Raw genomic sequence first — 456,391 nt, 5'->3', positions numbered from 1 at the left:
GAGCGGTGCGAGATCGACTTGTCGCCCGGCACGCGGGCCGTGCCGGAAAGGGCTGGTGACTTGCGGGCAGTGGCCGGCTTGGCAGCAGCGGCGTGAGACATGGAATTTCCCTGGACGGATTGCCGGCGTGCCGACGCTTTTCATTTGTTGCGGCGGTCTCGTATCACGGCGGGACGAAATGGTCATCCCCATGCTCGTCACTTGGCGCGAGGCCTTTCAGTGCTTGGTTTTGTGACGCCGGCTTTTCGCTTTGACAGCGCTGCAAACTGTGGTTAAGGGGACCACTCTTTTATCGACGAGGCTTGCCGTGGCAAAAACCGAACTTGGCACAAAACGCATCGACCCGGAAACGGGCCGGAAATTCTACGACCTGAACAAAGACCCGATCGTCTCGCCCTATACGGGCAAGACCTATCCGCGCTCCTATTTCGAGGAAGGCAAGATCGCCGCCATCGAGGAGGAAGAGGAAGTGGCCGAGAAGGAAGTGGACGCCGAGGAGGAAGAGGGCGTCGAGGTCGTCTCGCTCGAAGAGGCGGAAGACGACGCCAAGAGCGACGATCTTCCCGATCTCGGTGACGACGAGGATGACGTCGACCTCGGCGACGACGAGGATGACACCTTCCTTGCCGACGAAGAGGAAGAAGACGACGACGTTTCCGACATGATCGGCGTCGGCGACGACGACGACGAAGTCTGACAAAGGCTTCGAACGTGAGCGTTTGCCGGCTTTCACGCCCTGTGAAGAAAAAGCCGCCGATGAAGGCTTGATATCTGGGAATGGCGGGGTTAGAAGCCGCCTGCACTAACGGCGCGGTCTTCCAACCCGCGCCGATCTCTCGCCGGAAACGGCGCCGGCTGACTGCCGGGAGTGGGGCCATAGCTCAGTTGGGAGAGCGCTTGAATGGCATTCAAGAGGTCGTCGGTTCGATCCCGATTGGCTCCACCAGTTACCTTCCAGGGCAAGGAAACGCTTTGTTTCGGCGGGACATCTCCGCCCTGTTCAACCATTGGCGATCCCTGATTTGCGCGATCACGGAACGTCAGCGCCGAACTCGACGGCAAATCCCGCGTCGATCGCGCTTCGCGCAATGAGATCGCCAAGTTCCCAATCCGTGAGTTCGCAAAGCGGGAACATTCTCCTCACCTCGTGGCTCACCTCGGATATCGAAATGCACGGCCTGTCGACGGTGTCGATCAGGCAGCGGACAATCGCTTGGCGAACGTCCGACAGGGTAGGCGTCTGCGCGAGCGCAGGCATCTCCGCCCCCTACGAATGGAGTTGCGGCGCTACGCCATCGGCCGAGTTTGTGTCGAACGCCACGGGTACGCCGTGAACGAGGGATGCGGTCGCCAGCAACTCCTCCAACTCGCCGTCGGTAGCCCTGCATGCGGGTATGAGTGTTCGGATGGCGCGTATTGCCTGCGCAATGGAGAGAAAGCGTGCCTTGCCCCTGGAAAGAACATAGGCTTCGGCGGCTCTTTCAACCGTGATGGAGTGAAAAGAGTTGGTCATCGAGAATTCCTCCCTGAACCCTGACCAACATGGTTTACGGCAGGACTTCGGTGGTCTTCAAGCCTATGTCCGGTTCCAGACAATCAGCCAGCCCCTGCGCTGAAGTGCTGTTGCTCCTCCTCGCCATAGGCACCATCCGTGAGTTTTATCATTCCGGTACGGTCGACGATCGTGATCTCGCCGCGCTTGGCATGAACCAGCCCCCGATATTCGAGCATTTGGAGGGCGGTGGTAACGCCCGGGCGCCTGGAGCCAAGCATGGTCGCCAGAAATTCATGCGTCAGGTAGATGATATCTCCTTCAGCGCGATCGTTGACCATCAGCAACCAGCGGGCGAGCCGTTCCTCGATTTTGGAATGGCCGTTGACCAACGCCGTCCGCGACGACTGGATCAGGAATGCGTGGGCGTAGCGAAGCAGCGACGGGCGAAGGGTCTGGCTCTCGGCAATCGCAATGCGCAGACGTTCAACCGGCAGACACCAGCCGTTGCTGGCGACTTGAATATAGGTTTCATTGGGAGATCGGTCCTGGCCGAGAACGACCGCTACCCCGGTCATGCCGTCGCGGCCGATGATGCCGACTTCGCTTTGCCGCCCTCCGGTCATGGCGGCGACCACCGACGCGATACCGGTTTCGGGAAAATAGACATGCTCGATCGGCTGATGCGCGATCTCCAGTCGGGCTTTGATGGCCAGTTCGACGTGATGCATCGACGGCCGTAAAAGCCCGAAATCCTCAGGCGTGAGGGTTTTCAGAACATGGTTGCGAAAGGTGGATTGAGGCATGGCTCTTCTCCCTATCGGGCAAGAGCATGTACCCTCTTACTGTCGGCTGCATCCGGACAAACGGCGGCCGATGGCTGATCTTACGCTTCATGCGCGGGCTTGGCAAACGACTGCGCCCGCTTGGAAAGCTAATTAAGCGTTGACGTCAAGCGTCCCGGGGGCCGCAGCGCTGCTAGACGCCGAGAAGGCTTCAGCCGAGAAGGTCCGCGGCGACTTCGAGCGTGTTGCGGAACGAGGTTTCGAGGTGGTGTTCCATCGCTTGTGCGGCGCCCTCGGCATCGTGCCGCTTCAGGGCATCGAGAATGGTTTCGTGCTGCTCGATCGTCTGTTCGCCATAGCCGGGCTTTGGAATGGCGAGATAGCGGCCGCGGTCCATCTGCGCCTTGGAGATGTCGACCGCTCGCCAGATCATCGGCAGGCCGCAGATTTCGGCGATGGTGCGATGAAAGACATCGTCGAGTTGGATCGCGGTGGCATATCGGCCGCGCGCGATGGCGAGCTTGTGCGCCGCCATATTGTCCTCCAGCAATTCGGCGGATGCCGGCGTGAGCTTGATGGCCGCGCGCCTGGCGCTCTCCATTTCCAGCGCCCGCCGGATGACGTAGGCCTCCTCGAGGTCGGCGCGGCTGATCGGCGCGACATAGGTGCCGGTCTGCGCCAGGATATTGACCAGGCCTTCGTCGCTGATGCGCTTCACCGCTTCCCGCACCGGGGTGCGCGAAACGCCGAGCGCTTCGGCGATGGCCACCTCGTTGATCACCTCCCCTGGCTTCATCTGTCCGACGACAATCAGGTTGCGGATCTTCTGATAGATCTGATCGCGCAACGGCAAAGCCCGATTGAGGGTCGAAGGGTCAAGGTCCATGGCAAATCCGTAGCGTTCGTTCACCAGAAATGATCGGAGTATATTGGAACGTAAATTGGAATGCACCCAATGCGGAGGCGTCCCTGTCGACAATGGGGGGGGGCCAATTCACTCGACGCCTGGAAGGAGGCCGCCGACCCTTTCCAAGGCGGCGCAAGGACAACGTCAACGCGGTCGAGCCGGTCCTCTCCGCTTCCAGGCGGCGGGCATGAGGAAGAATTTCCAATTGCGTGCGCGGATTTAGAATAAACTAACTCTACAGAATTTATAGAATAAGCAATCTGCATGGGCGATCTGTTTCCTGCACAGGACCACGCCATGCCAGCATTTCCGCGTTTACTCTCAACCGTGCCGGAGCCGGGCCGCTACCACCGAACCACAGGAGGCAAGGCATGACCCAAGATGTCCCCGACCGCATCAAGGTTCTCTGGTTCCTGCCGACGCATGGCGACAGCCGTTATCTCGGCACGACCGAGGGCGGCAGGGCCGTCGATCTGCCCTATCTGTCGCAAGTGGCGAAAGCGGCCGACACGCTTGGCTATTACGGCGTGCTGTTGCCGACCGGCCGGGCCTGCGAGGATTCCTGGGTGATTGCCTCGGCGCTGGCGCCACTGACAGAGCGGCTGCGTTTCCTCGTCGCCGTGCGGCCCGGCTTGCAGTCGCCGACGCTTGCCGCGCGCATGACAGCCACGCTCGACCGCATCTCCAACGGCCGCCTGTTGATCAATGTCGTCACCGGCGGCGATCCGCTGGAAAACAAGGGCGAAGGGATCTTTCTCTCGCATACCGAGCGCTATGAGGTGACGCAGGAATTCCTCCGGATCTACAAGCGGGTGCTGAGCGGCGAGACGGTCGAGCACCAGGGCAAGCATTTCCGCATCGAGGACGGAAGGTTGCTGTTCCCGCCGGTGCAGGCGCCCTATCCGCCGCTCTATTTCGGTGGCTCATCGGATGCTGGATCGGCAGTCGCGGCGCAGGAAATCGACAAATATCTGACCTGGGGCGAACCCCCGGCCGACGTCGGACGCAAGCTCGATGTCGTGCGCGAACTGGCCGACAAGGCCGGCCGCAAACTCTCCTTCGGCATTCGTCTGCATGTCATCGCCCGTGAAACCATTGAACGGGCCTGGGCCGCCGCCGACAGCCTGATCAGTCGGCTCGACGACGCGACGATCGCTTCGGCGCAGAAAGTGTTCGGCCGCATGGATTCGGTCGGCCAAGCGCGCATGAGCGCGCTGCATGGCGGCAACCGTGACAAGCTCGAGATCGCGCCCAATCTATGGGCCGGCGTCGGCCTGGTGCGCGGCGGTGCGGGAACGGCACTGGTCGGCGACCCGGATACGATTGCCGAGCGCATCGATGAATACCGTCGCCTCGGCATCGACACCTTCATTCTGTCCGGCTACCCGCATCTGGAGGAAGCCTATCGCTTCGGCGAACTGGTGCTGCCGAAACTGCCGACCGATCATCCGGTCAAGTCGGCCGGGTCGTCGGTCAATACCGGGCCGTTCGGCGAGACCATTGCCGGTGACCATCGGCCGAAGTCGCTCGCCAGCGCCTCGTGAACGCGCTGCCTCCGGTCCGCCGATCGCGCGTCGCCATAATCGGCGGTGGTTTTTCCGGCGCGGCGGTCGCTTGGCACCTTGCGCGGGCGCATGGGCCGGAGCGCCTGTCGATCTCGGTGATCGAACCGCGTTCCGCGCTCGGCGGCGGTCTTGCCTATTCCAGCGATGAGCCGTCGCACCGCGTCAACGTCCCGGCCGTCCGGATGAGCATGGTTCCCGAAGACCAGCAGCATTTTGCGCGCTGGCTGGAGGGCAGTGGCGAAATCGAGCGGGACCCGGATGCGCTGTGGAAGAACGGCGACGTATTTCCGCGCCGGCGGGTGTTCGGTCGCTATGTCGCCGAGCAGCTCGCACCTTGGCTCGACTCGGGCGCTATCCGTCATGTCGAAGCTCAGGCCACCCGGGTAATTCGAGCCAACGGCGCGGGCTGGACCGTACAGACCTTAGCCGGACCTGTCGCGGCCGACATCGTCGTGCTCGCCGCGACTCATCCTCTGCCGGCCATCCCGGCAGCACTTGCCCTGTTGGCTGAAGCACCTGGCTTCATCGCCGATCCCTACACGCCGTCGGCACTCGCTGGGATCGGGCCGGAGGCGTCGGTCCTGATCGTCGGCTCCGGACTGACCTCGGCCGACATGGTGGCCGAGCTTGACCGCCGGGGTCATCGCGGCCGCATCCTGGCGCTGTCGCGCCGCGGACTGCGTTCGCGCGCCCACCCGGATATCAGACATGAGCCCTTCGGCGACTTTGCGTCGGTGCCGGCCACATCCGCACTTGGCCTGCTGAAGAACATTCGCGCCACGCTGGCCGCGGCGCGAGCCGCCAACGTCAACTGGCAGTCGGTCTTTGACCAATTGCGCATGCAAGGGCCGGTGCTGTGGTCCGCCCTCGCTCCGCCAGAGCGGGCAAGGCTGGTCCGCCAGCTGCGCGTGTTTTGGGACGTGCATCGCTTCAGGATCGCACCGCAGGTGGCTTCCGTGCTCGACCGCCGTCAGACCGCCGGCACATTCGACACCATTGCAGCCCGGCTTGTCGCGTCGAACGACGAGGGCGACAGCCTCGCGGTCAGCTTCCAACGGCGCGGACAGACGCACATCGAGACGGCAAGCTTCGATGCCGTCATCAACACGACAGGGCCGGCCCATGGGCAGGCGCTCCAGTCAAATCCGGCGCTGCGTTCCCTGACTGAGGCCAGTCTGATCAGGGCGGACGCATACGGGCTCGGTATCGAGACCGGCCTCGATAGTCGCGCCGTCGGTGGCGATGACAAGGCGGTTGCCGGGCTTTTCGTCGCCGGTCCGCTGGCGCGAGGCACCTTTGGCGAACTCATGGGCCTGCCGGAGGTCGCTCGCCATGCCCAAAGGGTCTCGGCCGAGATCGCGGGGCTGCTCGACACATCTTCTTCAGGCGGAGCGGTTGGCCCCAATGCCGGGGGCGTTGCGGTCGCGGGCTGACAACCGCAAGCCGGCATGGCTGGGCAAAATTGGTATTTCCGTCCCGCAAGTGCGCCAAAAACGGAAAATCCTCCTTTGTATATAAATTCCATAAACATAATAAATACCGACATCTGGCTGCGGCTGGACCGATCAACAGCCTGACTGGGAGACAATTCATGGCACATGCAGGAACCGAAGCGGTCAAATTCGCCTACTGGGTGCCCAATGTTTCGGGCGGCCTGGTGATCTCCGACATCGAGCAGCGCACCAGCCATTCAGCCGAGTACAACCGCAAGCTGGCACAGATCGCCGAAAAGGCCGGTTTCGACTACGCGCTGAGCCAGATCCGTTTCACCGCCGGCTACGGCGCCGACGAGCAGCATGAATCGGTGGCATTCAGCCATGACCTGCTGGCCGCCACCACGACGCTGAAGGTGATCGCCGCGATCCTGCCCGGCCCTTGGAATCCCGCGCTGGCGGCCAAGCAGATTGCCACCATCAGCTACCTGACCAACGGCCGTGTCGCCATCAATCTCGTCTCCGGCTGGTTCCGTGGCGAATTCCACGCCATCGGTGAGCATTGGCTCGACCATGATGAGCGCTACCGTCGCTCCGAGGAATTCATCCGTGCGCTGCGCGGTATATGGACTGAAGACAGCTTCACCTTCCGAGGCGACTTCTACCGCTTCAACGAATACTCGCTGAAACCGAAGCCGCCGCGGCCGCTGCCCGAGATATTCCAGGGCGGCTCGTCGCGCGCGGCACGCGACATGGCATCACGCGTCTCCGACTGGTATTTCACCAACGGCAACACGCCGGCCGAAATCGCCAAACAGGTCGATGATCTCAAGACCAAGGCAAAGGCCAGCAATCATTCCGTCAAGGTCGGCGTCAACGCCTTCGCCATTGTGCGCGAGACCGAGCACGAGGCCAAGGCGGTGCTTGCCGAGATCATCGCCAGGGCCAATCCGGAAGCGGTCAACGCCTTCGGCCACGAGGTCAAGAACGCCGGCAAGGCCTCGCCGGAAGGCGAGGGCAATTGGGCGAAGTCCTCCTTCGACGACCTCGTCCAGTACAATGACGGTTTTCGCTCCAACCTGATCGGCACACCGAGACAGGTTGCCGAGCGCATCGTCGATTTGAAGAGCGCCGGCGCCGATCTCATCCTGCTCGGCTTCCTGCATTTCCAGGAAGAGGTCGAGTATTTCGGCAAGCATGTCATCCCGCTCGTTCGCGAGCTGGAGGATGCCGGGCAGGCGGCTTCGCTGGCAGCGGAATAGTCATCTCTCCAAGGCTGGCCGGGTAATCCGGCCAGCACCCGAATGAAGGTTTTCAAGCGCGCTCGATCTTTTCGGGCGGCATCGAGAATTCGTGCGCCTGCGGGCGAAATCGAGGACGATTGGAATGCCGTTGCCCAGCTATGCCATAGGCGTGATGGAAGCCTCGGTCTATGCGCCGGAAGTTTTCGCGCGCGGCCTGCCCTCGGCGCTGCAGCCGTCCGAAGGTCATACCGCACCGGTAACAGGCACTGCGGTGGCCACATCTCCGATGCTTTCACTCCAGGCCATCGGCCTGTCGTTCGGCGGCGTCGTCGCGCTGGCCGACATCGATCTGTCTGTTCGATCAGGTGAAATCCGCGCCATTATCGGCCCGAACGGCGCCGGCAAGAGCTCGCTGATCAATGTCATCAGCGGTGTCTACCGGCCGGATCGCGGCCAGGTCCAGCTTGCCGGAATCGACTATGCGCAGGTGCCGACGCAGCGGCTGGCGCATCTCGGCGTCGCCCGGACTTTCCAGAACCTTGCTTTGTTCAAGGGACTGAGCGTCCTCGACAATGTCGCCACCGGCCTTGCCTACAAGGTCCGTTCCAACTTCGCCGGCCAGGTGCTCGGCATCGGACGATCGCGCGGCGAGCGACGTGAGACACGCAGCCGCGCCGATCAGATTCTCGAATTTCTCGACCTCACCGCCGTGCGCGATCGTCTTGCCGGCACGCTGCCCTACGGGCTGCGGAAGCGGGTCGAACTCGCCCGGGCGCTGGTCGCGGAGCCGCGCCTGCTGCTGCTCGACGAACCGATGGCCGGCATGACATCAGGTGAGAAAAGCGAAATGGCTGCTTTCGTGCGCGCCGCGCGTGACCGCTTTGCCACCACCGTCGTCCTGATCGAACACGATGTCGGCGTCGTCATGGGCCTGTCCGACCGTGTCGCCGTTCTCGACCATGGCCGCAAGATTGCCGACGGCACACCCGACGAGGTCCGCAACGACCAGCGCGTCATCGATGCCTATCTGGGCGTCGCCTCAGACAATGAGGACGGGGCGGGCATATGATCGCCGACTTCGACTATCAGTTCTTCATCGAGGTGCTCGTCGGCGGGCTGCTCTCCGGCGTCATGTATTCGCTGGTCGCGATCGGCTTCGTGCTGATCTACAAGACCTCGGGCGTGCTCAACTTCGCCCAAGGCGCGATGCTGCTGTTCGCCGCCCTTACCTTCGTCAGCCTTGTCGAACGCGGTGTTCCGTTTGCACTGGCGTTGGTGGCAACGTTCGCCATCATGGTGGCGATCGGCATCGCCATCGAGCGCACGGTGCTGAGGCCGCTAACCAACAAGCCGCCGATCACCCTGTTCATGGCGACGCTTGGACTGTCCTACATCATCGAGGGCGCCGCCCAACTGATCTGGGGCACGCAGGTCCATGGTCTTGACCTCGGCATCGAGGATGTGCCGCTGGAAGTCGGCGGCGTGCTGATCAGCCAGTTCGATATTTTTGCGGCGGTGGTCGCGGCCGGCATGGTTCTCCTGCTGTCGCTGTTCTTCCGCTACACCCGCATCGGCCTCGCCTTCCGCGCCGTCGCCGACGACCAGTTCGCCGCACTCGCGGTTGGCCTGCGTCTGCCACTGATCTGGGCCACCGTCTGGGCGGCGGCCGGCCTGGTCGCGCTGGTCGCCGGGCTGCTCTGGGGCGCCCGCCTAGGGGTGCAGTTCTCGCTGTCGCTGGTGGTGCTCAAGGCGCTGCCGGTGCTGGTGCTTGGCGGCTTCGATTCCATTCTTGGCGCCATTGTCGGCGGGCTCCTGATCGGCGCCAGCGAGAAGCTCGCCGAGGTCTATATCGGCGATTATTTCGGCGGCGGCATCGAGAGCTGGTTCGCCTATGTCGTCGCGCTTGTCTTCCTCCTGATCCGTCCTTCCGGCCTGTTCGGCCAAAAGCTCGTCGAAAGGGTCTGAGCCATGGCCGCGATTGCAAGCGACTTTTCCGCCGTGACGGTGCTGCCGAAATGGGTGGCCCCCGTACTCCTGCTCGCCTTCGCCTATGGCGTCGTGCCGCTGATCGGCTCGAGCTACCTGTTCGAGGCCATCCTGCTGCCGTTCCTGGCACTCAGCCTCGCCGGTGTCGGCCTCAACATCCTGACCGGCTATGCCGGCCAGGTTTCGCTGGGCAGCGCCGCTTTCATGGCGGCAGGCGTCTTTGCCGCCTATAATTTCAACCTGCGCGTCGAAGGCCTGCCACTGATCGGCAGCATTTTCCTCGCCGGCATCGTGGCCGCCGCGATCGGCATCGTCTTCGGCTTGCCGAGCCTGCGGCTGAAAGGGTTTTACCTCGCGGTTTCGACGCTTGCCGCGCAGTTCTTCGTGCAATGGGCGCTGACCAAGTTCAGCTGGTTTTCCAACAACTCTGCATCCGGCGTCACCGACGCGCCGAGGCTTTCGATTTCGGGCTTCACACTCGATGGCCCCGTCGGCCGCTATTTCTTTGCGCTGACCATCGTCGTCATCCTGACCTTCTTCGCCTATCGGCTAGTGTCGTCGCAGACGGGACGAAACTTCATCGCCATCCGCGACAACGAGACCGCCGCCCGCATCATCGGCATCCCGGTCTTGAAGACCAAGCTTCTGGCCTTTGCCATCTCGTCCTTCGTCATAGGCGTCGCCGGTGTCATCTGGGCGTTCGCTTATCTCAGGACCGTCGAGCCGGATGGCTTCGATCTCGACCGCTCGTTCCAGATAATGTTCATCATCATCATCGGCGGCCTCGCCTCGATCCGCGGCGCATTCTTCGGCGCCGCCCTGATCGTGGTCTTTCCGCTCGCACTGTCGCGCCTCGGCGGCTTCCTGCTTGGCGATGTCTTCGATTCGGGCGTGCTCGACATGAGCCAGCGCATCGTGCTCGGCGTCCTCATCATCCTGTTTCTGATCCTCGAACCCGACGGGCTGGTGGCCCTGTGGGACAGGATCCGAAGACGGCTCCTGTTCGCTTGGCAACCGACCTGAGCCCTCGCACTCCAGAATCCTATTCGAAGATGAACCAGAGGCCGGACCAAAGACGGCCCATACCGGGAGTACCTAGCCATGACCTTCCTCAGCACCATCAAGGCGGCGGCTTTGTCCGCGGCGATGATTGTGTCGGTGGCCTTGCCATCAGCTCATGCCGACGAACAATATTTCCCGCTGCAGAGCTATCGCGTCGGACCCTACGCGGCCGGCGGCACCGGCTTCTTCGGCGGCTTCATCGATTATCTCAACCTCATCAACATCCGCGACGGCGGCGTCAACGGCGTCAAGCTGACCTGGGACGAGTGTGAGACCCAGTATGAGGTCGAGCGCGGCGTCGAATGCTACGAGCGGCAGAAGAGCCATGCGGGTGCCGCTGCCTGGAACCCGCTCTCAGTGGGCATCGCCTATGCGATGATCGACCGTATCACCGCCGACAAGGTGCCGCTGATTACGGTCAACCATGGCCGCACCGACTCGACCGACGGGCGCGTCTTCCCTTACGTCTTCCCGCTGCTGCTCAACCCCTACAGCGAGACGTCAGGCATCGTGAACTATATCGCCGCCAAGGAAGGCGGCATCGACAAGCTCAAGGGCAAGAAGATCGTCGTGCTCTATCACGGCTCGCCCTACGGCAAGGAGACCATCCCGATATATGATTTGCTGGCGCAGAAATATGGCTTCACCGTGCAGCAGATCGAGGTGCCGCATCCCGGCAACGAACAGCAGTCGCAATGGCTGACCATCCGCCGCGCCAAGCCTGCTTTCGTCGTCCTGCGCGGCTGGGGCGTGATGAACCCGGTGGCGCTGAAGACGGCGGTCAAGGTCGGCTATCCCGTCGACCACATCGTCGGCAATGTCTGGTCGAATTCGGAAGAGGACGTCATCCCCGCCGGCGATGCCGCCAAGGGCTACACCGCCATCACCACCCAGGCCTCGGGCAACACCTATCCGGTGGTGCAGGAGATCGTGAAGACCGTCTACGGCGCCGGCAAGGGCAATCTCGAAGACAAGTCGCGCATCGGCTCTGTCTACCACAATCTCGGCATCGTCAACGGCATCCTGAATGTCGAGGCGATCCGCGTCGCGCAGGAGAAGTTCGGCCATCGCACGCTGACCGGCGACGAAGTCCGCTGGGGCTTCGAACATCTCAAGCTCGACCCGTCCAAGGTCGAGGCGCTCGGGGCCAAGGACCTGTTCCACTCGATCAATGTCAGCTGGGACAACCACGAGGGCGAGGGCTACGTGACCTTCCAGCAGTGGGACGGCAAGAAGTGGAACGTCGTTTCCGACTGGATCGCGCCGGATTGGGCGCTGCTGCGGCCGATCATCGAGAAGTCGGCCGAGGCCTATGCCGCCGAGAAGAGCATCAAGCTGCGCACCGCCGACGATGCCAACGCCGTGACCACCAACTGATCTCCGGGCCGGGTGCCGTGGACACCATCCGCGGCGCCCGGCCCATCCGCAAAGCACGGAAACAGCCATGCCGAACGACGACATCATCCTGGCCGTGGACGCGGTCCACGCCACCTATATCAACGCCATCACGGCGCTGCATGGCGTCAGCTTCGAGATCAGGCGGGGTGGGATTCTGGCGCTGCTCGGTGCCAACGGCGCCGGCAAGACCACGACGTTGAAGGCCGTCTCCAACCTGCTGCCGGCAGAGCGCGGCCAGGTCAACGCCGGCTCCATCCGCTATGATGGCTCGGATGTCTCGCGCCGCAAGCCGGGCGATCTCGTACGCGCCGGGCTGGTCCAGGTGCTGGAAGGCCGTCACTGTTTCAAGAGCCTCACCGTCGAGGAAAACCTGGTCGCCGGCGGCATCGGCCGCAGCGGCCGCCGAGCCGAAATCAACGCGGATCTCGAACGGGTTTATTCCTATTTTCCGCGTCTCAGGGAAAAGCGCCGGACATTGTCCGGCCTCACCTCCGGTGGCGAACAGCAGATGACTGCCATCGGCCGCGCGCTGATGTCGCGGCCGCGCCTGCTGGTTCTCGACGAGCCCTCGATGGGGCTTGCCCCGCTCATCGTGCAAGACATCTTTCAGACGCTGAAGAAACTCAACCGCGAGACCGGTCTGTCGATCCTGGTCGCCGAGCAGAACTCGGCGGTCGCGCTTGGCTATGCCGACCACGCCACTGTGCTCGAAAACGGCGTCTCGGTCCTGTCCGGCGCGGCCGCCGATCTTCGCCAGCGCGAGGATATCAGGGCGCTCTATCTCGGCCAGCAGCCGTCGCCCGCCGCCAAGCCATCCCGTCTCCACGCCGTTGCCTGAACCGAAATTTGAAGGAGCAATGAAATGACCGTCTCGACCGTCAAGACAGACCATGCTTCCGCCGCCGTACCGCCGGTCGCAAGGCCCTCGGCACCAGCACACATCATCAGGGACGATGCGGAGGCGATCGCCATCGCCCATGCGCTCGCCGCCGAATTCGTCAAGGGGGCGTCCACGCGCGACCGCGAGCGTATCTGGCCGGTTGCCGAGCTCGACGCCTTCTCCCAAAGCGGCCTGTGGTCGATCAATGTGCCGAAGGAATTCGGCGGGCCGGAACTGTCCTATGCGACGCTGGTCAAGGTGATCGAGATCATCTCGGCGGCCGATTCCTCAATCGGCCAGGTCGCGCAGAACCATCTCGGCGTCATCGCGGCCATCCGCACCGTGTCGGATGTGGAACAGCAGAAGCTGCTGTTCACCGAGGCGCTGAAGGGCACCCGGTTCGGCAACGCCTTTTCCGAGTTCGGTTCGAAGCGCGCCGCCGATTTCGAGACCCGCTTCACCGACGCCGGCGACCATGTCGTCGTCAACGGCCGCAAATTCTATTCGTCCGGCGCGCTGCTTGCCCATCTGGTGCCGATCGTGGCGCTCGATGACGAAGGTCGCGCCTGGTATGCCATCGCCGACCGTGGTGCGCCCGGCCTGACCGTTATCGACGACTGGTCGAGCTTCGGCCAGCGCACGACGCTCTCCGGCACCGTCATCATCGACAACGTCAAGGTGCCGAAGACGTATCTGGTGCCGGGCTACAAGGGCTACGACAAGCCGACCGCCGACGGCGCCATCTTCCAGATAATCCAGGTGGCGGTGGACACCGGGATCGCCCAGGCGGCGATCGACGAGACGGTTCACTTTGTCAGGACCAGGAGCCGCGCCTGGATCGACAGCGGCTTCGACAATGCCTGGGACGATCCCTACACCATCCAGGCTGTCGGCGACCTCACGCTGCGCCTGCACGCGGCGCAGGCGCTGCTCGAAAAGGCCGGCCATGCCATCGACAAGGCGGTGGCCGAGCCGACAGCCGAAACGGTCGCGCATGCCCAGATCGTCACCGCGGAAGCAAAAATCCTGTCGACCGAAATCGCCATCGCCGCAACGAACAAGCTGTTCGAACTGGCCGGCACGCGCTCGACGCTGGCCGAGCACAATCTCGATCGCCATTGGCGCAACGCCCGCACGCACACGCTGCACGATCCGGTGCGCTGGAAATATTCGATCCTTGGCAAATATTTCCTCAACGGCGAGAATCCGCCGCTGCACGCCTGGAGCTGATCTGCCGGAGGCGGACGGCGCGCGCTGCGGTCGACCTGGTCGTCGCCGAGTGGCTTTGCCCTGACGGTTATCCCCTTCCGGATGCCGGCGGCGGGTGAAAGCTTACGCGCAATTTACGACCATCGGTTACACCGGTTCCTGTCTGATTCGTTCGGGACAGGAACCCCATGAGCAAAGCCCTCACGACCTTCGCACTCGTCGCCGTCTTGACCGCCTTGCTCATGGCGCTGAGCCTTGCGGTGGCCCGTCACGGCTATCCCTATGGGGCGATCGGCGTCAAGCGTCTCGACGGCATCGCCGACGCCGGAACGTTCATTCCGCTTGCGTCGGTCTTTTTCTTCAGCGCGCTGTTGATGATGATCCTGCCGATCCGCGCGGCCAGTATCGTCCTCCTCCATGCCGCCGATGCGATCTTCTGGACTGTCATTGTGCTGTTCGCCACCATCGTCGGCGGCCTGCTCGCCCGATGGGCCTTCGGTCAGGGCAGCGCTCTTCTGGCGTTGTTGAACTGCCGGTTCCTGTTTGCCGTGGCGGTCGTCGGTTGCCACTTCGTCATGAACGAGTTGCGCCGCAACGTGCTGCTGCGCAGCCTGTTCTTCGTGATCTTTGCCGCCGCCTCGCTAGCCTGCCTGTTCTGGTCGTTTACGCTTTAGCCGGAACCTACCATCCTATCGCCGCCAGTTCTTCGTTCCATGGCGAAGCGCTATTGGGATCACGAGTTCGGAGTCTTCGGCTACCGGCCGCCGGAAACCGCTTTCGCGACGTAGCGCGAAAAATCCTCGACATCCGCAGCCGACGGCTCCTGGCCGGTGAAGCTGCGCAGATACGCGGCAACATGCGGCAGGCGACTGCTCATCGGTTCGTTGAGTTCGAGCGAATAGTAGCCGATCTGCATGAAATAGAGCACGCGAGCGCGAACGAACGCGTCTTCCTCCTCATAGCCATGACGCAAGAACATGCCGCGGATGGCTGTGACGCGTTCTTCGTCGGCCTCGTCGAGCGCACGCCGGATGGTGGGGGAGCGTCGAGCCCATGCCCGGATGGCGAAATCCAGCCGGGGGTCGAACAGCTTTTCGTCCACCCAGCATTCGAAAATGCTCATCACCCCACGAATGACAGTCGCGGAAGGGCGTGCGGCACGCTCGACGATGAATCGGGTATTGGTCTGCCGCCAATGGTCCAGCAATTGGTCGAGCAGATCCTGCCGGCTCTTGAAATACCAGTAGAAGCTCGAGCGCGAGACATCGAGTTGCTGGCCAAGCGTCAGCACGCGGACGCGTTCGACGCCGTCCGAGATCAGGGTTTCAAGCGCCAGCTTCAGCCAGTCTTCGCGGGTAGCCTTGACGTTGCCGGTGGCGCCGGCGCGCTGGATCGTCGTTTCGAGTGCTGCCATCTTGACGACGCATGACACGCCACACCAGGCAAATCAAGATTGTGGACATGCCTGTACAGGCGATCCGGCTTGACCCGGAGCGCTGCCCGCCCATGTTAGCCGGATTGCTTGGCGACGCGGCTCCGTCGCCGCTGCCGCGAAGGCGTGGGTGCAGCCCGGGGACTTTTGTCGCGGTCTCCAGGCCCAGTGCGTGCTTTCCCGCAAGGCAATTGTCTGGCAAATACCACTTCAGACAGATGCCGCCGCGCGGCCAACAGCCAGGAAGGCAAGGACATGACAGCGTTTCGAAAAAACCTCATCGATGGTGAATGGGTCGGCGATGCCGGCTCCCGCAACATCAACCCCTCTGATACCGGCGACGTCGTCGGCGAATATGCTTCGGCGGGGGTCGAACAGGCGGTCCAGGCGATAGCGGCGGCCAAGGCGGCATTTCCAGCGTGGTCCCGTTCCGGTCCGCTGGCGCGCCATGCGGTGCTGAAAAAGGCGGCCGACGAGATCATGGCGCGCAAGGACGAACTCGGCCGCAATCTGGCGCGTGAGGAAGGCAAGACGCTGGCCGAGGGCATTGGCGAGACCATCCGCGCCGCCCAGATATTCGATTTCTTTGCCGGCGAAACATTGCGCCTGTCGGGAGAGGTGGTGCCAAGCGTGCGGCCGGGCGTCGGCGTCGAGATCACGCGCGAAGCGGTCGGCGTGGTCGGCATCATCACACCGTGGAATTTCCCTATTGCCATTCCCGCCTGGAAGATCGCTCCGGCGCTGGCCCACGGCAACACCATCGTCTTCAAACCGGCCGAGCTCGTTCCCGAAAGCGCCTGGTCCATCGTCGACATCCTGCATCGCGCCGGCCTGCCCAAGGGCGTGCTCAACCTCGTCATGGGCAAGGGCTCGGTGGTCGGCCAGGCGATGCTCGACAGCCCCGACGTCAACGCCATCTCCTTCACCGGCTCGGTGGGAACCGGCAAGCGCGTCGCGGCGGCAAGCGTCGAGCACATGCGCAAGTTCCAGCTTGAAATGGGCGGCAAGAATCCGCTGGTCGTGCTCGACGATGCCGATCTCGCGGTGGCTGTCGATTGCGCGCTGAACGGCGCCTTCTTCTCGACCGGCCAGCGCTGCACGGCCTCGTCGCGTTTGATCGTCACCAAAGGCATCCACGATCGTTTCGTCGACGCGCTCAAGGAGCGCATGGAGAAGCTGGTGATCGGCGACGCGCTCGACGCGCAGACACAGATCGGCCCGGTCGTCGACGCCACCCAGCTCAAGCAGGACGAGGACTATATCGCCATCGGCGTCCGTGAAGGCGCCACGCTCGCTTTCGGCGGCGAACGGCTCGACCGCAAGACGCCGGGTTTCTATCTCAAGCCGGCGCTGCTGACCGAGGCCACCAACGCCATGCGCAGTTCGCGCGAGGAGATTTTCGGCCCCGTCGCCAGTGTCATCCGCGTCCAGGATTATGACGAGGCGCTTGCCGTTGCCAACGACACGCCGTTCGGCCTGACCTCGGGCATCTGCACCACGAGCCTCAAGCACGCCACCCATTTCAAGCGCAACTCCGAAGCCGGCATGGTGATGGTCAACCTGCCGACGGCGGGCGTTGATTTCCACGTTCCTTTCGGTGGTCGCAAGGGTTCGAGCTTCGGTCCGCGCGAACAGGGCCGCTATGCCATGGAGTTCTACACCACGGTAAAGACCGCCTATACGTTCGCGGGATAACCTGGCGCGCCGGCCGACCGCCGGCGGACCGTCACTTCCTCTGGAAACGGACCGGTGCAAAGGGATGACATTGCAGGACCTGACCTGGCTCAACCCGCCGCCGCACCATGCCATCGAAGGTGATGGCGTGCGCGTGCGCACCGGCAAGGAGACCGATTTCTGGCGTGAGACCTTCTATGGCTTCTGGCGCGACAACGGCCACTTCCTGTATCGGCGGGTCGAGGGCGATTTCACCGCCGAAGTGACCGTCAAGGGCGACTACGAGGTGCTTTACGATCAGGCCGGCCTGATGGTCCGGCTGAGCGAAACGCACTGGATCAAGGCCGGCATCGAATACACCGATGGCCTTGCCTATTTCTCCGTCGTCGTCACCAACGACACCTCGGACTGGTCGCTGGTGGCCATTGCCGCCGGCCCTGATGGCGTCAGGATCCGCCTGACCCGCCACGGCGAGGCGGTCCGCGTCCAGTATTTGGATGCTTCCGACGGTCATTGGAAGCCGGTGCGGCTCGCCTATTTCCCGACCTCGAAGATGGTCGATGTCGGGTTGATGTGCTGTTCGCCGCAGCGTGAAGGTTTCGAAGTCACGTTCTCCGGATTTTCGGTCGGTCCGCCGATTGCGCGGGATCTGCACGACTGACCCTGGCAACCGGGCTCCGCGTGGCGTGTGCGAACGGACCGGTAGGACATTGCGGCCCCAAGGCCCTTCCAGCTCTCGGCATAGGCTGGAAGCGTTCGGGAACGCTGTCCGTCTTCCACGTCTGGTGGATCGGTGGAATAATCGGCGGCTCATGGGGTGATCGGAGATGGCTGGTCGTCATCGCCGTCATTGTCCAGGACAAGCCCGGCACGGACGGCATCGCGGATCGCCTGCGGGCCAAACCTTGCCCATACGGCCTGGTGGGCGCGCACGCGCTGCCTTGCCCGGCGCCCGGCGTCGCGTGAAAGTTGGACGGCCATGGCGGCCAAGCCTTCGTCGCTGGCCGACAGCAGCACCTCGTCGTTCTCGACCAGGCCCAGGCCCTCGGCCGCGAGCGGTGTCGCGATCACCGGCACCCCCCAGGCCATCGCCTCCAGAATCTTGATGCGCGTGCCCCCGCCCGTCCTGAGCGGGATGATGCTGAGATGCGCGCTGGACAGGAGCGGCCCCACGCTTTCGGGATCTTCAACGAGCTCGACATCGGGCAACCCGCGCAGGGCCAGCACGGCCGGTTCCGGGCCGCGTCCGGCGAGAACCAGCTTCGCGTCGGGCAAGGCCTGGCGGATGCGGGGCAATATGGTCCGGGCCAATCGCACGGCGGCGTCGACGTTTGGAGGATAGCCGAGATGACCGATGAAAAGGATCACCGGAAAGCCGCTATTGGCCGACGGTTCCGGGGGCAGCACATTGGGAATCGCCTCGACGTTGGGAATCCCATTGGGAACGACATCGATGGGCATCGCGCGCCCGCCAAAGCGCATCAGCTTCTCGCGATCCTCGTTCGAGCAGACCCAGACCCTGTCGACAAGGGCGAGCGCCTTTCTTTCGAGATGCCTGATGCCAGGCACCGATGCGGCAACGGAAAGGCGCGATGCGGTCGCTTCGGCGCGTTTCATCTGCGCGGACAAGTCGGACTCGACATTGTGCATGTCGAGGATGAGCTGCTTTGCCAGCGATCGCAAAGGCCGCAGCAGCTTGAACAGGCCGATGCTCTCGACCACCACGGTGTCAGGGCGGAATTCGAGGATCAGTGCTTCCAGCCGTGCCAGGGCCGCGCGCGAAATGCGATGCTCCTCCCTTATACGCCACCATCCGATGGAAGCCGTCCGGGGCTCTCCCTCGATCGACAGCGCCTCGGTGCGGATCAGCGGATTGGGCGCGGTCATGGCGATGGCCCTGGGCCGCACCGAGGCCAGGCAGGCCGGTCCGAACGCGGCCGCCGCCACGGCATTGCGATAGTTGCGCAGATCCGCGCCGGAAGTCGGCGGAAACGCCGGCTCATGGCACACGATCAGCACGCGTCGCCCGCTGCCGCGCGCCGGCATGTCGGCATCTGGCCGCGCGCTCAAGGCGGACGCCCGACGCTTCGCGCCAGAAGTTGCGCAAGCTCTTTCTCGGACGACATTAACGAGGCCCCCCGCAGCCACAGAAATCAGCTTCGACTTGTTTAGCCGAACCGTGCTTTCGTCAAGCGCTGGATCACAGTCTGATGCCCGGCGCGCTTGCCTTGCGGATCGGTCGCAATGCGGATCCGGCTGGGACCGAGCGCAAAGGCTTATCGCCTGGACCAGGCCAGCCAGCGGGCCGCCAGGCGCCTGCGCAATGAAGTGAACCGTGTCCGTCGGTAAGCGTCGCCCGCCATCTTGATGCCTTGCGCCTGTGTCGGGAAGGGATGGATGACATCGGCCAACGCATGCAATCCCATCCCCGAACGGATAGCGAGGGTCACGGCATTGATCATCTCGCCGGCATGGCTGGCGACGACCGTCGCCCCCAGGATGCGGTCGGATCCCTCCCTGACGTGGATCTTGACGAACCCTTCCTCTTCGCCGTCCATCACGGCGCGGGCGACATCGTGCATCAGGACCGTATAGGTCTTGACCGGAATGCCGTTGCGCCGCGCCTCCAGGGGATAGAGACCGACATGGGCGATCTCCGGATCGGTATAGGTGCACCAGGGGATAACGAGTTCGCTGAGCCTTTCGCGGCCGCGAAACAGGGCATTGCGCACGACGATGCGCGCTGTTGCCTCGGCGGTGTGGGTGAACTTGTATTCGAGGCAGACGTCGCCCGCTGCGTAGACATTTGGGTTGGTGGATCGCAGATAATCGTCGACCTTGATGCCGCTGGCGTCATAGGCCACGCCGGCTTCATCGAGGCCCAGGCCATCGACGTTGGGCGAACGGCCGACGCCAGTGATGATCTCATCGACCGTAATCGTCGTCGTGTCGCCATCCCGCATCAGGTCGGCGGCCTTCTTCTCGCCCTCCATCCGCACCGCCACCACTTCGGTGTTCAGCCGCACCTCGATCCCCTCGCGCGCCAGCGCATCCGAAAGGATCTGCGCGGCGTCGCGCTCCTCGCCGGGCAGGAACATCGGATCGCTCTGCGCCAGGATGACCTTGGCGCCGAGCAGGCAGAAAGCCTGCGCCGTCTCGCAGCCGAGCGGCCCGCCGCCGATGACGAGGAGCCGCGGCGGGCATTGCGTAAGGTCGTACATGGTCTCGTTGTCGAGATAACCGGCCTCGGCAAGCCCCGGAATCGCGGGCCCGCTCGCATGCGCGCCCGTCGCGACCAATGCCTTCTTGAAATGCAGGGTCCTGTCCGCGACCACGACGGTGTCCGGTCCGGCGAAGCGCGCTTCGCCGAAATAGAGGTCGATGCCCTCGGCTGCGACGGAAACGGCCGAATTGGCACGGCTGATCCGCTGCCGTATCTGCCGCATCCGTGTCATCGCCCGTTGAAAGTCGACACGAAGGTGGTCTGGCGGGTCGCCGCCAAAGCTCTCGGCATCGCGCATATCGGCATAGAGCCTGGCCGTGCGGATGATCGACTTCGACGGGATGCCGCCGACATTGACACAGGCACCACCGATCAGCCCGCGTTCGATCAGCGCGACCTTCGCGCCAAGGCTCGCGGCGTCACGCGCGGCGGTCAGCCCGGCCGGCCCGGCGCCGATGACGACGAGATTGTAGGGGCCGTTCGGGGTCGGGTTCTTCCAGTGCGCGGGATGCGCGCCCCTGATCAGTTCGACGTCATTGCTGTCGACAGGGAAGACGGCGGCTCTCGTCGGTTCACGCGACATCGCGCCCTCCGGGTACCGGCCGCGACAGCCATCCGCCGGTGAAACCCGCCTTGCCCAGGCCGCGACGGATATGGGGATTGGAACGCATCAGCTTCCAGATCAGTCCGGAACGGTGGTTTTCGATCATCATCACCGCGATGCCCTGGTCGAGCCCGTAATGGCCTTCCGAGACCCAGCCGTTGCGGCCGAATTTGCGGCGGTTGGCCAATGTCGGGTTGAAACCGCTCGGCAGGCGGAAATCGTCGAGAACCTCCGGATAACGATCGACGAGGTGACGCAGCGCCGCCAGGCAAATGTCCGGCGCGAAAGGCAGCGACGCCGGATAGGACCATGGTGCGATTGTCCCGTCATCCGGTCCGAAAGGCGCGCCGCGCGCGGCATAGCCGGAAAACCGGTGGGTCCGCCGCTCCACGCTGGCGCGGAAGCCGCCCGGTCCGTCTCCGGCCGAAAGGCCCCACAAATTCTCGCCATAGCCGTCAAATCCGTAAGGGTTGTGCCGGGCGTAGTCGCGGTGAAGGTATGTCGAGCGGCGGCTGTTTTCGAAATAGTCCGAATTCTTCTCCCGCATGAAAGCGTCGCGGATGCCGGCGAAATCGATCCAGGCATGCGAGAACTGGTGCATGAACAGCGGCCCGCCATAGAGCACGTCGTGGCCGTAGATGTTTTCCCATTGATAGGTCGCCGTCCAGGCCTCGTAGCTGTCGTTCGAGGTCGGGCAGTCCGGAGAGGCCATCGACAGCACATAGAGGATCGTCGCCTCGTTATAGCCTTCCCAGCCATAATGCAGAAAGCCGCTCCTCGGCTTCCAGCCCTGGCGGAGCGTTGGGCTGCTGCCTTGCGCCCATCGCCAGTCGACGCGCCTGTAGAGCGCCTCGGCCAGGAGGCGGATTTCGGCTTCGTCGTCATTGTCGCCGGAAAAATAGGCGCTCGCCACCAGCATGCCGGCGATCAGCAGGGCGGTATCCACCATCGACAGTTCGCAGCGCCAAACGCGCAAGCCGCTCCTCATGTCGAGAAAGTGGTAGTAAAAACCCTTGTGGCCGGTGACGTCGTGGCCGCTGCCTTGCGTGCTGGTCTGGAAAAAGCGTAGCGCCGCAAGGGTCAGGCGGGCAGCCGCGTCGCGCGTTATCCAGCCACGTTCGACGCCGATCGGATAGCAGGACAGGGCAAAACCGACAACGGCGATGCTGCACGGCGAATTGGGGCGCGACGTATCGGCGACCAGCCCGTTGTCGGGGTTCACGTTCTCCAGGAAATAGCCGAAGGCGGCGCGCTGACAGCGGTCCAGCAGTTCGTCATCGGCCAGCGCGGCGGGATCTGCTCTAAGCAATCGATAAAAACTCCAGCCTGATGGCAGCAACGCCCTGCGCAGGTACGGTGACATCGAACAGAAGGGCATGACCGTTGAAGGCGATCGCTTGCGCCTGTTCCGGCATCGCCGAGGCCGCATGCAAATGCTCTGCCATTGCTCGGCTCAGGTAATCGGGACTTCCCATCGTCGCCCATAGCGCCTTCGGGTTGGCATTTGCCGCATCGACGCGTCGGATGGTTGCCGTGTCGGGCCGCCGTGCATTCTCAAGTTGAATATGCACGATCTCGTTCGCGACCGGATGCTGCGGCAAGGCGAAGTTGGAAATCAGCACGGTCAACGAATTTCCGTCGCGCACACACCAACTGTCGACGGTGGGATGATTGCCTTGAGTCGACAGGATTTCGGTTCCAAGGCCATGCAGCATTTCGAAGGCACGGTAAGCCGGTTTGGCGACGCCGTGAAGGTTCATCAGGCCGAAACCACCATGAAAGGGTAGGGATGGAAAATAATTCTCTTCGAAAATATCCGAAAAGGTCCAGTAGCTGTAGCCCTGAACCAGCCCTCTCGCCTCCATGACCGTCTTGACGATGAAGGCGGCGGCATAGGGCTCGTCGTGCATGGGATCGCGCGGGTTCGACGATGTGCACCATTCGGTGTAGTAGAGCGGACGGTCGCCTGCCTGCCGTCGCGCGGTGCGCGCCTCCTCGCGCAGGACGCTTCGAGTGCTTTCCGAGAGCTGGGCTTCGGTGTCGTCGCCAGGCTGGCCGAAGGCATCGGTCGGATAATGGTGCGTGCTGACGAAGTCCGCGGGAAGGCCGTTCTGGCCACAGTAAGCGATGAACTCATCGATCCAGGCATTGTCGGCTGTGGCTGGTCCGCCGACCTTCAAATGCGTGTCAACGGATTTGATTGCTCTTGCCGTGTAGGCATACAGCTTGAAATAATCCTCCTGTTTGCCGCTGCCGAACGCCTCGAGATTGGGTTCATTCCAGACCTCGAAGAACCATTGCCGCACCTCGTCGAGGCCGTAGCGATCAACCCAGTGAGCGACGAGCTTCGAAATCAGCGTCGACCACTGGTCGTAGTCCTTCGGCGCGCTGACATTGGCGCGATAACGGAAGACGATCTTTCCGGACGACGACAGCATCGTCGGCGTGAAACTCAGCTCGACGAAGGGGCGCATGCCGATCGACAGCAGGAAATCGAAGATCTGATCGGCATTGAAGAACGAATAGAGCGGCTTGTCGTCCTGGTCGATGAGCGTGCCCATGTCGTCATCGAGCAGCCCGTGAAAACGGACATGGCGAAAGCCGAGTTCGTCATGCGCCCGGCGCATCTGCGCCTGCCAGTCCGCGCGCAGGGCGAGCGTCGCGTGGCCGCTGCCGACCGTATGTTCCCAGAAGTGGGGGAATTCCTCGCCTTGGACGCAGAGGTCGCAGCGGAAGGTCAGCCCCGGGGAACTGTCTGAAATGTCTGCCGTTTCTACACCTTCCATCACCGACTATACGCCGGCGAGGGCATATTCGTTGCCCGCTCACGCGGATTTGTAGTGCATCAGTAGGTGGCGCGGCCGCCCGAGACGTCGAACACAGCGGCCGTGGTGAACGAGCATTCCTCCGAAGCGATCCATGAGATCAGCGCCGCCACTTCCTCGACCTCGCCGAACCGCGCCATCGGTATCTTGGAGAGCATGAAATCGATGTGCTCCTGCTTCATCTGCTTGAAGATCGCGGTGCGCACGGCGGCTGGCGTCACGCAATTGACCGTCACCTTGGTCTTGGCGAGTTCCTTGCCGAGCGACTTGGTCAGGCCGATCACCGCCGCCTTCGAGGTGCTGTAGGCGGAAGCGTTGGGATTGCCTTCCTTGCCGGCGATCGAGGCAATGTTGACGATGCGGCCATAGTTGCGCTCAAGCATGTGTGGCACCAGCGCCTTGTTGCAATAGAAGACGCCGTTGATGTTGATGTCGATGACCCCACGCCAGTCCTCGACCGAATAGGACCAGGTGGTCATGTTGGGGCCGGTGATGGCCGCACTGGTGACCAGTATGTCGACCGCGCCGAAGGCGTCGATCGTCGATCGTGCGGCGACCTCCACACTTGCCGCATCCGCAACGTCCAACGTCACTCCACGCAGGCCGGGAACAATGGCTTTCGCCTGTTCGATCTGTGCGGGATCGCGATCCCAGACGCAGACGCGCCCGCCTTCGTCGACGATCCTCTGCGCGACCGCCAGTCCGATGCCCGAGGCGCCCCCGGTGATGACCGCCGACCGGCCTGAGAAGCGCCCCGCGAAATTCATTGGCATGTGTTCCCCCTGGTCAAGTTGGCTGAAGCCGCCCGCGTGCTGGCCGGTCTTGGGACTGTGAGGTGACCGCCGACCGAGTTCAAGCCGGCATGCGGCCGGATCGTCTGGGCCAATCGGCCGGATTATGGCGCGGCTCCTTCGAGCTGGTCGCGCAGCGCTTCCACCATACCCACCACGGCGGGGCCGATCTAGGCGTGCGCATGGACTAAGGAACCTCAAGGGAAGCGTCTCGTTCTGATGGGCAGCCGGAGCGCATGACCGATTGGCCCGTCCACGGCCGACATCTCTCGGCGATCGCCGCGCTGTAAGACAAGGTGACCGGATTTGCCATTGAGCACGGGGTGCGATAGGTTATATTGCACTGCACAATGGAGACGCCGTTTCTTGTACGACCCTGTTCGCGGATATGCCGGCTGGTTTGCGGCCTGCCGGTCCTGGGTCGCGTCGACGGGACCGTGAGATGAAAATTCCCAAATCCCTGCTCGTCGATCCCGAGAAGAATTCGGTCTATGGCAGCTTTGCCGTTGCCGTTTCGATCTGGGCGTTCTCCTATTCCGTCATTTTCGGCCAGGTGCTGATCCTGGCCTATTATGCCGTCTGGCTTCCGCTTATCCTGGTCGACTACCGGCGTTTCCTGCGGCAACTGTCCAGCGCCTGGCTGCCGCTGCTCTTTGCGGCCTATGTCTGCTTTTCCGTATTCTGGTCGCAGGCGCCCGGCGTCACCGCCAGAACGGCGGTCCAGTACTTGTCCCATATCGCCTGCGCCTATGTCGCCGCACGCACCGTCAGCGTGCGCACCCTGACAATAGGCGCCCTGGTCGGCATATTCTTCGTCCTGCTCTATTCGCTGAAAGTCGGCGCCTATTCCGAGGACGTCCTCGACGGCACCTATAATTTCGTCGGCGCCTTCGCCTCCAAGAACCAGATCGGCTTCGTCGGCTCGCTCGGCATCTATTTCTCGGTCGTGTTCCTTGCTTTCCTTCGGCGTGGCCGGCTGAGTTTCATGCTGACCGTGCCGGTCGTGCTGTTGTCGGCCTATGTGCTGGTCGTCTCGCATTCCGCCACCTCGATGGCCTCGATACCGGCGGTTCTGGCGCTGGTGGCGCTTCTTGCGATGAGCAAGCTTTTGTCGCGACGCTACCGCCGGGTGATCTTCCTGGTCGGCGCCGGCATGATCGTCGTGGTGGCCATCGTCGCCCTCAATCTCGGGCTCATGGACTTCGTGCTTGGCATCTTCGGCAAGGATTCGACGCTCACCGGGCGGACTTATCTGTGGGAGCAGGGCTGGAACGCCGCGATGCGATCGCCGATCCTTGGCGTCGGCTATGCAGCCTATTGGGTGCAGGGCTTTGCCGAGGCGGAGCGGCTGTGGAACGAATTCTACATCAGCACCCGCACCGGCTTCCATTTCCACAACACCTATGTCGAAGCCCTTGTCGAACTCGGCTTCACCGGGGCGGTGCTGATATCGCTGATCATGCTGCGCACGCTCCTCGGCCACATCGCCGCGGTGGTCTTCAAGACATGGCAGGCCGAATCGGTGGTTCTGATCGGCGTGATGGTGCTGCTGCTCATCCGCTCCTTCGTCGAGGTCGAGATACTCAACCCCTACATCATGGGTTCATTCCTGATGTATTTCAGCTTCTTCAAGCTGGCGAGGCTGCCGGTCACCCGCACGCGATGGTCACCGGCTTTCGAGCCGGCGGATGCCAAGGCCGGACAGGCAGCCTGGCCTCACCGTCCCGCGGCAGCCGAGTAATGATGAGAGTCCGCTAGTCTAAAGCCATCGCGGGAAACCGCGTAGCGGTTCCGTTCGGGATTGCGTCAACAGCCATTCTGATTTTCCGGTGCTGAAAATCTATCCGCCAAGCAGGCTTGGCTGAGGCTCAAAGTCTTGCGCTATGGATAGAACGCGGCGAGCCCGCGATCTTCCGCGTTTCTACTGGCTGGCCAGCGGCGCCAGCTTGATCTTGATCACATCGCCAGGCAGTACCGGTGTGTCTTCCTTGGCGGCGATTTCGCTGGTCTTGCCGTCGACATTGCGCACCAGCGAATAGAGCAAGGTAGGTTGCTGGTCGTTGGTGATGGCGGCCGTCGTCGCCGGATCCGTGGCCTGGGCTATCAGGCCTTTTTGCATATTCACCTTCAGCGCGGCCTCGTTCAGGTCGGCTTCGGTCTGCTGGCGATCGGCGGCGAGGCTCGAACTCAAGGTGTTCTGGGCGTCGATGGCGTCCTGCGTCGCCTTGCTGATCGCCTGCTTGGCGGTCAGGATGGCTGTCTCGTAGTCCAGGATCTTGCCCTGCAGGTCGGTGACGGACTGCTGCGAATCCAGAAGCCGGGCATTGGCCACCAAGCCCTTCTGGGCCAGTGGACCGATGCTGGCCAGCTGTTGCTGGGCCAGGTCGACCTGCTTCTGCTGGTTGACGATCTTCTTCTGCAGCGATTCGATCTCGGCCTGCAGCACACCCTTGAGATCGTCGAGCGCCTCGAGCTTGAGCTTCAGCGCCTTCTGGTCGGCGGTAAGGATTGTCATCTCGTCGGCGACGATGGTCGGCAGTCGCGGATCGCCTTCGACCTCCTTGGGTGCCTCAAAACTCGTCTTGCCGGCCATATCGGCGTCGATGCGGGCGCGCTTGACGATCAGCCGAACGCGCTGGTCGTCGGAGATATCGAAATTGCCCTTGGCGGTGACCAGGTCCTTGCCGAGCTGGGGACCGTAGTCGGCGTTGCGCCTGATGCCTCCGGCGACGCTGATCGCTTTCAGCACCGTAAGATCGGGCACAAAGGGAAATTGCCCGGGATTCTGCACCTCGCCCGAAATGTAGAAGGGCCGGAACTGTGCCATTTCGACCGAGGCTTCGGGCTTGTCCGACAAAGCGAGCTTGTGCTGCAGCGCCTCGCCGATCGCCGCGGCGACCTCCGCCGTGGTCTTGCCGGCCGCCGGCAACTCGCCGACGAAAGGCACCGACAGCGTGCCTGCCGGGCCGATCGTATATTGGCCATTGACCGACGACCAGTCGCGGAACGTGCTTTCGACGGTCTGCCATTCGGCGATGCGGATGGTGAGCTTGTCCTGGGAGCCCAGACGGTAATCGTCGGCGGCGGCCATCTGGGGAAAAGCAAGCGACATCGCAAGGCAGGTCGCCAGGAGCCGCGAGCGGCCGGAAAACGGGCCGCTGCCAAAGGCTGCGAAAATGTCTATCTTCAACTGAGCGTTCCGATCCGTTTTAGCCCCATCGCCCGATGAGCTTGCCGCCGGATGCCTTGATCCTGCCGGCCGATCAGTAAGAGCCGCGCGACATCCAGACGGCCGGCACTGTTCTGATGATGATGCGAACGTCCTCGAACAGCGACCAGTTCTCGACATAGTGGCGGTCGAACGCGACGCGGCTGTCATAGGAAACGTCGTTGCGGCCGCTGACCTGCCATAGGCCGGTCAGGCCGGGCCGGGACTTCAGATAATAGACAGCCGCGCTGCCATAGATTTCCAGTTCGTCCCGGACCACCGGGCGAGGCCCGACAAGGCTCATGTCGCCCTGGAGGATGTTGATGATCTGCGGCAATTCATCGAGGCTCAGCTTGCGCAGCACCGTTCCGACGCGGGTGACGCGTGGATCGTTCTTCAGCTTGCGGGTCGCTATCCATTCCGCATTGGCCTCTGGATTGGTCGCGAGATAGGCCGCCAGCACCTTGTCGCCGTCCGGAACCATGGTGCGGAACTTGAGGCAGGAGAAGAGCCGTCCGCCGCGCCCGATTCGGCGGTGACCGTAGAAAACCGATCCGCCATCGGAGAATTTGACGAGCAACGCTATCATGATGAACAGCGGGCTGAGCGCGATCAGTCCAGCCAGCGAACCGACGATGTCGAAACTCCGCTTGATGAGGCCGCCGATCGGCGGCGGAAAGTCGGTGTCGGCCTGCGAAAACCCCGCCGTGGCCGACTTGGCAATATCCCTCATACGGAAACTCCATGCGTTGAACGAATGGTTTACCGCACGATACCAAAAAAATGCTGCAGCGCAACACACAATTTCCCACGCCGCTGAAATAGTCGCGTCATGAATTGACTAAATAATAAGCTCGCGCTGCACAAATTTCGAAATGTTTAGCACATTTGTGACAATAAATGGGCAAGCATAAAAAAATCCAGGCGTTTTTAGGGCGTTTTGTGGGCGGCGCGTTCCCAGTGCCGGGATCCAGAGCATACGAGTCCTTGCTGACGATGCTATATTCTGGACTATTCACCTAAAATACCATCTAATATTATGGGTTGTACTCCAGATCTGCAATGGCTGCAGGTTGAGTGAAATGCGGCCGGGTGCGTTGCAGCATGGCAGAATCGAACGCGTAAGCGCAATCAAAAATATGTGCGGTTGCCCTTGCCGCCTTCTGCTCGCCTTAATAGAATTGCAAATTATACCTGTCACGGTGGCGACAGGTTGAAAGGCCGGAAGCAACCGGTCGAGAGCGGGTGGTTTAACAAGCCCGCATCACAAGGGACGGCGCTCGGGTGGGGCTATCGTTGGATATACCCGAGCCGGTTTATGGGCTGTTGGGTATGTCGCTTCCAAAATTCATCGTTGGGATGCTGTTCGCGCTCGCGATCGTCGTCGCCTGGTCCTGGCTGGGTGGAGCTTCGCTTGGCACGACACTGCTGCGTGTCATCATCTGCGCGGTGGTCATCCAGGCCGGTTATTTCGCGGTCGTCTATGCCATGATCGCCAGGAGCGCGCCAACGCCGGCCGACAGGCTGCGCGAAGCCGAGAGAAAGCAGAACTCCACCGAAGTGCCCGAGGGCGAGAAGCTGGGCAGCGTCCGGCGGGGGCTGCATTAGACCCACGGGGACATCATCGTCCTCAGGCCACATCGGCGGGTTCGGTTTCCGACTGTTCTCCCGACAGCATCCGGGACAACCGGCTCCCCGGCTTCGCCTTCAACCGCTGATATTGCCCGACCTCCACCACACGACCATCCTCCATCGCCACCACCCAGTCGGCGAAGGCGATCATCGACGGCCGGTGCGCGATGGTCAGGATCGTCATTGCGCCGCGCAGGCCGTCGATCGACCGGGCGATAAGCGACTGGTTCTGCCAGTCGAGCGCGCTTGTCGCCTCGTCCAGGATGAGCAGTGACGGCTTGCGCAGCAACGCGCGTGCCAGCGCGATGCGCTGGCGCTCGCCACCCGAGAGGCGCACGCCGCGGTCGCCGACCACGGTATTCAGCCTCAGGTCCAGTCGGTCCACGAAATCGCCGGCGTGAGCGGCGCGCAGTGCCTTCCACAAGTCGTCCTCGCTGGCCTGGGGCGCGGCAAGGCGCAGGTTCGCCGCGATCGTGTCATGCAGCAGGAACACGTCCTGCGGCACATAGGCCACCTGATCGCGCCAGCGGCGGCGATTGCCGGCATCGAGCTCGACGCCGTCGACGAGGATCTTGCCGGTGGTCGGCTCGAGCAGCCCGAGCAGCATGTCGGCGATCGTGCTCTTGCCTGACCCGGACGGGCCGATGAGCGCCGTGACCTTGCCGGCCGGAAGGCCGAAGGTGATGTCGCTCACCACTGCCTTGCCGGCGCCGTCGTCATAGACAAAGGAGACGTCGCGAATGTTCAGCCCCGTATCGAGGGTCAGCTTGCGGGCATCCGTGGATTCGACGTGGCCAGGCTCCCGTTCGGCGTCGAAACGCGCCTGCAGGTTGCGCATTGCCGTATAGGCGGGCAGGTTGATCAGCACCTGCTGGGCCTGCGTCTGCATGTCCATGAAGCGCGGCGCGATGCGCATGAAGACCAGGAGCAGCACGACGATCTCGGCCAGCGACAGGTGGAAGCGGACCAACGCCACATAGATGAAGACGCTCAAGCCCACGACGCTCGCCACCTGGAACACGGCGGTGCCGATCGAAGAGTTGCGGACATAGGCGATATTGTCGGCCTTCATCTTTTCGAGCGTGACCTGCAGCTGCGCGAAATAGCTGGCCTCGACGTTCAGGCTCTTGGCCACCTTGATGCCGCCGAGAAATTCCGAGACCGTGCGGTACTGGTCCTGGCGATTGGTCGTCAGGATCCGGCCGAAGGCGGTGGCTCGCGAGCGAAATGGCTGCAGCGCTATGAACATCACGATGCCGATGACGACGGCAAAGGCCGTCATGACCGGCGAAATGAACATGGAAATCACCAGATAGCCCGCCAGCAGCACGGCGATCTGCACCAGCATCAGCAGGGCAAAGGCCGCCCCCTGGACGCGGTCTATGTCGCCGGTCAGGGCATGGTCGAGATCGGAGCCGCGCATGCGCGTGAACACGCCCCAGCGCGCCTTGCCGATGCTCTCGAACAGGTTCATGCGCAAGCGGTTGATGAAATCGAAGAGCAGCCTTGCCATGTACACCGACTTGAAGCGGTTGAAGGCTGCCTGCACGGCAACAAGCCCGACCAGCGCGCAAAGCACCGTCGTCAGCTGCAGCGTTCCGCCGGGCACCAGCCAGCGCACAAACTCGATATTGGGCAGCCTTACCGCGAAATCCTGGTCGGCACGGCCGACCAGGTGCAGCAGCGGCACCAGCAGCAGGATGGAAACGCCTTCCGTCAGGCTGCCGAGGATCAGGAACAGCAGCGCCGTCCAGGTCCGTCGTCCACCGATCCGGGCAATGACCGCGCCGAATGCCGCGACATCGCGAAACAGCGACAGGCTGAAGACCGATGACCTAGGCATCGCCAGCCAATTCCTTTTCGATCAGCGCCACAGCCTCGCCGATCCTGTCGATGCCCGTCGGAACGTCCAGCCGGCACACGCCGACATGGTTAGCGATCGCTGAACAATGGCGAAGATGCATCGCCGCGAAATCGCCGGAGAGCGCCGCGCGGCCAAACCGCGTCACGTAGGAGAATTTGATGATGGCTGGCAAGGCGGCGATTTGAGGCAGGAGGGTGATCCCCGCCCCTTCGCCGCGCTCGAGGATGTAAATCCTGGCCGCCGGCACCTTGTTGCCGGAGAAGGCGCCGTGCAGGCGATGCTGCATCTTCTCGATTGCCGGATGCACTTGCGGTCGCACTTGCGCTTGCCCAAGCGAGATCGCCGCCGCGGCGTCGGCGGCAAGCTTGATCTGCGGAAATCCCGGAACGATCATCGGTTCGTCCGGGTTGGTGAGATCGAGCGCCACGACGTCGTCGGTGAGCAGGTCGTGTCCGGCCCGGATCAGGGCGCTTGCCGTCGTCGACTTGCCGGCGCCCTTGTCGCCCATGAAGATGGCGCCCCTGCCGGCCACCGCGATGGCGCTGGCATGCAGCACCAGCAGGCCGCGCTGGTGCAGCAGCAGCGCCAGCACCGGCCCCAGCAACGGGAAGGCAAGCAAGGCGTCGTCGACGCCGGGCGCCGGCTGGACATCGATGCGGCGGGCGTCGCTGATCAGGAATGCGCCGACGGCCTCCCAGGCCAGATACTGCCGGCCAGGCTCGAAACGGAAGACGGTCGCTGCCTTCGCCGAAGGCTTGGGCATATCGATCGGGCCGATGACGATCTCGATGTCGGCCGTTGCCGGGTCCGCCGGCTCCAGTTCGGGCAGCCACACGTCGGACGCGATGAGCAGGCCGTAGGCGCGGTAGTAACTTCGTTCTCCCGCTGTCCTGTCGCGGTTGGGAAGACGGTCGAGATCGCCGGCGAACGGCTCATGGCGAGACATCATGCGGGGCTCCCGCCATGCTGGACCTGCCGCAGCCACAGCGACAGCGACGCCGAGCGCCAGACATACTGGACATCGAGCGGTGCCGCCTGGTCCGGCTGGCGCAGCAGCCGCGCATAGGCGGCGTTTACTTCCGGCAGGTTGACATAGGGTGCGATGCGACCCGCATCGCCGACCAGCAACTGCTCCAGCAGGTCGCGATGGTTGCGCACCATGCCGTTGACCAGATTGGCGGTGAAATCGATCTTGTCGCGCCGCCACTGTACCGCCGCCGGCAGGATGCCTTCCATGGCGCGGCGCAGCACGTAGCGGCCAAACCCATGACGGAGCTTCTCCTCGCCCGGCAGCCCCAGGCAGAATTCCACCAGCGGCTTGTCCCAGAAGGGATACCGCGGCTCGACGCCGAAATTGGCGGCGGCCTTGTCCAAAACTTCGAAAGAGTGCGGAACATAGCCGTTGGACAGGATCCAGCGGTGGCTGAGCGCGTCGCTGGCTTGGACGCCGGGCGGCATGTAGCCAGCCCGATGGAACCGGTCGATGAGCTCGGTTCGCCTGGCAAGGTCCGGATTGATCAGGTCGCGCCAGCTGCGGCCACGCTTCGATCGGGCAGGCCTGCGCATCCTGTTCAGGGCTCGGTTCCCCAGCTGTCTCAGCCTGGCGATGCGCCAGGCCGGCCCGTAGATGGTCAGGAACTGGAAATAGAGGCCGAGCGTGCTGTCGCCATAGGTGTTGGAGGCGCTGCGGACCTCGCGCCAAAGGTCCAGCCACCTGCCGCCATTGGCAAGCTCGTGCAGATGGCCATGTCCCTGTGAAACAACCTCGTCGCCGCCATGGCCGTCGAGGAGCACCTTGATGCCCTTGGCGCCAGCCGTCCGATAGATACCGCGGGTCAGCGTCAGGCCCGGCGCCAGGAATGTGCCTTCCTGTTCCTCCAGCACCCGTTCGAACTCAGCGAAGGGTGCATAATTGCCAACTGGGATGAACGTGGGATCGGCCTTCTGCTGATCGAGCACGGCATCGATGAACGGGCGCTCGTCCATCGAGGAACCCTTGTCGAACACGAGCGAAAAGGTCGGGAGCCTCGGCTTGCGCTCGGCCGCATTTTGCAATCCCGCCACGCAGGCAATCGAGGATGAATCGAGACCGCCGCTCAGCATCGCGCCGATCGACGGACTTCCTCGCATGCGGTTGCGGACCGATTGCGCGAACAGATGGGCGAATTCCTCCGCGGCATCAGGCCGCGGTGCTCGCTGCGATGGTTCGATCTGCCAGTACCGGCGCAGCACCAGACGTTGCGCGGTGACGGTGAGGCTGTGACGCGCCGGCAGGGCGAAGATGTCGCTGTAGGGCGTGGACTGCGGGTCATCGGGCAGCCCGGCCAGGAACCCCGAAATCCGGTGCTCGCTGAGGCGCGCACCGACCCCGTCGAGGCCGAGCATTGGCCCGATCTCGGAGGCAAAGGCAAAGCGGCGTTCCGCTGCGTGGTAGTAGAAAGGCTTGACCCCGAAATGGTCTCGCGCGCAAAACAAAAGCTGCCGCTCGGCATCCCAGATGGCAAAGGCGAAGTCGCCTTGCAGATGCACGGGGCACGTTTCACCCCAGCGCAGATAGGCCCGCATCAGCAACGCCGCATCGGCGACTGAGTTGTCCCTGATGCCGAGCCTTGCGAGCAGCTCGTCGCGGTTATCGAGCCGGCAATCGGCGGTGATGGCCAGCTTGCCGCCGGCCATGGTCAGCGGGCCGGGGCCGGCTTCGTCGGTGGTGTTGAGCCAGGCATGGCCAAGCGCGACGCCGCTGTCCTGCCACCACGAGGTTCCGTCGGGACCACGATGGCGCATGCGCGCCAGCATCTGCTGGATGTCGCTCGCCGCTTCAGCCGGCGCGGGGCCTTGTCGCAGCAGGATTCCGGCTACGCCGCTCATCGGCTGCCGTGGTCGATCAGGTGGGCGAAACCATCGACGGATCCGCCAAGCACGATGTGGTCATCGCTGACCAGCCAGGCATGCGCCTTCAATTGCTCGCCCGTGCCGCGCTCGATGCCGATGCGGATGTTCGACGCATTGCCCTGGCGCGCGAGGAGGTATTGGCCCGACAGCGCCTGGGTCAGGCAGGTGGCGCCCGGAACGAACCGTGCGGCGGCCGCAACCCCCCAGGCGACAAGCCGCAACTCGCCCATGCTGGCACACTGGTGCGCGTTGAGCCGCGTCACCATCCCGCGGACGCGGTTGTAGGAGAACAATGTCAGCCCGAGCCGGACGATCGTGACCACCAGCAGGCACCGGCACAGGAAAAGCGCTTCCGAGCCGCTCAAGAACAAGATCCTGGCCAGGCCGCGCCTGTCAGGCCGCTGCTTCATCGGCCGGGGATTTCTCTGCGTCACAGCTCTTTGCCGCGCAACCATGGCCTTCTGCGACACCTGCCTAGACGAGTGCCTCATGCTCAAGCCTCGCAAGCCCGTTTTCCGCCAGGCCTTTCAGCAATGCGTCGACGTCGGCCTTGCAGCGTTCGGCGTCGACATTGTAGCGAGCGAGGACGGCGCTGCGGATGTCCGCGATCGGCTTGGGTTCCTGGATCAATTCCCAGATGAAGGCGCCGACACCGTTGAGGCTGTAATAGATATTGGACTTCAGGTTGAGAAGCGCGAGGCCATCGCCGAATTCGCAAGCAACGGCGTCCTTGGTGGCCTTTACGCAATCGTGCTCGGATGGGTTCCAGTTCATCCTAAAACCTCGTTTGCAACACACGGTCTACGCGTCATCAGGTTCAATGGAAAGTCGGGGATTTTCATCCCCGGCTCCATTTCATTGTCTTCGATCCCGGAGGCCCAACGTCATTCCTCCAGAATCAGGCTGGTCTCAGGAGAACGTCAGGTCGCCAATCGGGGTGTGCGCGGGAAACGACGCGTCGATTGCCGTGCTGCCACCACCGCCTTGGGTAATGGTTTCGATTGAACCATGTACTGTCAGGTTTGGCGTTTCGTACTCATGCTTTTCAACATTCTGTTCCATTTTACTCTCCATAAGGACTGGAAACGGCCTGTCGATTGCCGTCAGCACTTTCATGCTGCATCGCAATAGCTGCACAGCAACATTTATGAGTCAAGCCTGATTTACCGGTCGTTAATCAATTATGGGTTGCGGACGTCACCCCGCGTGTAAGAAATCCACCTCTTTCGAGATGAAGCCGGGTGTGATTGCCCCTCGTCACAGGAGATTCCGTAAACCATTGATTTTGCAGAAACAAGAGGAAGCCATGCTTGGCCATTGCCATTGGACAACGCCGAAAGATACTCAACTTTCAGCTGATCCCATCGATGGCCCGGCCGAAGCGCTGCGCTAGGGTAGGAATTCGTCCATACATCTCATCCCCTTCCGCGAAGCCGGCAAACGCTATGGTTGTAAAATTTCGCACTGCGAAAGGAAGGGCTTTACGGCGCCGCCGTTTTTGACGATGCTTTGCTTAGCAGCTGCAGCATACGCTTCGCGCAAACCGCTTTTTGGAGACTGTGCGCTCAATGGCCTTGCCGGAAAGCTCCTATGAAAGACTGCGCGCCACCGACTGCGCCGACGAGATCGCTTATGTGCGGGCCTGCTTACGGTTATATTTCGCGGGGCCGGCCGCCTCGGCCGGTGAAACGTGGACGCCGGGCCTTTCCGACGCTGTCGTCACTGATATCGCCAGGTTGAACAAGGTCGGTACCTTCGTCTTGAAGGCGCTGTCGCGTACGCCGGCGCATGAGAGGCCGGCCGAACTGTTCCAGTGGCTCGAAACCTATCGCAGGAGGACGGTGTCGATGAACGCCGCCTGCCTGATGGATTCGATCGCCATTCACGAGGCGCTGCTCGACAGGCGGATTGATTTCGTGTTCCTGAAAGGGCCGTTCCAGCAGCATCTGCTTTACGACGATCATTTCATGAAACCCTCGGGCGATATCGATATTCTGGTTTCGCCTGCCGGGTTCTTGAAGGCACGCGAAGCGTTACGCTCGATCGGCTACGAAGTATCGGGCAAGTCGCGTTCGGTCTGGTGGGTCCGCTTCCTCGGCGAACAGCACATGATCCGTGGCAATGGGTCGAAATCATCCACTGTCGACCTTCATTACCGGCTTCAGCAGCCCGGCTCGCCCAGTCCGCGCGATGCCGACGGGTTCCTGCGGCGAAAGCGGCTGGTCGAGATCACCGGCGCCGAAGTCCCGTTCACGTCGGCTGCCGACACGCTGATGCTGGCCTGCATCAGCGTCGCCAAGGCACTGTTCAACCGGGAGCCTTGCGCCGGCTACGTCTGCGATATCAGGGCCAGCGCCAGCCGTCTCGGCCACGCCGATCAGCAGCGTGTGCTCGATGCGGCGGTGAGCCAGGGGCTGGAGGACACGCTGCTGCTCGGCCTGCGTTCCGCCGATGTGCTGCTCGGCGGCACCGGCACGCTTCTGTCGGAGCGGGCCAAGCCGATCCTGTCGCGCATCGGCAATGAAGACCTGCTCAACATGGTCATCGCGCCATGGCTGTCGTCGCTGCGCTGGCCGCAGCGACGCACGGTGTTGTGGGAATTGTGCGGCCGGGCTCCGGTCCGTTACCTTTCCGAGGCCGGTTGGGCGGCGTCGGCGGACATCAGCCGCCGCATCTTCGAACGGCCAGCCGGCCCGTGAAGGCGGCGAATATCGAACGCGTACAGGGCGAGGGCAGATCGGAACCTGTGCAAGAGGCAATTCCATGTCGATGACGAAATCCCAAGTCTGCGTGATCATCGCGGCCAAAAACGCGGCGCGAACGATCGCCGTCGCCATAGCGTCCGCGTTGCGCGAACCGGAAGTCGGGGAGGTCGTCGTCGTCGACGATGGCTCCACGGACAATACGGCCGAGGTCGCACGCTCCGCCGACGATGGCAGCGGCCGGCTTGCGGTGATGCGCCTCGACGTCAATCGCGGCCCTTCTTTTGCCCGCAATGCGGCGATCGCCGGTTCACGAGCCCCGTTCATCAGCATTCTGGACGCCGACGATTTCTTCCTCGAGGGCCGGTTTCGCAACCTGTTTGTCGGCGCCGATTGGGATTTCGCCGCCGACAACATCATGCTCATCAGGGATGACGCGGCTGGCGATGCAACCAAAATCGTCGCCCCGGATTTTGCCGCCGATCCGGAATTCCTCGATTTCGAAGGATTCGTGGAGGGCAACATCTCCAGGCGCCGCGTCCAAAGAGGCGAACTCGGCTTCTTGAAGCCGGTGATCAGCCGTGCCTTTCTCGACCGCCACGGGTTGCGCTACGACGAGAGCCTGCGGCTAGGCGAGGACTACGAGCTTTACGCGCGAGCGGTCGCCCACGGGGCACGGTTCAAGGTCATCCGTTCCTGCGGCTACGGCGCCATTGTCCGCGCCGATTCACTCAGCGGCCGCCACAAGACGCAGGATCTGAAGCGGCTGGCCGATGCCGATCTGGCGCTGCTGGCGATCGACAGCCTGCCGGAAGGGTCGAAAGCAGTGCTACGGCGGCACGAGCGGCATGTGCGCGACAAATACCGGCTGCGCAATTTCCTCGACGTGAAGGCCGAGCGGGGCCTGGCTTCTGCCGCGGCCTACGCCTTCGCAAGCCAATCCAACCTCGTCCCCATCGTCCAGGGCGTGGCGTCCGACAAGATCGAGGCGCTGTTTCGCAGTGTTGGCCTGGTCTCCAGGAACAAGCACGTGCCGCCGCTCCGTTTCCTGATGGCTGGAACCAGTACCGGCAAAGGACGGTAAGGCGCGGTGTTACCTGCCGACCGCGAGGCCGCCACGCAACCATTTCCATCGGATTTATGAGTTTATGAATTGGGTGGTTGCCTCGCGGCTCTGGGGATGGCAGTCTATGTTGCGGTGCAACAAATTAAACGACCAGCCGAACTGGCCCCCGATCGGACTGGTGCGAAGTCTCTCTTCGTCAGAGGAGTTGGGCGACGCGGTTACGAGTTTTCAGCCCCGGTTGCGGGGATCGGCCAGTGGCCTGGCCTGAAAGCCGGTCCAGGAAGCCGGCGATGACGGGAATTTAAGTTCATGGCCTCGATATTCGGCTTCAGATCAAGGAATCCGGCCCGCGACAGGCAGACCGACGTTGCGCGCCTGGACCGGCTGGCGAAGCTGTTCGAGCAGATCGCCGCCGAGATCGAGGCGGAGAAAACCGGCTTGGAGAGCCGCTACCGCAAGGAAGCGACCAACGCGGCCTTTCTGGTCGAAGCCATGGAAAACGGCTCCGCCTCCGATCGCCGCTCGTCCGAAGTCAGCGCGTTGACGCAGTCGATCCTGAACAGCGAGCGCCGCATCGCTGCGCTGTCGCGCCAGGGCGGCAGGATGCGCGAGCTCCGTCATTCGCTGGACGTGGTCTTCGACGAGAATACGACCACCGATCCGGCGGCGACGGTCGAACCGGTCAGGCAGGCGGGAGCCGGCCGAAATTGAAGGCGGCGGCGGGGGACCGTTACGGCGAAGGTGATGCAAGGCTGGACGTCGGGAGGGTGATTGAAAAGGTCAAGGTTGGCCCGTTTGGAGGCGGTTCGAACGTCGACTTTGGGTTGGGGACACAGCGCAAAGGTGAGTTAGTCATGAATTCGGATCCAAAGACCATGTCCACGACAGCAATCGACGCCCCTTCAGCCCTGCTTTCCTGGCGGCGGTCTGGTCTGGCTTTCGCTTTGCTGCTGGTCGCTCTTGGCAGCCTGCCGGCAACCCCGTCTCATGCGCAGGATATCCAGTCCGCGCCCTCTTTCGTCGACGATTTCAAGAATTTCGACCGCGAGCGCTGGTACGTTTCAGACGGCTGGACGAACGGCAGCCATCAGAATTGCACCTGGTCGAAAGGCTTGGTCAAGCTTTCCGATGGCGTTCTTTCGCTCGGATTCGCGAAGCAGAAGACCAAGGATCGCGAGTTTGCCTGCGGCGAGATCCAGACCAAGCAGCGTTTCGGCTATGGTACCTATGAGGCGCGGATGAAGACTGACACAGGCCCTGGCCTCAACGCGGCGTTCTTCTCCTATATCGGCCCATCCGACAAGCAGCCCTGGGACGAGATCGACTTCGAGATCCTGACCAAGGACACCTCCAAGGTGCAGGTCAATGCCTATATCGCCGGCAAGGGCAAGAACGAGAAGCTGGTCGACGTGCCGGGCGGCACCGACAGTGCCTTCAACGACTATGCCTTCGTCTGGGAGAAGGATAGCCTGCGCTGGTATCTCAACGGCCAGCTGGTGAACACCATCGCCGATCCCGCGAAGCTGCCCAGCCATGCGCAGAAGATCTTCTTCAGCCTTTGGGGTAGCGACACCATGAAGGGCTGGATGGGAGCGTTTGCGGACCCGGGCCGCAAGCTTTCGCTGCAGGTCGAACGGGTCGCGTTCACCGCGCTGGGTCAGCCCTGCCAATTTCCGGAATCGCTGGTGTGTAGTGTAAAAGAGCTGGGAAAGACGAATTGAACCGGCAGGGCCGAGAAGCGGTCCGCTGCCCTGGATGGGAATGAAACCGAATGAACTTGACGGTGTTTGGAATTGGCTATGTCGGCTTGGTGCAGGCGGCGGTGCTTGCCGAGGTTGGCCACCAGGTTGTTTGCGTCGATATCGACGCAAACAAGGTGGAGCGGCTCAATCAGGGCCTCGTTCCGATCTTCGAGCCGGGTCTTGAAACCATCGTCAGGGAGAATCACGCCGCCGGCCGCATCAAGTTCACCACCGATGCGGCGGCCGCCGTCAGGCACGGCGAAATCCAGATGATCGCGGTCGGCACGCCGCCCGGCGAAGATGGTTCGGCCGACCTCAAATATGTGCTGGCGGTCGCCGAGACCATCGGCCGCGAGATGGATACCGCCAAGATCGTCGTCGGCAAGTCGACCGTGCCGGTCGGCACCTGCGAAAAGGTGAAGGCCAGGATCGCCGAGACGCTGAAGAAGCGGGGCCGCGAGGATCTGAGCTTCGACGTCGCCTCCAATCCCGAATTCCTCAAGGAAGGCTCCGCGGTCGCCGACTGCATGAAGCCCGACCGCATCATCGTCGGCACGTCGAGCGAGGAAACCGAGGCGGTGATGCGCGAACTCTACGCGCCCTTCAACCGCAACCACGAGAAGATGATCGTGATGGACGTGCGCAGCGCCGAATTCACGAAATACGCCGCCAATTGCATGCTGGCGACCAAGATCAGCTTCATGAACGAGATGGCCAACCTCGCCGAGCAACTCGGCGCCGACATCGAGGAAGTGCGCCAGGGCATCGGCAGCGACCCGCGCATCGGCTATCACTTCATCTATCCGGGTCTCGGCTATGGCGGCTCGTGCTTTCCCAAGGACGTCCGTGCCCTGATCAAGACCGCCGAGGGCGTCAAGTACGACGCCAAGCTGCTGCGCGCCGTCGAGGAGCGCAACAATGATCAGAAATCCGTTCTGTTCGACAAGGTGCACCGCTATTTCAAGGGTAACCTCAAGGGCAAGACCTTCGCGCTGTGGGGCCTGGCCTTCAAGCCCAACACCGACGACATGCGCGAGGCGCCCGCGCGCGTGCTGATGGAGGCGCTCTGGAACGCCGGCGCGGCCGTGCAGGCCTATGACCCCGAGGCCATGCAGGAATGCCAGGCCATCTACGGGCTGCGTGACGACCTGCTGTTGTGTGGAACCAAGGAGGCGGCCCTGCGCGGCGCCGATGCGCTGCTGATCGCCACCGAATGGAAGAGTTTTCGCGCACCGTCCTTCGATGCGCTGAAGGATGCGCTGGCCACGCCGGTCATCTTCGATGGCCGCAACCTTTACGATCCCAAGGTCGTGGCGCGCCACGGCATCGAATATCACTCGATCGGCAGAATGGCGGCATGAGATCGGGCGCGGAGAGCCGAAAGCAGGATCGGGCCAAACGCCCGGCGTAGAAGGAATTGTAGCTGATGGTGCTGGACGTAAAGCCCGAGCAAGTCACCAAAGATCATTTCGATGTTGTCGCGATCGGTTCCGGCTTCGGTTCGGCTTTCTTCCTGCATGAATTCGCCAGACGGCGTAAGGCGCGCATCCTGATTCTGGAGTGGGGTCGCCACAACACGCATGAATGGCAGCTTGACCAGAACGTCAACACCGACATAGACGACGAGACGACCTACAGCACCAATTCCGACAAGCCGTGGAATTACACGATCGGGCTGGGTGGCGGGACCAATTGCTGGTTCGCGCAGACGCCAAGATTCCACCCCAATGATTTCAGGCTGAAAAGCACCTACGGCGTCGGCAACGACTGGCCGATCAGCTACGACGATGTCGAGCCGTTCTATTGCGACGCCGAAGACATCATGTCGATCTCCGGCGATCCCGACATGGCGGCGATGCTGCCGCGCTCGAAGCCCTTTCCGCAGCCACCGCATCGCATGTCGACGCCGGACAGGATGATGAAGGCGGCCCAGCCCGACCAGCATTTCGTCATGCCGACCGCACGGGCGCGCGTGCCGACCGCGCAACGCAGCTCCTGCTGCGCCAATCTGCGCTGCTGGCTGTGCCCGGTCGATGCCAAGTTCACCGCCAATAACGGCCTGATGCATGTCTTCGAGCATCCCGACGTTTCGGTCTGCCTCGGCTCCGAAGTGCGGCGGCTCGACCATGTCGGCGGCACGGTCCGTTCGGTCGCCTTCGTGCATGAGGGCAGGGAATATCAGGTCAGCGGCGACCTCTTCGTTCTCGGCGCCAATGCCATCCAGAGCGCGGCGATCATGCTGCGCTCGGGCCTGGGCGATGAATTCGTCGGGCGCGGCCTGCATGAATCCTATGGCTGGAATTTCGAGGTCTATCTCGACGGCGTCGACAATTTCGACGGCAGCACCATCACCACCGGCCTGAATTTCGGCCTCTATGACGGTCCGCACCGGCCCGAGCACGCGGCGGCCCTCGTTTATTTCGAGAACCGCTGGCAGCACGGGATGCGCGCAGAGAAGGGCCGGCTGCGCCAGGCGCTGCCGCTGGTCGTGGTCACCGAGAACCTGCTCGATCACGAGAATTTCGTCACCCTCGACGAGGATGACAACGCCTTCGTCTCCTTCAAGGCGCCGTCGGACTATGCCGTCAAAGGCATGGCCCGGGCGCTGGACAAATTGCCCGGACTGCTTGCCCCGTTGCCGGTCGAACGGCTCTTCGACCGCGGCATCCGCCCAACGGAATCGCATGTCCAGGGCACGTTGCGGATGGGCACCGGCCCGGCCGATTCGGTGATCGACAGCAACATGATCCATCACCGGCTGAGAAACCTAGTCGTCGTCGGCACCAGCACCTATCCAAGCTGCTCCTGCGCCAACCCGAGCCTGACCGCGGCAGCTTTGTCCCTGCGCGCGGCGAGCCGGATGGCGTGAGGGGGAAGGAGGTAACCGATGATGGAAATCTCACGGCGCTCGGTCTTGGCCATCATGGCTGGTGGAGTTGCATCGACTGGCGTGGCCTTCGCGGCGGTGTCTTCGTTTTCGGACGAGGACCTGGTTCGCGTCACGCTCGAAAAATACCTCGGCGGGTTGAACATGCGCATCGAGCACCTGCAGCAGTTCGTGCTGGAGTTCCGCAACCGCAATCCGTGGCTGTTTCCCAGCGAAAAACTGGGCGACGCCGTCACTTTGCTCGAGACGGCGAAGCTCGGCCAGGCACGCAAGTTGTTGCCCAAGCGGAAGCAGCGCGACCTCCGGCATTTCGACCGCTGGGTCGTGGCCGAATTTCACATGTTGACGGACTACGCCTCGCGCAGTTCGCCTAGTGATCCCATCCGGTTCACCGGATGGCAGCCATGCACAAATCCGTTCGCGACGCTTGATCCGCCAAAGACTGCGTGAGGCTGCACTTGACGCTGCCGTTCATCGGCCGTGGGCATTGAAACGCGATAGACGAGGAGCCAGGACCATGAAAGTTCTCTTTGCAGGCGGCAATGGCTACCCACCGGAGTTCAGCGGCGGCGTCCAGTCGAGCACTCATCATCTGGCCGAGCAGTTGATCGAGCATGGGCATGAGGCCGCGGTGCTCGCCGCGCTGTTTGGCGATGGTGTCTTCGGCTTCAAGGCGCGTGCCAAGATGAAGCTTTTGCGCCAGCCGGCGGTCGTCGACAGTTTTCCCGGCTATCCGGTGATCCGGGCGTGGTTTCCGTGGGAGGCGGCGGCCTTCGCCGTCAACAGGGTCAAGCCGGATGTGGCGGTGGTCCAGTGCCACAAGTCGGTTCCACTCGGCAAGGCGTTGCAGGCCAAGGGCGTGCCGCTGGTCGTCTACCTCCGCAACGTCGAGTTTCACGAGCTTGGGGGCGACCTGCGCGCCCTGCGCTCGGCGCTTTATATCGCCAATTCCGAATTCACCGCGCGTACCTACGCCAGGGAGTTCGGCATCGAGGCGGCGGTGATCCCTCCGACCATCAATCCGGCCCACTACAGCACGCCGACCTCAGGCCAGTTCGTCACCCTGATCAACCCTTATGAGGAAAAGGGCTTCGAGCTTGCGGTGCGGATCGCCGCCGCGTGCCCCGAAATCCCGTTCCTGTTCGTCGAAAGCTGGAAGCTGGCGGACGATCACCGGGCACGCATCGAACAGACGATCACGCCGCTCGGCAATGTCACGCTGGAGAACCGCACCAGTGACATGAAGACGGTCTATGGCCGCACACGGATCCTGCTGGCGCCCAGCAAATGGGAAGAGGCCTGGGGGCGGGTTGCCTCGGAGGCCCATTGCAGCGGCATTCCGGTCGTCGGTTCGCGCCGCGGTGGCCTGCCGGAAGCGGTCGGCCCTGGCGGCACGGTGCTCGACTATGATGCCCCGCTCGCCGACTGGGTCGCGGCCGTCAGGCTCTTGTGGAACGACAACAAGGAATATCAGCGGGTCTCGGCACTCGCGCGCGGCTTCGCTGGCCGGCCGGAACTCGACCCCGACCGTCAGTTCGGCACCTTCTTCTCGATACTGGACAGGGCGGTGCAGCAGCGCGCACGCCAGGCCGCGTAGCCAAGCAGCGACCCGATCGGTTCTGCATCAGGCTGGGCGCTTGACCCTGTTCTTCAGCGTTTCATAGCCGCGTGCACCGAGCAGGGCGCGGGCAATGGTCTTGGCGGCGCTCTTGCGGCCCTCCTGCGAGTTGACCTGGCGCAGCCTCGCCGGCAGGTTTCGCGCGGCCTGGCCAAGTGCTGGCAGCGACAGCGCATCGGGAAAACTGACCATGTGCGTCTCGACGCACAGGACCGGTTTCCCCGACAGTTTGGCAATCCTCAGCGCCTGGGCATGTTCGCTTTCGATGAACAGGATGGCGTCGGATTTGCGATAGAAATCGGCCTTGAAACTGCCATGCGCGCCAAGCCGCTGGCGCTCCGCCTTGCTCGGCAGATCGAGCATGATCAGCTTGTCGTACTTGATCTCGTGCTTGGCCAGCCACGCCTCCGTCAATGCACGGTATTTCTCGAGCCGGCTGGTGACCAGCCAGCCGATCTTGTGGGTTACGGCATGAAGCGGCCGCGCCTCGCTGAGGAATTTTTCATAGGCCGGCCCGTCGTCGTTCTCGGCCTCGGTCGGATCGAGACACAGCACCCCGTCTATATCGACACAGCATTGCGCCAGGAATTTATGATGCATGAAGTTCCACTGGAACATGCGCGGATGCGGCACGACCTCGAACACCAGATCGGTCTCCTGATGCTCCGGCTCCAGGCCGAAGACGGCGGCAAAGGTGTAGTCAGCCTCGATACCGCCGCTCTTGATGCGGGCACGGGCGTCGCGCATCGCATTACCGCCGGCGATGCTGTCGTCGATCACCAGCACCTTGCGCATGTCCGAAACCTTGCGGTCCAGGGCCGCGCGGCGCTTGGTGATGCCTGACGTGTAGACCCTGCCTTCGAGGAAGGAGTCCAGGTCAGTCATCGGAATGTTGGCCGCAAGGCTGACCAGCGTCGCCGCCAGCACGCCGCTTCTGGGAACGCCGACCACCAGGTCGATGTCGCGTGGCAGCCGATGAAGGTTGCTCACGATGGCGTCGTTCATGTCGGAGATCGATCGGTAGTGCATGGATCAGGCCTGATGCTCGGGTGGGATATGGGATAGACGACAAAGGCGCCGAAATTATTGCGCCTCGCGCGGCGTCGCCGCCGGCGCCCTTGCCGGCAGCATTTTCAAGGCCTCCCGCAAGGCTTCGCGGCCGGCGGCGAAGGTCAGCGCGACGACGATGGTGATCGCGTAGGCCAGGATGACGCCGCTTGCCAAGGCGACGACATGCTGCTGCGGCAGCATCGGCTTGACCAGCCAGACCGCCCCAAGCGCCAGATGCGCGCCAAGCACGAACGGCGCTGCCGTGCGCAGCACATGGCTGGCTTGCAGCGGTCCGCTCTTGCCGACATAGAGCCATAGGAAGGGCGTGCGCAGATACTCGCTGACCGCATAGGCGACCGCCACGCCCAGCGCGCCGTAGGGCAGGCCGAGCGCGAAGGCAAGCACCGAGGTCACCGCCGTGATGATGCCCCAGCGCATGAAGTCGCCGGAGCGGCCCTGGCTGACGAAAAGCCAACCAGCCGGATTGTTGAGCGGCTGCAGCAGGCCGGCAAAGCCGAGCGCCAGGAAGATCGAGGCGCTGGCGCGCCACTGCTCGCCGAGCACGAAGGGGATCAGCACATCCGACATCGCGGTGGCGAAAGCGACGCCGGGCAGCGCCACCAGAAGGATCAGCGGCATCACGCGCAGATAGGCGCTGCGATAGCGGTCCGGCTCGTCCTTCAGTCGCGACAGCGCCGGCACCATCACCTTCGACAGCGGATTGGTGATCTGGCTGAGCGGGAACAGGAGCAGCTTGTAGGCGCGGTCGTAGAGTCCGAGCTGGGCCTCGCCCCAGTATTTGCCGATCAACACGTTGTCGAGATTGCGGGCGAAGAAATTGGCGAAATTGAAACCGGTGATCCCGGCACCGAAATTGATCAGCTCGCTGATCCCGACGACCTTGCGCGGCATGCCTGGGCGCCAGCGCGAGCTGGCCCAGTAGCACAGCGTCGGCAGCACCGCGCCGGTCAGCGTGCCGGCAAACAGCGCCCAGTAGGAACGGTCGATGAAAGTCCAGGCGATCGAGACGGCCAGCCCCGCGACGGCCCCGGCGACGTCGATGATCGCCAGGCGACCGAACTGCATGCGACGCGTCAGCAGAGCCAGATGCTGGGCGCCTAGGCCATAAGCAAGGATCTGCAATCCCAGTGCCGCCACCAGACCGGCGACGCGCGGCTCGCCATAGAACGCGGCGACCAGGGGTGCCGCGCCCGCGAGCACGCAGGCGAGGACCGCGCTGACGGCGACATTGATCCAGAAGAGGTAGTTCACCTCCTCATGCCGGATGCCCGATTTCTGGATGGTCGCCTGGGTCAGGCCGAAGTCCTGGAACAGGGCGATGAAGGCGAGCACAGGAGCGCACATGGCCACGACGCCGAAATCCTGCGGCGACAGGAGTCGCGACAGCACGATGACGGAAATGATCTGCGTAGCGACCCGCACCGATTGCGCCATTGCGGTCACGACGGCACCGCGGCCGACCGATTTGCGCAGTGAGCCTTCCGGCGGATCGAATGGATTGGCTTCCAAATTCAGGATTCCTGATCTTTGCGCGGATTTCGGAGCCCCGAAATCCACAACCGCCGCCGACCACAAACTACGGCAATAATTTTGCAGTGCAACAGAAAACGTGGAACGGTGCGCCAAAAATGTTGCGATGCAGCAAGAGCTGTACTAGGCTTCCCCTGGGTGGGTCAAACAGCGGTCGAGTTTTCATGCTGCATGTCTTGTACCTGGTACATGATGTTTCCGACCCGGCGGTTCGCCGGCGGATCACGATGCTCAGGACAGGTGGCGCCCGGGTTACCCTGGCGGGCTTCCGCCGCGCCGCCACTCCGATTGCCGACATCGAAGGCTTGCGGCCAATCGACCTTGGCGCGACGCGCGACGGGCGATTCGCCCAGCGCCTGGCGGCGGTGGCAAAAACAGCGGTTTCGATAGGTTCGAAGCTCAGGGACGTGCCGAAGCCCGACATCATCATCGCGCGTAACCTGGAGATGCTGGCGCTGGCCCGCCGCGCCCGGTCGGCTTTCGGCGCCGCTGTCCCGATCGTCTACGAATGTCTCGACATTCACCGCCTGGTGCTTCGCGACGATGTCCTGGGCAAGGCGCTGCGCGCCACCGAGCGTCATCTGGCGCGGGATGTGCGGCTGCTGGTGACCAGTTCGCCCGCCTTCATCGCCAACTATTTCAAGCCTTTCCGCCAGGTCGCGGCGCCGGTGGAACTGGTCGAGAACAAGTATTTCGAGGCGGCGGCGATTCTGCCCGCCGAGCGCGAGGCGGTGGAAGGACCTCTCGCTCCGCCGTGGCGGATCGGCTGGTTCGGGGCGCTCCGGTGCCGCCGCTCGCTCGAACTGCTGGCCGGTTTCACGCGTCACATGGAAGGCCGGTTCGAAATCGTGCTGCGCGGCCGCCCGGCACTTTCCGAGTTCCCGGATTTCCATGCCTTCGTCGATGCCGAACCTTACATGTCGTTTCGCGGGCCGTACCGCAACCCGGAGGACATGGCGGCGATCTATCACGACGTCCATTTCTCCTGGGCGATCGATTTCTTCGAGGAGGGACAGAACTCCGAATGGCTGCTGCCCAACCGCCTTTATGAAGGCTGCCGCTTCGGCGCGGTGCCGATCTCGATGGACAACACCGAGACCGGACGGTTCCTGCGGCAGCGCGAGATCGGCGTTTTGCTGCCGCAGGCCACGCCCGAAGCGCTCGAAACCGCGCTTGGCGGGATGGAACAGCACCGCTTCGGCAGGCTGAAGGCGCGCGTGCTGGCCCACAATCCGAGGATGTGGAGCTACGATCGCAGCGACTGCGGCGCCCTGGTCGAAAAACTGCGCCGCCTGACCACAGTGCGCGGGCCGCTCGCGACCGAGGCCCTGGCATAGGATGGACATCGCCCGATGACGCAAGCGCTTGCCTCCACCCTGATCGTGATCCCGTGTCTCGACGAGGCGACTCATATCGGAGCGCTGCTCGACCAGCTTTGCCCGGCGGCGGAACGGCTCGGCGCGCGGATAGTCGTTGCCGATGGCGGCAGCACCGACGGCACGCTGGCCATTGTCGGCGAGCGCCAGAGGGACGACCCTCGCATCATCCTGCTTCACAACGAAAAGCGCATCCAGAGCGCCGCGATCAACCTGGCGGTGGCCAAATTCGGCGAGGGTGCGCACTATCTGATCCGCATCGACGCCCATGGCGGCTATCCCGACGACTATTGCGACCGACTGGTCGAGGAGGCGTTGGCCACCGGCGCGGATTCGGTCGTGGTGTCGATGCTGACCAGCGGCAGCGGCACGGTGCAGAAAGCGGCGGCGGCGGCGCAGAACTCCAAGCTCGGCACCGGCGGCTCCAAGCATCGCCATCTCTCCGCCGGGGAGTGGGTCGACCACGGCCATCACGCACTGATGCGGATATCGGCCTTCCAGGCCGTCGGCGGCTATGACGAGACGTTCAGCCACAATGAGGATGCGGAACTCGACTATCGGCTGAGGCGGGCAGGCTACAGGATCTGGATGAGCGGCAGGACGCAGATGGTCTATTATCCGCGGACCTCGCTGCGCGGCCTTTATGTCCAGTATCTCGGCTATGGCCGCGGCCGCGCCAAGAATGTGCTGAAACATCGTGTGATCCCGAAGGTCAGGCAGATGGTGCCGCTGGCGGTCTTCCCGGTGGTTCTGCTGGCGGCCTTCTCCTTCCTGCACTGGATCGCGGCGCTGCCTCTGGTGCTGTGGGTGGCGGTTTGCCTGGGCTACGGCCTGGTGGCGGCCATCAGCCAGCGCAATGCCGATATCGCGCTTGCCGGCGTCTCGGCGATGGTCATGCATTTCGGCTGGTCCGTCGGCTTCTGGCTGCAGCTTCTCGGCCTCGGCACGCGGCGGAGGGCGGCGTGATGGCGGTTGAGGTCAAGCATCGCAGCATCGACATCGGCGTGTGCACATTCCGGCGGCCGGAACTGGCCGACACGCTGCGCTCGCTCGCCGCCCTGGCCATGCCTGACGGCTTCGAGATCGGCGTCATCGTCGCCGACAATGACGACACGCCGAGCGCCAGGGACCTGGTGACGGTGCTGTCGCAGGAATTGAAGTTGCCGGTCCGCTACCGGCATTGCCCGGCCCGCAACATCTCGATCGCTCGCAACGCTTGTCTCGAGGCCAGCGAGGCCGATTTCCTGGCCTTCATCGACGACGATGAGACCGCTACGGCCCACTGGCTCGCCGAACTGGTGGCAACGGCCGACAAAAGCGGCGCCGCCGCGGTTCTCGGCCCGGTGCGCGCGCTCTATCGTCCGGATGCGCCGGAATGGATGCGCCGCGGCGATTTCCATTCCACCTTGCCGGTCCGCGTGCACGGCGAAATCCGCACCGGCTACACCTGCAACGTCCTGCTGCGCATGGCATCCGACAGCTTGCGCGGCCGCCGCTTCAGCCTGGCGCGCGGCCAGACCGGCGGCGAGGACACCGAATTCTTCGACCAGATGCACAAGGCAGGCGGCCGGATCGCCTTTGCGCCGGAGGCATGGGTGGACGAGGCGGTGCCGAGGGCCAGGGCCGCATTCGACTGGCTCAGCCGCCGCCGCTTCCGGGTTGGCCAGACTCACGGCCATCTCCTGGGCCGCGGCGCCAGCGGCATCGCGCGAGTAAAGCAGGCCGGCCTTGCCGCGGCAAAGGCCGCTTTTTGCTTCGCCGCAGCACTTCCGGTTGCAGCCAGTCCGGTACGCAGGAACCGCAGTGTCTTGCGCGGCATCATGCATGTCGGCGTTGTCAGCGGTCTTGTCGGTGTCCGCGAACTGCGCCTCTATGGCCAGCCTTCACCAGGGGAAGGAGGCAAGCGTGCAGCCTGACATTTCCTCCGTGCCCGATGTTTCCTTTGTGATCGCCGCCTACAATGCCGAGGCAACCCTTGATAGGGCGGTCGCCAGCGCCATCGCCCAGAAGGGCGTCAGCCTCGAGATCATCGTCGTCGACGACAAGTCGCGTGATGCCACGCTCGATGTGGCGAGGGCCTATCCCGAGCATGTCGTGCGTGTCGTGGCGCTGGAAAAGAACAGGGGCCCCGGAGGGGCCAGGAATGCCGGGCTCGACGCCGCCCGCGGCAGGTGGATAGCGGTTCTCGATGCCGACGACGCCGTCTTGCCCGGACGCGTCGCCGCCATGATCGGCCGCGCCGAAAAGGCGGGCGCCGAGATCGCCGTCGACAATCTCCAGGTCGTCCGTGAGGACGGCGTGGTCGAGGACGCGATGTTCCCGCGCCGGTATCTGGAAGGCCTGCGCGAGATTTCGCTGGCGACCTACATCGCCGGCAACATCGTCTTCGAATCGAAGTTCAATCTCGGCTATCTCAAGCCGATCTTCCTGCGCCGGTTCCTTGACGAAAACCGGCTTCGCTATGACGAGAAGCTGAGGATCGGCGAGGACTACATCCTGTTTGCCGAAGCCCTGGCCATGGGCGGCAGATGCGTGGTGGAGCCTGAAATCGGCTATGCCTATCATATCCGCAGCGGCTCCATCTCGCGCGTGCTCGAGCCTCATCACGTCGAGGCGATGCGCAAGGCCGACGAGATTTTCGCTCAAACCCATTCGATGGACGTGGCCGCGCAGGCGGCATTCGCCCGGCGCGGCCGCAGCCTGCGCAAGGCGGCCTCGTTCCTGGCGATGGTCCAGCACATCAAGGCGCGGTCCCCGCTCAAGGCGATCCGGACGGCGCTCAGCGACCCGGCGGCGGTCAGGCATATGGGCATGCCGATCGCCGTGCGGTTGCGAAGAGTAGCGGCACAGTTTGCCGTCGGGGCGGGGAGGTGAAGATGCAGGCACATGGAGGGATTTTTCGTGGCCTGTGAATGGACTGTAGTCGATCTCCTCAGAAGGAATTTGCGATGAAGAAAATCAGGAAGGCCGTGATACCGGTGGCGGGGCTTGGAACACGGTTCCTACCGGCGACCAAGTCGATGCCGAAGGAAATGCTTCCCGTCGTCGACAGGCCCGTCGTGCAATATGCGGTGGACGAGGCCTTCGAGGCCGGCATCGAGCACATCGTCTTCGTCACCGGCCGCAACAAGGCGGTCATAGAGGACTATTTCGACCTGCATCCGGAATTGATCGGAACCCTGGAGCAAACTGGCAAGAAGACTCAGCTGGAGACGCTCGAAAGCATGCTGCCGGTGGCCGGCGCCACCTCCTTCATCCGCCAGCAGTCGCCGCAAGGCCTCGGCCATGCCGTCTGGTGCGCCCGCGAGGTCATCGGCAACGAGCCCTTTGCCCTGCTTTTGCCTGACATGGTCTCCTTCGGCGGGCGCGGATGCCTGGCCGAGATCACCGACCTCTATGCGCAGACCGGCGGCAACGTCATCGCCGTCGAGCGTTGCGATCCCACCGAGACCAACAAATATGGCATTGTCGGCCGTGGCGCCGACATTGGCGGCGGTTTCGAGGTGACGGCCATGGTCGAAAAGCCGGCGCCGGCCAATGCGCCGTCGAACTTCTACATCAACGGCCGTTATATCCTGCAGCCCGAAATCTTCCAGCTTCTGGGCAACCAGCAGCGCGGCGCCGGCAACGAGATCCAGCTGACCGACGCCATGGTTCGCCTGTCGCAGGAGCAGCCATTCTTTGCCCAGCCTTTCAAGGGGCGCATGTTCGACTGCGGTTCCAAGGAAGGGTTCATCCAGGCCAATATCGCCTTCGCGCTGGCGCGCGACGACATGAAGGGCCCGGTTTTCGAGATGCTCCGGGAGTTCGTCCGGACGCATGAACGCCAGGAAGAAGCCGCATAATGCCCATCTTTCGGGAGTATTGTCGGGTGGCTGACGGCGCAGGGGCCGGCCGGCTCCGCGCTGTCCGGCACCAAGCGTGTGTCGCGCCTGCCAATGCTCCCGATCTCTCCGGGGCCTGCGAGCGAGACAAGCCAGAATTGGACCGAAGATGAACTATGCCAATTTTCCTCTCGACAAGAGGATGCCATTGCCGAATTCGGAAGCAGGAGACGGCGACGACTTCATCGACATCGAGCGGCTGCTTGGCATGGCCGCACGGCAGGCCAAGGTGGTTGGCGTGTGCGCCGTCATCGGCCTTTTCCTGGGCATGCTCTATCTGCAGACCACGCCGCCAAAATTCGTGTCGGTTTCCAGCGTGCTGATCGATGAAGGTCTGAACAAGATCGTCGACGACATTTCGGCGGCATCGACGACCATGCAGACCGATTCCGCGATTCTGAGCCAGATCGAGATCCTGACCTCGACGCGGCTTGCCGCCGTGGTCGTCGACAAGCTCAAGCTCGACCAGAACGACACGTTCATGAACCCGCCCCAGTCGGCCCTTGCCCAGGGCGTTGGCCTGGTCCGCGGTCTGATCCAGTATGTTCGTCCGAGCAGCCCGGTCATGCCGGGTGTCGGCGACATCACCAAGCTCGACCCCGCCGCGCGCGATGCGCTGATCGCCACGTCGCGCCGCGACTACGCGATCCTCAAACTGCAGAACGAGATCCGGGCGGATCGCGTCGGGCGAAGCTACGTTATCGCGCTTGGCTACCAGGCGACGGATCCGGCATTGGCGAAGGCCATTACCAAGGCCTATGCCGACGCCTATCTCGCCGACCAGCTCGACGCCAGCTTCGACGCCACCGAGCGCGCGGCGGTCTGGCTGCAGGGCCGGCTAACCGAACTGCGCGAGAGCTCGCAGCAGGCATCGCTGGCGGTCGAGAAATTCAGGGCCGAACACGGCCTGTCCGCCAACAGCGACGGCCAGCTGATGAGCGACAAGCAGCTCGCCGATCTGAACGCCCAGCTCATCGTCGCGCAGGCCGACACCGCGCGTGCCAGCGCCCGTTACCAGCAATACAAGTCGATCGTCGACAGCGGCTCGGACAACGCTTTCAAGGATGCCGCCATATCCAGCGACCAGCCAGCCAGCTCGGTCATTGCGGCGTTGAAGACCCGCTACCTCACGGTCGCCAAACGGCAGCAGGATGTCGAGGCGAATTTCGGCCCGCAGCATCCGCAGGCGGTGGCGCTCGCCAAGGAGAAGGCCGATATCTCGACGCAGATCTTCGGCGAACTGAAGCAGCTCACCGAAAGCTACCGCAACGAGTATGAGGTGGCGTTGGCGCGCGAGACCGCGCTCAGGGCCAATGTCGCCGCCGCGCAGGGCAAGAGTTCGATCGACAACCAGTCGCAGGTCCAATTGCGTGATCTCGATCAGAAGGCGACGGCACTCTCCACGCTCTACCAGACGTTCCTCGGACGCTACGAGGAAGCCGCGCAGCAGCAATCCTTCCCGGTCGGCAAGATCCGCATCATCTCGGATGCGTCGACGCCGCTTGCCGCCTCGAGCCCGCGCACAGTCATCGTGCTCGGCCTTTCGCTGGTGCTCGGGGTTCTGATGGGCGCCGGCTTCGGCGGCCTCAACGAGTTCAACGAGCGGTTCTTCAGGACCGGCGAGGAGGTCCGCGACCGCGTCGGCCTCAAATTCCTGGGTTACCTGCCGACCATCGGCAGCAAACCGAGCAAGGAAGACAAGCCAGCCGAACCCGATCTCAAGGTCGCCAGATCGCCGGCCGCCATCGAAAGGCGCGCACGGATGCGGGTGAGCATCGACGCTCCGGCATCGATGTTCTCCGAAACGCTGCGCAGCGCCAAGATCGCCTTCGATGTGGTGATGGAAGGGCAAGGCAGCCGCGTCATCGGCGTGATCTCGGTCCTGCCCGGCGAAGGCAAGTCGACCGTCGCGGCCAATCTCGCCGGGCTGCTCGCCGCCAATGGCTCCAGGACGCTGCTCATCGATGGCGATCTGCGCAATCCGGGCCTTAGCCGCAGCCTCGGCATGGAAGCCGAGCAAGGCTTGATGGAAGCGGTGGTGAGCGGCCAGACCTGGCAGTCCGTCGGCAAGATCGACAGGCAGACCAAGCTGGCGATCATTCCGGCTGTGCTGCGCGGGCATTTCTCGCACACCAGCGAGCTTCTCTCCTCGGCCGGCATGCGTCGTTTCATCGAGAACGCCAAGGAGACCTTCGAATACATCGTCGTCGATCTGCCGCCGCTTGGCCCGGTGGTCGACGCCAAGGCCTTCGCGCCGCTGGTCGACGGCTTCGTGCTCGTCACCGAATGGGGCCGCACGCCGCGCGCCATGGTGCGCTCGATGCTGGAATCCGAGCCCTATGTCGCCAACAAGATCGTCGGCGCGGTGCTGAACAAGGTCGACCTGAAGAAGCTCGCCAAATACGGGTCGTTCGGCGCGTCGGAGAAATTCTTCGACAAGTACTCGAGCTATTATCTCGACAAGTCGGAAGTGCGTTCGAAGGCGGCGGTCTGAGATAAGGCCGTTGCCATCATGTCTTGAACCCGCGCAGCGGTTCTCATTCCGAAATCGCACAAAGTTTCGGCACCGTCCGGCCGCCGTTCATGCGGCCGGACATGAGGCGGAGCGGCGTATAGGTCGAGGCTATGCCGCCTTCAGCCGGTAACGGAAAAGCGTGTGGTCGAGCAGCAGCCGGATGCGCGGTTCGGCCTCGGTTGCCACCAGCCAGCTTGCCGCGATCATGGTCGCGCCGACCATTGCCATCGACAGGAGATAAGGCAGCCCGGAGCGCACCATGGCGCCGAGCATCGCCGCGCCGATCACGTCGTGGATCAGATAGAGCGGATAGGTCATCAGGCCGATCCGGCGCCAGCCGCTCCATCTGAGATCAAGCGTGAGCGACCACGCCATCAGCGCGATGGCCGCGAGGAAGATCAAGATTGGCGGCCCGTACGGCATCACGGCTCCGACTTTGATGCTATGGACGTCGACGGAGCTGGCGATCTGCAGCACCCCACCGCCGAGGAACAGCAGGCAGAAGCCAAGGCGAGACGCCGTCACCGCCTTGAACCGCATCAGCCAGATGAGCACGCCGACCGCGAAGAATGAGCCATGATGCACCAGCACGAGCTGCAGCCACCGCGTCTCGGCGAAGGCGGACCAGCCGAGCGGATAATAAAGGCACCAGAACAGCGTGCTGATCATGCCGATGACGATCGCAACCCTTTCCATCAGATGGAAACGGCCGAGCCGCAGCAGGATCCAGACGATGGCGTAGAAGGCGATTTCGATGCCGAGCGTCCAGTAGACGCTGTCCACCCAGGGACCATAAGGCGCGAACAGGCCGGTGCGCACGAGCCGAACCACCGCATCGGTCGGCCAGCTCAAGCCGATCAGCAGCAACAGCGCCGTGGTGATCGGGGCACAAATCCAGACCGCCGGCGCCAGCCTTTTGACCCTTGCCTCGAAAAACCGCAGCGGCGTCGAATTCTCGGCGCTGAAGGCAATGACGAAACCGCTGATGACGAAGAAGATCTCGACGCCGACCCAGCCGGACCCGACCCAGGCGCCGATCCCAGGCTGCGCCGGAACGCCACCAGTCGCTTGCGCCGAGATGCCGTCGGGATAGGCCCAGACCCAGAAGCCGTAGTGATAGACCATGACCAGCACGGCTGCGAGAAACCGCAGGATGTCGATACCGCCAAAGGTTATTTTTTTCTGAGCCATGCGATCCAATCGAATGGCCCCCCGCGGGAACTGTAGGGCGGAATGTTGCATCGCACAATCTACGATTGCGCCCAGCGGTCATCACAAAGTTCGCCGCGTCGCAACATCGCGCAACGGTAGCTCCAGTCAGGTCCCGGCAGTGCTCCTTAGACGCCGATTCCGCGCTCCGTCAGGGCAGCGGTGATCTCATCGAGGATGGCGGGGTCGTCGATGGTTGCAGGCATCATCCACGCTTCCTTGTCGGCGATCTTCTGCATGGTGCCGCGCAGGATCTTGCCCGAGCGCGTCTTGGGCAGGCGCTTAATCGTCACCACGGTCTTGAAGGCGGCCACCGGGCCGATGCGCTCGCGCACCAGCGCGACGACCTCCTTCTCGATGGCGGCGCCGTCGCGCGCGACACCGGCGTTCAGCACCACGAAGCCGAGCGGAATCTGGCCCTTCATCGCATCGGCGATGCCGACGACGGCGCATTCGGCGACATCGGGATGGGCGGCCAGCACCTCTTCCATGGCGCCCGTCGACAATCGGTGGCCGGCAACGTTGATGATATCGTCGGTGCGGGCCATCACGTAGAGATACCCGTCCTCGTCGATCATGCCGGCATCCGCCGTCTTGTAGAAGCCGGGGAACTCATCGAGATAGGCCTGGCGGAAGCGGGCATCGGCGTTCCACAGGGTCGGCAGGCAGCCCGGGGGCAGCGGCAGCTTTACCACGACATTGCCGAGCGTGCCGCGCGGCACCTCATGGCCGGCATCGTCGAGCACGCGGATATCGTAGCCGGGCATCGGTACCCCGGGCGAGCCGTATTTCACCGGCAACAGGCCGAGCCCGGCGGGGTTGATCGTCATCGGCGATCCGGTCTCGGTCTGCCACCAGTGATCGACCACCGGCACGTTCAGCTTCTGCTCCGCCCATTTGATGGTTTCGGGGTCGGCGCGTTCGCCGGCGAGGAACAGGGTGCGGAACTTCGACAGATCGTATTTCGGCACGAACTCGCCCTTGGGATCCTGCCCCTTGATGGCGCGGAAGGCGGTCGGCGCGGTGAACAACGCGACCACGCCATGTTCCGCGATGACGCGCCAGTAGGTGCCGGCGTCGGGCGTGCCGATCGGCTTGCCTTCGAACAGGATGCTGGTGCAGCCATGCAGCAGCGGGCCGTAGACGATGTAGGAATGGCCGACCACCCAACCGACATCGGACGCCGCCCAGAACACTTCCCCGGGCTTCACGCCGAACTCGTTTTCCATCGTCCATTTCAGCGCGACCATGTGGCCGCCATTGTCCCGCACGATGCCCTTGGGCTGGCCCGTCGTGCCTGACGTGTAGATGATGTAGAGTGGGTCGGTGGCCAGCACCGGCACGCAGTCGACATTGGCGCCGGCTGCGCGCTCACGAGCGACGGCGTCGGCATAGTCGATGTCGAAATGGTCCTTCAAATCGCAGCGCAGCTGATCGCGCTGCAGGATCAGGCAGGCGTCCGGCTTGTGGCGGGACATCTCGATCGCCTTGTCGAGCAGCGGCTTGTAGGCGACGACCCGCCCCGGCTCCAGGCCGCACGAGGCCGAGATGATCAGTTTCGGTTTTGCGTCGTCAATGCGGGTGGCAAGCTCATGCGAGGCAAAGCCGCCGAACACGACCGAATGCACTGCGCCGATGCGGGCGCAGGCGAGCATGGCGATGGCCGCTTCCGCCACCATCGGCATGTAGATGATGACGCGGTCACCCTTGCCGACGCCGCGGTTCTTTAACACCGAGGTCAGCGCCACCACCTCGCGCTTCAGTTCGGCATAGGTGAACTTTTTCACCGTGCCGGTGATGGCGCTGTCGTATATCAGCGCGATCTGGTCGGCCCGCCCGCCGGCGACATGCCGGTCAAGGGCATTGTAGCAGGTGTTGCAGGTCGCACCAGTGAACCAGCGGCCGTAGACGCCGGCGGTGGCATCGAACACCCTGTTCCAGGGCGAATACCAGTCGATGGCGCCGGCCGCGTCGGCCCAGAATTTTTCCGGGTCGCGTTTCCAGCCGTCATAGATCTCGTGATAGCGTGAAGCCATCCGTACCCTCCCGGAAACCATTTGCCGTCTTTGCAAACAGCCTATGCTGTTTTTTCCGGCGCTGTCTTCCCTGATTTTCGTTTGAACCGGTCTTGTCCTGACCGGGATGCCCGCTGTCCGACGATATCGAGCGGGAGGATGTGAGCGCATGCGCCATCAATGGTCGATCGGGACTAGGCTCGAGGAACCGTCCGACCTCCTACAGCCTGTCGGAATCCTGTGAATACACACCGGCAGGCAAGCCGGCGGTAATCGTCGGGCTGTGCAGCGCTTCAGCCTGGGTTTTAAGGGTGCGATCGCCGCTTGATAGCGGTGACCGGACAACCCCGCTGAACAATCTGTCGATTGCCGTCTAACAAGCCGGATTCGTTGGGCGAATGTCGACGGCGCTAGATCGGCAAGGCCACCAGCATGAGGCCGACGCCGCCGAAGATCAAAATGGCTGTCGCCAGAGCTTTTCGATGACGTTCGAAAGTCGTCGGAGCCCGCTCCCAATTGTAACGCATACGCTATCTCCCCAAGACCCGGGGAGTTCTTACCTTACCTCAGGGAAGAAAAGCAACGGTCCCGCCGGTCAGCATGCTTGCCTGGCGCGCCATTCCGGCGACTATTTCTGGCACGATTTTCGACTCTGGATGGATGTCGCGGCCTCACGAGAGTATGTCCGCAAAATAAAGCCACGCGAGCCATCCCGGCCGGCCAATAGACAGCGCCCCACCACCGCGCTATCTCATTTCCGGGTTTTGCATGGCTTTTGGGGTTCGTTATGGAAATTGCCTCTGGAACGGTTCTGCGACTGGCGGACGATGCCTCGGTTCAGCATGTCGGCGACGGCGCGGTGGTGCTTTTGGCGCGCAGCGGCCAGCTTTATACCTGCAACGGGACGACCGAAGCCTTTCTCGACAAGGTGGATGGCGCGCGCAGCCTCGGCCAGATCGTCGGCCTGCTTTGCGAGGAGTTCGAAATCGACAAGGGCACGCTTGACGAGGACATGGCGGCGCTGGCCAGCGATCTGGTCTCGGAAGGCATTCTCGCTGCTCCAGGCTTGATGGCTGAAGGCACCGCTTGATGGTGGACGGTCCTCTCCTGCGCGCCTTGTTCCGCTGTCATCTCTGGGCAAGCGCGCGGCTGATGCCAATTCTCATTGCCAATCGCAGCTTCGAGGACGTGCTGAAATGGGCGCCGCTCGCCTCGCCGGCGCCCTATCGCGGCCTGCCCGCCCCCTACATTGTCGCCCGCGTCAACCGTGCCGTGCGTCATCCCTGGCTGATGCGCGACCGCAGATGCTTGCGGGAGGGCTTGCTCGGCCATCGTTTCCTGCGCCTTGCCGGTTTCGATCCGCAGCTGCGTTTCGGCGTCGATCCGAAGTCGTTGCAAGCGTCGCGGCTGGCGGCGCATTGCTGGGTGTGCCTGGACGGCAAGCCGGTGGTCAGTGACAGCCTTCCCGGCATGGTCGAGATCTACCGTCACCCCGCCACCGCCGCCACGAAGGTGCGCTCCGCTTGACCAGACCTTCAGTATTCTATGACCTCAATGGCCAGATCCTCGGCATATCGGCCGAGCGCCCCGGCCTGTGGCAGGATTTCGACGGGATGCTGGGCACCTTGCGTGTCACAGGTCCCGTCGAGCCGGATTTTCGTCTCGAGATCACAGAGGCGGACGTTCTGGACGAAGCGCCCGGCGGATCGCTCGTCTTCGAGGGCGAGATACCGGAGGACGGCTACTGCCGGATGATCGCGGATGGCGGCACGGTCCATCTCGTCTTTCCCGAACGCCAAGCCGTTGTCGTCAATGACGAGGAGGGTTGGGCCGAACTCCGGGTTCGCCCCGGTGCGAAGGCCGCCTGGACGCCACCGATGCTGGTGTTGGACGCAGCACTCGACGCAGGCGGCCAGCATATGCTGCACACGGCCGGGCTGACGCTGCCGGGCCGCGACGCCGTCGTGCTGGTCCATGCCCCGAGCGGCACCGGCAAGACCACCACATCGCTGGCCTTGGCAACGCAAGGATTCGGCCTGTGCTCCGACGACGCCATGATCCTGAATCTCGCTTCCCCCACGCCTGCCGCCTGGGGTTTGCCGCGCCATGTCAAGATCCATGAGAAGACCGCGCGGATGATCCCGCTTGTGGCGCCATGCCTCGGTCTGTCATGGGACCGCAATGGCGAACAGGCTGTTTCGCTGGAAAAGCTGAGTGGGATCGTAAAAATCGAAAGTCCGACCGCCCGTCCGGTCGCAGCGCTCCTGCATCTTGCGCGATCCGGCGACGAAGAGACCCGGCTCGCGCCCATGGCCCGGACCGACGCGATGGTGGCGCTGGCGATGGACAATGTCCGCACCGGCGCGACCGGTCTGCTGCCGCTGCAGAAGCGCAGGTTGGCGGCGATCCGCGGACTGGTGTCGTCGGTGCCGACCTTTACCCTGGAAGTAGGCGTGCGTCCGGCCGATGCGGCGGCGCTGATAAGCGCTAGGTTGGCATCACTGGACTGACGGTCCGCTCAAGCGGCGTATGGCCTGGCCTTGGCCAGCCGCTGGATCCAGCGAAAGGCATCGCGGCGTAGCCGCGAGCCGATCTTCTCCCGGGAATTGACCCTGAGCAGCGTGTTGGTCGTGATCAGCTTCTTGGCCAGTCGGATCGACAGGTCGGGCTTTATTCGCCCGGCGAGTGCCAGCGCATGCGGTTCGTCGAACAGCCGCCCGGTTACGTTGAGCACGATCGCAAGTTCGAGTTCGATGCCGGTCATGCGCGCGGCGTCGAGCAGGCGGGTTTCCGAAACCGGGGATTGCAGCGCCCTCACACCTTGCAGCACGTCGACGCAAAGCTGCAGACGGTGGAATTTGTGGCCGCCGGCGGCATGCACGATGGCGATCGTCAGAAGGGCGGCCGGCGTATCCGTCGCGTCGCCATCGATGATGCCAAGCTCGCGAAAACCCAGCGACAGGCGCCGCCGCATGCCGGTGTCGTGCACAAGGTCGCCATGCAACTCGACCAGCAGGCTGGAATTCTCCTTTTCCAGCCATTTGAATTCCTGCAGCCGGTAGGATTCGGCCTCGTTGCTGGCAAGCTCGAAGCCGCATGCCGCAATCGCCCGGTTTGCCCGCGCAAGGTTGGCGGGCTCGACCAGGATGTCGATGTCGGTGAAAGGCCGGTCGGATACATTGCGATAGAGTTTTCGCGCGAAGACCGGCCCCTTGACGATCCGCGCCGGAATACCCTCCGCCGCCATTCCCTTCATGATGCGGTCGCCATGGTACTGAAGCAGCATCGACTGGCCGGTGGCGATCGTCGCCCTCTGGCGCAGGTCGTCGAGTTTGTCTCGCAAACCAGTATCCGACGGCAGGTGCGCATCGCCACGCTCCCCGAGCTTGCGCAGCATGATCGGGAGGACGCCATGGAATTCGGCATTGTCGAGCAGGGCAAACAGCGCCTTCGCTGATAAATTGTCCCCGACCGCCGCAGCTTCCGGATCGGCGAAGCGCAGCAGCAGTTTTTCTTCAGCTGGAGTAAGAGACGGCAGCATCGATCCGGACAAATCCATCGTTAAGTGGATTGTCCGGAATGGTTGCAGAAAAGGGCGGCTGAAGCCAGCCTTACACGCCCCAGCGCAGCGCGGCGGTGTGGACAGGTGCGTCCCACCATTCCGTCAGTTCGTCGTCGAGCAGGCTCAGCGTGATCGAGCAGCCGGCCATGTCGAGCGAGGTGACATAGGTGCCGACCAGCGACCGGGTAACCGTCACGCCATGTTGCTCGAAAATCCGGCGGGCGCTGTTGTACATCAGATAGAGCTCCATCAGCGGCGTGCCGCCGAAGCCGTTGACGAACAGCAGCGCGGGTCCTTTCGCCCTGTCGTCGAGATCGCCCAGGATCGCAGCGCAGATTTCTTTGACAATTGCATCGGCGCTTTTCAGCCTGTCGCGCCGGCGGCCGGGCTCGCCATGGATGCCGACGCCGAATTCCATCTCGCCTTCGCCGATGTCGAAGGTCGGTTTGCCGGCAGCCGGCACGGTGCCGCTGGTCAATGCCACGCCCATCGAGCGGGTGGCGTCGTTGACGCGGTCACCCAGCGCCTTCAACGCCGGCAACGCCACCCCGTGCTCGGCGGCGGCGCCAACGATCTTTTCCACCACCAGCGTACCCGCCACGCCGCGCCGCCCGGTTGTGTAGGACGAATTCTCGACGGCGACGTCGTCATTGGTGACGACCTGCAGCACGCCATCGGACATCTCCGCCGCCATCTCGAAGTTCATCACGTCGCCTTCGTAGTTCTTGACGATGAACAGGCAGCCGGCGCCGGTGTCGACGGCTTGCGCGGCCGCCAGCATCTGATCCGGTGTCGGCGAGGTGAACACCTGGCCGGGACAGGCGGCGTCCAGCATGCCACGGCCGACAAAGCCGCCATGCAGCGGCTCGTGGCCGGAGCCGCCGCCGGAGATCAGCGCCACCTTGCCCGGCTTGAGCATCTTGCGGCGGATGAATTTGTGCTCCTCGCCAAGCACAAGGATGTCGGCATGGGCGGCCGCGAAACCGTCAAGGCTCTCGGTCAGTACCGTGTCCACCGAGTTCATGAATTTCTTCACGGCCGTCTCCTCCCGAAATAGCCAGCATCAAGGGTCGTTCAGCCGCTCTTGCCGGTGATGCTGGTGACCTTCTGGATGAATTCGTTGATCGCTCGGTCGAGCGCCGCATTCTGCTTGTCGTCGCCGAAATCCGGCACGATGAGCGAAACGTGCCTTGTCTTGCGCGCGCCCGCGGCGACCGAGATCTTCCCGGGATGTGCCTGGTGATAGGCGGCAAGAAACTGGTCCCGCTCGGCCTGGCTGAAATGGCAGACGGAAAAGATGGCCGGCAGATGTTTCGACGGAATGGGAATCGAGTAGCTCGGGCTCGAAATCTGCGTGACGAAGCTGCGGTGCTTGCCAAGCGCATCGGCGAGCCGCTGGCGCATGCCGGACGGCCGCTGGTCGATGACTTGCGACAGGATCGTCTTGTAGGCGCGGATCGCTTCTTCGGAACCGGGTTCGGGTTTGATGTCGGCCATGCCTGCCGTGCCTAGACCGGAACGTCGGCTATGGCCGCCTTGGCCATGGCGAGTTGCGCCGGCGCCACGGAAAGATCGCGCAGACCGGCTTCCAGCAGAGAGGGAATCGAGGCGGGGTCGCCGCCGGCATCGCCGCACAGGCTGACGGCGATCCCGGTCTCCCGTCCAAAGGCCGCGACCGAGGCGATCAGCCTCAACACCGCAGGATGGCGGACTGAATTCAGGTGTGCCACAGCGGCATTGTCGCGGGCGGCCGCCATCACATATTGCGTCAGATCGTTGGAACCGATCGACAGGAAAGCGACGCCGGTAAACGCCTCCGGCGCGATGGCCACCGAAGGTACTTCGACCATGATGCCGAGCGGCGGCATCTTGTGCGCGATGCCGCGCGCGGCAAGGGCTACCCGCTCCTCGGCGAACAAGGCGGCGGCGCTTTCATACTCTGCTGATGTGGCGATCATCGGAAACATGATTTTGAGATTGCCGTGTGGCGCGGCGCGCAGCAATGCCCTGATTTGAATCCGGAATATATCGGGCCTGGCCAGCGACAGCCTGATGCCGCGCAGGCCAAGGAATGGATTGCCTTCCTCGACGGTGAAGCCTGGCACCGGCTTGTCGCCGCCGGCATCGACGGTACGGATCGTCACCGGTTTTTCGCCGGCCCATTCCAGCACCTTGCGATAGGCACGATACTGCGTCTCCTCATCCGGCAGCGTCTTGCCGAACAGGAATTCGGTGCGCATCAGGCCGACGCCGTCGCAGGTCGCGATGTCGAGGGCATCGACATCCCCAGGATCGGCGATGTTGACCTGTACGCGCACCGCCGTGCCGGTTTTTGTCATGGCCGGCCGCGCCAGAAAAGTCCGTGCCTCACCCTGGCCGGCGGTGAAGGAAGAGGATGACTGCCGGAACGAGCCGATCTCGGCCGGCGAGGGCGCCAGGACGATATTGCCGTGCTCCGCGTCGAGCAGTGCCATGTCGGCAACGGCGGTGAGCGGCTCGCGCAGGCCCACGACCATCGGCACGCCACGCGAGCGCGCCAACATGGCGACATGGCTGGCGGTGCTGCCTGCCTTCAGAGCGATGCCGCCGCCATGGCTCCAGTCGGTTTCGAGAAAGCGCGTCGGCGCGATGTCCTCGCCGTAGAGGATGGCGCCGGACGGCGCGGCTTGGTCACTGTCCTCGGTCAGGGCACGCAGCACCTGGTCCCTGATATCCCGAAGGTCCGTGGCGCGGGCGCGGAAATAATCCTGGTCCGAAGCCTCGTAGCCGGCGATCTCGGCATCGAGCGCCTGCCGCCAGGCCGTGTCGGCGGGTGTTCCGGAAGCGATCGATGCGAAGGCCGGCCCGCTCAGCGCGTCGTCTTCCAGCATGGCGATGTGGAATTCGAGTATGTCGGCCGCATCTTTCTCGGCGGTTCCGACCATGGCCACGAGCCGGTTCACCGCCTTGCCGATCGCGGCCTGCAGGGACGTCCTCTCCTCGACGGAGCTTGCCTTGCTAACGTAAATGCCCGCGGGCTGGCCGAGGTCGAACAGAGGTCCCTCGGCATAGCCGGCCGAGGCAGGAACACCCTCAATACGCATGGCACGCGTTCCCAGCGGGTGAGCGCAGGCGCGGATCGGCCTCAAGCCGAGCGGACATGGCCGGCGTCCTCGTCGAAATCGCGCTGCACCAGTTCGACCAGCGCCCGGATAGCATCATCGGCACCATCGCCATTGGCCCTGATGTGCAGCACCGTGCCCTTCGGCGCCTTGGCCGCCATCACCTTGACGATGCTTTTTGCATCGAACCATGGGCCGTTGGCGGCGAGTGCAATCTCCACCTCGGCGGCAAAGCTCTTGGCGAGCTTGGTGAACTTCACCGAAGGACGCGCGTGCAGGCCCACATCGTGGGTGATCAGGACGGTCGCTTCGGCGGTTGCGGACATGTGTTCAAAAATCCCATTCGCTCACGACGGCGACAATTCGTGCGCCGTCGCCACCACTTCCCGGAGCGAGGCGCCGCCGGATGCCTCGGTCGCCGCCATCACCGCGCCCTCGACGATCGGCGCGTTGCAGACGATGATTTTGTGCGCACGCGGCTCGCCGATCAATTCCACCGCCATTTCCGAATTGGTCTCGGCGCCGCCGAGATCGACAAGAATGGCGACGCCGGCGTCCGACCAGGCCTTGTCGATGGCGCCCATGATCGCCTCGACATTGGTGCCGAGCCCGCCATGGCCGTTTCCGCCGCACCACGCAAGCGGCACCTCGTCGCCGACCATTTGGCGTACCATGTCGGCCGTGCCCTCGGCGACCAGCGGCGAATGCGACACGATCACAATCCCGACATTGCTCATGCTTTGCCCCCGATGATTTGCGCCAGCGTGCGCACCAGCAGCGCGGTCGAGCGCGCGCCGGCATCCATATGGCCGATCGAGCGGTCTCCGAGGAACGAGGCGCGGCCGCGCAGTGCCTTCATAGGCACGGTGGCTTCGGCCGCGGCGTCGGCGACGTTGGCTATTTCAGCCGCCGTCCTTTCCCCGGCCAAGGCGTCATGCACCGGCCGCAGCACATCGAGCATGGTTTTTTGTCCTACCTGCGACTTGCCGCGCGCGGCCACCGCTTCGATCGCCTTGCCGAAGGCAGCCGTCAGATCGGCGCGGTCGGGTTCAACCGAAATCTCCTTGCCGAGCGCCATGAACAGCGTGCCGAACAACGGGCCGGAAGCGCCGCCCACCGTCATCACCAGCTTGGTGCCAATTGCCTTCAGGGCGTCCGGCAACGGCTTCGCGGCGAACACGTCGGCCTCGGCCCGTACGGCGTCGAAGCCGCGCTTCATGTTCAGCCCGTGGTCGCCGTCGCCGATCGCCTGGTCGAGCGCGGTCAGTTCCTCGGCGTGCGCGGCAATCGCATCCGCGGCGGCCGTGATAAGCCTCGAAAGGTCCAGCGCCGTCATGTCGCCCGAATTCCCGGTTTGCACCTTGCCGGCAGTAGCGAAAGAGCGGTCGTTCGACAACTGGTGCATGCGTCAGGCCGTGACAAGCAGTGTGGCGGCGGCCGCGAACACCTCTGCCACGGCATGAGCACCCGGATCGACCACGCCCTGCAATCCGGCACCGACATAGGCGGACCGCCCGGCTTTTGCCTTCTCCATGGCCGCGGTGGCCTCCGCACCGCGCCGGGCTGCTGTCGCCGCGTCGCCAAGGCCGTTGCCGTCGAGGGCCTTCAAGGCCGGCTCCAGCGCATCGACCATGGTGCGATCGCCGGGTTTGGCGCCACCGTAGAAGGTCATGCGTTCAAGCCCGGCGAGCAGGGCCTTGGGCACACTGGCGCCAGCGTCCAGGGCCCGTCCGGCCGCCGTGAAAAAGATCGACAGCAGCACCCCGCTGGAGCCGCCCATCGATGCGCTCAATATGTCGCCCACTGCACCTAGGGTCGCCGCGGGGTCGGCAAGCGGCAGCGTGTCGAGCCGATCAAGAACGCTTCGTGCGCCGGTCGCCACCGTCGAGCCGGTGTCGCCGTCGCCCGCCTTGGCGTCCAGTCCGTTCAATGCCGCTTCGAGCGAAATCAGCTTCTCGCAGACCGTGACGATCAAGCGCCTGGTGCCGGCATCCTGGCTGGCCCTGTGTGCCGCGCTTTGTCCGGCTGCTTTCGCCATCGGTACGACAGCGGGCGCAACGAGCGGCTTGGCGGGCATCCAGGCGTGCGGGCCGACCGGCGCCAGCAAGGCGGCCTCGCGTGCCGCATCGAGCCGGATCAGCGACAGCGAGAACCCGTTCATGTTGAGTGCCGTCATCAACGATCCGGGACCGGTTGTGAACTTCACTGTCTTTGCCAGCGGTGAGGCAAGCACCGCATTGGCAACCAGCGACATTTCGAGCGGCGGCACGGAGCCGAGATTGTTGATCAGCAAGGCATGATCGGCCTTCGTGTCGAGCCGCCCCGCGAGGCGCTCCGCCATGACAGCCACCAGCTTGTCGGCACTCTGCACCGCGATGCGCTCGACGCCCGGCTCACCGTGGATGCCGAGGCCGAGCTCGCCATCGTTTTCGCCAAACCTGTCCTCGTGCAGCTGGCCGGGAATGGAGCAGGACGACAACGACATTCCGAGCGAGATGATATCCTTTGCCGCCGCACGCGCGGCCGCCGCGACGGATACCAGGTCCTTGCCGGCTTCCGACAGGTGGCCTGATATCTTGTGCACGAATAATGTGCCGGCAACGCCGCGCGGCTGGGCGATGTCGGGCAGCGCGATGTCGTCGGCGACGATCACCATCTCGACGGCAAAACCTTCGGCGCGCGCCTTCTCGGCAGCGAGGCCGAAATTGAGCCGGTCGCCGGTGTAGTTCTTGACGATCAGCAGGCAACCGGCTGGTCCGGTGACCGCGCGAATGGCCGCCAGCACCGCTTCGACGCTCGGCGAGGCGAAGATCTCGCCCGAGACCGCCGCCGTCAGCATGCCTTTGCCGACGAAGCCGGCATGCGACGGCTCGTGCCCGGCGCCGCCGCCGGAGACGACGGCAACCTTGGACTTGTCCCAATCGGCGCGCAGCACGACCTTGATCTCGGGATACCCGTCGAGGCGCGCGAGGTCGCCTGAGCCAATGGTGCGCAACAGGCCGTCCAGGGCCTCGGTGACGATCGTTTCCCTGCGGTTGAAAAAGTGCTTCATCGAATTCGTCCCGTATTCGCAATCTCAATCGGAAGCCGGCGTCGCCTTGGCGGGGGCGCCGAAGCCGCTCACATCAATCGTTGTCCGTCGGCGCCGAAATAGAGCGGCGAGCGGTAGCGGATCACCACCTTGTCGCCTTGCGCCAGATCGGTGTCGGGGTCGGTCAGCGTCACCAGCTTCTTCGGCCCCACCGTCACGTGCAGATGGTTCTGGTCGCCGAGATGCTCGACCCAGTCGACGACGCCATCAGCATGGCCATTCACGGCCTTCTCGATCGCCAGGTGCTCGGTGCGCGCGCCGATTGTCCTGGTGCCGGCCGGCGCGCCGCCATCGGGAAGTAGCCCCGTCGGCAAAAGATTGATCGCCGGCTGGCCGAGCCTTGCAGCGACATGCAGATTTGCCGGTTCCGAATAAATGGTTCGTGGTGAACCGATCTGTACCAGCACGCCGTCGGCGAGGATGCCGATGCGATCGGCCATGGTCATCGCCTCGATCTGGTCGTGCGTGACGTAGAGCATGGTGGCACCGAGCTCGGACTGGATGCGCTTCAATTCGAGCCTGAGATCCGCGCGCAGCTTGGCGTCGAGCGACGACAGCGGCTCGTCCATCAGGTAGATGGAAGGCTTGCGCACCAGCGCGCGGCCGATGGCGACACGCTGCATTTCGCCGCCCGACAATTTGGTCGAACGGTTGGAAAGCTTGTGATGGATGCGCACCATCTTCGCGACCTCCTCGACCCGGCGGCGGATTTGGTCTTCCGGTATTTTCCGCGCCGGCGAGCGCAGTGGGAAGGCGAGATTGTCGAACACCGACAGATGCGGATAGAGCGAATATTGCTGGAAGACGAAGGCTGTGTCGCGCTCGGCCGGTGACAGGGTCGTGGCATTGTGGCCGCCGATCTCGATCGTACCTGCATCCGGCCGTTCCAGCCCTGCAATCAGCCGCAGTGTGGTCGTCTTGCCGGCGCCGGTCGGCCCCAAGAGCACGACGAATTCGCCGTCCGATATATGCAGGTCGAGCCCGCTGACGGCGACATGGTCGCCGAAGCTTTTGGTCACGCCTTTGATGTGCACGTCAGCCATGCTGCGCTCTCCCCAACGACGCTGTGTCGTGGATTGCCGTTCTCACCGCGCGCCCGGAGCCTTTTTCGAACAGCGACAGCCGCGCGCCGTTCAGTGTGAGGCCGACATGGTCGCCAGCATTGAGCCGGATTTCGGCCGGCACCCGCGCCTTGATGATGCCGTCCGCCGTTTCCACCGCGACGATCTGGGTGGTGCCGAGATATTCGGTGCCGTAGATGGCGCCGCGCAGCTTGGATGCATCGTCGAAGCGGATGTGTTCGGGGCGAATGCCGAGCGCCATGTCGGCAGGTGCTACGTCCTCGCGCACCTCTGGCACTGCCACTGTCGCCCCTTGTACGACCACCTCCTTAGCGCCTTTTGTGAGTCCACCGCCAAATTTCAAAAAATTCATCGGCGGCGAGCCGATGAAGTCGGCCACGAACATGGTAGCGGGGCGGTCGTAGATCTCGCGGGGCGTGCCGAACTGCTCGATGACGCCGTGGTTCATCACCGCGATCTTGTCGGCCATCGACATCGCTTCCATCTGGTCATGTGTGACGTACACGGTCGTCGCGTGGATGCGGTTGTGCAGTTCGCGCAGCTCATGGACCATTAGGTCACGGAATTCAGTGTCGAGCGTGCCGAGTGGCTCGTCCATCAGGAAGCATTTCGGCCGCCTCACGATGGCGCGGCCGAGCGCGACGCGCTGGCGGTCGCCGCCGGCAAGGCCGGATACGGATTTGTTGAGCAGATGGTCGATGCGCAGAAGCTTCGCCGTCTCCTCGACCCTTGTGCGGATCTCGGCCGAGGGCATGCCTTGCGCCAAAAGTGGGAAGCCGATGTTCTTGCGCACATTCATGTGCGGATAGAGCGCGAACAGCTGGAAGACGAAGGCGATGTCGCGCTCGCGGGCCCTGAGCATGGTGACGTCGTCGCCGCCGAGCAGGATCTGGCCACCGGTCGGCAGTTCGAGCCCGGCGATCATTCTCAGTGTCGTCGTCTTGCCGCAGCCCGATGGCCCCAGCATGACGAAGAACTCGCCGTCCTCGACGACGAAGTTGGAATCCTGGACGGCGACGAAATCGCCGAAGGCCTTTCTCAGATGCTGTACGCGAATTTCGGCCATGATTATTCCGGGAACTTCGAGACGATGATGAACATCACCGTGCCGGCGAGCATGGTGATGAAGGAATAGGTATAGAGCGACAGCGTGAAGGGCTGGAACAGCATCAGGAAGCCGATGGCGATCAGCGCCGTGGCAATGTTTTCCATCAACCCGCGCCTGGCCCAGCGGGGCCAGCGCGATTTCCTGGAGATGGCGGGGCGCCTCATGCGTAGCTTCCTCCCTTTTCCCCGTTCAAAGGCAGAGATGGTTGCCAGGTGGTTCCCCCACTCCGTCGCTGCTCCGCAGCGCCACCTCTCCCCCCTCCGGAGGGAGAGGAAGGGAGCCTGGCTGAATCAAGTTCGCGCCCTTCCTCTACCCCGTCGATCGGGGGAGAGGTGTCGAGCGAAGCTCGACAGAGTGGGGGGCGACTTATTCCCACACTAATCATTTGCGCACCGCACCGAAGGTGATGCCGCGCAGCAATTGCTTGCGGAGCAGGATGGTGAAGACCAGGATCGGCACCAGGAAGATCGTCGTGCCGGCCGCCACGGCCGGCCAGTCCTGGCCGCCTTCGCCTATGATGGTCGGGATGAAGGGCGGCGCTGTTTGTGCCGTGCCGGAAGTCAGCAGTGCGGCGAAGGCATATTCGTTCCAGGCGAAGATCAGGCAGAAGATCGCCGTGGCGGCAATGCCGGTGGTCGCCTGCGGCAGCACGGTGCGCCAGAAGGCCTGCAGCCGCGTGTAGCCGTCGATCATCGCCGCCTCCTCATATTCGCGCGGAATCTCGTCGATGAAGCCCTTGAGCAGCCACACCGCGAGCGACACGTTGACCGCCGTGTAGAGCAGGATCATGCCGAGGGCGGTGTCCGACAGGCCAAGCTCGCGGTACATCAGGTAGATGGGAATGGCGACCGCGATCGGCGGCATGAAGCGTGTCGACAGGATGAAGAACAGAAGGTCGTCGGCGAGCGGCACCTTGAAGCGCGAGAAGCCGTAGGCCGACAATGTGCCGAGAAAGACGGCGCAGAAGGTCGAGCCGAAGGCGATGATCAGCGAATTGGTGAAGCGCGGCAGGAAGTTGGATGGTCCGGCGATCACCATGTTGCGCTTGCGCACGGTCTCGTCGCAGAAGCCCGTCGCCGGTCCGAGCGAGTTGATATATTCAGGCGTCTGCCTGGTGCGCGTCGTGAACAGGTTGCAGTAGCCCTCGATGCTCGGCTGGAACACGATCTTGGGCGGATAGGCGATCGAATCCGGCGGCGTCTTGAAGCTGGTGGCGAAGATCCACAAGAGCGGCACGATCGAGATCAACGCGTAGGCGATGATGATGGCGCCGGCGATGCGCTTCGAATTCGACGAGGGCGCGACGACCGAATGGGCTGTGGTCAGGCTCATCTCTGCTTCACCTTGTTGAGCGCCTTGACGTAGATGTTGGCGAGACCGAACACCGCGACGAACAGGATGATGGCGAAGGCAGAGGAATAGCCGGTACGCCAGCTCTCGAAGGCCTGCCGTTTCAGCGTGATCGAGGCGACTTCGGTGGTCGAGCCCGGCCCGCCGCCGGTGAGCAGGTTGACCATGTCGAACATCTTGAAGTTCTCGATGCCGCGAAACAGCACCGCCAGCATGATGAAGGGCAGCGCCATCGGCAGCGTGATCGACCAGAACTGCCGCCAGTTGGAGGCGCGGTCGACCTCGGCCGCTTCATAAATATATTCGGGGATCGAGCGCAGGCCCGCGAGGCAGATCAGCATCACGTAGGGCGTCCACATCCAGGTATCGACGATGATGATCGACCACGGCGCCAGCGAGACGTTGGAAAGCATCTGGATGCTTGTCGGCGGAATGCCCGACACGAACGAGATGACATAGGAAAACAGGCCGATCTGCGGCTCGTAGAGGAAGCGCCAGAAATTACCGACCACCGCCGGCGACAGCATCATCGGCACCAGGATCAGCGTCGTCCAGAAAGCGTGGCCGCGAAACTTGCGGTCGATCAGCCAGGCCAGCGTGAAGCCGATCAGCGTCTGCAAGAGGATGGTCCAGAACACGAAATGCGCCGTCGTCTGCATGGCGATCCAGATGTCCTGGTCGCCAAGGATGCGCTGGTAATTGGCGAAGCCGAGGTTCTTCACCACCTCGTTTGGCCGGTTCGCGCGAAAATTGGTGAACGACAGGTAGATCGCCCAGAACAGCGGGAAGATGTTGATGGCGAGCAGCAACAGGATCGTCGGCGAGATGAACAGCCAGGCGAGGCCCTTGTCGCTGATGCCCCGGACCTTGCGGGCCAACGGTTCCGGGGTCGCCCGGGCAACGGTCTCCGCGGTCCGATTGAGCATGGTCAGTCCTGCTTCGGTCACTTCGTTCGTCTCTGTCATGGAATTTATCTGAACCGCGTCCCGTGCCAAGGGCGGCACGGGACGCGGGGTCATGGCTCGGGAGGAGCCTTGCGGTTGTCGCGGCTACATCTTGCCGTCGTCCTGGAAGACCTGCGTCCAGTCCTTGACCAGCCCGTCGAGCGCATCCTTGGCCGAACCCTGGCCGGCGACGACATAGTCATGGAAGCGCTTCTGCGAGGCTTGCAGCAGCGGCGCGTAGCTCGGCTCGGCCCAGAAGTCCTTCACGATCGCCATCGAGTCGAGGAAGGTTTGCGCATAGGGCTGGCTGGCCGGGAATTTCGGATCCTTCACCACCGCGTTCAGGCAGGAATAGCCGCCGAGCGACCACCATTTGGCCTGCACGTCCTTGTTGGCGAACCACTTGATGTATTTCAGCGCCGATTCCTGCTTGTCGGAATAGGACACCACGGAGATGCCCTGGCCGCCGAGCTGGGCGAACTGGGCGCCGCCGGGACCCTTGGGATTGACGAAATAGCCGATCTTGTCGCCGCCGACATTCTCGTCCTTCTGCAGGCCCGGCCATGTGAAGGCGAAGTTCATGTGCATCGCCACCTGGCCGGATTTGAAGGCATCGACGCCTTCGCCCATGTAGCTGTTCGAGGCGCCCGGAGGGGTGCAGCAATCGTAGAGCGCCTTGTAGAATTCCAGGCCTTTGACGGCGTCTGGCGAATTGACGAAGCCTTCCATCTCGTAGGGCTTCTTCGGGTTCTCGTATTGGAAGCCGTAGCTGTAGAGCACGTCCATGGCGCCCATGGTGATGCCTTCCGAGCCGCGCTCGGTGTAGATCGAGGCGCCATAGACCGTCTTGCCGTCGACCTGCCGCTTCTGGAAGAATTCGGCGATCTGCTTCAACTGGTCGAAAGTGGCCGGCGGGCCGAGGTCCCAGCCATACTTCTCCTTGAATTCCTTCTGCAGTTCGGGCTTGGAGAACCAGTCCTTGCGGTAGGTCCAGCCGACGACGTCGCCCATGGCCGGCAGCGCCCAGTAGTTGGGCGTGTTCTTCGGCCATTCCGAATAGCCGACGACGGTCGCCGGCACGAAGTCGTCCATGCTGATCTTCTCCTTGTCGAAGAAGTCGTTCAGCTTGACGTAATGGCCGTTCTCGGCCGCGCCGCCGATCCATTGGCTGTCGCCGATGATCAGGTCGCAGAGCTTGCCATGCGAGTTCAACTCATTGAGGAAACGATCGGCGTAGTTGGTCCACGGCACGAACTCGAATTTCATGCCGATGCCGGTTTCCTTGGTGAAATCCTTGGACAGTTCGACCAGCGCGTTGGCCGGGTCCCAGGCGGCCCAGCATAGCGTCAGGTCTTCAGCGTGCGCGGCACTCGAGACGGCTGTCGACGCTGCGATCGCCGAGGTCAGTCCCAACGCCAGTTTCAAGCTCGATTTCATGCCTTCCTCCCATTTGCGAAACACGTCCGGATGACGGTCTCAAGATCCCTCAACCTCTCTCCTCAGAGGCCCAAACATGGCGGCGTCGTCGCATCGCGGATGTTTAGTAATTTGTTTAGTGATGCAATTTTTACTAAACAACGCAAGCGAATTCGTTGCTGCGCCGCAACATGCAGAAGCCGGTCTCTGAAAATGTTGGGAAAAGCGCCGGGCATCAGGCGGACGAGCGCGGAACGGGATACCCCTGGCCGATCGTCCGCGGGTTCAGTCGACCTGCTTGGTGCTCACCATCACCGTCCGGATCGGTGGCGCCGGCGGCAGCAGCGCGCGGATGTCGCCGAAGGGAAACGTCGGCTCGAAGCGGAAGGCTTCGGCCAGCGAACCTTGCGCGCCGTTGCACTGGCCCGAGCGAAAAAGGTTTTGCGTCAGTGCAATGTCAACGAAGCGGTCCGGGTCCTGCGACTGGTGCATGCGGATCGCGTTGGCCTTGATGTCGGCATGGGCGGAAATATCGACATAGTGCGTCGGCGAGAATCCGGTGCCGCCCATCGTATCGGCATGCAGCACCGGAACCCCGAACGAAGCAGCGATGCGCACGCCGTCCGACAGCGCGCGGTGGTCGGCATGATAGTCGTTGGGCGCGTGCGTGATCGCCAGGTCCGGCCCGATCTCGCTGATCAGTGTTTTCAGTGCATCGATCAGCGCGGCGTCGGCCACCAGCCCGCCATCGGGAAAGTCGAGGAAGCGGGCTGCCGCCCCGAGCAGCGCGGCCGCGGCCATTGCCTCCTCGCGCCGGAAACGAGCCAGAACAGCGGGATCGCTCTTGCCGCCCCTGGCACCATCGGTAGCCACGGCAAAAGTGAGTTCTGCGCCTTGCGCGGCATAGGCGGCCATCGTACCGAACATGAAGATCTCGATGTCGTCTGGATGGGCACCGAGTGCCAGTATTTTCAACTCTCTCTCCCCGGAAATGAAAAACGTGCCGAACGGAATCCTGCTCGCCCTGATCGCCTATGCAAGCTATTCGGGCAGCGATGCCGTTATCAAGAGCCTGGGCGGCCAATTCACGGTGTTCGAGATCGGCTTCTTCTCGACATTGTTTGCCGGCTGCTTCCTCTTCTTCAGCCGGCCGGCCAACGAGCGCTGGCGTGATTTCTGGCGCGCCAAACGTCCCTGGGCGGTGCAGGTGCGGGCCTGGGCCGGCATCGCGTCGGGCGTGCTCAGCGTCTATGCTTTCACCACCATTCCGCTGGCCGAGACCTATGCACTTATCTTTCTGGCGCCGCTCTGCGTCACCATTCTGTCCACCGTGATCCTCAAGGAGAAGGTCGGGCCCTGGCGCTGGCTGGCGGTGGTCGCCGGCTTTGCCGGCGTCATGCTGGTTGTCAGGCCGGGCTTTCGCGAGCTGCACCTTGGTCACCTTGCCGCTTTCACCATCGCTTTCCTCGCCGCCACCAACGTCATCCTGATGCGGTCGCTGGCGCAGCAGGAAAAACGCACGACCATGCTCGGCGTGCTGATCGGCTATGGGCTGCTGTTCAACGGCATCGGTGCCGCCGCGACCTCCTTCACCGTCCCGGATGGAAAACAGCTGGCATGGCTGGTGATGGCGGGCGCCTTCACCGCCTGTGGACAATTGCTGCAGTTGCTGGCCGCCAAATACGCTCCGGCCAACCGGATTGCGCCGACGCATTATTCGCAGATCGTCTGGGCGGTCATCCTCGGCGCGCTGTTCTTCCAGGAATATCCGGACTGGCTGTCGCTTGTCGGCCTCGCCGTCGTCGGCGGATCGGGCCTGCTGACCATGGTGCGCGAGGAAGTGCGGCTGGGCACGGTGCGCTGGAATCCGTTTTCCCGCGCACGGCTCTAACCAGGCCCTGGTGCGATAAAGTTGCGCGGCGCCCGCGACCGCTGATATGCGGGCGTAATGACGACCAAACCCTTGCCGGAACTTCCGGTATCCGCCGTGCTGCCGGCGCTGAGCGAGGCGCTCGGCTCTGGCAACAGCGCCGTGCTGGTCGCGCCACCCGGTGCCGGCAAGACCACGCTGGTGCCGTTGGCGCTGCTCGATGCGCCCTGGCTGGGCACGGGCAAGATCGTCTTGCTCGAACCGCGCCGGCTCGCCGCCCGCGCCGCAGCGCGCCGCATGGCCGAGTTGCTGGGGGAAGAGCCCGGCGCTACCATCGGCTACGCCATGCGCATGGAAAACCGCACCTCGGCGCGGACGAAAATCCTGGTCGTCACCGAGGGCGTGCTGGCGCGCATGATCCTCGACGACCCTGAACTGCCCGGCGTTTCGGCCGTCATTTTCGACGAATTCCACGAGCGCTCGCTCGACGGCGATTTCGGTCTCGCTCTCGCCCTCGATGTGCAAGGCGCGCTGCGGCCGGATCTGCGTCTGCTGGTGATGTCGGCAACGCTCGACGGCGCACGGGTCGCGAAACTCCTGTCGGGCGCGCCGGTGATCGAAAGCGAGGGCCGCGCCTTCCCCGTCGATGTCAGATACGACGAGCGGCCGGCCGGCATCCCGATCGAGGACGCCATGGCCAAGGCGATCCGCGCCGCCCTTGCCGACGAGAGCGGCAGCGTGCTTGCCTTCCTACCCGGCCAGCGCGAGATCGAGCGCACCGCTGAGCGGCTGGCCGGCAAGGTCGGCGCCGACATCGATATCGTCCCCCTCTACGGCCAGCTCGACGGCAAGGCGCAGGATGCGGCGATCAAGCCGGCGCCGCCAGGCCGCCGCAAGGTGGTGCTGGCGACCTCCATCGCCGAGACCTCCATCACCATCGACGGCGTGCGCGTCGTCATCGATTCCGGCCTGTCGCGGCTGCCGCGCTATGAGCCGGCCAGCGGACTGACCAGATTGGAAACCGTGCGTGTCAGCAAGGCCTCCGCCGATCAGCGCGCCGGCCGCGCCGGCCGCACGCAGGCGGGCGTCGCTATCCGGCTGTGGCGTGCCGAGCAGACGGCGGCACTTCCCGCCTTCACACCCCCGGAAATCCTCGAGGCGGACCTGTCGGGTCTGCTGCTCGACTGCGCCGCCTTCGGTGTCGCTGATCCAGTCAGTCTTGCTTTCCTCGATCCGCCGCCGGCTCCCGCGCTCAATGAAGCACGGGCGCTGTTGCGGGCGCTTGGGGCCGTCGATGAAGCAGGGCGGCTGACGGACGCCGGCGCTGCGATGCGCAAGCTCGCTCTGCCGGTCCGGCTGGCGCATATGGTCGCCGAGGCGGCCAGCAGCGGTCATGGTGGTGAGGCGGCCATGCTTGCCGTGCTGCTGACCGAGCGTGGCCTTGGCGGTGACGGTGCCGACCTCGAACGGCGACTGATGCGCTTTCGCACGGAAAGATCGCCGCGTGCCACGTCGGCGCGCCAGCTTGCCGAGCGCCTGGCCAGGCATGTAGGCGGTGCGAAGACCAGCGGAGCTGTTCCAGCCGGAACCCTGCTCATCCACGCCTGGCCGGATCGCGTCGCCAAGGCGCGCGGCGAGCGCGGCCGTTTCGTGCTGGCCAACGGTTCCGGCGCCATGCTCGACGCCGGCGACCCGCTGGCGGGCGAGCCGTTTCTGGTCGTCGCGGACCTGCAGGGCAAGGCGCAGAATGCCCGCATTACGGCGGCTGCGGCAAGCAGTGAGGAGGACATCCGGGCAGCACTTGGCGGCAGGATCGAAACGCGCCGGCAGACGAGTTTCGATCGCGACAGGCGCGCCGTGCGGGTGCGCGAAACCGTGCGCCTTGGCGCCATCACGCTCGCCGAACGCATGTTGCCGCCGCCGGCCGGCGCCGAGGCCGACCGCGCCATCATCGAGGCCTTGCGCGAGCACGGACTTTCCCTCCTGACCTGGAGCAAGGAGGCGCAGACGCTGCGCCACCGGCTGTCCTGGCTGCACAAGGGCTTGGGCGCGCCCTGGCCCGACATGTCGGATGAAGCGCTCATCGCGCGCCTCGACGACTGGCTGCTGCCTTTCCTGTCCGGTGCGGCCTCCCTGGCCGCCATCGATCCCGGAACTGTCCTGGCCGGGCTGGCGTCGCTCGTGCCGCATGACCTGCAACGCAAGATCGAAGCACTGGCGCCGACTCATTTCGATGCCCCGTCGGGCAGCCATGTGCCGATCCGCTATGACGGCGAATGGCCGGTTCTGGCGGTGCGCGTGCAAGAATTGTTCGGCCTCGACCGCCATCCGTCGATCGCCAACGGCACCGTCCCCTTGACGCTTGAACTGTTGTCGCCGGCGCACCGGCCGATCCAGACGACGCGAGACCTGCCTGGCTTCTGGCGCGGCTCCTGGACCGATGTGCGCGCCGACATGCGCGGCCGCTATCCCAAGCATGTCTGGCCGGAAAACCCATTGCTCGCCGCCGCCACCGCCCGCGCCAAGCCGCGCGGGACCTAGCCTTTGCTGGTTTGCGGCTGTAATCCATGGCCATGATCAACATCCTGAACACGCCCGACTTCCAGCAAAGCCAGCGACTGCGCCTCAACACGCTGATCCGGCTGCGCTGGCTGGCCATTGTCGGCCAGAGCGTGACCGTGCTCGTCGTCGCCTACGGCCTGAAGTTTCCGCTGCCGGTCAGTCTGTGTTTTGCCCTCATCGCCTGTTCGGCCTGGATGAACCTGTTTCTGGCCTTTCGCTTTCCGGCCGCGCACCGGCTCACCCCGTTCGCCGCCTTCGGCATCCTGGTCTTCGACAGCCTGCAGCTTGCCGGCCTGCTCTACATGACCGGCGGCCTGACCAATCCGTTCTCGCTGCTGATGACCGTACCCGTCGTCATTTCGGCGACGTCGCTGCCCCTTCGCCTCACCGCCATCCTCGGCGGGCTGGTGATGATCGCGGCGACCTTGCTGGTTTTTCGCCATCTGCCGCTGCCCTGGTACGAAGGCGCGCCCCTGGTGATGCCCTTCATCTATGTCGCCGGCATGTGGATGGCGGTGCTGTCCTCCATTGCCTTCACCGCCATGTACGCCTTCCGGGTGGCCGCCGAAGCCCGGCTATTGGCCAACGCGCTCGCCGCCACGGAACTGGTGCTGCAGCGCGAACAGCACCTTTCCGCGCTCGACGGGCTGGCGGCGGCGGCGGCGCACGAACTCGGCACCCCGCTCGCCACCATCACGCTCGTCGCCAAGGAGATGGAAAAGGCGCTCGGCAGCGATCCGAAATACGGGGAAGATGTGAAGCTGCTGCGCTCTCAGAGCGAGCGCTGCCGTGAAATCCTCAAGCGCCTGACCAGCCTGTCGTCGGAGGGCGAAGCACATCTGTCCCGCCTGCCGCTGACCTCGCTGGTCGAGGAGGTGACCGCGCCACATCGCGACTTCGGCATCTCGATCAAGCTTCGCCCTGGCGAGCGGACCGGGCCGGAGCCGGTCGGGCGCCGCAATCCCGGCGTCATCTATGGTCTCGGCAATCTGGTCGAGAACGCCGTCGATTTCGCCCGCAAGAGCGTCACCGTGCGCTGGAGCTGGGACGAGGCGACGGTCTCCTTCTCGATCACCGATGACGGCCCGGGTTTCCCGCCCGAGATCATCGACCGCATCGGTGAGCCCTACATGTCGACACGCCAGGGCACGGAAGCCGGAGGCGGCCTCGGGCTCGGCCTGTTTATCGCCAAGACATTGCTCGAACGTTCGGGCGCCACGCTCGACTTTCGCAATTCGAGCGGCCTCGGCGAAGGGGCCGTGGTGCGGATTTCGTGGCCGAGAAGCGTCTTCCTGAACCCGGAATCGGCCCCAGCCACCATGTTTGACACTGCGTAAATTGGACAATGGCCCCGCAAAACTATATCTGCGTAAAAATAAGGCAGCAGGAATTTTCGAGACGATGACAGGCGATGAGAACAGTGGGCCTATGGTTGAAGGCGAGGACACCTCGCTTCTGATCGTCGATGACGACAAGCCGTTCCTGACCCGTCTGGCCCGTGCCATGGAAACCAGGGGTTTCGTGGTCGAGACGGCGGAGAGCGTCGAGGAGGCCGTGGGCAAGGCGCGCGCCAATCCGCCCGCCTATGCGGTGGTCGACATGCGGCTGGGCGACGGCAACGGCCTCGATGTCGTCGCCGCCATCCGCGAGAAGCGTGAGGACTCCCGCACCATCATCCTGACCGGTTACGGCAACATAGCCACCGCGGTGACGGCGGTGAAGCTCGGCGCCGTCGACTATCTGTCGAAACCCGCCGACGCCGACGATGTCTTTGCGGCATTGACCCGCACCACCGGCGAGCGCGCCGCGCCGCCGGAAAACCCGATGTCGGCCGACCGCGTGCGCTGGGAGCATATCCAGCGCGTCTACGAAATGTGCGAGCGCAACGTCTCCGAGACCGCACGCCGGCTCAACATGCATCGCCGCACGCTGCAGCGGATCCTGGCCAAGCGCGCGCCGCGCTGAGAGACTGTTTGGAAATTCTGCTCTGGCGGCATCTGGCGGCGTCTTCTGCGCTTCCGTTGCCCACCGACGAATGTCCGCTTCGCCGCGGTTCTCGAAACCACCGCCGCATGACTCGTCAGAGCGAACTTCGAAACAGTCTCCGAGGCGCTGAAAAGGGTTCCATGCTTGCCCGGCGGCCGGACTTTGCGCATCATTGCAAATGACGCACGCCGGCAGGCGGCATGACGGAGGCGACATGCAGGATTTGAAGCGACGGCCGGTTTCCGTTTTCCGCGAGTTCCTGGACAGCGAGGCGGCCGGCGGCATCATCCTGATGGTGGCCGCCGCCCTTGCCCTGATCGTCGCCAACTCGCCGCTCGCCGGGACCTACTTCTCGGTTCTCCACGCCTATCTCGGCCCGCTCAGCGTCTCGCACTGGGTCAATGACGGGCTGATGGCGGTGTTCTTCCTGCTCGTCGGGCTGGAGATCAAGCGCGAGATGCTGGACGGCCAGCTCTCGACCTGGCCGCGCAGGGTGCTGCCCGGCATCGCGGCGGCCGGCGGCATGGTGATGCCGGCGCTGGTCTATGTCGCCATCAACAGCAACAATTCGGCCGCACTGTCCGGCTGGGCGATCCCGACCGCCACCGACATCGCCTTCGCGCTCGGCGTCCTGTCGCTGCTCGGCAGCCGCGTGCCGGCCTCGTTGAAGGTCTTCTTGACCGCGCTTGCCATCATCGACGACCTCGGCGCCGTCATCATCATCGCCATATTCTACACCAGCGGCCTGTCGCTGGCCTATCTCGGCGCTGCCTTCGCCGTCATTGCCGTGCTCATTGTGCTCAACCGCATGCGGGTGATGAGCCTTGTGCCCTATCTCGTGCTTGGCGCCATCCTGTGGGTACTGGTGCTGAAGTCCGGCGTCCATGCCACGCTGGCCGGCGTGGCACTAGCGCTCACCATTCCGCTCGAACGCTCGGCCGGCATCGGCCACGACCTTGACCATTCGCCGCTGCACCGGCTCGAGCACGGCCTGCACAAGCTGGTGGCGTTCATCGTCATCCCGATCTTCGGCTTTGCCAATGCCGGCGTTTCGCTCGCCGGCCTGAGTTTCGGCGCCCTGATCGAGCCGCTCACGCTGGGCGTTGCAGCCGGTCTCGTCGTCGGCAAGCTGGTCGGCGTCTTCGGCTCCTCCGCGCTCGCCATCCGCTTCGGTCTCGCCGACCTGCCGGCCCATGCCGGCTGGTCGCACATGATCGGCATTTCGCTCCTGTGCGGCATCGGCTTCACCATGAGCCTGTTCATCGGCCTGCTCGCCTTCGCCAACGACGTGGCGCTGCAGGACGCGGTCAAGGTCGGCATCCTTGCCGGTTCCTTCATCGCCGCGCTTCTTGGTGCCGCGGTGCTGCTGATGGCCCCGGCTGTGGGTGGCGAGGAAGAGACGGAGTAGCCGTTCCGGGCTGGAGCATCTGCTGGCAACGCCGCGCCGCCTCTCACCTGGTTGCCGCCATCTCCCCGTAAACGGGTCGAAAGGGTGGGCCGCAACGCAGCCGCCTTTTTCTGCAACGCCGGCGATCGGCGAAATCCATGATGAGAGGGCCCTTCTCCCCGTCTCTATACGGGGAGAAGATGCCGGCAGGCAGATGAGGGGCGGCGCCAGCATCTGACAGTTGCCGCGTCAACTTCAGGGCCGCGATTACTCGCTCTCCCCCTCCAGCGCCGGCACCGCGACACCCGCCAGCTCCGCTGCCAGCAGCCGCGCCGCGCCGGCGCGCGCGATGCGCAGCATCAGCGCCTTGCGCGTCGCCGCCGCCATGCGGTGCTCGGGCGCATCGCGCAAAATCTCGGCGCCATAGCCGTCGGAGAGAATGAAGCCGCATTCCTCGGGAAAGATTTCGGCCGGCACGCCGGGATGTGTGGCGAAAAAAAAGCGATCGGAATGCAGCCGGTAATCAGGCCATTTGCGGTCGACGCGAAAATCCTCGATCGAGGATTTGATCTCGATGATCCAGATATCGCCCTGCCGCGTCAGCGCCACGAGATCGGCGCGCCGGCCGGTGGCCAGCGACAGCTCAGGCAGCACATGCGCGCCCATCTGCATCAGCAACCGCTGCACGCCCCGCCGCACCAGCATGGCGCGCTCGGACTGGCGACCGTCGATCAGAGGGTTCAGGAGAATCGGCGAGATGATTGGCATGGCAGGCACCATGCCAGAGTTTGTTCACGGTTTGAACCCGGTTTTTAACGGCGATTATATATTTGACAGACCCAAACGGACGTGCGATAACGATTCCAAGGAGTTATCGCCATGTCCGTTCTGTCCCGCCCCTACTTCCACGATGAAGCCGCCGCCTTCGAACACGTCGAGGGTATGCTGTGGCCGCAGGGTCCGGTTTGCCATCATTGCGGCTCCATGGAAAAGCACTACGCATTGAAGGGTGGTCACACCAAGCCCTCCAAGAAGAACCCGCACGGCTTGGAAATCCACGGCCTCTACAAGTGCAGCGATTGCCGCAAGAAGTTCACGGTTCGCATGGGCACGATCTTCGAGGAAAGCCATTTGCCGCTGCACATCTGGTTGCAGGCTTTGCACGCCATGTGCGCGAGCAAGAAGGGCGTATCAGCCCATCAACTGCACCGCGCTCTGGACATCACCTACAAGTCCGCATGGTTCATGTGCCATCGTATTCGCGAGGCCATGCGCTCTGGCGACTTCACGCCCATGGGCGGCAACGGCAAGACCGTTGAAGCCGACGAAACCTATATCGGCCGCCTTGCCGGTACTCCGGTAAAGACTGGCGGCGGCTCACACAAGAACACTGTCGTTACGCTGGTAGAGCGTGGTGGCCGCGCCCGTTCCTTCCATGTCGATACCGCCCGCATTGGAACCGTCATGCCGATCGTTCGCGCCAACATCGCCAAGGAAAGCGCCTTGATGACTGACGAAGCTGGCATGTATCGCCGCGTGGGCCAGGAATTCGCCTCGCACGATGTCGTCACCCATTCCAAGGATGAATATGTCCGCTACGAAGGCGAAAAGACCATCCATACGAACACCGTGGAAGGCTACTATTCGATCTTCAAGCGCGGCATGAAGGGCGTCTATCAGCATTGCGCGGAACACCACCTGCACCGCTATCTGGCAGAGTTCGATTTCCGCTATTCGAACCGCATCGCGCTTGGCATTGATGACAACGTTCGTTCGCTCATCGCCTTGCGGGGCGCCAAGGGCAAGCGCCTCACGTATCGCGGGCCTATTACAATCTAAGGAACTCCACCGCCACACCGCGGTGCAGTTGACGCTTCCGCTATGGCGCTATGAGAAACGCAAGCGCCGCAACAGGTCTTGACCGGGACTCGCGAATGATTCATGATGGGTAGTGGTGACGCCCGTCGCCATTCTTGTCACCTTCTCAGGTCCCGACAACCATTATCGAGAAGGGTAGGAACGGCAGTGTTCAGTAATGAACTCTAGCCGTCCAAAGCGGACACGAACGTATTCACGCACGTGAACGCCCTTAGGCAACTGACAATAAACCATCGTCTTTAACCTCTGGAGTTAGCTGGGAAAAAGCCCAGCGCTCCGGAGCGCCCCATTGCGTTCCGGGCCGCGTCAGAACGACAGGGCTGGGACGAACAGTGCGACGACGGGCGTCGAGACAAACAATCTTCGATTCACGGACTGGTGTCAACGCACCCCACGGTAAAAAGATTCGCGGGGGTGGAAAAACCCCGGCGTTGACATATGCCCCGCCTGACGCTACGTCCAGTACATGATCAAGGAATACCTCGATTCACAGTTGGCGACACGGCGGCAAGAATTGCAGGCTGCCGAGACGGCGATGCAGATTGCCCGCCAAAAGGTTGTCGACGCCGAGGACCACCTAACGGTTCAGGAAACCCGCTGGAGAGAGCTACAAGGCAGGGTTCAGGAATTGGAGGCCGTTAAGGCCCAGGTCGATGCAAGCGCCGTCGATGATCGCCCCCGGCGTCGCAGGCCGGCAACAACGGGCAGGGGCATGTCGGATGCATGGCGCGGCATTCTGGCCATGATGAAAGAGAACCGTCCTAATGGCGCTGGCTATGACGACATCGTTGAGTTTGGTCGCCAAGTAGATCTGGAACTCAACAAGACCAATCTCCGCCGACATATGTCGATTTATGTGGAAAAGGGCTACGTAGAACGCGTTGGGGACGGCGCATTCGTGCTGACGCCCAAGGGCGCCGGGGTAGCCTTACCGCCAATACCGCCACAAGAGGAAAGCTTCACTCGACATCTATTGCGCGAACTGGATGAGGAGATTCCCTTCTAACGCAAAGGGGCCGGTTTCCCGACCCCTGCGAACTACGCGGACGTAGTTAAATGGTATAACAGCGTTTTTCCCAATCTGCCGTTGCGGGTTCGAATCCCGTCGTCCGCTAACCGAACTAGTGATCCTTGCCCGTAAGGAATATAGGTGATTTGCGCGCAATGGTAAAGGGAATCGGTTCTTGACCGGCAAAAAGGCTAAGATAGGCCAGAAAACAGATACGAGGCAGATCGACAAATTCCGCGATTTGGCGCGGGAGATTGAAACCGTCGATTCCGAAGAGCCTTTGAATGAAGCGCTTAGGAAGGTGGCAAAGACGCCGCCACCTAGATATGACAAGCCGAAGAAGGCAGGCGGCAGCTAAGCCACGGTTGCTTTGCGTTTCCGGGGAGTAAATGCCTTCTTAATCTTGGCGTCTCGAATGCTATCCCCCACTCGCCTACCGACGATGTGCACAGTAACGGGAGTATGGTTCCATTCTGCATTCTGAATGGCCCTTTGGTACTTCGATCCGACCAAAGGATCTTCAAGTTCCGCCGCCAATATCCAGTCCCCGCTGGTAGATTCTAGATGCACTCGATAGCTGTTGACGTTGTCCGTCTCTAGCGCGGTAACCAAGAACGTATCATGCAGAACCATCTTCTCGGACTTAGCTCTGCGGCTTGCGGTAATGGCTGAAATGACCTCGGCATCCATTTTTAGGCCCTGATAGACGACCTCCGTAGCATTACCGCTGGCGCGCAATATTTCGTCCACTGCATGATCGCTAAATTGAGCGATGTCAGATGCCGCAGCAGATTGCCGCGTCGCCCTCTTAATGGTTGCCGCTTGCGCCTGCTTGTCGTGTAGCATGCGCTCGATAAAGTCATACAGATCCTTCTTTTCCTGACTATCGAACTCGCGTCCCTTTTGTTCGGCCTCTATCTTTTTCATCGTCTCAACATGGCTAAGGTAGATATACCCGCCTGCTGCTCCAAAAAACAGAATCAAAAATGCTAGGACGGCGATCAAGGATTGTTTGCTGTTGAGTTTTTCCACGGCTTTCCCCAGTGCACCGAGAGATTCTGCGGCGGTGGCCCATATGTCAGAACTTCCCTCCGTAACGGAGAAAACAAGCTCCAACTGGTTTTTCTCTTTGTCTGTAAGCCTCGTAATGCGGCCGTCGTTTTTCAAGAGGCGTGCGACAGATCGATAAAGATCATTCTGGAATTCAACCAAGCCGCTCATTATCGAGGCGGTTACGGTTTGGTGGAACGGTTCGCCCTTGAAGACTACGTGAACTTTTGTCCACTGAAGGTCGCTCAAATCAAGAGATATTTGACTGGCGCGCAAATCTCCTGACAACAGCCGCGTTAACGTATCCCAAGCTGCCTGCTCGCTGTTAATGCGAACAACCTGCACTTCATCAGACGCCAATGAACCATCCCCCCAAACTCTACGAGGGTTTGCACTCCCTGTCCGTTTTCGTCAAGGGTGGGTCTGTCAAGTATATAATCGCCGTTAAAAAGGCGATTATGTATTTGACAGACCTGGAGGGAGTTTGCCGGCTGACCGGGGCGGCTCGGCGGTTTGGGGGGACATCAATACGGGCAAAACCGCCGAGCCTGACTGGCGGCGGCAAATTTGGGGATTTGGGAGTTCGCCGTCAGCTTTGACCAGGATATCGCAGGGTTGACCGGTTGGCGTCATTCGAACGAAGGGCGGCGTTTCCGCTCGAGTCCATGTAGCAGTGGCCACATTGCGCCTGTGTTCGGTTCGCTCTTTCTGACCTTTCGCGGGACGTGGGGAACCATTACCGCTGCCAGAACCCCCGGTGCACCGATACAAGTTCATCGTCAATTTCGGGGAAGGGGCCGTGGACCTCGATCTTCTTCTGTCCAGAGCCGAGCACAATTCGCGCGGACAGGCTCATCGTCGGATTTTCGGGATGGTCGCCTGTCAGCGCGAGAAGCTCGGTCTCCTCGAAGCCATAGACCAGTCGGCCGATATTCGCCCAGTAGAGCGTTCCGGTGCACATCGCGCAGGGCTCGCCGGTCGAGACCAGCGTGCATGTCCAGAGAAACTCCGCCGGATAGGCTGCCGCCGCGCGCCGCGCAAGTTCGGTCTCGGCGTGATGCAGGGTGTCGATATTGCCTTGGCGCATGAGGATTGCGTCGTTGGGGCCGACCAGCACCGCGCCGAACGGATGGTGGCCGTGCGCGGCAGCCTCGCGGGCGACCGCATCGGCGGCGCGAAGGTGGGCGAGCATCTGGTCGCGGGTCATGCGCTCTCTCCGGTCATTGGGGCCACTGGCCGGCGACCAGCGGCAGTACTTTTACCCTACGCTGATATCAGAGCGCGCAATATACCACACGAACCCATGCTGGCGGCTTCACGAGCGCGTGGCAAGGCGGCTAACGCCGCCTTCGCCCAGGCCACCCTCTTCAACAGGTGGTCTATCGCTTCCGCGGTTGGGTTTGCCGCCGGCCAACGCCGCCCCCGCCATGTCATCCAAAATCGGGCAGTCCGGCCGCTCGTCGCCATGGCAGGCGTGAACGAGCTTCTGCAGCGTCGAGCGCATCGATTGCAGTTCGCGCACCTTCTCCTCGATGGCGGTGACGTGGGCGGCGGCGATTGCGCGCACGTCGTGGCTGGCGCGGCCGCGATCCTTGTAGAGCGCCATCAGCTGGCGACAATCGTCGATCGAAAAGCCGAGATTGCGCGCGCGGCGCAGGAAGGCCAGCCGGTGGATATCGTCGCCCGAATAATCGCGATAGCCATTGGCGGCGCGCGCGGGCGCGATCAGGCCGATCTCCTCATAGTAGCGGATGGTCTTGGCCGGCAGGCCTGAGCGGTGAGCGGCGTCGCCGACATTCATGACGGATCCTTGAGTTTCGCGGGCCTGCGATTCAGGCCCATTGAATTTCCTTCACAATCCGGTGAAGTATGTTGCCGAAATGCCATAGTGATACGCATACCAGCACTTAAGTCCCCGCATATAGGCATCGTGTGCTTGGCAAGCAAAGCAAATGCCAGCATGAATGATGGCGAGAAAGCGGCCGACTCGTGCCGCTCTAGTTTGGGCGGGGCACCGGATCACCACATGCGCATGAAGTCGCTTGCAATAATCGCCGCATTGGCGCTGTCCACTGCTATTGCCGGTTGCAGCACCATCGGCGGGCAGATGTTCTCCAACGACTATGGCGCGGTGACCGATGCCGGTTACCAGCTGCCGCGTATCCCGATCGAGAAGGTCCCCTCGAAGTACCATCGCCAGGAAGTGAGTTACGACTCCAAGGAAAAGCCCGGCACCATCATCGTCGATACGCAGAACAAGTTCCTGTACTTCGTCGAAGGCGATGGCCGGGCAATCCGCTACGGGATCGGCGTCGGCCGTGAGGGCTTCGAATGGCACGGCACGGCCCACATCGCCATCAAGCGCGAATGGCCGACCTGGACGCCGCCTTCGCAGATGATCAAGCGCCAGCCCGAACTCGCCAAGTTCGCCGGCGGCATGGAGCCGGGCCTGAAGAACCCGCTCGGCGCGCGCGCCATGTACCTGTTCAACAAGGGCGGTGACATGGGCTACCGCCTGCACGGCAGCCCGGAATGGAACTCGATCGGCAAGGCCATGTCGTCGGGTTGCATCCGGCTGATGAACCAGGACGTCATCGACCTCTACAATCGCGCCGAGGTCGGCGCCAAGGTCATCGTTCTTTAGACCATGATCCCGGAAAGCCTGTCCGCTTTTCCGGCAGATCGTGGTTAAACTGGAAGTCGCCTTTCATACGCGGACCGTCTAGGCAACAACGGACGTCCCAAACAGAAAACCGGGCAATTCGGCCCGGTTTTTTGTTGTCCGTGGGTAGGAAATTGCCGTCTAAGAGACCTGCTCGACCTGCTGCACTTCCGGCACGAAATGGCGAAGCAGGTTCTGGATGCCGTGCTTCAGCGTCGCCGTCGAAGACGGGCAACCGGCGCAGGCGCCTTTCATGTGCAGGAACACGGTGCCGTTCTCGAAGCCGCGGAAGGTGATGTCGCCGCCGTCCTGCGCCACCGCCGGGCGCACCCGCGTGTCGAGCAACTCCTTGATGGTGATGACGAGTTCCTCGTCGGCCTTGTCGTAGAATTCGCCGGTCTGGCTGGTCTCGGCGGCGGGGCCGGCCTTGGCCATGACAGGCGCACCGGACATGAAATGCTCCATGATCGCACCGAGGATCGCCGGCTTCAGATGCTGCCAGTCCGGGCCGTCCTTGGACACGGTGATGAAATCGTAGCCGAAGAACACGCCGGTCACGCCGGGAATTTCGAACAGCCGCCCAGCCAGCGGCGAGGCAATGGCCGCACTGTCGGCATCGCGGAAATCGGCGGTGCCTTCTAGGAGCACTTCCTTGCCGGGCAGGAATTTCAGCGTCGCCGGATTGGGCGTCGACTCGGTCTGGATGAACATGGCCGTCTCCATGCCCGTTTTGGGCAACTAGTTTGGAATAGTTCTAAATAGGCTCTATCGGCGGGACATTCAAGCGAAACGCATCGCCGGAACGGCTGGCTGGCGGAATGTTTTTGCGACTCATGCCAAGCACTGTGAAGTGCGTCGAGATTCGGGTCAGGCCGAGTCGAAAATGATGGTTTCCGAGAACCGGAGCGGAGCGTACTTGAAGTACGTGAGCACCGGAAGCACCGGAAGCCGCCATTTGCAGGCCGGCATCACCCGAATCTCGATACATTTCAGGCGAGGCTGTCGATCTCCTCATCCGACAAATTCTGTGGCACCACGGTCACCGGGATCGGAAAGGCAGCGCCTTTGCCGGCCACGGCGCCGACCAGCGGTCCTGGACCTTCCTTGCCGGCGCCGGCCGCCAGCACGAGGATGGCGATGTCCTGGTCTTCCTCGATCAGCTTGTGGATCTCTTCCGTCGGTTTGCCTTCGCGCACCACCATCTCCGGTTCGATGCCGAGCTTCTGCCGCACCTTGTTGGCGTAGCCGTCCAGCGCCGCGCGCGCCGTGGCGTTCGCCTCCTCGCGCATGATCTTCTCGACCCCCAGCCAGTGCTGGAAGTCGTCCGGTACGATGACATAGAGCAGCACCAGCGTGCCGCTGGTGCTCTGCGCCCGCTTGGAGGCGTAGGCGACGGCGCGCTCGCATTCCGGCGTGTCGTCGATGATCGTCAGGAATTTCCTGCGGTGACCGGCTTCGCGGCTGAGGCGTTTGGAGACCATGTCTATCTACTCGGTGTCTTTTCGGCCGCAATCTGCCACCGCCGCTGACCGGCGGCAAGCCGCCGGCCTTGTGCCAGTGTTGTGCGCCGCGTTCAGCCCTGCAGCAGCCCGATAATGTCGCGCACCGTCTTCATCGTCGTTTCGGCGAGCACGCCGGCGCGTTCGCCGCCATCCCGCAGCACGGCGTCGACATAGGCGCGGTCGCCCTGGATACGGCGCATCTCGGTGGCGATCGGCGCCAGCCTCTCCACCGCGAGATCGGCCAGCGCCGGCTTGAACACAGAGAACTGCTGGCCGCCGAATTCCTTAAGCACATCGGCCTTCGACATCTCGGCGAGACCGGCATAGATGCCGACCAGGTTCTCCGCCTCGGGCCGGCTTTCCAGCCCGTCGACCTCGCTCGGCAAGGCCTCCGGGTCGGTCTTGGCCTTGCGGATCTTCTTCGAGATGGCGTCGGCATCGTCGGTCAGGTTGATGCGCGACAGGTCCGACGGGTCCGACTTCGACATCTTCTTGGAGCCGTCACGCAGCGACATGATGCGCGCTGCCGGCCCGCCGATGACCGGCTCGGTCAGCGGGAAATAGCCGTTCACCGTCTCCTCGCCTATCCTCATCTCGACGCCGACGCCAAGACCGGCGATGCGGTCGGAGAAATCGTTGTTGAATTTCTGCGCGATGTCGCGTGTCAGTTCCAGGTGCTGCTTCTGGTCCTCGCCCACCGGCACATGGGTGGCGCGATAAAGCAGGATGTCGGCCGCCATCAGCGAGGGATAGGCAAGCAGGCCCAGCGAGGCGTTCTCGCGGTCCTTGCCGGCCTTGTCCTTGAACTGCGTCATCTTGTTCATCCAGCCTATGCGCGCCACGCAATTGAAGATCCAGGCGAGCTCCGCGTGCTGCATCACCCGAGACTGGTTGAAGACGATGTGCTTCTTCGGGTCGATGCCGGAGGCGAGGAACGCCGCGGTGATCGACCGCGTCTGGTCGGCAAGGTCGTCATGGACAAGCTGGGCGGTCAGCGAATGCAGGTCGACGACGCAATAGATGCAGTCGGACGTATCCTGCAGGGCGACGAATTTCTTGATGGCGCCGAGATAGTTGCCGAGATGCAGATTGCCGGTCGGCTGAACACCGGAGAAGACGAGTGGCTTGAAGGCGGACATGGTTTTCCTCATGGCTTGTGGAGGGCCGTATAAGCGTGATTCCGAAAAGTTGCGGACTTTTCGGAGCCAATCGTGCGGCTGGAAACCGCGCGCGGCGAAAGTCTGCGACGGCGCGCTTATGGACGAGAGCGCGGGCGGGATCAAGACCGGCCAGGCGGGATGCTCGGCCGATCTATTCGTCGAGTTCTGATTTTGCCACGGACGGGCCGGCTTCTGTCCTCCGGCGCCCGACATTGCGCCGGATCATGCCGAAATCGGCGCCGCCGGTGGCGAAAGCGGTGACGAAATAGAGCAGCGCCCCTCCGGCCACCAATGCCAGCACTGTCGTCGCCTTGACGACCAGCGGCGAGCCGGGGCCGATCCTTGTGGCCAACAAATGTTCGGCGAAATAGAGGGCGACACCCATGACCACCGCCGACAGCACCAGCCGTGGGATGCGCCTCAACAGCGGGACGTCGCGGCCCCAATGGCCGCGCCGGATCAGCACGGCAAGCAGCATCAGCGCGTTGACCCAGCCGGCGACGGCGGAGGCCACGGCGATGCCGGGTGCACCCATCCTCGGGAACAGCGTCAGCGCGGTGGCGACGTTTACCGCCACGGAGATTGCGGCGAAGATCATCGGCGTGCGCGTATCCTCGCGGGCGAAATAGCCTGGGGTGAAGGCCTTGATCAGCACGAAGGCCGGCAGGCCGAGACCGAAGATCGCCAGGATCGCCGCCACGACAGGTGTCGAATGGTTGGCGGCGAACGCGCCGCGCTCATAGACCAGCCGCACGATCGGCTCCGCCATTACCCAGAGCGCCGCCGCCGCCGGCAAGGTCATGAACAGGGTGAATTCGACGGAGCGGTTCTGCAGATTGGCTGCCTCGATCAGATTGCCTGACTTCAGCGCCCGCGACAGTTCGGGCAACAGCACGATCGCCACCGCGACGCCGACGACACCGAGCGGCAACTGGTAGACGCGGTCGGCATAAGCCAGCGAGGACACGGCACTGTCCTGCGCCGAGGCGATGGCCGTTCCGATCAGCTGGTTGATCTGGGTGATGCCACCGGTGATCGCCGCCGGCAGCGCCAGGATCAGGAGCCGCTTCACGTTCGGCGTCATCCGAGGCCGGCGGAAGCCGATCGAGATGCCCGCATTGCGCACCGCCACCCAGACGATGGCGAGCTGCACGACGCCGGCCGCCAGCACGCCCCAGGACAGGCCGAAGCCGACAGCGTGTGCATCCAGTCCGTGATACCAGGCATAGCCAAGCACGCTGATGAGGATGATGTTGAGGAAAGCCGGCGCGATTGCCGCGGCGAAATAGCGCCGCAAGGAGTTCAGCATGCCCGCCATCATGGCGGCGAGCGACATGCAGATGAGATAAGGAAACATGATCGTCGCAAGCGTGACGGTCGTCTCGAACTTGCCCGGCGTGTCGGCAAAGCCCGGCGCCACCAGGTAGCGCACGATCAGCGGCATCGCCAGTTCCATGGCGATGGTCAGCGCCAGGAGCGCGGTGAACAGCACCCCGAACACCTCTTCGGAAAAACGCTTGGCGCCATCGGTGCCGTGTGTCTCGATCTCCTTGGCGAACAGCGGCACGAAGGCGGCATTGAACGCGCCCTCGGCGAACAGCCGGCGAAAGGTGTTGGGGAACTGGAAGGCGGCATTGAAGGCGTCCGCGACCGGTCCGGTGCCGAGTGCGGCCGCCATCAGCATCTCGCGGCCGAAACCGAGCGCACGGCTCATCAGCGTGCCGGACGCGACGGTAGCGAATTTCTTGACGAGACTCATGCGTTCGCAAACTGCCTGTGGGATTGGAAGAAGGGGATGATGGCCGTCACTCGGCGGCTGCCTTGGCCTTGCCGCCGCGTTCGAGCGCTACACCTTCGAGCGTCGCCATCAGCCGGTTGCGGATGGTGGCGATGCGGGCCGGGTTGTCGATCTTCTGGCCGGTCAGGTCGGTGACATAGAAGGTGTCGATGACCTTCTCGCCGAAGGTGGTGATATGCGCCGATGCGATGTCGAGCGACAGGTCGGACAGTGTTCCGGTGATTTCCGACAGCAGGCCGGGGCGGTCGAGCCCCTCGACCTCGATCACCGAAAACCGGTTCGATAGCGCGTTGCGGATTTCAGCGCGTGGAGGGATCTTGAAAACCTTGGATCCGCGCCTTGGCTTGGTGCGTTTCTCGATCATCTCCGGCAGCCAGCTCTTGCCCGACAGCACGTCCTCGATCAGCCGGCCGACACGCTCGGCGCGCCGGCGTTCGTCCTCGTCGCGGTCGAATTCCCTCGAGATCAGGATCGTGTCCAGCGCGCGGCCGTCCGACGTGGTGAAGATCTGCGCGTCGACGATGTTGCCGCCGGCGCCGGCGCATGCCCCGGCAATGACCGAGAGAAGACGGGGGTGGTCCTGCGCCAGCACGGTGATTTCGGTCACCGCCTCGAATTGGTGGGTCTTGACCATGGTGGCGAGCTTGTTGCCCGCCGCGTCCGCCTCACGGATGAACTCGGCGTGGCGAAGCTGGTCCGGCAGGTCCACGGTCAGGAGGTAGTTTTCATAATGCAGCCCGACATAGCGCTTGCGCGCCTTGTCGGACCAGTCGGCGAGCGCCTCGGCCAGGCGTTCGCGCGCCGCCGCCGTGCGTTGGGCGCGCGAGACTTCCGAAAAGCCGCCGGTCAGCAGCAGTTCGGTCTCGTAGTAGAGCGTACGCAGCAACTGGCCCTTCCAGCCGTTCCACACGCCCGGTCCGACGCCCCTGATGTCGCAGACGGTGAGGATCAACAGCATCTTCAGCCGCTCGACCGATTGCACGATCGAGGCGAAGTCCTCGATCGTCTTGCGATCGTTGAGGTCGCGGGTCTGCGCCGTCATCGACATGACGAGGTGGTTCTCGACCAGCCAGGCGACGGTTTCCGTATCGGCCGGCGAAAGCCCCATATGCGGGCAGATCCGCCTTGCGATCCTGGCGCCGGCCTCGGAATGGTCCTCTGGTCTGCCCTTGGCGATGTCGTGCAGCAGGACGGCGACATAGAGCGCCTCGCGGCTTTTCTTCAGCCCGGGCATCAGCGCATGCGACAGCGGATGCACCTTCTCGCCGTCGCCGCGCTCGATCTCGGCCAGCACGCCGATGCAGCGGATCAGGTGCTCGTCGACCGTGTAGTGGTGGTACATCGAGAACTGCATCATGGCGACGATCTTGCCGAAATCGGGGATCAGCCGGCCCAGCAATCCCGCCTCGTTCATCCGCCGCAGGTTGAGCTCGGCGTTGCGATCCGAGGTCAATATGTCGAGGAACAGCCGGTTGGCTTCCTCGTCGCGCCTGAGCGACTTGTTGACCAGGCCGAGCGAACGGGTGAGCAGTTTCAGTGCATCGGGATGGAATTCCAGCCCGTGCTTGTCTGCAAACCAGAACAGCCTGAGAAGATTGACCGGGTCGCGCTCGAAGACGCCGTCGTCGGCGATGTTGATGCGATGGTTGTCGACGATGAAGTCCGACGTGCCGGCAAGCTTGCGCTTGCGGCGCTGGAAGGTGAGGAAGATGCGGTTGAAGCCGGGAACATGCTTGGCCTGCTCCTCCTCCAGCGCGGCGCAGAAGATGCGGGTCAGGTCGCCGACATCCTTGGCGACGAGGAAATAGTGCTTCATGAAGCGTTCGACCGCCGACAGGCCGGGATGGGTCGTATAGCCGAGCCGTTCGGCGATCTCGCGCTGAATGTCGAAATGCAGCCGCTCCTCGGCCTTGCCGGTGAGGAAGTGCATGTGGCAGCGCACCGCCCACAGGAAATCCTCGGCCTTCTGGAACTCGCGGTACTCGGCTTCGGTGAAGACGCCTTTTTCGACCAGTTCCTCGCCGGTGCGCACCCGGTAAAAATACTTGCCGATCCAGAACAGCGTCTGCAGGTCGCGCAGGCCGCCCTTGCCGTCCTTGACGTTGGGCTCGACCAGATAGCGGCTTTCGCCGGCCTTGGCATGGCGCTCGTCGCGTTCGGCAAGCTTGGCCTGCACATATTCCGGGCCGGTCGTGCGTACCACCTCATGATCGAAGCGCAGCATCAACTCGTCATAGAGCTTGCGTTCGCCCCACAGGAAACGGGCTTCCAGGATCGAGGTGCGGATGGTGATGTCGGTGCGCGACAGCCTGAGGCACTCATCGATGTTGCGGGTGGCATGGCCGACCTTCAGCCCCATGTCCCACAGCATGTAGAGCATATATTCGACCGTCTGTTCGCCCCACGGCGTCTGCTTGTAAGGCAGCAGGAACAGAAGGTCGATGTCGGATCCCGGCGCCAGCGTGCCGCGGCCATAGCCGCCGACCGCAACGACCGCCATGCGTTCGGCCGAGGATCGGTTCTTCACCCGGTAGACATGGGTTGCGGCAAAATCGTAGAGCGAGCGGATCAGCTCGTCCATCAGGTGCGACAGCCGTTCGGCGCAGGCATTGCCGCCGCCATCTTGCCTCAGCATGGCCTCGGCTGTCTTGCGGCCCTCGGCCAGACGCCCCTTGAGAAGCTGAAGGACGGCCGTGCGGATGGCCTTGCTGGAACCGTCGCCGGCGCTGGCCGTGGTCAGCGCGGTCATCTCGCTGCGCAAGGCTTCGCCGTCGATCAGTTCATCGAGCTTCAGGGAGATTTTTGCCATAGATACCGGTCGGCCTTGCCTTTTGGGCGGCGTCTATAGCGTGTTTTCGCGGCGCTGGGTATGGGCCTGCTGTCAATCCCGCAAACGCTCTAGTCGTTTGCCTCGACTGGAGCGAGCGGGACGACAATCTGCCGCCGTAGCCTGCAGAGATCGGTGATCTGCCGCGCTGCCCGGCTGGCCTCCCTGCGGATACGCGCGAGTGCCCGTATCCTGTGTCCATTGGCGAGCCCGCTCGCGACCCACTCGGCCTCCCGACCCTGTTCGAGCAGGCTCGGTAACCTGTTGCCCACGAACTGGTCCTGCGCACAGAGCGCCGGAACAAGCTGGTAGATCGTCTTGCCGGTCGAGATCGCGAATGTGGGATCGAAGATGAGATTGTCCACCGCCACATTGACATCGGCGGTTGTCTCGAGAAGGGCGCGTGCCATCTGCCGGGAGAGCAGGTATCCGCCCGTCCCTATATGGTTCTTGCGGAGCTTGAACAGGGAAAACCCGCCGCCGACGGGAAACCTCTCCCGCTGGATCACGGTGGTGTGGAAGAATGTCTCGAGCTTGACGACATCTGCGTCGGCGGGAATCCAGCTCGTATCGGCAAGCAACGTACCGGCTTTCGCGGAAAACACCATGTCGTCCTCGAAGACGGCGCCGTAGGGCGCTTCATCTTGCGCGATGATGGCCCAGCAGGCGCGATGGCTGTGCAAGCACGCGATCTTGCTGCCGGACAGACGTCGCACCGCATATCGTGCATGCTGGCGCTGCAGCGCGAGGTCTGGCCGGTCCCTTGCATCGATTGCGGCAACCCGCTCGAATCCGAGGCCGATGCGCGCAAACTCCGCCGTCATATGGGCAAGCCGGTCGGGGGATCTGTCGAGGTTGATGACCAGACACTTCATTTCTTTAACAAAACTTTTTTCCTATGGCGCTCTATAGCACATGCGGAACCAGAGTTTTTATTTATGAGAAGGACTTGGTTTTTTGTAAATAAACAGGGAAACACGGATGTTTACCATCTCATGGCTGGAATCACTATCGATAATTTGGATAGAGCAGGATTCAATTTCTGTGTCCGCTCGCCACACGGCAAGGTGGAAGCAACGCGGAGCTCTATATTTATCTTGGCAGGCTTTGGAGCTTCCTGCCATAGATGTCGGTCGGGCTTGCCTTCCGGCGGAGCTCAAGCGCATTCCTGCGGCGCCGGGTATGGACTTGCCGGCCGTCAGGCAAGATTAGTCGGCTTCCCAGTCGTCTCGAAGGGGACAACGATGTGTCGCCGACCTCTGCAGAAGCCGAGAACCCACCGCGCTGTCCGTCCGCCTTCCCTCATTATTCTTTCAGCCGTCGGGCTTCTGCGTTTCGCGGCAAGCTCATTACCGGTTCTTGCGGCATCCCGCTCTTGGCCAAGCAGGCTTGGCAGTCGGTCGCTGACGAACTGGTCCTGCACACACAGCGCAGGGACGAGCTGGTAGATCGTCTTGCTGGATGAGACCCCGAACGCCGGGGTGAAAAGTAGATCGTCGGCGGTGATATTGATCGTTTCAGTCGCTTCGAGGAGATCGCGCGCGGCCTGTCTGGAGATGATGTAACCCCCGGTCCCCGGATGGTTCTTGTAAAGCCTGAACGCGGAAAAACCATGACCGGCGGCGATCCTTCGCCGGTGGATGAGGGTCTTCTTGAAGTACGTTTCCAATTTGACAATGTCGGCATCGGGCGGAATCCATCCGTCGTCAGCAAGCAACGGACTGGCCTTTGCTGAAAAAACCACGTCATCCTCGAAAACGGCGCCGTAGCGAGCCTCGTCCTGCGCCAGCATCGTCCAGCAGACGCGGTGGCTGTGCAGGCAGGCGACCTCGCTGGCCAACAAACGCCGGGACGCATAAATCGGATGTTGCGGTTGCTGCCCGAGTTCAGGGTGGCTACGTGCATCGACCGCCGCAACGCGTTGGAACGCGACGCCGATCCGGGCGAACTCTGCACTTATGTGTGCAAGTCGGTCCGGGGACCGATCTAGGTTTATGACCAGGCACTTCATTGTCGACAAAGGTCCAGCGGGATGGGCGGCGAACGATATATTAGAAGCGGCGCGCTTTTTAGTGTGGGCGCGCGGTTGTGTACAGTTTTCGCCATTTGGTCAATCCGCTGGGTTCGGAGAACCGAATTCAAAACAGCCCTTGACCTTCCAGTTACTGGAAGCACTACCTCTGCCTCGAAGCAGGTGCATCGAGGCATTAGAGATGACGCATTCAGATCACGATCATCACACGCATGGCGCTCATGGCGGCTGCTGCGCGGCAAAGGGCACGGGCGGAGATTCGGATGCGGTTCTGCGCGATCCGGTCTGCGGCATGACGGTGGAGCCGGCCGCCGGCAAGCCGACATCCGAGCATGGCGGCCGCCTCTATCATTTCTGCAGCGAGCGATGCCGTTCGAGGTTCCAGGCCGAGCCGGAAAGCTACCTGACCGCCGTTGACCCTGTCTGCGGCATGATCGTCGACCGCGCCGACGCCAGGTATTTCGCCCGCCATGAAGGCCAGGGCTTCTATTTCTGTTCGGCCGGCTGCAAGGCGAAGTTCGAGGCGGCGCCGCAAACTTATCTCGGCGACAGGCCGGCGCCGGCGCCGATGCCCAAGGGCACGCAATACACTTGCCCCATGCATCCGCAGATCATCCGCGACAAGCCCGGCTCCTGCCCGATCTGCGGCATGGCGCTCGAGCCCATGGGCGTGCCGACGGGCGATGAAGGGCCGAATCCCGAACTGGTCGACTTCACCAGACGCCTCTGGGTGAGCGCGGTGCTGTCGGTCCCGCTGCTGATCGTCGCCATGGCGCCGATGGTAGGCCTGCCGCTTGAGGGCCTGGTCGAGGATCGCGCGAAGGTCTGGATCGAACTGGTGCTGGCGAGCCCGGTGGTGCTGTGGGCCGCTTTCCCGTTTTTCCATCGCGGCTGGGACTCGATGCTCAACCGCAGCCCCAACATGTGGACGCTGATTTCGCTGGGTGTCGGCGCCGCCTATCTCTACAGCGTCGTGGCCACGCTCTTCCCGGACATCTTTCCGCATCAGTTTCGCGGCCATGGCGGTGCGGTGCCGGTCTATTTCGAGGCGGCCGCCGTCATCGTCGCGCTGGTCTTCCTCGGCCAGGTGCTGGAACTGCGCGCCCGCGAGAAGACCGGATCGGCGATCCGAGCTTTGCTCGACCTCGCGCCGAAGACCGCGCGGCGGGTCGCCGAGGACGGCGCCGAGATCGATGTCGGGCTGGACGAGGTCAAGACCGGCGATCGCCTGCGCATCCGTCCCGGCGATGCCGTCCCGGTCGACGGCACGGTGCTCGAAGGCCGCTCCTCCATCGACGAATCGATGATCACGGGCGAGCCCTTGCCGGTCGAGAAGGCCGAAGGCAACGCCTTGACCGGCGGCACGCTCAATAAGAACGGCTCGCTGATCATGCGCGCCGAACGGATCGGCGCCGAGACGACGCTGTCGCGCATCGTCGAACTCGTCGCCAAGGCACAGCGCTCGCGCGCCCCGATCCAAGGCCTGGCCGACCGCGTTTCCTTCTACTTTGTCCCGACCGTCGTCCTGGTCGCGATCGCCGCATTCGTCGCCTGGGCGATCTTCGGCCCCGAGCCCAGCCTGATCTTCGCCATCGTCTCGGCGGTTTCGGTGCTGATCATCGCCTGTCCCTGTGCGCTGGGTCTCGCCACACCGATGTCCATCATGACCGCCACCGGGCGCGGCGCGCATGCCGGTGTGCTGATCAAGGAAGCCGCCGCGCTCGAGCGCTTCGCCTCCGTCGACACGCTGATCGTCGACAAGACCGGCACGCTGACCGAGGGCCGGCCGAAATTGACCGATGTCGTTGCTGCCAGCGGCTTTTCCGAGGACGAATTGCTGAGATGCGCCGCGACCCTGGAAAAAGGGTCGGAGCATCCGCTGGCCGAGGCCATCGTCGACGGAGCCGGCCAGCGCGGCGTGAAGATCGCCGAGGCCGGCAGCTTCGAGGCGGTTACCGGCAAAGGCGTTTCCGGCACGGTGTCGGACAAGAAGGTCGCGCTCGGCAATGCCGCGATGATGGCCGATCTCGCCATCGACGTTTCCGGGGTCCTGGCCAGCGTGGAAGCCTTGCAGGGCGATGGCAAGACGGTGATGTTCGTCGCTGTCGACGGCAAGCTGGCCGGCATCGTCGCCGTCGCCGATCCGGTCAAGGCGACCACGGCCGAGGCGATCAAGGCACTGCATGGCAGCGGGCTGCGGATCATCATGGCGACCGGCGACAATGAGCGCACGGCCAGGGCGATCGCTGGACATCTCGGCATAGACGAGGTTCGGGCAGGTCTGTTGCCGGAACAGAAGGCAGCGCTGGTCGAGGAACTGCGCGGCAAGGGGGCCGCCGTCGCCATGGCCGGCGACGGCGTCAACGATGCGCCCGCGCTTGCCGCCGCCGATGTCGGCATCGCCATGGGAACGGGCGCCGATGTCGCGGTCGAAAGCGCCGGCATCACCTTGGTCAAGGGCGACCTCAACGGCATCGTCCGCGCCCGAACGCTGGCCCAGGCGACCATCGGCAACATCCGGCAGAACCTGTTCTTCGCCTTCCTTTACAATGTGCTTGGCGTGCCGGTCGCGGCCGGCGTGCTTTATCCGCTCACCGGCACGCTTCTGTCGCCGATGCTGGCGGCGGCGGCGATGAGCCTGTCCTCGGTTTCCGTGATCGCAAACGCATTGCGCCTGAGAACGTTGAAACTCTGAGATTAACCCCCAGATACGAAACCCAACCGACAGGAGACCATGAATGACCTTGGCTAAAAAACTCGTGCTGCTGCTGATGGCCGCCGGAATGCTGCTTGCCGTTTTCCTCGAAAGCGTGCCGGCGCAGAGCGAGGAGATGAAGCACGACATGGGTGCCATGGCCATGGGGGCGGAAAGCCCTTCCACGGCGGGCTACAAGGCGGCGATGGACAAGATGCATACCGACATGATGGCCTCCCAATATACCGGCAACGCCGATGTCGATTTCGTCCGCGGCATGATCCCGCATCATCAGGGGGCGATCGACATGGCCAAGGTCGAACTGGCCAACGGCAAGGATCCGGAAATCCGCAAACTCGCCGAAAACGTCATCGCCGCGCAGGAAGCCGAAATCAAGCAGATGCAGGACTGGCTCGCCGCCCATCCGGTGAAGTAAGGCATCAACGGCGGCGACCGGAGAACCCGAGCTCCATCCTGGATTTCTCCGTATGCTTGTGATGCCATGCGCCTCGATCGCTTACCCAGGAGCCCCCATGCCCACGACGACAAGAACCACCAAGCTGCCTTCGGGCGAAGCCGTCCAGGTGCTGGGACAGGGCACCTGGAAAATGGGCGAGGATGCCCGCCGTCGAGCCGGGGAGGTCAATGCCTTGAAGCTTGGGCTGGACCTCGGCATGACGCTGATCGACACCGCCGAAATGTATGCCAGCGGCGGCGCCGAGGAGGTGGTGGCCGAAGCCATCGCCGGCCGGCGCGAAGAACTCTTTCTCGTCTCCAAGGTGCTGCCGTCCAATGCTTCGCGCACCGGCGTGCCGGCGGCTTGCGAGAAAAGCCTGAAGCGGCTGCGCACCGACCGCATCGATCTCTATCTCCTGCACTGGCCGGGCAGCGTGCCTTTGGGCGAGACGGTCGAGGCCTTCGAGGCGTTGAAGAAGGCCGGCAAGATCCGCCACTGGGGCGTCAGCAATTTCGATACCGATGAAATGGAAGAGCTCACCGGTTTGCGCTCGGGCGGCAATGTCCAGACCAATCAGGTGCTCTACAATCTGATCCGGCGCGGCCCCGAATTCGACCTTGCACCATGGAGCCGCCAGCGCGGCATTCCGCTGATGGCCTATTCGCCGGTGGAGCAGGGTGCTTTGGCGCGCAACAGCAGGCTTGACGCCATCGCCGCCCGTCACAATGCGACCCCTGCGCAAATCGCCTTGGCCTGGGTGATGCATCAGGACGGCGTTATCGCCATTCCCAAGGCCAGCAGCCAGGAGCACGTCCGCCAGAATTTTGCCGCGCTGGACATAAAGCTTACGGCCGATGACCTCGCCGATCTCGACCGTGCATTCCCCCCACCGACGCGCAAGCGCGGACTGGAAATGATCTGACTATTTCTCCGCCAGCCCCTTCAGCCGGTAAAGCGCCTCCAGCGCTTCCTTGGGGGTCATCTCGTCGGGATTGATCTCACCGAGTGCCGCGCCCACAGCGTCGCTCTTCACCAGCTTTGGCGCTTCCCGCTTCATCGCCACCGAAAACAGCGGCAGGTCATCGACCAGCCGGTTGGTCTTGCCGGAGACCTCGCTTTGCTCCAATTGGTGCAGCACCGCCTTGGCGCGGTCGACCACCGCTTCCGGCAGGCCCGCAAGGCGGGCTACCTGGACGCCGTAGGAGCGGTCGGCGGCACCCTTGCCGACCTCGTGCAGGAAAACGACGTCGCCTTCCCACTCCTTGACCCGCATGGTGACGTTGGAAAGCCGCGCCAGCTTGCCGGCGAGCGACGTCATTTCGTGGAAGTGGGTGGCGAAGATCGCCCGGCAGCGGTTCTTCTCGTGCAGATACTCCACCGCCGCCCAGGCAATCGACAGCCCGTCGAAGGTGGCGGTGCCGCGGCCGATCTCGTCGAGGATCACCAGCGCCCGTTCGCCGGCCTGGTTGAGGATCGCCGCCGTCTCCACCATCTCGACCATGAAGGTCGAGCGGCCGCGCGCCAGGTCGTCCGAGGCGCCGACGCGTGAGAACAGCCGGTCGACGACGCCGATATGGGCCGATGTCGCCGGCACGAAGGAGCCGGTCTGGGCCAGGATGGCGATCAGCGCGTTCTGCCGCAGGAACGTCGATTTGCCACCCATGTTGGGGCCGGTCAGCAGCCAGATCGCGCCGTTCTTGGCATTGCCCTCCGGCGAGAGGTCGCAATCGTTGGCGACGAATGGGCCTTCGCCCGAACGGCGCAGCGCCTGTTCGACCACCGGATGCCGCCCGCCTGAAATCTCGAAGGCGAGGCTGGAATCCACCACCGGCCGGCACCAGGCCTCGCTTTCCGACAGAAGCGCAAGCGCTGCCGACACGTCGAGCACGGCGAGCGCGTCGGCGCCGGCGCGGATCGCCTCGGCCGCGCCGACCGCCTCCGCCGTCAGCGCATCGAAGGCGGCCAGTTCGATGCTCAGTGCCCGGTCGGCGGCATTGGCGATCTTGGTCTCGAGTTCGGCGAGTTCGGTCGTGGTGAAACGCATGGCGTTGGCCATGGTCTGGCGGTGAATAAAGCGCGCCTTGGCGCCATCGCTGCCAGTCATGACGGCGTGATGATTGGCCGTCACCTCGATGTAGTAACCCAGCACATTGTTGTGCCGGATCTTCAGGGAGCGGATGCCGGTTTCCTCGATCAGCGAGCGCTCCAGTCCGGCAATCACTTTTCGCGACTCGTCGCGCAACGCCCGCATCTCGTCGAGGTCCGGGTGGTAGCCGCCGCGAACGAAGCCGCCGTCGCGTTTGAGCAGCGGCAGTTCCTCGCCGAGCGCCTGGGTGAGATGCTGGGCAAGCGCCTTGGGCAGCGCCTTGATCGCGGCCATCGCGCCGGCCAACTCCTGGGGCAGGGCGATCGCGGCAAAGGTTTCGGCGATGGCACCGGCCGCCTCGAAACCAGCGCGGAGCGCGCCGAGATCGCGTGGCCCGCCCCGGTTGAGCGCCAGCCTGGACAGGGCGCGAGGCATGTCGGCGACGCTCTTCAGGCTCATCCGCACCGCCTGGCAAAGCCTGACCTCGGAGCGGAAGAACGAGACGGAGTCCAGCCGCGCGCCGATGGCCGCCGGGTCGGTCAGCGGCGCCATCAGCCGGTCGGCGAGCAACCTCGCGCCGCCACCGGTCACCGTGCGGTCGATTGCCTTGAACAGCGAACCCTCGCGGCTGCCGGACAGCGTACGCAGCAGTTCGAGATTGCCGCGCGTCGCCGGATCGATGAACAGGGTCGAGCCCTGCTCCTCGCGCTCGGGCCGCGACAGCGGCGGCCGCTCGGCCTTTTGCGTTCTCTCGACATAGGCGATGGCGCCTGAGATCGCCGACAATTCGGCGCGCGAAAACGTGCCGAAACTGTCCGGTGCCGCCACCTCGAAGAAACGCGCGATCCGCCCCGTGGCCGAGGCCGAATCGAACAGGCTCGGCGGCTGTGGGCTGGCGACACGGCCGAGCACGTCGAACACCGGCTTCAGGTCGGGATCATGGAACACCGGCTCGGCGACGATGAGTTCGCGCGGATCGACACGGAAGATGTCGGCCAGCAGCCGGTCGGCGGTGGTCTCGGCGACGCGGAAAGCACCAGTCGAGATGTCGATCCAGGCAATTGCAAAGCTGTGCTCGCTGCCGCCCTTCACCCGACCCAACGCCATCAGATAACTCGATTCCGACGGCGCCAGCAGTTTGTCCTCGGTGATGGTTCCCGGCGTCACCAGCCGCACCACGTCGCGGCGCACGACCGATTTGGAGCCGCGCTTCTTGGCCTCGGCCGGATCCTCGATCTGCTCGCAGACGGCAACGCGGAAGCCCTGGCCGATCAGCTTCTGCAAATAGTCGTCGGCCGCATGCACCGGCACGCCGCACATTGGAATGTCGTGGCCCTGATGCTTGCCGCGTTTGGTGAGCACGATGCCCAGCGCCCGGCTCGCCTTCTCGGCATCGTCGAAGAACAGCTCGTAGAAATCGCCCATGCGGTAGAACAGCAACGAATCCGGGTTAGCCGCCTTGATCTCGATGAACTGCTCCATCATCGGTGTGACGGCGGCAACGCCGGGCTGCGGCGGCGTCATCGCCTCGGGGGCGGCGTCGGGCTCGTTCGGGCTGTGCATGTTCATGGCGCGGCACGCTAGCAGATGTGATTGCGGGGTTTAATGCCGGACCATCGAAAAGCAGGGGAAGACCGCGAGCCATTTTCATGGAACGGCTGTTCAGCTGCATTGCCCGACGCGGCGATCGCGAATATCTGTCATCTTGGGCAATAATGGCGGGGGCGTCATGGACAAAGACGGGCACGAAACGTTCGAGGAGATGGTGGGACCTATCGACTCGGCGCTCGAACGCTTCTGGCTCAATGCTGCTCGCCAGGCCGGCCAAAGTGTAGGCAATCTGAAGCAGCTGGCGGCCAATCGGCTTCCTTTCATCCTTCCGACTACCGGCCCTTTCTCCGGTCTCGACGGAAGCATCCGGGTAGCTGTCCATGTCCTCAGTCATGATCCGCTGGTGATCTACACGCCGATCGGCGGGGCACGGCCGCTCAGCTCGATCGTGGCGATCGCCCGGCGCTTCGCTTCGCTTCGCGTCGCGCCGCCTTTCTGATGATGCCTAACTGGACACTCGAGCGGCCGCGTCTCATCCCAAAGCTCGCGAGGGACCTCGCCTGGCACCGCGAGCGGTTTCCAGCTCATGAGTTGATTTTTCTCTGCAACACCGAGGAAGAACGCCGCCTGGTCACCACTGTCGGAGGAACCGCGATCTTCTCCAACCACAATCTGATGGTCAGCGAGGACACCTTTCGGCCCTTGCCGGATGTCCCCATCGAGTTCGATGCGGTCTATAATGCTCGCATCTCGCACACCAAGCGCCACCACCTCGCCTTCGATATCGAAAGGCTCGCCCACATCACCTTTTCGATCGGCGAGCTGCCGCGGGTCGGCAACCGTGCCTTCATCCGGCGCTTGCAGGCGCAATCGCTGCTGCATCATATCGCCAACCCGATCGTCAATGGCCTGACTGGCTGGCTGCCGCCGCAGGAGATCAACCGCATCTACAACCAGGCCGCGGTTGGTCTCTGTCTGTCGGCGGCGGAAGGAGCGATGCGCTCCAGCATGGAATATCTGATGGCCGGGTTGCCGGTGGTGAGCACGCCCAGCCTTGGCGGCCGGGACGTCTTTTTCGATCCGGACTATTGCATCATCGCCGAGCCCGATCCGGCGGCGATCCGGCGCGCGGTTGAGACGTTGCGCGACCGCGCCATTCCCCGCGATGAGATTCGCAACCGCACGCTGGCCAAGGTGCGGGCTCAACGGCAGGAACTCACAGTGTTCCTGTCCGACCTGTTGAAGAGGATGGGAAGCAGCCAACCGCCGCTGTCGCAATGGCCGTTTCCCGAAATTGGGCTGCTGCGGCGCTGGGCGGCGGTGCGCCGGCACGCGAATGAAATAACGGCATTGGGGAGGCGGCCAAACGGCTTCTGACCGGCCGTGTCCGCTTTGAAGCAGCTTTGCCCAGCTTCGTGGTTTACACGCGGCGGCCCGTGGTCTTAATTCGCAAGCACACAGGCACCCGTTTCAAGGAGGTGCTTCATCGGCGAGGAAATCAAAAGCATCATGGCCAGGAAAACCGAGAACAACGGTCCGTCCGTCAGCGCGCAGGAAGCGCTCGAATTCCACGCCATGGGCCGGCCCGGCAAGCTGGAGATCGTCGCCACCAAGCCGATGACGACGCAGCGCGATCTCAGCCTCGCCTATTCGCCAGGCGTGGCAGTGCCCGTGCGCGCCATCGCCGAGGATCCATCCAAAGCCTTCGACTACACGACGCGCGGCAACATGGTCGCCGTCATCTCAAACGGCACCGCCATTCTTGGCCTCGGCAATCTCGGCGCGCTGGCCTCCAAGCCGGTGATGGAAGGCAAGGCGGTGCTGTTCAAGCGCTTCGCCGATGTCGATTCCATCGACCTCGAGGTCGACACCGAGGATGCCGACGAGTTCATCAACTGCGTGCGCTTCCTCGGTCCTTCCTTCGGCGGCATCAACCTGGAGGACATCAAGGCGCCGGAGTGCTTCATCATCGAGCAGCGCCTGCGCGAACTGATGGACATTCCGGTCTTCCATGACGACCAGCATGGCACCGCCATCATCTCGGCCGCCGGCCTGATCAACGCGCTGGAAATAACCGGCCGCGACATGAAGACCACGAAGCTGGTCTGCAACGGTGCGGGCGCGGCCGGCATCGCCTGTATCGAGCTGATGAAGGCGATGGGTTTTTCGCCCGAAAACATTATCCTGTGCGACACAAAGGGGGTTGTCTTCCAGGGCCGCACCGAGGGCATGAACCAGTGGAAATCGGCGCATGCGGTCAAGACGGAGGCGCGTTCCCTGGCCGAAGCGCTGGACGGCGCCGACGTCTTCCTCGGGCTTTCGGCCAAGGGGGCGCTGACCACCGCCATGGTGCAGTCAATGGCCAAGAACCCGATCATCTTCGCCATGGCCAACCCCGATCCCGAGATCACCCCGGAGGAAGTTGCCGAGATCCGCACCGACGCCATCATGGCCACCGGGCGGTCGGATTACGCCAACCAGGTCAACAACGTGCTCGGCTTTCCCTACATCTTCCGCGGTGCGCTGGATGTCAGGGCCACCACCATCAATGACGACATGAAGATCGCCGCCGCCCGCGCGCTGGCCGAACTGGCGCGCCAGGACGTGCCCGACGACGTCGCCGCGGCCTATCAGGGCAACCGGCCGAAATTCGGCCCCAACTACATCATTCCGGTACCGTTCGACCCGCGCCTGATCTCGGCCATCCCGATCGCCGTGGCCAAGGCGGCAATGGACTCGGGCGTCGCCCGCAAGCCGATCCTCGATCTCGACCGTTACGCGCAGGAGCTTTCCGCGCGCCGCGACCCGATCGCCTCGACCCTGCAGCGCATCTACGACCGCGTGCGCCGCCAGCCCAAGCGCATAGTCTTCGCCGAGGGCGAGGAGGAGCAGGTGATGCGCGCCGCCGTCTCCTACGTGAACCAGCGGCTCGGCACCGCCATCCTGCTCGGTCGCGACGACGTCATCAAGGAGAACGCCAGGCACGCTGGCATCGACCTGAACAAGCAAGGCATCGAGATCATCAATGCGCGCCTGTCGCGCCGCAATTCGATCTACACCGACTATCTCTACGAGCGCATGCAGCGCAAAGGCTTCCTGTTCCGCGACTGCCAGCGGCTGATCAACAACGACCGCAACCATTTCGCCGCCTGCATGGTGGCGCTGGGCGACGCCGACGGCATCGTCACCGGCGTGACCCGCAACTATTCGACCGCGCTCGACGACATCAGGCGCGTCATCGACGCCAAGCCCGGTCACCGCGTCATCGGCGTCTCGATCGTGCTCGCGCGCGGCAAGACGGTGCTCGTCGCCGACACCGCCGTGCACGACATGCCCAACGCCGAGCAGATCGCCGACATCGCCGAGGAAGCGGCGGGCTTCGCGCGCCGCATGGGCTACGAGCCAAGGCTCGCCATGCTTGCCTATTCCACTTTCGGCCATCCACAGGGCGAACGTTCCGAGCGCGTCCAGGAAGCCGTGCGCATCCTCGACAAGCGCCGCGTCGATTTCGAATACGATGGCGAAATGGCCGCCGACGTCGCACTCAACGCCCGCGCCATGGCGCAATACCCGTTCATAAGGCTGACCGGTCCGGCCAACGTCCTGATCATGCCGGCTTTCCACTCGGCCTCCATCTCGACCAAAATGCTGCAGGAACTGGGCGGCTCGACCGTCATCGGCCCGCTGCTGGTCGGCCTGAACAAGCCGGTGCAGATCGTGTCGCTGAATGCCAAGGACAGCGATATCGTCAACATGGCGGCGATCGCCGCCTATACGGCGGGGGCTTGAGGGGCTTCCCCCGTGTTGGACGCCTCACGCCAGCCGCATCACCTGCTTGTGGCTGGCGATCTCCGACAGCAGCCAATCCCGGAACAGCCTGACGCTGATTGAAATGCGGTTGCCCGGCTTCTGCCACAGGCAGTAGCTCTGTGGAATTGCGTGGCGGATCGTGAAGGGCGCGACCAGCTGGCCGCTGGCCAGCAGGTCCTCGACCATGATGTTGTCGGCCAGCGCCACGCCGCCGCCATTCACGGCCTCACGGACGGCAAGCGCCGGGTCGTGGAAGATCGGGCTCGCGTCTGACCTTCGACATCGATTGCCTCGACCCGGCCTATCTCCCGGCACGGGCACTCATTGTCGGCGCCGACGTTGTGGAGGTGGCGCCCGCCTATGACCACGCCGATGTCACGTCGCTTGCCGGGGCGGCGGTGCTGCAGCACTATCTCGGCCTGCTCGCGGAACGAAAGGGCTGACAGCGCGCCGACTTCACCCCGGCGCGAACGCCCGCGCCGCCTCCACGACTTCCTCCGGCTGGTCCTGCCGCAGCAGGTCGATCGGAATGCGGCCGTCGAGCTGTGCCGCTGGACGGGTCAGCCACAGCCATGCGAGTCTCGGATTGCCGATCAGCTCCAGCACGTCGCTTATGCCCGCGACCGGCCTGCCATCGACGAACTGCGCCAGCGGGAAGACGTGCTTGCGGCCACCCTTGCGCAGAGCGATGACGTCGCCGCGCCTTTGCCAGCGGTGCAGGGTGGAGCGGGCGATGCGCAGGTTCTCTTCCAGATAGGTCGAGCCGGCGACGCGGCCGGCCCAGTCCTCGATCAGCATCGATTCGAGGTCGTCGGACTGGGGGAGCGGGAGCGGGGTTTCGGCGTCGGCCAAAAGGGCCGAGGACAGGTTGTCCGCGCCAGCGGCGCCGGCTTCGCCGCGGCGTGCGGCTTCCGCCGCCAGCGCCCGCACGAATTTCTGGGCCAGGCCCGGAAGGTCGGCATGGATGGCGTCGATGGCGCGCTGGTGCTTGGGCGACAGCAAGGTGACGGCGGACGCTATCGAGCCGGCGATCTTGCCGACCGAGACCATTGTGGGGCCGTTGATGGCTTCGTCATAATGGGCAAGCGCACGCTCGACCCTTTCCGCCACCATGTCGGCGAAATCGTCCTGCGTGATGCCGGTTGTCTTGGTCTGAAATGTCGTCTTGGTCTGAAATCTTGTCATGCATCTGTTTTCTGGGCCGCGCGCTCTCCTCCTTGGCCGCGGCCGGTTGTTGAACGGTTACGGCGGAAAGTGGAAAGTGCGACGGCAACGGATGCAGCGACCCGACAGGTTGCTGTCCTGCATTGCTTCACACCCCGATTAGCATGTCGAAATGTCAGTCACGGCACGCTCGCATTTGCGTGTAGGAGCGGTATGTGACAACTGCGCGACGATGAGAAGCTGTCCGGGCTTGCCCCCTTTCCCCAACAGCGGGCGAAGAGAAAGGCGTTGTTACAGCAACCCCGCCTGCTCGGCCTCTTTGCGCAGGTTCTGCCTTGGCCTAGGGCCGATCTGCTGGATCACCAATCCGGCCGCCAGTGAGCCAAGATCGCCGCAAGTCTGGAGGTCGCGTCCCTGTGTGTAGCCATGCAGGAAACCGGCGGCGTAGAGATCGCCGGCGCCCGTCGTGTCGACCAGTTCCTTGATGGCTGTCGCTTGGATGACCACGGTCTCGTCGCCACGCACGATAACCGAGCCCTTTTCGGAGCGGGTAACCGCCGCGATCTTGCAATCCTTGCGGATCCGCGCCAGCGCTTCGTCGAACGACGACGTCTGATAAAGCGACTTGATCTCGTGGCTGTTGGCAAAAACGATATCGACCGTGCCCGAACGCATCAGGTCTAGGAACTCGTCGCGGTAACGGTCGACGCAGAACGAATCCGACAAGGTCATCGATACTTCGCGACCGGCAGCGTGCGCCAGTTTCGCCGTCTGCCGGATCGCTTCCTTGGCGCGCGGCGGGTCCCACAGATAACCCTCGAAATAGGTTACCTTGGCGCCGGACGCCTTGTCGGCTTCGACATCTTCCGGGCCGAGTTCGACGCAGGCGCCGAGATAGGTGTTCATCGAGCGCTCGCCGTCGGGCGTGACGAAGATCATCGAACGCGCCGTCGGCGGCTCGCCCTGGAGCGGCTTGGTGTCGAAGGCGACACCCTGCGCGTGGATGTCGTGCGCGTAGATTTCGCCCAGCGCATCGCTGGAGACCTTGCCGAAGAAGGCGGCGCGTCCGCCAAACGAGGCAACACCGGCCGCCGTGTTGCCGGCGCTGCCGCCGGAGGCCTCGATAGCCGGGCCCATGCGGCTGTAGAGCAATTCGGCGCGCTGCGTGTCGATGAGATTCATCGCGCCCTTGATGATGCCGTTGGTCTCGAGGAATTCTTCCTCGCACTGGGCGATGATGTCGACAATCGCATTGCCGATGCAAAGCACGTCATAATCCGGCATCAATGTCTCCGCCAAAAACCCGGGCCGGCTTCTTGCCATGCCCGCGCGGGTCTACAGCATGACCCTGAAAACTGGCAACCGATTTTCTGTCCTTGCCGCGCCAGCCAGGCGCTACGACAATTCGACCGTGGCCGAAACATCTCGTCGCGATGTCGCCTACATCTGCGCCTGTTCAATCACGGTCCGAAGGCGCGAGCCCATGCCTGCCAAAAGCAACACGACCATCGACCTGGCATTGCTCGGCGTGCTGGCGGTGCTTTGGGGAGCCTCCTATACCTTCATCAAGATCGGCGTAGAGACCATCCCGCCCATCACCTTCATCGCGGCCCGCACCCTGATCGCCGGCGCCATCCTGTTCGCCATTATCCGCTGGCGCGGGCTTGCCATGCCGGGCGATGCGGCAAGCTGGCGCCGCTTCGCCTTCCAGGCCTGCCTCAACAGCGTCGTCCCGTTCACGCTGATCGCCGCGGCCGAGCGTTCGGTCGACGCCGGCCTTGCTACCATCCTCAACGCCACCTCGCCGATCTTCACCTTCCTGCTGACGGCGCTTATCACCCGTCATGAGCCGGTGACCGTGCGCAAGCTGGTCGGCGTTGGCGCCGGCATCGCCGGCATCTGCCTCATCGTCGGCACGCAGGCGCTTGGCGGCATCGGCCACCAGCTCTGGGCACAGATCGCCATCGTCGCGGCAACCGTGTGCTATGCGGGCGCCGCCATTTTCGGCCGAGGCTTCAAGGGCCTCGATCCGATGCTTCCCGCCGCCGGTTCGATGCTGTGCGGCGCTGTCATGCTGGGACCGCTCAGCCTGGCGGTCGACCAGCCATGGACGCTGGCGCCTTCGACGGCTTCCATCCTTGCCCTGCTCGGCCTGTCCGTGTTTTCGACGGCACTGGCTTTCGTCATCTATTTCCGCCTGATCCACACGCTGGGTTCGGTCGGCACCACGTCTCAGGCCTATCTGCGGGTGCCGATCGGCGTCGGCATCGGCGCCGTCTTCCTCGGCGAAAGCCTGGGGCCCACGGCCTGGCTCGGCATGGGGTTTGTCGTCGCCGGCGTGGCGGCCATGACCATACCGGTTCGTAAGCCGGGCTTAGCCCGATAGGCAGATCTGGGGAACATACGAAGGCAAGCAACGGCCCGCGCTTGTGCTCGCGGGCCGCCCGCCTATCTCGGAGGCGTCCTGCCTTGTGGCTGTGTCCGCTGACCTGGGGGTGAAGCACGGTGATTTTCGACGCTGCCCGCACCGCGGCCCTTGAGCTGCTCTCGCCTCCGTTTCGCGCCGTGTTCATCAAGACGCTCGGCCTGACCCTGCTGGCGTTGGTCGCCCTGTGGTTCGGCTTGACCAGCCTTGTCGAATGGCTTGCCCTGCCGTGGCTGCAAACATTGTTGCCCGGCATGCCGTCCTGGGCCGGCTGGTTGGGCGGCATCGTCGCGGCCATCGCGCTGGCGTTCGGCATGGCGCTTCTGATCGCACCGGTCACGGCGGTGATCGCCGGCCTGTTCCTCGACGATGTGGCCGAAGTGGTCGAGCGCACCGATTATCCCGGCGACCCGGCCGGACGCGCCATGCCGGTATTGCGCTCGCTGGTGCTGGCGATAAAATTCTTCGGCATCGTCATCCTGGGCAACGTCGTGGCGCTGATGCTCCTGCTGGTGCCGGGCATCAACATCGCCGCCTTCTTCATCGTCAACGGCTATTTGCTCGGACGCGAATTCTTCGAATTCGCCGCCATGCGCTTTCGCGGGGAAGAAGAGGCCCGGGCCCTGCGCAGGCGGTATGCCGGTACGGTGTTTCTCTCCGGGCTGGTTGTCGCGGCCTTCCTCGCCGTGCCGCTGCTCAACCTGCTGACGCCGCTCTTCGCCGCCGCCATGATGGTGCATCTGCACAAGGCGATCTCGGCGCGGGAAGTCGCACGCGCGTCGCGGCGCTAAATCTCTTCAGCGTAGCAGAAATCCCGGCCCCAACTCGTCGTCCGGCTCGACAATGAATTCGGCTCGTCCGGAATAATAGGCACGGCCGCCGACGCGGGCGACGATCGCTTCATGCGGGCCGGCTCGCGCTGCTCGCGCCACCGCCCCGGAAAAGCGCGAGCCGGCGATGCTCTCGAACGTTCGCGTCTGCCCGACGGCGATCTCGCCCTTGGCATGCATGGCCGCCAGCCGGGCGGTGACGCCGGAACCGGTCGGCGAGCGGTCGACCTCCGCCTCGGCGAAGACGCAGACGTTCCTGGTGGCCTCTCCGGAAAAGGCGTCCTTTCCATCGGTCAGGATGGTGCCATAGAGGAAGGCGAGGTCATCATGATCGGGATGCGACAGCGGAAACTCGGCCTTCAGCCGGTTCGTCAGCGTGGTTGCCGCGTCGACGAAATCGCGCACGCGGTCGTGGCCGAACTCCAGCCCGAATTGATGACAGTCGGCCAGCGCGTAAAAGGCGCCGCCATAGGCGATGTCGAAACCGATCTTGCCATAGCCTGTCAACTCGATCTGTCGATCGCCGGCGAACAGGAACGCCGGCACGCTCTCGAACGACACCGCGCCGGCCTTGCCATCGCTGACTGCGACCGAGGCGACGACCAGGCCGCACGGCGCCTCGATGTTCACGGTGGTGAACGGCTCCTGCTTCGCCACCAGCCCTTGATCGACGGCGTAGCGGCCGAGCGCGACGATGGCGTGGCCGCACATGGTCGAATAGCCCTCATTGTGCATGAACAGCACCGCGAGGTCGGCGCCGGGCAAATCGGGCTCGACCAGCAAAGCGCCATACATGTCATAGTGGCCGCGCGGCTCGAAGATCAGCAACTTGCGCAAATGGTCGAGATTGTCCCGCACATAGGCGCGCTTCTCAAGAATGGTGGCCTTGGGGATAGCGGGATAACCGCCCGTGACGATCCGTAGCGGCTCGCCACCCGTATGCATGTCGACAACGGTAAGGTTCATGCGGCCGAACCCATCCTAGCCCTGGGATTTGCCGAACAGCGCCTGCAGCTTGCCGAACGGCATGGCGGCGCGGGTGAAGCCGAACGTGCCGTCCTGCTGGATCTCGCGCGCCGCCGTCTCCAGCATGCCGTAGGCGAAATTGGTCAGCCATGGCCCAAGCGAAATCCGCTTGGCACCGGCCATGGCGAGGTCGGCGATGGTGAAGCCGGGCCTCGCCATGACATTGACCGGCTTGCCGACCGACGAACACAAGGTCCGCACCATCTCGACATCGCCGATACCAGGTGCATAGAGCACGTCGGCGCCGGCTTTTTCGAACGCCTGCAGCCGCTTGATCGTGTCGTCGAGATCGGACTTGCCCCAGAGGAAATTCTCGGCCCGCGCCGTGAAGACAAAGTCGCGCTTCAGCGCCCGCGCCGCCTCCACCGCTGCGGCGACGCGCTCCACCGCGTGCGAAAACTCGTAGATGGGCTTTTCAGGATCGCCGGTGTGATCCTCGATCGAACAGCCGGCAAGCCCGGCCGCTTCCGCCGCGAAAATGGTTTCGGCGGCCTGCTCGGCGCTGTCCCCCTTGCCCTTCTCGAGATCGGCCGAGACCGGCAGGTCGGTCGCGCCCGTCACCTCGCGGCAATGATGGATCATCTGGTCGAAGGTCACGGCCCCATCCGGCAGGCCGCGCGAAAAGGCAAAGCCGGCGCTGGTGGTGGCCAGTGCCTTGAAGCCGAAGGATCCGAGCAGCTTCGTCGTGCCCGGATCCCAGGGATTGGGCATGACGAAGGTCGAGGCATGCAGGTCGCGAAAAATCTTGCCCTTGTCCATGAATGCTCCCCCATAACGAGTGTTGGGGCGGATGCTACCGCGCTGTTTGCTGCCGGGCAAACGAATGCGGTTGGTTCAGAAGCGTTTCTCGTTCTCTGCTGCCAATTTCTCGAAAGCGTCGATGTGGCGCATCTCGACAGGCACGGAGGTGGCATCCTTGTGACGGGCAGCGCGCTGCCGAGGTCAGGGAAGCTGACGGCTTGTGCAGAGGCCGCCATCCCCAAAGCCGCAGCAGCACCCCAGGTGAGGATGAAGCGAAGCAGGTACGTTGGCATGGCGGCGCCCCATTGTCGGGCGCGCGGAAGGTAGCACAGCGCTTCGTGGCGTCCAGTGCAGCGGATCAGTGGATCGGCACCAGCCCGGCGAGCTCGCGCATGTCGTCGAACAGGATGCCGCCGGCCTGGATCAAGCCATCGCGGTCCGAATAGGGGTCGCCATGATAGGAGAACACGCGCATGCCGGCGGCGATGCCGGCCTGCGTGCCGGCGACGCTGTCCTCGATGACGATGCAGTCGGCGGGCGGGAAGCCCATCGTTTTGGCCGCATGCAGGAACAGCTCGGGGAACGGCTTGCCGCGCGACACCATGGTGGCGCTGAACATGGCATGTTCGAACAGCGGCAACAGACCGGTCTGGCCAAGCGTTATGTGCATCTTGGAGATCCTGGCCGAGGTGGCGACGCAATAAGCGATGCCGGCCGCGCGGACCGCCTCGATGAACTCCCGGACATGAGGGATCGCCTCGACACCGTGAGCGAACAGATCCGGCAGGCCGGCATTCCAGCGCTCGACGAAATCGGCGCCGAGCCTGACGCTGGTCGTCTCTTCGATCTCCTTCTGCACCGAGACCATGCTGCGGCCGGAGAAGTTCTTGCGGCAATATTGGAAGGTCGTTGGAAAACCGGCGTCGCTCAGCCATTCGGCCAGGCGCCGGTTGGCGAGGTTCTCGGTATCGACCAGGATCCCGTCGCAGTCGAAGATGACGAGCTTTGGCAGGGGGCGTGTTTCAATCATGTTGGATCAGTCTGCCCGGCAAAACGGTTCACTGTGCCGAAACACAGCCAGGCATCAGGCGGTGCCGGTCGATCCGAATCCGCCCGAGCCACGCGCCGTGCCGCCGGCCAGCGAACGCTCTTCAACCGCCACCTGCGTCACCGCGGCGAAAACGATCTGGGCAATGCGCATCCCGCGCGTCACCGCGAAATCCTCGTCGCCGAGATTGACCAGCAGCACCTTCACCTCGCCGCGATAATCGCTGTCGACCGTGCCCGGTGAATTGAGGACGGTAAGGCCGTGTTTGAAGGCAAGGCCCGAGCGGGGCCGCACCTGGCCTTCCATGCCTTCGGGAATTTCCAGGATCAGCCCCGTCGCTACCAAGGCGCGCTTGCCCGGCAGGATCAGAAGCGGCCGGTCTTCAGGCACCGCCGCGCGCAAATCCATGCCGGCGGCGCCGGCGCTTTCATAGGCGGGAAGCGGAAGTCCCTCGCCATGCGGCAACCTGACGAAGCCGACGGTGAGACCGATGACGGAAGGTGTTTGAAGGGCTGCGCGCATAAAATCGATCCTATCGGCGCGAATGTCGATTCGGTCAACTCGACCGCGGCGCTATCAACGGCTTTCTTTCAGGCATTACTGTGGCCTAGCGGAGTTCCATAGGAACCACCGTCGTCTCCTTGATCTCCTCCATGACGAAGGAGGCGGAGACATCGGATAAAGCCACCTTGGCGATGAGCCGCTGGTAGAGCCGGTCATAGGCTTTCACGTCGGCGACGCGGGCGCGCAGCACATAGTCGAGATCACCGGACATCCGGTAGACCCCGATGATCTCGGAAAGACCGGTCACCGCCGCCCGGAATTTCTGCAGCCAGTCGGGGTCGTGATTGGATGTGCGGATCAGGATGAACACCGAAAGGCCCAGCCCGAGCTTCTCGGCATCGACCAGCGCCACGCGGCCGGTGATGACGCCATCTTCCTCCAGCCGCTTGACGCGACGCCAGCAGGCATTGCGCGACAAGGCCACCCGCTCCGACAGCTGGTCGACCGACAGCGTGCCGTCACGTTGCAATTCGGCGAGCAGTTTTCGATCAATTTCGTCGATGTCAAAGCTCATATTGGGATATTTGTCCCATGGAATAGCAAAATACAAGGATATTTTGGGACCAATGAACCGGTGAGGCGTGTCAGGATACTCATATCGAAACGAAAAGCGCTGAAGGGGAAACAGCATGTCGGTCGCAAGGATCTTCACCTCTCATCCGGCCAAGGTCGGCGAAACCTATTTCAGCCATATGGCCTTCGCCGCCTGGTTTTCCTCGCGCCTGCTGATGGCGGCGGGAGCAGCTTTTGTTCACGCTTTCTTGCCATTTCTCTTCGAGACTACCGCCAGCCGAATCATTCGCGAGCTCTACGAGCGGACGCACAACAGAGGCACGCACGCGATCAACGAGCCCGCTGCTCTTCCGGATCGCGCCTAAAGGAAGACAGAAGCGATGTGCCGGTGGGCGGCCTATCTCGGTGAAGCGGTCTTTCTCGAAGACATCCTCACGGCGCCCTGTCACTCGCTGATCGCCCAGAGCCATTGCGCCCAGGAAGCGAAGTCGCCCACCAATGGCGACGGCTTCGGCCTTGCCTGGTATGGCGAGAGGCCAGAACCCGGCCTCTACCGCGATATCCTGCCGGCCTGGTCCGATCCCAATCTGAAAAGCTTGTGCCGGCAGATCAAGTCCAGCCTGTTCCTCGCCCATGTCAGGGCCTCGACCGGCAGCGCCACCAGCCGCATGAACTGCCATCCGTTCATCTCAGAACGCTGGTCGTTCATGCATAACGGCCAGATCGGCGGTTTCGAAAAAATCCGCCGCGCGCTGGAGAACTCGCTGTCCGACGCCGTTTTCGACCAGCGCCAAGGCACCACCGATTCCGAACTCTTTTTTCTGCTCATGATCGACGAGGGCCTTTCGGCCGACCCGCAAGGCGCCGTCTCGCGCGCCACCCGCCGGGTGCTGGAAGCCTCGCGTCGTGCCGGTTTCGAGCCGGCGCTGAAACTGACCGCCGCCTTCTCCGACGGACAGGCATTGTATGCGGTGCGCTATGCCACCGATGCCCTGGCTCCGACGCTTTACACGTCCATTTTCCGCAAAGGGGCCGGCCGCTGCATCGTCTCCGAGCCCTTCGATCGCGAGGGCGGCGACTGGCAGGCGATTCCGCCATCGAGCTTCGTCACCATGACCAGGGATGGCATCGACATACATCCATTCGCTCCGGTCGCGGCAAAACTGGCGCTGGTTGGATAGGCTTTCGCCGCATTGAGTAACGTCGCGGGACAGCGCCCCCTCTGTCCTGCCGGACATCTCCCCGACAAGGGGGGAGATCGGATGCCTCAATGGCTTTCGCCAATCCCCAGCGTTGCAGGACAGAGCGAAGCGCCGAAAACTGCCAATCTCCCCACCGGTGGGGAGATGTCCGGCAGGACAAAGGGGGCGCCGTAGAGTGACGACCTCAATCATGGCGTGCAGCGTGATGATCGGCTGCAATTGGTCGGCAAACGCTGGTCGGAGGCGCGGCTGCTCGGCATCGCCAGGGCGATGATGCCCTTGACCAGCGGCTTTCGCCGTCCGCCCGGCTATTGAGCGAAGCGATCCAATCCGTAGGGCGCCAGCAGCGTGTCGCGCTTGCCATCAAGAATTTCGCGCGTGGCGAACAGGCCGATGGCTGGCGCCAGAGTGATGCCGGAATGCATGACCGCGATATAGACACCCTCCTTGCCTTTGGCGCGGCCGATGATCGGAAAGCCGTCGATCGGTGTCGGCCGATAGCCAACGGTGTGGAAATCCAGCTCCAGCCCGTCGCTGTCGCGCAGCATGGCCTTCATGGCCGCGAACAATTCACGCGCCGTGGCTTCGGCGTCCATGCCGGGATCGGCGCCGCCGAAATCCGAGCCGGCGATGATTCGACCCTCGGCGGTCTGACGCATGTGCAGGCGCTCGGCCAGCACCAGCCCGTTGAGCAGTTTCTTGTAAGGCCGCGAGTGGACGATCAACCCGGGCGGTGTCTCGATCGGCAGGTTGATGCCAGCGGTCGCGGCAATGTCTGGCGAACCCACGCCGGCCGCGATCACCACCTCGTCGGCGGCAAACAGTCCATGCGATGTGTCCACGCCGGTGACCTTGCCGACGCTTTGGACAAGCGCCGTCACCGTGCTGAAGAGGATTCGCGCGCCGCGCCGTTCGGCATCGGCCAGCAGTGCCTTGGTGGCCGCGACAGGCTCGGCGACACCCTCTTCTGCGACATGCAGGGCGAAATCGGGAAGCTCGGTGAGATTGGGTTCGATGAGCGCCACCTCGCCGCGGTCGACGCGCTCGATTCCGTAGCCCCACTCAGAATGCTCCGCTGCATAGGTCTCCATGTCGGCCGCCGGCAGATCCCAGCACAGGCCGCCGCACCAATTGAGCGGCAGGCCGGGCAGGTCCCGCGCTAGGCGAGCCCACTCAGCCATGGCGCGGGTGCGCAGCCGGAAATACGGCTCCGGGTTACCCCAGCTTGCGTTGATCCAGGCAAACGAGTTAGGGGTCGCCACGCCGCCGCGTTCGCTTTCGGCAATGACTGTCACCTGCGCGCCCGCAATGGTCAGATGCCAGGCGATGGAAGCGCCGATGATGCCGGCGCCGATGACGATCACTTGTTTCGCCTCGGTCATGGTCGCTCCTTTGCCTCGTGATTGGGGGACGGTTCATCCCAGTGCCATTCCGGCGGCCCGTTGCCAACATTGGCAGCGCAAAATTATGCATCTTGACATCATCGCTTCTTCGACCATGTGCGCTATCTCGATGCCTTCCTCGACGCGCTCGGCATCCAGGACATGGTGCTGGTCGCCCAGGATTGGGGCACGGCCCTTGCCTTTCATCTCGCGGCGCGGCAGTGCCATGCCGGATGGCTTCCCGGGGTCGTTCAGGCAGGCCGCTTGAACGAGCCAGCCTGAAGCAAGCCCCGCAACCGGCGGTGTTCACGCCGCCGGACCGGTCGACAGCCCGGCGCTGCGCTGCTAGAAGCCCGGCCTGTCACACGGAAATCCCAAGAGAATGCCCGAAACTATCCCAGAGGAAGTGGCGCGCCGCCGCACTTTCGCGATCATCGCCCACCCCGACGCCGGCAAGACGACGCTGACCGAAAAGCTGCTTTTGTTCGGCGGCGCCATCCAGCTTGCCGGCGAGGTGAAGGCCAAGAAGGACCGTATCCAGACCCGGTCCGACTGGATGAAGATCGAGCGCGAGCGCGGCATTTCGGTCGTCACCTCGGTGATGACCTTCGAATATGAGGACAACGTCTTCAACCTGCTCGACACGCCGGGCCACGAGGATTTCGCCGACGATACCTATCGCACGCTGTCGGCGGTCGACTCGGCCGTCATGGTCATCGACGCCGCCAAGGGCATCGAGCCGCGCACGCTGAAATTGTTCGAGGTCTGCCGGCTGCGCGACATCCCCATCATCACCTTCGTCAACAAGATGGACCGTGAAAGTCGCGATCCGTTCGAGATTTTGGACGAAATCGAGCAGAAGCTGGCGCTGGACACCGCGCCCATCACCTGGCCGATCGGCCGTGGCAAGACCTTCTCCGGTACCTATCACCTGGCGCTGAACGCCGTGCGCAAGGGCGATGACGAGAAGGAACGCACCCCCGTCAACGGTCCCGATTCCAACCGCGTTGCCGGCCTTCTGCCGGAAAACGAGCGCGAGGCCTTCATCGAGGAACTCGAGCTCGCGCGAGAAGCCTGCCGTCCGCTCGACATCGAGGCCTTTCGCGAGGGCCATCTGACGCCGGTCTATTTCGGCTCGGCGCTGCGCAATTATGGCGTGCGCGATCTGATCGAGGCGCTTGGCGCCTTTGGCCCGCCGCCCCGCGCGCAGGAGGCCGATACCCGCACTATCGAGGCGACGGAGGAGAAAATGACTTCCTTCGTCTTCAAGATCCAGGCCAACATGGATCCCAATCACCGCGACCGCATCGCCTTCGTGCGCGTCTGCTCGGGCAAGCTCGAGCGCGGCATGAAGGCCAAGCTGGTGCGCACCGGCAAGCCGATGTCACTCTCGGCGCCGCAATTCTTCTTTGCCCGCACCCGCGTCACCGCCGACGAGGCGTTTGCCGGCGATGTCGTCGGCATTCCGAACCACGGCACGCTGCGCATCGGCGACACGTTGACCGAAGGCGAGGAAATCCTGTTTCGCGGCGTGCCCAACTTCGCCCCGGAAATCCTGCGTCGCGTCCGTCTCGGCGACGCGATGAAGGCGAAAAAGCTCAAGGAAGCGCTGCACCAGATGGCAGAGGAGGGCGTCGTCCAGCTGTTCTCGCCGGAAGACGGCTCGCCGGCCATCGTCGGTGTCGTCGGCGCCCTCCAGCTCGATGTGCTCAAAGAGCGGCTGAACTTCGAATATACGCTGCCGGTCGAATTCGAGATGTCGCGCTTTTCCATCTGCCGCTGGATATCGGCCGACGACAAGGGCGAGGTGCTTCGCTTCATCGAGGCGCATCGCGGCGACATCGCCCGCGACCTCGACAACGACCCGGTCTTCCTCGCCCAGCATGCCTTCTCGCTGAACTACGAAGCCGAACGCTGGAAGGCGATCCGCTTCGCCACGATCAAGGATTATCAGGTGCGAGACAAGGCGGCGTGATTCTAGTGAGTAGTGAGTAGTGAGTAGGTGCGCCTCGTTCTCCCATCGCACTACTCACTAGCAACTACTCACTACTCTACTCTTATGATCACCCCTTGGCCGCCGCTTCGATCTCAGCGATATCGATCTTGCTCATCTGCATCATTGCCGACATCACCCGGCCGGCCTTGGCCCTGTCCGGATCCAGAAGCAGGCGCGGCAGCTGCTCCGGCACGACCTGCCAAGACACACCGAATTTGTCCTTCAGCCAGCTGCATTGCGAAGGTTCGCCGCCACCTTCGATAAGCTTCTCCCAGAAGTAATCGACCTCTTCCTGCGTCTTGCAGTCGATCGACTGTGACATCGCCTCGTTAAACTTGAATTGCGGTCCGCCATTGAGCGCCTGGAACGGCACGCCGTCGAGCTCGAACGTGGTCATCAGCACTTTGCCCGCATCGGCGTGACCCTCGGGCCAACGCAGAACGCTCGTAACCTTCGAATTCTTGAAGATGGAGACGTAGAAATTCATCGCCTCTTCTGCCCGGCCGTCGAACCACAGGCAGGTGGTGATCTTTTGCATGTCGTGCTCCTAGGTTGCTTCCTGCTGTTACAATGAAACGGCTGACTCCGAGAATGGTGCCATTTCTTGCCGTCTGCCCAAGGACGGCCCTAATACGCCCGACCCGACATAGACATCGAATTTTTCTGAGACGCTCGTTTTTTCAGGAGAACCTGGCGCATTGCAAAAATGTGGCCAGACCATACTTGGCGGTCTATAAACCCTGCGATCAAAATTCAGCGCCGCCACGCTCCGCATCGAGCGCAGCCAGACAGCCAAGGAAAATTCATGCCCGCCTATCGCTCCCGCACCACCACCCATGGCCGCAACATGGCCGGCGCCCGCGGCCTGTGGCGCGCTACTGGCATGAAGGACAGCGATTTCGGCAAGCCGATCATTGCGGTGGTCAACTCCTTCACCCAGTTCGTGCCGGGCCATGTCCATCTGAAGGACCTAGGCCAGCTCGTCGCGCGCGAGATCGAGAAGGCCGGCGGTGTCGCCAAGGAATTCAACACCATCGCCGTCGACGACGGCATCGCCATGGGCCATGACGGCATGCTCTATTCGCTGCCGTCGCGCGAGCTGATCGCCGATTCCGTTGAATACATGGTCAATGCGCACTGTGCCGACGCCATGGTCTGCATTTCCAATTGCGACAAGATCACGCCCGGCATGCTGATGGCCTCATTGCGCCTCAACATTCCGACCGTCTTCGTCTCCGGCGGCCCGATGGAAGCCGGCAAGGTTGTGCTGGCCGGCAAGACGCAGGCGCTCGACCTCGTCGATGCCATGGTTGCGGCCGCCGACGACAAGATCTCCGACGAGGACGTCAAGGTCATCGAGCGCTCGGCCTGCCCGACCTGCGGTTCCTGTTCGGGCATGTTCACCGCCAATTCCATGAACTGCCTGACCGAGGCGCTGGGCCTGTCGCTGCCCGGCAACGGTTCGACGCTGGCCACGCATGCCGACCGCAAGCGCCTGTTCGTCGAGGCCGGCCATCTCATCGTCGATCTCGCCCAGCGCTACTACGAGCAGGATGACGAGAGTGCATTGCCGCGCAGCATTGCCTCGAAGGGCGCCTTCGAGAATGCCATGACGCTCGATATCGCCATGGGCGGCTCCACCAACACCGTGCTGCACATTCTGGCCGCCGCGCACGAGGGCGAGGTCGATTTCACCATGGAAGACATCGACCGGCTGTCGCGGCGGGTGCCGGTGCTATGCAAGGTGGCGCCGGCCAAGTCCGACGTCCACATGGAAGACGTCCACCGCGCTGGCGGCATCATGGCGATCCTTGGCCAGCTCGACAATGCCGGGTTGCTCAACCGCGACCTGCCGACCGTGCATACGGCGAGCCTCGGCGAAGCGCTCGACCATTGGGATATTTCGCGCACCTCGAGCCAGAATGTGCGCGACTTCTTCCTCGCCGCGCCCGGCGGCGTGCCGACGCAGGTCGCCTTCAGCCAGGACCGCCGCTGGGACGAGCTCGACATGAACCGCGAGACAGGCGTCATCCGCTCGGCCAATACGCCTTTCTCGAAAGACGGCGGCCTTGCCGTCCTGAAAGGCAATCTGGCGCTCGATGGCTGTATCGTGAAGACAGCCGGCGTCGACGAGTCGATCCTGAAATTCACCGGACCGGCTCGTGTCTTCGAAAGCCAGGACGCTTCGGTCAAGGCGATCCTTGCCAATGAGATCAAGGCTGGTGACGTCGTCGTCATCCGCTATGAGGGTCCGCGCGGCGGCCCCGGCATGCAGGAGATGCTCTATCCCACCAGTTATCTGAAGTCGAAAGGCCTGGGCAAGGCCTGCGCGCTGGTCACCGATGGGCGCTTCTCCGGCGGCACCTCGGGCCTGTCCATCGGCCATGCTTCGCCGGAAGCGGCGGAAGGCGGGCTGATCGGGCTGGTGCAGGAGGGCGATACGATCGAGATCGATATCCCGAACCGCACCATTCGCCTTGCCGTCGATGACGCGGAACTCGATGCGCGCCGCGCGGCGATGGAGGCCAGGGGCGCGGACGCCTGGAAGCCGCGGGAAATGCGCAAGCGCAAGGTGACGACCGCGCTGCGCGCCTACGCCGCCTTCGCCACCAGCGCCGACAAGGGGGCGGTAAGGCACGTGCCGGAGTAAAGTTCGAATCTCGTCAGGCAGGCGCTGCGGCACAAACTCCGCAGGACTACCTGTCCTCGACTTGCGCCGCTCCACATTAAGGCATCAGCTGATATTCATACAGCTTCTGGTAAAGCCCGCCTTGCCCGAGCAGCATCTTGTGCGGCCCGCTTTCCACCACCTTGCCGGCTTCCAGCACCACGATCGTGTCGGCCTGGTGCACGGTCGAGAGGCGGTGTGCGATGACGATTGTGGTGCGCCCTTCCGTCAGCTGTTGCAGCGCGTCGCGGAACAGCGCTTCCGACTCGGCGTCGAGCGCACTGGTTGCCTCGTCCAGCAGCAGGATTTCGGCATTGCGCAGCATGGCGCGCGCGATCGAGATGCGCTGGCGCTGGCCGCCCGACAAGAGGCCGCCATTCTCACCGACATCCGTCTCGTAGCCTTTCGCCTGCGCGACGATGAAGTCATGGGCGTTGGCAGCCCTGGCCGCGGCGATCACCTCGTCGTCGGTCGCGTCCTCGCGCCCAAGCCGGATGTTGTGCATGATCGTGCCGGCAAACAGGAACGTATCCTGGCTGACATAGGCGATCTTTTCCCGCAGTGAGGCGAGCGTGGCATGGGAAATATCCTGGCCGTCAAGCAGCACCCTGCCGCTCTTCGGGTCATACATGCGTATGATGAGGTTCAGGATCGTCGACTTGCCGCCGCCGGAGGGGCCGACCAGCGCCGTCATCTTGCCGGGCGCCAGGGTCAGGTCGAACCGGTCCAACACCGGCGGACCGTTCTGATAGGCGAAGCTGACGGCATCGAACCGGATCTCGCCCGGTCCGGCCCGAAGCGGCTTCGCATCCGGCTTCTCGGCTAATGTCAGCGGCTGGTCGGCGAGCTCGAACATCATGCGCACGCCGACAATGCCGCTTTCCAGCGATATGCGCACCCGCGCGAGGCGCTTTGCCGGCTCATAGGCAAGCAGCAGCGCGGCGATGAAGGCCATGATGTTGCCAGGCATCTGGCCGCCCTGCAGGACCAGCAAGCCGCTGACCATGACGGCGCCGGCGATCGCCAGGCCGGCCAGCGTTTCCATCACCGGATTGGTCACCGCTTCCAGCGCGGCGATGTTGTTGGCCCGATCCTCGACGTCCGCCACCGCCCTGTACATGCGTTTGCGCATCAGGCCTTCGAGATTGAAGGATTTGACCACGCGCACGCCGATCGCGGTTTCCTGCATAACCTGCACGATCTGGCCGACCGAGCGGAACTCCATGGCGGCGAACTTGCGCACGCGCTTCAGGATGCGGTTGACGCCGTAGATGGCCAACGGACCGACGACGAAGCAGATCAGCGACAGCGCCGGCTGCTGCCAGACCATGACCCCAATCAGGGCAGCCAGCGTCACCAGATCGCGCACGTAGGAAGTGACGATGAGGTCGAGCACGTTGCGCGCCGCCTGGGCATTGTTGGTCATGCGGGTGATCAGGTCGGACGACGAGGTCGAATGGTAGAATTCGATGCCTTGCGCCAGGATGCGGTCATAGATCTTGCGCTGCCGTTCGGCGATGATGGCGTTGCCGACGCGGCTCATGAAGTAGGCCTGGACGAAATTGGCGATGCCCTTGACGATGAAGATCCCGGCGACCGCCACGGCGATCATATTGACGCGGTCGACCCGTTTATCGATGACGAATTCATTGGTGATTTCACGCAGGATCCAGGCACTGGCGGCCGTCATGCCGGCCACCACGAGCATCGACAGGATGGCGGCGGCGTAGCCGGCCCTGTGTTGCCGGAACGATTCCCGGAGCAGCCTTGCGACGAGGCGCTGGTTCTCCGTCGAGCGGAAGAAGCGAAACAACGGCTGATCCTTGATGCCGGGATGACGAAGGCGGCTTATAGAGGGAGATGCCGCCGGAGGGAACCTTTCGCCGCCATGGAAAGAAACCGCTGCGGCGGGGTGTCTTTTGAGACACGATGCGGCAGTGATTCTTCAAGCAGGATGATGACAGATGGATTTCGATCTTATTGTGCGCGGCGGCACGCTTCCGGATGGCGGCATCGCCGACATCGGCATCAACGGCGAGACGATCGCCGCGATCGAGCCGAAGCTCGACGGTTCCGCGCGGACCGAGGTCGACGCCCATGGCAATCTGGTGTCACCGCCCTTCGTCGATCCGCATTTCCACATGGATGCCACGCTGTCCTACGGTCTTCCGCGCATCAACGCGTCGGGCACGCTGCTCGAAGGCATAGCGCTATGGGGCGAACTGAAGCCGCTCCTGACGCACGAGGCCGTGCGTGACCGGGCGCTCGCCTATTGCGACTGGGCGGTGTCGATGGGGCTGCTCGCCATCCGAACCCATGTCGACGTCTGCGACGACCGGCTGCTGGCCGTCGAGGCGCTGCTGGAGGTCAAGAAAATCGTCGCACCCTATATCGATCTGCAATTGGTGGCCTTCCCGCAGGACGGCTTCTATCGCTCGCCGACGGCACGAAAAAACACCATTCGCGCGCTGGACATTGGCGTCGACATCGTCGGCGGCATTCCGCATTTCGAGCGCACCATGGCCGACGGCACACGCTCGGTTACCGAACTGTGTGAGATCGCGGCAAAACGCGGGCTCATGGTCGACCTGCATTGCGACGAGACCGACGACCCGCTGTCGCGCCACATCGAACAGCTCGCCTATGAAGCGCAGCGCCTCGGCCTGCAGGGTAGGGTGGCCGGTTCGCACCTCACCTCGATGCATTCGATGGACAATTACTACGTCTCAAAGCTTCTGCCGCTGATCGCCGAAGCCGGCGTTTCCGCGATCCCCAATCCGCTGATCAACATCATGCTGCAGGGCCGCCACGACACATTCCCGAAGCGGCGTGGCATGACGCGGGTCAAGGAGATGCTGGCGCTGGGCATCCGTGTCGGCTGGGGTCAGGATTGCGTGCTCGATCCCTGGTATTCGCTGGGCACCGCCGACATGCTCGACGTCGCCTTCATGGGCCTGCATGTCGCCCAGATGTCGAGCCCCGCCGACATGGCGCGCTGCTTCGACATGGTCACCAACGTCAATGCCGCGATCATGGGCCTCGACCATCTCGGCCTCGGCGTCGGCAAGCGCGCCAGCCTGGTGATCCTCGATGCCGGCAATCCGATCGAGGCTCTGCGCCTGCGCGCCGAGCGCATCTGCGTCATTGCCAGGGGCAAGGTGGTGGCGGAGCGGACGAGGCAGGATACCAGGCTTTCGATCTCCGGCAGGCCGTCGCAGGTGAATCGCAGGCACATATCCACCTAGATGCAGCCGATTCCCGAAGCTGGTCTTACCTATTTCCCGATTTCTCCTCGTCAAAGCCGGCGCTTCCGTCTACGACGCGGCTCGGGCGAGGGAGGAATCGGGGCAGGCATGACGCAACCCGTGGCGCGGAATTCCACAATCAAGAATGTCCTCCTGGCCGGCATCCTGCTGATGCTGGCCGGCGACTTCCTGTTTGCGCTCAATGATGCGATGGGCAAGTGGCTGGTGGCCAGTTTCTCCGTCGGCCAGGTTGTGCTCATCCGCTCGATCGGCGCTTTCTTCGTGCTGGGTCCGATGATCGCCAACCAGGGCGCCGGCAGACTGTTCCAGCTGGAGCGGCCAGGGTTGCAGATCCTGCGCGTGGTGGCGACGACACTGGACACCGCCTTGTTCTACGCCGCCGTCGTCTACCTGCCGCTTGCCGATGTGATGAGCTTCTACATGGCCGGGCCGATCTATGTGGCGGCGCTGTCACATTTCCTGCTTGGCGAAAAGGTCGGCTGGCGCCGCTGGGTGGCGATCCTGCTCGGCTTCTGCGGTGTGGTCATCATGCTGAAACCGTCCTCTGCCGCGTTTTCGCTGTCATCGAGTTTCGCACTTGTCGGCAGCCTTGCCTTCGCCTTCGCCATCATCCTCAACCGACGCCTGCGCGGCACCAGCGACACCAATCTGGTGACATGGCAGACGATCGGCACGCTGGCGGTTGGCGGCGCCCTCACCATCGGGGCCTGGAAGACGCCGTCTGCGCTTGATTTCGGCGCCATGCTGCTGCTCGGCATCGTTTCCTGCGGGGCGCATCTGATGATCACCAGGGCGCTGAAACTGGCGCCGGCCTCGACGCTGGCGCCGCTGCACTACACGCTGCTCTTGTGGGCGGTGGTGTTCGGGCTGGTGTTCTTCGGCGACGTTCCCGGTCCGCGCATCCTGATCGGCTCGGGCATCATCGTCGTGGCCGGCATGTTCATCTTCCACCGCCAGAAGGTGGTAGACACCACGGTGCCGCCGGAGAACGTGCCAAAAGGCGTGAACTAGGGCCCAGATTTCTGGTGCCTAGCCCTTGCGTACCGCCGCCAGGTGCCGCGAAAACTCCTCTGTCTCCATCAGCGCCTTGCAGCGGGCGAAGCGGCCGTCGGCATAGGCGCGGAAATCGTCGACGGGATTTTCGTTGGCAAGCTGGATCAGCCCCCACAGCGTCCAGAGCAGATCGCACATCGCCTTGTAGATGACGATGCGGCCGCGCTCCGCCGGCCTCGCCTCGCCGCCGAAATAGGCGCGCATCAGCTCCTCGTCCTGGGCGGCGTCGAACTTGCCTTCCACGCTGAGGTCGCCGAGGTCCCAGAGCGGGTCGTTCATCCCCGAATATTCCCAGTCGACGATCCACATCCGCTCGCCCGTGTCGAGGAAATTCTCGCACAGCGGGTCGCAATGGCAGGCGACGAGAGGCAAGGGGCGGACGGCCAAGGCCGAGCGTACGCTCTCGGCCTCGCGCACCACGTCATGATAGCCGGCGGGCAGGGCGACATCCCTGGTCGACAGCACCTTGAGATAGTCGTCGATCATCGAAAACAGTTCGAAGCGGAAGGGGAACACCGCGCCGGACGCGTGCAGCTTGCGGAAGGCCTCGGCCGCTCGGGCCGGGCTGCCCTGCCGCTCCTTGAACTTCTCCGGCGACATCGTCTCCGCACCGGCAATGTAGCGCGTCACCATGAGGCCGCCGGCAGCATCGGTATGCAGCACTTCGGGGCTGACCCCGGCTATTGCCGCCTCACGCGCGGCAATCGCCTCGTTGGCGCGGTTGATGTATTCCTCGGTGCCTTTGCCTGGAATGCGCAGGCAGTAATCGCCGGCCTTGAAGACGAGGTTGGTCAAGCCGCCGAGCCGTTCCAGCGGCCCAGTATAGCCGGCCAGTACCGGAATGGCGGCAAGTTTTGCCCGCGCCTCGTCTGTCTCCATGCCTGCGTCCCACGCGTTATTTCTTGGCTGCACGGTTCCACAATTTTCGCCGTTTGGCTATCATCGCGGCGAGACGAGGGATGGTGGACAGTGGCGGACAGCAAACATCAAGGCGCGCTCGGCGAGGTCTACGCGGCCAAGCGCCCGGAAGAGGTGGCGGCACTGTACGACCGCTGGTCGCAAACCTACGACGCCGACATGTCGGCAGCCGGCTACCGCCACCCGACCATCTGCCTTGCTTTGCTCGCCCGCCATCTGCCGCGCGGGTCAGCCCCGCTGCTCGACGCCGGGGCCGGTACCGGGCTGATCGGCGAGTGGCTCGATATTGCCGGCTATCCCCAGGTCGAGGCGCTGGATATCTCGCAAGGCATGCTGGATCAAGCCGCGCGCAAGGGCGTCTATTCGGCGCTGCATTGTCTGGCGCTCGGCGGCGCCTTGCCATTTGCCGACAGCACCTATGCCGGTATCATCTCGGCCGGCGTCTTTACCTCCGGCCATGTCGGCGCCGAGGGACTGGACGAACTGATCCGCATCTGCCGGCCGGGTGGGGTGATCGTGCTGACGGTCAAGAACACGTTGTGGGATCACGGTTTTGCCGCGCGCATCGCCGAACTCGAGGCACAAGGCCTGGTCACGCGGGTCGAGGAAACACGACCATATGTCTCAATGCCAGGCGAGGCCGATACCGTCCCCAGCCGTGGCCTCGCTTTGCGCGTGAGTTAAGCCTTCACGCGCTCCATTGCCGGGTCGTATAGCGGCTCAAGATGGATTTGAGCCGGCGTCCGCTCCATCGCCACCACAAGTTCATAGCTGCCCGAGGCGAGAAGATCATCGCTTGCTCCGTCAGCGTTGCGCACATAACCGTAGCCGATGTTCTTTCCCACCGTGTAGCCGTAGCCGCCGCTGGTGAGATAGCCGACCGGCTGGCCATCGCGCAGGATGGTCTCGCGTCCGACGAGCACGATCTCCGGATCGTCGACCGTGAAGCCGGCAAAGCGCTTCTTCAGGGACGCGCCGCCAATCTTCTCGAGTGCGCGCCGTCCGACGAAGTCGGTGTTCTTGCGCAGCTTGACCGCCCAGCCGAGCCCAGCTTCCAGCGGTGTGTCGTTGGGCGTGATGTCGGAGCCCCAGGCGCGATAGCCCTTTTCCAGCCGCAGCGATTCCAGCGCGCGGTAGCCGACCGGCCGGATCTCGTGCTTCCCGCCGGCCGCCATCAGCGCGTCGAAGACTTCGCCGGTAGCGGCGATCGGCACATGCAGTTCCCAGCCCAGTTCGCCGACATAGGTGACGCGCAGCGCCCGGACTGTGTGACCGGCTATTGTGATCTCGCGCACATGGCCGAACGGGAAGCCGGCATTCGACCCATCCGCATCGGTGACCGCTGAAAGCACGTCGCGGGCGCGCGGTCCCATCAGCGACAGCGTGCCGAAATCCTCGGTGACATCGGCGAGCTGGGCATCGAGGCCGTGGCCAATATGGTCGCTGATCCACGAGGCATCATGAGTGCGGTACCCGGTGCCGGTGACGATGTAGAATTTTTCCTCGGCCAGCCGCGACACGGTCAGGTCGGCCTCGATGCCGCCGCGCGAGTTGAGGAGTTGCGTGTAGGTCAGCCGGCCGACCGGCTTGCCGACATCGTTGGCGCAGATCCAGTCCAAGGCCCTTGCCGCGTCGGGCCCGCTCAGCTCGTACTTGGCGAAGGACGACTGGTCGAAGATACCGACATGCTCGCGCACGTGCCGATGTTCGTCGCCGACGGCGGCGAACCAGTTCTGCCGGCCCATCGAATAGATGTCCTTCGGCTCGACGCCCTCCGGCGCGAACCAGTTCGGCCGTTCCCAGCCGAGCTTGGAGCCGAACACGGCGCGATGGTCTTTCAGTCTGTCGTAGAGCGGGGAAACGATGCGCGGTCGGCCGCTGGTGTATTCCTCATGCGGGAAGCCGATCGCGTAATGCTTGCCATAGGCTTCCAGCGTACGTTCGCTCACCCATTGCCGGTCGCGGTGCAGGTTGGAAAAACGCCTGATGTCGACCACCCAAAGGTCGAGCGGCGCCTCGCCGTCGACCACCCATTGCGCCAGCACCCAGCCGGCCCCGCCGCCCGAGGCGATGCCGAAGGCGTTGAAGCCGGCGCCGACGAACATGTTGGGGCATTCGGGCGCCACACCGAGGATGAAATTGCCGTCCGGCGTGAAGCTTTCCGATCCGTTGATCATCTGCTTGACACCGACCGTCTCCAGCGCCGGCACCCGCGTGATCGCCTGCGCCATGTGCTGCTCGAAATGATCGTAGTCGTCGTCGAACAGCCGGAACTCCCAATCATTGGGCACGTCGCCCCCGGGAAGATTGGTCGTCCAGGCTTGCGGGTTCGGCTCATAGCCGCCCATCACCAGCCCGCCGACCTCCTCCTTGAAATAGGTGCGCCGATCGGGGTCGCGCAGCGTCGGCGCGTCGGTTCCCAGCCCCGCGATTTTCTCGGTGATGATATACTGGTGCTTGACCGGCTGCAGCGGCACGTTGATGCCGGCCATCGAGCCGACCTGCCGCGCCCATTGCCCGGCGCAGTTCACCACCTTGTCGCAAGCGATGTCGCCTTGATTGGTCTTCACCACCGTGATGCGGTCGCCCTTCATCTCGAAACCCGTGACGCGCACGTCCTCGTAGAGATTGGCGCCGTGCATGCGCGCGCCCTTGGCCAGCGACTGCGTGATGTCGGAAGGGCTCGCCTGGCCGTCGGTCGGCAGCCAGGAGGCGCCGACGAGATCGCCGGTCTCCATCAAGGGCCACATCGCCTTGACCTCCGCCGGAGACAGCAGCTGCATGTCCATGCCGAAGCTTTTCGCCGTGGTCGCCAGCCGTTTGTATTCGGTCCAGCGGTCGGCATTGGTGGCGAGCCTGAGGCACCCCGTCATCTTCCAGCCGGTGGCAAGACCGGTTTCGGCTTCCAGCCCCTTGTAGAGGTCGACCGAGTATTTCAGTACTCGCGTGATCGAGGCCGACGAGCGCAATTGGCCGACCAGGCCGGCTGCATGCCAGGTCGAGCCCGAGGTCAGCTTGCCCTGTTCGAGCAGCACCACGTCGGCCTTGTGGTCACGCGCCAGATGATAGGCCGTCGAACAGCCGATGATGCCGCCGCCGATGACGACGATCTCGGCCTGGCTAGGCAAGGTCATGATTTCAGGATCCCGTATTTTATCCGGTAGTTTTCCAGCGCCGCGTCGAGCCGCGCCAGGTTTTCCTCGGTGTAGGCGACGTAATCGATCCCGGGGGCGTCGAGATAGAGCTCCGACACCATGCTCCACATCGCCTCGCGCAGCAGCGAGGCACATTGCATGGCGGCGTGCGAGCGGCGGATCGCCTCGTCCGGTTCCTTCATGAAATAGGCGGTCAGGAAGGCGAAGGATTCCTCGTCGCTCATGCCCGCGTTCGAGGCGACGCCGGCAAGGTCGAACATCGCCGTATTGAAGCCGGCATATTCGAAATCGATCAGCCAAAGCCTGCCGCCGTCGTCCAGAATGTTGGCCGGCAAAAGATCATTGTGGCCAAAGACGATCGGCAGCAATTTCTGGGCGCGCTCCAGTTCGTCGGCCAACGCCAGAAAGCGCGGCAGGTCACCGCGCTTGCGGCTGTTGCCCTCGTCGAGCGTGCGCGCATAGTCGCGGATGACGTGGAACACCCAGAACATGAAGCCGGCGCCGGAGATATGGTTGGGCATCTCGCGGTGAAAGCCGCGCATCAGCGTAGCGACGCGGCGGAGATTGGCGCGCACGTCCTCGGCCAGATAGGTTCTGGCGCCAAGAAACGCAGTCACCATGATCCCCGGTTCGGCGTAGCGGACCGCCGGTGCGAAGCCGGCCGCGTGAGCCGCCCGCGCGGTCATCACCTCGCGTTCGCGGAAGACGTGGTGAAACGGATAATCCTGGCCGAAACGCACCACATGTTTGCCGGCCGCATCGGTGACCACATAATTGGCGTTGCTTAGGCCGCCGGGCAGCGGCGCGATCTCGATGGCGCCCGTCCAGCACGGCAGGGCATGGATGCGGTCTTCGGCAATCACGGGTTCATCCCTGGTTCGCAGGCCTGGTTTGCTGGGCTTCGATATGGCGCCATGGGCGGCGCAACGACGGCGGGGTGAAACGCAAACAATCTCGTCGGTGCGGGATGCCAGGATCGGTATCCCGCACCGCACCGACGAGCCCCTTGGCCAGGTTTATGAGCCCGGCATCCGCCCCCGCGGATCTGAAAATTCCTTGCGCCAGACACGTTACAGGCTGCCTGGGGTCAGTGAATTGCAGCTCTGCCAATTACATCCCGCTGCAGTTCCGAACCCTGTTGAAGACGGATTTCACGCCGGGGTTGCTCTTCTGTCAATAAAAAGATGTGACTTTTTTTGGGTGTTTTGCCCGAAAGCATGGGCAGCTTCTTTAAAAGCGCTAAGAATGCCTTAGAAGCGGTCATTTTGGGACGCCCATATGAACCACTCGAAACGGCATGGCGAGATCCTGCGGCTGCTCCAGGAAGAGGGAACCGTCACAATCGCCAGCCTGGCCGACCGGCTGGGCGTTTCGCTCGAGACCGTGCGCCGGGACGTCAAGCCGCTGACCGGCGACGGCTCGGTTCTGAAGATGCATGGCGCCATCGGCCTGCCGTCGATGGTCGGCGAAGCGCCGTTCGAACGGCGCATGCGTGAGCATGCCGATGCCAAGCGAAGCATTGCCCGCGCGGTCGCGGCCACCATCCGCGACGGCGAATCGATCATGCTCGACACCGGCACCACGACCTCGTTCCTGGCGCGCGAACTGCTCGGCCACCGTCGCCTGACGGTCGTCACCAACTCGTCCGACATCGCCCGCACCCTGGCCACCATCAACGGCAACAAGGTCTATATGGCCGGCGGCGAGCTGCGCAGCGATTCAGGCGCCGCGTTTGGGACGTCGGCCATCGAGTTCGTCAGCCGCTTCTCGGTCAGCCACGCCATCATCTCCACCGGCGCCGTGGATGCGCTGACCGGTGTCATGGACTTTGATCTGGACGAGGCGGAATTCGCCCGCATGGTGCTGTCGCGGGGCCAGCGCTCGCTGGTCGTCACTGACCACACGAAGTTCGGCCGCCAGGGCCTGGTCCAGGTCTGCGGCTTCGACGGCTTTTCCGAACTCGCCACCGACCGCGCGCCGCCGCACGACATTGCCGCGGCACTGGCGCAAGCCGGGGCGCGCCTCAGCGTCGCCGGCGGAATTTAGCCGAAGACCAGCGACTGGTGGGCGCACACGCCCGCGAAGGTGCCGCCCGACACGGCGAAGGCGATGTTGTGCATCGCGCGTGCCGCGTCACCGGCGGCATAGACGCCGGGAATCGTCGTTTGCTGGCGGTCATCGACTGATATCATCGGGCCGAGCAGGCCGTCCTTGAGGCCGCAGCCGAGTTGTTCGGCTAGCGGGCTCGCCATAGTGTTGCGTGGCGCGGTGAATATCGCCTTGACGCCAGCCTTCCGGCCATCGACGAGATGGACAACCAATCCCCCGGAGCCATCATCGCTCAGTTCGTTGACCGTCGCGGGCTCGAACCTTACATTCTTGCTCTCAAGCGCATGCATCTCGTCGGCATCGGGCTCGATCAGCCCGTTGCCGAACAGCGTGACGTCGCCCCAATCGGAAATCAGTTGCGCCTGATGCATGGACATCGGGCCGGTCGCGAGCACGCCGAGCGGCCCGGCGGAAACCTCGTAGCCGTGGCAATAGGGGCAATGCAGCACGGTTCTGCCCCATTGCTCGGCAAGCCCGGGAACCTCCGGCAGGATGTCGCGCACGCCGGTTGCCAGCACCAGTCGTGCGGCGCCGAATGTCTCGCCGCCATCGGTGGTGATTTCGAAATCGCTGCTGCTGTTCGCAAAGGCTTTGTCCGCCCGTGCGGTCACAAGCCTGGCCGTCGGGTAGGCAAGCAATTGCCGCCTTGCATCGTCCAGGATCGCTCCAGGCGTGCGCCCGTCCTGGCCGAGAAAGCCGTGCGAATGCGCGGCAAAGCGGTTGCGCGGCTGGCCGGCGTCGATCACCAGCACGGTGCGCCGCGCCCGCGCCGCCTGCATGGCGGCGGACAGGCCGGCGAAGCTGCCGCCGATAACGGCAAGATCATACTGCATGGCTGGAAACTCCAACGAGGTCGAAACGACGGTGAAAATCGGCTGTCAGGTCGGCCAGCGTGATGCGGCTGAGCTTCTCCGCCAGCAGCTTCTCGGCCGCGATGCGAAAATCGTCGAGCACGGCGATCACCGCTTGCTCGACGAGACAGCCCGGGCTTTCCGGTTCGGTGCTGAACGGCAGCAGCGTCTCGCCAAGGGCAAGGCTGATCTCGGCCAGTGAAATGTTCTCGGGCGCGCGCACGAGCAGCCAGCCGCCGCCATGTCCGCGTGACGAGGTGACGATGCCGGCGTCGCGCAAGCCTGCGATGGTCCGGCGCACCACCACCGGATTGGTATGGATGAAGGTGGCAAGCTGCTCGGAGGTCAGAGCCTGCTCGGGCTTCTCGGCCATGTGAACGAGGATGTGCAGAGTGGAGGACAGTCGGCTATTGCGTTTCATGTAACTTAGTTAGTTACGATTTATCGCAATGTCAAACGCACCAGCGGCCTTGCGAGGTTGGCGGCAAGGCTAAACGGGTAAAGCGCGAAAACTCATCCTGAAGCAGGCGCCGCTGGGCTTGCCATCGAGGATATCGATGCGGCCGCCATGGAGATACATGATTTCCTGCACGAGATTGAGGCCGAGGCCGGCGCCATGATCCTGCGGGCGCAGCCGATAGAAGGGCTCGAAGATGCGCTCCCGCTCGCCCGGCGGGACGCCGTCGCCTTCGTCCCGGACCTCGATGATGGCGGGCGTTGTGACGCCGACGGTGATCTTGCCAGCGCGGCCGCCATGCTCGATGGCGTTCTGGACGATGTTGGTCACCGCGCACTCGATGGCGGTGCGGTCTCCGGTGGCGAAAATCGTGTCCCGTTCCGGCTCGAACGACATTTCGTAACCGGCAGAAAACGCCATCGGCGCGAGGTCGACGATAACGCCGCGCGCGGTCGCTACGAGATCGACCGCTTCGAACGGCGACGTCTGCCGGTCGAGGCGCTGCAGGTCGAGCAACTGGTCGGTCAGCGTTGAAAGTCTGGCCGCGTCCTGCAGCAGCCGTGCCCGCTCCGGTGTCGGCGGCAGCGAGGCGAGGCGCGTGTTGAGGATGGCGACCGGTGTCCTGAGCTCATGGGCGGCGTCGGTGAGGAAGCGCTTGTGGCGCTCATAGCCCTTGTCCAGGCGCGCAAGGGCAGCATTCACGGCCTTGACCAGCGGCGTCACTTCCGCGGGCACGTCCTTCAGCGGCAACTGCACGCCGCGCTGGTCGATGTCGATGCGCTCAGCCTCGGCCGCCGCATGGCCAAGGCCCGACAAAGCGCCACGCACCACCCATGGCGTCGCGAACAGCGTGGCCAGCGCCATCAGCCCGGCGAGCGGCAATATGCCCTGCAGGAAGAATTGCGGCGCCTGGCCGAGCAGACGCAGCAGCGAAAGCCCGCCCTTGGTGCCGCTGAAAATCTGGACGTTGCCGGCCATCGTGTCGGTCCAGCGGATCTTTCCCTCCGGCGGCGCGGCTTGTCCGATTGCATGGTCGATACGGGCGTCGCTGATCGTGTCCAGCAGTCCGGTGAAAGGCTGGAAGGTGGGCGGCACGGTCCCCTCCTGCAGCCTTTGCCCCTGCTTGTCTCGAATGATGAACCAGAGGTCGGGAACACCCGACCGCAGCTTCGTCAGGTCCGAGGTCTCGCGCAGAACCAACTTGCCGTCGGCATCGCGTGTTACCGCATCCGCCAGCACGTCCATCGTGCCGTCCTCGTAATCGTGCGGGATAAGGCCGGTGGCCAGCATGGCGCCGAGAATGCCGACGATGATCAGGGTCAGCATGGCGCATTGCAGCAAGGCGATGCGCAGCACCAAGCTCCATTTCAGCGAATGCGGGCGCTTGAGGCTCATCGCTTGGCGCTCATGTCGTCTCGCGCAGGAGATAGCCGACGCCGCGAATGCCATTGATAGTCACCCCGGCATCGGCATCGGCGAGCTTGCGGCGCAGGCGCGAGACATGCGTGTCGAGCGCGTTGGACTGGATCTCGTCGTCGAGGCCGAACACCGCCTCCATCAGCGCCTCGCGCTGCACCATGCGGCCGGTGCGGCGCATCAGAGCCTCCAGCACAAGGAGTTCGCGGCGCGGCAGGCTGAGCGGTTCGGCACGGATCGACGCTTCGCGATGTCCGACGTCGAGCACCAGATCGCCGGCCCGGATGAACTGCGACTGCAGCGGCGCCGGGCGCCTGAGCAGCGCGCGCAACCGGGCAAGCAGTTCCTCGAACGCGAATGGCTTTGCCAGATAATCGTCCGCGCCCATGTCCAGCCCATCGACCTTGTCCGACGTGTCGCCTCTCGCCGTCAGCACCAGCACGGGCGAGGTGTTCCTGGCCGAACGCAGTCTCGGCACCAGCGACAGCCCGTCGCCATCCGGCAACTGGCGGTCGAGCAGGATGGCGTCATAGCTGTCGACGGCAACGAACCCCTCCGCCTCCAGCAATGTGCCGGCGTGATCGACCACCATATCGTGGCGCTTCAGCGCGGCACGCAGGGCCGAAACCATCTCGGGTTCGTCTTCGACCAGCAAGATACGCATCGACAATCCCTCAGAACATTGCGCCGGGCGCTACCGCGCCAACATTGCGTGAACATGGCAAAGCCGAAGGACTGCGGTCGACAGGCACTTTCTTAGCCTCAGCGAGATTGCGCAATGTCTATGCAACCCAGTCGCGGCAAACAACGCCGGGTCGGCACGAATCGCTCGCGCCGACGTGAAGGCGTCAGGCCCGAATATGCAACAGGTCGGGCCTGACGCTCGAAACCAATGACGCTGAAACGAAACCACGTGGCCACACCAAACTGGTTGGCGTGATGTTGTCCGGGATTGAGGTTACCATGCCCGCAAATGATGCTCTGTCTTTTCTCATGGCGTGGACCGTCGCGCCGTTCAGGGTCGGCTCCGTCACGCCGTCCAGTTCCAGCCTGGCGGCATTGATGACCCGTGACATTGGACCCGAGACCGGACCCGTGCTGGAACTCGGCCCAGGAACCGGGCCGTTCACGAGGGCGCTGCTGTCGTGCGGGGTGAAGGAGGAAGATTTGACGCTGATCGAATCCGATCCGGATTTCGCCGCACTGCTCATGCGTCGTTTTCCTGCTGCCCGGATTTTCGAAATGGACGCCGTCGGTCTGCGCCATCTCTCGCTCTTCCACCGGCCTGCGATTGGCGCCGCCGTCAGCGGCTTGCCTTTCCGGCTGATTTCGCCGCGCAGGACATTTGCCATTCTCGAAGGTGTTTTCGCCAACCTTCGCCCCGGCGGAGCGCTCTACCAGTTCACGCTCGGACGGCGCTGCCCATTCGACCAGTCGCTGCTCGACAGGCTCGATCTCGGGGTTACGCGGGTTGGCCACACCTTTCGCAACTTCCCGCCGGCGACGGTCTATCGCATCGCCAGGCTCAAGACGTCAGGAACCTACGACTGGCGTTTCGCATGACGGGACCATTGTCGGCCATTCTCGGCTTCGGCCTGTTCGGCGTCTTCTGCCTCGCCTTTACCGAGAAGATTCTGCCGATCCCGCCCTCGCATGTGCTGCTGCTGTTCCTCGGCATGACGGCGGCGCCTGACGATGCGACGCTGGCAATCCTGCTTGGCGTGACCACGCTGGCCTCAATGACAGGCTGTCTCGTCTGGTACACTGTCGGCCGCCGGATCGGACTCGATCGCGCCGACAGGCTGGTCGAGCGGTTCGGCAGATATGTCTTCTTGCGCCCCGAGACCTACCGCAAGCTTGGCCAGGCCTATCGCCGCAACCATGTCAGGGTTTCCCTGCTGGCGCAGTTCATTCCGACGGTGCGCAACTATTTGCCGATCGCGGCCGGCGCGCTCTGCCTGCCAGCCTTACCTTTCGTGGTCGCGACGGTAGCCGGAGCCACGCTCTGGAATGCCGGCTTTCTGCTTACAGGCTATGCGCTGCATGGCAGCGGCCAGAGCCCGCTCGCCGTCGGCTTTCGCATCGTCGCTATTGTCGTGGCGCTGGAAACGGCATTCATGCTTGCCTTGCGCTACGGCCCGGCATGCTGGCGGCGCATCCGGCCGATGCTCGGCTGAGCCACGGCCAGACATCCAGCCATGGGACATCCAGCCATGGGATAAGAGTCGCCATCGGCTTTTCTTCGCGGTTGCGGCGGTGTTTAGTCCGGCCATGGCCTTCACCATCCGGCAGTTGCAGTTCTTCATCGCCGTCGCCGAGCAAGGCACGGTATCGCGCGCGGCGCAAAACCTCTCCATCTCGCAATCGTCGGTCACCGAGGCGATCAAGGAACTTGAAAGCGATCTTGGCGTCGAACTGTTCGAACGCCATCCGCGCGGCCTCAACATCACCCACAAGGGTCACCAGTTCCTGCGTCACGCGACAAAGATTCTCGCCGACGTGTCCGACGCCCGCCGCTCTTTTTCCGGCGAGCAGGCCGTGGCGGGCGGGCGGCTGCAACTCGGCGTCACCTCGCTGGTCGCCGGCTATGTGCTGTCGGATCTGCTCTCACGCTACCGCCGCGCCTATCCCGGCGTCGAGGTCTCGGCCATCGAAGACAATGGCGACTACCTCGAACATCTCCTGATCGGCGGCAAGCTGGACATTGCCGTCATGGTCACCTCCAATTTGCGCGACCGCACTGCACTGCAATCGGAAATCCTCGAAGTCTCGGCTTACCGGCTGTGGCTGCCGCTCGGCCATCCCCTGGCTGGCGCCGACATTATCGGCATCGGCGATATCGCCTCCGAACCGCTGATCATGCTGACCGTTGACGAGATCGAGGAAAACACCGGCAAGCTGCTGACGGCGATCGGCGCCAGGCCGCATGTCGCCTTCCGCACCCGTTCCGTGGAGGCCGTTCGCAGCCTCGTCGCCACCGGGGCCGGCGTGGCGCTGCTGCCTGACCTCGTCTACCGACCCTGGTCGCTGGAGGGCGACCGCATCGAATCGCGCGACATTTCCGGTTCCTTGCCGGTGGTGCAGGTTGGCATGGTCTGGCGGCGGGGATCTGGCTTGGCCGCCGCGGCGCGCGATTTTGTGGGTCTTGCCCAGTCGCAGCGGACGGTGCGCCGCTAGTGTGGTCTGCTCCCGGCGACGCCGCCAGTCTTGCGCTTGCGCTTTGTGGCGGGAACCGGCTCCGCTTTGAAAGGCCCGAGCGGAGCAACCTCGAAGCGGCCGGCGCCGGCAAGCCTGACGGCGCGGCGAAACGTCGGACACTCCATCGGCCGAGCGGCGGGGCATCGGGCGGCGTGACGCAAAGCCTCCCGGATCGCGGTCAGGCGCTGGATGGTGTGGTCCAGTTCGTTGGCCTTCGCATCCAGTCGCGCCCGATCCATTTTCGGCAGGCCGTCGGGCGTCAGCATCGCGGAAATCTCGTCCAGTGCGAATCCGCCGGCGCGTCCAAGCCCAATCAAGGCGAGCCGTTCCAGGACAGCCGGATCGAACAAGCGGCGCAGGCCGCGACGGCCGGTCGAAGCAATTAGGCCCTTCTCCTCGTAGTAACGAAGTGTCGATGCGGGTACGCCGGTGCGGCGCGACACTTCGGCAATGTCCATATCTTTCATGCTTGACCTCAAGTCGGCTTGAACTCGTAAAGTGATGGCGACGATTGGTGAGAGCAACAGAAAAGTGAGGTCCGTTATGTCGCGGTCCGCACAGCCAAACACACGGCAAGCCGCGCTCTGGAACGACGCCAGCGGAAAGGCCTGGGTCGAAATGCAGCCGATCCTTGACGAGATTCTGGCGCCGTTCGAGCGGCTGGTAGTCGATGCCGGCTATCCCGGGGAAGGGGGCAACGTCCTGGACATCGGCTGCGGCGCCGGCGCGACAACTCTGGCGGTGGCGCGCCGCGTCGGCAACAACGGACGTTGTGTTGGGCTGGACATTTCGCAGCCGCTTGTCGCTCTGGCGACAGAACGCACGCAGGCGGAAGAGGTGGCAAACGCAAGTTTTGAAGTGGGCGATGCCCAGACGTATGCGTTCGAATCAGGTCGCTTCGACGCTGTTGTCTCGCGCTTTGGTATCATGTTCTTCGATGATCCCGTGGCCGCGTTCTCCAACATAAGACAGGCAGCGAGGCGCGGTGGCAAACTCGCCTTTGTTGCCTGGCGCAGTCCGGCGGAGAACGATTTCATGACGACCGCCGCGCGAGCGGCTGCGCCTTTCCTGCCGACCGCACCCGCGCCAGACCCCGATGCGCCGGGGCAGTTTGCCTTTGCCGACGGCGCCAAGGTGAAGCGGATACTTGAAGCGAGCGGCTGGTCGTCAATCGACGTCAGACAGGCGAACTTACCATGTAAGATCGCCGAAGGGGATCTGATGATGTATGCCACCCGGCTAGGGCCGCTCGCCGCCGCGCTGCGCGAGGTCGACCAGGCGACGGCCGAAAAAATTATCACGGTGTTGCCTGCTGCCTTCGCCCCTTTCGTAAAGGATGGTCAGGCTCGTTTCAACGCCGCCTGCTGGCTGGTGACGGCGCTGGCCTGAGGGAGTATATCGGAAAAACCGATATCGGCCTTCTGATAAATGAATTTGCGAAACCGGGATTTTCAAAGCACCTTCCGTTGGAAGGACCAAAGCTGCCATCAGAGTGGCGTCAAGTCCAACGGACGAGCTGACAAGTTTTTCAGTCCGCGCGTGATCTGGCGACAACCGGAGCGGTTTCAGGATCACGTGCCAAAATGGGAGATCGATATGCATTCATTCCTGAAGTCGTGCACTGCCTTGACGGTCGCGCTGACCTTCTCCGGTCAGGCCATCGCCCAGGTGAAGGAACTCGGCAAGGGCGAAGGTCAGGTCAACATCGTCGCCTGGCCGGGCTACATCGAGCGCGGCGAGACCGACAAGGGCTATGACTGGGTGAGCGCCTTCGAGAAGGAGAGCGGTTGCAAGGTCAACGTCAAGACCGCCAACACCTCGGATGAAATGGTCTCGCTGATGAACGAGGGCGGCTTCGACCTCGTCACAGCTTCGGGCGATGCCTCGCTGCGGCTCGTCGCCGGCAAGCGCGTGCAGCCGATCAACACCGATCTCATCCCGAGTTGGAAGACGGTCGACGACCGGCTGAAGGACGCGTCCTGGTTCACCGTCGACAAGGTGCATTACGGCGTCCCCTATCAGTGGGGTCCCAACATCCTGATGTACAACACCGAGGTCTTCAAGGAAGCACCGAAGAGCTGGAACGTCGTCTTCGAGGAGATGAAGCTGCCGGATGGCAAGTCCAACAAAGGCCGCGTCCAGGCCTATGACGGACCGATCCATATAGCGGATGCCGCCAATTATTTGATGTTCCACAAGCCGGAACTCGGCATCAAGGATCCCTACGAATTGAACGAGGACCAGTACAAGGCGGCGCTCGAATTGCTGCGCGTCCAGCGCACGCTGGTTGGCCGCTACTGGCACGACGCCGCCATCCAGGTCGACGATTTCCAGAACGAAGGCGTCGTTGCATCAGGCTCGTGGCCGTACCAGGTCAACACGCTGGTCGCCGCCAAGAAGCCGGTCGCCTCGACCGTGCCGGAAGAAGGCGTCACCGGCTGGGCCGACACCACCATGATGGAAGCCGACGCCGCTCACCCGAACTGCGCCTATATGTGGCTCGAGCATTCGCTGGCGCCGAAGGTGCAGGGCGATGTCTCCGCCTGGTTCGGCTCGCTGCCGGTCGTGCCGGCCGCCTGCAAGGGCAACGAGCTGCTCGGCGAGGAAGGCTGCAAGACCAACGGCTACGACAATTTCGACAAGATCAAGTTCTGGAAGACGCCGGTTTCCAAATGCGCCACGCAGAACGACCAGTGCGTGCCCTATTACCGCTGGGTCTCGGATTACATCGGCGTCATAGGCGGCCGGTGAGTTCGCTTCGCTAGAGAGGTAGGCGCTGCCCCTCACCCCTGCCTCTCCCCGTGAAGATCAGGGAGAGGCAGTTGCCAGCGTTGGTGCTTGTCCCTTCTCCTCGTCACTATACGGGGAGAAGGTGCCGGCAGGCGGATGAGGGGCGGCGCGATCGCCTGAAAATTTGATGAGCCTGAAAGATCAGGACACCCCATGATATCAGCCGTTTCCTTTCAAAAAGCCTCGCGCCATTTCGGCAGCGTTCGCGCTGTCGACGCTGTCGATCTCGACATCGCGCCGGGCGAATTCTTCGCCATGCTCGGGCCGTCCGGTTCGGGCAAGACCACGTGCCTGCGTCTCATCGCCGGCTTCGAGCAGCCGACGGCGGGTTCCATCTCGATCTTCGGCGAGCGGGCCGAGGGCGTGCCGCCCTACCGCCGCAACGTCAACACCGTGTTCCAGGACTACGCGCTGTTCCCGCATCTCAACGTGCTCGACAACGTCGCCTACGGGCTGATGGTCAAGCGTGTCGGCAAGGCCGAGCGGCACAAGGCGGCGGAAGAAGCGCTGTCGCTGGTGCGGCTGCCCGGCTATGGCGCGCGCCGGCCCGGCCAGCTTTCCGGGGGTCAGCGCCAGCGTGTCGCGCTCGCCCGTGCCCTGGTCAACCAGCCCAAGGTGCTGCTGCTCGACGAGCCGCTCGGCGCGCTCGACCTCAAGCTGCGCGAAAACATGCAGGAAGAGCTGAAATCGCTGCAGAAGGCGCTCGGCATCACCTTCGTCTTCGTCACTCACGACCAGGGCGAGGCGCTGTCGATGGCCGATCGCGTCGCCGTCTTCAACGATGGCAGGATCATGCAGATCGGCACGCCCGAGGATATCTACCAGCGGCCGAGCACGCGTTTCGTCGCCGATTTCGTCGGCTCCTCCAACGTGTTGCCGCCCGATTTCGTGCAGCGTTATTCCGGCCAGCGCCGCTGGGGCAGCCTGCGCCCTGAATCCATTCGTGTCGGCCGCGCGGCGAGCGGCGAAGGCGTCGCCGCGCGCCTCGTCTCGACCAACTATCTCGGCGCCACGACAAGGCTGGCGCTCGATGCCGACGGGTTGAAACTGCACGCCGTGGTGCCTGCGGGAACGCCCCTGCCGGCCGAAGGTGAGGCGGTCATGCTCACCTTCAACCGCGAGCATCTGCACCTGATGGACGAGCCGGTATGAGCCTCGACGCTACCATGCCGCGTGCCACGGCGCCCGCCATCCTGCCCGGCAGCGGCGGCATGCGCGGTGCGCTCTCAGACCTCTTCTGGCGCCGGCCAAAAGTCCTGCTGCTGCTGATGCTAGTTCCGCCAGTGCTGTGGCTCGGCATCGTCTATATCGGCTCGTTGTTCGCGCTGCTGGCCCAGAGTTTTTTCTCGATCGACGAGTTCTCGGGCCTGATCAATCGCCAATTCACGCTGAAGACCTATGGCGACCTGCTCCAGGCCGCCAATCTCGACATCATCCTGCGTACGGTGACGATGGCCGCACTGGTCACGCTTGCCTCCGCCATAATCGCTTTCCCGATCGCCTACTATGCGGCGCGCTATGCGCGCGGCCGCTGGAAGGCGCTGTTCTATCTCGGGGTCATGCTGCCGCTGTGGTCGAGCTATCTGGTCAAGATCTATGCCTGGAAGCTGATCCTGGCCAAGGAAGGCATCCTCACCTGGCTGCTCGCCAAGCTCAACCTGTTGTGGCTGCTCGACGCCTGGCTGTCGCTGCCGGTGGTCGGCGGCAATTCGCTGTCGGTGTCGTTCACCGGCACTTTCATCGTGTTCGTGTATGTCTGGCTGCCGTTCATGATCCTCCCCGTTCAGGCAGCCCTGGAGCGGGTGCCTGGCAATCTGGTCGAGGCCTCGTCCGATCTCGGTGCTTCGCCGGGGCAGACATTCCGCAACGTCTTATTCCCGCTGGCGCTGCCCGGCATCGTCGCCGGTTCTATCTTCACCTTTTCGCTGACATTGGGCGACTACATCATCCCGCAGATCATCGGCACCTCGCGCCTCTTCATCGGCCAGGCCGTCTACTCGCAGCAAGGCACCGCCGGCAACATACCGCTCGCCGCCGCCTTCACCGTGGTGCCCATCGTCATTATGGGCTTCTATCTCTGGGGCGCCAAGCGAATGGGGGCTTTCGATGCGCTCTGACCGTGGTCAATCCGCTCCCCTCGGCCTGAAGATCGCCGCCGCCAGCGGCCTGCTCTTCCTGCATCTGCCGATCCTGCTGATCTTCGTCTATGCTTTCACGACGGAAGAGAAGAGCTTCGTCTGGCCACCGCCGGGGCTGACCACGCAATGGTTCGCCGTCACCTGGAACCGGCCCGATGTCTGGGAAGCGCTGTCGCTGTCGGTGCGCGTCGCCGCCATTTCGACCGCGATCGCGCTGCTGCTCGGCACGCTCTGCGCCGCAGCTGTGTCACGGACGAAATTCTTCGGCCGCGAGACCATCTCGCTGCTGGTCATCCTGCCCATCGCGCTGCCCGGGATCATCACCGGCATCGCGCTGCGCTCGGCCTTTTCGCTGGCCGAAATCCCGTTCTCGTTCTGGACGATCGTGCTCGGCCACGCCACTTTCTGCGTGGTCGTCGTCTACAACAACGCGGTCGCTCGTTTCCGCCGCACCTCCGGTTCGATGATCGAGGCCTCGATGGATCTCGGCGCCGATGGCTTCCAGACCTTTCGCCATGTCCTGCTGCCCAACATCGCCACCGCACTGCTCGCAGGCGGCATGCTGGCCTTCGCCCTCTCGTTCGATGAGGTCATCGTCACCACCTTCACCGCCGGCCAGCAGCAGACCGTGCCGATCTGGATGCTGGAGGAACTGATCCGCCCGCGCCAGCGCCCGGTCACCAATGTCGTGGCCATGGTGGTCGTGCTGGTGACGCTGCTGCCGATCCTGTTTGCCTATTACCTGACCCGCGACGGTGACCAGATCGCCGGTTCGGGCAAATGAAAGTAGTGAGTAGTGAGTAGTGAGTAGATTTGGTCCGCTCTTTAACTACTCACTACTCACTAATTACCCCATTCGCTTCTGCCCCAAGGAGACACCATGGACACCCAGATGCTGATCGGCTCGAAATTCGAGAAGGGCACCGAGACCGAGGAGCCGATCCTCAATCCGAAGACCGGGGCGACCATCCTCAATCTGCCCGAGGCCAGCCAGGCACAGATCGAGGCGGCGGTGAGCGCCGCCGAAAAGGCGTTCGCCTTGTGGTCGCGCACCACGCCGGCACAGCGCTCCGGCTACCTCCTGAAGATCGCCGACCGCATCGAGACCGAGGCGCAGGAGTTCGCGACGCTGGAGGCGTTGAATTGCGGCAAGCCGATCAATGCGGTGCTCAATGACGAAATCCCGGCCATCGTCGACTGCTACCGCTTCTTCGCCGGGGCGGTGCGCTCTATGCCAGGTGTGGTAGCGGGCGAATATCTGCCCGGCCACACTTCGATGGTCCGGCGCGACCCGATCGGTATCGTCGCCTCGATCGCGCCATGGAACTATCCGCTGATGATGATGGCCTGGAAGCTGGCGCCGGCAATCGCCGGCGGCAACACGGTGGTTTTCAAGCCGTCGGAGCAGACGCCGTTGACGGCGCTGAAGCTGGCGACGATCCTGGCCGATGTCCTGCCCGAGGGCGTCGTTAATGTCGTGCTTGGCCGGGGCGACAGCGTCGGCAACACGCTGATCAATCACCCCAGGGTCAACATGATCTCGATCACCGGCGACGTCGCCACCGGCAAGAAGGTGCTGCAGGCCGCCGCCAAATCGGTCAAGCGCACGCATCTGGAACTCGGCGGCAAAGCGCCGGTCATCGTTTTCGACGACGCCGACCTTGGCGCCGTCGTCAAAGGCCTGCGCGCCTTCGGCTACTACAATGCCGGCCAGGACTGCACCGCCGCCTGCCGCATCTATGCCGGCAAGAAGATCTACGACAAGCTTGTCGCCGATCTCTCCACCGCCGTCTCGACCATCAAATACAATCTATCAGACGACGCCGAGAACGAAATCGGGCCGCTGATCTCGCGGCGCCAGCGCGACCGCGTCTCGAGCTTCGTGGAACGTGCTTCGGAGCTGAAGCACATCGAGATCACCACCGGCGGCAAGCCGGGCGAGGGCACCGGCTTCTACTACCAGCCGACCGTCGTCGCCGGCGCGCTGCAGGAGGATGAGATCGTGCGCCGCGAAGTGTTCGGCCCCGTTGTCTCGATAACCCGTTTCACGGAAGTGGACGAAGCGGTGAACTGGGCCAACGACAGCGATTACGGCCTTGCGTCATCCGTATGGACAAAGGACGTCTCGCGCGCCATGGCGACCGCCTCGCGGCTGCAATATGGCTGCACCTGGATCAACACCCATTTCATGCTGACCAACGAGATGCCGCATGGCGGCCTGAAACAATCCGGCTACGGCAAGGACATGTCGCTCTATGCGCTGGAGGATTATACCGCCGTGCGCCATGTGATGGTTGCGCATGGGTGAGAAGCGGTCGCCGCTGGCGATCAATCGACAACGATTTGTCGATCGAAGCGACGAACGCCCGGAGCCATTAGCGAAGGGCCGGGCGCCGGATGAGGGGCAGCGCAAGCTTCTGCGATGCCGGCGCTGCCCCTCATCTGCCTGCGGCATCTCCTCCCGTGAACGGGAGAAGAACTCCAGCCGCTACTCCACGATGCGATAGATGTTCCACAGGCTGGTGCCCGACACGACATAGGGCTCCATCTCCTTGCCCCATTTGGCGTGCGCGTCGATCTTGCCGATCTTGGCGAACATCGCCTCCAACTGGGCCAGGCTTTCGACCTGGTGATGCGACTCGACCGTCGCTTCACGGGCGCCGATCGATCCGGTCATGATCTGGAATTTGAGCTCGGTGAGGCCGACCTGCGAGCCGATCTCGCGTTCCCATTTCCGCATCAGCTCGAGCACCGTCTGCTTGTGCCCGAACTTGGCATCGATCTGCCATCTGGCGCTGAACATGTTGGTTCTCCTCCATCACTTGCGGCTCAGGCCGCGGGTTGATCTACTCGTCCCAGGCCTGCACGACGGTTTGGCGCGCGATCAGGCCGTTCTTCAGCTCCAGCATCGCCGCGCAGAACACCTTGGTGCCGTCCGGGTAGGCGCATGCCTGGGTGAATGCCAGGCTGTCGCCGTGGGCGATGGTGGTGTCGACCTTGTGGGTCATCGCCCGGCTGCAGATGTCGTCCCAGAACGTCGTGATCGCCGCGCGCCCGCGGATTTCGCGCGGCTTGCTCGGCGGGTTGTTGCGGTCGATCACCCGCACCAGCGCATCATCGGCATAGAAGCTCGACAGCATCTTGCCGTCACGGCCTTCGATCGCTTTCTTGATCGCCGCGCCATCCACGGCTTGGGTCTTGGTCAGCATTTTATCCTCCCTATGCCCGTCTTCACGATCGGGCGTTTGACGTTTGAGGTGTCGCCCGGCGCTCGCCGACGGGCGGTGTCTTTCACTGTGACTTGGCCTTAACTGCCGCAAACACGCCGTCGGTCTGCTTCTTGAAGGTGGCCAGATCGACCTGGCTGCCGTTGAGGATCGTCGACCAGTGGCGCACGATCGCGGCCATCGCGATCGTCTCCTTGATCTCTTCGTCCGATGCGCCGTTGAGCTTGGCGGCCTCGGTGTGGAAATAGATGCAATACTGGCACGGGATCTGCGACGCGACCGCCAGCCCCATCAGCTCCTTGGTCTTGCCGTCGAGCGCGGTCTTGGGATTGAGCTGGACCCCCTTGATCTCGGCCCAGGCGCCGGCGATGGCGACGTCAGGCAGTGTCTTGAACATATCCGGCACCGAGCCGAGCGTCGCCTCGATGTCCTTGTAGGCTGCTGCCGCCGACGCATCCTCGGCTTTCGCCGGAGTGATCGTGAACAGCGCGCCAATGCCCGCCGCGATCACCAGTGACCTGACGTTCAGTTTTGACTTGGGCATTTCATCCTCCGTTCGCAGCGCCTTTCCGGCGATATCCGCCTTGGCCTGCATGGGGGAATTGATAGCGCCTATGGCGGTGCGCCTGCTTCGCCCGAAAGCGCCATGGCTCTCATGGCCCGTCCGGGCCAGTCTGCCTGGCGGAAAATGCCGCCGCGGCCGCTCGCGACGGCAGGTCGAGCTTGAGCAGTATGTTGGCGACGTGGCGCTTGACCGTGTGCTCGCTCAGCCTGAGTTCGGCGGCGATCGCCGCATTGCTCTTGCCGTCGGCGATCAAATTCACGACTTCGCTCTCGCGCGCGGTCAGGCAAGCCGGTTCGGTCGCTTTGGTCTTGGGCCGGCAGGCCGGCTCCAGGTGCTGTTCGGACATCGCAAGCACAAACGCCAGCGGCTCGTCCAGCTCGTCGATGCCCACACGCCCGCGATCGACGAAATGAAGACCCGAGCCGACGGCCAGATCGGCGACCAGCCTCGACGCCAATATCTCGCCGCGCCCGGCGTGAGCGGCGAGTTGTATCGTCACGCGGCCCGTCAATCCTGCAGGAGGGCCGCGCGACTCGATCTCGCCGACATGCGCCCCTTGCGCGCTTGCCACCCCGATTTGCTGCGCCGCGTCCCGCAACGCCGCCGCGCAACGCAAGGCACGCCCAGGGCCGTCGAAGCGCGAAATCATCATCTCGGAGTGCATGTCCGCGCAGCGCCCGCCATGGCGCGTCACAAGGGTCCGCCATGTCTCATGGAAATGCTGGCTGCGTTCGCTCCACATCCGGTCTCCGAGGCGGGCCGTGTCGTAGATCCGAGTCACGAGAAGCGCAGCCAGAACGCGTTCGGCTTCCACCACGGCGCGCTCGCCGGTCAGGAACTCCTCGATCAGGTCGGCGACCCGGTCGACATCACCGGTCCAGATCGGGTGGTCGCGTCCAGGGATTTCGACCAGCCGCGCGTTGGGGATTTTCCTGGCCAGAAAGCGGCTGGCGTCGGGGTCGACCCGCACATCGTTGCGGCGATGGATCAGCAGCGTCGGCGCGCCGATTGCCGCCAGGATGCCGCGCACATCGATCCCCGCGTTCATCCGCGCCAGCGTCGCCGCCGCGGTAGGGCTTGCCGACAGCCGCTCGAAGCGCGCCCACCAGGTTGAAAAGCGGGTATCGTCGACCCTGCCCGGTGCGAAATTGGGCAAGGTGGCGCCTGTGCCCCAGGCCGTCTCGGCCGTCGCGATGAAGGCTTCCAGACGCTCCGGCGGCATCACCCATTTGTGGAAATGCGCGTAGCCGCCATAGAGCGCCAGTGCCCGCGTCCGCTCTGGATAGGTGGCGGCGAACAGCATCGCCAGCGGCGCGCCTTCCGAAGCCCCAAGGATCGACGCGCGGCCGCTGCCGACCGCATCCATCACCGCGCGCACATCATCCATGCGGGTCTCGAGGCTGGGCAGGTGATGGACATCGACGCGGTCGGAAAGACCCGTGCCGCGCTTGTCGAACAGGATCAGCCGCGAGAAGGCCGAAAGCCGCCTCAGGAGCCTGGTATAGCCCTCGTCTTCCCAGTGCAGGTCGAGGTTGGAGATGAAGCCGGGGACGAAGACGAGGTCAAACGACCCCTGGCCGACCACCTGATAGGCGATCCGCACCTCGCCACTAAGGGCGTATCGGGTCTCGATCGGCCTCACGAGGGTGTCCGCCCGGCCTGACGATTTCTGATCGCCAACCATAGCAGAGCCGCGCCGGTTGCGGCAGCTTATATTTTAGCGGAAATGAATGTAGCCGGCGGCCGACGCGGTTACTTTTGCGACGCGGCGACGTCGCCAGGCGAGGCCGCGAGGCCGAGCTTGAGATCGGCCTCCGCCGGCGTGATCGGCCGTTTGATCCTGGCCGAAGCGACCACGACCAGTTCGTCGAAGCCTTCACCGCCGCTGTCCAGCATCTCGAAGAACTGGCGCCGCATTCTCGGCTCCCAGAACTTGTTGATATGCTCGGCGACGCCGGCAACGCCTTCCTCGCGTGGCCTGGAGTGGAAAAAGGCGGCGATCTGGTTGGCCATACGCACCAGCTTTTCCCCCGTGCTCATGATGTGCTCTTCGTCATGCGACATGCTGGGCAACTCCCGAAATCACCCGGTCGGGGTGGGTAAAAACATCGAAATCGTCGCCACGCACCAGCGCCACCAGCGTCATGCCGGCCTCTTCCGCGGTGCGGATGGCAAGGGCCGTCGGCGCCGAGACGGCGATGATGAAGGCTGAACCGATCGCCGCCGTCTTCTGCACCATTTCGACCGAAACACGGCTGGTCACCACGACGGCGCCCGATGCGCCATCGATATTGGCCTTGGCCAGCGCGCCGGCTAGCTTGTCCAGCGCATTGTGGCGGCCGACATCCTCGCGCGCCATGACGACGCCCTTGCCAGGGACGTAGAAGCCGGCTGCATGCACGGCGCCTGTCTCGGTATGCAGCGGCTGTACCTTCGACAGCAGCTTGACCGAGCGGGTGATATCGTCGGCCTCAAGCGTAAGTTTCGACGCACCCACCGGATCGACCGAGCGCATCGCTTCCTCGATGGATTCGATGCCGCACAGCCCGCAGCCCACCGGTCCGGCAAGCCGCCGCCGCCGCGCCTCGAAGCGCGTATTGGCCTGGTCCTTCAGCCGGATCTGGATGTCGATGCCGGCGCCATGATCCTCGACCTCGATGGCTTCGATCTCATCAGGCGCAGCGATGATGCCTTCGGTGAGCGAGAAGCCGAGCGCGAAATCCTCGAAATCGGCGGGGCTCGCCATCATCACCGCATGCGTGGTGCCGGCGAAGGAGAACGCCACTGGCGTCTCCTCCGGCACCATGCGGTTGGCCGCAGCCGTGCCGCTGGCGCGGTGCGCCAGTCGCGATATCTGCGTCGTCGCTTTGCGGCGCGGGGCCAAAACTACTCCGCCGCCTGCAGCGGAGCGATGCGGCGGCTCTGCTTGGCCTGCTCGTCATAGTCGCGCTGCCATTCCGACGGGCCGTTGGAAGCGCCGACCTGCACCGCGGTCACCTTGTATTCCGGACAATTGGTCGCCCAGTCGGAGAAGTCGGTGGTGATGACGTTGGCCTGCGTGTCGGGATGGTGGAAGGTCGTGTAGACCACGCCCGGCGACACCCGGTCGGTGATCAGCGCGCGCAGCGTCGTCTCGCCCGAACGGCTGGTCAGCCGGACCCAGTCGCCATCGCGCAGGCCACGATTTTCTGCGTCGTGCGGATGGATTTCCAGCCTGTCCTCGGAGTGCCACATGACATTTTCGGTGCGCCGCGTCTGCGCGCCGACATTGTACTGCGACAGGATACGGCCGGTGGTCAGCAGCAGCGGGAAGCGCGGTCCGGTTCTTTCGTCCGTCGCCACATATTCGGTGCGGATGAACTTGCCCTTGCCGCGCACGAAGCCATCGACATGCATGATCGGGGTGCCAAGCGGCGCCTTGTCGTTGCAGGGCCATTGCACGGAGCCGACCCGGTCGAGCAGGTCGAAGGAGACGTTGGCGAAGCTTGGCGTCGTCTTGGCGATCTCGTCCATGATTTCGGACGGATGCGTATAGTTCCAGTCGAGGCCGATCGCACGGGCGAGTTCCTGCGTCGCCTCCCAATCGGCGTAGCGCGCCTTCGGTTCCAGCACCTTGCGCACCATATTGATGCGGCGTTCGGCATTGGTGAACGTGCCGTCCTTCTCGAGGAAGGTCGAGCCCGGCAGGAAGACATGCGCGTAGTTCGCCGTCTCGTTGAGGAAGAGGTCGTGCACCACCACGCATTCCATCGCGGCCAAGCCGGCGGCGACATGCTTGGTGTCGGGATCGGACTGCAGGATGTCCTCGCCCTGGATGTAGATGCCCTTGAACGAGCCGTCGACGGCGGCATCCAGCATGTTGGGAATGCGCAGGCCGGGTTCGTCGTCGAGCTTCACGCCCCATAGGCTTTCGTAGATGTCGCGCACCGCGTCACCCGAAATGTGCCGGTAGCCCGGCAGCTCATGCGGGAACGAGCCCATGTCGCAGGAGCCCTGCACATTGTTCTGGCCGCGCAGCGGGTTCACGCCGACGCCAGGCCGGCCGATATTGCCGGTGGCCATTGCGAGGTTGGCGATCGCCATCACCGTGGTCGAGCCCTGGCTGTGCTCGGTGACGCCGAGGCCGTAATAGATCGCGCCATTGCCGCCCTTGGCGTAGAGACGGGCGGCACCGCGGATCAACTCCGGATCGACGCCGGACAGCTTGCCGACGATTTCGGGGCTGTTTTCCGGCAGGGCGACGAAGGACGCCCAGTCCTGGAACTCAGCCCAGTCGCAGCGCTCGCGGATGAAGGCTTCGTCGAAAAGGCCCTCGGTGACGATGACATGCGCCAGCGAGGTCAGCACGGCGACATTGGTGCCGGGCTTCAGCGGCAAATGGTAGTCGGCTTCGACATGGGCCGACTTGACCATCTCGGTGCGGCGCGGGTCGAGCACGATCAGCTTGGCGCCCTGACGCAGCCGCTTCTTCAGCCGCGAGGCGAACACCGGGTGCGCGGAAGCCGGATTGGCGCCGATGATGACGGCGACGTCGGTGAATTCGACGGAATCGAAGTCCTGCGTGCCGGCCGAGGTGCCGTAGGTCTGGCCGAGCCCATAGCCGGTCGGCGAATGGCAGACACGCGCGCAGGTGTCGACATTATTGTTGCGGAAGCCTTGGCGAACCAGCTTCTGGACGAGGTAGGTCTCCTCATTCGTGCAGCGCGAGGAGGTGATGCCGCCGATCGCGGTGCGGCCGTACTGGTACTGGATGCGGCGGAATTCCTTGGCCGTATGGGCGATCGCCTCTTCCCAGCTCACTTCGCGCCACGGATCGCTGACCTTTTCGCGGATCATCGGCGACAGGATGCGGTCCTTGTGGGTGGCATAACCGTAAGCGAAGCGGCCCTTCACGCAGGAATGGCCATGGTTGGCCATGCCCTCCTTGTAGGGCATCATGCGGATGACTTCGTCGCCCTTCACTTCGGCCTTGAACGAGCAGCCGACGCCGCAATAGGCGCAGGTGGTCACGGCCGAGCGCTCCGGCAGGCCCTTTTCGAGCACGGTCTTCTCGCGCAGCGCATCGGTCGGACAGGCCTGCACGCAGGCACCGCAGGACACGCATTCGGAGGCAATGAAGTCCTCGTGCATGCCGGCGACCATGCGCGATTCGAAGCCGCGGCCCTCGATGGTCAGCGCGAAAGTGCCTTGCACCTCCTCGCAGGCGCGCACGCAGCGCGAGCAGACGATGCACTGCGCCGGATCATAGGTGAAATAGGGGTTGGACTCATCACGGGCGATGTAGTCGACCGCGAGCGAGCCATGGCCCGGCGCGACGCCATTTTCTTCCTTGACGTGGTTGCGGCCCTCAACGCCGTAGCGATTTTCGGTCAGGCCGACAGACTTCGCCACCACATCGAACTCGCTGGCGCCAGTTCCGGCCTTCTCGTGCCAGCCGGTCGGATGGTCGGAGACGTAGAGTTCCATGACGCCCCGGCGGATGGCGTCGAGCCTGTCCGACTGCGTGCGCACCACCATGCCTTCGCCGACAGGCGTCGTGCAGGAAGCCGGCGTACCGCCGCGCCCGTCGATTTCGACGAGGCAGACGCGGCAGGAACCGAAGGAGTCCAGCATGTCGGTGGCGCAGAGCTTGGGGATCTCCACCCCGCCTTCCATCGCCGCACGCATGATCGACGTGCCTTCAGGCACGCTGATGCTGCGGCCATCGACGGTCAGCGTGACCTGTTTTTGCGCCTTCGACTCCGGAGTTCCGTAGTCAATCTCTTCGATCAGCGTTGGGAAGTCGGCCTTGATGTTCATCTGCCAGCTCCTATTCAGCAGCCACGCGCGCTGGCGCGGGCTTGAAATCCTCGGGGAAATGGGTGATCGAGCTCATCACCGGGTAGGGCGTGAAGCCGCCCAGCGCGCAGAGCGAACCGAACTTCATCGTGTTGCAGAGGTCGGTAACCAGAGCGAGGTTCTTTTCCGGCTCGATTCCGGCGGCGAGCCTGTCGATGGTTTCCACGCCCCGCGTCGAGCCGATGCGGCAAGGAGTGCACTTGCCGCAGCTTTCGATGGCGCAGAACTCCATGGCGAAGCGTGCCTGCTTCAGCATGTCGGCGGTATCGTCGAAAACCGTGATGCCGGCATGGCCGATCAGCCCATCGCGCTTGGCGAATTCCTCGTAGTCGAACGGCGTGTCGAACAGTGCGCGCGGGAAGTAGGCGCCGAGCGGTCCGCCAACCTGCACCGCCTTCACTGGGCGCCCGGTGGACGTGCCGCCGCCGATCTCGTCGACGATCTCGCCCAGCGTCAGGCCGAAAGCGGTTTCGAACAGGCCGCCTTGCTTGACGTTGCCGGCGATCTGGATCGGGATCGTGCCGCGCGAGCGGCCCATGCCAAAATCCTTGTAGAAGGCGGCGCCCTTGTCCATGATGATGGGTACGGAAGCCAGCGAAATGACGTTGTTGATCACCGTCGGCTTGCCGAACAAACCCTGTATCGCGGGCAGCGGCGGCTTGGCGCGCACCACGCCGCGCTTGCCTTCCAGGCTGTTCAAGAGCGAGGTTTCCTCGCCGCAGACATAGGCGCCGGCACCGACGCGGATTTCCATGTCGAAGGCGTTGGGCGAACCCAGCACATTGACGCCGAGCACACCGGCCTTGCGGGCGATCTCGACGGCCTTGTTCATGACAGCCACCGCGTGCGGATATTCCGAGCGGATATAGACGAAACCCTTGGTCGCGCCGGTGGCGATGCCAGCGATGGTCATGCCTTCGATGAGCACGAAGGGGTCGCCCTCCATGATCATGCGGTCGGCGAAGGTGGCGCTGTCGCCCTCATCGGCATTGCAGACGATGTATTTGCGCTCCGATGTCGTATCGAGCACCGTCTTCCATTTGATGCCGGTCGGGAAGCCTGCGCCGCCGCGGCCGCGCAGGCCGGAGTCGGTGACCTGCTTGACGACGTCGGCGGGCGCCATGGCCACCGCGTTCCGCAGGCCGCTCAGTCCGCCGAGCGATTTGTAGGCATCGAGCGACAGCGGGTCGTTGATGCCACAACGTGCAAACGTCAAGCGAGTTTGTTTGGCCAGGAACGGAATCTTGTCCGGTGCGCCGAGCCAGCGCTTGTGATGGCCGCCGGTGAGAAAACCGCTGTCGAACAGGCTCTTCACGTCCGACGGTTTCACCGGCCCGTAGGCGACACGGCCATTGGCCGTCGCCACTTCGACCATCGGTTCGAGGAAATAGGCGCCGCGCGAGCCGTTGCGCACAATCTTGGCCTCGATGCCGCGCTCCGCGAGTTCCTTGGCGACGGCCTTCGCGACCTTTTCCGCGCCCAGCGCCAGTGCGCCGGAATCGCCGGGAATATAGATGCGGGGGGTCATGAGCGCACCTCGGCGACGATCTCGTCGATCCTGTCGTCATCCAACCGACCGATCACCTCGCCATCCAGCATCGCAGACGGCGAGCAGGCGCACAGCCCGAGGCAATAGACCGGTTCCAGCGTAACCGATCCGTCACGCGTGGTCTCATGGAAGTCGATGCCGAGCAACTGCTTGACCTTGGCGGCGACCGCGTCCGAACCCATCGACTGGCAGGCTTCCGCCTGGCAGAGCTTGAGCACGTGCCGCCCGGCCGGGCGCGCGCGGAAATCATGATAGAAAGTCACGACACCATGCACCTCGGCCCTGGACAGGTTCAGGCCGTCGGCAATGATGGGGACGGCATCCTGCGGGACGTGGCCGAATTCTTCCTGGATGCCGTGGAGGATCGGCAGCAGCGGACCCTCGAGGTCCTTCAACTCCTGGATAATCGCCGCCGTGCGCGATGCGATCTCGGTACTTGCAGGCTGCATCGTCATGCAGCGCCCTCCCTGGTCGATAGCTTTTATCGCTAAGTCTTTACAAAATCAGAGGAAACCCGCGAAATCAATAAAGCTGTTTCGTTGCTCGATAGAAATCTTCTATCGACGAGCTTCGCTCAGCATTGTCTAGCCTAGCGGTGGGCGCGGAAATCGTCTGCCAGCGCCATCGCCTCGTCCAGCAGCGCCTGCACCAGCGGCGTGTGCGGCTCGCGCGGCGCGGCGACCAGCCCGACTGTGTGGCTGGCATCGGGCTCGACGATCGGAATGGCCCGGATCGGTTCGGAAAAACCGAATGTTTCCGCAAGGTTGAGTGGCATGATCGATGACCATTTGCCGGTCCGGATGTGCGAGAAGAGCACGATCATCGAATTCGATTCCAGCGTCGGCCGCACCTGCACGCCGGCTTCCGCCAGGTGCTGGTCGATGATGCGGCGGTTCTGCATGTCCGGCGTCAGAAGGCACAGCGGCAACTGGCTGATCTCGGACCATGTCACTTTGTCGCGGTCGGAATAGGGATTGCCGATTGCGGTGATCAATTGGTAGCGCTCGTCATAGAGGGGCACGCTGGTCACCCGTCCCAGCGGTTCGTTGTCGAGATAGGTGATGCCCGCGTCGACATCGAAATTGCCAAGCAGCGACAGCACTTCGATCGAGGTCCGCGACAGCACCGAAAAGGTGACGCCTGGGTGCTTGTCTCGAAAGGGCGTCGTTAATCTCGCGACCATCGCCAATGCCGTCGGGATTGCTGCAATCCGGATGCGGCCGGAAAGGCCATACCGGGCGGCGCGCATCTCCTCGCGCATGGTCCTGGAGTCGCCGACGATGCGGCGCGCCCAGACCAACACTTGCTTGCCCTCCGGGGTCAGCCCCTGGAACCGCGACCCGCGATTGACCAACATGACGCCGAGCTGGCCCTCGAGCTGCTTGATGCCGGCCGACAGGGTCGGCTGCGTGACCCCGCACGCCTCGGCCGCCCGGCCGAAGTGCTCTTCCTTGGCCAGCGCGATGAAGAATTCCAGCTTGTCGATCATTGGCGGAAGCTATCCGGCGCGGTGGCGTCGCGCCAGATGGTGTCGCGCTCAAACCTCCAATGCATGTCGCCCGAAAGTGACTTCGGTTTTGGGACAACGACATGCATAAAAAAGCGATCGCGCCGCGCTGCCTCGATCGCCGGATCTACCGATCCACGAGATTGAGGATGTTGCCGTCCGGATCCTTGAACCATGCGACTTTCATGCCGCCGCCGACATGCAGGTCGCCCTCCATCGTTAGGCCGGGCATCTCGTAATGCTCGAAGGCGACACCCTTCGACTTGAGGGCGTCGACGACATCGGCGATGGCGTCGCCGACCCTCCAGGTTACCGCCGTCGCCTTGTTGGTCCCTGCGAATTCGGAACGATAGACATTGATCGTGGTATCGCCGCTTTTGTAGACGATCAATTCGCCGCCCTCATCGTGCACCTGTTCCAGGCCGAGTGTTCTCTCATAGAAGGCCTTGGCCTTTGCCAGATCCTTCACGGCGAGGTTTGCCGATGCGTTGCTGTTTGCAAGCATGATCGTCTCCTTCCCTGGTTGTCATTCCCTCTGGTCATGGAAATAGGTCGCCCAGGCCGCTTGACGACCGCCATCATGCCTGGCGCTTGGAGCGGTCCGCGATCTGCACTATGTGAGCTGCAGCCGAACGCCAGGGAACAACAGCCATGTCCATCACCAAGGAAATCGTCACCGAACGGCTGAAGACGGTCAACGGGCCGGACTTTACCGGCAACATCGTCGACCTCGGCATGGTTTCGGAGATTTTCATCGCCGATTCGAAAGTGTTCTTCTCGATCACCGTTCCCGCCGCGCGCGCCCAGGAGATGGAGCCGTTGCGCGCCGCCGCCGAGCGGGTGGTGAAGGCCATTCCCGGCGTCGCCGGTGCGGTCGTCGCGCTGACGGCTGAAAAGAAAGGCGGCGGCATGGAGGCGTCGGTTCCATCGCGTCCCGCACCCAGGCCGGCGCCGACGGCTCCGGTCGCTGCGGCCCCGCGGGCGGCTCCGCATGCTCCCGCTTCGCAGAGCCAGGGCAAGCGCGGCGTGCCCGGCATCGAGGCGATCATAGCGGTTGCTTCCGGCAAGGGTGGCGTCGGCAAGTCGACCACGGCCGTCAACCTGGCGCTTGGCCTGGCCGCCAATGGCTTGCGGGTCGGTGTGCTGGATGCCGACATCTATGGCCCGTCGATGCCCAGACTGCTTAACATCCATGGCCGGCCGCAGACGGTCGACGGCAAGATCCTGAAACCGATGGAGAATTACGGCCTCAAGGTGATGTCGATGGGTTTCCTCGTCGATGAGGAGACGCCGATGATCTGGCGCGGGCCGATGGTGATGTCGGCGCTGACGCAGATGCTGCGCGAGGTTGAATGGGGGCGGCTCGACGTGCTCGTCGTCGATATGCCGCCCGGCACGGGCGATGCGCAACTGACCATGGCCCAGCAGGTGCCGTTGGCGGGTGCCGTCATCGTCTCGACGCCGCAGGACCTGGCACTGATCGATGCCCGCAAGGGCCTCAATATGTTCAGGAAAGTCGATGTGCCGCTGCTCGGCATCGTCGAGAACATGAGTTACTTCATCGCCCCGGATACCGGCAAGCGATACGACATCTTCGGCCATGGCGGCGCGCGCCGCGAGGCGGAGAGGCTCGGCGTCACCTTCCTCGGCGAGGTGCCGCTTGAAATGGGCATCCGCGAGAGCTCCGACGCCGGCACGCCCGTGGTCGTCTCGAAGCCGGATGGCGCCGAGGCGAAAATCTATCGCGATATCGCCTCCAAGGTCTGGGAAAGGGTCAACGAGGAACGCGGCGCGGCCGAAGCGGCCGTGCCGAGTATCGTCTTTGAGTGAACCCTCACGGGGAGTGCGTCAGCCGCCCACTTTCTCGCCGAAAGCCGAAAAGAACTGTCCGGCCAGTTTCTTCGACGTCGATTCGATCAGCCGGCTGCCGAGTTGCGCGATCTTGCCGCCGACTTCTGCCTTGGCCGCATATTTGAGGACCGTCGCGTCCGGCCCGTCGGCGGTGAGCGTGACGTCGGCGCCGCCCTTGGCGAAGCCGGCGATGCCGCCCTTGCCTTCGCCCTGGATGGTGTAGGCATGCGGCGGCTTGAGATTCCTGAGCGTCACTTCGCCGTTGAAGGTGGCCTTGATCGGCCCGATCTTCAGCACCACCGTTGCCGCCATCTCGGTCGCCGATTTCATTTCCAGGCTCTGGCAGCCTGGGATGGCGCCCCTCAGGACGGCTGGGTCGTTCAGCGCTTCCCACACTTTCTGCACGGGTGCGGCGATACGTTCCTCGCCCTCGATCACCAAAGCCATCTAAACCTCCCGCATCGCCGATGTCGGATTGGTCGTAGCGTGCGGCTCGATAGCTGTCTATCGCACCAAAGTCCGGATTCAGATCACGCGTGCCCCTTGCCTGCATCCGCGCGTTGTCATATCGATTTGTCATACAAATACGGAGACCATGATGGCCGGCGCCCCCACGAAAAAGAAAAAGTTCCGCTCGCAGGAGTGGTTCGACAATCCCGACAATCCGGGAATGACGGCGCTTTATCTCGAGCGCTACCTGAATTACGGGCTGACACGCGCCGAGCTGATGTCTGGCAAACCGCTGATCGGCATCGCGCAGACGGGCTCTGACCTTTCGCCTTGCAACCGGCACCATATCGAACTTGCCAAGCGCGTGCGCGAAGGCATCGTCTCGATGGGCGGCATTCCTTTCGAATTCCCCTGTCACCCGATCCAGGAGACCGGCAAGCGGCCGACCGCCGCCCTTGACCGCAACCTCGCCTATCTCAGCCTTGTCGAGGTGCTCTACGGCTATCCGCTCGACGGCGTCGTGCTCACCATCGGCTGCGACAAGACCACGCCTGCCTTGCTGATGGCGGCGGCGACCGTCAACATCCCGGCCATCGCGCTGTCGGTCGGCCCGATGCTCAATGGCTGGCATAAGGGCAAGCGTACCGGCTCGGGCACCATCGTCTGGGAATCGCGCCAGCGCCTGTCGGCCGGCGAGATCGGCTATGACGAGTTCATGGACATCGTCGCGTCCTCGGCGCCGTCCACCGGCTACTGCAACACGATGGGCACGGCCACCACGATGAATTCGCTGGCCGAGGCGCTCGGCATGCAACTGCCCGGTTCGGCCGCCATTCCGGCGCCCTACCGCGAGCGCGGCCAGATCGCCTACGAAACCGGCAAGCGCATCGTCGACATGGTGCACGAAGACCTGAAACCGTCCGATATCATGACCCGCGCGGCTTTCGAAAACGCCATCGTCGTCAATTCGGCGATCGGCGGCTCGACCAACGCGCCGATCCATCTCAACGCCATCGCCCGCCATCTCGGCGTGCCGCTCGACAATGACGACTGGCAGACCATCGGCCTCAAAGTGCCGCTCATCGTCAATCTGCAGCCGTCAGGTGAATATCTGGGCGAGGACTATCACCACGCCGGTGGCGTGCCTGCCGTGGTCGCCGAACTGATGAAGGCCGGAATGCTGCCGCATCCCGATGCCTTGACCGTCAATGGCAAGTCGATCGGCGCCAACTGCGAGGGCGTCGCCAACGAGAATACCGACGTCATCCGCACGGTGGCCGAGCCGCTGAAGGCCAATGCCGGCTTTATCAATTTCAAGGGCAATCTGTTCGATTCGGCGATCATGAAGATGAGCGGCATTTCGCCGGAATTCCGCGAGCGCTATCTGTCGAACCCGAACGACCCGGAAGCCTTCGAAGGCAACGCCATGGTCTTCGACGGGCCCGAGGATTACCACGCCCGCATTGACGATCCGGCGCAAGGCATAGACGAGCATACCATCCTGTTTATGCGCGGCGCCGGTCCCGTCGGCTATCCCGGCGGCGCCGAGGTCGTCAACATGCAGCCGCCGGCCTACCTGATCAAGAAGGGTATCCACGCGCTGGCCTGCATCGGCGATGGCCGTCAGTCCGGTACGTCGGGCTCACCATCGATCCTGAACGCCTCGCCGGAAGCCGCGGTCGGCGGTGGCCTGGCGCTGCTCAAGACCGGCGACCGCGTCCGCATCGACCTGCGGAAGGGCACGGCGAACATCCTCGTCAGCGATGACGAGATCACACGGCGGCGCGCCGAGCTGCAGAAGGATGGCGGCTATCACTATCCCCAGCACCAGACGCCCTGGCAGGAGATCCAGCGCGGCATGGTCGACCAGTTCTCGGCCGGCATGGTGCTGAAGCCGGCAGTGAAATATCAGGATGTGGCCCACACGATGGGAGTGCCTCGCGACAATCATTGATTATTCCCGGGAATAGTCATCGATTATTCCTGGCTGGTCATTGATGATGGATGACGACGACCGGCGCCTGATCGATCAGGCCGCCGGTCTCGCGGCCACGGGCCGGGAAACGCTCCGTCCTTGACAAGCCAGCCCAACAATTCCACCATCATCGCAAGGGGTGTATCGCGACGACCCCGTGAGGCGTCAGCCCAATGTTCGCGTCCAGGCTTCTTCAGGAGGTGGACGCCATGCCGTCAACAACCGCTATCACCGTACAGCAACTATCCCGTCTGATTGGTCTGCCGGGCGCGCCTGTGATCGTCGATGTCCGTATCGATGAAGACTACGACGCCGACCCGCGCCTGCTGCCGGCCTCTCACCGGCGCAATTTCAAAACGGTCTCGGCCTGGGCACACGACCTTGCCGGCAGCCAAGTGGCCGTCCTTTGCCAGAAGGGGCAAAAGCTTTCGCAAGGGGTTGCCGCGTGGCTGCGGCATGAAGGCATTGCCGCCGAATCCCTCGAAGGCGGCTTCGAAGCCTGGCGCGATGCCGGCGGGCTTCTGGTCCGCGCCGACAAGATACCGTCCCGCGATGAAAAGGGCCGCACCGTCTGGGTAACGCGGGCTCGCCCCAAGGTCGATCGCATCGCTTGCCCATGGCTGATCCGGCGCTTCATCGATCCCGACGCGGTGTTTCTCTTCGTCGAACCCGCTGAAGTTCCGGCTGTCGCAGACCGCTTTCAGGCCGTGCCTTTCGACATCGACAATGTGTTCTGGAGTCATCGCGGCGAGCGCTGCACCTTCGACACGATGATCGAGGAGTTCGGGCTGGAATCCCAGGCACTCGATCGGCTTGCCACGATCGTGCGCGCGGCCGACACCGCACGCCTGGATCTCGTTCCCCAGGCAGCCGGATTTCTGGCCGCCTCGCTTGGCCTGTCGCGCATGTTCCGCGACGATCTGGAGCAGCTGGACGCCGGCACGATGCTCTATGACGCGTTCTTCCGCTGGTGTCGCGACGCCACTGACGAGACGCACAACTGGCCGGGCGGGGCAAAGCCGTCATGAGCAGCCTCATTTCGGGCAATGATGCAGACCTCGTCGAGGCGCCGGCGGTCCCGAGCTTCCGCGAAGCCACGAAACTCTGGGCGAAGATCGGATTGCTGAGCTTCGGCGGGCCGGCCGGTCAGATCGCGCTCATGCACAAGGAATTGGTCGAGGACCGGCGCTGGATCGGCGAACAGCGTTTCCTGCATGCGCTGAACTACTGCATGCTGCTGCCCGGTCCCGAGGCCCAGCAACTCGCCATCTATATCGGCTGGCTGCTGCACAGGACGATCGGCGGCCTTGTCGCCGGTGTCCTGTTCGTGGTGCCCGGCGCACTGGTCATGCTCACCCTGAGCATTCTCTATGCGCTCTATGGTGATGTCCCGCTGGTCGCGGCGCTGTTCTTCGGGGTCAAGGCCGCCGTGCTCGCGGTCGTGGTCGAGGCGGTGATCCGCATCGGCCGCCGCGCCTTGAAGAACCGGTTGATGGTGGCGATCGCGCTTTGCGCTTTTCTCGGCATCTATGTGCTCGCCATCCCGTTCCCGCTCATCGTCCTGATTGCGGGATCGGTGGGATGGGTGGGAAACCGTGTCGCGCCAGCCCTGTTTTCCGGCGCGGCGCACGGCAAGAACGACGCTCCCGATATCAGGGGCGCGGTCGACCTGATGTTCGAACGCGGCGAACTGGCCCATACCAGGCCGACACGATGGCATGCGCCGCGCACCATCGCGATCTGGCTGCCGATCTGGCTCGGGCCGGTTCTGTTGCTCTGGGCACTCACCGGGACGAACAGCGTGTGGACGCAGATTGGCGGCTTCTTCAGCCTCATGGCGGTGGTCACCTTTGGCGGCGCCTACGCGGTTCTTGCATATGTCGCGCAGGCAGCCGTGCAGTCCTTCGGCTGGCTCGCCCCTGGTGAAATGGTCGATGGCCTCGGCCTTGCCGAGACCACGCCGGGTCCACTCATCCTGGTGTTGCAATTCGTCGGCTTCATCGCCGCGTTTCGCCACTCCGGCTCGCTGGACGCACTGCTTGGCGGATCGCTTGGAGCGCTGCTGACGCTGTGGGTTACGTTCACACCCTGCTTCTTCTGGATATTCCTCGGCGCGCCCTACATTGAGGCCCTGCGCGGCAACAAGGCCCTGTCGGCCGCACTGGGCGCGATCACCGCCGCCGTGGTCGGCGTCATCATGAACCTTGCTCTGTGGTTCGCCTTGCACGTCGTCTTCCGCGAGGTGCGCATGACGGGTCTTGGCATGAACGTGCCGGTGCTTTCGTCGATCGACTGGCGAGCCGCGCTGCTTTCGGTCGCCGCCATGGTCGCCATCCTGAAGTGGAAAACCGGTGTGCTGCCGACGCTTGCGGGATGCGCTCTTGCCGGCGTGTTGCTGCTCGCCACGGGCGGCTAGTGGATGTCGCCCGGAAGTGTCTTCGGTTCGGGAAAACGACATGCATCGAAACAAGATCTAAGGCGCGTCGCATGAATCCGTTTCGACGCGACGCGCTTTAGATTTTCCGGCTCCTTTGTATTCCGCTTCCGAACCACCTAACTGGTGGAAAACGGATTGGACCAGCAATGGCGGGACGACGCTCTTCCCTCGGCTTTCTCGGTATGTTCGGCCGCTCGGGTGATTTGCGGCAGCTCGATGCCGCCTTGCGTGGCGCCGACCTGCATCCCGCCCTCGTGCCCGAAGGGGTGAAACTAACCATCGTCAATCTGATGAAGGACCACTGGCCCGAGGAGCCGCCGCCGCAGGCCTATCCACGGGTAGCGAACCTGTTCAGCTACTGCATCGCCGGACCGGAAACCTTCGAGCGTGCGCAAGGTCCACAGCAGCGGCTCGACGCGGAGCGCCGGATCGGGGCCGCCCTCGAAACCGGCGACGATCTCGATGCGCAGATCGTGCTGATGGCACTGCACGCCAAGCTGATCAACGCCGAGGTGGTTGAGCGCTTCGGGCTGGGCGCCGACTGAGCGCTGGCTGAGTGCTTTCGTGAAACGCTGAAAACGCTCTAAGCCCGGCTTATCTCCTGGAGATACCAGCCGATATAACGCAGCTCGTTGTACTCCATCGGCGCGATCGGTCCGGGCACGAAATAGTGCGAGCGTACGCCGCGCGCCGTATGCTCGATGATCTTCTTGTCCTCGTCCGTGGTGACCTTCCACAACCAGGTCAGTTTCTCCAGATCGTAGTCCTGGCCTTCCACAGCGTCGCCGCGCACCAGCCAGATCAGTTCCATCTCGCAGGTCTGAGCCGTTTTCGGGATGAATCGGTAGATCATCCCGTGGTCGGGGTAGCAGACGAGGAAAGTCGTGCCGCCAAGATGGATGGAGGTGACGCCGCCGTCATAGTCGGTGAAGCGGCCCATCAGTGGCGCGACGGGGGAGCCGTCCCGGCTGCCGCTCGAAACGCCGTCATAGAGCGCATAGCGGAAGGTGTGGATCGCCTCCTGGCCGGCGGCCGAATTCTGCCAGCGATCGCCGCTGCCGATCTCGATGCCGAGAGCGCAGGTCCGCTGTTCCATCGCGGCATTGAGCTGCTCGATCATCTCCGCGGGCTTTTCCAGCGCGTGCGTCTGCGAATATTCGGGATGCGCCGGTCCGCAATGGTAGCATTCGACGTAATTTTCGACGGCGAGCTTCCAGTTCGCGTCGAGCGGATAGCTTTGGCGATAGGCCACCTTGGCATCGCCCCAACCATATTGTCCGCAACTCGTGCGCAAAGATTGCTCGATCGGATCGAAATCGAGTGGCGTCTCGGCGAAGGAGATGAAGACAAGGCCGGTCGCGACGCGGACATGGAGCTTCTTCAGCCCGTGCGCGGTGCGGTCGAAATCCTTCGGCATCAGCCTGGCGGCGCGCAGCGAGCCGTCATTGGAATAGGTCCATGCATGGTACGGGCAGACGAACACTTTCGCGTTGCCCTTCTCTTTGGTGCAGACCTCGGCGCCGCGATGGCGGCAGACATTGAGCATGGCATGCACGGTGCCATCCATGCCACGCGACAGGATGACCGCCTCGTCACCGAGCTTGAACAGTTCGAAGTCGCCGGGGTTGGGAATGACGCTGGCATGCGCCAGGCAGTGCCAATGGCGGCGGAACAGACGTTCCATGTCCCGCTCGAAAATATCCTGGTCGTGGTAGAATGGGCGCGTCAGGCCGTAGCCTGGCCGGTGCGAGGCCACCAGCCGATCGATGGCATCTTCGGTATTTGCGGCTTGCTGGATAGGATAGACGCTCATTTGTCGTTCTGCCCAATGGCTGGTTCTGTCGGTGGCTATCTGTATGTCGGTCTTCTGGCTAGCCGCCCATGCTCGCGCGCGGCAGGTGGATCAGGTTGCCGAAGCGGGCGCGCAATCTGTCGTCGACCAGCTTGGGCACGTGCCGCGGAAATCGTTCCGCAAGGATGCGCTTCTTCTCGTCGATCGCCCGGGTCAATATATCAGGCCGGCCTTTTTCGTTCCATTCCTTCGGTGAGGAACGATCGCCGAAGGCGGGATAAAAACGCTCTGCCTGCGCCGACTTGAGCGTTTGCTCGTTGTCAAGATAATGGCCCGGACCCTTGAGGCAGACATCGGCGATGGTGTCGATCGACAGCGCTTCGTCCGTCACTTCGATGCCGCGTGCGCAGCGCAGGCAATGGCCAAGCATGTCATTGTCGATGATCAGGCTTTCCAGGCAGAAGCCGAGCAGCGAGGCATGCATGCCAGCCGATTCGTAGACGAGATTGAGGCCCGAAAGGCCGGCCATCACATTGGTGATGCCTTTCTCGTAGCCGGATTGGATATCGGGCAGTTTCGAATCTGTCATGCCGGCGGCCGAGCCACCGGGCAGGTCGTAGAATTGCGCCATCTGCGCGCAGGCCGCCGTTACCACCGCCTGTTCGGCCGAGCCACCGGCCATGGTGTTGGTGCGCAGGTCCGACATGAACGGCCAGGCGCCGAAGATCGCCGGATGTCCCGGCTTGAGTGCGTTGACATACACCAGGCCGGCCAGCACTTCGGCCACTGCCTGCGCGACCGCGCCGGCCATCGCCGCCGGAGCGGTTGTTCCGGACTGGCCGGTGGAGAGGAGCAGGATGGGGATGCCGCCTTCGACACAGGCCTCGAGCACGCCGCAGGCATCCTCGGCGAACTTCATCGGCGGCACGACGAAGGAGTTGGAGTTGGAAACGAATGGCCGGGCGCGGAAATTCTCCTCGCCACCGGCGATGGCATAGAGCATTTCGAGCGCCGGCTTCACATTCTCGCGCACGGTGAAGGACGTGCCGACATGCTTCGATGTCCCCATCACGCAGGCGTAGAGCGTGTTGAAATCCATATCGAGCGGGTCGGCGATGTCGCGCGCCACCATCGGCCGCTGGAAAAAATGGATGTTGCTCAGTCCATCGACGATGCGGGCGGCGTCATAGATGTCCTGCAGCTTGGATTCGCGATACTCGCGCTTTTCGAGATCCACCAGATGCACGGCGATACCCGCCGTGCCGTAGTGGACACGCTTGCCTTGGATCACCATGTCGTGCTTGGGGTCCTGGCCATGCAGTGTGAAATGCCGCGCGGCTCGCTTGATGGTGTCGAGTATGAGCGCACGGGGGAAACGGATGCGGCCATCGTCGCCATGGGTGGCGCCCGCCTTGGTCAGGACTTTTATGCAGGACGGGATGGCGTTGGCGAAACCGACCGTTTCCAGAAGCGTCAGCACGCCCTCATGAATGCGCTCGCAGTCGTTTCCGCGCAATGGCCCGTAACTGCCGCCTTCCACGGCTTGGTGTAGTGGCCCGTTTGGTGGAATGGCTGATTTCACCGCACGTCCCGTTTCGCGGTCGCCGGAGCGTTGTGGACGACGGTTCGCCGGCATGTCCTGCTTTTCGACAGCCACTGGCATGGAAGCACTCCACCTCTACCGGCAGGAGCTCGTGGCGGTTGGTCCACCATCAACCTGCTTCTTCTCTGACGCCGACTATGCCGCCGGCACTGGCCCATCCTATGAGCCAGCTGGCCCAGCTACATGTGCCAGACCTAAAACAAACCGGAGCCGCTGAGAAGCGGCTCCGGTCACGAAATCGGCTTGATGGATCAGGCGGCGGCCGGCCTGCGTCCGGCTGCGGTGGCGAGTTCCCGGATGCCGGGCTCGATGTGCTGCAGAGCGATAGAGGAAATGCCCAACCGCATGAAACGCGAAGGCTTCTCGGTGCGGTCGAAGAAGCGGTCGCCGGGCTCGATGATGACGCTGCGCGAGGCCGCGGCTTCGGCCAAACCGCGGGAATCGGTGCCGCGGGGCCCTTCCAGCCACAGCGACGTGCCGCCGGCCGAGTCGGTCGAGCGCCATTCCGGCAGGAAGGCCGAAATCGCATGGACCAGCCGCTTGCGCCGCTCGTCGAAGGCGCTCGACAGCCGCCGCACCAGCGCTTCGTGATGGCCGAGCGACAGGAAGAGCGCCACGGCGCGCTGATTGTTGGCCGGCGGATGGCGCAGCATGAAGCGGCGCAGCGCCCTGAGTTCGGCGATCAGTCCAGCGGAAGCCACGATGTAGCCAAGCCGCAGCCCCGGGGCCAGCGTCTTCGACATCGAGCCGACATAGACGACGCGGCCGGAACGGTCGAGGCTCTTCAATGCCTGCTGCGGCGCCTCGTCGAGAAGCTGGCTGTCATAGCCGTCTTCGATGATGATCTGGTTGTGCCGGTTGGCGCGCGCCAGAAGATCCTGCCGCCGCTCCGCCGACAACGGCACCATGGTCGGGCAATGATGACTGGGGGTGACGAAGACGAAGCCGGAATCATTGGGAATAGAAGAGGTTACGATACCGGACTGGTCCACTGGCACCGGCTCGATGTCGGCGCCCGCGAGCCGGAAGATCGAGCGTGCGTCGGGATAGCCTGGATCCTCCATCGCCACTTTCGAGCCCTTGGTCATCAGCAGCGAGGCCAGCATATAGAGCGCGTTCTGGGCGCCCAGCGTGACGATGATCTCGTCGGGATTGGCGAAGATGCCGCGCCGGGGCAGCAGCCGTGCCTGGATTTGCTCGATCAGCAGCGGATCGTCGCGGTCGACCATGTCGGACGCCCAGTTGCGGATCTCCAGCACGGCCAGCGCCATGCGGTTGCACTCGCGCCACTCGGCGGTCGGGAACAGCGCCGGGTCGAACTGGCCGTACACGAAGGGGTAGGAGGACTTGATCCAGTTCTCGTGCTTGGCGGGCGGCGGCATGTCGCTTGCCGCGATCTGCCGGCGCGCCTTCCAGTCGATCTCGTTGGCCTGGTCGGGTGCTTTCTGGTGCGGTTTGGCGGGTGTCGCCAGCACGTCCGGATTGACGAAATGGCCGCGCCGCTCGCGCGCCACCAGGAAACCCTGGTCGACGAGCTGCTGGAATGCCAGCACCACCGTTCCGCGTGCGACGCCGAGTTTTTCGGCTAGGATACGGCAGGAAGGCAGCGGCATCGAAGCGGCGATCTGGCGGTCGAGAATCGCGGCCACGATGGCTTGGCGGATCTGCGCCTGCAGGGTCTGGCCGGATTCGGCCGAAATCCGGAACAGGCCGGACCATATCGCCGTGTCGTTTCTCTGTGGCATGGAAGATGTTCCTCGATGGCCAGCTTTTTTCGCTTGGCTGGACCAGCCGAACGTAACCGTGGCACAAGGGGTTGCGCCAATCAATTTTTCTGATCTTTGGGATTTATGCCAGTGATCCTTCAAGCTCGAAATAAGGCGCGGCCCCTCGCTGCTCGATATCCACCGCCCGCTCGATATCACCTCCCCGCTCGATACCCACCTCCTTGCTCGATACATTGTGTCATCGCATCGTGATGCGCTGCGTCATCGCCGCGTATTGACCGGATGGAATTCGGCTCAATAGTTGGGACGCGACGACACGCGCCGGAAACATCCGGTCTGATATGGTGCGTCGAAAACGCCAGGAGTCCCCGCCAGTGGATCAGTCAGCCTTCCAGAAACAGCTTGCCGCCCTGCGCGACCATCGCGCCGCGGCCCCGGGCGACATGCGCCAGGCCTTTGCCGCCGATCCACAGCGCTTCAAGACATTCTCCGCCGCTGACGGCGACCTCCTGCTCGACTGGTCGAAATGCGCCGTCGACGCGACGACCATGGATTTCCTTGAGAAGCTCGCCGCCGCAGCCGATCTCGAAGGCCGTCGCGCCGCCATGTTCGCCGGCAAGAAGATCAACATCACCGAAGACCGCGCCGTCCTGCACACGGCGCTGCGCAACCTGAGCGGCAAGGGCGTCACGGTTGACGGCCAGGACGTCAAGGCGGATGTCATATCCGTGCTCGACGCCATGGGCGCCTTCGCCGATGCCATTCGCTCCGGCAAGGCAACAGGCGCCACCGGCAAGAAGATCACCGATATCGTCAACATCGGCATTGGCGGCTCCGACCTTGGTCCGGCCATGGCGACGCTGGCGCTCGCCCCCTATCATGACGGCCCGCGCGCCCACTATGTCTCCAACATTGACGGCGCTCACATCCACGACACGCTGAAGGGGCTGTCCGCCGAAACCACGCTGTTCATCATTGCCTCCAAGACTTTCACCACGGTCGAGACGATGACCAATGCGCAGACGGCGCGCGACTGGGTGCAGAAGGCGCTCGGCAAGGAGGCCGTGGGCAAGCATTTCGCCGCCGTCTCGACCGCGCTCGACCTGGTGGCCAAGTTCGGCATCGAGCCGGATCGCGTCTTCGGCTTCTGGGACTGGGTCGGCGGCCGCTATTCGCTGTGGGGCGCGATCGGCCTGCCGGTCATGATCGCCGTCGGCCCAAGGAATTTTCGCGCTTTCCTCGACGGCGCGCACGAAATGGACGAACACTTCCGCACTGCGCCGCTCCAGAAAAACCTGCCGGCGCTCCTCGGGCTGGTCGGCTGGTGGCACCGCGTGGTCTGCGGCTATCCGGCCCGCGCGGTCATCCCCTACGATCAGCGCCTGTCCAGGCTGCCGGCCTATCTGCAGCAGCTCGACATGGAATCGAACGGCAAGAGCGTTACCCTTGACGGGACGCCGGTGACGACGCCGACCGGGCCGCTGGTCTGGGGCGAGCCAGGCACCAACGGCCAGCACGCCTTCTTCCAACTGCTGCACCAGGGCACCGATTTGATCCCCGTCGAGTTCCTGGCCGCCGCCGTCGGCCACGAGCCTGATCTCAAGCATCAGCATGACCTGCTGCTCGCCAACTGCCTGGCGCAGTCGGAAGCGCTGATGAAGGGCCGTGCGCTGGAAGAGGCGCGCGCGCAGATGCTGGCCAAGGGCATGAAGCCGGCCGATGTCGACCGTATCGCGCCGCATCGTGTCTTCTCCGGCAACCGGCCCTCGGTGACCATTCTCTACCGCAAGCTCGACCCGCGCACCTTCGGCCGGCTGATCGCGCTTTACGAGCACCGCGTCTTCGTCGAGGGCACGCTGTTCAACATCAACTCCTTCGACCAGTGGGGCGTCGAACTCGGCAAGGAATTGGCCACCGGCCTCCTGCCTGTCGTGGAAGGCAAGGAAAGCGCCGCAAACCGGGACGCCTCGACCAGGGGCCTTGTGGAACGCATCCACCAATTGCGTGGTTCGGAGTGAAGCGCTTGGCTGACATCAAGGGGATATTGTTCGACAAGGACGGAACGCTTGTCGACTTCAACGCGACCTGGCTCGGCGTCGCCGACTTCATGGCCATGGACGCGGCCGACGGCGACCGCTGGAAAGCCGACAGGCTGCTCGCGGCCGCGGGCTTCGATTTCGCCAACCGGCGCTTCAAGCCCGATTCCATCTTTGCCTCCGGCACCAATCTCGACGTTGTCGAACTGTGGTTCCCGCGCCTGTCCAATGAAGACCAGATGCTGGCCGTTGCCCGTTTCAACGAGATCACCTCGGTGCAGGGCTCGACGATGGCGGTGGCGCTGCCGGGCATCGCCGACACGCTGGCTCTGCTGCACAGGCGATCCTACCGGCTTGGCGTCGCCACCAACGATTCGACCAGCGGCGCGGAAAAGACGCTTGTCACGCTGGGTGTCGCGCAACTGTTCGAAGCCGCCTATGGCTATGACGCGGTGGCCAACCCCAAGCCCGCTCCCGACACCATCCAGGCCTTTTGCGATCTTACGGGGCTCAAGCCGTCTGAGATCGCCATGGTCGGCGACAACAGGCACGATCTCGAAATGGCGCGTGCCGGCGGCTGCGGCCTGGCGGTGGGCGTGCTCTCCGGCACCGGCACGCGCGAATCGCTGGCCGAGATCGCCGATGTCATCCTGGATTCGGTTGCCGATCTGCCGGATTTCCTTTCGACGCGGGTCAAGGAGACGGTCTGATCGGCAGGGCGGCGTACTGTTCGGGCTGGAGGCGAAAGACAGCGCTCGGCTTGAGCGCGGCGTCTTTCGCCTCGCCGAAATCCGGCACCTTGTATTCGGCAAGCAGCCGCAGCCGCGAGCGGGGCAGATAGGCCCGGCCCGGATCGCCGACCAGCACCTCGATGCCGGCGGCGAGGCAGTGGTCGAGGAAAGGCATCATCCCCAAGGCGACACCTTGCCCGTAGAACACGTCGCCGGCGAGCACTAGGTCCACGGCGGGCGGTGGCCCGGTGGTGATGTCGTTCCCCATTATCGTGATCGTGACGCCATTGGCCGCTGCATTCAGCGCCAGCGCGGCAACGCCGTTCCGATCGACCTCGGTGGCCATCACCTCACACGCGCCGGCCTTTCCCGCGGCAATGCCGACAATGCCGGAGCCTGCTCCAAGGTCGAGCACGCGGCGGCCCGCCACGATCTCCGGATGGTCCAGCACATAGCGCGCCAGCACGGCGCCGCCTGCCCACGCATAGGCCCAATAGGGCGGCTGCGGCTCCTGGGAATCGGCGTCATCGCCTTCGACAAGGCGCCTCAGCCCGCTGCTCGGGTGGGCGGTATAAAGCCAGATTTCGGGAAGCGCCGGCACCGATGTCAGGCGCATGTTCGCCTTGATGAATTCCGCCGGGTCGAGGCGCGGGCGCCGGACCGGCGTATCGTCGTTGGCGAGACCCACTATTCGCGCAGCGCCCGCCGCAGGATCTTGCCGACCGGGGTCTTCGGCAATTCGGTCCTGAACTCGATGTATCTGGGCCGCTTGTAGCCGGTCAGGTTCTCGCGGCAAAAGGCTGTGATGGCCTCGGCGGTCAGGGCCGGGTCTTTCTTGACGATGAACAGTTTCGGCACTTCGCCCGAATGCTCGTCCGGTACGCCGATCGCCGCCACTTCGAGCACGCCGGGATGCGCCGCCACGACTTCCTCGAGTTCGGTCGGATAGACGTTGAAGCCGGAGACGAGGATCATGTCCTTCTTGCGGTCGACGATCTTGGTGAAGCCGCGATCGTCCATGAAGCCCATGTCGCCGGACTTGAAGAAGCCGTCCTTGGTCATCACCCTGGCGGTCTCGTCCGGCCGGTTCCAGTAACCGGCCATCACCTGCGGTCCCCTGATGCAGATCTCACCGACTTCGCCGAGCGGTACGTTGTTGCCGTCGTCGTCGCGAATGGCGATTTCGGTCGAGGGCAGCGGCAGGCCGATAGTGCCGGTGAACTCGCCGGAGCTGAACTTGTTGGCCGTCGCCACCGGCGAGGTCTCCGAAAGACCGTAGCCTTCGCTGATGGGGCAACCGGTCAGCGCCTTCCAGCGCTCGGCGACACCCTTCTGTACCGCCATGCCGCCGCCAAGCGTCAAGAGCAGCGGCTTGAAGTCGAGCTTGCGAAAGTCCTCATTGTTGAGCAGCGCGTTGAACAGCGTGTTGAGGCCCGGAAAGATATGGATCGGATACTTGCCCATTTCCTTGACGAAGCCGGGAATGTCGCGCGGATTGGGGATCAGTATGTTCTGGCCGCCCATCTGCATGCCCATCAGTGCATTCACCGTCAGCGCGAAGATATGGTAGAGCGGCAGTGCGCAGACTAGGTTGAGATGCGCCGGCTTTGGCTTGACGGTGTAGGCGTCCTGCAGCCACAGCGCATTCTGCGCGACATTGGCCAGCACATTGCTGTGCGAGAGGGTCGCGCCTTTCGAGATTCCGGTGGTGCCGCCGGTATATTGCAGAAAGGCGACATCGCTGGCGGCCACCGTGGCCGGCTTGAAAGCTATGCCGCGGCCAGCCTTGAGGGCCGCGTTGAACTTGACATGGCCAGGCAATGACCAGGCCGGCACCATCTTCTTGACGCGGCGCACGACCAGATTGACGATCGAGCCCTTCAGGCCGCCGAGCAGGTCGCCCATGGCCGCGACGACGATGTGCTTGACCGAGGTCCTGGCGACGACCGCCTGCAGGGTGTTGGCGAAGTTTTCGAGGATGACGATGGCCTGCGCCCCGGAATCCTTGAGCTGATGCTCCAGTTCGCGCGGCGTGTAGAGCGGATTGACGTTCACCACCGTAAAGCCGGCGCGGGCGACCGCCATCATCGCTATGGGATACTGCAGCACGTTCGGCATCATCAGGGCGACACGCGCGCCCTTCTGCAATCCTGTGGACTGCAGGTAGGCTCCGAAGGCCGCCGAAGACTGTTCGAGCTGCGCGTAGGTGATGGACTTGCCCATGCACGTGAAAGCCGGCTGGCCGGCGAACTGCTTGCAGGCGCCAACGAGGAAGTCGCCGATGGAACCGTAGGGAAGGGCGCCGATCTCGGCCGGCATGTTCTTGGGATAGCTGTTGAGCCATGGCTTTTGCGGCAGGCCGGCGGCGAGTTCGGTGAGCGCCTTCGGCAGCCGTTGGCTGGCCGCTGTCGCTGGCTTGGAGACCGGTGCAGTCTTCGCCGGTGGCGAACTCTTCGTCGTCGCGGTTTTGCCCGTTCCGGCCTTGCCCGATCCGGGCTTGGTCGCGGGTGCCTTTGTCGGCGCGGCCTTCGACGCCGGCTTCGCGGCGGTCCTGGCGGTGGCCACGGTTTTTGCCGCGGGTGCTTTCTTGCCGGCCGCCGCCTTCGCGGTCGCGGCCTTGCCCGCGGCCTTGCCTTGCCCGTCGTCGCCTGCGGCTGGTCTAGGCCTCGCCTTAACGGACGCTTTCACCGGGGCCTTCGATGCTTTTGCCACCCGTTCCTCCTCGACAACCCTGGTCGCCTGCTCTCGCTGGGCCCTACCGCGCCGCCTCCAGATTGATGGAGACGTCCCTCCGCTGCCGCCAGCTGTCTATCTATGTATTGCCTCTATCGGCGGCGGTGCAAGTCTTGCCCTAGCGGCAGGATGGCGAAAGATTTGCCGCCGAAAACCTTTCCCGCCGGCCACGGCTGGAACGGCATCTTTCCGCACCGGCGGCGGATGAATACAGGGCGCGGCACCCTTGTCGCCGGACGTCTGATCAATAAAAAAATGCGGTCGTTAATAATATCGTGAATAGAAAAAAGTGCTAATTTTTTCTGCCATTTAGCAAAATTGCGGATTTTTTTCCTGCTTCCCGCGGGGTAAGCAAACGGGGTGTTCCAAACCCGGAAAAACGGTGCTTATATGCGCGCTTCGCGAGCCTGATAGAGGGGCTTGGAAGAACATCAGGGAGTGCTCAATGAAGAAGAAATTGACTTTTGCAGCCGCGTTGCTGGCTGCAAGCGTCCTGGGCGGCGTGGCCAACGCGAAAACTCTGGTCTATTGCGCTGAAGCGTCGCCGGAGGGTTTCGACCCGGCGCCGTATACCGCTGGCCAGACATTCGACGCGTCCTCGCGCACCGTGTTCAATCGCCTTGTCGAATTCGATCACGGCAAGACCTCGGTTTCGCCCGGCCTGGCGGACAGCTGGACCATTTCCGACGACGGCAAGGAATATACTTTCAAGCTGCGCAAGGGCGTCAAGTTCGCGCCCACCGACTACTTCACCCCGACCCGCGACCTGAACGCCGACGACGTGGTGTTCTCGTTCGAGCGCCAGGTCGACAAGAATGGCCCCTGGTTCCAGTACATACCGGGCATCGCCTACCAGTATTACAATGACCAGTTCGGCGACAACATCACCAAGGTCGAGAAGGTCGACGACCTGACGGTGAAGTTCACCCTCAAGGAACCGGCAATCACCTTCATTCCGACCCTGGGCATGGATTTCGCCTCGATCGTCTCGAAGGAATATGCCGACAAGCTGCAGGCCGACAAGACGCCTGAACTGTTCAACCAGAAGCCGGTCGGCACTGGGCCGTTCATCTTCGTCGACTACCAGACTGACGCCGCCATCCGCTACAAGGCCAACCCGGACTATTGGGGCGGCAAGCAGAAGATCGACGATCTGGTCTTCGCCATCACCACCGATCCGGCGGTGCGCGCGCAGAAGCTGAAGGCCGGCGAATGCAACATCATGTCCTACCCGGCACCGGCCGACATTGCCGGCCTGCAGGCTGATGCGAACCTGACGGTCGCGGAGCAGGAAGGCCTCAACGTCGGCGCGCTGATGTACAACACCCAGCAGAAACCGTTCGACGACGTGCGTGTCCGCAAGGCGCTCAACATGGCCATCAACAAGAAGGCCATCATCGACGCGGTGTTCCAGGGCGCCGGCCAGGTGGCGATCAACCCGATCCCGCCGACCATGTGGTCCTACAACAAGGACGTGAAGGACGACCCGTACGATCCGGATGCCGCCAAGAAGATGCTTGAAGAGGCCGGCGTGAAGGACCTCAAGATGAACGTCTGGGCGATGCCCGTCTCGCGCCCGTACATGCCGAACGCGCGCCGCACCGCCGAGCTGATCCAGGCGGACTTCGCAAAGGTCGGCGTCACCGTCAACATCGTCAGCTACGATTGGGGTGAATACCTCAAGCGCGCTTCCGCGGTCGATCACGACGGCGCCGTCATCGTCGGCTGGACCGGCGACAATGGCGATCCGGACAACTTCCTCGGCGTGCTCCTGAGCTGCGCTTCCGTCGGTTCGAACAACCGCGCGGAATGGTGCAACAAGGACTTCGATGCGCTCATCAACAAGGCCAAGACGGTTTCCGACCAGGCCGAGCGCACCAAGCTCTACGAACAGGCCCAGGTCATCTTCAAGGAGCAGGCACCGTGGGCAACGCTCGCCCACTCCAAGGTGTTCATGCCGATGCAGAAGACCGTCTCCGGCTTTGCGATGGATCCGCTCGGTATCCATCGCTTTGACGGCGTCGATATCGCCGAATAAGGTTCGCGAAACGGGGCGGCGCCACAAGGCGCCGCCCCACCTCGCCCGCCATGCTGCGTTATATCCTAGGCAAGCTCGCCCTCATCATCCCGACCTTCATCGGGATAACCATCCTCGCTTTCGGCTTCGTGCGCATCCTGCCCGGCGATCCGGTGCTGGTGCTTGCGGGCGAACGTGGCCTGTCGCCCGAACGCCATACGGCGCTGATGCACCAGTTCGGGTTCGACCTGCCGATCTGGCAACAGTATCTGACCTATCTGACCAATATCCTCGGCGGCGATTTCGGCACCTCGTTTTCAACCAAGACGCCGGTGCTCAAGGATTTCCTGGTGCGGTTCCCGGCCACGGTCGAACTCGCCATCTTCGCCATGATCTTCGCCGTCATCTTCGGTGTCGCCTTCGGCATTTTCGCCGCCATCCGCCGCGGCTCCTGGTTCGACCAGCTGACCATGGGCACCGCGCTCGCCGGCTATTCCATGCCAATCTTCTGGTGGGGGCTGCTGCTGATCATCGTGTTTTCCGGCACGCTGCACTGGACGCCGGTCTCGGGCCGCATCGACCTTCTCTATTTCTTCAAGCCGGTGACCGGCTTCATGACCATCGATTCCCTCATCTCGGGCCAGAAGGGCGCCTTCCGCTCGGCGGTGTCGCACCTCATCTTGCCCACCATCGTGCTCGGCACCATTCCGCTGGCGGTCATCGCCAGGCAGACCCGCTCGGCCATGCTCGAAGTGCTGGGCGAGGATTATGTGCGCACCGCGCGCGCCAAGGGCCTGGCGCCGCGGCGCGTCACCGGCCTGCATGCCTTCCGCAACGCGCTGATCCCGGTCGTCACCACGATCGGCCTGCAGGTCGGCACGCTGTTGACCGGCGCCATCCTGACCGAGAGCATCTTTTCGTGGCCGGGCATCGGCAAGTGGATGATCGATGCCATTTCCAAGCGCGACTATTTCACCGTGCAGGGCGGGTTGCTTTTGATCGCGCTGATCGTCATGTCGGTGAACCTTATCGTCGACGTGCTCTATGCCGTCATCAACCCGCGCATCCGGGCGAATTGACATGACCAATGAAGGCCCAGCCACCATCGAAGCCGCGACCATCGTCAAGCCGCAGGATGCGCGGCTGCAGATGTTCGCCGAATTCTGGCACTATTTCTCGATCAACAAGGGCGCGGTGATCGGCCTCTTCGTCTTCGCCCTGCTGATCCTGATCGCCATCTTCGCGCCGTTGCTCGCCCCGCATTCGCCGGACGATCAGTTCCGTGACTTCTTCCTGACGCCGCCGGCCTGGCAGGCGGGCGGCAACGCACAGTTCCTGCTCGGCACCGACGCCGTCGGCCGCGATATGCTTTCGCGCCTGATCTACGGCTCGCGATTCTCGCTCGCCATCGGCTTCGTGGTCGTCACCACGGCACTGATCTCCGGCGTCATCCTCGGCCTGCTCGCCGGCTACTGCCGTGGCTGGGTCGACACGCTGATCATGCGCATCATGGACATCATCCTGGCTTTCCCGTCGCTGCTGCTGGCCCTGGTGCTGGTCGCGGTGCTCGGCCCTGGCCTCGTCAATGCCATGATCGCCATCGCCTTCGTGCTGCAGCCGCACTTCGCCCGGCTCACCCGCGCCGCCGTGATGGCAGAGAAGACCCGCGAATATGTAGTCTCGGCCAAGGTCGCCGGGGCCAGCCATCTCAGGCTGATGCTGGTCACCATCCTGCCCAACTGCATCGCCCCGCTGATCGTGCAGGCGACGCTGTCCTTCTCCAACGCCATCCTCGAGGCGGCCGCCCTCGGCTTCCTCGGCATGGGGGCGCAGCCGCCGACGCCGGAATGGGGCACCATGCTTGCCGAAGCGCGCGAATTCATCCTGCGCGCCTGGTGGGTGGTGACCTTCCCCGGCCTCGCCATCCTGATTACCGTCTTTGCCATCAACCTGATCGGCGACGGCCTGCGCGACGCGCTTGACCCCAAGTTGAAGAGGTCGTGAGCATGTCCCTGCTCGAGATCAAGAACCTCACCGTTTCCTTCGACACCGCCGCCGGACCGTTCATGGCCGTGCAGGGCATCGACCTTTCGGTCGAGCCGCGCGAGGTGCTGGCGATCGTCGGCGAGTCCGGCTCCGGCAAGTCGGTCTCGATGCTGGCGGTGATGGGGCTGTTGCCCAACACCGCGACGGTCAAGGCCGACCGCATGGCTTTCGATGGCGTCGACCTGTTGAAGCTCAGCCCGTCCGAACGCCGCAAGATCGTCGGCAAGGACATCTCGATGATCTTCCAGGAGCCGATCGCCAGCCTCAACCCATGCTTCACCGTCGGCTTCCAGATCGAGGAAGTGTTGCGCTTCCACATGGGCATGGATCGCGCCCAGCGCCGGGCGCGCGCCATCGAGCTGATGAAGCTGGTCGGCATCGCCGATCCGGAAGAACGGCTGAGCTCGTTTCCGCACCAGATGTCGGGCGGCCAGTGCCAGCGCGTCATGATCGCGATTGCCATCGCCTGCAATCCGAAGCTCTTAATCGCCGACGAGCCGACCACCGCGCTCGACGTCACCATCCAGAAGCAGATCCTCGATCTCCTGGTCTCGCTGCAGGCCAAATACGGCATGGGCCTGATCATGATCACCCACAATATGGGCGTGGTGGCCGAGACCGCCGACCGCGTCATCGTCCAGTATAAGGGCCGCAAGATGGAGGAGGCCGACGTGCTGTCGCTGTTTGAATCGCCGAAAAGCAATTACACGCGCGCGCTGCTGTCGGCGCTGCCGGAAAACGCCGTCGGCGACCGGCTGCCGACTGTGTCCGACATGCTGTTCGAGCCTGCCCCTTCGGCAGCGGGAGCCTCGGCATGAGCACCACCGTCCTTGAAGGCAAGAACATCGTTCGCGACTACCATATCGGCGGCGGCCTGTTCTCCGGGCCGCGCACCGTGCATGCCGTCAAGGGCGTCTCCTTCACGGTGGACAAGGGCAAGACGCTGGCCATCGTCGGCGAAAGCGGCTGCGGCAAGTCCACGCTCGCCCGCATCATCACCTTGATCGATCCCGCGACGTCGGGCGAGCTGTTCATCGACGGCAACAAGGTCGATATCGCCAAAGGCGGATTGACGAAGGAGATGCGCCGCAAGGTGCAGATCGTCTTCCAGAACCCTTACGGATCGCTCAATCCGCGCCAGAAGATCGGCGATGTGCTGGGCGAGCCGCTGCTGATCAACACCGACAAGCCGGCCGCCGAACGGCGCGACCTCGCCATGAAGATGCTGAAGAAGGTCGGCCTCGGTCACGAGCATTACAACCGCTATCCGCACATGTTCTCGGGCGGCCAGCGCCAGCGTATCGCCATTGCCCGTGCGCTGATGCTCAACCCCAGCCTGCTGGTGCTCGACGAGCCGGTTTCGGCGCTCGATCTCTCGGTGCAGGCGCAGGTGCTCAACCTGCTCGCCGACCTGCAGGACGAATTCCAGCTGACCTATGTCTTCATCAGCCACGATTTGTCGGTGGTGCGCTACATCGCCGACGATGTGATGGTGATGTATTTCGGCGAGGCGGTCGAATATGGCTCGCGCGACGAGGTCTTCTCCGACCCCAAGCACAGCTACACCAGGACGCTGTTCGCCGCGACGCCGCGCGCCGATGTGGCGAGCATCAAGGCGAGGCTGGCGAAGAAGAAGGCGGCCTAAAGTCGCTTCCGGAGGTCGTCATCCTAGGGCGGAGCGATGCGAAGCGTCGCGCAGACCCTAGGATCCATGCCGTTACCTCAGCCGAAGAATGCAGCGGGGCAGAATTCTGCACCGTAAGCGGCGCTCGCATGTCGCGGCATCGATCCTCGGGTCTGCGCCGCGTCGCTTCGCTCCTTGCTTCGCCCGAGGATGACTACCCAGAAGTGGCCCCCTTGCGAAGAGCCCGGACGGCTTACGACAGCTTGGCGATGATGGCGCGCAAAGCCTCACCGAACTTGTGGATCTCCTCGACCGTATTGTAGTGGACCAGCGAGGCACGGATAGCGCCGCTGTCCATGCTGAGGTTGAGGCGCTTCATCAGCCGCGGCGCGTACATGTGACCGTCGCGGATGCCGATCTGCATCTCGGCCATTTTGTCGACGATCCGCTGCGGCGACAGCTTGCCGATGTTGAAGCAGAAGGTCGGCACACGCTCGTTGATGCGCGCCTCGTCGGCGACGCCGTAGATGGTTGCGCCGCAGCCCTTCAGCACGCCCATCATCTCGCGCGCCAGAATGAGTTCGTAGTCGCGGATGGCGCCCATGCCGGCGACGATGTTTTCGCGTCGCGAGCGGTTGTTGGAGGGCGCCAGATTGCGGCCGATCAGTTCCAGATATTGCACGGCGGCATCCATGCCCGACACGTTCTCGTAGATGAAGGTGCCGGCTTCCACCTTGTATGGCGGCTCGTCCGGAATGAAATCCTCGCGGAAGGTCGGCAGCCGCTTCAGCGTCTCGAAGCGGCCCCACAGGAAGCCCATATGCGGCGAGAAATTCTTGTAGCCGGAGCAGACGAGATAATCGCAGCCCCAGGCCTGCACGTCGATCAGCCCATGCGGCCCGTAATGCACGCAGTCGAGGAACACTTCGGCGCCGGCGGCATGGGCGATTTGCGCCACCGACGCGACGTCGACGATCGAACCGATCGAGTGCGCCGTCACCGTGCAGGCGACCAGCCGAGTGCGGTCCGAAACCAGCGGCTTGAGATCGTCGACATGCAGATTGCCATCCTCACGCATGCGCCACCACTTGCATTTGGCGCCGGCCGATTCCAGCGCAAGCCAGGTGGCGATGTTGGCGTCGTGGTCCATGTCGGTGATGACGATCTCGTCGCGTTCTCCAAGCATCTGGCCGATGCCGAGGCTGACCAGACGGATGAAGGAGGTGGCGTTCATGCCGAAGCAGATTTCCGCCGGGCTGTAAGCATTGATCAACAGTGCGACGCTTGTCCGCGCATCGGCGACCGACTGGTCGACGGTGACGCTGCGGCCATAGCGGCCGCCGCGCTGCACATTGTGCGAGACCAGGTGGTTGGTCACCGCGTCGAGCACGCTTTGCGGAATCTGCGCCCCGGCGGCGTTGTCCATGAAGATGAAATCGCCGGCCCGCTGCAGGGCAGGAAACATGGCGCGGATGGTGTCGACGGGAAAGCCGCCGGTGACCTGGGAGTTGCTCAAGGATATCTCCTGCGAAGTGCTTGCGGGGTGGTGAATGGTCAGCGGGCCTTCTCGTCCTTGAAGCGGGCTTCAAGGAGGCTGACGAGACGAACCATCGGCCAAAGGAAGATGAGATAGACCAGCGCCGCGCCGATCAGCGGCGAGGGGTTGGCATAGAGCGACTGCGCGTTGGTCGCTTCCTTGAGCAGCTCCGGCAATGCCACGGTGGAGGCCAGCGACGTGTCCTTGAACATCGAGACGCAGTTGCTGGTCATCGGCGGGATGACGACGCGCACCGCCTGCGGCAGCACCACCTTGCGCAAGGTCAAAAGAAACGGCAGGCCAAGCGCCTGCGCCGCCTCGAACTGGCCGCGCGGAATGCTCTCTATGCCGGAGCGGAACACTTCGGCCGAATAGGCCGACATGATGATGGCGAACGCGGTCACCGCCGACGCCCAGGACGACAGGCGTATGCCGAGGAAAGGCAGCGCGTAATAGATCAGGATCAGCACGACGAGGACCGGCAAGGCGCGGAAAATGTCGGTGTAACCGACCGCCAGCCAGCGCAGCGGCTTCGGCGCATAGAGCCGCAATAGGCTGATCACCAGGCCGATGGGAATGCCGATGCCGATGCTGAGCAGACCGAGCAGCAGCGTGTTCAGGAAGCCGCGCAGCAACGCCGGCAGGCTCGACGCGATGACGTCGGCGTTGAAGAAAGTGTCGATCAGCGACATCAGGGCATTCCCGAACGGTGTTGCGTCATCCGACGCCAGAGCCCGACCCGGAACATCAAGATCGGCTGTGCCGAACGGATGCTGGTCCCGGGAAAGTCATGCGTGAAAAACGGGACGTGCCGACCCCTTTGGGGCCGGCACGCATTCCGTCTGGCCGCCGCTCAGGCCTTGGGCATCGGCATTTCCTTGACGGTCGAGGAATCGGCCGGCGCGTCGCTGCCGAACCACTTCTTGTGGATCGCGGCCAGCGTGCCGTCCTTCTTCATCGCCGTCAGCGCGTCGTTGAGTTTGCCGAGCAGCGGATGATCCTTGGTCATCATCAGGCCGTACTGCTCGCCGGTCTTGATGCGCTGCTTGACCTTCAGGTCCTTCATCTTCGTAAAGGAATATTCCATGCCGGGAATGTCGCTGACGGCGGCGTCGATACGGCCGGCGCTGAGGTCGAGCAGCAAGTTCTGCTGCGTGTCATAGCCCTTTACATCGCTGAAGCCGTCGGCTTCCTGATGCGCCTTGACCCAGGTCTCGCCGGTCGAGCCCGAGAGCACGCCGACGATCTTGCCCTTGAGGTCCGCCTCGGCGTTGACCGCGCTGTCGGTCTTGGTCGCGATACCCATGTCGGAATCATAATAGGGCTGGGTGAACGACTGCGACTTCAGCCGCTCCGGCGTGATGGTGATCGAGGAGATGGCGACGTCGATGCGCTTCGAAGTGGTCGCGGCGAACAGCGCCTGGAAGCCGAGATCGGCGATGTCGGTGGTCATGCCGGCGCGCTTGGCCGCCTCGTTGACGATGTCGACTTCGAAACCCTCGAACGTGCCGCTCTCGTTCTTGTATTCAAAGGGCGGATTGGTCGGGTAGGCGCCGACATTGAGCACATCGGCGGCATAGGCGGTTGCCGGTCCGGCCGCGATGCCGATTGCCGCGGCGACAAGGATGAGATTGCGACGGTTGAGCTTCATTGGTGGTCCCTCTGGGGTGTTCCCTCTGGTTGTTGATCGGGCGGGCTGGCCCGCACGGTTTCTTGCCGTCCCGCCTCCCAGCGGGGCGTCAATTCATGATGGCGGCCATGCGCTCGAGCGCAGCCGCGATTTTGTCGCGGTCGCATACGCATTCACACGCGAAAGGTTGGCGATGGTCTCGGTACGCAGGTCGTGGAGCTGAGCGCGCGCACCATCGAAAGCGTAGCGCGCGCTGGACGATGATTGGGGCGGCACAAACGACAAGGACTGAAACCCCTCCCACCCGGAGCACCATGATGACTGCCCGTAAAGCCCTCCAGGCCGACAGTCGCCATCCATCCTGAATGCTTATCCAAAGCGCGGCGCTTTTCAAGGCAAAAGTTTTAAGCTTAAAAAGTTTCCTGGCTTGATCGTTTGTGCAACCCGGCGCTAGCGCGGGTCCTCCCGCGCCAGTTCGGCCCGGGCGGCGGCATAATTGGCCGCGGCGCCCGCACCCAGGTACATCGTGTCGCTGGCCAGGACGAAGAAGCTGACGCCGATTGCCGCCCATTGGCCGATGGCCTGCGGGCTGGCGCAGAATATGCCGGAGGTCTTGTCGTGCGCGATCGCCACGCCGATGATCCTGCGGATCGCGTCCGTGAGCTTGTCGGCGCCCTTCGGTCCGATCGCATCGATCGACACGGAGAGATCGCCGGGGCCGACGAAGATCACGTCGACGCCGTCGACATCAGCGATCGCCTCGATGTTGGCCAATCCCTCTGAAGTCTCGACCTGGACCGCCACGACGATCCGGTCATTGGCGCCGACTAGATATTCGGGAATGCGATAGCCATAACCGGCCGCGCGACCGGGTCCGACGCCGCGCTCGCCCCGTGGCGGATAGCGGGATGCTTTCACGGCCATTGCCGCCTGTGCCGGTGTCGAGACGCGTGGCACCAGCACGCCTTGCGCGCCGCTGTCCAGCGCCGCCTGGATGGCTTCGGGCGCGGGGCCGGGAACGCGCACCATCGCCGGCACGCGGTGGACATCGGCGGCGCGCACCATGGTCTCGATGATGTCGCGTGAGATCTGGGCATGCTCCCAGTCGATGCAGAGGAAGTCGAGGCCGGACAGCGCCATCACTTCAACCGCGACGGGGTGAGGAATGGCAGCGAAGGAGCCGACGAGGTTGGCCTTGCCGATGCAATTCTGGCGGAACTCGCTCATGCCTAGTCCTTTTCTCATCCCGCCAAACTCATATCGGCAAACAGGCGCAGGGCGAAGCTATTTCATGCTTGAAATATTTTCGCGGAGCCGTAGCGTGCGATCTTCGCCGGGAGGTCGCGACATGAACAAAGCACATCCGCTGCACGGCTCCAACAAACTGAAGCTTGGCGTTTTCTCGACCAACGCCGATGGCGGCCTTGCCATATCGGATGTGCCGGAACGCTGGACGGCGAGCTGGCAGGACAATCTAACGGCCGCCCGGATCGCCGATCGCGCCGGGCTGGAGTTCATGTTGCCGATCGCGCGCTGGCGTGGCTTTGGCGGCCGCAACAAGGTGCGCGAGCGGTCCTTCGAGACCTTCACCTGGGCGGCGGCACTCAGCATGGCCACCGACCGGATCGGCCTGTTCATGACCGTGCACGTGCCGCTGGTGCATCCGCTCTATGCCGCCAAGGCGCTGGCGACGGTCGATCACATCAGCCAAGGCCGGGCCGGCCTGAACATCGTCTGCGGCTGGAACCCGAAGGAATTCGGCATGTTCGGCACGCCGCTGGTCGAGAAGGGCTACGACCAGGCGGCCGAATGGATCGAGGTCCTCGAGAAGCTCTATGGATCGGCGGAGCCGCTCGACTACGAAGGCACCTATTATCACCTCAAGGAGGCGGTCAGCCGGCCGGCCAGCCTGCAGGTTCCGCGCCCCGTGACCATGAACGCCGCTTTCGGCGGCCCCGGCCGCGATTTCGCCGCGGCCCATTGCGACTACCTGTTCACGACCTTTTCCGAGATGGCCGATGCCGGCAAGCATGTCGCCGACATCAGCGAGCGAGCCGACAAGGTTGGCCGGCAGGTCGGCGTCTACACCGTGGCCCATGTCGTCTGCCGTCCGACCATGGAAGAGGCGCAGGCCTATTACAACAGATATGCCGTCGATCTGGCCGATCACGAGGCGGTCGATGCGCATATGGCCGGCAAGAAGGAATTCTCGCAGTCGCACGACCCGCATGCCTATGACCGCTACCGGCAGCGTTTCGCCGGCGGCGCCGGCACCTATCCGCTGGTTGGAACGCCGCAGACGATCGTCGCCGAAATGGCCGCCATTGCGGAGCACGGCTATCAAGGCATCGCCCTGTCCTTCGTCAACTACACCAGGGAATTGCCCTATTTCTGCGACCACGTACTGCCGTTGCTCAGGCAGGCCGGGCTTCGCGGGTAGCAGCGATGCCAAGGGGATGATCGGTGGCCTAGCCAGGATTTCAACGTCGTCATCCCTGGGCGGAGCAGGAGCGAAGCTCCGTCGCGGAGACCCTGGGATCCATGCCGCGATCTTAGCCACGGAGTGCGGCGGAGCAGAATTCCGGACCGCTGCAACGCTTTGATTTCACGGCATGGATCCTGGGGTCTGCGCCGCGTCGCTGCGCTCCTTGCTTCGCCCCAGGATGACGAAGCGATGGGCGTTTATTCCGGAATAACGGCGGTCGCCTGGATCTCCACCTTGGCGCGGTCCTCGACCAGCGCCACCACCTGCATGGCGGCCATTGCTGGAAAATGCCGGCCGATCACCTCGCGATAGGCCTCGCCGATCCCCTTGAGGTTGCCGAGATATTCGGCCTTGTCGGTAAAATACCAGGTCATCGAGGTGATGTGCCGTGGCTCCGCGCCGGCCTCGGCCAGCACCGCGACGATGTTCTGAAGCGTCTGCCGCACCTGGCCGGCGAAATCGTCGGTCTCGAACTGGCATTGCCCGTTCCAGCCGACCTGTCCGCCGACGAAGACGAGCCTGCCGCGCGCGGCCACGCCATTGGCGTAGCCGACCGGTTTTGCCCAGCCTTCCGGCTGCAGGATCTCGTGCATGTCGTCTCTCCGCCTGTCCAATATCGGGTCCGCAATATCCGTCTCGAAAACATTTCAGTCCGTGGTCACGACCTGTTCAGGCCGCGCCCATTACTTGCCGTGCGATCACAACCTTCTGCACGTCCGATGCGCCCTCGTAGATTCGCAGCGCGCGGATCTCGCGATACAGGCTCTCGACGATATGGCCCTTGCGGACACCATCGCCGCCATGCAGCTGCACCGCTTTGTCGATCACCTCCTGCGCCTTGTCGGTGGCGAACAGTTTGGCCATCGCCGCCTCGCGCGTCACCCGCGCCGCACCCATGTCCTTGGTCCACGCAGCCCGGTAGACCAGTAGCGCCGCCGCATCGACGTCGAGCGCCATATCGGCGATGTGCCCCTGCACCATCTGCAACTCGGCCATCGGCGCGCCGAACAGTTTGCGCTCGGCCACGCGTTTGATGCTTTCATCGAGCGCGCGGCGGGCAAAGCCGAGCGCCGCCGCGCCGACCGTCGAGCGGAACACGTCGAGCACCGACATGGCGATGCGGAAACCGTCGCCAGGCTTGCCGATCAGGGCCGAGGCGGGCAACCGCACCCCGTCGAAAGACAAGCGCGCCAGTGGATGCGGCGCGATCACTTCCAGGCGTTCGGCGATACCGAGCCCCTTTGCATCGCCCGGCACCAGGAAGGCAGAGAGCCCCTTGGCTCCGGGCGCCTCGCCGGTGCGGGCGAAGACGACATAGATGTCCGCAATGCCGCCATTCGATATCCAGGTTTTTTCGCCCGTGAGAACATAGCTGTCGCCGTCACGGGTCGCCGCCATCTCCATGTTGGCGACATCAGATCCCGAACGCGGTTCCGATAGGGCGAAGGCTGATATCGCCTTGCCGGCGCGTGTCCTCGCAAGCCATTGCTGCTGCTCCGACGTGCCGAACAGGCTGAGCGCGCCGGTGCCGAGACCTTGCATGGCGAAAGCGAAATCGGCGAGGCCATCGTGGCGGGCCAGCGTCTCGCGCGTGATGCACAGGGCGCGCACGTCGAGTGGTGCGGGGTTGTCCGTATCGAGCGCCGTCGGCTTCAGCCAGCCGTCCCTGCCGAGCTTCGCCACCAACTCGCGGCAGGCGGCATCGACGTCATGGTGCTGGACAGGGAGGTTTTGTCGGCACCAGGTTTCGAGACGCTCGGCGAGTTCGCGGTGGCGGTTCTCGAAGAAGGGCCAGTTGAGGAAGGAGCGGTCAGGCATGGATATCTCCCGTTACGCCTCGTTCCGTCACACCCCCCTCTGGCCTGCCGGCCATCTCCCCCGCAAGGGGGGAGATTAGCGGTTTCACCGATGCCGCCCCTTCCTCAGAGCTGGTAATTGGCGAAAGCCAGAGTGACATCTGATCTCCCCCCTTGCGGGGGAGATGGCCGGCAGGCCAGAGGGGGGTGCCTAGGCAACAAGCCATCCTCAATTCCCCTCGAACACCGGCTTTTCCTTGGCCACGAAAGCCCGATACGCCCGTTCGAAATCGCGCGTCTGCATGCAGATCGCCTGCGCCTGTGCTTCCGCCTCGATCGCCTGATCGAGGCCCATCGACCATTCCTGGTTGAGCTGCGTCTTGGTGATGCCGTGGGCGAAGGTCGGGCCGGAGACGATGCGGGCGGCCATGTCGAGCGCGTCGGCCTCAAGTACGTCTGCCGCTACCAGCCTGTTATAGAACCCCCAGCGCTCGCCTTCCGTCGCTGTCATGGTTCGGCCGGTGTAGAGCAGTTCGGCGGCGCGGCCCTGGCCGATGATGCGCGGCAGGATCGCGCAGGCGCCCATGTCGCAGCCGGCAAGGCCGACCCGGGTGAACAGAAACGCCGTCTTGGCTTCCGGCGTGGCGATGCGGATATCCGAACTCATGGCGATGATGGCGCCGGCGCCGACCGCCACGCCGTCGACCGCGGCGATGATCGGCTTGCCGCAATTCAGCATCGCCTTGACGAAATCGCCGGTCATGCGGGTGAAGGCCAAGAGCTGCTTCATGTCCATCTTGACCAGCGGACCGATAATGTCGTGGACATCGCCGCCGGAGCAGAAATTGCCGCCATTGGAGAGGAACACCACGGCGTCGACGTCGTTGGCATAGACGAGATCGCGGAACGTGTCGCGCAGCTCGGCATAGCTGTCGAAGGTCAGCGGGTTCTTGCGCTCCGGCCGGTCAAGCCGGACTTTAGCGATCCTGCCCTCGACCTCCCACAGGAAATGCGTCGGCTTGAGGCCGGCCATTGCGGTCATTCGCGTCCCTCCCAGTTGCTGCGGAACGAGGTCAGCATGCCGGTCAGCCGGCGCGCATCCTCCTCGCTGACCTTGCCCAACAATTCGCCGACCCAGCCCTCGTGAGCGGCAGCGATGACGGCGAAGGACTTGGAGCCCTCATCCGTCAGCCGCACCATCGAGGTGCGGCGGTCGCCATTGCGGCGCGCGCGCGCCACCAGCCCTTCCGAAACCAGCCGGTCGACAATACCGGTGACATTGCCGTTGGACACCAGCAGGAAGCGCGACAGGTCGCTCATCAGCATGCCCTCCGGCGCGCGGTAAAGTGCTGCCATGACGTCGAAACGCGGCAACGTCGTGTCGAATTCCTTCTTCAGGCGCTCGCGCAGTTCGGCCTCGATCGTGCGCGACGCGCGCAGCAGCCTGATCCACAGGCGCAGCCGGTCCTTGCCGGGTCCCGATGGCAGGGGCAGGGGGCCGGCTATCATGTTTCACCTCCCGAGATCGAAATCGCCTGTCCGGTGATCGACGCTGCCGCATCGCCACACAGCCAAAGCACGGCTTCGGCAATTTCCCGGGGCTGGATGAAACGGCCTTGCGGATTGGTCGAGGCAAGACTGGCCCGCGCCTGTTCTGCCGAGCGGCCGGTCTTTTCGACGATGCGCTGGATGGACTCCTCCAGCATGTCGGTCTCGACGAAGCCTGGGCACACGGCGTTGACGGTGACACCGGATTTCGCCGTCTCGGCGGCCAGCGCCCGCATCAGGCCGACGACGCCATGCTTGGCCGCGACGTAGGGCGCGACATAGGCGTAGCCCTTCAGACCTGCCGTGGAGGCGATGAACACGATGCGGCCTGCCTTGCGCGCGGCCATGCCGGCCAGCGCCGGTTTCACCGTCAGGAAGGCGCCGGTCAGATTGACGTCGAGCGTCCGCTGCCAGTCGGCCAGCGGGATCTTGTGCGCCGGCGTGCTGCCGGCCATGCCGGCATTGGCGACGACGATATCGAACGGCCCGCGCGCGGCCTCCGCTTGCGCGTAGAGCGCCGCCATCGCCGCCTCATTGGTGACGTCTGCGGCAATGCCATGGATGCGACCGTTTTCGCGGGCAACCTTGGCGAGCTCAGCTTCGCGGCGCCCACATATGGTCACATCGACACCAGCCCTAGCCAAGGTGAGCGCGATGGCCCGGCCGACGCCGGAGCCGCCGCCGGTGACCAGTGCGTGCTTGCCTGCGATCATGTGGCAATCCTGGAAGGTCGGCGCTGCCTCTTGCGCCAGATCGAAGCCATGGCATGCACAGACATTCTGGGACTGGCGATTGGCTCGATGCTTGGTTGCCAGGTGGTTCCCCCAATCCGTCGTTGCTTCGCAACGCCACCTTTCCCCCCTCCGGAGGGAAAGGAAGGGAGCCTCATGAGACGAGCATTGGCGGCAGAGGGGGCGCGCCGTTCCTCTCCCCCGTCGATCGGGGGAGAGGTGGATCGGCGAAGCCGAGACGGAGTGGGGGTCGACCAGCGCAGTGCAAGATCATGCATGCGCGACGCCCCCCTGCATGCTGCGGAAAGGTGCCGGCAGGCGGATGAGGGGCAGCGTGGCGAACGAAAAACACTCATACTTTCAGCCCCGCCGCCGCATCGCGCTCGGCCAGCCGGTAGATCTGGTCGCGGCCGGGCAGATAGGGATCCGGCCATTTGACGCCACGGTCGCCGAGCGTCACCGCCGCATGCAGCGTCCAGTAGGGATCGGCGAGATGCGGCCGTGCCAGCGCCACCAGATCGGCGCGGCCGGCCATCAGGATCGAATTGACATGGTCCGGCTCGTAGATGTTGCCGACCGCCATCGTCGCCATGCCGACCTCGTTGCGGATGCGGTCGGAAAACGGCGTCTGGAACATGCGGCCATAGACCGGCTTTGCCAGCACCGAAGTTTGTCCTGCCGAGACGTCGCAAATGTCGACGCCGGCCTCATGCAACAGCCGCGCGATCTCGACCGCGTCGGCGGGTGTCACGCCTTCGATGCCGACCCAGTCATTGGCAGAAATACGCATCGAGATCGGCTTGTGCGCCGGCCAGGCGGCGCGCACCGCGTGGAAAACCTCGAGGGGATAGCGCATGCGGTTTTCCAGCGAACCGCCATAGGCGTCCGTGCGGCGGTTGGTGACCGGCGTGATGAAGGACGACAGGAGATAGCCATGGGCGGCGTGGATCTCCAACATGTCGAAGCCGCAGCGATCGGCCATCTGCGCCGAAGCCACGAACTCGTCGCGCACTCTGTCCATGTCGGGGCGGTCCATCGCCTTCGGCACTTGATTCTGCGGCGACCACGCCACGGCGGATGCCGCCATGACTGGCCAGTTGCCTGATGCCAGCGGCACGTCTGTTCCTTCCCAGCCGAGCCGGGTCGAACCCTTGGCGCCGGAATGGCCGATCTGCGCGCAGATCTTCGCTTCGGTCTCGGTATGGACGAAGTCGACCAGTCGCCTCCACGCCACCTCATGCTCGGGCGCGTAGAAACCGGGGCAGCCGGGCGTGATGCGCCCTTCCGGGCTGACGCAGGTCATCTCGATATAGATGAGCCCGGCGCCGCCCTTGGCGCGCTCGGCGTAATGGGTGAAATGCCAGTCGGTCGGGCAGCCGTCGACGGCCTTGTACTGCGCCATCGGCGAGACGACGACACGGTTTTGCAGCCGCATGTCGCGCAGCTTGAACGGCGCGAACATCGGCGCCCGGCGCAGCCTGTTGCCACCGGCACCCGCCTGGCGCTGAAACCATTCTTCGGCGCCGCCCAGCCATTCGGCATCGCGCAGTCGCAGATTCTCGTGGCTGATCCGTTGCGAGCGGGTCAAAAGCGAATAGTTGAACTGCACCGGATCGAGGCCGAGATAGCGCTCGACCTCCTCGAACCATTCCAGCGAATTGCGCGCCGCCGACTGCAGCTTCAGCACCTCGGTGCGGCGGGCGTCCTCATATTTACGGAAGGCGGCCTCGAGGTCCGGTTCGATCTCGACATAATCGGCCAGCGCCACCGCGCTTTCCAGCGCCAGTTTGGTGCCGGAGCCGATCGAGAAATGCGCCGAGGCCGCCGCGTCGCCCATCAGCGCCAGATTCTTGTAGGACCAGCGCTCGCACAGCACGCGCGGGAAGTTGATCCAGGCCGAGCCCCGGATATGGTTGGCGTTGGTCATCAGCGCGTGGCCGCCAAGATGCTTGGCAAAGATGCGCTCGCACACCGCGATGGACTCCTGCTGCGACATCGCGCCGAAGCCGAAGGCGGCCCAGGTCTGTTCGCTGCATTCGACGATGAAGGTCGCGGTCTCGCTGTCGAACTGGTAGGCGTGCGCCCACACCCAGCCATGCTCGGTCTTCTCGAAGATGAAGGTGAAGGCGTCGTCGAATTTCTGGTTGGTACCGAGCCAGACGAATTTGCATTTGCGGGTGTCGATGTCGGGCTTGAAGATATCGACGAACGTGTTGCGCGCCCTTGAGTTCAGTCCGTCGGCGGCGACGACCAGGTCATGCGTCTCCATATAAGGGCGGGGATCGGCGATGTCGGTTTCGAACATCAGCTTGACACCGAGTTCGCGCGCGCGGCGCTGCAAGAGGACCAGCAGCCGCTTGCGGCCGATGCCGCAGAAGCCGTGCCCCGACGAGACCGTGCGCACGCCGTCATGGATGACGGCGATGTCGTCCCAATAGGCAAAATGCTTCTTGATCCAGACGGCGCTGACCGGATCATTCTCAGCAAGATTGTCGAGCGTCTCGGCCGACAGGACCACGCCCCAGCCGAACGTGTCGTCGGCGCGATTGCGCTCGAAAACCGTCACGTCGTGCGCGGCGTCCCTCAGCTTCATCGAAATGGCAAAGTAGAGGCCGGCTGGTCCGCCGCCGAGAACCGCAACCTTCATCCGTGCGATCTCCTCTTCGCTTGCTATGCCTCAGTATCGCGCCGGAGGTAGGATATTTCAAGCTTAAAGTTTTATATCGAAATGATTATGCGAGCGTGGGTGGCGCGCTTGCCGGGACATCCTGCAAGCGCGCCGCGAGAGATCATTTCTCCGGATTCTTCGGGCTCCACAGCACGGTCTCGGCATCCTTCTCATAGGCCATGCCCGAGGGATAGCTGATCGCCTCGAGTTGCAGTCCCCACGGCGCCTGGAAATAGAGGATGGTCTGGCCGGCGGCGGGTCCTTCCTTGACCGGCAGCGGCCCCATCCTGGTCTTCACGCCCTTGCCATCGAGATAGGCTTTGGCCGCGGCGACATCGTCGACATAGAAGGCGATGTGGAAGCCGCCAATGTCGCTGTTTTTCGGTGTCAGATCCTTCTGGTCGGGCGCGGTATATTTGAACAGCTCGATGTTCGATCCATAGCCGCAACGCACCATGGTGACCTGCTCGATGACAGCCTTCGGATCGACGCCGAGCAGGTCCTGCATGAAGGTGCCCTTGTCGTCGGCGAACGGGCCGAACGACATCGCCTTCTTGCAGCCGACGACCTCGGTGAAGAAGTCGACCGCCTGCTTCATGTCGGGAACCGTGATGCCGGTATGGTCGTGCCCGCGCATGCCGGGGATCGAGCTCGCCGAGGCCATGCCGGCGCTGCCGAGGATAGCGGCCGCGAGCGTCGCACTTCGGATTATCATCTTCATGTCAGCTTCTCCTCCATTGGCGGGGCTTTGTCATTGGCCAGTCGCACGTCCGAGGCCCGCTTTTCGGCGTGCGTTAGCATTCATGTCGGCGCTTTGCCGGCGGAAGGAATGTCCAGCCAGCCCTCGTCGATTTCCGGCAGCGGAATGGCGGCGAGCAGGTCGCGCGTGTAGCTCTGCCGCGGATTGTCGAACAGCGCGTCGGTGGCGCTCGCTTCCACGATGCTGCCTTCGCGCATGACGATCACCTGCCGGCACAGCCGCCGGATGACCGACAGATCGTGGCTAATGAAGGCGATCGTCAGGCCCATCTCCGCTGCAAGCTTCTCCAGCAAGGTGAGGATCTGCGCCTGCGTCGACACGTCGAGGCCGGAGACGATCTCGTCGGCCAGCACGAATTTCGGCGACAGCGCCAGCGCGCGGGCGATGCCGACGCGCTGGCGCTGGCCACCCGACAATTCGTGGCGATAGCGGCTGGCGAAGCTTTGCGGCAGGCCGACGCGTTGCAGTGCCTCGGCGACGCGGGATTTCAGATTGTCGCCAAGCCCGTTCTGCTTCAGCGGCGCGGCGATGATGCTGGCAATGGTGCGGCGCGGGTTGAGCGACGACATCGGATCCTGGAAGATCATCTGCAGGTCGCGGCGCAGTGGCCGCAGTTCCGCTTCCGGCAGATGGGTGATGTCGCGGCCCTCGAAACGGACGCTGCCGACGCTGGGCTCCAGAAGGCGCACTAAAGCGCGGCCGAGCGTCGACTTGCCCGATCCGGATTCGCCGACGATCCCTGTCACCGACCCCTTGGGCAGGTCGAAATCCAGGCCTGTCAGGATCTCGGCCAGCGGTGCACGGCCGATCAGCGGCTTGCGCGTCATGTCGGGCAGCGCGACCTTCAGCCCGCGCACGGAGAACAGCGGCTCAGCCATGCTGACGCCCCCAGGCCTGGTCGGCGGAAGCAATCTCGGCGGCGAGCCCGGCGAGTACCGTCTCGTCCACCGGTTTCAGCGACGCGAAGGGATCGGTATAGCGCGGCGTCGCAGCCATCAGTGCTCGGGTGTAGGGATGCCGAGGTGTCGCGAACAGCGCCGCGGTTTCGGCCTCTTCCACCACCATACCCGCATAGAGCACCGACACTTTCTGGCTGATCTTGGCGACGACGCCGAGATCGTGAGTCACGAAAAGGATCGCCGTGCCGTGCTCGCGCTGCAACGCCGCGATCAGCCGCAGGATCTGCTTTTGCACGGTGACGTCGAGGGCCGTGGTCGGCTCGTCGGCGACGATCAGCCGTGGCTCGGCGGCAAAGGCGGCGGCAATCAGCACGCGCTGGCGCATGCCGCCGGACAATTCGTGCGGATAGCTTTTCAGCACACGGTCCGGGTCGCGGATCTGCACCTCATCAAGCAACTGGCGGATACGTTGATCGGCCTTGTCTCCGCTCCAGCCGAGGATGCGCACCAGACGGTCGGTCATCTGGGGGCCGATGCGCCGCGAGGGGTTGAGCGCGGTCAGCGGATCCTGCGGGATCAGCGCCGTGCGCGCGCCGATCAGCGTGCGCCGCGCTTTTGGCGGGAGTTTGCCGAGGTCTTCGCCCTCGAGTCTCATATCGCCTTCGACGATGCGCACGCTCGATGGCAACACGCCAAGCACCGCCTTGCCGATCATCGTCTTGCCGGCGCCGCTTTCGCCGACAAGCGCGCGCACTTCACCGGGTTGTACCGAGAGCGATACCGAGCGCAGCACGCGCTGGCCGTTGGCCAGCACGGCGCTGAGGTTGGCGATGTCTAGACAGGCGCTCATCGCAGCACCGGGTCGAAACGCGTCTTCAGCGCTTCGCCGAACTGGCTGAAAGAGAGCACGGTGAGGATCAGCGTGATCAGCGGGAAGACCAGCACCCACCAGGCCTGATGGATCGACAGCCGGCCCTCGGCGATGATGCCGCCCCAGGTCGGGTCGTCGGTCGAGATCGACAGGTTGACGAAGGACAGGATCGCCTCGACGATGACGGCGATGCCCATCTCCAGCGACAGCAGCGCCACGATCGACGGCACCACATTGGGCAGCACTTCGCGCAGCATGATGCCGAAGCGGCCATAGCCGGCGATACGGGCATTCTCGACATAGTCCATGCGTGACTGGCCCATTGCCTCGGCGCGAATGACCCGGCAAAAACGCGTCCAGTCGATGATGGCGATGGCGAGGATGACGGAGCTCAAGCCGGTGCCGAGCACGGCGACCAGGAGGATGGCGAACAGCACCGGCGGGAAGGCCATCCAGATGTCGACGATGCGCGAGATGATGCGGTCCGCCCAGCCGCCGAAATAGCCCGCGACCAGCCCTAATGTGGAGCCGACCACGCAGGCGGCGATGGCCGCCGCGAAAGCAACGATGAAGGCGATGCGGCCGCCGAAAATCAGCCGGGAGAGCAGGTCGCGGCCGAGACTGTCGGTGCCCAGCCAATAGCCGGGCTCGGCGCCATCGAGCCAGAACGGCGGCAGACGCTCCAGCATCAAATCCTGCGCCAGCGGATCCTGCGGCGCCACCAGCGGCGCCAAGATCGCGGCCAGCAGCGCCAGCAGCAGCCAGCCGCCGGCGAGCCACAGCCTCGGGCTCGATCCGTGCCTGATGATGCGTGCCTCATCCATGGCGCAGCCTCGGATTGAGCAGCGCATACATCATGTCCACCGCGAGATTGATCAGCACGAACAGCAGCGCGAAGACCAGCACGATGCCCTGGATCAGCGGCAGGTCGCGGTTGATGACGGCGTCGATCGCCATGTTGCCGAGGCCCTCATAGGAGAACAGCCGCTCGACGATGACGGTGCCGCCGATGAGGAAGGTGAACTGCACGCCGATGAGCGTCAGTGTCGGCAAGGCGGCGTTCTTCAGCGCCTCGCGCAAGATGACCTGCGTTTCCGAAAACCCCTTGACCCGCGCCAGCACGACATAGTCGAGGTCGAGCACTTCCTTCAGCGACTGCTTCAGTAGCTGCGCGATGATGGCCGCGAGCGGCAGCGCCAGCGCCACGGCTGGCATCAGCATGTGCTTCAAGAGGTCCCAGGTGAGATCGAAGCGCAGCCGAAGCAGGCTCTCGAAGAAGTAGAACTGGGTGACGAAGGGCAGGTCGAGCTGCGGCGACACGCGGCCGGAAATGTCGAAGATCGGCACCAGCACGCCGAACAACAGGATCAGCACCAGGCCCCAGAGAAAATCGGGGATGGAAAGCGCGGCACCGCTGGCGATGTCGATGCCGGCCTCGACCGCCGTGCCGCGCTCGCGCGCGCCCAGGATCGCCGTCGTGCCGCCGATCGCCACCGCCATGATGAGCGCGACGATGGCAAGCTCCAGCGTTGCCGGCAGCCGGTTGAAGACGAGGCCAAGCACGTCTTGCCGCAGCGAGATCGAGGTGCCGAAATCGCCTTTGACGACGCCGGACAGCCAGATGAAGAACTGCTGTACGATCGTCTTGTCGAGCCCATAGAGTGCACGCAGACGGGCGATGTCGTCATTGGTGGCGCCAGGCGGCAGCATCATGGCGATCGGATCGCCGGGCGCGACGCGGATGACCACGAATACGACGACGGCCACGCCGAACAGCGTGATCAGCATCGTCAGCAGACGGATCAGGAATCGTTGCAGGAGCATGTAAATCTTTGCAGGAGCCCGCAGGCTCATATGCCGATAGAAGATGCGCGCCGTCGCTACGGACGGCGCGCGGCAAGCCCAGGCGGGTATCAGGCCGGGGTCATCAGGGCCGGCAGCAGCGCGCCGGACACGTGCTGGACGACGTTGACGCCCTTCGCGTGCACGATCGGCTGCGCATACTGCATCAGCGGCAGCACATAGGCCTGCTCGGCGATGTATTTGTCCACCGCCTTCCAGCCGGCGATGCGCTTAGCCTCGTCCTTCTCGCCCCACAGCGGGTTGATCATGTCGATCAGGTCCTGGCTGTCCCACACCGAGTGCGGGCTCGGCCCATACATGGCGAAACCGGTCGAGGTGGTTGGGTCGCCGATGGCATTGCCCCAGTTGTAGAAGGCCGCCGGCGCCAGCTTGTCGGCGGCGCGCAGTTCGTAGTGCTTGGCGATCTCGTAGACCTCGATCGTGGCCTCGATGCCGACCTTGCGCCACATGCCGACGATCGCCTGGATCATTTCATAGTCCTTGGGCTTGAAGCCCTTGGTCGTCTGGATGGTGAACTTGACCGGCTTCTCCGGCGAGTAGCCGGACGCGGCCAGCAGTTCCTTGGCCTTTTCCGGATTGTGCTCGACCTTGATCGAGGCATCGTAGGCCGCGTATTCCGGCGTTTCCAGCGTGGCGAGCGGCTGGCCATAGCCGCGCAGCAGCCGCTTGACCAGAAGCTCCTTGTCGACCGCCATGACGGCCGCCTGGCGCACGTTCTTGTCCAGCATCGCTTCGATGTCGTTGAAGAAGATCATGCCGATGTCGGAAACATTCTTGATCGACCCGGCAAGCCCGTCCTTGGCGATCAGCCGGTCGTACTCTTCATAGGGGATTTCGAGCGTCACCTGCGAGGAACCGGATTCGATCTCGGCGACACGGCTCGCCGCGTCGGTGACGAATTTGATCGTCACGTTCTCGAATGCCGGCTTGCCGCCCCAGTATTTCGGATTGGCCTTGAGCCGCAGGAAGGCGTTGCGTTCGAACTTCTCGACCATGTAGGGGCCGGTTCCGATCGGAGCCTTCTCGAAACCTTCGGCACCGACCTTCTCGTAATAGGCCTTCGGCATGATGTAGCCGGTGAGGAACGACATCCATTTGAAATAGACCGGGTCGAACTGCACGACATCGCCCGTGATCTTGTTGCCGTCGATCTTGAAATTGTTGACGTTCTTCCACACGAACTGGATCGGGTTGCCGGTCTTTTCATCGCCCGCCCGCTGCAACGACCAGACCACGTCCTCGGGCGTGAACGGCGAGCCGTCATGCCAGGTTACACCCTCGCGCACCGTCATCATGATCTTGGTGCGGTCCTCGTTCCAGCCCCATTCGGTGAGCAGGCCCGGCGCGAAGGACAGGTCCGGCTTCTGCGGGATGAACTGGTCGAACACCGACTGGTAGAGGCCCTGGATGGTCGGGTTGACGGCCGACGGTCCGGTGGTCGGGTCCCAGGACGGCAGGTTGACATTATAGGCGATGGTCAACTCGCCGGCGGCGGCATTGGCCATCTTGGGCAGGCCGACAGCGGCCACACCAAGTGCCGCGGCACTGTATCCCAGTAATTCGCGTCTGTTGATTGTCATGGTCGTTCCCCTTGTTGGTTTATTTGTCTTTTGCGCGGCTTCGTCCGGTCATTGGTTCGGGCTTCGTCGGCAGCAGCGCTTGCCTCTCGTCGCCTTCATGAAATCGTCTGGCCTACCTCCCGCCAAGCTGTTGCGCGAGCATGAAGCCCGAGGCGGCACCCGTGCCGGCACCGGGCCATGTCGCGGCGCCGGTGAGATGCAGATTGCTGATCGGCGTGTCCCAGCCGGCATAGCCGCGCGCCGGACGGAACAAGAAGTTCTGCGCCAGATGATGGCTGCCGCAGACCTGGTCGCCGCCGACGAGGTTCGGGTTCTCGCGCTCGAGGTCGATCGGCGAAAACACGGCGCGGCCGAGGATCTTCGCACGCAGCCTAGGTGCGTAGGTCTCGATGATGTCGAGCACGCGGTCGGCATAGGCCTCCTTGACCTGGTCCCAATGCGCTGGTGCGATCCTGGCCGAGGCGTCGCCCGCGATTTCGGCGGGCAGCATGCGCACCTGCACCCACAGAACATGTTTGCCTTGAGGCGCGCGCGACGGATCGACCGCCGTCGGTTGGCCGACGACCAGCACCGGCTCGTCCGGCAGCACGCCCGCCATCGCCTGCTGATAGGTGCGCGACATCTGCTCGAGCGATGGCGCCAGATGCACATAGGCGAACTGTCGAAGCTCTGCCCCGGCGCGCCAGTCCGGCAGGTCGTCCAGCGCCAGGTGGATCATCATCGTGCCCGGCGCATGGCGGAATTTTTGCATCGCCATGTCGAAGCCGGCGTCGCCCGAACCGACCGGCAGCAACTTGCCGGCCAGCGCCTTGGGCGTGACGCCGGCAATCACCGCCTTGGTGGCCGTATGCGTCTCGCCGGAAGCAAGCCGCACACCGGTCGCCTTGCCACCGGAGACGGTTATCTCGGCGACATCGGCGCCGGTGACGATCCTGCCGCCGGCCGATGTGACAATGCCGGCCAGCGCCCGGATGATCGTGTCGGCGCCACCCTTGCCCAGCACCATGCCAAAACTCTGGTTGGCCATCGATTCCAGATAGGGGAACACCGCGCCGCCGGCGATGTCGGGCGCGAAGTCGAGATGCATGCCCCAGGTGGCGAGCGTCGCCCTGATGTGTGGAGACTCGAAATTTTCCTCCAGCCAGGCACGCGGCGACGACAGCAACAGCCGGCCGGTGTCGAGCGCGCCGGAAACACCTTTTTTGCGCCACAGATTCCAGGCGGTGCTTGCAAGCGCCCGGGCGCTCATCGGCGAGCCCAGCAGCTTGAACAAATGCTCGGCTTCGGCGGGGAAGCCAGCAACCAGCCCTCGCCACGTCGCGGCATCGGCGGCTGAGAAGGCCGCCATGCGGCTGGCGGTCTTTTCCAGGCCGTTGCTGACACCGAACCAGCGTCCATCCGGGAACGCGCTGGCGAAACAATCGGCGACCGGCGCGAATTCCAGCCCCTGCGCTTTCAATTCATTTGCATATTTCCGGTGGAAGGCGGAGCCGGCGAACAGGCTCAGATTCATCGCGCCGAAATCGTGGCGGAAGCCCGGAAGCGTGAATTCGCGGGTCTGGACGGCTCCACCGATTGTTGTATTGCGCTCGAAAACCCCGGTTTTCCAGCCCTTGAGCGCCAGATGCGCGGCGCATGCCAGAGTGTTGTGGCCCGCCCCGACAAAGATGGCGTCGAACTCGCTCACGCCCCGTTCCCATTTCCTTTATGCTTAAAGATAATTGCAGATGCATATGTTTTCGTCTAGTAGGATATTAAGGGCCGAGACGAGCCTTGATCATGTCAGACAAGAGGGAACAGAGACCATGGATACCCAGAAACTCCTCGGCGAAGTTGCCGGCCAGCTTCTTTCCGGCGCCATTAAGGTGGTCGACCTGACGGCGCCGCTCGGGCCCGACACACCGCTGATCAAGCTGCCGCCGGAGCTTGCCGTCGACACGCCGAAGGTCGAGATCCACTCGATCTCCCGCTATGACAAGAACGGTCCATGGTGGGCGTGGAACTGGCTGAAGCTCGGCGAGCATTCCGGCACGCATTTCGACGCGCCGCAGCATTGGATCAGCGGCAAGGATTATCCGGACGGCGCCACCGATACCATTCCGGCGCAGAATTTCATCGGGCCGGTGAATGTCATCGACTGTTCGAAAGAGGCCGCCGCCGATCACGATTTCCTGCTCACCGTCGACCACATCAAGGCCTGGGAGGCCAAGCATGGAGCGATCAATGCCGGCGAGTGGGTGGTGATGCGCACCGACTGGTACAAGCGCAACGGCTCGGAAGCCGAGTTCCTCAACGCCAACGAGACCGGCCCGCATACGCCCGGCCCGACGGCGGAAGCAATCCAGTTCCTGATCAGCAAGGACATCAAGGGCTGGGGCTCGGAGACGATCGGCACCGATGCCGGCAAGGCCGGCGGCATGGAGCCGCCATTCCCGGCGCACACGCTGATGCACAAGGCTAACCGCTATGGCCTCGCCAGCCTCTGCAATCTCGACCAGCTGCCGCCGAAAGGCGCCATCCTGATCGCGGCGCCGCTCAAGATCGAGCACGGCACCGGCAGCCCGATCCGCGCGCTGGCGCTGGTGCCGGGGAAATAGAGCGAGGCGGTCTTCGGGAGAAGATCATGGCTGCAAACGGTACCGCGATGACGAAGTGGGCGCGGCGACCTCGTGAGGTTGCCGCTCTACGCCAAGGAACGCTACCGCGCGCAATTGAACATCATCCACCAAAGCGGGGGAGCACCCCTCGATGACCGCCCCCGATCACATCATCGTCGGCAGCGGCATCAACGCGCTGGTCTGCGCGGCGATGCTCGGCGGCAAGGGCGCCAAGGTGCTCGTTCTGGAGCGCAACGACCGTATCGGCGGTTGCATGCGCACCGAGGAGATCACCGCGCCGGGCTTCGTCCACGACGTGATGGCGACCACCTTCGTGCTGTTCATCACCTCGCCGGCCTTTGCAGCATTGGGCGGCGACCTCGCCCGGCACGGGCTGGAGTTCTGCCACACCGGCACGCCGACCGGCGTGCTCATGCCTGACGGCAGCCATGCCGTGCTCAGCACCGGCCGCGCCGCCAATGTCGCTGCGCTGAACGCGATCGCGGCCGGCGACGGTGACCGGCATGCGGAAGATGTCGGCGGCATCGAGCGCAATGCCGGCCTGCTGTTCGGTCTGCTCGGCGGCGCGCTTTGGTCGTACCCGACGGCGAAGCTGCTGGCCGGCGATACCTGGCGGCGTGGTCCGCGCGGCCTAGCCGCCTTTCTTGGCGAAGCGCTGGTGCCGGCGCGCGGCTGGCTGGAAAGCAGCTACCAGTCCGAAACCATTCGGGCGCTCTGGGCGCCCTGGGTGCTGCATGCCGGGCTTGGCCCGGAAGATGCGTTTTCCGGCCAGATCGCCAAGGTGATCGCCTTCGCGCTGGAGGCTGCCGGTGCGCCGATCGTCAAGGGCGGGGCGAAGAACCTGCTTGCCGCCTTCGAAGCGCTGATCAGGGAACGCGGCGGCGACATCCGCACCGGCGCCGACGTCGCTTCGGTCGTCCAGGCGGGTGGCCGCGCAGCCGGTGTGCGGCTGGCGTCGGGCGAAACGATCACAGCGAACAAGAGCGTCATCTGCTCGGTCACGCCGACGCAGCTTTACGGCCGTCTGCTCGGCAAAGACGCTTCGAAGGACGACGTCGAAGCGACGAGGAAATACCGCTATGGCAAGGGCAATTTTCAGATCCATTACGCGCTGACCAAGCCGCCGTCCTGGCGCGGCGAGGGCCTCGACAAGGTGGCGCTGCTGCATCTGACGCCCGGACTGGATGGCGTTTCGAAAGCCTGCAACGAGGCGGCGCGCGGCATGCTGCCGGAGGTGCCGACCATCTGCGTCGGCCAGCCGCACGCGCTCGACCCATCACGCTGTCCGGAAGGCCAGGCGATCCTGTGGCTGCAACTCCCCGAGGCGCCCCGTTACATCAAGGGCGACGCCGCCGGCAAGCTCGATGCGCCTGCCGACGGACTATGGACCGAGGCGCTGCGCGAGGCCTATGCCGATCGCGCTGAAGCGATACTCGCCGGCCATATCGACGGCTTCAAGGACAGCGTGATCGCGCGCCGCGCCTATTCGCCGGCCGATCTCGAAGCGATGAACATCAACCTGGTCGGCGGCGACCCTTACGGCGGCTCCTCTGTTGTCGACCAGTCGTTCCTGTGGCGGCCGTTCAAGACCAGCCGCAACCATCAGACCGGCGTCAAGGGCCTCTACCATATCGGCGCCTCGACCCATCCCGGTGCGGGCCTCGGCGGTGGCTCCGGCTTCCTGCTGGCAGGGAGGCTGTGATGGAACAGAAGGTCGTCGAAAAACGCCAGCGCATTTCCACCCTCGGCCAGATCGGCCTGCAGCAATTCGCGCCCTATCTGATGAACCGCATCATGGGCCGCTACAACGCCACCTTGCGCGACGATTTCCGCAAGCAGGGCCTGACCATTTCGCAGGTGCGCACGCTGGCGGTGCTCTCGGTCACCGACGGCGTCACCGTCAACGACCTCTCGGTCTATACGGTCATCGAGCAGTCTACCCTGAGCCGCACGCTGGACACGCTGGAGGGGCAAGGCTTCGTGCGGCGCGAGCAAGGCGTCACCGACAGCCGCATCCGCCACGTGTTCCTGACCGACGACGGCCGCGCCGAGTTCACCCGCGCCTGGCCGGCCATGCATGACGCCTTCGAGGCGATGTTCGACGATATCGACGACGCCGAATATGCAGCACTCATCGCAACGCTTTTGAAGATGCTCAAAAACATTCGCAAGCACGACATCTAGGCGCCGCCAGCTGTCGGCGGCAACGGAAGGAGGCAGACATGGCCGAACGGTCTTTTGCCAAGGAAGTCGAAAAACTGAGGCTTGGCGCCGGCGAGGAATTCGCCGGCGAGGGCATCCTCGCCATCACCAAGGCGCTGCTGCAGTGCGGCGTCGGCTATGTCGGCGGCTACCAGGGCGCGCCGATCAGCCATCTGATGGACGTGCTGGCCGACGCGCAGGACATTCTGGGCGAACTCGGCGTGCATTTCGAGGCCAGCGCCTCGGAAGCCACCGCCACCGCCATGCTCGCCGCTTCGGTGCATTACCCGATCCGGGGCGCGGCGACGTTCAAGTCGACCGTCGGCACCAATGTGGCTTCAGACGCGCTGGCCAACCTCGCGTCCGGCGGCGTCACCGGCGGAGCGCTGATCATCGTCGGCGAGGATTATGGCGAGGGCTCCTCGATCATGCAGGAGCGCAGCCATGCCTTCGCCATGAAGAGCCAGGTCTGGCTGCTCGATCCGCGTCCCAACCTGCCGTCCATCGTCAAGGCGGTGGAGGATGGCTTCGGACTGTCGGAAATCTCCAACACACCGGTCATGCTGCAGGTGCGCATCCGCTGCTGCCACGTGCATGGCCATTTCATCGCCAAGGACAACAAGCGTCCGCCGATGACGGTCGCCGATGCGCTCGAAACACCGCGCCGCGACACCGGCCGTATCGTGCTGCCGCCTGCCTCCTTCCTGCACGAAAAGGAGAAAGTGCAAAAGCGCTGGCCGGCGGCGGTGGATTTCATCGCCAGGAACAAGATCAACGAGTTCTTCGGCTCGGACCATGGCTCCGTCGGCATCGTCATGCAGGGCGGCATGTACAATTCAGTCATTCGTGCGCTGCAGCGGCTCGGCCTTGCCGACACCTATGGCGAGACCGACGTGCCGCTCTATGTGCTCAACGCCGTCTATCCCCTGATCGACGACGAATTCCTGGTCTTCTGCGAAGGCAAGCAGGCGGTGCTCGTCGTCGAGGAGGGCCAGCCCAATTATATCGAGCAGGCTTTTGCCGCGATGCTGCACAAGGCCGGGCGCGGCACCAGGCTGGTCGGCAAGGAGCACCTGCCGATGGCTGGGGAATATACCGGCCAGGTCATGCTCGACGGTATCGGCGCCTTCCTGCGCGCCGAGGCCCCGCATCTGCTGCCGGGCGAAGTGCGCGCACCCAACAAGGTCGGCGACGGCGTCGACACGGCGGACCTGATCAATGTCGTTCCAGGACGACCGCCCGGTTTCTGCATCGGTTGCCCGGAGCGGCCGATCTTCGCCGCGACCAAGCTGGTCGAGCAGGAGCTCGGCAAACATCACATCGCTTCCGATATCGGCTGCCATCTGTTCTCGATCATGCCGCCCTTCGAACTCGGCGCCACCACCATGGGCTACGGGCTCGGACCAGCCTCGGCCTCGGCGTTCAACGCGCCTGATGCCAAGCGCCGCTCGATCTCCTTCGTCGGCGACGGCGGCTTCTGGCACAACGGCCTGACCTCATCGATCGGCAATGCGGTGTTCAACAAGAATGATGGCGTCATCGTCATCGTCGATAATTTTTACTCGGCCGCCACTGGCGGGCAGGATATCCTGTCGTCGCGCGCCGGCAACAAGACCAAGTCGACCAAGCATCCGATCGCCGAGGCGGTGAAAGGCATGGGCGTAAAATGGCTGCGCCATGTCGACCGCACCTACGATGTCGGCAAGGTGCAGGACACGCTGCGCGAGGCGCTGACAACGGACGAGAAGGGGCCAAAAGTCATCGTTGCTTCGTCGGAATGCATGCTCAATCGCCAGCGCCGCGAAAAGCCGATGGTCGACAAGGCGATCAAAGGCGGCGAGCGTGTCGTCAAGCCGAAATTTGGCGTCGACGAGGACATCTGCACCGGCGACCATGCTTGCATGCGGCTCTCCGGCTGCCCATCGCTGTCGGTCAAGTCGCTCGACGATCCGTTGCGCGACGATCCGGTCGCGTCGATCGACCAGAACTGCGTCGGCTGCGGCAATTGCGGCGAGGTCGCCGATGCCGCGGTGCTGTGCCCGTCCTTCTACCGCGCCGACGTCGTGCACAATCCAAGCCGCTGGGACCGCTTCCTGGAGACGGCGCGTCGCGCGACGATCGGCTTTCTGCAGAGGCGGCGCGAAGGCCGGCGCCTGATATTCGCCGATGCTTGATCCTGTTCCTTCCTCGCGCCCCCGGTCCGGTGCTGCCGATGAGCCGGTGATCAAGCTCGCCGTTCTGGCCGTCGGCGGCCAGGGCGGCGGCGTGCTCGCCGACTGGATCACCGACGTCGCCGAGCGCAATGGCTTTGTCGCGCAATCGACCTCGGTCGCCGGCGTCGCGCAGCGCACCGGCGCCACCATCTACTATATCGAAATGGCCCGCGACACCGGCCGCCTGCCGGTCTTCGCGCTGTCGCCCTCGCAGGGCGATGTCGATATCCTGATCGCCGCCGAATTGATGGAAGCCGGCCGAGCCATCATCAGGGGCTTCGTCACCCCCAACCGCACGACGCTGATCGCTTCCTCGCACCGCATCGCGGCCGTGTCGGAAAAGATCGAACCGGGTGATGGCCGCGCTTCGTCGTCCAAAGTCCACGCCACGGCCGAGGCCACATCGAAGCGCTTCATCGCATTCGACATGGAAAAGATCGCCGCCGACAACGGCTCGATGATCTCGGCCAGCCTGCTTGGCGCGCTGGCCGGCTCCGACGCGCTGCCGTTTACCCGTGAAAGCTACGAGCAGGCGATTGGCACCGGCGGCCGTGGCGTCAAGGCCAGCCTCGCCGCTTTCGCGGCCGCGTATGATCGTGCGCGCGGCACGGCGGCGCCGGCGGCGAACCCGACGGAGACGGCGATTGTCGAATCTGCCTTGGGTGCGGGACATGTGAGTGGCCCGCGAAACCTGTTGCAGGGATGGCAGGCGCTTGCCGCTCGCATCGATCTGCTGCCGGTGGCGGTGCGCGACATGGCGCTCAGGGGCCTGAGAAAGGTCGTCGACTATCAGGACATCGCCTATGGGCGCGAATATCTCGACCGGCTGGACAAGGCCGTCGCGATTGACAGCGTGGATCCAACCCATGCGCTGTCAATCGCGGCCGCCAAGCATCTGGCCAACGCCATGTGCTATGACGACATGATCCGCGTCGCCGATTTGAAGACGCGCTCGACCCGCGATAGGCGGGTGCGCAAGGAGGTTGGCGTCAAGGACGGTTCGGTCCTGCAAGTGACCGAGTACTTCCATCCGCGCATCGAGGAGTTCTGCGGCACGCTGCCGGCGAGGCTGGGCAGCTACATCGAGGACCGGCCGAAATTGGCAGCCTTCCTCGACCGCCGCATCAACCGGGGCCGCCGCATCCGCACCGACAGCTTCGCCGGCTTCGCCGCTTTGTGGTTCATCGGCGGCCTGCGCCGCTGGCGCCGCGGCCTGCTGCGCCACAAGGTCGAGGTCGCGCATCTCGACCGCTGGTATACGCTGGCGCTTGGCTACGTGCCGGCGGATTACGCGCTTGCCGTCGAAATCCTCAATTGCCGCCGGCTGATCAAGGGCTACAGCGACACGCATGTGCGCGCCCAGTCGAAATTCGACCGCGTGCTGTCGGCGCTTGATCTGCTCGAGGGCAGGGACGACGCCGCCGACTGGATCCGCCGCCTGCGCGAGGCGGCGCTGAAGGACGAGAAGGGCGACATGCTCGACGGCGCGCTGAAGACCGTGGCGACGCTGGGGTCAAGACCCATCACCTGAGACTTCAGCGGTTGGCCTCCGCCGACTGGAGTGGTGCGGCGAGGCTGTGAAGCGGCGCCGCCTGCGGGAAGAGATGCAGCAACCCAGAATCAACGCGCCGCCGCAGATGTGCATCGACCTCCGCCCGGTCCTGGCAGCCATGGAACCTGCCGCCGCAACGGTCGCGCAGGCGCACGAGGTCGACCATCATGGGCGACATTGGCAGACCGGCCGCGTCGAGCAGGCTGGCGCCGAGGAACCCGACATCGAGCGGCATCGTATCGGGCATCGAATGGCGCAGCGGGTGGTTGAAGATCGAGAGCGTATAGAAGGTGCGGTAGGCAAGTGACTGCGGTCTTGCCAGTGCGTCGTCGCCGGCAATGGCATCGACGAACGGCTTTGTCGCCGACGATTGATGATCGCCGAATTCGAGCACCACGGCGCCGCGTTTCCCGGCCTCCGCTTCCCGGCGCTCGAGGAACTGCCCGAAATCGCCGCGCGCGATTGCCATCCGGCGCAGATATTCGCCAGCCTGGTCATCATCGGAGAAAGGCTCGCCTTCCACCTTCAGGTCCGGTTCCATTCGCCCTTCGTAAGGAGAGTGCGGGAACATGGTCTGGATCTCGAGGAACAGGGGCCGGCCATCTTCCCTGCGGTGCTTTGCGATGAATGCCTCGGCCGCGTGATAGTAGAAGCTGTCGCGCAGGTGGTAGAAGGGCGCTGCGATTTCCTTGATGTCGAGCACTGTCTCGAAGCCGATCGATTTCAGGAACGGCCCTTCATTGACGAAGGTAAAATCCATCGGCGTCATGACGGCGGTGCGGTAGCCGCATCGCGCCAAAACCTCCGGCAGGGCGCCGGCGACCTTGTCCTGCAGCGTGATCGTCAGATAGGGGCTGCGCCAGCCGAAATCGGTCGCCGAAAGACCGGTCATCAGCGACAGATTGGTGATCCAGGTACCGCCGCCGAACGTCTCGACCTGCATCGGGTGCGGCGCGCCGGCCTTGGGTGCGAAGCGCTGTAGAAATCCCGCGCCCCTGCCGACTTGGGGGAAATTGGCCGGATCGGATTGGCTTTCGCTGAGCACGAAGAAGATATCGGGAAGCGCTGCCCTGTCGCCGCAATCGATCGTATCGGCGAAGGGCGGCTGCGCGATGACGACCTGCAGCCGCTGTTCGAAAGCTGGTTCGACGACCAGGTTACGCAGATCCAGGAGCGAGACAAAGAAGGCCGACATGTGCCGGCCCTGCATGTAATAGAAATAGCGGTCCTTCGACGCCTCGGCCGGAAAGGTCAGCGGCACCAGGGGGACGAGCACGGCCAGCATCACGGCGCGTAGCGATAACGGCCAACCACGCTTCCGGTCGACGCGGAAGATCAGGATCGCCGCGGCGACGCCAAGCGTCAGCGCTGCCGCCACAGGCACGATGAGATGGAGGTAGGAGCCGACGAGGAACCGATACACTTCCGGATCCCTGGCGACGAAAACCGTGTCGTAGAAGTGCAGCGAAAAGCCTTTCATGCGAAACTTGATCGCTGAAATCAGCGTCAGCACGCCAACGATCGTCCAGGCGAGATAGACGGAGAAGGCGAAGCGTGCGGTTACCAGGAACAGGATCCCCGCGACGACCGCCACCAGCGCCAGCGAGAACGGTACCGACAGCCATTCATGCTCGACCCTGCCGGCGCCGAAAAGGCCGGCAAGGCTGACCGCAACCAGCACCAGCGGATGGCAGAGCAGCCGCAAGAAATTCTGAAGCTGAGCCGCGAATTTTCCCATGGATATGCCCCAGCACAATTGTGGGAAATTCTTCGGTTAATTGCGCAGTCAGAACAAATCCATAGTGAATTTAACGTTAATGCGGATGCACCGGTCCCCTTCAGCATGCTGCATCTGTAAACATGTCGAACACCGAACGCGTCATCAGCCCAATGTTACTGCTTGGTCGGCGCGTCTTTCTAAGCGGCCACAACGGGGCGTCTATGACAAGGGGCAAGACAGTTCCCATCTTGATGACGATTCACGTATTTGTGAACATCGTTCATTTTTCTGATTGAACATTGTTCAAAAAGTGATAGCTTATGGAAATGAACAGCGTTCACCTAAGTTCGGAGGACGACACTCGCCCCCATCGCGGTGGGGTTGGACGGGCCAACTCCTGAGCACTGGAGAAGGTCACAGGTAGTAAGGAAGTTAACCAGCTCATTGATATCTCTGCGATTGAAACAGCGCACGCAACCCGCGGGGTCGTCGGCACAGTGCCGGATAGGTCTCGCCAGATGGAAATCGCCATGAACACGCATCTCATGCTTTCGCGGCGCTTCGCGCCACTTTTCTGGACGCAGTTCCTGTCCGCCTTCAACGACAATTTCCTCAAGAACACGCTGGTGTTCCTGATCCTCTTTACACTTGCCGCCGATCAGGCTGCCTCGCTGGTCACTTTGGCCGGCGCCGTGTTCATGGCTCCATTCCTGCTCCTGTCGGCGCTGGGCGGCGAGATCGCCGATCGCTTCGACAAGGCGCTCATCGCCCGCCGGCTGAAATTTGCCGAGATCGGCGCCGCTGCCGTGGCGGTCGTCGGCATCGCGCTGTCCTCCATCCCCGTGCTGATGACCGCGCTGTTGATGTTCGGCATCATCTCGGCGCTGTTCGGGCCGATCAAATACGGGATCCTGCCGGATCACCTCGAACGCAAGGAATTGCCGGGCGCCAACGCCTGGATCGAGTCGGCGACTTTCGCGGCCATCCTCGGCGGCACCATCGCCGGGGGCGTCGTCTCGGCCGATGGCATCGGCGTCTCGGTCTTCGGGCCGATCATGATGATCCTCGCCGCCGGCTGCTGGGCCGTCAGCCGCTACATCCCTTCAACCGGCTCCGCGGCGCCCGACCTCGTCATCGACAGGAATGTCTTTCGCTCGACCTGGCGCCAGGTCAGCGAATTGCGCACGGACTCACGGATCTGGCGCGCCGGCCTGATGACGTCCTGGTTCTGGCTGATCGGCGCCATTGTGCTTTCGATCCTGCCGACGCTGGTCAAGGATCAGCTCGGCGGTGGCGAGATCGCGGTCACCGCCTATCTCGCGGTGTTCGCTATCTCGATCGCCATTGGCTCGGCAATCGCCGCGTGGATGTCGCAGGGACGCATCGTGCTTTTGCCCGCACCGGTCGGCACGGCGCTGCTGGCGCTGTTCGGCCTCGACCTCGCATGGACCATCTGGAGCATGCAGCCTTCACCCAGGTCCGGCACCCTTGGCCTCTTCTTGGCCGGGCCAAACACGATCCGTGTTGCGATCGACCTCGCCGGCATGGCCATCTCCAGCGCCTTCCTTGTGGTGCCGACCTTTGCCGCCGTGCAGGCCTGGTCGCCCGAGGCGCGCCGCGCTCGGGTCGTCGCCGCGGTCAGCATCGTCAACGCCGGCTTCATGACCGTCGGCGGCTTGCTCGTCGCCATCATCCAGGCAGCCGGCGTCTCGACGGGAGGCATCCTGTTCGGCCTCGCCCTGGCCAATGCCGTCGCCGCCTGGCTGATGCTGAAATACCTGCCGACCAATGCCTTCCGCGATTTTGTCTCCATTCTTTTCCGCGCCTTCCATCGGCTGGAAGTCGAAGGCCTGGACAATCTCAAGGCCGCGGGCCCGGCACCCATCCTGGCACTGAACCATGTCAGCTTCCTCGATGGACCGCTGGCTCTGACGCTGACCAATGAGGAGCCGGTCTTCGCCATCGACTACACCATTGCGCAGGCCTGGTGGATGAAGCCGTTTTTAAAGCTGACCCGCGCGCTGCCGCTCAATCCGTCCAAGCCGATGTCGACACGCACGCTGATCAAGATCGTGCAGAACGGCGACCCGCTGGTCATCTTCCCCGAGGGCCGCATCACCGTCACGGGCGGCTTGATGAAGGTCTATGACGGTGCCGCCATGGTGGCCGACAAGACCGGCTCGATGGTGGTGCCGATCCGCATCGAGGGGCTGGAGAAAAGCCCCTTCTCGCGGCTGACGGCGCAGCACGTGCGCCGCCGCCTGTTCCCGAAGGTCAAGGTGACCATACTGCCGCCGGTCAGGCTCAAGGTCGACGACGAGCTGAAGGGACGCAAGCGGCGCGCCGCCGCCGGCGCCGCGCTCTACCAGGTGATGTCCGACCTCGTCTTCCGCACCCAGCATATCGACAAGACCGTGCTCGAAAGGATCATCGAGACGGCGACCGAGCGCGGCATGAAGCAACTTGCCGTGCAGGATCCGGTCGCCGGTTCGCTGAGCTACGGCAAGCTGCTCACGGCTGTCGCCGTGCTCGGCGAGAAGTTCGAGACGCTCTATGCCGGACAGGACACGCTCGGCATCATGCTGCCCAACGCCAATGGCGCCTGTGCCGCGCTGCTCGGCGTCATCTCCGCCGGCAAGGTCCCCGCGATGATCAACTTCACCGCCGGTGCCGCCAACATCCTGTCCGCTTGCAAGGCGGCGCAGGTAACCACCATTCTGACCTCGCGGGCCTTTGTCGAACAGGCCAAGCTTGGCGCGATCGTCGAGGAGATCGGCCGCTCGGTCGATATCGTCTGGCTCGATGATCTGCGCGCGACCATCGGCCTCAAGGACAAGCTGCTCGGCCTGCTGCGCAAGAGCACGCCCAGGGTTGCCCGCAAGGCCACCGACGCGGCCGTGATCCTGTTCACCTCGGGCTCCGAAGGGACGCCGAAGGGCGTCGTGCTCACCCACCGCAACATCCTGGCCAACGCCGCGCAAGCCGCCTCGCGCATCGATTTCCATTCGGGCGACAAGGTGTTCAACGTTCTGCTGATCTTCCATTCCTTCGGCCTGACGGCGGGCACGGTGCTGCCGCTGGTGTCCGGCGTTCCGGTCTATTTCTATCCGTCACCGCTGCACTACCGCATCGTGCCGGAACTGGTCTATGCCTCGAACGCGACGATCATCTTCGGCACCGACACCTTCCTCAGCGGCTATGCGCGTACAGCGCATCCCTATGATTTCCGCTCGGTGCGCTATTGCTTTTCCGGTGCGGAGCCGGTCAAGGCCTCGACCCGCGAAACCTACATGGAGAAGTTCGGCCTCCGCATTCTCGAAGGCTACGGCGTTACCGAGACGGCACCGGTGATCTCCATCAACACGCCGATGTACAACAAATCGGGCACGGTCGGAAAAATCATGCCCGGCATGGAATATCATCTGGAACCGGTGATCGGCGTCGAGGGCGGTGGACGGCTGTTCGTGCGCGGTCCCAACGTCATGGCGGGCTATCTCAGGGCCGAAAAGCCGGGTGTGCTCGAACCGCTGCAAGATGGCTGGCACGACACTGGCGACATCGTCAGCATCGACGATGCCGGTTTCGTCAGCATTCGCGGCCGCGCCAAGCGCTTCGCCAAGATCGGCGGCGAGATGATTTCGCTGGCTGCGGTGGAAGCGCTGGCGGGCGAGCTGTGGAAAGGTTCGCTCTCGGCGGTCGCGACCGTACCGGACCCGCGCAAGGGTGAAAAACTCGTTCTCATCACCGAGGCCGAGAAAGCGACGCGCGCCGAGTTTCTGGCGTTCGCCAAGGCAAACGGCGCCATGGACCTGATGGTGCCGGCTGAAGTGCGCGTCGTGGCGCATGTACCGGTGCTTGGCTCGGGCAAGATCGACTTCGTCGGCGTGACCAGGCTGGTACGCGGCGAAGCCTTGCAGGCAGCCAAGGTCGAGGCCGCCTGATCGCCGGCGACAGCGAGACGGCGCCACGGTAGGAGACGCGGCGCCGCCAGCCTTCAGGCGATCAGGTTCATCATCGGCTTCACCGCACCTGAGTCCGGAAACACTTTCTCGCCGAGCACCGAGGCCGAAAGTCCGAACTGGTCGGCGAGCAGGCCTTTCAGCACCGCCCTCACGTCGCTGGTCGGCGCAAGGTCGCGCTGCTGGTAAAGTTGCGCGGGCTTCAGCCCCGGCCAGTCGGCGATGACGCGGCCGCCCTTGATGGCGCCGCCGGCGAGCAGCACCACGGTGCCGGTGCCGTGGTCGGTGCCGACCGTGCCGTTGATCCGCGCGGTGCGGCCGAATTCGGTGATGGTGACGATTGCCGTATTCTTCCAGCGCTCGCCGAGGCCTTTTTTGAATTCCTCGAAGGCACCGTCGAGGCCGCCGAGCAGGCTGGCGAGGCGGCCGGTCGCGCCGCCTTCGTTGACATGCGTGTCCCAGCCATCGAAGGCGAGTGCCGCGACACGCGGCCCGTCATCGGCGGCGATCAGCCTGGCGGCGCCTTGCGCGGCCTGCCGCAAGCCGGCGGCGCTGTCGAGGCCGCCTTTCGGCTTCATCGTCTTGGCGCCCATCTGGTCGTCAAGCGCCATGCGATCGGCGTCGAGACCTTTTTGCAGCGCGACGGCCAGAACCGGATCGCGATGCTGGTAGAGATCGAGAACGCGCGCCGCGAGGTCGCCGGCCGGCGCCGGCAACGATTGCGGCGCCCAGCCGAGCACGGGAGCCGCGCCACGGATCACCAGCGGCGTCGACGGTCCGACGGCCAGGCCGCCGAGTGTCGCCACGCGGTCGCCCGCCGGCAGGTTCTCCAGCGCCCGATTGAGCCAGCCGGTGGCGACATGGCCGGGACCGGCAGAGCCGCTTTCCAGCACATCCTGGCCATCGAAATGCGAGCGCTCGCGATAGCCGGTCGCGGCGGCGTGCACGACAGCCGCCTGCTTGTTCTTGAACAGCCGCGCAAACACCGGCATCGCCGGATTGACCGCGAAGAAAGCATCGAGCGGCAGTGCCGCGTGCGGGCCGGTGAGCGACAGGGCGATGTCGCCATGCAGGCCGGCATAGTCGGGATCGCCGACCGGACCGACGGTCGACAGGCCGTCCAGCGCACCGCGCAGCACGATGACGATGAGGCGCGGGTCGCGGTTGTCGGCGGCACGGGCGAAGCGCGGCAGATAGGCCCAGGCAAACAGCGCGCCGCCGGTCGTCAGCACGGCGCGGCGGGAAGGGTGAGGGGTTTCGCACAGCAGGCTCATGACTTCGTCTCCATGGGAGTTGTCGGCGCCGGACCTATCGTTCGATCTATCGTCGCTGGAATTCGGGCGCCATCAGCAGCAGCGCCAGGCCTTGCTGCTTGGACTCCGCGCGGGCGACCGCCTGGCGTGTTTCGGGCGAGGCGGAGGGACCGACGACCGCGTCGAGCATGCCGTTGGGGTTGCCGATGTCCTTCACTTGCCGGGCGGCCTGCCATGCGATGTCGAGGCGGATCTTCATGCCTTCCGCCGATGCCCAGCTGTCCGCCTGGTCGGAAAAGCCGTTCGGTCCCGGCGGCCGCCAGAGCGGCTCGCCCAGCGCGTTGAGCCAGTTGAGCGACTGGCCAGGGTCGTTCGTCGGGCCAGGACCGGCTGCCCGGCGGATGGCCGCGATATAGTCGAAGGGGGAGCGCATCTTGGCCAATGGCGTCGACCACGCTTCCGGCATGTCGACGAGCGCCGCCGCCAGTGTCCTGAGATTGCCGTCGCTCCTGGTGAACACCTTGGCGAGGCGGGCGACCGCCGCCGACGGCGGCTCGTCGGCTATGAAATGGCGGGCAAGTTGCGTGGCGATGTGTTGCGCGGTCGCCGGATGACGGGCGATGTCATTGAGCGCGGCCTCGGCCTGGCCCATGCCGCCAGCCGGATAGGTCTTGCCGAGCAGTACCGCGTCACCCGGCTCATGCGCATTGGCGTTGAAAACGGAACTGCCGGGTTCGCCCAGCCGTCCTTCCCGTCCGGCCATCATCCAGCCGGTCAGGATGCGCGCGAAGCTGGTCACGTCGGCTTGGCTGTAGCCGCTGCCGACACCGAGCGTGTGCAGTTCCAGGATTTCGCGGGCGAGGTTCTCGTTGAGGCCGTGCTGGCGGTTCTTGCCGGCGCGGGAGTCCGGGCCGATCGACTGCTGGTTGTCGAGATAGAACAGCATCGCCGGATGCCGCTCGACCGCCATGAGCATGTCGGCGAAGCGCCCGAGCACGAAGGGCCGGATGGCCTCCCGTTCGAACGCCCCGGCGCTGGCGCGCACGATGTTGTCCTTGGCGACGGAGACGCAGAAATGGTTCGACCAGAAATAGACCAGACGCTCGACGAAGCCGGCCTCTGCCTGCATTGCCTTGTCGAAGCGCGCCTGTGCCTCGGCCCGGAACAACGTAACCTCGACAGGCGGCACGGCGGGTTTGGCCGCGGCCGGGGCGACGGGCGGCGACATGGCCGGTGCGGCGGGTGGAGGCATGACCGAAGCCGCGGCTGGCCTGCCCGCTGGCGGCTGCTCCGTCGCCATCCGCTGCCGGTCCCGCTTGCGCTGGAGATTTGCCGCCATGCTGGCCTGGATGGCCGGCGTGCTCCCCTTGAGGTCGGCATAGGCGGGATCGTCGAGCGATATCATGGCGACGTCGGGCCGCCGCAGCTCCGCCTTGAGATAACCGCGAGGGTCGCCGGCCAGTCTTTCGCGATCACCCGGCCGGGCTCCAAGGCCGAAGCGATTGAAGACTATCAAAGCGGGATCTGGCAAAGCGGGATCTGGCAAGGCGGGATCTGGCGCCATGGGCACTTTGGTCACGACAGCCATGTCAACGCTCCATCGTTGAATCTCACGCGAGGCGCGCGACGCCCGATCGGCTGTTTCCCCAGCTCAAAACGGGGACAGGCGGCCGGGCAGGCGGATGCCGCCCGGCCCCCCCGCGCTTACCAGCGGTGCCAGCGGTGCCAGTGGCGGTGCGGATGCCAGCCGTAGTAGGCCGGGCCGTGCCAATAGCGGTAGCGCGGATACACCACGACACGGTTGGGAACGCAGCGCCCCCAGTGATTGGGATGCCATCCAGGCCCGCAACCCCAGGCCACGTGCTCGATCAGCGCCGGGGCGGCCGGCTGCGCCACCATCGGCATGGCGGCGGAGGTCGCGACGGTCGCGGCGGTTCCGGTGATGGCGAGGACGGCTGCCGCCGCATACTGTGTCAGACGGTTCATGACGTTACTCCGAATGTTCTCCGAGAATGAAAACCTGTGCGTACCGATTGGTCCGGCAGGCTGCCCTTTCTCTGGTTAAACGGCCTTGCGGTCGTTTTCCGTCGGCGGTCACGGCGATTTTTTCGGCTCTGCCGCTGGTTGCGGCCCGGCCCGCCTGGCCAGCCCGTCCGCGAGCACGGCGCGATCCCCGGCCGAACCCGCCGTCGCGAACTCGACGATGCGCTGCTCAAGCCGTGTGCGCACGGCGATATCGGCATTGCGCGCCCTTTCCAGCGCGGCCGACAGGGCCGTCGTGTCGAGGACCGGCTGGCGCAGCAGGTCGGCTGCCTCGCGCCTGGCCTGCTGGCCATCGAGGATGACCTGGCGGGATTCGCGCCGCACGTCGCGCAGCGCCTTTCGAAACAGCACGCGTTCCTGGTGGGGAAGCCGGCTCCCGGCGGCTTCCAGCGAATAACCCTGGCCGGGCTTGCCGCTTCTTATCCAGACGGCTCCGCCCGCAAGCGCGCCGGCCAGGAAGACATTCAGCGCCACGGATGCGATCACGAGGTTGCGGCGCGTGCTCATAGGTCCTCCTCGATCGTCTCGCCATCGGACCCGGCATCGCCGAACGCCGTCGCATTGGCATCGAGCACATAGCGGTCGGGCTGAAACTCTGGCGTGACGACGCTCACCAGGGCCAATCCGGCGATGGCGCCGGCCAGGCCGATGCCGGCGAGTCCAAGACCCAGCCACCAGGCCCGTCGGCGCCGGCGCTGGACGAGCAGCCGGTCGGCCATTCGCAGGATGCCGCCGTGCAGTGCCGCGCCAGGCGCCATGACGTCATAGCTGTCGAGCAAGGCGTCGAGTTTGCCTGCCTGCCCCAATATGGCCGCGCCCATCTCGGTCCTTGCGAACGTCGCGCCGGTCGTGCGGTTGGCCTGCGGCCACCGCCGCAAGTCGCCGCCATAGGCCGCCGCCAGAGCCGCAAAGCGCTCGGCATCCATTGCCGGTTCGTTCCTGGACCCATCAGACATCGGTCTGTCCTTTGATCGCGGCTTTCTCATTCATCGACACTATCCTTGGCCAGGATCACCTGCAGCGCCCGCCGGCCGCGCGAAAGCAGGCTTTCCAGGGCATCGACGCTGATCTCCAGGATCGCGGCCGCCTCTATGTTGGACATCTCCTGATAGTAGACCAGGAGGATCGCCTCGCGCTGGCGCGGCGCGATTGCCTGCAAGGCCTGCTCGACCCGATGCGCCTCCTCGCCGGGATGGGCATCGGGAAGCGGGGCGGGATCGACAATGTCCGGCACCTCGTCGGTCACCAGCTCGCGGCGCCGGCGCAGCCGGTCGTAACAAAGGTTTAGCGTCACCCGGTGGATCCAGCTGTCGAAGCGTGCGTTGCCGCGCCGCCAGCCCGATGCGTGACGCCAGATGCGCATAAAGGTTTCCTGCGCGACGTCCTCGGCCTCCGCCGCATCGCCGAGCATGCGCGCGGCCAGCGAAAGGATGCGCGGCAGCTTGCGCGCGACGAGCGTCCGCACCGCCGCGGGGTCGCCGGTGCCGACCCGGCGAACCAGCTCCTCGTCCGGGTCGGGGCTCATGGGTTGGCGCACACCCAATGTCCATCATGCGTCATAGCCTCTTGGTCATTGCTCCGGCTTGGGAGCGGATTTGTGGCCCGGCATCTCGTCGCCCGTCAGAATGCCGTCGCCATTCTTGTCCAGCCTGGCAAAGCGCTTGGCGAAGAACGCATCGAGCTCGGCCCGGTCGATGAAGCCGTCATGGTTGGAATCAATGCGCGCGAAGGATTTGGCGGGATCGCCCTTGACGTTGCGCTTGGCCTGAAAGGCCTCCCATTCCAGCAGGCTGATCTTGCCGTCGCCGTCCGTGTCGGCGGCCATGATCGCCTTCTCTCGCCGTTTCTGGAACTTGGCCAGCGTGATGTCGGACTTGGCGGCCGACGAAGTCGCGGCGGGCGGTGTGGCGGCCGGTGGCTGTGTCCCTGTCTGGGCCAGAGCCGCGGTGGTCAGCAGGCTCAGGGCAGCGGCAAGGATCGAACGGCGTATCATGCTTCACGTCTCCGGTTGGCGCATTGCCATGGCCCGATGCCATGGTCATGCTTCAACCGTTAAACGTCGTGATCGCAGAAATCCGTCGGTCGCCATGCCTATCACGCCGCTTGCCGGCGATGATGGACTTTGGCGGCCCAGGGTACGGCAGAACACCTCGTCCGGCGCATCTGAATTGCGCCGGGCCGGCTCGTTGGCGAAGGCGGGAATTACGTCGATTGGTCGGCGGCTATCAACTGATCCGATTTGAAGCCGGCATGCTGGGGGGTCCACACGTCGCCGTCTTTGTTGAACCAGTGGCACAGATACATGCCGGAAGCGGCGCCGTCGCTGACCGTCATCTTCGGGCCTCCCGACCTCAGCTTGACGACGTCTCCGGTCTTGAAAGTGTTGGGCATTTGGACCTCCCATGCTGACACCCGACATTTCATACCAAAACGGGGGTCCCGACAATGGCATATGGGTCTTCTGGGCTTACTGTCTTATGCGGCAACGCGGAGACATCGCTGACGCGCCATCGGGGCGAACCGGGCAACCCCCCAACAGGTCAGTCCACCTCGATCACACGCCTGGCCGGCTTCCCAGTCGGCTCCCGTCGGCGCGCAGGCGGGGCCTTGTCCGCCAATGCCTCCTGCTGCAGTCTCTGCTCCCTCAGGCGGGTTGTCTTGGCGTCCCTTGCGTGACGCTCGGCATCCAGCACCAGCCTCGCCTCGCGGTCCGCTCTTGCCAGCTTTTCCTTGTCGACACGCCTTGGCAATTCAAAACCTCCTGTCGTGGAACTGTCGGCAGGAAATGTGCAACCCAAGTGTCTGTTCCAAAAAAATAGAAATGAGAGGCCCATCATTTGTTATTGAGATTTGAAAATCCCGGATTGCGTGCTTTCGCGAGTTTCCAGGCCCGGAGGAAGTCGCGACTTGCCTCGCGGATCTTCGGTCGATCTGCACCGGTCCCGAGTTGTTGTCGATCGGCGGGCAGATCCTTGCATCCATAACAAACGCAAACGGCCGGGATTCGAGCCTCTTCAGCGCGTCCAAGCAGCTTCGACCATCGGTTTGAAAAACTGGTGCCGCTTAGGTGACTCGAACACCTGACCCCATCATTACGAATGATGTGCTCTACCAACTGAGCTAAAGCGGCCCGGGAGGCCAAGGCCTCCAAGATGGGCAGGGTGATAGACTCAACCGGCCGCGAATTCAAGATGCGACTTGGCAAATCATGCAAGAGCCGCGCCCCGATCGAAACCGGCGTTCTGGCGTCCCTGCATGCCCGGAATCGCCGACATGTTCCGATTTTGTTGCCGGAACATCGTGAAAATAGACTTTGGACGGCTTGTCGAGGCAGAATGCGGCTGCCCGCCCGTTGATTGATTGGTCGCCTGCGGCTAACCATCATGAAAGCTTGGGACAATTTGCAGAGGGATCTCGCTTGGACGCGATCGAAAAAGCGATCCGGAACGCCCTGGAAAAGGGCAATGCCGAGGACCGTGCGTTCCGCGAGAAGGTCTATCGTTCGGCCTTCGCCGCGCTCGACCGCGCGCTCCAGGCCAATCCCGGCGTGACCGTGGAAGTCGCCATCAAGCGCCGCAAGGCAATCCAGGCAAAAATCACCGAAATCGAATCCGAGTACCTGCCGGCGGTGCCCGGTGTTGCCCCGCAGATCGACGCGCCGGCGGTCGAGGCCGCGGCCGGCGCGGCGCCCGCGGTCGAGGCGGGCCCAAGGGCGTCATCGCCCGCTGTGACCGTCGACGGTCCCGGGCAGCCCGCTTCCGACGCACCGCGCTCGCGCGTGCTGCCGGTGGTTCCCGACATCATGCCGGATGCGACCCTGCCCGGTGCGCCAGCCATCGACATGTCGGTTCCAGCCTCTTCCGGTGCCGCCACGGAAGTCGCGCCCGATCGCGATGAGCGGCGCATTAGAGGCCGGCGGCTGCCGCTGACCGCCATTTTCTTCACGGTGACGCTGCTCGCGGCGATTGGCATCGGACTGTACTTTGCCATGCAAACCGGTGTGTTCAAGACCGCCGCGCAGCTCAATACCGCGCCGCCGGAAGCGCCGCCGACCGTAGAGGACGACGATTTCACCCCGACCGATGGCGCCAACGCGCCGGCAAAGCCCGGTGCCGCCGACCAGTCGCGCGACTGGATCAATGTGTTTTCACCGACCGACCCGACGCATGTCGCCGCCCCGTCTGACGCCAAGGCCGAGGTGATGAAGGACGACAGCGGGCCGTTCCTGCGCATCCAGTCCGGCGCCTCCGGCTCGGCGATCGCCTTCGATGTCGGACAGGGCGTGCTGGAAAAACTCGCCGGCAAGCACGCCGTGTTCGACATCATCGCCAGGGCCGAGGACGGCAAGGACACGCAGATCTCCGTCGACTGCAATTTCGGCGAGCTCGGCGACTGCGGCCGCAAGCGTTACGCGGTCGGCCAGCAGAAGAACGAGTATCTGTTCGACGTGAAGTTTCCCGACAAGCATCCGGGCTCGGCCGGAACCATCGCCATCAATTCCGATTTCGACAAGCAGGGCAAGGCGGTCGACGTCTACGAGATCCGTGTCTCGGTCGAACCCTGAACTGAATTCGTTGCGACTGACACATCGACGGTCCCTAGCGGTCGAGCAGCGCCTGCAGGGTTTCTATGCGATCGGCCTCGTTGGCCGGCTTGTCCCAGCGCAATCGTGAAATCCTGGGGAAACGCATGGCCACACCCGATTTGTGCCGGGTCGAACGATTGAGTCCCTCGAAGGCGACTTCCAGCACCAGGCCATTGTCGCGGTCGGCGCGCACCGACCGCACCGGTCCAAAACGCTCGACGGTGTTGTCACGGACATATTTGTCGATCTGCTTCAGCTCTTCATCGGTGAATCCGAAATAGGCCTTGCCGACCGGCACGAGTTCCTCCTCGCCCTCGGCTCCGGACCAGACGCCGAACGTGTAGTCGGAATAGAAGCTCGAGCGCTTGCCGTGGCCGCGCTGGGCATACATCAGCACCGCGTCCACCGTGTGCGGATCGCGCTTCCATTTGAACCATGGACCCTTCGGCCGTCCGGCGACATAGAGCGAATCCCAGCGCTTCAGCATCACACCTTCGATGATCGGATGCGGCGGCGCGCGGCGCAGGTCCTCGAGCGACCGCCAATCCGTGAACGCGACGAAGGGGGAGAGATCGAAGCGGCTCGGGTCGAGCGTCCCGATGAAGGCTTCGAGCCGGCCGCGTCGCTCGCGGAAGGACAGTCCGCGCAGATCCTCCGTGCCGATCTGCAGCACGTCGTAACAGCGCATGAAGGCTGGATATTGCTGCTGCATCTTCGGCGTTACCGTCTTGCGATTCAGCCGCTGCTGCAGGTCCGAGAAGGTTCCCGTCGCTTCTCGCGGATCGCCGACAAGCAATTCGCCATCGAGCGCAGCGGAAAAACGCATGGCGTCGGCGAGGTCTGGAAAGGCCCCTGAGACGTCGTCGCCGGTGCGCGAATAGAGCCGGCGGATGCCGCCTTCGGCTACCGCCTGGACCCGGATCCCGTCCCATTTCCATTCCGCCGCGTAGTCGGCGGGATCGAGCTTTTCGAGGTCACCGTCACCGACCGGGTTCGACAGCATGACTGGGCGAAACAGCGCCAGCGCCGTGTTGCGCGGTTTTTCGGCCTTGCCTTCCAGCCAGGCGAAAAGCGCCGTGTAGGGCGGCGATAGCCCATGCCAGAGTTCCTCGATCTCGGCGACGTCGACCTTGCCGAAATCGGCCAGCGCCTGTTTGGCCAGCCGCGCCGAGACGCCGATACGCAGGCCGCCGGTGACCAGCTTGATGATGGCAAAGCGTGCCGAGATGCCGGCGCTGTCAAGCAGCCCCGTCAGCACCTTCGGTCCATCGGAGCGGCTTGCCGCCTGCAGCTTGGCCACCACCTCGCCAAGCGTCGGCTCGCGGTTGGCGATCCTGCCAGGCGTTTGCGGCCAGACCAGCGACACCGTCTCGGCGAGGTCGCCGACATAATCGTAGGAATAGCCGAACAGCACCGGGTCCATGCGTTCGGTGACCAGGGTGCGCAGCATGGCCGGCTTGACCGCAGCAATCTTGAGATCGCCGGTAATGGCCGCCAGCGCCAGGCCGCGATCGGGATCCTCGACGCTGCGGAAATAGTCGATCAAAAGGGTCAGCTTGCCGTTGCGCGACGGCGTCAGCACCAGGCGGTCGAGAAGCTCGGCGAAGCGGTTCATGCCGTCAATCGCCCTCATCCTCATAGCCTACCAGATGCAGCGGGCGGGCGGCGATGCCTTCCAGTTCGCACCAGCGCACCAGGGCTTCCTCGCGGCCGTGCGTGACCCAGATTTCGGCGGCGCCGGTCTCCTTGATGGTGGCGGTGAGTTCGTCCCAGTCGGCATGATCCGAGATGATCAGCGGCAGTTCGACGCCGCCTTGCTTGGCGCGCTGGCGGATGCGCATCCAGCCCGACGCGAAGCACGAGATCGGATCGGGAAAGCGCCGCGCCCAGCGGTCGGCGAAGGCCGATGGCGGGCCGACCACGATGGCGCCGGCGAAATCTTGCTTGGCCCCGCTCTCCACCGTCGCCGGCTCGAGATCGCCGAGATCGATGCCCTGGCTCTGGTAATACGCGCTGAGCTTGGCCAGCGCGCCATGGATGTAGAGCGGCTTGTCGTAACCGGCGTCGCGCAACAGCCGCATCACGCGTTGCGCCTTGCCCAGCGCGTAAGCCCCGACCAGATGCGAGCGCTCCGGGAATTGCGCCGCCGATTTCAGCAGCCGGGCGATCTCTTCCGTGTCTGGCGGATGGCGAAACACCGGCAGGCCGAAAGTCGCCTCGGTGATGAAGATGTCGCAGCGGATCGGCTCGAAGGGCGCGCAGGTCGCATCCTTCTGCCGCTTGTAGTCGCCGGAGGCGACGATGCGCCTGCCCTGGTGCTCGACCGATATCTGCGCCGAACCCAGCACATGGCCGGCCGGATGAAAGCGGACATCGACGCCGTTGAGGGCAATCGTCTCGCCGAGCCTGGCTGTCTGCGTCGTCCCCGCGAAATCCTCGCCGTAGCGAAGTCCCATGATGTCGAGCGTCTGCTGTGTCGCAAGCACCGAGCCGTGGCCGGAACGCGCATGGTCGGAATGGCCGTGCGTGATCAGCGCCCGGTTCACCGGCCGCACCGGATCGATGAAGAAATCGCCCGGCGGGCAGTAGAGGCCTTCGGGCCGGGGATGAAGCAGGTCGCTGGCGCGCATGATGCCAAGATAGGATATAATTCCGCCGCGGAAAGCCTGTTGCCCGAGACTGCTGACTCCCGGACAAAGCCTGTCCAATTCGGTTCAGCTTCGGCATCCCTTGCTCTACAGAGATGGGCGGCCGGCTCCCTGCAGGTGGAAACCATCATCATGAAACCGCTTCAGACCTCGTCGGGCGACCCGAACGCCGATCGCCGTGCGGACTATGCCGAAATGCTCGTTGCCTCCGGCGATCATGCCGCTGCCGCCGAGTTGCTGCTCGGCGGCCTGGAACTGGCGCCGCAATGGGCAATGGGCTGGTTTCGCCTGGGCGAGATGCAGGAGGCATCAGGCAGGCTCGACCTGGCGGCGCAGGCCTGGAGGACGGCGTTGAAATTGGATCCGGCCGATCGCCAGGGCGCGGCTCTCAAATTGCAGCTGATCGGCAAAGGTCCGGTCTTTATGGCGCCGCCCAGCGCCTTTGTCGAAACGCTGTTCGACCACTATGCAGAGACCTTCGAGGCGATGCTGGTCGGCAAACTCGACTACCGGCTGCCCGAGGTGCTCGACGCGGCCATCCGCAAGGCAAGGCCGGGCCGCTTCCGCCTGGCGCTCGACCTGGGTTGCGGCACTGGGCTGATGGGCGAGAAGCTGAGGCCGATCGTCGACCGGCTGGAGGGGTTCGACATCTCGGCAAGGATGCTGAAGAAGGCGCGGGCAAAAGGCATCTACGACGCGCTGACGAAAGCGGATTTGCAGGATTTTTCCTATTCAGGCGACAAGGCCGATCTAGTGACGTCAGCCGACGTGCTGATCTACATCGGCGGCCTCGAAGGTCTCGTGGGAACGGTCGCCGGCCTGCTCGCCGAGGGTGGCCTGTTTGTCTTTTCAGTCGAGAGCCTGGCGGAAGGCGGTGGCGAGTTCGCGCTGCAGCCCTCCCGGCGCTACGCCCATTCGGATGGCTATGTCGTACGGACCCTCGAGGCCAACTGCCTCTCGGTCCTCGCGCTGGAGCCGACAACCATCCGCTGGGATCGCCGCGAGCCTGTCGAAGGCCTGGCCGTCGTGGCATGGAAAGCCGGTCCCCTGTGAGGGCAACTCTTTGCGCTGCTGCGAAAAAGTCCGATTTGCGTGCGCGACTGATATTTGCGATCTGGTCGCATCAGGGCGGTATATCAGGAGGAGCACTTCGATGCGCTGGAACGTGATGATTTTGGCGTCTTGCCTCGTAACCACCGGCTGCGTGGGCAATTCAGCGTCCGAGCGGCAGGACGCCAACGTCGAGTCCTCGCTGCAATATGACAGCGTGCCATGCGATCAGTTGCTGACGCGGCGCAACGCATTGGCGCAGCAATATAATCTCCCCACGACCGCCAAGCCGACCTTTTCCAATCCCGCCATGGGTTTTGGCCCGTTCACGCCCGACATGCGTTCCAAGGCTCAGCGCGACAGCGACAAGGCGTCAGGCGAAATCGATGCCATGAACCGGTCGATCGATCGCCGCGACTGCGGCAAACCGGACAAGCAGAAGAAGTTCGCGCTGCCTGGCTGATGCGTGTTGCCCAAATGAAGCTCTCGGACCTCGGCGACCGCATCTGTATCCTGGGCCCGTCGAACAGCGGCAAGTCGACGCTTGCCGACGCGATCGCGCGCAAGCGTGGCCTGACACCCATTCATCTTGATCTGCTCTTTCACCTGCCCAACACGGATTGGCTGCAGCGTCCGAGGGACGAATTCATTGCCTTGCATGACGCAGCGATCGCCGGCGAACGGTGGGTGATGGACGGAAATTACTCGGTTTGCATGCCGCAACGCTTCCAGCGCGCGACCGGATTGATCCTGCTGGATATTTCCACCCCGGCAAGTCTGCTGCGCTATTTCAGGCGTACCTTGTTCGAGAAGGAGAGACGCGGAGCCTTGGAGGGTGGGCGCGACAGCATCAAATGGGACATGATCCACCACATTGCCGTGACCACGCCGAAAAACCGCTCGAGATACCGGGTGACGTTCGAGCAGGTCAACCTGCCGAAGCTGCAACTGTCGTCCGCCAATGCGATCAAGAAATGTTTTCAGGACTGGGATTTGGCCAGGTGACGAGGACGTCTGGCTAGAGCAATTCCAGGAAAAGTGCGTAGCGGTTTTCCGTCCGGAATTGCGTAAAAACAAAGAATTAGAGCGGGTCGGCGATTCCATAAAACGCTGAACCGCTCTAGTATCCTGCCTTGCGGTCCACCAGATTGTCGAGCCTTTCGCCGCGTTCGAAAGCGTCCATCTGGCGCAGCATGAGCGGCGCCAGATGGGCTGGATCGGAAGTCGCCGCGGCATGCGGCGTCACGAACACCTTCGGGTGGTTCCACAACGGGCTGGTCTTCGGCAGTGGTTCCACCTCGAACACGTCGAGGCTCGCCTCCTTCAGCATGCCGTCATCCAGCGCGCGCACGATGTCGGCGTCCTTCTGCAGGCGGCCGCGTCCGGCATTGATCAGCACCGAGCCGCCGAGGCCGTTGCGTTTCCTCAATTCCTTCAGCACGCCGTAGTTGATGATGCCTTGCGTGTCCGGCGTCAGCGGCAGAAGCACGACCAGAATGTCGGTGGCGTTGAGGAACGGGATCAGCCCGGCTTCGCCGCTATACGTCGCCACCCCTTCCATTGGCCGGTCCGTGCGCGACCAGCCATTGACCGCAAAGCCCAGCGACAGCAGTGCCGAGGCTGCCGCGCGGCCGAGACTGCCAAGTCCCATGATGCCGACGGAAATGTCACCGGCCGGCCTCTGCTGTGGCTCGTGCCAGATCTTCTTTGGCTGCTGCGACCGGTAGAGCACGCCCTGGCGATGGTGATCGAGCACCCGCCAGACGACGTACTCGGTCATGTACTGGGTGAGGTTGTCGGCGACGACCTTGACGATCGGCACGTCGGGCAGGCCGGGATCGGCGAAGATATGGTCGACGCCGGCGCCGATCGAGAAGATGGCGCGCAGATTGGGCAGCGACGACATCAAATTGGGCTTCTGCTTCCACACCACCGCATAGGTGATCGAGGGATCCTTGGCTCCGTCCGGTTCCAGCACCACCTCGCGTTCGGCCGACAGCAGGTCGCGCCAGCGCTGCGGATGAAAGCCGGTGACGGCAAGCAGGATGCGGCCTTTTTCCATCGCGGTTCGTTCAGTCCTTCCTTGTGCGGATCACTCGCTGACCACCCCTGTCGGCGCCGTCTCGATCTTGAAGGCGGCCGAGATCAGCGCCCGAGTATAGTCGGTTTGCGGATTTCCAAAAATCTGTTCGGAAGGGCCGGCTTCGACGATCTGGCCGTTGCGCATGACGATGACATCGTTGGCCAGCGCCCGGATGACCTTGAGGTCGTGGCTGATGAAAAGATAGGCGAGGTCGTGCTTGGCCTGCAAATTGCGCAGCAGATCGACGACCTGTGCCTGCACGCTCATGTCGAGCGCCGATGTCGGCTCGTCCAGCATGACGAAGCGCGGGTTGAGCACCATGGCGCGGGCGATGGCGACACGTTGGCGCTGGCCGCCGGAAAACTCGTGCGGATAGCGGTTGCGGGTCGCCGGATCGAGCCCGACTTCCTTCAGCACGGCGGCCACCTTGTCGTCGCGCTCGTCGGGCGACAGCTTTGGCTCGTGGATCTTCAGGCCTTCCTCGATGATCTCGGCGATCGACATGCGCGGGCTGAGCGAGCCGAACGGATCCTGGAAGACGATCTGCAATTCGCGCCTGAGCGGTCGCATGGCGTTGAAGGTGAGCTGGTTGATGTCGCGGCCGTTGAACTGGATCGTCCCGGTCGACGAGATCATGCGCGCCAGCGCCAGGCCGAGCGTCGTCTTGCCCGAACCGGATTCGCCGACCACGCCCAGCGTCTGGCCGGCGCGCACGGTGACGTCGATGCCGTCGACCGCCTTCACATGATCGATCGTGCGTCGGAAGAACCCCTGCTTGATCGGAAACCACACCTTGATGTCCTTGCCGGTCATGACAGGCTTGGCGTCGGCATTGGCGGCCGGCGGCTTGCCTTTCGGCTCGGCGGCCAGAAGATGGCGCGTATAGGGGTGCTGCGGGTTGGCGAAGATGTCCTTGGTCGGTCCGGTCTCGACGATCTTGCCCTTGGTCATCACGCAGACCCGGTCGGCGATCTTGCGCACGATGCCGAGGTCATGGGTGATGAACAGCATCGACATGCCCTTGCGGCTTTTGAGGCCCGCGAGGAGTTCGAGGATCTGTGCCTGCACCGTGACGTCGAGCGCGGTCGTCGGCTCGTCCGCGATCAACAGTTCCGGCTCGTTGGCGAGCGCCATGGCGATCATGACGCGCTGGCGCTGGCCGCCGGACAGCTGATGCGGATAGGCGTCCAGCCGCTTCTGCGGATCGCGGATGCCGACCTCGTTGAGCAGGGCCAGCGTGCGCGCCTTGGCCGGGCGGTCGCCCATGCCTTGATGCAGCTTCAGGATTTCGACGATCTGGTGCTCGATCGTGTGCAACGGATTGAGCGAGGTCATCGGCTCCTGGAAGATCATGGTGACCTTGTTGCCGCGCACCTGGCGCAATTGCTTCTCGCTCATGGCGAGCAGGTCGGCACCCTGGAACAGGATCTTGCCTGAGGGGTGGCTGGCGCTGGGATAGGGCAGCAGCTTCAGCACCGACAGCGCCGAGACCGATTTGCCGGAGCCGGATTCGCCGACCAGCGCCACCGTCTCGCCCTTGGCGATGTCGAACGAGATGTGGTCGACGGCGACAGACTGGCCGCCACCCTGGCTGAAGGAGACGCTGAGGTCCTGCACGCTGAGCAAGGGAGCATCGCTCATTTGAACGTCTTGCGCGGATCGAAGGCGTCGCGCGTCGCCTCGCCGACAAATACCAGCAGCGACAGCATCAGCGAGATGACGACGAAGCCGGAAATTCCGAGCCAGGGCGCGTTGAGATTGCGCTGCGCCTGCTTGAGCAGTTCACCGAGCGAGGCGGAGCCGGGCGGCAGGCCGAAGCCGAGATAGTCTAGCGAGGTCAGCGTCGAGATCGAGCCGCTCAGCAAAAAGGGCAGGAAGGTCAATGTCGCCACCATGGCGTTGGGCAGCAGATGCCGGAACATGATGGTGCGGTTGGGCACGCCGAGCGCGCGCGCCGCGTTGACATATTCGAAGTTGCGGGCGCGCAGGAACTCCGCCCGCACCACCCCGACCAGCGCCACCCAGGAAAACAGCAGCATCAGGCCGAGCAGGATGAAGAAGCCCGGCGGCAGGATGGCGGCGACGATGAGCAGCAGATAAAGCACGGGAATGGCCGACCAGATCTCGATGAAGCGCTGGAACAGCAGATCCGTCCAGCCGCCGAAATAGCCCTGCAAGGCACCGGCGCCGACGCCGATCAGCGCCGAACCCGCGGTCAGGATCAGGCCGAACAGCACCGAAATGCGGAAGCCGTAAATGACGCGCGCCAGCACGTCACGCGCCTGGTCGTCGGTGCCGAACCAGTTCCAGTTGCCGACATTGCAGGCCGGGTCATCGGCTCCTTGTGGATATTGGTTGCAGCGCGTCTTGGCGTCATATTCCCATGATGGCTTGGCCGGTGCTGCTTCCGGAATGGCGTTGTTGACGGTCTGGTAGGAATAGCGGATCGGCGGCCAGATCATCCAGCCATGGGCGTTGATCTCGTCCTGGATGACCGGGTCGCGATAATCCGTGACGGCATAGAAACCGCCGAATTTTTCCTCGGGATACGCAACCATCACCGGGAAAAGGATCTCGCCCTTGTAGGAAGCGATGATCGGTTTGTCGTTGGCGATGAATTCGGCAAACAGCGACAGCACGAACAGGACGAGGAAAATCCACAGCGACCAGTAGCCGCGGCGGTTGGCTTTGAAATTCTGCAGGCGGCGCTTGTTGAGCGGCGACAGGAACGGCCGTGGGAGCCGCTCCGGCAAGACACCGGCGGTCACGCTTGCCTCCGACATCAGATGTCTCTCCGCTCGAAATCGATGCGCGGATCGACCCAGGTGTACATCAGGTCGGACAGGAGCCCGACGAAGAGGCCAAGCAGCGAGAAGATATAAAGGTTGGCGAACACCACGGGATAGTCGCGCTCGACCACCGACCGGAAGCCGAGCAGGCCGAGCCCGTCGAGCGAAAAGATGTTCTCGATCAGCAGCGATCCGGTGAAGAAGGCCGAGATGAAGGCACCCGGGAAGCCGGCGATGACGATTAGCATGGCGTTGCGGAAAACGTGCCCATAAAGCACCTGCCGTTCCGACAGGCCCTTGGCGCGCGCCGTCACCACATACTGCTTGCGGATTTCCTCCAGGAAGGAGTTCTTGGTCAAAAGCGTGGTCGTTGCGAAGGCCGACAACACCAGCGCCGTCAGCGGCAGCGTCATGTGCCAGAAATAATCGACGATCTTGGCCGGCCACGACAATTGGTCCCAATTGTCCGAGACGATGCCGCGCAACGGGAACCAGTCCCAGAACGAGCCGCCGGCGAACAGCACCATCAAAAGGATGCCGAACAGGAAGCCTGGAATGGCATAGCCGACGATGACGACCCCACTGGTCCAGACGTCGAAGGGCGTGCCGTCCTTCACCGCCTTGCGAATGCCGAGCGGGATCGAGATCAGATAGGACAACAAGGTGATCCAGAGCCCGATCGAAATCGATACGGGCATCTTTTCCAGGATCAGGTCGAGCACCGAGATGTCGCGGAAATAGCTGTTGCCGAAATCGAACCTGGCATAATTCCACAGCATCATGCCGAAGCGCTCGAGCGGCGGCTTGTCGAAACCGAACTGCTTCTCCAGCTTCTTGATGAATTCCGGATCGAGGCCCTGGGCGCCGCGATATTTCGAGCTGACATCGCCGGCGACGTCGAAATTGGAGCCGCCTGCGTCGCCGCCGCCACCGCCGAGGCGGTCGCTGCCGCCCTGGTTGGTCAGCTTGGCGATGACCTGCTCGACCGGCCCGCCAGGCGCGAACTGGATAACGGCGAACGATATCGCCATGATGCCGAACAGGGTCGGGATCATCAAAAGGATGCGGCGCAGTATATAGGCGCCCATCAGGTGTCATCCTCCTTGAGGAGAGTCACCGCGCCTTGCGGCACCCGCAAGGCAATCGCTCCGGGCCAAATGTCGACGCGGGCGCCGCCCCTCATTGTCCTGCCGGACATTTCTCCCCGTATAGTGACGGGGAGAAAGGGGCTGGCCGCAGTCTCGGCGTTCTTAATGCGACTCTCGTAGTTGGCGAAACCGTTGGTGAGAGCGCCCCTCGCCCCGTCGCTATACGGGGAGAGGATGCCGGCAGGCAGGTGAGGGGCAGCGCCAACACCCCCAAGGAATTCAGCCTTTGCCAATTTTTGCCGCCTTGCCTTTATCGAACCACCACAGCGTCTCGACCGGAAAGCCGTAATCGGGCTTTTGCTCGGGAAAGCCGAACATGTCCCAATAGGCAACGCGATGATTCGCCAGGAACCAACTAGGAATCCAATCGCATCGCGCACGCAAGACCCGGTCGAGCGCCCGCATCGCCACGGTCAGGTTTTCACGGTCCTTTGCCGCGCCCACGGCATTGATCAGCGTGTCGACAGCGGGATCGGAGATACCCGGCAAGTTGCGGGAGCCGGAGACGCCGGCGGTGCTCGAATGGAAGAAGACTTCGAGATCATCCCGAGTCGGCGTCGCGCTGAACGAAAAGGCAGCAGACAAGAGGTCGAAGTCGAAACTCGCCTGCCTGGACTGGTATTGCGCCGAATCCACCAACCGTATCGTGGCGTCGATGCCGATCGCCTTCATGTTGGCGACCCAGGGCGAATAGACCTGGACGAAGGTGTCGTCATCGACCATGAACTCGGCTGAAAGCCGGCCTCCCTTGTCGTTAACGACAAAGTCGCCTGATCGCTTCCACCCGGCGGCGGACAGAAGTTTTGCCGCTTGGCCAAGCAGCTTGCGGTCGCGACCGGAGCCGTCGGATGCGGGCTGGGTCACTGCCTCGCCGAAGACCTCTGCCGGCAACTGGCTTCGCAGCGGCTCCAGCAGAGCCAGTTCTTGCGGCGACGGTGTCCCTTCGGCGCGAAAGTCCGATTTCTCGAAGCAGGATTGCGAACGCTCGTACGAGCCGTAGAAGAAGTTGCGGCGCGTCCACTCGAAATCGAAACATAGCGCGAGCGCCCGCCTCACCCTAGGGTCGCGAAACTGCTCTCGCCGCTGATTGACCGCGGTGGCCTGCATCGAGGGTCGCTTTTCGGCCGGGAATTCATGCTTGGCCACTTTGCCCGCGGTCATTGCAGGGAAGTCATAGGCGGTGGCCCAAACGCGAGACACGAATTCCTCGCGATAAGCGATCTCACCCTTCTTGAAGGCTTCGAATCCGGCGTTGCGGTTCTGGTAGAACTCGATGCGGATACGATCGAAATTGTTCTGGCCGCGATTGAACGCGAGGTCGCGACCCCAATAGTCCGCCACCCGATCGTACTCGATCCATGCGCCGGCCGAGAAACGCCCGACCTTGTAGGCGCCGGACCCGAGCGGCGGGTTCAATTGCGAGGAATCGAAGGGATTTGCCGTGTAGAAGGTCTTGGACACGATCGGGAATTCCACCACGTTGAGCACGGTCCGGGCGGATTGCTTGCCGGAAAAAGTAAGCCGCAGTGTGCGGTCATCGACGGCAACGGCATCGATCATGTGCGTCAGCGACAGCGATAGGTCGGGATGGCCCTTCTCCTTGTAGAGCTTGAAGGTGAAGGCAGCATCCTGCGCCGTCAGCGGCGTGCCGTCATGGAAACGCGCCTCGGGTCGAAGCGAGAAGGTGAAGCCATTGCGGTCGTCGGAGAGCGTCACGCCATCCGCGATCTGGCCATATACCGCGTCGGGTTCATCGAGCGCCCGCACCATCAGCGCGTCGAAACACATCTCCATGCGTGGCGGCGCATCGCCCTTGTTGGCGAAGGAGTTCAGCGTGTTGAAAGTCTGCGTATCCTGGTTGTAACCCCAATTCGGCGGCGAGAAATTGAAGATGCCGCCCTTGGGCGCATCGACTTTGACATAGTCGAAATGTGGGAAATCAGGCTTGTATTTGAGGTCGCCGAAGGCGGAAAGGCCGTGCAGCTTGGTGCCGGTCGCAACGTTTGCAAAGGCTTTGCCCGGCATCAGCGCTGCTGCAGCGGCAGCGCCACCCAAAGCCAGGAAATCGCGGCGGGGCAGGGCCGCCATCAATTGCCGCCCCATCAATTGCCGCCCTTGTATTTGGCCGCCAGCGTTTTTTCCTTGTCCGGGTCGATCCACCATGAATCGATGTCGGCGCCGACATAGGCAGGCTGTTTGTCGGGGAACTTGAACTTGTTCCAATAGGCCAGCCATACCGCTGAACGGTAATATTGCGGCACGACGTAGAAGTTCCACAGCAGGATGCGGTCGAGTGCGTGGGTGGCGGCGACGAGATCATCGCGATCGGTGGCGAAGATGATGCGATCGACAAGCGCGTCGACGACTGGATCCTTGATACCCATCAGGTTGCGCGAACCAGGCGCATCGGCGGCCTTGGAACTCCAGAAATCGCGCTGCTCGTTGCCGGGCGACTCCGACTGGCCGAACAGACCCGTCACGACATCGAAATCGAAATTGTTGACGCGGTTGATATACTGCGTCTGGTCGATGATACGCAGGGTAGCGTCGACGCCGATCTTGCGCAGGTTGGCGATGTAGGGGCTGGCGATCACCTGGTCTGTGTCGTTCCAGCCGAGGATCTCGAACTTGAACGGTGCGCCTGTCTTGGCGTTGAGCATCTTGCCGCCCTTGATGATCCATCCGGCCTTGGCGAAGAGATCGACGGCCTGCTTCAGATACTTTCGTTCCGCTTGCGGCGAGTCGTAGACGGGCAGCTTGAACTCCTGAGAGAAGAGTTCTGGCGGCAGCTTGTCGCGATACTTTTCCAGGATTTCCAGTTCCTTGCCCTGCGGCAATCCGCTGGACGCCAGTTCGGTACCTTGGAAATAGCTCGATGTGCGTGTGTTGAAGCCGAAGAACAAGGTGCGATTCATGCTCTCGAAATCGAAGGGTATGGTCAATGCCTCGCGGACCAGTCGGTCCTGGAACAGCGGCCGCCTCTGATTTAGCACAAAGCCCTGCATCGGCTGCGGCGACCGGGTCTGGAAGTCCTTCTTGATGACGTCGCCAGCCTGAATGGCCGGGAAATTATAGGCTGTAGCCCATTTGCGGGAGCTGTATTCGCGGTTGATGTCTTCCAGCCCACCCTTGGTGAAGGCAAGCCAGGCGGCATTGTCGTCGAGAATGTAGGTGTATCGGCGCGTGTTGAAATTCTCGCGGCCGATCTTCACCGGCAGCTTGGCCGCCCAGTAGTCGGGCACGCGCTGCCAGACGATCTCCGAGCCCGGCTTGAAGCTGGCGATCTTGTAGGCAGCCGAACCGAGCGGAATTTCCAGCGTCGGCCTGGTGACGTCGCGCTTCTTGCCATTGGCGTCCGTGCCTTCCCACCAATGCTTCGGCAGCACGGCGAGATCCCCAAGGATCTTCGGCAGTTCGCGGTTGCCCTTCTGGTTGAAATGGAACTCGACCTCGCGGTCGGAGATCGCCACCGCATCGGTGACGTTCTCGAAATAACGGCTGTATTGCGGGCTGTTCGCCTTCAGCATCTGGAACGACCAGATCACGTCGTCGACGGTGATCGGCTGATCGTCATGCCATTTGGCGCGGGGGTCGAGCCGGTAAGTCGCCGAGGAATAGTCGGCCGGGAATTTGTAGGCGTCGGCGATCAGAGGATGGCTGACGCTGCCCTCATCGGTCGCCTGCTCCATCAGCGTGTCATAGAGCAGGCCGCCGCCGAAGCCGACCAGGCCGGCGGCCGGCGAACCCTGCACGATATAGGGATTGAAGCTGTCGAAAGTGCCCAGCACCACCGAATTCAGCGTGCCGCCTTTAGGCGCGTTCGGATTGACGTAATCATAGTGCTGGAAGTTGTCGCCATATTTGGATTCGCCGATCAGCGATGATGTCGTGCGCCACTCGTCGGCCAGGGCCGCCTGCAACCCCGCGGCCAGCAGGGCCGCCGCCAGCAATGATTTGAGAAGCACCCGGCCAAGCGTCATCCACTGTCCTCTTCGCGATGCGTGCCATCATCCAGAAAGGCAATCTAGATGATTTGTCGCGCGTGAAAACCGCCATGCGCGGCTTTGTCGCCGCATATGCGATTTTCCTAACGAAAAAGCCGGGCTGAACCCGGCTTTTTCAAGGTCGTCGAGACGATATTTGGGTTATTGAGCAGGCGCCGGTGCTGGGGCGGCCGGAGCTGGTGCGGCGGGAGCCGCAGGTGCCGCCGGCTTGGCGGGAGCAGCCCCTTCGGCCGGCTTGGCCGGTGCGGCACCTTCAGCCGGCTTGGCCGGCGCCGTCGCGTCGGCGGCAGCGCCCGGCGCGGGCAGCGGCTTGGGATTGTCCGACAGCGTGCGCAAATAGGCGATAACGTTGGCACGGTCCTCGTCCTTGGGCAGGCCGGCAAAGCCCATGGCCGTTCCCTTCACGAATTTCTTTGGCGAGGTGATGAAGTGGTTGATGTTGTCATAGGTCCACTTCTCCGTGCCGCCCTTGGAGAATTCCTTCATGCCGGCCGAATAGGCGAAGCCTTCATGTTCGGCGACCGGGCGGTCGACGAGGTCCCACAGATCGGGGCCGACCTTGTTTGGGCCGCCCTTTTCGCCGGAATGGCAGGCCTGGCACTTCTTGAACACGGCGGCACCCGCCTCGACATTGGCGGTGGCCAGCAGATCGGCGATCGGCTTGGCCGCGGCGGCCGGCGTTGCAGGGCCGCCCTCTGCCGGCTCGGCGGCCTCGATGGCGAAGCCTGGTTTTTCCGGAGCGGGCGAGGCAAACAGCGCGTCAGACACCAGGCCGACGGAGAAAACGACGAAAACGGTTCCGAGCAATCCGGCGAGCAGCTTGTTGACTTCGTTGGAATCCATACGCCCCTTGCTCCCTTTTCCGGCGGACTGATCCGTCCACTCCGTCCGTCGGTATCGAGACCAGCCCTCCAGAGCCGGTCAAATCGGGCGGAAACTAGGTCTTTTGCTCGGGCGTTGCAACACCTATAAGGGCGCTTCCAGTGAGACCTTTTGCCACTTTTCCCCTCCTCTTTTCGAACGCCTTGCCAGACCGATGTCCACCTTGATCCTGATCCCGGCCCGCATGGCCTCGACACGCCTGCCGGGCAAGCCGCTGGCCGACATATCGGGCGCGCCGATGATCGTTCATGTGGCGCGCCGCGCGGCCGAGGCCGGGCTTGGCCGGGTGGTGGTGGCGACCGACACGCAAAGCGTGGCCGAAGCGGTGCGGGCGCATGGTTTCGAGGCGGTGATGACGCGCTTGGATCATGAGTCGGGTTCGGATCGCATCCACGAGGCACTGTTGGCACTCGATCCCCGGGGCGAAGTCGAAACGATCGTCAATGTGCAGGGCGACCTGCCGACCATCGATCCCGGCATCATCGCCGCTTCGCTCAGGCCGTTCGACGACCCTTCGGTGGATATCGCCACGCTCGGCGTCGAGATCGTCCGCGAGGGGGAAAACACCAATCCTAACGTCGTCAAGATCGTCGGGTCGCCGCTCACCGGCACGCGGTTGCGGGCGCTTTACTTCACCCGCGCCACGGCACCCTGGGGCGAGGGGCCGCTCTATCACCATGTCGGCCTCTACGCCTATCGACGCGCGGCACTCGAGCGTTTCGTCGCGCTGAAGCCGTCGCCGCTTGAGCGCCGCGAGCGGCTGGAGCAGCTGCGGGCCCTGGAAGCCGGCATGCGCATCGACGCCGAGATCGTGCAGTCGCTGCCGCTTGGCGTCGACACCCCTGAAGACCTGGACCGTGCCAGGCAAATCCTTTCCAACTGAGATATCAGCATGCCTGAAAAGACCAATAGAATATCCTTCCAGGGCGAGCCCGGCGCCAATTCCGACACCGCCAGCCGCAACGTCTATCCCTCTATGGAGCCGTTGCCGTGCCCGACCTTCGAGGACGCGTTCAATGCCGTGGAGACCGGCAAGGCCGATCTTGCCATGATCCCGATCGAGAACACCATCGCCGGGCGCGTCGCCGACATCCACCACCTTCTGCCGGAATCGAAGCTGCACATCGTCGGCGAATATTTCCTGCCGATCCATTTCCAGCTGATGGTGCTGCCGGGCGTCAGGCGCGACGAGATCAAGACCGTGCACACCCACATCCACGCCCTCGGCCAATGCCGCAAATACATCCGCAAGAACGGGTGGAAGGGAGTGGTCGCCGGCGACACGGCGGGCGCCGCCAAGATGGTCTCCGAGGTCAAGGACCGCACCATGGCCGCGTTGTCGCCGGCGCTGGCGGCGACGCTCTACGGGCTCGACATCATCGAGGAGAATGTCGAGGACACCGACAGCAACGTCACCCGCTTCGTCGTCCTGACCAAAAGCAAGCAATGGGCCGAGCGCCCGTCACCCGACGTCAAGATGATGACGACCTTCATCTTTCGCGTCCGTAACGTGCCGGCCGCGCTCTACAAGGCCATGGGCGGCTTCGCCACCAACGGCATCAACATGACCAAGCTCGAAAGCTACCAGCTCGGCGCCTTCACGGCGACGCTGTTCTACGCCGACATCGAGGGCCACCCCGACGATCCGCTGGTCAAGCTGGCGCTCGACGAGCTGCGGTTCTTTTCGCGCGAAGTGCGGATCCTCGGCGTCTATCCAGCCAGCGAGTCACGCGAGCAGTGGAAGGTGGCGGATTGAGCTACCAGCCCAAGGGCACGTAGTCGATCTCCATGAAGGTCTCGACCTCCGGCACCCAGCGATCGCGCACGAAGGCGACATGGTCGGGATGGTCGTTGTACCTGGTGTAGGCGGCCTGGTCGGCGAACTCCATCGAGAAGCCGAACTGATAGTCGTTCTTCGGGCTGACCTGCCGCAATTGCTCGAAATGCGTGACGCCCCGGATCGCCGACAGGATTTTCCTGGCGTCGACGAGGAACCGCTTTTCGTCCAGCGAATGCGGTGGGTGCTTCAGCGTGAAGACGACGGTGTGACGGATCATTTGTCTCTCCTGCAATGACTTTCGATATTCGCTATTCGCTGTCGACCCAGGCGCGGATGAGGTGGTGCGCAATGGCGCCTTTCGGCGGCGTGACCAGATTGTCGGGGTGCGTTCGGTCCAGCATCAGGCGCACCTCGTCGCGCAAAAACCAGCGGCAGTCCTCCAGTTCGTTGAGATCGGCCTGGATGACCTCGTTGAGCGGCTCGCCAAAGCATCCGATCATCAGCGAATAGGGGAACGGCCAGGGCTGGCTGGCGTGGTAGACGACGCGGCCGAGCCGGATGCCCGCCTCCTCCAGCGTTTCGCGGCGCACCGCCGCCTCGATCGTCTCGCCCGGCTCGATGAAGCCGGCAAGCGCCGAATACATGCCCGGCGCGAAATGCCGGCCGCGCCCGAGCAGGCATTTCTCCCGCGTCGTCGTCAGCATGATCGCTACCGGGTCGGTGCGCGGAAAATGCTCAGTGCCGCAATTGGGGCAATGCCGCTTGTAGCCGCCGGCCCGCATCTGCGATTGCGTGCCGCATTTGCTGCAGAAGCGGTGGCTGGCGTGCCAGGCAAGCAGGGCGGCGCCCTGCGCCATCGCGCCGGCGGCCGCTTCGTCGATCAGCCCTTGCATATAGACCGAGCGGTAATCGATCGCCTTGACGGTTTCGGGCAGCTGTTCGGCATCGACGCCTGCCAGCACCGCCAGCACCGGCCCCTGTTCGGAAAAGCCGAGCAGCACGCCCTGGTCGACAGAAGGGCTGAAGGGCTCGCTTTCGGCGATGCCGAACCATGGGTCGAGGCGGCCGCCCTCGCCGGGCTTCAGCAGGAGCCTGCCGCCATTCATCAACAGCAGCCGCGTCGTCGGATCGGCCAGCGCCTTGTCGACCGAATCGTCGGCGCGGTTCTCGGATTGCCGGTCGATCGTGTTGCCGGCAAAGCCGACGAACTGGCTCGGCTCGCGCACGGGCGCGTCAAACAGGCGGAAGGTCATGTGGACTCTGGTGCTTTGGGATGGACACGCTTGGGATGGACACGGCAAGGCTTATAGCGCTGCCCTTATCGTTTCGGCAAACCGGCGCAGGTCGGAACGCTGATAGGGCTCGCGCAGGCCATGCCCCCAGACTGGGCCGGGCCAGCCGGGATCGCCCTCGGACCGTGCGATGATGTGGACATGCAGTTGGCGCACGATGTTGCCGAGCGCACCGGTGTTGATCTTGGTGCAGCCGCTCACCTTCTTCAGCGCCTGCGCCACCATATTGGTCTCGAAGGTCAGCATCGCCTGGTCGAGCGGCGTCATGTCGTGGATCTCCTCCGCACCCGGCCGCTGCGGGACCAGGAGCAGCCATGGCCAACGGCGGTCGTTCATCACCCGCAATTCGCACAGCCCCAGCCACATCAATTGCTCGCTGTCGGCCTCCAGCCGGGCATCCAGAATGAATCCGGCCTTCAGGCCCGGCAGCATCGGCGTTTCCCTTGCTTTTCTTGGTTTCCTCAAACCATGAACGCTAGAGCGGCTGCACCGGTGCTGCAAGCGAATCTGGTGGTTCGGGGTGCCTATTTGCCTGCGCACTTGCATTTCGTCGCGCAATTGCCGATATGGACAGCGGGAGGTTGGTGGTGGACGATCCACTCGCCAACCGGGTCAGGTCCGGAAGGAAGCAGCCCTAACGAGCCCGGAACGGGTCATTGTTCCAGCCTCCCACCTCATCGGCCCTCCTCGCGACATTGACGACGCATTGCAGCGCGGGCGAGACTATGCGCAGGAATCGGCGCCTGTGGGCGCGGCATTTTGGAGCTTAACGGGCGAATGAGCGAAGCCGGAAATTCGGGGCCCGATAGTCTGGCGACGGGCAAGGCCGCCGCCTACCGCGTGCTGGCGCGCAAATACCGTCCGTCGAATTTTTCCGAACTCGTCGGCCAGGAGCCGATGGTGCGCACCCTCACCAACGCTTTTGCCACCGGCCGCATTGCCCAGGCCTGGATGCTGACCGGCGTGCGCGGCGTCGGCAAGACCACCACCGCGCGCATTTTGGCGCGTGCCCTGAACTATAAAACCGCCACCACGGATCAGCCCTCGGTCGACCTCGCCGTGCTTGGCGAGCACTGCCAGGCCATCATGGAAGGCCGCCATGTCGACGTCATCGAGATGGACGCCGCCTCGCACACCGGCATCGACGACATCAGGGACATCATCGAGCGCGTGCGCTATGCGCCGGTCTCGGCCCGCTACAAGGTCTACATCATCGACGAAGTGCACATGCTGTCGACACAGGCCTTCAATGGCCTGCTGAAGACGCTGGAAGAGCCGCCGCCGCACGTCAAGTTCATCTTCGCCACCACCGAGATCCGCAAGGTTCCGATCACCGTCCTGTCGCGCTGCCAGCGATTCGACCTGAGGCGCATCGACGCCGGCGCGCTCGTCTCGCATCTCTCCTCGATCGCCGGCAAGGAAGGCATTTCGGTCGACGACGACGCGCTGGCGATGATCGCGCGCGCGGCGGAAGGTTCCGCCCGCGATTCGCTCTCCATTCTCGACCAGGCGATCGCCCATGGCGCCGGCTCGGTCAGCGCCGAGGCCGTGCGCGCCATGCTGGGGCTGGCCGACCGCGCCCGTGTCGTCGATCTGTTCGAACATGTGATGAAGGGCGATGTGGCGGCAGCGCTTGGGGAGTTTCGCGCGCAATACGATACCGGCGCCGATCCGGCCGCCGTGCTCACCGATCTTGCCGAGTTCAACCATCTCGTCACCAGACTGCGCTTCGTGCCGACCGCGATGGACGATGCCTCGCTGTCGCAGGACGAGCGTCAGCGCGGTGCCGATTTCGCCCGGGCGTTGTCGGTCAGGGTGCTGTCGCGGACCTGGCAGATGCTGCTCAAGGGCATTCCCGAGGTGCAGTCCTCCAACAGGCCGGTCAGTGCCGCCGAAATGGTGTTGATCCGGCTGGCGCATGCCGCCGACCTCCCGACATTGGACGAGGCGCTGAGATCGCTGGAGAGCGGCGCCTCGGCAACTGGCGCCGCGCCGCGCCCGAACGGCGCGCCGATGAGCCCCGGCCCCGTGAATCCCGGCAATGGCGGCAATGGCGCCGGCGCCGTGGCGCAGGCGCGCATGCCTGGCGGCTCGGGCGGCGCGCAGACCATGCGGCTGGTCGAGGCCACGCCTACTCCGACTGCATTCGTCGCGCCCCCGCAGCCGGCGCCGGAGACGCAAGCCGTACCGCTGAAATCGCTGGCCGACATCGTTGCCCTTGCCGACGCGAAACGCGACATTGCCTTCAAGGTGCTGATCAAGAGCTGCATCCGCCTCGTGCGCATCGAACCGGGCCGCATCGACGTAAGCCTGACCGACGATGCGCCCAAGATGCTGCTCAACGACCTGACGACGAAGCTACGCGCCTGGACCGGCCGCAACTGGCTGGTGTCGCTGTCGAAGGAGGAGGGCGGCCAGACGCTGGCCGAGATGGAATCGACGAAGCGTGAAAACGCTTTCCTCGATGCCAGGAACGACCCGACCGTGGCCTCCATCCTGGCCCGCTTTCCCGGCGCCAAGATCATCGATGTGCGCATTCCCGACACGCCCGACGCCGACGCGAGCGAGGCCGAAATGCCGGTCGAGCCGCCGGCCGATGACGACGAACCCTGATATCCAGCACTAATCCGCAAAGGATCGGACCATGAAAGATCTTCTCGGCCTGATGGGCAAGGCGAAGGAAATGCAGGCCAAGTTCCAGGCCATGCAGGATGAGATTGCGACGGTCGAAGCCCTCGGTCAGGCCGGCGGCGGCCTGGTCAGCGTCACGCTGAGCGGAAAATTCGATATCAAGTCGCTGAAGATCGACCCGTCCTTGTTCAAGGAGGACGACGTCGAAATCCTCGAGGATTTGATTCTTGCCGCGCACAATGACGCCAAGGCCAAGGTCGAGCAGATCATGCAGGAAAAGACCAAGGCGCTGACCGCCGGCCTGCCCATTCCCCCGGGAATGAAACTGCCTTTCTGATGCATGTCGCCCAAAAGCATGCCCACGGGCTCGGCCCTGAGGTGCGCAGGCAACGATATGCATGAAAGCTGAGACCGGCGCCCATGATCGACGAGCCGTCCGAAAGACTGATCGAGCAGCGTATCCGCAACAGGATCTACGAGATTCTGGAAATCCTCGCCGATTGCGATGCCGGTGTCGATCTCGTCGGCATCAAGGGCTACTTCAACCTGTTCGAGGATTTCGTGCATCGGCCGTCGATCGAGGCCGGCACGTCGGCGCTTTCAAGGGATGAACGCGCGATCGTGCTGGAAATCGCCGAATTCCTGGAGGCGGCCTCCGAAACAAATCCTGATTTCACCAAGGCCGAGTTCATCGACAGCGACTGGCCGGGCAAGATCGCGCCGACGGCCAGGGAGGCGCGGGCGCTGTTTCTCAGGCGCGGCCTGTTTTCAGAGAAGATCGAAGAGATCGAGCCCGGCCGGCCGGCAGCAATCGCCGCCGGGCAATAGGCCGTTTTGGAACGCATGGCGCGGTCTTGCCGGGAAAAGCACTTGGCGTTTCCCCAAGGGAATTGCGGCAAAACGAAGAGAGAACGGTCATCACCCATGTGAAACGATGGCTCGATCTATCTGGAAAGCCTCGATTTTGTGTCAATTCGGCAACAGTATGCCGTTAATAACGTTTTGGCCATCATTTTGCCCGAAAGTGTCTCATTCTTGCCGCAGCCTGGGGGCGGGCGTTGAAGTGAGAGGGTTACCTGTTGATCGAGATGCGATGGAAGACGCCGCTGTTGCTCGGCGTCATTACGTCTCCCCTTTTCTTGGCCGCTTGCAGCCAGACAACCTCGCACGGCATGTCCGTCGCCAGCCTGACCGACGCCATCACGCCGAGCTTTCTGAGTTCGCGCGCCTACAGTCACACGCCGAAGGACAGGGAATGCCTGGAACGGGCGATGTTCTTCGAATCCAACCGGTCGAGCCGCGACGGCATGATCGCGGTCGGCACGGTGGTGATGAACCGGCTGCGCTCGGGCAACCATGGCAGCACCATCTGCCAAGTGGTCGGTGAGCCCGGGCAATTCGCGCCGGGCGTCATGACCAGATCGATGAATTCGCGCGCAATGCCCGATGTCGAAGAGGCCGCCGACGCCGTGCTCAAGGGCGAGCGCAAGACCAGGCTCAAGAACACGATGTATTTCCACACCGCCGGCCTGCGCTTCCCCTACAAGAACATGCACTACACCATGGTTGCCGGCGGCAACGCCTTCTACGAGAAGCGCGGCCGCAACTGGCAGCCGCTGCCGGATGAGCCGATGATTGCCTCGGCCGAGCAGCCGGCGGCGTTGCCGGGGGTACCCGCGACACGGGTCGCATCCATCGAGACAGTGCGCCCGGCCAAGGCATCAGTTCGCAACGCTCCAGCCCAGCAAGTCTACATGACCGCCGCGGCGGAACCGGCGGCCAAGCCGGAGCCCGTCCGTACCGCCCCCGCGCAGCAGACCTATCTGACCGCGGCCGCGGCGCCGACGGCAAAATCCGCGCGGGTCTCGGCGAAGCCGGTGGAAGTTGCCATGCAGGAGCCGATGGAAGAGCCGGATGCCGCCCGTTTCGGCGGAATCCTGAACAGCGGAACCTCGAACAAACGGGTCATCTCCTCGATCCAGGACGCTCCACAGGAAGCCTCGATGGGATTCCAGTCGACGCCTGAAAACACCGATGCCATAGGCGCGATGATTGTCAGCCAGGGCCGCCCGCTCGAAACAAACTAATTCTCGCATGGCAGCATGGCGAACCGTGCGTCGACGGGGGATGTTTCAAAGCGCTCTGAAAAATCCTAGATCAGAGCGATGTCCAAGCGAATCGCCGGTCCCGAGATCGAACGCCTGATCCAGCTCCTGGCCAAGGTGCCGGGGCTTGGCCCCCGTTCGGCCAGGCGCGCCGCGCTGCACCTGATCAAGAAGAAGGAACAGCTGCTTTCGCCGCTGGCCGCCGCCATGGGCGAGGCCGCCGACAAGGTGCGCATCTGCTCGACCTGCGGCAATGTCGACACCTCGGACCCCTGCATGATCTGCACGGACCCACGCCGCGATGCCGCCACCCTGATCATCGTCGAGGACGTCTCTGATCTCTGGGCGCTGGAGCGGGCGGCGGCGATGAACGTGCGCTACCATGTGCTCGGCGGCACGCTGTCGCCGCTCGACGGCATCGGCCCGGACCAGCTCAACATCCGCTCGCTGATCGATCGCGTCGCCGGCGGCGAAATCAAGGAAATCATCCTCGCCGTCAACGCAACGGTCGAGGGCCAGACCACCGCGCACTACCTCACCGATCAGCTCTCCGGTTTCGAGGTCAAGATAACGCGGCTGGCGCACGGCGTGCCGGTCGGCGGTGAGCTCGACTATCTCGACGAAGGCACGCTGGCCGCGGCACTGCGGTCCAGGACGGCGTTTTAACGTTATTGGTGGGGAAGGTGCATTCTATGGCCGTCATTCACCTGTCTGTGCCAGGCACCCCCCTCTGTCCTGCCGGACATCTCCCCCGCAAGGGGGGAGATTGGCAGCTTCGGCGTCGGCGAACTCCTTTCAACGTTGGTGATTGGCGAAAGCCGAGCCGACAGCCGATCTCCCCCCTTGCGGGGGAGATGTCCGGCAGGACAGAGGGGGGTGCGACGGAACGCGACTTTCGCAAATTCAGCCTTGCATTTTTTCTGGCTGCTCTAGTGGGGATGGTCCTCACCGTCCCCACCCACGCCGCCCCCATTGACGACCAGTTCCGCGCCTGGCTGCAAAACGACCTCTGGCCGGAAGCCAAAACCAAAGGCATTTCCAAAAACACCTTCGACGCCGCCTTCGACGGCGTGAAGCCCAATCTCAAGCTGCCGGACCTTGTCATGCCCGGCGAGAAACCCAAAACCCCGCAGAAGCAGCACCAGGCCGAGTTCGGATCGCCCGGCGCCTATTTCGCCGAGAAGACGGTTCGTACGGTGACATCAGGTGGACGCGCCCGCGAAGCCGCCAACGCCCGCACGCTTGCCTCGATCGAGAAGCGCTATGGCGTGCCGGGCGAAATCCTTCTGGCGATCTGGGGCCGCGAAACCGGCTTCGGCGCGGCGAAGATGCCCTACGACGCCTTCGAGGTGCTGGGCACCAAGGCGTTCATGTCGACGAAAAAGGATTTCTTCCGCACAGAACTGCTGGCGGCGCTGGAAATCGTCGAGCGTGGGCTGGCGCCGGTCGGCGCGATGAAATCGTCCTGGGCCGGCGCGCTCGGCCAGCCGCAATTCATGCCAACCTCGTTGCTCAAGCATGCCGTCGATTTCGACGGCGACGGCCGCGTCGACATCTGGAATTCGACGCCCGATGTGCTGGCCTCGATCGCCAATTATCTTGTCCACTACGGCTGGGTGAGGGGACGCAGCTGGGGTTTCGAGGTGATGGTGCCCCAGAGCGTCTCCTGTTCGCTGGAGGGCCCGGACCAAGGCAAAAAGATTGCACAATGGGCTGCCATGGGCGTCGAGCGCGTCGGCGGCAAGGCGTTCCCGGCAAGCGAGCTGAAGGCGGAAGGTTTCCTGCTGATGCCGGCCGGGCGCAGCGGTCCGGCCTTCATCGCGACCCCCAATTTCTACGTGCTGAAGGAATACAACACCAGCGACCTCTATGCGCTGTTCATCGGCCATGGCGCCGACCGCATCGCCCATGGCGATCAGAATTTTACCGGTGGCTGGGGTCCGGTCGGCGATCTCCACCGCTCCGACATCGCCGCCCTGCAGCGTGCCTTGGAAGCCAAGGGCTACGATGTCGGCAGCGCCGACGGCCTGCCTGGCTTCAAGACCCGCCGCTCGATCGGTAGATGGCAGGAAAAGAATGGCCAGGCCGCCACCTGTTTTCCCGATGCCGGCCTCGTCGCGGCGCTGAAATAGCTCCGAATTTAGCAGATTTTTTCTCGATCGGTGCCTCGATTGGCTGATGTATGCGTCGACACGCCCGCCCGCCATTCTGGTCCAATGAACCGTCGCATAAATGCTCGTTGCCCACCGCTGGGCCGCCGGATATGCTGTTGACCAACTGGACAAAAACCACGACGTTAGTGGGGCAGAGGCTCTCGTCGAGCCTTGAAAGAACACCGTAACCCTGAGCCGGGAACTCAGGTCAACCAACAACAAAACAGGGAACAATCATCATGATGATGGAAAAGCTTGCTCTACGATCCCGTATCCTGCTTGCGGGCGCCGCCATGTCGGCGCTGCTTCTGGCCGGAGCGCCGGCTGGCGCGGTCACCCCCGCCGATACGCTTGTCGAAGGTTTTGCCATCGACGACATCATCTCGATGGATCCGGGCGAGGCGTTCGAGCTGTCGACCGCCGAAGTCACCGGCAACACCTATGATCTTCTTGTCCGCCTCGACCTCAGCGACACTTCCAAGGTCAAGCCCGATCTCGCCGAAAGCTGGACCGTCTCCGACGATGGCCTGACCTATACGTTCAAGCTCAAGCCGGGCCTGAAATTTGCCTCCGGCAACCCGATCACCGCCGCCGATGTCGCCTGGTCGTTCGAGCGCGCCGTCAAGCTGGACAAGAGCCCGGCCTTCATCATCGATCAGTTCGGCATCAGCGGCGACAACGTCACCGAGAAGGCCAAGGCGGTCGACGACACAACCTTCCAGTTCACCGTCGACAAGGCCTATGCGCCAAGTTTCGTGCTGAACTGCCTGTCGGCCACCGTCGCTTCCATCGTCGACGCCAAGCTGGTCAAGGAACATGTCGCGGCGGTGACGCCGAGCGCCGACTACAAATGGGACAACGACTTCGGCAACGCCTGGCTGAAGACGGGCTACGCCGGCTCGGGCGTCTACAAGCTGCGTGAATGGCGTGCCAACGAGGCGGTCGTCATGGAGCGCAACGACAATTATTACGGCGAAAAGGCCAAGCTCGCCCGCGTCATCTACCGCAACATGAAGGAAAGCTCGGCGCAGCGCCTGGCGCTCGAAGCCGGCGACATCGACGTTGCCCGCAACCTCGAGCCGAACGACCTCGACGCCATCGCCAAGAATGCCGACCTCACCACCACTAGCGCGCCGAAAGGCACCGTCTACTACATCAGCCTCAACCAGAAGAACCCGAACCTCGCCAAGCCCGAGGTCCGCCAGGCCTTCAAATACCTGGTCGACTATGATGCCTTGAGCACGACCATCCTCAAGGGCATCGGCGAGATCCACCAGACCTTCCTGCCCAAGGGCGTTCTGGGCGAACTGGACGAGAACCCGTTCAAGCTCGATGTCGCCAAGGCCAAGGAGCTGCTGGCCAAGGCCGGCCTGCCCGACGGCTTCAGCGTCACCATGGACGTGCGCACCGGCCAGCCGACCACCGGCATGGCGGAATCCATCCAGCAGACGCTCGGCCAGGCCGGCATCAAGCTGGAGATCATCCCCGGCGACGGCAAGCAGACGCTGACCAAATACCGTGCCCGCAACCACGACATCTATATCGGCCAGTGGGGCCAGGACTATTTCGATCCGAACTCCAATGCCCAGACCTTTGCCTCGAACCCGGACAATTCGGATGCTGGCAAGTCGAAGACGCTGGCATGGCGCAATGCCTGGGACATTCCGGACCTGACCAAGCAGACGGAAGCAGCCCTGCTCGAGAAGGATTCTGGCAAGCGCGCCGACATGTACAAGGATCTCGAAAAGAAGATCCTCGACACCAGCCCCTTCGTCGTCATCCACCAGCAGCTGGAAGTCGCCGGTCTGCGCAAGAACCTCAAGGGCTTCGCGCTTGGTCCGAGCTTCGACACCAACTTCGTCGGGCCGGTCTCCAAGGAATAGCGTTCGCGGACACGCCCGCATGAGCGCGATTGAAAACGAGGGCGGGCGCGGCAGCGCCCGCGCCGTAGCCCTTGCATCTTCGCTTGGCCGATTCCTGGTCATTGCGGTGACGACCTATCTTGGTCTTCTCGCGGTCACCTTCTTCATTGGCCGTGTCATCCCGATCGACCCGGTGCTGGCCGTTCTCGGCGACCGGGCACCCGCCAATGTCGTGGAGCGCACGCGCCGCGAGATGGGTCTCGACCTGCCGTTGATCGAGCAGTTCTACATCTATGTGAAACATGCGCTGAGCGGCGATTTCGGCACCTCGGTGCTGACCACCAACCCTGTCATGACCGATATCCGCCGCGCCCTTCCGGCAACCACGGAACTGGCGACATTCGGGACACTGATCGGCGCGCTGTTCGGTGTGCCGCTCGGGGTACTGGCCGCGGTCAAACGCGGCAGCTTCGTCGATCAGATCGTGCGCATCATCGGCCTGATCGGCTATTCCGTACCCATCTTCTGGCTGGGTCTGCTGGCCCTGGTGCTGTTCTACGCGAAGCTGCAATGGGTGGCCTTCCCTGCACGGCTCGACGTCGTCTACGAATACACTTTCACGCCGATCACCGGTTTCTACCTGCTCGACTCCGCCATGCAGGGACAGTGGGACGTCTTTTACGACGCCTTCCGTCACATCATCCTGCCGGCCTCGCTGCTCGGCTATTTCTCGCTGGCCTATATCAGCCGCATGACGCGCTCGTTCATGCTCAACGAACTCGCCCAGGAATATGTCGTCGCCGCGCGCGCCAAGGGCCTGTCGGAAACCCGCATCATCTGGGGCCACGCGCTGCGCAATGCCGCCGTGCCGATGGTGACCGTGATCGCGTTATCCTATGCCGGGCTGCTCGAGGGCTCGGTGCTGACCGAGACCGTCTTCTCCTGGCCGGGCATCGGCCTCTACATCACCAACTCGCTGCAGAACGCCGACATGAACGCCGTTCTCGGCGGTACCATCGTCATCGGCTCGGTGTTCATCGCCATCAATCTTCTGTCCGACCTGCTCTACCGTGTGCTCGACCCGAGGACGAAGACAGGATGAGTAGAGGTACTGCACTTTCGGGCTTGGCTGCCGCTAATCACCCCCACTCCGGCCCTTCGGGCCACCTCTCCCCCTGCCCGGGGGAGAGGAAAACGCGGTCGCACGCTTGGCGCCTTTCCTCTCCCCCGTCGAACGGGGGAGAGGTGGTCTGCGAAGCAGACCGGAGTGGGGGTCGACAGCTTAAAGAGGCATCGTCATGACCGCCTCCGACGCCCGCACCTTCTCCCGTCGCGAATGGTTGCTGTCGGAGCGGCCGGCATCGCGCTTGCAGGCAAGGCTCGGCCGCGCCTATGTCGCGTGGCGGCGCTTTTCCGCCAACCGGCTGGCCTTTGTCGGCCTGCTGATCATCATCGCGCTGCTGCTCGTCGCCGTCCTTGCCGGTATGCTGGCGCCGTATTCGCCGACCTTCGGTGACCTGAAGAACGCGCGGCTGCTGGCGCCGAGTGCGCAGCACTGGTTCGGCACCGACGACCTCGGCCGCGACATCTATTCGCGCATCCTCTACGGCTCCCGCTGGACGCTTTATGTCGTCGTCCTGGTCGCCATCATCGCCGCTCCCATCGGTCTCCTGGTCGGCACCGTCGCCGGCTATGCCGGCGGCTGGACCGATGCCATACTGATGCGCATCACCGACATCTTCCTTGCCTTCCCCAAGCTGGTGCTGGCGCTGGCCTTCGTCGCCGCCCTTGGCCCCGGCATCGAGAACGCCGTGCTGGCGATCGCCATCACCTCCTGGCCGCCCTATGCGCGCATCGCCCGCGCCGAGACGCTCACCGTGCGCAACTCGGACTATATCAAGGCCGTGCAATTGATGGGCGCCTCGCCTTTCCGTATCGTGCTTCGCCACATCATGCCATTGTGCATCTCCTCGCTGATCGTCCGCGTGACGCTCGACATGGCGGGCATCATCCTGACGGCCGCGGGCCTCGGCTTCCTCGGCCTTGGCGCGCAGCCGCCGCTGCCGGAATGGGGCACCATGATCGCTTCGGGTCGCCGCTTCATCCTCGACCAATGGTGGGTGGCTGGTGCGCCGGGCTTCGCCATCCTCATCGTCAGCCTCGGCTTCAACCTGCTTGGCGACGGCCTGCGCGACGCACTCGATCCCCGCAGCGGTGACCAATGAGTGGCCCCCCTGATCAGCAGCGATCCAAGAGCACGCTTCTCGACGTCGAGGATCTGCGCGTCACCTTTCCGACCCGCACCGGCATGATCGAGGCGGTGCGCGGCGTTTCCTTTTCGCTTGGCCGCGAACGCCTCGGCATCGTCGGCGAGTCCGGCTCGGGCAAGTCGCAGACAGGCCGCGCCATCATGGGCCTGACACCGCCGCAGGCCCGCATATCGGCCAATAGATTGACTTTCGACGGCATCGACCTGCTCGGCATCTCGCCGCGCCAACGCCGGGCGCTGCGGGGCAACCGCATCGCCATGATCCTGCAGGACCCGAAATATTCGCTCGATCCGGTGATGAGCATCGGCCGCCAGATCGTCGAGACGCTGCGCACCCACGAAAAGGTCGGCAAGGCCGAGGCGCGCGAGCGCGCGCTGGCCATGCTCGAGGCGGTGCAGATCCGCGATCCCAAACGCGTCTTCGACCTGCATCCGCACGAAGTGTCGGGCGGCATGGGCCAGCGCGCCATGATCGCCATGATGCTGATCGCCGGACCGGAAATGATGATCGCCGACGAGCCGACCTCGGCGCTCGACGTCACGGTGCAGCTCGACGTGCTCGGCATCCTCGACAGGCTGGTCGCGGAGCGCGGCATGGGCCTGATCTTCATTTCGCACGATCTGCGCCTGGTCTCGTCCTTCTGCGACCGCGTCATCGTCATGTATGCCGGCAAGGTCGTCGAGCAGCTCAAGGCGTCGGAATTGAGTCAGGCCCAGCATCCCTACACGCGGGGGCTGCTCAACTGCATGCCAAAAATCGGCGCCGACCGTCACCCGCTGCCGGTGCTCGACCGCAAGCCGGAGTGGGCGGCATGACTTCTGCGATTGCCGTCGACAGGCTGGAGGTGATCTTCGACCGCTTCCGCGCGCTGAAGGGCGTCAGCCTCGACGTGCAGCAGGGCGAATCCTTCGGCCTGGTCGGCGAATCCGGCTCGGGCAAATCGACATTGCTGCGGGCCATAGCCGGCCTCGCGCCGGTCGCCTCGGGCAGCATCACAGTCAATGGCAAGACGCTCGGCGCGCGCCGCGACAAGGCCTTTTACCGCGAAGTGCAGATGGTCTTTCAGGATCCTTACGGCTCGCTGCACCCGCGCCAGACCGTCGACCGCCTGCTGCAGGAGCCGCTCGCCATCCATGGTTTTGCCGATGGCGAAAAGCGGATCGAACGCGCGCTCGACGAGGTCGGCCTCGGCAACGGCTTTCGTTTCCGTTACGCGCACCAGCTTTCCGGCGGTCAGCGCCAGCGCGTGGCGATCGCGCGCGCGCTTATCCTCGAGCCCTCGATCCTGCTGCTCGACGAGCCGACCTCGGCCCTCGACGCCTCGGTGCAGGCGGAAGTCCTCAACCTGCTGGAGGAAGTCCGCCGGCGGCGCAAGCTGACCTTCCTGATGGTCAGCCACGACCTCGCCATCATCACCCATATGTGCGAGCGGCTGATGGTGATGCAGGGCGGCGAGGCGGTGGAGAATCTGGTGGCCAACGATCTCGTCGAGCGCCGTGTGACGAAGGATTATACGCGCAACCTGTTGCGGGCCAGCGACGGGTTTGTGAGAACGGCTCCCGAGCAGATCTGACGATAGTTCTCCGCGTCACGCCGAGGAGCTCGACCTCGGCTTAAGTTTCCGCAACAGCGGCGACGTCTACCTCGCCGCCCTGTTCCCGCTTCGGCTCCTTGATCCTGAACCACGTCACATAAAGCGCCGGCAGGAACAAGAGCGTGATCGCGGTACCCGCGATGATGCCGCCCATCATCGCATAGGCCATCGGCCCCCAGAACACTTCGCGCGCGATCGGGATCAGCGCCAGGCTGGCCGCGGCCGCCGTCAGCGCGATCGGCCGCATGCGGTGCTCCGTTGCCTCGATGACCGCGGCCCAGCGATCCCTGCCCTCGGTGACAAGATCCTCGATCTGCACGATCAGGATGACCGAGTTGCGGATCAGGATGCCGATCAGCGCCAAGACGCCGAGAATAGCGACGAAGCCGAGCGGCGCTCCGCTCGGCACTAGGGCCGCGACCACGCCGATCAGCCCGAGCGGCGCCACCGCCACCACCAGGAACAGGCGCTGGAAGCTCTGCAACTGCACCATCAGGATGGTCGCCATGACGAACAGCATCAGCGGCACCACGGCCGCGATCGGCCCCTGGCTCTTGGCGCTTTCCTCGACCGAGCCGGCGGTCTCGACCGAATAGCCGGGCGGCAGCTTGGCGATGAAGGCGTCGACCGACGGTTTCAACTCGTTGACGACGGTCGCCGGCAGCACGTCGCCGACCAAGCCGGCGCGCACGGTGATGGTCGGGATGCGGTCGCGTCGCCACACGGTGGGCTGCTCCAGATCGTAGCGAAAATTGGCCACCGCGGCGAGTGGGATCGCCTCGCCATTTCCGGTCGGCAACTGGATATTTTGCAGCGTCTCGATCGAGCCGCGCTCGGCCTCGCGCGAGCGAGCCACGACGTTGATCAGGTACGTCGCGTCACGCACCTGCGTGATCGTCGCGCCGCCCACCGTGCTGTTCAGTGTGCTGGCGATGTCGGACGAGGTGATGCCGAGTTGGCGCGCCTTGTCCTGCAGCACGTCGACCCTCAGCACACGCTGCGGTTCGTTCCAGTCGAAAGTCGGCGCCGCGAGTTTCGGATTGACCGAGATCACGCCGGCGAATTGCTGCGCCAGTTCTCGCACCGTCTGGATGTCGGGGCCGCCGACGCGGTACTGCACAGGCCGCCCGACCGGCGGTCCGAGTTCAAGCGGCTTGACGAAAGCGTCGGTGCCGACAAACTCCGCGCGCAGCAGCTTCTCCAGCGCCGGCTTCACCCGGTTGCGCGCCTCGATGCTCTTGGTGACGATCACCGTCTGGCCGAAATAGGGATTGGCCGGCTGCACGTCATAGGCCAGCACGAAGCGCACGGCGCCCTGACCGATATAGGACGAAAAATGATCGATGTCGGGATTGCCAACCAGCGCCCGCTGTTCGAAGCGCTCCATCTGGTCGCGCGTCTCGGTAATCGAGGAGTTCTGTGGCAGGTTCCAATCGACGATCAGCTCCGGCCGGTCGGAAGGTGGGAAGAACTGCTGCTGCACCAGGCCGAAGCCGGCGATCGAGGCGGCGAACAGAAGCACGGTCACGATGATCGTCAGCCAGTGATGGCGCACCGAGCCGACAAGGACGCGCCGGAACAGCGACGTGAAGCGCCCTGGCTGGTCATGATGCTTGGTCTTCATCGTCGCCGGCAGGATGGTCACGCCGAGCAGCGGCGCGAACAGCACCGCCACGATCCATGACACCAGCAGCGACACCGCGATGACGACGAACAAGGTGAAGGTGTATTCGCCGGCAGCACTCGAGTTGAGCCCGATCGGGATGAAGCCCGCGACCGTCACCAGCGTGCCGGTCAGCATCGGGAAGGCGGTCGAGGTGTAGACATAGGTCGCCGCCTTGCGCAGGCTGTCGCCGACCTCCAGCCGCGCCACCATCATTTCGACCGCGATCATCGCGTCGTCGACCAGCAGCCCGAGCGCGATGATCAGAGCGCCGAGCGAAATGCGCTGCAGCGATATCCCCAGATACTCCATGACCGTGAAGGTGATGGCCAGCACCAGCGGGATCGACAGCGCCACCACGAAGCCGGCGCGCATGCCAAGGCTGATGAACGAGACGGCAAGCACGATCGCCACCGCCTCGAACAGCGCACGCGTGAACCCTGAGACCGCCTCCTCGACGATGACGGGCTGGTCGGCTACCAGATGCACGCCGACGCCGACCGGCAGGTCGGCCAGCACCTTGTTCATCTCCTCATGCAGCGCCTCGCCGAATTTGAGCAGATTGGCGTTGGGCTTCATGCCGATGGCAAGCCCGATCGCGTTCTGGCCGTTGAAGCGGAACAAGGCCGTCGGCGGGTCGGCATAACCGCGCGTGATAGTCGCCACGTCGCTAAGCCGGAAGAACCGATCGTTGACGCGCAGGTTGATCGCGCGCAGGCTCTCCTCGGAGGTGAACTGGCCGCCGACGCGCACGCTGATGCGCTCCGGCCCGGACTGAATGACGCCGGACGGGGTGATCGCATTCTGGGCCTGCAGGCTGGCGACGATTTGCTGCTGGTTGAGGCCAAGCGCCGCTATCTGGCGCGTCGAGAATTCGAGATAGATGGCCTCGTCCTGCGCGCCGACCAGATCGACCTTGCCGGCATTGGGCACGGTCAGGATCTTGGTCCTGACATCCTCCACATAGTCGCGCAACTGGCGTGGCGTCAGCCCGTCTGACGTGAAGGCATAGATGTTGCCGTAGACATCGCCGAAGCGGTCGTTGAAGAACGGTCCCTGCACGCCTTGCGGAAACTGCGCCTTGATGTCGTTGACCATGTTGCGCACCTGAAGCCAGTTCGGCACGACGTCGCGCGCCTTGGTGGTGTCCTTCAGGTTGACGAAGATGACGGTCTGGCCGGCGGTGGTGACGGATCTGGTGAAGTCGAGGCTGTCGAGCTCCTCGAGCTTTTTCTCAATGCGATCGGTCACCTGCTGCACCGTCTCCTTGACCGAGGCACCCGGCCAGTTGGCCTGGATAATCATGGTCTTGATGGTGAAGTTGGGGTCTTCCTCGCGGCCGAGATTGAGATAGGAAAATACGCCGGCCACCACGAAGACCAGCATGAAATACCAGACCAGCGAGCGGTGGTTGAGCGCCCAGTCGGAGAGGTTGAAGCCCTTCATGAGGCTCCTCCCTCGGGCACTTTGACCTTCTGGCCGTCGACGAGGCTGTGAACGCCGGCGGTGACGACGCGCATGCCGGCCTCGAGCCCGTCCGCCACGGTGAAGGTGCCTCCAGACTTCCACGCGACCTTGATATCGCGCGCGCTCACGCTCGATGTCTTTGGATCGACGATCCACACTTTTTCAGAACCGTTTTTTTCGAGCAGCGCCGAGATGGGCAGTTCGATCGTTGGTACGACCTTGGTCATCCGGGTCGCGGTTACCGTCGAACCGAGCCTGAAGGCTTGCGGCGGATTGTTGAGCGTCAGCTTGACGCGCCGGGTGCGGGTCGAGCCCTCGGACTGGGGCGCGATCTCGCGCAGCTTGGCCTCTGTCTGGATTGTCGGCAGCGACTGCAAGATGACCTGGAAGGGCGTGCCGGCCGAGAGATCGCCGGTCAACTGGTCAGGAATATCGACGACCGCTTCACGCGGGTCCGAGCGTGCCACGGTGACGACCGTCTGGCCCGGCGAGACGGTTTGGCCGACCTCCGCTCCGACGGCGGTGACGACGCCGTCAAAATCCGAGAACAGCCTGGCGTAGCCGAGCTGCTCCTGGGACTTGGCCAGCGAAGCCTTGGCCCGCTCGACGCTGGCTTCCGCGGCCTTGCGTGCCTGCTGCGCGGCATCGAAGACGGACTGCGACGTATTGGCCGAGGTGAGCAACTGGCGCTGGCGCTCCTCGCTGGCGGCGGCATTGGCGAACTGCGCCTGCGCATTGGAGAGTTCGGCCCTGGCCGCCTGGACGGCCAGCTCCAGCGCGGTCGGGTCGAGTGCCGCGATCGTCGTGCCCTTGCTGACGATGTCGCCGACCTTGACGTCGCGCGAGACGACGCGACCGAGCAGTCGGAAGGCAAGATCGGCACTGACCTGCGGTTCGACCGAGCCGGCGAAACCGAAGATCTGGGTGGTGCGCGGCTCGACCACGACCGACAGCACCGGCCGGACGATCTCCGGCGGTTTTTCCTCCGATTTCGAACAGGCTGCGAGCGTGCCAAGCGCGGCAAGGCCAAGCGCGGCAAGGCCAAGCAGGAGCCGCTTCATTGCGCCGCTCCCGATATTTCGACTGTCTGGCCGGGGTTGAGCAATTGCCCGCCTGACGTAACGACGCTCTGGCCCTCGCTCAGTCCCTTGGCAATGACGACGGTACCCGAATCGAACGCCAGCACCTCGACCGGCGTCGTCGCGACTGCCTTGGTCCCGGGATCGACGATCCAGACCGCCGGCTTGCCGGAGCTGGATGTCAGGGCCTGCCAGGGCAACAGGATCGCCTTCGCCGGCTTGGCGCCGACCGAGCCGATGACGGCCGCCCCAAGCGGCATGCCGGCGGGCGTCTCGGGAATGGCTACCTTGACCCTTATCGAGCCCGAAGCCGGGTCGACCGCCGGTGAGATCTCGCGCACCTTGCCCGTTGCTCTGACCTGCGGATCGGATAACAGCGTGATCGTCACCGCCGGCGAGGCCGGCGTCCTGGCGACCAGCGTCTCCTGCACGTTGAACACGGCGTCGCGGTCGCCGTCCTCGGCAACGGTGAAGACGGTCTGCGCCGCCTGCACCACCTGGCCGGCTTCGACCTGGCGGGCGGTGATCACGCCGGCGGCACCGGCCTTGAGTTCGGTGAAAGACAGGTTCTGCCGGGCATTGGCGAGTGCGCTCTGCGCGGCATCGACGCTGCCTTGCGCCACCTTCAGTGCCTGGTCGGCCGCGTCATAATCGCGCCTGGTGGTGAAGCCCTGGGCAAGCAGCGTCTTTTGCCGCTCGAAAGTGGCCGCGGCCTGGGTCAGTTGCGCCTGCGCGGCATCGAGATCGGCCTGCGCCGATCGCAGATCGGATTCCTGCTCCTGCGGATCGATGCGGGCAAGCACTGTCCCCTGATCGACATGCTGGCCGACATCGACAAGCCGCTCGGCGACGCGTCCGCCAACCCGGAACGAAAGATTGTTCAGCGTGCGCGCCGCGATCACCCCGGTCAGCGAGGTTCTCGGCGCATAGTCGGCCATCGCCACCGTTTCGGTGCGCACCATGACCGGCAGCTTCTTGTCCGCCGCCGCCTGCTTTTGGCAACCGGCGAGCAGCGCCAGGGCCGTGCAGGCGAGAATTGAAGCGGCTGGAAAAGACAAAAGGCTGGGAGTTTTGGCGGATGGCGGCGAGACGGACGATGTCACGTTCCTGCTCATGGCTCCCCTCGGCCGCGCCGGTCGCTGATCGCGGTCCCTCGCGGATAGTCAGGAGGATAGTCGATCCCGGAAAAAAGGAAACCGGTCTCGTAGACGTATCGCCGGACTGGTTAAGTCAGGCCCAATCGACCCTGCGATGGTGCCGGCTTGAGGAAAACCTGAAATAAGGCCAGAAGGGAACTCAACGGCATCAAACAGAACGGGCGCCGGCCCGGTGAGGGATATGATGAAGAACTCCGCCATTTCCGAACGCAAGAACCAGTCGATCTCGCGCGGCGTCGGCATGACCACGCAAATCTATGCCGATCGGGCCGAGAATTCGGAGATCTGGGATGTCGAGGGCCGCCGCTATATCGACTTCTCCTCGGGCATCGCCGTCGTCAACACCGGCCATCGCCATCCCAGGGTGATCGAGGCGGTCAAGGCGCAACTCGACCGCTTCACCCACACCTGCCACCAGGTCGTGCCTTACGAGAGCTATGTGCGGCTGGCCGAACGGCTGAACGCCATGCTGCCCGGCAAGTTCGAGAAGAAGACGATCTTCGTCACCACCGGCGCCGAGGCGGTGGAGAATGCCATCAAGATCGCTCGCAACGCCACCGGCCGCCAGGCCGTCATCGCCTTCGGCGGCGGCTTCCACGGCCGCACCTTCATGGGCATGGCGCTGACCGGCAAGGTCGTGCCCTACAAGGTTGGCTTCGGCGCCATGCTGGGCGACGTCTACCACGTGCCGTTCCCCGTGCAACTGCATGGCGTCTCGGTCGCCGATTCGCTGGCGGCACTCGACAAGTTGTTCAAGGCGGATGTCGATCCGGCCCGCGTCGCCGCGATCATCATCGAGCCGGTTCAGGGCGAGGGCGGCTTCTACGACGCGCCGCGTGAACTCCTGACGGCGCTGCGCAAGCTGTGCGACCAGCACGGCATGCTGCTCATCGCGGACGAAGTGCAGACCGGCTTTGCCCGCACCGGCAGGATGTTCGCCATGGACCATCACGAGGTGGCGGCCGACATCACCACGATGGCCAAGAGCCTGGCCGGCGGCTTCCCGCTTGCGGCGGTCACCGGCCGCGCCGAGATCATGGATGCGCCCAGCCCCGGCGGGCTCGGCGGCACCTATGGCGGCAGCCCGATCGGCGTCGCCGCGGCACACGCCGTCCTGGATGTCATCGAGGACGAAAAGCTCTGCGACCGCGCCAACACGCTGGGTGCGCGGCTGAAGCAGCGTCTGCAGTCGATCCGTGACGACGTGCCCGAGATCGTCGACATCAGGGGTCTGGGCTTCATGAACGCGGTTGAGTTCAACGACGTCAAGAAGGGCCTGCCGTCGGCCGAGATCGCCAACGCGATCCGCCTGAAGGCGCTCGACAAGGGCCTGATCCTGTTGACCTGCGGCGTCTACGGCAACGTCATCCGCTTCCTGGCGCCGATCACCATCCAGGACGAGGTCATGAACGAAGCGCTCGACATTCTGGAAAGCTCGATCCGCGAAGTCTGCGCCGCCTGAACGACAAGGACGAGCGTTCCGATTCACATGTCTTTGGGCATCTTTTCTTCCTCGAAGATGCCCTCAATATCGCGCGCGCCATGCAAAATGCGCTCGACGCGCACGTCGCTGCCCTGGGCGGTGTAGAAAATTATACATTTTTGGAACGCGACGGACCGCAGACCAGGCCAAAGCTCGGAACGAGGTGCGCCTCCGCGTGGCGCATTCTCTATGCGGCCACATCGTCCGCGAAGCGCCGCTATAAAACGGTGAGCGGCGGGCGGATTTTCAGCATGGATGTAATCGCCGATCTCCTCGATGTCCTGCACCGCGGCAGGCGCAAAACTGAGGGCCATTACTTGTGGGTTCCACCGCTGTATTTTTTCTCCAGCCGGTCAAAAACGCTGTTGGCCTGAATGCCCGGTCCGCTTTCTACACCCTTGCGGATGTCCTCACGCCGTGCCGCAAGTTTCGTTTGTCGCTGCTCCTCGCGTTCCTCCAAGAGGCGCAGGCTATCACGCACAACTTCGCTGGCGCTGGCATAGCGGCCGCTTTCAACCAGTTCGCGCACGAACGTTTCGTAGCGAGGTCCGATGCTGTAGCTCGCAGGCATGGGGACGGCCTTCCCTTTTATCCGAGATTATCAATTTATGATAAGCTCATTGATTTTTTTGGCAAGATCCCGGCCTGCTTTAGCCCGTAACCCGGGCAGGCTCGTCCTGGTGAAATTGTGCCAATGCCGCCTTCAGCCCTTCGGGACCCGTGGCCACCGTCTGCGGTGTCGGCGAGAAGCCGGCACCGAGCATCTTGCGGCCAAGCATGTGGTCGCCGGGGCGGTTGACGGATTCGATGCCGAGCAGCCGGTCTCCCGCGTAGTGGTAGATCGAGAACTTGTTGTCGGGCAGGTCACCGAGCACGACATGGCTGTCGCCGCCTGATGTCAGCCCGACCATCTGCAATTTCATGTCGCCGATGTCGGACCAGAACCATGGCACCGCCGAATAGGCGTCGGCGTGGCCTGATATGGTGCGCGCGGCGAGCCGCGCCTGGTCAGTGGCGTTTTGCACCGATTCCAGCCGCACGTCGCCGCCGGTGAACCAGTGCCGGTACGAGGCGGCGTCGCCGATGGCGAGGATATCCGGTACCGAGCTGCGCATCTGGTGATCGACGCGGATGCCGTTGGCGATGGTGAGGCCGGCTTCCTGCGCCAGTTCGACATTCGGCACGGCACCGATGCCCACCACGACCATGCGCGCCGGCAGCCTTTCGCCTGAGGTGGTGATCGCGGCGGTGACATGGCCGTCTTCGCCTTCGAGCCTTGCAATCGAGGTGCCGGTGAGGATGCGCACGCCTGTCGCTTCCAGCCTTTGCCGGACATGGCTGGCCACCACCGGCGCCACGGCGCGGCCAAGCAGCCGGTCGACCGCCTCGACAACGGTGACGGTGCGGCCCGCCGCCCGAAGCGTCGCGGCGATTTCCAGTCCGATGAAGCCGCCGCCGAGAATAACGACATCTTCGCTGTGCGCGCTCAAGTCCCGGATCAGCCGGGCATCCGCCAGCGAGCGCAGCGACACCACGCCGAACAGCTCCGCGCCGGGTAATGGCAAGGCACGCGGGCGCGATCCGGTCGCCAGGATCAGATGGTCGAAGGCAAGTGCGCCACCGCCAGCGATGTCGAGACTGCCGCGGCCGGTATCGATGCGCTCGATCCGGATGCCCGGCCGGTAGTCGATGGCGCTGCCGGTGTAGAAGGCTTCGCCGCGCAAGGGCTGCGGCTTGGCCGTGGCATCCTTGATGAAAGTCTTCGACAGCGGCGGCTTGTGATAGGGCAGTTCGTTCTCGTCGCCCACCAGGATCACCGGCCCATCATAGCCATCCTCGCGCAGACTGGCGGCCGCCTGCACGCCCGCATGACCCGCACCGACAATGACCACGCCGTTCTTCATCGCATTCCGATCCCGATTCGATCCTAGGACGCCTCGCCAAGTGGCAATTGCCTGGCACCGCCGCAAGAGAATGTCTGCGGGTCGCACCCGGGATGGCGACTGTCAATCGTACAGTTCGGCCGCAAAGCCGGTGCAGGGGAACGCGTAAAGTTGACAGTTGTAGTTTAGAATAATTCTAAACTGTTGTTTCGATTAGGTTTTTCAGCAATTTCCGTTGACTCCATCGAACTCGAAGTTTTAAGGAAGCTTGCGCATTGGCGCATCCCTTTGATGTCTGGGCCTTGAACCCGTTCGATTGGAGGCATTTTGGTGTCTTTCTTCCCTGAGCCGCGCGGCAGCGCGGCATATCTTGCGGCCGGTGGCATGCACACGGCCTGGTGCCGGTTGCCGCGCGCGCCGTTTGCGGAATTCCCGAGAAACTGGAGAGCGATAATGACGGCACGATATGGCAGCAGGCTTGTGGCGATCGGCGCCACGGCGCTGCTGACGGCGGCGGTGTTCGTGCTGCCTGCAAAGGCGCAAACCGATGCGAAGGCGGTGATCAAGACCTATTCCGACATCGCGCTTGCCAAGTACGAGGATTCGCTAACCACGGCGCGGACGCTGGACAAGGCGGTCGACGCGCTGCTGGCCAACCCGTCGGCGGAGACGCTCAATGCCGCCCGCGACGCCTGGAAGGCGGCCCGCGTCCCCTACCAGCAGACCGAGGTCTATCGCTTCGGCAACAAGGTCGTCGACGACTGGGAGGGCGAGGTGAATTCCTGGCCGCTGGACGAAGGCCTGATCGACTATGTCGCCAAGAGCTACGGCACGGAATCGGACGCGAATTCGCTCTACACCGCCAATGTGATCGCCAACAAGGAGATCGAGATCAACGGCAAGAAGATCGACGCCGCGACGCTTTCGCCGGAATTCCTCTCCGGCACCTTGCAGCAAGCCGGCGGTATCGAGGCCAACGTCGCTACCGGCTATCACGCCATCGAGTTCCTGCTCTGGGGCCAGGATCTGCATGGCACCGGTCCAGGCGCCGGCGAGCGTCCCTATACGGACTACGACCTCAAGAACTGCACCGGCGGCAATTGCGACCGCCGCGCACAGTACCTGAAATCGGCAACTGACCTTCTGGTCTCCGACCTGCAGAAGATGGTCAACGACTGGAAGGAAGACGGCGCCGCGCGCAAGAACCTCGTCGATGGCGAGCCGAACACCGCGATCTCGATCATCTTCACCGGCATGGGCTCGCTCTCCTACGGCGAACTGGCCGGCGAGCGCATGAAGCTCGGCCTGCTGCTCCACGATCCCGAAGAGGAGCATGACTGCTTCTCCGACAACACCTACAATTCTCATCTCTATGATGCAGTCGGCATTCGCGCCGCCTATCACGCCAGCTACACAAGGCTGGATGGTACCGTCGTTTCGGGTCCCTCGGTGCACGACATGGTCAAGGCAGCGGATCCGGCAATCGACAAGGAACTGTCCGACAAGCTCGATGTTTCGGTCGCCAAGATGGAAGCCATCAAGGCACGGGCATTGGCCGGCGAGGCCTACGACCAGCAGATCGCCGAGGGCAATACGGCGGGCAATGCCACCGTGCAGGCGGCAATCGACGCATTGATCGACCAGACCAAGTCGATCGAACGCGCCGTCGGCGCCTTGAAGCTGAACAACATCGCCTTCGAAGGCTCCGACAGTCTCGACGCGCCCGACAAGGTGTTCAAGTAAGCCCCCAGCCAAACGGCGCATCGGAGCGCCGTCAGCCAGAGCGACGAAATGCTGATCTGCCATTGCAACATCATCACCGAGAAGGAGATCGAGCAGACGATCATCGGCCTGCTGGATCAGGATCCCTGGCAGCTCATCGTGCCGGCAAAGGTCTATCACGCCATGCACAAACGGGGTCGCTGTTGCGGCTGCTTCCCAAATGTGGTCGAAACGATCATTCGGGTCACCGAGAACTACCACGCCCGCTCGCAGGCAAGCGGCGTGGACATCGTTTCACATCTGGATCGCGTCAGAGGCCTGCGCGTCCAATACGGGAGCAGGACCCATGAAAGGCGAACCACAGATCATCGAGCGGCTTAACGAGGCTCTCTTTCTGGAGCTCGGCGCCGTCAACCAGTATTGGGTGCATTTCCGCCTGCTCGAGGATTGGGGATACGCCAAGCTGGCCAAGAAGGAGCGGGCGGAATCGATCGAGGAGATGCACCACGCCGACAAGCTCGTCGCCCGCATCATCTTCCTTGAAGGCCATCCCAACCTGCAGTCCGTGGCGCCGCTGCGCATCGGCCAGAACGTCAAGGAAGTGCTCGAATCCGACCTGGCCGGTGAATATGACGCGCGCACTGCGTATAAGCGCTCGCGCGAAATCTGCGAGGAAGCGGGCGACTACGTGACGATGAAACTGTTCGAGGAACTGCTCGCCGACGAGGAAAGCCATATCGACTTCCTCGAGACGCAGCTCGACCTGCTGGCCTCGATCGGTGAGGAAAAGTACGGCCAGCTCAACGCCGCACCGGCGGACGAGGCAGACTAAGGATATGCGGGAATGCGGCGCCTCTTAGACGTCCTGCGCCGCTTGCGGCGGGCCAAGGGCCCGCCGCGCCTCCGGAAAATGCCAGCCATATCGGCTGGTCGGCACGGCATTATTCTGATGCTGGCGCTGACCACTTCTGCCATCGCCGGCGACCTTCTACCCGCCGGTCTCGCCACCACGCGCACCGACCTCAATGCCAAGGATCAGGCGCGCGTCATCGCCATTACCAGGCCGACCACGGATTTTTCCAAGCCCGAGCCTTTCGAACTGATGCAAGGTGGCGCCGGCACCTCGCGAAAAGACATCAGCCGTGATTCCTTCTCGCAATCTTCGGCCAACATCAGCTTCGAGGAAGAAGGCACCTTCAAGCTCGGCAATGCGCTTTTCCGCAAGAACTGGGTCTCGTCGCCGTCCTCGACGCAGGCATCGGATGGGCTCGGACCCTTGTTCAACGAACGCGCTTGCCAGAACTGCCATCTGAAGGATGGCCGTGGACGGCCGCCGCAAGCCGATGTTGGCACCACCTCGATGTTCCTGCGGTTGGCGCGCGATGCCAGCAACGCGGAAGAGAAGGCGGCGCTCGCCGACCACCGGCTGCTCAACCTTCCAGACCCGGTCTATGGCACGCAATTGCAGCAACTGGCCGTGCCTGGTCTCAGGGGTGAGGGCAGGATGCGTGTCGACTATCGGGAACGGAAGGTGGAACTGCCGGACGGCACCGCGGTTTTACTGCGCAAACCCGCCTATACGATCGATGATCTCGGCTACGGGCCGCTCGATCCGCGCACCACGCTGTCGCCGCGCCTGACGCCGCCGATGATCGGCCTCGGCCTCATCGAACAGATCGCGCCGGCCGACATTCTGGCCCATGCCGACCCTGACGACAGGGATGGCGATGGTACTTCCGGCAAGCCCAACATCGTGCGTGACGGCCTGAGCGGCGAGCTGACGCTTGGCCGTTTCGGCTGGAAGGCGCAGACGGCCTCGATCCGCCAGCAAGCGGCGGATGCCTTTGCCGGCGATATCGGCATCTCGACGCCGGAGGCGCCGAAACACTGGGGCGATTGCACCGCCGCGCAGGAAAAGTGCCTCGCCATGCCCAACGGCGTGCAGGCGCGCCTCGGCCCGGTCGAGGCGCCGGCGCCGGTGATGGATCTCGTCACCTTCTATTCGCGCAACCTGGCGGTGCCGGCGCGACGCGACCTCGCCTCGCCTGAGGTGCTCGCCGGCAAGAAGGTCTTTTATGAAATCGGCTGCGTTGCCTGTCACACGCCGAAATTCGTTACCCGTCGCGATGCACCTGACAAGCCGCAGGCGTTCCAGTTGATCTGGCCTTATTCCGATTTCCTGCTGCACGACATGGGGCCGGATCTTGCCGACGGCCAGGCTGTGGGCGATGCGACCGGCAATGAGTGGCGCACGCCGCCGCTATGGGGCATCGGCCTCACCGAAATGGTCAACGGCAATTCCTTCTATCTGCACGATGGTCGTGCGCGCACTTTGGTCGAGGCCATCCTGTGGCATGGCGGCGAGGCGCAGAAGGCGCGCGACCGCTTTGCCGCCACCAGCGCCACCGAGCGCGATGCATTGGTCAAATTCCTGGGGTCACTTTGATGGCGAAGCGTTTCGCGCTGGTTCTCGTTCTTCCGCTGGTTCTGCTGGGCGCCTTGCCCGCATCGGCCGCGGTGAAAGCCTCTGATGTCATCCAGCGCGCGATCGACGGCTTTGTCCGCCCGGCATATGAGGACCTGCACCAGCATGCGGAAGCCCTGACCAAAGCCATGCACAAGCTTTGCGAGGCGCCCTCGCAAGCGGACCTTGAAGCGGCGCGAGCCGCGTTCTCGGCTACCGTCTACGCCTGGTCATCGGCCGAGATCATCGGTTTCGGGCCGATCAAGGAGAACAACAGGCTGGAGCGCATGCTGTTCTGGCCGGATCGCAAGAGCATCGGCCTGAAACAGGTGCAGGCGGCGTTGTCGGACAAGGATCCCGCCGCCACCGATCCTGTCCAGCTTGCCGGCAAGAGCGTTGCCATGCAGGGGCTCGGGGCGCTGGAATTCGTGCTCTACGGCGACGGCGCCGACGCCTTGACGGGCAAGGCTGAATCCTATCGCTGCGCTTACGGGGCGGCTGTCGCCGGCAACATCGAAACCATCGCCGCGGACGTCAGCGCGGCCTGGGACAAACCAGATGGATTCGCGGCACTGTGGGCCAATCCGGGGCCGCAAAACACGCTCTATCGCGATGGTAACGAGGCGGTGACCGAACTGGTCGGCGTCTTGATCAACGAACTGGAAATGGTCCGCGATGTGCGCCTGAAGGGTTTTCTGGGCGCCAAGCCCGAGGCCGACAAGCCAAAACAGGCGATCTACTGGCGTTCGCAGAACACCGCCAACGCGCTGGCCGGAAATCTGGCCGGCATCGATGCGCTGTTCCAGGTGTCGAAGCTCGGCAACGCGCTGCCGCCGGATGCGCGCTGGATGGCAGAGTCGATCCACATCCAGCTGCTCAACGGCGTTGCGACCGCCAAGGCCGTCCAGGGTCCGATCGACAAGGCGCTCGCCGATCCGGCGCTGCGCGAAAAACTCGAGCATCTCGCCCTGATCACCTCCAGCCTGTCGACCCTGATCGGCACCAGGCTGACCGCCGAATTCGGCCTGACCGCCGGCTTCTCGTCGCTGGATGGAGACTGAGCGTGACCTTGAGATTGGCCGAAACGCCCATAGCTTCGTCATCCTGGGGCGAAGCAAGGAGCGAAGCGACGCGGCGTAGATCCCAGGATCCATGCCGTGACCGCAAGGCCTTGCAACGGTTCAGAATTCTACTCTGCTGCATTCCTCGGCGAAAGTCACGGCATGGATCCTTGGGTCTCCGCGACGGAGCTACGCTCCTGCTCCGCCCAAGGATGACGAAGTTCCGGAGGCTTCGGCCAACTTCCAACGTCTGCGATGAGTCATTCGAAGAATCGGCAGGTGCCAAGCGTCAGCTCCGATCCCTAAAAATTACCATGTCTTGGAGCCGGCCAGTGCAGGGGAGGGCCATGTCTTGAAAACGCCTCTCATCGACCGCCGCGATTTCTTGAGGGCCGCCGGCATTGGCTTTGCCGCCGCCGTGACGCCCTCGGCCTGGGCAAATACGCTCGCGGCGGATGCCGTGTTCGCCACCGCCTTCGTCAAGCGCGACGGCAGTTTTGGTGCCGCCGTTCTGTCCGAGGCCGGCAAGGTGCTGCATGCGATCGACCTGCCCGATCGCGGTCATGACGTCACCTTCGATCCGATATCGAAGCGTTCGGTGGTTTTCGCCCGCCAGCCCGGCACCTTCGCCGTGGTTTTCGATCACGCCGGGCGCGACGCCCCGCGGACCATCGCCAGCATCGCGGGCCGGCACTTCTTCGGTCATGGTGTCTTCTCGCCCGACGGCGCTCTGCTCTACGCCACCGAGAACGACTTCGACAACGCCGCTGGCGTGGTCGGCGTCTATGACGCGCGGGCGAAATTCAATCGCATCGGCGAATTCCCGACCTACGGCATGGGCCCGCACGAACTTGTTCTGCTGGGCGACGGCAAGACGATCGCGGTCGCCAATGGCGGCATCGAGACCCATCCAGACTATGGACGCGCCGAGCTCAACATTGCCACCATGAAGCCTTCCTATGTGCTGGTCGACCGCGTCACCGGCGACCTGATCGAAAAGCATGAACTGCCGGCCGCTCTCCACCAATTGTCCATCCGCCACATGGATATCGACCAGACCGGCACCGTCTGGTTCGGCTGCCAATACAGGGGCTCCGGCACCGATCGTCCGCTTCTGGTCGGTCGCGCCGCGCGGGGCAAGGAGTTGGCATTGCTCGACATGCCGCGGGATGTGCTGTCCGGTTTCCGCAACTATATCGGCTCGGTCGCCGCCAATCCTGGTGCCGGCACCGTCGCCGTCTCCTCGCCGGAAGGCAATTCGCTTGTCGTGATCGATGCGGGCAGCGGCCGGATCGTCTCCTCCAGCGCGCTGGTCGAGGTCTGCGGCGTGGCGCCCGACGGGGCAGGGTTCATGGCCACCACGGGCGCCGGCGAGATCATCGAGAGCGGTGGTGCCACGCGGACGGAGCCGGACTATGTCTGGGACAACCACATGCTGCGCATAGGGCCGGCGGCATAAGCTTTTCTGCAGGCCAAACCGAAGCCGCTTAACAAATTATGCACTTCACACTTGCGGTTGCGCGCCATGGCGGGCACAGGGAATTGTTTCTCGAACCGGTCGTTTCATGAAAGTTCTCGCCATCGACTGTGCCGCCCGCCTCTGCGCCGCCTGCGTCTACGACGCGGCGGTTGGGCTGGAGCTTGGCCGCTCGGTGCTTGATCTGGGCAAGGGTCATGCCGAGCACCTGATGGCCGTCATCGCTGACGCGTTGAAGACCGGCGCGACCGACTACGCCGGGCTTGGCGCCATTGCCGTCTCTGTCGGTCCGGGTTCCTTCACCGGCCTGCGCGTCGGCGTGTCGACGGCGCGTGGCCTGGCGCTGGCGCTCAAGCTGCCGGCAATCGGGGTGACGACCCTTGAGGCACTGGCCGCCGAGGCGGCCGGTGCCTTTCCTGGCCGCGCCGTGCTGGTGGCGCTTGATGCCGGCCGCGAGGAAATCCATGCCGCACTGTACGATGAAATGTCAGTGTTGACTTACGGTCCGGCCGTGGCCACGCTTGCGGAGGCGGTGACGATGGCGACGGAACGTTTCGCGGTGCTCGCCGGCACGGCAGCGACGCTGATCGCTGACGCGGCCGGCCGCACCTTTGACATCGGGCCTCGGGCGGCCACCGCCGACATTCTCACCTACGCCCGGCTGGCTGCCGCAAAGGGGCAGGGCGAAAGGCCGAAGCCGCTTTATCTGCGCGGTGCCGATGCCAAGCCGCAGGCCGGGTTTATACTATCGAGGCAAAGACCATGATCCCGAAAAGTGGAAGCCGGCTTTCGCGGACAAACGGTCCCGTTCGCCCAGAGACCATGGTCAGACGAGAAAACGAGAATTGATGCGCATACCTTTTCTTCAACCACGTCGCCGCGACTACGCGCTCGAGCCGCTCAGGATCACCGACAGCGCCGCGGTCTCGCTGCTGCACCGCGAGGATTTTGTCCGCCCCTGGACCGATGGTGAGTTCGCCGCCTTGCTCGAACAGGACACCGTGTTCGGTTATGCCGCGCGCGAAACCGGGCAGGGCGCCAAGCCGCCTGTCGGCTTCGTCCTCGCCCGGCTGGCCGCGGGCGAGGGTGAAATCCTGACCGTCGCGGTGGCACGGTCGCATCGTCGCCAGGGCCTGGGCTGGCAGTTGATGGACGCAGTGCTGCGCGAATTGCATTCGCAGCGCGCCGAAGCCTTGTTCCTCGAGGTCGATGAGACCAATGCCGCGGCGATCGCCCTCTATCGTCGGTTGGGTTTTCGGGAAGTCGGCAAGCGTCCGGATTACTACAAGTCGCCCGATCGCGGGCCGACTGGGGCGCTTGTCATGCGCCGCGATCTTCGCTAGCCAGGGACCGCATGATCCCGAAAATCGAATCCGATTTCGGAGAGGATCATGCGCCAGAATTAAGGTGTTACAGCGTCCTTTGCGCGTCCAAGAGGACGCGCGGCGCTGTAATGGTAGGGCGATGATCAAGAAAATCAGGATTTTCCTGGCGCTGGGCCTCGTCGTCGCTGGGTCGCTGGTTTTCGTGCCGCTGCAGATCCTGTCGATGAAGACCGGTTGGTGGCCGGAAACCTTCATCCTCAAGATCTGGCACCGGCTGATCATCCGGGCGCTCGGCATGCGTATCCATGTCAGGGGGGCACTGTCCGACAAACGCCCCTTGCTGGTTGCCTCGAACCACATCTCCTGGACCGACATCATGGTGCTGGGCTCCTTTGCCGATGTGAAATTCATCGCCCGAGCCGACATGGAAGGCTGGCCGCTGATCGGCATGCTGTCGAAACTGCAGCGCACTGTTTTCATCGAGCGCGAACGCAAGCGTTCGTCTGGCGATCAGGCCAGCGAGATCGCCAGACGCATGGCCAAGGGCGATGCCATGGTGCTGTTCGCCGAGGGCTCGACCGGTGACGGCAATGTCGTCCTGCCCTTCAAAAGCACCCTGTTCGGCGCCGCCTCGATGGCCATTTCCGAAGGCGCGGCCGAGCAGGTCTTCATCCAGCCCGTTGCGATCGCCTATACGCGCCTGCACGGCGTGCCGCTCGGCCGGCGCCACCGTCCGATCGCAGCCTGGATCGGCGATGAGGACCTGATGCCGCATCTCAAGGTGCTGATGGCCGAGGGCGCGCTCGACGTCGAGGTGCATTTCGGCGAGCCGATCGCCTTTGCCAAGGGTTCCAACCGCAAGGAAGCGGCCAAGCTGATGGAAGGCCGGGTGCGCGAGATGATGCAGGCGGCCCTTGCCGATCCGCTCCCGAGCCGCTGAACCCAACGCCCCAAGGCAGAATCGTCTGTTTTTTGTCACGGAAAGGCGTTAGAAGCCGCCGGATGGACTTGAACACGATTGAAAGCGACGACATCGGCACTGTGGCCGGACAGCCGGCGGCGAACGCCACGGCAGCCAAGAAGGTCTTCGTCAAGACCTATGGCTGCCAGATGAACGTTTATGATTCACAGCGCATGACCGATGCGCTGGTCGCTGACGGCTATACGGCGACCGATGTCATCGGCGAGGCCGATCTGGTGCTGCTCAACACCTGCCATATCAGGGAAAAAGCCGCCGAAAAGGTCTATTCCGAACTTGGCCGCATCCGCGACATGAAGGCCGAGCGGGCCAGCGCTGGCCGCGAGATGCTGATCGGTGTTGCCGGCTGCGTGGCGCAAGCCGAGGGCGCCGAGATCATCCGGCGTTCGCCGGCCGTCGACCTGGTCATCGGTCCGCAGACCTATCACCGTCTGCCCGACGTGCTGGCGCGTGTTCGCGGCGGCGAAAAGATCGTCGAAACCGAGTACGCCATCGAGGACAAGTTCGAGCATCTGCCGCAGCCCAAGCGTGCCGAGGTGATCAAGCGCGGCGTCACCGCCTTCCTCACCGTCCAGGAAGGCTGCGACAAGTTCTGCACCTTCTGCGTCGTGCCCTATACGAGAGGCTCGGAAGTGTCGCGGCCGGTGGCGCAGATCGTCGCCGAGGCCGAGCGCTTGGCCGAGGCCGGGGTGCGCGAGGTGACGCTGCTCGGCCAGAACGTCAACGCGTGGCATGGCCAGGGCGAGACCAAAGGGGGCAAGACCGCGGAATGGGGTCTTGGCCGTCTGCTGTTCCGGCTGGCCGAAATCCCCGGCCTGGCGCGGCTGCGCTACACCACCAGCCATCCGCGCGACATGGACGACGAATTGATCGCCGCGCACCGCGACTTGGCCGCCCTGATGCCCTATCTGCACCTGCCGGTGCAATCCGGGTCGGATCGCATTTTGAAGGCGATGAACCGCAGGCACACGGCCAAGGACTATCTGGCGCTGCTCGACCGCATCCGCACCGCGCGCCCCGATATCGCGCTGTCGGGCGATTTCATCGTTGGTTTCCCCGGTGAGACGGAGGCCGATTTCGAGGCGACCATGGATCTGGTGCGCCAGGTGAACTATGCCTCGGCCTTCTCGTTCAAATATTCGCCGCGTCCCGGTACGCCCGGCGCCGAGATGTCCGACCACGTGCCGGAAGCGGTCAAGGACGACCGCTTGCAGCGCCTGCAGGCACTGCTGTTGAAGCAACAGCAGGATTTCGGCTTGAGTTTGATCGGCAGCACCATAGATACGCTGATCGAGAAGCCCGGTCGTCAGGCTGGCCAGAAGGTCGGCCGCTCGCCTTGGCTGCAGCCAGTTATTGTTGATGAAAACGCCGGCGAAATCGGTGACATTATCAAGGTGCGAATCACGAAGACGGGCTACAACAGCCTGTTCGCCGAATTGGCCTGATGGTCTCGGCAGATGAGGAGAGACGGTTGAGCGCAGCGGAGCTGAAGAATCTGCCCCCGGTACCGGCATCCGGGGCTTCTGACATGGCGCACATCGTTTTGACTTTCGACAACAACAAGCTTGCCAGCGCCCTTTACGGCCAGTTCGACGAAAACCTGGCCCGGCTTGAGCAGAAGCTCGGCGTCGACATACGCTCGCGCGGCAACCAGCTGACCATCAAGGGATCCGCTTCGGCCGCCGAACAGGCGCGCCGCGCCTTGGACAATCTCTACGGCATCCTGCAGAAGGGCGTCGATATCAGCCAGTCCGATGTCGACGGGGCCGTGCGCATGGCTATCGCCGCCGACGACCAGCTCACGCTGCCGACATTGGAGCGCAAGGGCAAGGTCTCCGCCGCCCAGATCGCCACCCGCAAGAAGACCATCTATGCCCGCTCCCTGAACCAGGACGCTTACATGCGGGCGCTGGAGCGGTCGGAACTGGTGTTCGGCATCGGTCCAGCCGGCACCGGCAAGACCTATCTGGCAGTGGCGCATGCGGCGATGCTGCTGGAACGCGGCATGGTCGAGCGCATCATTTTATCGCGACCGGCTGTCGAGGCGGGCGAACGGCTGGGCTTCCTGCCGGGCGACATGAAGGAGAAGGTCGATCCCTATCTGCGGCCGCTCTATGACGCGCTCTACGACATGATGCCGGCCGACAAGGTCGAGCGCGCCATTGCAGCCGAAGTAATCGAAATCGCGCCGCTCGCCTTCATGCGCGGCCGCACGCTGGCGCACGCCGCCGTCATTCTCGACGAGGCGCAGAACACCACGCCGATGCAGATGAAGATGTTTCTCACCCGTCTCGGCGAGAACTCGCGCATGATCGTCACTGGCGATCCGACACAGATCGACCTTCCTCCGAGCACCAAGTCGGGCCTGGTCGAAGCCTTGCGTGTCCTCGACGGTGTGGCAGGCGCGGTGACCGTGCGCTTCAACGATGTCGACGTCGTCCGCCATCCGCTGGTGGCGGAAATCGTCAGGGCCTATGATCGGGACGCCAAGCTGGCTCGTGGCCTCGGTGCCGAGAATTGATCTTGACGATGCGGCCTCATGGCTGAGAACAACACATCCGGCGGCGGGAGCCTTCCGGTTCCCGTCGAGATCGATATATCGGTTGAAGCGGGCGACTGGCCCGATGAAGCAAGCCTGACGCGGCTGGTCGATCGCGCGGTTGACGCCGCCTTTGCCGAGACCGGTGCGGCGGGTCATTCCGAACTCAGCATTGTTTTTTCCGACGACGCCCATATCCGTACGTTGAATGCCGGCTGGCGCGGCAAGGACAAGCCCACCAACGTCTTGTCTTTCCCGGCTTTTCCGCCGGCAAAAGGCGGCCCGCTGCCGCCGATGCTCGGCGACATCGTGCTTGCCGCCGAGACGGTGGCGCGCGAGGCGGCACTGGAAGACAAGCCGCTGGAGAACCATATCTGCCATCTCGTCATCCATGGCCTGCTGCATCTCATGGGCCATGATCACGAGACCGACGCGGAGGCCGAGGAGATGGAAGCCATCGAGCGCGCCGCGCTGGCAAGGCTTGCCATTCCCGATCCCTACGCGTAACTAAAAACGACCAATTGACCGGACGACGATGAACGACAAACCAGAGACTGCCGCCCGCCCCGATGTCGGCAGTGCGATCAAGGCTTCCGATACGTCGGAAGAGGGATCAGGTCCGAGTACCGTCACCCCTGGTGTTGCCCACACTGGCAGCGCGGCCATCGAGCCGTCGCCTGCCGGCCCCTCCCTGTTCAACCGCGTGCTGGGCCTGTTCCGGCAACGCAACGGCACCAGCCTGCGCGAAGAGATCGCCGGCGCGCTCGCCGAGACGACGAGCGATGTCGAATCCTTCTCGCCTGGCGAGCGCGCCATGCTCAACAACATCCTGCGCCTGCGCGAGGTGCGCGTCGAGGACGTTATGGTGCCGCGCGCCGATATCGAGGCGGTCGAGATCGCCACGTCGCTCGGTGACTTGCTTGGCATGTTCGAACAATCCGGCCATTCCCGCATGCCGGTCTATTCCGAGACGCTCGACGACCCGCGCGGCATGGTCCATATCCGCGACGTGCTGGCCCATATCACCAAGCTGGCGCGCGTCAGGAAGGGCCGGGCAACCCGCAAAACGCCTGTCGCCACGGTTCTCGATCTTGCCCAGGTCGACCTCGCGCGCACCATCGGAGAGCTCAACCTGATCCGGCAGGTCCTGTTCGTGCCGCCGTCGATGCTTGCGTCCGACCTGATGGGCCGCATGCAGACGACGCGCACGCAGATGGCCCTAGTCATCGATGAATATGGCGGCACGGACGGCCTCGTCTCGCTCGAGGACATCGTCGAGATGGTGGTTGGCGACATCGAGGACGAGCACGACGACGACGAGCCGATGATCACCCAGACCGGCGACGGCGTGTTTATCGTCGACGGCAAGGCCGAGATCGACGAGGTCGCCAAGATGATCGGCGAGGATTTCGCCGCCGGTGAACATGGCGAGTATGTCGACACCATTGGCGGCATGATCTTCAACACGCTCGGCCGCGTGCCGGCGCGCGGCGAGGTGGTGCAGGCCATTCCCGGCTTCGAATTCCATGTGCTGGACGCCGATCCGCGCCGCGTCAAGCGCGTTCGCATCGTGCAGAGCCAGAAGGGCGAACGCCGCCGGCGGGCCACGGCGCGCACCGAACAGGCCTGAAAGCCTGCTGTCGCATGACGATCGAGGATCCGTTCAAGCACTCGGTCCTCGGCTCCGGTGTGTTTTACAAAGATCCACGCTCTGCCCTGGATTGGCTTGAAGCAGCCTTTGGCTTCGAGCGCAGCATGGTGGTCAGCAATGCCGAGGGAAAGCTGGTCCACGCCGAAATGCGGTTCGGCGATTGCTACCTCATTGTCGATTCTGAATGGGCCGATCATGTCGCGAGCCCCGCGTCGGTCCAGGGCAAGAACACGCAATCGGTCTATGTCAGGTTGAAAGACGGCCTGGATCCGCATTGCGAGCAGGCCCGCGCGGCCGGTGCTGCAATAATCCAGGAGCCGGCGGACCAGTTCTACGGCGAACGCCAGTATCGGGCGCGCGATCCCGAGGGCCATGTCTGGACGTTCACACAACCGATGGGTTCTGTTTCTCGTGAAGAGGCCGAGCGGTTGGGGGGCCTGCGCATCGAAGGCTGGCACCGGTAGAGAGCGGCCGGGTAATCACGCCGGCGTTTGGAGCGCGCGGCGCGGCCTGATAAATCTTAGCTCCTGATTCGCGCGACGGAAATACGCATGGAGCGCCTTGCCGGCCGGATAATTCTACTTTGGGGTTGGCGGCGTTCGCTTGTGGCGTTTTTCGCTGGGGCGCTGACGGTTCTGGGCCAGGCGCCTTACGATTTCTTTGCCGCCTGTTTCATTTCGTTTCCGCTGCTGGTCTGGCTGCTCGATGGCGCGACCGGCGAAGCCTCGGGCAGCCTGTTGCGGCGCCTGCGGCCGGCTTTCGCCGTCGGCTGGTGGTTCGGCTTCGGTTATTTCCTCGCCGGCCTTTGGTGGATCGGCTCGGCGCTGCTGGTCGAGGCCGACGACTTTGCCTGGGCGCTGCCGTTCGCGGTGGTCGGCATTCCCTTCTCGCTCGCATTTTTCTATGGCTTCGCAACGGTGGTCGCGCGGCTCCTGTGGAGCAGCGATATCGGCCGTATCGCTGCCCTTGCCTTCGGTTTTGCGCTGGCGGAGTGGCTGCGCGGCTTCCTGTTCACCGGTTTCCCCTGGAACGCCATCGGCTACGCGGCGATGCCGGTGCCGCTTTTGATGCAGAGCGTCTCGGTGACCGGCATGATCGGCATGAACGCGCTCGCGGTTTTCCTTTTCGCGCTGCCGGCGCTGCTGGCGGCGCGTCGGCATCTTCGGCTGGGCGCCGCGCTGTTTGTCGTGCTCGCCGCCGCCCATGTCGGCTTTGGCTATGTCAGGCTCAACGCCCCCGAAAAGCCGGCGACGCGCAGTCTCGATGTCCGCATCGTCCAGCCGGCCGTGGATCTGTCGGAAAAATGGGATGCCTCGGTGCGCGACCGCATCTTCGCCACCTTGCTGGGCCTCTCCGCAAAGGCACCGGACCCAGGTCACGAAAAACCGCAATTGATTCTCTGGCCGGAAACCTCGGTACCGTTCCTTTTCACGGAGCGCCCTGACGCCTTGACGGCGCTGGGCGACATGCTGGGCGACGGCCAGATGCTGATCGCCGGCGTCGTGCGTGAGGAGGGCGGCTCGGCGGCCAGCGCCGACAGCCGCTACTACAACTCCGTGGTGGCGATCAACGACAAGGGCGAGATCGCCGACGCCGTGGACAAGGTTCATCTGGTGCCGTTCGGCGAGTACCTGCCTTTCGCCGACCTGCTCGCTCGTTTCGGCATCGAACAGCTCGTCGCCGGGCCGCTGACGTTCACGGCCGGCAACGAGCGTCATGCCATCACGCTTCCGGGCGGCATTCGTGCCCTGCCATTTATCTGTTATGAGGTGATCTTTCCCGATCTGGTGGCAGTTGACGCTACGTCAGCGCAGCTTATTGTGAACGTTACCAACGATGCATGGTTCGGCGACACGCCGGGACCGTATCAGCATTTCAGGCAGGCCCAGATTCGCGCGGTGGAGAATGGATTGCCCTTGTTGCGTGCTGCCAACAACGGCATCTCGGCCGTGGTCGACGCCCGTGGCCGCGTCGTCGACGCCCTTGCGATCGACGCGCGCGGAGCCATCGATGTGAAGGTGCCTGTTTCCGCACAGACGGTCATTTCGTCCAGCCAGCGGCGCATTAACGGAACGCTGATCATGTTGCTGTTTGCGCTTGTAGGGGGGCTGTTGAACGTAAGGCAAAAGCTACGGGTGAATTGACAGCTGGCACATTAGAAACTCATACTGTACCGCCTGAAAATTTCTCGAAGCTGGTGGATCGTTCTGTTGGGGCAGTCGCCTCCGGCTTTCTTTGGGCAGGAAAAAATCACAAAGCCGAAAAAATTCGGCGAGGAAAAAATGACAGAAGAAAACAAGAAGAAACCCAATCCCATCGATATTCACGTGGGAAGCCGGGTCCGGCTTCGCCGCAATATGCTCGGGATGAGCCAGGAAAAGCTGGGCGAGAATCTCGGCATCACGTTCCAACAAATCCAGAAATATGAAAAGGGCACCAATCGCGTCGGTGCCAGCCGCCTGCAGGCGATTGCCTCCATACTCGGCGTCCCCGTCGCCTTCTTTTTCGAGGATGCGCCAGGTCAGGAATTGACCGCCAACCGCGGCTTTGCCGAGGATAGTTCGATGGCTTTCGCTGTCGAGTTCTGCGGCAGTCCCGAAGGACTTCAGCTCAACCGGGCCTTTGTCAAGATCGCCGACGTCAAGGTGCGCCGCAGGATCATTGACCTGGTGAAATCGCTCGCCGAGGACGATCCCGACTGATCCGCAATGCGCTTTGCACCGGCGGCATGCGCCGCCGGTGGCACAAGATATCGCCTCCGACATTCGGGCCAGAGCCGCGGCAGCGCTTGACGAGCAGCGCTTTGCCCCGCTAACACGTGGCGCGCCAAAATCGGCAGCCTGCCGATCGTTTTTCAAGAGGGGACACCCGTGACGCGGCAGAACTACTTCTTTACCTCGGAATCCGTGGCCGAGGGCCATCCCGACAAAGTCTGTGACCGCATCTCCGACGAAATCGTCGATCTGGTCTATCGTGAAGCCAAGAAGACCGGCATGGACCCATGGAAAGTCCGTGTCGCCTGCGAGACGCTCGCGACCACCAACCGAGTCGTCATCGCCGGTGAAGTGCGCGTTCCCGAGACGTTGTTGAAGAAGGACAAGGCCGGCAACATCCTCAAGGATGCCGCGGGCCACCCCGTCGTCAACCCGGCGAAGTTCAAATCCGTCGCCCGCAAGGCGATCCGTGAGATCGGCTACGAGCAGGCCGGCTTTCACTGGAAGACGGCCAAGATCGAGGTCCTGCTGCATGGCCAGTCGCCTGATATCGGCCAGGGCGTCGACAATGCCGCCGACCGTCAGGGCGAGGAAGGTGCCGGCGACCAGGGCATCATGTTCGGCTATGCCTGCCGCGAGACGCCGGACCTGATGCCGGCGCCGATCTATTACAGCCACAAGATTCTGGAACTGCTGGCAGCGGCCCGCCACGAAAACAACGGCGAGGCCGGCAAGCTCGGGCCGGACGCGAAAAGCCAGGTCACCGTCCGCTATGTCGACGGCAAGGCCGCCGAGGCGACGCAGATCGTCCTGTCGACCCAGCATCTGGATTCAAGCTGGGATTCCAAGAAGGTCCGCAAGGTGGTGGAACCTTATATCCGCGAGGCATTGGGCGACCTCAAGATCGCTGACGATTGCATGTGGTACATCAACCCGACCGGCAAGTTCGTCATCGGCGGTCCGGATGGTGATGCCGGCCTGACCGGCCGCAAGATCATCGTCGACACCTATGGTGGCGCAGCCCCCCATGGCGGCGGCGCCTTTTCCGGCAAGGATACCACCAAGGTCGACCGGTCGGCTGCCTATGCGGCGCGCTACCTGGCCAAGAATGTCGTGGCGGCGAAGCTCGCCGATCGCTGCACCATCCAGCTTTCCTACGCCATCGGTGTCGCCCAGCCGCTATCGGTCTATGTCGACCTGCACGGCACCGGCAAGGTCGACGAGGCAAAGCTCGAGGACGCGCTGCGCAGCGTGATGGACCTGTCGCCGTCAGGCATCCGCCGTCATCTCGACCTCAACAAGCCGATCTACGCCAAGACGTCGTCTTACGGCCATTTCGGCCGCAAGGCTGGCCGTGACGGGTCTTTCTCCTGGGAAAGGACCGATCTGGCCAAGGCGCTCAAGGATGCTGTCGCGGCCTGAGGGCGGCGGCAGGACTGGCGCCAGTCGATGAGTGACGCGGACAGGCCAAGCCGCATGACCGAAGCCTTCTTCGGTCGCCGGCGCGGCAAGCCCGTGCGCCCGCAGCAGGCCGCGGCGCTGGAAAGCGGGCTTGGCAAATACCGGCTCGATCTGACGGCCGAGGCACCGCCAGACCTGCGCGTCCTGTTTGCAGCAGAGGTTTCGGCGGTTCGGCTCGAGATCGGCTTTGGCGGCGGTGAACATCTCCTGCATCGCGCCATCGAGGCGCCCGCGACAGGCTTCATAGGCGTCGAGCCCTTCGTCAACGGCATGGCCAAGATGATGATGGCGGTGCGGGCAGCGCCGCTGGCCAATCTCAGGGTCTACGACGACGACGCCACCCAGTTGCTTGACTGGTTGCCGCCGGCCTCGCTCGACGGCATCGATCTTCTCTATCCCGATCCCTGGCCAAAGAAAAAACACTGGAAGCGGCGTTTCGTCAGTCCGGTCAATCTCGATCGTTTCGCACGCGTCCTGAAACCCGGCTCGAAATTCCGCTTTGCGTCCGACATCGACACTTATGTGAACTGGACCTTGCTGCATTGCCGGGCGCATGGCGCTTTCGCATGGCAGGCTGCGGAAGCGGCGGACTGGCATCGCTCCTATGAGGGCTGGCCCGGCACGCGCTATGAGGCAAAGGCCATTCGCGAGGGGCGCCGGCCGGCCTATCTGACTTTCGTCAGGACCTAGGTCCGCCCAACCGGCAACCTGCCGGGAGGACGGGGTCGAATGCCTGTTGGAGTCAGAAACGACCGATCCTGTTGAATACGGCCGGATCCATGCCGAGATTGCGCAGGTCGTCGGCTCTGGGCTTGCGCCCGGCTTCCACGGCGCGAGACGCGGCAACGGCGCTGCCGAATGTGGTGAACAGATCGCCCAAGGCGGAGGATATCCTGCGGTTGCTCATGGTCTTGTCCTTTCGCGCGCCAGCGCGCCAATTCAATTCGTTTGATGGCTAATAAATAAGAGCGCGCCGCCGGCTCTCACAGGCGGATTGCCGCATGGCGGCCATGCGCCTGGAACAACCCTGAACCCACATGCTTTCGTCCGGCCGGGACTGCGGACTTGAAACACGAACCGTGTTCGTTTATATCAGCCTCAAATTCTTGGTCGGTATGACGAAGAGTGGGTCCACCCGGTCCCGCTCTTTTTTATTACCTGCCGATAGGTTCGAGACCAACGATAGGCAACGATGACTGGAACGGCAAACGAAGGTGACGATCGCATCATCCGCGAAAGCGGCATCGATGCGCGCATTGCGCTGATCGTCCAGCCGGTGCTGCGCGGCATCGGCTTTCGCCTCGTGCGCGTGCATCTGTCCGGCCAGAACGGGCTGACGCTGCAGATCATGGCCGAGCGTGAGGACGGCACCATGACCGTCGAGGATTGCGAAGAGGTCAGCCGCGCGGTGTCGCCGGCGCTCGACGTCGATGATCCGATCGAAAAGGCGTATCATCTCGAGGTTTCATCGCCCGGCATCGACCGGCCCTTGGTGCGCAAATCGGATTTCGTGACCTGGACCGGTCATTTGGTGAAGATGGAAACATCGGTGGTCGTCGCCGACCGCAAGCGCTTCAAGGGCAAGATCGCCGAGGCCGGTGAGAACGACGTGCTGATCGAGCGCGACAAGGCGGCCTATGGCGAGGAGCCGACGGTGCGCGTGCCTTACGATGCCATTGCCGATGTCAGGCTGATCCTGACCGACGACCTCATTCGCGAAGCGTTGTCCAAGGACAACAGGGAGCGCAAGGAAGCCAAGAGACGCCGCGGTGAACCGGACGACGATGTGTCCGAGGGTACGGAACCGGACGCCACGGAAGAACACGAACAGGAAATTTGATTGAGCTGCCGGGCGCAAAGGTCCGGCGAACAGGCTCGGGAGAAAGAACATGGTTGTAAGCGCCAACAGACTTGAACTGCTGCAGATTGCCGACGCGGTCGCGCGTGAGAAGTCGATCGACAAGTCGATCGTCATCGCCGCCATGGCCGATGCGATCCAGAAGGCGGCGCGTTCGCGTTATGGCCAGGAGACCAACATTCGCGCCGACATCAACCCGAACACCGGCGAGATGAAGCTGCAGCGGCTGATGGAAGTGGTCGAGAAGGTCGACGATTACGCCACCCAGATCGCCATTTCCTCGGCGCGTGAGCGCAATCCCGACGCCCAGCTTGGCGATTTCATCGCCGAACTGCTGCCGCCGATGGACTTCGGCCGCATCGCCGCCCAGTCTGCCAAGCAGGTCATCGTGCAGAAGGTGCGCGAGGCCGAGCGCGACCGTCAATACGACGAATACAAGGACCGTATCGGCGAGATCGTCAACGGCACCGTCAAGCGCGTCGAGTATGGCAACGTCATCGTCGATCTCGGCCGTGGCGAGGCGATCATCCGCCGCGACGAGCTGATCCCGCGCGAAAACTACAAATATGGCGATCGCGTGCGTGCCTATGTCTACGACGTGCGGCGCGAGCAGCGCGGCCCGCAGATATTCCTGTCGCGCACCCATCCGCAGTTCATGGCCAAACTCTTCACCATGGAAGTGCCGGAGATCTATGACGGCATCATCGAGATCAAGTCGGTCGCCCGCGACCCGGGCTCGCGCGCCAAGATCGCCGTCATTTCGCGTGACAGCTCGATCGATCCGGTCGGCGCCTGCGTCGGTATGCGCGGCAGCCGCGTCCAGGCCGTCGTCGGCGAATTGCAGGGCGAGAAGATCGACATAATTCCGTGGTCGCCTTCGGCGGCCTCCTTCATCGTCAATGCGCTGCAGCCGGCGGAAGTCGCCAAGGTCGTGCTCGACGAGGATGCGGAGCGTATCGAAGTGGTGGTTCCCGACGATCAGCTGTCGCTGGCCATCGGCCGCCGCGGCCAGAACGTGCGCCTTGCCTCGCAGCTCACCGGCTGGGACATCGACATCCTGACCGAGGCCGAGGAATCCGAGCGCCGCCAGAAGGAATTCGTCGAGCGCTCGGCGCTGTTCATGGAAGCCCTCGATGTCGACGAGATGGTCGGCCAGGTGCTGGCCTCGGAAGGCTTCACCAGCGTCGAGGAAGTCGCCTATGTCGATGCCGGCGAGATCGCCTCGATCGACGGCTTCGATGAGGATACAGCCTCGGAAATCCAGACCCGCGCCCGCGAATATCTAGAGAAGATCGAGGCCGAGCACGACGAGAAGCGCAAGGCGCTGGGCGTTTCGGATGATCTGCGCGAACTCCCCGGCGTCACCACCGCCATGATGGTGACGCTCGGCGAGGATGGCGTGAAGACGATCGAGGATTTCGCCGGCTATGCCGCCGACGACCTCACCGGCTGGAAGGAACGCAAGGACGGCGAGACCAAGGTCTATCCCGGCGTGCTGGCCAATCACGGCGTTTCGCGCGCCGATGCCGAGCAGATGGTTCTGGCCGCTCGCCTCAAGGCCGGCTGGATCACCGAAGACGAGCTTGCGGCCGAAGAAGAAACGGCCGACGAAGCCGTTGGTGCGTGAGGTGAAACCGCATCGCACACAACCCGCCCTTGGAAGAGATGAACGATCGCACCTGCATCGTCACCCGCAAACAGGCCGAACCGGATGAACTGATCCGGTTCGTCGTCGGCCCGGATTCGGCCGTCGTTCCCGATCTCAAGAGAAATCTGCCCGGCCGTGGTTGCTGGGTGAGTGCGGACCGCCTACATATCGAGAAGGCGGCGGCCAAGAACCTTTTTGCCCGCGCCTTCAAGGCACAGGTGGTCGTGCCGCCCGATCTCGGCGGCATGGTCGACGGGCTGCTTTCCAGATACGCTCTCGGTATGCTGGGTCTTGCCCGCAAGGCAGGCTCGATTTCGCTAGGCGCCACCAAGGTCGAGAGCGCGGTGCGCGGCGGACTGGCGCTTTTCGTGCTCCACGCGACCGAAGCGTCCGAGGATGGCGTGCGCAAGATCAGCCAGGCGCGGCGGGCGACCGTCCATATCGGCGGCCCCTCCATCCTTGCCTACAAACTTTTCTCCGAGGCCGAGTTGAGCTTGGCATTGGGGGGTACAAATGTGATACATGCTGCCGTCCTCGCGGGAGACGCGGGTAAGGCGGTCCAGAAGCGCATGGTTGCGCTCGACCGATATCGGGGCGGTACCCCGGACGATCTTGCAATGCTTGCGGCCGTTGCTGACGAAGATGATGCCGCAGAGGATATGGAATGAGCGATACGAAATCGGGCGACGACAAGACGTTGAGTGTTACACCGAAGAAGACCTTGACGCTGAAGCGCCCCGGCATGGAACAGGGCACCGTGCGCCAGAACTTCTCGCACGGCCGTACCAAGTCGGTCGTGGTCGAGACCAAGAAGCGCAAGTTCTCGCTGCCCGGCGACAAGCCGGAGCCGGCCGCGGCTCCGCCTGCGCCCGTCTTCACGCCGAAGCCGGCGGTCGTGGCGGCGCCTGTCGTCCAGGAAGCGCCCAAGGCGCCACCTCCGCCGCCGGCTCCGGTCGAGCGCAGCGGCATGGTGCTGAACGAATTGTCGCGCAGCGAGATGGAAGCGCGCCGCAGGGCGCTCGAGGGCTCGAAGGTCCGCGAGGTCGAAGACCGTCAGCGGGCCGCCGAGGACGCCAAGCGCCGCGCCGAGGACGAAGAGCGCCGCAAGCGCGAACGCGAGGACTCCGCGCGCCGCCAGGCCGAGGAAGAGGCACGGTTGCAGACCGAGGCCGAATCGCGCCGCCGCGCCGAGGAAGAGGCGCGCCGCCGCGCACCGCAAGCCGCCGAGTTGGCGACCGCCGACGAGGAGGAAGAGGTCAAGCCGAAGCGGGCGACCGCCGGCGCGCCGGTGCGCCGCCTGGTCACGCCCGAAGTGGCGCGCCCGGCAAAGCCCACCAAGAGCGAGGAAGACCGCCGCCGTGGCAAGCTGACACTGAACTCCGCGCTGTCCGACGAGGATGCCCGGGCTCGTTCGCTGTCGTCGATGCGTCGCCGCCAGGAAAAATTCAAGCGCGCGATGCACAACGAGCCGCGCGAGAAGGTCATGCGCGAAGTGATCCTGCCCGAGACCATCACCATCCAGGAACTGGCGCAGCGCATGTCGGAGCGTGCTGTCGACCTGGTCAAGTATTTCATGAAGCAGGGCCAGATCCTGAAGCCAGGCGACGTCATCGACGCCGACACGGCCGAACTGGTCGCCACCGAATTCGGTCATACGGTCCGCCGCGTCGCCGAGTCCGACATCGAGGAAGGCCTGTTCAACATCGCCGACAATGCCGAGGACCTGGTGTCGCGTCCGCCGGTCGTGACCATCATGGGCCACGTCGACCACGGCAAGACCTCGCTGCTCGATGCGATCCGCAACGCCAATGTCGTTTCCGGCGAGGCCGGCGGCATCACCCAGCATATCGGCGCCTATCAGGTCGAGAAGAACGGTCAGAAGATCACCTTCATCGACACGCCCGGCCACGCCGCCTTTACGGCGATGCGCGCCCGTGGCGCCCAGGCCACCGACATTGCCATCCTGGTGGTCGCGGCCGACGACAGTGTCATGCCGCAGACGATCGAATCGATCAGCCATGCCAAGGCGGCCGGCGTTCCGATCATCGTGGCGATCAACAAGATCGACAAGCATGACGCCGATCCGCAGAAGGTGCGTTCCGAACTGTTGCGCCATGAGGTCTTCGTCGAATCGATGGGCGGTGAAGTGCTGGACGTCGAAGTGTCGGCGACCAAGGGCACCAATCTCGACAAGTTGCTCGAGGCGATCCTGCTGCAGGCAGAAATCCTCGACCTCAAGGCCAATCCCGACCGTACCGCCGAGGGCGTCGTCATCGAGGCGCAGCTCGACAAGGGCCGTGGTCCCGTCGCCACCGTTCTGGTGCAGACCGGCACCCTGATGCCGGGCGACATCCTCGTCGCCGGCAATGAATGGGGCCGCGTGCGCGCTCTGGTCAACGATCGCGGCGAGCAGATCAAGGAAGCACCGCCGGCGATGCCGGTCGAGGTGCTCGGCCTTCAGGGAACGCCGCAGGCCGGCGACCGCTTCGCCGTGGTCAACAACGAGGCCCGTGCCCGCGAGATCACCGAATATCGCCAGCGTCTGGCGCGCGAGAAGGCGGTGGCCAGGCATGCCGGCCAGCGCGGCTCGCTCGAACAGATGATGTCGCAGTTGCAGACGAGCGGGCTGAAGGAATTCCCGCTGGTCATCAAGGGCGACGTGCAGGGTTCGATCGAGGCGATCAATGCCGCGCTCGACAAGCTTGGGACCGACGAGGTTCGTGCGCGCATCGTTCATTCCGGCGCCGGCGCCATCACCGAAAGCGACGTCTCGCTGGCGGAAACGTCTGGCGCGGCGATCATCGGCTTCAACGTTCGCGCCAATGTGCAGGCACGTGCCGCGGCCGCGGCCGCGGGCATCGAGATCCGCTATTATTCGATCATCTACAACCTCGTGGATGACGTGAAGGCGGCTCTGTCGGGCCTGCTCTCGCCGGAGCGTCGCGAGACCTTCATCGGCAATGCCGAGATCCTCGAGATCTTCGACATCACCAAGGTCGGCAAGATCGCCGGCTGCCGTGTCACCGAAGGCAAGGTCGAGCGTGGTGCGGGCGTACGCTTGATCCGCGACAACGTCGTCATCCACGAAGGCACGCTGAAGACCCTGAAGCGCTTCAAGGACGAAGTTTCGGAAGTCCCGGGCGGCCAGGAGTGCGGCATGGCCTTCCAGAACTACGAGGACATGCGCGTCGGCGACGTCATCGAGTGCTTCCGCGTCGAGATGGTGACCCGCACACTCTGAGGTCGAGTGACTTGTCGATATCGGGCGGTGGTCGAAAGACCGCCGCCCCAAGCCTGTTGACCACAAGCCTGTTGAGAATAATCATTTGAGACATGCGGCACGGTCCCATCCCGCGCCTCACGCTTCAGGATCGAGAAAAATGCCCCGTTCCACCACATCAAGCCCATCCCAGCGCATGTTGCGCGTCGGTGAACAGGTGCGCCATGCGCTCTCGGAAACCCTGCAGCGCGGGGACATCATCGACCCGTTGATTGAAAATACCGTCGTTTCGGTGTCGGAAGTGCGGATGTCGCCGGATCTCAAGATCGCCACAGCCTTCGTTTCTCCGCTCGGCGCAAAGGATACCGACGCCGTGATCGAAGCGCTGAACAAGCATGCCAAGTTCGTGCGCGGCCGCGTCTCCGGCGCGCTCCGGCAGATGAAGTACATGCCGGAGTTCCGTTTCCGGCTGGATACGTCCTTCGACAATTTCGCCAGGATCAACGACTTGCTGAAGTCGCCCGAAGTGGCACGCGACCTCGATAGCGACGACAACAAGGAAGAAGAATAATGGGGCGTCGCGGCAAGAAGAAGGGCCGGCCGGTCTCCGGCTGGGTGGTGCTGGACAAGCCGGTCGGTATGGGCTCGACCGAGGCCGTCTCCAAGATCAAATGGCTGTTCCAGGCCGAAAAGGCCGGCCATGCCGGCACGCTCGACCCTCTTGCCTCCGGCATGCTGCCGATCGCGCTCGGCGAGGCCACCAAGACCGTGCCCTACGTGCAGGACGGCGCCAAGATTTACCGTTTCACCGTTGCCTGGGGACAGGAGCGGTCGACCGATGACCTCGAAGGTCCGGTGACGAAAGAGGCCGATCAGCGTCCATCGGAAGCCGATGTCCGGGTGTTGCTGCCGAAATACACCGGCGTCATTATGCAGACGCCACCGCAATTTTCCGCGATCAAGATTGCGGGTGAACGCGCCTACGACCTCGCCCGCGAAGGCGAGACGGTCGACATACCGCCGCGCGAGATCGAGATCGGCCGGCTCGACATTGTCGAGCACAAGCCGGACCAGACGATTTTCGAGGTCGAATGCGGCAAGGGCACTTATGTGCGTTCGCTGGCCCGCGACATGGGCCGCGACCTCGGCTGCTTCGGCCATATCAGCGAACTGCGCCGGGTCGAGGTCGAGCCGTTTACGCCAGAGGACTTCGTCACCATCGCCGAACTCGAGGCCGCGCGCTTCGGCGCGCAAGGTGACGATAAACCGGATCCGGAGGCAGATGCCGCGGACGCAGTGGAGATGCCTATCGATTTCGGCGCCATCGACGGGCTTCTCGTCGACACCTCGGCGGCGCTCGACTGCCTGCCGCAGATCGCGATCAGCGACGATGCCGCGACCAAGATCCGCCTCGGCAATCCGGTCATCGTTCGTGGCCGTGACGCGCCGGTGGAGGCGGAAGAAGCCTGTGCGACGGCCCGCGGCAAGCTCGTCGCCATCGGCGCTATCGAGCAAGGCATGTTCAAGCCCAAGCGGGTCTTTGCCGGGTGATCGGTCTGATCGCCATGGCGGTATAGGACAAGCAGGTTCGACGGGTGGTGGCATGGCAAAGGCCGAGGTGGTGAAAAAACGGGCGCCGGTGAAGACGAGACGGCCTCCGGTTGGCGCCTCGCCCGGCACGCTGATCGCCGATCCGGCGGCGCGGCGCTCCGAACTGCGGCTGACCTTGATCTCGCCGCAGAAGTTCAAGACCGTCGAGAACGCCAGCATCGACGATGTCGAGGCCAGTTGCCGGAAATGGCCCGTCATCTGGCTCGACTGCACCGGCCTTGCCAACATCCAATTGATCGAGGAGATCGGCCGCATCTTCAGCCTGCATCCGCTGGCGCTGGAGGACGTCGTCAACACCGGCCAGCGGCCGAAAGTCGACTTCTTCGAGGATCACGCCTTCGTCGTCATGCGCATGATCGACGATGTCACGTCGCATCGCTACGAGCAGATCGCTCTCTTCCTCGGCGAGAACTTCGTCGTCACCTTCCAGGAGCGCGAAGGCGATCCGTTCGATCCGGTGCGCAAGCGCATCGAGAGTTCGGCCCCCAACCGGTTGCGCACGCGCGGCGCCGACTATCTCGCCTATGCGCTGATCGACGCCATCGTCGACAGCTATTTTCCGCCGATCGAGGCTGCCGGTGACCTGGTCGACAGCATTGAGGACCAGATGCTGCATTCGACGCACAAGCACCAGATGCGGCAGCTGCACGAATTGCGGCGCGATGCCAATGTCCTGAAAGGCGTGCTGTGGCCCATGCGCGATGCGCTGGCAACGCTGATCCGCAACGACGTGGCCTATGTCACAGCCGAGACCAAGGTCTTCCTCAACGACACGCTCGACCATTCGCTCAGGCTGATCGAGCTGGTCGAGACCCAGCGCGACATGCTGACCGGCCTGATCGAAATGCATCTGTCGCTGAGCCAGGCCCGCACCAACGACGTCATCTCCTATCTCACCATCGTTTCGGTCATCTTCATGCCGCTCACCTTCCTGGTCGGCATCTGGGGCATGAACTTCGACCCTGCCAGCTCGCCTTGGAATATGCCGGAGCTGAAGGCGTACTACGGCTATCCCCTGTCTCTGCTGTTCATGGCTGCCGTCGCTGTCGGGCTGATTGCATTCTTCAAATGGAAGAAATGGCTTTGATCGGGTTTAAATCTGTCATTTGAGCCTCAAAAGCCGGCTTGTGAATTGGGCTGGTGTTTTTCAGGGAATTGCACTATATGCGCCGCAGCATAGCGCCTTGACGCTTTGCATGCACGGCCCCTGCTGGACGACATCCCGGCTGTGGGCGACCCGTTTCCTCAAACAGATAAGGAAAAACACGATGTCGATTACTGCCGAGCGCAAACAGGAATTGATGGGTGAATTCGCAACCGCCAAGGGCGATACCGGGTCTCCGGAAGTCCAGGTGGCCATCCTTTCCGAGCGCATCAAGAACCTGACCGACCATTTCAAGGACCACAAGAAGGATAACCATTCCCGCCGTGGTCTGCTCGCTCTCGTGTCCCAGCGCCGCAGCCTGCTTGATTATCTCAAGCGCAAGGACGACTCGCGCTATCAGACACTGATCGAGAAGCTCGGTCTGCGCCGTTGACGAATTGACCGGCGGGCTTTCTTCGGAGAGCCCGCCGGTCGCGCATTCTGCCAGTCGCACAGGCTGGCCAGACCCGGTTTCGAGCGTGCAAAGGGCCGTTCGAAACCGCCCATGGACGGTCATGGGGCAGGATTGCAGGACGCTCGCGCGCGCTTGTCGCGCCTAAATCACCCGAGCTTCCCGTTGTCTTGCCCGTGGCTGCCCGAGAAAGGAAGCCAGGCAAAGGGCATCCGCGCACCGTGAAACGGCGCGGCCCTTTCCGCTTATTAAGGACAAGACATGTTCAATCACCACAAAGTGGAAATCGAATGGGGCGGTCGTCCGCTCATCCTGGAGACCGGCAAGATCGCGCGCCAGGCCGACGGCGCGGTGCTCGCCACCTACGGCGAGACCAAGGTTCTCGCCACCGTCGTTTCGATGAAGGAGCCCAAGCCCGGTCTCGACTTCTTTCCGCTGACCGTCAATTACCAGGAAAAGACGTATGCCGCCGGCAAGATCCCGGGCGGCTATTTCAAGCGCGAAGGCCGTCCGAGCGAGAAGGAAACGCTGGTTTCCCGCCTCATCGACCGCCCGATCCGCCCGCTCTTCGCCGCCGGCTACAAGAACGACACGCAGATCGTCGTCACCGTCGTCCAGCACGATCTCGAAAATGACCCGGACATCCTGTCGATCGTCGCCACCTCGGCGGCCCTGACCCTGTCGGGCGTTCCCTTCATGGGCCCGATCGGCGGCGCGCGCGTCGGCTACATCAATGGCGAATATGTGCTGAACCCGCATGTCGACGAGATGCAGGAATCCAAGCTCGACCTCATCGTTGCCGGCACCACTGATGCCGTGCTGATGGTCGAGTCGGAAGCCAAGGAACTCGGCGAAGAGCTGATGCTCGGCGCTGTCATGTTCGGCCACAAGGGCTTCCAGCCGGTCATCGACGCCATCATCAAGCTGGCGGAAGTTGCCGCCAAGGAGCCGCGCGACTTCACCGCGCCGGATTATTCCGCGCTTGAGGCCGAGATGCTGAAGATCGTCGGCGACGAGCTCAGCAATGCCTACAAGAACGTCGACAAGCAGAAGCGCTACGCCGCCGTCGACGCCGTCAAGGCGAAGGTCAAGGCCGCGTTTGCCCCGGCTGAAGGCGAGGACGCAAAGTACACCTCCGAACAGATCGGCTCGGTATTCAAGGAATTGCAGGCGAAGGTCGTTCGCTGGAACATCCTCGACACCGGGGCGCGCATCGACGGTCGCGATTTGAGCACGGTTCGCAAGATCGTCTCCGAAGTCGGCGTCCTGCCGCGCACCCATGGTTCGGCGCTGTTCACCCGCGGCGAGACCCAGGCGCTCGTGGTTGCCACGCTCGGCACCGGCGAGGATGAGCAGTACGTCGATTCCCTGACCGGCATGTACAAGGAGAAATTCCTCCTTCACTACAACTTCCCTCCCTACTCCGTCGGTGAGACCGGCCGCATGGGTTCGCCGGGCCGCCGCGAAATCGGCCATGGCAAGCTCGCCTGGCGCGCCATCCGTCCGATGCTGCCCTCCGCCGACCAGTTCCCCTACACGCTGCGCGTCGTCTCGGAGATCACCGAGTCCAACGGCTCGTCCTCGATGGCTACCGTCTGCGGCACCTCGCTGGCGCTGATGGATGCCGGCGTGCCGCTGGCCAAGCCGGTGGCCGGTATCGCCATGGGCTTGATCAAGGAAGGCGAGCGCTTCGCCGTGCTCTCCGACATCTTGGGCGACGAGGATCACCTCGGCGACATGGACTTCAAGGTTGCCGGCACCGAAGGCGGCATCACCTCGCTGCAGATGGACATCAAGATCGACGGCATCACCGAGGAGATCATGAAGATCGCCCTTGGCCAGGCCAAGGACGGTCGCCTGCATATCCTCGGCGAGATGTCCCATGCCCTGACCGGCGCCCGCCCTGAACTCGGCGAGTTCGCGCCGCGCATCGAGGTCATGCACATCCCGACCGACAAGATCCGCGACGTCATCGGTTCGGGCGGCAAGGTCATCCGCGAGATCGTCGAGAAGACCGGCGCCAAGATCAACATCGAGGACGACGGCACGGTCAAGATCGCTTCGTCGAACGCCAAGGAGATCGAGGCGGCGAAGAAGTGGATCCACACCATCGTCGCCGAGCCGGAGGTCGGCGAGATCTACGAAGGCACGGTCGTCAAGACCGCCGACTTCGGCGCCTTCGTCAACTTCTTCGGTCCGCGTGACGGCCTCGTCCACATCTCGCAGCTTGCCAACGACCGGGTCGCCAAGACCTCGGACGTCGTCAAGGAAGGCGACAAGGTCTGGGTCAAGCTGATGGGCTTCGACGAGCGCGGCAAGGTCCGCCTGTCGATGAAGGTCGTCGACCAGGCCACCGGCAAGGAAATCGCCCGCGACAAGAAGACCGAAGGCGAAGAAAACGCCGCCTGAGGCCTCTGACGGAAAAATCGAAGCGGGCGCGGCTTATGTCGCGCCCGCTTTTGTTTATGGAGCACGGCCATGTCCGCTGAAGCGTTGAAGACGCTTTTTCATCCATTTGAGGCCGAGGCTCTTTCCCCGCCGGGCAGGGACGAGCGCATTCTCTTCCTTGGCGCCGAACCCGGCCTGCGCTTGCCACAGGGCTTCGAGGCTACGCTGCATCTCGTACAGGGCTTTCGCCCGTATTTCCGCGCTTTGCAGGCGGCTGGCTTCACGGTCACGCCGCGATCGGCCGGTGAGGATTTCGATGCCGTGCTTGTGCTCGCCGGCCGCCATCGCGGCGAGAACGAACTGCGCATCGCCGAGGCTCTCGAGCGGGTGGCGGAGGGCGGATTGATCGTCATTGCCGGTGGCAAGGAGGATGGCATCGCAAGCCTGCGTAAGCGCGTCGGCGATCTTGTTCTGCTTGATAGCCACATGCCAAAATATCACGGTATTGCCTTCTGGCTGCGTCGTCCGGTTGATGTGCAAGCCGCCGCCGCGCTTCGCGCCGCCAATCCCGCCTTGCTTGTTGAGGACCGGTTCCGCACCGCACCCGGCATGTTCTCCTTCGACCGCGTCGATGCCGGTTCGAAACTGCTGGTCGACAATCTGCCCGGTGATTTGCGCGGCACCGCGGCCGATTTCTGCGCCGGCTGGGGCTATGTGGCGGCCGAGATGGCTGCCCGCTGTCCGGGCTTGTCGGCCCTCGATCTTTACGAAGCCGATTTCGATGCGCTGGAGGCCGCCAGGGGCAACCTTGCCAACACCGTGGCGCAGGGCTTCTTCTGGACGGATCTGCTGGCCGAGCCTGTCGAGCGCCGCTACGACGTCATCGCAATGAACCCACCCTTCCACCGCAGCCGTGCGGCCGAGCCCGAGATCGGCGTCGGCATGATCCGCGCCGCGGCCAAGGCCTTGAAGCCCCGTGGGCGCCTGTTCATGGTCGCCAACCGCCAGCTTCCCTACGAGCCGGTGCTGTCGGCCGCCTTTGCCAGCCACGCCGAGCTTGCCCGCGACGGCATGTTCAAGGTGTTTGTCGCACGGCGCTGACGCGATGCATTTAATGCGTGTCGCCCGGAAGTGTCATCGGTTCGGGGACAACGCCATCCATAAATCGGAAGCTTACAGCAGGTCGGGCGAATCCTATTGCCGCGACATGTTGTAGGTCAGTGTAGATTGGCGACGCGCCGGACTTCGTCGGTGGCGTGCCTGTCACCAGCGCTGAATTTGAGCGGCGCCGGTCGGCCGAACAGATAGCCCTGCACCACTTCGCAACCAGCTGCCCGCAGCAGTGTCGCCTGGTTCTCGGTCTCGACGCCCTCGGCAATGATGCTGACGCCAAGCGCCCGGGAAAGCCCGACAATGGTCGACACGACCGCGCCGGAGCTCGCATCGGTATCGATACGGCTGACGAAGGAGCGGTCGATCTTCAGCTTGCCGAATGAGAAGTCGATCAGATAGCTGAGGTTGGAATAGCCGGTGCCGAAATCATCGACGGCGACCGAGATCCCCATCTCGGCGAGTTCTTTCAGGATGGCGGCCGCGCGGTCGCGGTCCTGCATCATCGCCGTCTCGGTGACTTCCAGTTCCAGCCGTGACGGCTTGATGCCGGTGCTCCGCATCGTGTCGCGCACAAGGCCGACGAAATCCTTGGTCATGAACTGGACCGGCGAGATGTTGACGGCGACGAAACAGTCGTCCGGCAGATGGCGGGCATCGCTGCAGGCCTTGCGCAGCACCCATTCGCCGATCGGATTGATCATGCCGGTCTCCTCGGCGATCTGGATAAACTCCATCGGAGGGATCATGCCGCGTTCGGGATGCTGCCACCGGATCAACGCCTCGTAGCCGACGATGCGGCCTGTCGGAAGGTCGAGCTGCGGCTGATAATGCAGGTCGAAATCGCCGCGCTCGAACGCATTGTGCAGTTCGGACTCGACCCATTGGCGATGGTCGGCCACCCGCCCCATATCGCTGTTGAAGACCGACCAGTTGCCAACCCCGCTGGCGCGCGCATTCTGCAGTGCCAGGTTGGAACGGCGCAGGATGAGGACCGGATCGATCCCATCCTTGGGCATCGCCACGATGCCCACCGACAGGCTCACCGATTGCTGGTGGGTGCTGAGTTCATACGGCTCCATCATCTCGTCGATGAGCCTCTCGACCATGCTTTCCAGGGTCCCCTGGATCTGGTGATCGGGAAGCAGCACCGCGAACTCGCCGGCCCCGATCCGCCCGATCAGTGCGCGCGCCGGCACGCAGTCGCGCAGCCGCTTGGTGAAGGCGCGGATCAGTTCGTCACCGTGAGTGTAGCCGATTGCATCGTTGATCTGCTTGAACCGGTCGATGTCGATGTCGATCAGGAACATCGGTTCCCCGGTGCGGCTTGTCGCGCATGCCGCCTCGGCGATCTTGCCGACCATCGCCGGGCGGGCCAGCAGTCCGGTCAGCTTGTCGAAATGGGTTTCGTTGAAGACGAAATCCGCTGATTCATCGACACCAGCAAAGAAGGACATTGCCGCCACCGATGCGGCCAGCGCACAAAGCGCGGCCATGATCGACACCATCATATCAGCCGAAATGCCGGCAAATCCGTCGCCGAGACCGTGCTTCAGCCCCCAGATTCCGAGGACGAAACTGCCAATGCCCGAACTTGCTATCGTGAGCAGTCGGAACACGGGTGTTCGCTTCGGGTTGATGGCGGCAGGCATGAAAAAGGTCCCCAGATGGGAGCTTTATAGCGGAAACCTTCTTAAAATGGGTTTCCGCGAATGAATCCAATTTTACCGGAGAGGATTATTTTCTTTACTGGCAAAAGACCCGCGTGACCGGGGCCGCTCGTCAGTCGCGACCGCCATCCGTCTGCTTCAACTCGTCGAGGGTCGGCATCGACACGATATGGTAGCCGGAATCGACATAGTGGATTTCGCCTGTGACGCCGGAAGCAAGGTCGGACAGGAGATACAGCGCGGAGCCGCCGACCTCGTCGATCGTCACCGTCCGGCGCAGCGGCGAGTTCCGCTGCTGGTAGGAGAACATGTGGCGGGCGTCCGAAATGCCGGCGCCGGCCAGTGTACGCACCGGACCGGCCGAGATGCCGTTGACCCGGATGCCGCGCGGACCGTAGTCGTTGGCGAGGTAGCGCACGCTGGCCTCCAGGCCGGCCTTGGCGACGCCCATGACATTATAGTTCGGCATGACGCGGACCGAGCCGGCATAGGTCAGCGTGATCATCGAGCCGCCGGCGGTCATCAGGGGCGCGGCATTGCGCGCCACCTCGGTGAAGGAATAGCAGGAGATCACCATGGTGCGGACGAAATTGTCCCGGCTGGTATCGGCATAGAGGCCCTTCAACTCGTTCTTGTCGGAAAAGCCGATGGCATGGACGACGAAGTCCAGTCCGCCCCACGCCTTGCCAAGCGTCTCGAACGTGGCGACGACCGAAGCGCTGTCCTCGACGTCGCAGGGAACGGTTAGCGAAGCGCCGAGCTTGTCGGCGAGCGGCTTGACCCGGCGGCCAAAAGCCTCGCCCTGGTAGGTGAAGGCCAGTTCCGCCCCCTGTTCGGACAATTTCCGGGCAATGCCCCAGGCGATCGAATGATCGTTGGCAACACCCATGACAAGCCCGCGCTTGCCCTTCATCAATCCGTCCATGGCCGGCAATCCTTATATGAAAAACTTGGCCTTATGCGGAGTAGCGCTGGAAAACGAGCGTCGCGTTGGTGCCGCCGAAACCGAAGGAGTTCGACAGAACGGTGTCGATCCCTGCGTTGTCGATGCGCTTGCGTACGATCGGCATGCCCTCGAATTCCGGATCGAGCGTCTCGATATGGGCGCTTTCGCCGATGAAGCCGCCTTGCATCATCAGGATCGAATAGATGGATTCCTGCACGCCCGCCGCGCCCAGAGAATGGCCGGTCAGCGACTTCGTCGACGTGATGAACGGCATCTTCTCGCCGAACACTTCACGGATCGCGCCCATTTCCTTGGAATCGCCAACCGGCGTCGAGGTGCCGTGCGTGTTGATGTAGTCGACCGGCGTGGAAACCGTCGCCAGCGCCTGGCGCATGCAGCGGACCGCGCCTTCGCCCGAGGGCGCAACCATGTCGAAACCGTCCGAAGTGGCGCCGTAGCCGACGATCTCGGCATAGATCTTGGCGCCGCGCGCCTTGGCGTGCTCCAGCTCTTCCAGCACCAGCACGCCGGCGCCGCCGGCTATGACGAAGCCGTCGCGATTGGCGTCATAGGCGCGCGATGCGGTCGAGGCCCTGTCGTTGAACTTCGACGACATGGCGCCCATGGCGTCGAACAGGTCCGACATCGTCCAGTCGAGATCCTCGTGGCCGCCGGCAAAGACCATGTCCTGCTTGCCCCACTGGATCAGCTCGTAGCCATTGCCGATGCAATGCGCCGAGGTCGAGCAGGCCGAGGAGATCGAATAGTTGACGCCATGGATCTTGAACCATGTGGCCAAGGTTGCCGAGGCCGTCGACGACATCGCCTTCGGCACCGCGAAGGGACCGATGCGCTTGGGGCTGCCGTTCTTGAGCGTGGTTTCGGCCGCCTCGACGATGGTGCGGGTGGAGGGGCCACCCGAACCCATGACGATGCCGGTGCGCTCGTTGGTGATGTCGCTCTCGTCGAGGCCGGCATCCGCGATCGCCTGGTCCATGGCGACGTGATTCCAAGCCGCGCCCTGGCTTAGGAATCGCATCGCGCGGCGGTCGATCATCGCCGAAGGGTCGAGCGTCGGCGCGCCCCAGACCTGGCACCGGAAGCCATGTTCGGCAAAGGAATCGGAAAAGCTGATGCCCGATCTGGCGTCATGCAGCGAGGTCTGCACCTCGTTGGCATTGTTGCCGATCGACGACACGATGCCGAGGCCTGTGACTACGACACGTCTCATTCGCAACTCCTTCCAGGGATGCTGGCCAATGCGCGGGCCAGGGCTGCGGTCAAGCGACCGCCGACTGCTTGGACAGACCGACCTTCAGGTCCGTCGCCGCATATATGGGCTCGCCATCCGCCTTCATCCAGCCATCGGCGATGCCGAGCACCAGCCGGCCGCGCATCACACGCTTGAAATCAACGCCGTACTCGACCTTCTTGACCGATGGCGTGACCATGCCCTTGAACTTGACCTCTCCGGTCGACAGCGCCATTCCCTTGCCGGGTTCGCCAAGCCAGCCGAGATAGAAGCCGGTCAATTGCCACAGGGCGTCAAGGCCGAGACAGCCCGGCATGATCGGATTGCCTATGAAATGGCAGGCAAAGAACCACAGGTCGGGCTTGATATCGAATTCCGCGCGAATGAAACCCTTGTCGAAGGCGCCGCCGGTCTCGCTGACCTCGGTGATACGGTCGAACATCAGCATCGGCGGGTAGGGCAACTGGGCATTGCCCTCTCCGAACAGCTCGCCGCGAGCGCAGGCCAGCAATTCTTCGTAGTCGTAGCTGGATTTCGAACCCGCCATCAATTTCGTCCCCATATCGTCCGGGCGGTAGCGCGCCCTTGTCGTTGGTGTCCTAACACAATCTGTTTCAGGCCGGAAACCGGCGTTTGCGCTTAACCCGCCAGTCTGCCCGGGTCAATGCGCGCTATTGATCGCATTCGGGCGACAGAATATATGTCAACAGGGGTCCGGTTCCGGCAGACATTCATTTTTTTGCCATTCTGGGCGTGTCTTGAAGCGGGACTGCGAGCTTGGAAGACCAGATGGACCGGGGCTGCCGGAAGGAAAATGTCGCTGTGGACAAGCGGGTACGTGAAGCCGGCCTGAGGCCGACCCGTCAGCGCATTGCGCTGGCCGACCTGCTTTTCGCCAAGGGCGACCGCCATTTGTCGGCTGAGGAACTGCATGAGGAGGCGCAGGCCGCCGGCGTGCCGGTATCGCTGGCCACCGTCTACAACGCGCTTCACCAGTTTACCCAGGCGGGGCTGCTGCGCATTCTCGCCGTCGAAGGTTCCAAGACCTACTTCGACACCAACACCTCCGACCACCACCATTTCTACATTGAAGGCGAAAACAGGATTTTCGACATCGCCAACGGCCCGGTAACCGTCACCAATCTGCCGGAGCCACCCGAAGGCATGGAGATCGCCAATGTCGATATCGTGGTGAGGCTGCGTCCCAAGCGTCCGGAATGATCGGTCTGGCCCGAACAATCGGTCTGGCCCGAACAATCGGTCTGGCCCGAACAATCGGTCCGGGATGAAATTCCTCTATTGGATAGTCCGGCTCGAATGGGCCGTCGCGGCGGCTGCCGCAACCGTCTTCTATGGCGCGACAGGCGCTTCCTGGTGGCTCTTCGCGTTGCTCATCCTGGCGCCGGACCTGTCGATGCTGGGTTATCTCGGCGGCCCACGCGTCGGCGCTATTGCCTACAATGCCTTGCACATTCTGATCGTACCGGTGCTTCTGTTGCTTGCCGGGCACCTCGCCGGCAGTGCAGTCGGCAGCGCCGTCGCACTGATCTGGATCGCCCATATCGCGATTGACCGCGCGCTGGGCTACGGCTTGAAGCTGTCAACAGGATTTCAGGATACCCATCTCGGCCGTATCGGGCGCAAAAGCGAGACGTTCAGTCCTTGACCCGCTCGCCCGGATAAGCGCCCCAGACGACCGACTGGGCGAGCCAGCCGGTGTGGCCGTCGAATGTCATCTCGCACCACTGCCCGTCGCAGGCTTTGATCGTGCCCATGACGCCGGGTTCGACGATCGCCACCACCCTGGCATCCTTTTCGGGGCTCTTGAGAAGATTGATCTGGCCGCCCTTGCCGCGCTGCCAGGGAGCGACGATTGCGGTACGCCGGCCCGAAAGCAGCGACTGGTTGATCCATCCTTCCGAGCCGTCGGCGTCGCGCACGCGCCGCCACGTATCGAACTCCTGGATGATTTCCATGGGCAGGCCAGCCTTCATATACATCCAGTCGACCGAATAGTTGGCGCCGGGACCGACACGCGAGTTGACGCGGCCGGATTTCAGGCTGACGAATCGCGGCAGCGGCAGGCCGCTCGGTCCGAGCGTGATGGCGCTCTGGGCGGGAGCGGCCGCGCTTTGCGCGCCGGCAAGCGGAGAATAGAGAAGAGCGCCGAGAAATGCTGCGCTGAGGGCCAGGCGAAGCGACGCGAAACCAGACACTTTCGTTCCTTTCGGCACCGGCCCGATGGCTGCGGCACCCCTTTTTCTTTGTCTTCGGCGGCACCGCTTGTTACATGGAGAAATCGGCTACCGCGACCGGCTTTCAGTTTCGCCTGTCTTGGTTAAAGAGGTCTCAACGAGGGAAACAATGGTAGGCAAAAAGAAGCCTCTCGTGGTCATCACGCGAAAGCTGCCCGACCCGGTCGAGACCCGCATGCGCGAGCTGTTCGACGCGAGGCTGAATGTCGAGGACAGGCCCATGACGCAGCCGGAACTGGTCGCCGCGGTCAAGGAAGCCGACGTGCTGGTGCCGACCGTGACCGACCAGATCGACGCCGCACTGATTGCCCAGGCCGGCGACAATCTCAAGCTGATCGCCAATTTCGGCAACGGCGTCGACAAGATCGATGTGGCGGCGGCGGCCAAGAGGGGTATCACCGTCACCAACACGCCCAACGTGCTCACCGAAGATACCGCCGACATGACCATGGCGCTGATGCTGGCGGTCCCGCGCCGGCTGGCGGAAGGCGCCAATGTGCTCACGGGCGACAAGAAATGGGCCGGCTGGTCGCCGACCTGGATGCTTGGCCGGCGCATCTGGGGCAAGCGGCTCGGCATTGTCGGCATGGGCCGCATCGGCACCGCCGTTGCCAGGCGGGCCAAGGCTTTCGGCCTGTCCATTCACTATCACAACCGGCACCGTGTGCTGCCGGCGGTCGAGGATGGGCTGGAGGCGACCTATTGGGAAAGTCTCGACCAGATGCTGGCCCGCATGGACATCATCTCGGTCAATTGTCCCTCGACACCCGCCACCTTTCATCTTCTGTCGGCGCGGCGGCTCGCGTTGCTGCAGCCCACCGCCTATATCGTCAACACTGCCCGCGGCGACATCATCGACGAAGAAGCGCTGGTCAAGCTGATCCAGGACGGCAAGATCGCCGGCGCCGGCCTGGACGTTTACGAGCACGAACCGGCCCTGAACGGCAAGCTCTTGAAGCTGGCCGCCAGGAACAAGGTCGTGCTTCTGCCGCATATGGGCTCGGCCACGCTCGAGGGCCGCATCGACATGGGCGAGAAGGTCATCATCAATATCCGCGCCTTCGTCGATGGCCATCGCCCGCCGGACCGCGTGCTGCCGCTCAGGACCTGAAAACCTTCCAGGCGCCGGCTTTCATAAACCGAAGCTTACGAAATGGTCTTGCGCATGGTGATGGACGTCGGCCTGTCATAGCCCTCATGCGCCGTCCGTTCGGTTTCGCGAAAGCCGAGCCGGGCAAAGGCGGCATGATTTGCGGCCAGTTCGATCCTCGTCTCCAGTTCGATGTCGGCCTTGCCGCGGCTGCGGGCCAGATCTTCGGCCGCTTGCATCAGCCGCCGGCCAATGCCTTGCCCCTGCCGGTCCGGGGCGACGGCGAGCTTGCCGACATAAAGACCCTCGGCCTTTTCGAGAGCAAAAACGCAGCCCACGATCCTGTCGCCGTCGAGCGCCAGAAAGCCTGTCTCCCGCAAGGCTTTGGCGCGCAGTGCTTCGACTGTGAGCAGGTGAGCCGACGACGGCGGGTCGATGATGTCGTCCATGAAGGCGAAGGCATGCATGATCAGGGCAAGCACATCACCCCAGCGGCCGAAATCGGCGGGGATTTGCGTGATCGAAACAGGGGGTTGTTCCAAGATCAGCGTCTTTTGTAGCGGATGGTCTCGAAGCGGGCGGCGAGCGCATCGTAAAGCAGCAGCCGGCCGATCAGCGGCTCGCCTATGCCGGTGACCAGTTTGATCGCCTCCATTGCCTGCAGGGTGCCGACGACGCCGGTCAGCGCGCCGAGCACTCCGGCCTCCGCACAGGACGGCACCAGGCCCGGCGGCGGGGCTTCGGGAAACAGATCCCGATAGCTCGGGTTCGGTTTGCCGTCCCTGCCGTCCTCGAAAGGCTTCAACACGGTGACCGAGCCATCGAAACGTCCGACGGCCGCATGCACCAGCGGCTTCCCTTCGCTGGCGCAGGCATCGGCAACCACATAACGCGTCTCGAAATTGTCGGACCCGTCGACGACGATATCGTACTTGGCGACGAGGGCAGGGGCGTTTTCCGCGGTGAGCCGGAATGTGTGCGTTTCGACCGATATGTTGGGATTGATGCGGGCGATCGCAGCGCCGGCGCTCTGGGTTTTCAGCATGCCGACCGTATCGGTGCCGTGAATGACCTGCCGTTGTAGGTTGGAGAGCGAAACAGTGTCGTCGTCGACAATGCCGAGCGTGCCGACACCGGCCGCGGCGAGATATTCAAGCACCGGCGCCCCGAGCCCGCCAGCGCCGATCACCAGCACCCGCGCCTGCTTGAGCTTCTGCTGGCCAGCGCCGCCGACCTCGGGCAGCACGATGTGGCGGGCATAGCGTTCGATCTCGTCGGCGGTGAGGGCGGTAGTCATGTCAGGACCATATAGCGGCCGAAAAATCTTGTCAGGGGTCTTCGGTTGGCCCAACCGTGCCATGGTCGACCGTCAGGAACTGAGCGCGGCCATGCAGGCTGGAAAACAGCGCCGCATCGGTACCCGTCATGAAAGCCTGGCAGTTCAGGTCTTCCAGGATCGAGAACAGTGCCGCGCGCCGGCCGCCATCGAGGTGCGCCGCGATCTCGTCGAGCAGCAGGATCGGCGTCAGGCCGGACATTTCGCCGGTCAGCCGGGCATGCGACAGCACGATGCCGACCAGCAACGCCTTCTGTTCGCCGGTCGAGCAGAGTTCGGCCGGCATTGCCTTGGGCCGGTGCCGGACCATGAGGTCCGAGCGGTGCGGGCCCTCGAGGGTACGTCCGGCGGCGCGGTCGCGGTCGCGGCCATCGGCAAGCGCCCGTCGGAACCGCTCCTCGACATCGACCGCCGGCGCACCGGCAATCTCGGCCTCCAATTCACCCGAAAGGCCGATATCGGCCCGCGGAAACGGTCCGGTGTCGGGCAGCCTGTCGATCATGGCCACCAGCAGGCGCACCAACTCGGCGCGCGCGGCCGCTATCGCCACGCCGGTCTCGGCCATCTGCGTCTCTATCGCTTCGAACCAGCTGGCATCCCGCGAGCCTTCCGTCAGCAAGCGGTTACGGCCTCGCATCGCCTTCTCGTAATCGAGTGCGCGCTGGCCATGGCCGGGATCGATCGCTAGCACCAGCCGGTCAAGAAAGCGCCGGCGATCCGCGGCCGGCCCGGTGAACAGCGAATCCATCGCCGGCGTCAGCCACACGACCCGCAGCCATTCCAGCATGTCCTCGGCCCGCGCCGCGGCTCCATTTATACGCACCCGCCTGCCGCTCTCCGCGGTGTCGCCCCCGGAAATGCCTGTACCGATCTCGACCTCGCCTTCAGGTCCGTCGAGCCGTGCATGCAGGGCAAAACCGCCATCGCCACCCTCACGGGCCACATCCCCGTAGGCTGCGCGGCGCAAGCCGCGTCCCGGTGTCAAAAAGGAGATCGCTTCGAGGAGATTGGTCTTACCGGCACCATTGTCGCCGGAAAAGACCACGGCGCCCGGCGCGACATCTATCGCAAGGGTCGCATAGTTGCGAAAATTGGTAAGCGTGAGCTTACTTATGTGGGTTTGTGCCGGCAACCGCTATCCGCCTGTAGAAGTCGCCGCAACCAAGGCCTAGTCGTATCGCCAGCGACGCCGCGCCGGCTATACCCGCATCGGCATCAGCACGTAAAGCGCGGTCTCATCGGCCATGTCGTGGATCAGCGTCGGCGAACCGGCATCGGCCAACATGAATTTGGCCTCCGTGCCGGTCAATTGCGCGGCGACATCGAGCAGGTATTTGGCGTTGAAGCCGATCTCGATCGGGTCGGCCGAATAGTCGGCCGCCAGTTCTTCCGTGGCGCTGCCTGAATCCGGATTGTTGACCGCAAGCGTCACCTGGCCTTCGCTGATCGAGAGCTTCACCGCGCGGCCGCGTTCGGAAGAGATGGTCGAGACCCGGTCGACCGCGGCGGCGAAGCTTTGGCGGTCGAGGATCAGCTTCTTGTCGTTGCCGGTCGGAATGACCCGCTGATAGTCCGGGAAGGTGCCGTCGATCAGCTTCGAGGTGAGGACGACGCTGCCGATGGTGAAGCGGATTTTGGTGTCGGACAGTTCGGTGGTCACGGCGACATCCGGATCGTCGACCAGTTTCTGCAACTCGCTCACTGTTTTGCGCGGAATGATGATGCCCGGCATGCCCTCGGAGCCGGCCGGCGCGTCAATCTCGGCGCGCGCCAGCCGATGGCCGTCGGTTGCCACCGAGCGCAGCTTCAGCTTGCCGCCGACTTCGTGCGTGTGCAGGTAGATGCCGTTGAGATAGTAGCGTGTCTCCTCGGTGGAGATGGCGAACTGCGTCTTCTCGATCAGGCCCTTCAGCGCCACCGCATCGAGGCGGAAGATGTGCGAGAAGGATCCGGCCGAAAGCTCGGGAAAGTCGGATTGCGGCAGGCACTGCAGGCGGAAGCTCGAGCGGCCCGACGTCACCGTCATGGCGTTGCCGTCCTCATCCGTCTTCAGCATTACCTCGGCGCCGTCGGAGAGCTTGCGCACGATGTCATAGAGCAGGTGCGCGGGGACCGTCGTCGCGCCGCCGCGCTCGACCTTGGCGGGCGTCGCTTCCGTCACCTCCAGGTCGAGGTCGGTGGCCTTCATTTCGAGGCTGGCGCCGTCCGCGCTGAGAAGCACGTTCGACAGGATCGGTATGGTGTTGCGCCGTTCGACCACGCGGTGCACGTGGTTGAGCGACTTCAGGAGATTTGACCGTTCCAGGATAACACGCATGACGAAACAGGCTCGCTTGAATGAATGAACGGGTCTCCGGCTGCCGGCGCCCCGCGAAAGCTCTGAACAGGCTTCAGAATCTACGCAAACTGACAGGAAAAAACCAGTGAACGCAAGCCCGCGCCACCGGTTCGGGCCGGTTGCGCGGGCTTTCTGGGGATAAAGCTGGCCAACCCCGCAAGCGGGCGCTTTCCAGCCGGTCAGGCCTGGTCGTTGATCAGCCTTCTCAGCAATTCCAGTTCCTGCGCCAGCGTGTTGTCATTGCCGGAAAGGTCCTCGATCTTGCGCACGGCGTGCAGCACCGTCGTGTGATCGCGGCCACCGAAGCGCCGTCCGATTTCCGGCAGCGAGCGCGGCGTCATCACCTTCGACAGATACATGGCGACCTGTCGCGGCTTGACGATGGTGCGCGTGCGCCGATTGGACAGCAATTCCGTCTTCGAAACGTTGTAGTGACGCGCCACGATGCGCTGAATGTCCTCGATGCGGACCCGCTTCGGCTCGCCCGTGCGATAGATGTGGCCGAGGATCTCGTCGATGCGGTCGATGGTGATCTGCGGCTCGAACGACTGGCGAAACAGGAGCTGGTTGAAGGCGCCCTCCAGTTCACGTCCGCTGCCGGTCACGGTGCGGGCAACGTGGTTGAGGATCTCTTCGGAAATGCCCAGCGATGCATCGTCGATCCTGGCCGTGGCCAGACGCAGTTTGAGCATGCCGAGCCGCATGGCGAAATCGGGCGCCGACATTTCGAGCGCGACGCCGCCATTGAGACGCGAACGGACCCGCGGTTCGAGCGATTCCAGCTCCGACGGTGGCCGGTCGGCGGCAACGACGACCTGCTTGGCGCTGTCGAGCAGCATGTTGATCAGATGACAGAATTCATGCTGGATCGATTTGCCCTGCAGGAATTGCATGTCATCGATGATTAAGAGATCGATGTCGCGCAACTGCTCCTTGAGCGTCAGTGCGTTGTTGTCGCGGATCGCCGTGGCGAAGCGCCACATGAAATACTCCGCGGTGAGGTAGACGACGCGTGACTTCGGGTTCTGCTTCAGCGATTCCGCCGCGATGGCCTGCAGCAGGTGCGTCTTGCCGAGCCCGACGGTGGCATGCAGGAAAAGCGGGTTGAAGCGTACCGCGCTCGACTGCGATTCCGCCACGGCCTTGGCGGCGGCGAAGGCAACGCGGTTCGACGGTCCCTCGATGAAGGAGCCGAACGTGTAACGCGGATCAAGCGGTGATCCCAGGACATTGTGGCGGAACTCGCTCTCGACCGGCACGCCCGGACGCGGCATCGGAGACCGCTCCACCCTACTTGGACTGACGGTGCCGGCGGCCAGCGCCGTCTGCGTCTGCCGCGTCATCTTGCGGGCCGGCGCCAATTCCGGTTCGGGCTGGCCGCGCCCCTGACGGGTTGCGGTGCGCACGACGATTTCGATCTTGAGAAGCTCGGGATCCTCGTGCTTCCACAGCTCTGAAATGAGATCATGATAGTGGCCGTTGATCCACGAGCGCAGGAATGCGGTGGGCACGGAGATGCGGACAATGCCCTTGGACGCTTCCGCGACCTTCATGCGCCCAAACCAGCTGGAATAGACTTCGGTTCCCAGGCGCGCCTTCAACTGGGCCTTGACCCGGTCGAACTTCTGTTCCGCGTCGCTGGAGACCGCCATCTCGTTTGCTCCGATCAAAGTTCCAGGAAATGGGAGGTCGCCCGTAAGCTCCCTTTCGATGCCGCTCTGCATGATCGAGTTCCTTGCCTTTCTGTACCTGTTTTTCGCTGGGGATGCGCCTCCTGCATCCTTTTCCGGCGACCGTGTCTTCGCTACGATGCCCATTGCCGCCGCCGGCAATGAACGTCGCCCACTATCCGACGGGAACCGGTGCCGGCCCATGGAAGCCAGTCCGCGTTGGGTATGTCAGGGCAATACAACGCCGTCCGGCGAAAGAGCGCCGGCGCGCCGTCCTACCTGCCATGTCTAGTTACGCCAGTCCCCTACCGTATCGAAAAAGAGCAAACCATACCCGTTCGCGGACTTGATCCACGTCGCAAATCCCGCCAATTTAAGCTGGCCGCGTAAGGCTGGGTTAGGGCCAGAGGCCCGTCCCGTTCGATAGATCGACATTACCGAAATCGCTGTGGATAGGGCAAGGCCACGTCTAACGGATTTTTAAGGAATCTGGTTACCTCGGGCGGGTTGGAGCGCCATGCCGCAGCGGCATATTTTGACAAAGCCATTGGGATTCAAACCCTTTTCCGACGAATATGAAAAAGCCGGGCCAGCGCGAAATTTTCTGAAATAATTCACTTGACAGCCAGTTGTCCTCCCGTCCCTTCGGCGCGTTGTGGACAAGCTGTGGATGACTGTCGCTAACAATTTGAAAACAAATGCCTATTTGTGCGGGGCGGAGTTTTTTCAGTCGGCGCTTTTCAAGCGTGCCGGTCATCAGCGGGCATGTATGTGCCGGCAAACCATTTCGAACTCGGGAGCCTGCACTTGGGGCTGTCTGCGGCTATTCTTTTTAAGTACTTGCCGGCAAACGAAAAAACCCGGCGCGATCGGCCGGGTTCGAAGAAGATCGTCCTGAAAAGGCGATGTCAGGCCGACAGCACTTTGAGGCGCTGGGCGAGGCGCGACACCTTGCGGGACGCAGTGTTCTTGTGCATCACGCCCTTGGTCGCGGCACGCATCAATTCCGGCTCGGCTGCCTTGAAGGCGGCCTGTGCGGCGGCCTTGTCGCCGGAGGCGAGTGCCTCCTCGACCTGGCGGACGTAGGTGCGGACGCGCGAGCGGCGGTTCTTGTTGATCGCTGCGCGGCGGGCGATCTTGCGCGTTGCCTTTTTGGCCGAGGATGTGTTGGCCATGATGCCTCTCTTCTGATCTGGTCGGCGCACGCGGCGTGCCGCAGGGCGCAAAAAACAAACGGGCAGCCACGGGGCCGCCTCGGTTGGTGCGGCTTATAGTTCAGCTTTTCCGGCGCGTCAACGCCGACTGGCGTTCTTTTTGCCGATGCCACGGGTTTCGGACGCTGGCCCGCCACGTCTACCGGTTGGTGAAATTCGGCTTCCGTTTTTCGGCGAACGCCGCCATCCCTTCCTTCTGGTCTTCGAGCGCGAAAAGCGAGTGGAACAGGCGGCGTTCGAAGCGCAATCCCTCGGCAAGCGTCGTCTCATAGGCCCGGTTCACCGCTTCCTTGGCCATCATCACCGACGGTAGCGAGAAATCCGCGATTTTGGCCGCCGCCTTGACGGCCTCTTCGACCAGTTCGGCGGCCGGAACGACCCGCGACACCAGGCCCGAACGTTCGGCCTCGGCGGCATCCATCATCCGCCCCGTCAGGCACATGTCCATTGCTTTCGATTTGCCGACGAACCGGGTCAGGCGTTGCGACCCGCCCATGCCGGGAATGACACCGAGCGTGATCTCGGGCTGGCCGAATTTGGCCGTATCGGCGGCAATGATGAAGTCGCACATCATGGCGAGTTCGCAGCCGCCTCCCAGGGCATAGCCGGCCACCGCCGCGATGATCGGCTTTCGTGCCCGCGTGAACTCTTCCCAGCCAACGAAGAAGTCCTGGCTGTAGGCATCCGCGTAGGAGATCGCCTGCATTTCCTTGATGTCGGCACCGGCGGCGAAGGCCTTGTCGGAACCGGTAACAACCATGGCGCCGATGCCAGGATCGGCGCAGAAACCGTTCACGGCCGAGACGAGTTCAGCAAGGATCCGGGAATTCAACGCATTGAGCGCTTTTGGCCGGTTCAGCGTAATCAGCCCGACCTTGCCACGCGTCTCGGTGATGATCGTCTCATAGTCCATGGGCTGCTTCTCCTTGCTCGACGGCGGTCTAGCTTACCTCTGACAGGTCCGGCAATAGAAGGTCGAGCGTCCGCTCTGCACGATACGTTGGACATGGCCGCTGCAGCCGGGCTTGGGGCAAGGCTCACCCTCGCGGTCGTACACGGCGAAGGAATGCTGGAAATAACCCAGCGACCCATCGGTGCGCACATAGTCGCGCAGTGAAGACCCGCCGGCCGCGATGGCGTCCGCGATGACCGAACGGATTGCCTCGGCGAGGCCTTCGCTTTGTTCCCTGGCCTTCTTGCCTGGCTTGGCGATGGTGCCTGCCTCGCGCAGGGGTGATAGGCCTGCGCGCCAGAGCGCCTCCGAGACGTATATATTGCCCAAGCCGGCGATCAGCCTCTGGTCGAGAAGCGCTGCCTTGAGCGGCGCTCTGCGGCCTTTCAGCAGCGAGGCAAGCAGACCGCCGTCCAGCGCATTGCCGGTGGGCTCGACACCCAGCCCGCCCAGCATCGGATGCGTCTCCGGCGGCTCTTCCGCAAACAGCATGAAACCGAAGCGGCGCGGGTCGTTGAAGATCACCCGGGAGCGCGCGCCGGCCGCGGAAACGACATGGAACACGACATGATCGTGCGCCGCGCTCTTCGAACGCTCATGATGGAACACGCCCGGTGTCTCGTCGTCGTCGCCGGTCTCGATGCGAAAGGAGCCCGACATGCCGAGGTGGCAGATCAGAACCGGACCACCTTGCATATGCATGGTCAGATATTTGGCGCGCCGGCCAAGCGCCGTGACCGTCCTGCCTGTCAGCCGCTCCGAGAACCGTTCGGGAAAGGGGAAGCGCAGATCGGGTCGTCTCATCTCGACCTTGGCCAGATGGGCACCTTCCATGACCGGCTGCAGGCCGCGCCGGACCGTTTCGACTTCGGGCAATTCAGGCATGGCCGCCAATCGTGGCGTGGAAGGACGTGCCGTTACGGCCGCGCGCCAGCCGCAGATGTTCGGCAACCGTCTCGCCGATATCGGCGAATGTCGCCCTCAGTCCTATGTCGCCGCCTTTGAGGCCGGGTCCAGTGCCGATGACCGGAATGCGTTCGCGCGTATGATCGGTGCCGCGCCAGGTCGGATCGTTGCCGTGGTCGGCGGTCAGGATGAGAAGGTCGCCCTGCTTCAGCTTCGCAAACGCCTCCGGCAGACGCCGGTCGAAGGCCTCGAGTGCGGCGGCATAACCGGCGATGTCGCGGCGATGGCCGAATTCGGTGTCGAAATCGACGAAATTGGCGAACACGAGGTCACCGTCGCCGGCCTCGTCCATGGCGCCCAGCGCCTGGTCGAACATGGCCATGTTGCCCGCCGCCTTGCGCACCTGCGAAATCCCGCGATGGGCGAAGATGTCGCCGATCTTGCCGACGGCGATGACGCGGCTGCCGCGCGCCGTCAGCCGGTCGAGCAATGTCGCTTCGGGTGGCGGCACGGCGTAGTCGTGGCGGTTGTAGGTTCGCTCGAAGGTGGCTGACGTCTCGCCGACGAAGGGGCGCGCGATCACCCGTCCGATCCTCAGCGGGTCAACCAGCCGGCGCACCACCTGGCACAATTCATAAAGCCGCTCCAGGCCGAAATGGACCTCATGCGCGGCGATCTGCAGGACGGAATCGACCGACGTGTAGCAGATCGGCTTGCCCGTGCGGATGTGTTCCTCGCCGAACCGCTCGATGATCTCGGTGCCTGGCGCATGGCAATTGCCGAGGATGCCTGAAACCTTGCCCTCGCGGATGATCGCCTCGGTCAGGTCGGCCGGAAAGGCGGGAACCGTATCCGGGAAATAACCCCAGTCGAAGCGTACTGGCAGGCCTGCGATCTCCCAGTGGCCGGAAGGCGTGTCCTTGCCGCTCGAAATCTCCTGCGCCGCGCCATGGAAGGCATTGGCGAGCAGGTCCGTCCCGAAATGAGCAAAACCCAGTCCTGTCGCCGTCTCGGCCGCCTTGCCAAGTCCCAGCGATGCCATGTGGGGGACGAACAGTGGTCCCTGACGAAGCCCGTCGCGATCGGCGCGCCCTTCCGCGCAAGCTTCGGCGATGTGCGCCAGCGTGTTTGCACCGGCGTCGCCATAGCGTTCTGCGTCGGCCGCGCCGCCGATGCCGAAGGAATCCAGGACAAAGAGGAATGCACGCGCCATCGGGTCATTTGTTGCCAGTGTGGACCTCAAGACATAGGGTTCCATGGCGGCCTTGGCAATTCGGAAGGCGCAAAGATCAGGTGTCGCGACCAGTTGGGCGCCCATGGACGAAACAAGAGGCAAGGCGGTCCTGTCATGAAGGCTGCGCTCAAGACATGGACTGCCCTCATGGCTGTGAACGGTGCGTTCTGTTGTGGACCGGCGTGGGCAGACTGGCGCGACGATATCGGCACATTTCGCATCGGTATCGTCGCCGAACCCGGCGCCGGCAATACCGTTCCGGGGCTGGCCGTGCTGACGCAAGCCTTTACCAATGCGCTCGGCATGAAGGTGGAATTCGTCGTTGCCCGCGATTACGCGGCACTGATCGAGGCACAGGCCAATGCGCGGATCGAATACGCCATCTATTCGGCGACCGCCTACGCCACGGCGCTGCAACGCTGCGAATGCGTCGAGCCGCTCGTAGCTCCGGTCGATTCAGACGGTGCGGCCGGCATCCGCTCGGTACTGCTGACCAGGGACGGCAAATTGCCCGGCCTGGCTGACATGGAGACCCGCCGGATCGCCATGCCGCCGCCGGACAGCGTCGGCGGTTCGCTTTTGCCGCTGGCGGGCTTGGCCGCCGAACACGTCAGGATAGCCGAAGACGCACCATTCCTTGTCCATGCCCCGTCGGCGTCGGCGGCCGAAACCATGCTCGTCGGCGGCGAGGCCGACGCCATGTTCGGCTGGGTGAAGGCAGCGGCCGACGGTCAGCCGCGACCGCCCGGGGGCACCCAGGCAAGGCTCGAGGCATCAGGCCTTTCGGCGTCAGCCCTTCAGGTCGTGTGGACGTCGGGTCTGCTGAGATACGGTCCCCATGCGGTGCGCGGCGACCTCGATCCGGAAGCCAAGCGTCGGCTGACCGTGTTCCTCACCAACCTCAAATCGACGACGCCGGATGTCTACGACCTTCTGGAGCCGAAGCATGCTGGCGGCTTCATGCCCGTGGCTCCCAAGGACTATGCGGCGGCGGAGGCCATCGTGCGGATGGTATCGGTCGATGGGCGGCAATAAGTCTTTCAGCAATCGCTGCAAGGGATCGTGACGCTTCTGCGGGGACGCAGATAATAGGTTTCGCCCATCGTCATGCCTTTGGCGAGCGTCTCGACAAACCCGAGCTTCTGTTGGCTGTCGGTCGTCCAGCTGATGATCGGCTTATAGGCCAGGGTGCTGTCGACGCGGACGAGGAAGGTTCCGGGGACCCTGAGGCTTGCCGGAACCGTGGTGGCGGTGCCGGCGGTGGCTCCGACGCCGTTCACACCGTTGACCACCTTGCGCGACCACACCACCAGGACCTGCGGCGTGGCATCGGTGGTGACCTGTATGGCCGTGATGGTGATGTCCGGCACGGAGCGGTTATAGGGTTGAAGGGTCAAGGTGCCGATCTTCATGATGGCATCGAGGTCCACTTTGGCGATGGTCGGCTGTTGTGTGACGAGATCGGCGACCATGCTGCCGACACGGCTGACCTTCTTGCTCGTCTCGATGGCCTGCGAAGCCTCCATGGTCATGAAATACATGACCAGCAGGATAGGCGCGATAAGCGCGAACTCGACCGCCGCGACGCCACGACGATTGGACCAGAACCGGATTGATTTGCCCCAGAGCATTGATTTGCCCCAGGGCCCAGCAATTCCCTGATGTGCCCCCGCACGCATCATATTCACTGCCTTTTTTCTTGTTGTTGCTTCGGTGATTGTCTCAATTGTCGAACGGCTCGTTCTGCCAGGTCACCGAAGCGAAATGCAGCGTTTTGTTGCCGCCCATCGACTGCGCCATCAGGTTGGTCATGATGGGCCATTTGTAGAAAACCCGCAGCATGTTCCTTGACTCCGCCGCACCCGCCGTGACGGTAAAGGGCACATCGGCGCCGCTATTCGTCAGCTGGATGTTACCGCCCTGAATCCTGAAGCCGGCCTGGGCCGCGTCGGCGAAAGCCGTGTACTGGCGAAGATCGACGCTCAACTGATTGGGGCAATCCTGCGAAACGATGATTTCCAGCTTGCCGCAGATCATGTTCTTCAAATTGTCTCCGGCGACGTCGGCGGCCCTCAACTGGCCGGTGCGCAGCCGGCGCGCGACATCGTCTGTAATGTTGGCCATCACCTCCTGGCTGGCAAACGAGATGCAGCTTTCGAGGATGGCGAAGACGAGAAGCGCGAACGGCATCGCAAGCAGCGCGAACTCCAGCGCCGTGGCGCCGCGCCGGTCGCGCACGAAGCGCTGGAAAGGCCTGGCGCGCTCGATCTTGCGTTGATCTGTCGAGCCGATTTCCTTGCTCATGCGATGTTCCTGCCATCCTGGACGGTGCTGACAGGTGTATTAGTGCAAACCAATTGAGGTCCGGTTTGAATGATCGTTAAACTCGGCGCAGGCGCTTTAACCAGGCAGTAACCTGGGCGCTGGCACGGCCCGCATGGCTTATTTGCTGACGCTCATCTCGGCTTCGGACGATTTCTCCGCGTCGCTCTTGTAGGAGCTTTCGCAATAGGGCGTGCACGACATGGTCTGGACCTCCGCGCGCCGGTAAATGCGAACCGACGAGGCCGCCTGGCGGACCACGGTAACCTGTGCGTCGACGATCGGGCTGCCCTCTGGGTCGAGAACGACGAGATTGGTGACACCGAAACCCTTGCCGGTGAGCACGATCGTCGAGGCATCCTGGACGGAGGCGTCGGCGATTGCCGGGTTGCCCACGACGATCGTATCGGCGGGGCGCGACAATTTCACGATCTTGGCCTGGTTCATGGTGACCTCGATCCCGGCACCGGCCCTGGCGGGCGCGGTCAAGCTGGCGGCGGCAAGAAGCAGGGCAATCAGAATTGAGGATCTCGGCACGGCCATCAAGGCGCTCCACGCAAGCGGACTGTTCAACAGAACATGAACGAGATTGGTGAACCAACGGTTAAGTTGACTTGTTGCGCCCGGATATGGCGGTCGGCATGGCCGAGCGCACCATCGGACTCGTGCAGGCGTCGCAAGCCTGCCCAAGCCCTTGCCGTTTGCGGCGTCGACCTGCAAAACAGAACATTAGCCAGCGCTTAGTGTGGAGTTAACCACGCAACATGTTCTAGCCGGGAAAGGAATCGGTAAGGCTGTTTATTAAGCCGATCGAAAGAGCTTCTCCCTAGATTTGCAGCATCCGATCAACCATCACAGAAGTTGACGGAAGTGCTGTAACACGTGGAGTAGGAGCTCTCGAATGTCTAATCTCATCGCACGTTTCGTGAAGGACGAATCCGGCGCGACCGCCATCGAATATGGTCTGATCGCCGCTCTCATCGCGCTCGCCATCATCACCGGCGCAGGCGCGCTCGGCAATGCCATCAACGCCAAGTTCACGACCATCGGTACAACGCTGAACAGCAGCGGCAGCTGATCTGCTTATTTGCTGATCACCTGGATTGCATTCTGGACAGGGGTCGCCACATTGCGGCCCCTGTTTCTCTGTGACCGGTCCAGAGTGCTGCCGACAACGACCGTCTTTTCATGCGGACCTCATCAATCGTTAATCGAACCGACCTAGATTGAGTATCCTGGAAATCCGCACAATAGGCATAAGCGCCGATGCTTGAAGCCCTGATCTTCGTCGTCTTCCCGTTCTGCATGCTGTTCGCCGCGATCTCCGACATGCTGTCGATGACGATCGCCAATCGCGTGCCGGTGCTGCTTGTCGTCGTCTTCGCGCTGGTGGCGCCGCTGACGGGCATGGACTGGGCAGCCTATGGCGGACATTTCGCCGCCGGCGCCATCGTCCTTGCCGTGACGTTCGGCCTGTTCGCCTTGGGTGGCATGGGCGGCGGCGACGCCAAACTGCTGGCCGCCACGGCCGTGTGGATGGGGCTCAACGTGCATCTCGTCGAATATCTGGTCGTCTCGACATTCATCGGCGGCCTTCTGACAATCGCGATCCTGCTTTACCGGAAGTCGACGCTGGCGGTTTTCACCGGCCGCAATCCATTCCTGCGTCATTTCGCCGAAGAGTCGGCCGGTGTTCCCTACGGGATCGCGCTCGGCCTGGGCGGACTGCTGACCTTCCCGGATTCCCCCTTGATGGTATGGGCGCTGGCAAGGCTGGCAAACTGAATTCATCAAATTTTCGTCGGCTGGCATGCCTTGCAAGCCGTTTTGCGGAGCGGCGGCCCAGCATTTCAGCGCATCTCGGCGCGATCCATCCAATTTATGTAAACCTTAAATTAATCACGATCGTAAGCATTGCATTAACCTTGTTTTGACGATTGCCGCTGCAAAGTCCGGCTTGGCTAGGTGGTTTGCCAAGGGCGAGGGTTCGGACAGATGCCAGCATCCCGATTGATTATTCTGAGCGTGGCGGTGGCCGCGGCGGGCGGTGCTGGCTATGTCGCAAAAAACATGGTCGCTCCGCCGCCTCAGATCGTCGTCGATTCTGGCCCCCAGGCCCCGGCGGTATCCCTGCAGGACGTGCTCGTGCTGTCGGGCGATGTCGCGATGGGCAACGCGCTCCAGAACAGCATCGCCTGGCAATCCTGGCCCGCTGACGGCATCAACGCGAATTTCATCACCAAGGCCACCGCTCCCGATGCCCTGGAGAAGCTGAAAGGGTCGATTGCCCGTGTGCCGATGTATGCGGGCGAGCCCGTGCGGCGCTCCAAGCTGATCGGCGAGGGGCAAAGCTTCATGTCGTCCATCCTGCCTTCCGGCATGCGGGCGGTCGCCACGACCATATCGGCCGACACCTCGGCCGGCGGCTTCATTCTTCCAAACGATTTCGTCGACGTCATCATGACCCGCAGGGCCGATGCCAACACCGGGGCCGGCTTCAGCACCGAGACCATCCTGAAGAATATCCGCGTCCTGGCAATCGATCAGACCATCCAGGAAGACGAGGAAGGCAAGAAGACCAGGGTAGGCCAGACCGCCACGCTGGAGCTGACACCCAAACAGGCGGAGATCATCACCGTTGCCCAGCAGATGGCGGATCGCCTGACGCTGGCGCTGCGGGCGATCACGGACACCCAGGAAAAGAATGTGGACGAGGCCGACTATCTCGTTTCCGGCAATGGTCGCAGGGGAACGGTGAGGCTGATCAAGTCGGGCGAAGTCTCCGAGGTAGGGGCAAGGAAATGAGGCTAAGCGCTAAACTGCCGGCAATCGTAGCCATGGCATTCGGCCTGCTGCTCGTCGGAGCGAATGTGCAGGGCGTCGAGGCGAAGAGCACGCAGGTGTCGGCCACGACAGCCACCCAGCGCGTCAAGCTTGGCCTCAACAAGTCGGTGGTCATAGACCTGCCGAGCGATGCCTATGACATTCTTGTCGCCAATCCCTCCGTTGCCGACGCCGTGACCCGTACCGCAAGGCGTATCTATCTCTTTGGCAAGTCGGTCGGCGAAACCAACATCTTCGTCTTTGGACCGAACGGCGAACAGATCGCCAGCCTGGACCTGGCCATCGAGCGCGACGTCGCCGGCCTGGAAGACTATATCAAGCGCTTCCTTCCGACCTCGGCCGTCAAAGTGGAACTGCTCAACGACAACGTGGTTCTGACCGGCACCGTGGATACCCCCTTGGATGCCAAGCGTGCCGAACAGCTGGCAAATATGTTTGTGTCCGGCGGTGAAGCGACGACGGGACAATATTCGCAGACCGCCGCTGGCGGCTCGGCCCAGAGCGGTGTCGACATCAACAATCCGGACCAGGAGCGCCGCGTCAGCCAGATCGTCAATCTGCTGCAGATCATCGGAGATGATCAGGTCACGCTGAAGGTGACGGTGGCCGAAGTCAGCCGTTCCGTGATGAAGCAGCTCGGCGTCAATATGGTCGGCAGCGGCGGCAGCAACGGCATCAGCTATGGAGCGATTAGCGACAATTTCACCGGACTCGGTAAGCAGCTGTCGAATTCGGGGTTCAATATAGGCGCCTCGGGGCTGCAAGCCTATGTCAATGCCATGGAGCAGTCCGGGGTCATGAAGACCTTGGCCGAGCCCACCTTGACTGCCGTATCCGGCGAGAAGGCAACCTTCAAGGTCGGCGGTGAATACAACATGGTGAGCGGCGTCACGGCGAACGTGTCGACCGACAACCAGACTGGCCTGAAGAACTATACCATCGACAAGATCGAATATGGCATCGGCCTGGAGTTCCAGCCGGTGGTGCTGTCTCCCGGTCGCATCAGCCTGAAAGTCAGAACGTCGGTTTCCGAGCCGACCACCGAAGGGTCCGTTTCGCTGTCCTCGGGTGTGACAAGTCCCGGCACGAATGTCCTGTCTCTGCGCAAGCGTCTTGCCGATACGACGGTGGAACTGCCCTCCGGCGGCTCCATGATGATCGCCGGCCTTGTTCGCGACGATGTCAGGCAAGCCGTCAACGGCTTGCCTGGACTGACAAAGATCCCGGTGCTCGGCGCGCTCTTCCGCAGCAGGGATTTCGTGCGCAACGAGACCGAGCTCGTCATCATCATCACGCCCTATCTGGTGAAGCCGGTGGCGCGCAATGAACTCGCCAAGCCGGACGACAATTTCAACCCTCCAAGCGACGGGGCAGGCATGTTCCTTGGGCGTGTCAATCGCGTCTACGGCACCATGCAGACCGACAGGCCCAACGGCCGCTATCATGGCGTTGTCGGCTTCATCTACAAGTGAACGGGAAAGCGGACATGTCTCAGTCAGTATTGAAGGCAAAGACCATGGCGATGCGCTCCGGCCGTTCTCGAACGGGCCTGCGGGTCCTTCCGATCCTCGCGGCAGCGTTGACGGCTCTCCTGGCCGGTTGCGCCCACCGCGACAGCATTACCGTCGGCGCCATCCCCGACGACTATCGCACCAATCATCCGATCGTCATCGCGGAGAAGAACCAGAAGATCGATCTTCCCGTCGGTGCCGGTGACCGTGGCATGACCGGCGCGCAGCGCGACACGCTCCTGGGGTTCCTCGACGGCTACGACAAGTCTGCCGCTCCGACATTGACGATCCAGATTCCAAGCGGATCCGCCAACGAAGTCGCCGCGACGGCGGCCGGCCGTGATTTCGCCCGGCTCGCGGCCGCCGCCGGTATCAAGCGCAACCGGATCGTCGTGGTCTCCTATCAGGCTGGATCGAGCGAGGCCTCAGCCCCGGTTCGCGTTTCCTATATCGCGGTGAGGGCACAGACCGACAAATGCGGGCGTTGGCCCGATGACCTGGTGGACACCTCGGAAAACAAGCACTACGCCGATTTCGGCTGCTCCTATCAGAACAATCTGGCCGCCCAGATGGCCAATCCGGCCGACCTTCTCGGGCCGCGCAAGTCTACCACCATTGATGCGGCAAATCGCAGCAAAGCCATCGGTGTCTACCAAGACAGGGGCATTTCGGATGAATTCCTCGGCAACTCGGAAGTGACTTACTAAGCCGCCTTCGGAAAGAAGCGACGCCAGGAACAGGCCACGGAAAGAGCATGACCATGAGCAGCCTTGCCTATGACGCCACCGTCGAGGGCGGCGATACCTCGCCGCAGGACGTCGCCGCGATGCAGGCGTTGCGGCCGGTTCCGCGCATTTCGATCCAGGCATTCTGCGAGACCGAGGGCGTAGCCAATCCGGTCCAGCGCGCCGGGGAGGACCGTCGCATGACCAAGGCGCATCTCAAGGTCCATATGGGCGGCGTCGCCACCGCAATCGAATTCTACCAGTCGGCGCCGACACCGAACCTGATCCTGCTGGAATCGCGCAGCGAACCCAAGCAATTGCTGGAGCAGCTCGCCCAGCTTTCGGAATACTGCGATCCATCCTCGAAAGTGGTGGTGATCGGTCACTACAATGATGTCGGCCTTTATCGCGAACTCATCCGTTCCGGCATCTCCGAATATGTCATCGCGCCGGTGTCGATGGCCGACGTTGTCAGCGTCGTGTCGTCGATCTTCGTCGATCCGGATGCCGAACCGCTCGGCCGCACGATCGCCTTCGTCGGCGCCAAGGGTGGCGTCGGCTCTTCCACGATCGCGCACAACGTCGCCTGGGCAATGTCCTCGCTGTTCAAATCCGAGGTCGTTGTCGCCGACCTCGATCTCGCCTTCGGCACCGCCAACATCAATTTCGACCAGGATCCGGCCCAGGGCATTGCCGAGGCGGTGTTCTCGCCCGAGCGCATAGACGAAGTCTATCTCGACCGGCTGTTGACCCAATGCGCCGAGCACCTGTCGCTGCTTGCGGCGCCCTCGACGCTGGAACGCGTCTACGACTTCGATCCCGATGCCTTCGCGCAACTTGTCGATACCGCGCAGCGCAGCGTGCCGCTGCTTGTGCTCGATGTTCCTCATGTCTGGACGGGATGGGCCAAGAACACGCTGGTCAAGGCTGACGAGATCGTCATCACGGCGACTCCGGAACTGGCCAATCTGCGCAACACCAAGAACCTGGTCGACATGTTGAAGCGGCTTCGTCCGAACGACCCGCCGCCGAAATTGATCATCAACCAGGCCGGCGTGCCCAAGCGGCCCGAGATCTCGGCATCCGATTTCGCCGAACCGCTCGGCCTGACACCAATGTCGGTCATCGGCTTTGATCCCCTGCTGTTCGGCAATGCCGCAAACAACGGGCGCATGCTGGGCGAGATGGATGCCAAGAATCCGGTTGTGGCCACGATCAACGAGATTGCCCATGTGCTGACGGGCCGCAGCGAAATCCGGGCGAAGAAGAAAGCTGGCCTGGGCAGTCTGCTCGGCAAGCTCTCGCGCAACAAGAAGTGACGCAATGGGGTCGGTAGTCGGTCATGTTCGGTAAAAGAGGCAACGACGACGGCAACCGGTTCACGCCGGAATTCCGCCAGCCGGCATCGGCACCGGCTACGATTGCGCCGGCCGCCGCGGGTCCGGCCGACACCGCGGTGCTTGCCCGGCCCGCGGCCACACCTCAGCCGAGCGCACCTGTCGCGCCGCCGGCCAGGCGCGCGGTCGAAGCGCCACCCATGGCGCCGGAACCGAGGAGGGGCCGCGAAAAGAGCGAAACCTACTATGACACCAAGAGCCAGGTGTTCTCGGCTCTCATCGATACGATCGACCTGTCGCAGCTCGCCAAGCTCGATCCCGAAAGCGCGCGCGAGGAAATCCGCGACATCGTCAACGACATCATCGCGATCAAGAACTTCGCGATGTCGATCGCCGAGCAGGAAGAACTGCTCGAGGACATCTGCAATGACGTGCTTGGCTATGGGCCGCTCGAGCCGTTGCTGGCGCGCGACGACATCGCCGACATCATGGTCAACGGGTCCAAGAACGTCTACATCGAAGTGAACGGCAAGGTCGAGCAGACCGGCATTCGGTTTCGCGATAACCAGCAGCTTCTCAACATCTGCCAGCGCATCGTCAGCCAGGTCGGCCGCCGCGTCGACGAATCCAGCCCGATCTGCGACGCTCGTCTTCCCGACGGGTCGCGCGTCAACGTCATTGCGCCGCCGCTGGCTATCGATGGCACCGCGCTCACCATCCGCAAATTCAAGAAGGACAAGCTGACGCTCGATCAGCTGGTCAAGTTCGGCGCCATCTCTCCGCAAGGGGCAGAAGTTCTCAAGATCATCGGCCGTGTCCGCTGCAACATCGTCATCTCGGGCGGCACCGGCTCCGGCAAGACGACATTGCTCAACTGCCTGACCAACTACATCGACCGCGACGAGCGCATCATCACCTGTGAGGACTCGGCCGAACTGCAGCTGCAGCAGCCGCATGTCGTGCGCCTGGAAACGCGTCCGCCCAATCTCGAGGGCGAGGGCGAGGTGACGATGCGCGACCTGGTCAAGAATTGCCTGCGCATGCGGCCTGAACGCATCATCGTCGGCGAAGTGCGCGGACCCGAGGTCTTCGACCTTCTTCAGGCGATGAACACGGGCCATGACGGCTCGATGGGCACGATCCACTCCAACAGCCCGCGCGAATGCCTGAACCGTATCGAATCCATGATCGCCATGGGTGGCTATTCGCTGCCGCAGAAAACCGTGCGCGAAATCGTCGTCGGCTCCATCGACGTCATCATCCAGGCGGCACGCCTGCGCGATGGATCGCGCCGCATCACCCATATCACCGAAGTGATCGGGATGGAGGGCGACGTCGTCATCACCCAGGATATCGTCCTCTACAACATCAAGGGCGAGGACGCCAACGGCAGGCTGCTGGGAGAACACGTCTCGACCGGCATCGGCCGCCCGCATTTCTGGGAACGCGCGCGCTACTACGGCGAAGAGCAGCGCCTCGCAATAGCGCTCGAGGCCATGGAGAAACGTGCTGACTGACGCACTCACAGGCGTGAAGGTTCTGGTCGATGTTTGGAATTGACGGCACCGTACTGGCGTTTGTCGTACTCGCCGGCTTCAGCGCCGGCGCGGTCGCCTATGTATTTCTGTTCAACCAGATCAGCAACGAGAAACAGGCCGGCAGGCGGCTGGAAACGATCAAGGCCGCCGAGACGGACCGTTCCGTCGTCAAGGCCACCCGCGACCGGGCGGCCGACGCCGCCAAGCGCCGCAAATCGGTGCAGGATTCACTGAAGGATCTCGACGAAAAGCAGAAATCCAAGGACATCGCCGTCAAGAAGCCGCCGCTGAAAGCGCAGCTTCGCCAGGCTGGGATGAAGGTGTCGATCGAACGTTTCTATATCTATTCGGCCATCTGCGGCCTCGCGCTGACGGTGGTCGCGTTCGTGGCCGGTGCGCCGATGATTGTCTTGCCCGGTGTGCTGCTCGCCGGAGCGCTTGGCCTGCCGCGTTGGTTCGTTTCTTTTCGTCGTAGCCGGCGCGTCAAGTCATTCCTCAACGAATTTCCAAACGCGCTCGACGTCATCGTGCGGGCGGTCAAGTCCGGCCTGCCGCTGAACGATGCCATACGCCTGATCGCCAACGAATCCCCTGAACCGGTCAAGACCGAGTTTCGTCGCATCGTCGATTCGCAGCAGATGGGCCTGTCGATCCCCGACGCCACCTTGCGCATGCCCGAAACCATGCCATGCACCGAGGCGAGCTTCTTCGGCATCGTCATCCAGATCCAGTCGCAAGCCGGTGGCAATCTCTCCGAAGCGCTAGGCAATCTTTCGCGCGTCTTGCGCGACCGCAAGAAGATGAAGGCCAAGGTCGCGGCCCTGTCGATGGAGGCGAAAGCATCCGCCGCCATCATCGGCGCCTTGCCTTTCATCGTTGCCTTTCTCGTCTATCTCTCCAGTCCCAACTACCTGATGCCGCTGTTCACGACCAGCGTCGGCCATCTGATCCTCGGTGTTTCCGGCATCTGGATGTCGATCGGCATCTTCGTGATGCGCAAGATGATGAATTTTGAAGTCTAGGGCCGTGGCATGACCGAACAAGTCATCAAATCACTGACGGATCCCAGCCTCCTGATTGCGATGCTGGTCGCTGTCGCCGTGTTCGCAACCGTTTTTACGCTGCTGCCGGCCCTTGGCGGAAACCAGCTCAAGGCGCGCATGAAGTCGGTCGCGCTGGAGCGTGACGAGCTTCGCGCCAAGCAGCGCGCGCGGCTTGCGAACGAGGCCGATCGCCGCCGCAAGGGCCTGCGCGAGCAGCAGTCGGTCGGTATGCGCAACATTGTCGACCGGCTCGATCTGCGCCGTGCGTTGGCCGACGAGTCCACCTTGCAAAAGCTGAAGGTCGCCGGCTTTCGCGGGCAAAATCCGCTAACGCGATTTCTGTTCTTCCGTCTGGTGCTTCCTTTTGTCGGTTTCGCGCTGGGTCTGTTCTATATTTTCGTGCTCGGAGGGTTGCCCGACAAGCCATTGGTGATCCGGCTTTTCGTCTGCATCCTCGTTGCCTATGGCGGCTTCTATGCGCCGGTCCTCTACGTCAACAACCGCGCGACCAAGCGCAAGCAGTCGATCCAGCTGGCGTGGCCGGATGCGCTCGACCTGATGCTGATCTGCGTGGAATCCGGCATGTCGGTGGAAGCCGGCCTGCGCAAGGTCGCCGACGAGATCGGCGCGCAATCGGTGGCCCTGGCGGAAGAATTCATCCTGACCAACGCCGAGCTCTCATACCTGCAGGAACGTAAGCAGGCTTACGAGAATCTTGCGAGCCGTACCGGCTTGGAATCGGTCAGGTCCGTGTCACAGGCGCTCGTCCAGGCCGAGCGCTACGGCACGCCAGTGGCGCTCGCACTGCGTGTGCTTGCCGCGGAAAGCCGCGACATGCGCATGAACGCGGCCGAGAAGAAGGCCGCCGCGCTGCCGCCCAAGCTCACCGTGCCGATGATCCTGTTCTTCCTGCCGGTGCTGTTCGCCATCATCCTGGGTCCTGCCGGCATCCAGGTCAGCCAGCGCGGCATCTTCGGCCAGTCGCAAAGCAACGGCACCCAGTAGGCGAATCCGCACAATCCAAAGCGAAAGAGCCGCGCGGAAAATGCCACGCGGCTCTTTCGTTTGGCGCGATCGGGCGCCGCGCGCGACGATCAGTTGGTGGCGGTTTTCGCCGTTTTCGCCTTGTCCTGATCCTTGAGCTGGCTCCAGGCGTTCTGCTGGGCCAGCATCTGCCGGAGATAGGCGACGTTGGCCTGTGCCTGTTCGGGGGAAAGTTCTTGCGAGGCGATCTTCTCGGCTTCGTCGAAGCGACCTTGCAGCCCGACAACGAGCGCCAGGTTCTGACGCACCCGGCTGTCGGCATTCGGCTGCTGGGCGGCAGAGCGCATATAGGTCTCGGCGGTGCGCAAATCCCCTTCCAGCACATAGGACATGCCGAGATTGGAAAGGATCGATGGCTCGTTCGGCTTGAGTTCAAGCGCCTTGCGGTAGAGTTGGCGCGCTTCGTTCTTCTGGCCGACCTGATCGAGGATGGCCGCCTCCGCCGACACCAGCCTCCAGTCGGGGTATTCCGGCGTTTGTGCGCGGCGCACGGCGTCGAGCGCTGCCTCGAGCTGGCCATTGGCGGCCAATGCCTTGCCATAGGCGGCGAGAACTTCGCGGTCCTTGGGGTAGGCGATCGCCAGCTTGCGCATCACGGCAAGCGACTGGTCGGCATCGCCGTCCATCTGCAGCGCCGCCGCGAAGTTGGTCGCTATCCGCTTGTCGTTGGGGTTCCTCGCGTAGGATTGGCCAAGTGCGGCCGTGGCGTTGTGCAATTCTCCCGCCGACATCGTTTCCAGCGGCTTGCCGCTGGTGCGTCCGATCGAGCCTGTGGTGAGTTTGTCGGTCGCGCAACCGGCAACGCCCGCCGCGAGCGCTAGCATGAATGCCGTGGTAATGAGCCGTTTTCCCCGGATGTCTATCGTGCGGTTGGTCGGCATCGGCACCTGGGCCTCCATTCATGCGTGGCCATTGCGTGACCATCTTCCCTCCAGCAGAAATATTCTGTTAACCCTAACGGAGGGTTAAGACGCGCCGACTCGCAAACTCGGCAGGAGAAACATCTGATGTCCGTTGAACTGGTCGAGAGCAAGCCGAAGAACCCGCTGCCAATCCATCTGGTCGCCAGGGATGGGCTGGAGGCAGCCGGTCTGTCGCCGTCTATTGTCGCATGGGCCAAGGCAAACGGCTTTTCCGGCGAGGCTGGCAGGACGCTGGTCCTGCCAGGCGAGAACGGAGCGCTTGGCGGCGCCATGTTCGGCCTCGGTGAGAGCGAGGGCGCGCTTGCCGTCGGTGCGCTGGCGAAAACCTTGCCGGAGGGCGATTGGCATTTTGCCTCCATGCCCGCGGAGCCGGAATTGGCGGCTCTTGCAATCGTGCTCGGCGGTTATGTCTTTGCCCGCTACGGCAAGAAACCGGGCAAGGCGCTGCGCTTCGAGCTGCCGGCCGGTGTCGATGCGCAGCGCGTTCGCCGCGTCGTCGATGGTGTTTTCCTGACGCGCGACCTGGTCAACACACCGACCAACGATATGGGACCGGACGATCTGGAGAAGGCGGTGCGGATCCTGGCTGGGGCTCACAAGGCCGAAGTCTCGGTCATCAAGGGCGACGACCTGCTCGCACAGAACTTCCCGATGATCCATGCCGTCGGCCGCGCTTCGTCCGATGCCCCGCGTCTGATCGACATGACCTGGGGGCGGCAGGGCGCGCCGAAGGTGACGCTGGTCGGCAAGGGCGTCTGCTTCGACACGGGCGGGCTCGACATCAAGCCGTCATCGGGCATGCTGTTGATGAAGAAGGACATGGGTGGCGCCGCCAATGTGCTGGGCCTGGCCTCGATGATCATGGCCGCCGGGCTCAATGTGCGGCTGCGCGTGCTGATCCCCGCGGTCGAGAATTCGATCGCCAGCAACGCTTTCCGCCCGGGCGACGTGCTGGCGAGCCGCAAGGGCATCACGGTCGAGATCGGCAACACGGACGCCGAAGGTAGGCTGGTGCTGGGGGACGCGCTGGCGCTGGCCGACGACGAGGAGCCGCAGCTTCTCATCGACATGGCGACGCTGACCGGCGCCGCCCGCGTCGCGCTTGGCCCCGACCTGCCGCCCTTCTACACCGATGACGAGGCGCTTGCCTCGGAGCTGGCGGCGGCGGCGCTGGCGGTCGAGGATCCGCTGTGGCGCATGCCGCTATGGCGGCCTTACGACGCGAAACTGTCGTCGAAGATAGCCGACATCAACAACGTCACATCAGATGGTTTCGCCGGTTCGATCACCGCGGCGCTGTTCCTCAAGCGCTTCGTCGAGAAGACGGCAAGCTGGGCGCATTTCGACATCTTCGCCTGGAACCCCGCCGATCGCCCGCATGGCCCGGCCGGCGGTGAGGCGCAGGGCATCCGGGCGCTGGAGCGGATCATCTCGACGCGCTATGGCTGATTGCCGCAAGCAGAGTCGGCGATTTCGAGAACTGAAACGGAACCGAAACAATTTGCCGTCATGCTGGCGCGATGTCGATTGCGATGCGCCCGAGCCAGGCCCTGCGACTGTGGCAGCAAGTGATGCTGTCGCAGGTGCGCGAGGACGCGCCTGATCTCACCATGCGCCAGACGGCGATCCTGTTCACCATCTACCTCGATCCGCCGCCGCACACCGTGCGCGGGCTCGCCGCCCGCCTCAACGTCACCAAGCCGGTTATCACGCGCGCGCTCGACACGATGGGCGCGCTGAAACTGGTGTCGCGCCATCGCGACGAGCTCGACAAGCGCAACGTCCTGATCAAGCGCACCGTCGAAGGCGCGCTCTTTGTCGAGCGCTTCGGAGATGGTATCATCGCCAAGGCCCACGAACTGCCGATGTAACCGATTTCCATTTGACCGGATTTGACGATTTGACTGCCAGGGACGCCCGCCTCCACGCCTTTCGCTCCGATCTTGCCGATGCGCGGCTGAAGGGCGAGGTGACGGCCGACCGTTTCGTCGCCGGCCGGCCTGCGCGGATTGCCGCCTCGGTGGCCGATCTGCGCAAGGGGCCGCGGCCCGACGCCGGCATCAACACGCAGTTCCTCTTCGGCGACGATGTCCTCGTCTTCGAGCAAACCGAAGGCTGGGCCTGGGTCCAGGGCGAACGCGATGGCTATGTCGGCTATGTCGCCGCTGCCATGCTGGGCGGGCGCGACCATGCGTCCACTCATATCGTTTCGGTGCCACGCACGTTTCTTTATCCCGGTCCGGACCTGCGCTTTCCGATTGCCGGGCAATTGTCCATGGGATCGACCGTAACCGTTACGGGTGCCGCTGAAACACGGGGTACGCACTATGCGTTGCTGCCCTCCGGTAAAGCCGTGATCGCTGGCCATTTGCAGCCGATCGGCGAAGTGGCCGGCGACTATGTGTCCGTGGCCGAGACATTTCTCGGCACGCCCTATCTATGGGGCGGTGTTTCCGGCTTCGGCATCGATTGCTCCGGCCTGGTGCAACTGGCCATGCGCATGGCCGGCAAGAATGTGCTGCGCGATTCCGACATGCAGGCCGCCTCGATCGGCGAGCCGCTCGGGCCGGGCCCTGATTTTTCGGGGCTGCGACGTGGTGACCTGGTGTTCTGGAAGGGGCATGTCGCCATCATGACCGACGCCGAAACCATGATCCACGCCAACGGCCACACCATGCTTGTGTCGCGCGAAGGGCTGAAGGAAGCCATCGCCCGCATCGGCTATCTCTATGGCGGGCCTACAGGGTTCCGGCGCCCGTAAGGCTTTTTCGATCCCCTTTTGTTCCGAATCTGCTTGGCGATTGCCTGTCGCCGCGCTACCTCTGGCGCGTGACAGTTGAGCCCCGCCTCGCCGACCAGAATGCCGCAGTCGTCCTGCCCGAGCCATTCCTGAAATGGTTCGGCGAGAAAGGCTGGTCGCCACGCGCGCATCAGATAGAGCTCCTGGCGAAGGCCCAGGCCGGGCAATCGGTGCTGCTGATCGCGCCGACCGGCGCCGGCAAGACGCTGGCCGGCTTCCTGCCGTCGCTGACCGAACTGGCCGTCAGGCCGAAGCGAAAACCAGGCCAGGCGCGGCGCGGCATCCACACGCTGTACATCTCGCCGTTGAAGGCACTGGCCGTCGACATCGAGCGCAATCTCGGCAAGCCGGTCGCGGAGATCGGTCTGCCCGTCACCATCGAAACGCGCACCGGCGACACCCCCGCCCACAAGCGCCAGCGCCAGAAGCTTGCGCCGCCCGACATTCTGCTCACCACGCCGGAGCAACTGGCGCTGTTGATCGCGGCAGGCGACGCGAGACGCTTCTTCGAGGATCTGCGCTATGTCGTGCTCGACGAATTGCATTCGCTGGTGACGTCGAAACGCGGCCATCTTTTGGCGCTCGGCCTCGCGCGGTTGCGCAGCTTTGTCCCTGGCCTGCAGACGATCGGCCTGTCGGCGACGGTGGCCGAGCCGGACGAGTTGCGGCGCTGGCTTGTCAGCCAGAACCCACCGGGTGACATGGCGGAATTGATCACTGTGACGGGTGGTGCCAAGCCCGAAATCTCGATCCTCGATTCCGAGGAGCGCGTGCCGTGGGCAGGGCACTCGGCGCGCTACGCCACGCCGGAAATCTACCGCGAGATCAAGCGCCACAAGACGACCTTGCTGTTCGTCAACACACGCAGCCAGGCGGAGCTGCTGTTCCAGGAGTTGTGGCGCGTCAACGAGGACACGTTGCCGATCGCCTTGCATCATGGTTCGCTCGACGTCGCCCAGCGCCGGCGCGTCGAGAAGGCAATGGGCGAGAACGCGCTGCGCGCCATCGTCGCCACATCGACGCTCGATCTCGGCATCGACTGGGGCGATGTCGATCTGGTCGTGCATGTCGGTGCTCCGAAGGGCGCCAGCCGGTTGGCACAGCGCATCGGCCGTGCCAACCACCGCATGAATGAGCCGTCCAAGGCGATTTTGATCCCCGCCAACCGTTTCGAGGTGCTGGAGTGCCGGGCCGCACTCGACGCCAATTATCTCGGCGCGCAGGATACGCCGCCACTGGTCAATGGCGGGCTCGACGTGCTGGCCCAGCATGTGCTCGGCTGCGCCTGCGGCGCACCGTTCCGCGCCGATGACCTATACGAGGAGGTACGAACGGCGGCACCCTATGCCGGCCTCGATCGGCCGACCTTCGACCGTGTCATCGATTTCGTAGCCACCGGTGGCTATGCACTGAAGAACTATGAGCGCTATGCCCGCATCCGCCTCAACAAGGACGGGCTGTGGCGCGTCTCCAATCCGCGCGTCGCCCAGCAATACAGGCTCAATGTCGGCACCATCATCGAGGTGCCCGCGCTCAACGTGCGTTACGTCAAGGCCGGCAGCAAAGGGGCGGCGTCGCAGGGTGGCCGCGTGCTCGGCAAGATCGAGGAGGCGTTTCTCGAGACCTTGACGCATGGCGATACTTTCATGTTCGCCGGCAAGGTGCTGCGTTTCGAGGGCATCCGCGAGAATGAGTGCTTCGTGTCGAACGCGCCCGGCAGCGACGCCAAGGTACCCTATTATGGCGGCGGCAAATTCCCGCTCTCGACCTACCTCGCAGAGCAGGTCCGCATCATGCTGGACGATCCGCAGCGCTGGAAGAAGCTGCCGGAGCAGGTGGCCGACTGGCTGCGGTTCCAGTCGGACAAATCCATGCTGCCCAAGCGCGACGATTTGCTGATCGAGACCTTTCCGCGTGGCAATCGCCATTATCTGGTCGCCTATCCCTTTGAGGGCAGGCTGGCGCACCAGACGCTTGGCATGTTGCTCACCCGTCGCCTCGACAGGGCGGGCGTCAGGCCGCTCGGCTTTGTCGCCACTGATTATGCCTTGGCCATATGGTCGCTGGGCGACATGGGCGCGATGTTCAAAGCCAGGAAACCTTCACTGAGCGCGCTGTTCGACCAGGACATGCTGGGCGACGATCTCGAAGCCTGGCTGGCCGACAGCTGGCTTCTCAAGCGCACTTTCCGCAATTGCGCGCTGATCTCGGGCCTGATCGAAAAACGCCACCCCGGCCAGGAGAAGAGCGGCCGGCAGGTCACCGTGTCGACCGACCTGATCTACGACGTGCTGCGCAGCCATGAGCCGGACCACATCCTCCTTCAGGCGACGCGTGCCGATGCGGCGACCGGCCTGCTCGATGTCAGCAGACTTGCGGACATGCTCTCGCGCATCCAGGGTCGAATCATGCATAAGGCGCTCGAACAGATATCGCCGCTTGCCGTGCCGATCATGCTCGAGATCGGCAAGATGCCAGTGAACGGCGAGGCCGATGAAACGCTGCTGATGGATGCGGCGACACTGGTCGAAGAGGCCATGGGGCCCGGGATGGCTGAGGAATGAGTTTTTCGCTGGCGCGCGCATCGCTGATCGCCGAGGCCGATCTCGTCGGCATCGCGGGCGAGCGCGCGGTCTGCGATCCGCGCGGCGTGCTGTATTTCCCCGAGCTCAAGCTGCTGACGGTTTCGGACCTGCATCTGGAGAAAGGGTCGTCCCTGGCAAGGCGCGGCACGCTCATCCCGCCCTACGATACTGGCGCGACCCTGCTCAGGCTGCAGGCGGTCATATCGGACTACCAGCCGTCGATCGTCATCAGCCTGGGGGACTCCTTCCACGACGGCGGCGGCGCCGCGCGCATGCATTCGAGCTTTCGCGAACGGCTGGAAGCGCAGATGGCAGGCCGTGACTGGTTCTGGGTCGCCGGCAATCACGACCCCGAAGCGCCGGCGGATCTGCCTGGCGAGACCGTGCGGGAACTGGCCATAGGCTCGCTGCTGTTCCGGCATGAGCCATCGAAGGTGAGGGTAGAGGGGGAAATATCGGGCCACCTCCATCCCTGCGCCCGTATCGTGCAACAAGGCCGCTCGGTGCGCAGGCGCTGCTTTGCCGGCGATGGCGGCCGCATGATCATGCCGGCCTTCGGCGCCTATACCGGTTCGCTCAACGTGCTCGACCGCGCCTATGCCGGGCTGTTTCGCCTGGAGTCGCTGATGGCTTACATGCTCGGCACCGAGCGCATCTTCGCCATCTCGCACTCGATGCTGCGGCCAGGCTGAGATCTATCGCCCATAGTAGAGCATGACCGTGTGCTTCGCTTCCGCGAAGAACAGCCAGCGTTCGACCAGCATGCCGGCGAACTGGGCGATCGCGGCCAGCGCCGATAGCGCCGCCGCGAGCGGCCACGGCAAGGCGAAGGCGGCAAGCAGCAACAGGATCGGCAAACCGAAAGCCAGCGCCTGCGTGATCCGGCGCAGCTTGGCGCTGTGCTTGCGCGCGATGCGAAAACCCATTTCCTTGAGCAGGTAGTTCTCCTCGGTATGCGGCCATTCCAAGGATTGCACCATGCCGCCGGAGAGCCCGGTCGCGGTGTTGGCGGTCGTCGGGATTTCCAGCCGGTCGTTGTAGCGCCACGTCGCCAGCTTCCAGCCCCAGCCGAGCAAAATGAGCAGCGCGGAAGCCGCCAGAAGCATTTTCGAGCCGAGAGAAAATGCTTGCAGCACAGCGTTCAGAAGCACGCTGCCGCTCATCGCCGAGTAGATGAGATAGCCGGGCAAGGTGTAGGGGCTGTGCCAGTGGGCGATGGGTTTCAGCGAGGCATAGATCATGCCTGTCATGCAGACCGTGGCTATGGCGCCAACGGCGGCCAGGACGCCGGCGGCCGCCACCCAGCCATCGAGGCGGCTAAGGAAGACCCAGCCTACGCCGAACACGCCTGCGGGAATGAAGGTGGCGACCGAGGCAACGCCTTCGCGCGACAGCCATGAGCTGCGCCATTGCGAGAACGCCCGCCAGGCCCGTTCGGGCCTGCCGAGATGACCGGTCGATGACAACAGGCCGGCGGCGATCAGGCCGAGCGCCAGCCCCATGCCGACGAAGCCCGGCCAGAAATCGGGCGCGACGAAGCCGGCCGGGCCGAGCACGCCCAGCAGCGCGAGCAGGCCATAGCCGGCACCCGTGGCGGTGGTGAAGAAGACGACCGAAAAAGCCGGATGCATGGATGGTCAGCTCGAAAGCATGCGGTCGACCCAGCCAAGGAAACCGCCCTCGGCCCGTAGCGGCTCCAGCGCGGGAGCGATCACCGATGCGGCGCGTTGCGTGTGAGGGCGCGGGGGCAGGTATTTGTTGGTCGGGCGATAGCCGAGTTCGGGCATCAGGTCGACACCGCCGCGCTCCGCCACCAGTTGCGAAACGGGGGATTGGGGATCGCCGAGGTCGCCGAAATGCCGGGCGCTGGTGGGGCAGGCGGCGACGCAGGCCGGCACGCGGTCCCCCTCGGCCAGGTTGTCGTTATAGATGCGGTCGACGCAGAGCGTGCATTTCTTCATCACCCCGACATCGCCATCGAATTCGCGCGCGCCGTAAGGGCAGGCCCAGCTGCACAATTTGCAGCCGATGCACTTGTCCTCGTCGATCAGCACGATGCCGTCCGACGCGCGCTTGTAGGAGGCGCCGGTCGGGCAGACGGTGACGCAGGCCGGCGTCTCGCAATGCAGGCAGGAACGCGGGAAGTTGACCGTGCGCCCCCCCATCTCGGTGATGTGCTCGTAACTGTGCACGCGGTTGAACCAGACCCCGTCGACATGGCCGCCATAGGGGTCGATGTCGGTCAGCGGCGCCATGTGGCCGCCGGTGTTCCATTCCTTGCAAGCGGTGACGCAGGCCTGGCAGCCGACACAGGTGTCGAGGTCGATGACGAGGCCAAGCTTCTTGCCGCCTGGACTTGGAAGACAGGTCATTCGGTTGCCTCTCTTGCCTGCCGAAACCCGGCGCCGAAAGTGAGCTTGTCGGGCGAGGGTTCGAAATGCGGCGGCTGTTGAAAACGCTCGAATTGCGGCTCGGTGAAGCCGGCCTCCTCCGCCGCGCATTTGACGATGCGCACGCGCAGATCGAACCACGCCGCCTGGCCCGTGACCGGATCGGAATTCGAATAACGCTTGCCCTGCGCGTCGGCCAAGGTCTGGTCTCCAATGATGTGGTTGAGCAAGAAGCCGCGATTGCTTTCGGCGGCATCGTCCTTGAGCCCCCAACTGCCGCGTCGCTTGCCGATCGCGTTCCAGGTCCACACCGTGCTTTCGTTGACCCCTTCGACCAGCTTGATCTGCCCCTTGACCCTGCCGTTGATGCTCTCGATCCACACCCAGTCGTCGTCGCCAAGGCCGAGCCCAGCGGCGGTTTGCTGATGCACGAACAGCCGGTTCTGGCTGGTGATCTGCCGCAACCACGCATTTTGCGAACCCCAGGAATGGTACATGTGCATGGGCCGCTGCGTCAGCGCGTGCAGCGGGTATTCTTCCTGGTCGACGGACGCTTCCTCGAACGGCATGTACCAGAACGGCAGCGGGTCCATGTAGGTCTCGACGCGCTTGCGTTCGCTTTCGGGCGGCACCACCCGGCCATGACCACGCGCGGCCAGCCGAAAACGCTGCATCGGTTCGGAATAGAGCTGGAAGACGATCGGCTCGGCCTTGGGGATGAAGCCCAGTTGCACCGCGAAGTCGAGATAGGAGCGGTTGGCCATCTTGTAGTAGCGCTGGTCCTCGGTGAAATCGTGGTGCCAGAACCCGTCATTGTCGATGTAGCGTTGCAACTGGTTGGGATTGACGTCGCCCTTGCCGATCGAGTTTTCGTCCTTGCCGCGCCAGCCTGCGAGCGGGCCGATGCCGGGCGTGCGTTCATGATTGACGATGTAGTCGGCATAGTCGCGGTACTTCGGCGAGCCTTCGTCATCGACGAAGCCGGGCAGGCCAAGCCGCGCGCCGAGGTCGATCAGCACCGACTGGAAGGGCCTGACGTCGCGGTCGGGCTCGACGACCGGATGGCGAATGGCGTCGCCCGGCCCGTCGGCATGGCTGATCGGCCGGTCGAGCAGGCTGATGCAGTCATGACGCTCGAGATAGGTGGTGTCGGGCAGGACCAGGTCCGCGAAAGGCACGGTCTCGGAATAGTAGGCATCGGAATAGATGATGAAGGGGATCTTGTAATTGCCCGCTTCATCATGGTCGGTGAGCATGGCCATGGTCTCGACGGTGTTCATCGAGGAATTCCAGGCCATGTTCGACATGTACATCATCAGCGTGTCGATCGGGTAGGGATCACCGGCCCAGGCGTTGCGGATGACTGTGTGCATCAGCCCATGCGCCGCAAGCGGCGATTCCCAGGAATAGGCCTTGTCGATGCGCAGCGGCGTACCCGCTTCATCGACCAGCAGATCGTCGGGTCCACAGACGAAACCGAGCGGCATGCCGTCGAGCGGCGTCATCGGCCTGACATCCTTGCCGCAGGGCTTCGGGCCGGGCGGCGCCGACCTGGGATAGGGCGGCTTGAAGCGGAAGCCGCCCGGCACGTCCACCGTGCCCAGCAGAACCTGCAGCAGGTGGATGGCGCGACAGGTGTGAAAGCCGTTGGAATGGGCCGAGATGCCGCGCATGGCATGCATCGAAACCGGCCGTCCCTTTATCGTCTGATGCCGGCGCCCGGCCCAATCGGTCCATGCCACCGGCAGTTCGATCGCCTGCTCGAAGGCGACATGGGCCAGTTCGGCGGCGATCCGGCGGATCGTTCCGGCCGAGATGCCGTAACGCTCCGCGACCGCATCGGGCGAATAGCTGACGTCCATGTAGCGGTCTGCGATCAGCCGGAACACGGGAAGGCACCTGCGCCCGTCGACCGTGACGCTGCCGGTCAGTGCCGGTTTGGTGTCGGCATCGGTGGCGTTCACCGGGCGCTTCGCCACTCTGTCCCATGCCAGCGGATTGCCGTCGCTGTCGCGCATGAACAGCCCGTCATCGGCCGCGCCCGGCTCCTGGATAACCAGGACATGCGCGTTGGTGTAGCGGAGCAGATAATCGAGATCGACGCGGCCGGCTTTCAAGAGTTCGTGGATCAGCGCGAACACGAACAGGCCGTCGGTGCCGGGCCGGATGCCGATCCAGTCGTCGGCGATCGCATTGTAGCCGGTCCGGCACGGATTGATCGATACCACCTTGGCGCCGCGCGCCTTGAGCTTGCCCAGTCCGATCTTGATCGGATTGGAATCATGGTCCTCGGCAACGCCGAACAGCATGAAGTATCTCGTGTTGTCCCAATCGGGCTCGCCGAACTCCCAGAACGAGCCGCCGATCGTGTAGAGCCCGCCCGCCGCCATGTTCACCGAACAGAAGCCGCCATGAGCGGCGAAGTTCGGCGTGCCGAACTGGCTCGCCCACCACCCTGTAAGAGATTGTGATTGGTCACGGCCTGTGAAGAAAGCGAGCTTTTTAGGATCGGTCCGGCGGATATTCGAGAGCCGCTCGGTAGCGATCGAGAAGGCCTCCTCCCACTCGATCTCGCGGAACTCACCCGAGCCGCGCGGCCCGGTGCGCAGCAATGGCTTCTTCAGCCTGGCCGGGCTGTAGTGCTGCATGATGCCGGAGCTGCCCTTGCCGCAGATCACGCCGCGATTGACCGGATGATCCTTGTTGCCGTTGATGTAGCGGACCTTGCCGTCCTTGATGTGCACGTCGATGCCGCAGCGGCAGGCGCACATGTAGCAGGTCGTCTTGGCGATGCTGTCGGAAACATCAGGCGAGGTGTCGACACCGTCGCCTTCATCGGGCGCCCGCGTGTCGGCAAGCGGGCGTTGCGAGGGGGCTGAATTGGCGCCGCGCGGCGGTCCTTGCATCATGATCCCGTGGTGCTCGCGCGGCCAGCGGATTTGGCCCGCGTCTTCGGCCCGGGGCCGCGCATATAATGTTCTTCGGGATGGTAGCGATCACCGGCCAGCCGTCGCCTTATACCGCGGCTCCAATGCGCAAGCAGGGATCTGAACCGCCCGATCATTTTGCTCTTTGCGACCTGCAGGCTAATTTTTTCTAACTTCCGACGAAAAAGTAGAATAAAGCTATCGATCCGTCTAATCAGTTGTTCTTGTAAATTCGATCGATATTGGTTCTTAATACAGGCATGACACTGGATCAGTTGCGCATTTTCGTCGCCGTCGCAGAGCGCGGCCACATGACCAAGGCGGCGGAGCTCCTGGGCATTTCCCAGTCGGCCGCGTCGGCGGCCATTCGCGCTCTGGAAGAGCAGCATGGTGTCCATCTGTTCAACCGCGTCGGCCGCAACATCGAGCTGGCTCAGACCGGCCATCGGTTCCTGCCGGAGGCCAAGGCCGTGCTGGAGCGGGCCGCCGCCGCGCGCAATGTCCTGGAACATGTTTCGCATACGGTCGCCGGCAGCCTCTCCATCGCCGCCAGCCTGACCATCGCCAGCTACTGGCTGCCGCGCCGGCTGGCCACTTTCCACGAGGCCTACCCGGCGGTCAGGCTTAGCGTCACTATCGGCAACACAAGGCAGGTCGAGGCCAGCGTGCTGGATGGAACCGCCGATCTCGGCCTGGTCGAAGGGCGCACCGAGTCCGACTTATTGCGCCGCGTCAAGGTCGATACCGACCGGTTGATGCTGGTCGTTGCCGGCTCCCATCCAGAGATCGCCGAAACCGCGCCGGGCCGCCCCGACATCACCGGCCTGCGCTGGATAATCCGCGAGGGCGGCTCCGGCACGCGTGAGGTGCTGGAGGATCTGGCGCGCCGCGAGGGCATTTCGCTTGCCGACCTCAGGATATTCCTGGTGTTGCCCAGCAACGAGGCGGTTCGCCAAGCTGTCGAGGCGGGTGCCGGCGCGACCATCATTTCGGAGCTGGTCGTCGGGCGCGCGGTCGCCGAGGGGAGCCTGAGAGCCGTGCCGATCGAATTGCCGAAGCGCGACTTCGCCATGATTACCCATCGCGACCGTCAGGCAAGCCTGGCCCAGATGGCGCTGAAGGCGCATCTGGCCGCGGAGGCGAACGGGACTACGTAGGGGTAGGTTCAGCCGAACTTCCGCTGCGCATCGAGCGCCAGGCCGAGTCCGACCGATCCGAACATATCGCCTTCTATGACGGAAGCCCGCGGCACCAGCGACAGGATTTCCCGCCTTGCCAGCGGGATCGCCGTCGATCCGCCGGTCAGGAACACCGCGGTGATGTCGGAGGGCTTGACCCCGGCGTCGCGGATGGTCTGCGCCACCGTTTCGGTAACCCGCTCAATGTCCCGAGCGATCGTGGCCTCCAGCCCGTCGCGCGTGATCCCGGCGGCGAACGCCGCGCCCGGCAGCTTCACCGCCACCTCCGCCGATGACATGTCGGTCAGCTCTATCTTGGCTTTCTCGACCAGCGCCGCCAGCGCGTGCCCGTAGCGGTGCTCGACGACATGGATGAAGCGGTCGACCAGGTCGGCGCGCGCGGCCTCGTAGCGGATCTGGCGCAGATGCGTCATCGCCTTGGCGGTGTAGACCAGATTGATGCGCTGCCATGTGGCGAGATCGATGAAGTAGCTGGCCGGCAGATTGCGCTTGCCGTCCTTGGTCGCGGAGAGGTAGCCGAGCTGTGGCATGACATGGGCGATGCTCAGCAGCCGGTCGAAATCAGTGCCGCCGATATGGATGCCGCGGCTGGCCAGGATGTCGTCCTTGCGATCGGTCGATCGCGCGCGCTCCGGCGAGACCCGCACGATGGAGAAGTCAGACGTGCCGCCGCCCATGTCGATGATCAGCGCCAGTTCCTCGCGTGTCACCTTCTGCTCGTAATCGAGCGCCGCCGCGATCGGCTCGAACTGGAAAGCGATATGCTTGAAGCCTTGGGCACGGGCAGCCTTCTCGAGTTCGCCTTGCGCCTCCGCGTCGGCTTGCGCGTCGTCATCGACGAACTGCACCGGGCGGCCGAGCACCACGCTCTCCACCACGCCGCCGGCGTCCTCTTCCAGCCGCGTCCTCAGATGACCGATGAACAGGCCGATAATGTCGATGAAGCCGATCTGGCGTGCCTTGATCCGCGTCTTCTCGTGGGCGAGCGAACTGCCGAGCACGCTCTTCAACGAGCGCATCAGGCGGCCTTCGATGCTGTCGGTATAGTCGCCGATCGCGCGGCGGCCGAAATAAGTATGGCCGTCCTCGAAATTGAAGAACACGGCACTTGGCAAAGTGGGCTGCCCGCCCTCCAGCGGGACCAGCCGCGCCTTGCCGTTCCGGATGACGCCCACCGTGGAATTGGACGTGCCGAAGTCAATGCCGCCGAATGCCTGATGCATCGCAGCCTCCTGTCATTGTTTCATGGCGGCAAAACAGCGGCGACGCGTCGCCGCTGTCATCGGGATGCCGGACCGCTCCTGGCGAATGGTATGTGCGTGTTTGCCCCTGGGCTGGGAGGCGGCGGTTTATCGCATGACGGCGAAAAGGGGAACCCCTCTTTTCCCGCGGCATCAATCCTTGCGGAACACCAGCCGGCCGAGCCAGCCAGTCACCATGGCCAACGATACGGCGAACACGCCGTAGAGGAACGAATAGTCGTGGGCGACGCGGAAGATCGATTGTTCGAAGCCCGATTTGCGGATTTCGAGCTGCGCCGAACTCTCCTTGACGAATAGGCCGCTCTTGAACAGGAATGCGCGCGCCTTGTGCGTGCCGACCGAGACATCAGGCGCCAGCCTGACGGTAGCGCGAAACAGGTTCTGCGACAGGAATTGCACGCCGCCGACATTCTCGCTGTAGAGGCCGGCGGCGGCCTTGCGTTCGCGCAGTGCGGCCGTGAATTCCTCGATCGTCGCCGGGCTGTCACCGGCTTCGGCGGGCTGCATGTAGAGGTTGGAGGCGCCGAGCGACAGCTGCTTGTAGCTGTTGGGTTCGGTGATGTCCTGCAGCGGCCGCGTCGTCGCGACCGAATAGGACACCGGCACGTTCTCGAAGGTCTCGGAATCCAAATTGACCCAGACGCCCAGCACCCGGTCCTTGCGGCGCACGACCACCGGTTTCGGCGGCCCTTCGAGCACGACGATGACGTCGTAACGGCCCTGGCGTGCGACCAGCGGGTCGGGATTTTCCAGCGAACCGAAGATGGTCAGGTCGGCGCCGGAAAAACCGGCGGTGATCGACACCGCGTCGGTGGAAAGGCCGATCTGGATGCCTTCCGTCAGCGGCGTCTGCGCCTTCGCCGGCGCGGCGGCGATCAGGGACAGGAGAGCGACGGCTGCGAGCGCTTTCAGGCCATTCATCAGTTGAGGCCCAGGCCGGACAGCGAATAAAGATTGGGCGGCGTGACGAACAGATCGGTGGCAAGCCGGATCGCCACCGCCAGCACCAGCAGCGCCAGGAGCGCCCTCAATTGCTCGCCGCGCAGCCGCTGGCCGGCCTTGGCGCCATATTGCGCCCCAGCCACGCCGCCGGCCATCAACAGGAAGGCCAGCATCACATCGACGGTCTGGTTTGTGGTGGCGTGAACCAACGTCGTATAGGCGGAGGTGAAGATGATCTGGAACAGCGAGGTGCCGATGACGACATTGGTCGGCACTTTCAAGAGATAGATCAGCGCCGGCACCATGATGAAGCCGCCGCCGACACCCATGATCGACGACAGAAAGCCGATGCCGGCGCCAAGCCCGAGCACCGGAATGACGCTGACGAACAGTTTCGACGCGCGGAAGCGCATCTTCAGCGGCAGGCGGTGGATCCAGTTGTGCTGGCCGGATTTCTTCAGCACCGGTGCCGCGCCGCTGCGCGTGGCGCGCAGGGCGTTGATGCTCTCGACCAGCATCAGCCCGCCGACGGTGCCGAGCAGCACGACGTAGAGCAGCGAGATGAACAGGTCGAGCTGGCCGAGCCTGCGCAGGAAGCCGAACACATAGATGCCGCCGGTTGAGCCGACGACGCCGCCGGCCAGAAGCACGCTGCCGAGCTTGAAGTCGAGCGTCCCTCGCTTCATGTGCGACAACACGCCGGAGACGGAAGAAGCAATGACCTGGTTGGCGCCGGTGGCGACCGCGATCGCCGGCGGGATGTTGTAGAAGATCAAGAGCGGCGTGATCAGGAAGCCGCCGCCCACCCCGAACATGCCCGACAGGAAGCCCACCGCGGCGCCCATGGCCAGCAGCACGAAGACGTTGACGGAAATTTCCGCGATCGGGAGATAGATGCCCACCCGTCTGTCTCGATCAGTTTGCCTGTCGGCGAATAAAGCCGCTGCGGGCACTATCGCATCGAAAAGCCAATTTTCTCTTGCGCCGACGCGGCAGCGGGACCAAACCCCGTCACCGCGCCGAAACAAAAAACAACTCAATCAGTTAACAGGCAAATGTAAGGCAAGGGCGTCGTGGAAACGACGCTTCTGCCGTTATTTGCGCGCCAGCAATGCCTTGACCAGCTTCTCGTCGACGGCGCCCGTCGCCGGCAGCTTGTTGTCGGTCTGGAAAGCGATGATCGCGTTCTTGGTCTTTCCGCCCATCACGCCGTCGGCGCCCCCGGCGTCATAGCCGTTCTTGTTGAGGATGAGCTGGATGTTCTTGACCGCCTTCTTCATGTCGATGCCGGCCGTCGTCTGCGGCGTGCCTTCCTGCCAGGATTCGGGAATGTCCACCGAATTGGCCGCCGCGTTGAGCGGCTTGGCCTTCCACAATTCGGTCGCCGCGCGCGCGCGCTCGAGCTGCTCGGGCCGCAGCGCGTTGGCGATCTCATCGCGCTTGGCCGCGGCATCCTTGTCGCCGGTCTTGGCGACGAGCGCGAACCATTTGTAGGATTCCTCCAGGTTCTGCTTCATGCCGACGCCCTTGGCGGCGAGGATGCCAAGATTGAACTGGCTGTCCTTGACGCCGAGGTCGGCGGCCGCCTGGAACCAATGCGCGGCCGATTCATTGTCGGTTGCGCCGTCGGCGGCCATGGCGAACAGCACCGCCAGATTGTGCATGGCGCTGGCGTTGCCCTGCGCGGCGGCGAGCTGGTACCAGGTCTTCGACTTCTTGATGTCGCGCGCGACGCCGATGCCCTTCTCGTAGAAATTGCCGATGCGGTATTCAGCCGGCGCGAAGCCGAGTTCCGCCGATTTCTCGTACCATTTGGCGGCAGCCGGCATGTCTTCCTTGACGCCGCGCGACTCGGCGTAGCGCGAGCCGACCTCGAACAGCGCCTTGGCGTCGCCACCGGCGGCGGCGTCACGCAAGGCGACCGGGCCGGCATCGGCCGGAATGTCGAACTTGATCGCGGCTGTCGCCGCCGGCTTGTCCATGGGCGCAACGGCGCCAGTCGTGTCGTTGGTCGTCGCCTCGGTCGCCACTGGCGCGGCAGGGGCCGCTTGGAGATCGGCATCCCTCGCCTGCGTAGCGCCGGCGGCTGCTGCCGGATCCGTCATGGCCGGGGCAGCGGTCATCGGAGCAACCGGCGCGGCCGAAGCCATCGCGTCGGGGGCGCTCGGGCCGGAAGCCATGGCCGACGTGACCGGCGAAGCGGGCTCGGCCGTGGGCGCTGTGTCCGGCATCGCGTCAGACGGCATGGCCACGACGGTCCGCGCCGCCATATCGTCCTTGCTGGCCGGCGCGGATCGTTCGGCCTGCCTGGCCGGACGGGCCGGCGCACTGTTCATCGCCGTCGGCTGAACTTCGGTCTTCGGCTGGCTGGCGGCATCGAGAGATGCCGTCTGAACCGGCTGCGGGGCGACGATCGGGGATGCGTCGTTGCTTGCCACCTGGGCGGGATCCGAAAGGAACGCCTTGCCGAGCTGCAGGCCGGCAAGCGCCAGCATGATCGCTGCCGCCGCCATCAGGATCGGCTTGCGCCGCGCCTTGAGCAGGTCGCCTATCCTGAGCGCCTTGACCGGGCCTTTCATAGTCGACTGGCGCTTCAGGGCGTCGGCCTCGGCCGCGGCCGCCTGCGCCGCGCGCCGGGCGGCGGCGATGAAATCCGATTTCGCTGCGTCGCTGTCGCCGAGCTTGGCCGGTTGTCCGCGCTCGTCGCGCACGCGCTTCATGATGGCATTGAGGTCAGGCGCGCCGGAGCCGGGCTCCAGCGGGCGGTTGGCGACTTTCGGGTCGAGCGGCTCGTCGAGATCGACACTCGGGATGTCGGCACTCGGCGCCGAGCCGGCCAGCGGCGGAACATCCGCCGCCTTCTTGCCCTTGAAGGCCCGCGCCAGTCCGCCGAACATCGATTTGCGGCCTGCCGGCTGGTCCTTTCCGGCGGTGATGTCGGAACCGAGTGCGGCTATCGCGGCGGCGGCGGCGGCTTCCGCCGGCGAGCGCGTGCCCGGCCGGGGAGACAAGCCCGTTCCAACGTGCAGTGCGGGCTCGCCGGGCTCGGTGCGCACTATGGCCGCGGCACGCGCGTCCAGATCGGCCATGTCGCCAGTCAGCGGCAGCTCGTCCATGGTCATGGATGGTGCGTTCACGGCCATCTTGGGCCGCTGCAAGCCACGCCAGCCACTGGGTTCGATCGAGGCCGCGTCCAGCAGCTCGCTTACCGCCTCGGACGGGTCGCTGGTTTCCAGCGAGCCCAGCCTGTCGACGATCTTGAGCAGTGTGTCGTGAATGGCCTCGAAGGTCCGCGAATTGCGCTCGTCGGAACGCCGCGTCAGCGTCTCCAGGGTCTTCAGATCCTGGGCGAGGCCGGATACCGCGGCCGTATTGGTGCTCGTTCCGGCCAGCGAGCGCACCGCGTTCTCGGCCGCCTCACGTGCCGCGCCGAGGATGGAATCGCGGGTCCCGGCCAGCGCTTTTTCGATTTCGTCGAGGCGTGGGCTGATGTCCTCGAAGTCCGGCAGCTGCGTGCTGGGCTTGGAAAGATGCGCCGACAGGCCGGCGACCTGCGCCTCCAGGCTGCGGATCAGCGCCGGATCGATGCCGGCCACCTGGGCCGCCGAAGCGTCCAGCCGGCTTGAAATATCTTCGAGCCGGCTTTCCAGGCCCCGGATCGCCGCCTCGCCGGCGGGATCGGGAGCGCGTGTCTCCATGCGCTTGGCCAGTGCGGTGAAGCGAGCGTCGATGGCGTCCATGATGCCGGCACTGTCGACCTGCGGCATGCTGCGCTGGTCCAGCCGGTCGGCAACCTCGTCCAGCCGGCGCTCGAGATCGCGAAACAGCATGTTGCCCTGCTCGATGGCGTCGCCCTGGCGCCGCTCCATCATGCCCGACAGCACGTCGAAGCGCTGCTCCAGCCCGTGGAAGATGTAGTCGGCGTCGGGCATGGCCGGCGCCTGATCGATCTTGTCGGCGATCAGCGCGATCTGCTTGGCGAGCCGTTCCATCGCCTGCTCGGGCAGGTTGGCGCGGCCGGCGAGGTCGTCGACCCGGCTCGACAGCGTGTTCAGCCGGTCGATCACGACATTTGCTGGACGGTCCTGCGCCACTTCCTCGATCTGCTGGGCGAGCGAGTCGATCCGCTTCTCGATGCGCTCGAAGGCTTCGTGGTCGATTGAATTCGCCTGTGCGGCGACTGTCGAGGCCACGATGGCGCGGGAAATCTCGTCCAGCCGCTCGTCGATCATGGCCAGCGTGCCGCCGCCGCGATTGTCCTGCTGGCTGGCGAAATGGTCGACCGCCCCGGCCAGCGTGCGGACCTTCTCCTCCAGCGAGCGCAGGGACAGCGATTCCGGCAGGTTGTTGACGGCGTTGCTGATCTGCTCTAGCCGGTCGGTCAAGGCGGCAAGGGCGGGGTCGTCGGAGCGTTTGCGCTGGTCGGCGTCGACGCGGTCCTCGAAGGCCGTCCAGCGGCGATCGAACTCGTCCCAGCGGCGGTCGACCTTCTGCACGCTCTCCTCGCGCGCCAGCGTGTCGAGCGCGGCCTTGACCTGTTCGAGTTCCAGTCGCAGCAGGTTGACGCTCCTGTCGTCGCTCTTCTCCGACAGCGATTTGATGGCGCCGGAGAGCCGCTCGAATTCCACGCCGAGTTCAGCGCTGCCCTTACCCGATGTCCCGGATTTGGCGTTCGACTGGAAGGCGCGGTCGATGTCCTTGCGCAGCGCGTCGAATTCGCGCTGCAGCCCTGAAGTCACCTGGTGGCGCAGTTCCTCGCGCATGCCGCGCAGTTCGCCGGCGATTTTGCCGACCATGGCGACGCTGTCTTCCTGGCCGCGCACGCGGTCGATGTCACGCGCGATCGCCTGATAATTCTGGTCGAAGGGTACAGGGGAGGGCGCCGGGTTGTGCGCACGCGGTGCCGGCTGCGGATCCTCGTACCAGCGCTGCTGGGCCGTCGGCTGCGCAGCGGGATAGCGCGGGTCGGAGGCGGGGTAACGCGGTTCGGCGCCATATTGGCGAGGAGCGGGTCGTGCCGTCGCGTCCTCGCGCGTCTGCCCCAGGCGCTGTTCCAGCGTCTCCAGCGAGCGGTTCAGCTGCTCGAGCGTGGTCTGCGGCTTGCGCTGCCTGCCGGCATTGAGTGTATCGAGGTAGGACCGCTTGCTGCTCATCGGTGCGTCCGTCTTTCAGATTGGCCGGCTTGCGGCCAGCTCCCCAAGTCCCTGCCGGAACGAGGCGACCGCGCTTCGATGCCACGGTGGAAGACAAGCTTCCCGGGTTTCCCCGCGCTCCGAAAAACCGTGAAAATTCGATACAGGATAACCACGGGTAGCCGACACGCGCACATTTCGCCCAACGTGGTAAACAACGCGTTAACCAAGCTTAAGAAGTTGCAAGGAAGTTGGCTGACGTGACTTCCGGTGCGGCATAAAGCACCGTTCTCAGAACGCCCTTGCGTCATGAGGCGGCTACCGGTATAGAATTGACGTAAACGTAAATGGCGTATCAACTGCGCTGTTTGTGATTTGTTTGTCGAAACCACGGCCGGAAGCACGCCCCCGCTTCCAGTCAGGCGACGCATGGTCCGGGACCGCGACGCCACCAGACGGGGAAGCCAGTGACCATGAAGCTTATCTCGGCCGGCGAGACCGCGGCCAATACCAATAATGCAACCGTTGAAGCCGGCGAGGATCTCTCCCGCATCGGCGAGATGGCCAAGAAGTACGGCGTGACGCTGCGCACGCTGCGTTTCTATGAAGACAAGGGCCTGCTCAACCCCCAGCGCGACGGTTCGACCCGTCTCTATACGCGCCGCGACAAGGCGAGGCTGAAGCTGATCCTGCTCGGCCGCAAGGTTGGGTTCTCGTTGCGCGACGTCAAGCAGATGATGGACCTCTACGATCCGACCGGTTCCAACACCAAGCAGTTGCGGCTGGCGCTGGATAAGTCGGAAAAGCAGCTCGCTCGCCTGCAGAAGCAGCGGGCGCTGATCGACGACGCCATCAATGAACTCGGCGGCTCGATGTCGGCGGTGCGTCAGATGCTGGCCGAGCGTTCGGCGCCGCAAGCGAGCGTCGCGAGCTAAGCCGCCCTCCGATACTGTCGGACCCTTCACCACAAAGCCGCGTGGCCATGCCGCGCGGCTTTTCGCTGTCTGGCCTGCCTGCTTCGCGCTGGCTTGCGCATTGCCGTGACGCTTGGCCGATTGCGCCCGTGGTGGCGGAAATCTTGCCGCAGCGCAAATATTGACGTTTACGCAAACGTCAATATTTGCTATTGCGGCTTCGACATTGGCCCGCTTGCCGCGCACGGCTTGATTTCGGGGTCAATCCGCATGGTGGAGGAAAAGCATGCCGATCTACAGGGCCCCGGTCCAGGACACGCTGTTCGTGCTCAACGAGGTGCTCGGCTATCAGCGCTATTCGAACCTTCCGGGATTCGCCGACGCAACGCCTGACGTGCTGGAGGCAATTCTCGCCGAAGGGGCCAAGCTCGCCGAGAACGTCATGCATCCGCTCAACCGTGTCGGCGACATGGAGGGCTGCGTGCGCCATGACGACGGCTCGGTGACCACGCCCAGGGGCTTCAAGGAAGCCTTCGACCAGTATCGCGAAGGCGGCTGGATGGGCCTGGCGGCGCCCGTCGAGTTCGGCGGCCAGGGCCTGCCCTATGCCGTGCACACGGCGGTGGCTGAATACATGGTGTCGGCCAACATGTCGCTGATGATGTATCCGGGCCTGACCCAGGGCGCGATCGCCGCCATCATCACCCACGGCACCGACGAGCAGAAGGCGACCTGGCTGCCCAGGATGGTCGAGGGCAGCTGGACCGGCACCATGAACCTGACGGAGCCGCATTGCGGCACCGATCTTGGCCTGCTGCGCACCAAGGCGGTGCCGAACGGCGATGGCACCTACAAGATTTCAGGCCAGAAAATCTTCATCTCGGCCGGCGAGCACGACATGTCGGACAACATCGTCCATCTGGTGCTGGCCCGCATCGAAGGCGCGCCGGAGGGCGTCAAGGGCATTTCGCTGTTCATCGTGCCCAAGCTGAAGCTCGACGCATCGGGCAATCCGGGGACGAGAAACACCGTCTCCTGCGGCTCGATCGAGGAGAAGATGGGCATCCACGGCAACTCGACCTGCGTCATGAATTATGACGAGGCCGAAGGCACGCTGCTGGGCGAGGCCAATGGCGGCCTCAAGGCGATGTTCACGATGATGAACGAGGCCCGCCTCGGCGTCGGCCTGCAGGGCCTGTCGCTGTCGGAGATCGCCTACCAGAATGCCGCCGCCTATGCCAAGGACCGGTTGCAGGGTCGCTCGCTGTCGGGCCCGAAGGCGCCGGACAAGAAGGCCGACCCGATCATCGTTCATCCCGACATCCGCCGCTCGCTGATGACCATGAAGGCGTTCAACGAGGCCGGCCGTGCACTGGCGCTGTGGACCGCGATCAAGTCCGATATCGCGCACCGCTCCGCCGACGACAAGGATCGCCAGGCGGCCGACGATTACACCGGCCTGATGACGCCGGTGGTCAAGGGCGTGCTGACCGACAAGGGTTTTGATCACGCCGTCATGGCGCAGCAGGTGTTCGGCGGCCACGGCTACATCGAAGAGCATGGCATGAGCCAGTTCGTGCGCGATGCCCGCATCGCCATGATCTATGAAGGCGCCAACGGCATTCAGGCGCTCGACCTCGTCGGCCGCAAGCTCGGCTTGAACGGCGGCCGAGCCATCCAGGCCTTCTTCAAGGAGGTCGGCGAGTTCTGCGAGGAAAACCGCGCGCACGAAAAGATGGCGCCCTTCACCAAGGGGTTGAAGAAAGGCCTCAACGATTTGCAGGCGGCGACCATGTGGCTGCTGCAGAATGGCATGGCCAAGCCCGATAATGCCGGTGCGGCCTCGACCGACTACATGCATCTCTTCGGCCTCGTCGCGCTGGGCTACATGTGGGCGCAGATGGCCAAGGCGGCACAGGGCAAGACTGATGCCAACGGCTCCCAGTCTTTCTACGATAACAAGGTGGTGACGGCGCGCTTCTTCATGGAGCGGATCATGCCGGAGACCTCGGCGCACCTCGCCCGTATTTCGAGTGGTGCCGATACGCTGATGGCCCTGCCGGCGGAAGCGTTCTAAACTCCGTCTCGCTAGCCTTTCTGTCTGTCGATACGCGGAGGAAATCGTGGCGACAAATCCCGCCGAAGTGCTCTCTTTGCCGAAACCAGCCTGGGCGGCCGACGAGGTCGGCATGCTCTACGACATGGCGACCCGCTTCATGTCGGAGGAGATCGCGCCGCGCTACGACGAGTTCGAGAAGAACGAGATGGTCGACCGCGAAAGCTGGTTGAAGGCTGGTTCCGCCGGCCTGCTCTGCGCGTCCATGCCGGAGGAATATGGCGGCTCCGGCGGCACCTTCGCGCATGAGAGCGCGATCATCGAGGCGATCGGCCATGTCGGCGTCGACGGTTTCGGCATCGGCCTGCACAATTCGATCGTCGCCCCCTACATCCTCCATTACGGCTCGGAAGAGCAGAAGAAGAAATGGTTGCCCAGGCTCGCCACCGGCGAACTGATCGGCGCCATTGCCATGACCGAGCCCGGCGCCGGTTCCGACCTGCAGGGTGTCAAGACCCGTGCCGAGAAGGACGGCAACCAGTACAAGATCAACGGCTCCAAAACCTTCATCACCAACGGCCAGCTGGCGAACTTCATCATCGTCGTCACCAAGACCGATCCGGAGAAGGGCGCCAAGGGCACATCGCTGATGGTCATCGAGACCGACGAGGTCGAGGGGTTCGAACGCGGCCGCAACCTCGACAAGATCGGGCTGAAGGCCAACGACACGTCGGAGCTGTTCTTCAACGACGTGCGTGTACCGACCTCCAATCTGCTCGGCCATGAAGAGGGACAGGGCTTCGTCCAGCTGATGCAGCAATTGCCTCAGGAGCGGCTGCAGATCGGCACCGGGGCGATCGCCATGATCGAGCGGGCGCTGGCGCTGACCATCGACTACGTCAAGGAGCGCAAGGCCTTCGGCAAGGCGATCATCGATTTCCAGAACACACAGTTCAAACTGGCGGAGCTGAAGACCGAGGCCACCATCGGCCGCGTCTTCTACAATGACTGCGTCACCCGCCACATCAATGGCGGCCTCGATCCGGTGACCGCTTCGATGGCCAAGTACTGGCTCTCCGACCTCCAGGGCAAAGTCGTCGACGAATGCCTTCAATTGCATGGCGGCTATGGCTACATGAATGAATATCCGATCGCCCGCATGTTCCGCGACGCTCGCGTCCAGCGCATCTATGGCGGCACCAACGAGATCATGAAATTGCTGATCGGACGCTCGCTCTGAGCAGCTTTTCAGCGAACCCCAGGGAGCATGAAAAATGACCGAAGCTTATGTCTATGACGCCGTGCGCACGCCGCGCGGCAAGGGCAAGAAGGACGGATCGCTGCACGAAGTGCCGGCGGTACGGCTCGCCGCCAGGACGCTCGAGGCCCTGCGCGACCGCAACGGGCTGGACACCGCAAACGTCGACGACATCATCTTCGGCTGCGTCGACCCGGTCGGCGAGGCGGGTTCCGTCATTCCACGCGCCGCCGCCTTCGAGGCCGGCTACGACACCAAGGCACCCGGCATGCAGATCTCGCGCTTCTGCGCCTCCGGCTTGGACGCCATCAATTTCGGCGCCGCCAAGATCGCGCAAGGCGCCGATGAAATCGTCATCGCCGGCGGCGTCGAATCCATGTCGCGCGTCGGCATGGGCATGTCCGGCGGCGCCTGGTTCATGGATCCTTCGGTCGGCCTGCCCGGCTGGTTCGTGCCGCAAGGCATTTCGGCCGACCTGATCGCCACCAAATACGGTTTCTCGCGCGACGACGTCGACGCCTACGCGGTCGAGAGCCAGAAGCGCGCCGCAAGATCCTGGGCCGATGGCCGCTTCAAGAACTCGGTTATCCCGATCAAGGACCAGAATGGTCTCACCATTCTCGATCATGACGAGCATATGCGGCCGTCGACCGACATGCAGTCGCTCGCCTCGCTCAACCCGTCCTTCGTCATGCCCGGTGAAATGGGCGGCTTCGACGCGGTGGCGGTGCAGAAGCATCCGGAGGTCGAGGAGGTCAACCACGTCCACCACGCCGGCAACTCGTCCGGCATCGTCGATGGCGCGGCGGCCGTGCTGCTCGGCTCGAAGAAGGCCGGCAAGGCGATGGGCCTGAAGCCGCGCGCGCGCATCCGCACCTTCGCCAACATCGGCTCCGAGCCGGTGCTGATGCTGACCGGTCCGGTCGATGTCACCGAGAAACTGCTGAAGCGCGCCAAGATGAAGCTGTCGGATATCGACCTGTTCGAGCTGAACGAGGCTTTTGCCTCGGTGGTGCTGCGCTACATGCAGGCTTTCGAAATTCCGCACGACAAGATCAACGTCAATGGCGGCGCCATCGCCATGGGTCATCCGCTCGGTGCCACCGGCGCGATGATCCTCGGCACCGTGTTGGACGAACTCGAGCGGCGCGACCTCAACACCGCGCTGGTGACGCTCTGTATCGGCGCCGGCATGGGCACTGCAACCATCATCGAACGCGTCTGACGGGGAGAGAACGATGAGCTACACCAATTTCACCCTCGACATCGACGCCGATGGCATCGCCTTGGTCACCTGGAACAGCCCGGACCGCTCGATGAACGTCTTCACCGAAGAGGTGATGCGCGAGCTGAACGATATCGTGGACAAGGTGGCCGGCGACGCCGCCATCAAGGGCGCGGTGATCACCTCCGGCAAGGACACCTTCTCCGGCGGTGCCGACATCACGCTGTTGCAGAGGATGCTGACCACCTTCGCCACCGACAAGGTCAAGGATGTCGAAAAGGCGACCAAGGCGCTGTTCGACAATGCCGGCATCATGACCGGCCTGTTCCGCAAGCTGGAAACTTGCGGCAAGCCATGGGTCTCGGCGATCAACGGCACCTGCATGGGCGGCGCCTTCGAAATGTCGCTCGCTTGCCATGGCCGCGTCGCGGCCGATTCCGACAAGGTCAGGATGGCACTGCCCGAGGTGAAGATCGGCATCTTCCCCGGCGCCGGCGGCACCCAGCGTGTGCCGCGGCTGACCGACCAGCAGCAGGCGCTGCAAATGCTGACCTCCGGCCAGACCCTGTCGCCGCAGAAGGCGAAGGCGATGGGCCTGATCCATGAGATCGCCGAACCGGCCAAGCTGGTCGAGACCGGCAAGGCAATGATCAGGAACGGCCTCAAGCCGGTGGCGCCGTGGGACGAGAAGGGTTTCAAGCTGCCCGGCGGGCCGGTCTATTCGGCGGCCGGTGCCAATCTGTGGCCGCCGGCCATCGCCATCCTGCGCCGCGAGACCCATGGCAATTACCCGGCCGCCGCGGCGATCCTGAAATGCGTCTATGAGGGCCTCCTGGTGCCCTTCGACACGGCGCTCAGGATCGAGCAGCGCTATTTCACCGAGATCATGCAGACCAAGGAAGCGGCAGCGATGATCCGCTCGCTGTTCGTGTCGCTGCAGGAATTGAACAAGGGCGCACGCCGCCCGGCCGGCGTGCCGGACACCAAGTTCAAGAAGATCGGCATTCTCGGCGCCGGTTTCATGGGCGCGGGCATCGCCTATGTCACGGCCAAGGCCGGCATTCCGGTGGTGCTGCTCGACCGGGACATGGAGGCGGCCGCAAAGGGCAAGGCGCATTCCGACGGCCTGATCTCGGATCAGGTCAAGAAGGGCCGTGCCAAGCCCGAGGACAAGGACAAGCTCTTGTCTCTGATCACGCCGACGGCAGACTATGCCGACCTCGCCGGCTGCGATCTCGTCGTTGAAGCCGTGTTCGAGGATTCCGCCGTCAAGAAGGCCGCCACCGAACAGGCGGAAGCCGTGTTGAAATCGTCGGCGATCTTCGCCTCGAACACCTCGACCATTCCGATCACCGGCCTCGCCAGGAATTCGGCGCGGCCGAAGAATTTCATCGGCATCCACTTCTTCTCGCCGGTCGACAAGATGATGCTGGTCGAGATCATCCTTGGCAAGAAAACCGGCGACAAGGCCTTGGCCACCGCGATCGACTTCGTGCGGGCCATCAAGAAGACGCCGATCGTCGTCAACGACACGCGCGGCTTCTACGTCAACCGCTGCGTGCTGCGTTACATGTCGGAAGCCTACAAGATGCTGATCGAAGGCGTGCCCGCGCCGATGATCGAGAATGCGGCCAAGGCCGCCGGCATGCCGGTCGGTCCCTTGGCGCTGACCGATGAGACGGCCATCGACCTTGCCCAAAAGATCATGAAGCAGACCATCAGGGATCTCGGCGAAAAGGCCGTCGACCCCAGGCAGATGGCGCTGATCAACACCATGGTCGACGATCACGGCCGTTTCGGCCGCAAGAACGGCAAGGGTTTTTACGACTATCCGGCCAAGCCGGCCAAGAAGAAGCTGTGGCCCGGCCTCAAGGACCTTTATCCGCAGCTCGCGGCCGAGAAGGTCGACTATGAGGAGCTGCAGCAGCGCCTGCTGGTCACCATCGCGCTCGAAGCGGCGCGCGTGATGGAAGAGGGCATCGTCACCGATCCACGCGAGGCCGATGTCGGCTCGATCCTGGCCTTCGGCTTTGCGCCCTACACCGGCGGCGCGCTGTCCTACATCGACGGCATCGGCGCCAAACAATTCGTCAAGATCGCCAAGGCGCTGCAGAAGAAGTATGGCGCCGAGTTCAAGGCGCCCAAGCTGCTCCTCGACATGGCCGAGAAAGGTGAGACCTTTTACGAACGCTTCGATCCCTATGCGAAGGGCGATGTGAAGCAGGCGGCCTGACAGAGCGTCATGTATGTCTGGGCGCGCATGCTGGCCACGGCGCGAAGCCGTGGCCCTTACATGATGGGCGGTGAGGGCCGGCCGGCTTTTCGCTGCCTGCCGACCGACTATGACCGCAAGGCGCGCCGCTTCCTCGACATTGACGCGGTTGTCGCCGCACTTGGCCGTGCGGTGAACCGCGGCCACCGACCGAGGCAGAACGCATTTTCATGACATCGCACCAGGGACTGCGCGGCCTGGCCAAATCGTCCGGCTGATCAACCCGTTGGCAAGCAGGATTCGATCGACTTTCCCAAACCAGGCGCGGATGATATATTAGGTATCGCTAACATGATGTTGGCGGAGGAGTAATCATCATGCGTATGATGCTGAGAGTTTCCATCCCGGCCGAGGAAGGCAATAAGGCGATCAAGGACGGCAGCATGGGCAAGATCATCGAGCAAACCCTGTCCGATCTCAAGCCGGAGGCTGCCTATTTTACCGCGGACGGTGGTTGGCGGACGGCCTACCTTTTCCTGGAGGTAAAGGACAGTTCGGACATGCCCTATGTCGCCGAGCGGTTCTTCTTCGCCTTCAATGCCACTGTCGAGCTCATCCCGGTGATGAACGTCGACGAGCTCCAGAAAGGCCTGCCGAGGGCGATGGCGGCATTGGCCGGATAGCGGCTTCGGCCATGACACTGTGCCGTCGTTGCGGCACACAGCTTTGTTCGTGATCCGCCGGCCCGCTGGTGGACAACGCAGCCGTTGCGCGTTAGACAGGAAGAGGCATTTTTTCCTGTTTCGAAGGAGAGCACGTCATGCTCTCGCACGACCGAGTCTGGGCTGCCATCGATGCTCTTGCCGAGCGCTATTCGCTTTCGGCTTCGGGTCTGGCAAGGCGCGCGGGACTTGATTCAACCGCCTTCAACAAATCCAAACGCTTGTCCTCGGACGGTCGGCCGCGCTGGCCCTCGACCGAATCGCTGGCCAAGATCATCGAGGCGACGGGCGCTTCGCTGGACGAATTCACCGGGCTGATCGAAGGCCGTGGCGCATCGCCCGCCAGCCGGCGCGCGGTGCCGTTGCTCGGCTTCGCCCAGGCCGGCGCCGGCGGCTTCTTCGACGATGCCGGCTTTCCGGCGGGGCAGGGCTGGGATCTCGTCGAATTGCCGGCGCAATCGACCGAAAGTTCCTATGCGCTGCAGGTGCAGGGCGATTCCATGCTGCCGCTCTACCGCAACGGCGACGTCCTCATCGTCGAGCCGGGTGCGGCCACCCGTAAGGGCGACCGCGTCGTCGTCAAGACCACTTCGGGCGAGGTGATGGCCAAGGTGCTCGAGCGCCAGACAGTCAAGTCGATCGCGCTGGTCTCGCTCAATCCGGAGCATCCGGACCGCGATATCCCCATGCTCGAGGTCGAGTGGGTGGCGCGGATCGTCTGGGCAAGCCAATAGGTGCAACGGGTGCGACTTCCTCATCTTGTCCTGGCGGTTCTGATGATCCCGGCGATGGCGGCGCTGGTCGTTGCCGGCGGACGCACGCTGAAAGGCAGCGAAAGCACTGTTGCGGTGGATCAGATCGATCCCGGCGCCGACACTACCGCTGAGGCAGATAGGGATGCGACGCCCGAGGAACCGTCCACCTCAGCGATTCGTGCACCGGCGCAGCCACCAAATCCGGCGGTGCATTCGCGGGCGATCGACCCGGACGTGGTCGCGCCGCCGGAACTGCCCACCGGCGAACTCGAGCGGGTCGAGCCGCGTGCGCCGTTGAGCAAGCTGGCGCTCGCCGTGCCGCCCAAGCCTAAAATGCCCGACGACTGGAACGGCACGAAGCTGTTCCAGCCGGTAGCTCCGGCCGCCGGCCTGATCGAGGCGAAGGGGTATTCGGTCGCGATTTCCGGCATCGATGTCGTCAGGCAGGACGAGACCTGCACCACCGACGGGAAATCCTGGCCGTGCGGCATCGGCGCGCGCACGGCATTCCGCGCCTTTCTGCGCGGCCGCGCCGTGGTTTGCACGGTGCCGCCGGAAGGCGGACGCGACCGGATTGCGGCGGAATGCCGGATCGGCAAGCAGGATGTCGGTCAATGGCTGGTCGAAAACGGCTGGGCGCGTGCCGCCAAGGGCGGACCCTATGTCGAGGCCGGTGACAAGGCACAAGGCGCGAAGAAAGGCATTTTCGGGTCGGCGCCGAACCTTGCCGGCATCTCGGCGATGCCGGCCGCACCCACCCCAGCGCCTCAGGCGCCGGGCTCGATCCTGGAGGAGGACTCGATCCTGCAAGAGGAGGGCGGCGTCCTCAAGCCAGCTGACCAGCCAGCGCCTTCTGAATGAGCGAGCGGGTCTCGGCGACGCCGTAGAGGGCGGCGAATGATCCAAAGCGTGGACCACGCTCCTGGCCGATCAGCACCTGGTAGATCATCTGGAAGAAGGCGCCTGAGACACCCGGGCCACCTTCAGGACTTTGCTTGGAATGATCCTGATAGCGTTCGATCTTGCGCGCCACGTTGAGCGAAGCGTTCTGGATCGCTTCGCCGCTGGCGCCCGCCGGCAAGTCGCCAAGTGCCTTTTCGAGAGCCACCAGCGCTTCGCGCTCGACCTCGTCGGCCGGGCGAAAGGTTTTCGTCGGCTTCACAAAATCGTCGAAGTAGCGAATCGCGTAGCCCGTCAGTCGGTCCAGCTCGGGATGGGTCGCCGGAGTCACACCCGCGACGTGACGCGAGATGAAGCCCCACAGCACCTCCTTGTTCTGCGCATTGGAGGCGCTGACAAGGTTGAGCAGCAGCGAGAACGGCACCGGCATGTCGATGGCGGGCGGGTTGCCGTCATGCATATGCCAGACCGGGTTGCCCAGCCGCTCCTTCCACTCCTGGCGGGGATAGGCGGCGAGGAAGGTGTAATATTCGTCCACGGCCCGCGGGATGACGTCGAAATAGAGTTTCTTGGCCTGCCGCGGCCGCTGGTACATGTAGAGCCCGAGGCTCTCGGTCGGTGCATAGGTCAGCCATTCGTCGATGGTCAGGCCGTTGCCTTTCGACTTCGAGATCTTCTGGCCATTCTCATCGAGGAACAGTTCGTAGACGAAATGCTCCGGCGCCCGCCCGCCCAGTATGTTGCAGATGCGGTCGTAAACCACTGCATTGGTCTGATGATCCTTGCCGAACATCTCGAAATCGACGCCGAGTGCCGCCCAGCGCATGCCGAAATCCGGCTTCCACTGCAGCTTCACGCGGCCGCCGGTGACCGGCAGCGTGGTTTCGGTGCCATCATCGTCGAAGGTGATGGTACCGGCCTTGGCGTCGACATGCTTCATGGGAACGTAAAGCACGCGCCCACTCTTTGGCGAGATCGGCAGGAAGGGGCTGTAGGTCGCCTGCCGCTCAGGTCCGAGCGTCGGCAGCATGACCGCCATGATCTGGTCGTAGCGTTCGGCGGCGCGCAACAGCATCGCATCGAAGCGGCCTGACTTGTAGTATTGCGTTGCGCTGGCGAATTCGTAATCGAAGCCGAACGTGTCGAGGAAGCGGCAGAGCATCGCATTGTTATGGTCGGCGAAGCTCGCATAGTCGCCGCCGAAGGGGTTGGGCACCGATGACAGCGGCTTGTGCAGATATGGCTCGAGCGCTGCGCGATCCGGCACGCTGTCGGGTATCTTGCGCATGCCGTCCATGTCGTCGGAAAAGCACAGCAGCTTGGTCGCGACCTTGTCCTGCGTCAGCACGCGGAACGCATGACGCACCATCGAGGTGCGTGCCACTTCGCCGAACGTGCCGATATGCGGCAGGCCCGACGGTCCATAGCCGGTCTCGAACAGGATCGTTTCGGGGAAATCGGCGCCCTTGTAGCGTTCGATGATCTTTTTGGCTTCCTCGAACGGCCATGCCTTGCTCTCGGCCGCGGCCGTCAGCAGTTCGGGATTGAGATCGATGATGTTTGATCCCGCCATGTCACAGTTTTCCAGATTGTATCCCGGCAATAGCCGCAAGTGCATTTTCAACCGGTCTCTAGGCGTGCGTGGCCGGAGCGTCAACGCGTCGGGCGCTTTTTCCTTGCGGCCTCAGGCTCCCCTTCCTACCTTCGGAGCCCGTTCAAGGAGCAAAGAATGCTGTCGCCCACCCCGCACGAAGCCCTGATCTATCTGATGGTCATCACTTCGGCCTCCGACCGGGACATGACCGATGTCGAACTGGCCAGGATCGGTGAGGTTGTTCGCTCGTGGCCGGTGTTCGAGGATTTCAAGCAGGACCGTCTCGTTGCCGTGGCCCAAGCCTGTCAGAAGATGCTGCATGAGAAGGGTGGGCTCGAAGGTGTCCTGACCCAGGTCTCGGAGGCGCTGCCGGAGCGGTTGCGCGACACCGCCTATGCCGCGGCCTTCGAAGTGGCCGCCGTCGATCTGGAGATGCGGCTGGAGGAAGTGCGGGTGCTGCAGTTGATCCGTCGCCAGCTCGATCTCGACACGCTGACCGTGGCGGCCATCGGCCGTGCGGCCAAGGCAAGGCTGCGAACTCTGACCTGACGAGGTTACGGCCGGATCAGAAAAGCTGACCGGACCGGATCAGAAGAAACTGACCGGGAAATAGCGCAGGTAGAATTCGGCAAAGGTGCCTTTCATCGAAATCTCTTGCAAAGCGTAGTCGAGGGCCGCGGCCAGCGCCGGATTGTCCGCTCGCGTGGCGATGGCCATGCCGGTGCCCAGATATTCGGGCGCCAGGTAGGGGCCGCCGGCAAAGCGGCAGCAGCCGGCGGCATCGGAGCCGCCGAGCCAGAAGGCGAAGCGCATGCCATCGCCGAAAGCCGCGTCGATCTTGCCGGCCTTGAGGTCGCCATAGAGGGCTTCCGGCTTGTCGAAGGGGACGACCTGGACCGTGCCGAAATAATCGCGCAGCATGCGTTCATGGGCCGAGCCCGATATCACGCCGACTCGCTTGCCGTGCAATTTGTCGAAGAGCGGTTCCGCCAGCGCCTTGTTCCTCGCGGTGATGAAGCGCGCCGGGAACTGCAGGTAGGCGCGCGAGAAGGCGTATGTCTGGCGCGACTGTGACGTCGGGGCAATGCCGGCGATAACAGCTTCACCTTCGCCCCTCTCAAGCGCGCCTTGAAGCTCCGCCCAAGGCAAGGCCTGGATCTGGCATTTGTCGACGATGCCGAGTTCCGCGCAGATGGCGCGCGCCAAGTCGATGTGGAAACCGGACAGCTTCCCCGCGCCGTCGAGGAAATTGAAGGGCGGAAAATCCGTGGTCGTCAGGAACCGCAGCCGCGGCAGCGCCGCAAGGTCGGGCTTCGGAAGCCGCTCCTTGGCATCCCACAACACCGGCACCTGCGGCTCGGCCGCGCCCGCGCCGGAAACCCATGACAATGCGGCGATGAGCGCCGCTGCCAGGACATGGGACCTCCATTGGAACGCCACGATAAAACTCCCGCACCCGTGCTCGTGCCGGTTTTGGTACGAAAACGATACAGGCACAATGCTTTTTGATTTCAACGCTTCGATTTCAGGATATGGTTCGGTCGGTTTGCAAACAGCGGTGGCTGCCCTGGTGGGAATACCAGGGTCGAGAACCACAACCGGAAGCGGGCGCTTTGCAATCCGTGGTCGGTGGCGAAGTGCCGGGAAGGCGCGGACCATGGACTTAATGCATGAGGCAACATGGGGTTGATGTTGCGATGAGTCAGTTCGATCGAACGCTGGAATACATAGATCAACTGCAGCACGCCGCAACGGCGGCCGCGGTCTGCGAGAAACTGTTGGGCGTAACGTCGGAGTTCGGTCTGACCGCGCTGATGGCCGGAACCGTTCCGCAGCCGGGCACACCGACGGGCCAGCAGAAGCAGCATGTGCTGCTCTGCGACTGGCCGGTCGAATGGCTCGAGCGCTACGTGACGCGCAACTATGTCGATCACGATCCCGTCGTCAGTCACATGAAACAGCTGCAAGCGCCGTTCCAGTGGCGGGAAGCCGCCCAGGGCATCCGCATCGACAAGAGCAGCGGCGAAGTGATGGGCGACGCCGGCGCCTTCAAGTTGCGCGACGGGCTGGCCTTTCCGTTGATCACGCTCGACGGCGAAATCGTCATGGTGTCGCTGGGGGGCGAGGCCGTGGAACTGTCGGCGGCCGAGTTCGGCCTGGTCTCCCTGGTCTCGACCTATGCCGTCGGCCGCGCCATGCAACTCCACACCATGGCGACCACGACGATCGATCACATCGAGCTGACGCCGCGCGAACGCGAATGCCTGCAATGGGCTGCCGTCGGCAAGTCCGAATGGGAGATTTCCCAAATCCTCGGCATCTCCGAGCACACCTCGGAGAAACATCTTCTTAACGCCAAAAGCAAACTCGGTGCCGTCAACCGGGTCCAGGCAGTCGCCGAGGCGATAAGGCGCGGCTACATTAGCTAGGTCGGCCGTGCAGGCCTAGAACTTCTTGCCTACGTGATCACGCAATTTTCGCATCGAAGCACGGCCGTATCTTCCCCTGAACCACAGGAGACTACGGAATGCTTTTTTGTCTTACGACCAAGGAATTGATGGAACGTCCCGACCTTTGGGAGGCCGTCCATCGGCTGCGCTACCGGATATTCGTCGAGGAGATGGGATGGGAGGACCTTCGGCGCCCCGACGGATTTGAAGTCGACCAGTTCGATCATGACGAGGCGGTGCATCAGATCGTCATCAGGGGCAATGAAGTCGCGGGCTATCAGAGGATGTTGCCGACCACACGGCCGCATTTGTTGACCGAGGTGTTGACCGATCTCTCCGAAGGAACGCCGCCGGCGGGTCCCAACATCTGGGAGTTGACCCGCTATGCGGTGGCTCCGGGTTTTCGCGATGGGCGTCGCGGCGTCTCGACCGTCGGCACGGAATTGATAGCCGGTTTCGTCGAGTGGGGTCTGAAGCGCGGCGTCGACAAGGTGATCATCGAGTTCGAGCCGATGTGGGTGCTGCGCGCATTGCAACTGCACTTCCTGGCGACGCCGCTCGGTTATCAGCGCACCTATGGCAACCAGCAGGTCGTGGCGACGCTGCTCACCTTCAACGAGCACACGCTGGACGTGGTGCGTTCGCGCCGCAATCATCATGCACCCGTCCTGGCCAGGGGATATCCCGACATGTTCGGTCAAAGGAGGGCGTCATGAACGCGCACCCGCAACCCGAACTGCGCAACCACACACTGATCGTCACCGTGTCGTCGAACGACGGCCGGCCGGTGCTCGACCGGAGGGCCTATGAGAGCCTTGCCGGGACGTTCCATGAAGCCGCCGAGAATGACGAGGTGCGGGTTGTCGTGCTGCGCGGCCTGGCCGGCTGCTTCTGCCTTGGTGGTGACTTTTCCGAATTCCTGGATGCCGCCAAGCACCAGAAGCTGATCGCCGCCGTCACCGACATGTTCCGCATGCTGGCGACGTTTCCAAAGCCGATCCTGGCCTGTGTCGACGGCGATGCCGTCGGCGTCGGCTGCACCATCCTGTTCCATTGCGACATGGTGATCGCATCTGAAAAAAGCACCTTCCGGGTGCCGTTCGTCGATTTCGGCTTGGTGCCGGACGCGGCAACCAGCATCCTGGCGCCGCAGAAACTCGGCTATGCCGGTGCTTTCCGCTTCTTCTGTCTCGGCGACACGCTTGGTGCCGAAGACGCCAGGGCGCTCGGCCTCGTCGCCGAGATCGTCGCGGAAGGCAGCGTCGAGGAAGCGGCGCTTGGCCGGGCCAGGCAGCTCGCCAAAAAGCCCGTTGCCGCTTTGCTGCAGACACGGGGCCTGCTCAAGGGGAACACCGCCGCGCTTTGCGAGCGCATCGATGAGGAGATATCGCTGTTCCAGCAGGCGCTGCAGGACGACGCCACGTTGCGACGGTTGCAGCGGATCGCGCGTCTGGCGGCCTGAGTCGAAAGGCCGAGAGAAAGGACCTGCATCAACCGCGCCGCGCTGCCTTTCTGGCCGCGCGGCGCCAAAAGTGTCAGTCCTGCTTGCCCAGGAATGACGGCCCTTCGCCGATGATCTTCTTATCTTCCTTACCGATAGCGTCGAGATCGCGCCCCTCGTAGGGCAGCGACAGCAGGATGCGGCGCATCACCGCCAGCCGCGCGCGGCGCTTGTCGTTGGCCCGCACGATCATCCATGGCGCGAACTCCCTGTGGGTGCGCTCGAACATGGTGTCGCGTGCCTTGGTGTAATCGTCCCACTTGGTGATGCCGGCAATGTCGATCGGCGAGAATTTCCAGCTCTTCAGCGGACTGTAGCGGCGATCGTGAAAGCGCTCGAGCTGCGTCTCCCGGCCGATGTTCAGCCAGAATTTGAAGAAATAGATGCCGTCATTGACGATCATGCGCTCGAAATGAGGCGTCTCGTCGAGAAACTTCTCGTGCTGTTCGGGGGTGCAAAAACCCATCACCGGCTCGACGCCGGCACGATTGTACCAGGAGCGGTCGAAGGTGACGAATTCGCCCGCTGTCGGGAAATGGTCGGCGTAGCGCTGGTAGTACCATTGCCCCAGTTCCGTCGGGGTTGGCTTGGTCAGCGCGACGTTGCGCGCCGTGCGTGGGTTAAGATACTGGCGCAGCACGAATATCGTGCCGCCCTTGCCGGCCGCGTCACGACCCTCGAACAGCGCCATCATCCGCTTGCCGGTCGCCTGCAGCCATGCCTGCGCCTTGACGAGCTCTATCTGCAATTTCTCGAGCGTCTCGTCATACTCCTCGCTCTTCATCTTCTTGTCGTAAGGATATCCGCCCGCGGTCAGCTTGTTCTCCTCGACCCAGTCCGGAAGCTCGGGATTCTCGATATCGAACTCCCGTTCCTTGCCGCCGATCCTGATTTTCAGCGGGCCCGAGGTTGGAGTGACCGAATTGTCGTTGGCTTTTTTCATGCAGACGAACCCTTTTAAGTGTCTGGACTCATGCTATTGGGAGCCACTACAGCGCCGCGCCTCCGTTTGGACGCGCAAAGGAGGCTGTAGCACTTTTGATTTGCGGTCCAGCGGAAGTTTTCGCCGCCGTCTGACCGGTGGAGGCTGGGCGCGCGAATGACCGAGCTGGGCGCAGAGCAGAAGAGCACGGGGCAAGCTGTGGCCGCTCGGCTGTGGCACAGCCGCTGGCTGCTTGCGGCCGGTGTCGTGGCGGTTCTGATCGCCTTTGGCTTCGCGGGCTTTTCCGCCTACGTGCTGGTGCCGGCGCTGCTCCTGCTGCCGGCCGCGGCAATATTGCCGGTCACCGGCGCCCGCCATTCCGCGGGGAACGCCGCGGCGATCGAGGCGATTGGCTTGCAGCGCCTGTCCGGTGAATATCTGGCGGCCGCCGTGGCCGACCCGCTCATCATCTTCGACCACGCCGCCACCATCGTCCACGCCAACGCCGCCGCCTTTGCCGCCTTTGGCGGCATCGCGCCCGGCATATCGCTGCCGCTGAAATTCCGGGCGCCGGAAATGCAGGCGCTGCTGGACAGTGTGCTGTCGGGCACTGTCGCCTCGGATGTCGTCGACTACACGGAGAAACTGCCTGTCGAACGGGCCTACCGGGTCAGCGCATCCTCGGTCGGGCATGGCACCGATCTTTATGTGCTGGTTTTCAAGGACCAGAGCGAGGCGCGGCGTATCGACCGCATGCGCGCCGACTTCATCGCCAATGCCAGTCACGAATTGCGCACCCCGCTGGCTTCGATCGCGGGCTTCATCGAAACGCTGCGCGGACCGGCCCGCAACGATCCGGCGGCGCGCGAGCAGTTCCTCCAGATCATGCAGAACCAGACCGGCCGCATGGCCCGCCTGATCGACGACCTCCTGTCTCTGTCGCGATTGGAGATGAAGCCCTATCTCAAGCCGGGAACCGAAGTCGATCTGCGCCAGACCGTCGACAGCGTCATCGATTCGCTCGGCCCGCTCGCCCGCGAAAACAATGTCGCCATCGAGCGCGATTTCGCCAAGGGGCCGCTCGATGTGCCGGGCGATCGCGACGAGCTGTTCCAGGTGTTCGAGAACCTTTTGGAAAATGCCTGCAAATACGGCCAGTCGGGCGGTCGTGTCGTGGTGTCGATCGCGCGCGGCGATGATGGTTCCGAACCCGGCATCGACGTCACCATCAGGGATTTTGGTCCCGGCATCCCCGAGGAGCACATACCGCGCATCACCGAGCGCTTCTATCGTATCGATGTCGAGACCAGCCGGACCCAGAAGGGCACGGGGCTTGGCCTGTCGATCGTCAAGCACATCCTGACACGTCACAACGCCAGGCTGACGATCAGGTCCGAGGTCGGCAAGGGCGCCGCCTTCTCGGTCCATTTGCCGGCGCACTGATACTGCCCTAGTTTTCCACGGGGCCGTTTCTTTTTTCTGTCATCCCGTTAGCGTATCAGCGGGGATTCGAGGAAACGACTCAAAGACAAGATCCCGTGGGAAGGCATTTCATCCATGCAGTCCGTTCACATTGTCAGCGCCTATGACGAGGAACTGAAATATCTTTCGAAGCGCATCGCCGCGATGGGTGGGCACGCCGAGCGCATGGTCGAGCAGGCGGTCGCCGCCCTGGTCAATGCCGATCCGGGGCTGGCTCAGAAGGTCATCCGAGACGACGCCGTCCTGGACGAGGGACAGCGTGAGATCGACGACAAGGCGATCATCATTATCGCCAGGCGTCAGCCTATGGCGACTGACCTGCGCGAGATCGTCGGCGCCATCCGCATTTCGGCCGACCTCGAGCGCGTCGGCGACCTCGGCAAGAACGTCGCCAAGCGGGTGGTTGCCGTTACCGACGGCCGGCAGCCGACCAGCCTGTTTCGCGGCTTGGAGGCTCTGGCCAATTTGGCGCTGACCCAGCTGAAGGAAGTCCTCGACGTCTATGCATCGCGCTCAGTCGACAAGATCGGCTTCGTGCGCGACCGTGACGACCAGATCGATGCCATGTACACGTCGCTGTTTCGCGAATTGCTGACCTACATGATGGAAGATCCGCGCAACATCACGCCCTGTACGCATCTGCTGTTCTGCGCCAAGAATATCGAGCGGATCGGCGATCACGCCACCAACATCGCCGAGACCATCTACTATATCGTCACCGGCGACCAGATGCCCGCCGACCGGCCGAAAGGCGACAAGACCGACAAGATCGGCCTCCCCGAGGCGCTGCCGGTGAAGTGAACGCACGTCCTCTCGAACGCTTGATCATATTGCGCTAGACTATCCCAAGATAAGCTTGCCGGTTCCCCAGGGAAGGCAACGCTTTCGGGAGGCTGCCATGGAATATGTCCGGGAGTTCAAGGCCTCGCCGCCGACATCGGGCATCATCGCCTGCGGTGTCTATACCGCCGGGCGCCGCATCGCCGATATTCCCATCGAGGAAGCCGGCGAATGGGCCAAGAAATCGGGACATGTCGTCTGGATCGGGCTGCTTGAACCCGACCGCGACCTCCTGCTGCGCGTCAAGGCGCAGTTTCATCTGCATGAACTGGCGATCGAGGATGCCGAGCATCCGCACCAGCGGCCAAAGATCGAGCAATATGGCGATGCGCTGTTCATCGTCGCCCGCACGGCGCAGCTGATCGACGGGCGCGTCACCTTCGGCGAGACACATCTGTTTGTCGGCTCAGGCTATATCGTCAGCGTCAGGCACGGTCCTTCGACATCCTATGCCGCCGTGCGGCAGCACTGGGAAAGCTGCCCGCACTCGCTGGCCAAGGGAGAGGATTTCGTCCTCTATGCCATTCTCGACTTCATCGTCGACAATTACATGCCCGTGCTCGAGCAGATCGAGGACGAGGTCGAGGCGATCGAGGACAAGGTCCTGCTGAAGCCAATGACCGGCCCCGACATCGAACGCCTTTACATGCTGCGCCGCGACCTCCTGCGCCTGCGCAACGCGGCATTGCCCCTGGTGGAAGTCTGTCGCCGGCTGACCAGCGCCGACCTGCCGCAGATCCATTCGGCCATGCACCCGCTGTTCCGCGACGTTACGGATCATATCCGTACCGTCCAGGAGAAGATCGACAGTCTGCGCGAGGTGCTGGCCTTTGCCTTCGAGGCCAGTCTTCTGGTCGGCCAAAGCCAGGAAACGGCGATCTCCAAGAAACTCGCTTCATGGGCGGCCATCCTGGCGGTGCCAACCGCATTCGCCGGCATCTACGGCATGAACTTCACCGACATGCCGGAGCTGAAGATGGAATATGGCTATCCGATGGTGCTGGCCACCATCGCGCTTATCTGCTGCTTCCTTTATTGGCGCTTCAGGAAGAACGGCTGGCTGTGAGGAAGTCGGTAGTCAGTAGTCAGTAGTCGGTAGTGGTTGGTGGGAGCGCTTGTTTCCTCACTACTCACCGCTTATCTATTCCGCCGCCGCTCCGCCGCCGGCTGGAACGCCACGCGGGCATGGTATTTACAGTAGGGACCGGTTTCAGCGGCTTCGTTGCCGCAGAAATTGAAGTCCTCCGAAAGTGGATCGCCGTTCGGCCATTTGCAGGTGCGCTCGGTCAGTTCGACGAGCTGCAGATGCCGTGAGATAGGCACTACGACGTTCTCGACCGGACGGATGTAGTGCCGCGCCACCGGTTCGGCGTCGAATTGCGTCTGAAGGGCCGTCGCGCCGATCGAAGTCGTGACGTGGCGTGCCGTGCTTGCGGCGCGCGCCACCGATTTCTGGACGGTCGATCCCTGCGTAGCCTTCTTCTGGCGCGCCGGCGTCGCTGTTGCGCGACCGCGACCCGACAGCTTCAGCCGGTGCACCTTGCCGATGACGGCATTGCGGCTGACCCCTCCAAGCTGCGCAGCAATCTGGCTTGCGCTCAGACCCTCCGACCACAGTTTTCTCAAGAGTTCTACCCGCTCGTCAGTCCAGTTCATGACCGCGCTCCTTATAAGCGTGCGGCAATCAGAATCCATTCCCGACCCAGCACCACTGCTGGGGCAGACACCACATATATCTGGTGATTAGGTCCGCCGCACGAAATCTAGTTATTTCTCGACTACAACTACTCTATGCGCTGACTCGGTGACAAGAGTCCCAAGTGCAACACGAATCGGTTTTTTCGGTTTTCCCCAACTTGCCCGGTCGCTCATGAGCCGGCGTTGCGTCGGGGAGCTTGCCGCGCGCCACTACGCGACGTTTTCGTTGACTTCATGGCCGAAAAACACGATAAGCCGCAGAAGGCCGCCGCTTTGGCGGCTTTTTTGATTTTCCGGTACCGGAGACGCATATAATGAGCGGTTCGGCGCTTTACGAGACCTTTGCTCGCGCACCCCTGGCCTTCGACCATGGGGAAGGCACTTGGCTGGTTACCGACAAGGGCGAGCGATATCTCGATTTCGCCGGCGGCATCGCGGTCAATTCGCTTGGCCATGGCCATCCGCACCTTGTCGCGGCCCTCACCGAGCAGGCGGCGAAACTCTGGCACGTCTCCAATCTCTATGAGATCCCGGGGCAGAGCAGACTTGGCGAGCGGCTGGCTGATGCCACCTTCGCCGACAAGGTGTTCTTCACCAATTCCGGCGCCGAGGCGCTGGAATGCGCGATCAAGACGGCGCGGCGCTACCACTTCGTCAAGGGACATCCCGAGCGCTTCCGCATCATCACCTTCGAAGGCGCCTTCCATGGCCGCACGCTGGCGACCATCGCGGCAGGCGGCCAGTACAAATATCTCGAGGGCTTCGGACCCAAGGTCGAAGGCTTCGACCAGGTTGGCTTCGACGACATCGACGCCGCCGAGAAGGCGATCACGCCCGAGACCGCCGCGATCCTGATCGAGCCGGTGCAAGGCGAGGGCGGTATCCGCCCAGTACCGACACAGTCGCTCAAGCGGCTGCGGCAGCTCTGCGAACAGCACGGCCTGTTGTTGATATACGACGAGGTCCAGTGCGGCATTGGCCGTACCGGCAAGCTGTTCGCGCATGAGTGGTCTGCGGTGACGCCCGACATCATGGCAATCGCCAAGGGCATTGGCGGCGGCTTCCCGATGGGCGCCTGCCTTGCCACCGACGAGGCGGCCGTCGGCATGACCGCCGGCGTGCACGGCACCACATTCGGCGGCAATCCGCTCGCAATGGCGGTCGGCAACGCCGTGCTCGACGTCGTTCTGGAAGACGGCTTCCTGGAGGATGTCCAGCGCAAGGCGCTGCTGATGAAGCAGGGGCTAGCCTCGATAGCCGACGAATTCCCCGAAATCGTCGAGGATATCAGGGGCACCGGGCTGATGCTCGGCCTCAAATGCGCGATGCCCAACGGCAAGGTGAACATGGCGCTGCGCGACCAGCATTTGCTGGCGGTTCCGGCCGGCGACAACGTCATTCGCCTGCTGCCACCGCTCACCGTCACCGACGCCGAGATTCACGAAGCGCTCAACCGCATCCGCGCCGGCGCCAAGGGCCTGTCGGAGGCGATCGCCTCCGCCGCCGCGAAGTAATCCGGAACCATTCCTGATGTCAGTTCGCCATTTCACCGATCTTTCCACCGTTTCCGAAGGCGATTTGCGCTTCATGCTGGATGATGCGGTGACGCGAAAGGCGCGTCTCAAGGCCGGCGAGCGGACCAAGCCGCTCGAAGGCAAGGTGCTGGCCATGATCTTCGACAAGCCGTCGACGCGCACGCGCGTTTCTTTCGACGTCGGCATGCGCCAGCTCGGCGGCGAGACCATCATGCTGACCGGCACCGAGATGCAGCTCGGCCGCTCCGAGACAATCGCCGACACCGCCAAGGTGCTGTCGCGCTACGTCGATGCGATCATGATCCGCACCACCTCGCATGAGCGGCTGCTGGAGTTGACCGAGAATGCCACCGTTCCGGTGATCAACGGACTGACCGACGACACCCACCCTTGCCAGCTGATGGCCGACATCATGACTTTCGAGGAGCATCGCGGTCCGGTGGCCGGCAAGACGATTGCCTGGACCGGCGATGGCAACAATGTGCTGCACTCGCTGCTCGAGGCCTCGGCACGGTTCCGCTTCAACCTCAACGTCGCCGTGCCCGAAGGCAGCGAACCGGCGCAGAAGCATGTCGACTGGTCCAAGGCGCATGGCGGCAAGCTGCATTTCACCCGCTCGCCCGAGGAAGCCGTCGACCAGGCCGACTGCATCGTCACCGATTGCTGGGTGTCGATGGGACAGGAACACCGTGCTCGCGGGCACAATGTCTTCTCGCCCTATCAGGTCAACGCGGCGCTGATGGCCAAGGCCAAGCCGGATGCATTGTTCATGCACTGCCTGCCGGCCCATCGCGGCGAGGAAGTGACCGACGAGGTCATCGACGGGCCGCATTCGGTGGTCTTCGACGAGGCCGAGAACCGGCTCCATGCCCAGAAGGCAGTGCTTGCCTGGTGCCTCGGTGCTTGAAGTGTCTTGGGGCTTGAAGTGTCTTGGGCGCCCGAAATGCCCAGGCGCCTGAAATGCCCAGGCGCTTGATCTGCGGCGGCGCGATGCCTATCTGCGCCGCATCACGCAAATCAAGCGCGTTTGGACGCATGTGCCCACCAGGGCCGCATGGCCGCGCCCTGGAGCTTTGTCATGTTGGAAAGCCATCAAGTGACTGAACATCACCCCAAACTCGGCGAGTTCGGCTACGCCGGCGACGATCACGTCGTTCCCTTCGAGGTCGGTCCGCTCGACGTGCGCGGCCGCACGGTCCAGCTTGGGCCGATGCTCGACGCCATCCTTGGCCGCCACGATTATCCCGAGCCGGTCGCCCGCCTGCTGGCGGAAGCCTGTGTGCTGACGGTTCTGCTCGGCACCTCGCTCAAATTCGAAGGCAAGTTCATCCTGCAGACCCGCACCGACGGGCCTGTCGACATGCTGGTCGCGGACTTCTCCACGCCCTCGGCACTGCGTGCCTATGCACGCTTCGATGCGGATCGGCTCGAAGCACTGGTCGCGGCAGGCGAGACGTCCCAGCAGACGCTGCTTGGCAGCGGCGTGCTGGCGCTGACCATCGACCAGGGCGCCCATACTCAGCGCTACCAAGGCATCGTCCAGCTCGACGGCGAAACGCTGGAAGACGCGGCGCGCACATATTTCCGTCAGTCGGAACAGATCCCGACCGATATCAGGCTCTCGGTCGCCAAGCTGCTGACGCCCGGGATCGGCGGCGCGCGCGAGCAATGGCGCGCCGGCGGCATCCTGGCGCAGTTCCTGCCGCAATCGCCCGAGCGCATGCGCATTCCGGACCTGCCGGGTGGGGACGGCGATCCGCGCGAGGGAGTCCACGATCCGGCTGATAATTCCTGGCAGGAACTCCTGGCCTTGCTCGGCACCATCGAGCCGACCGAATTGATCGACCCGACCATCGGCGCCGAGCGGCTGCTCTATCGTCTGTTCCATGAGCATGGCGTGCGCGTCTTCGGCGGCGTTCCCGTGGCCGACCAGTGCTCATGCTCCCGCGACAAGATCCGTGGCATCCTCGAAGGCTTCTCAGCGCAGGAGATCAAGGACAGCACCGAGGATGGCGGCATCCATGTCGCCTGCGAATTCTGCTCGACGCAGTACGACTTCGATCCAGCCGAGTTTGCGGCTCAGTAAAGCCTTTCCTTCTCTCCGTTCTGCGGGGAGAAGGTGCCCGAAGGGCGGATGAGGGGCGACGCGACCGTCGGCCCTCAGTTCACCGTGCGCCTTGTCCCCGGCAGATCGAGCGAGAAGGCCGGGATGGCGATGTCGAACGTCTCGCCGCGCTTGTTGCGCATCGTGTAGCGTCCGACCATGATCCCGGAGGGTGTCGAGAGCGGGCAGCCGGACGTGTACTGATAGCTGTCGCCGGGATTGAGTTCCGGCTGGTCGCCGACAACGCCCGGCCCGCGGACCTCCTCGACCCGGCCGGCACCATCGGTGATGTGCCAATAGCGCGACAGAAGCTGCACGAACTCGTCAGACTGGTTGTCGATCGTTATCTGATAGCCCCAGACGTAGCGGTTCTCCTGGGGATCTGAACGATCCTCCAGATAGAACGGCCTGACCTGCACTTCGATGTTGCGCGTCACGGCGCGGTACATGAGCGGCTCCAAAACAATCCGACGACTTTCGACGCTCGCGGTGAGCAGGTCAACGTGCGCGTCTTGTCGCGCCTGGGATTGAAACGCAGGTGCCGGCAAAGAATGTCATTTAAGTGACACACGACAATGGTGGTGTGCGCGAACCGGGCGACTCGGCCCTCTGTCGAACTGTTGAAAACGGCCGCGACGCGGGCCGACTTCCGGAGTGACCAGATCTCGATGGAACTCACTCTCATATCCGCCTCGCTTTCGACCGCACTCATCCTCTCAAACGCTGCCAGCATCCTGCTTGCCGCTTCACAGCTGAAACGGCGCACCACGATTGCCCCGCCGGCGGGCAGATCGCCGGCGGTGTCGATTGTCGTCCCGTCGCGCGGCGTCGAGCCATTCACACATGAGACGCTGGAACGCGCCTTCGCGCTCGACTGGCCACGCTACGAACTGATCTTCTGCGTCGCCCATGCCGACGACCCGGTGGTCAAACTGATAAACAGGGCGATTGCCCGGTTTCCGCAGGTGCCGGCCCGGCTGTTGATCGGCGACGACCGTGTCAGTGCCAATCCAAAGCTCAACAATTGCGTCAAAGGCTGGGAAGCGGCGCGCCACGACTGGATCATTCTTGCCGATTCCAACGTTCTGATGCCGAGGGACTATGTCGAGCACATGATGGCGGCGTGGCAGCACGGTACCGGCCTTGTCTGCTCGACGCCGATCGGCTCCAGGCCAGATGGTTTCTGGGCCGACGTCGAATGCGCCTTCCTCAACACATTGCAGGCCCGCTGGCAGTATGCCGGCGAGGCGCTCGGCCTCGGCTTCGCGCAGGGCAAGAGCATGCTGTGGAACAAGCCGATGCTGGACGCCAATGGCGGCATCCGCGCGCTGGCCGCCGAGATCGCCGAGGACGCCGCCGCGACCAAGCTGGTGAACGGCCTCGGCCTGCGTGTCAACCTCGTTGCGGCGCCCTTCGAGCAGCCGCTCGGCCAGCGCACGTTTGGCGAGATCTGGTCGCGCCAGGCCCGCTGGGCGCGCCTGCGCCGCGTCACCTTCCCGCTGTTCTTCGCGCCCGAGATCCTGACTGGCGCGGCGGTCCCGTTGGCTCTTGCGCTGATTGCCGCGGCGAGCGCCGGCGTCAGTCTCTGGGCAACCGCGATTGCCGTGCTGGCGGCGTTCTATCTTCCGGAATGCGCTCTGGCCCTGGCCAAGGGTTGGCACGTCTCGACGCGCATGATCGCGGCGACGGTCGCGCGGGACGTCATGCTCCCGGCCATCTGGGCGCGCGGCTGGCTCGGCGGCTCCGTCGACTGGCGCGGCAACGCCATGACCATCCGCACCAAGACGGCGGAACTGGAGGAGACGCCGTCGAGCGCCTGATCGCTGCTGACGACGCTGCCTGGACGAAACCTATTTGGCGGCCTTCAAGGCTTGGGCGATATCTTCCAGCAGGTCGTCCGTATCCTCCAGGCCGACCGACAGCCTGAGCGTACCTGGCCCGATGCCGAGTTCGGCGCGGGCCTCATCGCTGAGGTTCTTGTGGGTGGTCGTCGCCGGATGGGTGATCAGGCTCTTGGCATCGCCCAGATTGTTCGAGATCAGCACGATGTCGAGGGCGTTCTGCAGGGCGAAGGCCGCCGGCTTGCCGCCCTTGACGTCGAGGCAGATCAGCGTCGAGCCACCCGACATCTGCTTCTTGACGATATCGGCCTGCGGGTGGTCGGCGCGGCCGGGATAGATGACGCGGGCGATCTGCGGCTGCCCGGCCAGGAAGTCGGCGATCCTGCCGGCGCTCTCGGTCTGCTGGCGCACGCGCAGCGGCAAGGTTTCCAGGCCCTTCAGCAGCGTCCAGGCGTTGAACGGCGACAGGCTGGGACCGGTGTGGCGGAAATAGTCGTGCAGGTTCTCGTCAATCCACTTCTTGTCCGACAGGATGACGCCGCCCAGGCAGCGGCCCTGGCCGTCAATGTGCTTCGTGGCCGAGTAGACGACGATGTGCGCACCAAGCTGCAACGGCTTCTGTTGCAGCGGCGTGGCAAAGACATTGTCGACGACCAGCCGCGCGCCGATCGAATTGGCAAGCGAGGCGACGGCGGCGATGTCGACGACCTCGAGCGTCGGGTTGGTCGGGCTTTCCAGGAAGAACAGCTTGGTGTTCGGCCTGACCGCCTTTTCCCAATTGGCGATCTCGGTGCCGTCGACCAAGGTCGCCTCGATGCCATAGCGCGGCGCCAGCGTCTCGACCACCCAGCGGCAGGAGCCGAACAGCGCGCGCGCGGCCACGATGTGGTCGCCGGCCTTGACGCTGCACAGAAGGGCAGCCGTCACCGCCGCCATGCCCGACGCCGTGGCGCGCGCGTCTTCGGCGCCTTCAAGCGCGCACATGCGCTTTTCGAACATGTCGACGGTCGGGTTGGCGTAGCGCGAATAGATGAAACCAGGCTCTTCGCCCTTGAAGCGGGCCTCGGCGGCCTGCGCCGTCTGATAGACATAGCCCTGGGTCAGGTACATCGCCTCGGAGGTTTCGCCGAAGCCGGAACGCAGGGTTCCGCCATGCACGAGTGCCGTCTGAGGTTTCCAGTTGCGCTTCTTGGTGCTCATCGCTTTGTTCCAGACACAAAAAAACCGGCCGCGAAAGTCGCAACCGGTCCATACGGCCTTGCGGCCCGACGGTCCTTTAGCGACTTGTTTAACGTGGCTGCAAGCCGACCGGCCAAATCACCACGGGATAACGACCCTTTAGACCCGCGCCACGCTTGCGTCAATTGCCGGCTTCATTAAGACGTTTGTACCAAGGCAGGTTCCGCAGAAGTGCCCGGCGGTTTTGCGGCAAGATCCTGCAACAAACAAGAACCTGCAACGAAAGAGACCAGTCTTGGGGCGGAGCCAGACTTTGCGGCAGACAGGCATTCTTCCCGATCAGGACATTTCGGCGCTGTTCCGGTCCGGCGCGCTGAAGTCGCCGCGCGCGCTCGATGCCGACCAGATCCAGCCGGCAAGCCTTGATCTCAGATTGGGCGAAAGGGCCTGGCGGGTTCGCGCCTCGTTCCTGCCCGGTCCCAACCACAAGGTGTCGGAAAAGCTCGATCGGCTGCAACTGCACGAGATCAGTCTGACCGAAGGCGCGGTCCTCGAAACCGGCTGCGTCTATATTGTGCCGCTGCTCGAAAGTCTGGCCCTGCCGGCTGACATTTCGGCCTCGGCCAATCCGAAGAGCTCGACCGGGCGGCTCGACATCTTCACCCGCGTCATGACCGATCGGGGCCATGAGTTCGATAAGATCGCCGCCGGCTACACCGGTCCGCTCTATCTCGAGGTCAGCCCGCGCACCTTTCCGATCATCGCGCGCACGGGTTCGCGCCTGTCTCAAATCCGCTTTCGCACCGGCAATGCGCTGCTCTCGGAAGCCGAGTTGCATGAGCTGCATCGTGCCGAGATGCTGGTCGCCACGGAGCCGCCGAACATTTCCGGCGGCGGCATCGCGCTGTCGATCGACCTCAATGGCGACAAGGATGGGTTGGTCGGCTATCGCGGCAAGCACCACACCGGCCTCGTCGATGTCGACAAGCGCGCCGCGCAGGATGTCCTCGACTTCTGGGAGCCGATCCACAAGAGCCGCGCCGGCGAACTGGTGCTCGATCCCGACGAGTTCTACATCCTCGTCAGCCAGGAGGCGGTGCATGTGCCGCCGCTCTACGCCGCCGAGATGACGCCGTTCGATCCGCTGGTCGGCGAGTTTCGTGTCCACTATGCCGGCTTTTTCGATCCGGGTTTCGGCCATTCGGCGGCCGGCGGCACCGGCAGCCGGGCGGTGCTCGAAGTGCGCAGCCACGAAGTGCCGTTCATCCTCGACCACGGCCAGATCGTCGGCCGGCTGGTCTACGAGCATATGCTGAAGCGACCGCAGGCGCTCTACGGCACCGATCTCGGCTCGAACTACCAGGCGCAGGGCCTGAAGCTGTCAAAGCATTTCCGCGCCGTGCGCTAAGGTTGAAGCTGCCGACCTCGCTCTTGTGGGAGAGATGCCCGGCAGGGACGTGACGGAAACCTATTGCTAGATCGGCGGGACAGCGCCCCGCTCTGGCTTGCCAGCCATTCCCCACGAGAGGGGAATCACGCGCTCATGGATTCAAAGCGCCTTCACCGACACCTTCACCGGCTTCTCGATCTCGAGCGGGTTGCGCAGCGGCAGTCCGAAGTCCCCGGCCTCGATCTCGAACACGTCGCCGGCTTCCGTCTTGATGCCGTCGGCGAAGGATAGCGTCGCTGTGCCGAACATATGCACATGCACGTCGCCAGGCTGGCGGAAGGCCGAATATTTGAAGTGGTGGTGTTCGAGATTGGCGATGGTGTGGGACATGTTCGTTTCACCCGACAGGAAGGGCTTTTCCCACAATGCCTTGCCGTCGCGCAGGATACGCGACGTGCCGCGGATGTCCGAAGGCAGGTCTCCGATCAGGATCTCCGGGCCGAAGGAGGCATTGCGCAGCTTGGAATGGGCGAGGAAGAGATAGTTGACGCGCTCGGTCACATGGTCCGAGAATTCGTTCGACAAGGTGAAGCCGACGCGGAATGGCGCCCCGTCATCGCCGATGACATAGATCCCGGCGACCTCTGGTTCCTCGCCGGCATCCTTGGCAAAGGCCGGTGACATGAGCGCCGCGCCAGGCGCGACTGCCATGGTGCCGTTGCCCTTGTAGAACCATTCCGGCTGCACGCCGACCTGGCCTTTCGCGGGCTTGCCGCCTTCCAGTCCCATGCGGAACATCTTCATGGAATCGGTGAGTTGCTCCTCGCCGTCGGTGCTGAGCTTCTTGTGCATGGAATCGCGCGTCGCGGCCGACCCCAGATGCGTCAGCCCGGTGCCGGTCAAGTGCAGATGCGCCGGGTCGGGGTGGTTGATCGGCGACAGCAGGCGCCCCCGCTTGTAGGCGGCGTCGAGATCGATCGTCTCGCCAAGCCCCTTGCGTTCGATCAGGGCGGCCAGGCCGACGCCGGTGCGGGCGGCCTCCATCGCCAGCGAATAGACGCTGCGTGCCCCGTTGATGATCCGGGTCTTCCCGCCGCTGCGGGCAACGACACGGATCGTCTCGGCGTCGTCGAGAATCTGCGAGATCAGCATGATCAGTCCTCTCTCATTTATCTGTATCCGGCTGCCAATGGGCAAATCCTAACCGGCGCGGCGCGGAAACGCGCCACGGTTGAAACGCTTCGTCCGGATTGCGTTCGCGAGCCTGGTCCTTCCCCGGACTTCTTGGTGCCGACGGGCTGCCGGCAGCTTCGCGATCTAGAACCCGTATGCCTCCTAGTCCTCGCCCCCGGCCCTCAAGCCTTGTTCTTGTTGTAGACGTCGAAGATCACGGCCCCGAGCAGCACCAGGCCCTTGACCACCTGCTGCCAGTCGACATTGACGCCCATGATCGACATGCCGTTGTTCATCACGCCCATGATGAAGCCGCCGACCACCGCGCCGATGACTTGGCCGACGCCGCCCATCGCCGAGGCGCCGCCGATGAAGACGGCCGCGATCACGTCGAGCTCGCTGCCGAGGCCCGCGGCCGGCACGGCCTGGCCGAGACGTGCGGCGATGATCAGCCCGCCGAGCGCCGACAGAACGCCCATGTTGACGAACACCCAGAGCGTCAGCCTTTCGGTGTTGATGCCCGACAGTTGCGCCGCCTTGGCGTTGCCTCCCATGGCGTAGATGCGGCGGCCGATGGTCATGCGCTTGGTGACGAAGACGAACAGCGAGATCAGCAGGCCCATCACCAGGAGCACGATCGGCAGGCCCCGATAGGTCGCGAACTGGAAGACCAGGAAGAGCGCCAGTGCGCTGCCGACCAGGGTCTTGATGACGAACAGGGTGAAAGGCTCGGCCTCATAACCGTGGAGTTCGCGCTTGCGTCGCGTCCTGAAGCCGAAATAGGCGTAGGCGAGCACCGCGATCAGGCCCAGCACGACTGTCGTCATGTGAAGCGTCAGGCCACTGCCCAAAACGGTCTTGCCGGCCGCGTTCACCGTCGGCGGGATCAGGGTCAGCGGACCGATGACATCGGGGATGAAACCGGAACTCAGCGCCTTGAAACTGTCGGGAAGCGGGCCGACCGAGGAGCCGCCGCCAAGCAGCGCCTGGCAGATGCCGCGGAAGATCAGCATGCCGGCGAGCGTCACGATGAAGCTTGGTATGCGGTGATAGGCGATCCAGTACCCTTGCGCGCCACCGATCAACCCGCCGACGATGAGGCAGACGATCGAGACAACGAGCGGATTGCTGAATATGCCGAGCGGCCAGATGACCATCATCATGGCGGCAAGCGCGCCGATGAAGCCGGCGACCGATCCTACGCTGAGATCGATGTAGCCGGCGACGATGACCAGCAGCATGCCGAGCGCCATCACGATGATGAACGAGTTCTGCTGCACCAGGTTGCTGAGGTTGACCGGTTTGAACAGCGTTCCCGACGTCGTGTACTGGAAGAACAGCATGATGACGATCAGCGCGATGATCAGGCCGTATTCGCGCAGGTTCGTCGTCAGCGCCGAGACGGCGACGCGAGGACCCTGCTTGACGTCCTCGGCGGTGCCGCTTTGGGGTGCGGGAGCGCTGTCTGTGCTCATGATGCTTTTCCTTCTCCGCGAACAATGGCGCGCATGATTTTTTCCTGGCTGGCGTCGCTTGCCGCCATTTCGCCGACGATGCGCCCTTCGTTCATGACATAGATTCTGTCGGTGATGCCGAGCAATTCCGGCATTTCAGACGAGATGACGATGATCGCTTTGCCCTCGGCGGCGAGGCGGGCGATGATTGTATAGATTTCGTACTTGGCGCCGACGTCGATGCCGCGCGTCGGCTCGTCGAGGATCAGGACTTCCGGGTCGGCGAACAGCCATTTCGACAGCACCACCTTCTGCTGGTTGCCGCCAGAGAGGTTGCCGGTCAGCTGATAGACGCTGGATGCGCGGATATTGGTCTTCTTGCGATAGTCGTTGGCGACGCTCATTTCGCGCATATCGTCGATGACGCCGCCACTGGAAACGCCGCCAAGGTTGGCCAGCGTCACATTGTGCTTGATATGGTCGATGAGGTTCAGCCCATAGGTCTTGCGGTCCTCGGTGACATAGGCGATGCCGTTCTGCACGGCCTTGCCCACTGTGGAAAGGTCCACGGGCTTGCCGTTGAGCAGCACCTCGCCGCTGATGCGCCGGCCATAGGAGCGGCCGAACAGGCTCATGGCGAATTCGGTGCGGCCGGCGCCCATCAGTCCCGCTATGCCGACAACTTCGCCCTTGCGCACCTTGAGGTCGATGCTCTTGATCACTTGCCGTTCGGCATGGATCGGGTGGTAGACGGACCAGTCCTTGACCTCGAAAATGACGTCGCCGATGCTAGGTTCGCGCGGCGGGTAGCGATCGTCTAGGGATCGGCCGACCATCGAGGTGATGATGCGGTCCTCGCTGATGTCCTTCCTCGGCAATGTCTCGATCGTGCGCCCGTCGCGGATCACCGTCACCTTGTCGGCGACGCGGTTCACCTCGTTGAGCTTGTGGGAGATCAGGATCGAGGTCATGCCCTGCCGCTTGAACTCGAGCAATAGATCGAGCAGCGCCTGGCTGTCCTTCTCGCTGAGCGATGCTGTCGGCTCGTCGAGGATCAGCAGCTTCACTTCCTTGCTGAGCGCCTTGGCGATCTCGACCAGCTGCTGCTTGCCGACGCCGATATGGGTGATCAGCGTCTTGGGGTCTTCCTTGAGCCCGACTTTCTTCAAAAGCTCGGCCGTGCGCGCCTCGTTGGCGTCCCAGTCGATGACGCCGTATCTGGCTTGCTCGTTGCCGAGGAAAATGTTTTCGGCGATCGACAGCATCGGCACCAGCGCAAGCTCCTGGTGGATGATGACGATGCCCTTGTGTTCGCTGTCATGAATGCCCTTGAACTGGCATTCCTGGCCCTGAAAGATGATCTGGCCATCATAGGTGCCGGAGGGATAGACGCCCGAAAGCACCTTCATCAGTGTCGATTTTCCGGCGCCGTTCTCGCCGACCACGGCATGGATTTCGCCTTCCTCGACGCGGAGGTTGACGTTCGACAGCGCCTTCACGCCGGGGAACGTCTTGGTGATGTCGCGCATCTCCAAAATCGTCGAGGTCATCAGGGCAAGCTCCTCCTAGACTTTCTTTTTTTAGGCGATTCCTGACGGAAAACCGCTGCGCAATTTTCCGGGAATGGCTCTAGGCCGGCAGAGACAATACCGGGGCCGCTTGTGAACGAAAAGGGGCCCTGCGTCGCGCAGGACCCCTGCCTTTGTAACCGGGATTACTTCAGGTCTTCGGCCTTGATGTAGCCGGAGTCGACGACCAGGGCCTGGTAGTTCGACTTGTCGACCTCATGCGGCGTCAGCAGGATCGAGGGAACCACCTTGACGTCGTTGTTGTAGGTCTTTTCGTCGAGGCCTTCCGGCTTGCCGCCGGAGAGCACCTTGTCGACCAGCTGCACCGTGGCCTTGGCCAGTTCGCGGGTGTCCTTGAACACGGTCGAGTACTGCTCGCCCGAGATGATCAGCTTGACCGAGGCGGTCTCGGCGTCCTGACCGGTCACGATCGGCCAGGGCTGTGCGTCGGTGCCGTAACCGACAGCGCGCAGCGAGGCGGTGATGCCGCGCGACAGGCCGTCATAGGGTGACAGAACGCCATCGACGCGGCTGCCGTCCGAGTAGTTGGCCGACAGAAGGTTGTCCATGCGCGCCTGGGCGGTGGCGGCGAGCCAGCGCAGCGTGCCGACCTTGTCCATGCCGGTCTGGCCGGACTTGATCTTGATCGAGCCATCGTCGATCAGCGGCTGCAGGACGGAGATCGCGCCATTGTAGAAGAAGAAGGCGTTGTTGTCGTCGGGCGAGCCGCCGAACAGTTCGACGTTCCACGGCTTGGTGTTCGGGAAACGCTCCTTGAGGCCCTTGACCAGGGAATTTGCCTGGATCACGCCGACGCCGAAATTGTCGAAGGTGGTGTAATAGTCGACATTCTTGGTCTTCTTGATCAGGCGGTCATAGGCGACGACGACGACGCCCGCGTCGTTGGCCTTCTGCAGCGCATCCGACAGCGTGGTGCCGTCGATCGAGGCGATGATCAGCGCCTTCGGACCCTTGGTGATTTCGTTTTCCAGCTGGCTGAGCTGGTTGGGGATGTCGTCCTGCGCGTATTGCAGGTCGACAGTGTAGCCGAGCGCCTCGAGCTGGGATTTGACGGCGTCGCCGTCATTGATCCAGCGTTGCGAGGTCTTGGTCGGCATCAGCACGCCGACAAGACCCTTGTCGGCCGCGTGCGCCTGATAGGTCATGGCAGCGATGCCAAGGGCCGCCACGGCGGCCAGCGTCTTGATAATCTTCACATTACTCTCCCTGGTTGATGGACGCGACACCTCGGGGCTTCGCGGGCCGCGCAGCCAGACAGGAGCGCAACCGCGCCGCTGTCGGCATTATCGATCTCCGGTATCCTCCCAATCGGCTCCGCGACGCAGTTTCAATCGATACGATTTTGATCGCCACCGACCCTTGCGTCCCGGAACGCGCGAAGGGTGGGTCCCTTTGCCATAACTGTCAAATGCGATCTTTGGTGGTTGCTATACCGAAACCGGTATGATCTAGCATCCGGAAAGCAATCGGCGAGAAAGCTGGGAGATCATGGCGGCATTGCGCGATCCCGATGCGATTCCAGTAAGTTACGAGAAGCTCCCGGGAGACGGGGAGACACTCCTGCGCAGTGGCTTGAGCTTGCGCCACATGCGCATGATCGCCGCCCTCGACGATCACGGACGGGTGAGCGCCGCGGCCCAGGTCATGAACATCTCCCAGCCGGCCGCTTCGCGCATGATTGCCGAGATGGAGGCGGTGCTCGACGTGAAGCTGTGCGAACGGCTGCCGCGCGGAGTGACCCTCACTCCCTATGGCCAGGCGCTTGCCAGGCGGGCCCGCTCGATCCTGCTCGAGATGCGCGAAGCCGATCGCGAGATTGCCGAGCTCAAGGCCGGCAAGGGCGGTTCGGTGTTCCTCGGCGCCGTGACCGCGCCGGCGATCGAATTGGCAGTGCCGGCGATCCGTGAAATCCGCCGCATCTACCCGCGCATCGAGATCACCATGCAGGTCGAGACGTCGAACGTGCTCGCCCGCGAGCTGATCGCCTCGCGTCACGACTTCATTATCGCCCGCATTCCCGACGACCTCAATCCACGACTGTTCGAATCCCGTGTGATCGGCGTCGAGAAGGCCTGCCTGATCGTGCGCCGCGGCCACCCGCTCGCCGGAGGCAATGTGGTGCGGCTGGAAGACACCGCTGCCTATGATTGGGTCTTCCAGTCGGGCGGTTCGCCCTTGCGTCAGGCGATGGAGAGCAACTTCCTGAACCGCAACATCGCGCTGCCGGACCGGATCTTGAACACCAGTTCGCTGCTGCTCACGCTGGTCATGGTCGCGCAATCCGATGCCATCGCGCCGGTCTCGGTGCAGGTGGCGAAGTTCATCCAGAACCCGGACGGGCTTGCCGGCGCCATTGATGTCGTCCAAACCGAATTCGACATCGAGGTCAGGCCTTACAGCCTGATCACCGTCAGGAATCGCGTACTGTCGCCGGCTGCCAAAATGCTGCATGATTTCATCCTGCGCGAAGTGGGGTGATGGAACGAGAACCGCTGCCGCGCGTTCAAACCGTTCGGCATGCGCGCTGGAGCCCGTTGCGGGCGAGGAAACGAGGTGTCGACGATTAACAACTCGGGAGGTTTTTATGGAACGTCGGTTGTTTCTTACTGGAATGCTTGGCCTCGCGGGGGCAGCGGCGTTTGCGAGCGTGGCCGGACCCGGCCGCGCGGTAGCCGGTGTTCCCCAGGGAAACGGAATTCTCGATGAACTGGACAAGCCGGATCCGGCTGTCTTCGAAGGGGATGAAGCGGTCGAGGTAGAGCAGGTCTCGCATCGCGACTGGCATTTTCGCCGCCATCATGGCCACGATGGCTACTGGCGTCGTCGCCACGGGCGTCGCCGCGGCTGGAGACGAGTTTGCCGCAGCTACTGGCGCCATGGCCGCCGCCGTACCCGCTGCTGGCGCGAGCGCGTCTGGCTCCGCGTATGGCTGTAATCTCTTCTTGCTGACGCATAAGCCGGCCACCGCAGGTGGCCGGCACCTGTGTTCAGGCTCTTCAAGTCCGGCGTTGATTACCCAACTGTAACGTGTTTGGGACTCGCACTTTTGCCTAGCTGCCGCGGAATCGGCGGAACCATATGAGCCTTTGTCCGTTGAAGCCTGTTTAAAGCGGAGCTTTGACCATGCCGAGGGACCATCAAGAAGAACGGCATTCTGCAACCAAGATCATGCGTGCCGCGGAGAAGCGGCACGCATGAAGGGCGTCGCCATACTGACCGAAGCCCGCAGCGGCTCCGAATGGCTTGGCAGTCTCACGAACAGCACGGGATTGTTGGGCAAGTCGGCCGAGTGGCTCGATACGGCCAATCTGGGGTGCAAGCCGAAATCCTTCGATGACCTGATGTCCGCCGTGATCGATCGCGGCGGAACCGCAAACGGCACGTTCGCCGTGAAACTGTTTCCGCGGCATCTTCACTGGTCGCAGGCCAGATATGGAGTTGACTTCCTCGCTGAATGCAGCCGGCGCCATGCCATGGGCTTGGTCCTGCTGGAGCGGCGGGACCGCCTTCGCCAGGCGATTTCCTATTGCCGGGCAAAGGCGTCGGGGCACTGGAAAAGCACGATGGACGGCGCCGATCTGGTTCCGCGATACGACTTCGCCGGCATCTGCCAGGCCTATTTCCTGATCGAGCAGAGCTATGCCTTCTGGGAAGCTTACCTGCGGCTGGCCGACCTGGCATACGATCACTTTTTTTATGAGGATTTGTTGGACGATCCTCGGCCGTACGTTGCGTCGGTGGCCCGGCAGTTGTCGGTTGAAATGCCGGACGGAGAGTTCGAAACGAATTTACGCCTGCAGCGGGACGATCTCACCGAAGATTGGGCGGAGCGGTTCCGCAACGACGTCAAATCGGAAGACCTCCTGGCGCATCTGCCCAGGAAGGTGGCGCCGCGGAACATCAACAATCTCGCCCGGTTCCTCCTCAAGAAGCAGATGCTAACCGGACAGGCCTAGGCGAATCCCGATAGTGCTGCCAATCGGACAGGGTCCGGCCTAGGCAATCGGCTTTTCGCATCAAGCTGGAGCGGGTAGCGGGAATCGAACCCGCGCGTTCAGCTTGGGAAGCTGACAGGCTACCATTACATCATACCCGCGCTGCAGCCTCGTTATCATGACGGCATGGCCTCGGGCAATCGCAAACCGGTCTCACAAGGCGGGCTTCGCCAACTCACCGGTGACGGTCGGCGTTGGTTCCCTGGCCTTTGCGACTTCGCCGCCGGCGGCGAAGCTCGGCCAGTATTTCGAGATGGCCAGCGTCGCGCCGGCGGAAGAGAAATGGCCATAGTCGAAATAGAGAAACTGCTTGCTGCCGGCATCCGCATAGGAGCAACCGGTTGCGTCGCACAGATAGGTGAGCGGGTCGATGAAGGTCGCGCCGTTGGCGAAGAGTTGCACCTGCTTGTTGATGTCGGGATCCATGGCCATCGGCCAGGATGTATTCGCGGCGCCCTCGTGTTTCGCAAAGAAAGCGATCTTCTGGACGTCGGCGATGAACTCCGGAGACTGGCCGATGACATAGACCTTGACACCCATGTCGCGTAGCCGGTCGATCGTCGTCTGCAGGCCATCGAAGCCCCTGGCCTGGTAGTCGGTCCATCGACCGCTCAGGATCACCGCCTGGATATTGGCATCACGGATGATCGACAGCGCCCGTTCGTTGAAGCGGGTGCAGGCCGGCCGGGCATAGGAAAAATAGCTCAGGTTGGGTGGGCAGCCGGCATAGGTATATTGGACGACGTTGGCCTGGATTTTCTGCGCGTTGGCTTCCAGGCCCGATACGTAGTGAGCCGCGAAGGAATCGCCCCACAGCAGCACATTGGTGGCAAAGCCGTGCGTGCGCGTGCAGCCGGCAAGGTTCCAATCCTCGATCCGGCTCGCACCCTCATTGAAGCAGACACCGTTGCGCCAGTCGCCCACCAGGATCCGTTGCGTCGAGAAATCCGGGAACCGCTGCGGAAAGCCCTTGCCCAGCACACCGGCCAGACCGCCGACACACAGCAGGGCGATCGCCGTCGCCGAAAAGGCGAAGATCGGCAACGGGGCGGTGAAGGCCCGCTTCCGCCGGAAAGGCTGCTCCACATATTTCCACGAGAAGGTCGCCAGGGCGACGCTGGCCACCGTCATCGCGACGATCATCGGCACCGAGATGGCCTTCAGCGAGAGGTAGTGGACGAAGGAGTTGATCGGCCAGTGAACAAGGTAGAGCGAATAGGAGATGAGGCCGATCCAGACCATCGGGGCGAACTGAAGCACACGCGTGGCGAGGGGCACGGGTCGGTTCGCATGGTTCTGGCCCGCATAGATCAGCAGGGCCGTTCCGACGCAGGGAAACAGGGCGTTATAGCCCGGAAACGGGTCGCTCTCCGAGATCGTCAGGAAGCCGAAGCCGAGCAGTGCAAAGCCGGCCAAGCCGATCAGTTCCGTCGCCGGCCGGCTGGCAAGTGGCGGTGGCCTTTTCAGCATCAGCATGGCGCCCAGCGCCAGTTCCCAGATGCGTGTCGGCAGCAGGTAGAAGCCGGCGGTCGGCGCCAGCGTGGTCGCCATCACCGCCAGGGCAAAACTGCCGATGGTGATGGGCAGAAGTATCGTCAGCCAGCGCTTCGAGGCATAGCGATAGATCAGATAAACCAGGATCGGCGCGAAGATGTAGTACTGTTCCTCGACCGAAAGCGACCATGTGTGCAGCAGCGGCCGCAGTTCGGCGTCGATCGAAAAATAGTTCGTCGTCTTCCAGAAATAGATGTTCGACCAGAAGGTCGAGGCAGCGATCACGCTGAGGCTGAACTCGTGCAGGTCCGACGGCAGGAGGATGAACCATGCCGCGATGCTTGCAAGCAGGATGACGAAGGTCAGCGCCGGCAGGATGCGCCGTGCGCGGCGCCAGTAGAAGCGGCCTATCGAAAACTGGCCGCGCTCGAGATCATCCAGCAAGCTGCCGCTGATCAGATAGCCCGATATGACAAAGAAAATATCGACGCCGGTGAATCCCCCTGGGATGGCGGACACGCCAAAATGAAAGAGCACCACGGGCAGCACGGCAACGGCCCGCAGGCCGTCGATGTCGCGCCTGTAGTTCATTCGGACGGTCCGCGGCTCGCGGCCCGCCGATCTCGTGCGAAGCATGCCACGCCGCTCATGCGACGATGCCTTGGTTGTGCGAAAAATCGTGACGCCGTGGGGTTCACAGGCTCTCCTCTGCGAAACGATTTTGCTGCACTGCAACATGAGTGTCAAGCCGGAACGCCATGCTTTGGACGCCGGCGCAGCCGGTTTGGAAGCGCCCGATCAGGTTGCCGGCAGGTAGATCACGGCATAGTCATCGGCATAGACCCGCTTCCAGCCCAACTCGGCGAAGAAGGGGATGCGGGTATCCGCGGCTGTAAGCAGTGCCCAGCCGATGGCGTATTTCTTCAACTGCGCCTCGAGCAGTGGTTTTCCGCCCGTCTGCCCCGTCGCCTCATCCGCTTTCGTGAACCCGCCCAGGAACAGTTGGTCCGTCCTGCCGTCGACATAGGTCTTGATGTCGTGGAAAATCAGTGTGCCGCCGAAATTGTAGGAATTCAGCACATTGCCTGCGAGGTGGTGATCCCTGGCGAACGCAAGGGCGCCGCTGGCTGATGTCTTCGGGCTCGGCGCGACCTGGTAGGCATTGTTGAGCCCAAGCATCGCAACGACCAGCGACACCGCCGTCGCGCCGCCGAGCAGATGGAATCGGCTGGCGAAGAATTTTTCCAGTCCATCGCGCTCTTCTTTCAGCCAGGCGCCTGCGGACAGGGCGGGATATTGGCGCGCGACCTCGACCGCGACCACCAGAGGAACAAGCAGGAAGAACAGATAGACGAACCGCAGATGCGAAAGGTAGACGTGCAAGGTGAAGACGATGAACAACGCCTTGGCCCAGCCGATCCGTAGCCTCGATGTCAGAAGCCCGAAAAAGGCCAGCAGTATCGCGGCTTCCTGGAGGACCTGTTCCTGGGCATTGAACGGCCGCCACTCCAGGATCAGCGGCACCGCCTCATTGCCATAGGCGACGGTGAGCGTGGCCAGGATGGCCTGCACGCCATAGGGGTGTATCAGGCTGACCAACGGACAGAGCAGGCCAAACGCCACCCACTTCGCCAAAAGTGCGGGTTTCGACAGGCCGGTGCGCGCCAGCAGATCGAGGCCGGCGAAGGCGGCGATGATGAAGCTCAGAGTGAACGTGGCATGCAGGTTCGCCCACAATACGACCAGACCGAGCAGCCAGAGCGGCGGGGCCTTCTCGTCCTGCGCGGCACGAAACAGCATCGTCGTCCAGACGACGATAATCGGCAAGGTGAAGACGTGCGGGCGCGCCGTATAGATCGGGCTGATCAGGAAGGCCGCGACGAATGCCAGCGCTACGGCCAGGACCGGTTTCAGGTGCGCGCTGAGGAACCATCCCGACAGGAAGACCGCGAGACAGATCGTGCCGATGATCAGCGTGACGACGCCGTTCCAGCCACCCGCGCTGTAGGCAAGGGCCAGCAGAACCTGCCCCAGCCATTCCTTGGCAATCCACGGTTGGCCGGCGAAGGTGTAGGAATAGGTGTCGACGGTCGGAAGCGTCCCGTTTGCCAGGAAATCCAGCCCCACTTTGACATGCCACCAGCTGTCGGGGTCCTGCAGGGTTGCGCTGGCAAAGGTTGCCAGAACTGTCGCCATGACACCCGCGCCGATCAGGCAGAATATCAGCCTGGCGCGCTGTGCGTCCTCGAGCGGCGAGAACACTGGAACGATTGCCTCGACCTTGTTCATGTCGCCGCTCCAGCGGACTTCATGTCGATCGCGACCAAGACAGTGTCCTTTGCCGCGCCGACGAAGACGAAACGGACCGAGCCGAGATAGAAGAGGACCGAGTAGAGGCAGTTTCCCGCCAGGTGGACAAACGGATTTTCGACGATGCCGGCGGACATGGCGGCGACCACTATCGTCAGGTTTGCGGTATAAGCCACAACGAAGGCAAGCGCATACCGCACGGCCGTGCCGGAGCGAAAACCGCCCGCGCGGCCGAAGGTCCAGCGGCGGTTGAGGAAGAAGCCAAGGACAAGGCCGCCGGCATAGCCGGTCATGTTGGCGGCGATGTCGCCAAGGCCCAGCTTCAGCCCGGCCAGGATAAGACAATAGCCCAGCGCCGTGTTGAGCAGCCCGACCGCGCCAAACCGCAGCATCCGCGAAAAGCCGGCCGGAACAGCCGACCATATCCCGCCCATGGCGTTCCCGTTACCCACGGTCGACCCTACCTCAACGACGCGCCGCCCGTTTCACTATTTCCTGGAGGCGGTGGACCGGCAGGTCCTGGTCCTCGGCCGCCGCCTGGCTTCGTGAAACGATCTCGTTGACGAAGTAAAGCGGTCGCCGCTTCGTCTCCATGTACATGCGGCCGAGATACTCGCCGAAAATGCCCAGCACCAGAAGCTGGACGCTGCCCAGGATAAGCATGATCGCGGCAAGGCTCGTCCAGCCCGGCAGAACATTGCCGATAGACCATTCGAACAGCGTATAGCCAAGCACGACCAGGCCGAGCAGGCCGAACATCATGCCCAGCAGCGAAGCGAAGCGCAAAGGCACGATCGAAAAGCTGGTCATAGCGTCGACCGCCAGAAGAACCATCTTCTTCAGCGGGTAGTGCGTTGCGCCGGCAAAGCGCCGCTGCCGTTCATAGGGAAAGGCGGCCTGCCTCAGCCCGATCCAGCTCACCATGCCGCGAATGAACCTGTAGCGTTCGGGCATCGCGATCAGATGGTCCAGCGCGCGCCGGCTCATCAGCCGGAAATCTCCGGAGTCCGGCGCGATCTCGACATCGACCATCCGGCCGAGCAGGCGGTAGAACATCGAGGCGGAGGCCAGCTTGAACCAGCTTTCGCCCTCCCGTTTTACCCTTTGGCCGTAGACCACGTCGAAGCCTTCATCCATTTTCGCCATCATTGCGCTCAATAGTTCGGGCGGATCCTGAAGGTCGGCGTCGAGGATGAGAATGCGTTGGCCGCGGCAGAATTCCAGCCCGGCGCTCAAGGCGATCTGATGGCCGTAGTTGCGGGCAAGGTCGATGGCGACCACATGGTCGTCCTTTTCGGCCAGTTCGAAAACGGCATCACGGGTTCCGTCGGTCGCTCCATCGATGACGAGCACGACCTCGTAGGAGAGGCTTTGCTCGAGGCATGCCGCGCTGACGCGTCGATGAAGCTCCGCCACGCCGTCGCGCTCATTGTAGCAAGGCACGACGACCGACAACATGGGTGCGCGGTGCGCGCCGATTTTTCCCGTTCCCACCAAAGCCTGGCTCCCGCTTGGAAATGGCAATAGCGGCAATTGGTTAGAAAACAGAAAACAGGTAAGCCGGGGGTCGTGCGGCCGCCACGCTTTTGGCGGCGCCGATGGCACGTGTCACGAACGAACCGGCAGTTCCATGCGGATGCGGGCACCGCGCCATAAGCCCGCCAGAATCCGGCTTTCACCAGCTGTAGCAGGGCAGAGCGGCCTCCCGATGGCGCCCAACATCTGCCGCGGCTTATCAATTCCCCCGCACCGGCCCCTGGCGGCTTGATGGATGGCCGCCAAGCACGTATCTCTGCGCCGTGCCCATGAATCGGGGCATCTCAATCGGGAGACGGCCTTGTCCGCACTGACGCGCTTTCTCGGCGACTCGCCGCTCAGGATTGTTCTGAAGCTGCTGGTGGTATCCTTTCTCGTCGGCCTGGTCATGAACGCTTTCGGTTGGTCGCCGATGGACGTGTTCTACGGCATCCAGAAGTTCTTCATTGATCTATGGAATCTCGGCTTCCACGCCATCGACCGTTTCCTCGGCTACATCCTGCTCGGTGCCGCGATCGTCGTGCCAGCCTTCATCCTGCTCAGGATCGCCAACTACCGGAAGTGACCTTCAGGCATAGTCCGATGCGACCTCGAACAGGATGGCGTGGCGCGCGGCAAGTGCCGGCACATCGGTGGAATAGCCGCCGCCGATGACACCGCAGACGGGAATGCCGAGCGCCCGGAAATGGCCGATGACCATCTTGTCGCGGGCGCGCAGGCCTTTGTCGGAAAGCGACAGCCTGCCGAGCCGGTCCTCGGCATGGACGTCGACGCCGGCATTGTAGAAGACGATGTCCCAACGCGCCTGGGCCGACAGCTCCAGCAGGATGGTATCGAGCCTTTCGACATAGGCGGCGTCGCCCGTGCCGTCGGGCAGGGCGACGTCGAGGTCGGAGGCGATCTTGCGCGCGGGGTAGTTGCGCTCGCCATGCATGGAGAAGGTAAAGGCGCGCGGCTCGTCGCCCAGAATATCCGCCGTGCCGTCGCCCTGGTGCACGTCGAGATCGACCACCAGGGCGCTGTGTGCCGCGCCCTCCTCAAGCAGCACCAGCGAGGCGACGGCGACGTCGTTGAAAGTGCAGAAGCCGGCGCCTTGCGCGCGCCGCGCGTGATGGCTGCCGCCGGCGGTGTTGCAGGCGATGCCGTGACGCAGGGCAAGCCGCGCCGCCGCCACCGTGCCACCGGCGGCAAGCTGCGCGCGCAACGAGACGCGCGGGCCGACCGGAAAGCCGATCTCGCGCTCGATTTTTTCCGGGACCGAACAACCGAGAACCTGCTCGACATAATCTGTCGCATGGGCGAGCTTAAGCCACGACGCAGGCGCGGGTTCGGCTGTGTTGAGCGCCCCGGCTCCGGCCAGGCCGCGTGCTCGCAAGGCCTCCATCAGCAGCGGATATTTGCTCATCGGAAAGCGATGGCTGGTCGCGAAGCCGGCGTCGTAGTCGGGATGGTGGACGATCTGCAGGGGCATGAACTGGATCGGACGGTTTCGCGCCAGAGCGGGATTTCGGTTGGCCGCCGCGGAAGGGCGATTGCGCGGCGGCCGGAAAATGGGGCACATCGGTTCCCCGATCAAGCCGCAAATCAGCAAGGCAGGAATCCTTTGGACAAGGGCGCCATCCCAACCGAAGCCAGGGCGTTTTCCGTCACCAACCGGTCGGTGCTTGCCATCGCCGTGCCGATGACGCTCGCCTATCTGACGACGCCGCTGCTTGGCCTCGTCGATACGGCTGTTGTCGGCCAGTTCGGTGACGCCGCCTTGCTTGGCGGCCTGGCCGCCGGCGCGCTGGCTTTCGACGTCGTCTTCACCACCTTCAATTTTCTGCGCTCGGGTACCACCGGCCTCGTCGCCCAGGCTTTCGGGCGTGGAGACGCGCTGGAGGAACAGGCGGTGTTCTGGCGCGCCGTGCTGATCGCGGTCGTTGCCGGTGTCGTGCTGGCAGCGCTTTCACCGCTCATCGCCGTTGGCGGCCGGTGGTTCATGGACGCCGGGCCACGCGTCAGCGACGCGATGGGTGTCTACATCAGGATCAGGCTGCTTGCCGCCCCGTTCTCGCTGATCAACTACGCCATCCTCGGCTACGTGCTGGGGCGCGGCGAGGGCGGGCTCGGCTTAATCCTCCAACTGGTGCTGAACGGCACCAACATCGCGCTGTGCTTCCTGCTCGGCCTTGAGCTCGGCTGGGGTGTTTCCGGCGTCGCCTGGGCAACCGTCACCGGCGAATTCCTCGCCATGCTGCTTGGTCTCGCGATCGTGGTTCGCCGGTTCCGATCCACCCCGCCCCTGCCTCGGCAGCGCCTGCTCGATATGGGCGCCTTCCTGCGCATGCTGTCGCTCAACCGCGACATCATGATCCGCTCGTTCTCGCTGCTCGCCGCCTTCGCGCTGTTCACCCGCCAGGGCGCGCAGTTCGGCACGGTGACGCTGGCCGCCAATGCGGTGCTGATGAACTTCTTTCTCGTCGCCGGCTATTTCCTCGACGGTTTCGCCACCGCCGCCGAACAACTCGCCGGCCGCGCCGTCGGCGCGCGCTCCGAACAGCCCTTCCGGCAGGCGGTGCGGCTGACCCTGTTCTGGGGCCTTGGTCTGGCCGGTGCCGCGACGCTGGTGCTGCTCATGGCCGGCACCAACCTGATTGCCGTCGTAACGACGTCGCAGCAGGTCCGCGCCGTGGCCGACACATACCTGCCTTGGGCCGCGTTCACCGCGCTGAGCGGTGTGCTCGCCTTCCAGATGGATGGTGTTTTCATCGGCGCGACCTGGTCGCGCGACATGCGCAACATGATGCTCTTGTCATTCCTCGCCTTTGCCGCCGCGCTGATCACGCTGGCGCCCGCCTTCGGCAATCACGGCCTGTGGGCGGCGCTGCACGTCTTTCTGCTGGTGCGTGGATTGAGCCTGCTGACAATTCTGCGGCTGCGGATGCAAACCGCGTTCAGCTGAGCGGCTTCGACGCCCATCGGTCGAGATGGCTGTCGCGCAACTCGCGCATCGACCTGAGTTTTCCCGTCTCGGCAAAACGTGCCATTCCGGCGACGATCCGGCCCGGCAGCGCCGGTCCGCCATAGATCATGCCGGTGTAGAGCTGGACGAGATCGGCGCCGGCGCGGATCTTTTCCAGAGCCGTCTCCATTGAGTTGACACCGCCGACACCGATGATGGCCATTTCGGGCCCGAGCAGCTTGCGTATCCTGGCCAGCACGATGGTCGAGCGCTCGAATAGCGGCTTTCCCGAAAGCCCGCCTGTCTCCCGCGCGGCATCGTTGCTGCGCAGCGCCGGGCGGGAAATGGTTGTGTTGGAAACGATGATGCCGTCGATCTGCTTTTCGATGACCTCGGCGGCGATATCCTGCAGCTCGGCCTCGACCAGGTCAGGCGCGATCTTGAGGAAGATCGGCGGCTGCGCGGACGCTGCAGTGCGCGCGGCCCTGACCCGGGACAATAATTCGCCGAGCTGCTCGCGCGCCTGCATGGTGCGCAGGCCTGGTGTGTTGGGCGAGGAAATGTTGACGGTGAGATAGCTGGCATAAGGAGCAAAGCGGGAAACGCCGCTCTCATAGTCGCCGACGCGGTCGGTGCTGTCCTTGTTGGCACCAATGTTGACGCCGACGATGCCGCCGCGCCCCAAGCGCGCCACAAGCCTTTTTTCGGCGGCCGCATGGCCCTCATTGTTGAAGCCCAGCCGGTTGATGACAGCTTCATCCGATGTCAGCCGGAAGATGCGCGGCTTCGGGTTGCCGGCCTGCGGCAGCGGCGTCACCGTGCCGACTTCGGCAAAGCCAAAGCCGAGGCCAAGCAGCGCGTCGGGTACTTCGGCGTTCTTGTCGTAGCCAGCCGCCATGCCAAGTGGGTTCGGGAAATCGAGACCGCAAAGGCTGACCTTCAGCCTCGTATCGCGTACCGTCCGCGCACCGCCCGGCAGGCCGCAGCGCAGTGCCGCGATCGACAAGCCATGCGCGGTTTCCGGATCGAAGGTGAACAGCAGTTTCTGGCCGATCCGGTCGAGCACGCTCATTGCCCCTCCAGGGCCGGGAACTGGTGGGTACCGTCGGCCCCAAGCGGCAGCGGCTTGACCCAGAGCACCGCTTTCAGGTCGAGCACGCCGTAGAGGTGCGGAAACAGCGCGCCGCCGCGCGAGATTTCGTATTTCAGCGCATCACCCAGAACGGCCTCGTCGACGGCGACCAGCAGAAGGTCGGTCTGGCCCTGGAAATGCTTTGCCGCGGTTTCCCTGGCCTGCGCCGCCGTCGAAAAATGGATGAAGCCGTCGGCGGTGTCGATCGGCGCTCCGGCGAAGCGGCCTTTGGCTTCGGCCTCGCGCCAAGGCGCTTGCGGAGTTATCTTGTAGATAATCTGTGACATGGTTGCGCTATAATCCGAACCAGTCGCGCGGGGAAGGCCACGCCAAGGGTCTTCCCCATTTCCGGCGCAAACATGCGATATTTGAGGCCTTGGCCATGGAGGACAACATGCGTCTGCAGCACATTTTGATCCCCGCCGCGCTCGTTTCGCTGGTCGCGGCTTCAGCTTATTCGGAAGAAACGGACCGCTACCGGCTGGAAAAGTCAGCCACCGGCTATATCCGCATGGATACGCAGACCGGCGCGATGTCGATCTGCGAGGAGCGTTCGGGCCAGCTCGTCTGCAAGATGGCGGCCGACGAACGCGCCGCCTACCAGGACGAGGTCGATCGCTTGCAGGCCTCGATGAAGGCGATGGACGAGCGCGTCACCAAGCTGGAGAATTCGCTCTCCGCCCGTCTCGAATCGAAACTGCCGAGCGAGGAGGATTTCAACACGACGATGAGCTACATGGAGCGCTTCCTGAAGAGCTTCATGGGCATCGTCAAGGATATGGACAAGGACAGCGGCGACGGCGCCCGGCCCAACTCGCAGAAGACCTGAGCGCCATAGACGAGGGAAAACGCGGCGCGCTGGCTTTGCCGCTTGAAAACAGTGCGCAGCCCCTCATAATCGTCCAACTGATCCCGCAAAAAGCAGTAAATCGGGGATTCGGGGAGGGACATTTGCCGTCAGGCTATTCTTTCGTGATCGCCGACGATCATCCGCTGTTTCGCGGCGCGCTGCGCGAGGCGCTTGCCGGCATCGGCAATGTCGCCGCCATCCATGAGGCCGGTGATTTCGAAAGCGCCAAGGCGCTGGTCGTGGCCAATGAAGATGTCGATCTGGTGCTGCTCGACCTGTCGATGCCCGGCGCCAGCGGCCTCTCCGGCCTGATCTCGTTGCGCGGTATCCATCCTGCGGTGCCGCTGGTCGTGGTGTCGGCGCATGACGACCCGGCGACCATACGGCGTGCGCTCGATCTCGGCGCCTCCGGTTTCATCTCCAAGTCGGCCAGCATGGAGGAAATCCGCGGCGCCGTGCAGTCGGTGCTTGCCGGCGATATCGCGGCACCTGTCGGCGTCGATCTCGGCGTCGAACGCGATCCCGAAATATCGGACCTGATCAAACGATTGCAGACGTTGACCCCGCAGCAGACCCGCGTGCTCGGCATGCTGGCCGAGGGCCTGCTCAACAAGCAGATCGCTTATGAACTCGGCGTCTCCGAGGCGACGATCAAGGCGCATGTCTCGGCCATATTGCAAAAGCTCGGCGTCGACAGTCGCACCCAGGCGGTGATCCTGCTGTCCAAGATAGGCAGCGACCCGCTGCAGCCGGCGGGCTGAGTGCCGGCTGCTTGGCTCAGTCGGAACTTTTAACTTCGGCTCGCCGCATCAACCTGTTCCGATGCGCTCGCCGACATGTTCTGCGCCTATCTCGAAACCCTGGAGCACCAGGCCTGATTCAGGCGCTTCGACGTCACTCCGCCGCCCGCACCATCGGCCTGAACCTGGCCATCATCGAACGCAGCACCGCCGGCTTCAACGGCTTGTTGATCATCGGGATGTCGAGGCCTGCCGCGGCTGCTCGTACCTCGTTGGAACGGTCGGCCGTGACCAGCACGGCCGGCAGGTCGTCGCCGTGGGTGGCTCGCAGCCTGATAATGATATCGAGACCGGTTTCGCGGTCGAGATGGTAGTCGGCAAGCACGATGTCCGGACGGTCGATCGCGGCCCTCTCCAGATCCTCCGAGCCGGTCACCGTGGCGACATTGCAGCCCCAGCCCTCGAGCAGCAGCCGCATGCCCTCGAGGATACGGATGTCATTGTCGATGCACAGCACATGCAGGCCGGAGAGCGAAGCCGCCGCGCGGGCCGGCGCCCTGGTCTCGACCTCGCGTCGCGGCACCTGCGCGGCCGCCACGGGCAGGATGACGGAAAAGCGCGTGCCCTTGCCCGGGTTGGAGAAGATACGGATCTCAAGCCGCAACACCCTGGCGATGCGGTCGACGATGGACAGGCCAAGACCAAGACCTTCTGCTTCGCGTGCGCCTTCGTCCAGTCGGGTAAACTCATGGAAGACGGTGTTCAGCTTGTCACCGGCGATGCCAATGCCGGTGTCGATGATCTGGATTTCCGCCAGTTCGCCGCGCCGCCGCACGCCGACCAGGATGCGGCCCTGGCGGGTGTACTTGATGGCATTGGAAACTAGGTTCTGGATCAGGCGGCGCAAAAGGTTGCGGTCCGTCATCACGGTCAGTGAGGACGCAATGATGGTCAGCTCGAGCTTCTTTGCTGCGGCCATCGGTCGAAAATCATTGCCGATCTGGCTGAGCAGGCCGTCGAGGTTGAAGGCGGTATCGTCCGGCTTCATGGCGCCGGCATCGAGGCGCGAAATGTCGAGCACGGCGCCGAGAATGGTCTCGACCGATTCCAGCGAGGATTCGATGTTGATGGCCGCCTTGCCGGCCGGACCCTTGCCGGCCTTCTCGATCAGCGAGGAGCAATAGAGCCGGGCGGCGTTCAAGGGCTGCAGGATGTCGTGACCGGCGGCGGCAAGGAAGCGCGTCTTGCCGAGATTGGCCTCCTCGGCGAGCATCTGGGCCTGCGCCAGTTCCTCGTTGACCCGGGTCAATTCCTCGTTGACCCCAGTCAGTTCGATGGTGCGGGTCTTGACGCGCTGCTCCAGTGATTCATTGGCGCTTTTCAGCGCGAGATCCTGTTCGACGCGGCCGGAAATGTCGGCATAGGTGGCGACGATGCCGCCGTCAGGCATCGGGTTGGAGCGCAGTTCGAGGATGCGGCCGCTGGTCTTCAGCTCCATCTGCCAGGGGCTGACGAAGCTGGTCAGCCGGTTGAGCATCGTCACGCGCTGGTCGGCGGGAATGTCGCCGCGTTCGGCCAGATGGCGAAGGATCTGGTCGAGCGAAACGCCGACCTGGCCCATCTCGTCGGGCAGGTCGAACAGCGCCCGGTATTGGCGGTTCCAGCAGATCAGCCGGAAATCGCGGTCGAAGACGGTAATGCCTTGCTCCATCTGGTCCAGCGCGATCTGCAGCAGGTCGCGGTTGTGCTGCAGCGCTTCCGTGGCGTCGTCGAGCAGGCGGAAGGCGTCGCGGGATTCGCGGTCGTGGCGCCGGAACAGCAGCGACAGGATCAACCGTGCCGAGGAGGAGCCGACGGCGCTGGCCAAAAGCTGCTCGGAAAAGCGGATGACGTCCATGCTGGCCTGCTCGTTGCCATGCAGCGAGGTACCATTGCTCTTCTCGAAGGATTGAAACGACCGCTCGGTTCGTTCGACGCCGAGATAGCGTGCGATCGTATCCTTGAGGTCGTTGACGGTGATGGCGGTGCGGAAGCGGCGCAGGCTCGGCATCGGTCCGGCTTCGCGCGGCACGAAGATCGATGCCTGGATGCGCTCCAGCGGTACCGACGCGCGCGACAGTGACCCGAAGACGAAAAACAGCGCGTTGACCGAAAGGCTCCACAGCACGCCGTGGTTCAGCGGCTCGGCGACGGTGCCGAACAGTGCCTGCGGCCGCAGTGCCTCGAAGCCGAACAGTCCGTGGACGATGATGCCTGTATCGGGCGCGACGAGCGACGGGACCAGCAGCGTATAGCCCCAGACCAGGATGCCGGCGACCATGCCGAGTGCCGCACCCCGGCCATTGGCGCCGCGCCAGATCAGCCCACCAACCAGGGCAGGGGCGAACTGCGCGATCGCGGCGAAGGACATCAGGCCGATCGAGGACAGCCGGGCGCTGTTGGTGCTCTCGCGATAATAGAGAAAGGCGATGAACAAAAGGATGAAGATCGACGCCCGCCGCACATTGAGGATGAGCGTCGACCAATCCTCGTTCTCCGAGGTGGTCGTCCGCAACAGCCGGCGCACGAACAGCGGGATGATCAGGTCGTTGGAGATCATGATCGACAGCGCCACGCTCTCCACGATGACCATGGCGGTTGCCGCCGACAAGCCGCCGATGAAGGCGGCCATGGCCAGGAAATCGTGGCCGCTGAACAGCGGCAGCGACAGCACGTAAAGGTCGCTGCTCGTCCTCGCGCCGACCAGCGTCAGGCCGGCAAAGGCGATCGGCAGCACGAACAGGTTGATCGCCACGAGATACAGCGGGAACACCCAAGTCGCGGTGCGCAGTTCGGCCTCGCTGCGGTTCTCGACGATGGTGACGTAGAACTGCCGCGGCAAAAGGATGATGGCAAAGCCGCTCAGGCACGTCAGCACCAGCCAGGTGGCCAGCGATGTCGAATAGCCCATTGCCTGCCGCACCTGGCCATTCTCGGCCAGCCGGTCGAACATGTCGCCGGGGCCGCCGAAGATCAGGAAGGTGACCATCAGGCCGATGGCCAGGAAGGCGGCGAGCTTGACCACGGTCTCCACCGCCACCGCCAGCACCAGCCCATCCTGGTGTTCGGTGGCATCGGCGTGGCGCGTGCCGAACAGGACCGCGAACAGCGCAAGCAGCATGGCGACGACCAGCGAGATGTCGCTGACGAACGGATCGAAGGACGGCGGCGAGCCCGTATAATGCTCGACCATCAGGCTGACCGAGCCGGAGATCGCCTTCAATTGCAGCGCGATATAGGGCACGGCGCCGATCGTGGCGATCAGCGTGGCGATGGCTGCCACGGTGAAGCTCTTGCCGTAGCGGGCGCCGAGGAAGTCGGCGACCGAAGTGATCTTCTCGGTCTTGGCCAGCCGCACGATGCGGTTGAGCAAGGGAAAGCCGAACACGAACACCAGCACCGGGCCGGTATAGATGCCGAGGAACTCGAGGCCGCGTTCGGAGGAAAGGCCGACCGAGCCGAAGAAGGTCCAGGACGTGCAGTAAATGGCAAGGCTGAGCGCATAGATGAAAGGTCGCGCCCTGCTGGGCCCTGACAAGGCCGAGCGGCGGTCGCCCAGGCTGGCGATGGCGAACAGCAGCGTCACATAGGCGATCGCGATGATGACGATGAACAAGCCCTGCACGCCGGCAAGATCCTCCCTGTGCCGATTTTCACCTGGCCGGGTCAGACGCAATCACAGCTTGGGCGTCAAGTCCATCACGGCTTTGGGCACCTGATTTCAAAGAGGTAACGCAGGGTAAGGCGAAACCGGTTGTTTTCTCCTTTTTGCCCATGTTGCAACTTGAGGTTTTTGTTATGGTGTCGCCGGGGCGGTGCTTCCGGGATGGGACGGCTGCGCGGCCCGCCATGATAAGGAGGGTCGAATGCTGAAAGAATTCCAGGAATTCATTTCCAAGGGCAATGTGATGGACTTGGCCGTCGGCGTCATCATCGGCGCTGCCTTCGGCAAGATCGTCGATTCCCTGGTCAACGACATCATCATGCCCATCGTCGGAGCGATCTTCGGCGGCTTGGACTTCAACAACTACTTCTTTGGGCTTTCCTCGGCCGTCAACGCCGCCTCGCTGGCGGAGGCCAAAAAGCAAGGTGCTGTTTTTGCCTATGGCAGCTTCATCACCGTGGTGCTGAATTTCATCATCCTAGCCTTCATCATCTTCCTCATGGTCAAGGCCGTGAACAACATGCGCAGGCGCCTGGAAAGGGAAAAGCCCGCGCCAGCGGCCGCGCCACCGCCGGCCGATGTGCAGCTTTTGACCGAAATCCGCGATCTGCTGGCCAGGCGATAGACGAATAGGGTTCTTCTGGACCAAAACCCCGGTCGTTCGCGGCCGGGGTTTTCTGTTTTCGCATCTGGTAAACAGCACCTCCGAACGCCCCGAGACAATGGACCTGCCCATGACCTTGATCCAGACCCTGCGCCCCGAGGCCCTGGCCGCGCCTGAAAGCGGTATCGTCGCCGTCGTCAACTATGGCAGATTGCGCGAAGGCCTGATCCCGCTTTGGGCCGGCGAGGGCGACCTGCCGACGCCGTCCTTCATCACCGATGCGGCGTCGAAGGCGCTGGCCGGCGGTGAGACGTTCTACACCTGGCAGAGGGGCATTCCCGATCTCAGGCAGGCGCTGGCACGCTACTACGAAAGGCACTTCGCCAAGGCCTTCGCCGAGGAGCAATTCATCGTTACCGGCTCCGGCATGCATGCCATCCAGCTGGCGCTCGATGCGCTTGCGGGAGCCGGCGACGAGGTGATCTACCTGTCGCCCGCCTGGCCGAATTTCGACGCCGCCGCCGCCATCGCGGGTGCCGTGCCGGTGCCGGTAACGCTCGACCATTCCGGAAATGGCTGGTCATGCGACGTCGAGAAGATCGCGGCGGCGGTTACACCGCGCACGAAGGCATTGTTCATCAACACGCCGTCCAATCCGACCGGCTGGACCGCCGACCATGAGACCTTGCGGGCGATCCTCGATCTCGCCCGCGCCAAGGGCCTGTGGATCATCGCCGACGAGATCTATTCGCTGTTCCACTATGGTCACGGCCGCGCGCCGTCCTTCCTCGACATCGCGGAGGCGGAAGACCGCATCCTGTTCGTCAACAGTTTCTCCAAGAACTGGGCGATGACCGGCTGGCGCGTCGGCTGGATCAAGACGCATCCAAGCCTGCAGCAGGTGTTCGAGAACCTGATCCAGTATTCGAACTCGGGCGTCGCCCAGTTCATGCAGCGCGGCGCGGTCGCGGCGCTCGACGAGGGCGATGCCTTCGTCGCCGAACAGGTGGAGCGGGCGAGGCAAGCGCGCGACCTGGTCTGCGGCATTCTGGGCGAAACCGGCAAGGCGCGCTTCACCGTCCCGCAGGGCGCCTTCTACCTGTTCTTCACCGTCGACGGCATCACGGACTCGCGGGCAGCGGCTTTCGAAATCGTCGACAAGGCCAATGTCGGCCTGGCGCCCGGCACCGCCTTCGGCCCCGGTGGCGGAGCGTTCCTGCGGCTGTGCTTCCACCGACGCCTCGACCAGCTCGAGGATGCGGCAAACCGGCTGGCAAGGTGGATGAAGACTGTCTGAACTCTGACGAAGCCCGAATTGAAAGCCGCGTCAGCTGGCCGTCGGAGTAGAGTTTCAAACGGGCTTCAGCCGCCCGACTTGGGCACCAGCAGTGGAATGATGCGGTCGCTCTTGGTCACTGAGGGCCGTCCCGCCGAACCGTAGGGGATGCCAAGCGCGTCCCAGGTTTCGACCAGCGCGTCCTGCAGTTCGGCGATCAGCGCGTCGGAATGGAACGGCGTCGGCGTGATACGCAGCCGTTCGGTACCGCGTGGCACCGTCGGATAGTTGATCGGCTGGATGTAGATGCCGTGGACGCCGAGCAGGCGGTCGCTCGCCATCTTGCAGAGTTCAGGATCGCCAACCAGCACCGGCACGATATGTGTCGGCGACTCCATCACCGGCAGACCGGCCGCCGACAGGATCTGCTTGGTTCGGCTCGCCTGCTGCTGCTGGGCGTCGCGCTCGGCCTGCGAGCGCTTCAGGTGACGGATCGAGGTGGTGGCCGCCGCGGCGATCGCCGGCGGCAGCGCCGTGGTGAAGATGAAGCCCGGCGCGTAGGAGCGCACCGCGTCGATGACGGCGCTGGTGCCGGTGATGTAACCGCCCAGCGTGCCGAACGCCTTGGCCAGCGTGCCTTCGATGATGTCGATGCGGTCGGCCAGGCCTTCGCGCTCGGTGATGCCGCCGCCGCGCGGTCCGTACATGCCGACGGCATGGACCTCGTCGATATAGGTCATGGCGTTGTAGCGTTCGGCAAGTTCGACGATCTCCTTGATCGGCGCGATGTCGCCATCCATCGAATAGACGCTTTCGAAGACGATCAGCTTGGCGCGTTCGCGCCCCGCGGTCTGCAGCAGGCTTTCCAGATGCGCGACGTCATTGTGGCGGAAGATCTTTTTCTCGGCGCCCGAGCGCCGCACGCCTTCGATCATCGAGGCATGGTTCAGCTCGTCCGAGATGATCAGGCAATTGGGCAAAAGCCGCGCTATGGTCGAGATCGAGGCCTCGTTGGAGACGAAACCGGAGGTGAAGACGAGTGCCGCCTCCTTGCCATGCAGGTCGGCAAGCTCATGCTCGAGCTCGACCAGCGGGTTGGACGTGCCGGAAATGTTGCGGGTGCCACCGGCGCCCGAACCCATCTTGCCGGCCGCGTCCTGGAACGCGGCGATCACGTCAGGATGCTGGCCCATGCCGAGATAGTCGTTGGAGCACCAGACGGTGATTTCCTCGGCGCGGCCGTTGGAACGCCAGATGGCGCGCGGAAACTTGCCCGCGATACGCTCCAGGTCGGCGAAGACGCGGTAGCGACGCTCGGCATGGAGCTGATCGATCGCTTCCTCGAAAAACCGCTGATAGTTCATGTCGACTTCCCAATTTTGCGCGGCATCATAATCATTGGCCTTTTGGCCGTCCACCGGGCCATTTTGGTCAAAATGCCACGCCCCACACCTGTTCCTAACGTTGACGGATCGTGGCCTATTCCGCTTCACGACACGCTCAGTGGATCACTTTTGTTTCCGCACGATGCCACATCAAGTGAACGCCGGTTACCTCTCGTTCTAATGGTCATGCGCCGGGCTTTCCAGTAAGGCGGTTGTTGAGACAGTTTCCGATAAATCTTGGGTAAGCGAGGACTTGGGATGACGGTTTTGGTGACAGGCGGCGCCGGCTATATCGGCAGCCATATGGTCTGGGAATTGCTGGATGCAGGCGAAAGCGTGGTCGTTCTCGACCGCCTTTCCACCGGCTTCGAATGGGCAGTGGCGCCGGAGGCAAAGCTGATTGTCGGCGATGTCTCCGACAAGGAATTGGTCGGCGGGATCATCCGGGACAATCATGTCGACGCCATCATCCATTTCGCCGGCTCCATCGTGGTGCCGGAATCGGTAGCCGATCCGCTCGCCTACTACGAGAACAACACCTCGAAGACCCGCACGCTGATCGAAACAGCGGTCCGCGAAGGCGTGCCGAATTTCATCTTCTCCTCGACAGCCGCCGTCTATGGCGGCGCCGGGCTGGAGCCGGTGCGCGAGGATGCCCGCCTGGCGCCGGAATCGCCCTATGGCCTGTCCAAGCTGATGAGCGAGTGGATGCTGCGCGACGCGGCCCTTGCGCACGACATCCGCTACACGGCGCTGCGCTATTTCAACGTCGCCGGCGCCGACCCGAAGGGCCGCACCGGCCAGTCCACTCCGGGCGCCACCCATCTGATCAAGGTCGCCTGCGAGACCGCGCTCGGCAAGCGACCCTTCATGCAGGTCTTCGGTACCGACTATCCGACGCCGGACGGCACCTGCATGCGCGACTATATCCACGTCAGCGATCTGGCCGCCGCGCATCGCCTGGCTTTGCAGCGGCTGCGCGCCGGGGGCGCCAGCCTCGTCGCCAATTGCGGCTACAGCCACGGTTATTCGGTGCTCGAGGTGATCGAAAGCGTGCGGCGTGCCTTCGGCCATGATTTCGAGGTCAGGATGGGCGACCGGCGTCCCGGGGATGCCGCGGCGGTGGTTGCGAATTCCGATCTCGCCCGGTCCGAACTGGGCTGGACCCCGCAACGCGACGATCTCGACCAGATCGTCAACGACGCGCTGTCCTGGGAACGCATCCTGACCAGCAAGAACTCCGCGCGGGGCTGAGCGCGCTTTCCCCAGGGGCTCACAAGCCCAGGGCTCGCAAGGCGCGCGGCGACGCGCTATGCAAGTGTTCGCGACACAGCGTGGAGGCGCGGTGCCGCAATGAGCTTTGGGGGATGGCATGAAGATAACGGTGCTTGGTGCCGGCGTCGTCGGTACGGCGGCAGCCTACTATCTGGCCGCCGACGGCCACGAGGTCACCGTGATCGAGCGTCATGCGGCGCCGGCGCGAGGCACCAGCCAGTCGAATGCCGGGCTGGTGTCTCCAGGTGACGCCACCGCCTGGGCCTCGCCCGCGGCACTCAAGACGTTCCTGCGCGGGCTCTACAATCATGATCTCGGCATCAAGGTGCGGCTGCGCTTCGATCCCTATTTCCTCGCCTGGAGCCTGCGCTTCCTTCGCCAGTGCACGGTGGCCCGCCTGCGGGCAAACAGCCAGGTCAAGCTGCGGCTGGCGCTCTATTCGCGCGACTGCATCAACGCCATATCCGCCGATACCGGCATCCACTATGACGAGCGCAAGAAGGGCATCCTCTACTTCTTCCGCTCGCAGCACAGTCTCGACACCGGCACCGACAATTACCGCTATCTGGCCGAGCATGGCCTGCCCATCGAGATCGTCGGCCGCGACCGGCTGGTCGAGCTTGAACCAGGTCTTGCCGGGGTGAAGGAAAAGATCGCCGGCGGTGTCTACTCGCCGATCGACCAGACCGGTGATTCCCGGCAGTTCGTGGAAAACCTCGCTGCCTATGCCGCCGAAAAGCTCGGCGTGAGATTCGTTTATGGGACGACGGTCGAGGGCCTCGACATCGAAGGCGACCGGGTGCGCGCCGTGATGACCTCGTCCGGACCGGTCGCCGGCGATGCGGTGGTCATATCGATGGGGCCGGAGAGCGGCCTGCTCGGCCGGCGCTACGGCATCGACCTGCCGGTCTATCCGGTGAAGGGCTATACCGCGACGATTCCGCTGGAGGATGAGAGCAAAGGCCCGACCATGGGCGGCGCCGACGAGGATCAGCTGATGGCCTATTCGCGCCTCGGCAATCGATTGCGGTTGGCTTCGACCGCCGAATTCACCGGCTTCGACCGCACCCACAAACCCAGCGACTTCGCCACCATGTTCAGAACCGGCAAGGACCTGTTCCCCGGTGCTTTCGACGAGAAGAAGGCCGAGCTATGGGCAGGTTTGCGGCCGATGATGCCGAACTCGGTGCCGGTCATCGGCCAGGCGAAATACCGCAACCTTTACCTCGACACCGGCCACGGCCATGTCGGCTGGACCATGGCGTGCGGCTCGGGAAAATTTCTCGCCGACCTCATCGCCGGCCGCAGCCCGGAGATCGACCCGCAAGGCCTGGTCTACAGGGGATAGGATGTCGGGACCGCAAGTCGCCATCGACCTCGGCCGTATCGAGCGCAACGCACGCACCATTGTTGACCGCTGCGCATTGTCCGGCATCAAGGTGTTCGGCGTCACCAAGGGTACTTGCGGCATGCCGCAGGTGGCGCGCGCCATGCTGCGCGGCGGCGTCTCCGGGATCGCCGAGTCGCGTTTCGAAAACATCCGCCGGCTGCGCGACAGCGGTATCAGCGCGCCGATCATGCTGTTGCGCAGCCCGCCGATGGCGCGCGTCGAGGAGGTGGTGCGCACCGTCGATGTCAGCCTGCAGTCGGAGCTGACGATCATCCGCGAGATCTCGCGCATCGCCGAGCGTATGGGCCGCGTCCACGACATCATGCTGATGATCGATCTCGGCGACCTCCGCGAAGGCATCTGGCCGAACGACCTCATCCCCACGGTCGAGCGGATTCTCGACATGAAGGGCGTACGCATCGCCGGCATCGGCACCAATCTCGGTTGCTTTGGCGCCATCATGCCGACGGAGGAAAATCTCGGCCAGCTCGTCGCTCATGCCTACAAGACCGAACGCCTGTCCGGGAAAAGCCTGGACTTCATCTCCGGCGGCGCGTCGTCATCCCTGCCGCTGCTGCTTGAAGGCAAATTGCCGGCCGGCATCAACAATTTGCGCATCGGCGAGGCGATCCTGCAGGGCGGTGTCGAGACCTTCCGCGATGTGCCATGGGCCGAACTCGAACCCGATGCCTGCCGGCTGACCAGCGACGTCATCGAGGTCAAGCTCAAGCCGTCGCGGCCGATCGGCACCTCCGGCTACGATGCCTTCGGCAACCAGCCGGTCTTTCCCGACGAAGGCGACAGGTTGCGTGCCATCGCCAATATCGGCCGCGAGGATGTGCTGGTCGAGGGGCTGATCCCGATCGCCAAGGGGATAAGGGTGCTCGGCGCCTCGAGTGACCATCTGCTGCTCGATGTGCAGGATGCCGACCCGCCGCTCGCCGTTGGTGACCGCGTCGCCTTCCGCATGAGCTACGGCGCCATGCTTCTGGCGATGACCTCGGAATATGTCGAAAAAGCACCGATGCACGATGTCGCGGATTTCTCCGGCCGCAAGATGGTGTCGATCTCGGCCGAAGCGGAAGCGGCTCGCATCCTCGCGCGCGAAGCAACCGGCGCCCGGCTGGAGGCGATGAATTTCGACGTCGTCGAACTGGCCGATGTCGATCGGCCGCCCTCGGGCCTGATCCGGTTCGCCGCGGGCGCCGATCGTCGCATCGCGCACAAGGCGCTGACCGCAACGGCCCGCGCGACCCACTCCTTCGGCCTGATCTGGATCGATTCCATCGCCGCGCTGATGCCGGAGGACGAAGATGGCATCGACTTGCCGGAAGTGTCGGTACTGGCGCGCTCGCTTGGCCTCGACCACAAGCCGGGCGCGCTGCAGCCGCAGCTGTCGCCGGAAAACGTCGTCGTCATCGGACTGCGCCATGCCGACCCGGCGGAAGTGCGGGTGTTGAAGGATTCGCGCGTCTCGGCCTTCACGATGACCGATATCGACGCCATGGGCATGCGCGACCTGATGCACGAGGCAATCCGCATCGCCACCTCGGGCACGCAAGGGTTTCATGTCAGCTATTCGCCCACTGCGACCGAATTCGCCGGCTGGGCGGCTGGCTCCGGCGGCCTCACCGTGCGCGAGACGCATCAGGCGATGGAGGCGATAGCGCTTTCCGGCGGGCTGCTGTCGATGGATGTCTCCGGCCTGAGTACCGATCTGGAGCCCAGGATCGGTAGCGACACGGTCAACTTCGTCATGTCGGCCTTCGGTAAGCGAATTCTCTGATCAGCCAATAGCCTCGACGGCTGCTCGCCACGCGCTGATATATTCCGCCCAGGCCGGATCGGCCGGCGGCTCCAGTGTTTGACCTTTGCCATGCGCCGCGCGCTGGTCCGATGCAAGCAGGGCGGCCCCGATGCTGGTGCCGGTAGCGGCTTCCGATGCGATGACGGCGCGGCCAGTGCTCGCGGCGAGCATCCGCGTGAACAATTGATTGCGCGCGAAAGGCCCCTCGACGGTCGTCGGGCCATCGCCGCCGACGAGGTCGAGGCAGGTCGCCGTCATCAGCGCCAGATAGAAGGAGATGGCGGCAAAGCGCTGGCCGGGTGGGATCGCCTCGCCCTTGCGCCAGGCGGCGGTGTGATGCGGAAACGGCCCCGAGCCTTGCTGGATCGAAGGCAAAAGCAACGTCTTGCGCGCCAGCACCGCGGCGACATCGCTGTCGCTCCAGCTCTGCGCCGAGCCCTCGGTCAGCAGCGAGAATTCGCGGCCGCCCATGAACCGCGCAGAGGGCACGGGGTTGCCGAGCGCATTGACATTGACCAGCGTATCCCTTGCCGGATCGAGCGCTACCGTCTTGCCGCCGACCGCCATCGACACCACCCAGGTGCCGGTCGAGACCACGCAGAAGGGCGGCGCATCTGACAGGAGATGCGGCAGCAGCGAGGCGTTGGAATCGTGTAGGCCGCAAAAGACCGGGGTTTGTGGATCGAGCCCGGTCCGCTCCGCAAGCGCGGGCAGGATCGAGCCAAGCCGGTCCCTGGCCGGCCGTACGGGAGCCATCAGCTCGCGCCAGCCCAGGCGATCGACCAGCGCCGAAAAATCCCCCGCCCAGGGGTTCCACAAATCGGTGTGGCAGCCGAGCGAGGTGACCTCGTTGGCGGCCACGCCGGTCAGGCGCCGCACCCAGTATTGCGGGTACATCAGCATCGCGGCGGCCCTGGCGAACTCCGTCGGGAAACTTTGCTGCTGCCAGAAGAATTGCGCGCCGAGATTGAGGCCGAGCGGCAGGCGCGGCGTGCCGGTCTCGGAGAAGGGCGGGCGGATCGCGTCATAGTCGGACGCCAGTTCATCGGGCCCATCGTATTCATAATCGAGGACAGGCAGCACCAGCTCGCCCGTGGCATCGACCAGCACGCCGGTCGCGCCATGCGTGGTGATCGAAACTGCGTCGATGCGCTGTTCGCGATTGAGGTCGGCAAGACTGTCGAGGATGAACGCCCACAGCGCGTCGACATCGTGATGCGGGTAGGGCGCTTGTCGCACCGGCGCGTTCGCCACCCGGCGCAGCTTCACCTCGCTCAATGTGGCGAGATCGACCAGCGCCACCTTGGCGTTGGTCTTGCCGATGTCGATGACGGCGATATGGCGGACCGCGCTCATTCCATATGGAACATCATTTCCAGCGGCACCGCCACCGGCTCGTTATCCGGTTTCGTCTCCATGATGTCGGCCATTTCAGCCCACCAGCGCTGCATCACCGGATGCTTCGGCAGATCGTCCATGCCGTGGCCATCGCGCCGCCACAGCACGCCGAACAGGATGTTCGTCTCCTCGTCGAGATGGATGGAGTAGTCGGAGACGCCGGCCTGCTTCAGCAACGCGACCAGCGACGGCCAGATTTCATCGTGGCGCTTTTTGTACTCGGCCTTCATGCCGGGTTTGAGCATCATCTTGAATGCGTATTTCTCGGGCATCAGGCCAGGCGTCCCCCGCGCAGCCGCCGCCAGACGATCGGCAGCGCTATGACGGTGATCAGCAGCAGGCCGATGAAGATCGACATGACGATGCCGGGCACGTTGAGCAGGCCGAGCCCGAAGGTCACCAGCCCCATGATCAGGGCGGCAAGCACCACGCCGACGATGCTGCCGGCGCCGCCGAGGATGCTGACGCCGCCGAGCACCACCATGGTGATGACCTCCAGCTCATAGCCCTGCGCGATCGACGGACGCGTCGAGCCGAGCCGCGACGTGATCAGCACGGAGGCGATGCCCGACATCAGGCCGGTCAGGCAAAACAGGATGAATTTTATGCGGCCGACGCGCACGCCGGAAAACTGCGCCGCGACCGGATTGTTGCCGATCGCGAAGACCCGGCGGCCGAAACTCGTGCGGTGCAGCAGGAACCAGTAGACCACCGCGGCGATGAGGAAGAGCACCAGTTCGAACGACACCACCCACCAGACATAACCCTGGCCGAAGAAGGCGAAGCTTTCGGGATAGCCCTTGTAGGCCTGGTCGCCGAGAGTGATGAAGGCGATGCCGCGAAACAGGCTCATCGTGCCGATGGTGACGACGATGGAAGGCAAGCCGAGGCGCGTGACCAGCAGTCCGTTGAAGGCGCCGCAGCCGAGCCCGACGACGATGCCGATCAGGACAAGCACTGGCGTGCCGGCGCCGGCCTGCACCGCCATGCCCATCATGGTCGAGGCGAGCGCGATGATGGCGGCCACCGACAGGTCGATCTCGCCGGAAATAATCAGTAGCGCCATGGCGAACGCGATCAGGCCCTTCTCTGTGAAATTGAAGGTGAGATCGGACAGCGAATACGGATCGAGGAAATAGGGTGAGGCGAAACTGTTGATGGCAAAGATGGCGATGGCCACCAAGACCAGCAGCGCTTCCCAGGAAAAGATCGCCGAAGAGAGCGGCTTGTCGAGCCGGTCGGGAATGTGGCGAGGGGCAAAGACGTCGGTCATGTCACCGCTTCCACCTTCTTGAGAATGATGCGGCCCTGCTGGCGTTCGCCGCGCGCGTTGAGCACGACCGCCAGGATGATGGCGCTGCCCGAAATCGCCATCTGCCAGAAGGGCGAGATGTTGATGACCGGCAAAGCGTTGGAGATGATGCCGAGGAATAGCGCGCCGAGCACGGCGCCGCCGACCGAGCCGATGCCGCCGGCGATCGAGATGCCGCCGATGACGCAGGCGGCGATGATGTTCAACTCGTAGCCGTTGGCGACCTCGACCGAGGCGATCACATAGCGCGAGATCCAGAGATAACCGCAGAGGCCACCGGTCATCCCGGAGATGCAGAAGACGATGAATTTGGTCCGCCCGACATCGATGCCGGTATAGACGGATGCCGTCGGATTGACGCCGATGGCATAGATCGAGCGGCCGAGCGCGGTGCGCGTCATCAGCACGAAGAACAGCGCGATCACCAGGATAGCGATCCAGGACAGAACCGGAATGCCGAGGAAAGCAGCGCGCTGGAAGCCGATGAACTCCGGGCTCATCCTGTCGGCATTGACCCAGGCGCCGCCGGACAGGACGAAAGTGGCGCCGCGATAGATGGTGAGCGTGCCCAGCGTCACCACGATCGAGGGGATGTTCAGACGCCACACCAAAAGGCCGTTGATGGCGCCGAGCGCCAGCCCGACTGCAAGCGCGATGACGATCAGCAGCGGGATCGGGATCGCCGGGTGCGCGGCGTTCAGCATCGCCACCGCCATGCCGGTGAAGCAGAGGTTCGACGCCATCGACAGGTCGATCGAGCGCGTCAGGATGACGACCATCTGGCCGAGCGCCAGGATCATCAGGATCGAGGTGTCGTTGAACACCTGGCGCAGATTGCCGGGGTCGGCAAAGGCGGGGAAGCGCGTCGAGATCAGCCCGATCAAAACGACGATGGCCGCGAGCAGCCAGATTTCGCGGTATTTGAGGAAAGCTTTCATGCCGCGATCCCTGCTGCTGTCCTGACCAGCGTCTCGGCATCCAGTCCCTTGTTGTCGTAGACCGCCGCGACAAGGCCCTCGCGCATGACGACGACGCGATCGGACATGCCGAGAATTTCAGGCAGTTCGGACGACACCATGATCACCGACAGGCCCTGCGCCACCAGTTCGGCCATGAAGCTGTGCACGGCGGCCTTGGAGCCGATGTCGATGCCCTTGGTCGGCTCGTCCAGGATGATCACCTTGGGCGACGTCGCCAGCCATTTGGCGATGACCACCTTCTGCTGGTTGCCGCCCGATAGCGTGCCGACATCCTGGCTGAGCGAGGAGGCCCTGAGGTCGAGCCGTTCCGTGTAGGAACGGGCCAGCGAAAACTCCTCCGCCAGCCGCAGCATGCCTGATTTGGAGGTGCGGGCGAGCGATGGCAGCGAAACATTCTGGAAGATCGGCAGGCCGATAACCACGCCCTGCTTGCCGCGTTCTTCCGGGACGTAGACGATGCCGGCCTCGATCGAATCCGCGGCCGATTTCGGCGCGATCGCCTTGCCATCCAGCGTGATCGTGCCGGCGCTTATGCGGGTAATGCCTGAAATCGCCTGCATCACCTCGCTGCGCCCGGCGCCGACCAGGCCATAGAAGCCAAGAATCTCGCCCTTGTGCAGTTCGAAGCCGATATCCCTGAACTCGGTCGGATGCGACAGGCCGGAAACGGAAAGCACCGGCGCGCCGATCTCGGCCTTGCGCTGCGGAAAGATGTGGTCGACCGAACGGCCGACCATCATGCGCACGATCTGGCTCTGGCCGGCATCCCTGATCAGGCCCTCGCCGACCATCTCGCCGTCGCGGAACACCGTGTAGCGGTCGGCAATGCGATAGATCTCGTCGAACTTGTGGCTGATGAACAAGATCGCCTTGCCCTGCTCCTTGAGGAATTCGATCAAAAGGAAAAGTTCCTCGATCTCCTTCATCGAAAGGGCTGCGGTCGGCTCGTCCATGATGACGATCCGGGAGTCGATCGACATGGCGCGCGCGACGGCGACGAGATGCTTGTTGGCGATGCCGAGATCCCTGAGCCGCGCATCGGCATCGATATGACCGGCATGCATGGTGTCGAGCACTTCGCGCGCATTCTTGCGCATCGTGCGCCAGTCGATGGTGCCGAAGCGCGTGCGCGGCGCATGGCCGAGGAAGATGTTTTCGGCGACGCTGAGATCATCGAACAGCACGGTTTCCTGATGGATGGCGGTGACGCCACGGCCGAAGGCGGCGTGCGCGCTGGGTAGCGCGACGGCCTGGCCGTCGATGCTGATCGTGCCGGCATCGGGCTGGTAGATGCCGGTCATGATCTTGACCAGCGTCGACTTGCCGGCGCCGTTCTCGCCGATCAGCGCGGTCACCTGGCCGGGATAGAGCGACAGGCTGACATTGTGCAGGGCACGGACGCCGGGAAAGCTCTTGGAGATGCCGGACAGCGCCAGGCGCGGAGCGGGGGCCGGAAGCCGCTCGTTGGTCTCGCTATGTTGGGCCGTCGTGTCCATATCCGTATCAAGCCCTGAAACTAGGTTCGTTTGAAGTCGCGGCGGGATGTGAGTCCCGCCGCGCCAACTTGAAAGGCTCCGAGATCAATAGATCTTGGAGAACTTCTCGATATTGCTCTTGTCGAACTGGAAGGGCGGAGCCATCGCGGCCGAGTTGGTGTCGTCGAGCGTCACCTTGCCGACGCGGCCGATCGACAGCGTCGCACCCGGCTTGGCCTCTTCCTTCTTCACCGCGAGGTCGTGGGCGAGGTAGACGGCGGAGTAGCCGAGGTCGATCGGGTTCCACAGCGCAACCGCCTGGCTGGCGCCGTTGTCGATGAACTTCTTGAACTCGGACGGCAGCGCCAGACCGGTGACGTTGACCTTGCCGATCAGGTTCTCGTCGGTGACGACCTGGGCGGCGGCGACGACGCCGACGGTGGTCGGCGCGATGATCGCCTTGAGGTTCGGATAGGACTTCAACAGGCCCTTGGCCTCGTCGGTGCTCTTGGCCGAATCGTCATCGCCATAGACTGTGGCGACGAGCTTGATCTTGGGGAACTTCTCCGGCAGCACCTTCTTGGCCGCTTCGATCCAGGAATTCTGGTTGGTCGCGGTCGAGGAAGCCGACAGGATGGCGACATCGCCGCCTTCCGGCAGATAGTCGGCGGCGAGCTTGATGATGGTCTCGCCGATCAGGCCGGTGTCGGACGGATTGAGGTGAAGCTGACGGCCTTCCTTGGCGACGCCCGAATCCCAGGAGATGACGGTGATGCCGCGTTCCATCGCCTTCTTCAGCACCGGCACCAGCGCGTCGGCGTCATTCGCGGAAATCGCGATGGCGTTGACCTTCTGCGCGATCAGCGAATTGACCACTTCGATCTGCGCCTCGGCGGTCGCCTTGGTCGGGCCGGTGTAGATGATGTCGACGTCGCCGAGTTCCTTAGCCGCCTCTTGCGCGCCCTTGTTGGCGGCATCGAAGAAGCCGTTGCCGAGGGACTTCACCACCAGCGCGATCTTGACGTTTTCCGCGTAGGCGGCATTCACGAACATGGCGGCCGAGAAGGCCGCCGTCACCATCAGTTTCTTCAAGAAGCTCATCGAATTTCCTCCCTTGAGCGTTGCATTCCATCGCCGCTGCGGGCGTGAGGTGTCTCAGGCCTGCAGTGAAGATTCTTCTTTTGTCGACTTGCGGGCGACGATCAACGTCACCCCCGCGGCTTCCAGCATCTTTGCCTCGCGGTCCTCGATGCCGTCGTCGGTGATGACGGTGGCAATGCGCGAAAGACCGCACAGGATCAGGCTGGAGCGTTTGCGGAATTTCGAGGAATCGACCAGCACCACCAACTCGTCGGCCTGGTCGATCAGCTTCTGCTCCGCCTGGATCAGCAGTGGATCGCCTTCCATCAGGCCGAGCGGCCCCAGTCCCTGAGCGCCCATGAACATGCGGCGTGCGTAGAAATTGCGCGTCACGTCATTGTCGAAGGGCGACAGGATGATGTTCTGCTCGCGATAGATGGTGCCGCCCGACAGCATGACCGTGTTCTTGGAGTGCTTGAGCAGGTGCTCGGCGATCGGGAACGAATTGGTGAAGATCGGCATGCGGAGGCCGGTCAGGAAATGCACCATCTGGAAGGTGGTGGTACCGCCATTGATGATGATCGGCTCGCCGTCCTTGCACAACTCGACCGCTTCACGAGCGATCGCCCGCTTCTGCGCCGCGTTGAGCGTTTCGTTGACGGAGAAGGGCCGGCCGGCCAGCCCGATGAACTGCGGCGGCGATATTGCTTCAGCACCGCCGCGCACACGGCGCAGGCGCTTTTGGACATGGAGAGCCGCGATGTCGCGCCGGATCGTCGCCTCGGACGATTCCGTCAGGTCGACCATTTCCTGCACCGTCACCACAGGTTTTTCCTGGACGGCGGACAGAATGATCCTGTGGCGCTCTTTTTCGTGCATGGTTCCTCCCTGCCTGAGCATCTAGGCACCCAAACCGAGCAGTGTCAATCATTTCCGATCATATAATTTCATTGTGCAGTGCAATATGATTGATATTGATCGTTTGTGATTGACAAGCTCGCCTCTTGCGTAGACATTCCCGAGCGAAAAAGGAGCGCATGGTGCGCGCTCCAAAGGGAGGATTACTATGCTCGACAAGCGCTCCGGCTCGCGCCTCGCCAATCTGTGGGACGACGCGAAGGCGAAGGGGATGAGCGAGCCCGAGCTGCTGGTCTATCGCTCGAACACGCTCGGCTCCGACAAGCGCGTCACCAATTATGGCGGCGGCAACACCTCCTCGAAGATATGGCAGAAGGATCCGCTCACCGGCCAGGATGTGGAAGTGCTGTGGGTGAAGGGGTCGGGCGGCGACAGCGCCTCGATCAAGCTTGATGGCTTTGCAACGCTCTACATGGACAAGCTGCGGGCGCTGAAGGGGCTTTATCGCGGCGTCGAGCACGAGGACGAGATGGTGGGCTATCTTCCCCACTGCACCTTCAACCTCAATCCGCGCGCGGCCTCGATCGACACGCCGCTGCACGCCTATGTGCCGAAGCCTTTTGTCGACCACATGCATCCCGATGCCATCATCGCCATCGCCGCCGCCAAGGATTCCAGGGTGCTGACGAACGAGATATTCGGCGGTGCCATTGGCTGGCTGCCGTGGAAGCGGCCGGGCTTCGAACTCGGCCTGTGGCTGGAGAAATTCTGCGTCGAACACCCCACCGCCAAGGGCGTCATCCTCGAAAGCCACGGCCTGTTCACCTGGGGCGATACGCCGAAGGAGTGCTACGAAACGACGATTTCGGTGATCAACCAAGCGATAGAGTGGTTCGAGCGCCGCTCCGAAGGCGTGGCGATCTTCGGTGGGGAGGTAGTGAAGTCGCTCGATGCGGCTGCCCGCCGAGCGATTGCCGCCAAGCTGATGCCCAGGATTCGCGGCCTGGTCTCGGAAAAGAGCCACAAGCTTGGCCACTTCGATGACTCGCCCGCCGTGCTCGAATTCGTGAACTCCAGGGATTTGCGCCCGCTGGCAGCCCTCGGCACCTCGTGCCCGGACCACTTCCTGCGCACCAAGATCCGCCCGCTGGTGATCGAATTCGATCCCGCAAAGCCCGACGTCGATGCCGTCATCGCGCGACTCGCCGACGACATTGCCGAATATCGTGTCGGCTACCAAGCCTACTACGACAGCTGCAAGCATGCGGACTCGCCTGCTATCCGCGACCCCAACGCGGTGGTCTATCTGATGCCCGGCGTCGGCATGTTCACCTTCGCCGGCGACAAGGCGACAGCGCGCATCTCGGGCGAATTCTACGTCAACGCCATCAACGTCATGCGCGGTGCGTCGACCGTCTCGTCCTATGTCGGCCTGCCGGCGCAGGAGGCCTTTGACATCGAGTATTGGCTGCTCGAGGATTTGAAGCTGCAGCGCATGCCGAAGCCGAAGTCTCTCGCCGGCCAGGTCGCGCTGGTCACCGGCGGCGCCGGCGGCATCGGCCGCGCCACGGCCAACCGCCTGCTGCGCGAAGGCGCCTGCGTCGTGCTGGCCGATATCGACGAGGCGGCACTCGCCGGCGCCAACGAGGAACTGGCAAAAGCCTATGGCAGGGATTTCGTCCGCCCAGTTCTCATCAACGTCACCTCGGAGGACCAGGTCGTCGCCGGCTTCGCCGAGACGGCCGTCGAGTTCGGCGGCATCGACATTCTGGTCTCGAATGCCGGTTTGGCATCGTCGGCGCCGATCGAGGAGACGACCCTGGCGCTGTGGAACAAGAACATGGACATCCTGTCCACAGGCTATTTCCTGGTCTCCAGAGAAGCATTCCGGCTGTTCCGGGTACAGAAGATCGGCGGCAACGTCGTCTTTGTCGCCTCCAAGAATGGCCTGGCGGCATCGCCCAACGCCGCCGCCTACTGCACCGCCAAGGCCGCCGAAATTCATCTCGCCCGCTGCCTGGCGCTGGAGGGCGCGGAAGCCCAGATCAGGGTCAATGTCGTCAACCCGGATGCGGTGCTGCGCGGCTCGAAGATATGGACCGGCGAGTGGAAGGAACAGCGTGCCGCCGCCTACAAGATGTCGACCGACGATCTGGAAGAGCACTACCGCTCGCGTTCGATGCTGAAGCGCTCCGTCTTCCCGGAAGACATCGCCGAGGCGATCTATTTCCTCGCCTCCGACATGTCGGCCAAGTCGACAGGCAACATCATCAACGTCGACGCCGGCAACGCACAGAGCTTTACGCGGTAGCCGCTCGCCGGCGCTCACGCTGGCCCCTTCTCTCCCGTCGCTATACGGGGAGAAGTTTCCGGCAGGCGGATGAGGGGCGCCGCCGACCGAATGCATTCTGGGAGGAACAGCAGTGTCCGAATCCATCATCTCCGCCGACATCGTCGCCAGCAGTAACGCCGCGCGCAAGGTTGACCTCGAGCGTGACTATGCCTCGCTCGGCGAGCGCCTCGACCGACGCGGCATCGCCATCGACGCTATCCGTGACAAGGTGGAAAACTTCGCGGTCGCGATCCCGTCCTGGGGCGTCGGCACCGGCGGCACCCGCTTCGCCCGCTTTCCCGGCGCCGGTGAGCCGCGCGACATTTTCGACAAGATCGAGGATTGCGCCGTCATCCAGCAATTGACGCAGGCGACGCCGACCGTGTCGCTGCACATTCCTTGGGACAAGGCCGATCCGAACCGGCTCAAGCAGGCGGCCTCCCGCTTCGGGCTTGGCTTCGATGCGATGAACTCCAACACCTTTTCCGACGCGAAGGACCAGACGCTTTCCTACAAATTCGGTTCGCTGTCGCATGCCGACGCCGACACGCGTCGTCAGGCGGTCGAGCACAATCTCGAATGCATCGAGATCGGCAAGACGCTTGGGTCGAAGGCGCTGACGGTGTGGATCGGCGACGGCTCCAACTTCCCCGGCCAGGTCAATTTCGCCAAGGCGTTCGAGCGCTATCTCGATGCCATGAAGGAGATCTATGCCGGGCTGCCGGACGACTGGAAGCTGTTCACCGAACACAAGATGTATGAACCTGCCTTTTACTCCACCGTCGTGCAGGACTGGGGCACCAACTACATCATATCAAGGGAGCTCGGCGACAAGGCCTTCTGCCTGGTCGACCTCGGCCATCATGCGCCCAACGTCAACATCGAGATGATCGTCTCACGGCTGATTCAGTTCAAAAAACTCGGCGGCTTCCACTTCAACGATTCGAAATATGGCGACGACGACCTCGATGCCGGGTCGATTGACCCCTATCGGCTGTTCCTGGTTTTCAACGAATTGGTCGATGCCGAGCTGTCAGGCCCCGAGGGGTTCGACCCCGCCCATATGCTCGACCAGAGCCACAATGTCACCGATCCGATCGAAAGCCTGATGCTGTCGGCGGTCGAGGTGCAGCGCGCCTATGCGCAGGCGCTGCTGGTCGACCGAAAGGCGCTTGAGGGGTTCCAGGACGGCAATGACGCTCTGATGGCGACGCAGACGCTGAAGGCGGCCTACCGAACCGATGTCGAGCCGATCCTTGCCATGGCACGGCTGAAGACAGGTGGCGCCATCGATCCGGTCGCCGCATACCGGGCGGCGGGCTATCGCGCCAAGGTCGCGGCGGAGCGGCCAGCCGTCGCAGGTGGTTCCGGCGGGATCGTTTGAGGTAGAGCCGATCTTCCCCTTTGCGGGGGAGATGTCCGGCAGGACAGAGGGGACGCTGTCGCGCCGACGTCCGAAAGTTGGCGGTCCTTCACGCCTCCTCTGCCCTGCATCTCCACCACAAGCGAGCAGTCACCAACCCGTGAATGTCTTCATTGAAGATGGACTCGATCGCTCCAAGTAGCTCTTCTAGGCAAGCATCACTTGGAGAACCCGCCATGCATCTCACCCGTAGGACATTGATCGCCCTCGGTCTTTCCATCGCCTTCACCTTTTCGCCATCGGCTTTCGCCGCGTCGCCGGCACCGGCCAAGGGCGAGAACGGCATGGTCGTCACGGCCCAGCATCTGGCTTCCGAAGTCGGCGTCGAGGTGTTGAAAAAGGGCGGCAATGCCGTCGATGCGGCTGTCGCCGTCGGCTATGCCTTGGCCGTCGTCTATCCCAATGCCGGCAATATCGGCGGCGGTGGCTTCATGACCATCCGCTTCAAGGACGGCAAATCGACCTTCCTTGATTTCCGCGAGCGGGCGCCGCTTGCCGCGACCAAGACCATGTATCTCGACAAGGACGGCAACCCGGTGAAGGGCGCTAGCCTGGACGGCTATCTCGCGGTCGGCGTACCAGGCTCGGTGGCTGGTTTCGAGATGGCGCGCCAGAAATATGGCACCTTGTCCAGGCAGGACCTGATGGCGCCGGCGATCGCCTATGCCAGAGATGGGTTCGTCCTCAACCAGGGCGATGCGGCTTCGTTCGCCGGCAGCGCCGAAAGGTTGGCGAAGGACCCAGCGGCGGCGGCGGCCTTCCTCAAAACCGATGGCAAGCCCTATGGCGTCGGCGAGAAGCTGGTTCAGCCCGACCTTGCCGCGTCGCTCTCGGCCATTTCCGAGAGAGGTCCCGATGCCTTTTACAAGGGCGCCATCGCCGACGCCATCGTCAAGGCGAGCGGCGCCAAGGGCGGTATCCTGGCCAAGGGCGATTTCGAACAATACGCGGTGCGCGAGTTGAAGCCCGTCACCTGCTCCTATCGCGGCTACGAGATCATCTCTTCGCCGCCGCCGAGCTCAGGCGGCGTCATCATCTGCGAAATCCTCAACGTGCTGGAAGGCTATCCGCTGTCCTATCTCGGCGCCGGCTCGGCCGAGACCGTCCACGTCATGGTCGAGGCGATGCGCCACGCCTATGTCGACCGCAACTCCGCGCTCGGCGATCCCGATTTCGTCGACAATCCCGTCTCCAGGCTGCTGGACAAAGCCTATGCCAAGGACATCCGCGACAAGATCGATCCGTTCCGCGCCGGCGTGTCGCAGGATCTGATGCCGAAGGGCTTCGGCGAGTCGAAGGAGACGACGCATTATTCGATCATCGACAAGGACGGCAACGCGGTCGCGGTCACCTACACGCTCAACGGTTCGTTCGGTGCCGGCGTGGTCGCCGACGGCACCGGCATCCTGCTCAACAACGAGATGGACGACTTCACCCAGAAACCCGGCGTGCCCAACCTCTATGGCCTCGTCCAGGGCGAGGCCAATGCCATCCAGCCGAAGAAGACGCCGCTGTCCTCGATGAGCCCGACCGTGGTGGCCAAGGATGGCAAGCCGTTCATGGTCATCGGCAGCCCAGGCGGCTCGCGCATCATCACCATCACGCTGGAAGCCATCGTCAACGTGATCGACCACGGCATGAACATCCAGGAGGCGATCGACGCGCCGCGCATTCATCACCAATGGCTGCCCGATACCGTCTATGTCGAGCCGTTCGGCCTTTCGCCGGATACAGAAAGACTGCTGGCCGGGATGGGCTATCGCCTTGATCTCAGTGACCAGAGCTGGGGCCAGGCGGCGGGCATTCTCGTCGGCGGCAAGAGCCTGGCGGAAATCGAGAAGGGCGGCGGCGCGCGCTACAATGGCGCCATCGACAGCCGCGCGGCAGCCGGCGAAGCGCTCGGATATTGATAGGCCGCAAGACCGTTGCTTTCCGCATGAGGCCGGATTCCGCCTTTCGGGACCGGCCTCCGCCTCATGGCCCGGGAGCCGTCAGGTCACCAGCGTGATGGTCGACGCGATCAGCATCAAGGCGGCGATGCCGACGAACAGCGCATAGATGCGTGGCCGGTCGAGCAGCAGCGCGTTTCCCGATATCCAGGCCGACGTGGCACCGCCCAGCGCGAACAGGAACCCGTTGCGGTGGCCGAAAGTCATCGACGCGGCCATCAAGCCGCCGATGATCAGGGCGCCGAACACGATGATCACGGCGACCGCGTACTTCTCGAAGTCGTTATTGCCGATCCCTGGTCCGATCGCGTTCAAATTCGGCAGGTCGTCCGGATCGAAGGGGTTCGCCGACCCGTATTCGTCTTGACCCATGGATTCTCGCATCACTTGATCTCCGCTGACCGGCAACAAACCATCAACGCCTGCCGAGCGCAACCCGATCACGCTGTGGCGGATGCGCCCGGCACCGCCTCCGGCCCCTTTTCGGGGATAGTTTGCTGACGGATTTTAGGAGCTGTTGCCGGATCGCGTCACCTGCCTTCTTGGGGTTTGTCGCCGCCGGCCTCGTCTTAAAACTTGACTAAGAATATCCTGTTTAATAGTCAACTCGGATTGGTCGCCGGAGACCAGGGCCCCGGGCAACAGGCAAGCCAAGTTGAATACAGATCATCAACCCCGGCCAGGAGAGGTCAATCGTCCGCGCGTCCGGATCACGCGTCGCCACGCGCTCGCGCTGTTCACTCTGCCGTTCACCGGCGTCGTGACGCCAGCCGCGGCCAGCCCGCCGCGCATCGTCTGCCTCGATGACGGCTTGGCGGAGACCTTGCTCATGCTCGGCATCACGCCGGTCGCTATCGCCGACCGTGAGGTCTGGGAAAGGTGGGTGGTCGAGCCGCCGCTGCCGCCCCAAGTCGCCGACATCGGCACGATCCTGGAGCCCAATCTCGAATTCCTGCAACAGCTTCGTCCCGACATCATCCTCTCCATCCCTTATCTCGACGGCATCAAGCCGCTGCTCGAGCGCGTGGCACCGGTGACGACGATCGGCATCTATACGCCCGACGGTCAGCCCTATCAGCGCGCCATCGAGGCGACCCGGCAATTGGCGAGGCTTGTCGGCAAGGAAAGGGAGGGCGAGGCGCTGATAGCGGCGACGGAGGCGCATTTTTCGACCATCAAGCAGCAGCTGGAACCGCTTTCGGCGCGGCCGATCTATGTCGTCAGCTTCCTCGATCCGCGCAATGTGCGCGTCTATGGCGAAAAAAGCCTGTTTCAGGCGGTGTTCGACCGCATCGGCATCCGCAACGCCTGGGCCGGAGAGACTAATTACTGGGGATTTGCAACTGTCGGCATCGACGGGCTGGCAACGTCTGATGATGCGCGCCTTGCCTATCTCGAACCCTTGCCCGAAGGGGCGGGCGGAACGCTGACCGAGAGCCCGGTCTGGAATGCCATGCCGTTCGTGCGCAAGCGCTCGATCATGCGCCTGCCTGCGGTGCTGATGTTCGGCACGCTGCCCTCGGCGAGCCGTTTTGCCCGCCTGCTGGCCGCGGCGCTGACGGCGGAGACCGCCCGTGGTTGAGCAGGAAGCGATCTTGCCCGACAATGCCGTCCTCGTCCGCGGTCGCACCCCGTCGCCTCGCATACCAGGCGGATATCCCCTGGGCGCGATCCTGCTTTGCGTCGTGCTTCTCTGCGCGGCCGGCGCCGCGACCCTCTCCAACATGAGCGTGCAATTGCCGCCGGCACTCTGGCTGGGGGCGCTCGCAAGCCCCGATATCGAGGATATCAGGCAGGTGCTCGTTCACTACGCCTTCCTGCCCCGGCTCGCCGTCAGCCTTCTCTGCGGTGCGGCCCTCGGACTGGCCGGGACGGTGCTGCAGCAGGTTTTGCGCAATCCGCTCGCCTCGCCCGAAACCGTCGGCGTCTCGGCCGGCGCCTATCTGGCGCTGGCGCTGGCGACGCTTCTGGCGCCGTCGCTGCTTGCCTTCGGCCGCGAATGGGTGGCGCTTGCCGGCGCCTTCACTGCCCTTGCGGCGGTCCTGGCGCTCTCCTGGCACAAGGGCCTGTCGCCGCTTTCGGTCGTGTTGGCCGGGCTGGTCGTCAGCCTTTATGCCGGCGCCATCGGTGCTGCGTTTGTGGTGCTTCGGCATGAATGGCTGGCCAGCCTGTTCCTCTGGGGCGCCGGTTCGCTCGGCCAGCAGGACTGGTCGGCAACGCTGTGGCTTTTGCCGCGCCTTGGCGGTGCCGCGCTGGCGATCGGCCTCATGGTGCGGCCGCTGACCCTGCTTGGCCTCGACGACGAAGGCGCGCGCAGCCTCGGCGTCCCGCTCGGTGCCTATCGCTTCGCCGGACTGGCGGCGGCGGTCGCCCTGATCGCCTTCGTCGTTGCCGCCGTCGGCGTCATCGGCTTCGTCGGCCTTGCCGCCGCCACGCTCGCGCGCATCGGCGGCGCCCGCCGGCTCGGCGAGCAACTGGTGATGGCGCCGCTTCTCGGCGCGGCACTGCTGTGGGCCGCGGACCAGGGAGTGCAGGTCGCGACCGGGCCACAGGGCGACCTGCTGCCGACCGGCGCGATGACGGCGCTTCTCGGCGCGCCTCTGCTTCTTTGGCTTCTGCCGCGCCTCGCGCTTGGCGCGGAAGCACCGGCACTCGCCGCCGAGCGCTTGCCCAGAACGAAAAGGCCCGGCCTTGTGCTGGCGGCGATCGGCGGCCTCCTGCTTTTGCTGCTCGTGCTGGCGCTGCTCTACGCGCCGGGCACCGATGGTTGGACATTCGCGTCCGGCGATCAGCTGCGGCCCTTGCTGGCCTGGCGGCTGCCTCGAGTGTCCGCGGCACTTGCCGCCGGCGCCATGCTGGCGCTGGCCGGGCTGATGATGCAGCGGCTGACCGGCAATCCGATGGCCAGCCCCGAAGTGCTCGGCATCAGCGCCGGTGCTGCGCTCGGCATGATGATGGCGCTGTTCGCGCTCGCCGATGCCAGCCGCCCGGTACAGACCCTGGCCGCCACGATCGGCGCCTTCGCCGCCCTTCTGGTGACGCTGGCGATCGGCCGCCGTACCGCCTATGCGCCAGAGCGGCTGCTGCTTGCCGGTGTCGCCTTGACGGCCCTGTTCGACGCGCTGATCCTGGTGCTCACCGCCACGGGCGATCCGCGCGCCATGCTTTTGCTCAATTGGCTCACCGGCTCGACCTACGGCGTCGACGCCGGCTCGGCGCTTCTGACCTCGACGTTTGCCTTTTGCCTGTTCCTGCTCGCACCGTTCTTCCTGCGCTGGCTGGACATGCTGCCGCTCGGCTCCGCCGCGGTGCAAAGCCTCGGGGTCAACCTCAAGGCAACACGGCTGCTGGTGCTTTTGATGGTGGCAGCGCTCACCGCCGCCTCGACCCTGGTCGTCGGGCCGCTGACCTTCATCGGCCTTATGGCGTCGCACCTGGCGTGGCGCCTTGGCCTGTCGCGTGCGCTGCCGCAAGCGATCGGCGCGATGCTTGCCGGCGCGCTGATCATGGTCTGCGCCGACTGGATCGGCCGCACCGCCATCTTCCCGCGCCAGATCCCGGCCGGCCTCGTCGCGACGCTGATCGGCGGCCCCGTCCTGATGTGGCTCTTGCGCCGCCGCTGAGCCTTGTCCCGTGGAGATATCCAAGCCGATGGCGACGCCAGCCTTGATTGCCGACACCACCGTCCACGACTTCGTTGGCAAACGCGGCGGCGATCCCTGGCGGATCTTCATCCATGTGCCGTCCGGGCCAATGCCCGAGGCCGGCTGGCCGGTGCTCTACATGACCGACGGCAACGCGGTTATCGCCACGGCGGTCGACGCGATGCGCGCACAGGCCTTCTATCCCGCTGGCACCAATGTCGGCTGGGGCGTCATCGTCGCCATCGGCTACCCCGTCGAGGGCGCCTATGACCCGCTGCGCCGCTCATGGGATCTGGGGCTCCCTCCGGGCAGGACCTATCCGCCCTTCCACGAGGGCACGCCGGAAGTCAGGACCGGCGGGGCGGGGGATTTTCTGGCCTTCATCGAAGCCGAGCTGAAGCCGTGGGTCGCCAGCCGGACCAGGATCGATGAGAGCCGCCAAGCACTTTACGGCCACTCTTTCGGTGGCCTGTTCGCGCTCTACGCCCTGTTTACCCGCCCGCTCTCATTCAGCACCTTCATTGCGGCCAGCCCTGCCATCTATTGGGAAGATCGCGTTATCGACCGCTTTCTCGAAAGGTTCGAAGCCGCTGTTCCCGACTGCCTGAAAGCCGACGTAATCCTGTCGGCCGGAGAGTATGAGACCGAAAAGCTGGCGCCGTTCCAGGTCGGCGCGGAAGACGAGGAAAAGCGCCTGGCGCAGAAAAAGCTCATCCTTACCGACGAATTCGCCAGGGCGATGGCGGAACGCCTCGACGCGCTCCCGGGCCTGCGGGCAAGCTTCGAACTCCATGCCGGCGAAAACCACATGTCGATCCTGCCGGTGACGGTCAACCGGGCGGTGCAGGCGGCGTTCGCGGTGCGGTAGAATTTCTATTCAGCGCGCAGGCGGCAATTCGAACAGCTTTGCGCCGTTTTCCTGGCCGCGCTCGACATAGCCGATAATGCCGAACCACCTGGCGACATCGGGCCCTTGGAGCCAACTGCGCGAGTGGATGGGAAGGTTGCCGGCAAGCGCCTGGATATGCCTGATATGCCGCTTGCAGAAACGGACGGTCGAGCCGCGGAAGAAATCCTCCCGCGCGGCGAACAGCGTATCGGCGGCGTCGCTGTTTTCATGCCAGGCGATGATCGCCACGGCCTTCTCGCCCTCGACAAGCGCGTGCGCGCGGCCTTCCTTCAAATTCATCATCAGATTGTCGTAGGCGATCTTGCTGTCCTTGCCGGCCGCCGCGTACTCGTCCGACATCCGCTTCGACAGGCCATGGAAGACATCCTCGAGATCCCCAAGCGTTGCTGCGCGTGCTCTCATTTCACCTCCTGCAGCCCCGGCAGGGAGTTTGCCCTAGGGTTGTGGGATCACCAAGCAAATTGAATCCTCCACAAGCCCGGCGAAGGCAAAGTCGTTCCGTCCATCGATCCTTGTGACAGGGCGGGCACCCGCACCAAGCCGACAGAAGGCTTCGGCCTCCCGGTTCTTTAAGACACAAGGGAACAAGAGCCTGTGGTTGCGGTTAACTGGATATGCCAGCCAAGATCCAAGAACCACGGCCGAAGCCCGGCCCGCAGCCACCCGTCCGTCGGCCGGACAAGGAAGCACCGTCAGAGCCTGAGCATGTCGATCCGCCACCACGAGACGTGCGAGAGGCACCGGCACCAAATCCCGATGGCGACAAGAAAACCTAAGCGACGACACGCGAACGCCCGTGCAACAGGCGCATGCGATTGATAGCGATCAGGTGGTCACGCCATAAGCGCTTGGAGTTTTTAAAATGATGGTGCCCAGAGGCGGATTGCGCTCGGCGTCGACCACCTATTTGAAATTTATATGTTTTTTTGACTGGCGTCCACGGTTTGTAGCACAGTCCCGTTACACAGCTCGATTGGCCTACCGCAACGCCTCGGTTTCATGCTCAGTCACGATATGATGTAACAGCTCATCCCTTCCCACCATGACCTTGCAGAAGGGGCACTCGACGCCGTGGTCGGTGTCGGCGTCCTGGCCCTGTTGAAGTAGGGTATCCACTGCGAACGAATGATGTTCGTGCTCGATGTCCGTCAGCGTGCGCTTAGCGGGATCGTAAAAAGCTAGTTGTCCAGCCAACAACCCAGCGTCCTTCCCCTTAAGTCTGAGATATAGGTCCGTGCCGCCCTCCACCCTCACCATCGACCCCGCGTACCGGGAGCCCCATGTCTCCTTTACGACGCCAAACCGTAAGCCGGCGCCGTTTCGCTGGCCAAGGTAAGACTTCGCCGCAATTGTCGAACGTGACGCGCGGCCCTCGTCGAAGCAGCCATGTACTGGCCATGGCCATCCTAGGGGAGGATCGACCCACACGCTGCCGCCATTGTGCCTGATGAAAAATACTCGATTCCCGCAGCCCTTGGGGCATAGCGTGGGGTAGCAGCAACTATCTTCGCTTCGTCGGAATCCCTCAAAGCCACGCACCGCAAGAGCCGATCGACCGTATCGGCAGCCAGGGTTTGAGCAGATGAAAACTCGCCGCCCGTTCTTTGTTATGAATTCGCCTAAACTACCACAGTAGTCACAAGGTCTGGACATTTGCCTCTCAAAGGGAGCGATCTTACATTGGCTCCGGTAACCTCGACTTAGCTCCTTTGGGCGGCTCCAGGCGGGGCCTCCTGGCGATGCGGATCATGATCAAAAGGATCGCCACGACCGCCACGGCGCCGATGATTCCGATCGACCCCTCTGCTTGGACATGCAGTCCCCAAATAGAAACTTCAAACTTTTCCATCTATGACGTCCCGCCTTGGGGTGTCTAGCTCTGCCAAAAGGCGCAGCCGTCGCCTCTCAGCAAGTGTCTTTTCAGCAAAGGGTCTCAGCTTCTCCTCAAGCGGCGAGAGATCGAAAAAGATCTTTCCGTCAACGGTGCGATCTTTGCGCACAAAGCCCTTCTTCGTCAGGGAACCTACAATGCGCTGGATGGTGCGTTTGGAAACGTCCATGCGGTTCGCGATTGTGGAAACACCAGGAAAAACGAAATCCTTCGGCCGCCACCAATGGGCGGTCAAATTCAGCAGGACATTGAGCTCTTCGCTGGTGATCTCCAATTCGCGCTGCTTCAACAGCAAAACGTCGGGGACAGCTTGGTAGCCCGGCTCAGCCACCACGCCCCACCTTTCAGCAATCCTGAACCCCGCCAAGGGTTCTTTGTTCGCCAGGTCTGAGAGGGTGTTTGGTTCCATTAGCCGAACTTATTCGGCCTTTGAGCTAAATAAAAGTGTCTGTTTATCTAGGGTGACAAAAATGGCGCTATTTTTAGGACGGGAGTAGTACCGGGCCGTAGCTTCGGGTCGATCACGCGAGTGGCTCGATTTACGTGGCAGAGAAAGGAATTCCCCCTCGGGGGCACAAGAAAGCATGCCGGCCTCTCGCGTGACTTGGCGATCCTACCAAGGGCGGGCGATGGGTTAATCCTAGCTACCTTATAAGGCAGGTTGACGCTTGTAAGGAAGGGAGATAGAAATGCGCTGTGTCGATTTCCTTGGAGGAACCAATGGCTCAAGTGTCTTTCATCACGGCAACCAAGCTCATCGAACTCCTTGGTTGCGCCAACGAGCGCGGCGATCTGAGCGTCAGTGTCCTTTCCAGCAATCAACTGGCGCTCGGCATCGATCCGCTTAAACCCACGAGCGTGATTGATCTCTCTAACGAGACAGTGCGAGCAATCGACCTCGAAGAAGCCAAGAAGGATGGGCTGCCGCCAGAGGCAGGTGCCTCTCTGGGGTCTTTCCGCGCCCCCCGTCAGACAGGTAGCTACACGCTGAAATTCAAAGGCGTGACGAAGGATTGTTGGTCGCTCAGAAACCTGCTCGAAGAAGGCTTGAAGTCTCTGGAAGCGTATCAGCCTGGCGTTCTCGACAAGCTGTCCGCCATCAAGCCCCGTACGAAACGGATCGTCGCGCGTGATCCGTTGCACCTTTTCGATCAAGCTGCCCTAGCCCACAAGTACGCCCAGCCACTAATAGACGGATGGTGGTTCGGAACAAACAACTCAGCTGAGGAGACGCAAACATGGTTGCGACGCGGCGCTGAGCTTGCCGGGCTCCGGTGGGGTAGCGACGTCTCCACCAGCATGCCGGTAGACCGTTTCCTCTAGGCCCCCGGAATGCGACTGGGGTACGTCACGCGAAGCCTTCCGTTCACGTGACAGCGGGCGGATTTCCCCCCCTGCCACCTCAACCTGAGACGATTCGCATGCGGGTTCGCTAAGGTCGGCCGATGGGGCAGGCGGTACGATGCTGCACGGGTCGTTGGACGCGCCCTAGGAAAGCACGAGCATACGTCAACGGCCGTCTCAATAGGGCAAGCCCATGTGAGTCCGTCGAAAAGGTCTTGATGCAGTCTCACAAGAATTGGCATTGACATTTTGAGATGATCGGATCAAAGAGTCTAGGACTTCAATGATCCCGACGGAGCGCTCAGCGATGAAGGCCCCAGCGACCACGCCAGCCGGAGCCGGCCAGCTTGTCGGCTACGCCCGCACCTCCACCACCGACCAGAAGGCCGGGCTTGAGGCTCAGCTAAGAGACCTCTCCGCCGTCGGGTGCACCAAGGTCTTTCGCGAGGAGCTTTCCTCCGTGGCGGCCAAGAGGCCCGAGCTGGAAAGGACCTTGGACTACCTTCGCGATGGAGACACCCTCATCGTCACCAGGCTTGACCGACTTGCCCGCTCGGTGGCTGACCTCGTGGACATCACCGCCACACTCCGAGCCAAGAGTGTTGCCCTCCGCATCCTGGCGATGAGCCTCGATACGGCAACCCCGACAGGAAAGCTCATGCTCAACCTCCTGGGGTCAATCGCGGAGTTCGAGCGGGAGTTGATGCTGGAGCGGCAGCGGGAGGGTATCGCCAAGGCCAAGGCCGAGGGGAAGTACAAGGGAAGGGCTCCCACCGCCCAGCGAAAGGCCGCCGAGGTCATCAGGCTCAAAGCAGAGGGCAAGACCGGGGACGCCATCGCCGAGGAGCTGGGGATTGGGAGGGCGAGTGTCTTCCGCATTCTCCGGTCGGCGTAGGGGCGGCCTGCACCCTCCGTCATTGCACAGGTTAAACTTGTTGCCTGAGGGCGCGGCGTGGCCATACTGGGGAGCGCAACTCTAACCGGAGACTGCGCATGAACACCCCGACCCTGGCACCACTCCCGGTGTCCTCCGACGAATTCCAAGACCCAACAACCGCCATTGCCTTCGCCGTCGACTGCCTAGAGGACTTCGAGATCGGCCCTTTCCTGATGGACTGGCGGGCCAGGCGAGGCCTTGAGGGCTGGCTCCAGCATGTCATTTCCGTACGCGCGGAGGTCGCCGGGTCCTACTCGGATGATACTGGCAGCCCCTCGGGGTTCGGTGCAGGCTCAGCCATCACCCGCCTCCTAGAAGCCACCCGGCTCATCAAGTCCCAGGCCCGAGACATGCCGCTGGGCATCTCCATCGCTTTCCTGGCGGCTGCCATCTGCGGATTTGACCCTCGGTGCCCTGGCGGTGATGCGATGACGTTAGACGAACTTGCGAAACGCGTGGACGTATCGCCCACCACAATGTCCCAGCATCTTAGGTACCTTGGCCCCGGATACCGGAAGGGAACGCCTGGCCTCGGGCTGGTGGAGACCGCGCGACATCCCGACAATGGCCGCAAGAAGATCGTCTTTCTGACTGCCAAGGGGCGCGACCTTATAGCGAAGATCGACCGCCTGTTGGCTGGTCCCGGCTAAGTAGCTGAAAGGGCGGCGGCGCGGATGGTCCTTACGGTGGGCGAATTGGGGGTCTACTCGCGCCCGGTAGGCCCTTACGATGCCGCCACTGATCGAGGGCAACCCATTGAAATTCCTCGGAATGATAAAATAGTGCGTCTATTAAATCCGCCACTGTTCAAGCAATTGATTGAGATTGTTTGAGAAATTTCCAAAACCTGCTTGCAGTTGCTAGAAGCTTTCGTTATTTAAAGGTCGTATTCCAAAATACATCACTCACAAAATTGAAACTCTACTCTGTAGCGCCCTCCTTCAACAGGGCGGCGCCAGGATATGCCCAAGACATACGTCCGGGGAACCGCCCTCTATTTGAACACGCCGATGCACAGCAAGGATGATGCCTACTCCGCTTCCCCTTGAAGCGATGGACCACACGGACTTACGGCCCTCCGCGAGAGGGTTAGGGCGGCCTCTGACGGACGGGCCTAAGCACATACCATCTGTCCACTCGGCTCGAAGAGGGTCGGTGCTGCTCCTCCCATACGGCGCTTAGGTAGCTAGGTGGAGAACACGGGATGAGGGGTGGAAATGGTCCGGGAGTGACGCCCTCCCGCTGATGATGACACGGCAGTGTCGAAACCGCTGTGCACGAGCCGCGCACCTATCGCCCCCAACAAGCAATCCAAGGCCACCCATGGAGTGGCGGCATCGCCTATCCTCCAGGCCCTGGGCAAGGCCGGGAGCGGGCGCGGCGACCAACCCAATGCCAACGCTGACGAGGAAGGAGACAACCTAATGTCTGTCATAGAAGTTCCATTCGACCCTGAGGAGATAAACGATCCGACTACCCTCCGCGCGATCATCGAAATTGACCGAGGACCGCGACCGGAAGCCTTTGCCCCGCCTCAACACGCCGGTTCTTACGGAGTCGTTCTGTGGGGGCAGAGGAACTTGCATCACCTCTGGGGGGCCGGCTGCGCCAAGAGCGACGATACCCTCAGAGCTGCCGCCGTACTCCGCGTCCTAGAGCACCGGCAGAAGGACACCAAGCTCTTCGTCCACACTAAGGGGCTGTTGGGCCAGCTCGTCCACGTGTCCCGCAGCAAGGGCCTCAAGGCCGACCTTAAGACGCCTTTCGACGGCTTCGAGTTTCTGAAGCCCATCCAGGAGGCCCGAGATCGCGGAGAGTGGGGGTTGGTGCCGTTCAAAGCGAGAGTGGAGGAGCCAGAGGGATACCACCGCGCGGTCCGGTCGGCGAAGTCCGGGCTCCGTGTCGCCCTCAAGATGCTCCCCATAATCTCCACCATCGCCGCCCAGCACAAAGACCCTTTCAACTTCATCGCGGCTACCGACAACGACACCGACCCGGATGGCCTGATGAGCCGCCTGGAGGCTGCCCATGGATAGCGGCGGTTCTCCTTACGACATCGAGTACCGCGCTGCCGCGCCCTCCGACCTCTCGCCCCGCCGCTGTGCCGCCCCTGGCTGCAAGAACCTCACGCAGCGCTCCGCCAGGAACGGCCTCTCGGAGACTCTGTGCAAGCGCCACGTCGAATTCAGACGTCGCCACGGCACCCACTGGCGGAGAAGCTACACGATGGCAGAGCTGCGCCCCTTCCAGACGGCGGCGCGGCGATGGCTCAAGGCGCACCGGGGCGACCATAGATTGGAAGGGGTAGTCGCCGCCCTGGATGGCCTCCTGGCCGGGAGCGGCACCGCCCGGACTGCGCAAGATGTCCGGTGGGCCGGCACGGAGGAGAAGGTGCGCAACGCATTGGCGCGGCTTCACTGCGCGGGCAAGTCTGGGGCGCAGCTCCTCTTGATCACCCTCACCGTGAAGGCCGCCCAGGCAGCTCTCGGGCCGAGGGCAAACCCTGAGTTCCAGTACGTCCAGATCGCGAAGATGGCCCACCGCTTGGCCTCGGGCACCCACATCAGGTCCGGCATCTGGGGCGACCGCCATATCTACCCACGGGCGGAGGGCAGCTTCATGCGGCTCCTTGGGCAGACCGTCGAGGATATCGCCGGGATCGTCGTGGACTTGGAGGCGGTGCGCGAGGTGGTAGCAGCGGCGGGGAGGCGCGACCTTGACGCACTATGACGACAGATCAGACCTGGACCACGACCCACCATTGGTCCTTCTGGGTGGGCACAGCTTGGCGGAGGGGGCCATAGCTCATCCACGTCCCGCACTCATGCACGACCCGTGGCTGACCGTCAGAGAGCCATCCCCTTTGGCCGACCTAGCGACCTCCCTCTATGCCAGGCTTGAGGCCGCTTCCAATCGCAACCCAAACCGCAAGCCCAGGGCAGACGCCGCCGAGCGCCGTCTCGCGATTGTCCAGAACCTCGTGGCCAACCTCGCACTGGTGACCCTCCGCCATCCGCCAGGAACTCGCTTTGCCATTCAGGCCGACAAGAAGGCCGCCACTCGCTACGACCGCAAGGACTTGCCGCGCGGTCCCCTCATGGACACCCTGAAGGCACTAACGGAGCACGGGCTGGTGGACTACCACGCGGCGGTCTTCAAGCATCTGCGGACAACCGTCGAGCCTTCAGCACGGCTCCGCGCCATGTTGACCCGGGCCGACGCATCGCCGGTGGACATCAGCCGCGCTCCTGGTGGAGAGACGGTCATCCTCAAGGCGGTCGTCGGGAGGAATAGGCCAAAGCCGTTGGTGGACTACCGCGACACGGGGGAGACCCTACGGTTGCGAGCGGAAATGAAGACCATCAACGATGCACTGCTGGGGGCCGACATTAGGCTCTGCGGCGAGCGTCAACCCCCTCACCAACTCGTCAGGGTCTTTCTCGTGAACGGCTCAGACGTCCAATCTACGTTCGATGGCCATGGCAGACTCTTCGGAGGCTTCTGGCAATCCCTCCCACGGGCGAGGCGGGCAGGCCTCACAATTGGTGGGGAGCGTTTGGTGGAGTTGGACTATCGCGCCATGTACGTTCACCTCGCCTACGCCCTTCAGGGGGTGGCCTTGCCGGCTGGAGACCCGTATGCGGTGGCGGGCTTGGAAGGGCACCGGGGCGCCGTAAAGAAGGCCGTCGCGTCCCTCTTCTTCCGCGATGGGACCTTGCGCCGCCTCTCCGGGGAACTGCGGGAATTGCTGCCTGCGGGGTGGACAGCCAAGAAGCTCTTGGAAGCGGTGGAGGCTAAGCATCCCGCCATCGCGCATCTCCTTGGAACCAACATCGGGCCGAGGCTTGCCAACGCCGAGAGTAACATCCTGGTGGCTGCCCTCCTCCGGCTCATCGCACAAGGAGTGGTGGCGCTGCCCATCCATGACTGTGTGCTTGTGGTCGAAAGCGCGAAGGCGGCGGCCATGGCGGCAATGCGTGAAGAGACCAGGCGGCTGGTGGGGGTGGCCCTGCCGGTCGAGGAGAAGCTGGCCAATAAGTCACTGCTATAGGGAAAATAACTCGCTGCTAAAGGGCTCCAGGTAGGGCCTTAGGGTATTGGAAGGCCTCCGCTCCGCCTCATCGTCGGCCCACCGGAAATAGGTGCTCAATGTGACTGCCTTAAGCACCGGACTCTCGCATTATCTTGAGGATGAGGGGCGAAGCCCTCTATCAGCTAGGGGTCAGTTGCACGGGGATCACTGTGAGGGGGCGCTTCAGGAACCCCGGCGACACTGACCAGCCCCTATGAGCCTCTTCGGCCTTCTCCGTGGCGAACATCAGGACGGCGAACGACTGCCGGAAGGTGGCGAAATGAGCTGACATCGAGCCGTCTTCGTCGGGCACCACGCTAGCGACGCTAAACTGCTCGCCCACCTCGAAGTTGCCTTGGCGGAGGGTTCGCCCTGGCCCGCACATGGCCAGGAACTCCTTTGGCAGCGCATCTTGGTAAGCTTGGAGGTTCGAGTACCATTGGATCGCGACGGCCCCTGAGGTCAGCAGGATGCGCCCAGTGGTCGCGGTGTGCAGCGCAAGGCCGAGCTTGGAGCCGAAGATCGTCATCGACCTCGCCACAATTGGTCCCCCTATTCGCAGGAAATTCCATGAGGGGAGTTGAGACGCGATGCCCTGAAGTCGGTTCAAGGCGGCGACCTGATTCCGCTCCGGGAGGAACTCGTCTTTAAACCCTGAAATACGGAATGCCGAATGCAAAAGCCGCTTGACCTCGGCGCGTCCAGCCGAAGTCTTTGGGTTGGGCATCATGCGGCTAAGAGTGGCCGCCACGAGGTCCGCCTCGCGCGATGCCTCGTTGCACTCCCTACACGCCCCGAACTCCATGCCTTGGGGCCGGTGCTTGCCGTCGAAGATGCTGCGGGGCGGGTAGTGCTCCACCGTCTCGCTTGGCGTGGCCCCGCCACAAAAGATGCAGAAGGGTTGCTCCCTTCGGATTCGCTGGGAGAACGTCTCACGCCGCTTGGCTTCTCCCACTCCAAAATCCCCCGGTCGCCGACCCGCCGCATGCCAGACCAAGGGGGATCAGCTTGCAGTCTGTTCCCGAATCGCCCGACTAACGTGCATCAACTGAACATCGAATCCGGCGTTCTGCCATAGCGGGCACACCAATGAATTTTGACGAAATGCTGCCTTCGGTGCCTACAAGTTGGAATAATAGGCGCGTCCACTTCTTCAAATACATGAGCTTCAGCACCGCGAAAGCCGTCTTGACCAATGGGACTCTCAGGTGGGCTACACCCGGCACGTTAAACGATCCATACGATATACAGTTCGACCTGGCGGTTACGGTAGACAGAGCCAAGCTTAAGGTCGCTTCTCTCGCCAAGCTGTGGGAAGTATTCAAAGGCGAGAGGGCTGTTGGGCAGGGGAATTTGTTAGGAGCCTTGGTTCGGACCATGGGACTTAGTCTTCCAAATCTAAGCCGTGACGAATTCGAGAAGGAGTTTGGTGAGGCATTTGAAGAAGGCTTTGACCGAATGATGGCGAGCCTGCCCGGGGTCAATGCTGACATCCGTAAGTTAATGGCGGACAGCAAAATTCTGTGCCTCACGACCGATCCGATCAACACCTCGATGTGGGCGCACTATGGCGACCTTAGTCGGGGCGCGGTGCTGAGATTTCGATCGATCGCTGCGCTCAGCAGCCCCTTTGGGATGGCCAAGCCGGTAGAGTACGTCGATCATCTACCAAAGCTTGTGGATGAGGATTTCCTGGCCGAAATGTTTGCCGGACTTGCTTCGATTAACCCTTCCGTCGCCAGCCATCGAATGGTCTTCACCAAAGGCACGGACTGGTCATATGAAAAGGAGTGGCGCATTTTTGCGGGACGCGGCCGCAACAAGACCGAGGCTCCCGAGGACCTTCCCTTCCATGATTTGGAACTAGACGGTCTCATCTTCGGCCTCGCGGTGCCGGACGAAGGCCGCCAGGAGTTGAAGGCGCTGGCAGATAGATATCCGAATGTCGAGATCATGGAGGCCGTTCGCTCTTCTGTCGGCTTTCGGCACGAAATTCGAACCCTGCACCGGCCTGCCGGGTAGGTGCTTACCGGGCGATGCTGGAGGCGCAGATGTGCAATCTCTATAACATCACCACTAGCCAAGACGCCATCCGCGAGCGGACCCGCGCCATGCTGGACCTCATAGGCAACCTTGAGCTCTCGCTGGATGTCTAGGCGGAGCAGGAGCCGGAGAAGGCGCTTCTGGAGGCCGTAAAGCTGGCTGCCTAAGCGATTGGTGCCTAGAGACGGGTTGCGTGCGATATCGCCGTCCGCACTTTTCTATGAGTTTTTTAGCCGTTGCCGTCTGGTTGTTGCACGGCTCTGCAACACAGAGTTCGTTGAGGGTTCCCCATCCAGAGCAGGAAGTCGCAGGATGCGCGTAACCGGGTCCCAAGTCAGTGGGTCAACGGGCACGTGGTCGCCTTTGCTATCCTCACCAACCTGACGGAGCGAGCCAGCCATCTCGTTTTGCAGAAGTCTTACGAAACTGCCTCGCGCCTGCCAGATTTGCTGCCTTAACTCTATTCCTTGGCTGTGACCGTGCACCGCCAGATGTCTTGCGACGTAGCAGGCCTTCAGCACCTGATCCAACACACGTACGCGAACACCTTCGTCAGCCGGTGATCCGTCTCCAGATGGCACGTTCGGAAAGAATAGTCTGCCTCGGTCTAGCAATGCGCTGGCGCGATGGCTAAGCGTCTCGATGGCGGCCAAACTGTAATTGCCCCCCTCTGTCAGCGGCGCACACGCGGTTTCGATTTCCGCCATAACGTCGATGACCTCACTGCCCCACCGTGTCATCTCCGTGTCTCGCTGGCGTTCCCTGTCCTTCTTTTCCCCGTCCCGGTAACGCTTGTCAGTCCGCAGAGCCAGATAAGACTGAATGACTGTCGTCGTGCCAAACAACACGGCAGCTAACGCCGCGACTGATTCCCATCCCATATTTCCCCCCATCGCCCGCGTTGCGCTGAGCGCCGCAATACTATCACTAATGGTTGTCGAATGTGTTGTGAGGTGTTCCTAAGGCGACAGCGCAGTAGACCTCCAGAATGGCTTGGTTGACTGGGTCGGGTTCGAGCACATACCGGAATTCCATGGTTCGAAGCCTTGCCTTCGCTGCGGAAAAGTGTCTCCGAAAGTCCAGGTCTTTCATCTTCTCAGAACGGGTGTCGATGTGACCCTTGACGTAAGACCTGCCAGTTCGCCCGCTCGTCGCACATGCCAGCCGATATGCGAAGGCAGCAACGCCGTCGCCAGAGCTTTCGCGACGATGTGCGTAGAACCGGCCGATGATGTCGTTGGTGCGACCCACATATAAGTGATGTGCATCCTCCGTCAGTAGATAGACGCCCTAAGGCGCCTGTCCGGTGGCAGGTCTATCGATGGGAAACGATTGCCCCGAACCGGCTTCATTTCAACAAGTCGATTGAACGATGGCACAAGCGTCTCAACCGTTTGTTGGAAATTCTCATGCATCGGACGACCCTCCTGCCGCATCAACAACGGCATCCCAACCCGCAGATACTTGCGCCAACGGGAGCGAGATGCGCTCGCCTGCCGTTCGGTGGGCTCGGAAATAATCGAGGATCCTTTGTTCAACATCGTATGCTGTTTGCGGGTCGTTGAAACATGCAAGTCGCTCGATCTGCCACTCCTCATCCAGAATTTCGGTCGGGATGTGGGCATTGATTTCGACCAATCGGCGATCGGGATTGACGCTCATGCCGACCTTCCAAATGTCGCGGCTGCCGAACCTCAACAGATAAGTGAAGCACGGGCCGTCGCAGGTTTTGATGATTAGTGCCTCATAGCTTGTTGGCGGCGGCCCCTTTGAGCTTCTCCTTGAGGCGTGTCGCTTCACCCGCCTTAGCTCGTTGGCCGGGAGAGCGAATGGCATCGCCAATGCTACCTCCCGATGAGGAAGCCTCAGAACGCTCGCTGCAAGTCTGCTGGGCAGAAGCCAGGGATGGCGAATAGCTTTCATTGGGACTTTTCCAAGCAAGGCGGTTGTGCCGGAATATGGCTCGTCGAACTGCCACGCCTTGGTTGCCTTTACCGCCCAGGGCCATCGAAATGTTCCATAGCGTTCAGTGCCTTCTGCAATCACCGCTTCCGTAAAGTACTGCTCAACCCGTCCTCTCTCGTTGCCGAATTCCATCATGCCGACAATCTTACCTCGCATCGGTCGGACCGGGGCTTTGCTGGTGGCTAGAAAAACCATCCTGCTTCCGGGTTCAAATCCTTCGAGTAGGGATTGAGCGGCGGACTCCAGGCCGAAGGTAACGGCAGGCCAGCCGATTGGATCGAATCCGTGGAAGTACTTTGCAAATACCTTCATTCGATTGCCCTCCGTCCCCAGAATGCCCTTTGCGTTTGAGATTGCAAAGCACGATGCAGGCTGGTGTATTCGACCTGATTCGAAGGGGACATCATGACAGCTGGTCGCGTAACACAAGCGGAAATCAACAAGGCGGCATGGGCGGCCTGCGACACCTTCAGGGGCACGGTCGACGCATCAGTCTACAAGGACTACGTGCTGACCATGCTGTTCCTGAAATACATCTCCGATGTGTGGAAGGATCATTACGAGACCTACCGCAAGGAGCATGGCGATCATCCCGACCTGATCGAAGCGCTGATGAAGAATGAGCAGTTCGTGCTCCCGAAGGGCGCGAGCTTTTATGATCTCCATAATGACCGCCATAAGGCTGGCAACGGCGAGCGCATCGATAAGGCCCTTCACGCCATCGAGGAGGCGAACGGCAACAAGCTGCGCGACGTGTTCCAGGACATCTCCTTCAACGCCAACAAGCTCGGCGACGAGGAGCAGAAGAACGACATCCTGCGCATGCTCCTGGAGGACTTCGCCAAGGACAGCCTGGACCTCAGGCCAAGCCGGGTCGGCAGCCTCGACATCATCGGCGGCGCCTACGAATACCTCATCTCACGTTTCGCCGCGTCGGCCGGCAAGAAGGCTGGCGAGTTCTATACGCCGGCCGAAGTCTCCACCCTGATGGCGCGACTGGTCGAGCCGCAGGAAGGCGACGACATCTGCGATCCGACATGCGGCTCGGGCTCGCTGCTGATGAAATGCGGCCAGGAGATCACCCGGCACACCGGCTCCAGGAAGTACGCGCTCTATGGCCAGGAGGCGATCGGCTCGACCTGGGCGCTCGCCAAGATGAACATGTTCCTGCATGGCGAGACCAATCACCAGATCGAATGGGGCGACACCATCGGCAACCCGAAGCTGCGCACGGTGGAGGACCAGTTGCGCCATTTCGATGTCGTCGTCGCCAATCCGCCCTTCAGCCTCGACAAATGGGGATCTGAAAAAGCCGCCACCGATCGCTTTGGCCGCTTCCGCCGGGGCCTGCCGCCGAAGACCAAGGGCGATTACGCCTTCATCCTGCACATGATTGAGACCATGAAGCCGAAGACTGGCCGGATGGCCGTTGTCGTGCCGCATGGTGTCCTCTTCAGGGGATCGAGCGAGGGTGAAATCCGTCGCAAGCTGATCGAGGAGAACCTTCTCGACACCGTCATAGGCCTTCCCGAAAAGCTATTCTTCGGCACCGGCATCCCCGCCGCCATCCTCCTTTTCCGAAAGAAGAAGCCCGACGATACCGTGCTCTTCATCGACGCCTCGCGCGACTACGACGAGGGCACCAACCAGAACCGACTGGGCGAGCAGCAGCTTCTCAGTATTTTCGCTGCCTTTGATGCTCGTGTCTCCGTCGACAAATACGCCCATCTGGCGACGGCCGGGGAGATTGCCGAGAACGACTTCAACCTCAACATCCCGCGCTATGTCGACACATTCGAGGAGGCGGATGAAATCGATTTGGTGTCGGTGCGGGCGGAGCGGCTGAAGCTGAAAGCGGACATGGCCGAGCTTGAGGTGAAGATGGAAGGATATCTGAAGGAACTCGGCTATGGTGCCTGAGGGATGGAGCGTTAGGAGTATTGGCGAAACAGGTAAGGTCCATGCAGGTCGCCAGAGGTCACCGCATTTTACAGAAGGGAAGCCCCGCACTTATTTGAGGGTGGCGAATGTGTTTGACGGCAAGATTGACACTAGCGATCTGCTTACGATGCCGTTCACGGATGGGGAATACGAGCGGTACAGATTGCAGGAAGGTGATATTCTCCTCAATGAAGGCCAGAGCCTAGAACTTGTCGGCCGATCTGCAATTTATCGCGGAGAGCCGCCCGAATGTTGCTTTCAAAATACGCTCGTGCGCTACCGAGCAGACCGCAAAACAGACACCACCTTCGCCTGGAACTTATTTCACCATTGCCTCCATACCGGCGTCTTTGCTGGTATCGCGACTAAGACGAACTCGATCGCCCATCTTGGCGTATCACGCTTCGCGGAGTTGAAGCTCCGGTTTCCTCCACTACCCGAACAGAAGAAGATCGGCGAAATCCTCTCGACCTGGGATGCGGCCATCGAGACGAGCGAGAAGCTGCTCGTCAATGCCGAGGCCCAGAAGCGTGCCCTCATGCAGCAACTACTCCTAGGCAAGCGACGGCTGAAGGGATTTGAGGGGACAGAATGGGCACACGTGAAAATTGGAAGCGTATTGAAAGAAGTTCGTCGAAACGTAGACTGGTCAGATGACGATCTCTACAGCCTGCTTAGTCTTCGCCGGCGATCTAGAGGGCTGTTCTTGCGCCAGAGGCTCCACGGGCGAGAAATCCTTACCAAAGGAATGAAGACGACAAAAGCAGGGGATTTTCTGATTTCCAAAATGCAGGTGGTCCATGGCGCAATGGCGATGACGCCCGCCAAATATGACGGAATGCATATCTCAAACTCTTACATCTCGCTAATCCCACGAAACAAAGATCGGCTACAAATTCGGTTTTTTGACTGGTTGTCCCGAATGCCATGCATGTACCGACTTGCGTACCTAAGCAGCTATGGCGTCCACATCGAAAAAATGACGTTCAATTTGGATTGGTTCCTTGAAGAAAAGATAGACATGCCGGCGACGGCCAACGAGCAGACCAGAATTGCTGATGTTCTTGATGCGGCGCAATGCGAGGTCGACGCTTTGATAGCGGCGAAAGGCAAACTGTTGAACGAAAAACGTGCCTTGATGCAGCAACTACTGACGGGCAAGCGGCGTGTGCAACCATGAGCCAACTATGGTCCAGCTACCATCAAGTGGTTGTCGAGACATATGCGGCCAAGAAACCGGGCAAAAGTTCTCTGATCCACGTCCGGCCCATTGAAGGCCAATTGTTCCCAACGACGATGGATGTCGAATGCTCTCGTTCGATGAGGAAGAACCATCCGGTGGGAACCAGATTTCGAATCTACGCCAAGGAGACGGACCGCGAAGGCGGCAGGCCTTTCCTCTACAGCCATTTCGATTGGCCTTACGAGGTGATCGAAGACCGATGAACGCTCCAGAGCGCCCCATGAGTGACGAGGAGACCCAGGCCAAGGTCCCGGCGCTCGCTCTCCTGATGAAGCTCGGCTGGTCTTATCTGTCGCCGGCAGAATGTCTCGCTCAGCGCGGCAGCGAGCGGGCGGTGTTGCTCGAAACTGCGACCCGCAACTATCTCTCCGCCTGGCGTTTTGCCTATCGTAATGCGAGCCATGCGCTTTCCGCCAGCGGCGTTGCCCAGGTCCTGAAGGCGCTCAACGACACCGGCCTCAACGAGGGGCTAACGCCAGCCAACGAGCGGGTCTGGAAGCATCTCGCCCTTGGCGTCACCGTCAGCGAGTTCATGCCGGACGGCCACAAGCATTCCGTCACCGTGCCGCTGCTCGACTTCGCGAATCCAACCGCCAACCGCCTCCAGGTCACCGAGGAGCTGTCCGTCGAACGCGAGGGCGGGCATGGCCGGTTCCGGCCCGACATCGTGCTCTACGCCAACGGCATCCCCTTGGCCGTCATCGAGGCCAAACGCCCGACCGGAGGCCATGCCGAAAAGCTGATGTTGGTCGAGGGCGTCTCACAGCATCTCCGCAACCAGAAGCCGGACGGCATCCCCGCGCTCTATGCCTATGCCCAGCTCCTCCTCTCCATCTCGGGGCAAGATGGCAAATACGCCACCATCGAGACCCCGGCGAAGTTCTGGTCGCTATGGCGAGAGGAGGAAATTCCCGCCGCCGCGATCGACACAACGATCAACGCCAGGCTCACAGCGCAGCAACACGCCGCCCTGTTCGCCGAGCGCCCGGCCCATGTCCGAGCCTTCTTCGATGGCCTTTGGTCGAAGCCCGTCGCCGCAACCGGGCAGGACCGGCTCATCGTCAGCCTGTTGCGGCCCGATCGCCTCCTGGAGTTCGTCCGCTACTTCCTCCTATTCGACCGCAAGCTGGGGAAGATCGCCGCCCGCTACCCCCAGGTCTTCGGCATCAAGTCGATGCTGGCGCGGATGGAGGAGCGCAACCAGGACGGCGGGCGCGAGGGCGGCGTCATCTGGCACACCACCGGCTCCGGCAAGTCCTTCACCATGGTCTTTCTGCTGAAGGCGCTGCTGATTCATGACGCCCTTGCCCGCTGCCGTATCATCGTCATCACCGATCGGGTCGACCTGGAACGTCAACTGTCGACCACCTTCATGGCGGGCGGCGCGTTCGGCTCTGCGGTAGCGACGAAGAAGGACGGCGAGAACGCCAAGGCCTCATCTGGCCGCGACCTGGCCCAGCGCATCGGCTCGGGCACCGAGCGCATCATGTTCACGCTGCTGCAAAAATTCAATTCGGCGACGCGCTTCAAGGAATGCCACAACGCCTCCGAAGACCTCATCGTGCTGGTCGACGAAGGACACCGCAGCCATGGCGGCGAAAATCACGAGCGGATGCGCAAGGCCCTGCCCAACGCCGCCTTCATCGCCTTCACGGGAACGCCGCTGCTGAAGGACGACAAGACGCAGAACAAGTTCGGCCCGATCCTTCACGCATACACCATGCAGCGGGCGGTGGAGGACGGGACGGTCACGCCGCTTCTCTATGAGGAGCGCCGGCCGGTAGTCGATGTGAACGCCGAAGCGATTGACAAATGGTTCGACAAGATCACCACGGGGCTTTCCGACAAGCAGCAATCCGACCTTAAGAAGAAATTCGCCACCCGTGGCAGCGTCTATCGCGCCGGCAACCGCATCGACCTCATCGCCTGGGACATCGCCACCCACTTTTCGCAGAATTTCAAGGAGCTTGGCACCGGGCTGAAGGCGCAACTGGCGACCGACAGTAAGCTCTCGGCCATCCGCTACAAGCAGGCGCTCGACGCCACGGATCTCGTCACTAGCGCCGTCATCATCTCGCCGCCTGACACTCGCGAAGGCCATGAGGACACGGACGAGTCGAAGACCCCGGAAATCCAGAAGTGGTGGGCTGCCAATGTCGGTAACGATCAGGAAGCCTATGAGCGGAAGGTCATCGATAACTTTTCGACCCCCGGCAAGCCCGACATCCTCATCGTTGTCGACAAGTTGCTCACCGGCTTCGATGAGTCGCGAAACGCGGTGCTCTACATCGACAAATATCTGAAGGAACACAATCTGCTCCAGGCCATCGCGCGGGTGAACCGGCTGCACGAGGCCAAACAGTTCGGTTTCCTGATCGACTATCGCGGCATCCTGAAGGAACTCGACACGTCCCTGAAAGACTACCAGGACCTCGCCGAGCGCACCCAGGGCGGCTACGACATCGAGGACATCGAAGGCACCTTCGCCAGCGTCTCGACCGAATACAAGCGCCTGCCGGGCCTCCACGCTGCATTGTGGGCGATCTTCGCCGGGGTGAAGAACAAAGGCGACCGCGAGCAGTTCCGTCTGGTGCTGACGCCGGATTCGATCCTTGGCGAAGACGGCGCAAGCTACGATCGCAACCAGAAGGTCCGCGAGGATTTCTATGCCGCGCTGACCGAGTTCGGCATGTGCCTCAAGTTGGCGCTTTCATCCCACGCCTTCTTCGAGGACGGCTCCTTCAGCGAGGCGACGATCGCCGACTACAAGAAGGACCTGAGGCTCTTCACCGAGCTGCGCATCCAGGCCAAGCAGGACGCCATGGAGACGGTCGACTTCTCGGCCTACGAGGAACAGATACGCAAGCTGGTCGACAAGCAGGTCGTCGGCGTCGAGATCAAGGAGTCGGAAGGCGTCATCGACCTCACCGGCTTCACCGACAACAAGCAGGCTGGTTATGACGCATCCGGCTGGAGCGACGACAAGACCCGCGCCGAAACCGATGTCATCAAGACCCGGCTGACAAAAACCATCGAGCAGACCCTGGCCGATGATCCCTATGCGCAGGCGGTGTTTTCGGAGCTGTTGCGGCAGGCGATCAAGGAGGCGGAATCTCTCTTCGATCATCCGCACAAGCAATATATCCTGTTCAAGGACCTGGAGGAAAAGGCGAGGACGCGGGCCAACCCTCATGTGCCCGAGCGCTTCCCCGAGAATCCCCATGCACAGGCCTATTTCGGTCTCTTCCCGCTGGTCCTGGGCGAGGTGGCGGCACGGGATCGCGGCGAGGACTGGCTTGTCGCCGAGGCCTTCCATGTCGACAGTGTCGTAAGCAACGCGGTGGCGACATTCTCGATCAATCCGGCCAACATCGAGGCTGACATCAGGACCAGGCTCTTGCCGCGCTACTTCAAGGCGCTGGGCGGGTTGGACAAAGCCCAGACTCTGGTAGACCGCATCGTTGAGATCGTGCGCCTGGGAGCCTCCCGTGGCACTCTCTGAGCGTAACCTGTCGACGCTGCGCTATGGCGACGAAAACATCGCCTATTCCGTGCGGGTCGATCCGGCCCGGCGCGAGCGCATCGCCATCCATGTCCATCCCGATGGTGCCGTCGAGGTCGAGGCTCCCGAGGACGCCAGTGAGGAGGCCATCCGCAAGGCTGTCATGAAACGTGCCCGCTGGGTTCTCCGGCACGTCACCGACGCCAGGAAACGCTTCGAGCATGTCCTGCCCCGGCAATATGTCAGTGGCGAACAGGCGCTTTATCTCGGCCGCCGCTATGTCCTGAAGGTTATGCAGGTGCCCAAGGCTGAGCGCTCCATCAAGCTGAAGCGCGGCCTGCTCGTCGTCGCGGCTGACAACACCGACAAGGTGGCGCTCCGGGCTCGCTTGCGGGCTTGGTATCGCCTCAGAGCGCGGGACTACTTCGCCGGCCGCATCGAGGTGATCTCAAAGGGGCTGCCCTGGGTCCAGGAGCCGCCGCCTTTCCGGTTGCTCGACATGAAGCGGCAATGGGGAAGCTGCGCAACGGGCGGTTCGGTCACCCTCAATCCGTTTCTGGTTAAGGCTCCGCGCGAGGCGATTGATTACGTCATCACCCACGAGCTTTGCCATCTCAGGGAGCACAATCACAGCCCCGAGTTCTTCCGCCTTCTCACCCGCTCCATGCCCGGCTGGGAGGCGATCAAATCCCGTCTGGACCACAGCGCCGAGATCATCCTGAATGATTGAGGAATTAGACGTTCCATGCGCATCACAAAGACCAAGGGCGGTTGGAACCTGGAGTTGGGCGGGAGCATGCGTCGACCGTCAAGCCTTGAAGAGCAAATGCTTGCCGCTACGCAGGAAGGGCCAGCGGCAGCGGCTGAAATAAGGAAACGAATTGCTGCGCAGTCTTGGGCGAAGCGCAAGAAGCCGAAGGGTCGCGGGAGCAAGAAGCAATCTTGAGCACTACGATACCTTGAACCGGGGGAACGCTTCCATCGCCCGAGCCTTGGTCACCAGCGTCACTCCGCCATAGCCTTCGCCGACCGTTCGCGGGTCATGGCCGCAGATGGCGTCGAGCACCTTGTCCTGGATGCCGGCCTCCGAGCCCATCGTCTTGAATGTATGCCTCCAGGCGTGGTTCGGCTGGATGTTCGGGTCCTTGACGACGGTGCGAACGAATTCGGTGAGGCGGTTCTTGGCTGTCCTCCAGGCGGCTCTTTCTGCGCCTGACCACATGAAGAGATGCCCATCCGCCGCAGCCTCCACGAACGCCGGAAAGCCCGTCTCGACCAGATGCGGATGCAGCGGCACCTCCCTTCGCTCCTTGTCCTTCACGGTTCCCGCTTCCGGGGTGATGGCGATGATCCAGTCTTTGCCGTCCTTACGGACATCCTCCTTGCGCAACTGCACGATCTCGCCGACGCGAGCGCCGGTATAGGCGCAAAGCCAGGGAACCCAACGCTTCAGGCCATGGCGCTGCGGCTTCTCCTTCAGACCCTTCCTCACGTTAGCCGAGGCTGTGAGGATGGCCGTTATTTCCTTTGGGGTGAACCAGCTTTCGCGAAGCCGTCGCTGCTTGCCGACCTTGATGGTGATGCCGGTAGCGGGATTCGCCTCCATCTTCCTGTTGTTGACCGCCCAGGTGAAAACGCTGCGCAGGCCGGAAAGGTAGCTGTCCTTCACTGTCTTGGCGCTGAGCGTCTTGCCAGTCTTCGGATTGACGCTCGCCAGCAGGTGATCCTTGAAGCGAACGAGGTCGTTGGCGGCCACGCGGGTAGCGTCATCGTTCTTGAGAAATTCCGTCAGCGTTGCGGCTGCCTTCCGGTAGCTTTCATGGGTGCTTGCGGTCAGGCCCGACGCCTTGGCCTCCTGCCACCAGGATTCGACCAGGCCCGTAAGCGAGATGCCCGATGTGGCCTTCGGGCTGCCGGGAGCCTTCCATTCGGGGAACCTCTCGGAACGAGGATCGGGAGAATAGTCCCCGCCAAGCTTCCTGCCTCTCGCCTCCATCCCCTCGCGGAGCGCCTTCACGAATTCCACAAGCACCATAGGGCGGGACGCCGCGTCGATGGCTGGAATGCCGCGAGCAAGCAGTAGCCGGTTGACGAGCGGCCCCACGGCATTCTCCATGTTTGCAGAATCCCCGTCCTCCTTCAGCCTACCTAGCTTCTCGACGATGGACGCATAGGCCGTCGCCATTAGGTCGAGGTCCAAGCTGTCTTCGCGTTCCACGGTGCCGTCCGCGTTCTGCACGAAGGAGATGGAGTTGCGGTGGTCGTAATCACTCGCCCAGGCACGGTAGAGTTCGCCGGAAAGCGCGACAGCCTGGCGATGCGTGAGAGCGACCGGCCTATTCTCCCGAAGCGATCGGAAGATTTGCTCCAGATATGCGACAGCATCCGCCTGTCGGCTCTTCACGACGCTGGGGTCGCCGGTCTTCAACGAGAAGCGAATGCTTTCGGTCTTCGGTGTGATGGTGACGAGCGCCGTCTCTTCGCCGATCGGGACAGCCAGCTTCATGCCCACCATGCGATCTCGCAGGTCAGCGGGGATGCGCTGGACAAATTGCTGCTTAGAGGAACCTGTTCGCTTCACGGGACGGACCAGCCGATAGAGCATAGTTGCACACCTTTGTAACACAGTCAGGCGAGCGCAACATGCTGATTTGGCTTATCTTCTTGATCTTGTTGGGGTGACAAGAAAGATGGTGCCCAGAGGCGGATTCGAACCACCGACACGCGGATTTTCAGTCCGCTGCTCTACCAACTGAGCTATCTGGGCCTGTTCCGGCTAACGAAAACTCGCGCTCCGGATTTCATGAAGGCACCGTGGGCGCCCCTTGAAAGCGCGTGGGTTATAGCATGGGAATCCGGCCTGTCCAGCGCCCAGATGTGGATTTCCCGCAGGAAAAGAAATGTCGCCCGATGGGTCGGTTTCCATGCCGTGCGCCCGCCTATCTGGCGCTTGGCAGCCCCTTGCGGAAGTCGGATGGGGTCATGCCGGCCAGCTTGCGGAAGGATTTGTTGAAGGCGCTGAGCGAGCCGAAGCCCGAGTCCATGGCGACCCGCAGCACATTGGCGTCCTGATGCATCAGAAGCGCCTGCGCGTAGCTCAGCCGCAACAGGTTGACGTATTCGTTGAGCGTCATGCCGGTTGATTTCTTGAACAGGCTCATGGCGTATTTGGGGTGGATATCGGCGGCGGCCGCTATGTTCATGCAATCGATGTCGTAGAGGAAATTTTCGGCGATGAAATCGCACATGCGCCCGACATTGCGTGAGGACTGCTGGTCGAAGGGGCTGCCCGCCTCCTGCCCGGCGGCGTTTTCCGGCACCAGCCGATAGGGCTCGAACCGCACCCGCTCCAGCCGCAGCAGGAGTTCGTTGACGGCATGCTCGGTCTTGGCCGGGTCGCCCGAACGGGCGTAGCGGTTCCAGCGGGCGAAATTGTCATTGTCGGATTGATCGGTGGCGCTTGTCACCAGCGTCGCACCCGTCATCAGCCGGTGGCGTATATCCGCCGGCAGGTGCAGCCGGAAGAAATGCACCAGCGGCAGGTGCGCGCCGGCATAGACGGCGTCGTCGCTCAAATCGTCCATCTGGTGCGGCAGGCCGCCCCAGAACAGGCACATCTCGCCGGCCGAGAGCGAGATTTCGTGCTCGTTCATGCGGTAGTGGACGGAGCCGCGGACGATGAAATTCACCTCTACCTGGGCATGCCAATGCGGCTTCAGCATCACCAGCGGATTGGTGTGGAACATCTGCAACAGCAGCGGCAGGCCTTCCACACTGCTGGCGCCAGGCTGGTAAAACGGCCGTTCGGGCATCTTACTTTCCGCCAATTTCGTATTCCCTTTGTCCGGGACAGGCCTTTGCCGGTGCCTAGTCTAGCCAGGCTCGCAGAGAGAGCAAATGAAATGGGAGGATTTCAATGCGCATCACACTGTCCTGCGCCGCGCTCGCGCTTGCCTTGGGCTCAGCCCCGGCCTTCGCGCAATCCGGCGAAATCACCATCTGGAGCTGGAACATCGCCGCCTCGTCGCTGAAGGCAACGGTTGCCGGTTTCAACAAGGTCCATCCCGACATCAAGGTCACGGTCCAGGATCTCGGCAACCAGCCGACCTATGACAAGTCGATCGCCGGGTGCGCGGCCGGCGGCGTCGGCCTGCCCGATATCGTGACCATCGAGAACGGCGAGGCCGAGAATTACTGGAGCCAGTTCCCCGACTGTTTCGTCGACCTGCACACGTTGGGCTACACAGCGGAAGACCAGAAGAAATTCCCCGATTTCAAGCGTACCGAACTCGAAGTCGGCGACAAGGCCTATGCCATGCCGTGGGATTCCGGCCCGGTCGCCGTCTTCTATCGCCGCGACTTCTATGAAAAGGCCGGCGTCGACCCGGCATCGATCAAGACCTGGGACGATTTCATCGCCGCCGGCAAGAAGATCCAGGCCGCCAATCCAGGGGTCTCGATGACCAATGCCGATTTCAACGGCGACAGTGAATTCTTCCGTATGATCTCCAACGAACAGGGCTGCGCCTATTTCGCCGAGGACGGCCAGTCGATCACGGTCAACCAGCCCAAATGCGTCGACGCCATGACCAAGGTCAAGGAGATGAAGGACGCGGGCATCGTCTCGTCGGCCGACTGGGGCACCAAGATCACCAACAACACCGCCGGAACCGTCGCCACCCAGGTCTATGGCGGCTGGTACGAAGGCACCATCCGCACCGAATCGGCCGGCGAAAACGGCAAGTGGGGCGTCTACCTGATGCCGAGCCTGACCGCGGACGGGCCGCACGCCGCCAATCTCGGCGGTTCGTCGCTCGCCATCACCTCGGCGTCGAAGAACAAGGAAGCGGCCTACGAGTATTTGAAATACACGCTCGGCACCAATGAAGGCCAGATCACCATGCTGAAGGAGTTCGGCCTCGTCCCATCACTGGTCTCGGCCCTGAACGACCCTTACGTCAGCCAGGGCCAGCCCTACTGGGGCGGCCAAGCGGTGTGGAAGGATATTCTGGGCACCTTGCCCAAGGTCGTTCCGAGCCGCGGCACGCAGTTCCAGAGCGATGCCGAGATCATCGTGCGCGCCGTGCAGACCAAATACCTCGCCGGCGGATATCCCGACGCCAAGGCGGCACTCGACGATGCCGCCAGCCAGATCGCCTCGGCGACTGGGCTGCCTGTCAAGTCCTGAACTCCCAGGACGGGGTCCGGGACGGCAGCTATGTCCGTCCTGGACCCGCCGCTTGCACGCTTGCTTTCAACACCAGGGATGAAGGAGGACAAAAGATGCGCGCCCGCAATGCCACGGCCTATCGCTTCCTTACGCCCTATCTCCTGATCTTCGCCATCTTCTGGGTGTGGCCGATCATCTCCTCGTTCCTGATCTCGTTCCAGGCGACGCGCACCGTGCCGTGGCGCTTCGCGCCCGGTTTCAACTGGGGCCGGCTGATCGGCGACCCCGCCTTCTTCAACGCGCTGAAGAACACGCTGCTCATCCTCGTCATCCAGGTTCCGGTGATGATCGCGCTGGCCATGGTGATGGCGGTGCTTCTGAATTCGCCGCTGCTCAAGGCGCGCGGCCTCTACCGCTTCGCCTTCTTCGCCCCGGTGGTGGTCGGCGAGGTCGCTTATTCGGCGGTGTTCCGGCTGATGTTCAGCCTCGATTTCGGGATCGTCAACAAGCTGCTGAACAGCATCGGCCTGCCCAAGGTCGACTGGTTTTCCAATGTCACGCCGGCCATGGCGCTGATCATGATCGCGGTCACCTGGCGCTGGGCCGGCTACAACGCCATCATCCTGCTGGCCGGCATGCAGTCCATTCCCGAGGATGTCTACGAGGCAGCGACGCTCGACCGGGTCAGCAAGCTCAAGCAATTCTTCTACATCACCCTGCCGCTGTTGAAGCCGGTCATCGTCTTCTGCGCCGTGCTGTCGATCATCGGCACCATGCAATTGTTCACCGAGCCGTTCCTGATCACCGAGCGTGGCGGGCCGGGCGGCGGCACCGAGACGCTCGGTCTGCTGCTTTACCGCCAGGGCTTCCGCTCGCTCAATTTCGGCTATGCCTCTGCCGTCGCCTACACCATGGCCGGGCTGGCGATCGCCATCACACTGGTGCAGCTATGGCTGACGAGGGAACCGAAATGAGCTCGCTCTCATCGGCAAGACTGAAACGAAGCATCGCACTGCACCTCTTCCTGACGCCGCTGGCGCTGATCTGGTTGTTTCCGCTGTGGATGATGGTGGTGTTCTCGACCATGCCCGACAATGGCATATTCAGCCCGGGCATCGAACTGCTGCCGCGCGGCAATTTCGTCGACAATTTCAACAATCTGCAGCGCGACACAGACTTCGTCGGCGCCATCGTCATTTCCGTTTGCGTGGCGGTGACCTACACCGTCTTGTCGGTGCTGTTGACCTCGATGGCCGGCTGGGCGCTGGCCCGCTACCAGTTCTTCGGTAAAAGCGTGGTCGTGGCCATCATCCTGGGCACCATCACGCTGCCCTATGCGGTGGTGCTGATCCCGCAATTCATCATGGTGGCGCGCGACTTCAAGCTTGCCAACACCTGGGTGGCGCTGATCGTGCCGCCGCTGTTCAATTCGCTGGGCGTGCTGTTCATGCGCCAGAGTTTTTCGATGATGCCGGACGATCTGTTCGATGCCGCCCGCGTCGAGGGCGTCAAGGAGTGGCGGATATTCGTCTTCATCGCCCTGCCGCTGGCGCGGCCGATGCTGGCGGCGCTCTGCATCATCCTGTTCCTCGCCTCCTGGAACAACTATCTGTGGCCACTTCTGATCAACAGCCAGCCGGGTTCGATGACAGCACCCGTGGCGCTCGGCACGCTGATCGGCCTGACCAAAGTGTCGTGGGGCGGCATCATGGCGGGCGCGGTCATGCTGACCGTGCCGATGCTCGTCGTCTTCGTGCTCCTGCAGCGTCATTTCATCGCCGGCATCGCCGCCGGCGCGGTCAAGTAAGGGGCAGAATGGCAACCGTTATCCTCACCAATGTCGCCAAGCGCTTCGGCGCGTTCGAAGTCGTCCACGGCGCCAACATCGACATCGCCGACGGCGAGTTCGTCGTCTTCGTCGGCCCGTCGGGCTGCGGCAAGTCCACGCTGCTCAGGATGATCGCCGGGCTGGAGGACATCAGCGGCGGCGAGATCGCCATCGGCGGCAAGGTGGTCAACGATGTCGAGCCGGCCGACCGCGGCATCGCCATGGTGTTCCAGTCCTACGCGCTCTATCCGCATATGAGCGTCGAGCAGAATCTCTCCTTCGGGCTGCGCATGACCGGCAACCCCAAGGCCGACACCGAGCGGCGGGTGAAGCGCGCGGCCGAGATCCTGCGCATCAGCGAATTGATGGATCGTCGTCCGAAAAAACTTTCTGGTGGCCAGCGCCAGCGTGTCGCCATCGGCCGCGCCATCGTGCGCGAGCCGCAAGTGTTCCTGTTCGACGAGCCGCTCTCCAATCTCGATGCCGAACTGCGTGTCCAGATGCGGGTCGAGATTTCAAGGCTCCACAAGGAACTCGGCGCCACCATGGTCTATGTCACCCACGACCAGACCGAGGCGATGACGCTGGCCGACCGGATCGTCGTGCTGCGCGCCGGCCATATCGAGCAGATCGGCAGGCCGCTGGAGCTCTATGACAATCCCGACAATATGTTCGTGGCCGGCTTTGTCGGTTCGCCGAAGATGAATTTCATCAAGGCCCATATTGTCGGGCGTGATGAAAAAGGGGTCGTGGTCGAACTGGCCGGCGAGGAGAAAACCCGCATCACGCAACCGTTGAAATGCGCAGGGCCTGAACTGGGTAGCAAAGTCATCGTCGGCGTGCGGCCGGAACATTTTGGCAGCGCCGGTGAAGGCGACGCCGACCTCACCGCCGCCATCGACGTGGTCGAGCACCTCGGCGGCACGAGCTTCCTCTATGCCCGAACGACCCATGGCGAGGATGTGGTGATCCAGCGCGACGCGGCAAAGGTTCCCGACACCTCGGAGGTCACCGTTTCCATCCGCAAATCCTACCTGTTCGACGAAAAGGGGCTGCGGCTGCGCTGACCGGCCGCCCCTTTCCAAGCCCGCAAGGAGAATGACATGACTGCATCAACGCCCATTCGCTGGGGGATTCTTGGGCCGGGCGGCATCGCCAAGGCCTTTGCCGGCGGCGTCGCCGGTTCCCGCACCGGGAAACTGGTCGCCATCGGCGCGCGCAACCCCGGCAAGCCGGGTCTGGCCGAGAGCTTTCCCGGCGCCCGCATCCTCGACGGTTACGACGCTCTTCTCGCCGATCCGGAGATCGACGCGATCTATATCGCGGTGCCGCATCCCGGCCACGCGCAATGGGCGATCCGGGCGGCGGAAGCCGGAAAACATGTGCTTTGCGAAAAGCCGCTCGGACTGACCGCGTTCGAGGCCGACGCCATGATGCATGCGGCGCGGAAGGCCGGCACTTTTCTCGGCGAGGCCTTCATGTACCGTCTGCACCCGCAGACGCAGCAACTGGTGGGCCTGGTCAAGTCCGGCGTCATCGGCGAGATCAGGATGATCAAGTCGAGCTTCGGCTTCGCCATGCCTGATTTCATGCCGGAGCACCGGCTCTATGCCAACGACCTCGCCGGCGGCGGCATCCTCGACGTCGGCGGCTATCCCGTGTCGATGGTGCGCCTCATTGCCGGCGCTGCCGCGGGAAAGCCATTCGCCGAACCCGACAAGGTGGTGGGCGGCGCCCACCTTGGCCAGTCCGGCGTCGACGAATGGGCCTCCGCTGTCCTGCATTTCCCCGGTGGCATCGTCGCCGAGGTTTCCTGCAGTATCTCGCTGAACCAGGACAACGTCCTGCGCATCTTCGGCACCAAGGGCCGCATCGAGGTGCCGGACTTCTGGTTCGCCGGCGGCGACCGCGATGTCGGCCTCGGCCGGATCGACGTGATCGGCGCCGACGGCGCGCAAGAGACCATCAGCGTCAACGAGAAGCGCCATGTCTATTCCTTCGAGGTCGATGCCGCCGGCGAGGCGATCCGCGCCGGGCGACAGGAATTCGCCTGGCCGGGGATGGGCTGGGCCGACAGCCTCGGCACCTTGCGCGTGCTAGACAGATGGCGCGCGGCGGTGGGGCTGGAGTACGAGATCGAGAAGGCCTCGCTGCGCACCAACACCATCTCCGGCCGACCTCTGCGGCCCGGCGGCACCGCGATAGGCAAGCGCACCATTCCGGGCCTGCCGAAACCGACCTCCGTGGTGGCGCTCGGCTTCGAGGATTTCCGCACCTTCTCCTCCGGGTCGATCCTGCTCGATGCCTTTTTCGAGGCTGGCGGCAATCTGTTCGACACCGGCTACGTCTATGGCGGCGGCTACACCGAGACGCTGCTCGGCCAATGGCTGAGAAACCGTGGCGTGCGCGAGCAGTCGGTGATCATCGCCAAAGGCGCGCACTCGCCGCTCTGCTATCCCGACGTGATCGCAAAGCAGCTTGCCCAGTCGCTCGACCGTCTCCAGACCGACCATGTCGACATCTATTTCATGCATCGCGACAATCCGGACGTGCCGGTCGGCGAGTTCGTCGACGCCATGGACGCGGAGGTCAAGGCCGGGCGTATTCGCGGTCCCTTCGGCGGCTCCAACTGGACGATGCAGCGCATGGACGAGGCCATTGCCTATGCCGAGCGCACTGGCAAGCAGAAGCCCGGCGCGCTCTCCAACAATTTTTCGCTGGCCGAAATGCTGGAGCCGATCTGGGCCGGCTGCATCACCTCCTCCACCGACGACTGGAAAGCCTGGCTGACATCCAGGCAGATGCCGAATTTCGCCTGGTCGAGCCAGGGACGCGGCTTCTTCACCGACCGCGCCGGGCGCGACAGGCTGGACAGCGAGGAACTGGTGCGGGTCTGGTACTCCGAGCGCAATTTCGGCCGCCGCGACCGGGCGATCGAACTCGCCGCCAGGCTGCGCAAGAGCCCGATCCATATTGCGCTGGCCTATGTCCTCAACCAGCCTTTCCCATCGGTCCCGTTGATCGGGCCGCGCACGCTGGGCGAACTGGACGACAGCCTGCGGGCGCTGGACATCGCGCTTTCGCCGGCCGAACTCGAGTGGCTGGACGGCGGCAGCCTGCACGCGGCCTGATTAGGTCTCAAGCGGCGTCAGGTCTCGTCGTCCGACACCTTGGCGCCGCGCCTGGCCGGCGTTCGCAAGCTGGCATACATGCCGGTGGTGCGGAACTGGCTGGGCGTCGTGCCGTAGAGGCGGCGAAAGACCTTCGAAAAATAATTCGCATCCTCGAACCCGCACAGGATGGCCACTTCCTTCACCGGCAGGAAATCGGCCTTGGTCAGCAATTTCGCCGCCCGCTGCAGCCGCTGCTGCAGCACGAACTCGGCGGGCGGCAGGCCTTCGCTCTCGGCGAAGCAGCGTGAGAAATGAGCCCGGCTCAGTCCGCTGATCTGGACAAGGTCCGCCACCGGCAGGGCTTTGTCGAGATTGGCGTTGATATGATCGATGACCGGCTGCATGGCACTCTGTTTTTCGGCAAAGGCGTGCGAGCCGAACACATCGTCGTAGAGCGCCATCGCCGCCTCGTAGGCGATCGCCGAAGCAGCGCCTGGAGAAGCGGCCCCTTTGATAAGACGCAGACTGCAATCGGCAAGATGATCGATCGTCGCCGGCTGCAGCCGAAAGACCGGTCCCGACACGTCGAGGATCGACTTGTGGACGCGCAACGCCTCCTCGCCGTTCATCGAGATCCAGAAATATTCCCAGCGCTCGCCCCTGGCCAGCCAGTAGCGGTGGTTGTGCGGCACCAGCACCAGCAGCGTGTCGTTCGTCTGCAGGCGGTAATCGCGGTTTTCGTAGCGCAACCGGCCGGTACCGCCGATCGTATGCTGCAGGACGGTGAACGGTGTCTGACCGCGCTTTCGCCCGTCCCAGTCATAGGTCACGTCCTCGCGCACCTCATAGCCCGTGCTCGTCGGCATGGCATGCAGGCGCTGGCGGCCGCGCGGCAGCGAGACGGTCCGCATTGACTCTCCGTTAGCGATTAAATCCCGCAGCACAAAATTACCCCTGAAAGCATAATCCTTCTCTGGCCGCGCTCGCGAATAAGCGCATAATCGCGCCTCGAAGAACGCGAATAGCCCGCGAACGAGGAGCGGGCGGGAGGAGAGAAAAGCCGGATTCCGGCTTGAATGGCATGCGCCCAGAGGCGTGTGGCCATCTTTCTTCCCTTGCTGCTCCTTGCCTAGCATTCGATTGGACCGAGGTGAAGGTGATGAGTTTCAAAATCGCTATTATCGGCGCCGGCAGCGTCGGTTTCACGAAGAAGCTGTTCACCGACATATTGTGCGTGCCGGAATTCAAGGACATCGAATTCGCGCTGACCGACGTCAGCGAGCACAATCTCGCGATGATCAAGGCGATCCTCGACAGGATCGTCGAGGCGAACAATCTGCCAACGAGGGTGACCGCGACGACCGACCGCCGCAAGGCGCTCGAGGGTGCGCGCTACATCATAAGCTGCGTGCGGGTCGGCGGCCTCGAAGCCTATGCCGATGATATCCGCATTCCCTTGAGATACGGCATCGACCAATGCGTCGGCGACACGATCTGCGCCGGCGGTATTCTCTACGGTCAGCGCAACATTCCGGTGATCCTGGATTTCTGCAAGGACATCCGCGAAGTCGCCGATACCAACGCCAAATTCCTCAACTATGCCAACCCGATGGCGATGAACACCTGGGCGGCGATCGAATATGGCAAGGTCGACACGGTCGGTCTCTGCCATGGCGTCCAGCACGGAGCCGAACAGATCGCCGAGGTGCTGGGCGCGAAATCGCTGCGGGAACTCGACTATGTCTGTTCCGGCATCAACCACCAGACCTGGTTCATCGATTTGCGGCTGAACGGCCGCAAGATCGACAGGGATGAGCTAATTGCCGCCTTCGAGGCACATCCGGTCTATTCCCAGCAGGAAAAGCTGCGCATCGATGTGCTGAAGCGCTTCGGCGTCTATTCGACCGAAAGCAACGGCCATCTCTCCGAATATCTGCCTTGGTACCGCAAGCGCCCCGACGAGATCACGCGCTGGATCGACATGTCCGACTGGATCCATGGCGAGACCGGCGGCTACCTCCGCTATTCCACGGAAACCCGCAACTGGTTCGAGACCGAATATCCGCAATTCCTCGAAGCGGCGTCGAAACCGATCGACGCATCAAGGCGCTCGAATGAGCATGCGAGCCACATATTGGAGGCGCTGGAAACCAACCGCGTCTATCGTGGCCACTTCAACGTCAGGAATGACGGCGTGATCACCAATCTGCCACGGGACGCCATCATCGAGTCACCCGGTTTCGTCGATCGTTTCGGCATCAACATGGCCGCCGGCATCACGTTGCCGGAAGCCTGTGCCGCTACTTGCATGGCCTCGATCAACGTCCAGCGCATGTCGGTCCACGCGGCCATATCTGGCGACATCGATCTTCTGAAGCTTGCCGTGCTGCATGATCCGCTGGTCGGCGCGGTGTCGACGCCGGAGGAGGTCTGGCAGATGGTCGACGAAATGGTCGTCGCCCAGGCGCAATGGCTGCCGCAATATGCCCATGCGGTTCCGGCAGCCAAGGAGAGGCTGTCGAAATCCACGGTCAAGACGCGGGAATGGGCCGGTGCCGCGCGGCGAAGCGTGCGCTCGATCGAGGAACTGCGCGCCGAAAAGGCCGCGCTGAAACAGGCCGTCTGAGAACCGGGCGCGGCGGCGGATCCACGGGAGGCGGATCCACCGCAGCCTGCCGTCCAGGCCAAATACGAGCAGCAGCAAACGTCTGAATACGAGGGAGGAGACAATGAGGAACCTACGCAGCATTGGCATTGCCGCCGGACTGGCGCTGAGCGTCTCCGTTCCGGCGCTCAACGCTTTCGCTTCCGAGCCGACCGTCCCACCGGTTCCGGCGACGTTTCCGGCCGAGGGCAAGATCAAGTACGTGCCGCGCGACTCCATCCTAGAGTTCAAGGCGCTGCCCGACTATCACGAGCCCGATTGGGTCACGGAAAAATACGTCAAGGCCGGCAAGCTGCCGCCGGTGAAAGATCGGCTGCCGAAAGAGCCGCTTGTCTTCAAGACCGCCAACATGCCGGACGGCGTCGGCGTCTACGGCGATACGATGCGCCATGTCATCGGCGGCCGGCCCGAAGGCTGGAACTACGGCGCCGGCCAGACCCAAGGGTGGGGTGGCATCGACATCGGCCTTTCCGAGTGCCTGACGCGCACCGCGCCGCTGTTCCAGGTTGAGGCGAAGGACACCGAGCCGCTGCCCAACCTGGCCAAAAGCTGGGATTGGTCAGCCGATGGCCACAAGCTGACCATGCATCTCGTCGAAGGTGCCAAATGGTCGGACGGCGTGCCATTCAACGCCGACGACGTCATGTTCTACTGGGACGACGAGGTCATGGATCCCAACGTCTCGCCGCTCAATGGCGCCACCCAGGAAACCTTCGGCGTCGGCACGACGCTGAAGAAGATCGACGACTACACGGTCGAATGGACCTTCAAGGAAGCCTTCCCGAAACAGCACCTCTATGCAATGGCCTATGGCACCTTCTGCCCCGGTCCCGCGCATATCTTGAAGCCGCAGCACCCGAAATATTCGAAGAACACCTACGATCAGTTCAAGAACGCCTTCCCGCCCGAATATATGAACATGCCTGTCATGGGCGCCTGGGTGCCGGTCGAATATCGGGCCGACGACATCATCGTCATGCGCCGCAATCCCTACTATTGGAAAGTGGACGAGAAGGGCAACCAGCTGCCCTATCTCAACGAGCTGCATTACAAACTGTCGACCTGGGCCGACCGCGACGTTCAGGCGGTCGCCGGCGCCGGCGACTTCTCCAACCTCGAGCAGCCGGAAAACTTCGTCGCCTCGCTAAAGCGCGCGGCGGAGGCGAACGCGCCGGCGCGCCTTGCCTTCGGCCCGCGGCTGATCGGCTACAATCTGCGCCTGAACTTCTCCGCCAATGGCTGGGGCAATCCGGACGAGCGCGGCCAGGCGATCCGCGAACTGAACCGCAACGAGGATTTCCGCAAGGCCGTCACCATGGCGCTTGACCGCAAGGCGTTGGGCGATTCCCTCGTCAAGGGGCCGTTCACCGCGATCTATCCAGGCGGCCTCTCCTCGGGCACCAGCTTCTATGACCGCAAGTCCACCGTCTACTATCCATTCGACCTCGAGGGCGCCAAGGCCGAACTCGCCAAGGCCGGTCTGAAGGACACAGACGGTGACGGCATCGTCAACTTCCCGGCCGGTACCGCCGACGGCAAGAACGTCGAAATCGTGATGCTGGTCAACAACGACTACACGACCGACAAGAGCCTCGCCGAAGGCGTGGTCGCGCAGATGGAGAAGCTTGGCCTCCGGATCGTGCTCAACGGGCTTAACGGCACCCAGCGCGATGCCACGCAATATTCGGGCCGCTTCGACTGGCTGATCCGGCGCAATGAGCAGGAGCTGACCTCCGTGGTGCAGAACACCGTGCAACTCGCTCCGGTCGGCCCCAAGACCAGCTGGGATCACCGCGCGCCGGAAAGCGGCGAGGTCGACCTGATGCCTTTCGAGAAGGACCTCGTCGACATCGTCAACAAGTTCGTCTCGTCGGCGGATAACAACCAGCGCGCCAGTCTGATGCGGGACTTCCAGAAGATCTCGACCGAGCACGTCTACAATGTCGGCCTGACGGAATATCCCGGCGCCTTGATCGTCAACAAGCGCTTCTCCAACATCCCGCAGGGCACGCCGATCTTCATGTTCAACTGGGCCGAGGATTCGATCATCCGCGAACGGGTCTTCGTCGCGGCCGACAAACAGGCGAAATACGAATTGTTCCCCGAAGAGCTTCCCGGCAAGCCTGGAGACAAGGGCCCGATGTAAGTTTAAGGGCCGATGCAAGTTACCTCCCCCGACTGAGAGACACCCGGCCGCGTCGAGGGCGCGGCCGGGACAAACCAACCCTCCGAACGCCCCTCCAGGGGAGCGTCCGGCGAGATGAGGAAGCGGACCGTCCATGCTGCGATTCCTGCTCATGCGCATAGCGTCGGCAATCCCGGTTCTCGCTATTTTGAGTCTCGTCACCTTTGCCATCATCCAGGCGCCGCCTGGCGATTATGCCGATTACATCCGCTCGCAGCTGATCAACCAGGGCGGAGCCTCCTTCGCGGAGGCCGACGCACAGGCCCAGGCCTATCGCGTCGAACACGGCCTCGATAAGCCGCTGCCCGTCCAGTATCTCAACTGGATCGGCGGCGTCGTCACCCGCGGCGATTTCGGCTACAGCCTCTATTACAACAAGCCGGTGGCCGAGGTCGTCGGCGAGCGCCTGCCGCGCACGCTGCTGCTCGCGCTGGTCTGCCATCTGCTCGCCTCGGTGCTCGGCATCACTTTCGGCATATGGGCCGCGACCCGGCAATACACCTGGATCGATTCCACGCTGTCGGCCATCGCCTTTCTCGGCATGACGGTGCCGCGCTTCCTGATGGCGCTGATCATCGTCTATTTCCTGGTCTTCCAGTTCAACGTGTCGGAGATCGGCTCATTCTTCTCGCCGCAATATGGCGGCGCGCCATGGTCGTGGGCCAAATTCGTCGACCTGGTCAAGCATGTCTGGCCGGTGGTGGCGATCGCCACCTTCGGCGGCCTCGCCTACAATATGCGCGTCATGCGCGGCAATCTGCTCGACACGCTCAACGCGCAATATGTCGAGACGGCGAGAGCCAAGGGCCTGACCGGCAGTGCCGTCGTCATGCGCCACGCCGTGCCCAATGCCTTGCATCCGCTCGTCATGTACCAGGGCGTGGTGCTGCCATACATGCTGACCGGCGAGATCGAGACGGCGATCATCTTCGCGCTGCCGACCGTCGGTCCGGCGATCGTCGGTTCGATGGCGGTCGGCGACGTCTATGTCACAGCCACCTTCATGATGGTGCTGTCGGCGACGCTGATCGTCGGCAACATCATCGCCGACATGCTGCTCGTCCTGCTCGATCCGCGCGTGCGCCAGTTCGGGGAGGGCTAGATGCTGGCGCGAGAGCCTTCACCACCGCCACTGCCGGCCGAGCGAGCCACAGTAGCGCCCGCACGCGGCAATGAGAGCTACATGGCGCTTGTCTGGCGCCGGCTGAAGCGCTCCTGGACCGGGATGGCTGGGCTTTGGCTGGTCGTGCTACTGCTGGTGATGGCCGTGTTCGCCGAATTCCTGGCCCCGATGGATCCGAAGGCGACCGATGTCGGCTTCGCCCCGCCGCAGCTGCCGTCCTTCCACGACAAGGATGGTAATTTCGTCGCGCGGCCTAGGGTCTATGCGCTGGCCGATTCGGCCGATCTCGATCCGGTCACCTTCCAGCCCATCGTCGGCCCCGACTACGACCACCCGAGGCTGCTTGGCTTCTTCGTCGAGGGCGCGCCCTACAAGCTCTTCGGGCTGATCCCGGCGAACCGGCACTTGTTCGCCTCGACGGACGGCCAGCCGGTGCATTTCCTCGGCACCGACAAATTCGGCCGGGACGTGCTGTCGCGCGCCATCCATGGTTCGCGCGTCTCGCTGATGATCGCGCTGACGGTGGTCTTCATCATCACGGTCATCGGTACCACTGTCGGCATGGTGTCGGGCTATTTCGGCGGCCGGTTCGACGTCTGGATGCAGCGCTTCGTCGAACTGGTGCTCGCCTTCCCACAACTGCCGCTCTATCTGGCGCTGACGACGCTGATCCCTGTCACCGCGCCGACCAATGTGTTCCTCGGCTTTGTCATCATCGTCATGTCGGCGTTGGGCTGGGCGCAGATGTCGCGCGAGGTGCGCGGCAAGACACTGGCGCTGGCGCGCATCGAATATGTGCGCGCCGCCATGGCGGTCGGCTCCACCGACCGGCGCATCATCCTGCAGCACATCTTCCCCAATGTGATGAGCCACGTGATCGTCGCCGTGACGCTGGCCATCCCGACGGTTGTGCTGCTCGAATCCTTCCTCGGTTTCCTCGGTTTTGCCGTCAAGCCGCCCCTGATCTCCTGGGGGCTGATGCTTCAGGACACCGCGACCTATTCCGTCATCGGTACCTATCCCTGGATCCTGTCGCCGGTCGGTTTCGTGCTGGTCACCGTCTTCGCCTTCAACGCGCTCGGCGACGGCCTGCGCGATGCCGTCGATCCGTATTGAGGGGACAGGAATGACCGTCGTACTCGCCGAGCCCTTCGCACCAGCCTTTCGCCTCGATCATGATGGGCGCCAGGGAGAGCCCGTCATCGACGCCCGCAACATCGAGGTCGCCTTCAAGGTCGAGCACGGTACCGTCGAGGCGGTCAAGGACATCTCGTTCCAGCTCTATCGCGGCGAGACGATCGCGATCGTCGGCGAATCCGGTTCCGGCAAATCGGTGACGGCGCGCACCGTCATGGGCCTGCTGTCGCGCCGCGCAACGGTGTCACCGAAATCGAGCGTCTGTTATGACGGACAGGACATTCTGAAATTCCCCGAGAGCGCCCGGCGCAAGCTGCGCGGCAACCGCATCTCGATGATCTTCCAGGAGCCGATGAGCTCGCTCAACCCGATTTACACGGTCGGCAGCCAGATCGTCGAAGCGATCCGGGTGCATCGCAAGGTGAGCCGCAAACAAGCCTGGGCGCGCGCTCTCGAACTGCTGCGGCATGTGCAGATTCCCGAGCCCGAGGCGCGGCTCAAGCAATATCCGCACCAGCTCTCGGGTGGGCAACGGCAGCGCGTGATGATCGCCATGGCGCTCGCCAACGATCCCGACGTGCTGATCGCCGATGAGCCGACGACCGCGCTCGACGTCACGGTCCAGGCGCAGATCCTCAACCTGATCCGCAATCTGCAGAAAGAGCTGCGGATGGCGGTGATCCTAATCACCCACGACCTCACCGTGGTGCGCAAGTTTTCCGACTACGTCTATGTGATGCAGCATGGCGAAATGTGCGAGCACAACGTCACTGAACGCTTGTTCGCCGATCCGCGGCATCCCTACACCAGGCGATTGCTTGCTTCCGAACCAAGAGGACGGCCGCAACCGTTGCCCGCGGGCTCTGGCACCATCCTCGAAGCGAATGGCGTGCGCGTCTGCTTCATGCTGCGCCACGGCACGTTCTTGAAGCCGGACTGGCGTGAACTGGTCGCGGTCGACGACCTCGACCTCAAGCTTTGCCGCCATGAGACGCTTGGGCTGGTCGGCGAATCCGGCTCCGGCAAGACCACGTTCGGCCAGGCGCTGCTCCGGCTGACCGAAGCGAAACGCGGTGAGATCCGCTTCGATGGCCAGCCGATCCATGGCCTGTCGCGAACGCAGATGCGGCCGCTGCGGTCGCGCATGCAGATCGTCTTCCAGGACCCGTTCTCCTCGCTTAACCCACGCATGACGATCGGCCAGATCATCGAGGAAGGGCTGGTCGTCAACGGCATCGGCGCAACGCGCCGCGAGCGGGTCGAACGGGTGCGCGAGGCGTTGGTCAGCGCGGGCATGCCGGGCGATATCCTGTCGCGGTTTCCGCATGAATTTTCCGGCGGCCAGCGGCAGCGCATCGCCATCGCCCGGGCCATCGCGCTCGAACCCGAATTCATCCTGCTCGACGAGCCGACGTCGGCGCTGGATCTCTCCGTCCAGGCGCAGATCATCGACCTGCTGCGCAAGCTGCAGGACGAGCGTGGCTTGAGCTATCTCTTCATCTCGCACGACCTGAAGGTGGTGCGGGCGCTCTGCCACCGCGTCATCGTCATGCAGCACGGCAAGATCGTCGAGCAGGGACCTGTCGACCAGGTCCTCACCCATCCCAAGACCGCCTACACCGAACGGCTCGTCAGGGCCGCTTTCGACGTGGCCTGAACATATGCCGGAGGTTAACGTGGCAAGACATCCCAGGATCACTTTCATAGGCGCCGGCTCGACGGTGTTCATGAAGAACATCGTCGGCGACGTGCTGCAGCGCCCGGCACTTTCGGGCGCCACGATCGCGCTGATGGACATCAATCCGCAGCGGCTGGAAGAAAGCGCCGTCGTCGTCAACAAACTGATCGCCACACTCGGCGTCAAGGCGATGGCCGAGACCTACACGGACCAGCGCAAGGCGCTGGCGGACGCCGATTTCGTCGTCGTCGCCTTCCAGATCGGCGGCTATGAGCCCTGCACCGTCACGGATTTCGAGGTGCCGAAGACATATGGCCTGCGCCAGACCATCGCCGATACGCTCGGCGTCGGCGGCATCATGCGCGGCCTCAGGACCGTGCCGCATCTGTGGAAGATCTGCGAGGACATGCTTGCCGTCTGCCCGCGGGCCATCATGTTGCAATATGTCAACCCGATGGCGATCAACACCTGGGCGATCTCGGAGAAATATCCCGAGATCAGGCAGGTCGGGCTGTGCCACTCGGTGCAAGGTACGGCGATGGAACTGGCACACGATCTCGACCTTCCCTATGACGAGATCCGCTACCGCTCGGCCGGCATCAACCACATGGCTTTCTACCTGCAGTTCGAGCATCGCCAGCCGGATGGATCCTATCGCGACCTCTATCCCGATCTCGTGCGTGCCTATCGCGAAGGCCGCGCGCCCAAACCCGGCTGGAATCCGCGCTGTCCGAACAAGGTGCGCTATGAGATGCTGACGCGGCTGGGCTATTTCGTCACCGAGAGCTCGGAGCATTTCGCCGAATACACGCCCTATTTCATCAAGGACGGCCGTCCCGATTTGATCGAGAAATACGGCATTCCGCTCGATGAATACCCCAAGCGCTGCGTCGAGCAGATCGAGCGTTGGAAGGACCAGGCGCAGGCCTACCGCTCGGCCCAGCGCATCGAGGTCGAAGAGTCGAAGGAATATGCCTCCTCGATCATGAATTCGGTCTGGACCGGCGAACCGTCGGTCATCTACGGCAATGTGCGCAACAATGGCTGCATCACCTCGCTGCCGCGTGATTGCGCCGCCGAAGTGCCGTGCCTGGTCGATGCGTCCGGCATCCAGCCGACCTATATAGGCGACCTGCCGCCGCAATTGACGGCGCTGATCCGCACCAACATCAACGTACAGGAACTGACGGTGCGGGCGCTGATGAGCGAAAACCGCGACCACATCTATCACGCGGCGATGATGGATCCGCACACCGCGGCCGAACTCGATCTCGACCAGATCTGGTCACTGGTCGATGATCTCCTGGCCGCACATGGCGACTGGCTGCCGGCCTGGGCGCGCGTCAAACGCAAGAACGAAGCCGCCTGACCGGCGCTCGTCTACTTCGGCTCGTCGGCGTCCGGTTCTTCCTCGTCGTCGCGGGCCGAGATGACATAGGCACCCTTCAGCCAGCGGTTGAGGTCGATGTCCTTGCAGCGCGTCGAGCAGAATGGATAGGTCTCGCGCGCCGATGGCTTGCCGCATTCCGGGCACGGGCGCTTGGGCCGCAGGGGCGTGACCTTGTCGTCGAGGCTCATGGTCGCGCGGACAACCAGTTTTGATGCGTCTTGAAACCTTCGCCCGACAGCAGCGCCACCGTCTCGTAGAGCGGCAGGCCGACAATGTTGGTGTAGGAGCCGACGAGCTTGACGACGAAGGCGCCGGCCAATCCTTGCACGGCATAGCCGCCGGCCTTTCCGCGCCATTCGCCGGACGCGACATAGGCGTCGATCTCCTCGCGCGGCAGCCGCTTGAAACGCACCCGCGTCTCGACCAGTCGCTGGCGCAGTTTGCCGCCCGGCGTGATCAGGCAGATGCCGGAATAGACCCGGTGCGAACGTCCGGACAACAGCCCGAGGCAGTTGGCGGCGTCATCCAGCGTCTCGGCCTTGGGCA

406 protein-coding genes, 5 tRNA genes, 1 other RNA gene, 2 pseudogenes and 1 riboswitch (2 of these 415 cut by a window edge) are annotated in these 456,391 nt (G+C 63.4%); of the genes and pseudogenes, 215 read left to right on the top strand and 199 right to left on the bottom strand.

The features are described from left to right. Window positions 1–101, bottom strand: partial view of a 3-phosphoshikimate 1-carboxyvinyltransferase gene (aroA, locus tag FJ950_RS03140; protein WP_140614977.1) — the 5' portion only. Its footprint begins 1,261 nt before the window's first position; the window shows 101 of its 1,362 coding nt (coding positions 1–101); its start codon is at window positions 99–101; its stop codon lies off the left edge, out of view. 206 nt (window positions 102–307) lie between these two features. Here aroA and FJ950_RS03135 point away from each other — a divergent pair, with 206 nt between their 5' ends. Both FJ950_RS03135 and FJ950_RS03130 read left to right on the top strand, forming a co-directional pair. Then, a complete protein-coding gene (locus FJ950_RS03135; protein ID WP_140614975.1) occupies window positions 308–697 on the top strand; it encodes a TIGR02300 family protein in 390 nt (129 codons plus the stop codon). A gap of 173 nt (window positions 698–870) precedes the next feature. Next, window positions 871–946, top strand: a tRNA-Ala gene (locus tag FJ950_RS03130). Between the two features lie 84 nt (window positions 947–1,030). Here the strand turns inward: FJ950_RS03130 and FJ950_RS03125 are convergent. From FJ950_RS03125 to FJ950_RS03110, 4 genes are all read right to left on the bottom strand, one after another. After that, window positions 1,031–1,258: a hypothetical protein gene (locus FJ950_RS03125; protein ID WP_015314255.1), complete on the bottom strand. Its 228-nt coding sequence runs from the start codon at window positions 1,256–1,258 to the stop codon at window positions 1,031–1,033. 9 nt (window positions 1,259–1,267) lie between these two features. Beyond that, complete coding sequence (locus FJ950_RS03120; RefSeq protein WP_015314254.1) at window positions 1,268–1,513, bottom strand: hypothetical protein; 246 nt, start codon at window positions 1,511–1,513, stop codon at window positions 1,268–1,270. 83 nt (window positions 1,514–1,596) lie between these two features. Continuing rightward, complete coding sequence (locus tag FJ950_RS03115; protein ID WP_015314253.1) at window positions 1,597–2,298, bottom strand: Crp/Fnr family transcriptional regulator; 702 nt, start codon at window positions 2,296–2,298, stop codon at window positions 1,597–1,599. Window positions 2,299–2,488: 190 nt separating this feature from the next. Beyond that, on the bottom strand, window positions 2,489–3,163 hold the full coding sequence (locus tag FJ950_RS03110; protein WP_140614973.1) for a GntR family transcriptional regulator: 675 nt from the start codon (window positions 3,161–3,163) through the stop codon (window positions 2,489–2,491). Window positions 3,164–3,555: 392 nt separating this feature from the next. Here FJ950_RS03110 and ssuD point away from each other — a divergent pair, with 392 nt between their 5' ends. From ssuD to FJ950_RS03060, 10 genes are all read left to right on the top strand, one after another. After that, a complete protein-coding gene (gene ssuD, locus FJ950_RS03105; RefSeq protein ID WP_140614971.1) occupies window positions 3,556–4,728 on the top strand; it encodes an FMNH2-dependent alkanesulfonate monooxygenase in 1,173 nt (390 codons plus the stop codon). After that, window positions 4,725–6,182, top strand: a complete 1,458-nt coding sequence (locus FJ950_RS03100) for an FAD/NAD(P)-binding protein (protein ID WP_140614969.1) — start codon at window positions 4,725–4,727, stop codon at window positions 6,180–6,182. The genes ssuD and FJ950_RS03100 overlap by 4 nt, the downstream gene beginning before the upstream one ends. Before the next feature lie 158 nt (window positions 6,183–6,340). Further along, entirely contained in the window at window positions 6,341–7,444 is a 1,104-nt protein-coding gene (sfnG, locus tag FJ950_RS03095; RefSeq protein ID WP_140614967.1) for a dimethylsulfone monooxygenase SfnG, read from the top strand. A gap of 124 nt (window positions 7,445–7,568) precedes the next feature. Then, entirely contained in the window at window positions 7,569–8,495 is a 927-nt protein-coding gene (locus tag FJ950_RS03090) for an ABC transporter ATP-binding protein (protein ID WP_015314249.1), read from the top strand. Continuing rightward, on the top strand, window positions 8,492–9,391 hold the full coding sequence (locus FJ950_RS03085; RefSeq protein WP_015314248.1) for a branched-chain amino acid ABC transporter permease: 900 nt from the start codon (window positions 8,492–8,494) through the stop codon (window positions 9,389–9,391). The genes FJ950_RS03090 and FJ950_RS03085 overlap by 4 nt, the downstream gene beginning before the upstream one ends. Window positions 9,392–9,394: 3 nt before the next feature. Beyond that, window positions 9,395–10,435 carry a branched-chain amino acid ABC transporter permease gene (locus tag FJ950_RS03080; protein ID WP_140614965.1) on the top strand — a complete coding sequence of 347 codons (1,041 nt, stop codon included), beginning with the start codon at window positions 9,395–9,397 and terminating at the stop codon, window positions 10,433–10,435. Window positions 10,436–10,513: 78 nt separating this feature from the next. Continuing rightward, a complete protein-coding gene (locus FJ950_RS03075) occupies window positions 10,514–11,851 on the top strand; it encodes an ABC transporter substrate-binding protein (protein ID WP_140614963.1) in 1,338 nt (445 codons plus the stop codon). A gap of 67 nt (window positions 11,852–11,918) precedes the next feature. Next, entirely contained in the window at window positions 11,919–12,710 is a 792-nt protein-coding gene (locus FJ950_RS03070) for an ABC transporter ATP-binding protein (RefSeq protein WP_140614961.1), read from the top strand. Window positions 12,711–12,734: 24 nt separating this feature from the next. Beyond that, window positions 12,735–13,982, top strand: a complete 1,248-nt coding sequence (locus FJ950_RS03065; RefSeq protein WP_140614959.1) for an SfnB family sulfur acquisition oxidoreductase — start codon at window positions 12,735–12,737, stop codon at window positions 13,980–13,982. 167 nt (window positions 13,983–14,149) lie between these two features. Then, window positions 14,150–14,635: a hypothetical protein gene (locus FJ950_RS03060; RefSeq protein ID WP_140614957.1), complete on the top strand. Its 486-nt coding sequence runs from the start codon at window positions 14,150–14,152 to the stop codon at window positions 14,633–14,635. A gap of 80 nt (window positions 14,636–14,715) precedes the next feature. On the opposite strand, the gene FJ950_RS03055 is transcribed toward FJ950_RS03060, so the two are convergent. After that, window positions 14,716–15,375 carry a TetR/AcrR family transcriptional regulator gene (locus FJ950_RS03055; RefSeq protein ID WP_181171039.1) on the bottom strand — a complete coding sequence of 220 codons (660 nt, stop codon included), beginning with the start codon at window positions 15,373–15,375 and terminating at the stop codon, window positions 14,716–14,718. 273 nt (window positions 15,376–15,648) lie between these two features. Between FJ950_RS03055 and FJ950_RS03050 the strand changes: the two genes are divergently transcribed. After that, window positions 15,649–17,088, top strand: a complete 1,440-nt coding sequence (locus FJ950_RS03050; protein ID WP_140614953.1) for an aldehyde dehydrogenase family protein — start codon at window positions 15,649–15,651, stop codon at window positions 17,086–17,088. Between the two features lie 64 nt (window positions 17,089–17,152). Beyond that, a complete protein-coding gene (locus tag FJ950_RS03045; RefSeq protein WP_140614951.1) occupies window positions 17,153–17,728 on the top strand; it encodes a DUF1349 domain-containing protein in 576 nt (191 codons plus the stop codon). A 149-nt stretch (window positions 17,729–17,877) separates the two neighbouring features. Here FJ950_RS03045 and FJ950_RS03040 read toward each other — a convergent pair whose 3' ends face one another. The 5 genes from FJ950_RS03040 to FJ950_RS03020 form a co-directional block, all read right to left on the bottom strand. After that, entirely contained in the window at window positions 17,878–19,137 is a 1,260-nt protein-coding gene (locus FJ950_RS03040) for a glycosyltransferase family 4 protein (RefSeq protein ID WP_246681268.1), read from the bottom strand. A 206-nt stretch (window positions 19,138–19,343) separates the two neighbouring features. Next, complete coding sequence (locus FJ950_RS03035) at window positions 19,344–20,873, bottom strand: mercuric reductase (RefSeq protein ID WP_140614949.1); 1,530 nt, start codon at window positions 20,871–20,873, stop codon at window positions 19,344–19,346. Then, window positions 20,863–22,203, bottom strand: coding sequence for a glucoamylase family protein (locus FJ950_RS03030; RefSeq protein WP_140614947.1), 1,341 nt, complete (start codon window positions 22,201–22,203; stop codon window positions 20,863–20,865). Before FJ950_RS03030 ends, FJ950_RS03035 begins: the two co-directional genes overlap by 11 nt. Next, the gene (locus tag FJ950_RS03025) at window positions 22,196–23,680 is read right to left on the bottom strand and encodes a glycosyl hydrolase (RefSeq protein WP_140614945.1); all 1,485 of its coding nucleotides are present in this window, start codon (window positions 23,678–23,680) and stop codon (window positions 22,196–22,198) included. The genes FJ950_RS03030 and FJ950_RS03025 overlap by 8 nt, the downstream gene beginning before the upstream one ends. Before the next feature lie 59 nt (window positions 23,681–23,739). Then, complete coding sequence (locus FJ950_RS03020; protein ID WP_015314235.1) at window positions 23,740–24,492, bottom strand: SDR family NAD(P)-dependent oxidoreductase; 753 nt, start codon at window positions 24,490–24,492, stop codon at window positions 23,740–23,742. Between the two features lie 460 nt (window positions 24,493–24,952). On the opposite strand from FJ950_RS03020, the gene FJ950_RS03015 reads away from it, so the two are divergent. Continuing rightward, entirely contained in the window at window positions 24,953–26,251 is a 1,299-nt protein-coding gene (locus FJ950_RS03015) for an O-antigen ligase (RefSeq protein WP_140614944.1), read from the top strand. A gap of 180 nt (window positions 26,252–26,431) precedes the next feature. Here the strand turns inward: FJ950_RS03015 and FJ950_RS03010 are convergent, their stop codons facing one another. Both FJ950_RS03010 and FJ950_RS03005 read right to left on the bottom strand, forming a co-directional pair. Continuing rightward, window positions 26,432–27,688 (bottom strand): polysaccharide biosynthesis/export family protein, encoded by a 1,257-nt coding sequence (locus tag FJ950_RS03010; protein ID WP_181171063.1) that lies wholly within the window; start codon window positions 27,686–27,688, stop codon window positions 26,432–26,434. An 85-nt stretch (window positions 27,689–27,773) separates the two neighbouring features. Continuing rightward, window positions 27,774–28,451 (bottom strand): sugar transferase, encoded by a 678-nt coding sequence (locus FJ950_RS03005; protein WP_015314232.1) that lies wholly within the window; start codon window positions 28,449–28,451, stop codon window positions 27,774–27,776. A 599-nt stretch (window positions 28,452–29,050) separates the two neighbouring features. Here FJ950_RS03005 and FJ950_RS03000 point away from each other — a divergent pair. Then, complete coding sequence (locus FJ950_RS03000; RefSeq protein ID WP_015314231.1) at window positions 29,051–29,326, top strand: hypothetical protein; 276 nt, start codon at window positions 29,051–29,053, stop codon at window positions 29,324–29,326. 22 nt (window positions 29,327–29,348) lie between these two features. On the opposite strand, the gene FJ950_RS02995 is transcribed toward FJ950_RS03000, so the two are convergent. The 6 genes from FJ950_RS02995 to FJ950_RS02970 all read right to left on the bottom strand — a co-directional run bounded on the left by FJ950_RS02995 (window position 29,349) and on the right by FJ950_RS02970 (window position 35,168). Beyond that, window positions 29,349–31,193 (bottom strand): ABC transporter ATP-binding protein, encoded by a 1,845-nt coding sequence (locus tag FJ950_RS02995; protein ID WP_140614942.1) that lies wholly within the window; start codon window positions 31,191–31,193, stop codon window positions 29,349–29,351. Then, window positions 31,186–32,163, bottom strand: a complete 978-nt coding sequence (locus FJ950_RS02990) for a serine kinase (RefSeq protein ID WP_140614941.1) — start codon at window positions 32,161–32,163, stop codon at window positions 31,186–31,188. Before FJ950_RS02990 ends, FJ950_RS02995 begins: the two co-directional genes overlap by 8 nt. Continuing rightward, window positions 32,160–34,082: a lasso peptide isopeptide bond-forming cyclase gene (locus tag FJ950_RS02985; RefSeq protein ID WP_140614940.1), complete on the bottom strand. Its 1,923-nt coding sequence runs from the start codon at window positions 34,080–34,082 to the stop codon at window positions 32,160–32,162. The genes FJ950_RS02990 and FJ950_RS02985 overlap by 4 nt, the downstream gene beginning before the upstream one ends. After that, window positions 34,079–34,471, bottom strand: coding sequence for a lasso peptide biosynthesis B2 protein (locus tag FJ950_RS02980; RefSeq protein WP_246681267.1), 393 nt, complete (start codon window positions 34,469–34,471; stop codon window positions 34,079–34,081). The genes FJ950_RS02985 and FJ950_RS02980 overlap by 4 nt, the downstream gene beginning before the upstream one ends. A 109-nt stretch (window positions 34,472–34,580) precedes the next feature. Then, complete coding sequence (locus FJ950_RS02975) at window positions 34,581–34,880, bottom strand: PqqD family protein (protein ID WP_015314226.1); 300 nt, start codon at window positions 34,878–34,880, stop codon at window positions 34,581–34,583. A gap of 135 nt (window positions 34,881–35,015) precedes the next feature. Next, the gene (locus FJ950_RS02970) at window positions 35,016–35,168 is read right to left on the bottom strand and encodes a lasso peptide (RefSeq protein ID WP_015314225.1); all 153 of its coding nucleotides are present in this window, start codon (window positions 35,166–35,168) and stop codon (window positions 35,016–35,018) included. A gap of 506 nt (window positions 35,169–35,674) precedes the next feature. Between FJ950_RS02970 and FJ950_RS02965 the strand changes: the two genes are divergently transcribed. From FJ950_RS02965 to FJ950_RS02930, 8 genes are all read left to right on the top strand, one after another. Next, a complete protein-coding gene (locus FJ950_RS02965) occupies window positions 35,675–36,805 on the top strand; it encodes a nucleotidyltransferase family protein (protein ID WP_140614938.1) in 1,131 nt (376 codons plus the stop codon). Window positions 36,806–36,869: 64 nt separating this feature from the next. Beyond that, on the top strand, window positions 36,870–37,892 hold the full coding sequence (locus FJ950_RS02960; protein ID WP_015314223.1) for a glycosyltransferase family 2 protein: 1,023 nt from the start codon (window positions 36,870–36,872) through the stop codon (window positions 37,890–37,892). A gap of 291 nt (window positions 37,893–38,183) precedes the next feature. Next, window positions 38,184–38,585, top strand: a complete 402-nt coding sequence (locus FJ950_RS02955; protein ID WP_140614937.1) for a hypothetical protein — start codon at window positions 38,184–38,186, stop codon at window positions 38,583–38,585. A gap of 143 nt (window positions 38,586–38,728) precedes the next feature. Continuing rightward, window positions 38,729–39,595: a family 16 glycosylhydrolase gene (locus FJ950_RS02950; protein ID WP_140615423.1), complete on the top strand. Its 867-nt coding sequence runs from the start codon at window positions 38,729–38,731 to the stop codon at window positions 39,593–39,595. A 50-nt stretch (window positions 39,596–39,645) separates the two neighbouring features. Further along, a complete protein-coding gene (locus FJ950_RS02945) occupies window positions 39,646–40,977 on the top strand; it encodes a UDP-glucose/GDP-mannose dehydrogenase family protein (protein WP_140614936.1) in 1,332 nt (443 codons plus the stop codon). 65 nt (window positions 40,978–41,042) lie between these two features. Next, window positions 41,043–42,485 carry a GMC family oxidoreductase gene (locus FJ950_RS02940; RefSeq protein ID WP_140614935.1) on the top strand — a complete coding sequence of 481 codons (1,443 nt, stop codon included), beginning with the start codon at window positions 41,043–41,045 and terminating at the stop codon, window positions 42,483–42,485. An 18-nt stretch (window positions 42,486–42,503) separates the two neighbouring features. Continuing rightward, complete coding sequence (locus tag FJ950_RS02935; protein WP_015314218.1) at window positions 42,504–42,953, top strand: hypothetical protein; 450 nt, start codon at window positions 42,504–42,506, stop codon at window positions 42,951–42,953. A gap of 67 nt (window positions 42,954–43,020) precedes the next feature. Then, complete coding sequence (locus FJ950_RS02930) at window positions 43,021–44,100, top strand: glycosyltransferase (RefSeq protein ID WP_140614934.1); 1,080 nt, start codon at window positions 43,021–43,023, stop codon at window positions 44,098–44,100. Between the two features lie 27 nt (window positions 44,101–44,127). On the opposite strand, the gene FJ950_RS02925 is transcribed toward FJ950_RS02930, so the two are convergent. Then, window positions 44,128–45,150 carry a phosphoribosyltransferase family protein gene (locus FJ950_RS02925; protein WP_015314216.1) on the bottom strand — a complete coding sequence of 341 codons (1,023 nt, stop codon included), beginning with the start codon at window positions 45,148–45,150 and terminating at the stop codon, window positions 44,128–44,130. Between the two features lie 54 nt (window positions 45,151–45,204). After that, on the bottom strand, window positions 45,205–46,701 hold the full coding sequence (locus tag FJ950_RS02920; RefSeq protein WP_140614933.1) for a lipopolysaccharide biosynthesis protein: 1,497 nt from the start codon (window positions 46,699–46,701) through the stop codon (window positions 45,205–45,207). A 185-nt stretch (window positions 46,702–46,886) separates the two neighbouring features. Between FJ950_RS02920 and FJ950_RS02915 the strand changes: the two genes are divergently transcribed. From FJ950_RS02915 to FJ950_RS02890, 6 genes are all read left to right on the top strand, one after another. After that, window positions 46,887–48,059, top strand: a complete 1,173-nt coding sequence (locus tag FJ950_RS02915; RefSeq protein ID WP_140614932.1) for a glycosyltransferase family 4 protein — start codon at window positions 46,887–46,889, stop codon at window positions 48,057–48,059. Window positions 48,060–48,074: 15 nt separating this feature from the next. Further along, complete coding sequence (locus FJ950_RS02910; protein WP_140614931.1) at window positions 48,075–49,064, top strand: glycosyltransferase family 2 protein; 990 nt, start codon at window positions 48,075–48,077, stop codon at window positions 49,062–49,064. Continuing rightward, on the top strand, window positions 49,064–50,014 hold the full coding sequence (locus FJ950_RS02905) for a glycosyltransferase family 2 protein (RefSeq protein ID WP_140614930.1): 951 nt from the start codon (window positions 49,064–49,066) through the stop codon (window positions 50,012–50,014). The genes FJ950_RS02910 and FJ950_RS02905 overlap by 1 nt, the downstream gene beginning before the upstream one ends. Next, window positions 50,004–50,972: a glycosyltransferase family 2 protein gene (locus FJ950_RS02900; RefSeq protein ID WP_140614929.1), complete on the top strand. Its 969-nt coding sequence runs from the start codon at window positions 50,004–50,006 to the stop codon at window positions 50,970–50,972. The genes FJ950_RS02905 and FJ950_RS02900 overlap by 11 nt, the downstream gene beginning before the upstream one ends. A 74-nt stretch (window positions 50,973–51,046) precedes the next feature. Then, window positions 51,047–51,943 carry a UTP--glucose-1-phosphate uridylyltransferase gene (locus FJ950_RS02895; RefSeq protein ID WP_023772481.1) on the top strand — a complete coding sequence of 299 codons (897 nt, stop codon included), beginning with the start codon at window positions 51,047–51,049 and terminating at the stop codon, window positions 51,941–51,943. Between the two features lie 148 nt (window positions 51,944–52,091). Further along, the gene (locus tag FJ950_RS02890; RefSeq protein WP_140614928.1) at window positions 52,092–54,476 is read left to right on the top strand and encodes a polysaccharide biosynthesis tyrosine autokinase; all 2,385 of its coding nucleotides are present in this window, start codon (window positions 52,092–52,094) and stop codon (window positions 54,474–54,476) included. A 129-nt stretch (window positions 54,477–54,605) separates the two neighbouring features. Here FJ950_RS02890 and FJ950_RS02885 read toward each other — a convergent pair whose 3' ends face one another. Together FJ950_RS02885 and FJ950_RS02880 are read right to left on the bottom strand one after the other, a co-directional pair. Then, a complete protein-coding gene (locus FJ950_RS02885) occupies window positions 54,606–55,688 on the bottom strand; it encodes an acyltransferase (RefSeq protein WP_015314208.1) in 1,083 nt (360 codons plus the stop codon). Window positions 55,689–55,834: 146 nt separating this feature from the next. Beyond that, window positions 55,835–57,742, bottom strand: coding sequence for a propionyl-CoA synthetase (locus FJ950_RS02880; RefSeq protein ID WP_015314207.1), 1,908 nt, complete (start codon window positions 57,740–57,742; stop codon window positions 55,835–55,837). Between the two features lie 766 nt (window positions 57,743–58,508). Between FJ950_RS02880 and FJ950_RS02875 the strand changes: the two genes are divergently transcribed. From FJ950_RS02875 to FJ950_RS02865, 3 genes are read left to right on the top strand one after another with little or no spacing between them, the layout of a single operon-like run. Next, the gene (locus FJ950_RS02875; RefSeq protein ID WP_015314206.1) at window positions 58,509–58,811 is read left to right on the top strand and encodes a PqqD family protein; all 303 of its coding nucleotides are present in this window, start codon (window positions 58,509–58,511) and stop codon (window positions 58,809–58,811) included. Next, on the top strand, window positions 58,811–59,248 hold the full coding sequence (locus tag FJ950_RS02870; protein WP_140614927.1) for a lasso peptide biosynthesis B2 protein: 438 nt from the start codon (window positions 58,811–58,813) through the stop codon (window positions 59,246–59,248). The genes FJ950_RS02875 and FJ950_RS02870 overlap by 1 nt, the downstream gene beginning before the upstream one ends. Further along, the gene (locus tag FJ950_RS02865) at window positions 59,245–60,231 is read left to right on the top strand and encodes a serine kinase (protein WP_140614926.1); all 987 of its coding nucleotides are present in this window, start codon (window positions 59,245–59,247) and stop codon (window positions 60,229–60,231) included. Before FJ950_RS02870 ends, FJ950_RS02865 begins: the two co-directional genes overlap by 4 nt. A gap of 8 nt (window positions 60,232–60,239) precedes the next feature. Here the strand turns inward: FJ950_RS02865 and FJ950_RS02860 are convergent, their stop codons facing one another. The 15 genes from FJ950_RS02860 to FJ950_RS02790 all read right to left on the bottom strand — a co-directional run bounded on the left by FJ950_RS02860 (window position 60,240) and on the right by FJ950_RS02790 (window position 74,350). Continuing rightward, window positions 60,240–61,280 (bottom strand): nucleotidyltransferase family protein, encoded by a 1,041-nt coding sequence (locus FJ950_RS02860; protein ID WP_140614925.1) that lies wholly within the window; start codon window positions 61,278–61,280, stop codon window positions 60,240–60,242. Window positions 61,281–61,332: 52 nt separating this feature from the next. Beyond that, the gene (dhaK, locus tag FJ950_RS02855) at window positions 61,333–62,319 is read right to left on the bottom strand and encodes a dihydroxyacetone kinase subunit DhaK (protein WP_140614924.1); all 987 of its coding nucleotides are present in this window, start codon (window positions 62,317–62,319) and stop codon (window positions 61,333–61,335) included. Between the two features lie 38 nt (window positions 62,320–62,357). After that, window positions 62,358–62,780 carry a hypothetical protein gene (locus FJ950_RS02850; RefSeq protein ID WP_015314201.1) on the bottom strand — a complete coding sequence of 141 codons (423 nt, stop codon included), beginning with the start codon at window positions 62,778–62,780 and terminating at the stop codon, window positions 62,358–62,360. Window positions 62,781–62,791: 11 nt separating this feature from the next. Continuing rightward, window positions 62,792–64,366 carry a phosphoenolpyruvate--protein phosphotransferase gene (gene ptsP, locus FJ950_RS02845; protein WP_140614923.1) on the bottom strand — a complete coding sequence of 525 codons (1,575 nt, stop codon included), beginning with the start codon at window positions 64,364–64,366 and terminating at the stop codon, window positions 62,792–62,794. A gap of 41 nt (window positions 64,367–64,407) precedes the next feature. Further along, complete coding sequence (locus tag FJ950_RS02840; RefSeq protein WP_015314199.1) at window positions 64,408–64,710, bottom strand: HPr family phosphocarrier protein; 303 nt, start codon at window positions 64,708–64,710, stop codon at window positions 64,408–64,410. A 21-nt stretch (window positions 64,711–64,731) separates the two neighbouring features. Next, window positions 64,732–65,121, bottom strand: a complete 390-nt coding sequence (dhaM, locus tag FJ950_RS02835) for a dihydroxyacetone kinase phosphoryl donor subunit DhaM (protein WP_015314198.1) — start codon at window positions 65,119–65,121, stop codon at window positions 64,732–64,734. Beyond that, window positions 65,118–65,720 carry a dihydroxyacetone kinase subunit DhaL gene (gene dhaL, locus FJ950_RS02830; RefSeq protein ID WP_140614922.1) on the bottom strand — a complete coding sequence of 201 codons (603 nt, stop codon included), beginning with the start codon at window positions 65,718–65,720 and terminating at the stop codon, window positions 65,118–65,120. Before dhaL ends, dhaM begins: the two co-directional genes overlap by 4 nt. A gap of 72 nt (window positions 65,721–65,792) precedes the next feature. Further along, window positions 65,793–67,436: a dihydroxyacetone kinase subunit DhaK gene (locus FJ950_RS02825; protein WP_140614921.1), complete on the bottom strand. Its 1,644-nt coding sequence runs from the start codon at window positions 67,434–67,436 to the stop codon at window positions 65,793–65,795. A gap of 68 nt (window positions 67,437–67,504) precedes the next feature. Continuing rightward, window positions 67,505–68,518, bottom strand: a complete 1,014-nt coding sequence (locus FJ950_RS02820) for an ABC transporter ATP-binding protein (protein ID WP_140614920.1) — start codon at window positions 68,516–68,518, stop codon at window positions 67,505–67,507. Beyond that, on the bottom strand, window positions 68,511–69,623 hold the full coding sequence (locus FJ950_RS02815) for an ABC transporter ATP-binding protein (RefSeq protein WP_140614919.1): 1,113 nt from the start codon (window positions 69,621–69,623) through the stop codon (window positions 68,511–68,513). The genes FJ950_RS02820 and FJ950_RS02815 overlap by 8 nt, the downstream gene beginning before the upstream one ends. Before the next feature lie 2 nt (window positions 69,624–69,625). Next, entirely contained in the window at window positions 69,626–69,829 is a 204-nt protein-coding gene (locus FJ950_RS02810) for a hypothetical protein (RefSeq protein ID WP_140614918.1), read from the bottom strand. A gap of 217 nt (window positions 69,830–70,046) precedes the next feature. Continuing rightward, window positions 70,047–70,997 (bottom strand): carbohydrate ABC transporter permease, encoded by a 951-nt coding sequence (locus FJ950_RS02805; RefSeq protein WP_140614917.1) that lies wholly within the window; start codon window positions 70,995–70,997, stop codon window positions 70,047–70,049. Then, the gene (locus FJ950_RS02800; protein WP_041163577.1) at window positions 70,994–71,941 is read right to left on the bottom strand and encodes a sugar ABC transporter permease; all 948 of its coding nucleotides are present in this window, start codon (window positions 71,939–71,941) and stop codon (window positions 70,994–70,996) included. The genes FJ950_RS02805 and FJ950_RS02800 overlap by 4 nt, the downstream gene beginning before the upstream one ends. Window positions 71,942–72,064: 123 nt before the next feature. Beyond that, entirely contained in the window at window positions 72,065–73,396 is a 1,332-nt protein-coding gene (locus tag FJ950_RS02795; RefSeq protein ID WP_015314190.1) for an extracellular solute-binding protein, read from the bottom strand. 264 nt (window positions 73,397–73,660) lie between these two features. Then, complete coding sequence (locus FJ950_RS02790; RefSeq protein WP_140614916.1) at window positions 73,661–74,350, bottom strand: PIG-L deacetylase family protein; 690 nt, start codon at window positions 74,348–74,350, stop codon at window positions 73,661–73,663. Between the two features lie 25 nt (window positions 74,351–74,375). Between FJ950_RS02790 and FJ950_RS02785 the strand changes: the two genes are divergently transcribed. The 5 genes from FJ950_RS02785 to nhaA all read left to right on the top strand — a co-directional run bounded on the left by FJ950_RS02785 (window position 74,376) and on the right by nhaA (window position 81,201). Beyond that, window positions 74,376–75,266, top strand: coding sequence for a DMT family transporter (locus FJ950_RS02785; protein ID WP_140614915.1), 891 nt, complete (start codon window positions 74,376–74,378; stop codon window positions 75,264–75,266). Between the two features lie 57 nt (window positions 75,267–75,323). Then, a complete protein-coding gene (gene hrpB, locus FJ950_RS02780) occupies window positions 75,324–77,786 on the top strand; it encodes an ATP-dependent helicase HrpB (protein WP_140614914.1) in 2,463 nt (820 codons plus the stop codon). A gap of 26 nt (window positions 77,787–77,812) precedes the next feature. Continuing rightward, on the top strand, window positions 77,813–79,144 hold the full coding sequence (locus FJ950_RS02775; RefSeq protein WP_140614913.1) for an ActS/PrrB/RegB family redox-sensitive histidine kinase: 1,332 nt from the start codon (window positions 77,813–77,815) through the stop codon (window positions 79,142–79,144). 64 nt (window positions 79,145–79,208) lie between these two features. After that, window positions 79,209–79,772 carry an ActR/PrrA/RegA family redox response regulator transcription factor gene (locus tag FJ950_RS02770; RefSeq protein WP_015314185.1) on the top strand — a complete coding sequence of 188 codons (564 nt, stop codon included), beginning with the start codon at window positions 79,209–79,211 and terminating at the stop codon, window positions 79,770–79,772. A gap of 235 nt (window positions 79,773–80,007) precedes the next feature. Continuing rightward, entirely contained in the window at window positions 80,008–81,201 is a 1,194-nt protein-coding gene (nhaA, locus tag FJ950_RS02765) for a Na+/H+ antiporter NhaA (protein ID WP_140614912.1), read from the top strand. Window positions 81,202–81,447: 246 nt separating this feature from the next. Here the strand turns inward: nhaA and FJ950_RS02755 are convergent, their stop codons facing one another. Further along, on the bottom strand, window positions 81,448–81,948 hold the full coding sequence (locus tag FJ950_RS02755) for an MmcB family DNA repair protein (protein WP_181171036.1): 501 nt from the start codon (window positions 81,946–81,948) through the stop codon (window positions 81,448–81,450). 111 nt (window positions 81,949–82,059) lie between these two features. Between FJ950_RS02755 and FJ950_RS02750 the strand changes: the two genes are divergently transcribed. The 4 genes from FJ950_RS02750 to FJ950_RS02735 all read left to right on the top strand — a co-directional run bounded on the left by FJ950_RS02750 (window position 82,060) and on the right by FJ950_RS02735 (window position 84,425). Then, window positions 82,060–83,019 carry an IS1595 family transposase gene (locus tag FJ950_RS02750; RefSeq protein WP_140614910.1) on the top strand — a complete coding sequence of 320 codons (960 nt, stop codon included), beginning with the start codon at window positions 82,060–82,062 and terminating at the stop codon, window positions 83,017–83,019. Window positions 83,020–83,524: 505 nt separating this feature from the next. Beyond that, complete coding sequence (locus FJ950_RS02745; RefSeq protein WP_140614909.1) at window positions 83,525–84,064, top strand: hypothetical protein; 540 nt, start codon at window positions 83,525–83,527, stop codon at window positions 84,062–84,064. A 36-nt stretch (window positions 84,065–84,100) separates the two neighbouring features. After that, window positions 84,101–84,172, top strand: a tRNA-Gly gene (locus FJ950_RS02740). A gap of 70 nt (window positions 84,173–84,242) precedes the next feature. Further along, window positions 84,243–84,425 carry a hypothetical protein gene (locus FJ950_RS02735; protein WP_140614908.1) on the top strand — a complete coding sequence of 61 codons (183 nt, stop codon included), beginning with the start codon at window positions 84,243–84,245 and terminating at the stop codon, window positions 84,423–84,425. Here the strand turns inward: FJ950_RS02735 and FJ950_RS02730 are convergent. From FJ950_RS02730 to cueR, 3 genes are all read right to left on the bottom strand, one after another. Next, window positions 84,422–85,477 carry a hypothetical protein gene (locus tag FJ950_RS02730; RefSeq protein ID WP_140614907.1) on the bottom strand — a complete coding sequence of 352 codons (1,056 nt, stop codon included), beginning with the start codon at window positions 85,475–85,477 and terminating at the stop codon, window positions 84,422–84,424. The genes FJ950_RS02735 and FJ950_RS02730 overlap by 4 nt on opposite strands. 376 nt (window positions 85,478–85,853) lie before the next feature. Then, the gene (locus FJ950_RS02725) at window positions 85,854–86,324 is read right to left on the bottom strand and encodes a nucleoside deaminase (RefSeq protein ID WP_140614906.1); all 471 of its coding nucleotides are present in this window, start codon (window positions 86,322–86,324) and stop codon (window positions 85,854–85,856) included. Window positions 86,325–86,432: 108 nt separating this feature from the next. Continuing rightward, window positions 86,433–86,918, bottom strand: coding sequence for a Cu(I)-responsive transcriptional regulator (gene cueR / locus FJ950_RS02720; RefSeq protein WP_015314177.1), 486 nt, complete (start codon window positions 86,916–86,918; stop codon window positions 86,433–86,435). 225 nt (window positions 86,919–87,143) lie between these two features. Between cueR and FJ950_RS02715 the strand changes: the two genes are divergently transcribed. Further along, complete coding sequence (locus tag FJ950_RS02715) at window positions 87,144–87,761, top strand: L,D-transpeptidase (protein ID WP_140614905.1); 618 nt, start codon at window positions 87,144–87,146, stop codon at window positions 87,759–87,761. 159 nt (window positions 87,762–87,920) lie between these two features. Here FJ950_RS02715 and FJ950_RS02710 read toward each other — a convergent pair whose 3' ends face one another. The 7 genes from FJ950_RS02710 to FJ950_RS02680 form a co-directional block, all read right to left on the bottom strand. After that, window positions 87,921–88,490 (bottom strand): NifU family protein, encoded by a 570-nt coding sequence (locus FJ950_RS02710; RefSeq protein ID WP_015314175.1) that lies wholly within the window; start codon window positions 88,488–88,490, stop codon window positions 87,921–87,923. A gap of 278 nt (window positions 88,491–88,768) precedes the next feature. Beyond that, entirely contained in the window at window positions 88,769–89,260 is a 492-nt protein-coding gene (locus tag FJ950_RS02705) for a universal stress protein (RefSeq protein ID WP_010913128.1), read from the bottom strand. A 92-nt stretch (window positions 89,261–89,352) separates the two neighbouring features. Next, window positions 89,353–90,420, bottom strand: a complete 1,068-nt coding sequence (gene trpS, locus FJ950_RS02700) for a tryptophan--tRNA ligase (RefSeq protein WP_015314174.1) — start codon at window positions 90,418–90,420, stop codon at window positions 89,353–89,355. A 172-nt stretch (window positions 90,421–90,592) separates the two neighbouring features. After that, window positions 90,593–92,200 carry a murein biosynthesis integral membrane protein MurJ gene (gene murJ / locus FJ950_RS02695; RefSeq protein WP_140614904.1) on the bottom strand — a complete coding sequence of 536 codons (1,608 nt, stop codon included), beginning with the start codon at window positions 92,198–92,200 and terminating at the stop codon, window positions 90,593–90,595. A 46-nt stretch (window positions 92,201–92,246) separates the two neighbouring features. Next, a complete protein-coding gene (locus FJ950_RS02690) occupies window positions 92,247–95,048 on the bottom strand; it encodes a [protein-PII] uridylyltransferase (RefSeq protein WP_140614903.1) in 2,802 nt (933 codons plus the stop codon). Window positions 95,049–95,137: 89 nt separating this feature from the next. After that, the gene (locus tag FJ950_RS02685; protein WP_140614902.1) at window positions 95,138–95,941 is read right to left on the bottom strand and encodes a glycosyltransferase family 25 protein; all 804 of its coding nucleotides are present in this window, start codon (window positions 95,939–95,941) and stop codon (window positions 95,138–95,140) included. A gap of 323 nt (window positions 95,942–96,264) precedes the next feature. Continuing rightward, complete coding sequence (locus FJ950_RS02680) at window positions 96,265–97,077, bottom strand: glycosyltransferase family 25 protein (RefSeq protein WP_015314170.1); 813 nt, start codon at window positions 97,075–97,077, stop codon at window positions 96,265–96,267. Between the two features lie 202 nt (window positions 97,078–97,279). Here FJ950_RS02680 and FJ950_RS02675 point away from each other — a divergent pair, with 202 nt between their 5' ends. From FJ950_RS02675 to FJ950_RS02665, 3 genes are all read left to right on the top strand, one after another. Continuing rightward, window positions 97,280–99,793 carry a heavy metal translocating P-type ATPase gene (locus tag FJ950_RS02675; protein ID WP_140614901.1) on the top strand — a complete coding sequence of 838 codons (2,514 nt, stop codon included), beginning with the start codon at window positions 97,280–97,282 and terminating at the stop codon, window positions 99,791–99,793. A 43-nt stretch (window positions 99,794–99,836) separates the two neighbouring features. After that, window positions 99,837–100,229 (top strand): DUF305 domain-containing protein, encoded by a 393-nt coding sequence (locus tag FJ950_RS02670; protein ID WP_140614900.1) that lies wholly within the window; start codon window positions 99,837–99,839, stop codon window positions 100,227–100,229. Between the two features lie 97 nt (window positions 100,230–100,326). Further along, window positions 100,327–101,172: an aldo/keto reductase gene (locus FJ950_RS02665; RefSeq protein WP_140614899.1), complete on the top strand. Its 846-nt coding sequence runs from the start codon at window positions 100,327–100,329 to the stop codon at window positions 101,170–101,172. Here FJ950_RS02665 and mutS read toward each other — a convergent pair whose 3' ends face one another. Next, a complete protein-coding gene (gene mutS / locus FJ950_RS02660) occupies window positions 101,173–103,905 on the bottom strand; it encodes a DNA mismatch repair protein MutS (protein WP_140614898.1) in 2,733 nt (910 codons plus the stop codon). It abuts the gene before it with no gap. 160 nt (window positions 103,906–104,065) lie between these two features. Between mutS and FJ950_RS29730 the strand changes: the two genes are divergently transcribed. From FJ950_RS29730 to FJ950_RS02650, 3 genes are all read left to right on the top strand, one after another. Beyond that, a complete protein-coding gene (locus FJ950_RS29730) occupies window positions 104,066–104,386 on the top strand; it encodes a hypothetical protein (RefSeq protein WP_246681266.1) in 321 nt (106 codons plus the stop codon). Between the two features lie 92 nt (window positions 104,387–104,478). After that, window positions 104,479–105,264, top strand: a complete 786-nt coding sequence (locus FJ950_RS02655; RefSeq protein WP_246681265.1) for a glycosyltransferase — start codon at window positions 104,479–104,481, stop codon at window positions 105,262–105,264. A gap of 132 nt (window positions 105,265–105,396) precedes the next feature. Beyond that, on the top strand, window positions 105,397–107,676 hold the full coding sequence (locus tag FJ950_RS02650; RefSeq protein ID WP_140614897.1) for an NADP-dependent malic enzyme: 2,280 nt from the start codon (window positions 105,397–105,399) through the stop codon (window positions 107,674–107,676). A gap of 24 nt (window positions 107,677–107,700) precedes the next feature. Here the strand turns inward: FJ950_RS02650 and FJ950_RS02645 are convergent, their stop codons facing one another. Further along, complete coding sequence (locus FJ950_RS02645; protein WP_181166267.1) at window positions 107,701–107,919, bottom strand: hypothetical protein; 219 nt, start codon at window positions 107,917–107,919, stop codon at window positions 107,701–107,703. 41 nt (window positions 107,920–107,960) lie between these two features. On the opposite strand from FJ950_RS02645, the pseudogene FJ950_RS02640 reads away from it, so the two are divergent. Beyond that, window positions 107,961–108,140, top strand: a pseudogene (locus tag FJ950_RS02640) (arginase family protein); the annotation flags it as partial. Window positions 108,141–108,153: 13 nt separating this feature from the next. Here the strand turns inward: FJ950_RS02640 and FJ950_RS02635 are convergent. Then, a complete protein-coding gene (locus FJ950_RS02635; protein ID WP_140614895.1) occupies window positions 108,154–108,882 on the bottom strand; it encodes an antitoxin Xre/MbcA/ParS toxin-binding domain-containing protein in 729 nt (242 codons plus the stop codon). Window positions 108,883–109,152: 270 nt separating this feature from the next. Next, window positions 109,153–110,145, bottom strand: coding sequence for an adenosine kinase (locus tag FJ950_RS02630; RefSeq protein WP_015314162.1), 993 nt, complete (start codon window positions 110,143–110,145; stop codon window positions 109,153–109,155). Window positions 110,146–110,344: 199 nt separating this feature from the next. Here FJ950_RS02630 and FJ950_RS02625 point away from each other — a divergent pair, with 199 nt between their 5' ends. Together FJ950_RS02625 and FJ950_RS02620 are read left to right on the top strand one after the other, a co-directional pair. Then, on the top strand, window positions 110,345–111,247 hold the full coding sequence (locus tag FJ950_RS02625; RefSeq protein WP_140614894.1) for an EamA family transporter: 903 nt from the start codon (window positions 110,345–110,347) through the stop codon (window positions 111,245–111,247). 119 nt (window positions 111,248–111,366) lie between these two features. Then, entirely contained in the window at window positions 111,367–112,077 is a 711-nt protein-coding gene (locus FJ950_RS02620) for a sulfate transporter family protein (RefSeq protein ID WP_140614893.1), read from the top strand. Between the two features lie 6 nt (window positions 112,078–112,083). On the opposite strand, the gene FJ950_RS02615 is transcribed toward FJ950_RS02620, so the two are convergent. From FJ950_RS02615 to FJ950_RS02595, 5 genes are all read right to left on the bottom strand, one after another. Beyond that, on the bottom strand, window positions 112,084–113,082 hold the full coding sequence (locus FJ950_RS02615; protein WP_140614892.1) for a proline racemase family protein: 999 nt from the start codon (window positions 113,080–113,082) through the stop codon (window positions 112,084–112,086). Between the two features lie 15 nt (window positions 113,083–113,097). Beyond that, window positions 113,098–113,901 carry an oxaloacetate decarboxylase gene (locus FJ950_RS02610; protein WP_140614891.1) on the bottom strand — a complete coding sequence of 268 codons (804 nt, stop codon included), beginning with the start codon at window positions 113,899–113,901 and terminating at the stop codon, window positions 113,098–113,100. 340 nt (window positions 113,902–114,241) lie between these two features. Next, window positions 114,242–114,913 carry an HAD family phosphatase gene (locus FJ950_RS02605; protein ID WP_140614890.1) on the bottom strand — a complete coding sequence of 224 codons (672 nt, stop codon included), beginning with the start codon at window positions 114,911–114,913 and terminating at the stop codon, window positions 114,242–114,244. Window positions 114,914–114,967: 54 nt separating this feature from the next. Further along, window positions 114,968–115,453 (bottom strand): dUTP diphosphatase, encoded by a 486-nt coding sequence (dut, locus tag FJ950_RS02600; RefSeq protein WP_140614889.1) that lies wholly within the window; start codon window positions 115,451–115,453, stop codon window positions 114,968–114,970. 85 nt (window positions 115,454–115,538) lie between these two features. Beyond that, window positions 115,539–116,009, bottom strand: a complete 471-nt coding sequence (locus tag FJ950_RS02595) for an Lrp/AsnC family transcriptional regulator (protein WP_023772539.1) — start codon at window positions 116,007–116,009, stop codon at window positions 115,539–115,541. Window positions 116,010–116,124: 115 nt separating this feature from the next. Between FJ950_RS02595 and FJ950_RS02590 the strand changes: the two genes are divergently transcribed. Both FJ950_RS02590 and FJ950_RS02585 read left to right on the top strand, forming a co-directional pair. Beyond that, entirely contained in the window at window positions 116,125–116,373 is a 249-nt protein-coding gene (locus tag FJ950_RS02590) for a DUF6356 family protein (protein WP_015314154.1), read from the top strand. A 15-nt stretch (window positions 116,374–116,388) separates the two neighbouring features. Then, window positions 116,389–117,189, top strand: coding sequence for a class II glutamine amidotransferase (locus FJ950_RS02585; protein WP_140614888.1), 801 nt, complete (start codon window positions 116,389–116,391; stop codon window positions 117,187–117,189). A gap of 329 nt (window positions 117,190–117,518) precedes the next feature. On the opposite strand, the gene FJ950_RS02575 is transcribed toward FJ950_RS02585, so the two are convergent. Continuing rightward, window positions 117,519–118,592: an FAD-binding oxidoreductase gene (locus FJ950_RS02575; RefSeq protein ID WP_140614887.1), complete on the bottom strand. Its 1,074-nt coding sequence runs from the start codon at window positions 118,590–118,592 to the stop codon at window positions 117,519–117,521. 99 nt (window positions 118,593–118,691) lie between these two features. On the opposite strand from FJ950_RS02575, the pseudogene FJ950_RS02570 reads away from it, so the two are divergent. Together FJ950_RS02570 and FJ950_RS02565 are read left to right on the top strand one after the other, a co-directional pair. Continuing rightward, window positions 118,692–118,814: pseudogene (locus tag FJ950_RS02570) on the top strand (alpha/beta fold hydrolase); the annotation flags it as partial. A 160-nt stretch (window positions 118,815–118,974) separates the two neighbouring features. Next, window positions 118,975–120,567 (top strand): peptide chain release factor 3, encoded by a 1,593-nt coding sequence (locus FJ950_RS02565; protein WP_140614886.1) that lies wholly within the window; start codon window positions 118,975–118,977, stop codon window positions 120,565–120,567. Between the two features lie 88 nt (window positions 120,568–120,655). On the opposite strand, the gene FJ950_RS02560 is transcribed toward FJ950_RS02565, so the two are convergent. Beyond that, the gene (locus tag FJ950_RS02560) at window positions 120,656–121,126 is read right to left on the bottom strand and encodes a VOC family protein (protein ID WP_015314150.1); all 471 of its coding nucleotides are present in this window, start codon (window positions 121,124–121,126) and stop codon (window positions 120,656–120,658) included. Window positions 121,127–121,393: 267 nt separating this feature from the next. Between FJ950_RS02560 and ilvD the strand changes: the two genes are divergently transcribed. Further along, window positions 121,394–123,238, top strand: a complete 1,845-nt coding sequence (gene ilvD / locus FJ950_RS02555; RefSeq protein ID WP_140614885.1) for a dihydroxy-acid dehydratase — start codon at window positions 121,394–121,396, stop codon at window positions 123,236–123,238. 76 nt (window positions 123,239–123,314) lie between these two features. Here the strand turns inward: ilvD and FJ950_RS02550 are convergent, their stop codons facing one another. Continuing rightward, on the bottom strand, window positions 123,315–125,069 hold the full coding sequence (locus tag FJ950_RS02550) for an ABC transporter ATP-binding protein (protein ID WP_140614884.1): 1,755 nt from the start codon (window positions 125,067–125,069) through the stop codon (window positions 123,315–123,317). Window positions 125,070–125,220: 151 nt separating this feature from the next. Between FJ950_RS02550 and FJ950_RS02545 the strand changes: the two genes are divergently transcribed. Beyond that, window positions 125,221–126,501, top strand: coding sequence for an amidohydrolase family protein (locus FJ950_RS02545; protein WP_140614883.1), 1,281 nt, complete (start codon window positions 125,221–125,223; stop codon window positions 126,499–126,501). A gap of 108 nt (window positions 126,502–126,609) precedes the next feature. Beyond that, entirely contained in the window at window positions 126,610–127,533 is a 924-nt protein-coding gene (locus FJ950_RS02540) for a DMT family transporter (protein ID WP_140614882.1), read from the top strand. A gap of 18 nt (window positions 127,534–127,551) precedes the next feature. Here the strand turns inward: FJ950_RS02540 and FJ950_RS02535 are convergent, their stop codons facing one another. Then, entirely contained in the window at window positions 127,552–128,454 is a 903-nt protein-coding gene (locus FJ950_RS02535; RefSeq protein ID WP_140614881.1) for a phosphotransferase family protein, read from the bottom strand. A 90-nt stretch (window positions 128,455–128,544) separates the two neighbouring features. Between FJ950_RS02535 and FJ950_RS02530 the strand changes: the two genes are divergently transcribed. Continuing rightward, complete coding sequence (locus FJ950_RS02530) at window positions 128,545–129,177, top strand: class I SAM-dependent methyltransferase (RefSeq protein ID WP_140614880.1); 633 nt, start codon at window positions 128,545–128,547, stop codon at window positions 129,175–129,177. On the opposite strand, the gene FJ950_RS02525 is transcribed toward FJ950_RS02530, so the two are convergent. The 3 genes from FJ950_RS02525 to FJ950_RS29430 form a co-directional block, all read right to left on the bottom strand. Further along, window positions 129,174–131,627, bottom strand: a complete 2,454-nt coding sequence (locus FJ950_RS02525) for an FAD-dependent oxidoreductase (protein WP_140614879.1) — start codon at window positions 131,625–131,627, stop codon at window positions 129,174–129,176. The genes FJ950_RS02530 and FJ950_RS02525 overlap by 4 nt on opposite strands. Next, window positions 131,624–132,511 (bottom strand): phosphotransferase family protein, encoded by an 888-nt coding sequence (locus tag FJ950_RS02520; protein ID WP_140614878.1) that lies wholly within the window; start codon window positions 132,509–132,511, stop codon window positions 131,624–131,626. The genes FJ950_RS02525 and FJ950_RS02520 overlap by 4 nt, the downstream gene beginning before the upstream one ends. A 224-nt stretch (window positions 132,512–132,735) precedes the next feature. Continuing rightward, complete coding sequence (locus FJ950_RS29430) at window positions 132,736–132,912, bottom strand: hypothetical protein (RefSeq protein ID WP_181171026.1); 177 nt, start codon at window positions 132,910–132,912, stop codon at window positions 132,736–132,738. A gap of 14 nt (window positions 132,913–132,926) precedes the next feature. Between FJ950_RS29430 and FJ950_RS02515 the strand changes: the two genes are divergently transcribed. Beyond that, entirely contained in the window at window positions 132,927–133,694 is a 768-nt protein-coding gene (locus FJ950_RS02515) for a DeoR/GlpR family DNA-binding transcription regulator (protein ID WP_140614877.1), read from the top strand. Here FJ950_RS02515 and FJ950_RS02510 read toward each other — a convergent pair. From FJ950_RS02510 to FJ950_RS02495, 4 genes are all read right to left on the bottom strand, one after another. Then, window positions 133,691–134,590, bottom strand: coding sequence for an NAD(P)/FAD-dependent oxidoreductase (locus FJ950_RS02510; protein WP_140614876.1), 900 nt, complete (start codon window positions 134,588–134,590; stop codon window positions 133,691–133,693). The genes FJ950_RS02515 and FJ950_RS02510 overlap by 4 nt on opposite strands. Beyond that, window positions 134,580–135,029 carry an Rrf2 family transcriptional regulator gene (locus FJ950_RS02505; RefSeq protein ID WP_140614875.1) on the bottom strand — a complete coding sequence of 150 codons (450 nt, stop codon included), beginning with the start codon at window positions 135,027–135,029 and terminating at the stop codon, window positions 134,580–134,582. The genes FJ950_RS02510 and FJ950_RS02505 overlap by 11 nt, the downstream gene beginning before the upstream one ends. A 69-nt stretch (window positions 135,030–135,098) precedes the next feature. After that, complete coding sequence (locus FJ950_RS02500) at window positions 135,099–136,460, bottom strand: HAMP domain-containing sensor histidine kinase (protein ID WP_140614874.1); 1,362 nt, start codon at window positions 136,458–136,460, stop codon at window positions 135,099–135,101. Window positions 136,461–136,470: 10 nt separating this feature from the next. Continuing rightward, on the bottom strand, window positions 136,471–137,145 hold the full coding sequence (locus FJ950_RS02495; protein ID WP_140614873.1) for a response regulator transcription factor: 675 nt from the start codon (window positions 137,143–137,145) through the stop codon (window positions 136,471–136,473). Window positions 137,146–137,444: 299 nt separating this feature from the next. Between FJ950_RS02495 and FJ950_RS02490 the strand changes: the two genes are divergently transcribed. The 3 genes from FJ950_RS02490 to FJ950_RS02480 all read left to right on the top strand — a co-directional run bounded on the left by FJ950_RS02490 (window position 137,445) and on the right by FJ950_RS02480 (window position 139,658). After that, window positions 137,445–138,044: a phospholipid methyltransferase gene (locus tag FJ950_RS02490; protein WP_140614872.1), complete on the top strand. Its 600-nt coding sequence runs from the start codon at window positions 137,445–137,447 to the stop codon at window positions 138,042–138,044. Further along, the gene (locus FJ950_RS02485) at window positions 138,041–138,658 is read left to right on the top strand and encodes a DedA family protein (RefSeq protein WP_140614871.1); all 618 of its coding nucleotides are present in this window, start codon (window positions 138,041–138,043) and stop codon (window positions 138,656–138,658) included. The genes FJ950_RS02490 and FJ950_RS02485 overlap by 4 nt, the downstream gene beginning before the upstream one ends. A 94-nt stretch (window positions 138,659–138,752) precedes the next feature. Continuing rightward, window positions 138,753–139,658 (top strand): LysR substrate-binding domain-containing protein, encoded by a 906-nt coding sequence (locus FJ950_RS02480; protein WP_015314134.1) that lies wholly within the window; start codon window positions 138,753–138,755, stop codon window positions 139,656–139,658. Here the strand turns inward: FJ950_RS02480 and FJ950_RS02475 are convergent. Next, a complete protein-coding gene (locus tag FJ950_RS02475; protein ID WP_140614870.1) occupies window positions 139,655–140,146 on the bottom strand; it encodes a helix-turn-helix domain-containing protein in 492 nt (163 codons plus the stop codon). The two genes, FJ950_RS02480 and FJ950_RS02475, sit on opposite strands and share 4 nt — an antisense overlap. 76 nt (window positions 140,147–140,222) lie before the next feature. Here FJ950_RS02475 and FJ950_RS02470 point away from each other — a divergent pair, with 76 nt between their 5' ends. From FJ950_RS02470 to FJ950_RS02445, 6 genes are all read left to right on the top strand, one after another. Next, entirely contained in the window at window positions 140,223–141,068 is an 846-nt protein-coding gene (locus FJ950_RS02470) for a class I SAM-dependent methyltransferase (protein WP_140614869.1), read from the top strand. Window positions 141,069–141,275: 207 nt separating this feature from the next. After that, window positions 141,276–142,430: an ABC transporter substrate-binding protein gene (locus tag FJ950_RS02465; RefSeq protein WP_140614868.1), complete on the top strand. Its 1,155-nt coding sequence runs from the start codon at window positions 141,276–141,278 to the stop codon at window positions 142,428–142,430. Window positions 142,431–142,622: 192 nt separating this feature from the next. Further along, window positions 142,623–143,621, top strand: coding sequence for an ABC transporter ATP-binding protein (locus tag FJ950_RS02460; protein WP_140614867.1), 999 nt, complete (start codon window positions 142,623–142,625; stop codon window positions 143,619–143,621). A 14-nt stretch (window positions 143,622–143,635) separates the two neighbouring features. Next, on the top strand, window positions 143,636–144,586 hold the full coding sequence (locus FJ950_RS02455; protein WP_181171059.1) for an ABC transporter permease: 951 nt from the start codon (window positions 143,636–143,638) through the stop codon (window positions 144,584–144,586). Further along, window positions 144,576–145,391: an ABC transporter permease gene (locus tag FJ950_RS02450; protein ID WP_140614865.1), complete on the top strand. Its 816-nt coding sequence runs from the start codon at window positions 144,576–144,578 to the stop codon at window positions 145,389–145,391. The genes FJ950_RS02455 and FJ950_RS02450 overlap by 11 nt, the downstream gene beginning before the upstream one ends. A 96-nt stretch (window positions 145,392–145,487) precedes the next feature. Further along, window positions 145,488–146,915, top strand: a complete 1,428-nt coding sequence (locus tag FJ950_RS02445; protein ID WP_140614864.1) for a gamma-aminobutyraldehyde dehydrogenase — start codon at window positions 145,488–145,490, stop codon at window positions 146,913–146,915. A gap of 180 nt (window positions 146,916–147,095) precedes the next feature. Here FJ950_RS02445 and FJ950_RS02440 read toward each other — a convergent pair whose 3' ends face one another. The 11 genes from FJ950_RS02440 to FJ950_RS02390 form a co-directional block, all read right to left on the bottom strand. Further along, a complete protein-coding gene (locus tag FJ950_RS02440) occupies window positions 147,096–147,410 on the bottom strand; it encodes a hypothetical protein (protein WP_015314126.1) in 315 nt (104 codons plus the stop codon). 43 nt (window positions 147,411–147,453) lie between these two features. Continuing rightward, the gene (locus FJ950_RS02435; protein ID WP_015314125.1) at window positions 147,454–147,816 is read right to left on the bottom strand and encodes a nuclear transport factor 2 family protein; all 363 of its coding nucleotides are present in this window, start codon (window positions 147,814–147,816) and stop codon (window positions 147,454–147,456) included. A gap of 82 nt (window positions 147,817–147,898) precedes the next feature. Further along, window positions 147,899–148,378: a carboxymuconolactone decarboxylase family protein gene (locus FJ950_RS02430; protein ID WP_015314124.1), complete on the bottom strand. Its 480-nt coding sequence runs from the start codon at window positions 148,376–148,378 to the stop codon at window positions 147,899–147,901. Window positions 148,379–148,487: 109 nt separating this feature from the next. Further along, complete coding sequence (locus tag FJ950_RS02425; protein WP_140614863.1) at window positions 148,488–150,041, bottom strand: alpha/beta fold hydrolase; 1,554 nt, start codon at window positions 150,039–150,041, stop codon at window positions 148,488–148,490. A gap of 110 nt (window positions 150,042–150,151) precedes the next feature. Then, complete coding sequence (locus FJ950_RS02420) at window positions 150,152–150,463, bottom strand: formate dehydrogenase subunit delta (protein ID WP_015314122.1); 312 nt, start codon at window positions 150,461–150,463, stop codon at window positions 150,152–150,154. Next, window positions 150,453–151,283: a formate dehydrogenase accessory sulfurtransferase FdhD gene (fdhD, locus tag FJ950_RS02415; RefSeq protein ID WP_140614862.1), complete on the bottom strand. Its 831-nt coding sequence runs from the start codon at window positions 151,281–151,283 to the stop codon at window positions 150,453–150,455. The genes FJ950_RS02420 and fdhD overlap by 11 nt, the downstream gene beginning before the upstream one ends. A gap of 2 nt (window positions 151,284–151,285) precedes the next feature. Continuing rightward, window positions 151,286–154,198, bottom strand: a complete 2,913-nt coding sequence (fdhF, locus tag FJ950_RS02410; RefSeq protein ID WP_140614861.1) for a formate dehydrogenase subunit alpha — start codon at window positions 154,196–154,198, stop codon at window positions 151,286–151,288. Window positions 154,199–154,208: 10 nt separating this feature from the next. Then, the gene (locus FJ950_RS02405) at window positions 154,209–155,765 is read right to left on the bottom strand and encodes an NADH-quinone oxidoreductase subunit NuoF (RefSeq protein WP_140614860.1); all 1,557 of its coding nucleotides are present in this window, start codon (window positions 155,763–155,765) and stop codon (window positions 154,209–154,211) included. Then, window positions 155,762–156,241: a formate dehydrogenase subunit gamma gene (locus tag FJ950_RS02400; protein WP_140614859.1), complete on the bottom strand. Its 480-nt coding sequence runs from the start codon at window positions 156,239–156,241 to the stop codon at window positions 155,762–155,764. Before FJ950_RS02400 ends, FJ950_RS02405 begins: the two co-directional genes overlap by 4 nt. A gap of 134 nt (window positions 156,242–156,375) precedes the next feature. Next, on the bottom strand, window positions 156,376–157,275 hold the full coding sequence (locus FJ950_RS02395) for a LysR family transcriptional regulator (RefSeq protein ID WP_015314117.1): 900 nt from the start codon (window positions 157,273–157,275) through the stop codon (window positions 156,376–156,378). A gap of 145 nt (window positions 157,276–157,420) precedes the next feature. Then, window positions 157,421–157,798 carry a VOC family protein gene (locus FJ950_RS02390; protein WP_140614858.1) on the bottom strand — a complete coding sequence of 126 codons (378 nt, stop codon included), beginning with the start codon at window positions 157,796–157,798 and terminating at the stop codon, window positions 157,421–157,423. Between the two features lie 146 nt (window positions 157,799–157,944). Here FJ950_RS02390 and FJ950_RS02385 point away from each other — a divergent pair, with 146 nt between their 5' ends. Then, window positions 157,945–159,123 carry an Mrp/NBP35 family ATP-binding protein gene (locus FJ950_RS02385; RefSeq protein WP_140614857.1) on the top strand — a complete coding sequence of 393 codons (1,179 nt, stop codon included), beginning with the start codon at window positions 157,945–157,947 and terminating at the stop codon, window positions 159,121–159,123. A gap of 18 nt (window positions 159,124–159,141) precedes the next feature. On the opposite strand, the gene FJ950_RS02380 is transcribed toward FJ950_RS02385, so the two are convergent. Next, on the bottom strand, window positions 159,142–159,591 hold the full coding sequence (locus FJ950_RS02380; protein ID WP_140614856.1) for a carbon monoxide dehydrogenase subunit G: 450 nt from the start codon (window positions 159,589–159,591) through the stop codon (window positions 159,142–159,144). Window positions 159,592–159,742: 151 nt separating this feature from the next. Between FJ950_RS02380 and FJ950_RS02375 the strand changes: the two genes are divergently transcribed. The 4 genes from FJ950_RS02375 (at window position 159,743) to FJ950_RS02360 (ending at window position 164,551) form a co-directional block, all read left to right on the top strand. After that, window positions 159,743–161,548 (top strand): IlvD/Edd family dehydratase, encoded by a 1,806-nt coding sequence (locus FJ950_RS02375; RefSeq protein ID WP_140614855.1) that lies wholly within the window; start codon window positions 159,743–159,745, stop codon window positions 161,546–161,548. Between the two features lie 230 nt (window positions 161,549–161,778). Next, the gene (locus tag FJ950_RS02370; protein ID WP_140614854.1) at window positions 161,779–162,597 is read left to right on the top strand and encodes a sulfurtransferase/chromate resistance protein; all 819 of its coding nucleotides are present in this window, start codon (window positions 161,779–161,781) and stop codon (window positions 162,595–162,597) included. Next, a complete protein-coding gene (gene chrA / locus FJ950_RS02365) occupies window positions 162,594–163,985 on the top strand; it encodes a chromate efflux transporter (RefSeq protein WP_140614853.1) in 1,392 nt (463 codons plus the stop codon). The genes FJ950_RS02370 and chrA overlap by 4 nt, the downstream gene beginning before the upstream one ends. Before the next feature lie 167 nt (window positions 163,986–164,152). Continuing rightward, window positions 164,153–164,551, top strand: a complete 399-nt coding sequence (locus FJ950_RS02360; RefSeq protein WP_140614852.1) for a hypothetical protein — start codon at window positions 164,153–164,155, stop codon at window positions 164,549–164,551. Window positions 164,552–164,589: 38 nt separating this feature from the next. On the opposite strand, the gene FJ950_RS02355 is transcribed toward FJ950_RS02360, so the two are convergent. The 3 genes from FJ950_RS02355 to FJ950_RS02345 all read right to left on the bottom strand — a co-directional run bounded on the left by FJ950_RS02355 (window position 164,590) and on the right by FJ950_RS02345 (window position 169,146). Then, window positions 164,590–165,819 (bottom strand): aromatic ring-hydroxylating dioxygenase subunit alpha, encoded by a 1,230-nt coding sequence (locus tag FJ950_RS02355; RefSeq protein WP_140614851.1) that lies wholly within the window; start codon window positions 165,817–165,819, stop codon window positions 164,590–164,592. A 58-nt stretch (window positions 165,820–165,877) separates the two neighbouring features. Continuing rightward, window positions 165,878–167,461 (bottom strand): trimethylamine methyltransferase family protein, encoded by a 1,584-nt coding sequence (locus tag FJ950_RS02350; protein ID WP_140614850.1) that lies wholly within the window; start codon window positions 167,459–167,461, stop codon window positions 165,878–165,880. 191 nt (window positions 167,462–167,652) lie between these two features. Continuing rightward, window positions 167,653–169,146: a PLP-dependent aminotransferase family protein gene (locus tag FJ950_RS02345; RefSeq protein ID WP_015314107.1), complete on the bottom strand. Its 1,494-nt coding sequence runs from the start codon at window positions 169,144–169,146 to the stop codon at window positions 167,653–167,655. A gap of 356 nt (window positions 169,147–169,502) precedes the next feature. On the opposite strand from FJ950_RS02345, the gene pgi reads away from it, so the two are divergent. Both pgi and FJ950_RS02335 read left to right on the top strand, forming a co-directional pair. Beyond that, window positions 169,503–171,146 (top strand): glucose-6-phosphate isomerase, encoded by a 1,644-nt coding sequence (gene pgi / locus FJ950_RS02340; RefSeq protein WP_140614849.1) that lies wholly within the window; start codon window positions 169,503–169,505, stop codon window positions 171,144–171,146. 5 nt (window positions 171,147–171,151) lie between these two features. Continuing rightward, window positions 171,152–171,874, top strand: a complete 723-nt coding sequence (locus FJ950_RS02335) for an HAD family hydrolase (protein WP_015314105.1) — start codon at window positions 171,152–171,154, stop codon at window positions 171,872–171,874. On the opposite strand, the gene FJ950_RS02330 is transcribed toward FJ950_RS02335, so the two are convergent. Together FJ950_RS02330 and FJ950_RS02325 are read right to left on the bottom strand one after the other, a co-directional pair. Then, window positions 171,858–172,583 carry a methyltransferase gene (locus FJ950_RS02330; RefSeq protein ID WP_140614848.1) on the bottom strand — a complete coding sequence of 242 codons (726 nt, stop codon included), beginning with the start codon at window positions 172,581–172,583 and terminating at the stop codon, window positions 171,858–171,860. The genes FJ950_RS02335 and FJ950_RS02330 overlap by 17 nt on opposite strands. After that, window positions 172,583–174,607, bottom strand: coding sequence for a long-chain fatty acid--CoA ligase (locus tag FJ950_RS02325; RefSeq protein WP_140614847.1), 2,025 nt, complete (start codon window positions 174,605–174,607; stop codon window positions 172,583–172,585). The genes FJ950_RS02330 and FJ950_RS02325 overlap by 1 nt, the downstream gene beginning before the upstream one ends. Before the next feature lie 466 nt (window positions 174,608–175,073). On the opposite strand from FJ950_RS02325, the gene FJ950_RS02320 reads away from it, so the two are divergent. From FJ950_RS02320 to FJ950_RS02300, 5 genes are all read left to right on the top strand, one after another. After that, window positions 175,074–176,666 (top strand): ABC transporter substrate-binding protein, encoded by a 1,593-nt coding sequence (locus FJ950_RS02320; protein ID WP_015314102.1) that lies wholly within the window; start codon window positions 175,074–175,076, stop codon window positions 176,664–176,666. Between the two features lie 50 nt (window positions 176,667–176,716). After that, complete coding sequence (locus tag FJ950_RS02315) at window positions 176,717–177,724, top strand: ABC transporter permease subunit (protein ID WP_140614846.1); 1,008 nt, start codon at window positions 176,717–176,719, stop codon at window positions 177,722–177,724. A gap of 70 nt (window positions 177,725–177,794) precedes the next feature. Beyond that, on the top strand, window positions 177,795–178,649 hold the full coding sequence (locus FJ950_RS02310; protein ID WP_174361976.1) for an ABC transporter permease subunit: 855 nt from the start codon (window positions 177,795–177,797) through the stop codon (window positions 178,647–178,649). Between the two features lie 2 nt (window positions 178,650–178,651). Beyond that, window positions 178,652–179,509: an ABC transporter ATP-binding protein gene (locus FJ950_RS02305; RefSeq protein WP_015314099.1), complete on the top strand. Its 858-nt coding sequence runs from the start codon at window positions 178,652–178,654 to the stop codon at window positions 179,507–179,509. Next, window positions 179,506–180,336 carry a dipeptide ABC transporter ATP-binding protein gene (locus FJ950_RS02300; protein WP_140614844.1) on the top strand — a complete coding sequence of 277 codons (831 nt, stop codon included), beginning with the start codon at window positions 179,506–179,508 and terminating at the stop codon, window positions 180,334–180,336. The genes FJ950_RS02305 and FJ950_RS02300 overlap by 4 nt, the downstream gene beginning before the upstream one ends. A gap of 232 nt (window positions 180,337–180,568) precedes the next feature. Here FJ950_RS02300 and FJ950_RS02295 read toward each other — a convergent pair whose 3' ends face one another. The 4 genes from FJ950_RS02295 to FJ950_RS02280 form a co-directional block, all read right to left on the bottom strand. Continuing rightward, a complete protein-coding gene (locus FJ950_RS02295) occupies window positions 180,569–181,831 on the bottom strand; it encodes a cysteine desulfurase-like protein (protein WP_181171022.1) in 1,263 nt (420 codons plus the stop codon). Window positions 181,832–181,869: 38 nt separating this feature from the next. Further along, entirely contained in the window at window positions 181,870–182,544 is a 675-nt protein-coding gene (locus tag FJ950_RS02290) for an amino acid ABC transporter permease (protein WP_140614842.1), read from the bottom strand. A gap of 161 nt (window positions 182,545–182,705) precedes the next feature. Continuing rightward, window positions 182,706–183,503, bottom strand: a complete 798-nt coding sequence (locus tag FJ950_RS02285; RefSeq protein WP_140614841.1) for an ABC transporter substrate-binding protein — start codon at window positions 183,501–183,503, stop codon at window positions 182,706–182,708. 429 nt (window positions 183,504–183,932) lie between these two features. After that, on the bottom strand, window positions 183,933–184,709 hold the full coding sequence (locus FJ950_RS02280) for an HpcH/HpaI aldolase/citrate lyase family protein (protein WP_140614840.1): 777 nt from the start codon (window positions 184,707–184,709) through the stop codon (window positions 183,933–183,935). A gap of 121 nt (window positions 184,710–184,830) precedes the next feature. Here FJ950_RS02280 and FJ950_RS02275 point away from each other — a divergent pair, with 121 nt between their 5' ends. Then, the gene (locus tag FJ950_RS02275; RefSeq protein WP_140614839.1) at window positions 184,831–185,922 is read left to right on the top strand and encodes an LLM class flavin-dependent oxidoreductase; all 1,092 of its coding nucleotides are present in this window, start codon (window positions 184,831–184,833) and stop codon (window positions 185,920–185,922) included. A 242-nt stretch (window positions 185,923–186,164) separates the two neighbouring features. Here FJ950_RS02275 and FJ950_RS02270 read toward each other — a convergent pair whose 3' ends face one another. The 13 genes from FJ950_RS02270 to FJ950_RS02205 form a co-directional block, all read right to left on the bottom strand. Continuing rightward, a complete protein-coding gene (locus FJ950_RS02270; RefSeq protein WP_135916832.1) occupies window positions 186,165–186,560 on the bottom strand; it encodes a RidA family protein in 396 nt (131 codons plus the stop codon). Window positions 186,561–186,636: 76 nt separating this feature from the next. Then, window positions 186,637–187,785 (bottom strand): acyl-CoA dehydrogenase family protein, encoded by a 1,149-nt coding sequence (locus tag FJ950_RS02265; protein ID WP_140614838.1) that lies wholly within the window; start codon window positions 187,783–187,785, stop codon window positions 186,637–186,639. Window positions 187,786–187,992: 207 nt separating this feature from the next. After that, a complete protein-coding gene (locus tag FJ950_RS02255; RefSeq protein WP_015314090.1) occupies window positions 187,993–188,805 on the bottom strand; it encodes an enoyl-CoA hydratase family protein in 813 nt (270 codons plus the stop codon). Then, window positions 188,802–189,272 (bottom strand): MarR family transcriptional regulator, encoded by a 471-nt coding sequence (locus FJ950_RS02250; protein WP_140614837.1) that lies wholly within the window; start codon window positions 189,270–189,272, stop codon window positions 188,802–188,804. The genes FJ950_RS02255 and FJ950_RS02250 overlap by 4 nt, the downstream gene beginning before the upstream one ends. Continuing rightward, window positions 189,269–190,024, bottom strand: a complete 756-nt coding sequence (locus FJ950_RS02245) for an SDR family NAD(P)-dependent oxidoreductase (RefSeq protein ID WP_140614836.1) — start codon at window positions 190,022–190,024, stop codon at window positions 189,269–189,271. Before FJ950_RS02245 ends, FJ950_RS02250 begins: the two co-directional genes overlap by 4 nt. A gap of 370 nt (window positions 190,025–190,394) precedes the next feature. Then, window positions 190,395–192,689 (bottom strand): bifunctional salicylyl-CoA 5-hydroxylase/oxidoreductase, encoded by a 2,295-nt coding sequence (locus FJ950_RS02240; protein WP_140614835.1) that lies wholly within the window; start codon window positions 192,687–192,689, stop codon window positions 190,395–190,397. A gap of 142 nt (window positions 192,690–192,831) precedes the next feature. Next, complete coding sequence (locus FJ950_RS02235) at window positions 192,832–193,431, bottom strand: VOC family protein (protein ID WP_140614834.1); 600 nt, start codon at window positions 193,429–193,431, stop codon at window positions 192,832–192,834. Between the two features lie 80 nt (window positions 193,432–193,511). Next, window positions 193,512–194,348 carry an ATP-binding cassette domain-containing protein gene (locus FJ950_RS02230; protein ID WP_140614833.1) on the bottom strand — a complete coding sequence of 279 codons (837 nt, stop codon included), beginning with the start codon at window positions 194,346–194,348 and terminating at the stop codon, window positions 193,512–193,514. Beyond that, on the bottom strand, window positions 194,341–195,219 hold the full coding sequence (locus FJ950_RS02225; protein ID WP_140614832.1) for an ABC transporter ATP-binding protein: 879 nt from the start codon (window positions 195,217–195,219) through the stop codon (window positions 194,341–194,343). Before FJ950_RS02225 ends, FJ950_RS02230 begins: the two co-directional genes overlap by 8 nt. Then, the gene (locus FJ950_RS02220) at window positions 195,216–196,064 is read right to left on the bottom strand and encodes an ABC transporter permease (RefSeq protein WP_140614831.1); all 849 of its coding nucleotides are present in this window, start codon (window positions 196,062–196,064) and stop codon (window positions 195,216–195,218) included. The genes FJ950_RS02225 and FJ950_RS02220 overlap by 4 nt, the downstream gene beginning before the upstream one ends. Then, the gene (locus tag FJ950_RS02215) at window positions 196,057–197,064 is read right to left on the bottom strand and encodes an ABC transporter permease (RefSeq protein WP_140614830.1); all 1,008 of its coding nucleotides are present in this window, start codon (window positions 197,062–197,064) and stop codon (window positions 196,057–196,059) included. The genes FJ950_RS02220 and FJ950_RS02215 overlap by 8 nt, the downstream gene beginning before the upstream one ends. Before the next feature lie 89 nt (window positions 197,065–197,153). Continuing rightward, complete coding sequence (locus FJ950_RS02210) at window positions 197,154–198,683, bottom strand: ABC transporter substrate-binding protein (protein ID WP_140614829.1); 1,530 nt, start codon at window positions 198,681–198,683, stop codon at window positions 197,154–197,156. Window positions 198,684–198,795: 112 nt separating this feature from the next. After that, window positions 198,796–200,370: an NAD(P)/FAD-dependent oxidoreductase gene (locus FJ950_RS02205; RefSeq protein ID WP_140614828.1), complete on the bottom strand. Its 1,575-nt coding sequence runs from the start codon at window positions 200,368–200,370 to the stop codon at window positions 198,796–198,798. Between the two features lie 118 nt (window positions 200,371–200,488). Here FJ950_RS02205 and FJ950_RS02200 point away from each other — a divergent pair, with 118 nt between their 5' ends. From FJ950_RS02200 to FJ950_RS02180, 5 genes are all read left to right on the top strand, one after another. After that, window positions 200,489–201,280, top strand: coding sequence for a cyclase family protein (locus FJ950_RS02200; protein ID WP_023772618.1), 792 nt, complete (start codon window positions 200,489–200,491; stop codon window positions 201,278–201,280). A 151-nt stretch (window positions 201,281–201,431) separates the two neighbouring features. Continuing rightward, window positions 201,432–203,003: an NAD(P)/FAD-dependent oxidoreductase gene (locus FJ950_RS02195; protein WP_140614827.1), complete on the top strand. Its 1,572-nt coding sequence runs from the start codon at window positions 201,432–201,434 to the stop codon at window positions 203,001–203,003. After that, window positions 203,003–203,485 (top strand): MarR family transcriptional regulator, encoded by a 483-nt coding sequence (locus tag FJ950_RS02190; protein ID WP_015314077.1) that lies wholly within the window; start codon window positions 203,003–203,005, stop codon window positions 203,483–203,485. Before FJ950_RS02195 ends, FJ950_RS02190 begins: the two co-directional genes overlap by 1 nt. Window positions 203,486–203,523: 38 nt before the next feature. Further along, complete coding sequence (locus FJ950_RS02185) at window positions 203,524–205,677, top strand: indolepyruvate ferredoxin oxidoreductase subunit alpha (protein ID WP_140614826.1); 2,154 nt, start codon at window positions 203,524–203,526, stop codon at window positions 205,675–205,677. Beyond that, a complete protein-coding gene (locus tag FJ950_RS02180) occupies window positions 205,670–207,247 on the top strand; it encodes an indolepyruvate oxidoreductase subunit beta family protein (protein WP_140614825.1) in 1,578 nt (525 codons plus the stop codon). The genes FJ950_RS02185 and FJ950_RS02180 overlap by 8 nt, the downstream gene beginning before the upstream one ends. Window positions 207,248–207,251: 4 nt before the next feature. Here the strand turns inward: FJ950_RS02180 and FJ950_RS02175 are convergent, their stop codons facing one another. Then, window positions 207,252–209,006, bottom strand: a complete 1,755-nt coding sequence (locus tag FJ950_RS02175; RefSeq protein WP_140614824.1) for a sulfatase-like hydrolase/transferase — start codon at window positions 209,004–209,006, stop codon at window positions 207,252–207,254. A gap of 512 nt (window positions 209,007–209,518) precedes the next feature. Here FJ950_RS02175 and FJ950_RS02170 point away from each other — a divergent pair. Next, window positions 209,519–212,929 carry an acyl-[ACP]--phospholipid O-acyltransferase gene (locus FJ950_RS02170; RefSeq protein WP_140614823.1) on the top strand — a complete coding sequence of 1,137 codons (3,411 nt, stop codon included), beginning with the start codon at window positions 209,519–209,521 and terminating at the stop codon, window positions 212,927–212,929. Window positions 212,930–212,982: 53 nt separating this feature from the next. On the opposite strand, the gene FJ950_RS02165 is transcribed toward FJ950_RS02170, so the two are convergent. The 10 genes from FJ950_RS02165 to FJ950_RS02120 all read right to left on the bottom strand — a co-directional run bounded on the left by FJ950_RS02165 (window position 212,983) and on the right by FJ950_RS02120 (window position 219,373). Continuing rightward, window positions 212,983–214,221, bottom strand: coding sequence for a DUF1501 domain-containing protein (locus tag FJ950_RS02165; RefSeq protein ID WP_140614822.1), 1,239 nt, complete (start codon window positions 214,219–214,221; stop codon window positions 212,983–212,985). 46 nt (window positions 214,222–214,267) lie between these two features. Beyond that, the gene (locus FJ950_RS02160; RefSeq protein ID WP_140614821.1) at window positions 214,268–215,788 is read right to left on the bottom strand and encodes a DUF1800 family protein; all 1,521 of its coding nucleotides are present in this window, start codon (window positions 215,786–215,788) and stop codon (window positions 214,268–214,270) included. Between the two features lie 116 nt (window positions 215,789–215,904). Beyond that, window positions 215,905–216,186 carry a hypothetical protein gene (locus FJ950_RS02155; protein WP_140614820.1) on the bottom strand — a complete coding sequence of 94 codons (282 nt, stop codon included), beginning with the start codon at window positions 216,184–216,186 and terminating at the stop codon, window positions 215,905–215,907. Window positions 216,187–216,294: 108 nt separating this feature from the next. Further along, window positions 216,295–216,750, bottom strand: coding sequence for a periplasmic heavy metal sensor (locus FJ950_RS02150; protein ID WP_140614819.1), 456 nt, complete (start codon window positions 216,748–216,750; stop codon window positions 216,295–216,297). Beyond that, the gene (locus FJ950_RS02145; protein WP_140614818.1) at window positions 216,747–217,199 is read right to left on the bottom strand and encodes a hypothetical protein; all 453 of its coding nucleotides are present in this window, start codon (window positions 217,197–217,199) and stop codon (window positions 216,747–216,749) included. The genes FJ950_RS02150 and FJ950_RS02145 overlap by 4 nt, the downstream gene beginning before the upstream one ends. A gap of 26 nt (window positions 217,200–217,225) precedes the next feature. Further along, on the bottom strand, window positions 217,226–217,768 hold the full coding sequence (locus FJ950_RS02140; protein WP_140614817.1) for an RNA polymerase sigma factor: 543 nt from the start codon (window positions 217,766–217,768) through the stop codon (window positions 217,226–217,228). 45 nt (window positions 217,769–217,813) lie between these two features. After that, on the bottom strand, window positions 217,814–218,236 hold the full coding sequence (locus tag FJ950_RS02135) for an acid-shock protein (RefSeq protein WP_140614816.1): 423 nt from the start codon (window positions 218,234–218,236) through the stop codon (window positions 217,814–217,816). Window positions 218,237–218,445: 209 nt separating this feature from the next. Further along, complete coding sequence (locus FJ950_RS02130) at window positions 218,446–218,634, bottom strand: DUF2158 domain-containing protein (RefSeq protein WP_015314066.1); 189 nt, start codon at window positions 218,632–218,634, stop codon at window positions 218,446–218,448. A 149-nt stretch (window positions 218,635–218,783) separates the two neighbouring features. Next, the gene (locus tag FJ950_RS02125) at window positions 218,784–218,993 is read right to left on the bottom strand and encodes a hypothetical protein (protein ID WP_015314065.1); all 210 of its coding nucleotides are present in this window, start codon (window positions 218,991–218,993) and stop codon (window positions 218,784–218,786) included. A gap of 304 nt (window positions 218,994–219,297) precedes the next feature. Then, window positions 219,298–219,373 (bottom strand) — tRNA-Thr (locus FJ950_RS02120). 288 nt (window positions 219,374–219,661) lie between these two features. Here FJ950_RS02120 and FJ950_RS02115 point away from each other — a divergent pair. Continuing rightward, window positions 219,662–220,807, top strand: a complete 1,146-nt coding sequence (locus tag FJ950_RS02115; RefSeq protein ID WP_140614815.1) for a hypothetical protein — start codon at window positions 219,662–219,664, stop codon at window positions 220,805–220,807. Between the two features lie 34 nt (window positions 220,808–220,841). On the opposite strand, the gene FJ950_RS02110 is transcribed toward FJ950_RS02115, so the two are convergent. Next, window positions 220,842–222,443, bottom strand: coding sequence for a cisplatin damage response ATP-dependent DNA ligase (locus FJ950_RS02110; RefSeq protein ID WP_140615419.1), 1,602 nt, complete (start codon window positions 222,441–222,443; stop codon window positions 220,842–220,844). 4 nt (window positions 222,444–222,447) lie between these two features. Further along, entirely contained in the window at window positions 222,448–223,458 is a 1,011-nt protein-coding gene (locus tag FJ950_RS02105; RefSeq protein WP_140614814.1) for a ligase-associated DNA damage response exonuclease, read from the bottom strand. A 150-nt stretch (window positions 223,459–223,608) separates the two neighbouring features. Between FJ950_RS02105 and FJ950_RS02100 the strand changes: the two genes are divergently transcribed. The 3 genes from FJ950_RS02100 to FJ950_RS02090 all read left to right on the top strand — a co-directional run bounded on the left by FJ950_RS02100 (window position 223,609) and on the right by FJ950_RS02090 (window position 225,531). Beyond that, window positions 223,609–224,529 (top strand): methyltransferase domain-containing protein, encoded by a 921-nt coding sequence (locus FJ950_RS02100; protein WP_140614813.1) that lies wholly within the window; start codon window positions 223,609–223,611, stop codon window positions 224,527–224,529. 100 nt (window positions 224,530–224,629) lie between these two features. Then, window positions 224,630–224,989 carry a hypothetical protein gene (locus tag FJ950_RS02095; RefSeq protein WP_140614812.1) on the top strand — a complete coding sequence of 120 codons (360 nt, stop codon included), beginning with the start codon at window positions 224,630–224,632 and terminating at the stop codon, window positions 224,987–224,989. Window positions 224,990–225,003: 14 nt separating this feature from the next. Next, complete coding sequence (locus FJ950_RS02090; RefSeq protein WP_140614811.1) at window positions 225,004–225,531, top strand: AAA family ATPase; 528 nt, start codon at window positions 225,004–225,006, stop codon at window positions 225,529–225,531. Window positions 225,532–225,646: 115 nt separating this feature from the next. Here FJ950_RS02090 and FJ950_RS02085 read toward each other — a convergent pair whose 3' ends face one another. The 7 genes from FJ950_RS02085 to FJ950_RS02050 form a co-directional block, all read right to left on the bottom strand. Beyond that, complete coding sequence (locus FJ950_RS02085) at window positions 225,647–226,588, bottom strand: glyoxylate/hydroxypyruvate reductase A (protein ID WP_140614810.1); 942 nt, start codon at window positions 226,586–226,588, stop codon at window positions 225,647–225,649. Window positions 226,589–226,618: 30 nt separating this feature from the next. After that, entirely contained in the window at window positions 226,619–228,250 is a 1,632-nt protein-coding gene (locus FJ950_RS02080; RefSeq protein ID WP_140614809.1) for an ABC transporter ATP-binding protein, read from the bottom strand. Beyond that, window positions 228,247–229,392, bottom strand: coding sequence for an ABC transporter permease (locus tag FJ950_RS02075; RefSeq protein WP_023772644.1), 1,146 nt, complete (start codon window positions 229,390–229,392; stop codon window positions 228,247–228,249). The genes FJ950_RS02080 and FJ950_RS02075 overlap by 4 nt, the downstream gene beginning before the upstream one ends. Next, window positions 229,392–230,486, bottom strand: coding sequence for a microcin C ABC transporter permease YejB (locus tag FJ950_RS02070; RefSeq protein WP_015314055.1), 1,095 nt, complete (start codon window positions 230,484–230,486; stop codon window positions 229,392–229,394). The genes FJ950_RS02075 and FJ950_RS02070 overlap by 1 nt, the downstream gene beginning before the upstream one ends. A 279-nt stretch (window positions 230,487–230,765) precedes the next feature. Next, the gene (locus FJ950_RS02060) at window positions 230,766–232,634 is read right to left on the bottom strand and encodes an extracellular solute-binding protein (protein ID WP_140614808.1); all 1,869 of its coding nucleotides are present in this window, start codon (window positions 232,632–232,634) and stop codon (window positions 230,766–230,768) included. Between the two features lie 14 nt (window positions 232,635–232,648). Next, window positions 232,649–234,526: an extracellular solute-binding protein gene (locus FJ950_RS02055; protein ID WP_140614807.1), complete on the bottom strand. Its 1,878-nt coding sequence runs from the start codon at window positions 234,524–234,526 to the stop codon at window positions 232,649–232,651. 165 nt (window positions 234,527–234,691) lie between these two features. Beyond that, window positions 234,692–235,393 (bottom strand): cytochrome c family protein, encoded by a 702-nt coding sequence (locus FJ950_RS02050; protein ID WP_140614806.1) that lies wholly within the window; start codon window positions 235,391–235,393, stop codon window positions 234,692–234,694. 193 nt (window positions 235,394–235,586) lie between these two features. On the opposite strand from FJ950_RS02050, the gene FJ950_RS02045 reads away from it, so the two are divergent. Next, window positions 235,587–236,315 (top strand): 3-deoxy-manno-octulosonate cytidylyltransferase, encoded by a 729-nt coding sequence (locus tag FJ950_RS02045; RefSeq protein WP_140614805.1) that lies wholly within the window; start codon window positions 235,587–235,589, stop codon window positions 236,313–236,315. A gap of 9 nt (window positions 236,316–236,324) precedes the next feature. Then, the gene (locus tag FJ950_RS02040; protein ID WP_015314050.1) at window positions 236,325–237,188 is read left to right on the top strand and encodes a prephenate dehydratase; all 864 of its coding nucleotides are present in this window, start codon (window positions 236,325–236,327) and stop codon (window positions 237,186–237,188) included. A 1-nt stretch (window position 237,189) separates the two neighbouring features. Here FJ950_RS02040 and FJ950_RS02035 read toward each other — a convergent pair whose 3' ends face one another. Genes FJ950_RS02035 through FJ950_RS02025 form a run of 3 tightly spaced genes read right to left on the bottom strand, consistent with a single transcriptional unit; the run spans window position 237,190 to window position 238,936 of the window. Beyond that, on the bottom strand, window positions 237,190–237,489 hold the full coding sequence (locus FJ950_RS02035; RefSeq protein WP_140614804.1) for a Dabb family protein: 300 nt from the start codon (window positions 237,487–237,489) through the stop codon (window positions 237,190–237,192). Between the two features lie 31 nt (window positions 237,490–237,520). Next, window positions 237,521–238,465 carry an NAD(+) diphosphatase gene (gene nudC, locus FJ950_RS02030; RefSeq protein ID WP_140614803.1) on the bottom strand — a complete coding sequence of 315 codons (945 nt, stop codon included), beginning with the start codon at window positions 238,463–238,465 and terminating at the stop codon, window positions 237,521–237,523. A gap of 51 nt (window positions 238,466–238,516) precedes the next feature. Next, on the bottom strand, window positions 238,517–238,936 hold the full coding sequence (locus tag FJ950_RS02025) for an HIT family protein (protein WP_140614802.1): 420 nt from the start codon (window positions 238,934–238,936) through the stop codon (window positions 238,517–238,519). Between the two features lie 144 nt (window positions 238,937–239,080). On the opposite strand from FJ950_RS02025, the gene ffs reads away from it, so the two are divergent. The 12 genes from ffs (at window position 239,081) to FJ950_RS01960 (ending at window position 251,098) form a co-directional block, all read left to right on the top strand. Next, an RNA gene (gene ffs, locus FJ950_RS02020) (signal recognition particle sRNA small type) lies at window positions 239,081–239,177 on the top strand. A gap of 104 nt (window positions 239,178–239,281) precedes the next feature. Further along, complete coding sequence (locus FJ950_RS02015; RefSeq protein WP_140614801.1) at window positions 239,282–241,117, top strand: DNA polymerase III subunit gamma/tau; 1,836 nt, start codon at window positions 239,282–239,284, stop codon at window positions 241,115–241,117. A 31-nt stretch (window positions 241,118–241,148) separates the two neighbouring features. Next, window positions 241,149–241,472, top strand: a complete 324-nt coding sequence (locus FJ950_RS02010) for a YbaB/EbfC family nucleoid-associated protein (RefSeq protein ID WP_015314045.1) — start codon at window positions 241,149–241,151, stop codon at window positions 241,470–241,472. An 83-nt stretch (window positions 241,473–241,555) separates the two neighbouring features. Then, complete coding sequence (locus FJ950_RS02005; RefSeq protein WP_140614800.1) at window positions 241,556–241,963, top strand: hypothetical protein; 408 nt, start codon at window positions 241,556–241,558, stop codon at window positions 241,961–241,963. 251 nt (window positions 241,964–242,214) lie between these two features. After that, a complete protein-coding gene (locus tag FJ950_RS02000; protein ID WP_140614799.1) occupies window positions 242,215–243,222 on the top strand; it encodes a cell wall hydrolase in 1,008 nt (335 codons plus the stop codon). Window positions 243,223–243,300: 78 nt separating this feature from the next. Further along, the gene (gene recR, locus FJ950_RS01995) at window positions 243,301–243,906 is read left to right on the top strand and encodes a recombination mediator RecR (RefSeq protein WP_015314042.1); all 606 of its coding nucleotides are present in this window, start codon (window positions 243,301–243,303) and stop codon (window positions 243,904–243,906) included. Window positions 243,907–244,094: 188 nt separating this feature from the next. After that, complete coding sequence (locus FJ950_RS01985) at window positions 244,095–245,372, top strand: lytic murein transglycosylase (RefSeq protein WP_140614798.1); 1,278 nt, start codon at window positions 244,095–244,097, stop codon at window positions 245,370–245,372. A gap of 260 nt (window positions 245,373–245,632) precedes the next feature. Beyond that, window positions 245,633–247,276 (top strand): ABC transporter substrate-binding protein, encoded by a 1,644-nt coding sequence (locus tag FJ950_RS01980; RefSeq protein WP_140614797.1) that lies wholly within the window; start codon window positions 245,633–245,635, stop codon window positions 247,274–247,276. A 19-nt stretch (window positions 247,277–247,295) separates the two neighbouring features. Beyond that, window positions 247,296–248,357, top strand: coding sequence for an ABC transporter permease (locus FJ950_RS01975; protein WP_140614796.1), 1,062 nt, complete (start codon window positions 247,296–247,298; stop codon window positions 248,355–248,357). Window positions 248,358–248,553: 196 nt separating this feature from the next. Then, the gene (gene nikC / locus FJ950_RS01970; protein ID WP_015314038.1) at window positions 248,554–249,480 is read left to right on the top strand and encodes a nickel transporter permease; all 927 of its coding nucleotides are present in this window, start codon (window positions 248,554–248,556) and stop codon (window positions 249,478–249,480) included. Continuing rightward, window positions 249,477–250,340, top strand: coding sequence for an ABC transporter ATP-binding protein (locus FJ950_RS01965; RefSeq protein ID WP_140614795.1), 864 nt, complete (start codon window positions 249,477–249,479; stop codon window positions 250,338–250,340). The genes nikC and FJ950_RS01965 overlap by 4 nt, the downstream gene beginning before the upstream one ends. Further along, window positions 250,337–251,098, top strand: a complete 762-nt coding sequence (locus tag FJ950_RS01960; protein WP_140614794.1) for an ABC transporter ATP-binding protein — start codon at window positions 250,337–250,339, stop codon at window positions 251,096–251,098. The genes FJ950_RS01965 and FJ950_RS01960 overlap by 4 nt, the downstream gene beginning before the upstream one ends. A gap of 40 nt (window positions 251,099–251,138) precedes the next feature. Here the strand turns inward: FJ950_RS01960 and FJ950_RS01955 are convergent, their stop codons facing one another. The 3 genes from FJ950_RS01955 to FJ950_RS01945 are packed head-to-tail and all read right to left on the bottom strand — an operon-like array spanning window position 251,139 to window position 256,443. After that, window positions 251,139–254,228 carry an efflux RND transporter permease subunit gene (locus FJ950_RS01955; protein ID WP_140614793.1) on the bottom strand — a complete coding sequence of 1,030 codons (3,090 nt, stop codon included), beginning with the start codon at window positions 254,226–254,228 and terminating at the stop codon, window positions 251,139–251,141. Continuing rightward, window positions 254,225–255,310 carry an efflux RND transporter periplasmic adaptor subunit gene (locus FJ950_RS01950; RefSeq protein WP_140614792.1) on the bottom strand — a complete coding sequence of 362 codons (1,086 nt, stop codon included), beginning with the start codon at window positions 255,308–255,310 and terminating at the stop codon, window positions 254,225–254,227. Before FJ950_RS01950 ends, FJ950_RS01955 begins: the two co-directional genes overlap by 4 nt. After that, complete coding sequence (locus FJ950_RS01945; RefSeq protein WP_015314033.1) at window positions 255,307–256,443, bottom strand: efflux RND transporter periplasmic adaptor subunit; 1,137 nt, start codon at window positions 256,441–256,443, stop codon at window positions 255,307–255,309. Before FJ950_RS01945 ends, FJ950_RS01950 begins: the two co-directional genes overlap by 4 nt. Before the next feature lie 226 nt (window positions 256,444–256,669). Here FJ950_RS01945 and FJ950_RS01940 point away from each other — a divergent pair, with 226 nt between their 5' ends. Beyond that, window positions 256,670–257,947, top strand: a complete 1,278-nt coding sequence (locus tag FJ950_RS01940) for a 4-aminobutyrate--2-oxoglutarate transaminase (RefSeq protein WP_140615417.1) — start codon at window positions 256,670–256,672, stop codon at window positions 257,945–257,947. A 23-nt stretch (window positions 257,948–257,970) separates the two neighbouring features. On the opposite strand, the gene FJ950_RS01935 is transcribed toward FJ950_RS01940, so the two are convergent. The 3 genes from FJ950_RS01935 to FJ950_RS01925 form a co-directional block, all read right to left on the bottom strand. Continuing rightward, entirely contained in the window at window positions 257,971–258,282 is a 312-nt protein-coding gene (locus FJ950_RS01935) for a type II toxin-antitoxin system RelE/ParE family toxin (RefSeq protein ID WP_140614791.1), read from the bottom strand. Beyond that, window positions 258,282–258,539, bottom strand: a complete 258-nt coding sequence (locus tag FJ950_RS01930; RefSeq protein ID WP_015314030.1) for a type II toxin-antitoxin system ParD family antitoxin — start codon at window positions 258,537–258,539, stop codon at window positions 258,282–258,284. Before FJ950_RS01930 ends, FJ950_RS01935 begins: the two co-directional genes overlap by 1 nt. A gap of 79 nt (window positions 258,540–258,618) precedes the next feature. Beyond that, window positions 258,619–259,872, bottom strand: a complete 1,254-nt coding sequence (locus tag FJ950_RS01925; protein ID WP_015314029.1) for an FAD-dependent oxidoreductase — start codon at window positions 259,870–259,872, stop codon at window positions 258,619–258,621. A 432-nt stretch (window positions 259,873–260,304) separates the two neighbouring features. Here FJ950_RS01925 and FJ950_RS01920 point away from each other — a divergent pair, with 432 nt between their 5' ends. The 18 genes from FJ950_RS01920 to FJ950_RS01835 all read left to right on the top strand — a co-directional run bounded on the left by FJ950_RS01920 (window position 260,305) and on the right by FJ950_RS01835 (window position 277,934). Beyond that, window positions 260,305–261,594, top strand: coding sequence for an imelysin family protein (locus FJ950_RS01920; protein ID WP_015314028.1), 1,290 nt, complete (start codon window positions 260,305–260,307; stop codon window positions 261,592–261,594). A gap of 48 nt (window positions 261,595–261,642) precedes the next feature. Next, entirely contained in the window at window positions 261,643–261,954 is a 312-nt protein-coding gene (locus tag FJ950_RS01915) for a (2Fe-2S)-binding protein (RefSeq protein WP_140614790.1), read from the top strand. After that, window positions 261,920–262,405, top strand: a complete 486-nt coding sequence (gene bfr, locus FJ950_RS01910; protein WP_015314026.1) for a bacterioferritin — start codon at window positions 261,920–261,922, stop codon at window positions 262,403–262,405. Before FJ950_RS01915 ends, bfr begins: the two co-directional genes overlap by 35 nt. 12 nt (window positions 262,406–262,417) lie before the next feature. Continuing rightward, window positions 262,418–264,019: a di-heme oxidoredictase family protein gene (locus tag FJ950_RS01905; protein WP_140614789.1), complete on the top strand. Its 1,602-nt coding sequence runs from the start codon at window positions 262,418–262,420 to the stop codon at window positions 264,017–264,019. Beyond that, window positions 264,019–265,098: an imelysin family protein gene (locus FJ950_RS01900; RefSeq protein WP_140614788.1), complete on the top strand. Its 1,080-nt coding sequence runs from the start codon at window positions 264,019–264,021 to the stop codon at window positions 265,096–265,098. The genes FJ950_RS01905 and FJ950_RS01900 overlap by 1 nt, the downstream gene beginning before the upstream one ends. A gap of 352 nt (window positions 265,099–265,450) precedes the next feature. Next, complete coding sequence (locus tag FJ950_RS01895) at window positions 265,451–266,557, top strand: DUF1513 domain-containing protein (protein ID WP_140614787.1); 1,107 nt, start codon at window positions 265,451–265,453, stop codon at window positions 266,555–266,557. 106 nt (window positions 266,558–266,663) lie between these two features. Beyond that, on the top strand, window positions 266,664–267,341 hold the full coding sequence (gene tsaB / locus FJ950_RS01890; protein ID WP_140614786.1) for a tRNA (adenosine(37)-N6)-threonylcarbamoyltransferase complex dimerization subunit type 1 TsaB: 678 nt from the start codon (window positions 266,664–266,666) through the stop codon (window positions 267,339–267,341). Window positions 267,342–267,423: 82 nt separating this feature from the next. Next, entirely contained in the window at window positions 267,424–267,918 is a 495-nt protein-coding gene (rimI, locus tag FJ950_RS01885; protein ID WP_015314021.1) for a ribosomal protein S18-alanine N-acetyltransferase, read from the top strand. A gap of 121 nt (window positions 267,919–268,039) precedes the next feature. Beyond that, window positions 268,040–268,840: a 1-acyl-sn-glycerol-3-phosphate acyltransferase gene (locus tag FJ950_RS01880; protein ID WP_140614785.1), complete on the top strand. Its 801-nt coding sequence runs from the start codon at window positions 268,040–268,042 to the stop codon at window positions 268,838–268,840. Window positions 268,841–268,902: 62 nt separating this feature from the next. Beyond that, complete coding sequence (gene miaB, locus FJ950_RS01875) at window positions 268,903–270,324, top strand: tRNA (N6-isopentenyl adenosine(37)-C2)-methylthiotransferase MiaB (RefSeq protein WP_140614784.1); 1,422 nt, start codon at window positions 268,903–268,905, stop codon at window positions 270,322–270,324. Between the two features lie 83 nt (window positions 270,325–270,407). Continuing rightward, on the top strand, window positions 270,408–271,400 hold the full coding sequence (locus FJ950_RS01870) for a PhoH family protein (RefSeq protein ID WP_031241013.1): 993 nt from the start codon (window positions 270,408–270,410) through the stop codon (window positions 271,398–271,400). A gap of 18 nt (window positions 271,401–271,418) precedes the next feature. Then, window positions 271,419–271,925, top strand: a complete 507-nt coding sequence (ybeY, locus tag FJ950_RS01865; protein ID WP_140614783.1) for an rRNA maturation RNase YbeY — start codon at window positions 271,419–271,421, stop codon at window positions 271,923–271,925. A gap of 28 nt (window positions 271,926–271,953) precedes the next feature. Beyond that, on the top strand, window positions 271,954–273,048 hold the full coding sequence (locus tag FJ950_RS01860; protein WP_140614782.1) for a hemolysin family protein: 1,095 nt from the start codon (window positions 271,954–271,956) through the stop codon (window positions 273,046–273,048). 14 nt (window positions 273,049–273,062) lie between these two features. Beyond that, window positions 273,063–273,533: a VOC family protein gene (locus tag FJ950_RS01855; protein WP_140614781.1), complete on the top strand. Its 471-nt coding sequence runs from the start codon at window positions 273,063–273,065 to the stop codon at window positions 273,531–273,533. 87 nt (window positions 273,534–273,620) lie between these two features. Beyond that, complete coding sequence (lnt, locus tag FJ950_RS01850; protein WP_140614780.1) at window positions 273,621–275,213, top strand: apolipoprotein N-acyltransferase; 1,593 nt, start codon at window positions 273,621–273,623, stop codon at window positions 275,211–275,213. 138 nt (window positions 275,214–275,351) lie between these two features. Further along, the gene (locus FJ950_RS01845) at window positions 275,352–275,771 is read left to right on the top strand and encodes a helix-turn-helix transcriptional regulator (protein ID WP_015314013.1); all 420 of its coding nucleotides are present in this window, start codon (window positions 275,352–275,354) and stop codon (window positions 275,769–275,771) included. Window positions 275,772–275,939: 168 nt separating this feature from the next. Continuing rightward, window positions 275,940–277,205, top strand: coding sequence for a methionine adenosyltransferase (metK, locus tag FJ950_RS01840; protein WP_015314012.1), 1,266 nt, complete (start codon window positions 275,940–275,942; stop codon window positions 277,203–277,205). 27 nt (window positions 277,206–277,232) lie between these two features. Further along, window positions 277,233–277,934, top strand: a complete 702-nt coding sequence (locus FJ950_RS01835) for a tRNA (guanosine(46)-N(7))-methyltransferase TrmB (protein WP_041163235.1) — start codon at window positions 277,233–277,235, stop codon at window positions 277,932–277,934. 52 nt (window positions 277,935–277,986) lie between these two features. On the opposite strand, the gene FJ950_RS01830 is transcribed toward FJ950_RS01835, so the two are convergent. After that, window positions 277,987–278,151 carry a hypothetical protein gene (locus FJ950_RS01830; RefSeq protein WP_140614779.1) on the bottom strand — a complete coding sequence of 55 codons (165 nt, stop codon included), beginning with the start codon at window positions 278,149–278,151 and terminating at the stop codon, window positions 277,987–277,989. Window positions 278,152–278,436: 285 nt separating this feature from the next. Between FJ950_RS01830 and rimP the strand changes: the two genes are divergently transcribed. The 10 genes from rimP (at window position 278,437) to FJ950_RS01780 (ending at window position 290,626) form a co-directional block, all read left to right on the top strand. After that, window positions 278,437–279,084 (top strand): ribosome maturation factor RimP, encoded by a 648-nt coding sequence (rimP, locus tag FJ950_RS01825; RefSeq protein WP_140614778.1) that lies wholly within the window; start codon window positions 278,437–278,439, stop codon window positions 279,082–279,084. Window positions 279,085–279,133: 49 nt separating this feature from the next. Beyond that, window positions 279,134–280,729: a transcription termination factor NusA gene (gene nusA / locus FJ950_RS01820; protein WP_015314008.1), complete on the top strand. Its 1,596-nt coding sequence runs from the start codon at window positions 279,134–279,136 to the stop codon at window positions 280,727–280,729. 38 nt (window positions 280,730–280,767) lie between these two features. Further along, complete coding sequence (locus tag FJ950_RS01815) at window positions 280,768–281,418, top strand: RNA-binding protein (RefSeq protein WP_140614777.1); 651 nt, start codon at window positions 280,768–280,770, stop codon at window positions 281,416–281,418. Continuing rightward, on the top strand, window positions 281,415–283,991 hold the full coding sequence (infB, locus tag FJ950_RS01810) for a translation initiation factor IF-2 (RefSeq protein ID WP_015314006.1): 2,577 nt from the start codon (window positions 281,415–281,417) through the stop codon (window positions 283,989–283,991). The genes FJ950_RS01815 and infB overlap by 4 nt, the downstream gene beginning before the upstream one ends. Before the next feature lie 139 nt (window positions 283,992–284,130). Further along, complete coding sequence (rbfA, locus tag FJ950_RS01805; RefSeq protein ID WP_015314005.1) at window positions 284,131–284,541, top strand: 30S ribosome-binding factor RbfA; 411 nt, start codon at window positions 284,131–284,133, stop codon at window positions 284,539–284,541. After that, the gene (truB, locus tag FJ950_RS01800; protein WP_140614776.1) at window positions 284,541–285,521 is read left to right on the top strand and encodes a tRNA pseudouridine(55) synthase TruB; all 981 of its coding nucleotides are present in this window, start codon (window positions 284,541–284,543) and stop codon (window positions 285,519–285,521) included. Before rbfA ends, truB begins: the two co-directional genes overlap by 1 nt. Before the next feature lie 52 nt (window positions 285,522–285,573). After that, the gene (corA, locus tag FJ950_RS01795) at window positions 285,574–286,668 is read left to right on the top strand and encodes a magnesium/cobalt transporter CorA (RefSeq protein ID WP_140614775.1); all 1,095 of its coding nucleotides are present in this window, start codon (window positions 285,574–285,576) and stop codon (window positions 286,666–286,668) included. Between the two features lie 181 nt (window positions 286,669–286,849). Beyond that, window positions 286,850–287,119 (top strand): 30S ribosomal protein S15, encoded by a 270-nt coding sequence (gene rpsO / locus FJ950_RS01790; RefSeq protein WP_015314002.1) that lies wholly within the window; start codon window positions 286,850–286,852, stop codon window positions 287,117–287,119. Between the two features lie 279 nt (window positions 287,120–287,398). Then, window positions 287,399–289,546, top strand: coding sequence for a polyribonucleotide nucleotidyltransferase (pnp, locus tag FJ950_RS01785; protein ID WP_015314001.1), 2,148 nt, complete (start codon window positions 287,399–287,401; stop codon window positions 289,544–289,546). Window positions 289,547–289,615: 69 nt separating this feature from the next. Further along, window positions 289,616–290,626: a class I SAM-dependent methyltransferase gene (locus FJ950_RS01780; RefSeq protein ID WP_140614774.1), complete on the top strand. Its 1,011-nt coding sequence runs from the start codon at window positions 289,616–289,618 to the stop codon at window positions 290,624–290,626. 116 nt (window positions 290,627–290,742) lie between these two features. Here FJ950_RS01780 and FJ950_RS01775 read toward each other — a convergent pair whose 3' ends face one another. From FJ950_RS01775 to fabA, 4 genes are all read right to left on the bottom strand, one after another. Further along, window positions 290,743–292,287, bottom strand: a complete 1,545-nt coding sequence (locus FJ950_RS01775) for a bifunctional diguanylate cyclase/phosphodiesterase (RefSeq protein ID WP_140614773.1) — start codon at window positions 292,285–292,287, stop codon at window positions 290,743–290,745. A 130-nt stretch (window positions 292,288–292,417) separates the two neighbouring features. Then, window positions 292,418–293,230 (bottom strand): enoyl-ACP reductase FabI, encoded by an 813-nt coding sequence (gene fabI, locus FJ950_RS01770; protein ID WP_140614772.1) that lies wholly within the window; start codon window positions 293,228–293,230, stop codon window positions 292,418–292,420. Between the two features lie 31 nt (window positions 293,231–293,261). Further along, window positions 293,262–294,482: a beta-ketoacyl-ACP synthase I gene (fabB, locus tag FJ950_RS01765; protein ID WP_015313997.1), complete on the bottom strand. Its 1,221-nt coding sequence runs from the start codon at window positions 294,480–294,482 to the stop codon at window positions 293,262–293,264. 49 nt (window positions 294,483–294,531) lie between these two features. Then, window positions 294,532–295,050 (bottom strand): 3-hydroxyacyl-[acyl-carrier-protein] dehydratase FabA, encoded by a 519-nt coding sequence (gene fabA, locus FJ950_RS01760; protein WP_127276870.1) that lies wholly within the window; start codon window positions 295,048–295,050, stop codon window positions 294,532–294,534. 242 nt (window positions 295,051–295,292) lie between these two features. Between fabA and irrA the strand changes: the two genes are divergently transcribed. Beyond that, the gene (irrA, locus tag FJ950_RS01755) at window positions 295,293–295,724 is read left to right on the top strand and encodes an iron response transcriptional regulator IrrA (RefSeq protein ID WP_015313995.1); all 432 of its coding nucleotides are present in this window, start codon (window positions 295,293–295,295) and stop codon (window positions 295,722–295,724) included. Between the two features lie 64 nt (window positions 295,725–295,788). Next, the gene (locus tag FJ950_RS01750; protein WP_140614771.1) at window positions 295,789–296,169 is read left to right on the top strand and encodes a DUF4260 domain-containing protein; all 381 of its coding nucleotides are present in this window, start codon (window positions 295,789–295,791) and stop codon (window positions 296,167–296,169) included. On the opposite strand, the gene FJ950_RS01745 is transcribed toward FJ950_RS01750, so the two are convergent. After that, window positions 296,159–296,719: an SH3 domain-containing protein gene (locus tag FJ950_RS01745; RefSeq protein ID WP_015313993.1), complete on the bottom strand. Its 561-nt coding sequence runs from the start codon at window positions 296,717–296,719 to the stop codon at window positions 296,159–296,161. The two genes, FJ950_RS01750 and FJ950_RS01745, sit on opposite strands and share 11 nt — an antisense overlap. Before the next feature lie 148 nt (window positions 296,720–296,867). Between FJ950_RS01745 and FJ950_RS01740 the strand changes: the two genes are divergently transcribed. After that, entirely contained in the window at window positions 296,868–297,869 is a 1,002-nt protein-coding gene (locus FJ950_RS01740; protein ID WP_023773040.1) for a D-glycerate dehydrogenase, read from the top strand. 35 nt (window positions 297,870–297,904) lie between these two features. On the opposite strand, the gene FJ950_RS01735 is transcribed toward FJ950_RS01740, so the two are convergent. The 9 genes from FJ950_RS01735 to FJ950_RS01695 form a co-directional block, all read right to left on the bottom strand. Further along, the gene (locus FJ950_RS01735) at window positions 297,905–298,390 is read right to left on the bottom strand and encodes a GNAT family N-acetyltransferase (RefSeq protein WP_181171000.1); all 486 of its coding nucleotides are present in this window, start codon (window positions 298,388–298,390) and stop codon (window positions 297,905–297,907) included. Between the two features lie 2 nt (window positions 298,391–298,392). Then, window positions 298,393–299,145 (bottom strand): molybdopterin-synthase adenylyltransferase MoeB, encoded by a 753-nt coding sequence (locus FJ950_RS01730; RefSeq protein ID WP_015313990.1) that lies wholly within the window; start codon window positions 299,143–299,145, stop codon window positions 298,393–298,395. 31 nt (window positions 299,146–299,176) lie between these two features. Next, complete coding sequence (gene recF, locus FJ950_RS01725) at window positions 299,177–300,316, bottom strand: DNA replication/repair protein RecF (protein WP_015313989.1); 1,140 nt, start codon at window positions 300,314–300,316, stop codon at window positions 299,177–299,179. A gap of 66 nt (window positions 300,317–300,382) precedes the next feature. Continuing rightward, window positions 300,383–301,501: a DNA polymerase III subunit beta gene (gene dnaN, locus FJ950_RS01720; protein WP_015313988.1), complete on the bottom strand. Its 1,119-nt coding sequence runs from the start codon at window positions 301,499–301,501 to the stop codon at window positions 300,383–300,385. Window positions 301,502–301,701: 200 nt separating this feature from the next. Next, window positions 301,702–303,246, bottom strand: a complete 1,545-nt coding sequence (dnaA, locus tag FJ950_RS01715; RefSeq protein WP_015313987.1) for a chromosomal replication initiator protein DnaA — start codon at window positions 303,244–303,246, stop codon at window positions 301,702–301,704. 854 nt (window positions 303,247–304,100) lie between these two features. Then, window positions 304,101–304,367: a 30S ribosomal protein S20 gene (gene rpsT, locus FJ950_RS01710; RefSeq protein WP_015319343.1), complete on the bottom strand. Its 267-nt coding sequence runs from the start codon at window positions 304,365–304,367 to the stop codon at window positions 304,101–304,103. Window positions 304,368–304,545: 178 nt separating this feature from the next. Next, window positions 304,546–305,319: an enoyl-CoA hydratase gene (locus FJ950_RS01705; protein WP_140614769.1), complete on the bottom strand. Its 774-nt coding sequence runs from the start codon at window positions 305,317–305,319 to the stop codon at window positions 304,546–304,548. A gap of 33 nt (window positions 305,320–305,352) precedes the next feature. Beyond that, a complete protein-coding gene (gene mutM / locus FJ950_RS01700) occupies window positions 305,353–306,243 on the bottom strand; it encodes a bifunctional DNA-formamidopyrimidine glycosylase/DNA-(apurinic or apyrimidinic site) lyase (RefSeq protein WP_140614768.1) in 891 nt (296 codons plus the stop codon). Next, window positions 306,236–307,477: a phosphopentomutase gene (locus FJ950_RS01695; RefSeq protein WP_140614767.1), complete on the bottom strand. Its 1,242-nt coding sequence runs from the start codon at window positions 307,475–307,477 to the stop codon at window positions 306,236–306,238. The genes mutM and FJ950_RS01695 overlap by 8 nt, the downstream gene beginning before the upstream one ends. Before the next feature lie 135 nt (window positions 307,478–307,612). Between FJ950_RS01695 and FJ950_RS01690 the strand changes: the two genes are divergently transcribed. Further along, window positions 307,613–308,533, top strand: coding sequence for a phosphate/phosphite/phosphonate ABC transporter substrate-binding protein (locus tag FJ950_RS01690; RefSeq protein ID WP_140614766.1), 921 nt, complete (start codon window positions 307,613–307,615; stop codon window positions 308,531–308,533). A 5-nt stretch (window positions 308,534–308,538) separates the two neighbouring features. Here the strand turns inward: FJ950_RS01690 and FJ950_RS01685 are convergent, their stop codons facing one another. From FJ950_RS01685 to FJ950_RS01675, 3 genes are all read right to left on the bottom strand, one after another. Then, complete coding sequence (locus FJ950_RS01685; protein ID WP_224641433.1) at window positions 308,539–309,129, bottom strand: TadE/TadG family type IV pilus assembly protein; 591 nt, start codon at window positions 309,127–309,129, stop codon at window positions 308,539–308,541. Between the two features lie 91 nt (window positions 309,130–309,220). Then, window positions 309,221–309,802, bottom strand: a complete 582-nt coding sequence (locus FJ950_RS01680; RefSeq protein ID WP_015319337.1) for a TadE/TadG family type IV pilus assembly protein — start codon at window positions 309,800–309,802, stop codon at window positions 309,221–309,223. A gap of 138 nt (window positions 309,803–309,940) precedes the next feature. Continuing rightward, window positions 309,941–310,363 carry a pilus assembly protein N-terminal domain-containing protein gene (locus FJ950_RS01675; RefSeq protein WP_140614765.1) on the bottom strand — a complete coding sequence of 141 codons (423 nt, stop codon included), beginning with the start codon at window positions 310,361–310,363 and terminating at the stop codon, window positions 309,941–309,943. 358 nt (window positions 310,364–310,721) lie between these two features. On the opposite strand from FJ950_RS01675, the gene FJ950_RS01670 reads away from it, so the two are divergent. The 9 genes from FJ950_RS01670 (at window position 310,722) to FJ950_RS01630 (ending at window position 319,823) form a co-directional block, all read left to right on the top strand. Beyond that, window positions 310,722–310,898, top strand: a complete 177-nt coding sequence (locus FJ950_RS01670; RefSeq protein WP_140614764.1) for a Flp family type IVb pilin — start codon at window positions 310,722–310,724, stop codon at window positions 310,896–310,898. Between the two features lie 188 nt (window positions 310,899–311,086). Further along, window positions 311,087–311,605 (top strand): prepilin peptidase, encoded by a 519-nt coding sequence (locus FJ950_RS01665; protein ID WP_140614763.1) that lies wholly within the window; start codon window positions 311,087–311,089, stop codon window positions 311,603–311,605. A 210-nt stretch (window positions 311,606–311,815) separates the two neighbouring features. Then, complete coding sequence (cpaB, locus tag FJ950_RS01660; protein ID WP_140614762.1) at window positions 311,816–312,625, top strand: Flp pilus assembly protein CpaB; 810 nt, start codon at window positions 311,816–311,818, stop codon at window positions 312,623–312,625. Next, window positions 312,622–314,136: a type II and III secretion system protein family protein gene (locus FJ950_RS01655; protein ID WP_140614761.1), complete on the top strand. Its 1,515-nt coding sequence runs from the start codon at window positions 312,622–312,624 to the stop codon at window positions 314,134–314,136. Before cpaB ends, FJ950_RS01655 begins: the two co-directional genes overlap by 4 nt. Window positions 314,137–314,150: 14 nt before the next feature. Then, window positions 314,151–314,882: a CpaD family pilus assembly protein gene (locus tag FJ950_RS01650; protein WP_140614760.1), complete on the top strand. Its 732-nt coding sequence runs from the start codon at window positions 314,151–314,153 to the stop codon at window positions 314,880–314,882. Window positions 314,883–314,929: 47 nt separating this feature from the next. Beyond that, the gene (locus FJ950_RS01645; RefSeq protein ID WP_140614759.1) at window positions 314,930–316,219 is read left to right on the top strand and encodes a CpaE family protein; all 1,290 of its coding nucleotides are present in this window, start codon (window positions 314,930–314,932) and stop codon (window positions 316,217–316,219) included. Window positions 316,220–316,242: 23 nt separating this feature from the next. Continuing rightward, entirely contained in the window at window positions 316,243–317,754 is a 1,512-nt protein-coding gene (locus FJ950_RS01640; protein ID WP_140614758.1) for a CpaF family protein, read from the top strand. 29 nt (window positions 317,755–317,783) lie between these two features. Next, complete coding sequence (locus tag FJ950_RS01635; protein WP_015319328.1) at window positions 317,784–318,797, top strand: type II secretion system F family protein; 1,014 nt, start codon at window positions 317,784–317,786, stop codon at window positions 318,795–318,797. Between the two features lie 9 nt (window positions 318,798–318,806). Beyond that, window positions 318,807–319,823, top strand: coding sequence for a type II secretion system F family protein (locus FJ950_RS01630; protein ID WP_015319327.1), 1,017 nt, complete (start codon window positions 318,807–318,809; stop codon window positions 319,821–319,823). An 89-nt stretch (window positions 319,824–319,912) separates the two neighbouring features. Here FJ950_RS01630 and FJ950_RS01625 read toward each other — a convergent pair whose 3' ends face one another. Continuing rightward, the gene (locus FJ950_RS01625) at window positions 319,913–320,743 is read right to left on the bottom strand and encodes a tetratricopeptide repeat protein (protein WP_140615415.1); all 831 of its coding nucleotides are present in this window, start codon (window positions 320,741–320,743) and stop codon (window positions 319,913–319,915) included. A gap of 126 nt (window positions 320,744–320,869) precedes the next feature. On the opposite strand from FJ950_RS01625, the gene FJ950_RS01620 reads away from it, so the two are divergent. The 5 genes from FJ950_RS01620 to pdeM all read left to right on the top strand — a co-directional run bounded on the left by FJ950_RS01620 (window position 320,870) and on the right by pdeM (window position 326,862). Further along, complete coding sequence (locus FJ950_RS01620) at window positions 320,870–322,234, top strand: leucyl aminopeptidase family protein (RefSeq protein ID WP_140614757.1); 1,365 nt, start codon at window positions 320,870–320,872, stop codon at window positions 322,232–322,234. A 71-nt stretch (window positions 322,235–322,305) separates the two neighbouring features. Further along, window positions 322,306–322,656: a MarR family winged helix-turn-helix transcriptional regulator gene (locus FJ950_RS01615; protein WP_023773016.1), complete on the top strand. Its 351-nt coding sequence runs from the start codon at window positions 322,306–322,308 to the stop codon at window positions 322,654–322,656. A 29-nt stretch (window positions 322,657–322,685) separates the two neighbouring features. Next, the gene (locus FJ950_RS01610) at window positions 322,686–323,546 is read left to right on the top strand and encodes an NlpC/P60 family protein (RefSeq protein ID WP_140614756.1); all 861 of its coding nucleotides are present in this window, start codon (window positions 322,686–322,688) and stop codon (window positions 323,544–323,546) included. A 68-nt stretch (window positions 323,547–323,614) separates the two neighbouring features. Next, window positions 323,615–326,149 (top strand): ligase-associated DNA damage response DEXH box helicase, encoded by a 2,535-nt coding sequence (locus FJ950_RS01605; protein WP_140614755.1) that lies wholly within the window; start codon window positions 323,615–323,617, stop codon window positions 326,147–326,149. Continuing rightward, a complete protein-coding gene (gene pdeM, locus FJ950_RS01600; RefSeq protein WP_015319321.1) occupies window positions 326,146–326,862 on the top strand; it encodes a ligase-associated DNA damage response endonuclease PdeM in 717 nt (238 codons plus the stop codon). Before FJ950_RS01605 ends, pdeM begins: the two co-directional genes overlap by 4 nt. Before the next feature lie 3 nt (window positions 326,863–326,865). On the opposite strand, the gene FJ950_RS01595 is transcribed toward pdeM, so the two are convergent. Genes FJ950_RS01595 through FJ950_RS01585 form a run of 3 tightly spaced genes read right to left on the bottom strand, consistent with a single transcriptional unit; the run spans window position 326,866 to window position 331,469 of the window. After that, window positions 326,866–327,801 (bottom strand): DmsC/YnfH family molybdoenzyme membrane anchor subunit, encoded by a 936-nt coding sequence (locus FJ950_RS01595; RefSeq protein ID WP_140614754.1) that lies wholly within the window; start codon window positions 327,799–327,801, stop codon window positions 326,866–326,868. A 6-nt stretch (window positions 327,802–327,807) separates the two neighbouring features. Beyond that, window positions 327,808–328,542, bottom strand: a complete 735-nt coding sequence (locus FJ950_RS01590; RefSeq protein WP_140614753.1) for a 4Fe-4S dicluster domain-containing protein — start codon at window positions 328,540–328,542, stop codon at window positions 327,808–327,810. Further along, complete coding sequence (locus tag FJ950_RS01585) at window positions 328,539–331,469, bottom strand: molybdopterin oxidoreductase family protein (RefSeq protein WP_181171018.1); 2,931 nt, start codon at window positions 331,467–331,469, stop codon at window positions 328,539–328,541. The genes FJ950_RS01590 and FJ950_RS01585 overlap by 4 nt, the downstream gene beginning before the upstream one ends. Before the next feature lie 278 nt (window positions 331,470–331,747). Here FJ950_RS01585 and FJ950_RS01580 point away from each other — a divergent pair, with 278 nt between their 5' ends. Beyond that, window positions 331,748–332,644 (top strand): LysR family transcriptional regulator, encoded by an 897-nt coding sequence (locus tag FJ950_RS01580; protein WP_140614752.1) that lies wholly within the window; start codon window positions 331,748–331,750, stop codon window positions 332,642–332,644. An 8-nt stretch (window positions 332,645–332,652) separates the two neighbouring features. On the opposite strand, the gene FJ950_RS01575 is transcribed toward FJ950_RS01580, so the two are convergent. From FJ950_RS01575 to FJ950_RS01560, 4 genes are all read right to left on the bottom strand, one after another. Next, on the bottom strand, window positions 332,653–333,909 hold the full coding sequence (locus FJ950_RS01575; RefSeq protein ID WP_140614751.1) for an Hsp70 family protein: 1,257 nt from the start codon (window positions 333,907–333,909) through the stop codon (window positions 332,653–332,655). A gap of 171 nt (window positions 333,910–334,080) precedes the next feature. Beyond that, a complete protein-coding gene (locus tag FJ950_RS01570) occupies window positions 334,081–334,869 on the bottom strand; it encodes a TIGR02186 family protein (protein WP_140614750.1) in 789 nt (262 codons plus the stop codon). Next, entirely contained in the window at window positions 334,869–335,792 is a 924-nt protein-coding gene (locus FJ950_RS01565; protein ID WP_015319313.1) for a sulfite exporter TauE/SafE family protein, read from the bottom strand. Before FJ950_RS01565 ends, FJ950_RS01570 begins: the two co-directional genes overlap by 1 nt. 192 nt (window positions 335,793–335,984) lie before the next feature. Next, window positions 335,985–340,043: a peptidoglycan-binding protein gene (locus FJ950_RS01560; RefSeq protein ID WP_140614749.1), complete on the bottom strand. Its 4,059-nt coding sequence runs from the start codon at window positions 340,041–340,043 to the stop codon at window positions 335,985–335,987. Between the two features lie 452 nt (window positions 340,044–340,495). Between FJ950_RS01560 and FJ950_RS01555 the strand changes: the two genes are divergently transcribed. The 9 genes from FJ950_RS01555 to FJ950_RS01515 all read left to right on the top strand — a co-directional run bounded on the left by FJ950_RS01555 (window position 340,496) and on the right by FJ950_RS01515 (window position 350,025). Then, window positions 340,496–340,957: a MerR family DNA-binding transcriptional regulator gene (locus FJ950_RS01555; RefSeq protein ID WP_015319311.1), complete on the top strand. Its 462-nt coding sequence runs from the start codon at window positions 340,496–340,498 to the stop codon at window positions 340,955–340,957. 265 nt (window positions 340,958–341,222) lie between these two features. Continuing rightward, window positions 341,223–343,013 carry an acyl-CoA dehydrogenase gene (locus tag FJ950_RS01550; RefSeq protein ID WP_140614748.1) on the top strand — a complete coding sequence of 597 codons (1,791 nt, stop codon included), beginning with the start codon at window positions 341,223–341,225 and terminating at the stop codon, window positions 343,011–343,013. Between the two features lie 46 nt (window positions 343,014–343,059). Beyond that, a complete protein-coding gene (locus FJ950_RS01545; RefSeq protein ID WP_140614747.1) occupies window positions 343,060–344,232 on the top strand; it encodes an acyl-CoA dehydrogenase family protein in 1,173 nt (390 codons plus the stop codon). Window positions 344,233–344,266: 34 nt separating this feature from the next. Then, window positions 344,267–345,475: an acetyl-CoA C-acetyltransferase gene (locus FJ950_RS01540; RefSeq protein WP_015319308.1), complete on the top strand. Its 1,209-nt coding sequence runs from the start codon at window positions 344,267–344,269 to the stop codon at window positions 345,473–345,475. 13 nt (window positions 345,476–345,488) lie between these two features. Next, window positions 345,489–347,708 carry a 3-hydroxyacyl-CoA dehydrogenase NAD-binding domain-containing protein gene (locus tag FJ950_RS01535; RefSeq protein ID WP_140614746.1) on the top strand — a complete coding sequence of 740 codons (2,220 nt, stop codon included), beginning with the start codon at window positions 345,489–345,491 and terminating at the stop codon, window positions 347,706–347,708. Between the two features lie 9 nt (window positions 347,709–347,717). Continuing rightward, on the top strand, window positions 347,718–347,921 hold the full coding sequence (locus FJ950_RS01530; protein ID WP_224593633.1) for a hypothetical protein: 204 nt from the start codon (window positions 347,718–347,720) through the stop codon (window positions 347,919–347,921). Window positions 347,922–348,064: 143 nt separating this feature from the next. Beyond that, the gene (locus FJ950_RS01525) at window positions 348,065–348,370 is read left to right on the top strand and encodes a hypothetical protein (RefSeq protein ID WP_015319306.1); all 306 of its coding nucleotides are present in this window, start codon (window positions 348,065–348,067) and stop codon (window positions 348,368–348,370) included. A gap of 137 nt (window positions 348,371–348,507) precedes the next feature. Further along, entirely contained in the window at window positions 348,508–349,143 is a 636-nt protein-coding gene (locus tag FJ950_RS01520) for a helix-turn-helix transcriptional regulator (RefSeq protein ID WP_015319305.1), read from the top strand. Window positions 349,144–349,152: 9 nt separating this feature from the next. Continuing rightward, window positions 349,153–350,025, top strand: coding sequence for a thermonuclease family protein (locus FJ950_RS01515; RefSeq protein ID WP_348641162.1), 873 nt, complete (start codon window positions 349,153–349,155; stop codon window positions 350,023–350,025). On the opposite strand, the gene FJ950_RS01510 is transcribed toward FJ950_RS01515, so the two are convergent. After that, on the bottom strand, window positions 349,991–351,637 hold the full coding sequence (locus FJ950_RS01510) for a lysine--tRNA ligase (RefSeq protein ID WP_015319303.1): 1,647 nt from the start codon (window positions 351,635–351,637) through the stop codon (window positions 349,991–349,993). The two genes, FJ950_RS01515 and FJ950_RS01510, sit on opposite strands and share 35 nt — an antisense overlap. A 156-nt stretch (window positions 351,638–351,793) precedes the next feature. Between FJ950_RS01510 and FJ950_RS01505 the strand changes: the two genes are divergently transcribed. After that, the gene (locus FJ950_RS01505) at window positions 351,794–352,207 is read left to right on the top strand and encodes a tellurite resistance TerB family protein (RefSeq protein ID WP_015319302.1); all 414 of its coding nucleotides are present in this window, start codon (window positions 351,794–351,796) and stop codon (window positions 352,205–352,207) included. A 39-nt stretch (window positions 352,208–352,246) separates the two neighbouring features. Here the strand turns inward: FJ950_RS01505 and FJ950_RS01500 are convergent, their stop codons facing one another. Continuing rightward, window positions 352,247–353,098, bottom strand: coding sequence for a transporter substrate-binding domain-containing protein (locus tag FJ950_RS01500; RefSeq protein ID WP_015319301.1), 852 nt, complete (start codon window positions 353,096–353,098; stop codon window positions 352,247–352,249). A gap of 257 nt (window positions 353,099–353,355) precedes the next feature. Between FJ950_RS01500 and FJ950_RS01495 the strand changes: the two genes are divergently transcribed. The 3 genes from FJ950_RS01495 to FJ950_RS01485 all read left to right on the top strand — a co-directional run bounded on the left by FJ950_RS01495 (window position 353,356) and on the right by FJ950_RS01485 (window position 355,570). Further along, window positions 353,356–354,087: a LuxR family transcriptional regulator gene (locus tag FJ950_RS01495; RefSeq protein ID WP_041163567.1), complete on the top strand. Its 732-nt coding sequence runs from the start codon at window positions 353,356–353,358 to the stop codon at window positions 354,085–354,087. Between the two features lie 98 nt (window positions 354,088–354,185). Further along, entirely contained in the window at window positions 354,186–354,824 is a 639-nt protein-coding gene (locus FJ950_RS01490) for an acyl-homoserine-lactone synthase (RefSeq protein WP_015319299.1), read from the top strand. Then, on the top strand, window positions 354,821–355,570 hold the full coding sequence (locus tag FJ950_RS01485; protein WP_015319298.1) for an enoyl-CoA hydratase-related protein: 750 nt from the start codon (window positions 354,821–354,823) through the stop codon (window positions 355,568–355,570). The genes FJ950_RS01490 and FJ950_RS01485 overlap by 4 nt, the downstream gene beginning before the upstream one ends. 73 nt (window positions 355,571–355,643) lie before the next feature. On the opposite strand, the gene ppk2 is transcribed toward FJ950_RS01485, so the two are convergent. Beyond that, entirely contained in the window at window positions 355,644–356,552 is a 909-nt protein-coding gene (gene ppk2 / locus FJ950_RS01480; protein WP_140614745.1) for a polyphosphate kinase 2, read from the bottom strand. A gap of 156 nt (window positions 356,553–356,708) precedes the next feature. Here ppk2 and FJ950_RS01475 point away from each other — a divergent pair, with 156 nt between their 5' ends. The 3 genes from FJ950_RS01475 to FJ950_RS01465 all read left to right on the top strand — a co-directional run bounded on the left by FJ950_RS01475 (window position 356,709) and on the right by FJ950_RS01465 (window position 359,919). Continuing rightward, entirely contained in the window at window positions 356,709–357,974 is a 1,266-nt protein-coding gene (locus FJ950_RS01475) for an ATP-binding protein (RefSeq protein ID WP_015319296.1), read from the top strand. A 114-nt stretch (window positions 357,975–358,088) separates the two neighbouring features. Then, window positions 358,089–358,814 carry a phosphate signaling complex protein PhoU gene (gene phoU, locus FJ950_RS01470; protein WP_015319295.1) on the top strand — a complete coding sequence of 242 codons (726 nt, stop codon included), beginning with the start codon at window positions 358,089–358,091 and terminating at the stop codon, window positions 358,812–358,814. A 97-nt stretch (window positions 358,815–358,911) separates the two neighbouring features. Further along, window positions 358,912–359,919: a magnesium and cobalt transport protein CorA gene (locus FJ950_RS01465; protein WP_140614744.1), complete on the top strand. Its 1,008-nt coding sequence runs from the start codon at window positions 358,912–358,914 to the stop codon at window positions 359,917–359,919. A 71-nt stretch (window positions 359,920–359,990) separates the two neighbouring features. Here FJ950_RS01465 and FJ950_RS01460 read toward each other — a convergent pair whose 3' ends face one another. After that, window positions 359,991–360,509, bottom strand: coding sequence for a GcrA family cell cycle regulator (locus tag FJ950_RS01460; protein ID WP_140614743.1), 519 nt, complete (start codon window positions 360,507–360,509; stop codon window positions 359,991–359,993). A gap of 356 nt (window positions 360,510–360,865) precedes the next feature. Here FJ950_RS01460 and FJ950_RS01455 point away from each other — a divergent pair, with 356 nt between their 5' ends. The 3 genes from FJ950_RS01455 to FJ950_RS01445 all read left to right on the top strand — a co-directional run bounded on the left by FJ950_RS01455 (window position 360,866) and on the right by FJ950_RS01445 (window position 364,172). Next, window positions 360,866–362,065: an aspartate aminotransferase family protein gene (locus tag FJ950_RS01455; RefSeq protein ID WP_015319292.1), complete on the top strand. Its 1,200-nt coding sequence runs from the start codon at window positions 360,866–360,868 to the stop codon at window positions 362,063–362,065. A gap of 16 nt (window positions 362,066–362,081) precedes the next feature. Further along, complete coding sequence (gene argF, locus FJ950_RS01450; protein ID WP_140614742.1) at window positions 362,082–362,993, top strand: ornithine carbamoyltransferase; 912 nt, start codon at window positions 362,082–362,084, stop codon at window positions 362,991–362,993. Window positions 362,994–363,140: 147 nt separating this feature from the next. Then, window positions 363,141–364,172 (top strand): Hsp33 family molecular chaperone, encoded by a 1,032-nt coding sequence (locus FJ950_RS01445; protein ID WP_140614741.1) that lies wholly within the window; start codon window positions 363,141–363,143, stop codon window positions 364,170–364,172. A 74-nt stretch (window positions 364,173–364,246) separates the two neighbouring features. Here FJ950_RS01445 and apaG read toward each other — a convergent pair whose 3' ends face one another. Continuing rightward, the gene (apaG, locus tag FJ950_RS01440) at window positions 364,247–364,639 is read right to left on the bottom strand and encodes a Co2+/Mg2+ efflux protein ApaG (protein ID WP_023772981.1); all 393 of its coding nucleotides are present in this window, start codon (window positions 364,637–364,639) and stop codon (window positions 364,247–364,249) included. A 219-nt stretch (window positions 364,640–364,858) separates the two neighbouring features. On the opposite strand from apaG, the gene FJ950_RS01435 reads away from it, so the two are divergent. Then, a complete protein-coding gene (locus tag FJ950_RS01435; protein ID WP_140614740.1) occupies window positions 364,859–366,010 on the top strand; it encodes a ceramide glucosyltransferase in 1,152 nt (383 codons plus the stop codon). A gap of 30 nt (window positions 366,011–366,040) precedes the next feature. Here the strand turns inward: FJ950_RS01435 and FJ950_RS01430 are convergent, their stop codons facing one another. Further along, window positions 366,041–367,231: an O-succinylhomoserine sulfhydrylase gene (locus FJ950_RS01430; protein ID WP_015319287.1), complete on the bottom strand. Its 1,191-nt coding sequence runs from the start codon at window positions 367,229–367,231 to the stop codon at window positions 366,041–366,043. Between the two features lie 56 nt (window positions 367,232–367,287). Next, window positions 367,288–367,365, bottom strand: a riboswitch (SAM riboswitch). Between the two features lie 158 nt (window positions 367,366–367,523). Between FJ950_RS01430 and FJ950_RS01425 the strand changes: the two genes are divergently transcribed. Further along, window positions 367,524–368,618 (top strand): 2'-deoxycytidine 5'-triphosphate deaminase, encoded by a 1,095-nt coding sequence (locus tag FJ950_RS01425; RefSeq protein ID WP_140614739.1) that lies wholly within the window; start codon window positions 367,524–367,526, stop codon window positions 368,616–368,618. A 141-nt stretch (window positions 368,619–368,759) separates the two neighbouring features. Here FJ950_RS01425 and araD1 read toward each other — a convergent pair whose 3' ends face one another. From araD1 to chvE, 4 genes are all read right to left on the bottom strand, one after another. Beyond that, a complete protein-coding gene (araD1, locus tag FJ950_RS01420) occupies window positions 368,760–369,752 on the bottom strand; it encodes an AraD1 family protein (protein WP_015319285.1) in 993 nt (330 codons plus the stop codon). A gap of 203 nt (window positions 369,753–369,955) precedes the next feature. Continuing rightward, on the bottom strand, window positions 369,956–371,248 hold the full coding sequence (gene mmsB, locus FJ950_RS01415; protein ID WP_140614738.1) for a multiple monosaccharide ABC transporter permease: 1,293 nt from the start codon (window positions 371,246–371,248) through the stop codon (window positions 369,956–369,958). Next, window positions 371,245–372,777: a multiple monosaccharide ABC transporter ATP-binding protein gene (gene mmsA / locus FJ950_RS01410; protein WP_015319283.1), complete on the bottom strand. Its 1,533-nt coding sequence runs from the start codon at window positions 372,775–372,777 to the stop codon at window positions 371,245–371,247. Before mmsA ends, mmsB begins: the two co-directional genes overlap by 4 nt. A 164-nt stretch (window positions 372,778–372,941) precedes the next feature. Beyond that, the gene (chvE, locus tag FJ950_RS01405; RefSeq protein ID WP_015319282.1) at window positions 372,942–374,012 is read right to left on the bottom strand and encodes a multiple monosaccharide ABC transporter substrate-binding protein; all 1,071 of its coding nucleotides are present in this window, start codon (window positions 374,010–374,012) and stop codon (window positions 372,942–372,944) included. Between the two features lie 292 nt (window positions 374,013–374,304). Between chvE and FJ950_RS01400 the strand changes: the two genes are divergently transcribed. Next, window positions 374,305–375,294, top strand: a complete 990-nt coding sequence (locus FJ950_RS01400) for a LysR family transcriptional regulator (protein ID WP_015319281.1) — start codon at window positions 374,305–374,307, stop codon at window positions 375,292–375,294. An 85-nt stretch (window positions 375,295–375,379) separates the two neighbouring features. Here the strand turns inward: FJ950_RS01400 and FJ950_RS29425 are convergent, their stop codons facing one another. Further along, the gene (locus tag FJ950_RS29425; protein ID WP_181171003.1) at window positions 375,380–375,646 is read right to left on the bottom strand and encodes a hypothetical protein; all 267 of its coding nucleotides are present in this window, start codon (window positions 375,644–375,646) and stop codon (window positions 375,380–375,382) included. 364 nt (window positions 375,647–376,010) lie between these two features. On the opposite strand from FJ950_RS29425, the gene FJ950_RS01390 reads away from it, so the two are divergent. After that, a complete protein-coding gene (locus tag FJ950_RS01390; protein ID WP_140614736.1) occupies window positions 376,011–376,772 on the top strand; it encodes a Stf0 family sulfotransferase in 762 nt (253 codons plus the stop codon). Between the two features lie 66 nt (window positions 376,773–376,838). Here FJ950_RS01390 and FJ950_RS01385 read toward each other — a convergent pair. From FJ950_RS01385 to FJ950_RS01365, 5 genes are all read right to left on the bottom strand, one after another. Then, window positions 376,839–376,912: transfer RNA gene (locus FJ950_RS01385), tRNA-Gly, on the bottom strand. Between the two features lie 52 nt (window positions 376,913–376,964). Then, window positions 376,965–378,896 (bottom strand): acyltransferase family protein, encoded by a 1,932-nt coding sequence (locus FJ950_RS01380; protein WP_140614735.1) that lies wholly within the window; start codon window positions 378,894–378,896, stop codon window positions 376,965–376,967. A 207-nt stretch (window positions 378,897–379,103) separates the two neighbouring features. After that, a complete protein-coding gene (locus tag FJ950_RS01375; protein WP_140614734.1) occupies window positions 379,104–380,594 on the bottom strand; it encodes a hypothetical protein in 1,491 nt (496 codons plus the stop codon). Further along, window positions 380,591–381,049, bottom strand: coding sequence for a GtrA family protein (locus FJ950_RS01370; protein WP_140614733.1), 459 nt, complete (start codon window positions 381,047–381,049; stop codon window positions 380,591–380,593). Before FJ950_RS01370 ends, FJ950_RS01375 begins: the two co-directional genes overlap by 4 nt. Before the next feature lie 31 nt (window positions 381,050–381,080). Next, on the bottom strand, window positions 381,081–382,109 hold the full coding sequence (locus tag FJ950_RS01365; RefSeq protein ID WP_210241762.1) for a glycosyltransferase family 2 protein: 1,029 nt from the start codon (window positions 382,107–382,109) through the stop codon (window positions 381,081–381,083). A gap of 343 nt (window positions 382,110–382,452) precedes the next feature. Between FJ950_RS01365 and FJ950_RS01360 the strand changes: the two genes are divergently transcribed. Continuing rightward, window positions 382,453–382,716, top strand: a complete 264-nt coding sequence (locus FJ950_RS01360; RefSeq protein WP_140614732.1) for a DUF6460 domain-containing protein — start codon at window positions 382,453–382,455, stop codon at window positions 382,714–382,716. A 3-nt stretch (window positions 382,717–382,719) separates the two neighbouring features. Here FJ950_RS01360 and FJ950_RS01355 read toward each other — a convergent pair whose 3' ends face one another. Beyond that, window positions 382,720–383,622, bottom strand: coding sequence for a histone deacetylase (locus FJ950_RS01355; protein WP_140614731.1), 903 nt, complete (start codon window positions 383,620–383,622; stop codon window positions 382,720–382,722). Between the two features lie 132 nt (window positions 383,623–383,754). Between FJ950_RS01355 and FJ950_RS01350 the strand changes: the two genes are divergently transcribed. Continuing rightward, on the top strand, window positions 383,755–385,095 hold the full coding sequence (locus FJ950_RS01350) for an MATE family efflux transporter (protein ID WP_140614730.1): 1,341 nt from the start codon (window positions 383,755–383,757) through the stop codon (window positions 385,093–385,095). Here FJ950_RS01350 and FJ950_RS01345 read toward each other — a convergent pair. Both FJ950_RS01345 and FJ950_RS01340 read right to left on the bottom strand, forming a co-directional pair. Continuing rightward, window positions 385,088–386,167, bottom strand: coding sequence for a quinone-dependent dihydroorotate dehydrogenase (locus FJ950_RS01345; protein WP_140614729.1), 1,080 nt, complete (start codon window positions 386,165–386,167; stop codon window positions 385,088–385,090). The two genes, FJ950_RS01350 and FJ950_RS01345, sit on opposite strands and share 8 nt — an antisense overlap. Next, window positions 386,164–386,514, bottom strand: a complete 351-nt coding sequence (locus tag FJ950_RS01340; protein WP_140614728.1) for a DUF952 domain-containing protein — start codon at window positions 386,512–386,514, stop codon at window positions 386,164–386,166. Before FJ950_RS01340 ends, FJ950_RS01345 begins: the two co-directional genes overlap by 4 nt. Window positions 386,515–386,621: 107 nt before the next feature. Here FJ950_RS01340 and FJ950_RS01335 point away from each other — a divergent pair, with 107 nt between their 5' ends. Beyond that, window positions 386,622–387,056 (top strand): hypothetical protein, encoded by a 435-nt coding sequence (locus FJ950_RS01335; protein ID WP_015319249.1) that lies wholly within the window; start codon window positions 386,622–386,624, stop codon window positions 387,054–387,056. Window positions 387,057–387,178: 122 nt separating this feature from the next. Next, window positions 387,179–387,838 carry a response regulator transcription factor gene (locus FJ950_RS01330; RefSeq protein ID WP_015319247.1) on the top strand — a complete coding sequence of 220 codons (660 nt, stop codon included), beginning with the start codon at window positions 387,179–387,181 and terminating at the stop codon, window positions 387,836–387,838. A gap of 133 nt (window positions 387,839–387,971) precedes the next feature. Here FJ950_RS01330 and FJ950_RS01325 read toward each other — a convergent pair whose 3' ends face one another. Next, window positions 387,972–391,481, bottom strand: a complete 3,510-nt coding sequence (locus FJ950_RS01325) for a PAS domain-containing hybrid sensor histidine kinase/response regulator (RefSeq protein WP_015319246.1) — start codon at window positions 391,479–391,481, stop codon at window positions 387,972–387,974. A 241-nt stretch (window positions 391,482–391,722) separates the two neighbouring features. On the opposite strand from FJ950_RS01325, the gene mscL reads away from it, so the two are divergent. Further along, window positions 391,723–392,145, top strand: a complete 423-nt coding sequence (mscL, locus tag FJ950_RS01320) for a large conductance mechanosensitive channel protein MscL (protein WP_140614727.1) — start codon at window positions 391,723–391,725, stop codon at window positions 392,143–392,145. A gap of 109 nt (window positions 392,146–392,254) precedes the next feature. Beyond that, on the top strand, window positions 392,255–393,421 hold the full coding sequence (locus FJ950_RS01315; RefSeq protein ID WP_140614726.1) for a pyridoxal phosphate-dependent aminotransferase: 1,167 nt from the start codon (window positions 392,255–392,257) through the stop codon (window positions 393,419–393,421). Window positions 393,422–393,486: 65 nt separating this feature from the next. Here the strand turns inward: FJ950_RS01315 and hemA are convergent, their stop codons facing one another. Further along, the gene (gene hemA, locus FJ950_RS01310; RefSeq protein ID WP_140614725.1) at window positions 393,487–394,764 is read right to left on the bottom strand and encodes a 5-aminolevulinate synthase; all 1,278 of its coding nucleotides are present in this window, start codon (window positions 394,762–394,764) and stop codon (window positions 393,487–393,489) included. A gap of 279 nt (window positions 394,765–395,043) precedes the next feature. Between hemA and galE the strand changes: the two genes are divergently transcribed. The 3 genes from galE to FJ950_RS01295 all read left to right on the top strand — a co-directional run bounded on the left by galE (window position 395,044) and on the right by FJ950_RS01295 (window position 399,236). Then, window positions 395,044–396,039: a UDP-glucose 4-epimerase GalE gene (gene galE / locus FJ950_RS01305; protein ID WP_140614724.1), complete on the top strand. Its 996-nt coding sequence runs from the start codon at window positions 395,044–395,046 to the stop codon at window positions 396,037–396,039. Between the two features lie 118 nt (window positions 396,040–396,157). Beyond that, entirely contained in the window at window positions 396,158–397,408 is a 1,251-nt protein-coding gene (locus FJ950_RS01300; protein WP_140614723.1) for a D-amino acid dehydrogenase, read from the top strand. A 1-nt stretch (window position 397,409) separates the two neighbouring features. Then, window positions 397,410–399,236 carry an alanine racemase gene (locus FJ950_RS01295; RefSeq protein ID WP_140614722.1) on the top strand — a complete coding sequence of 609 codons (1,827 nt, stop codon included), beginning with the start codon at window positions 397,410–397,412 and terminating at the stop codon, window positions 399,234–399,236. Here FJ950_RS01295 and FJ950_RS01290 read toward each other — a convergent pair whose 3' ends face one another. The 7 genes from FJ950_RS01290 to FJ950_RS01260 form a co-directional block, all read right to left on the bottom strand. Next, window positions 399,237–400,613, bottom strand: a complete 1,377-nt coding sequence (locus FJ950_RS01290) for an FGGY-family carbohydrate kinase (RefSeq protein ID WP_140614721.1) — start codon at window positions 400,611–400,613, stop codon at window positions 399,237–399,239. Further along, window positions 400,610–400,927 carry an L-rhamnose mutarotase gene (rhaM, locus tag FJ950_RS01285; protein ID WP_140614720.1) on the bottom strand — a complete coding sequence of 106 codons (318 nt, stop codon included), beginning with the start codon at window positions 400,925–400,927 and terminating at the stop codon, window positions 400,610–400,612. Before rhaM ends, FJ950_RS01290 begins: the two co-directional genes overlap by 4 nt. Beyond that, window positions 400,927–401,928 carry an ABC transporter permease gene (locus FJ950_RS01280; protein ID WP_140614719.1) on the bottom strand — a complete coding sequence of 334 codons (1,002 nt, stop codon included), beginning with the start codon at window positions 401,926–401,928 and terminating at the stop codon, window positions 400,927–400,929. Before FJ950_RS01280 ends, rhaM begins: the two co-directional genes overlap by 1 nt. Next, window positions 401,925–402,905 (bottom strand): ABC transporter permease, encoded by a 981-nt coding sequence (locus tag FJ950_RS01275; RefSeq protein WP_140614718.1) that lies wholly within the window; start codon window positions 402,903–402,905, stop codon window positions 401,925–401,927. The genes FJ950_RS01280 and FJ950_RS01275 overlap by 4 nt, the downstream gene beginning before the upstream one ends. Then, window positions 402,902–404,443, bottom strand: coding sequence for a sugar ABC transporter ATP-binding protein (locus FJ950_RS01270; protein ID WP_140614717.1), 1,542 nt, complete (start codon window positions 404,441–404,443; stop codon window positions 402,902–402,904). Before FJ950_RS01270 ends, FJ950_RS01275 begins: the two co-directional genes overlap by 4 nt. 84 nt (window positions 404,444–404,527) lie before the next feature. After that, the gene (gene rhaS / locus FJ950_RS01265) at window positions 404,528–405,523 is read right to left on the bottom strand and encodes a rhamnose ABC transporter substrate-binding protein (protein WP_015319234.1); all 996 of its coding nucleotides are present in this window, start codon (window positions 405,521–405,523) and stop codon (window positions 404,528–404,530) included. Window positions 405,524–405,577: 54 nt separating this feature from the next. Beyond that, window positions 405,578–406,381, bottom strand: a complete 804-nt coding sequence (locus FJ950_RS01260; protein WP_140614716.1) for a DeoR/GlpR family DNA-binding transcription regulator — start codon at window positions 406,379–406,381, stop codon at window positions 405,578–405,580. A gap of 187 nt (window positions 406,382–406,568) precedes the next feature. Here FJ950_RS01260 and FJ950_RS01255 point away from each other — a divergent pair, with 187 nt between their 5' ends. The 3 genes from FJ950_RS01255 (at window position 406,569) to ggt (ending at window position 412,025) form a co-directional block, all read left to right on the top strand. Then, complete coding sequence (locus tag FJ950_RS01255; RefSeq protein WP_015319232.1) at window positions 406,569–408,671, top strand: bifunctional rhamnulose-1-phosphate aldolase/short-chain dehydrogenase; 2,103 nt, start codon at window positions 406,569–406,571, stop codon at window positions 408,669–408,671. 112 nt (window positions 408,672–408,783) lie between these two features. Further along, on the top strand, window positions 408,784–410,076 hold the full coding sequence (gene rhaI / locus FJ950_RS01250) for an L-rhamnose catabolism isomerase (protein WP_140614715.1): 1,293 nt from the start codon (window positions 408,784–408,786) through the stop codon (window positions 410,074–410,076). Between the two features lie 215 nt (window positions 410,077–410,291). Beyond that, window positions 410,292–412,025 (top strand): gamma-glutamyltransferase, encoded by a 1,734-nt coding sequence (ggt, locus tag FJ950_RS01245; protein ID WP_140614714.1) that lies wholly within the window; start codon window positions 410,292–410,294, stop codon window positions 412,023–412,025. Between the two features lie 81 nt (window positions 412,026–412,106). On the opposite strand, the gene FJ950_RS01240 is transcribed toward ggt, so the two are convergent. Further along, complete coding sequence (locus tag FJ950_RS01240; protein WP_015319229.1) at window positions 412,107–412,448, bottom strand: hypothetical protein; 342 nt, start codon at window positions 412,446–412,448, stop codon at window positions 412,107–412,109. 271 nt (window positions 412,449–412,719) lie between these two features. Here FJ950_RS01240 and FJ950_RS01235 point away from each other — a divergent pair, with 271 nt between their 5' ends. Genes FJ950_RS01235 through FJ950_RS01225 form a run of 3 tightly spaced genes read left to right on the top strand, consistent with a single transcriptional unit; the run spans window position 412,720 to window position 416,576 of the window. Further along, window positions 412,720–413,646 (top strand): ABC transporter substrate-binding protein, encoded by a 927-nt coding sequence (locus tag FJ950_RS01235; protein WP_224588243.1) that lies wholly within the window; start codon window positions 412,720–412,722, stop codon window positions 413,644–413,646. Beyond that, on the top strand, window positions 413,639–415,687 hold the full coding sequence (fhuB, locus tag FJ950_RS01230) for a Fe(3+)-hydroxamate ABC transporter permease FhuB (RefSeq protein ID WP_140614713.1): 2,049 nt from the start codon (window positions 413,639–413,641) through the stop codon (window positions 415,685–415,687). Before FJ950_RS01235 ends, fhuB begins: the two co-directional genes overlap by 8 nt. 28 nt (window positions 415,688–415,715) lie before the next feature. Further along, window positions 415,716–416,576: an alpha/beta hydrolase-fold protein gene (locus FJ950_RS01225; RefSeq protein WP_140614712.1), complete on the top strand. Its 861-nt coding sequence runs from the start codon at window positions 415,716–415,718 to the stop codon at window positions 416,574–416,576. A gap of 9 nt (window positions 416,577–416,585) precedes the next feature. Here the strand turns inward: FJ950_RS01225 and FJ950_RS01220 are convergent, their stop codons facing one another. The 3 genes from FJ950_RS01220 to FJ950_RS01210 form a co-directional block, all read right to left on the bottom strand. Next, complete coding sequence (locus tag FJ950_RS01220; protein ID WP_015319225.1) at window positions 416,586–417,020, bottom strand: hypothetical protein; 435 nt, start codon at window positions 417,018–417,020, stop codon at window positions 416,586–416,588. A gap of 576 nt (window positions 417,021–417,596) precedes the next feature. Further along, window positions 417,597–417,812, bottom strand: a complete 216-nt coding sequence (locus FJ950_RS01215; RefSeq protein ID WP_140614711.1) for a hypothetical protein — start codon at window positions 417,810–417,812, stop codon at window positions 417,597–417,599. A gap of 641 nt (window positions 417,813–418,453) precedes the next feature. Next, window positions 418,454–418,918 carry a helix-turn-helix domain-containing protein gene (locus FJ950_RS01210; protein ID WP_140614710.1) on the bottom strand — a complete coding sequence of 155 codons (465 nt, stop codon included), beginning with the start codon at window positions 418,916–418,918 and terminating at the stop codon, window positions 418,454–418,456. Window positions 418,919–419,229: 311 nt separating this feature from the next. Here FJ950_RS01210 and FJ950_RS01205 point away from each other — a divergent pair, with 311 nt between their 5' ends. The 6 genes from FJ950_RS01205 to FJ950_RS01180 all read left to right on the top strand — a co-directional run bounded on the left by FJ950_RS01205 (window position 419,230) and on the right by FJ950_RS01180 (window position 424,841). Beyond that, on the top strand, window positions 419,230–419,832 hold the full coding sequence (locus FJ950_RS01205; RefSeq protein WP_140614709.1) for a hypothetical protein: 603 nt from the start codon (window positions 419,230–419,232) through the stop codon (window positions 419,830–419,832). A gap of 328 nt (window positions 419,833–420,160) precedes the next feature. Further along, on the top strand, window positions 420,161–420,748 hold the full coding sequence (locus FJ950_RS01200) for a recombinase family protein (protein WP_140614708.1): 588 nt from the start codon (window positions 420,161–420,163) through the stop codon (window positions 420,746–420,748). A gap of 98 nt (window positions 420,749–420,846) precedes the next feature. Then, window positions 420,847–421,440, top strand: a complete 594-nt coding sequence (locus FJ950_RS01195) for a hypothetical protein (RefSeq protein ID WP_140614707.1) — start codon at window positions 420,847–420,849, stop codon at window positions 421,438–421,440. Window positions 421,441–422,214: 774 nt separating this feature from the next. Then, entirely contained in the window at window positions 422,215–422,826 is a 612-nt protein-coding gene (locus FJ950_RS01190) for a hypothetical protein (RefSeq protein WP_140614706.1), read from the top strand. After that, window positions 422,819–423,520 carry a hypothetical protein gene (locus FJ950_RS01185; protein WP_140614705.1) on the top strand — a complete coding sequence of 234 codons (702 nt, stop codon included), beginning with the start codon at window positions 422,819–422,821 and terminating at the stop codon, window positions 423,518–423,520. Before FJ950_RS01190 ends, FJ950_RS01185 begins: the two co-directional genes overlap by 8 nt. Next, window positions 423,507–424,841: a hypothetical protein gene (locus FJ950_RS01180; protein WP_181171014.1), complete on the top strand. Its 1,335-nt coding sequence runs from the start codon at window positions 423,507–423,509 to the stop codon at window positions 424,839–424,841. The genes FJ950_RS01185 and FJ950_RS01180 overlap by 14 nt, the downstream gene beginning before the upstream one ends. Before the next feature lie 160 nt (window positions 424,842–425,001). Here the strand turns inward: FJ950_RS01180 and FJ950_RS01175 are convergent, their stop codons facing one another. Continuing rightward, complete coding sequence (locus FJ950_RS01175; protein WP_140614703.1) at window positions 425,002–425,817, bottom strand: hypothetical protein; 816 nt, start codon at window positions 425,815–425,817, stop codon at window positions 425,002–425,004. 134 nt (window positions 425,818–425,951) lie between these two features. On the opposite strand from FJ950_RS01175, the gene FJ950_RS01170 reads away from it, so the two are divergent. Then, window positions 425,952–426,884, top strand: coding sequence for a DUF2971 domain-containing protein (locus FJ950_RS01170; RefSeq protein WP_140614702.1), 933 nt, complete (start codon window positions 425,952–425,954; stop codon window positions 426,882–426,884). A gap of 1,428 nt (window positions 426,885–428,312) precedes the next feature. Here the strand turns inward: FJ950_RS01170 and FJ950_RS01160 are convergent. Further along, window positions 428,313–429,182 carry a GIY-YIG nuclease family protein gene (locus tag FJ950_RS01160; RefSeq protein ID WP_140614701.1) on the bottom strand — a complete coding sequence of 290 codons (870 nt, stop codon included), beginning with the start codon at window positions 429,180–429,182 and terminating at the stop codon, window positions 428,313–428,315. A 93-nt stretch (window positions 429,183–429,275) separates the two neighbouring features. Between FJ950_RS01160 and FJ950_RS01155 the strand changes: the two genes are divergently transcribed. The 4 genes from FJ950_RS01155 to FJ950_RS01135 all read left to right on the top strand — a co-directional run bounded on the left by FJ950_RS01155 (window position 429,276) and on the right by FJ950_RS01135 (window position 436,286). Then, complete coding sequence (locus FJ950_RS01155; protein ID WP_140614700.1) at window positions 429,276–430,790, top strand: type I restriction-modification system subunit M; 1,515 nt, start codon at window positions 429,276–429,278, stop codon at window positions 430,788–430,790. Beyond that, window positions 430,780–431,991, top strand: a complete 1,212-nt coding sequence (locus tag FJ950_RS01150) for a restriction endonuclease subunit S (RefSeq protein WP_140614699.1) — start codon at window positions 430,780–430,782, stop codon at window positions 431,989–431,991. The genes FJ950_RS01155 and FJ950_RS01150 overlap by 11 nt, the downstream gene beginning before the upstream one ends. A 283-nt stretch (window positions 431,992–432,274) precedes the next feature. Continuing rightward, the gene (locus FJ950_RS01140) at window positions 432,275–435,556 is read left to right on the top strand and encodes an HsdR family type I site-specific deoxyribonuclease (protein WP_246681264.1); all 3,282 of its coding nucleotides are present in this window, start codon (window positions 432,275–432,277) and stop codon (window positions 435,554–435,556) included. Continuing rightward, a complete protein-coding gene (locus FJ950_RS01135; protein WP_140614696.1) occupies window positions 435,543–436,286 on the top strand; it encodes a SprT family zinc-dependent metalloprotease in 744 nt (247 codons plus the stop codon). Before FJ950_RS01140 ends, FJ950_RS01135 begins: the two co-directional genes overlap by 14 nt. Before the next feature lie 219 nt (window positions 436,287–436,505). Here the strand turns inward: FJ950_RS01135 and FJ950_RS01130 are convergent, their stop codons facing one another. The 3 genes from FJ950_RS01130 to FJ950_RS01120 form a co-directional block, all read right to left on the bottom strand. After that, on the bottom strand, window positions 436,506–438,062 hold the full coding sequence (locus FJ950_RS01130) for a tyrosine-type recombinase/integrase (RefSeq protein ID WP_246681262.1): 1,557 nt from the start codon (window positions 438,060–438,062) through the stop codon (window positions 436,506–436,508). A 185-nt stretch (window positions 438,063–438,247) separates the two neighbouring features. Beyond that, window positions 438,248–438,323: transfer RNA gene (locus FJ950_RS01125), tRNA-Phe, on the bottom strand. A 172-nt stretch (window positions 438,324–438,495) separates the two neighbouring features. Further along, the gene (locus FJ950_RS01120; protein WP_140614694.1) at window positions 438,496–439,368 is read right to left on the bottom strand and encodes a helix-turn-helix domain-containing protein; all 873 of its coding nucleotides are present in this window, start codon (window positions 439,366–439,368) and stop codon (window positions 438,496–438,498) included. Window positions 439,369–439,472: 104 nt separating this feature from the next. Between FJ950_RS01120 and FJ950_RS01115 the strand changes: the two genes are divergently transcribed. The 5 genes from FJ950_RS01115 to FJ950_RS01095 all read left to right on the top strand — a co-directional run bounded on the left by FJ950_RS01115 (window position 439,473) and on the right by FJ950_RS01095 (window position 445,685). After that, on the top strand, window positions 439,473–440,744 hold the full coding sequence (locus FJ950_RS01115; protein ID WP_140614693.1) for an ABC transporter substrate-binding protein: 1,272 nt from the start codon (window positions 439,473–439,475) through the stop codon (window positions 440,742–440,744). A gap of 95 nt (window positions 440,745–440,839) precedes the next feature. Then, the gene (locus tag FJ950_RS01110; protein ID WP_140614692.1) at window positions 440,840–441,700 is read left to right on the top strand and encodes a sugar ABC transporter permease; all 861 of its coding nucleotides are present in this window, start codon (window positions 440,840–440,842) and stop codon (window positions 441,698–441,700) included. Then, the gene (locus FJ950_RS01105) at window positions 441,697–442,533 is read left to right on the top strand and encodes a carbohydrate ABC transporter permease (protein ID WP_015316253.1); all 837 of its coding nucleotides are present in this window, start codon (window positions 441,697–441,699) and stop codon (window positions 442,531–442,533) included. The genes FJ950_RS01110 and FJ950_RS01105 overlap by 4 nt, the downstream gene beginning before the upstream one ends. 8 nt (window positions 442,534–442,541) lie before the next feature. Beyond that, the gene (gene ugpC / locus FJ950_RS01100; RefSeq protein WP_140614691.1) at window positions 442,542–443,621 is read left to right on the top strand and encodes a sn-glycerol-3-phosphate ABC transporter ATP-binding protein UgpC; all 1,080 of its coding nucleotides are present in this window, start codon (window positions 442,542–442,544) and stop codon (window positions 443,619–443,621) included. A gap of 36 nt (window positions 443,622–443,657) precedes the next feature. Beyond that, on the top strand, window positions 443,658–445,685 hold the full coding sequence (locus FJ950_RS01095; RefSeq protein ID WP_140614690.1) for an aldo/keto reductase: 2,028 nt from the start codon (window positions 443,658–443,660) through the stop codon (window positions 445,683–445,685). 17 nt (window positions 445,686–445,702) lie between these two features. On the opposite strand, the gene FJ950_RS01090 is transcribed toward FJ950_RS01095, so the two are convergent. Beyond that, a complete protein-coding gene (locus FJ950_RS01090; protein ID WP_140614689.1) occupies window positions 445,703–446,578 on the bottom strand; it encodes an AraC family transcriptional regulator in 876 nt (291 codons plus the stop codon). A gap of 248 nt (window positions 446,579–446,826) precedes the next feature. On the opposite strand from FJ950_RS01090, the gene FJ950_RS01085 reads away from it, so the two are divergent. From FJ950_RS01085 to FJ950_RS01060, 6 genes are all read left to right on the top strand, one after another. Next, window positions 446,827–448,293 carry an alpha-glucosidase/alpha-galactosidase gene (locus tag FJ950_RS01085; RefSeq protein WP_140614688.1) on the top strand — a complete coding sequence of 489 codons (1,467 nt, stop codon included), beginning with the start codon at window positions 446,827–446,829 and terminating at the stop codon, window positions 448,291–448,293. A 103-nt stretch (window positions 448,294–448,396) separates the two neighbouring features. After that, entirely contained in the window at window positions 448,397–450,478 is a 2,082-nt protein-coding gene (locus tag FJ950_RS01080) for an ABC transporter substrate-binding protein (RefSeq protein WP_140614687.1), read from the top strand. A 133-nt stretch (window positions 450,479–450,611) separates the two neighbouring features. Beyond that, window positions 450,612–451,619 carry an ABC transporter permease gene (locus tag FJ950_RS01075; protein WP_015316259.1) on the top strand — a complete coding sequence of 336 codons (1,008 nt, stop codon included), beginning with the start codon at window positions 450,612–450,614 and terminating at the stop codon, window positions 451,617–451,619. Beyond that, the gene (locus FJ950_RS01070) at window positions 451,620–452,756 is read left to right on the top strand and encodes an ABC transporter permease (protein WP_015316260.1); all 1,137 of its coding nucleotides are present in this window, start codon (window positions 451,620–451,622) and stop codon (window positions 452,754–452,756) included. 10 nt (window positions 452,757–452,766) lie between these two features. Then, the gene (locus FJ950_RS01065) at window positions 452,767–454,434 is read left to right on the top strand and encodes an ABC transporter ATP-binding protein (protein ID WP_140614686.1); all 1,668 of its coding nucleotides are present in this window, start codon (window positions 452,767–452,769) and stop codon (window positions 454,432–454,434) included. A gap of 19 nt (window positions 454,435–454,453) precedes the next feature. Then, window positions 454,454–455,824, top strand: a complete 1,371-nt coding sequence (locus FJ950_RS01060) for an alpha-glucosidase/alpha-galactosidase (protein WP_140614685.1) — start codon at window positions 454,454–454,456, stop codon at window positions 455,822–455,824. Window positions 455,825–455,835: 11 nt separating this feature from the next. Here the strand turns inward: FJ950_RS01060 and yacG are convergent, their stop codons facing one another. Together yacG and FJ950_RS01050 are read right to left on the bottom strand one after the other, a co-directional pair. Continuing rightward, window positions 455,836–456,033 carry a DNA gyrase inhibitor YacG gene (yacG, locus tag FJ950_RS01055; RefSeq protein ID WP_023772777.1) on the bottom strand — a complete coding sequence of 66 codons (198 nt, stop codon included), beginning with the start codon at window positions 456,031–456,033 and terminating at the stop codon, window positions 455,836–455,838. Then, window positions 456,030–456,391, bottom strand: partial view of a Maf-like protein gene (locus FJ950_RS01050; protein ID WP_140614684.1) — the 3' portion only. Its footprint extends 265 nt past the window's final position; 362 of the gene's 627 nt are visible here — the last part of the coding sequence; the start codon falls outside the window, past its right edge — the gene reads right to left on this strand; its stop codon occupies window positions 456,030–456,032. Before FJ950_RS01050 ends, yacG begins: the two co-directional genes overlap by 4 nt.

Source organism: Mesorhizobium sp. B2-3-14, from assembly GCF_006442175.1.
In the GTDB taxonomy this organism is placed as follows: Bacteria; Pseudomonadota; Alphaproteobacteria; order Rhizobiales; family Rhizobiaceae; genus Mesorhizobium; species Mesorhizobium australicum.
Note: the sequence above shows the minus strand (reverse complement) of the source record. Positions and strands in the feature narration are given on the sequence as shown.

Excerpts from the sequence above, each read along its gene's own strand:
- FJ950_RS03005 (WP_015314232.1), bottom strand. The coding sequence starts at position 28,451 with ATGAGGGATATTGCCAAGTCGGCCACGGCGGGGTTTTCGCAGGCCGAC.
- FJ950_RS02870 (WP_140614927.1), top strand. The coding sequence starts at position 58,811 with ATGGTGGACGGTCCTCTCCTGCGCGCCTTGTTCCGCTGTCATCTCTGG.
- FJ950_RS01530 (WP_224593633.1), top strand. The coding sequence starts at position 347,718 with ATGTATGTCTGGGCGCGCATGCTGGCCACGGCGCGAAGCCGTGGCCCT.
- FJ950_RS02565 (WP_140614886.1), top strand. The coding sequence starts at position 118,975 with ATGCCCGAAACTATCCCAGAGGAAGTGGCGCGCCGCCGCACTTTCGCG.
- FJ950_RS02560 (WP_015314150.1), bottom strand. The coding sequence starts at position 121,126 with ATGCAAAAGATCACCACCTGCCTGTGGTTCGACGGCCGGGCAGAAGAG.
- FJ950_RS02605 (WP_140614890.1), bottom strand. The coding sequence starts at position 114,913 with ATGATTGAAACACGCCCCCTGCCAAAGCTCGTCATCTTCGACTGCGAC.
- FJ950_RS01945 (WP_015314033.1), bottom strand. The coding sequence starts at position 256,443 with ATGAGCAGGAACGTGACATCGTCCGTCTCGCCGCCATCCGCCAAAACT.
- FJ950_RS01830 (WP_140614779.1), bottom strand. The coding sequence starts at position 278,151 with ATGAGCAACCGCAGGATATCCTCCGCCTTGGGCGATCTGTTCACCACA.
- FJ950_RS02375 (WP_140614855.1), top strand. The coding sequence starts at position 159,743 with ATGGCCGGCGCCCCCACGAAAAAGAAAAAGTTCCGCTCGCAGGAGTGG.
- FJ950_RS02135 (WP_140614816.1), bottom strand. The coding sequence starts at position 218,236 with ATGATACGCCGTTCGATCCTTGCCGCTGCCCTGAGCCTGCTGACCACC.
- FJ950_RS02680 (WP_015314170.1), bottom strand. The coding sequence starts at position 97,077 with ATGAAGTGCCTGGTCATAAACCTAGATCGGTCCCCGGACCGACTTGCA.
- FJ950_RS02505 (WP_140614875.1), bottom strand. The coding sequence starts at position 135,029 with ATGAAACGCAATAGCCGACTGTCCTCCACTCTGCACATCCTCGTTCAC.
- FJ950_RS01655 (WP_140614761.1), top strand. The coding sequence starts at position 312,622 with ATGAGGCTAAGCGCTAAACTGCCGGCAATCGTAGCCATGGCATTCGGC.
- FJ950_RS01705 (WP_140614769.1), bottom strand. The coding sequence starts at position 305,319 with ATGGACTATGAGACGATCATCACCGAGACGCGTGGCAAGGTCGGGCTG.
- FJ950_RS01275 (WP_140614718.1), bottom strand. The coding sequence starts at position 402,905 with ATGAAAGCTTTCCTCAAATACCGCGAAATCTGGCTGCTCGCGGCCATC.
- FJ950_RS03120 (WP_015314254.1), bottom strand. The coding sequence starts at position 1,513 with ATGACCAACTCTTTTCACTCCATCACGGTTGAAAGAGCCGCCGAAGCC.
- galE (WP_140614724.1), top strand. The coding sequence starts at position 395,044 with ATGACGGTTTTGGTGACAGGCGGCGCCGGCTATATCGGCAGCCATATG.
- ssuD (WP_140614971.1), top strand. The coding sequence starts at position 3,556 with ATGACCCAAGATGTCCCCGACCGCATCAAGGTTCTCTGGTTCCTGCCG.
- FJ950_RS02475 (WP_140614870.1), bottom strand. The coding sequence starts at position 140,146 with ATGAAAGATATGGACATTGCCGAAGTGTCGCGCCGCACCGGCGTACCC.
- FJ950_RS02040 (WP_015314050.1), top strand. The coding sequence starts at position 236,325 with ATGCCTGAAAAGACCAATAGAATATCCTTCCAGGGCGAGCCCGGCGCC.
- FJ950_RS03075 (WP_140614963.1), top strand. The coding sequence starts at position 10,514 with ATGACCTTCCTCAGCACCATCAAGGCGGCGGCTTTGTCCGCGGCGATG.
- FJ950_RS02085 (WP_140614810.1), bottom strand. The coding sequence starts at position 226,588 with ATGGAAAAAGGCCGCATCCTGCTTGCCGTCACCGGCTTTCATCCGCAG.
- FJ950_RS01540 (WP_015319308.1), top strand. The coding sequence starts at position 344,267 with ATGACCGAAGCTTATGTCTATGACGCCGTGCGCACGCCGCGCGGCAAG.
- FJ950_RS01070 (WP_015316260.1), top strand. The coding sequence starts at position 451,620 with ATGCTGGCGCGAGAGCCTTCACCACCGCCACTGCCGGCCGAGCGAGCC.
- FJ950_RS03090 (WP_015314249.1), top strand. The coding sequence starts at position 7,569 with ATGCCGTTGCCCAGCTATGCCATAGGCGTGATGGAAGCCTCGGTCTAT.
- FJ950_RS03025 (WP_140614945.1), bottom strand. The coding sequence starts at position 23,680 with ATGGAAGGTGTAGAAACGGCAGACATTTCAGACAGTTCCCCGGGGCTG.
- trpS (WP_015314174.1), bottom strand. The coding sequence starts at position 90,420 with ATGTCCGCCTTCAAGCCACTCGTCTTCTCCGGTGTTCAGCCGACCGGC.
- FJ950_RS01195 (WP_140614707.1), top strand. The coding sequence starts at position 420,847 with ATGAACACCCCGACCCTGGCACCACTCCCGGTGTCCTCCGACGAATTC.
- FJ950_RS01730 (WP_015313990.1), bottom strand. The coding sequence starts at position 299,145 with ATGACTACCGCCCTCACCGCCGACGAGATCGAACGCTATGCCCGCCAC.
- FJ950_RS02950 (WP_140615423.1), top strand. The coding sequence starts at position 38,729 with ATGAATTCGGATCCAAAGACCATGTCCACGACAGCAATCGACGCCCCT.
- nusA (WP_015314008.1), top strand. The coding sequence starts at position 279,134 with ATGGTTGTAAGCGCCAACAGACTTGAACTGCTGCAGATTGCCGACGCG.
- FJ950_RS01185 (WP_140614705.1), top strand. The coding sequence starts at position 422,819 with ATGGATAGCGGCGGTTCTCCTTACGACATCGAGTACCGCGCTGCCGCG.
- FJ950_RS02300 (WP_140614844.1), top strand. The coding sequence starts at position 179,506 with ATGAGCACCACCGTCCTTGAAGGCAAGAACATCGTTCGCGACTACCAT.
- pdeM (WP_015319321.1), top strand. The coding sequence starts at position 326,146 with ATGAGTTTTTCGCTGGCGCGCGCATCGCTGATCGCCGAGGCCGATCTC.
- FJ950_RS02195 (WP_140614827.1), top strand. The coding sequence starts at position 201,432 with ATGACCGCCCCCGATCACATCATCGTCGGCAGCGGCATCAACGCGCTG.
- FJ950_RS02990 (WP_140614941.1), bottom strand. The coding sequence starts at position 32,163 with ATGATGTCTCGCCATGAGCCGTTCGCCGGCGATCTCGACCGTCTTCCC.
- FJ950_RS02930 (WP_140614934.1), top strand. The coding sequence starts at position 43,021 with ATGAAAGTTCTCTTTGCAGGCGGCAATGGCTACCCACCGGAGTTCAGC.
- FJ950_RS02460 (WP_140614867.1), top strand. The coding sequence starts at position 142,623 with ATGATATCAGCCGTTTCCTTTCAAAAAGCCTCGCGCCATTTCGGCAGC.
- nikC (WP_015314038.1), top strand. The coding sequence starts at position 248,554 with ATGACCGCCTCCGACGCCCGCACCTTCTCCCGTCGCGAATGGTTGCTG.
- FJ950_RS01335 (WP_015319249.1), top strand. The coding sequence starts at position 386,622 with ATGCGTCTGCAGCACATTTTGATCCCCGCCGCGCTCGTTTCGCTGGTC.
- fabB (WP_015313997.1), bottom strand. The coding sequence starts at position 294,482 with ATGAGACGTGTCGTAGTCACAGGCCTCGGCATCGTGTCGTCGATCGGC.
- FJ950_RS01975 (WP_140614796.1), top strand. The coding sequence starts at position 247,296 with ATGAGCGCGATTGAAAACGAGGGCGGGCGCGGCAGCGCCCGCGCCGTA.
- FJ950_RS01780 (WP_140614774.1), top strand. The coding sequence starts at position 289,616 with ATGTCCGCTGAAGCGTTGAAGACGCTTTTTCATCCATTTGAGGCCGAG.
- FJ950_RS01130 (WP_246681262.1), bottom strand. The coding sequence starts at position 438,062 with ATGAAGCTGGCTGTCCCGATCGGCGAAGAGACGGCGCTCGTCACCATC.
- FJ950_RS02805 (WP_140614917.1), bottom strand. The coding sequence starts at position 70,997 with ATGAGCCTGACCACAGCCCATTCGGTCGTCGCGCCCTCGTCGAATTCG.
- FJ950_RS02005 (WP_140614800.1), top strand. The coding sequence starts at position 241,556 with ATGATCGACGAGCCGTCCGAAAGACTGATCGAGCAGCGTATCCGCAAC.
- FJ950_RS01670 (WP_140614764.1), top strand. The coding sequence starts at position 310,722 with ATGTCTAATCTCATCGCACGTTTCGTGAAGGACGAATCCGGCGCGACC.
- FJ950_RS01560 (WP_140614749.1), bottom strand. The coding sequence starts at position 340,043 with ATGAGCAGCAAGCGGTCCTACCTCGATACACTCAATGCCGGCAGGCAG.
- FJ950_RS01505 (WP_015319302.1), top strand. The coding sequence starts at position 351,794 with ATGCTGTCGCCCACCCCGCACGAAGCCCTGATCTATCTGATGGTCATC.
- argF (WP_140614742.1), top strand. The coding sequence starts at position 362,082 with ATGTCAGTTCGCCATTTCACCGATCTTTCCACCGTTTCCGAAGGCGAT.
- ybeY (WP_140614783.1), top strand. The coding sequence starts at position 271,419 with ATGGCTGAGAACAACACATCCGGCGGCGGGAGCCTTCCGGTTCCCGTC.
- FJ950_RS01650 (WP_140614760.1), top strand. The coding sequence starts at position 314,151 with ATGTCTCAGTCAGTATTGAAGGCAAAGACCATGGCGATGCGCTCCGGC.
- FJ950_RS02715 (WP_140614905.1), top strand. The coding sequence starts at position 87,144 with ATGCGCATGAAGTCGCTTGCAATAATCGCCGCATTGGCGCTGTCCACT.
- FJ950_RS01105 (WP_015316253.1), top strand. The coding sequence starts at position 441,697 with ATGAGCTCGCTCTCATCGGCAAGACTGAAACGAAGCATCGCACTGCAC.
- FJ950_RS02895 (WP_023772481.1), top strand. The coding sequence starts at position 51,047 with ATGAAGAAAATCAGGAAGGCCGTGATACCGGTGGCGGGGCTTGGAACA.
- FJ950_RS02535 (WP_140614881.1), bottom strand. The coding sequence starts at position 128,454 with ATGGAGACAGACGAGGCGCGGGCAAAACTTGCCGCCATTCCGGTACTG.
- FJ950_RS02230 (WP_140614833.1), bottom strand. The coding sequence starts at position 194,348 with ATGGCTGAGCCGCTGTTCTCCGTGCGCGGGCTGAAGGTCGCGCTGCCC.
- cpaB (WP_140614762.1), top strand. The coding sequence starts at position 311,816 with ATGCCAGCATCCCGATTGATTATTCTGAGCGTGGCGGTGGCCGCGGCG.
- FJ950_RS02280 (WP_140614840.1), bottom strand. The coding sequence starts at position 184,709 with ATGAGCGAGTTCCGCCAGAATTGCATCGGCAAGGCCAACCTCGTCGGC.
- FJ950_RS01815 (WP_140614777.1), top strand. The coding sequence starts at position 280,768 with ATGAACGATCGCACCTGCATCGTCACCCGCAAACAGGCCGAACCGGAT.
- FJ950_RS02310 (WP_174361976.1), top strand. The coding sequence starts at position 177,795 with ATGTTCGCCGAATTCTGGCACTATTTCTCGATCAACAAGGGCGCGGTG.
- FJ950_RS02200 (WP_023772618.1), top strand. The coding sequence starts at position 200,489 with ATGGATACCCAGAAACTCCTCGGCGAAGTTGCCGGCCAGCTTCTTTCC.
- FJ950_RS01925 (WP_015314029.1), bottom strand. The coding sequence starts at position 259,872 with ATGAAGAACGGCGTGGTCATTGTCGGTGCGGGTCATGCGGGCGTGCAG.
- FJ950_RS01430 (WP_015319287.1), bottom strand. The coding sequence starts at position 367,231 with ATGAGCACCAAGAAGCGCAACTGGAAACCTCAGACGGCACTCGTGCAT.
- FJ950_RS02630 (WP_015314162.1), bottom strand. The coding sequence starts at position 110,145 with ATGCCGGATTATGACGTGCTTTGCATCGGCAATGCGATTGTCGACATC.
- dut (WP_140614889.1), bottom strand. The coding sequence starts at position 115,453 with ATGCGCGCAGCCCTTCAAACACCTTCCGTCATCGGTCTCACCGTCGGC.
- FJ950_RS02105 (WP_140614814.1), bottom strand. The coding sequence starts at position 223,458 with ATGCGCGCCAGCGACCTGCTTCATCCCCGGCCCGAAGGCCTCTACTGC.
- FJ950_RS02885 (WP_015314208.1), bottom strand. The coding sequence starts at position 55,688 with ATGGCTCAGAAAAAAATAACCTTTGGCGGTATCGACATCCTGCGGTTT.
- FJ950_RS01750 (WP_140614771.1), top strand. The coding sequence starts at position 295,789 with ATGAAATTCCTCTATTGGATAGTCCGGCTCGAATGGGCCGTCGCGGCG.
- FJ950_RS02615 (WP_140614892.1), bottom strand. The coding sequence starts at position 113,082 with ATGAACCTTACCGTTGTCGACATGCATACGGGTGGCGAGCCGCTACGG.
- FJ950_RS03055 (WP_181171039.1), bottom strand. The coding sequence starts at position 15,375 with ATGGCAGCACTCGAAACGACGATCCAGCGCGCCGGCGCCACCGGCAAC.
- FJ950_RS02405 (WP_140614860.1), bottom strand. The coding sequence starts at position 155,765 with ATGACCCCCCGCATCTATATTCCCGGCGATTCCGGCGCACTGGCGCTG.
- FJ950_RS02055 (WP_140614807.1), bottom strand. The coding sequence starts at position 234,526 with ATGACGCTTGGCCGGGTGCTTCTCAAATCATTGCTGGCGGCGGCCCTG.
- FJ950_RS01370 (WP_140614733.1), bottom strand. The coding sequence starts at position 381,049 with ATGGGCGGGATATGGTCGGCTGTTCCGGCCGGCTTTTCGCGGATGCTG.
- FJ950_RS02320 (WP_015314102.1), top strand. The coding sequence starts at position 175,074 with ATGAAGAAGAAATTGACTTTTGCAGCCGCGTTGCTGGCTGCAAGCGTC.
- recR (WP_015314042.1), top strand. The coding sequence starts at position 243,301 with ATGTCCAAGCGAATCGCCGGTCCCGAGATCGAACGCCTGATCCAGCTC.
- FJ950_RS02380 (WP_140614856.1), bottom strand. The coding sequence starts at position 159,591 with ATGGCTTTGGTGATCGAGGGCGAGGAACGTATCGCCGCACCCGTGCAG.
- FJ950_RS02180 (WP_140614825.1), top strand. The coding sequence starts at position 205,670 with ATGCTTGATCCTGTTCCTTCCTCGCGCCCCCGGTCCGGTGCTGCCGAT.
- FJ950_RS01855 (WP_140614781.1), top strand. The coding sequence starts at position 273,063 with ATGACGATCGAGGATCCGTTCAAGCACTCGGTCCTCGGCTCCGGTGTG.
- FJ950_RS02690 (WP_140614903.1), bottom strand. The coding sequence starts at position 95,048 with ATGGCAAAAATCTCCCTGAAGCTCGATGAACTGATCGACGGCGAAGCC.
- FJ950_RS01900 (WP_140614788.1), top strand. The coding sequence starts at position 264,019 with ATGGCGAAGCGTTTCGCGCTGGTTCTCGTTCTTCCGCTGGTTCTGCTG.
- FJ950_RS01190 (WP_140614706.1), top strand. The coding sequence starts at position 422,215 with ATGTCTGTCATAGAAGTTCCATTCGACCCTGAGGAGATAAACGATCCG.
- murJ (WP_140614904.1), bottom strand. The coding sequence starts at position 92,200 with ATGAGTCTCGTCAAGAAATTCGCTACCGTCGCGTCCGGCACGCTGATG.
- FJ950_RS02455 (WP_181171059.1), top strand. The coding sequence starts at position 143,636 with ATGCCGCGTGCCACGGCGCCCGCCATCCTGCCCGGCAGCGGCGGCATG.
- FJ950_RS03110 (WP_140614973.1), bottom strand. The coding sequence starts at position 3,163 with ATGGACCTTGACCCTTCGACCCTCAATCGGGCTTTGCCGTTGCGCGAT.
- FJ950_RS01200 (WP_140614708.1), top strand. The coding sequence starts at position 420,161 with ATGAAGGCCCCAGCGACCACGCCAGCCGGAGCCGGCCAGCTTGTCGGC.
- FJ950_RS01640 (WP_140614758.1), top strand. The coding sequence starts at position 316,243 with ATGTTCGGTAAAAGAGGCAACGACGACGGCAACCGGTTCACGCCGGAA.
- FJ950_RS02145 (WP_140614818.1), bottom strand. The coding sequence starts at position 217,199 with ATGTCTGATGGGTCCAGGAACGAACCGGCAATGGATGCCGAGCGCTTT.
- FJ950_RS02345 (WP_015314107.1), bottom strand. The coding sequence starts at position 169,146 with ATGCCACAGAGAAACGACACGGCGATATGGTCCGGCCTGTTCCGGATT.
- FJ950_RS02985 (WP_140614940.1), bottom strand. The coding sequence starts at position 34,082 with ATGAGCGGCGTAGCCGGAATCCTGCTGCGACAAGGCCCCGCGCCGGCT.
- FJ950_RS03015 (WP_140614944.1), top strand. The coding sequence starts at position 24,953 with ATGAAAATTCCCAAATCCCTGCTCGTCGATCCCGAGAAGAATTCGGTC.
- FJ950_RS01520 (WP_015319305.1), top strand. The coding sequence starts at position 348,508 with ATGCTCTCGCACGACCGAGTCTGGGCTGCCATCGATGCTCTTGCCGAG.
- FJ950_RS02890 (WP_140614928.1), top strand. The coding sequence starts at position 52,092 with ATGAACTATGCCAATTTTCCTCTCGACAAGAGGATGCCATTGCCGAAT.
- FJ950_RS02965 (WP_140614938.1), top strand. The coding sequence starts at position 35,675 with ATGGCCTTGCCGGAAAGCTCCTATGAAAGACTGCGCGCCACCGACTGC.
- FJ950_RS03125 (WP_015314255.1), bottom strand. The coding sequence starts at position 1,258 with ATGCCTGCGCTCGCGCAGACGCCTACCCTGTCGGACGTTCGCCAAGCG.
- FJ950_RS02490 (WP_140614872.1), top strand. The coding sequence starts at position 137,445 with ATGCCCGCAAATGATGCTCTGTCTTTTCTCATGGCGTGGACCGTCGCG.
- FJ950_RS01490 (WP_015319299.1), top strand. The coding sequence starts at position 354,186 with ATGCTTTTTTGTCTTACGACCAAGGAATTGATGGAACGTCCCGACCTT.
- FJ950_RS01075 (WP_015316259.1), top strand. The coding sequence starts at position 450,612 with ATGCTGCGATTCCTGCTCATGCGCATAGCGTCGGCAATCCCGGTTCTC.
- FJ950_RS01665 (WP_140614763.1), top strand. The coding sequence starts at position 311,087 with ATGCTTGAAGCCCTGATCTTCGTCGTCTTCCCGTTCTGCATGCTGTTC.
- FJ950_RS02750 (WP_140614910.1), top strand. The coding sequence starts at position 82,060 with ATGTCCGTTCTGTCCCGCCCCTACTTCCACGATGAAGCCGCCGCCTTC.
- FJ950_RS01675 (WP_140614765.1), bottom strand. The coding sequence starts at position 310,363 with ATGGCCGTGCCGAGATCCTCAATTCTGATTGCCCTGCTTCTTGCCGCC.
- FJ950_RS02665 (WP_140614899.1), top strand. The coding sequence starts at position 100,327 with ATGCCCACGACGACAAGAACCACCAAGCTGCCTTCGGGCGAAGCCGTC.
- FJ950_RS01315 (WP_140614726.1), top strand. The coding sequence starts at position 392,255 with ATGACCTTGATCCAGACCCTGCGCCCCGAGGCCCTGGCCGCGCCTGAA.
- FJ950_RS02420 (WP_015314122.1), bottom strand. The coding sequence starts at position 150,463 with ATGTCGCATGACGAAGAGCACATCATGAGCACGGGGGAAAAGCTGGTG.
- FJ950_RS02270 (WP_135916832.1), bottom strand. The coding sequence starts at position 186,560 with ATGCACGAGATCCTGCAGCCGGAAGGCTGGGCAAAACCGGTCGGCTAC.
- FJ950_RS02815 (WP_140614919.1), bottom strand. The coding sequence starts at position 69,623 with ATGGCCGAAATTCGCGTACAGCATCTGAGAAAGGCCTTCGGCGATTTC.
- dhaL (WP_140614922.1), bottom strand. The coding sequence starts at position 65,720 with ATGACGGCGCTGGACCTTTCGAGGCTTATCACGGCCGCCGCGGATGCG.
- chrA (WP_140614853.1), top strand. The coding sequence starts at position 162,594 with ATGAGCAGCCTCATTTCGGGCAATGATGCAGACCTCGTCGAGGCGCCG.
- FJ950_RS29430 (WP_181171026.1), bottom strand. The coding sequence starts at position 132,912 with ATGACCGCTTCTAAGGCATTCTTAGCGCTTTTAAAGAAGCTGCCCATG.
- truB (WP_140614776.1), top strand. The coding sequence starts at position 284,541 with ATGGGGCGTCGCGGCAAGAAGAAGGGCCGGCCGGTCTCCGGCTGGGTG.
- FJ950_RS02915 (WP_140614932.1), top strand. The coding sequence starts at position 46,887 with ATGCTGCATGTCTTGTACCTGGTACATGATGTTTCCGACCCGGCGGTT.
- FJ950_RS01880 (WP_140614785.1), top strand. The coding sequence starts at position 268,040 with ATGATCAAGAAAATCAGGATTTTCCTGGCGCTGGGCCTCGTCGTCGCT.
- FJ950_RS02400 (WP_140614859.1), bottom strand. The coding sequence starts at position 156,241 with ATGACGATGCAGCCTGCAAGTACCGAGATCGCATCGCGCACGGCGGCG.
- FJ950_RS01140 (WP_246681264.1), top strand. The coding sequence starts at position 432,275 with ATGAGTGACGAGGAGACCCAGGCCAAGGTCCCGGCGCTCGCTCTCCTG.
- FJ950_RS01090 (WP_140614689.1), bottom strand. The coding sequence starts at position 446,578 with ATGCGGACCGTCTCGCTGCCGCGCGGCCGCCAGCGCCTGCATGCCATG.
- tsaB (WP_140614786.1), top strand. The coding sequence starts at position 266,664 with ATGAAAGTTCTCGCCATCGACTGTGCCGCCCGCCTCTGCGCCGCCTGC.
- fabA (WP_127276870.1), bottom strand. The coding sequence starts at position 295,050 with ATGGCGGGTTCGAAATCCAGCTACGACTACGAAGAATTGCTGGCCTGC.
- FJ950_RS02935 (WP_015314218.1), top strand. The coding sequence starts at position 42,504 with ATGATGGAAATCTCACGGCGCTCGGTCTTGGCCATCATGGCTGGTGGA.
- FJ950_RS02440 (WP_015314126.1), bottom strand. The coding sequence starts at position 147,410 with ATGTTCAGCGCCAGATGGCAGATCGATGCCAAGTTCGGGCACAAGCAG.
- FJ950_RS02025 (WP_140614802.1), bottom strand. The coding sequence starts at position 238,936 with ATGCTGCCGGGCCTGAAGGCCGGATTCATTCTGGATGCCCGGCTGGAG.
- FJ950_RS01345 (WP_140614729.1), bottom strand. The coding sequence starts at position 386,167 with ATGAGCGTGCTCGACCGGATCGGCCAGAAACTGCTGTTCACCTTCGAT.
- FJ950_RS02095 (WP_140614812.1), top strand. The coding sequence starts at position 224,630 with ATGCGCTGGAACGTGATGATTTTGGCGTCTTGCCTCGTAACCACCGGC.
- FJ950_RS02210 (WP_140614829.1), bottom strand. The coding sequence starts at position 198,683 with ATGACAATCAACAGACGCGAATTACTGGGATACAGTGCCGCGGCACTT.
- FJ950_RS03060 (WP_140614957.1), top strand. The coding sequence starts at position 14,150 with ATGAGCAAAGCCCTCACGACCTTCGCACTCGTCGCCGTCTTGACCGCC.
- fabI (WP_140614772.1), bottom strand. The coding sequence starts at position 293,230 with ATGGACGGATTGATGAAGGGCAAGCGCGGGCTTGTCATGGGTGTTGCC.
- FJ950_RS02955 (WP_140614937.1), top strand. The coding sequence starts at position 38,184 with ATGGCCTCGATATTCGGCTTCAGATCAAGGAATCCGGCCCGCGACAGG.
- FJ950_RS02175 (WP_140614824.1), bottom strand. The coding sequence starts at position 209,006 with ATGGGAAAATTCGCGGCTCAGCTTCAGAATTTCTTGCGGCTGCTCTGC.
- FJ950_RS02795 (WP_015314190.1), bottom strand. The coding sequence starts at position 73,396 with ATGAAATCGAGCTTGAAACTGGCGTTGGGACTGACCTCGGCGATCGCA.
- FJ950_RS03035 (WP_140614949.1), bottom strand. The coding sequence starts at position 20,873 with ATGTCGCGTGAACCGACGAGAGCCGCCGTCTTCCCTGTCGACAGCAAT.
- FJ950_RS03065 (WP_140614959.1), top strand. The coding sequence starts at position 12,735 with ATGACCGTCTCGACCGTCAAGACAGACCATGCTTCCGCCGCCGTACCG.
- FJ950_RS01220 (WP_015319225.1), bottom strand. The coding sequence starts at position 417,020 with ATGAGAGCACGCGCAGCAACGCTTGGGGATCTCGAGGATGTCTTCCAT.
- FJ950_RS01390 (WP_140614736.1), top strand. The coding sequence starts at position 376,011 with ATGAAGGGCGTCGCCATACTGACCGAAGCCCGCAGCGGCTCCGAATGG.
- FJ950_RS01380 (WP_140614735.1), bottom strand. The coding sequence starts at position 378,896 with ATGAACTACAGGCGCGACATCGACGGCCTGCGGGCCGTTGCCGTGCTG.
- FJ950_RS02960 (WP_015314223.1), top strand. The coding sequence starts at position 36,870 with ATGTCGATGACGAAATCCCAAGTCTGCGTGATCATCGCGGCCAAAAAC.
- FJ950_RS01290 (WP_140614721.1), bottom strand. The coding sequence starts at position 400,613 with ATGAGCGCGGTCCGCCATATCGCCGTCATCGACATCGGCAAGACCAAC.
- FJ950_RS01980 (WP_140614797.1), top strand. The coding sequence starts at position 245,633 with ATGATGATGGAAAAGCTTGCTCTACGATCCCGTATCCTGCTTGCGGGC.
- FJ950_RS02590 (WP_015314154.1), top strand. The coding sequence starts at position 116,125 with ATGTCGGTCGCAAGGATCTTCACCTCTCATCCGGCCAAGGTCGGCGAA.
- FJ950_RS03085 (WP_015314248.1), top strand. The coding sequence starts at position 8,492 with ATGATCGCCGACTTCGACTATCAGTTCTTCATCGAGGTGCTCGTCGGC.
- FJ950_RS01510 (WP_015319303.1), bottom strand. The coding sequence starts at position 351,637 with ATGGCGGGATCAAACATCATCGATCTCAATCCCGAACTGCTGACGGCC.
- FJ950_RS02250 (WP_140614837.1), bottom strand. The coding sequence starts at position 189,272 with ATGATAGCCGGCCCCCTGCCCCTGCCATCGGGACCCGGCAAGGACCGG.
- FJ950_RS01495 (WP_041163567.1), top strand. The coding sequence starts at position 353,356 with ATGAGTCAGTTCGATCGAACGCTGGAATACATAGATCAACTGCAGCAC.
- mscL (WP_140614727.1), top strand. The coding sequence starts at position 391,723 with ATGCTGAAAGAATTCCAGGAATTCATTTCCAAGGGCAATGTGATGGAC.
- FJ950_RS02770 (WP_015314185.1), top strand. The coding sequence starts at position 79,209 with ATGACAGGCGATGAGAACAGTGGGCCTATGGTTGAAGGCGAGGACACC.
- FJ950_RS01625 (WP_140615415.1), bottom strand. The coding sequence starts at position 320,743 with ATGCCGACCAACCGCACGATAGACATCCGGGGAAAACGGCTCATTACC.
- dnaN (WP_015313988.1), bottom strand. The coding sequence starts at position 301,501 with ATGCGTGTTATCCTGGAACGGTCAAATCTCCTGAAGTCGCTCAACCAC.
- FJ950_RS02975 (WP_015314226.1), bottom strand. The coding sequence starts at position 34,880 with ATGAACTGGAACCCATCCGAGCACGATTGCGTAAAGGCCACCAAGGAC.
- FJ950_RS02050 (WP_140614806.1), bottom strand. The coding sequence starts at position 235,393 with ATGGATTCCAACGAAGTCAACAAGCTGCTCGCCGGATTGCTCGGAACC.
- nhaA (WP_140614912.1), top strand. The coding sequence starts at position 80,008 with ATGCAGGATTTGAAGCGACGGCCGGTTTCCGTTTTCCGCGAGTTCCTG.
- phoU (WP_015319295.1), top strand. The coding sequence starts at position 358,089 with ATGCAGTCCGTTCACATTGTCAGCGCCTATGACGAGGAACTGAAATAT.
- dnaA (WP_015313987.1), bottom strand. The coding sequence starts at position 303,246 with ATGCAGAGCGGCATCGAAAGGGAGCTTACGGGCGACCTCCCATTTCCT.
- rpsO (WP_015314002.1), top strand. The coding sequence starts at position 286,850 with ATGTCGATTACTGCCGAGCGCAAACAGGAATTGATGGGTGAATTCGCA.
- rimP (WP_140614778.1), top strand. The coding sequence starts at position 278,437 with ATGACTGGAACGGCAAACGAAGGTGACGATCGCATCATCCGCGAAAGC.
- FJ950_RS02045 (WP_140614805.1), top strand. The coding sequence starts at position 235,587 with ATGTCCACCTTGATCCTGATCCCGGCCCGCATGGCCTCGACACGCCTG.
- FJ950_RS02635 (WP_140614895.1), bottom strand. The coding sequence starts at position 108,882 with ATGACAAGATTTCAGACCAAGACGACATTTCAGACCAAGACAACCGGC.
- FJ950_RS02075 (WP_023772644.1), bottom strand. The coding sequence starts at position 229,392 with ATGTCGGAGGCAAGCGTGACCGCCGGTGTCTTGCCGGAGCGGCTCCCA.
- FJ950_RS02305 (WP_015314099.1), top strand. The coding sequence starts at position 178,652 with ATGTCCCTGCTCGAGATCAAGAACCTCACCGTTTCCTTCGACACCGCC.
- FJ950_RS02685 (WP_140614902.1), bottom strand. The coding sequence starts at position 95,941 with ATGAAGTGTCTGGTCATCAACCTCGACAGATCCCCCGACCGGCTTGCC.
- rhaM (WP_140614720.1), bottom strand. The coding sequence starts at position 400,927 with ATGCCCGAGAAATACGCATTCAAGATGATGCTCAAACCCGGCATGAAG.
- FJ950_RS03080 (WP_140614965.1), top strand. The coding sequence starts at position 9,395 with ATGGCCGCGATTGCAAGCGACTTTTCCGCCGTGACGGTGCTGCCGAAA.
- FJ950_RS01630 (WP_015319327.1), top strand. The coding sequence starts at position 318,807 with ATGACCGAACAAGTCATCAAATCACTGACGGATCCCAGCCTCCTGATT.
- araD1 (WP_015319285.1), bottom strand. The coding sequence starts at position 369,752 with ATGCTGATCTCGCAGATTCTCGACGACGCCGAGACGATCCGTGTCGTT.
- FJ950_RS02775 (WP_140614913.1), top strand. The coding sequence starts at position 77,813 with ATGGCCATGATCAACATCCTGAACACGCCCGACTTCCAGCAAAGCCAG.
- FJ950_RS02060 (WP_140614808.1), bottom strand. The coding sequence starts at position 232,634 with ATGGCGGCCCTGCCCCGCCGCGATTTCCTGGCTTTGGGTGGCGCTGCC.
- FJ950_RS02185 (WP_140614826.1), top strand. The coding sequence starts at position 203,524 with ATGGCCGAACGGTCTTTTGCCAAGGAAGTCGAAAAACTGAGGCTTGGC.
- FJ950_RS02500 (WP_140614874.1), bottom strand. The coding sequence starts at position 136,460 with ATGAGCCTCAAGCGCCCGCATTCGCTGAAATGGAGCTTGGTGCTGCGC.
- FJ950_RS02285 (WP_140614841.1), bottom strand. The coding sequence starts at position 183,503 with ATGAAGCTCAACCGTCGCAATCTCATCCTTGTCGCCGCGGCAATCGGC.
- FJ950_RS01260 (WP_140614716.1), bottom strand. The coding sequence starts at position 406,381 with ATGCACGAAAAAGAGCGCCACAGGATCATTCTGTCCGCCGTCCAGGAA.
- FJ950_RS01120 (WP_140614694.1), bottom strand. The coding sequence starts at position 439,368 with ATGCCCGAACGGCCGTTTTACCAGCCTGGCGCCAGCAGTGTGGAAGGC.
- FJ950_RS01065 (WP_140614686.1), top strand. The coding sequence starts at position 452,767 with ATGACCGTCGTACTCGCCGAGCCCTTCGCACCAGCCTTTCGCCTCGAT.
- FJ950_RS02840 (WP_015314199.1), bottom strand. The coding sequence starts at position 64,710 with ATGTCCGCAACCGCCGAAGCGACCGTCCTGATCACCCACGATGTGGGC.
- FJ950_RS01280 (WP_140614719.1), bottom strand. The coding sequence starts at position 401,928 with ATGACCGACGTCTTTGCCCCTCGCCACATTCCCGACCGGCTCGACAAG.
- FJ950_RS01155 (WP_140614700.1), top strand. The coding sequence starts at position 429,276 with ATGACAGCTGGTCGCGTAACACAAGCGGAAATCAACAAGGCGGCATGG.
- FJ950_RS01585 (WP_181171018.1), bottom strand. The coding sequence starts at position 331,469 with ATGATGCAAGGACCGCCGCGCGGCGCCAATTCAGCCCCCTCGCAACGC.
- FJ950_RS01835 (WP_041163235.1), top strand. The coding sequence starts at position 277,233 with ATGAGTGACGCGGACAGGCCAAGCCGCATGACCGAAGCCTTCTTCGGT.
- FJ950_RS01085 (WP_140614688.1), top strand. The coding sequence starts at position 446,827 with ATGAGTTTCAAAATCGCTATTATCGGCGCCGGCAGCGTCGGTTTCACG.
- FJ950_RS01915 (WP_140614790.1), top strand. The coding sequence starts at position 261,643 with ATGCTGATCTGCCATTGCAACATCATCACCGAGAAGGAGATCGAGCAG.
- FJ950_RS02705 (WP_010913128.1), bottom strand. The coding sequence starts at position 89,260 with ATGGTCTCCAAACGCCTCAGCCGCGAAGCCGGTCACCGCAGGAAATTC.
- FJ950_RS01595 (WP_140614754.1), bottom strand. The coding sequence starts at position 327,801 with ATGCATCCGGCTTTTTCGGTCGTCTTCTTCACCACCGCCACGGGTGCC.
- FJ950_RS02485 (WP_140614871.1), top strand. The coding sequence starts at position 138,041 with ATGACGGGACCATTGTCGGCCATTCTCGGCTTCGGCCTGTTCGGCGTC.
- FJ950_RS03070 (WP_140614961.1), top strand. The coding sequence starts at position 11,919 with ATGCCGAACGACGACATCATCCTGGCCGTGGACGCGGTCCACGCCACC.
- mutM (WP_140614768.1), bottom strand. The coding sequence starts at position 306,243 with ATGCCTGAATTGCCCGAAGTCGAAACGGTCCGGCGCGGCCTGCAGCCG.
- FJ950_RS01590 (WP_140614753.1), bottom strand. The coding sequence starts at position 328,542 with ATGACCTGTCTTCCAAGTCCAGGCGGCAAGAAGCTTGGCCTCGTCATC.
- FJ950_RS01870 (WP_031241013.1), top strand. The coding sequence starts at position 270,408 with ATGGCGCACATCGTTTTGACTTTCGACAACAACAAGCTTGCCAGCGCC.
- FJ950_RS01445 (WP_140614741.1), top strand. The coding sequence starts at position 363,141 with ATGGCCGCGCCCTGGAGCTTTGTCATGTTGGAAAGCCATCAAGTGACT.
- FJ950_RS02190 (WP_015314077.1), top strand. The coding sequence starts at position 203,003 with ATGGAACAGAAGGTCGTCGAAAAACGCCAGCGCATTTCCACCCTCGGC.
- FJ950_RS01400 (WP_015319281.1), top strand. The coding sequence starts at position 374,305 with ATGGCGGCATTGCGCGATCCCGATGCGATTCCAGTAAGTTACGAGAAG.
- FJ950_RS01580 (WP_140614752.1), top strand. The coding sequence starts at position 331,748 with ATGACACTGGATCAGTTGCGCATTTTCGTCGCCGTCGCAGAGCGCGGC.
- hrpB (WP_140614914.1), top strand. The coding sequence starts at position 75,324 with ATGACGACCAAACCCTTGCCGGAACTTCCGGTATCCGCCGTGCTGCCG.
- FJ950_RS02110 (WP_140615419.1), bottom strand. The coding sequence starts at position 222,443 with ATGAACCGCTTCGCCGAGCTTCTCGACCGCCTGGTGCTGACGCCGTCG.
- FJ950_RS02445 (WP_140614864.1), top strand. The coding sequence starts at position 145,488 with ATGGACACCCAGATGCTGATCGGCTCGAAATTCGAGAAGGGCACCGAG.
- FJ950_RS01695 (WP_140614767.1), bottom strand. The coding sequence starts at position 307,477 with ATGGCGCGTGCATTCCTCTTTGTCCTGGATTCCTTCGGCATCGGCGGC.
- FJ950_RS02100 (WP_140614813.1), top strand. The coding sequence starts at position 223,609 with ATGAAACCGCTTCAGACCTCGTCGGGCGACCCGAACGCCGATCGCCGT.
- FJ950_RS01435 (WP_140614740.1), top strand. The coding sequence starts at position 364,859 with ATGGAACTCACTCTCATATCCGCCTCGCTTTCGACCGCACTCATCCTC.
- FJ950_RS02755 (WP_181171036.1), bottom strand. The coding sequence starts at position 81,948 with ATGCCAATCATCTCGCCGATTCTCCTGAACCCTCTGATCGACGGTCGC.
- FJ950_RS02820 (WP_140614920.1), bottom strand. The coding sequence starts at position 68,518 with ATGGCTGACGTGCACATCAAAGGCGTGACCAAAAGCTTCGGCGACCAT.
- FJ950_RS01255 (WP_015319232.1), top strand. The coding sequence starts at position 406,569 with ATGCTCGACAAGCGCTCCGGCTCGCGCCTCGCCAATCTGTGGGACGAC.
- FJ950_RS01150 (WP_140614699.1), top strand. The coding sequence starts at position 430,780 with ATGGTGCCTGAGGGATGGAGCGTTAGGAGTATTGGCGAAACAGGTAAG.
- FJ950_RS02625 (WP_140614894.1), top strand. The coding sequence starts at position 110,345 with ATGCCTGCCAAAAGCAACACGACCATCGACCTGGCATTGCTCGGCGTG.
- FJ950_RS02610 (WP_140614891.1), bottom strand. The coding sequence starts at position 113,901 with ATGGACAAGGGCAAGATTTTTCGCGACCTGCATGCCTCGACCTTCGTC.
- FJ950_RS01575 (WP_140614751.1), bottom strand. The coding sequence starts at position 333,909 with ATGCATCAGGCATTCGGCGGCATTGACTTCGGCACGTCCAATTCCACG.
- FJ950_RS02850 (WP_015314201.1), bottom strand. The coding sequence starts at position 62,780 with ATGGCCGACATCAAACCCGAACCCGGTTCCGAAGAAGCGATCCGCGCC.
- FJ950_RS01160 (WP_140614701.1), bottom strand. The coding sequence starts at position 429,182 with ATGAAGGTATTTGCAAAGTACTTCCACGGATTCGATCCAATCGGCTGG.
- FJ950_RS02465 (WP_140614868.1), top strand. The coding sequence starts at position 141,276 with ATGCATTCATTCCTGAAGTCGTGCACTGCCTTGACGGTCGCGCTGACC.
- FJ950_RS01690 (WP_140614766.1), top strand. The coding sequence starts at position 307,613 with ATGAAGGCTGCGCTCAAGACATGGACTGCCCTCATGGCTGTGAACGGT.
- FJ950_RS02940 (WP_140614935.1), top strand. The coding sequence starts at position 41,043 with ATGGTGCTGGACGTAAAGCCCGAGCAAGTCACCAAAGATCATTTCGAT.
- FJ950_RS03050 (WP_140614953.1), top strand. The coding sequence starts at position 15,649 with ATGACAGCGTTTCGAAAAAACCTCATCGATGGTGAATGGGTCGGCGAT.
- FJ950_RS01555 (WP_015319311.1), top strand. The coding sequence starts at position 340,496 with ATGAAGCTTATCTCGGCCGGCGAGACCGCGGCCAATACCAATAATGCA.
- FJ950_RS02450 (WP_140614865.1), top strand. The coding sequence starts at position 144,576 with ATGCGCTCTGACCGTGGTCAATCCGCTCCCCTCGGCCTGAAGATCGCC.
- nudC (WP_140614803.1), bottom strand. The coding sequence starts at position 238,465 with ATGACCTTCCGCCTGTTTGACGCGCCCGTGCGCGAGCCGAGCCAGTTC.
- FJ950_RS02390 (WP_140614858.1), bottom strand. The coding sequence starts at position 157,798 with ATGCTTGCAAACAGCAACGCATCGGCAAACCTCGCCGTGAAGGATCTG.
- FJ950_RS01225 (WP_140614712.1), top strand. The coding sequence starts at position 415,716 with ATGGCGACGCCAGCCTTGATTGCCGACACCACCGTCCACGACTTCGTT.
- FJ950_RS02545 (WP_140614883.1), top strand. The coding sequence starts at position 125,221 with ATGGATTTCGATCTTATTGTGCGCGGCGGCACGCTTCCGGATGGCGGC.
- FJ950_RS02860 (WP_140614925.1), bottom strand. The coding sequence starts at position 61,280 with ATGGATTTGTCCGGATCGATGCTGCCGTCTCTTACTCCAGCTGAAGAA.
- FJ950_RS01680 (WP_015319337.1), bottom strand. The coding sequence starts at position 309,802 with ATGAGCAAGGAAATCGGCTCGACAGATCAACGCAAGATCGAGCGCGCC.
- rbfA (WP_015314005.1), top strand. The coding sequence starts at position 284,131 with ATGCCCCGTTCCACCACATCAAGCCCATCCCAGCGCATGTTGCGCGTC.
- FJ950_RS02235 (WP_140614834.1), bottom strand. The coding sequence starts at position 193,431 with ATGAAGATGATAATCCGAAGTGCGACGCTCGCGGCCGCTATCCTCGGC.
- FJ950_RS01485 (WP_015319298.1), top strand. The coding sequence starts at position 354,821 with ATGAACGCGCACCCGCAACCCGAACTGCGCAACCACACACTGATCGTC.
- FJ950_RS02575 (WP_140614887.1), bottom strand. The coding sequence starts at position 118,592 with ATGACCGAGGCGAAACAAGTGATCGTCATCGGCGCCGGCATCATCGGC.
- FJ950_RS01210 (WP_140614710.1), bottom strand. The coding sequence starts at position 418,918 with ATGGAACCAAACACCCTCTCAGACCTGGCGAACAAAGAACCCTTGGCG.
- FJ950_RS03020 (WP_015314235.1), bottom strand. The coding sequence starts at position 24,492 with ATGCCAATGAATTTCGCGGGGCGCTTCTCAGGCCGGTCGGCGGTCATC.
- yacG (WP_023772777.1), bottom strand. The coding sequence starts at position 456,033 with ATGAGCCTCGACGACAAGGTCACGCCCCTGCGGCCCAAGCGCCCGTGC.
- miaB (WP_140614784.1), top strand. The coding sequence starts at position 268,903 with ATGGACTTGAACACGATTGAAAGCGACGACATCGGCACTGTGGCCGGA.
- FJ950_RS02080 (WP_140614809.1), bottom strand. The coding sequence starts at position 228,250 with ATGAGCGATGCTCCCTTGCTCAGCGTGCAGGACCTCAGCGTCTCCTTC.
- FJ950_RS01535 (WP_140614746.1), top strand. The coding sequence starts at position 345,489 with ATGAGCTACACCAATTTCACCCTCGACATCGACGCCGATGGCATCGCC.
- FJ950_RS01465 (WP_140614744.1), top strand. The coding sequence starts at position 358,912 with ATGGAATATGTCCGGGAGTTCAAGGCCTCGCCGCCGACATCGGGCATC.
- FJ950_RS02150 (WP_140614819.1), bottom strand. The coding sequence starts at position 216,750 with ATGAGCACGCGCCGCAACCTCGTGATCGCATCCGTGGCGCTGAATGTC.
- ptsP (WP_140614923.1), bottom strand. The coding sequence starts at position 64,366 with ATGCGTATTGAGGGTGTTCCTGCCTCGGCCGGCTATGCCGAGGGACCT.
- FJ950_RS01270 (WP_140614717.1), bottom strand. The coding sequence starts at position 404,443 with ATGGACACGACGGCCCAACATAGCGAGACCAACGAGCGGCTTCCGGCC.
- FJ950_RS02215 (WP_140614830.1), bottom strand. The coding sequence starts at position 197,064 with ATGCTCCTGCAACGATTCCTGATCCGTCTGCTGACGATGCTGATCACG.
- FJ950_RS02745 (WP_140614909.1), top strand. The coding sequence starts at position 83,525 with ATGATCAAGGAATACCTCGATTCACAGTTGGCGACACGGCGGCAAGAA.
- FJ950_RS02480 (WP_015314134.1), top strand. The coding sequence starts at position 138,753 with ATGGCCTTCACCATCCGGCAGTTGCAGTTCTTCATCGCCGTCGCCGAG.
- ilvD (WP_140614885.1), top strand. The coding sequence starts at position 121,394 with ATGCCCGCCTATCGCTCCCGCACCACCACCCATGGCCGCAACATGGCC.
- FJ950_RS02725 (WP_140614906.1), bottom strand. The coding sequence starts at position 86,324 with ATGACCCGCGACCAGATGCTCGCCCACCTTCGCGCCGCCGATGCGGTC.
- FJ950_RS02165 (WP_140614822.1), bottom strand. The coding sequence starts at position 214,221 with ATGAGCCTGCTGTGCGAAACCCCTCACCCTTCCCGCCGCGCCGTGCTG.
- FJ950_RS01950 (WP_140614792.1), bottom strand. The coding sequence starts at position 255,310 with ATGAAGCGGCTCCTGCTTGGCCTTGCCGCGCTTGGCCTTGCCGCGCTT.
- FJ950_RS02090 (WP_140614811.1), top strand. The coding sequence starts at position 225,004 with ATGAAGCTCTCGGACCTCGGCGACCGCATCTGTATCCTGGGCCCGTCG.
- FJ950_RS02525 (WP_140614879.1), bottom strand. The coding sequence starts at position 131,627 with ATGACCTTGCCTAGCCAGGCCGAGATCGTCGTCATCGGCGGCGGCATC.
- FJ950_RS02910 (WP_140614931.1), top strand. The coding sequence starts at position 48,075 with ATGACGCAAGCGCTTGCCTCCACCCTGATCGTGATCCCGTGTCTCGAC.
- FJ950_RS01685 (WP_224641433.1), bottom strand. The coding sequence starts at position 309,129 with ATGCTCTGGGGCAAATCAATCCGGTTCTGGTCCAATCGTCGTGGCGTC.
- FJ950_RS01455 (WP_015319292.1), top strand. The coding sequence starts at position 360,866 with ATGAGCGGTTCGGCGCTTTACGAGACCTTTGCTCGCGCACCCCTGGCC.
- FJ950_RS02255 (WP_015314090.1), bottom strand. The coding sequence starts at position 188,805 with ATGACCGCAATGGCCGGCCTCAAGCCGACGCATTTCCTGTGGGAGGTC.
- apaG (WP_023772981.1), bottom strand. The coding sequence starts at position 364,639 with ATGTACCGCGCCGTGACGCGCAACATCGAAGTGCAGGTCAGGCCGTTC.
- FJ950_RS01110 (WP_140614692.1), top strand. The coding sequence starts at position 440,840 with ATGCGCGCCCGCAATGCCACGGCCTATCGCTTCCTTACGCCCTATCTC.
- FJ950_RS02140 (WP_140614817.1), bottom strand. The coding sequence starts at position 217,768 with ATGAGCCCCGACCCGGACGAGGAGCTGGTTCGCCGGGTCGGCACCGGC.
- FJ950_RS01620 (WP_140614757.1), top strand. The coding sequence starts at position 320,870 with ATGTCCGTTGAACTGGTCGAGAGCAAGCCGAAGAACCCGCTGCCAATC.
- mutS (WP_140614898.1), bottom strand. The coding sequence starts at position 103,905 with ATGAACATGCACAGCCCGAACGAGCCCGACGCCGCCCCCGAGGCGATG.
- FJ950_RS01985 (WP_140614798.1), top strand. The coding sequence starts at position 244,095 with ATGTCCGGCAGGACAGAGGGGGGTGCGACGGAACGCGACTTTCGCAAA.
- infB (WP_015314006.1), top strand. The coding sequence starts at position 281,415 with ATGAGCGATACGAAATCGGGCGACGACAAGACGTTGAGTGTTACACCG.
- FJ950_RS01615 (WP_023773016.1), top strand. The coding sequence starts at position 322,306 with ATGTCGATTGCGATGCGCCCGAGCCAGGCCCTGCGACTGTGGCAGCAA.
- FJ950_RS02875 (WP_015314206.1), top strand. The coding sequence starts at position 58,509 with ATGGAAATTGCCTCTGGAACGGTTCTGCGACTGGCGGACGATGCCTCG.
- corA (WP_140614775.1), top strand. The coding sequence starts at position 285,574 with ATGGCAAAGGCCGAGGTGGTGAAAAAACGGGCGCCGGTGAAGACGAGA.
- FJ950_RS01340 (WP_140614728.1), bottom strand. The coding sequence starts at position 386,514 with ATGTCACAGATTATCTACAAGATAACTCCGCAAGCGCCTTGGCGCGAG.
- FJ950_RS01525 (WP_015319306.1), top strand. The coding sequence starts at position 348,065 with ATGCGTATGATGCTGAGAGTTTCCATCCCGGCCGAGGAAGGCAATAAG.
- FJ950_RS01570 (WP_140614750.1), bottom strand. The coding sequence starts at position 334,869 with ATGAATGGCCTGAAAGCGCTCGCAGCCGTCGCTCTCCTGTCCCTGATC.
- FJ950_RS03000 (WP_015314231.1), top strand. The coding sequence starts at position 29,051 with ATGTCGCTTCCAAAATTCATCGTTGGGATGCTGTTCGCGCTCGCGATC.
- FJ950_RS02010 (WP_015314045.1), top strand. The coding sequence starts at position 241,149 with ATGAAAGATCTTCTCGGCCTGATGGGCAAGGCGAAGGAAATGCAGGCC.
- FJ950_RS02435 (WP_015314125.1), bottom strand. The coding sequence starts at position 147,816 with ATGCTGACCAAGACCCAAGCCGTGGATGGCGCGGCGATCAAGAAAGCG.
- FJ950_RS01960 (WP_140614794.1), top strand. The coding sequence starts at position 250,337 with ATGACTTCTGCGATTGCCGTCGACAGGCTGGAGGTGATCTTCGACCGC.
- FJ950_RS02510 (WP_140614876.1), bottom strand. The coding sequence starts at position 134,590 with ATGCAGTATGATCTTGCCGTTATCGGCGGCAGCTTCGCCGGCCTGTCC.
- FJ950_RS01240 (WP_015319229.1), bottom strand. The coding sequence starts at position 412,448 with ATGCGAGAATCCATGGGTCAAGACGAATACGGGTCGGCGAACCCCTTC.
- FJ950_RS01635 (WP_015319328.1), top strand. The coding sequence starts at position 317,784 with ATGTTTGGAATTGACGGCACCGTACTGGCGTTTGTCGTACTCGCCGGC.
- FJ950_RS01295 (WP_140614722.1), top strand. The coding sequence starts at position 397,410 with ATGTCGGGACCGCAAGTCGCCATCGACCTCGGCCGTATCGAGCGCAAC.
- FJ950_RS02290 (WP_140614842.1), bottom strand. The coding sequence starts at position 182,544 with ATGTCGCTGATCGACACTTTCTTCAACGCCGACGTCATCGCGTCGAGC.
- FJ950_RS02675 (WP_140614901.1), top strand. The coding sequence starts at position 97,280 with ATGACGCATTCAGATCACGATCATCACACGCATGGCGCTCATGGCGGC.
- FJ950_RS03045 (WP_140614951.1), top strand. The coding sequence starts at position 17,153 with ATGACATTGCAGGACCTGACCTGGCTCAACCCGCCGCCGCACCATGCC.
- FJ950_RS02825 (WP_140614921.1), bottom strand. The coding sequence starts at position 67,436 with ATGAAGCACTTTTTCAACCGCAGGGAAACGATCGTCACCGAGGCCCTG.
- bfr (WP_015314026.1), top strand. The coding sequence starts at position 261,920 with ATGAAAGGCGAACCACAGATCATCGAGCGGCTTAACGAGGCTCTCTTT.
- ppk2 (WP_140614745.1), bottom strand. The coding sequence starts at position 356,552 with ATGAAAAAAGCCAACGACAATTCGGTCACTCCAACCTCGGGCCCGCTG.
- FJ950_RS02515 (WP_140614877.1), top strand. The coding sequence starts at position 132,927 with ATGAACCACTCGAAACGGCATGGCGAGATCCTGCGGCTGCTCCAGGAA.
- FJ950_RS02810 (WP_140614918.1), bottom strand. The coding sequence starts at position 69,829 with ATGAGGCGCCCCGCCATCTCCAGGAAATCGCGCTGGCCCCGCTGGGCC.
- FJ950_RS02470 (WP_140614869.1), top strand. The coding sequence starts at position 140,223 with ATGTCGCGGTCCGCACAGCCAAACACACGGCAAGCCGCGCTCTGGAAC.
- FJ950_RS02710 (WP_015314175.1), bottom strand. The coding sequence starts at position 88,490 with ATGTTCATCCAGACCGAGTCGACGCCCAATCCGGCGACGCTGAAATTC.
- FJ950_RS01095 (WP_140614690.1), top strand. The coding sequence starts at position 443,658 with ATGACTGCATCAACGCCCATTCGCTGGGGGATTCTTGGGCCGGGCGGC.
- sfnG (WP_140614967.1), top strand. The coding sequence starts at position 6,341 with ATGGCACATGCAGGAACCGAAGCGGTCAAATTCGCCTACTGGGTGCCC.
- FJ950_RS02925 (WP_015314216.1), bottom strand. The coding sequence starts at position 45,150 with ATGCACTACCGATCGATCTCCGACATGAACGACGCCATCGTGAGCAAC.
- FJ950_RS02160 (WP_140614821.1), bottom strand. The coding sequence starts at position 215,788 with ATGGCTGTCGTGACCAAAGTGCCCATGGCGCCAGATCCCGCCTTGCCA.
- FJ950_RS02275 (WP_140614839.1), top strand. The coding sequence starts at position 184,831 with ATGAACAAAGCACATCCGCTGCACGGCTCCAACAAACTGAAGCTTGGC.
- FJ950_RS02155 (WP_140614820.1), bottom strand. The coding sequence starts at position 216,186 with ATGAACCGTCTGACACAGTATGCGGCGGCAGCCGTCCTCGCCATCACC.
- FJ950_RS01740 (WP_023773040.1), top strand. The coding sequence starts at position 296,868 with ATGGTAGGCAAAAAGAAGCCTCTCGTGGTCATCACGCGAAAGCTGCCC.
- ggt (WP_140614714.1), top strand. The coding sequence starts at position 410,292 with ATGCATCTCACCCGTAGGACATTGATCGCCCTCGGTCTTTCCATCGCC.
- FJ950_RS02350 (WP_140614850.1), bottom strand. The coding sequence starts at position 167,461 with ATGCCAGTGGCTGTCGAAAAGCAGGACATGCCGGCGAACCGTCGTCCA.
- FJ950_RS02430 (WP_015314124.1), bottom strand. The coding sequence starts at position 148,378 with ATGCCCAAGTCAAAACTGAACGTCAGGTCACTGGTGATCGCGGCGGGC.
- FJ950_RS01645 (WP_140614759.1), top strand. The coding sequence starts at position 314,930 with ATGACCATGAGCAGCCTTGCCTATGACGCCACCGTCGAGGGCGGCGAT.
- FJ950_RS01115 (WP_140614693.1), top strand. The coding sequence starts at position 439,473 with ATGCGCATCACACTGTCCTGCGCCGCGCTCGCGCTTGCCTTGGGCTCA.
- FJ950_RS02070 (WP_015314055.1), bottom strand. The coding sequence starts at position 230,486 with ATGGGCGCCTATATACTGCGCCGCATCCTTTTGATGATCCCGACCCTG.
- FJ950_RS02905 (WP_140614930.1), top strand. The coding sequence starts at position 49,064 with ATGGCGGTTGAGGTCAAGCATCGCAGCATCGACATCGGCGTGTGCACA.
- FJ950_RS01965 (WP_140614795.1), top strand. The coding sequence starts at position 249,477 with ATGAGTGGCCCCCCTGATCAGCAGCGATCCAAGAGCACGCTTCTCGAC.
- ugpC (WP_140614691.1), top strand. The coding sequence starts at position 442,542 with ATGGCAACCGTTATCCTCACCAATGTCGCCAAGCGCTTCGGCGCGTTC.
- FJ950_RS02540 (WP_140614882.1), top strand. The coding sequence starts at position 126,610 with ATGACGCAACCCGTGGCGCGGAATTCCACAATCAAGAATGTCCTCCTG.
- pnp (WP_015314001.1), top strand. The coding sequence starts at position 287,399 with ATGTTCAATCACCACAAAGTGGAAATCGAATGGGGCGGTCGTCCGCTC.
- FJ950_RS02220 (WP_140614831.1), bottom strand. The coding sequence starts at position 196,064 with ATGGATGAGGCACGCATCATCAGGCACGGATCGAGCCCGAGGCTGTGG.
- FJ950_RS02130 (WP_015314066.1), bottom strand. The coding sequence starts at position 218,634 with ATGCCCAACACTTTCAAGACCGGAGACGTCGTCAAGCTGAGGTCGGGA.
- FJ950_RS02015 (WP_140614801.1), top strand. The coding sequence starts at position 239,282 with ATGAGCGAAGCCGGAAATTCGGGGCCCGATAGTCTGGCGACGGGCAAG.
- FJ950_RS02355 (WP_140614851.1), bottom strand. The coding sequence starts at position 165,819 with ATGAGCGTCTATCCTATCCAGCAAGCCGCAAATACCGAAGATGCCATC.
- FJ950_RS03115 (WP_015314253.1), bottom strand. The coding sequence starts at position 2,298 with ATGCCTCAATCCACCTTTCGCAACCATGTTCTGAAAACCCTCACGCCT.
- FJ950_RS29730 (WP_246681266.1), top strand. The coding sequence starts at position 104,066 with ATGGACAAAGACGGGCACGAAACGTTCGAGGAGATGGTGGGACCTATC.
- FJ950_RS02495 (WP_140614873.1), bottom strand. The coding sequence starts at position 137,145 with ATGCGTATCTTGCTGGTCGAAGACGAACCCGAGATGGTTTCGGCCCTG.
- FJ950_RS02995 (WP_140614942.1), bottom strand. The coding sequence starts at position 31,193 with ATGCCTAGGTCATCGGTCTTCAGCCTGTCGCTGTTTCGCGATGTCGCG.
- FJ950_RS02240 (WP_140614835.1), bottom strand. The coding sequence starts at position 192,689 with ATGAAGGTTGCGGTTCTCGGCGGCGGACCAGCCGGCCTCTACTTTGCC.
- FJ950_RS02315 (WP_140614846.1), top strand. The coding sequence starts at position 176,717 with ATGCTGCGTTATATCCTAGGCAAGCTCGCCCTCATCATCCCGACCTTC.
- FJ950_RS01845 (WP_015314013.1), top strand. The coding sequence starts at position 275,352 with ATGACAGAAGAAAACAAGAAGAAACCCAATCCCATCGATATTCACGTG.
- FJ950_RS01170 (WP_140614702.1), top strand. The coding sequence starts at position 425,952 with ATGAATTTTGACGAAATGCTGCCTTCGGTGCCTACAAGTTGGAATAAT.
- FJ950_RS01355 (WP_140614731.1), bottom strand. The coding sequence starts at position 383,622 with ATGCCCCTGCAGATCGTCCACCATCCCGACTACGACGCCGGCTTCGCG.
- FJ950_RS01920 (WP_015314028.1), top strand. The coding sequence starts at position 260,305 with ATGACGGCACGATATGGCAGCAGGCTTGTGGCGATCGGCGCCACGGCG.
- FJ950_RS01080 (WP_140614687.1), top strand. The coding sequence starts at position 448,397 with ATGAGGAACCTACGCAGCATTGGCATTGCCGCCGGACTGGCGCTGAGC.
- FJ950_RS02395 (WP_015314117.1), bottom strand. The coding sequence starts at position 157,275 with ATGATCGACAAGCTGGAATTCTTCATCGCGCTGGCCAAGGAAGAGCAC.
- rpsT (WP_015319343.1), bottom strand. The coding sequence starts at position 304,367 with ATGGCCAACACATCCTCGGCCAAAAAGGCAACGCGCAAGATCGCCCGC.
- FJ950_RS02585 (WP_140614888.1), top strand. The coding sequence starts at position 116,389 with ATGTGCCGGTGGGCGGCCTATCTCGGTGAAGCGGTCTTTCTCGAAGAC.
- FJ950_RS02370 (WP_140614854.1), top strand. The coding sequence starts at position 161,779 with ATGCCGTCAACAACCGCTATCACCGTACAGCAACTATCCCGTCTGATT.
- FJ950_RS02245 (WP_140614836.1), bottom strand. The coding sequence starts at position 190,024 with ATGATCGCAGGCAAGCACGCACTGGTCACCGGCGGCGGCTCCGGCGTC.
- rhaS (WP_015319234.1), bottom strand. The coding sequence starts at position 405,523 with ATGAGCTTCTTGAAGAAACTGATGGTGACGGCGGCCTTCTCGGCCGCC.
- FJ950_RS01935 (WP_140614791.1), bottom strand. The coding sequence starts at position 258,282 with ATGGCCCTCAGTTTTGCGCCTGCCGCGGTGCAGGACATCGAGGAGATC.
- FJ950_RS02800 (WP_041163577.1), bottom strand. The coding sequence starts at position 71,941 with ATGCTCAATCGGACCGCGGAGACCGTTGCCCGGGCGACCCCGGAACCG.
- FJ950_RS02880 (WP_015314207.1), bottom strand. The coding sequence starts at position 57,742 with ATGGCTTCACGCTATCACGAGATCTATGACGGCTGGAAACGCGACCCG.
- cueR (WP_015314177.1), bottom strand. The coding sequence starts at position 86,918 with ATGAATGTCGGCGACGCCGCTCACCGCTCAGGCCTGCCGGCCAAGACC.
- mmsA (WP_015319283.1), bottom strand. The coding sequence starts at position 372,777 with ATGACCTCGACGATTTTGGAGATGCGCGACATCACCAAGACGTTCCCC.
- FJ950_RS01300 (WP_140614723.1), top strand. The coding sequence starts at position 396,158 with ATGAAGATAACGGTGCTTGGTGCCGGCGTCGTCGGTACGGCGGCAGCC.
- FJ950_RS01775 (WP_140614773.1), bottom strand. The coding sequence starts at position 292,287 with ATGCCTGCCGCCATCAACCCGAAGCGAACACCCGTGTTCCGACTGCTC.
- FJ950_RS02360 (WP_140614852.1), top strand. The coding sequence starts at position 164,153 with ATGGCGGGACGACGCTCTTCCCTCGGCTTTCTCGGTATGTTCGGCCGC.
- FJ950_RS02670 (WP_140614900.1), top strand. The coding sequence starts at position 99,837 with ATGACCTTGGCTAAAAAACTCGTGCTGCTGCTGATGGCCGCCGGAATG.
- fdhF (WP_140614861.1), bottom strand. The coding sequence starts at position 154,198 with ATGAACATCAAGGCCGACTTCCCAACGCTGATCGAAGAGATTGACTAC.
- FJ950_RS01375 (WP_140614734.1), bottom strand. The coding sequence starts at position 380,594 with ATGAACAAGGTCGAGGCAATCGTTCCAGTGTTCTCGCCGCTCGAGGAC.
- FJ950_RS01475 (WP_015319296.1), top strand. The coding sequence starts at position 356,709 with ATGACCGAGCTGGGCGCAGAGCAGAAGAGCACGGGGCAAGCTGTGGCC.
- FJ950_RS01205 (WP_140614709.1), top strand. The coding sequence starts at position 419,230 with ATGGCTCAAGTGTCTTTCATCACGGCAACCAAGCTCATCGAACTCCTT.
- FJ950_RS02035 (WP_140614804.1), bottom strand. The coding sequence starts at position 237,489 with ATGATCCGTCACACCGTCGTCTTCACGCTGAAGCACCCACCGCATTCG.
- mmsB (WP_140614738.1), bottom strand. The coding sequence starts at position 371,248 with ATGAGCACAGACAGCGCTCCCGCACCCCAAAGCGGCACCGCCGAGGAC.
- FJ950_RS01955 (WP_140614793.1), bottom strand. The coding sequence starts at position 254,228 with ATGAAGGGCTTCAACCTCTCCGACTGGGCGCTCAACCACCGCTCGCTG.
- FJ950_RS02265 (WP_140614838.1), bottom strand. The coding sequence starts at position 187,785 with ATGCCTGACCGCTCCTTCCTCAACTGGCCCTTCTTCGAGAACCGCCAC.
- FJ950_RS01550 (WP_140614748.1), top strand. The coding sequence starts at position 341,223 with ATGCCGATCTACAGGGCCCCGGTCCAGGACACGCTGTTCGTGCTCAAC.
- FJ950_RS01905 (WP_140614789.1), top strand. The coding sequence starts at position 262,418 with ATGCGGCGCCTCTTAGACGTCCTGCGCCGCTTGCGGCGGGCCAAGGGC.
- hemA (WP_140614725.1), bottom strand. The coding sequence starts at position 394,764 with ATGAACTATCAGCGGTTTTTCGAGGAAGCGATCGATCAGCTCCATGCC.
- FJ950_RS02650 (WP_140614897.1), top strand. The coding sequence starts at position 105,397 with ATGGCCAGGAAAACCGAGAACAACGGTCCGTCCGTCAGCGCGCAGGAA.
- FJ950_RS01460 (WP_140614743.1), bottom strand. The coding sequence starts at position 360,509 with ATGAACTGGACTGACGAGCGGGTAGAACTCTTGAGAAAACTGTGGTCG.
- FJ950_RS02170 (WP_140614823.1), top strand. The coding sequence starts at position 209,519 with ATGAACACGCATCTCATGCTTTCGCGGCGCTTCGCGCCACTTTTCTGG.
- FJ950_RS02385 (WP_140614857.1), top strand. The coding sequence starts at position 157,945 with ATGTCCATCACCAAGGAAATCGTCACCGAACGGCTGAAGACGGTCAAC.
- FJ950_RS02595 (WP_023772539.1), bottom strand. The coding sequence starts at position 116,009 with ATGAGCTTTGACATCGACGAAATTGATCGAAAACTGCTCGCCGAATTG.
- FJ950_RS01930 (WP_015314030.1), bottom strand. The coding sequence starts at position 258,539 with ATGCCTGCGAGCTACAGCATCGGACCTCGCTACGAAACGTTCGTGCGC.
- FJ950_RS02970 (WP_015314225.1), bottom strand. The coding sequence starts at position 35,168 with ATGGAACAGAATGTTGAAAAGCATGAGTACGAAACGCCAAACCTGACA.
- rimI (WP_015314021.1), top strand. The coding sequence starts at position 267,424 with ATGCGCATACCTTTTCTTCAACCACGTCGCCGCGACTACGCGCTCGAG.
- FJ950_RS02945 (WP_140614936.1), top strand. The coding sequence starts at position 39,646 with ATGAACTTGACGGTGTTTGGAATTGGCTATGTCGGCTTGGTGCAGGCG.
- FJ950_RS01860 (WP_140614782.1), top strand. The coding sequence starts at position 271,954 with ATGAACGACAAACCAGAGACTGCCGCCCGCCCCGATGTCGGCAGTGCG.
- lnt (WP_140614780.1), top strand. The coding sequence starts at position 273,621 with ATGGAGCGCCTTGCCGGCCGGATAATTCTACTTTGGGGTTGGCGGCGT.
- dhaM (WP_015314198.1), bottom strand. The coding sequence starts at position 65,121 with ATGAGCAATGTCGGGATTGTGATCGTGTCGCATTCGCCGCTGGTCGCC.
- FJ950_RS01940 (WP_140615417.1), top strand. The coding sequence starts at position 256,670 with ATGAAGAACTCCGCCATTTCCGAACGCAAGAACCAGTCGATCTCGCGC.
- irrA (WP_015313995.1), top strand. The coding sequence starts at position 295,293 with ATGGACCGGGGCTGCCGGAAGGAAAATGTCGCTGTGGACAAGCGGGTA.
- FJ950_RS02225 (WP_140614832.1), bottom strand. The coding sequence starts at position 195,219 with ATGAGCGCCTGTCTAGACATCGCCAACCTCAGCGCCGTGCTGGCCAAC.